399 protein-coding genes, 7 tRNA genes, 1 other RNA gene and 6 pseudogenes (2 of these 413 only partly in view) are annotated in these 454328 nt (G+C 62.8%); 218 read left to right on the top strand and 195 right to left on the bottom strand.

All coding sequences use genetic code 11. The features are described 5' to 3' along the window. The 3 genes from ACPJXG_RS03760 to ACPJXG_RS03770 all read right to left on the bottom strand — a co-directional run. On the bottom strand, window positions 1-498 hold the start of the coding sequence (locus ACPJXG_RS03760; protein ID WP_425253447.1) for a sugar ABC transporter ATP-binding protein. Its footprint begins 999 nt before the window's first position; the window shows 498 of its 1497 coding nt (coding positions 1-498); its start codon is at window positions 496-498; its stop codon lies beyond the left edge, outside the window. 73 nt (window positions 499-571) lie between these two features. Beyond that, window positions 572-1489 (bottom strand): ABC transporter substrate-binding protein, encoded by a 918-nt coding sequence (locus tag ACPJXG_RS03765; RefSeq protein ID WP_425253448.1) that lies wholly within the window; start codon window positions 1487-1489, stop codon window positions 572-574. 85 nt (window positions 1490-1574) lie between these two features. Continuing rightward, complete coding sequence (locus ACPJXG_RS03770; protein WP_176387409.1) at window positions 1575-2453, bottom strand: AraC family transcriptional regulator; 879 nt, start codon at window positions 2451-2453, stop codon at window positions 1575-1577. 464 nt (window positions 2454-2917) lie between these two features. Between ACPJXG_RS03770 and ACPJXG_RS03775 the strand changes: the two genes are divergently transcribed. Further along, window positions 2918-3610, top strand: coding sequence for an HAD family hydrolase (locus ACPJXG_RS03775; protein ID WP_425253449.1), 693 nt, complete (start codon window positions 2918-2920; stop codon window positions 3608-3610). 5 nt (window positions 3611-3615) lie between these two features. Here ACPJXG_RS03775 and hemL read toward each other — a convergent pair whose 3' ends face one another. Both hemL and thiD read right to left on the bottom strand, forming a co-directional pair. Beyond that, window positions 3616-4905, bottom strand: a complete 1290-nt coding sequence (gene hemL, locus ACPJXG_RS03780; protein WP_099401582.1) for a glutamate-1-semialdehyde 2,1-aminomutase — start codon at window positions 4903-4905, stop codon at window positions 3616-3618. 61 nt (window positions 4906-4966) lie between these two features. After that, entirely contained in the window at window positions 4967-5824 is an 858-nt protein-coding gene (gene thiD / locus ACPJXG_RS03785) for a bifunctional hydroxymethylpyrimidine kinase/phosphomethylpyrimidine kinase (protein WP_035822099.1), read from the bottom strand. 96 nt (window positions 5825-5920) lie between these two features. Here thiD and ACPJXG_RS03790 point away from each other — a divergent pair, with 96 nt between their 5' ends. The 7 genes from ACPJXG_RS03790 to ACPJXG_RS03820 all read left to right on the top strand — a co-directional run bounded on the left by ACPJXG_RS03790 (window position 5921) and on the right by ACPJXG_RS03820 (window position 15852). Further along, complete coding sequence (locus tag ACPJXG_RS03790; RefSeq protein ID WP_010401308.1) at window positions 5921-6073, top strand: rubredoxin; 153 nt, start codon at window positions 5921-5923, stop codon at window positions 6071-6073. A gap of 84 nt (window positions 6074-6157) precedes the next feature. Further along, window positions 6158-6580 carry a response regulator gene (locus tag ACPJXG_RS03795; RefSeq protein ID WP_425253450.1) on the top strand — a complete coding sequence of 141 codons (423 nt, stop codon included), beginning with the start codon at window positions 6158-6160 and terminating at the stop codon, window positions 6578-6580. Window positions 6581-6614: 34 nt separating this feature from the next. Next, complete coding sequence (locus ACPJXG_RS03800; protein WP_035822096.1) at window positions 6615-6980, top strand: response regulator; 366 nt, start codon at window positions 6615-6617, stop codon at window positions 6978-6980. Between the two features lie 2 nt (window positions 6981-6982). After that, window positions 6983-7624 carry a chemotaxis protein CheW gene (locus ACPJXG_RS03805; protein WP_425253451.1) on the top strand — a complete coding sequence of 214 codons (642 nt, stop codon included), beginning with the start codon at window positions 6983-6985 and terminating at the stop codon, window positions 7622-7624. Continuing rightward, window positions 7624-9861, top strand: coding sequence for a methyl-accepting chemotaxis protein (locus tag ACPJXG_RS03810; RefSeq protein ID WP_176387413.1), 2238 nt, complete (start codon window positions 7624-7626; stop codon window positions 9859-9861). Before ACPJXG_RS03805 ends, ACPJXG_RS03810 begins: the two co-directional genes overlap by 1 nt. A gap of 40 nt (window positions 9862-9901) precedes the next feature. After that, entirely contained in the window at window positions 9902-15193 is a 5292-nt protein-coding gene (locus ACPJXG_RS03815) for an Hpt domain-containing protein (protein ID WP_425253452.1), read from the top strand. A 29-nt stretch (window positions 15194-15222) separates the two neighbouring features. Next, entirely contained in the window at window positions 15223-15852 is a 630-nt protein-coding gene (locus ACPJXG_RS03820) for a hypothetical protein (protein ID WP_425253453.1), read from the top strand. Here ACPJXG_RS03820 and ACPJXG_RS03825 read toward each other — a convergent pair. Next, window positions 15845-17308 (bottom strand): cryptochrome/photolyase family protein, encoded by a 1464-nt coding sequence (locus ACPJXG_RS03825; RefSeq protein ID WP_425253454.1) that lies wholly within the window; start codon window positions 17306-17308, stop codon window positions 15845-15847. The two genes, ACPJXG_RS03820 and ACPJXG_RS03825, sit on opposite strands and share 8 nt — an antisense overlap. Before the next feature lie 386 nt (window positions 17309-17694). Between ACPJXG_RS03825 and ACPJXG_RS03830 the strand changes: the two genes are divergently transcribed. The 6 genes from ACPJXG_RS03830 (at window position 17695) to ACPJXG_RS03855 (ending at window position 22434) form a co-directional block, all read left to right on the top strand. Further along, on the top strand, window positions 17695-18297 hold the full coding sequence (locus ACPJXG_RS03830) for a YqgE/AlgH family protein (RefSeq protein ID WP_035822086.1): 603 nt from the start codon (window positions 17695-17697) through the stop codon (window positions 18295-18297). Next, window positions 18294-18692 carry a Holliday junction resolvase RuvX gene (gene ruvX / locus ACPJXG_RS03835; RefSeq protein WP_217916667.1) on the top strand — a complete coding sequence of 133 codons (399 nt, stop codon included), beginning with the start codon at window positions 18294-18296 and terminating at the stop codon, window positions 18690-18692. Before ACPJXG_RS03830 ends, ruvX begins: the two co-directional genes overlap by 4 nt. Before the next feature lie 39 nt (window positions 18693-18731). After that, complete coding sequence (gene pyrR / locus ACPJXG_RS03840) at window positions 18732-19256, top strand: bifunctional pyr operon transcriptional regulator/uracil phosphoribosyltransferase PyrR (protein WP_035828187.1); 525 nt, start codon at window positions 18732-18734, stop codon at window positions 19254-19256. After that, entirely contained in the window at window positions 19249-20214 is a 966-nt protein-coding gene (locus tag ACPJXG_RS03845) for an aspartate carbamoyltransferase catalytic subunit (protein ID WP_034746695.1), read from the top strand. Before pyrR ends, ACPJXG_RS03845 begins: the two co-directional genes overlap by 8 nt. A gap of 24 nt (window positions 20215-20238) precedes the next feature. Next, complete coding sequence (locus tag ACPJXG_RS03850; protein ID WP_176387417.1) at window positions 20239-21540, top strand: dihydroorotase; 1302 nt, start codon at window positions 20239-20241, stop codon at window positions 21538-21540. Window positions 21541-21687: 147 nt separating this feature from the next. Continuing rightward, complete coding sequence (locus ACPJXG_RS03855) at window positions 21688-22434, top strand: lysophospholipid acyltransferase family protein (RefSeq protein ID WP_425253455.1); 747 nt, start codon at window positions 21688-21690, stop codon at window positions 22432-22434. On the opposite strand, the gene ACPJXG_RS03860 is transcribed toward ACPJXG_RS03855, so the two are convergent. The 7 genes from ACPJXG_RS03860 to ACPJXG_RS03890 form a co-directional block, all read right to left on the bottom strand. Next, entirely contained in the window at window positions 22431-23195 is a 765-nt protein-coding gene (locus ACPJXG_RS03860) for an ABC transporter permease (protein WP_034780216.1), read from the bottom strand. The genes ACPJXG_RS03855 and ACPJXG_RS03860 overlap by 4 nt on opposite strands. Window positions 23196-23197: 2 nt before the next feature. Further along, window positions 23198-24442 (bottom strand): ABC transporter substrate-binding protein, encoded by a 1245-nt coding sequence (locus ACPJXG_RS03865; protein ID WP_100874425.1) that lies wholly within the window; start codon window positions 24440-24442, stop codon window positions 23198-23200. Window positions 24443-24459: 17 nt separating this feature from the next. After that, entirely contained in the window at window positions 24460-25254 is a 795-nt protein-coding gene (locus tag ACPJXG_RS03870; RefSeq protein ID WP_278316994.1) for an ABC transporter ATP-binding protein, read from the bottom strand. Continuing rightward, window positions 25251-26333: an acyl-CoA dehydrogenase family protein gene (locus ACPJXG_RS03875; protein ID WP_425253456.1), complete on the bottom strand. Its 1083-nt coding sequence runs from the start codon at window positions 26331-26333 to the stop codon at window positions 25251-25253. Before ACPJXG_RS03875 ends, ACPJXG_RS03870 begins: the two co-directional genes overlap by 4 nt. A gap of 1 nt (window position 26334) precedes the next feature. Next, a complete protein-coding gene (locus tag ACPJXG_RS03880) occupies window positions 26335-26889 on the bottom strand; it encodes a carboxymuconolactone decarboxylase family protein (protein ID WP_099401571.1) in 555 nt (184 codons plus the stop codon). Between the two features lie 118 nt (window positions 26890-27007). Next, window positions 27008-27928: an AraC family transcriptional regulator gene (locus tag ACPJXG_RS03885; RefSeq protein ID WP_425253457.1), complete on the bottom strand. Its 921-nt coding sequence runs from the start codon at window positions 27926-27928 to the stop codon at window positions 27008-27010. A 93-nt stretch (window positions 27929-28021) separates the two neighbouring features. Continuing rightward, complete coding sequence (locus tag ACPJXG_RS03890) at window positions 28022-28861, bottom strand: symmetrical bis(5'-nucleosyl)-tetraphosphatase (RefSeq protein ID WP_425253458.1); 840 nt, start codon at window positions 28859-28861, stop codon at window positions 28022-28024. 408 nt (window positions 28862-29269) lie between these two features. Between ACPJXG_RS03890 and ACPJXG_RS03895 the strand changes: the two genes are divergently transcribed. The 4 genes from ACPJXG_RS03895 (at window position 29270) to waaA (ending at window position 33386) form a co-directional block, all read left to right on the top strand. Then, window positions 29270-29578, top strand: coding sequence for an H-NS family nucleoid-associated regulatory protein (locus ACPJXG_RS03895; RefSeq protein ID WP_035822063.1), 309 nt, complete (start codon window positions 29270-29272; stop codon window positions 29576-29578). Between the two features lie 93 nt (window positions 29579-29671). Next, window positions 29672-31066 (top strand): phosphomannomutase/phosphoglucomutase, encoded by a 1395-nt coding sequence (locus ACPJXG_RS03900; protein WP_402719432.1) that lies wholly within the window; start codon window positions 29672-29674, stop codon window positions 31064-31066. A 4-nt stretch (window positions 31067-31070) separates the two neighbouring features. Further along, window positions 31071-32093: a lipopolysaccharide heptosyltransferase I gene (gene waaC / locus ACPJXG_RS03905; protein WP_425253459.1), complete on the top strand. Its 1023-nt coding sequence runs from the start codon at window positions 31071-31073 to the stop codon at window positions 32091-32093. Between the two features lie 18 nt (window positions 32094-32111). Beyond that, window positions 32112-33386, top strand: a complete 1275-nt coding sequence (gene waaA, locus ACPJXG_RS03910) for a lipid IV(A) 3-deoxy-D-manno-octulosonic acid transferase (RefSeq protein WP_425253460.1) — start codon at window positions 32112-32114, stop codon at window positions 33384-33386. A gap of 1 nt (window position 33387) precedes the next feature. Here the strand turns inward: waaA and ACPJXG_RS03915 are convergent, their stop codons facing one another. From ACPJXG_RS03915 to miaB, 12 genes are all read right to left on the bottom strand, one after another. After that, window positions 33388-34764, bottom strand: a complete 1377-nt coding sequence (locus ACPJXG_RS03915) for a hypothetical protein (RefSeq protein WP_425253461.1) — start codon at window positions 34762-34764, stop codon at window positions 33388-33390. A gap of 79 nt (window positions 34765-34843) precedes the next feature. Beyond that, window positions 34844-35767: a M48 family metallopeptidase gene (locus ACPJXG_RS03920; RefSeq protein ID WP_425253462.1), complete on the bottom strand. Its 924-nt coding sequence runs from the start codon at window positions 35765-35767 to the stop codon at window positions 34844-34846. Window positions 35768-35811: 44 nt separating this feature from the next. Further along, window positions 35812-36552 (bottom strand): lysophospholipid acyltransferase family protein, encoded by a 741-nt coding sequence (locus tag ACPJXG_RS03925; RefSeq protein WP_034746739.1) that lies wholly within the window; start codon window positions 36550-36552, stop codon window positions 35812-35814. A gap of 16 nt (window positions 36553-36568) precedes the next feature. Next, the gene (gene gmhB / locus ACPJXG_RS03930) at window positions 36569-37156 is read right to left on the bottom strand and encodes a D-glycero-beta-D-manno-heptose 1,7-bisphosphate 7-phosphatase (protein WP_051959086.1); all 588 of its coding nucleotides are present in this window, start codon (window positions 37154-37156) and stop codon (window positions 36569-36571) included. Further along, window positions 37156-39258, bottom strand: a complete 2103-nt coding sequence (gene glyS, locus ACPJXG_RS03935; RefSeq protein ID WP_425253463.1) for a glycine--tRNA ligase subunit beta — start codon at window positions 39256-39258, stop codon at window positions 37156-37158. Before glyS ends, gmhB begins: the two co-directional genes overlap by 1 nt. A 39-nt stretch (window positions 39259-39297) precedes the next feature. Beyond that, on the bottom strand, window positions 39298-40215 hold the full coding sequence (glyQ, locus tag ACPJXG_RS03940; RefSeq protein WP_176387428.1) for a glycine--tRNA ligase subunit alpha: 918 nt from the start codon (window positions 40213-40215) through the stop codon (window positions 39298-39300). Between the two features lie 147 nt (window positions 40216-40362). Next, on the bottom strand, window positions 40363-41943 hold the full coding sequence (gene lnt / locus ACPJXG_RS03945; RefSeq protein WP_425253464.1) for an apolipoprotein N-acyltransferase: 1581 nt from the start codon (window positions 41941-41943) through the stop codon (window positions 40363-40365). 16 nt (window positions 41944-41959) lie between these two features. Continuing rightward, window positions 41960-42838 (bottom strand): HlyC/CorC family transporter, encoded by an 879-nt coding sequence (locus ACPJXG_RS03950; protein WP_034746750.1) that lies wholly within the window; start codon window positions 42836-42838, stop codon window positions 41960-41962. 117 nt (window positions 42839-42955) lie between these two features. Beyond that, window positions 42956-43378, bottom strand: coding sequence for a DUF4259 domain-containing protein (locus ACPJXG_RS03955; protein ID WP_425253466.1), 423 nt, complete (start codon window positions 43376-43378; stop codon window positions 42956-42958). 4 nt (window positions 43379-43382) lie between these two features. Next, window positions 43383-43847, bottom strand: a complete 465-nt coding sequence (ybeY, locus tag ACPJXG_RS03960; RefSeq protein ID WP_425253467.1) for an rRNA maturation RNase YbeY — start codon at window positions 43845-43847, stop codon at window positions 43383-43385. Next, complete coding sequence (locus tag ACPJXG_RS03965) at window positions 43831-44895, bottom strand: PhoH family protein (RefSeq protein WP_425253468.1); 1065 nt, start codon at window positions 44893-44895, stop codon at window positions 43831-43833. The genes ybeY and ACPJXG_RS03965 overlap by 17 nt, the downstream gene beginning before the upstream one ends. Beyond that, window positions 44892-46259 carry a tRNA (N6-isopentenyl adenosine(37)-C2)-methylthiotransferase MiaB gene (miaB, locus tag ACPJXG_RS03970; protein ID WP_425253469.1) on the bottom strand — a complete coding sequence of 456 codons (1368 nt, stop codon included), beginning with the start codon at window positions 46257-46259 and terminating at the stop codon, window positions 44892-44894. The genes ACPJXG_RS03965 and miaB overlap by 4 nt, the downstream gene beginning before the upstream one ends. Before the next feature lie 643 nt (window positions 46260-46902). Here miaB and ACPJXG_RS03975 point away from each other — a divergent pair. After that, window positions 46903-47229: a hypothetical protein gene (locus ACPJXG_RS03975; RefSeq protein ID WP_034746769.1), complete on the top strand. Its 327-nt coding sequence runs from the start codon at window positions 46903-46905 to the stop codon at window positions 47227-47229. A gap of 141 nt (window positions 47230-47370) precedes the next feature. Here the strand turns inward: ACPJXG_RS03975 and ACPJXG_RS03980 are convergent, their stop codons facing one another. Together ACPJXG_RS03980 and ACPJXG_RS03985 are read right to left on the bottom strand one after the other, a co-directional pair. Beyond that, entirely contained in the window at window positions 47371-48216 is an 846-nt protein-coding gene (locus tag ACPJXG_RS03980) for an HDOD domain-containing protein (RefSeq protein WP_099401556.1), read from the bottom strand. After that, entirely contained in the window at window positions 48213-48542 is a 330-nt protein-coding gene (locus ACPJXG_RS03985) for a hypothetical protein (RefSeq protein WP_307789025.1), read from the bottom strand. Before ACPJXG_RS03985 ends, ACPJXG_RS03980 begins: the two co-directional genes overlap by 4 nt. Before the next feature lie 210 nt (window positions 48543-48752). Between ACPJXG_RS03985 and ACPJXG_RS03990 the strand changes: the two genes are divergently transcribed. From ACPJXG_RS03990 to ACPJXG_RS04000, 3 genes are read left to right on the top strand one after another with little or no spacing between them, the layout of a single operon-like run. Next, the gene (locus tag ACPJXG_RS03990) at window positions 48753-50330 is read left to right on the top strand and encodes a sensor histidine kinase (RefSeq protein WP_425253470.1); all 1578 of its coding nucleotides are present in this window, start codon (window positions 48753-48755) and stop codon (window positions 50328-50330) included. Between the two features lie 15 nt (window positions 50331-50345). After that, a complete protein-coding gene (locus ACPJXG_RS03995) occupies window positions 50346-50927 on the top strand; it encodes a DUF1697 domain-containing protein (RefSeq protein ID WP_425253471.1) in 582 nt (193 codons plus the stop codon). A 19-nt stretch (window positions 50928-50946) separates the two neighbouring features. Beyond that, entirely contained in the window at window positions 50947-51126 is a 180-nt protein-coding gene (locus ACPJXG_RS04000) for a hypothetical protein (protein ID WP_035822028.1), read from the top strand. Between the two features lie 83 nt (window positions 51127-51209). Here the strand turns inward: ACPJXG_RS04000 and ACPJXG_RS04005 are convergent, their stop codons facing one another. Beyond that, window positions 51210-51614: a hypothetical protein gene (locus ACPJXG_RS04005; RefSeq protein WP_278316982.1), complete on the bottom strand. Its 405-nt coding sequence runs from the start codon at window positions 51612-51614 to the stop codon at window positions 51210-51212. Window positions 51615-51945: 331 nt separating this feature from the next. On the opposite strand from ACPJXG_RS04005, the gene ACPJXG_RS04010 reads away from it, so the two are divergent. The 4 genes from ACPJXG_RS04010 to ACPJXG_RS04025 are packed head-to-tail and all read left to right on the top strand — an operon-like array spanning window position 51946 to window position 54072. Continuing rightward, on the top strand, window positions 51946-52299 hold the full coding sequence (locus tag ACPJXG_RS04010) for an ArsR/SmtB family transcription factor (protein WP_425253472.1): 354 nt from the start codon (window positions 51946-51948) through the stop codon (window positions 52297-52299). 7 nt (window positions 52300-52306) lie between these two features. After that, window positions 52307-52732: a YeeE/YedE family protein gene (locus tag ACPJXG_RS04015; protein ID WP_425253473.1), complete on the top strand. Its 426-nt coding sequence runs from the start codon at window positions 52307-52309 to the stop codon at window positions 52730-52732. Window positions 52733-52740: 8 nt separating this feature from the next. After that, on the top strand, window positions 52741-53172 hold the full coding sequence (locus tag ACPJXG_RS04020; protein WP_425253474.1) for a DUF6691 family protein: 432 nt from the start codon (window positions 52741-52743) through the stop codon (window positions 53170-53172). Window positions 53173-53214: 42 nt separating this feature from the next. Continuing rightward, window positions 53215-54072 carry a ChaN family lipoprotein gene (locus ACPJXG_RS04025; protein ID WP_425253475.1) on the top strand — a complete coding sequence of 286 codons (858 nt, stop codon included), beginning with the start codon at window positions 53215-53217 and terminating at the stop codon, window positions 54070-54072. Between the two features lie 17 nt (window positions 54073-54089). On the opposite strand, the gene ACPJXG_RS04030 is transcribed toward ACPJXG_RS04025, so the two are convergent. Then, window positions 54090-54917, bottom strand: a complete 828-nt coding sequence (locus ACPJXG_RS04030; protein WP_425253476.1) for an IclR family transcriptional regulator domain-containing protein — start codon at window positions 54915-54917, stop codon at window positions 54090-54092. A gap of 165 nt (window positions 54918-55082) precedes the next feature. Here ACPJXG_RS04030 and ACPJXG_RS04035 point away from each other — a divergent pair, with 165 nt between their 5' ends. The 7 genes from ACPJXG_RS04035 to ACPJXG_RS04065 all read left to right on the top strand — a co-directional run bounded on the left by ACPJXG_RS04035 (window position 55083) and on the right by ACPJXG_RS04065 (window position 62102). Next, entirely contained in the window at window positions 55083-55781 is a 699-nt protein-coding gene (locus tag ACPJXG_RS04035; protein ID WP_425253477.1) for a 3-oxoacid CoA-transferase subunit A, read from the top strand. Window positions 55782-55791: 10 nt separating this feature from the next. Beyond that, window positions 55792-56433, top strand: coding sequence for a 3-oxoacid CoA-transferase subunit B (locus ACPJXG_RS04040; RefSeq protein WP_099401548.1), 642 nt, complete (start codon window positions 55792-55794; stop codon window positions 56431-56433). 26 nt (window positions 56434-56459) lie between these two features. Continuing rightward, window positions 56460-57662: a 3-oxoadipyl-CoA thiolase gene (gene pcaF / locus ACPJXG_RS04045; RefSeq protein ID WP_425253478.1), complete on the top strand. Its 1203-nt coding sequence runs from the start codon at window positions 56460-56462 to the stop codon at window positions 57660-57662. 152 nt (window positions 57663-57814) lie between these two features. Beyond that, window positions 57815-59110: an MFS family transporter gene (locus ACPJXG_RS04050; protein ID WP_219307950.1), complete on the top strand. Its 1296-nt coding sequence runs from the start codon at window positions 57815-57817 to the stop codon at window positions 59108-59110. A 76-nt stretch (window positions 59111-59186) separates the two neighbouring features. Beyond that, window positions 59187-59882, top strand: coding sequence for a fumarylacetoacetate hydrolase family protein (locus ACPJXG_RS04055; protein WP_425253479.1), 696 nt, complete (start codon window positions 59187-59189; stop codon window positions 59880-59882). 21 nt (window positions 59883-59903) lie between these two features. Continuing rightward, window positions 59904-60224, top strand: a complete 321-nt coding sequence (locus ACPJXG_RS04060; RefSeq protein ID WP_425254712.1) for a thioredoxin family protein — start codon at window positions 59904-59906, stop codon at window positions 60222-60224. Between the two features lie 591 nt (window positions 60225-60815). Continuing rightward, on the top strand, window positions 60816-62102 hold the full coding sequence (locus ACPJXG_RS04065) for an MFS transporter (protein WP_070301241.1): 1287 nt from the start codon (window positions 60816-60818) through the stop codon (window positions 62100-62102). A gap of 52 nt (window positions 62103-62154) precedes the next feature. Here ACPJXG_RS04065 and ACPJXG_RS04070 read toward each other — a convergent pair whose 3' ends face one another. From ACPJXG_RS04070 to ACPJXG_RS04110, 9 genes are all read right to left on the bottom strand, one after another. Next, window positions 62155-63663 (bottom strand): histidine-type phosphatase, encoded by a 1509-nt coding sequence (locus ACPJXG_RS04070; protein ID WP_425253480.1) that lies wholly within the window; start codon window positions 63661-63663, stop codon window positions 62155-62157. Between the two features lie 109 nt (window positions 63664-63772). Beyond that, window positions 63773-66256 (bottom strand): TonB-dependent siderophore receptor, encoded by a 2484-nt coding sequence (locus tag ACPJXG_RS04075; protein ID WP_425253481.1) that lies wholly within the window; start codon window positions 66254-66256, stop codon window positions 63773-63775. 79 nt (window positions 66257-66335) lie between these two features. Further along, window positions 66336-67334, bottom strand: a complete 999-nt coding sequence (locus ACPJXG_RS04080; RefSeq protein ID WP_425253482.1) for a FecR family protein — start codon at window positions 67332-67334, stop codon at window positions 66336-66338. Next, window positions 67331-67858 (bottom strand): sigma-70 family RNA polymerase sigma factor, encoded by a 528-nt coding sequence (locus ACPJXG_RS04085; RefSeq protein ID WP_425253483.1) that lies wholly within the window; start codon window positions 67856-67858, stop codon window positions 67331-67333. The genes ACPJXG_RS04080 and ACPJXG_RS04085 overlap by 4 nt, the downstream gene beginning before the upstream one ends. 181 nt (window positions 67859-68039) lie before the next feature. After that, a tRNA-Met gene (locus ACPJXG_RS04090) sits at window positions 68040-68116 on the bottom strand. Between the two features lie 61 nt (window positions 68117-68177). Next, window positions 68178-68254 (bottom strand) — tRNA-Met (locus ACPJXG_RS04095). Between the two features lie 91 nt (window positions 68255-68345). Next, a complete protein-coding gene (gene miaA / locus ACPJXG_RS04100; RefSeq protein ID WP_425253484.1) occupies window positions 68346-69293 on the bottom strand; it encodes a tRNA (adenosine(37)-N6)-dimethylallyltransferase MiaA in 948 nt (315 codons plus the stop codon). A 79-nt stretch (window positions 69294-69372) separates the two neighbouring features. Further along, window positions 69373-71280, bottom strand: a complete 1908-nt coding sequence (gene mutL, locus ACPJXG_RS04105) for a DNA mismatch repair endonuclease MutL (RefSeq protein ID WP_425253485.1) — start codon at window positions 71278-71280, stop codon at window positions 69373-69375. A gap of 69 nt (window positions 71281-71349) precedes the next feature. Then, a complete protein-coding gene (locus ACPJXG_RS04110) occupies window positions 71350-72288 on the bottom strand; it encodes a peptidylprolyl isomerase (protein ID WP_425253486.1) in 939 nt (312 codons plus the stop codon). A gap of 248 nt (window positions 72289-72536) precedes the next feature. On the opposite strand from ACPJXG_RS04110, the gene ACPJXG_RS04115 reads away from it, so the two are divergent. Both ACPJXG_RS04115 and ACPJXG_RS04120 read left to right on the top strand, forming a co-directional pair. Beyond that, the gene (locus ACPJXG_RS04115; protein ID WP_035822000.1) at window positions 72537-73187 is read left to right on the top strand and encodes a VTT domain-containing protein; all 651 of its coding nucleotides are present in this window, start codon (window positions 72537-72539) and stop codon (window positions 73185-73187) included. A 208-nt stretch (window positions 73188-73395) separates the two neighbouring features. Continuing rightward, a complete protein-coding gene (locus ACPJXG_RS04120; protein ID WP_257626123.1) occupies window positions 73396-74376 on the top strand; it encodes a carbonic anhydrase in 981 nt (326 codons plus the stop codon). Here the strand turns inward: ACPJXG_RS04120 and ACPJXG_RS04125 are convergent. The 3 genes from ACPJXG_RS04125 to tsaE are packed head-to-tail and all read right to left on the bottom strand — an operon-like array spanning window position 74373 to window position 77073. Next, window positions 74373-75209: a D-hexose-6-phosphate mutarotase gene (locus tag ACPJXG_RS04125; protein ID WP_425253487.1), complete on the bottom strand. Its 837-nt coding sequence runs from the start codon at window positions 75207-75209 to the stop codon at window positions 74373-74375. The genes ACPJXG_RS04120 and ACPJXG_RS04125 overlap by 4 nt on opposite strands. A 14-nt stretch (window positions 75210-75223) precedes the next feature. Beyond that, a complete protein-coding gene (locus ACPJXG_RS04130; RefSeq protein WP_425253488.1) occupies window positions 75224-76621 on the bottom strand; it encodes an N-acetylmuramoyl-L-alanine amidase in 1398 nt (465 codons plus the stop codon). After that, window positions 76585-77073, bottom strand: coding sequence for a tRNA (adenosine(37)-N6)-threonylcarbamoyltransferase complex ATPase subunit type 1 TsaE (tsaE, locus tag ACPJXG_RS04135; protein ID WP_425253489.1), 489 nt, complete (start codon window positions 77071-77073; stop codon window positions 76585-76587). The genes ACPJXG_RS04130 and tsaE overlap by 37 nt, the downstream gene beginning before the upstream one ends. Before the next feature lie 78 nt (window positions 77074-77151). Between tsaE and queG the strand changes: the two genes are divergently transcribed. Then, window positions 77152-78243, top strand: a complete 1092-nt coding sequence (gene queG / locus ACPJXG_RS04140) for a tRNA epoxyqueuosine(34) reductase QueG (protein WP_425253490.1) — start codon at window positions 77152-77154, stop codon at window positions 78241-78243. A 7-nt stretch (window positions 78244-78250) separates the two neighbouring features. On the opposite strand, the gene ACPJXG_RS04145 is transcribed toward queG, so the two are convergent. Beyond that, a complete protein-coding gene (locus ACPJXG_RS04145; protein ID WP_425253491.1) occupies window positions 78251-78628 on the bottom strand; it encodes a DUF3052 family protein in 378 nt (125 codons plus the stop codon). 227 nt (window positions 78629-78855) lie between these two features. On the opposite strand from ACPJXG_RS04145, the gene ACPJXG_RS04150 reads away from it, so the two are divergent. From ACPJXG_RS04150 to ACPJXG_RS04160, 3 genes are all read left to right on the top strand, one after another. After that, the gene (locus tag ACPJXG_RS04150) at window positions 78856-79404 is read left to right on the top strand and encodes a PadR family transcriptional regulator (protein ID WP_425253492.1); all 549 of its coding nucleotides are present in this window, start codon (window positions 78856-78858) and stop codon (window positions 79402-79404) included. A 43-nt stretch (window positions 79405-79447) separates the two neighbouring features. Continuing rightward, a complete protein-coding gene (locus ACPJXG_RS04155) occupies window positions 79448-80254 on the top strand; it encodes a siderophore-interacting protein (RefSeq protein WP_425254713.1) in 807 nt (268 codons plus the stop codon). A gap of 157 nt (window positions 80255-80411) precedes the next feature. After that, entirely contained in the window at window positions 80412-80918 is a 507-nt protein-coding gene (locus ACPJXG_RS04160; protein ID WP_072455108.1) for a carboxypeptidase-like regulatory domain-containing protein, read from the top strand. A gap of 152 nt (window positions 80919-81070) precedes the next feature. On the opposite strand, the gene ACPJXG_RS04165 is transcribed toward ACPJXG_RS04160, so the two are convergent. Both ACPJXG_RS04165 and ACPJXG_RS04170 read right to left on the bottom strand, forming a co-directional pair. Then, on the bottom strand, window positions 81071-81655 hold the full coding sequence (locus tag ACPJXG_RS04165) for a response regulator transcription factor (protein ID WP_046686176.1): 585 nt from the start codon (window positions 81653-81655) through the stop codon (window positions 81071-81073). Between the two features lie 39 nt (window positions 81656-81694). After that, complete coding sequence (locus ACPJXG_RS04170; protein WP_425253493.1) at window positions 81695-83707, bottom strand: PAS domain S-box protein; 2013 nt, start codon at window positions 83705-83707, stop codon at window positions 81695-81697. Between the two features lie 136 nt (window positions 83708-83843). Here ACPJXG_RS04170 and ACPJXG_RS04175 point away from each other — a divergent pair, with 136 nt between their 5' ends. The 6 genes from ACPJXG_RS04175 to ACPJXG_RS04200 all read left to right on the top strand — a co-directional run bounded on the left by ACPJXG_RS04175 (window position 83844) and on the right by ACPJXG_RS04200 (window position 88947). Then, complete coding sequence (locus ACPJXG_RS04175; protein WP_402721258.1) at window positions 83844-84836, top strand: TRAP transporter substrate-binding protein; 993 nt, start codon at window positions 83844-83846, stop codon at window positions 84834-84836. Between the two features lie 116 nt (window positions 84837-84952). Continuing rightward, a complete protein-coding gene (locus tag ACPJXG_RS04180) occupies window positions 84953-85525 on the top strand; it encodes a TRAP transporter small permease (RefSeq protein ID WP_035821976.1) in 573 nt (190 codons plus the stop codon). Next, window positions 85522-86802, top strand: a complete 1281-nt coding sequence (locus tag ACPJXG_RS04185; RefSeq protein WP_100874377.1) for a TRAP transporter large permease — start codon at window positions 85522-85524, stop codon at window positions 86800-86802. Before ACPJXG_RS04180 ends, ACPJXG_RS04185 begins: the two co-directional genes overlap by 4 nt. A 425-nt stretch (window positions 86803-87227) precedes the next feature. Then, complete coding sequence (locus ACPJXG_RS04190; protein ID WP_425253494.1) at window positions 87228-87740, top strand: methylated-DNA--[protein]-cysteine S-methyltransferase; 513 nt, start codon at window positions 87228-87230, stop codon at window positions 87738-87740. Next, window positions 87737-88654, top strand: coding sequence for a site-specific tyrosine recombinase XerD (gene xerD, locus ACPJXG_RS04195; protein ID WP_235211735.1), 918 nt, complete (start codon window positions 87737-87739; stop codon window positions 88652-88654). The genes ACPJXG_RS04190 and xerD overlap by 4 nt, the downstream gene beginning before the upstream one ends. Before the next feature lie 80 nt (window positions 88655-88734). Then, complete coding sequence (locus ACPJXG_RS04200; protein ID WP_425253495.1) at window positions 88735-88947, top strand: hypothetical protein; 213 nt, start codon at window positions 88735-88737, stop codon at window positions 88945-88947. Between the two features lie 69 nt (window positions 88948-89016). On the opposite strand, the gene ACPJXG_RS04205 is transcribed toward ACPJXG_RS04200, so the two are convergent. Genes ACPJXG_RS04205 through ACPJXG_RS04215 form a run of 3 tightly spaced genes read right to left on the bottom strand, consistent with a single transcriptional unit; the run spans window position 89017 to window position 94502 of the window. Next, complete coding sequence (locus ACPJXG_RS04205; RefSeq protein WP_425253496.1) at window positions 89017-90294, bottom strand: TolC family protein; 1278 nt, start codon at window positions 90292-90294, stop codon at window positions 89017-89019. Then, window positions 90281-93385, bottom strand: a complete 3105-nt coding sequence (locus tag ACPJXG_RS04210; protein ID WP_425253497.1) for an efflux RND transporter permease subunit — start codon at window positions 93383-93385, stop codon at window positions 90281-90283. The genes ACPJXG_RS04205 and ACPJXG_RS04210 overlap by 14 nt, the downstream gene beginning before the upstream one ends. Beyond that, entirely contained in the window at window positions 93378-94502 is a 1125-nt protein-coding gene (locus ACPJXG_RS04215; protein ID WP_425253498.1) for an efflux RND transporter periplasmic adaptor subunit, read from the bottom strand. Before ACPJXG_RS04215 ends, ACPJXG_RS04210 begins: the two co-directional genes overlap by 8 nt. A gap of 235 nt (window positions 94503-94737) precedes the next feature. On the opposite strand from ACPJXG_RS04215, the gene ACPJXG_RS04220 reads away from it, so the two are divergent. Next, window positions 94738-95418 (top strand): response regulator transcription factor, encoded by a 681-nt coding sequence (locus tag ACPJXG_RS04220; protein ID WP_035821962.1) that lies wholly within the window; start codon window positions 94738-94740, stop codon window positions 95416-95418. Beyond that, window positions 95411-96808, top strand: a complete 1398-nt coding sequence (locus ACPJXG_RS04225; RefSeq protein WP_425253499.1) for a sensor histidine kinase — start codon at window positions 95411-95413, stop codon at window positions 96806-96808. The genes ACPJXG_RS04220 and ACPJXG_RS04225 overlap by 8 nt, the downstream gene beginning before the upstream one ends. Here ACPJXG_RS04225 and ACPJXG_RS04230 read toward each other — a convergent pair. The 4 genes from ACPJXG_RS04230 to ACPJXG_RS04245 form a co-directional block, all read right to left on the bottom strand. Further along, window positions 96800-97111, bottom strand: a complete 312-nt coding sequence (locus tag ACPJXG_RS04230; RefSeq protein ID WP_425253500.1) for a hypothetical protein — start codon at window positions 97109-97111, stop codon at window positions 96800-96802. The two genes, ACPJXG_RS04225 and ACPJXG_RS04230, sit on opposite strands and share 9 nt — an antisense overlap. Continuing rightward, window positions 97111-97833, bottom strand: a complete 723-nt coding sequence (locus tag ACPJXG_RS04235) for an MgtC/SapB family protein (RefSeq protein WP_035821955.1) — start codon at window positions 97831-97833, stop codon at window positions 97111-97113. Before ACPJXG_RS04235 ends, ACPJXG_RS04230 begins: the two co-directional genes overlap by 1 nt. Window positions 97834-98193: 360 nt before the next feature. Further along, the gene (locus ACPJXG_RS04240) at window positions 98194-101310 is read right to left on the bottom strand and encodes an efflux RND transporter permease subunit (protein ID WP_425253501.1); all 3117 of its coding nucleotides are present in this window, start codon (window positions 101308-101310) and stop codon (window positions 98194-98196) included. Window positions 101311-101313: 3 nt separating this feature from the next. After that, entirely contained in the window at window positions 101314-102546 is a 1233-nt protein-coding gene (locus ACPJXG_RS04245; protein WP_425253502.1) for an efflux RND transporter periplasmic adaptor subunit, read from the bottom strand. 390 nt (window positions 102547-102936) lie between these two features. Here ACPJXG_RS04245 and ACPJXG_RS04250 point away from each other — a divergent pair, with 390 nt between their 5' ends. Beyond that, a complete protein-coding gene (locus tag ACPJXG_RS04250) occupies window positions 102937-105468 on the top strand; it encodes a sensor domain-containing protein (protein WP_425253503.1) in 2532 nt (843 codons plus the stop codon). Window positions 105469-105488: 20 nt separating this feature from the next. Here ACPJXG_RS04250 and ACPJXG_RS04255 read toward each other — a convergent pair whose 3' ends face one another. After that, complete coding sequence (locus ACPJXG_RS04255) at window positions 105489-106460, bottom strand: endonuclease/exonuclease/phosphatase family protein (protein WP_425253504.1); 972 nt, start codon at window positions 106458-106460, stop codon at window positions 105489-105491. Window positions 106461-106497: 37 nt separating this feature from the next. Here ACPJXG_RS04255 and ybaK point away from each other — a divergent pair, with 37 nt between their 5' ends. The 21 genes from ybaK to eutC all read left to right on the top strand — a co-directional run bounded on the left by ybaK (window position 106498) and on the right by eutC (window position 127624). Continuing rightward, complete coding sequence (gene ybaK, locus ACPJXG_RS04260; RefSeq protein WP_425253505.1) at window positions 106498-106989, top strand: Cys-tRNA(Pro) deacylase; 492 nt, start codon at window positions 106498-106500, stop codon at window positions 106987-106989. A 97-nt stretch (window positions 106990-107086) separates the two neighbouring features. Continuing rightward, window positions 107087-107731 carry a glycerol-3-phosphate 1-O-acyltransferase PlsY gene (plsY, locus tag ACPJXG_RS04265; protein ID WP_225242520.1) on the top strand — a complete coding sequence of 215 codons (645 nt, stop codon included), beginning with the start codon at window positions 107087-107089 and terminating at the stop codon, window positions 107729-107731. A gap of 90 nt (window positions 107732-107821) precedes the next feature. Beyond that, the gene (locus ACPJXG_RS04270) at window positions 107822-108493 is read left to right on the top strand and encodes a DsbA family oxidoreductase (protein WP_099401516.1); all 672 of its coding nucleotides are present in this window, start codon (window positions 107822-107824) and stop codon (window positions 108491-108493) included. Window positions 108494-108563: 70 nt separating this feature from the next. Next, window positions 108564-108854 (top strand): DUF427 domain-containing protein, encoded by a 291-nt coding sequence (locus ACPJXG_RS04275; RefSeq protein ID WP_099401515.1) that lies wholly within the window; start codon window positions 108564-108566, stop codon window positions 108852-108854. A gap of 37 nt (window positions 108855-108891) precedes the next feature. Beyond that, window positions 108892-109851 (top strand): DUF2157 domain-containing protein, encoded by a 960-nt coding sequence (locus ACPJXG_RS04280; protein WP_035821939.1) that lies wholly within the window; start codon window positions 108892-108894, stop codon window positions 109849-109851. Further along, window positions 109848-111509, top strand: a complete 1662-nt coding sequence (locus ACPJXG_RS04285) for a GDYXXLXY domain-containing protein (protein WP_051959067.1) — start codon at window positions 109848-109850, stop codon at window positions 111507-111509. Before ACPJXG_RS04280 ends, ACPJXG_RS04285 begins: the two co-directional genes overlap by 4 nt. Window positions 111510-111550: 41 nt before the next feature. Continuing rightward, window positions 111551-112783 carry a metal-dependent hydrolase gene (locus ACPJXG_RS04290; protein WP_402719392.1) on the top strand — a complete coding sequence of 411 codons (1233 nt, stop codon included), beginning with the start codon at window positions 111551-111553 and terminating at the stop codon, window positions 112781-112783. Between the two features lie 117 nt (window positions 112784-112900). Next, window positions 112901-114652, top strand: a complete 1752-nt coding sequence (locus ACPJXG_RS04295) for a cation:proton antiporter (protein ID WP_099401512.1) — start codon at window positions 112901-112903, stop codon at window positions 114650-114652. Window positions 114653-114732: 80 nt separating this feature from the next. Further along, window positions 114733-115641 (top strand): ion transporter, encoded by a 909-nt coding sequence (locus ACPJXG_RS04300; protein WP_425253506.1) that lies wholly within the window; start codon window positions 114733-114735, stop codon window positions 115639-115641. Between the two features lie 49 nt (window positions 115642-115690). Further along, the gene (locus ACPJXG_RS04305; RefSeq protein WP_425253507.1) at window positions 115691-116671 is read left to right on the top strand and encodes a 3-oxoacyl-[acyl-carrier-protein] synthase III C-terminal domain-containing protein; all 981 of its coding nucleotides are present in this window, start codon (window positions 115691-115693) and stop codon (window positions 116669-116671) included. Between the two features lie 10 nt (window positions 116672-116681). Then, a complete protein-coding gene (locus tag ACPJXG_RS04310; protein ID WP_425253508.1) occupies window positions 116682-117719 on the top strand; it encodes an NAD-dependent epimerase/dehydratase family protein in 1038 nt (345 codons plus the stop codon). Continuing rightward, window positions 117712-118542, top strand: coding sequence for an MBL fold metallo-hydrolase (locus ACPJXG_RS04315; RefSeq protein WP_425253509.1), 831 nt, complete (start codon window positions 117712-117714; stop codon window positions 118540-118542). The genes ACPJXG_RS04310 and ACPJXG_RS04315 overlap by 8 nt, the downstream gene beginning before the upstream one ends. After that, entirely contained in the window at window positions 118539-119834 is a 1296-nt protein-coding gene (locus tag ACPJXG_RS04320) for a F390 synthetase-related protein (RefSeq protein ID WP_425253510.1), read from the top strand. Before ACPJXG_RS04315 ends, ACPJXG_RS04320 begins: the two co-directional genes overlap by 4 nt. Further along, window positions 119831-120469, top strand: coding sequence for a phosphatase PAP2 family protein (locus tag ACPJXG_RS04325; protein WP_425253511.1), 639 nt, complete (start codon window positions 119831-119833; stop codon window positions 120467-120469). Before ACPJXG_RS04320 ends, ACPJXG_RS04325 begins: the two co-directional genes overlap by 4 nt. Continuing rightward, entirely contained in the window at window positions 120466-121581 is a 1116-nt protein-coding gene (locus ACPJXG_RS04330) for a sterol desaturase family protein (RefSeq protein WP_425253512.1), read from the top strand. Before ACPJXG_RS04325 ends, ACPJXG_RS04330 begins: the two co-directional genes overlap by 4 nt. Beyond that, window positions 121578-122693 carry a fatty acid desaturase family protein gene (locus ACPJXG_RS04335; protein WP_425253513.1) on the top strand — a complete coding sequence of 372 codons (1116 nt, stop codon included), beginning with the start codon at window positions 121578-121580 and terminating at the stop codon, window positions 122691-122693. The genes ACPJXG_RS04330 and ACPJXG_RS04335 overlap by 4 nt, the downstream gene beginning before the upstream one ends. Window positions 122694-122760: 67 nt before the next feature. Further along, on the top strand, window positions 122761-123315 hold the full coding sequence (locus tag ACPJXG_RS04340) for a GbsR/MarR family transcriptional regulator (RefSeq protein ID WP_425253514.1): 555 nt from the start codon (window positions 122761-122763) through the stop codon (window positions 123313-123315). Next, a complete protein-coding gene (locus ACPJXG_RS04345; protein WP_425253515.1) occupies window positions 123312-123950 on the top strand; it encodes a DUF4166 domain-containing protein in 639 nt (212 codons plus the stop codon). Before ACPJXG_RS04340 ends, ACPJXG_RS04345 begins: the two co-directional genes overlap by 4 nt. Next, window positions 123947-125410 carry a TIGR01777 family oxidoreductase gene (locus ACPJXG_RS04350; RefSeq protein WP_425253516.1) on the top strand — a complete coding sequence of 488 codons (1464 nt, stop codon included), beginning with the start codon at window positions 123947-123949 and terminating at the stop codon, window positions 125408-125410. The genes ACPJXG_RS04345 and ACPJXG_RS04350 overlap by 4 nt, the downstream gene beginning before the upstream one ends. 43 nt (window positions 125411-125453) lie before the next feature. Continuing rightward, complete coding sequence (locus tag ACPJXG_RS04355) at window positions 125454-126842, top strand: ethanolamine ammonia-lyase subunit EutB (protein WP_425253517.1); 1389 nt, start codon at window positions 125454-125456, stop codon at window positions 126840-126842. Between the two features lie 8 nt (window positions 126843-126850). After that, the gene (gene eutC, locus ACPJXG_RS04360) at window positions 126851-127624 is read left to right on the top strand and encodes an ethanolamine ammonia-lyase subunit EutC (RefSeq protein WP_425253518.1); all 774 of its coding nucleotides are present in this window, start codon (window positions 126851-126853) and stop codon (window positions 127622-127624) included. A 10-nt stretch (window positions 127625-127634) separates the two neighbouring features. On the opposite strand, the gene tsaD is transcribed toward eutC, so the two are convergent. Further along, window positions 127635-128675: a tRNA (adenosine(37)-N6)-threonylcarbamoyltransferase complex transferase subunit TsaD gene (tsaD, locus tag ACPJXG_RS04365; protein ID WP_425253519.1), complete on the bottom strand. Its 1041-nt coding sequence runs from the start codon at window positions 128673-128675 to the stop codon at window positions 127635-127637. 208 nt (window positions 128676-128883) lie between these two features. Between tsaD and ACPJXG_RS04370 the strand changes: the two genes are divergently transcribed. Then, window positions 128884-129291, top strand: coding sequence for a nitrite reductase small subunit NirD (locus ACPJXG_RS04370; protein ID WP_425253520.1), 408 nt, complete (start codon window positions 128884-128886; stop codon window positions 129289-129291). A gap of 87 nt (window positions 129292-129378) precedes the next feature. On the opposite strand, the gene ACPJXG_RS04375 is transcribed toward ACPJXG_RS04370, so the two are convergent. Next, window positions 129379-130440, bottom strand: a complete 1062-nt coding sequence (locus ACPJXG_RS04375) for a 3-deoxy-7-phosphoheptulonate synthase (protein ID WP_278316940.1) — start codon at window positions 130438-130440, stop codon at window positions 129379-129381. 144 nt (window positions 130441-130584) lie between these two features. Beyond that, on the bottom strand, window positions 130585-131262 hold the full coding sequence (locus tag ACPJXG_RS04380) for a hypothetical protein (protein ID WP_425253521.1): 678 nt from the start codon (window positions 131260-131262) through the stop codon (window positions 130585-130587). Window positions 131263-131418: 156 nt separating this feature from the next. On the opposite strand from ACPJXG_RS04380, the gene ybiB reads away from it, so the two are divergent. From ybiB to ACPJXG_RS04435, 11 genes and pseudogenes are all read left to right on the top strand, one after another. Next, a complete protein-coding gene (ybiB, locus tag ACPJXG_RS04385) occupies window positions 131419-132411 on the top strand; it encodes a DNA-binding protein YbiB (protein WP_425253522.1) in 993 nt (330 codons plus the stop codon). 56 nt (window positions 132412-132467) lie between these two features. After that, complete coding sequence (locus tag ACPJXG_RS04390) at window positions 132468-133682, top strand: NAD(P)/FAD-dependent oxidoreductase (protein ID WP_425253523.1); 1215 nt, start codon at window positions 132468-132470, stop codon at window positions 133680-133682. A gap of 183 nt (window positions 133683-133865) precedes the next feature. Continuing rightward, on the top strand, window positions 133866-134078 hold the full coding sequence (gene rpsU, locus ACPJXG_RS04395) for a 30S ribosomal protein S21 (RefSeq protein ID WP_008451879.1): 213 nt from the start codon (window positions 133866-133868) through the stop codon (window positions 134076-134078). 190 nt (window positions 134079-134268) lie between these two features. Next, window positions 134269-134721, top strand: coding sequence for a GatB/YqeY domain-containing protein (locus tag ACPJXG_RS04400; RefSeq protein ID WP_034746974.1), 453 nt, complete (start codon window positions 134269-134271; stop codon window positions 134719-134721). Between the two features lie 129 nt (window positions 134722-134850). Further along, window positions 134851-136647 (top strand): DNA primase, encoded by a 1797-nt coding sequence (gene dnaG, locus ACPJXG_RS04405; RefSeq protein WP_099376654.1) that lies wholly within the window; start codon window positions 134851-134853, stop codon window positions 136645-136647. Between the two features lie 464 nt (window positions 136648-137111). Further along, the gene (gene rpoD, locus ACPJXG_RS04410; protein WP_034779848.1) at window positions 137112-139352 is read left to right on the top strand and encodes an RNA polymerase sigma factor RpoD; all 2241 of its coding nucleotides are present in this window, start codon (window positions 137112-137114) and stop codon (window positions 139350-139352) included. Between the two features lie 109 nt (window positions 139353-139461). Further along, window positions 139462-139540, top strand: a tRNA-Ile gene (locus tag ACPJXG_RS04415). Between the two features lie 150 nt (window positions 139541-139690). Then, window positions 139691-140494 (top strand): annotated as a pseudogene (locus ACPJXG_RS04420) (IS5 family transposase). A 121-nt stretch (window positions 140495-140615) separates the two neighbouring features. Continuing rightward, window positions 140616-141941 carry a protein kinase domain-containing protein gene (locus tag ACPJXG_RS04425; RefSeq protein ID WP_425253524.1) on the top strand — a complete coding sequence of 442 codons (1326 nt, stop codon included), beginning with the start codon at window positions 140616-140618 and terminating at the stop codon, window positions 141939-141941. A gap of 8 nt (window positions 141942-141949) precedes the next feature. After that, window positions 141950-142663: a PP2C family protein-serine/threonine phosphatase gene (locus tag ACPJXG_RS04430; protein WP_425253525.1), complete on the top strand. Its 714-nt coding sequence runs from the start codon at window positions 141950-141952 to the stop codon at window positions 142661-142663. Between the two features lie 185 nt (window positions 142664-142848). Then, entirely contained in the window at window positions 142849-143184 is a 336-nt protein-coding gene (locus tag ACPJXG_RS04435; RefSeq protein ID WP_425254714.1) for an FKBP-type peptidyl-prolyl cis-trans isomerase, read from the top strand. 16 nt (window positions 143185-143200) lie between these two features. On the opposite strand, the gene ACPJXG_RS04440 is transcribed toward ACPJXG_RS04435, so the two are convergent. Further along, entirely contained in the window at window positions 143201-143677 is a 477-nt protein-coding gene (locus ACPJXG_RS04440) for a DUF2726 domain-containing protein (RefSeq protein ID WP_425253526.1), read from the bottom strand. 96 nt (window positions 143678-143773) lie between these two features. Next, a complete protein-coding gene (locus ACPJXG_RS04445) occupies window positions 143774-144487 on the bottom strand; it encodes a YjjG family noncanonical pyrimidine nucleotidase (RefSeq protein ID WP_425253527.1) in 714 nt (237 codons plus the stop codon). A 125-nt stretch (window positions 144488-144612) separates the two neighbouring features. On the opposite strand from ACPJXG_RS04445, the gene ACPJXG_RS04450 reads away from it, so the two are divergent. Together ACPJXG_RS04450 and ACPJXG_RS04455 are read left to right on the top strand one after the other, a co-directional pair. Next, a complete protein-coding gene (locus ACPJXG_RS04450) occupies window positions 144613-145338 on the top strand; it encodes a pyridoxine 5'-phosphate synthase (RefSeq protein ID WP_425253528.1) in 726 nt (241 codons plus the stop codon). A 5-nt stretch (window positions 145339-145343) separates the two neighbouring features. Continuing rightward, window positions 145344-145856, top strand: coding sequence for a DUF2947 family protein (locus ACPJXG_RS04455; RefSeq protein ID WP_425253529.1), 513 nt, complete (start codon window positions 145344-145346; stop codon window positions 145854-145856). A gap of 56 nt (window positions 145857-145912) precedes the next feature. Here ACPJXG_RS04455 and ACPJXG_RS04460 read toward each other — a convergent pair whose 3' ends face one another. The 3 genes from ACPJXG_RS04460 to ACPJXG_RS04470 form a co-directional block, all read right to left on the bottom strand. Further along, window positions 145913-146314, bottom strand: coding sequence for a hypothetical protein (locus ACPJXG_RS04460; protein WP_425253530.1), 402 nt, complete (start codon window positions 146312-146314; stop codon window positions 145913-145915). A gap of 256 nt (window positions 146315-146570) precedes the next feature. After that, entirely contained in the window at window positions 146571-147062 is a 492-nt protein-coding gene (locus ACPJXG_RS04465; RefSeq protein ID WP_425253531.1) for a DUF4265 domain-containing protein, read from the bottom strand. 270 nt (window positions 147063-147332) lie between these two features. Continuing rightward, a complete protein-coding gene (locus tag ACPJXG_RS04470; RefSeq protein ID WP_035828139.1) occupies window positions 147333-148052 on the bottom strand; it encodes a Crp/Fnr family transcriptional regulator in 720 nt (239 codons plus the stop codon). Between the two features lie 561 nt (window positions 148053-148613). Between ACPJXG_RS04470 and ACPJXG_RS04475 the strand changes: the two genes are divergently transcribed. Next, window positions 148614-150299 carry a methyl-accepting chemotaxis protein gene (locus ACPJXG_RS04475; RefSeq protein ID WP_425253532.1) on the top strand — a complete coding sequence of 562 codons (1686 nt, stop codon included), beginning with the start codon at window positions 148614-148616 and terminating at the stop codon, window positions 150297-150299. Here ACPJXG_RS04475 and ACPJXG_RS04480 read toward each other — a convergent pair whose 3' ends face one another. Then, complete coding sequence (locus tag ACPJXG_RS04480; RefSeq protein WP_425253533.1) at window positions 150300-150518, bottom strand: oxidoreductase-like domain-containing protein; 219 nt, start codon at window positions 150516-150518, stop codon at window positions 150300-150302. Window positions 150519-150905: 387 nt separating this feature from the next. On the opposite strand from ACPJXG_RS04480, the gene ACPJXG_RS04485 reads away from it, so the two are divergent. From ACPJXG_RS04485 to ACPJXG_RS04580, 20 genes are all read left to right on the top strand, one after another. Then, complete coding sequence (locus ACPJXG_RS04485; RefSeq protein WP_402719368.1) at window positions 150906-152456, top strand: DEAD/DEAH box helicase; 1551 nt, start codon at window positions 150906-150908, stop codon at window positions 152454-152456. Window positions 152457-153604: 1148 nt separating this feature from the next. Beyond that, window positions 153605-154615, top strand: coding sequence for a UDP-N-acetylglucosamine 4,6-dehydratase (inverting) (gene pseB / locus ACPJXG_RS04490; protein WP_176387519.1), 1011 nt, complete (start codon window positions 153605-153607; stop codon window positions 154613-154615). A 9-nt stretch (window positions 154616-154624) separates the two neighbouring features. Continuing rightward, window positions 154625-155782 (top strand): UDP-4-amino-4,6-dideoxy-N-acetyl-beta-L-altrosamine transaminase, encoded by a 1158-nt coding sequence (pseC, locus tag ACPJXG_RS04495; RefSeq protein ID WP_425254715.1) that lies wholly within the window; start codon window positions 154625-154627, stop codon window positions 155780-155782. Next, window positions 155779-156681: an aldo/keto reductase gene (locus ACPJXG_RS04500; protein ID WP_425253534.1), complete on the top strand. Its 903-nt coding sequence runs from the start codon at window positions 155779-155781 to the stop codon at window positions 156679-156681. Before pseC ends, ACPJXG_RS04500 begins: the two co-directional genes overlap by 4 nt. Further along, window positions 156678-157457 carry a cytidylyltransferase domain-containing protein gene (locus tag ACPJXG_RS04505; RefSeq protein WP_217916669.1) on the top strand — a complete coding sequence of 260 codons (780 nt, stop codon included), beginning with the start codon at window positions 156678-156680 and terminating at the stop codon, window positions 157455-157457. The genes ACPJXG_RS04500 and ACPJXG_RS04505 overlap by 4 nt, the downstream gene beginning before the upstream one ends. A 1-nt stretch (window position 157458) precedes the next feature. Next, on the top strand, window positions 157459-158748 hold the full coding sequence (locus tag ACPJXG_RS04510; protein ID WP_425253535.1) for an aminotransferase class III-fold pyridoxal phosphate-dependent enzyme: 1290 nt from the start codon (window positions 157459-157461) through the stop codon (window positions 158746-158748). Beyond that, window positions 158745-160271: a UDP-2,4-diacetamido-2,4,6-trideoxy-beta-L-altropyranose hydrolase gene (gene pseG / locus ACPJXG_RS04515; protein ID WP_425253536.1), complete on the top strand. Its 1527-nt coding sequence runs from the start codon at window positions 158745-158747 to the stop codon at window positions 160269-160271. Before ACPJXG_RS04510 ends, pseG begins: the two co-directional genes overlap by 4 nt. 73 nt (window positions 160272-160344) lie before the next feature. Further along, window positions 160345-161331, top strand: coding sequence for a pseudaminic acid synthase (gene pseI, locus ACPJXG_RS04520; protein ID WP_425254716.1), 987 nt, complete (start codon window positions 160345-160347; stop codon window positions 161329-161331). Between the two features lie 115 nt (window positions 161332-161446). Further along, a complete protein-coding gene (locus tag ACPJXG_RS04525) occupies window positions 161447-162772 on the top strand; it encodes a UDP-glucose dehydrogenase family protein (protein WP_425253537.1) in 1326 nt (441 codons plus the stop codon). Between the two features lie 76 nt (window positions 162773-162848). Further along, a complete protein-coding gene (locus tag ACPJXG_RS04530; RefSeq protein ID WP_425253538.1) occupies window positions 162849-163787 on the top strand; it encodes a UDP-glucuronic acid decarboxylase family protein in 939 nt (312 codons plus the stop codon). Between the two features lie 85 nt (window positions 163788-163872). After that, a complete protein-coding gene (locus ACPJXG_RS04535; protein WP_425253539.1) occupies window positions 163873-164823 on the top strand; it encodes a hypothetical protein in 951 nt (316 codons plus the stop codon). After that, on the top strand, window positions 164820-166106 hold the full coding sequence (locus ACPJXG_RS04540; RefSeq protein ID WP_425253540.1) for a hypothetical protein: 1287 nt from the start codon (window positions 164820-164822) through the stop codon (window positions 166104-166106). The genes ACPJXG_RS04535 and ACPJXG_RS04540 overlap by 4 nt, the downstream gene beginning before the upstream one ends. Further along, entirely contained in the window at window positions 166103-167101 is a 999-nt protein-coding gene (locus ACPJXG_RS04545; protein WP_425253541.1) for an acyltransferase, read from the top strand. The genes ACPJXG_RS04540 and ACPJXG_RS04545 overlap by 4 nt, the downstream gene beginning before the upstream one ends. A gap of 20 nt (window positions 167102-167121) precedes the next feature. Continuing rightward, window positions 167122-168405 carry an oligosaccharide repeat unit polymerase gene (locus ACPJXG_RS04550; protein WP_425253542.1) on the top strand — a complete coding sequence of 428 codons (1284 nt, stop codon included), beginning with the start codon at window positions 167122-167124 and terminating at the stop codon, window positions 168403-168405. Between the two features lie 13 nt (window positions 168406-168418). Continuing rightward, complete coding sequence (locus ACPJXG_RS04555) at window positions 168419-169987, top strand: hypothetical protein (RefSeq protein ID WP_425253543.1); 1569 nt, start codon at window positions 168419-168421, stop codon at window positions 169985-169987. Further along, window positions 169977-170735, top strand: a complete 759-nt coding sequence (locus tag ACPJXG_RS04560; RefSeq protein WP_425253544.1) for a glycosyltransferase family 2 protein — start codon at window positions 169977-169979, stop codon at window positions 170733-170735. Before ACPJXG_RS04555 ends, ACPJXG_RS04560 begins: the two co-directional genes overlap by 11 nt. Window positions 170736-170796: 61 nt before the next feature. Continuing rightward, window positions 170797-171783, top strand: a complete 987-nt coding sequence (locus tag ACPJXG_RS04565; RefSeq protein ID WP_425253545.1) for an NAD-dependent epimerase/dehydratase family protein — start codon at window positions 170797-170799, stop codon at window positions 171781-171783. Next, window positions 171767-172327 carry a sugar transferase gene (locus tag ACPJXG_RS04570; protein WP_425253546.1) on the top strand — a complete coding sequence of 187 codons (561 nt, stop codon included), beginning with the start codon at window positions 171767-171769 and terminating at the stop codon, window positions 172325-172327. The genes ACPJXG_RS04565 and ACPJXG_RS04570 overlap by 17 nt, the downstream gene beginning before the upstream one ends. Window positions 172328-172442: 115 nt before the next feature. Further along, entirely contained in the window at window positions 172443-174389 is a 1947-nt protein-coding gene (locus ACPJXG_RS04575) for a polysaccharide biosynthesis protein (RefSeq protein ID WP_425253547.1), read from the top strand. A gap of 52 nt (window positions 174390-174441) precedes the next feature. After that, window positions 174442-175698 carry a lipopolysaccharide biosynthesis protein gene (locus ACPJXG_RS04580; protein ID WP_425253548.1) on the top strand — a complete coding sequence of 419 codons (1257 nt, stop codon included), beginning with the start codon at window positions 174442-174444 and terminating at the stop codon, window positions 175696-175698. Between the two features lie 119 nt (window positions 175699-175817). Here the strand turns inward: ACPJXG_RS04580 and ACPJXG_RS04585 are convergent, their stop codons facing one another. Next, window positions 175818-176714: a sulfurtransferase gene (locus ACPJXG_RS04585; RefSeq protein WP_425253549.1), complete on the bottom strand. Its 897-nt coding sequence runs from the start codon at window positions 176712-176714 to the stop codon at window positions 175818-175820. 137 nt (window positions 176715-176851) lie between these two features. Here ACPJXG_RS04585 and dnaE point away from each other — a divergent pair, with 137 nt between their 5' ends. Continuing rightward, complete coding sequence (gene dnaE, locus ACPJXG_RS04590; RefSeq protein WP_425253550.1) at window positions 176852-180391, top strand: DNA polymerase III subunit alpha; 3540 nt, start codon at window positions 176852-176854, stop codon at window positions 180389-180391. A 75-nt stretch (window positions 180392-180466) separates the two neighbouring features. On the opposite strand, the gene ACPJXG_RS04595 is transcribed toward dnaE, so the two are convergent. The 4 genes from ACPJXG_RS04595 to ACPJXG_RS04610 all read right to left on the bottom strand — a co-directional run bounded on the left by ACPJXG_RS04595 (window position 180467) and on the right by ACPJXG_RS04610 (window position 183317). Beyond that, window positions 180467-180697, bottom strand: a complete 231-nt coding sequence (locus ACPJXG_RS04595) for a DUF6139 family protein (protein ID WP_035821830.1) — start codon at window positions 180695-180697, stop codon at window positions 180467-180469. Window positions 180698-180810: 113 nt separating this feature from the next. After that, window positions 180811-181806: a VirK/YbjX family protein gene (locus ACPJXG_RS04600; RefSeq protein ID WP_425253551.1), complete on the bottom strand. Its 996-nt coding sequence runs from the start codon at window positions 181804-181806 to the stop codon at window positions 180811-180813. A gap of 46 nt (window positions 181807-181852) precedes the next feature. Further along, the gene (locus tag ACPJXG_RS04605) at window positions 181853-182392 is read right to left on the bottom strand and encodes a universal stress protein (protein WP_425253552.1); all 540 of its coding nucleotides are present in this window, start codon (window positions 182390-182392) and stop codon (window positions 181853-181855) included. Window positions 182393-182495: 103 nt separating this feature from the next. Then, window positions 182496-183317: a MipA/OmpV family protein gene (locus tag ACPJXG_RS04610; protein ID WP_176387554.1), complete on the bottom strand. Its 822-nt coding sequence runs from the start codon at window positions 183315-183317 to the stop codon at window positions 182496-182498. Window positions 183318-183474: 157 nt separating this feature from the next. On the opposite strand from ACPJXG_RS04610, the gene ACPJXG_RS04615 reads away from it, so the two are divergent. The 4 genes from ACPJXG_RS04615 (at window position 183475) to ACPJXG_RS04630 (ending at window position 187859) form a co-directional block, all read left to right on the top strand. Continuing rightward, entirely contained in the window at window positions 183475-184161 is a 687-nt protein-coding gene (locus ACPJXG_RS04615) for a response regulator (RefSeq protein ID WP_035821821.1), read from the top strand. Continuing rightward, on the top strand, window positions 184158-185546 hold the full coding sequence (locus ACPJXG_RS04620; protein WP_425253553.1) for an ATP-binding protein: 1389 nt from the start codon (window positions 184158-184160) through the stop codon (window positions 185544-185546). Before ACPJXG_RS04615 ends, ACPJXG_RS04620 begins: the two co-directional genes overlap by 4 nt. 119 nt (window positions 185547-185665) lie before the next feature. Further along, window positions 185666-187261, top strand: a complete 1596-nt coding sequence (locus ACPJXG_RS04625; protein ID WP_425253554.1) for an ATP-binding protein — start codon at window positions 185666-185668, stop codon at window positions 187259-187261. Beyond that, window positions 187248-187859, top strand: a complete 612-nt coding sequence (locus ACPJXG_RS04630) for a response regulator transcription factor (RefSeq protein ID WP_425253555.1) — start codon at window positions 187248-187250, stop codon at window positions 187857-187859. Before ACPJXG_RS04625 ends, ACPJXG_RS04630 begins: the two co-directional genes overlap by 14 nt. A 15-nt stretch (window positions 187860-187874) precedes the next feature. On the opposite strand, the gene ACPJXG_RS04635 is transcribed toward ACPJXG_RS04630, so the two are convergent. The 4 genes and pseudogenes from ACPJXG_RS04635 to ACPJXG_RS04650 all read right to left on the bottom strand — a co-directional run. Then, window positions 187875-188975, bottom strand: a complete 1101-nt coding sequence (locus tag ACPJXG_RS04635) for a glycosyltransferase family 9 protein (protein ID WP_099402832.1) — start codon at window positions 188973-188975, stop codon at window positions 187875-187877. Window positions 188976-189010: 35 nt separating this feature from the next. After that, complete coding sequence (gene msbA / locus ACPJXG_RS04640; RefSeq protein ID WP_425253556.1) at window positions 189011-190744, bottom strand: lipid A export permease/ATP-binding protein MsbA; 1734 nt, start codon at window positions 190742-190744, stop codon at window positions 189011-189013. 45 nt (window positions 190745-190789) lie between these two features. Further along, entirely contained in the window at window positions 190790-192001 is a 1212-nt protein-coding gene (locus ACPJXG_RS04645; RefSeq protein WP_425253557.1) for an O-antigen ligase family protein, read from the bottom strand. Window positions 192002-192252: 251 nt separating this feature from the next. After that, a pseudogene (locus ACPJXG_RS04650) lies at window positions 192253-193491 on the bottom strand (malic enzyme-like NAD(P)-binding protein); the annotation flags it as partial. Between the two features lie 207 nt (window positions 193492-193698). On the opposite strand from ACPJXG_RS04650, the gene ACPJXG_RS04655 reads away from it, so the two are divergent. Both ACPJXG_RS04655 and ACPJXG_RS04660 read left to right on the top strand, forming a co-directional pair. Further along, window positions 193699-194724, top strand: coding sequence for a LacI family DNA-binding transcriptional regulator (locus tag ACPJXG_RS04655; RefSeq protein ID WP_425253558.1), 1026 nt, complete (start codon window positions 193699-193701; stop codon window positions 194722-194724). A gap of 73 nt (window positions 194725-194797) precedes the next feature. Then, window positions 194798-195337: a hypothetical protein gene (locus ACPJXG_RS04660; RefSeq protein WP_176387572.1), complete on the top strand. Its 540-nt coding sequence runs from the start codon at window positions 194798-194800 to the stop codon at window positions 195335-195337. Here the strand turns inward: ACPJXG_RS04660 and ACPJXG_RS04665 are convergent. From ACPJXG_RS04665 to ACPJXG_RS04730, 14 genes are all read right to left on the bottom strand, one after another. After that, a complete protein-coding gene (locus tag ACPJXG_RS04665) occupies window positions 195313-195936 on the bottom strand; it encodes a LysE family translocator (RefSeq protein ID WP_425253559.1) in 624 nt (207 codons plus the stop codon). The two genes, ACPJXG_RS04660 and ACPJXG_RS04665, sit on opposite strands and share 25 nt — an antisense overlap. 75 nt (window positions 195937-196011) lie before the next feature. Then, complete coding sequence (locus ACPJXG_RS04670; RefSeq protein WP_278316910.1) at window positions 196012-196788, bottom strand: AraC family transcriptional regulator; 777 nt, start codon at window positions 196786-196788, stop codon at window positions 196012-196014. A gap of 2 nt (window positions 196789-196790) precedes the next feature. Continuing rightward, entirely contained in the window at window positions 196791-198254 is a 1464-nt protein-coding gene (gene rng / locus ACPJXG_RS04675; protein WP_034747098.1) for a ribonuclease G, read from the bottom strand. A 43-nt stretch (window positions 198255-198297) separates the two neighbouring features. After that, a complete protein-coding gene (locus ACPJXG_RS04680; protein WP_425253560.1) occupies window positions 198298-198918 on the bottom strand; it encodes a Maf family protein in 621 nt (206 codons plus the stop codon). Window positions 198919-198926: 8 nt separating this feature from the next. Continuing rightward, on the bottom strand, window positions 198927-199397 hold the full coding sequence (rlmH, locus tag ACPJXG_RS04685) for a 23S rRNA (pseudouridine(1915)-N(3))-methyltransferase RlmH (protein WP_035821794.1): 471 nt from the start codon (window positions 199395-199397) through the stop codon (window positions 198927-198929). Between the two features lie 6 nt (window positions 199398-199403). Further along, window positions 199404-200093 (bottom strand): ribosome silencing factor, encoded by a 690-nt coding sequence (rsfS, locus tag ACPJXG_RS04690; RefSeq protein WP_176387587.1) that lies wholly within the window; start codon window positions 200091-200093, stop codon window positions 199404-199406. Continuing rightward, window positions 200094-200750 carry a nicotinate-nucleotide adenylyltransferase gene (gene nadD / locus ACPJXG_RS04695; protein WP_425254717.1) on the bottom strand — a complete coding sequence of 219 codons (657 nt, stop codon included), beginning with the start codon at window positions 200748-200750 and terminating at the stop codon, window positions 200094-200096. It abuts the gene before it with no gap. Window positions 200751-200761: 11 nt separating this feature from the next. After that, a complete protein-coding gene (gene hemF / locus ACPJXG_RS04700) occupies window positions 200762-201676 on the bottom strand; it encodes an oxygen-dependent coproporphyrinogen oxidase (protein ID WP_035821786.1) in 915 nt (304 codons plus the stop codon). A gap of 101 nt (window positions 201677-201777) precedes the next feature. Then, window positions 201778-202581 (bottom strand): hypothetical protein, encoded by an 804-nt coding sequence (locus ACPJXG_RS04705; protein WP_425253561.1) that lies wholly within the window; start codon window positions 202579-202581, stop codon window positions 201778-201780. Further along, window positions 202578-202901, bottom strand: coding sequence for a hypothetical protein (locus ACPJXG_RS04710; RefSeq protein ID WP_425253562.1), 324 nt, complete (start codon window positions 202899-202901; stop codon window positions 202578-202580). Before ACPJXG_RS04710 ends, ACPJXG_RS04705 begins: the two co-directional genes overlap by 4 nt. Before the next feature lie 4 nt (window positions 202902-202905). Beyond that, window positions 202906-204189 carry a hypothetical protein gene (locus tag ACPJXG_RS04715; RefSeq protein WP_425253563.1) on the bottom strand — a complete coding sequence of 428 codons (1284 nt, stop codon included), beginning with the start codon at window positions 204187-204189 and terminating at the stop codon, window positions 202906-202908. Window positions 204190-204272: 83 nt separating this feature from the next. Then, window positions 204273-205019 carry a hypothetical protein gene (locus ACPJXG_RS04720; RefSeq protein WP_425253564.1) on the bottom strand — a complete coding sequence of 249 codons (747 nt, stop codon included), beginning with the start codon at window positions 205017-205019 and terminating at the stop codon, window positions 204273-204275. Window positions 205020-205107: 88 nt separating this feature from the next. Beyond that, window positions 205108-206376, bottom strand: a complete 1269-nt coding sequence (gene purD / locus ACPJXG_RS04725) for a phosphoribosylamine--glycine ligase (RefSeq protein ID WP_099402846.1) — start codon at window positions 206374-206376, stop codon at window positions 205108-205110. A gap of 60 nt (window positions 206377-206436) precedes the next feature. Then, on the bottom strand, window positions 206437-207162 hold the full coding sequence (locus tag ACPJXG_RS04730) for a YebC/PmpR family DNA-binding transcriptional regulator (protein WP_034747129.1): 726 nt from the start codon (window positions 207160-207162) through the stop codon (window positions 206437-206439). 143 nt (window positions 207163-207305) lie between these two features. Between ACPJXG_RS04730 and ACPJXG_RS04735 the strand changes: the two genes are divergently transcribed. From ACPJXG_RS04735 to ACPJXG_RS04750, 4 genes are all read left to right on the top strand, one after another. Continuing rightward, on the top strand, window positions 207306-209789 hold the full coding sequence (locus ACPJXG_RS04735) for an alkaline phosphatase D family protein (RefSeq protein WP_425253565.1): 2484 nt from the start codon (window positions 207306-207308) through the stop codon (window positions 209787-209789). Window positions 209790-209861: 72 nt separating this feature from the next. Beyond that, window positions 209862-210782: a DMT family transporter gene (locus tag ACPJXG_RS04740; RefSeq protein ID WP_425253566.1), complete on the top strand. Its 921-nt coding sequence runs from the start codon at window positions 209862-209864 to the stop codon at window positions 210780-210782. A 28-nt stretch (window positions 210783-210810) separates the two neighbouring features. Next, a complete protein-coding gene (locus ACPJXG_RS04745) occupies window positions 210811-211200 on the top strand; it encodes a methylglyoxal synthase (RefSeq protein WP_225242468.1) in 390 nt (129 codons plus the stop codon). Window positions 211201-211223: 23 nt separating this feature from the next. Beyond that, complete coding sequence (locus ACPJXG_RS04750; protein ID WP_099402849.1) at window positions 211224-212213, top strand: quinone oxidoreductase family protein; 990 nt, start codon at window positions 211224-211226, stop codon at window positions 212211-212213. Between the two features lie 173 nt (window positions 212214-212386). Here ACPJXG_RS04750 and ACPJXG_RS04755 read toward each other — a convergent pair whose 3' ends face one another. Beyond that, a complete protein-coding gene (locus tag ACPJXG_RS04755) occupies window positions 212387-213016 on the bottom strand; it encodes a DUF4136 domain-containing protein (protein ID WP_402719340.1) in 630 nt (209 codons plus the stop codon). Window positions 213017-213213: 197 nt separating this feature from the next. On the opposite strand from ACPJXG_RS04755, the gene pepN reads away from it, so the two are divergent. From pepN to ACPJXG_RS04770, 3 genes are all read left to right on the top strand, one after another. Next, a complete protein-coding gene (gene pepN, locus ACPJXG_RS04760; protein WP_425253567.1) occupies window positions 213214-215868 on the top strand; it encodes an aminopeptidase N in 2655 nt (884 codons plus the stop codon). 145 nt (window positions 215869-216013) lie between these two features. After that, entirely contained in the window at window positions 216014-217015 is a 1002-nt protein-coding gene (locus ACPJXG_RS04765) for a class 1 fructose-bisphosphatase (RefSeq protein WP_034747152.1), read from the top strand. Window positions 217016-217130: 115 nt separating this feature from the next. Continuing rightward, window positions 217131-217206, top strand: a tRNA-Thr gene (locus tag ACPJXG_RS04770). Window positions 217207-217275: 69 nt separating this feature from the next. Here ACPJXG_RS04770 and ACPJXG_RS04775 read toward each other — a convergent pair. From ACPJXG_RS04775 to ACPJXG_RS04790, 4 genes and pseudogenes are all read right to left on the bottom strand, one after another. Further along, a pseudogene (locus ACPJXG_RS04775) lies at window positions 217276-217569 on the bottom strand (cupin domain-containing protein); the annotation flags it as partial. Between the two features lie 126 nt (window positions 217570-217695). Next, the gene (locus ACPJXG_RS04780) at window positions 217696-218523 is read right to left on the bottom strand and encodes an AraC family transcriptional regulator (protein ID WP_425253568.1); all 828 of its coding nucleotides are present in this window, start codon (window positions 218521-218523) and stop codon (window positions 217696-217698) included. Window positions 218524-218620: 97 nt separating this feature from the next. Continuing rightward, window positions 218621-219712: a porin gene (locus tag ACPJXG_RS04785; protein ID WP_425253569.1), complete on the bottom strand. Its 1092-nt coding sequence runs from the start codon at window positions 219710-219712 to the stop codon at window positions 218621-218623. Between the two features lie 7 nt (window positions 219713-219719). Beyond that, window positions 219720-221594 (bottom strand): amidohydrolase, encoded by a 1875-nt coding sequence (locus ACPJXG_RS04790; protein ID WP_425253570.1) that lies wholly within the window; start codon window positions 221592-221594, stop codon window positions 219720-219722. 239 nt (window positions 221595-221833) lie between these two features. Here ACPJXG_RS04790 and ACPJXG_RS04795 point away from each other — a divergent pair, with 239 nt between their 5' ends. Next, on the top strand, window positions 221834-222532 hold the full coding sequence (locus ACPJXG_RS04795; RefSeq protein WP_035821743.1) for a YoaK family protein: 699 nt from the start codon (window positions 221834-221836) through the stop codon (window positions 222530-222532). A gap of 6 nt (window positions 222533-222538) precedes the next feature. Continuing rightward, on the top strand, window positions 222539-225613 hold the full coding sequence (locus ACPJXG_RS04800) for a sensor histidine kinase (RefSeq protein ID WP_425253571.1): 3075 nt from the start codon (window positions 222539-222541) through the stop codon (window positions 225611-225613). Here ACPJXG_RS04800 and ACPJXG_RS04805 read toward each other — a convergent pair. Next, the gene (locus ACPJXG_RS04805; RefSeq protein ID WP_099402858.1) at window positions 225587-226219 is read right to left on the bottom strand and encodes a response regulator transcription factor; all 633 of its coding nucleotides are present in this window, start codon (window positions 226217-226219) and stop codon (window positions 225587-225589) included. The genes ACPJXG_RS04800 and ACPJXG_RS04805 overlap by 27 nt on opposite strands. Window positions 226220-226428: 209 nt before the next feature. On the opposite strand from ACPJXG_RS04805, the gene ACPJXG_RS04810 reads away from it, so the two are divergent. Both ACPJXG_RS04810 and ACPJXG_RS04815 read left to right on the top strand, forming a co-directional pair. Then, window positions 226429-227115 carry a hydrolase gene (locus ACPJXG_RS04810; RefSeq protein ID WP_035828118.1) on the top strand — a complete coding sequence of 229 codons (687 nt, stop codon included), beginning with the start codon at window positions 226429-226431 and terminating at the stop codon, window positions 227113-227115. Between the two features lie 72 nt (window positions 227116-227187). Beyond that, window positions 227188-227466: a XapX domain-containing protein gene (locus tag ACPJXG_RS04815; protein ID WP_425253572.1), complete on the top strand. Its 279-nt coding sequence runs from the start codon at window positions 227188-227190 to the stop codon at window positions 227464-227466. 44 nt (window positions 227467-227510) lie between these two features. Here ACPJXG_RS04815 and ACPJXG_RS04820 read toward each other — a convergent pair whose 3' ends face one another. The 3 genes from ACPJXG_RS04820 to ACPJXG_RS04830 form a co-directional block, all read right to left on the bottom strand. Continuing rightward, the gene (locus ACPJXG_RS04820) at window positions 227511-228158 is read right to left on the bottom strand and encodes a response regulator (RefSeq protein WP_425253573.1); all 648 of its coding nucleotides are present in this window, start codon (window positions 228156-228158) and stop codon (window positions 227511-227513) included. 8 nt (window positions 228159-228166) lie between these two features. Continuing rightward, the gene (locus ACPJXG_RS04825; RefSeq protein WP_425253574.1) at window positions 228167-228901 is read right to left on the bottom strand and encodes a sensor histidine kinase; all 735 of its coding nucleotides are present in this window, start codon (window positions 228899-228901) and stop codon (window positions 228167-228169) included. A 164-nt stretch (window positions 228902-229065) separates the two neighbouring features. Next, a complete protein-coding gene (locus ACPJXG_RS04830; RefSeq protein ID WP_176387910.1) occupies window positions 229066-230043 on the bottom strand; it encodes an alpha/beta fold hydrolase in 978 nt (325 codons plus the stop codon). Window positions 230044-230230: 187 nt separating this feature from the next. On the opposite strand from ACPJXG_RS04830, the gene ACPJXG_RS04835 reads away from it, so the two are divergent. Next, entirely contained in the window at window positions 230231-230644 is a 414-nt protein-coding gene (locus tag ACPJXG_RS04835) for a DoxX family protein (RefSeq protein ID WP_200880283.1), read from the top strand. Here the strand turns inward: ACPJXG_RS04835 and ACPJXG_RS04840 are convergent. Continuing rightward, window positions 230641-232041 carry a PLP-dependent aminotransferase family protein gene (locus ACPJXG_RS04840; protein WP_425253575.1) on the bottom strand — a complete coding sequence of 467 codons (1401 nt, stop codon included), beginning with the start codon at window positions 232039-232041 and terminating at the stop codon, window positions 230641-230643. The genes ACPJXG_RS04835 and ACPJXG_RS04840 overlap by 4 nt on opposite strands. 331 nt (window positions 232042-232372) lie before the next feature. Here ACPJXG_RS04840 and ACPJXG_RS04845 point away from each other — a divergent pair, with 331 nt between their 5' ends. From ACPJXG_RS04845 to ACPJXG_RS04870, 6 genes are all read left to right on the top strand, one after another. Further along, window positions 232373-232726: a DUF883 family protein gene (locus ACPJXG_RS04845; protein WP_035821729.1), complete on the top strand. Its 354-nt coding sequence runs from the start codon at window positions 232373-232375 to the stop codon at window positions 232724-232726. A 246-nt stretch (window positions 232727-232972) separates the two neighbouring features. Continuing rightward, complete coding sequence (locus ACPJXG_RS04850; protein WP_425253576.1) at window positions 232973-235384, top strand: catalase; 2412 nt, start codon at window positions 232973-232975, stop codon at window positions 235382-235384. Window positions 235385-235592: 208 nt separating this feature from the next. Further along, on the top strand, window positions 235593-237287 hold the full coding sequence (locus tag ACPJXG_RS04855) for an MFS transporter (RefSeq protein ID WP_219307770.1): 1695 nt from the start codon (window positions 235593-235595) through the stop codon (window positions 237285-237287). After that, window positions 237274-238449, top strand: coding sequence for an HlyD family secretion protein (locus ACPJXG_RS04860; RefSeq protein ID WP_425253577.1), 1176 nt, complete (start codon window positions 237274-237276; stop codon window positions 238447-238449). Before ACPJXG_RS04855 ends, ACPJXG_RS04860 begins: the two co-directional genes overlap by 14 nt. Beyond that, a complete protein-coding gene (locus ACPJXG_RS04865) occupies window positions 238446-239840 on the top strand; it encodes an efflux transporter outer membrane subunit (protein ID WP_425253578.1) in 1395 nt (464 codons plus the stop codon). The genes ACPJXG_RS04860 and ACPJXG_RS04865 overlap by 4 nt, the downstream gene beginning before the upstream one ends. 104 nt (window positions 239841-239944) lie before the next feature. Further along, window positions 239945-240685, top strand: coding sequence for a tetratricopeptide repeat protein (locus tag ACPJXG_RS04870; RefSeq protein WP_425253579.1), 741 nt, complete (start codon window positions 239945-239947; stop codon window positions 240683-240685). A 28-nt stretch (window positions 240686-240713) separates the two neighbouring features. Here ACPJXG_RS04870 and ACPJXG_RS04875 read toward each other — a convergent pair whose 3' ends face one another. The 12 genes from ACPJXG_RS04875 to ACPJXG_RS04930 form a co-directional block, all read right to left on the bottom strand. Then, window positions 240714-241691 carry a hypothetical protein gene (locus tag ACPJXG_RS04875; protein WP_425253580.1) on the bottom strand — a complete coding sequence of 326 codons (978 nt, stop codon included), beginning with the start codon at window positions 241689-241691 and terminating at the stop codon, window positions 240714-240716. 131 nt (window positions 241692-241822) lie between these two features. Then, window positions 241823-244939: an efflux RND transporter permease subunit gene (locus ACPJXG_RS04880; protein ID WP_425253581.1), complete on the bottom strand. Its 3117-nt coding sequence runs from the start codon at window positions 244937-244939 to the stop codon at window positions 241823-241825. Between the two features lie 9 nt (window positions 244940-244948). Continuing rightward, complete coding sequence (locus tag ACPJXG_RS04885; protein ID WP_425253582.1) at window positions 244949-246106, bottom strand: efflux RND transporter periplasmic adaptor subunit; 1158 nt, start codon at window positions 246104-246106, stop codon at window positions 244949-244951. A 12-nt stretch (window positions 246107-246118) separates the two neighbouring features. Continuing rightward, window positions 246119-247531 (bottom strand): efflux transporter outer membrane subunit, encoded by a 1413-nt coding sequence (locus tag ACPJXG_RS04890; RefSeq protein WP_425253583.1) that lies wholly within the window; start codon window positions 247529-247531, stop codon window positions 246119-246121. After that, window positions 247528-248256: a CerR family C-terminal domain-containing protein gene (locus ACPJXG_RS04895; protein ID WP_425253584.1), complete on the bottom strand. Its 729-nt coding sequence runs from the start codon at window positions 248254-248256 to the stop codon at window positions 247528-247530. The genes ACPJXG_RS04890 and ACPJXG_RS04895 overlap by 4 nt, the downstream gene beginning before the upstream one ends. A gap of 265 nt (window positions 248257-248521) precedes the next feature. Then, window positions 248522-249883, bottom strand: a complete 1362-nt coding sequence (locus ACPJXG_RS04900; RefSeq protein WP_035821709.1) for a hybrid sensor histidine kinase/response regulator — start codon at window positions 249881-249883, stop codon at window positions 248522-248524. Window positions 249884-250025: 142 nt separating this feature from the next. Continuing rightward, complete coding sequence (locus ACPJXG_RS04905; protein ID WP_425253585.1) at window positions 250026-250760, bottom strand: 2OG-Fe dioxygenase family protein; 735 nt, start codon at window positions 250758-250760, stop codon at window positions 250026-250028. Window positions 250761-250862: 102 nt separating this feature from the next. After that, on the bottom strand, window positions 250863-252899 hold the full coding sequence (locus tag ACPJXG_RS04910; RefSeq protein WP_425253586.1) for a TonB-dependent receptor: 2037 nt from the start codon (window positions 252897-252899) through the stop codon (window positions 250863-250865). Further along, complete coding sequence (locus ACPJXG_RS04915; protein ID WP_099402870.1) at window positions 252896-253402, bottom strand: DUF6702 family protein; 507 nt, start codon at window positions 253400-253402, stop codon at window positions 252896-252898. The genes ACPJXG_RS04910 and ACPJXG_RS04915 overlap by 4 nt, the downstream gene beginning before the upstream one ends. Then, a complete protein-coding gene (locus tag ACPJXG_RS04920) occupies window positions 253399-255774 on the bottom strand; it encodes a M1 family metallopeptidase (RefSeq protein WP_425253587.1) in 2376 nt (791 codons plus the stop codon). The genes ACPJXG_RS04915 and ACPJXG_RS04920 overlap by 4 nt, the downstream gene beginning before the upstream one ends. Window positions 255775-255939: 165 nt before the next feature. Further along, on the bottom strand, window positions 255940-256401 hold the full coding sequence (locus tag ACPJXG_RS04925) for a MarR family winged helix-turn-helix transcriptional regulator (RefSeq protein ID WP_035821698.1): 462 nt from the start codon (window positions 256399-256401) through the stop codon (window positions 255940-255942). Between the two features lie 21 nt (window positions 256402-256422). Next, window positions 256423-257298 (bottom strand): aldo/keto reductase family oxidoreductase, encoded by an 876-nt coding sequence (locus ACPJXG_RS04930; RefSeq protein ID WP_425253588.1) that lies wholly within the window; start codon window positions 257296-257298, stop codon window positions 256423-256425. Between the two features lie 121 nt (window positions 257299-257419). Here ACPJXG_RS04930 and ACPJXG_RS04935 point away from each other — a divergent pair, with 121 nt between their 5' ends. Further along, a complete protein-coding gene (locus tag ACPJXG_RS04935) occupies window positions 257420-258337 on the top strand; it encodes a LysR family transcriptional regulator (RefSeq protein ID WP_425253589.1) in 918 nt (305 codons plus the stop codon). A gap of 5 nt (window positions 258338-258342) precedes the next feature. On the opposite strand, the gene ACPJXG_RS04940 is transcribed toward ACPJXG_RS04935, so the two are convergent. Together ACPJXG_RS04940 and ACPJXG_RS04945 are read right to left on the bottom strand one after the other, a co-directional pair. Next, the gene (locus tag ACPJXG_RS04940) at window positions 258343-259164 is read right to left on the bottom strand and encodes a sugar phosphate isomerase/epimerase family protein (RefSeq protein WP_425253590.1); all 822 of its coding nucleotides are present in this window, start codon (window positions 259162-259164) and stop codon (window positions 258343-258345) included. After that, entirely contained in the window at window positions 259164-260003 is an 840-nt protein-coding gene (locus ACPJXG_RS04945) for a phytanoyl-CoA dioxygenase family protein (RefSeq protein ID WP_425253591.1), read from the bottom strand. The genes ACPJXG_RS04940 and ACPJXG_RS04945 overlap by 1 nt, the downstream gene beginning before the upstream one ends. Window positions 260004-260112: 109 nt before the next feature. Between ACPJXG_RS04945 and ACPJXG_RS04950 the strand changes: the two genes are divergently transcribed. Beyond that, entirely contained in the window at window positions 260113-261072 is a 960-nt protein-coding gene (locus ACPJXG_RS04950; RefSeq protein ID WP_425253592.1) for a LysR family transcriptional regulator, read from the top strand. Window positions 261073-261075: 3 nt separating this feature from the next. On the opposite strand, the gene ACPJXG_RS04955 is transcribed toward ACPJXG_RS04950, so the two are convergent. Further along, entirely contained in the window at window positions 261076-262146 is a 1071-nt protein-coding gene (locus ACPJXG_RS04955; RefSeq protein WP_402719308.1) for a hypothetical protein, read from the bottom strand. Between the two features lie 285 nt (window positions 262147-262431). Between ACPJXG_RS04955 and ACPJXG_RS04960 the strand changes: the two genes are divergently transcribed. Further along, a complete protein-coding gene (locus ACPJXG_RS04960; RefSeq protein ID WP_081922572.1) occupies window positions 262432-262851 on the top strand; it encodes a hypothetical protein in 420 nt (139 codons plus the stop codon). Window positions 262852-263040: 189 nt separating this feature from the next. Here ACPJXG_RS04960 and ACPJXG_RS04965 read toward each other — a convergent pair whose 3' ends face one another. Beyond that, complete coding sequence (locus tag ACPJXG_RS04965) at window positions 263041-264543, bottom strand: hypothetical protein (RefSeq protein WP_425253593.1); 1503 nt, start codon at window positions 264541-264543, stop codon at window positions 263041-263043. Further along, window positions 264540-265412 carry a hypothetical protein gene (locus tag ACPJXG_RS04970; RefSeq protein WP_158300197.1) on the bottom strand — a complete coding sequence of 291 codons (873 nt, stop codon included), beginning with the start codon at window positions 265410-265412 and terminating at the stop codon, window positions 264540-264542. The genes ACPJXG_RS04965 and ACPJXG_RS04970 overlap by 4 nt, the downstream gene beginning before the upstream one ends. Before the next feature lie 168 nt (window positions 265413-265580). Here ACPJXG_RS04970 and ACPJXG_RS04975 point away from each other — a divergent pair, with 168 nt between their 5' ends. Further along, window positions 265581-266495: a hypothetical protein gene (locus ACPJXG_RS04975; protein WP_425253594.1), complete on the top strand. Its 915-nt coding sequence runs from the start codon at window positions 265581-265583 to the stop codon at window positions 266493-266495. Between the two features lie 186 nt (window positions 266496-266681). Further along, window positions 266682-267011, top strand: a complete 330-nt coding sequence (locus ACPJXG_RS04980) for a hypothetical protein (RefSeq protein ID WP_035821678.1) — start codon at window positions 266682-266684, stop codon at window positions 267009-267011. Window positions 267012-267056: 45 nt separating this feature from the next. On the opposite strand, the gene ACPJXG_RS04985 is transcribed toward ACPJXG_RS04980, so the two are convergent. The 4 genes from ACPJXG_RS04985 to ACPJXG_RS05000 all read right to left on the bottom strand — a co-directional run bounded on the left by ACPJXG_RS04985 (window position 267057) and on the right by ACPJXG_RS05000 (window position 273861). Then, the gene (locus tag ACPJXG_RS04985; RefSeq protein WP_425253595.1) at window positions 267057-269099 is read right to left on the bottom strand and encodes a diguanylate cyclase; all 2043 of its coding nucleotides are present in this window, start codon (window positions 269097-269099) and stop codon (window positions 267057-267059) included. A 183-nt stretch (window positions 269100-269282) separates the two neighbouring features. Further along, window positions 269283-271088 (bottom strand): ABC transporter ATP-binding protein, encoded by a 1806-nt coding sequence (locus ACPJXG_RS04990; RefSeq protein ID WP_425253596.1) that lies wholly within the window; start codon window positions 271086-271088, stop codon window positions 269283-269285. Continuing rightward, window positions 271078-272829 carry an ABC transporter ATP-binding protein gene (locus ACPJXG_RS04995; RefSeq protein ID WP_099402883.1) on the bottom strand — a complete coding sequence of 584 codons (1752 nt, stop codon included), beginning with the start codon at window positions 272827-272829 and terminating at the stop codon, window positions 271078-271080. Before ACPJXG_RS04995 ends, ACPJXG_RS04990 begins: the two co-directional genes overlap by 11 nt. Window positions 272830-272994: 165 nt before the next feature. Continuing rightward, window positions 272995-273861 (bottom strand): phasin family protein, encoded by an 867-nt coding sequence (locus tag ACPJXG_RS05000; RefSeq protein WP_425253597.1) that lies wholly within the window; start codon window positions 273859-273861, stop codon window positions 272995-272997. A gap of 369 nt (window positions 273862-274230) precedes the next feature. Here ACPJXG_RS05000 and ACPJXG_RS05005 point away from each other — a divergent pair, with 369 nt between their 5' ends. The 11 genes from ACPJXG_RS05005 to ACPJXG_RS05055 all read left to right on the top strand — a co-directional run bounded on the left by ACPJXG_RS05005 (window position 274231) and on the right by ACPJXG_RS05055 (window position 286205). Next, window positions 274231-275505, top strand: a complete 1275-nt coding sequence (locus ACPJXG_RS05005; RefSeq protein WP_425253598.1) for an amidohydrolase family protein — start codon at window positions 274231-274233, stop codon at window positions 275503-275505. A gap of 35 nt (window positions 275506-275540) precedes the next feature. Next, window positions 275541-276059 carry an N-acetyltransferase family protein gene (locus ACPJXG_RS05010; protein WP_425253599.1) on the top strand — a complete coding sequence of 173 codons (519 nt, stop codon included), beginning with the start codon at window positions 275541-275543 and terminating at the stop codon, window positions 276057-276059. Continuing rightward, window positions 276056-276598, top strand: a complete 543-nt coding sequence (locus ACPJXG_RS05015) for a GNAT family N-acetyltransferase (RefSeq protein ID WP_255206112.1) — start codon at window positions 276056-276058, stop codon at window positions 276596-276598. The genes ACPJXG_RS05010 and ACPJXG_RS05015 overlap by 4 nt, the downstream gene beginning before the upstream one ends. 136 nt (window positions 276599-276734) lie before the next feature. Next, a complete protein-coding gene (locus tag ACPJXG_RS05020; protein ID WP_176387938.1) occupies window positions 276735-278006 on the top strand; it encodes an ABC transporter substrate-binding protein in 1272 nt (423 codons plus the stop codon). A 95-nt stretch (window positions 278007-278101) separates the two neighbouring features. Further along, a complete protein-coding gene (locus ACPJXG_RS05025) occupies window positions 278102-278992 on the top strand; it encodes a carbohydrate ABC transporter permease (protein ID WP_425253600.1) in 891 nt (296 codons plus the stop codon). Beyond that, window positions 278980-279807 (top strand): carbohydrate ABC transporter permease, encoded by an 828-nt coding sequence (locus ACPJXG_RS05030; RefSeq protein WP_425253601.1) that lies wholly within the window; start codon window positions 278980-278982, stop codon window positions 279805-279807. The genes ACPJXG_RS05025 and ACPJXG_RS05030 overlap by 13 nt, the downstream gene beginning before the upstream one ends. A gap of 12 nt (window positions 279808-279819) precedes the next feature. Then, window positions 279820-280860: an NAD(P)-dependent alcohol dehydrogenase gene (locus tag ACPJXG_RS05035; RefSeq protein WP_425253602.1), complete on the top strand. Its 1041-nt coding sequence runs from the start codon at window positions 279820-279822 to the stop codon at window positions 280858-280860. 2 nt (window positions 280861-280862) lie between these two features. Continuing rightward, on the top strand, window positions 280863-281987 hold the full coding sequence (locus ACPJXG_RS05040; protein WP_425253603.1) for an ABC transporter ATP-binding protein: 1125 nt from the start codon (window positions 280863-280865) through the stop codon (window positions 281985-281987). 35 nt (window positions 281988-282022) lie between these two features. Then, window positions 282023-282913: an AraC family transcriptional regulator gene (locus tag ACPJXG_RS05045; protein WP_035821643.1), complete on the top strand. Its 891-nt coding sequence runs from the start codon at window positions 282023-282025 to the stop codon at window positions 282911-282913. A gap of 17 nt (window positions 282914-282930) precedes the next feature. Next, entirely contained in the window at window positions 282931-284412 is a 1482-nt protein-coding gene (gene xylB, locus ACPJXG_RS05050) for a xylulokinase (RefSeq protein ID WP_425253604.1), read from the top strand. 167 nt (window positions 284413-284579) lie between these two features. After that, window positions 284580-286205 (top strand): methyl-accepting chemotaxis protein, encoded by a 1626-nt coding sequence (locus ACPJXG_RS05055; RefSeq protein ID WP_425253605.1) that lies wholly within the window; start codon window positions 284580-284582, stop codon window positions 286203-286205. Here the strand turns inward: ACPJXG_RS05055 and ACPJXG_RS05060 are convergent. Next, on the bottom strand, window positions 286202-288367 hold the full coding sequence (locus ACPJXG_RS05060; RefSeq protein ID WP_425253606.1) for a TonB-dependent siderophore receptor: 2166 nt from the start codon (window positions 288365-288367) through the stop codon (window positions 286202-286204). The two genes, ACPJXG_RS05055 and ACPJXG_RS05060, sit on opposite strands and share 4 nt — an antisense overlap. 408 nt (window positions 288368-288775) lie before the next feature. Between ACPJXG_RS05060 and ACPJXG_RS05065 the strand changes: the two genes are divergently transcribed. Beyond that, window positions 288776-290590, top strand: a complete 1815-nt coding sequence (locus ACPJXG_RS05065; RefSeq protein WP_425253607.1) for a putative bifunctional diguanylate cyclase/phosphodiesterase — start codon at window positions 288776-288778, stop codon at window positions 290588-290590. On the opposite strand, the gene ACPJXG_RS05070 is transcribed toward ACPJXG_RS05065, so the two are convergent. From ACPJXG_RS05070 to ACPJXG_RS05105, 8 genes are all read right to left on the bottom strand, one after another. Continuing rightward, entirely contained in the window at window positions 290581-293028 is a 2448-nt protein-coding gene (locus tag ACPJXG_RS05070) for a TonB-dependent siderophore receptor (protein WP_425253608.1), read from the bottom strand. The two genes, ACPJXG_RS05065 and ACPJXG_RS05070, sit on opposite strands and share 10 nt — an antisense overlap. Window positions 293029-293105: 77 nt before the next feature. After that, window positions 293106-294059 (bottom strand): FecR domain-containing protein, encoded by a 954-nt coding sequence (locus tag ACPJXG_RS05075; protein WP_425253609.1) that lies wholly within the window; start codon window positions 294057-294059, stop codon window positions 293106-293108. After that, entirely contained in the window at window positions 294056-294577 is a 522-nt protein-coding gene (locus ACPJXG_RS05080) for a sigma-70 family RNA polymerase sigma factor (protein ID WP_217916700.1), read from the bottom strand. Before ACPJXG_RS05080 ends, ACPJXG_RS05075 begins: the two co-directional genes overlap by 4 nt. 11 nt (window positions 294578-294588) lie before the next feature. Beyond that, a complete protein-coding gene (locus ACPJXG_RS05085) occupies window positions 294589-294942 on the bottom strand; it encodes a DUF3325 domain-containing protein (protein WP_425254718.1) in 354 nt (117 codons plus the stop codon). Further along, window positions 294942-296564: a PepSY-associated TM helix domain-containing protein gene (locus ACPJXG_RS05090; RefSeq protein WP_425253610.1), complete on the bottom strand. Its 1623-nt coding sequence runs from the start codon at window positions 296562-296564 to the stop codon at window positions 294942-294944. Before ACPJXG_RS05090 ends, ACPJXG_RS05085 begins: the two co-directional genes overlap by 1 nt. Further along, complete coding sequence (locus tag ACPJXG_RS05095; protein WP_425253611.1) at window positions 296561-296896, bottom strand: DUF3649 domain-containing protein; 336 nt, start codon at window positions 296894-296896, stop codon at window positions 296561-296563. Before ACPJXG_RS05095 ends, ACPJXG_RS05090 begins: the two co-directional genes overlap by 4 nt. Window positions 296897-296898: 2 nt before the next feature. Continuing rightward, a complete protein-coding gene (locus ACPJXG_RS05100) occupies window positions 296899-297645 on the bottom strand; it encodes a DUF4198 domain-containing protein (protein ID WP_425253612.1) in 747 nt (248 codons plus the stop codon). Between the two features lie 51 nt (window positions 297646-297696). Continuing rightward, a complete protein-coding gene (locus ACPJXG_RS05105) occupies window positions 297697-299961 on the bottom strand; it encodes a TonB-dependent siderophore receptor (RefSeq protein WP_425253613.1) in 2265 nt (754 codons plus the stop codon). Here ACPJXG_RS05105 and ACPJXG_RS05110 point away from each other — a divergent pair. Beyond that, window positions 299960-300193 (top strand): hypothetical protein, encoded by a 234-nt coding sequence (locus ACPJXG_RS05110; protein WP_425253614.1) that lies wholly within the window; start codon window positions 299960-299962, stop codon window positions 300191-300193. The two genes, ACPJXG_RS05105 and ACPJXG_RS05110, sit on opposite strands and share 2 nt — an antisense overlap. An 84-nt stretch (window positions 300194-300277) precedes the next feature. Further along, window positions 300278-301909 carry an alpha-D-glucose phosphate-specific phosphoglucomutase gene (locus ACPJXG_RS05115; RefSeq protein WP_425253615.1) on the top strand — a complete coding sequence of 544 codons (1632 nt, stop codon included), beginning with the start codon at window positions 300278-300280 and terminating at the stop codon, window positions 301907-301909. 51 nt (window positions 301910-301960) lie between these two features. Here the strand turns inward: ACPJXG_RS05115 and ACPJXG_RS05120 are convergent, their stop codons facing one another. The 5 genes from ACPJXG_RS05120 to groES form a co-directional block, all read right to left on the bottom strand. Continuing rightward, on the bottom strand, window positions 301961-303535 hold the full coding sequence (locus ACPJXG_RS05120; protein ID WP_099402906.1) for an oligopeptide:H+ symporter: 1575 nt from the start codon (window positions 303533-303535) through the stop codon (window positions 301961-301963). 82 nt (window positions 303536-303617) lie between these two features. Further along, window positions 303618-304187 (bottom strand): N-acetyltransferase family protein, encoded by a 570-nt coding sequence (locus tag ACPJXG_RS05125; protein ID WP_425253616.1) that lies wholly within the window; start codon window positions 304185-304187, stop codon window positions 303618-303620. A gap of 60 nt (window positions 304188-304247) precedes the next feature. Next, a complete protein-coding gene (locus tag ACPJXG_RS05130; RefSeq protein WP_278316849.1) occupies window positions 304248-304724 on the bottom strand; it encodes a hypothetical protein in 477 nt (158 codons plus the stop codon). A gap of 231 nt (window positions 304725-304955) precedes the next feature. Next, on the bottom strand, window positions 304956-306605 hold the full coding sequence (groL, locus tag ACPJXG_RS05135) for a chaperonin GroEL (protein WP_034786546.1): 1650 nt from the start codon (window positions 306603-306605) through the stop codon (window positions 304956-304958). Between the two features lie 50 nt (window positions 306606-306655). Next, on the bottom strand, window positions 306656-306946 hold the full coding sequence (gene groES, locus ACPJXG_RS05140) for a co-chaperone GroES (protein ID WP_010400979.1): 291 nt from the start codon (window positions 306944-306946) through the stop codon (window positions 306656-306658). A gap of 534 nt (window positions 306947-307480) precedes the next feature. On the opposite strand from groES, the gene ACPJXG_RS05145 reads away from it, so the two are divergent. The 5 genes from ACPJXG_RS05145 to ACPJXG_RS05165 all read left to right on the top strand — a co-directional run bounded on the left by ACPJXG_RS05145 (window position 307481) and on the right by ACPJXG_RS05165 (window position 309734). Next, the gene (locus ACPJXG_RS05145; RefSeq protein WP_402719274.1) at window positions 307481-308227 is read left to right on the top strand and encodes a hypothetical protein; all 747 of its coding nucleotides are present in this window, start codon (window positions 307481-307483) and stop codon (window positions 308225-308227) included. Window positions 308228-308356: 129 nt separating this feature from the next. After that, complete coding sequence (locus ACPJXG_RS05150) at window positions 308357-308647, top strand: DUF904 domain-containing protein (RefSeq protein ID WP_306558416.1); 291 nt, start codon at window positions 308357-308359, stop codon at window positions 308645-308647. Next, complete coding sequence (locus ACPJXG_RS05155) at window positions 308647-308958, top strand: cell division protein ZapA (RefSeq protein WP_034747344.1); 312 nt, start codon at window positions 308647-308649, stop codon at window positions 308956-308958. The genes ACPJXG_RS05150 and ACPJXG_RS05155 overlap by 1 nt, the downstream gene beginning before the upstream one ends. A gap of 54 nt (window positions 308959-309012) precedes the next feature. Further along, window positions 309013-309190, top strand: a non-coding RNA gene (gene ssrS / locus ACPJXG_RS05160) — 6S RNA. Between the two features lie 79 nt (window positions 309191-309269). Further along, window positions 309270-309734, top strand: a complete 465-nt coding sequence (locus ACPJXG_RS05165) for an EVE domain-containing protein (RefSeq protein WP_219327689.1) — start codon at window positions 309270-309272, stop codon at window positions 309732-309734. On the opposite strand, the gene ACPJXG_RS05170 is transcribed toward ACPJXG_RS05165, so the two are convergent. The 3 genes from ACPJXG_RS05170 to ACPJXG_RS05180 all read right to left on the bottom strand — a co-directional run bounded on the left by ACPJXG_RS05170 (window position 309731) and on the right by ACPJXG_RS05180 (window position 313203). Continuing rightward, on the bottom strand, window positions 309731-311227 hold the full coding sequence (locus ACPJXG_RS05170; protein WP_425253617.1) for a GGDEF domain-containing protein: 1497 nt from the start codon (window positions 311225-311227) through the stop codon (window positions 309731-309733). The two genes, ACPJXG_RS05165 and ACPJXG_RS05170, sit on opposite strands and share 4 nt — an antisense overlap. Before the next feature lie 154 nt (window positions 311228-311381). Next, a complete protein-coding gene (gene lgt / locus ACPJXG_RS05175; protein WP_035821609.1) occupies window positions 311382-312212 on the bottom strand; it encodes a prolipoprotein diacylglyceryl transferase in 831 nt (276 codons plus the stop codon). 79 nt (window positions 312213-312291) lie between these two features. Further along, window positions 312292-313203 carry a LysR family transcriptional regulator gene (locus ACPJXG_RS05180; protein ID WP_425253618.1) on the bottom strand — a complete coding sequence of 304 codons (912 nt, stop codon included), beginning with the start codon at window positions 313201-313203 and terminating at the stop codon, window positions 312292-312294. Between the two features lie 174 nt (window positions 313204-313377). Between ACPJXG_RS05180 and ilvD the strand changes: the two genes are divergently transcribed. Together ilvD and ACPJXG_RS05190 are read left to right on the top strand one after the other, a co-directional pair. Next, window positions 313378-315243, top strand: coding sequence for a dihydroxy-acid dehydratase (gene ilvD / locus ACPJXG_RS05185; protein WP_425253619.1), 1866 nt, complete (start codon window positions 313378-313380; stop codon window positions 315241-315243). Window positions 315244-315465: 222 nt separating this feature from the next. Continuing rightward, the gene (locus ACPJXG_RS05190) at window positions 315466-315777 is read left to right on the top strand and encodes a c-type cytochrome (protein WP_034747381.1); all 312 of its coding nucleotides are present in this window, start codon (window positions 315466-315468) and stop codon (window positions 315775-315777) included. A 21-nt stretch (window positions 315778-315798) separates the two neighbouring features. Here the strand turns inward: ACPJXG_RS05190 and ACPJXG_RS05195 are convergent, their stop codons facing one another. Beyond that, window positions 315799-316800 (bottom strand): NAD(P)H-binding protein, encoded by a 1002-nt coding sequence (locus ACPJXG_RS05195; RefSeq protein WP_425253620.1) that lies wholly within the window; start codon window positions 316798-316800, stop codon window positions 315799-315801. Between the two features lie 88 nt (window positions 316801-316888). On the opposite strand from ACPJXG_RS05195, the gene ACPJXG_RS05200 reads away from it, so the two are divergent. After that, entirely contained in the window at window positions 316889-317791 is a 903-nt protein-coding gene (locus ACPJXG_RS05200) for a LysR family transcriptional regulator (RefSeq protein ID WP_425253621.1), read from the top strand. On the opposite strand, the gene ACPJXG_RS05205 is transcribed toward ACPJXG_RS05200, so the two are convergent. From ACPJXG_RS05205 to folD, 5 genes are all read right to left on the bottom strand, one after another. Next, complete coding sequence (locus tag ACPJXG_RS05205; RefSeq protein ID WP_425253622.1) at window positions 317784-318926, bottom strand: branched-chain amino acid ABC transporter substrate-binding protein; 1143 nt, start codon at window positions 318924-318926, stop codon at window positions 317784-317786. The genes ACPJXG_RS05200 and ACPJXG_RS05205 overlap by 8 nt on opposite strands. Before the next feature lie 261 nt (window positions 318927-319187). Further along, complete coding sequence (locus ACPJXG_RS05210; protein ID WP_402719268.1) at window positions 319188-319556, bottom strand: hypothetical protein; 369 nt, start codon at window positions 319554-319556, stop codon at window positions 319188-319190. After that, window positions 319553-319978: a DNA polymerase III subunit chi gene (locus ACPJXG_RS05215; protein WP_425253623.1), complete on the bottom strand. Its 426-nt coding sequence runs from the start codon at window positions 319976-319978 to the stop codon at window positions 319553-319555. The genes ACPJXG_RS05210 and ACPJXG_RS05215 overlap by 4 nt, the downstream gene beginning before the upstream one ends. Before the next feature lie 5 nt (window positions 319979-319983). Next, window positions 319984-322053, bottom strand: coding sequence for a M3 family metallopeptidase (locus ACPJXG_RS05220; RefSeq protein WP_425253624.1), 2070 nt, complete (start codon window positions 322051-322053; stop codon window positions 319984-319986). Between the two features lie 135 nt (window positions 322054-322188). Then, a complete protein-coding gene (gene folD, locus ACPJXG_RS05225) occupies window positions 322189-323034 on the bottom strand; it encodes a bifunctional methylenetetrahydrofolate dehydrogenase/methenyltetrahydrofolate cyclohydrolase FolD (RefSeq protein WP_034747393.1) in 846 nt (281 codons plus the stop codon). A 658-nt stretch (window positions 323035-323692) separates the two neighbouring features. On the opposite strand from folD, the gene aceE reads away from it, so the two are divergent. The 3 genes from aceE (at window position 323693) to lpdA (ending at window position 329940) form a co-directional block, all read left to right on the top strand. Further along, window positions 323693-326389 (top strand): pyruvate dehydrogenase (acetyl-transferring), homodimeric type, encoded by a 2697-nt coding sequence (gene aceE / locus ACPJXG_RS05230; protein ID WP_425253625.1) that lies wholly within the window; start codon window positions 323693-323695, stop codon window positions 326387-326389. A 94-nt stretch (window positions 326390-326483) separates the two neighbouring features. Continuing rightward, complete coding sequence (aceF, locus tag ACPJXG_RS05235) at window positions 326484-328148, top strand: dihydrolipoyllysine-residue acetyltransferase (RefSeq protein WP_425253626.1); 1665 nt, start codon at window positions 326484-326486, stop codon at window positions 328146-328148. Between the two features lie 10 nt (window positions 328149-328158). Then, window positions 328159-329940, top strand: coding sequence for a dihydrolipoyl dehydrogenase (gene lpdA, locus ACPJXG_RS05240; RefSeq protein WP_425253627.1), 1782 nt, complete (start codon window positions 328159-328161; stop codon window positions 329938-329940). A 23-nt stretch (window positions 329941-329963) separates the two neighbouring features. Here lpdA and ACPJXG_RS05245 read toward each other — a convergent pair whose 3' ends face one another. After that, the gene (locus tag ACPJXG_RS05245; RefSeq protein ID WP_278316841.1) at window positions 329964-330314 is read right to left on the bottom strand and encodes a hypothetical protein; all 351 of its coding nucleotides are present in this window, start codon (window positions 330312-330314) and stop codon (window positions 329964-329966) included. 156 nt (window positions 330315-330470) lie between these two features. Between ACPJXG_RS05245 and ACPJXG_RS05250 the strand changes: the two genes are divergently transcribed. Beyond that, window positions 330471-331646, top strand: coding sequence for a hypothetical protein (locus tag ACPJXG_RS05250; RefSeq protein WP_035821591.1), 1176 nt, complete (start codon window positions 330471-330473; stop codon window positions 331644-331646). A 23-nt stretch (window positions 331647-331669) separates the two neighbouring features. Here the strand turns inward: ACPJXG_RS05250 and ACPJXG_RS05255 are convergent, their stop codons facing one another. Then, the gene (locus ACPJXG_RS05255) at window positions 331670-332389 is read right to left on the bottom strand and encodes a TetR/AcrR family transcriptional regulator (protein ID WP_402719261.1); all 720 of its coding nucleotides are present in this window, start codon (window positions 332387-332389) and stop codon (window positions 331670-331672) included. A gap of 144 nt (window positions 332390-332533) precedes the next feature. On the opposite strand from ACPJXG_RS05255, the gene ACPJXG_RS05260 reads away from it, so the two are divergent. Genes ACPJXG_RS05260 through ACPJXG_RS05270 form a run of 3 tightly spaced genes read left to right on the top strand, consistent with a single transcriptional unit; the run spans window position 332534 to window position 336867 of the window. Further along, window positions 332534-333739 (top strand): HlyD family secretion protein, encoded by a 1206-nt coding sequence (locus ACPJXG_RS05260; protein ID WP_425253628.1) that lies wholly within the window; start codon window positions 332534-332536, stop codon window positions 333737-333739. A gap of 6 nt (window positions 333740-333745) precedes the next feature. Beyond that, window positions 333746-335344, top strand: coding sequence for a DHA2 family efflux MFS transporter permease subunit (locus tag ACPJXG_RS05265; protein ID WP_425253629.1), 1599 nt, complete (start codon window positions 333746-333748; stop codon window positions 335342-335344). Between the two features lie 50 nt (window positions 335345-335394). Then, on the top strand, window positions 335395-336867 hold the full coding sequence (locus ACPJXG_RS05270) for an efflux transporter outer membrane subunit (protein WP_425253630.1): 1473 nt from the start codon (window positions 335395-335397) through the stop codon (window positions 336865-336867). A 9-nt stretch (window positions 336868-336876) separates the two neighbouring features. On the opposite strand, the gene ACPJXG_RS05275 is transcribed toward ACPJXG_RS05270, so the two are convergent. After that, window positions 336877-337794, bottom strand: coding sequence for a LysR family transcriptional regulator (locus ACPJXG_RS05275; protein WP_425253631.1), 918 nt, complete (start codon window positions 337792-337794; stop codon window positions 336877-336879). 112 nt (window positions 337795-337906) lie between these two features. Between ACPJXG_RS05275 and ACPJXG_RS05280 the strand changes: the two genes are divergently transcribed. The 5 genes from ACPJXG_RS05280 to ACPJXG_RS05300 all read left to right on the top strand — a co-directional run bounded on the left by ACPJXG_RS05280 (window position 337907) and on the right by ACPJXG_RS05300 (window position 343476). Then, window positions 337907-338506, top strand: coding sequence for a short chain dehydrogenase (locus tag ACPJXG_RS05280; protein WP_425253632.1), 600 nt, complete (start codon window positions 337907-337909; stop codon window positions 338504-338506). Window positions 338507-338618: 112 nt separating this feature from the next. Beyond that, window positions 338619-340340, top strand: a complete 1722-nt coding sequence (locus tag ACPJXG_RS05285; RefSeq protein WP_425253633.1) for a dipeptidyl-peptidase 3 family protein — start codon at window positions 338619-338621, stop codon at window positions 340338-340340. A 155-nt stretch (window positions 340341-340495) separates the two neighbouring features. Beyond that, a complete protein-coding gene (locus tag ACPJXG_RS05290; protein ID WP_176387973.1) occupies window positions 340496-341191 on the top strand; it encodes a hypothetical protein in 696 nt (231 codons plus the stop codon). Window positions 341192-341295: 104 nt separating this feature from the next. Next, the gene (locus ACPJXG_RS05295; protein ID WP_425253634.1) at window positions 341296-342027 is read left to right on the top strand and encodes a BON domain-containing protein; all 732 of its coding nucleotides are present in this window, start codon (window positions 341296-341298) and stop codon (window positions 342025-342027) included. A 156-nt stretch (window positions 342028-342183) separates the two neighbouring features. Continuing rightward, window positions 342184-343476 (top strand): MFS transporter, encoded by a 1293-nt coding sequence (locus tag ACPJXG_RS05300; protein WP_425253635.1) that lies wholly within the window; start codon window positions 342184-342186, stop codon window positions 343474-343476. A 54-nt stretch (window positions 343477-343530) separates the two neighbouring features. On the opposite strand, the gene ACPJXG_RS05305 is transcribed toward ACPJXG_RS05300, so the two are convergent. Next, window positions 343531-345690 carry a prolyl oligopeptidase family serine peptidase gene (locus ACPJXG_RS05305; RefSeq protein ID WP_425253636.1) on the bottom strand — a complete coding sequence of 720 codons (2160 nt, stop codon included), beginning with the start codon at window positions 345688-345690 and terminating at the stop codon, window positions 343531-343533. Window positions 345691-345865: 175 nt separating this feature from the next. Between ACPJXG_RS05305 and ACPJXG_RS05310 the strand changes: the two genes are divergently transcribed. Further along, window positions 345866-346912, top strand: coding sequence for a lysozyme inhibitor LprI family protein (locus tag ACPJXG_RS05310; protein WP_425253637.1), 1047 nt, complete (start codon window positions 345866-345868; stop codon window positions 346910-346912). A gap of 3 nt (window positions 346913-346915) precedes the next feature. Beyond that, the gene (locus tag ACPJXG_RS05315) at window positions 346916-347419 is read left to right on the top strand and encodes a hypothetical protein (RefSeq protein WP_425253638.1); all 504 of its coding nucleotides are present in this window, start codon (window positions 346916-346918) and stop codon (window positions 347417-347419) included. Between the two features lies 1 nt (window position 347420). On the opposite strand, the gene ACPJXG_RS05320 is transcribed toward ACPJXG_RS05315, so the two are convergent. From ACPJXG_RS05320 to ACPJXG_RS05340, 5 genes are all read right to left on the bottom strand, one after another. Continuing rightward, on the bottom strand, window positions 347421-347825 hold the full coding sequence (locus ACPJXG_RS05320; RefSeq protein ID WP_425253639.1) for a hypothetical protein: 405 nt from the start codon (window positions 347823-347825) through the stop codon (window positions 347421-347423). Window positions 347826-347929: 104 nt separating this feature from the next. Next, window positions 347930-348005: transfer RNA gene (locus ACPJXG_RS05325), tRNA-Lys, on the bottom strand. Between the two features lie 67 nt (window positions 348006-348072). After that, window positions 348073-349839 (bottom strand): GspE/PulE family protein, encoded by a 1767-nt coding sequence (locus ACPJXG_RS05330; protein ID WP_425253640.1) that lies wholly within the window; start codon window positions 349837-349839, stop codon window positions 348073-348075. A gap of 47 nt (window positions 349840-349886) precedes the next feature. Beyond that, entirely contained in the window at window positions 349887-350675 is a 789-nt protein-coding gene (locus ACPJXG_RS05335; protein WP_425253641.1) for a spermidine synthase, read from the bottom strand. A gap of 97 nt (window positions 350676-350772) precedes the next feature. Then, entirely contained in the window at window positions 350773-351285 is a 513-nt protein-coding gene (locus ACPJXG_RS05340) for a glycine zipper 2TM domain-containing protein (protein ID WP_034785134.1), read from the bottom strand. Window positions 351286-351685: 400 nt separating this feature from the next. Between ACPJXG_RS05340 and ACPJXG_RS05345 the strand changes: the two genes are divergently transcribed. The 5 genes from ACPJXG_RS05345 (at window position 351686) to ACPJXG_RS05365 (ending at window position 357017) form a co-directional block, all read left to right on the top strand. Next, complete coding sequence (locus ACPJXG_RS05345) at window positions 351686-352084, top strand: barstar family protein (protein ID WP_034747450.1); 399 nt, start codon at window positions 351686-351688, stop codon at window positions 352082-352084. A 157-nt stretch (window positions 352085-352241) separates the two neighbouring features. Beyond that, window positions 352242-352850, top strand: coding sequence for a phosphoribosylglycinamide formyltransferase (gene purN / locus ACPJXG_RS05350; protein ID WP_425253642.1), 609 nt, complete (start codon window positions 352242-352244; stop codon window positions 352848-352850). A gap of 21 nt (window positions 352851-352871) precedes the next feature. Next, window positions 352872-354191, top strand: coding sequence for an RsmB/NOP family class I SAM-dependent RNA methyltransferase (locus ACPJXG_RS05355; RefSeq protein ID WP_099402933.1), 1320 nt, complete (start codon window positions 352872-352874; stop codon window positions 354189-354191). A gap of 125 nt (window positions 354192-354316) precedes the next feature. Then, window positions 354317-355675: a mechanosensitive ion channel family protein gene (locus tag ACPJXG_RS05360; RefSeq protein ID WP_176387979.1), complete on the top strand. Its 1359-nt coding sequence runs from the start codon at window positions 354317-354319 to the stop codon at window positions 355673-355675. 172 nt (window positions 355676-355847) lie between these two features. Continuing rightward, window positions 355848-357017 (top strand): DesA family fatty acid desaturase, encoded by a 1170-nt coding sequence (locus ACPJXG_RS05365; protein WP_425253643.1) that lies wholly within the window; start codon window positions 355848-355850, stop codon window positions 357015-357017. A gap of 139 nt (window positions 357018-357156) precedes the next feature. On the opposite strand, the gene rpmG is transcribed toward ACPJXG_RS05365, so the two are convergent. From rpmG to radC, 3 genes are all read right to left on the bottom strand, one after another. Beyond that, window positions 357157-357324, bottom strand: coding sequence for a 50S ribosomal protein L33 (rpmG, locus tag ACPJXG_RS05370; RefSeq protein WP_010400929.1), 168 nt, complete (start codon window positions 357322-357324; stop codon window positions 357157-357159). 22 nt (window positions 357325-357346) lie between these two features. Further along, window positions 357347-357583 (bottom strand): 50S ribosomal protein L28, encoded by a 237-nt coding sequence (gene rpmB / locus ACPJXG_RS05375; protein WP_010400928.1) that lies wholly within the window; start codon window positions 357581-357583, stop codon window positions 357347-357349. Window positions 357584-357839: 256 nt separating this feature from the next. Next, window positions 357840-358514, bottom strand: a complete 675-nt coding sequence (gene radC / locus ACPJXG_RS05380; RefSeq protein WP_046686001.1) for a RadC family protein — start codon at window positions 358512-358514, stop codon at window positions 357840-357842. 244 nt (window positions 358515-358758) lie between these two features. Between radC and ACPJXG_RS05385 the strand changes: the two genes are divergently transcribed. The 7 genes from ACPJXG_RS05385 to ACPJXG_RS05415 all read left to right on the top strand — a co-directional run bounded on the left by ACPJXG_RS05385 (window position 358759) and on the right by ACPJXG_RS05415 (window position 366130). Continuing rightward, window positions 358759-360609, top strand: coding sequence for a LamG-like jellyroll fold domain-containing protein (locus tag ACPJXG_RS05385; RefSeq protein ID WP_425253644.1), 1851 nt, complete (start codon window positions 358759-358761; stop codon window positions 360607-360609). Window positions 360610-360727: 118 nt separating this feature from the next. Continuing rightward, the gene (locus tag ACPJXG_RS05390; RefSeq protein ID WP_034785165.1) at window positions 360728-361183 is read left to right on the top strand and encodes an FKBP-type peptidyl-prolyl cis-trans isomerase; all 456 of its coding nucleotides are present in this window, start codon (window positions 360728-360730) and stop codon (window positions 361181-361183) included. A 12-nt stretch (window positions 361184-361195) separates the two neighbouring features. Beyond that, complete coding sequence (gene ispH / locus ACPJXG_RS05395; protein WP_035821545.1) at window positions 361196-362143, top strand: 4-hydroxy-3-methylbut-2-enyl diphosphate reductase; 948 nt, start codon at window positions 361196-361198, stop codon at window positions 362141-362143. Between the two features lie 297 nt (window positions 362144-362440). Continuing rightward, complete coding sequence (locus ACPJXG_RS05400) at window positions 362441-363370, top strand: branched-chain amino acid ABC transporter permease (RefSeq protein WP_034747477.1); 930 nt, start codon at window positions 362441-362443, stop codon at window positions 363368-363370. 22 nt (window positions 363371-363392) lie between these two features. After that, the gene (locus tag ACPJXG_RS05405; RefSeq protein WP_099378016.1) at window positions 363393-364610 is read left to right on the top strand and encodes an ABC transporter permease subunit; all 1218 of its coding nucleotides are present in this window, start codon (window positions 363393-363395) and stop codon (window positions 364608-364610) included. Window positions 364611-364622: 12 nt separating this feature from the next. Then, the gene (locus tag ACPJXG_RS05410) at window positions 364623-365396 is read left to right on the top strand and encodes an ABC transporter ATP-binding protein (protein WP_128142146.1); all 774 of its coding nucleotides are present in this window, start codon (window positions 364623-364625) and stop codon (window positions 365394-365396) included. An 11-nt stretch (window positions 365397-365407) separates the two neighbouring features. Next, the gene (locus ACPJXG_RS05415) at window positions 365408-366130 is read left to right on the top strand and encodes an ABC transporter ATP-binding protein (RefSeq protein WP_152598918.1); all 723 of its coding nucleotides are present in this window, start codon (window positions 365408-365410) and stop codon (window positions 366128-366130) included. A gap of 283 nt (window positions 366131-366413) precedes the next feature. Here ACPJXG_RS05415 and ACPJXG_RS05420 read toward each other — a convergent pair whose 3' ends face one another. Next, window positions 366414-366980, bottom strand: a complete 567-nt coding sequence (locus ACPJXG_RS05420; protein WP_035821535.1) for a phasin family protein — start codon at window positions 366978-366980, stop codon at window positions 366414-366416. Between the two features lie 349 nt (window positions 366981-367329). On the opposite strand from ACPJXG_RS05420, the gene ACPJXG_RS05425 reads away from it, so the two are divergent. The 3 genes from ACPJXG_RS05425 (at window position 367330) to ACPJXG_RS05435 (ending at window position 370248) form a co-directional block, all read left to right on the top strand. Beyond that, a complete protein-coding gene (locus ACPJXG_RS05425) occupies window positions 367330-368256 on the top strand; it encodes a DMT family transporter (RefSeq protein ID WP_099378012.1) in 927 nt (308 codons plus the stop codon). A 21-nt stretch (window positions 368257-368277) separates the two neighbouring features. Beyond that, complete coding sequence (locus tag ACPJXG_RS05430) at window positions 368278-368997, top strand: nitroreductase (protein WP_278316821.1); 720 nt, start codon at window positions 368278-368280, stop codon at window positions 368995-368997. Between the two features lie 177 nt (window positions 368998-369174). After that, entirely contained in the window at window positions 369175-370248 is a 1074-nt protein-coding gene (locus ACPJXG_RS05435) for a serine hydrolase (RefSeq protein ID WP_219307640.1), read from the top strand. A 32-nt stretch (window positions 370249-370280) separates the two neighbouring features. Here ACPJXG_RS05435 and ACPJXG_RS05440 read toward each other — a convergent pair whose 3' ends face one another. Further along, on the bottom strand, window positions 370281-371060 hold the full coding sequence (locus ACPJXG_RS05440) for an IclR family transcriptional regulator (protein ID WP_034747499.1): 780 nt from the start codon (window positions 371058-371060) through the stop codon (window positions 370281-370283). Between the two features lie 151 nt (window positions 371061-371211). On the opposite strand from ACPJXG_RS05440, the gene ACPJXG_RS05445 reads away from it, so the two are divergent. From ACPJXG_RS05445 to ACPJXG_RS05480, 8 genes are all read left to right on the top strand, one after another. Next, window positions 371212-371595: a diacylglycerol kinase gene (locus ACPJXG_RS05445; RefSeq protein ID WP_425253645.1), complete on the top strand. Its 384-nt coding sequence runs from the start codon at window positions 371212-371214 to the stop codon at window positions 371593-371595. Window positions 371596-371725: 130 nt separating this feature from the next. After that, complete coding sequence (locus ACPJXG_RS05450; protein WP_225242382.1) at window positions 371726-372730, top strand: sulfate ABC transporter substrate-binding protein; 1005 nt, start codon at window positions 371726-371728, stop codon at window positions 372728-372730. 44 nt (window positions 372731-372774) lie between these two features. After that, window positions 372775-373341: an RBBP9/YdeN family alpha/beta hydrolase gene (locus tag ACPJXG_RS05455; RefSeq protein WP_425253646.1), complete on the top strand. Its 567-nt coding sequence runs from the start codon at window positions 372775-372777 to the stop codon at window positions 373339-373341. Between the two features lie 42 nt (window positions 373342-373383). Further along, the gene (locus ACPJXG_RS05460) at window positions 373384-374022 is read left to right on the top strand and encodes a peroxiredoxin (RefSeq protein WP_099762429.1); all 639 of its coding nucleotides are present in this window, start codon (window positions 373384-373386) and stop codon (window positions 374020-374022) included. 227 nt (window positions 374023-374249) lie between these two features. After that, on the top strand, window positions 374250-375059 hold the full coding sequence (gene cysT, locus ACPJXG_RS05465) for a sulfate ABC transporter permease subunit CysT (protein WP_099408869.1): 810 nt from the start codon (window positions 374250-374252) through the stop codon (window positions 375057-375059). Continuing rightward, window positions 375056-375982 carry a sulfate ABC transporter permease subunit CysW gene (gene cysW / locus ACPJXG_RS05470; RefSeq protein ID WP_425253647.1) on the top strand — a complete coding sequence of 309 codons (927 nt, stop codon included), beginning with the start codon at window positions 375056-375058 and terminating at the stop codon, window positions 375980-375982. Before cysT ends, cysW begins: the two co-directional genes overlap by 4 nt. A 1-nt stretch (window position 375983) precedes the next feature. Continuing rightward, window positions 375984-377054 (top strand): sulfate/molybdate ABC transporter ATP-binding protein, encoded by a 1071-nt coding sequence (locus tag ACPJXG_RS05475; protein ID WP_035821525.1) that lies wholly within the window; start codon window positions 375984-375986, stop codon window positions 377052-377054. Window positions 377055-377068: 14 nt separating this feature from the next. Further along, window positions 377069-378001: a CysB family HTH-type transcriptional regulator gene (locus tag ACPJXG_RS05480; protein WP_070256667.1), complete on the top strand. Its 933-nt coding sequence runs from the start codon at window positions 377069-377071 to the stop codon at window positions 377999-378001. Here ACPJXG_RS05480 and ACPJXG_RS05485 read toward each other — a convergent pair. Continuing rightward, a complete protein-coding gene (locus ACPJXG_RS05485) occupies window positions 377998-378351 on the bottom strand; it encodes an MmcQ/YjbR family DNA-binding protein (RefSeq protein ID WP_425253648.1) in 354 nt (117 codons plus the stop codon). The two genes, ACPJXG_RS05480 and ACPJXG_RS05485, sit on opposite strands and share 4 nt — an antisense overlap. Continuing rightward, window positions 378348-378959, bottom strand: a complete 612-nt coding sequence (locus tag ACPJXG_RS05490) for an immunity protein Imm33 domain-containing protein (protein WP_425253649.1) — start codon at window positions 378957-378959, stop codon at window positions 378348-378350. Before ACPJXG_RS05490 ends, ACPJXG_RS05485 begins: the two co-directional genes overlap by 4 nt. A gap of 818 nt (window positions 378960-379777) precedes the next feature. Here ACPJXG_RS05490 and ACPJXG_RS05495 point away from each other — a divergent pair. Beyond that, window positions 379778-379870: pseudogene (locus ACPJXG_RS05495) on the top strand (FxDxF family PEP-CTERM protein); the annotation flags it as partial. Window positions 379871-379954: 84 nt separating this feature from the next. On the opposite strand, the gene ACPJXG_RS05500 reads toward ACPJXG_RS05495, so the two are convergent. Next, window positions 379955-382372: a TonB-dependent receptor plug domain-containing protein gene (locus ACPJXG_RS05500; protein ID WP_425253650.1), complete on the bottom strand. Its 2418-nt coding sequence runs from the start codon at window positions 382370-382372 to the stop codon at window positions 379955-379957. A gap of 809 nt (window positions 382373-383181) precedes the next feature. Between ACPJXG_RS05500 and ACPJXG_RS05505 the strand changes: the two genes are divergently transcribed. From ACPJXG_RS05505 to ACPJXG_RS05520, 4 genes are all read left to right on the top strand, one after another. Beyond that, on the top strand, window positions 383182-383649 hold the full coding sequence (locus tag ACPJXG_RS05505) for a DUF2844 domain-containing protein (RefSeq protein WP_425253651.1): 468 nt from the start codon (window positions 383182-383184) through the stop codon (window positions 383647-383649). A gap of 13 nt (window positions 383650-383662) precedes the next feature. Next, a complete protein-coding gene (locus ACPJXG_RS05510; protein WP_425253652.1) occupies window positions 383663-384871 on the top strand; it encodes a DUF3443 domain-containing protein in 1209 nt (402 codons plus the stop codon). Window positions 384872-384989: 118 nt separating this feature from the next. After that, a complete protein-coding gene (locus ACPJXG_RS05515) occupies window positions 384990-387080 on the top strand; it encodes a hypothetical protein (protein ID WP_425253653.1) in 2091 nt (696 codons plus the stop codon). Between the two features lie 10 nt (window positions 387081-387090). After that, window positions 387091-387264, top strand: coding sequence for a hypothetical protein (locus ACPJXG_RS05520; RefSeq protein WP_425253654.1), 174 nt, complete (start codon window positions 387091-387093; stop codon window positions 387262-387264). Between the two features lie 87 nt (window positions 387265-387351). Here the strand turns inward: ACPJXG_RS05520 and ACPJXG_RS05525 are convergent. Together ACPJXG_RS05525 and ACPJXG_RS05530 are read right to left on the bottom strand one after the other, a co-directional pair. Next, window positions 387352-387503, bottom strand: a pseudogene (locus ACPJXG_RS05525) (aldo/keto reductase); the annotation flags it as partial. Next, window positions 387500-388549, bottom strand: a complete 1050-nt coding sequence (locus tag ACPJXG_RS05530; RefSeq protein ID WP_425253655.1) for a quinone-dependent dihydroorotate dehydrogenase — start codon at window positions 388547-388549, stop codon at window positions 387500-387502. The gene ACPJXG_RS05530 and the pseudogene ACPJXG_RS05525, both read right to left, overlap by 4 nt. A gap of 203 nt (window positions 388550-388752) precedes the next feature. Here ACPJXG_RS05530 and ACPJXG_RS05535 point away from each other — a divergent pair, with 203 nt between their 5' ends. Then, window positions 388753-392064, top strand: coding sequence for a S41 family peptidase (locus ACPJXG_RS05535; protein WP_425253656.1), 3312 nt, complete (start codon window positions 388753-388755; stop codon window positions 392062-392064). A 129-nt stretch (window positions 392065-392193) separates the two neighbouring features. Here the strand turns inward: ACPJXG_RS05535 and ACPJXG_RS05540 are convergent, their stop codons facing one another. Genes ACPJXG_RS05540 through ACPJXG_RS05550 form a run of 3 tightly spaced genes read right to left on the bottom strand, consistent with a single transcriptional unit; the run spans window position 392194 to window position 394314 of the window. Beyond that, window positions 392194-392916, bottom strand: a complete 723-nt coding sequence (locus ACPJXG_RS05540) for an arginyltransferase (RefSeq protein ID WP_035821511.1) — start codon at window positions 392914-392916, stop codon at window positions 392194-392196. A gap of 60 nt (window positions 392917-392976) precedes the next feature. After that, complete coding sequence (aat, locus tag ACPJXG_RS05545) at window positions 392977-393693, bottom strand: leucyl/phenylalanyl-tRNA--protein transferase (protein ID WP_035821509.1); 717 nt, start codon at window positions 393691-393693, stop codon at window positions 392977-392979. A 30-nt stretch (window positions 393694-393723) separates the two neighbouring features. After that, complete coding sequence (locus ACPJXG_RS05550; RefSeq protein WP_035821507.1) at window positions 393724-394314, bottom strand: NUDIX hydrolase; 591 nt, start codon at window positions 394312-394314, stop codon at window positions 393724-393726. 185 nt (window positions 394315-394499) lie between these two features. Here ACPJXG_RS05550 and ACPJXG_RS05555 point away from each other — a divergent pair. Further along, window positions 394500-394576, top strand: a tRNA-Met gene (locus ACPJXG_RS05555). Window positions 394577-394718: 142 nt separating this feature from the next. After that, window positions 394719-394795 (top strand) — tRNA-Met (locus ACPJXG_RS05560). A 62-nt stretch (window positions 394796-394857) separates the two neighbouring features. On the opposite strand, the gene ACPJXG_RS05565 is transcribed toward ACPJXG_RS05560, so the two are convergent. After that, on the bottom strand, window positions 394858-395643 hold the full coding sequence (locus ACPJXG_RS05565) for a helix-turn-helix transcriptional regulator (RefSeq protein ID WP_278316814.1): 786 nt from the start codon (window positions 395641-395643) through the stop codon (window positions 394858-394860). Window positions 395644-395753: 110 nt separating this feature from the next. Here ACPJXG_RS05565 and ACPJXG_RS05570 point away from each other — a divergent pair, with 110 nt between their 5' ends. Further along, the gene (locus ACPJXG_RS05570; RefSeq protein ID WP_425253657.1) at window positions 395754-396932 is read left to right on the top strand and encodes an MFS transporter; all 1179 of its coding nucleotides are present in this window, start codon (window positions 395754-395756) and stop codon (window positions 396930-396932) included. Here the strand turns inward: ACPJXG_RS05570 and ACPJXG_RS05575 are convergent. Further along, entirely contained in the window at window positions 396929-399235 is a 2307-nt protein-coding gene (locus tag ACPJXG_RS05575; protein WP_425253658.1) for a molybdopterin cofactor-binding domain-containing protein, read from the bottom strand. The two genes, ACPJXG_RS05570 and ACPJXG_RS05575, sit on opposite strands and share 4 nt — an antisense overlap. After that, the gene (locus ACPJXG_RS05580) at window positions 399232-399708 is read right to left on the bottom strand and encodes a (2Fe-2S)-binding protein (protein ID WP_099402954.1); all 477 of its coding nucleotides are present in this window, start codon (window positions 399706-399708) and stop codon (window positions 399232-399234) included. The genes ACPJXG_RS05575 and ACPJXG_RS05580 overlap by 4 nt, the downstream gene beginning before the upstream one ends. Window positions 399709-399859: 151 nt before the next feature. Here ACPJXG_RS05580 and mug point away from each other — a divergent pair, with 151 nt between their 5' ends. After that, entirely contained in the window at window positions 399860-400381 is a 522-nt protein-coding gene (gene mug, locus ACPJXG_RS05585) for a G/U mismatch-specific DNA glycosylase (protein WP_278316811.1), read from the top strand. Here the strand turns inward: mug and ACPJXG_RS05590 are convergent. Beyond that, entirely contained in the window at window positions 400314-401276 is a 963-nt protein-coding gene (locus ACPJXG_RS05590) for a LysR family transcriptional regulator (protein ID WP_425253659.1), read from the bottom strand. The genes mug and ACPJXG_RS05590 overlap by 68 nt on opposite strands. A gap of 137 nt (window positions 401277-401413) precedes the next feature. Between ACPJXG_RS05590 and ACPJXG_RS05595 the strand changes: the two genes are divergently transcribed. Further along, the gene (locus ACPJXG_RS05595) at window positions 401414-402634 is read left to right on the top strand and encodes an MFS transporter (RefSeq protein WP_278316809.1); all 1221 of its coding nucleotides are present in this window, start codon (window positions 401414-401416) and stop codon (window positions 402632-402634) included. Here the strand turns inward: ACPJXG_RS05595 and ACPJXG_RS05600 are convergent. The 5 genes from ACPJXG_RS05600 to ACPJXG_RS05620 form a co-directional block, all read right to left on the bottom strand. Further along, entirely contained in the window at window positions 402631-403422 is a 792-nt protein-coding gene (locus ACPJXG_RS05600) for an anti-sigma factor family protein (RefSeq protein WP_425253660.1), read from the bottom strand. The two genes, ACPJXG_RS05595 and ACPJXG_RS05600, sit on opposite strands and share 4 nt — an antisense overlap. After that, complete coding sequence (locus tag ACPJXG_RS05605; protein ID WP_176388003.1) at window positions 403419-403940, bottom strand: RNA polymerase sigma factor; 522 nt, start codon at window positions 403938-403940, stop codon at window positions 403419-403421. Before ACPJXG_RS05605 ends, ACPJXG_RS05600 begins: the two co-directional genes overlap by 4 nt. A gap of 21 nt (window positions 403941-403961) precedes the next feature. After that, a complete protein-coding gene (locus ACPJXG_RS05610; RefSeq protein WP_176388004.1) occupies window positions 403962-404333 on the bottom strand; it encodes a COG4315 family predicted lipoprotein in 372 nt (123 codons plus the stop codon). A gap of 57 nt (window positions 404334-404390) precedes the next feature. After that, a complete protein-coding gene (locus tag ACPJXG_RS05615; RefSeq protein WP_425253661.1) occupies window positions 404391-405308 on the bottom strand; it encodes a DNA-3-methyladenine glycosylase family protein in 918 nt (305 codons plus the stop codon). 70 nt (window positions 405309-405378) lie between these two features. Beyond that, window positions 405379-406386 (bottom strand): XdhC family protein, encoded by a 1008-nt coding sequence (locus ACPJXG_RS05620; protein WP_425253662.1) that lies wholly within the window; start codon window positions 406384-406386, stop codon window positions 405379-405381. Between the two features lie 98 nt (window positions 406387-406484). Between ACPJXG_RS05620 and ACPJXG_RS05625 the strand changes: the two genes are divergently transcribed. After that, window positions 406485-406625 carry a hypothetical protein gene (locus ACPJXG_RS05625; protein WP_175444556.1) on the top strand — a complete coding sequence of 47 codons (141 nt, stop codon included), beginning with the start codon at window positions 406485-406487 and terminating at the stop codon, window positions 406623-406625. Between the two features lie 41 nt (window positions 406626-406666). Here ACPJXG_RS05625 and ACPJXG_RS05630 read toward each other — a convergent pair whose 3' ends face one another. The 14 genes from ACPJXG_RS05630 to ACPJXG_RS05695 all read right to left on the bottom strand — a co-directional run bounded on the left by ACPJXG_RS05630 (window position 406667) and on the right by ACPJXG_RS05695 (window position 423748). Beyond that, on the bottom strand, window positions 406667-407722 hold the full coding sequence (locus tag ACPJXG_RS05630) for a M48 family metallopeptidase (protein ID WP_307789010.1): 1056 nt from the start codon (window positions 407720-407722) through the stop codon (window positions 406667-406669). A gap of 58 nt (window positions 407723-407780) precedes the next feature. Further along, complete coding sequence (gene dut / locus ACPJXG_RS05635) at window positions 407781-408230, bottom strand: dUTP diphosphatase (protein WP_034785229.1); 450 nt, start codon at window positions 408228-408230, stop codon at window positions 407781-407783. A gap of 35 nt (window positions 408231-408265) precedes the next feature. Further along, window positions 408266-409486, bottom strand: coding sequence for a bifunctional phosphopantothenoylcysteine decarboxylase/phosphopantothenate--cysteine ligase CoaBC (gene coaBC / locus ACPJXG_RS05640; protein ID WP_425253663.1), 1221 nt, complete (start codon window positions 409484-409486; stop codon window positions 408266-408268). Between the two features lie 17 nt (window positions 409487-409503). Beyond that, window positions 409504-410013: a signal peptidase II gene (lspA, locus tag ACPJXG_RS05645; protein WP_035821479.1), complete on the bottom strand. Its 510-nt coding sequence runs from the start codon at window positions 410011-410013 to the stop codon at window positions 409504-409506. A 196-nt stretch (window positions 410014-410209) separates the two neighbouring features. Then, complete coding sequence (gene ileS, locus ACPJXG_RS05650; protein ID WP_425253664.1) at window positions 410210-413110, bottom strand: isoleucine--tRNA ligase; 2901 nt, start codon at window positions 413108-413110, stop codon at window positions 410210-410212. A gap of 85 nt (window positions 413111-413195) precedes the next feature. Next, window positions 413196-414167 (bottom strand): bifunctional riboflavin kinase/FAD synthetase, encoded by a 972-nt coding sequence (locus tag ACPJXG_RS05655; protein WP_425253665.1) that lies wholly within the window; start codon window positions 414165-414167, stop codon window positions 413196-413198. A 242-nt stretch (window positions 414168-414409) separates the two neighbouring features. After that, complete coding sequence (locus ACPJXG_RS05660; protein ID WP_035821474.1) at window positions 414410-415621, bottom strand: hypothetical protein; 1212 nt, start codon at window positions 415619-415621, stop codon at window positions 414410-414412. Window positions 415622-415699: 78 nt separating this feature from the next. Beyond that, complete coding sequence (locus ACPJXG_RS05665; RefSeq protein WP_170840419.1) at window positions 415700-416131, bottom strand: ExbD/TolR family protein; 432 nt, start codon at window positions 416129-416131, stop codon at window positions 415700-415702. Window positions 416132-416236: 105 nt separating this feature from the next. Then, entirely contained in the window at window positions 416237-416665 is a 429-nt protein-coding gene (locus tag ACPJXG_RS05670) for an ExbD/TolR family protein (RefSeq protein ID WP_035821469.1), read from the bottom strand. Window positions 416666-416668: 3 nt separating this feature from the next. After that, window positions 416669-417601, bottom strand: coding sequence for a MotA/TolQ/ExbB proton channel family protein (locus ACPJXG_RS05675; RefSeq protein WP_200880281.1), 933 nt, complete (start codon window positions 417599-417601; stop codon window positions 416669-416671). A gap of 86 nt (window positions 417602-417687) precedes the next feature. Continuing rightward, complete coding sequence (locus tag ACPJXG_RS05680) at window positions 417688-418344, bottom strand: energy transducer TonB (protein ID WP_035821463.1); 657 nt, start codon at window positions 418342-418344, stop codon at window positions 417688-417690. 539 nt (window positions 418345-418883) lie between these two features. Further along, the gene (locus tag ACPJXG_RS05685; RefSeq protein WP_099402964.1) at window positions 418884-420485 is read right to left on the bottom strand and encodes a SpoVR family protein; all 1602 of its coding nucleotides are present in this window, start codon (window positions 420483-420485) and stop codon (window positions 418884-418886) included. After that, window positions 420485-421753, bottom strand: coding sequence for a YeaH/YhbH family protein (locus ACPJXG_RS05690; protein WP_035821458.1), 1269 nt, complete (start codon window positions 421751-421753; stop codon window positions 420485-420487). The genes ACPJXG_RS05685 and ACPJXG_RS05690 overlap by 1 nt, the downstream gene beginning before the upstream one ends. Before the next feature lie 72 nt (window positions 421754-421825). Further along, a complete protein-coding gene (locus ACPJXG_RS05695) occupies window positions 421826-423748 on the bottom strand; it encodes a PrkA family serine protein kinase (RefSeq protein ID WP_099402965.1) in 1923 nt (640 codons plus the stop codon). Window positions 423749-424302: 554 nt separating this feature from the next. On the opposite strand from ACPJXG_RS05695, the gene ACPJXG_RS05700 reads away from it, so the two are divergent. Together ACPJXG_RS05700 and ACPJXG_RS05705 are read left to right on the top strand one after the other, a co-directional pair. After that, window positions 424303-425334 (top strand): adenosine deaminase, encoded by a 1032-nt coding sequence (locus ACPJXG_RS05700; protein ID WP_425253666.1) that lies wholly within the window; start codon window positions 424303-424305, stop codon window positions 425332-425334. 23 nt (window positions 425335-425357) lie between these two features. Beyond that, window positions 425358-427889 carry an ABC transporter permease gene (locus ACPJXG_RS05705; protein ID WP_425253667.1) on the top strand — a complete coding sequence of 844 codons (2532 nt, stop codon included), beginning with the start codon at window positions 425358-425360 and terminating at the stop codon, window positions 427887-427889. Here the strand turns inward: ACPJXG_RS05705 and ACPJXG_RS05710 are convergent. Then, window positions 427886-428893 (bottom strand): response regulator, encoded by a 1008-nt coding sequence (locus tag ACPJXG_RS05710; protein ID WP_402719230.1) that lies wholly within the window; start codon window positions 428891-428893, stop codon window positions 427886-427888. The two genes, ACPJXG_RS05705 and ACPJXG_RS05710, sit on opposite strands and share 4 nt — an antisense overlap. Window positions 428894-428896: 3 nt before the next feature. After that, window positions 428897-430195 carry a sensor histidine kinase gene (locus tag ACPJXG_RS05715; RefSeq protein ID WP_425253668.1) on the bottom strand — a complete coding sequence of 433 codons (1299 nt, stop codon included), beginning with the start codon at window positions 430193-430195 and terminating at the stop codon, window positions 428897-428899. A 152-nt stretch (window positions 430196-430347) separates the two neighbouring features. On the opposite strand from ACPJXG_RS05715, the gene cqsA reads away from it, so the two are divergent. Continuing rightward, window positions 430348-431595, top strand: coding sequence for an alpha-hydroxyketone-type quorum-sensing autoinducer synthase (gene cqsA, locus ACPJXG_RS05720; protein ID WP_425253669.1), 1248 nt, complete (start codon window positions 430348-430350; stop codon window positions 431593-431595). A gap of 21 nt (window positions 431596-431616) precedes the next feature. On the opposite strand, the gene ACPJXG_RS05725 is transcribed toward cqsA, so the two are convergent. Genes ACPJXG_RS05725 through ACPJXG_RS05735 form a run of 3 tightly spaced genes read right to left on the bottom strand, consistent with a single transcriptional unit; the run spans window position 431617 to window position 433748 of the window. After that, window positions 431617-432066, bottom strand: a complete 450-nt coding sequence (locus ACPJXG_RS05725) for a MarR family winged helix-turn-helix transcriptional regulator (protein ID WP_099402971.1) — start codon at window positions 432064-432066, stop codon at window positions 431617-431619. A 56-nt stretch (window positions 432067-432122) separates the two neighbouring features. Beyond that, complete coding sequence (locus ACPJXG_RS05730; protein WP_425253670.1) at window positions 432123-432470, bottom strand: GIY-YIG nuclease family protein; 348 nt, start codon at window positions 432468-432470, stop codon at window positions 432123-432125. A 12-nt stretch (window positions 432471-432482) separates the two neighbouring features. Continuing rightward, window positions 432483-433748: an MFS transporter gene (locus tag ACPJXG_RS05735; protein WP_425253671.1), complete on the bottom strand. Its 1266-nt coding sequence runs from the start codon at window positions 433746-433748 to the stop codon at window positions 432483-432485. A gap of 131 nt (window positions 433749-433879) precedes the next feature. Here ACPJXG_RS05735 and ACPJXG_RS05740 point away from each other — a divergent pair, with 131 nt between their 5' ends. Next, window positions 433880-434275, top strand: a complete 396-nt coding sequence (locus ACPJXG_RS05740) for a group II truncated hemoglobin (protein ID WP_425253672.1) — start codon at window positions 433880-433882, stop codon at window positions 434273-434275. Window positions 434276-434280: 5 nt separating this feature from the next. Next, complete coding sequence (gene rmuC / locus ACPJXG_RS05745; protein WP_425253673.1) at window positions 434281-435666, top strand: DNA recombination protein RmuC; 1386 nt, start codon at window positions 434281-434283, stop codon at window positions 435664-435666. Between the two features lie 12 nt (window positions 435667-435678). Here the strand turns inward: rmuC and ACPJXG_RS05750 are convergent, their stop codons facing one another. From ACPJXG_RS05750 to ACPJXG_RS05775, 6 genes and pseudogenes are all read right to left on the bottom strand, one after another. Further along, a complete protein-coding gene (locus ACPJXG_RS05750) occupies window positions 435679-436587 on the bottom strand; it encodes an MHFG family PEP-CTERM protein (RefSeq protein ID WP_425253674.1) in 909 nt (302 codons plus the stop codon). A 290-nt stretch (window positions 436588-436877) separates the two neighbouring features. After that, entirely contained in the window at window positions 436878-437660 is a 783-nt protein-coding gene (locus ACPJXG_RS05755; protein WP_425253675.1) for a hypothetical protein, read from the bottom strand. Beyond that, window positions 437657-439504, bottom strand: a complete 1848-nt coding sequence (glp, locus tag ACPJXG_RS05760) for a gephyrin-like molybdotransferase Glp (RefSeq protein ID WP_425253676.1) — start codon at window positions 439502-439504, stop codon at window positions 437657-437659. Before glp ends, ACPJXG_RS05755 begins: the two co-directional genes overlap by 4 nt. Before the next feature lie 62 nt (window positions 439505-439566). Further along, entirely contained in the window at window positions 439567-440688 is a 1122-nt protein-coding gene (gene moaA / locus ACPJXG_RS05765) for a GTP 3',8-cyclase MoaA (RefSeq protein ID WP_425253677.1), read from the bottom strand. Between the two features lie 29 nt (window positions 440689-440717). Beyond that, window positions 440718-442056, bottom strand: a pseudogene (chrA, locus tag ACPJXG_RS05770) (chromate efflux transporter). A gap of 88 nt (window positions 442057-442144) precedes the next feature. After that, window positions 442145-445189 (bottom strand): Rne/Rng family ribonuclease, encoded by a 3045-nt coding sequence (locus ACPJXG_RS05775; RefSeq protein ID WP_425253678.1) that lies wholly within the window; start codon window positions 445187-445189, stop codon window positions 442145-442147. Between the two features lie 696 nt (window positions 445190-445885). Here ACPJXG_RS05775 and ACPJXG_RS05780 point away from each other — a divergent pair. The 4 genes from ACPJXG_RS05780 to ACPJXG_RS05795 all read left to right on the top strand — a co-directional run bounded on the left by ACPJXG_RS05780 (window position 445886) and on the right by ACPJXG_RS05795 (window position 449045). Then, window positions 445886-446881 carry an RluA family pseudouridine synthase gene (locus tag ACPJXG_RS05780; RefSeq protein WP_034754116.1) on the top strand — a complete coding sequence of 332 codons (996 nt, stop codon included), beginning with the start codon at window positions 445886-445888 and terminating at the stop codon, window positions 446879-446881. Between the two features lie 89 nt (window positions 446882-446970). Continuing rightward, a complete protein-coding gene (locus ACPJXG_RS05785; RefSeq protein ID WP_425253679.1) occupies window positions 446971-447630 on the top strand; it encodes an HAD-IIIA family hydrolase in 660 nt (219 codons plus the stop codon). Further along, a complete protein-coding gene (locus ACPJXG_RS05790; RefSeq protein ID WP_425253680.1) occupies window positions 447627-448004 on the top strand; it encodes a Rieske (2Fe-2S) protein in 378 nt (125 codons plus the stop codon). Before ACPJXG_RS05785 ends, ACPJXG_RS05790 begins: the two co-directional genes overlap by 4 nt. 39 nt (window positions 448005-448043) lie before the next feature. Continuing rightward, the gene (locus ACPJXG_RS05795) at window positions 448044-449045 is read left to right on the top strand and encodes a S49 family peptidase (protein ID WP_035821422.1); all 1002 of its coding nucleotides are present in this window, start codon (window positions 448044-448046) and stop codon (window positions 449043-449045) included. 376 nt (window positions 449046-449421) lie between these two features. Here the strand turns inward: ACPJXG_RS05795 and ACPJXG_RS05800 are convergent, their stop codons facing one another. Continuing rightward, window positions 449422-449817: a hypothetical protein gene (locus ACPJXG_RS05800; protein ID WP_051958995.1), complete on the bottom strand. Its 396-nt coding sequence runs from the start codon at window positions 449815-449817 to the stop codon at window positions 449422-449424. A gap of 256 nt (window positions 449818-450073) precedes the next feature. On the opposite strand from ACPJXG_RS05800, the gene ACPJXG_RS05805 reads away from it, so the two are divergent. The 4 genes from ACPJXG_RS05805 to flhA form a co-directional block, all read left to right on the top strand. Next, complete coding sequence (locus ACPJXG_RS05805) at window positions 450074-450784, top strand: pseudouridine synthase (protein WP_425253681.1); 711 nt, start codon at window positions 450074-450076, stop codon at window positions 450782-450784. 88 nt (window positions 450785-450872) lie between these two features. Beyond that, window positions 450873-451871 (top strand): fumarylacetoacetate hydrolase family protein, encoded by a 999-nt coding sequence (locus ACPJXG_RS05810; protein ID WP_425253682.1) that lies wholly within the window; start codon window positions 450873-450875, stop codon window positions 451869-451871. Window positions 451872-452010: 139 nt separating this feature from the next. Continuing rightward, window positions 452011-453195, top strand: coding sequence for a flagellar biosynthesis protein FlhB (gene flhB, locus ACPJXG_RS05815; protein ID WP_425253683.1), 1185 nt, complete (start codon window positions 452011-452013; stop codon window positions 453193-453195). Next, window positions 453192-454328, top strand: partial view of a flagellar biosynthesis protein FlhA gene (gene flhA, locus ACPJXG_RS05820; protein ID WP_035821417.1) — the 5' portion only. Its footprint extends 960 nt past the window's final position; the window shows 1137 of its 2097 coding nt (coding positions 1-1137); its start codon is at window positions 453192-453194; the stop codon falls past the right edge of the window. Before flhB ends, flhA begins: the two co-directional genes overlap by 4 nt.

A 454328-nucleotide genomic window follows, 5' to 3' on the forward strand; every position in this document is an offset into this window, starting at 1 on the left:
GTCGAGGATCAGGATGCGGGCATTGAGCGAAAGGGCCTTGCCGATTTCCACGAACTGCTGCTGGGCAATGCTGAGCTGGCTGACTTCGGCCGACAGGTCGATGGCGATGTTCAGGCGCGCGAAGATGGCCGCAGCTTCTTGCCGCATGGCTTTTTTCGACAGCAGGCCCAGGGCATTCGTCCGCTCGCGTCCCAGGAAGATGTTTTCCACCGCATTCAGGTAGGGCACCAGGGAAAACTCCTGGAAGATGATGGCGATGCCGGCGGCGATGGCGTCGTTGTAGCTGTGAAAATCGCAGGGCTGGCCATCGACCACGATGTTGCCCGCGTCGGGCCGGTAGATGCCGCTGAGAATTTTCATCAGGGTTGACTTGCCGGCGCCATTTTCACCGAGCAAGGCGTGGATTTCGCCCTGGCGAATGTCCAGGTTAATGTCGTTCAAGGCTTTCACGCCGGGGAAACCCTTGGTGATGTTTTGTAGCTGCAAGATCGTCTGCATGATGGGATCCGGAGTAACGGTGAAGCTCCCGCAGCCAGGCCGCGGGAGTGGGCAGGCACGGTGGCCGCTGCCCTTACCAGCTGAAGGACTTGGCGCCTGCCTTGTCCACCAGCTTGACGTCGACCGGCACTTGGGCCGGCACGTTGGCGCCCCATTTTTTTGCCATGGCGATGGCCAGCGCCAGGCGCACCTGGTCGCGCGGGTACTGGGCGGCCGTGGCGATGAACCTGGAATTGGGCTTGAGCATCGCCTTGATGGCTTCCGGCGCGCCGTCCACGCTGGTCAGTTTCACGTCCTTGCCGCTCGCTTCGATGGCCGACAGCGCGCCCATGGCGCCGCCATCGTTGACGCTGAAGATGCCTTTCAGCTTGGGCTGCGCCTGCAGGATGTTTTCCGTGACCGTCAAGGCCTGGTCGCGTTCCTGCTTGCCGTTCTGGGTGCTGACGATCTTGATGCCAGGAAAGGCTGCCAGCGCATCCTTGCAGCCGCGCACCCGCTCCAGGATGGGCACGACGGGGATGCCGTCGAGGATCGCCACGTCGCCCTTGCCGTCCAGGCTCTTGGCCAGGTAGGTGCAGGCCAGCTGGCCCGCATTGAAATTTTTCGAGCCGACGAAGGAATCGACGGGGCCGTTGGCATTCGCATCGACGGCGACGACGATCACGCCGGCCGCCTTGGCCGCCTTGACGGCCGACTGGATGCCGACCGAATCGGTGGGGTTGAGCAGCAGGATGTCGATCTTTTTCTGGATCATGTCTTCCACGTCGCTCGTCTGCTTGGCCACGTCGTGGCGCGCATCGGTGATCACCACCGTGGCGCCGATGCTGGCGGCCGCCTCTTCCAGCGCCTTTTTCATGGTGATGAAATACGGATTGTTGAGTTCCTGGAAGGACATGCCGATCTTCAGCGGCGCGGCGCTGGCGCTCACGGACAGGCTGGCGGCGCACAGGACGGTCGTGGACAGGGCCAGCAATTTTCTTTTCAACATCATCGTCTCCTGATTTTTAGTATGGATTTTGGGTGTCGTGGCAGCCTTGCCTTGCCTGCTGCCGGGGCATGAAGCGTGAAACAGGAAGTCAGGTGCCTGGGGCCGCCGTTTTCAAACCGTCGTAGCGGCGGAATTTCGACGGTGAAATGCCCTTGTGCGCGAGGAACTGGCGGTTGAAATTGGACAGATTGTTAAAGCCCACCTGGTAGCAGATGTCCGTGATGCTCAAGGCGCTGTTGCTGAGCATTTCGCAGGACAGCTTGATGCGTAGCAAGTTCACGTATTGCACAAAGGAAATTCCTGTGTGCTTGCTGAACGAGCGCGAGAAGGAGCTGACGTTTTGTCCGATCAGTTCGGCCAGTTCCGATTCGCGCAAGTCGGTCGACAGGTTCTTGCCGATGTAGGCCAGCGCCAGGTTGATCTTCGAGGCCATATAGCTGTGCGGATCGGGCAGGTAGCTGGGGCTGGACAGCTTGCGGCGCTCGCTGTCGTGCAGCAGCAGGTCCAGCAGCGACAGGAACAGCATGACCCGGCGGCAGCCGCGCGCTTCCAGCAAGGCCTGCATCAGGGGCCGGGCGGCGGCGCCGGCCTCCGGCGTAAACAGCAGGCCGCTGCGCGATTCGTCCAGCAGGGTCACGACCGGCTGCAATTCCGGGAAGGCGGCGATGGCCTTGGCCATGAATTCGGCCGTGAATTGCAGGATCAGACAACGCTGCGGCACGGGCTGGTTATCGGGCAGCTCGCTGACCCAGTTATGCGGCAGGTTGGGGCCGGACATGACCAGGTTGCCCGGCTCGAAATCGCCGATATAGTCGCCGACGAAGTACTTGCCGCTGGTGTCGGTGATCAGCTGGATTTCATATTCGGGATGAAAGTGCCAGCGCACGGTGCGGTAAGGGTAGCCGTGCGACCAGGCTGTAAACGATTCATCGGCGGGCACGCGGACGACTTCGAGATCGGGTTTCATGATGTGCTCCCTCGCGCCGCTTAGCCGGTGACGGCGGGAAAAAGAGAACAAGCGTGGTGGCGGCAAAGCGTAAACGGGGCGAGGCGGATGCGTGGCATGACGTGTCTCCTGCTGGGTTACCGTGCGCTTCGACCCTGTTGCCGGCCGGGCGTGTTTTTGATTTATGGTTCCATTCTATGCAGGCGAACCCGGCGGAGCCACTCATTCCATGTGGGTATACCGATACTTTTTTTGTATTTTCCTTGTATCAGAGGAGACGTAGTCAAATTTTGTGCATCGCGTCAAATGTTGCTGAGCAATACGCCGGCGGAAAAAGATGGCAATTGCCCAAAATAGTATCGATAAAACAGGGTCTTTGACGTAGCGCCGGCCCCCGCGCCGCTTGTATGCTGGACAGGCTGGCCGCGACCGGGCCGGCGTCCCTTCAAGAATACCCATGCCGGAGAGCACCATGCGAGTACCGTATGTCTGATGTCTATTTGACGCACCTGATCAGCGATTGTGATGGCGTCCTGGTCGACAGCGAAAGCGTGACCTTGTTTTCTCTGCTCAAGCAGCTGCGCCCGTACGTGCCCGCCGATACGCCGCTGGTCGCCCTGATCCAGCCGCGGCAAGGACAGAACTTCGAGACGCTGCTGACCGGCGTGTTCCTCGAACTGGGTCTCGCGCCGCCGGCGCCGGAGGTCTGCGCAGCGATCCGCCAGGGCGTCGAAACCGATTGCGACCGGCTGCAGCGGGCCGTGCCCGGCGTGCTGCGGGCGCTGGCGGCCATCAATATGCCGAAAGCGGTGGCGTCGAATAATACTGGCGCGCGCGTGCGGTCGGCACTGGAGCGGACCGGCATGGCACCGTTATTTGGCGGACGGGTGTTTACGCCGGACCTGGTGGGCCATGCCAAGCCGCATCCGGGCGTCTACCTGGCGGCAGCCGCCTCGTTTGGCGTGCCGCCGGGCCAGTGCCTGGTGCTGGAAGACAGCGTCACGGGCGTGATGGCCGCCGTGGCGGCGGGCATGACGGTATTGGGATTCATCGGCGGCGGACATGTCGCCGCCGGCCAGGAAGCGCGCCTGAAGGCGGCCGGCGCGCTTCTTGTGTTCAATGACATGGCCAGGCTGCCGGCGCTGGTGGCCGCGGTGATGGACACCGCGGCCGTGTAAAACGCTTAGGCCAGTTTGGCAAACACCTTGCGCGCGGCGGCGATGGTGGCGTCGATGACGGCATCATCGTGCTGCGCCGAGACGAAGCCCGCTTCGAAGGCGGCGGGCGCGAAGTACACGCCTTCGTCCAGCATGGCGTGGAAGAAGGCGTTGAACTTGCTGCGGTCGCCCGCCATCATTTCCGCGTAGCTGGTTGGTGGCGTTGCGCTGAAATAAATGCCGAACATGCCGCCGATGTAGTCGGCGCAGAAGACCACGCCGGCCTCTTTGGCGGCGGCGGTCAGGCCTTCGGCCAGGCGCTTGGCCGTGGCGCCCAGCTGCTCGTAGAAGCCTGGCTGCTGGATCAGTTTCAAGGTGGCCATGCCGGCCGCCACGGCGACCGGGTTGCCCGACAAGGTGCCGGCCTGGTAGACGGCGCCCAGCGGCGCCATGTTGTGCATCAGCGCCGCGCTGCCACCGAAGGCTGCCACCGGCATGCCGCCGCCGATCACCTTGCCCAGCGCCGTCAGGTCCGGCTTGATGCCGTACAGCGCCTGCGCGCCGCCCAGGGCCACGCGCAAGCCGCACATGACTTCATCGAAAATGAGCAGGGCGCCGTGCTGCGTGCACAGTTCGCGCATCGCCTGCAGGAACTCCGGCGTGGCTTTCACCAGGTTCATGTTGCCGGCCACCGGTTCGACGATGACGCAGGCGATGTCCGCGCCGAAGCTGTCGAAGGCGTCTTTCAGCTGTTCCACGTTGTTATAGTCGAGCACCAGGGTGTGTTTCACGAAGTCTTCCGGCACGCCGGCCGACGTCGGGTTGCCGAAGGTGAGCAAGCCACTGCCCGCTTTCACCAGCAGCGAATCGGCATGGCCGTGGTAGCAGCCTTCGAACTTGACGATCTTGTCGCGTCCCGTGGCGCCGCGCGCCAGGCGCAGGGCGCTCATGGTCGCTTCCGTGCCCGACGACACCAGGCGCACCTGCTCGATCGACGGCACCAGGCGCGTGATTTCCTCGGCCATCAGCACTTCGCCTTCCGTCGGCGCGCCGAACGACAGGCCAAGCGCGGCCGCATCCTGCACCGCTTTCACCACGTCCGGGTGGGCGTGGCCGACGATGGCCGGGCCCCAGGAACCGATGTAGTCGATATAGCGCTTGCCATCCGCATCCCAGAAGTAGGGGCCTTCGGCGCGCGTGATGAAGCGCGGCGTGCCACCGACGGAGCGGAAGGCGCGCACGGGCGAATTGACGCCGCCTGGCGTGGTTTTTTGTGCGCGGGCAAACAGGATGTCGTTCTGTGAAGTCGTCGTCATGATAATCGTGCCTTGAAAGTGGATCGTTGTCTGTGTCGTCTGGTCTGTCTGGTCTACAGAATTATTGGGCGCCGCGCTGGCGCTGCTGCCGGAACAGCCGGTTCGGCACCAGCTTGCCCATGCCGTGGCGCTGCGCGTGGGCCAGCGCGCCGGCCGTGAATTCCTGCGCCGCCACGACCACCTGCGGCACGTCGTCTTCGTTTTCCGCCAGGGCCAGCAGGGCGGTGGCCGCCGCCGACAGGGTGCTGCCGGCGCCGTTGAAGATGCCGGGCAGGTGCTGCCATTCGTCGTGGCGCACCACGCCGTCTTCGCCAAACAGGGTATTGGCGCGCAGCTTGCCTTCGCCCGTGCCGGACTTGCTGGCGTCGGCCGGCATGCCGGTGACGAGCACGTATTCGCAGCCCAGCGCGACCAGGTAGTCGACGTCGTTTTGCAGGGTGTCGTCCGGATCGGCGTCGCGCCAGGTCTCGGCCAGGCGCTCCAGTTCCACCGGCGAGAGCACCAGCAGGGTCGTTTGCGGGATCAGCAGCTGGCGCACGGCCGTGAGAATATCTTCATCGTCCATGCCCTGTTCCGGCAGCGCCGAAATGAAGGGATCGAGGATCAGCGGCACGTTCGGATAGTCGGAGACGATTTCGGCGATGGCCGTGACGTTTTCCACGCTGCCCAGCGCGCCGATCTTGATGGCGGCCACGGACATGTCTTCCAGCAGCACGCGCGCCTGGTCGGAAACCCAGTCCGGGTCGACGGCCTGCACGTCTTCCACGCGCGCCGTATCGCTGATCAACAGGCCCGTGGTGACGGACAGGCCATGGCAGCCGAAGGCTGAAAAGGTGGCCAGATCGGCCTGGATGCCGATCGCGCCGACCGGATCGGACACGCCGAAGCTTAATATGAGGGGAGAAGTTTGGTTTTGCACGGCGGGTAGATTAAGATACCTAATTCAGCATTTTACTTGATTGAAGGGTGGCAGAACGTGAGTAGCAACGAAACAACGCAGCAATTCCAAACGTGGATGTGTCTTATTTGCGGCTGGGTTTATGATGAAGCGGCCGGTCTGCCCGACGAAGACATCGCTCCCGGCACGCGTTGGGCCGATGTTCCGATGAACTGGACCTGCCCTGAATGCGGTGCGCGCAAGGATGATTTCGAGATGGTGGCGCTGTAATCAATCAGTTCCACGGGATGCCGCTGCCGCACGCAGGTATCGCGGCTGCCTGTGCTATCGTATGAAAGATTGTCGAATAATCACATGACGCGTCCTTTTTTGCCCGCGGCGCCGTCCGATGCCGTGGGTGCCAGCGCCACGATCCTCGTCATCGACGACAGCGCGACGATACGCAGCGCGGCCGCGAAGATACTCGGCGAGGCCGGTTATCGCGTGGTGGTGGCGGAAAACGGCTTCGCGGCCCTGGCCAAGATCGCCGACTGCCAGCCGGCGCTGATCGTGTGCGACATCGTGATGCCGCGCCTGGACGGCTACCGCACCTGTGCGCTGATCAAGGCCAGCGCGGCTTTCCACGCCACGCCGGTGCTGATGCTGTCGTCGAAGGAAGGCTTGTTCGACCGCGCGCGTGGCACCATGGCGGGCGCCAGCGCCTGCCTGGCCAAGCCGCTGGCGCGCGAGGCGCTGCTGGAGGCCGTGCGGCAGCACCTGGCCGGGCATTTTGAGTAGTGATTTATTGATTGACAACGCAGCAAGGAAGCAGATGGCCATACACACAATTCTGATCGTCGATGACTCGCCGACAGAGCGCTACTACCTGAGCGAGATGCTGGTGCGTGCCGGTTATGCCGTGTTGACGGCGCAGGACGGCGCCGACGCGCTGGCGCAACTGAAGCAGGCCAGGCCCGACCTCATTCTGATGGACGTGGTGATGCCCGGTGCGAATGGCTTCCAGATCACGCGCGCCATCGCCCGCGATCCCGAACTGCAGGACGTGCCGGTGATTATCTGCTCCAGCAAGAGCCAGGAAACGGACCGCATCTGGGGCTTGCGCCAGGGCGCGCGTGATTACCTGGTCAAGCCGGTGGTCGAAGCCGATCTTCTGGCCAAGATCGCCGCGATTTCCTGAGCATGCACACGATGCCAGGTCACGGCGTGTCCACCGCGGCTTTTCCGCCTGCCGCTGCCGCCATGCCCGTCTTCGAGGCGGGCGCGCGGCAGGGGCGCTTGCGCCAGTATCAGCTGCAATTGATCGAGCGGATACAGGCCGCGCGCAGCGGCGCGCTGGCGGCGCGCAAGGAACTGGGCGTGATGCTCGGTGGCCGGCCCTGCCTGCTCGACCTGACGCAGCTCGGTGAAATCGTCATCGCCACCGGCGTGCAGATCCAGGGCGTGCCGCTGGCGCAGGACTGGTACCTGGGCCTGGCGGCCATGCGCGGCCGCCTGACGGGTGTCGTCGACCTGGCCCGCTACATGGGCGAACCGGCCTGCGTGCCGGGCAATCACTGCCGCATCATCACCTTTTCTCCCCGCCTGGGCCTCAATTGCGCATTGCTGGTCGAACGCGTGCTCGGTTTGCGCCAGTTGCGCGCCATGCAATCGGTGCCCGTTCACGATGCGCCGCACGGTGTGCTGCCATCGTGGGCGGCGCAGGCGCTGCGCGACAGCGAAGGGCAAGAGTGGCTGCGCCTGGACCTGGCGCAGCTGGCGCAATCGGCACGCTTCCTCGATGCCGGCTTTGGCGGCTTCCCCGAACACAAGGATCTTTGCTGATGGGCGCCCATTCCCCCATTCTGGCGGCCGGCATGCCCGAAGCGCAGCATGCGCCGGACGCGCCGGCATCGGCGGCCGACCTGCCGCTGCGCCTGCGCGACGCGCTGGGACGGCGCAAGTCGCTGGCCAGCGCGCCGGCCGGGGACTGGAAGCTGCCGCTGATCGGCCATTTTCCACTGCAAAAGCAGCTGAGCATCCTGTCGACGCTGATGGCCCTGAGCCTGGCCGCCAGCCTGCTGTTCGTCGGACTGAACACGCGCAGCAGCAATATCGCCTCGGCGCAGACGCAACTGGCCAGCGATGCGCTGATGCATTCGCAGCGCATCGGCAAGGCCGCGCCGAACGCCGTGCAAGGCAATCCGGAAGCCTTCCGCCAGCTCGAGGAAAGCCGCAATGAACTGAGCCAGGATTTCCGCCTGATGCTGCGCGGCGGGACGTATCACGGCCGCGATATCGGCGAGTCGCGTTCCGCCCTGCTGGCGGCGGTGGCCGACGCGCGCAAGAAGTGGGCCAGCAGCGACCGCGCGGCCAGCACCATCCTGCGTCTGAAGCCGGAGTTGGGCGAATTCGACAAGACCTTGCAGCAATTGAATGGGCTGTCGCCGGCGCTGCTGGCGCAGACCGAGGAAATCGCGGCCTTGAAGGTGCAGCGCGGCGGCAATGCGCGCGACCTGGCCGTCATCGGCCGGCTGATGATGCTGAGCCAGCGCATGAGCCGCAGCGCCAGCGAGTTCCTGTCGTCCGGCAGCATCAGCTCGGAAACGGCGTTTTCGCTGGGGCGCGACACGACGTATTTCCGCGCCGCCGTCGAAGGCCTGCTCAATGGCAGCGTGACGCTGCAACTGGCGCCCACGCGCGACGCCGAACTGCGCGACCGGCTGGTGGCGCTGAAAGCCAGTTTTGACAATTACCAGAAGCTGGTGTCGTCGATACTCGACCGGCTCGATAAATTCAGTGCGGCGAAAAGCGCCGAACAGCTGATCTTCAACGAGAACGAAGACCTGCGCCAGCGCTTGACCCTGCTGCAGCAGATGTATCACGTGAACCAGGAAACCCTGGGCATCGCCTTCTGGATGATGGTCGGCGGCGTGTTGCTGACCCTGATCGCGGCGGCCGGCATCGGCAGGGTGCTGCTGCAGGACTCCGTCAACCGCACGCGCGACGCCGAGCGGCGGCGCCAGGAAGCGGAAATCCGGCGCCTGCAGTCGCAGGAAAAAGAGGAAGAGGCGAAGGCCAGGAATGAGCAGAACCAGGCGGCCATCCTGCGCCTGATGAACGAATTGCAGAAGGTCGCCGACGGCGACCTGACGGTGCAGGCCACCGTATCGGAAGACATCACGGGCGCCATCGCCGATTCCGTCAACTACACGGTCGAGGAATTGCGCGGCCTGGTGGGGAGGGTGACGGCGACGGCGGAACAGGTGAACCGCGCTTCGACGCAGGCGCAAAGCATTTCCAGCAAACTGTTGATCGCGTCGCAGCAGCAGTCGCGCGAAATCCAGGGCGTCAGCGCCACCGTGGTCAAGATGGCCAATGCGATTACCGACGTGTCGAAGTCGGCCAGCGTTTCGGCCGACGTGGCGCGCCAGTCGGTGGCGGCGGCGCAGCAGGGTTCGACGGCGGTGGAAAACGCCATCAAGGGCATGCATGAAATCCGCGAGCAGATCCAGGATACCTCCAAGCGCATCAAGCGCCTGGGTGAATCGTCGCAGGAAATCGGCGAAATCACCGAGCTCATTTCCGACATCACCGAGCAGACCAATGTGCTGGCGCTGAACGCCGCCATCCAGGCCGCATCGGCCGGCGAGGCGGGACGCGGCTTTTCCGTCGTGGCCGAGGAAGTGCAGCGCCTGGCCGAACGCTCGGCCGCCGCCGCCAAGCAGATCGGCGCGCTGGTACGCACCATCCAGGCCGATACCCAGGATGCGACGCGGGCGATGGAAACGTCCACGCAGGGCGTGGTCGAGGGCGCGCGCCTGTCCGACGCGGCCGGCGCGGCCTTGAACGACATCAGCCAGGTATCGAAACACCTGGCGGAACTGATCCAGGGCATCTCGTTCGCCACCGGCACGCAGGCCGGTTCGGCCAGCGGCGTGGCTTTGAATATCCAGCATATCCTGAGCGTGACGGAGCAGACCCAGGATGGCACGCAGCAAACGGCGCAATCGATCCATAAACTGTCGATGCTGGCGCAGGAACTGAAAAATTCGGTGTCGCGCTTCCGCGTCGCCGCCTGAACGCCGCGCCAGTCCAGGCGATTTCCTTACCGAGGCATGCATGAGCACACCAGATAGTCCACAGCAGTCCAAGCCGTTCGACAGCGAGCCTTTGTCGTGGGTGATGGTGGAAATCCGCGAAGCGCTGGGCCGCTCGAAAACGGCCCTGTTCGAAGCGGGTGGCCGCGAGCGCGAGGAACGCGCCACGGCCCTGCAGCATGCGCGTTCGCATCTGCACCAGGCCCATGGCGCGCTGGTGATGGTGGACGTGGCCGGCGCCAGCCTGCTGACGGACGGCGCGGAACAGGCGCTGGCGCGCTTTCGCGACGGCAGCCTCGAATACACGCTGGACCATGCGCAAGTCGTCGCCGAACTGTATCAGGCCTTGAGCGAATACCTGGAAGACCTGGTGGCCGGCACGCCGCCGCAGCCGGCGCGTTTGTTCCCCTATTACCGCGACCTGCAAAGCATGCTGGGTGCCGAGCGCATCCACCCGGCCGACCTGTTTTTCCCGCCAGCGTCGACGCTGGAAGGGCATGCCATCGCCTTGGCGGAGGCACCCCCTGCAGCCGATTATCCGGCCTGGCGCGGACGCTTTGAAAAGTCTTTGCTGCCCTTCCTGAAGGCGCAGGATGATGCAACGCGACGCCAGCATGCGGGCGATTTGCACGCCACCTTGACCCTGGTGGCGGACGCGCAGCAGGAAGCGCCGGCGCGCACCTTCTGGTTCGCCATGCAGGCGTTTGCCGGGCTGGCGGCCAGCGGCGAGGGCATGGGCACGCGCAACGTCAAACAGTTGTTTGGCCTGATCAATCTGCAGTTGCGCCGCCTGGCGCAGGGCACGGCCAGCCTGCCCGAAGCCATGCTGCGCGACGCCCTGTTCTTCATCGCGGCGGCACCCGAGCCGACACCGGAGGCACGCCAGCTGCGTGCCGCCTTCGCGCTGGAAGGCATGCTGCCCGCCGACGTGGAAACGCGGCGCTACGGCCAGGTCGACCAGGCTGCCTTGCAAGGCGCCCGCACGGCGCTGGCGCAGGCGCGCGCCAGCTGGAGCCGCCTGGCGCAAGCCGACCTCGATCCAGCCTTGGGCGCCGAGTTTGAAGCGTCGCTGCAAGAAGTGGCGGCACATGCGGAGTCCCTGAAGCAGCCGGCCCTGGCCAGCCTGCTGCGCGAATGCGCGGCCGTGGCGCGGCAAGCCGTGGCCAGCGGACGCAGCGCGGCCCTGGAAAATGAAATCGGCATGGCGCTGCTGTTTGCCGACACGGGACTGGAGCAGTTGCGCCGTCTGCCCGACGATTTCGCCGGCAATGCGGAAACCATCGCCGCGCGCCTGCAGGCGCTGCTGGCTGGCGAAGCGCCGCCGCCCGTCACGGCGGGCGAGCTGTCGCGCCAGATCGAACAGGGTCAGACGGTGGCCGCGCTGGCTGAGGACATGAAGACGGGCCTGCGCCAGGTGGAAAAGGTGCTCAATGCGTATTACGCGGATGCGGCGGGCGCGGGGACGGCAACCCTCGACGGCGTCGCGCCCTTGCTGGAGCAGTTGCAGCAGCAGCTGGCCGGGCTGGGACAGGAAGACGCGCGCGCCGCCGTGCTGCAGGTCGATGCGGCCGTGCGGCAGCTGCCCGGCGGCGACGCCAAGGCGGAAGCCCATGCCGAGGCGCTCGACGAGATCGCGCAAAATGTCAGCGCGCTGGGCTTTTTTGTCGATATGCTGGGCCGCAACGCGCAGGCGGCCAGCGGGCGTTTCCATTTCGACGCGGCCGCCGGCACTTTCCGCGCCCTGCCATTTGAAAAAGTCGCCGCCGCCGGCGCCGTACCGGTGCCCTTGCTCGACCAGGCCCTGGCGCCCGCCGCGCCTGTCGGCATGGATGCCGCGCCGGCCGTGATCGATGTTGATGCGGAGATGCTCGACATTTTCATCGCCGAAGCGCGCGAAGTGCTGGCCTTTATCGACACCACCCTGGCCCTGCCGCGCGAGCAGGCCGCCAGCGGCGATCACCTGGCCATGTTGCGCCGCTCGTTCCACACCCTGAAAGGCAGCAGCCGCATGATCGGCCTGGCGCAGTTTGCCGAAGCGGCCGGCGCCATCGAACGCGTCATGAATACCTGGCTGGCCGAATCGCGCCCCGTCAGCGACGACTTGTTTACCTTGCTCAATTACGGCTGGTACCAGCTCAGCGAATGGGTGGCCGAACTGGAAGGCGGCGCGGGGCGCCAGCGCGAGGCCGGCATGCTGCTGATGGCGGCCGAGCGCGTGCGCGAAGGCGGGCCGTTCGAACTGCGCAAGCCTCGCTCGGCATCGGCATCGGCTACGCCCGTGGCCAGCAATGGCAATGTGATCGGACTGCCCCTGGCCACGGCGCCCACGCTGCACGAAGCGCCGGACGACCACCTCAAGCACGTGGGCGAACTGCGCATCAGCCTTCCCTTGTACAACATTTACCTGGCCGAGACGGATGAATTGTTGCGCGTGCTCACGCGCGACTTCGGCGAATGGCGCCATGAGGAGCGCGCCGTCAGCGCGGAGGCGCTGCAAGCCGTGCATACCCTGGCGGGGACGTCGGGCACGGTCGGTTTTCAGTCGCTGCGCGACCTGGCGCATGCGCTCGAAACGGTGATTGAAACGGTGGTGCCGCCGCTGGCCGGCCTGCGCGCCGAGCAGCATGACGTGCTGGAGCAAGCCACGCAGCGCATCGGGCAAATGCTGCAGGCGTTCGCGCTGGGCGACCTGGCGCCCACGCAGCCGGACATGATCGAAGCGCTCAATACTCTGTGGCGCGCCTTGACGGCGCCGCCCGGCGAGAGCCAGGAAGAGCGGCTCGACGCCCTGTTTGCGGAAGCTTACGCCAGCATCGTCGGCGCGCCGGCGCAGCCGGCCGAGCCAGTCGCCGAAGTCCCGCTGCCGCAGCTCGAGACCCTGTTCGAAGCGACGTACGCGAGCATCGTCGCCGACGCGCTGCAGCCGGAGGCTGCCGCGGCGCCGGCACCGGACACCGGCATTGGCGACGATCTGTTCGACGCCGGTTTTGAACACGCGCCGCCGTTGGAGCATGCGGCGCCGGAAGCGCCGACGCCCGCCATCATGCCGGCCGATGCGGCCGCGCTGCTGGCGGCCAGCGCCGGCATCAGCGATGAACTCGATCTCGATTTATTGTCCGTCTTTCTGGAAGAGGGGGCCGATCTGCTGCCGCGGATCGGCGAGGCGCTGCGCAGCTGGCAGCAGCAGCCGCACGACAGCGGCCAGGCGCAGATGCTGCTGCGCACCCTGCATACGGTCAAGGGCAGCGCGCGCATGGCCGGCGCCATGCGCCTGGGCCAGCATGCGCATGAAATCGAGACGCATATCGAAAACATGCTGCACGCGGGCACCGCCACGCCGCAGGCCTTCGAGGAATTGCTGGCCCATTACGATCATGCGCTGCACCTGTTCGAGCAGCTGCAGCAACCGTTGCTGCCCTTGCCGGGCATGGAAGACACGCCGGCCGCCGAACCGAAGGCGGCCCTGGTGCGCGTACGCGCCGATATCCTCGACCGCCTGGTGAACCAGGCCGGCGAAGTGTCGATCACGCGCTCCAAAATGGAAAATGAAGTCGGCGTGCTCGGTGCTTCGCTATCCGAATTTTCCGACAACCTGGCCCGCTTGCGGCGCCAGCTGCGCGAAGTGGAAATGCAGGCCGAATCGCAGATCGCCTCGCGTATGGCCGTCGGCAGCGAGCGCGATTTCGATCCGCTCGAATTCGACCGTTTTACGCGCCTGCAGGAACTCACGCGCATGATGGCCGAAAGCGTCAACGACGTGGCCTCGTTCCACGAAAACCTCAGTCACAGCGTCGATGCGGTAACGGACGACCTGGTGCTGCAGGCGCGCCTGACGCGCGAGCTGCAGCGCGACCTGATGCAGATTCGCATGGTGCCGTTTGCCAGCATCGCCGAACGCCTGTTCCGCGTGGCGCGGCAAAGCGCCAAGGAAGTCGACAAGCGCGTCAACCTCGACATCCGCGGCGGCGGTGTGGAAATCGACCGCAGCGTGCTCGAACGCATGGCCGCGCCGTTCGAGCACCTGCTGCGCAACGCCATCGTGCACGGCGTGGAGCCGCGCGACGCGCGCCTGTCTGCGGGCAAGAGCGAGACGGGCGAGCTGCTGGTGCAGGTCAGCCAGCAGGGCAATGAAGTGGCGATCGCCTTTTCCGACGATGGCGCAGGGCTGGACCTGGAACGCATCCGCGCCAAGGCGCACGGCGCCGGCCTGGTGGCGACGGATGCGCCATTGACGGACGCGCAGGCGGCCGAGCTGATTTTCACGCCCGGTTTTTCCACCGCCGACAGCCTGACGGAACTGGCCGGGCGCGGTTTCGGCATGGACATCGTGCGCTCCGAAGCGCTGGCCTTGGGCGGAAGAGTGGAAACGCAGACGCAGGCGGGCCTGGGCATGCGCTTCACCATCCACTTGCCGCTGACCCTGGCCGTCACGCAGGTGGTGCTGCTGGCGGCCAGCGGCAAGACGTATGCCTTGCCCTCGGTGCTGGTGGAGCAGGTGCTGCACCTGAAAGGCGAGCAGCTGGAGCAGGTGCGGGCGGCCGGGCGCATCGAGTCGCACGGACAGTTGCTGGTGCTGCACCACCTGTCGGCCATGCTGGGCGAGACACCGGCGGCGCAGGCCACGCAGCGCTATGCGCCCGTGCTATTGCTACGCAATGGCAATGACAGGCTGGCCTTGCAGGTCGATGACGTGGTGGGCAACCGCGAAGTCGTGGTCAAGCACGTGGGGCCGCAGCTGGCGCGCATGCCGGGCATCGCCGGCGCCACGGTGCTGGGCACGGGCGACATCGTGCTGATCCTGAACCCGGTGGCGCTGGCGCAGCACCTGGAGCATCATCCGGAACTGCTGTCGCAGTATGCGCTGGCCAGCAGCGCGCAGCATGCCGCTTCCAGCGCGCTGGAAGCGCCTGCCGTGCGCGTGATGGTGGTCGACGATTCGCTGACGGTGCGCCGCGTGATGCAGCGCCTGTTCGAGCGCGAAGGCTACCAGGTGCTGCTGGCCAAGGATGGCGTCGATGCGTTGGAGCAGTTGCATGCGCTGGAGCCGGCTGGCATGCCGGCCCTGCTGCTGGTGGACGTGGAAATGCCGCGCATGGATGGTTTTGATTTGACGCGCAATGTGCGCAGCGATGACAAGACGCGCGCCATCCCCGTCATCATGATCACCTCGCGCAGCGCCGACAAGCACCGCGCGCATGCCTTCGAGCTGGGCGTGAATGCGTATTTCGGCAAGCCGTTCCAGGAGGACGAATTGCTGGCGGAGGTGCGGCGCTTGCAAACGCGTGACGGTTCCGAAACATCTCGGCTACCATAACAGGCCGACATCGCCAAACCAGGAAAATAATGAGCCTTCACGTCAAACTGAAAAAACTCGAAGACAAAGCCATCGTCAATGGTGAGCATGCGGTCGCCGCGGCCGCAGCCCATCTGTTGCAGGATGTCGACGCCATCGACAGGCAAATCAACCTTGTCGGGGCGCTGCACGAAGTGGGCTATCTCCAGAACTCGCTGAAGCCCTACTGGAATGCGTTCAGGGCCGATGAGCCGGCATGGATAGAACGCTGCCTGGCCAGGCTGCTCATTGTTGACCATGACTATTGGGCACTCGCCGCGCTGCTGGGATGCGATGGCCCGGCCACCATTGCCATCGCCACGGGCAAGGGTTTCAAATCCGCCGCGACAAGGCAGTACGAACGTTTCGACAAGCCCGATGTCCATGTCGATACCTTGTATCTGACCGGTATGGGCAAGGTGCTGCACCCGATATTGGAAATCGGCTATGACACCAAGGAAATGATCAATGTCGACGTGGGAAGGGCGCGGGCACTGAGTTTGGAAAACCAGCAATGGCAGCCGGGTGAGCCACTAGGAACGGGAGGACTCTCCCTTTCCATGCAGGCGAAACTGCCGCACGGCGCCTGGCGGTCGGTCTGGACGCCGTTCACCACAGCGGCAGCTGGCGGCCCTACTTGAGCACTTTGACCACTGCATAACGCTCCAGCGTCTCCTTGCGCGCCTCGTCGTGCTGCACCAGCGGTTCCGGATAATCGCGTCCCAGCACGATGTTTTTTTGTTCGAGCAGCATGCGCGGCACCAGCCAGGGCGCGTGGATTTCCTTGTCGCCCAGCGCCTTCAGCTGCGGCAGATAGCGGCGGATGAAGCGCCCGCTGGCATCGAATTTTTCCGACTGCGTGATGGGGTTGAAGATACGGAAGTAGGGTTGCGCGTCGCAGCCGGAGGACGATGCCCATTGCCAGCCGCCGTTGTTCGACGCCAGGTCGAAGTCATTGAGGTGCAGCGCGAAATACGCTTCGCCGCGGCGCCAGTCGATGCCCAGATCCTTGATCAAAAAGCAGGCCGTGACCATGCGCAGGCGGTTGTGCATATAGCCCGTCTGGTTCAGCTGCGCCATGGCCGCGTCCACCAGCGGATAGCCGGTGCGCCCTTCGCACCAGGCTGCAAACGCGGCATCGGCGTCAGGTCCCGTTTCCCAGGCGATGGCGTCGTAGGCCGGTTTGAAGGCACCGCCTTCCACGTGCGGGTTCTGGTACAAAATCATGGCGTAGAAATCGCGCCAGATCAGCTCCGCCAGCCACACGGGCGCGCCATCGCCGCCACCGCCCCGGTCCATCAGGTCGACGATGGTGCGCACCAGGTAGCGCAGCGAGACGGTGCCGAAGCGCAGATGCATGGACAGGTACGACGGTCCCTTCAGGGCGGGGAAATCGCGCGCCACGTCATAGCGGGCCACGCGCGGCAAAAAATCCTCGAACAGCTTGCTGGCGCCCGACATGCCGGTGGGGATGGCCAGTTCGGCCAGGTTGCTGGCCTCGAAACCCAGCTCACCCAGAGTGGGCAGGGGCGCCGGCGTGCCAGTGCGCGGCGGCGCCAGGCTGGCCGCATGCGGTTCGATGTCGAACGGCGCCAGGCAGCCGGGTTCGGCGCGCATTTTCTTCAGCCAGGCATTCTTGTACGGCGTGTAGACGGTATACGGCTTGGCTGATAAGGTCAGCACCTCGTCCTTTTCAAAGATCACCTGGTCCTTGAAGCTGAACCACAGGCGCGCGTCGCGCGTGAGCGCGGCGGCCACCGTGGCGTCGCGCGTGATCGCTTGCGGCTCGTAGTCGTGGTTGGCAAAGACGGCGTCGGCATTCAATTCGGCGGCCAGGCGCGGGATGGCCTCGGCCGCGTCCGCGTGCAGCACGATCAGGTCGCCGCCCAGCTGGCGCAGCTCACTGGCCAGCTCGGCCACGCTGGCATGGATGAAGTCGACGCGCCGGTCGCGGCGCGGCAGGGTTGCCAGGATGGCCGTGTCGTAGACGAAGACGCAATGCACGGCCTGGCTCTGGCGCAGGGCGTGATGCAGTGCAGCATGATCAAACGCGCGCAGATCGCGCCGGAACCACACCAGGGAAGTCTTGATTGTCATTATTTCGCGTGTTCAGGGTCAAAGATAGGCGATTTTTTGCCGCCAACAGGGATTTATGGCCGCTCGCGTCGCGCCTTTGGCGTCGCTGCGGCGGCAATTCAGTGTAAACTACCGGGTATGTTCATGGTGCTTTATGTGCGACAGCGATTTTGCAATCAATTTTACAATTGGCATTGAAATGCGCCGGCAAGCATGGCAAATGGATCATTAATTTATAACATAACAAGAATAACGCCTGGCACCACGGTGCGCGCCGCCCAAGATTTGCGGCAGCTTGTGCCAGGCGTACGATAGCGGGGTAAGCGAGACTTGCCAGCAAGCCCACAGAGAGAGCATCGCGTATGAAAAAGAGTAAAATCGACCAGACTCTACCAGGACATCGTTTGATGCAGGGTGTGGGAGAACCGGCCGCGACCGGTTCCTCCACCCTGAATCTGGCCAACCATTTCCTCATTGCGATGCCGGCCATGCAAGACCCGATCTTCGGCGGCACGGTCGTCTACGTGTGCGAACACAATGAAAACGGCGTGCTCGGCGTCGTCATCAACAAGCCCACCGACATGACCATGGAAGTGCTGTTCGACCGCATCGACCTGAAACTGGCGGCCGGCAGCGACACGCCCATCATCAATGAACCGATCATGTTCGGCGGCCCGGTGCAGGACGACCGCGGCTTCGTGCTGCATACGCCGGGCGCGCGCTATTCCTCGTCGCTGACGGTGACCGATGAAATCGCGTTTACCACGTCGATCGACGTGCTCGAAGCCGTCGCCAAGGGCGATGGCCCCGAGCGCATGCTCGTTTCGATCGGCTATTCGGGCTGGAGTCCGGGCCAGCTGGAAGACGAAATCGGCCGCAATGGCTGGCTGACGGTAGGCGCCTCGGCCGACATCCTGTTCGATTTTCCCATCGAGCAGCGCTATGTGGCGGCCATCAAGCTGCTCGGTATCGACCCCCTCATGCTCGCCAGCGAGGCTGGCCACGCATGAGCGGTGACGCCATCGACACCATCCTCGCCTTCGATTTCGGCTTGAAACGCATCGGTGTGGCCATCGGCAATACCATGATTTGCCAGGCCAAGCCGCTCAGCGTGATCACGGCCACGGCGAACGAGCCGAAGTTTGCCGCCATCGATAGCCTGATCAAGGAGTGGGGCGCGAGCCGCATCGTGGTGGGCTTGCCCAGCCATCCCGATGGCACGGAACACGAGATGAGCGCGCGCTGCCGCCGTTTCGCCAACCAGGTGCATGGCCGCTTCAACCTGCCGGTGGAACTGGTCGACGAGCGCTATTCCTCGGCCGTCATCGCCGCCAGGCGCGGTGAAGTCATCGACGACCGCGCCGCCGCCATCATCCTGCAACAGTATTTTGACGCGAATTATTAATCTGACCTTTTGGCCCATTCCTGAATGATCAAGAACTCCATGCCGCATCCTACGAATCCATCCCAACTCGACGCCGAGGCCCTGTACGCGGTCTTGCTGCAGCAAGTGCAGAGCGGCCTGGCGGGCATCCCCAACGTGGCCATCGTCGGCATCCATTCGGGCGGCGCCTGGCTGGCCGAACGCCTGGCGCGCGACCTGAACCTGCCGGGCCGCCTGGGTGTGCTCGACGTCTCGTTCTACCGCGACGACTTCGCCCAGAAGGGTCTGCATGCCGACGTCAAGCCGACGCAAATCAGCTTTGACGTAGCCGGCGCCACCATCCTGCTGGTCGACGACGTGCTGTACACGGGCCGCACCACGCGCGCGGCCATCAACGAATTGTTCGACTATGGCCGTCCGGCGAAGATCATGCTGGCCGCCCTGGTCGACCGTGGCGAACGCCAACTGCCGGTGGCCGCCGATTTCGTGGCCGCCTTCACAGCCGTGCCGCCGGGCCAGGCCCTGGTCCTGAAGCAAGCCGACGATGGAAAATTCACGCTCACCATAGATACCCACCATGCTTAATCCGCAACTGAATAAACACGGCGAACTGCAACACCTGCTGACGATTGAAGGCTTGCCGAAGTCTATCGTCAACCACATTCTCGACACGGCTTCCTCGTTCGTAGGCATTTCCGACCGCGACGTGAAAAAGGTCCCGCTGATGCGCGGCAAGAGCGTTTTCAACCTGTTCTTTGAAAACTCCACGCGCACCCGCACCACCTTCGAGATCGCGTCAAAAAGGCTGTCGGCCGACGTCATCAACCTGAACATCCAGGCCTCGTCGGCCAGCAAGGGTGAGTCCCTGCTCGACACCATCGACAATCTGTCGGCCATGCACGCCGACATGTTCGTCGTGCGCCATGCGCAGTCGGGCGCGCCCTACCTGATCGCCAAGCACCTGATCGACACCAAGCAGCCGCACGTCCACGTCGTCAACGCGGGCGACGGACGCCACGCGCACCCGACCCAGGGCTTGCTCGACATGTACACGATCCGTCACTACAAGAAGGATTTCACCAATCTGACGGTGGCCATCGTGGGCGACATCCTGCACAGCCGCGTGGCCCGTTCCGACATCCATGCGCTGACCACCCTGGGCGTGCCGGAAGTGCGCGCCATCGGCCCGCACACCCTGCTGCCAGGCGGCCTGGAGCAGATGGGCGTGCGCACCTTCACCAACATGGATGAAGGCTTGAAAGGCGTGGACGTGATCATCATGCTGCGCCTGCAAAATGAACGCATGAGCGGCGCGCTGCTGCCGTCGGCGCAGGAGTATTTCAAGAGCTATGGCCTGACGCCCGAGCGCCTGGCGCTGGCGAAACCGGACGCCATCGTCATGCATCCGGGCCCGATGAACCGCGGCGTGGAAATCGATTCGGCCGTGGCCGACGGTCCGCAGGCGGTGATCCTGCCGCAGGTGACCTTCGGTATCGCCGTGCGCATGGCGGTGATGAGTATTTTGGCTGGTAATCAGGGCTGATAGCCCAAGGACGAGTAAGCGAGCATGACGACACTACATATCAAGAACGGCCACCTGATCGACCCTGCCAACGGCATCGATGGCTTGCAAGACCTGTTTATCGCCGACGGCAAGGTGCTGGCCGTGGGCAGCGCCCCGGCGGGCTTTACCGCCGACACCACGTTTGACGCGGCCGGCCTGGTGGTTTCCCCCGGCCTGGTCGACCTGTCCGCGCGCCTGCGCGAGCCGGGCTACGAATACAAGGCGACCCTGGAATCGGAATTGCAGGCGGCGCTGCAAGGCGGCGTGACAAGCCTGGTGTGCCCGCCCGACACTGACCCCGTGCTGGACGAGCCGGGCCTGGTGGAAATGCTGAAATACCGCGCCAAGACGCAGAACAAGGCCCACGTGCACCCGCTGGGCGCACTGACCATGGGCTTGAAAGGCAAGTCGCTGACGGAAATGGCGGAACTGACGGAAGCGGGCTGCATCGGCTTCGCGCAGGCGGAAGAGCCGATCGAAGACACGACCGTGCTGCTGCGCGCCATGCAGTACGCGAACACCTTCGGCTACACCGTCTGGCTGCGCCCGCAAGACCCGCACATCGGCCGTGGCGGCATCGCCCACAGCGGCCCGCTGGCCTCGCGCCTGGGCTTGTCCGGCGTGCCCGTGATGTCCGAAACCATCGCCCTGCACACGATTTTCGAATTGATGCGCGCCAGCCGCGCGCGCGTGCACCTGTGCCGCATTTCGTCGGCGGCGGGCCTGGAACTGATCCGCGCGGCGAAAGCCGAAGGCTTGCCGGTCACCTGCGACGTGGGCGTGCACCATGTGCACCTGACGGACGCCGACATCGGTTTCTTCGATCCGAACGCACGCGTGACGCCGCCATTCCGCAGCCAGCGCGACCGCGATGCGATCCGCGCCGGCCTGCTTGACGGCACGGTCGACGCCATGTGCTCGGACCATACGCCGGTCGACGACGATGAAAAACTGCTGCCGTTCGGCGAAGCGTCGCCCGGCGCCACTGGCCTGGAACTGCTGCTGTCGCTGGCCCTGAAATGGGCCGACGACTATGCGCTGGCGCAGCCGCAGGCGGGCGCACGTCCGCTGGCGCGCGCCGTGGCCAAGGTCACGTCCGACGCGGCCCGTGTCGCCGGCATCCCGGCTGGCAGCCTGGCCGTGGGCGAAGCGGCCGATATCTGCGTCTTCGATCCCGCCGCGCGCTGGACCGTGTCGTCGGCCTCGCTGGCCAGCCAGGGCAAGCACACGCCTTTCCTCGGCTATGAGCTGAGCGGCATCGTCAAGGCGACCATCGTTGCCGGACGGGTGGCGTTTCAGCGTTAATTTTTTGTATCGGAGCCGTAGGTCGGATTAGCGGTACGCGTAATCCGACAAGTCCATGGCGGCTCCTGTCGGCTTACGCCGCGCCTCGCTGGCGCGGCTAAGCCGACCTACGCGGCTGTATGGATCTGCTTCCAACCTTGGTGTCATTTGAAACTTCTGCTTACCTACCGCCTCGCGCGCATCGCCATTCACCTGGGCTGCGGCATGGCCAAGAGCGCCGTGCTCTTTCCCTGGCTGGACCTGGAGGGGCGCAACCGGCGCATCCGCCGCTGGTCGACGCAGCTGCTCGACATCTGCGGCGTGCACGTGGCGCAGCCGGCAGACAGCGTGCCGGCGCTCGCCCATGCGATGGTGGTGGCGAACCACGTTTCGTGGCTCGATATTTTCGTCATCAACGCCGTCCACCCCTGCCGTTTCGTCGCCAAGGCGGAAATCCGTGCCTGGCCGATCCTGGGCTGGCTGGCGGGACGCGCCGGCACCATCTTCATTTCGCGCGGCAGCAAGCGCGATTTGCGCCTGATTTTCCAGGGCCTGGTGGATAAGTTGACGGCGGGCGAACGCATCGCGTTCTTCCCCGAAGGCACGACCACCGCGCAAGGACAGATCCTGCCGTTTCACGCGAATCTGTTCGAGGCGGCCATCGACGCGCAAGTGCCGGTGCAGCCGTTCGCGCTCGTGTATGTGGATGACAAGGGGGCCTTGCATCACGCTGTCGATTTCATCGGCGACATGAGTTTTGCGCAAAGCATGGTGGCGATCTTGAGCGGTCCGCCCATCACCGCGCGCCTGACCTGTCTGGCGCCGGTGGCGACGCTCGACGCGCACCGCCGCGAACTGGCGGCGGTAACGCAGGCGGCGGTGGCCGCTACGCTGCCGCTGGAGAAGGCGGCTTAATTCTTCACGTGCAGCCAGCGCGCATGCGCGGCACGGGCCAGGTAGTCGAGGATGAAACCGAGTATGCCGATCAGCACGATGGCGGCCATCAGTTCCGAATACGCGAGCCGGTCGCGCGTGTCGAGGATGAAGTAGCCGAGGCCCGCTGACACGCCCAGCATTTCCGCCGGCACCAGCACGATCCAGATGATGCCGATGGCCAGGCGCACGCCCGTCAGGATATCGGCCGTGATGCCCGGCAAAATCACCTTGAAGACGATCTCGCTGCGCGTGGCCGACAGGCTGCGTGCCAGCAGCAGCCAGTTCGGATCGAGCCGCGCCACGCCGGCCGCCGTATTGAGCAAAATCGGCCAGACGGCCGCAAACGCCAGCAGGAAGTACACGGGCGCGTCACCGACACCGAGCACCATCACGGCGATCGGCATCCACGACAGCGGCGAAATCATGCGCAGCAGCTGGAATAGCGGCATGGCGGCGCCGGAAAAGCTTTTCGACATGGCCACCAGCACGCCCAGCGGTACGCCGATGACGATCGCCAGTCCCAGGCCGACCGCCACCCGTTGCAGGCTCAATACCACGTGCAGCCAGATATCCGAGCCGCCGACCATCTCCTGGAACGCCAGCGCCGTAGGCAGCGGCGCAAAAGCGGTGGCGATGGGCGTGGATTTCTCCAGCGCCGTCACGCCCATGGACCACAATAGCAAGGCACAGGCCAGCCCCACCAGGGGCAGGCCGAACTTCGTGAACAACTTGCTTGCCATCGTCAGACCGCCACGGTTTCGCTGCGCAGCAGGTTGGCCGGCAAGCCGAAGGCGGCCGGGCCGCCGACTGCCGTGATGGCCTTGCGCACGAAGCGGTCATCGACCAGGTCGCGCGCAGCGAACTTCGGATCGAGGTTGGCCAGGAAGCGCGTATCACCCTCCACCTTGGTGCGGCCGATGGCGCGCACCAGTTCTTCCGTGTACGAAGCAAATGGATACGGCTGGAAGTCGATGCGGCGCTGCTGCCAGTTCTTGTGCACGATCAGGCCCTGCTTTTCATAGCCGGCGTAATCGGTGGTGGCCAGCACCTTGGTCAGCACCTGCAGTGGATGCGGCGTGTAGCGGTGCTCGCCCACGTTCGACAGCAACTTGGCCGTATCGACCTGGTTCGAGCGCGTCCACAGCTGCGCCTTGACGATGGCATTGGTGACTTTCTGTGCCCATTCCGGACGCGTGTTGATGTCGCGCTCGGACAGGAACGTGACGCAGCACGCATGGTTTTTCCACACGTCGCCCGAGAAGCGCAGGATCTTGCCGATGCCGGCGTTTTCCGCCGCCGCATTGAACGGCTCGGCCACGATGTAGCCGGCAATCGACTTGCTGGCCAGGGCCGAGACCATTTCGGCCGGCGCCAGCACGATCAGGTTGACTTCATTCGGCTTGATGGCCGCGTTGCGCGCGCGCGTGACCGGCGTCAAGCCGTTCGAGGACAGGATTTGCTGCAGCAGGATATTGTGGATTGAGTACCAGAAGGGAATCGCGACCGTGCGTCCGCCCAGGTCGGAGACCTTGTTGATCTCGTTGGCCACCGTCAGCGCGGAGCCGTTGACGTGGTTCCAGGCGACGACTTTCGCGGGGAACTTGGCGCCGTAGCGCACCCACAAGGTGGCCGGCGACAGCAGGTGGATGACGTTGACCTGGCCGGCGACGAACGCTTCGATGATCTGTGCCCAGCTGCGGAACAGCCGTGGCGTTTCCGCCTGCAAGCCTTCCGCTTCGAACATTTTACGGGCGTGGGCGACCAGCAGCGGGGTGGCGTCGGTGATCGGCAGGTAGCCGATTTTCACGGGCTGGTCGTCGCCTTTCGGGCCTTGCTGTGCCATGGCGTCGCCGGCGAACAGCAGGGGCGAGGCGACGCTGGCCGTGGCCAGGGCCGACATGCGCAGGAAGTCGCGCCGCGTCAGGCCGCAGTCGCAATCGGACGAGGCGCAGATGTGCAGGGGTTTGTTTTTATCTTCGAATGTCATGGGAAAGTTCCGGTCGATTAATGGGGAGCAAAGGCAGGCGCTTGATCCTGCTTTTGCAGCGCCTGCAGGGCGTCGAGGATGTCCATTTTCAGGGCGATGACGTCGGCGCTGTGGCCGATGCGTGGCTGGTCGATGGCGACGGGCCATTCGCGCACGATGTTGCCCGGCTTGCCGCCCATCAGCAAGATGCGGTCGGCCACGAGAATCGCTTCGTCGATATCGTGCGTGACGAGCAGCACGGCCGTGTGCCAGCGGTGCACCACGTCGACCAGCAAGGATTGCATCTCGGCGCGGGTGATGGCGTCGAGGGCGGAAAACGGTTCGTCGGCGAACAGCAGTTCCGGTTCGCGGGCCAGCGCGCGGGCCAGGGCCACGCGCTGCGCCATGCCGCCCGACAGCGCGGATGGGTACAGCTTTTCGCGGCCCTTCAAGCCAACCGCTTCGATGGCTTGCGCCACGCGCGCCTCATGCGCTGCGCGCGTCAGCTGCGGCTGGTGCTTGAAGTCCAGGCCGAAGCCTGCGTTGCCCGTGACGTTCAGCCAGGGCAGGAGGCTCGCTTGCTGGAACACGAGGGCGCTGCGCGGGTCCGGTTCGCGCATGGGCGCGTCGAGGAACTGGATCTCGCCCGTGGACGGCGGCTGCAAGCCGGCCAGCACGCGCAGCAGGCTCGATTTGCCGCAGCCGCTGCCGCCCAGCAGACAGACGATTTCGCGCTTGCGCACGCCCAGCGAGACGTGCTGGAACACGGGCGCCGTGCCAGGATAGGCGTAGCTCAGGTCCTGTGCCTGCAGCGCCCAATCAGCCACGCTCATGCCGACGCTCCCGCCTTGGCCGCCTGCTGGCTGTCGAACAGCTGCAAGGCCGCCTGCAATTGCGTCAGGCTGGGGGTGACGATGGGGATGAACGACGATTCGCGCCAGCGGCGGGCAAAGCCCTGCTGCTCGGCGTTCAAATAGGCGCGCCCGCCCATGGCTTGCAGTTCCAGCATCAGCGCCTGCTGCAGCACGTCGGCCAGCTGTATGCGCAGGCGGAACATGGCCGGCGCCTGCGTCCTGAAGCGGCCATCGTGCACGCCGGCCAGCAGGGTCGCGACGGCGCTTTCCAGGGTCGCCTGCAGCGCTTCGATGCGCGGCGTGAGCGCGTTGCGCGAGCCGGCGGAAATTTGCGCCGCTTTGGCCAGGCTGGCGCGCGCCAGGCCGATCGACAGACCGCACTGCATGCCGAGGAACGAGGGGCGTACCTGCGGCAGCCAGGCTGGCGCGTTGTCGCTGATGATGTCCGCGGCGGGGATGTGCACCTGCGCCAGCTTGACGGAGGCCGTATTGCTGCCGCGCAGAGCGATCAGGTCCAGGTCGTCGCTGCGTTTGACGCCAGCCGTGCCGCTGTCGAAGGCGACGATGACGGGTGGCGCGCCGTCGTCCGGCGCCACGGCGGCGGCCGCGACGAAGCCCGCCTTGCGCAAGTTCGTCACCCAGGCCAGGCCGCCGTCGACGAGCAGGCCGTCATCGTGTCGCGCGCCCGTGATTTGCAGCTGCTCGATGCCGGACAAGAATTTCATGGCGTTCGACAAACCGCTGGCGCCTGCCTGCGTGCCTGCCAGCAGGCCGGGCAAACGGCGCTCGGCCAGCGCGCGGTTCTCGCTTTGCAGCAGGAATTCGATGAAGCAGCGCTGGCCCCAGAAGACAAAGGCGGCCGTCACCGATTGCTCGGCCACTTTGGCGATGGCGCCGATGGCGTCGCGCACGTCGCCGCCCGCGCCGCCGTGTTCCCGCGGCACGCCGATGGCCAGCAACTGGTCGCCAGCGAGTGCCGGCAAAACGGCTTCAGCCAGTTCCGACGATTGGTCGAGCTGGTCGGCATGCATGTGCAGCCAGTGATTAAGCTGGCCCATGTCAGACAGCGCCAGGCAGGTAGGGTGTCAATTGCGGATTGACGGGCGTGCCGGCCAGGCTGTTGGAGAAATTGCACAAGGTGGCCAGGCTGATGCCCAGCACCACTTCCAGCGCCTGCTGTTCGTTGTAGCCGGCGGCCAGGAAGGCTTGATATTCGGCGTCGCTGACGGCGCCGCGCGTGGCGATGACGGCCGTGGCGAAGGCGGCGACGGCGTCGAGTTTTGCGTCGTTCGTCGGCTGGCCGTGCTGCAGGGCGCGCACCGTGTCCGGCGTCTGGCCCGCTTTTTTCAGCGAGATGGCGCTATGGCCGGCGATGCAGAAATCGCAGCCGTGGATGCGCGCGGCCGTGATCTGCACCACTTCGCGTTCCATCAGGCTCAAGCTGGCGCGCCCGTTGATGCCGGAGACGGTCAGATAGGTTTCCAGGGCCAGCGGGGCATTGGCCAGCACGCCGATCAGGTTGGGCAGGAAGCCATTGTTGGCGATGGCCTTTTCCACGAAGGGGCGGCTATCGGCCGGGGCGGTATCGAGAGTGTGCAGCGTCAGACGGGACATGGGGTACCTTGCTAAGTTGGTAAGTCACCCGGCCATTATATCGGCCATGCCGTGCACGCAACAGACGTCAGCGTCGTCGTTTTGTGTTCGTTCGTCTGCGATTTCGCGTTCCTTGACTTCAGCTGGCCAGCTGGCGCAATCGCTGGTCGCGCCGGTAGGCGCCCGGCTGCTCGCCCGTGACCCGTTTGAAGGCGCGCGTGAAGGCGGCGTGCGAGCGGTAGCCCACCAGTTCGGCCGCGCGTTCGACGGAGACGCCGTCGTGCAGGCGGCGCGCGGCGATCTTCATGCGCAGCAGGAGCAGGAACTGGGCCGGCGAGTGGCCGCTGGCGCTGGCGAAATGCTTGCAGAAGCTGGCGCGCGACATGCACGCCGCCTTGGCCATGTTCTCGATCGACCAGTCGGCGGCGGGCGCGTCGAGCATGCGTTCGAGCAGCGGCGAAAACGCGGGCTGGTGCAGCAGCGACAGCAGGCCGGCCGCCACCTGCTCGCCCTGCGCCACATGGCGGATCAGGTAAAAGAACAGCAGTTCGACCAGGCGCGCAATCAGCGGCGACGGCTGTTCCGGATCGCCGCCCGCTTCCGCCAGGATCAGGTCGAACAGCGCGGCGGCGGCGCTGAAGGCGGGCGCATCGCCGCGTATCAGCAGGTACGGCGGAAACGAGTCGACGATCAGCGCGGAGAGGGCGCCGCGAAATTGAAAGAAGCCGCAGGCCAGCGCCGTCGCCGGCTGCTCCGTGGACGCTTGCAGCGGCAGCATCGCTTGCGCGCTGACCGCCTGCAGCGGGTCGCTGTGGGGGCTGAGGAAGTGCGGCAAGTCGCGCAGCAGGAAGACGCCGTCGCGCGGGCCGAGCGCAATCGGCGCCGCCCCGTCGAGGTGCAGATAGCAGTGGCCGTCGAGCACCAGGTGAAAGCTGCCCAGTTCCCGCCCCGCCGTGGAAGCGCGCCAGCGGCCGCAGTACTGGCCCACATGCAGGACGGCGGTGTCGAGTTCCAGGCTGCCGAGCAGCCAGCGCGCCAGTCTGTCGGTATCAGGATGCATGGGATCGCACAGGCAAAAGCGCCATCATACGGGCTGCACGCGGCAAGGCCAACGACCGATTTCGACTAAGCATATGCGCGCCATGCTTGCCATTTAGCGCTTGCCGCTGTGCTGCTGGAAGGCGGGGCAATCGACCTGCAGCAAGGAGCGGTCTTCCAGGCACACGGCTGACAGTTTTCCACCCCACACGCAGCCGCTATCGAGGCCGATCAGGTGCTCCCGCAACTGCAGTCCCAGCGCCGACCAGTGGCCGAAGACGATGGTGTCGCCGGCGCTGCGCCGTCCCGGCACGTCGAACCACGGCAGCAGGCCGGAGCCCGGTGGCGGGCTGCCGCTCTCCTTCATCTTGAAGTCCATCACGCCGTCCGGCGTGCAAAAGCGCAGCCGCGTCATCGCGTTGACGATGCAGCGCAGCCGGTCGGCGCCCTGCAGGTCGTCGCGCCAGGCGGCCGGCTCGTTGCCGTACATGGTGCGCAGGAAGGCCACCCAGCCGTCGCTGCGCAGCATGGCGGACACTTCCCCGCTCAGGGACAGGGCCTGGGCCGCGCTCCATTGCGGCAGCAAGCCCGCATGCACGAGCACATGGCCGTCGTGTTCCAGCGCCAATGGCCGCTGGCGCAGCCAGGCGAGCAACTCCTCGCGGTCGGGCGCGTCGAGGATCTCGGCCAGCGTATCGGACGCATGCTCGGGGCGGATGCCGTTGGCCACGGCCAGCAGGTGCAAGTCATGGTTGCCCAGGACGCTGTCGGCCAGGCCCTGCCGCGCCAGCGCGTAAACGTGGCGCAGGGTGGCCAGCGAGGCTGGGCCGCGATTGATCAAGTCGCCCGCGAACAGCAGGCGGTAGGGGCCATCGGCTGCCGCCTGGATCCGTTCGATCAGTTCGACGGTTTGTGCATGGCAGCCTTGCAGATCGCCGATAAAGTAAGTTTTCATATGTGCCGGGTGAAGTGAACTACGCGCCTGCATTATAAGCATGCCGGCCCATGGGCGTCGGCTGTATTGCTGGCGGTTTCCCGATTGCTAGTCTGGCCGGCGGAAGAAAATAAGGGCGCCGATTATGGCCGCAGGGGGATTTAATTGGGTGGAACTTTCCGCTGTCATATATCGGTCATTATCTTGCGGCACGCCGCTCAGGCATGCCGGAATGCCATTTCATCCATGTTTATTTACCTCCACGCACGCTTCCTGCATATTCTTCATTTAATCTTAATGTTGGGCCGCCAAATAAATCGGGAGTCGTGATTCAATTGGCGATGGATTATGCAATGGTGCGCAGGTATTTATGCAATGTAGTATATTCCACGTGATTTTATTATTTAAATTAATATAAAGGATGTACCAATGGATCTGTCGACGCTGACGATGCTGGAATTGCGCAAACTGGAAGATAATGTGAAGCAGGAATTGAATGGCCGCGAGCGCGAAGACTTGAACAAGGCGCGCGAACAGATCATGGCCATCGCGCAGCAGGCGGGCATTCCGTTGAAACAGCTGATACTCGATGGCTTGCACCCGCGCACGGGCAAAGTCGCCGTGCGTTACCGTCATCCTGACAATGCGGCCGAGCAATGGACTGGCCGTGGCCGCCAGCCGCTGTGGGTCAGGCAGTGGGTGGAATCGGGCAAGTCGATCGATCTGCTGCGCGTATAATTCGGTATACTCCTGGCGCAGTGGCACGGCTGTCAGCCGCGCGCCGCGCCTTGCCAGGCTTCCCTATTTGACCCTACTTATACCGCCCACACCATGCTTCCATTGTCCAGAACGATCTTCAAGGCCTACGATATTCGCGGCATCATCGCTAAAACCCTCGATGCCAGCGTGGCGCACAAGATCGGTCAGGCATTTGGCCAGGCCGCCCTGGCCAAGGGCGAGCAGCGGGTCGTGATCGGCCGCGATGGCCGCCTGTCGGGACCGGAATTGACGGCGGCGCTGGCGCAGGGCCTGCAGGCGGCAGGCGTCGACGTGATCGACCTGGGCGTGGTGGCTACGCCGATGGTTTACTTCGGCACGAATGTGCTCGATACGCGCTCCGGCATCATGGTCACGGGCAGCCACAATCCGCCCGATTACAACGGCTTCAAGATGGTGCTGGCTGGTGAAGCGATCCACGGCGAAGCGATCCAGGCCCTGTACCACAGCATCGTCGCGCACGACGGCAGCGCCAGCGCCAAGGACGTTGCCAACCCGGGAACCTATGCCACGCACGATATCCGCGCCGCCTACCTGGAGCGCATCCTGGGCGACGTCAAGCTGGCGCGCCCGATCAAGATCGCCGTCGACTGCGGCAATGGCGTGGCCGGCGCGTTCGCGGGCGACCTGTTCCGCGGCATGGGTTGCGACGTCATCGAACTGTTCTGCGAAGTCGATGGCAATTTCCCGAACCACCACCCGGACCCGGCGCATCCGGAAAACCTGCAAGACCTGATCCGCTGCCTGGCCGAGACGGATGCGGAAATCGGCATCGCCTTCGATGGCGACGGCGACCGCCTGGGCGTGGTCACCAAGGATGGCCAGATCATCTACCCTGACCGCCAGATGATGCTGTTCGCCGCCGACGTGCTGACCCGCCATCCGGGCGCGCAAATCCTGTACGACGTGAAATGCACGCGCCACCTGGCGCCGTGGATCAGCAAGCATGGCGGCGTGCCGCTGATGTACAAGACGGGCCACTCGCTGGTGAAAGCCAAGTTGCGCGAAACGGGTGCGCCGCTGGGCGGTGAAATGAGCGGCCATATCTTCTTCAAGGACCGCTGGTACGGTTTCGACGACGGCATGTATTCGGCCGCGCGCCTGCTGGAAATCCTCACGCGCGAAGCCGACCCTTCGGCCCTGCTGAACTCCCTGCCGCAGTCCGACAGCACGCCGGAACTGCACCTGGAACTGAAGGAAGGCGAGAACGTCGCGCTGATGGACATGCTGCGCCGCGACGCCGTCTTCCCCGGCAATGAACAGATCATCACCATCGACGGCTTGCGCGTGGAATACGCGGACGGCTTCGGCCTGGCCCGTTCGTCGAACACCACGCCGGTGATCGTCATGCGCTTCGAAGCGGAAACGCCGGCAGCCCTGGCGCGCATCCAGGGACAGTTCAAGAGCGTGATCCTGGCCGCCAAGCCAGACGCCGAACTGCCGTTCTGACAGCATGGCGGCTCAACCTGGCGCACAGGCGCCCTTGAAAATCCTGCTGGTGCGGGTGTCCTCGCTGGGCGACGTGCTGCATAACCTGCCGATGGTGGCGGACATCGCCCGCCATTTCCCGCATGCGACCATCGACTGGGTGGTCGAAGAGGGCTACACGAGCCTGGTGCGCCTGAACCCGCGCGTGAATGCCATCTTCCCGTTCGCGCTGCGGCGCTGGCGCAAGAGCCTGGGCAAGAAGGAGACGCGCGCGGAAATCGCCGCCTTCTTCCGCAGCCTGCGCCAGACGCATTACGATTATGTGTTCGATACCCAGGGCTTGCTCAAGACGGGCATCATCATGGGTGCCGCGCGCCTGGCGCCTGGCGGACAGAAGGTCGGCCTGGCCAATGGCAGCGAAGGCTCCGGCTATGAAGGCATCTCGCGCCTGTTCCATACCAAAAGCATTCCGCTCGACCCGCGCACGCATGCGGTAGCGCGCGGCCGACTGGTGGCCGGCGCGGCACTCGGCTACGCGGTCGACACCCCGGCCGATTTCGGCTTGCCGGAAGTATCGAACAGCGAACCGCGCCCGGACTGGATGGGCGACGCACCTTACTGCGTGTATTTCCACGGCACGGCGCGCGACGCCAAGAAATGGGCGCCGGAACACTGGATATCTCTAGGCCAGGCGCTGGCGCCCATGCCGATTTTGCTGCCCTGGGGTTCGCCCAAGGAAAAGGCGGAAGCGGAAGTGCTGGCGGCCGGCCTGCCCAACGCGCGCCTGCTGCCGAAACTGTCGATGGGCGACGCCACCCTGCTGGCGCGCCACGCGGCGCTGGTGGTCGGCGTCGACACGGGCCTGACGCATATCGCCGCTGCCTTCGTGCGTCCGACGGTGGAAATCTATGCCGATTCGCCGCTGTGGAAAACGGAAGGCAACTGGTCGCCGAAAATCATCAACCTGGGCGACAAAGGCGCGCCGCCCGGCGTGCCGGAAGTGCTGGCCGCAGCGCGGCGCCTGCTGGCCGACTATCCTCCTGCCTGACTTTAACATTCAATAAACATGCGACTTCTTTATACCCTTGCCTGGTGGCTGGCCTTGCCCCTGGTGCTGGCGCGGCTGTGGCTGCGCGGACGCCAGGAACCCGGCTACCGCCAGCACTGGGGCGAGCGCCTGGGCTGTTACGGCCGCCAGCCGGCATCTGCCACGGACACCATCTGGCTGCACGCCGTCTCCGTCGGCGAGACGCGTGCGGCCGAGCCGCTGATCGATGCGCTGCTGGCCGCCTGGCCCGCGTGCCGCATCGTCCTCACGCACATGACGCCGACGGGGCGCGCCACGGGCAAATCCCTGTTCGCCAAACACGGCGCGCGCCTCGTGCAAAGCTACCTGCCGTATGACACGGGCGCCATGCCGGCCCGTTTCATCCGCCATTTCGCGCCGCGCATCTGCATCCTGATGGAGACGGAAGTGTGGCCGAATCTGATCCACCAATGCAATCGCTACAAAGTGCCCGTGGTGCTGGCCAATGCGCGCCTGTCGCAGCGCTCGCTGGGCAAGGCGCAGAGACTGGGCAAACTCATTGCCGATGCGGCGCGCGGCATCACCCTGGTGGCGGCGCAGACGCAGGACGACGCCGATCGCGTGCGCCAGCTGGGCGTGCGGGAAGTCGTCGTCACGGGCAGCATCAAGTTCGACGTCGTCGTGCCCGAGGCGGCGCTGGCGACGGGGGCGGCGCTGCGCAGCGCCATCGGCCAGCGTCCCGTGCTGCTATGCGCCAGCACGCGCGAAGGGGAAGAACAGCTGATCCTCGATGCCTATACCCGCGCCAGTCTGCCGGCGAATGCGCTGCTGCTGATCGTGCCGCGCCATCCGCAGCGTTTCGACGAGGTGGAAAAATTGATCGCGGCGCAGGGCCTGGCCGTGCAGCGCAGATCCAGCCTGGCGCAGGACGATACTGTTTCTGCGGGCACGCAGGTGCTGCTGGGCGATTCAATGGGCGAGATGTTTGCGTATTACGCGGCCTGCGATTGCGCTTTTGTGGGCGGCAGCCTGCTACCGCTGGGCGGACAAAACCTGATCGAGCCGGCGGCCCTGGGCAAGCCTGTGCTGATCGGCCCGCACACCTTCAATTTCGCGCTGGTCACCGAGCAGGCGATCGCCGCCGGCGGCGCCGCGCTGGTGGCGGACGCCGATGCGCTGATGGCGCAGGGGGCGATATTGCTGCAGGATCCGGCGCGTTTATCTTCCATGGGACAGCGGGCGCTGGCGTTTGCCAACCAGCACCGGGGTGCCACGCCGCGTACTATCGCTGCCATCCAACCTCTGCTGCGATAGTTTAGTGCTGCGGGGTCTTGGCAGGAGTCAACTGATGCAGTGCCAGTTCATGCGTGAGCAACGTGCTGTATTGCTCGTCGTGCACTGTCAACAGCGCGCGCAGCGCTGCTTGTGCGCGCTCTTGTGACAGAAGGTCATGCTGTTGACCATTCGGCTCACCGGTAATGCGGTGAGCATCCCTGATCCAACGCAGCAGTTCATGGTCCAGGTACGTCTGGGGTGGCCCGTGTGGTGCGTGCGCCAGGGCCAGGTGCGCGATGGTCGCGAGCCATTGCCACTTGCTGCCGGAAGCGTAGCGTAGTAGCAGATAATGCTCCCCCCTCGCTTCCAGCAAGGGGCGCAGTGTGGCGAAGGGAATGAACGCACCCTGACGCGATACCATTTGGCAGGCAAATTTCTGCATGCCTGGCGCTACGTCGCCTGCAGCTTGCAGGGCGATCGCGTCTTTATCGGATGGCGCCGCCTTGAGCCAGGCGTTGTAGGCAGCCAGGCGCACGGATGGCAGCTTTGACTGCGTAAAGGCACGAATCAGCTCAAGATCTTCTGGCGCGCGCAGGCTGCCCAGCGACAGCAGGCTGACACGAATGGCCTGCGTGTTCGATGCCGGATTGGCCAGAATGGCGCGGTAGCTGATGCGTACATCCTCTCCCATTGTTTGAAGGCAGGCGACGGCCAGGTAGCGTACCGACGCTTGGGCATCCAACAGGCTTGCCAACGCCAGCGCGCGCATGTCCTGGCCGCCAGGCGCTTGCGTCAGCGACAATAACGCACTGGTACGTATCCGGCCGAAAGGCGACAACATCGCCTTGAGGTATAGCGCCGTTTGTACGTCGGGTGCGGTGCTGGCGCACAGCCTTAGTGCTTGCGTTGCCAGCACCGTATCTCCGCGCGTGGCAAGCGCCATACCGATGTATTGTGCTCGGTCGCCCAGGCCGTACTGGTGCAGCATGTAGAAGCAGCTCCTGGCGACGTGGACGTTCTTGCCACAGACGCCATCGAGCAAGTCTTGCACGCTCAGCAGTTCAAGTACGGTGCGTTCAAAGTGCTGCAGCCAGTCCGCATGGTCGCTCCTGCTCATTTCACGCAGGCGCAGAACGTTCGGTAGTATCTGCAATAACTGGGGGACTGGCGCCAGTGGCAATAGGCGCTGCATGGTGACACGCGCTGCATGGCGCACGGCAGGCACCCAGTCATTGAGGCGCACGATGACCAAGGGCAGCATGTCTGTCCTGTCCAGAGCGGCACAGCGTTCCAGCGCGGCCTGTCGTTCATAGCCGGAATAATGGTTCAGTTCATCTTCCAGCGAGGGCTGGTCACTGGGCGCTGCAGGCAATGACTGGCTTGCTGGCGCGGTGGCCGCCCTGGCGCCAAACAGCATCTTGAAAATATTCATGGACGAAATGGGCAGGATGGAGCATCCAGTATCCCATGCCTACGGCGCAGGCGGTCGTGCCGTCTTATTGGAACAAGACGGGCAACTCCTGCGAACGCTTTCTGAGCGCCTGCTTGGCGCCATCGTAATCGGGATAAATCGATTCCACGGTGGCCCAGAAGCGGGGGCTGTGGTTCATTTCCAGCAGGTGCGACAGTTCGTGCGCCACCACGTAGTCGATCAGCGGCAGGGCGAAGTGGATCAAACGCCAGTTCAGGCGGATCTTGCGCTCGATGGTGCAGCTGCCCCAGCGCGTGCCGGCTGACGACAGCGACAGCGAGTCGTACTGCACGCCCAGCTTGTCCGCGTACAGGTCCAGGCGCGCTTCGAACAGCTGGCGCGCTTCGTGCTGGAACCAGCCCTTCACTTTTTCCTTCAATTGCTGCTCGCTACCCGTGGGCGTGACCCACACGTGCAGTTCATTCGTCTCGCGCTGGAAGCTGGCGCGGTGGCGCGGCGCCTGGTGTAATCGCAAGGTGATGTCGCCACCGAGGTAGGGCAGCACGGCGCCATCGACCCAGGCCACGGGCGGGCGCTGCTGGCGCTGTACCTTGCGCTCGCCCCGTTCCAGCAGTTTCGAGACGATCCAGCTTTGCTTGGCGCGGATGGCGTTGTCGATCTCGGCCAGGGTGACGCGTTTGGGCGCCGTGACGCGCAAGCCGTTATCGTCGATCATGAAGCCGATGGAACGGCGCGTGGAGCGGCGCAGCGCGAATTCGACGAGGTGGCTGCCCAGCTGCAGCTGGCGCAGTGGCGGGCCATCGGCGGTGCGTGGCGGGGAAGGCAGGGGAGGCGGGGCAGGGCGAACGATGGGCGGCGCGGGCGCCACTACCGGTGGCGCCACGGGCGGCGCTGGCGGTGCCGTGGGGCGCACCGCCGGGGGCGTGCTGGTCGAGACGTCATGCGCGAACAAATCCAGTTGCTGGTCGCCGACCTTGATGGTCTTCATCTGCTGGCGCAGTGTCGGCTCCTGGATGACCGCGCTGATGCCGTCTAGCCAGCGTTGTAGGCGTGAGGCGAAATGACGCGCATTTCTGATTCTATCCAATTTTCCACCTGTTGCATCATGCTGTCCGGGGTTTGCCCTTCCGGCGAAATCGGTTTGCCTATCGAGACGGTGATCAGCCCCGGGCGTTTGAGGAATGACTGCTTGGGCCAGCACTCGCCTGAATTGTGCGCAATCGGCACCACCACGGCGCCCGTGGCAATCGCCAGACGCGTGCCGCCGCTCTTGTACTTGCCCGCCTGGCCCACGGGAATGCGGGTCCCTTCAGGGAACATGATAATCCATTGGCCATCAGCCAGGCGGCGCTTGCCATGTGCGACGACGCTCTTGAACGCATGCTTGCCCTGCTTGCGGTCGATGGGGATCATGCGCAGCAGCGCCATGGCCCAGCCGAAGAAGGGGATGTACAAAATCTCCTTCTTGAATACATACACGAGCGGACGTGGCAGGCTGGGAAGCAAGAAGATGGTTTCCCATGCCGACTGGTGCTTCGACAGCACGATGGCCGGCGCGTCGGGGAAATTCTCGGCGCCCTTGACTTCATAGCGGATGCCGCAAATGACCTTGGCGCACCACAGGATAAACACGTTCCAGCGCGAGGTGACCCAATAGCGCTTGTTGTAGCTCAATGGCGCGGCAAAAAAGCACACGCAGGCCCAGACGATGGTGGCCACGATCATGATGATCATGAACAGCAGGGATCGCAGGAACAGGGAAATATTACGCAATGCGGTTCTCCGAAGATTAGATGCTCAATGCCACGGCGGGCGCCGATGCCGCGGGCGCCTTGAGCAGGTGGCTGACGACGGCGGCCAGGTCGGCGAAGACCTGGGTGCCAGGCGGCAGGCCACCCGTTTCGTTGGTTTTTTCGCCCTTGCCCGTCAATACCAGGTAGGGCACGCAGCCGCTGATGAAACCGGCCTGCAGGTCGCGCAGCGAATCGCCAACAGTCGGCACGCCTTTCAGGCTGGTGTTGTAGCGCTGCGAAATTTCATGGAACATGCCCGGTTTCGGCTTGCGGCAGTCGCAATTGTCCGCGCCCGCGTGCGGGCAAAAGAAGATGGCGTCGATATCGGCGCCCACCTGCTGCGCCAGGGTGTGCATCTTCTGGTGGATCGCGTTGAGCACCGTCATGTCGAAATATTCGCGCGCGATGCCCGACTGGTTCGAGGCGATGACCACGCGATAGCCAGCCTGGTTCAGGCGGGCGATCGCTTCGAGCGAACCGGGTATCGGCAGCCATTCGGCAGGCGACTTGATGAAGTCCGGCGAGTCATGATTAATGACACCATCGCGGTCGAGAATAATCAGTTTCAGCGCCGGCGTGCCCATTATGCCGCCAGCTTCGAAATGTCGGCCACGCGGTTCATCATGCCGTGCAAGGACGACAGCAAGGCCAGGCGGTTGTTGCGCAGGGCGACATCCTCGGCCATCACCATCACGTCATTGAAGAAGCCATCGACGTCGTCGCGCAGCTGCGCCAGGGTTTGCAGGGTGCTGGTGAAGTCGCCCTTGGCGAAGGCCGCATCGACTTCAGGCTGCACGCGCGAGACGGCGGCGGCGAGTTTTTTCTCCGCTTCGTCCTGCAGCAGCGCCACGTTGACGCCACCGGCGGCGACCTGGCTCACTGCTTCCTCGTTCTTTTTCAGGATGTTCGTGATGCGCTTGTTGGCCGCTGCCAGCGAGGCGCTTTCCGGCAGGGCAGCAAACGCCTGCACGGCCTCCAGGCGCTGCACGATGTCGTCCAGGCGGTCCGGGTTTTGTGCCACGACGGCTTCGATTTCATTTGGCGAGAAACCGCGCTCGCGCAGGATGCCGCGCAGGCGATCCAGCATGAAGGTGGTGACATCCGCGACCGGGTCCTTGAAGCCGGGAACGGCGGCGAACTGCGCGGCGGCATCCGCCAGCAAGCCCTGAATCGACAAAGGCAAGCGTTTTTCCAGCAGCATGCGCAGCACGCCCAGCGCGTGGCGGCGCAGCGCGAACGGGTCCTTGTCGCCCGTCGGCGCCAGGCCGATGGACCAGATGCCGACCAGGGTTTCGAGCTTGTCGGCCAGGGCCACGGCGGTGCCGGTGCCGGTGGTTGGCAGGCTGTCGCCGGCAAAGCGCGGCTGGTAATGCTCGGAGGCGGCCAGCGCCACTTCTTCCGGTTCGCCGTCATGGCGCGCATAGTAGGTGCCCATGATGCCTTGCAGCTCTGGGAATTCGCCCACCATGTCGGTCAGCAGATCGGCCTTGGCCAGCAGGGCGCCGCGTTCGGCCAGGGCCACGTCGTAGTCCAACTTGGCGGCGATGGCACCAGCCAGCGACTTGACGCGCTCTGTGCGGGCCGCTTGCGTGCCCAGCTTGTTGTGATAGACGACGTTGGCCAGCAGCGGCAGACGCGATGCCAGGGTCTTCTTCTTGTCTTGCTCGAAGAAGAACTTGGCATCGGACAGGCGCGGGCGCACGACGCGCTCGTTGCCGCCGATGATGTGCTCGGGCGTGTCCGTCTCGATGTTCGAGACGATCAGGAAGCGCGAGCGCAGCTTGCCTTCGCTGTCCGTCAGGGCGAAATATTTTTGGTTGGTTTGCATGGTGAGGATCAGGCATTCCTGCGGCACGGCCAGGAATTCTTCTTCGAAGTGGCACTCATACACGACCGGCCATTCGACCAGGGCCGTCACTTCATCGAGCAGCGCTTCGGGCATCAAGACCTGGTCGGCGCCGGCCTTGTCCAGCAGCTGGGCGCGGATGCGTTCCTTGCGTTCCTCGTTGCTGGCGATGACGCTGGCGTTGAGGATCAGCGACGGCGCATAGTTTTCCGCGTGCGCGATGGTGATGGCCTTGCCGTCGGTGAGGAAGCGGTGGCCCAGGGTGGTGCGGCCGGCCGTGAGGCCCAGCAGTGTCAGCGGCAGGATATTGATGCCGTGCAGGGCGATCAGGCTGTGGGCTGGGCGCACGAATTGCACGGTGCTGCCGTCCGGGCGCTGATAGCTCATCAGTTTTGGGATCGGCAGCTTGGCGCAAGATTCCGTCAATGCCGCCTGCGCGCCGGTGGCGAGCTGGCTGCCTGGCGCCGTGTAGGTGTAGAAGAAGCTTTCAGCCTTGCCGTCGGCGGCGCGTTCCAGCTCGGCCACCGTCAGGTCGGGGAAGCCCAGCGCGGCCAGTTTCTTGGCCAGCGGCGGCGTGCCGTTGCCGTTCGCGTCCAGCGCCACGGAGACGGGCAGGACTTTTTCGCGGATCGATTTGTCGGGCGAGACTTCGCGCACGTTGGTGATGGAGACGGCCAGGCGGCGCGGCGAGGCATAGCTGGTGGCGACGCTGTCGGCTTCGAGGAAGTCGCGCGCTTTCAGGCCGTTGACGATGCCGGCCGTGAAGGCGGCGCCCAGTTTGGCCAGCGCTTTCGGCGGCAGTTCTTCGGTCAGCAGTTCGATGAGCAGTGTTTGGTTCATGGTGTTCTTGTCTGGTACGGCGGTGTATGAGCTAGGCGATCAAGCGGCGGCGGGTTGGTCTGCGGCGGGCAGCATCGGGAAACCGAGGCGTTCGCGCGAGTCGTAATACGCTTGTGCCACCAGGCGTGACAGGGTGCGCACGCGGCCGATGTAGGCGGCGCGTTCCGTCACCGAGATGGCGCCACGCGCATCTAACATATTGAAGCTGTGCGAGGCCTTCATGATTTTCTCGTAGGCGGGCAGGGTCAGTTGCAGCTCGATCAAACGCTTCGCTTCCGCTTCGTAGTTGCCGAACTGTTCGAACAGCAGGTCCGTATTCGCGTGCTCGAAGTTGTAGGTCGATTGCTCCACCTCGTTCTGGTGGAAGACGTCGCCGTAGGTCAGTTTTTTCGTGGTGCCGTTTTCTTCCCACTCGGTCCACACCAGGTCGTACACGTTTTCCACGCCTTGCAGATACATGGCCAGGCGTTCGATGCCGTAGGTGATTTCGCCCAGCACGGGCTTGCAATCGAGGCCGCCCACTTGCTGAAAGTAGGTAAATTGGGTTACTTCCATGCCGTTCAGCCAGACTTCCCAGCCCAGGCCCCAGGCGCCCAAAGTCGGGCTTTCCCAGTCGTCTTCGACGAAGCGCACGTCATTCTGCTGCAAGTCCAGGCCCAGGGCGGCCAAGGAACCCAGATACAGGTCGAGGATGTTTTCCGGCGCGGGCTTGAGCACCACCTGGTACTGGTAGTAGTGCTGCATGCGGTTCGGGTTTTCGCCATAGCGGCCATCTTTCGGGCGGCGCGACGGCTGCACATACGCGGCGCGCCACGGTTCCGGGCCGATCGCGCGCAGGAAGGTGCCGGTGTGGAAGGTGCCGGCGCCGACTTCCATGTCGTAAGGCTGGAGCAGGGCGCAACCTTGCTTGTCCCAATAGGTTTGCAAGGTCAGAATAATTTGTTGAAATGTGAGCATCGTATGAGTTCGCCGCGCGGGAGGCTGCGCTTTGTTAAGGTTTGCTTGAAGCCCGGACGCATGCTTGGCAGCGCGTCCGGGCCGGGGTTTTGCTAATTTTAGCGGTTTTTACGGGCCCACTGTGACTCTTCGGGCAATATCGGCCGCTTATTGCTGCGCGGCGCGGCCACGGCGGGCGGCGCGCGACAGCAGGAAGGCCGTCAGCAGGGCCAGCGCGGCCAGGGCCAGCACCAGTTTGTTGCCGTACAGAATGTATGGCGTCATGCCGCCCATGCCTTGCACCTTGGCCGCCAGGGTCGCTTGCTGCTCCGGCGGCAGCAGGCTTTGCACCACGCCCTTGCCGTCGATGACGGCGGTGGCGCCCGTGTTCGTCGAGCGCAGCATCGGGCGGCCCGTTTCCAGGCTGCGCATCTGCGAAATCTGCAGATGCTGCGGGATAGCGATCGAATCGCCAAACCAGGCCAGGTTCGAGATATTGAGCAGCACGGACGCCGACTGCTTGCCATGGCGGTGGGCGCTGGCCAGCTGTCCCGCGATTTCCTCGCCAAACAAGTCTTCGTAGCAGATATTCGGCAGCACCAGCTGATCGCGCACGGGCAAAGGCGCCTGGACTTCCGCGCCGCGGCCCATGTCGCCCAGCGGGATGGCCATCATGGCGACAAACCAGTGCAGGCCGGGCGGCACGAATTCGCCGAACGGCACCAGGTGGTGCTTGCGGTACTGGTAGTAGGGGCCTTCTGTGCCGTTGGGCGTGATCCCGACGGCCGCATTGTAGAAGCGCTGCTGCTCGTCGAGCACGGGCATGCCGACCAAGATCGTGCTGCCCGTCTGCTGCGAATACGCCGCCAGGCTATCCAGATAGCCGGGCGGCAGCTGGTGCGGCAGCACGGTGACGGCCGTTTCCGGCGTGGCGATCAGGTCGGCTGGCGCGCTGGTGATGGTGCTCTGGTACATCTGCAGGGCGCCCAGCACGAAGCCGGGGTCGAATTTCTGCTGCTGCGGCACGTTGCCCTGCAACAGGCGCACCGTGATCGGGCGTCCGACCGGGTGCGTCCAGGCCACGTACTGCAAGCCGATACCGGCCGCGTACAGGGCGATGACGCCGCCCAGCGCAAACCAGCGCGTGCGATGTGTCAGCAGCAGCAGAGCGCCGGCCGACAGCGCCGCCAGCCAGCCCAGGCCATACGCGCCGACGATGGGGGCAAAGCCGGCCAGCGGGCTGGCATTGTGGGCGTAACCGGTGGCCAGCCACGGGAAACCCGTAAACAGCCAGCCGCGCGTCCATTCGAACAGGGTCCAGGTGGCGGGCAATACCAGCAGGGTCATGGCGGGCAGGGACAGCACCCAGCGCTGGCGCAGCCAGGCGGCCGCGCCCATGGCCAGGGCCACGTAAATGGCCATCAGGAGGGCCAGCAGGGCCACGGCGATGGCGGCGATCGGCGCGGCCATGTCGCCATAGCGGTGCATGGAAATATACAGCCAGTGTGTGCCGGCCGCGCACCAGCCGAAGCCGTAGGCCCAGCCGATCAGCGCGCCGGCCTTGACGTTCGATGCGCGCAGCACCTGGTAGAACAGCACGCCCAGGCTGAGGATTTGCAGGGGCCAGTAGCCGAAAGGGGCGAACGCCAGCACGGCGACGGCGCCAGCGACGGCGGCAGTCAGCATGCGCGCCCACGTGCTGCGGGGCGGTTTGGCGGGGGCGTTGGGATCGACGCGTCTGAAACGCATTTACAGCACGCGCATGTCAGAGTTCCAGTTCCGGCACGTTGGGCAGGCGCTCGACGAGCAGCACGTGCACCTGGCGCGCATCGGCGCGCAGCACCTCAAAGCGCAGATTGCCCAGGTCGAAAATATCGCCCTTGTGCGCCATGCGGCCCAGGTACTTCGAGACGAGGCCGCCGATGGTGTCGACGTCGTCGTCGACCAGGTGGCTGCCCACTTCTTCGTTGAACTGTTCGATCTCGGTCAGCGCCTTGACACGCCAGCGAGGGCCGAACTGGCCTTCCTTGAGCGAGAGGATATTGTCCTCGGCTTCGTCGAAGTCGTATTCGTCCTCGATGTCGCCGACGATCTGTTCCAGCACGTCTTCGATGGTGATCAGGCCGGCGACGCCGCTGTATTCATCGACGACGATGGCCATGTGATTGTGGTTGGCGCGGAAATCGCGCAGCAGCACATTCAGGCGTTTCGATTCGGGGATGAAGATGGCGGGGCGCAGCATGTCGCGTACGTCGAAAGTTTCTTCTGCGTAATAACGCAGCAAGTCTTTCGCCAGCAGGATGCCGATGACCTTGTCGCGCTCGCCTTCGATCGCGGGGAAGCGCGAGTGGGCGGTCGACAGGACTTCCGGCATCCATTCCTCGATCGGCTTGCTGATGTCGATGACATCCATTTGCGAACGGGGAATCATGATGTCGCGCGCGCAGAGATCCGATACCTGGAACACGCCTTCGATCATCGACAGGGCGTCGGCGTCGATCAGCTTGCGTTCATGCGCATCGTGTAGAACTTCGAGCAATTCTGCACGGTTCTCTGGCTCGGGGGAAATGAGTGCGGTCAGGCGTTCAAACAGTGACCGGTGGGGCTTGACGTCAGTTCTGACGCCACTAGGGTGCTCGGGCATAGGAGGCGTGAGCCGTTGTTGCGAAGGGATATAGGATACACCAAAAGTGGGGCCATACCGGATTTCCCCGCTTTTGATGCAAATTTAATACGTTGAAGTGCGCCGTTGCGCGATCTTTCAGGCCGCTTCCTGGCCCAGCACGCGTGCGCGCAAGGCTGCCACGTCGGCCTGCCAGTCGGCGAAATGCTCGCTGTCCTGCCACAGCTGGCGCAGCTCCGACGATTCGGCCGTGATGCGCTCGAAGGCCAGGCGCGCTTTTTCCAGCAGCGGCGGCGTGACCTTCTTCTTGCAGGCGGCCACCCACTCATCCACCTCGGCGGTGGCCGGGTCGTCCTCGCCTGGCTTGCCCAGGAGGCGCGCGATCACGTCCAGCGCGGCCAGCGCTTCGGCGGCGAATGGCGCCTCGAGTGCCGCTTCCTGGCTGTCGATGACGTTGTCGAGCGTCGTCTCGACCAGTTCCAGGGTTTTATATTCGTGCAAGTCCTGCGCCCAATCCATGGCGTAGTCGTTGCCGAAGGCGTCTGTGGCCCAGGTTCCCATGCGCTTACTCCTTGTACGGGTCGGTAATGCCGAGTTTCGCGAGGATGTCCGTTTCCAGGCCCTCCATCTCGGCCGCTTCCTCGTCATCCATGTGGTCGTAGCCCTGCGCATGCAGCACGCCGTGCACGATCAAATGGGCCGTGTGCTCTTCCACGCTTTTCTTTTGTTCTTGCGCCTCCTTTTCCAGCACGTCCGTGCACAGGATGATGTCGGCGCGCGTCGGCTCGTCCTCGGCCAGTTCCTCGCCTTCGTTGTAGGCGAAGGTCAGCACGTTGGTGGCGTAGTCCTTTTCGCGGTAGTCGCGGTTCAGGGTGCGGCCTTCTTCCGCGTCGACGAAGCGAATCGTGAATTCGGCCGGCGCGAACAGGGCCGCCTTGACCCAGCGGCGCACTTTCGGGCGCGTGATCAGGGTTTCCAGGCGGGCGTCCGGGTATTGCACGGACAAGGACAGTTTATTTTTTTCGGACATTTTTGGCGGCGGCTGGTTTCAATAAGGAGGGCAAGTGGGCGGCGTCGGCGTTGGCCGCCTGCGCCGTTTCATACGCGTCGACGATGCGCGCGACGAGCGGGTGGCGCACCACGTCGGTGCTGTTAAATTGCGTGAAGCCGATGCCGCGCACATCTTTCAGCACGTGCACGGCGTCGATCAGGCCACTCGTCTGGCTCTTGTGCAGGTCGACTTGCGTCACGTCGCCCGTCACCACGGCCTTGCTGCCAAAGCCGATGCGCGTCAAGAACATCTTCATCTGTTCGACGGTGGTGTTTTGCGCTTCATCGAGGATGACGAAGGCGTGGTTCAGGGTGCGTCCGCGCATGTAGGCCAGCGGGGCGATCTCGATCACCTGTTTTTCAAACAGCTTTTGCGTGCGGTCAAAGCCCAGCAAATCGTACAGCGCGTCGTACAGGGGACGCAGATACGGGTCGACCTTTTGCGCCAGGTCGCCCGGCAGGAAGCCCAGGCGCTCGCCCGCTTCGACGGCGGGGCGCGTCAAAATGATGCGCTTGACGGCGTCGCGCTCGAGCGCGTCGACGGCGCAGGCGACGGCCAGGTAGGTTTTACCCGTGCCGGCCGGACCCACGCCGAAGCTGATGTCGTGTTCGAGGATGTCGCGCAAATACGCGATCTGGTGCGGCGTACGGCCGCGCAGGTCGGAGCGCCGCGTTTTCAGCACGGGGCTGGCGATGTCCGGCTCGACGAAGGTGCTGGCGGGCGCGTTGGCGTGGTGTTCCGAGGCGGCGGACAGGCCCGCGCGCTGCTCCACCAGGGCCAGTTGCACTTCTTCCAGCGGCACGACCTTGTTGGCGATGGCGTAGAACTGTTCGAGGATTTCCACGGCGCGTACGGCATTGCTGCCGCCGACGATGAATTTCTCGCCGCGGCGGAAGATCGTCACGTCGAGGGCGGCGGAAATCTGGCGCAGGTTTTCATCGAGGGGGCCGCACAGGTGCGCCAGGCGCGTGTTGTCGAGCGGCTCGGGGATGAAGTAATGCGGCTGTATCGGGGCTTTGGTTTTCAACTGGCTCTTTTCAATGCGGGTGCGCTGGCGACGAGTTCGCCGCGCAGGGTGTAGGAATGGCTTTCGGTGATGCGCACGTCGACCAGCTGGCCGATCAATTGCAAACCGTCGGGGCCGGCGTCGAAGTTGACCACGCGGTTGTTTTCTGTGCGGCCTTGCAGTTCACTGTCATCGGTGTCCTTCTTCGAACGGCCTTCGACGAGGATGGTTTGTACCGTGCCCACCATGGCCAGGCTGTACTTGCGCGTGTTGGCGTCGATGGCCGCCTGCAACTGCTGCAAACGGGCCAGCTTGACTTCATGCGGCGTATCGTCTTCCAGGCTGGCGGCCGGCGTGCCGGGGCGTTTGCTGAAGATGAAGCTGTAGCTGTTGTCAAAGCCGACGTCCGCGATCAGCTTCATCATGGCGTCGAAGTCGGCCTGCGTCTCGCCGGGGAAGCCCACGATGAAGTCCGACGAAATGGCCATGTTCGGGCGCACGGCGCGGATGCGGCGGATGATGGACTTGTATTCGAGGCCCGTGTAGCCGCGCTTCATGGCGCCGAGGATCTTGTCGGAACCGTGCTGCGCCGGCAGATATAAATGGTCGACCAGTTGCGGGATCTTCGCGTAGGCGTCGATCAGGCGCTGCGTGAATTCCTTCGGGTGGCTGGTGACGAAGCGCATGCGCTCGATGCCGGGAATGTCGGCCACGTATTCGAGCAGCAGGGCGAAGTCGGCGATGTCTCCGCCTTCCATCGCGCCCCGGTAGGCGTTCACGTTCTGGCCCAGCAGCGTGATTTCCTTGACGCCCTGGGCGGCCAGGCCCGCCACTTCCGTCAGCACGTCCTCGAAGCGGCGCGACACTTCCTCGCCGCGCGTGTAGGGCACGACGCAGTAGCTGCAATATTTGCTGCAGCCTTCCATGATGGAGACGAACGCCGAAGCGCCTTCCACCTTGGCCGGCGGCATGTGGTCGAACTTTTCAATTTCCGGGAAGCTGATGTCCACTTGCGCATCGCCGCTGGCGCGGCGCAACTCGATCATCTGCGGCAGGCGGTGCAGGGTTTGCGGGCCGAAGACCATGTCGACATACGGCGCGCGCTTGACGATGGCGTCGCCTTCTTGCGACGCCACGCAGCCACCCACGCCGATCAGCAGGTGCGGCTTGGCCAGTTTCAGCTCGCGCAGACGGCCCAGGTCGGAAAACACTTTTTCCTGCGCCTTTTCGCGCACGGAGCAGGTATTGAGCAGGATCACATCGGCATCTTCCGGCGTGTCGGTGCGCACCAGGCCATCGGAGGCGCCCAGCACGTCGGCCATCTTGTCCGAGTCGTACTCGTTCATCTGGCAGCCGAAGGTTTTAATGAATACTTTTTTCTGCATGGCGTCGGGCGCTTATCGGTAAGTGTGGCGGCAAACAAGAGGGTTGGGCAGGATGCTGCAGCGCAGGGGACCGCTCAGGGGAGGGCGCGGTGGATGACCGGCCGGGCGCCTCTGGCTGCCCGGTGGCAGGCTCGCTGCAAGTTCAGGCCATAGTTTAGCGTAAATCGCCGGGGCGGGCCATGTTGTACTTACCTTGCCGACAAGGTTGCCGCCTGCATATGCGCCCATTTTCAGTAATCCCTAAAAGCATTTATTGCCGTACGACACCATTGATTTGTAACAAGTTGCTGCAAAGCCTTGTGTGCGCCCGCTGGCATCCTAATGTGTTGAAATAGCATCGTTGCCAAGCCAACCAGCAGCTTGATTGATATTTAACAATCAGGAAGTTTGCGCGAGGCGCAGATGCTGCGTGATTGGGCTAGTATATTGTCTTATATGCAATTCATTTCAGTGAATTGCACGTGCTTTTACCCACGCGGGCTGCGTACCCTGGCTGGGCGTGGCTGTGCAGGTCCTGTGCAGGCAGTGCGATAAGGAGGGGAGGCTGAATCCGATGGAAAGACGTTTATTTAATTAAACACTCTAAGCCAGCCTTAAGTTCGAATCGGCATTATTTTCTACATTCACCAGACGAGGAAAAATCATGGCACATCATGCATTAGCATCGCAAGAGAGTTACAACCCGAACCACCTGCTGGATATTCTGCTGAGCAAGATGCAGCTGAAAAACGATGCAGCCCTGTCGCGTCTGCTGGAAGTGGCGCCACCCGTCATCAGCAAGATCCGCCACCACCGCTTGCCGGTCGGCGCCTCGCTGCTGATCCGCATGCACGAAGTGACGGGCATGAGCATCCGCGACCTGCGCGACCTGATGGGCGACCGCCGCACCAAGTATCGTTTGTCCGACGCCCAGGGCCGTCCAAAAGCGGAAGACCGCGGCGATGCGCAAGAATCGAATTACGCGCACTGATGTGGCGGTTGTACGCTGACTGTGCCGCTTGCGTAGCTGCTGGCGGCAACAGGCTGGCGTGGACCGGGCAGCATGGACGTACCGTACTACCCATAACGGCTTTCGCCTCGCAGCGAGAGCCGTTTGCGTTTGCGCCAGTGTTTAGCTCAACAGCGCCGAGGTGATTTCATCGTAGCGCAGCTCCGTTTCGCGGAACAGCTGCAGATACGTGTCTTCGCCCAGGCCCAGCGCATCCCAGGCCACCGGCGAGACGCGCGGCACCATGTCGTCGCCCGCCTGCGCCAGGTCGAGCGCGCACACAATCGCATTGGCCACGTGGATCAGCGATGCGAGGAAGCCTGCCCCCGGCGTTTCCGGCTGCAGGTAGTTGCCCAGCGCCAGGCGCATGGTGTCGGAAAAATTCCAGTGCTCGGCCAGCGCCACGCCCGCCTGCACGTGGTCCACGCCCAGCACGGTCTGCTCCGCTTCGAGCAGGCTGCAATCGTGCGTCGCCTGGTGCGCGATGACTTGCGCGTAGTGCGCGGGAAAGCTGCTGACCAGCACCAGGCGGCCGATGTTGTGCAGCAGGCCGGCCGTGAAGGCGTAGTCCTGGTTGAAGCGGATCTGCCGCGCCAGCACCTTGGCGCAAGCGGCCGTCGCCACCGAGTGGCGCCAGAAAGCCTTGTCGTCGAAGCCGGGGCAGCGTCCTTCCGGGAAGCAGCCCGTGATGGCGGCCGACGTGATCAGGCTGCGCGTCGTCTGGAAGCCCAGGTAAGTGATCGCCTGCTGGATGGTGGTGGCTTTGACTTGCAAGCCATATTGCGAGGAGTTGGCCAGGCGCAGGGTTTTTGCCGTCAGCGCCTGGTCGTACGATACTTTTTTGGCCAGCACGGAAATATCGACGTCTTCCTGGTCGATGCTGTTGAGCAGTTCCATCACGACGGCGGGCAGCGAGGGCAGATCGTCGAGGTGGGCGACGATGTCGTCGAGCGTCAGCTGGGTGCTCATGCGGCCTCTCCCGTGCCCAGGCGGTAAGCCGTGACATAGCCGCGCAACAAGGTGGTGGCCGCGTCCAGGGGATCCTCGGGGTCATGCTTGCGGAACAGGTAGGCCAGCCGTTCGCTGTCGGCCGCCTGTTGCGCGGCGATTTCTTCGGGGGACGGTGGCGGCGCCTGGATCGGCAGCATGTCGATGTTGTGGCGCGGCATCAGGGCCAGCATGTTTTCCGTGAGTACCGCGCCTTGCGGCAACAGCACTTGTCCATGCGCATCGAGCAAGACATCCGACAAGACCATGCCAGGACGAACTTGTTCCAGGGGTAGATGTTGATGCATGACCGCCATGACGACTCCTTAGATGATTGCGGGATATTACCATTGCCATGACGCAATGTCTCAACCTGTATCAAGGCCCTGAGGAAAACGGCATTGCTGTAAATCTTGCCAATAAGCATGTCATACCGTACATTTGATTCAGGCTGTTGTCCGCTGACGTCTGTGCGCCCGCGCCGCGGGCTGGCGGCCTGGCACGGGGAGTATTGATCGATGGTGAGTATCCAAGTCCGGCTGACCCTGCTTTTTGTCGTGATCGTCACCCTGGTGCTGGGCATTTCGGGTACCTATACCCAATATACACTGAGCCAGGAACTTGAATCGGGCAGCGCGCGCTTGCGCAGCGGCGTGCTGACGCGCTTGCAGACCAGCTTGCCCTCGGCCCTGTGGGACCTCGACAAATCCAAGGTTGACAGCATCGTCGCAGCCGAAATGCTGCCGCCGGAACTGGTTGGCATCCGCGTCTACGACGCTTCCGTCGGCCTGTTCGCGGGCGAAGTGCGCGACGCGGCCGGCACCCTGGTGCCCTTGAGCGCCGACGTGGCCATGGGCGGCACGCCCGTCGAGGCACCGCTGGTGTTCCGCGACGCCGTGGCCGCGGCCACGGGCGGCAAGCCGGTGATCGTCGGCAAGGTCATCGTCAATTTCAGCCGCGCCCAGATCGATGCGGCCCTGCGCGGCGAAGTGCGGCGCAAGGTGCTGGAAGTGTTGCTGCTTGACATCATTTTGGTGGGCGCCCTGGCGCTGAGCCTGCGCATCGTCTTTGGTCCCTTGAAACAGTTGCGCGACGGCTTGTTCGACCTGGCCACGCGCGGCAGCGACGAGGTTGAAGAGCTGCCGGAAAACCGGCGCGACGAACTGGGCGACGTGATCCGCGGCTTCAATGCCGTGCAGCGCAAGCTCAAGTCCATCATCGAGGGCAGCCGCGAGGCGGAAGACATGGCGCGCCGCTCGCAGCAGGCAACGGCGCAGGCCATGGACGAGCTGCGCCGCGCGCAGGAATCGTTGCTGCAGTCGGAACGCCTGGCCTCGCTGGGCAGCCTGGTGGCCGGCGTGGCGCATGAAATCAACACCCCGGTCGGCATCGCGCTGACCAGTGCCTCGGTGCTGAAGGAAGCGACCGATGAGATCAGCGCGGCGGTGGCCGGCGGCAGCGTGAAGAAGACCGATATCGTGCGCTACCTGGAAACGGCCGGCGAGAGCGCGCGCCTGATCATGAACAATGCCTACCGCGCCGCGCACCTGATCCACAGTTTCAAGCAGATCGCCGTCGACCAGGTCAGCGAGGCGCGCCGTTTGTTTGAATTGCGCGACTATATTGGCGAGGTGATCTCGAGCCTGCAGCCGACCCTGAAAAAGACGCGCATCCGCATCGATATCGATTGCCCGCCCGGCATCATGCTCGACAGTTATCCGGGCGCGCTGGCGCAGGTGCTGACCAACCTGGTACTGAACTGCGTCGAGCACGCCTTTGATGCGGACACGGACGGCCATATCCATATCGGCGTGCATGGCGACAACGACTGGATCGCCATGCAGGTGCGCGACAACGGCCGCGGCATCGCGCCCGACATGCTCGACCGCGTGTTTGATCCGTTTGTCACCACGCGGCGCGGACAGGGCGGCACGGGCCTGGGCTTGAATATCGTATTCAACTTGATTGCCAAGCAGTTTGGCGGCACCATCACAGTCAGCAGCACCTTGGGGCAGGGCGCGACGTTCCTGCTGCGCTTGCCCAAGGTGACGCCATTGCCGGAAGGCGCCGCCAGCGTGCCTGCCGGCCAGGCATAGGCAAGGAGACAAGACATGGCACAGATGGAAAACAGTCAGCAAGTGGCGTTTTTGCGCGGCATCAATGTGGGCCGCGCCAAGCGCGTGGCCATGGCCGACCTGCGCAAACTGCTGGGCGACCTGGGTTTTGCGCAGGCGCGCACCGTGCTCAACAGCGGTAACGTCGTGTATGACGGCGGCAAGGTCGCGCCGGCCGATGCCGCTGCCCGCATCGAGGAAGCGCTGGTGCTGAAACTGGGCGTGGCGGCCAGGGTGACGGTGCTGTCGGCCAGCCAGTTTGCCGAGCTGATCGACCAGAACACCCTGGCGCCGGCGGCCGATGCGGCCCGCTTGCTGGCGCTGGTGCTGAACAATCCGGCCGACATGCAGCGCCTGGCGCCCTTGCTGCAGCGGCCGTGGCAGCCGGAAGCGCTGGCGCTGGGCCAATGGGCCGCGTATGCCTGGTGTCCCGATGGCGTGTTGGCCAGCAAGGTGGTGGCGGCGCTCGGCGTGCTGCTGGGCGATGGTGTCACTTCGCGCAACTGGGCCACCATGCAAAAATTACAGGCGCTGCTGAACGGGCCGGAGGCGGCAGCCACATCTGGCAAGGAGCACTGATGTCTACCATCGAGACGCCATGAACTGGGATATCGTCAAAGGTGTGCTGATCTTGCTGCTTGCCGTCAGCGCCCTGGGCACGGCCTTCGTGCTCATTTCCGCCTCAGGCACGGACAAGGCGGCCTGCATCGCGCGCGCCCTGAAGTCAGGCATTCCTGTGGGGAATATCGAAAGAGTCTGCCGCTTGCTGGACAAGTGAGACCGGACGATTGACGTGGCCAGAAAAATTCCGCGCAAGGCGGAATTTTTTTTAAGGCAGCGGCATCGGCCGCCAAAATAAGCTCAGCTATCGAATTTTTCCTGTTTTTCACCGTGCATGCTAAAGGCCAGCAAGCCCAGTCCCACCAGCAACATCGAGACCATGCTCGCTTCGGGCACCGGCGGCGGCACGTTCGCCTGCTGTACCGCCGGGATGGTGGCCGCGGGCGGCGGCAATGCGCCCTGGCGCGCACCGGCGCTGCGCCAGCGCGGGGTGGCATTGAGCGTCGTGCCCTGCGTCAGCAGGCGCGCATACGGCAAGTCCGGTGTTTCCCAGCCGGGATTGTCGGCCGTGCTGGTGAAACCGAGACTGTCGTCGCTCACGGCAGGCGCGCGTGCCGTGGGCGGGGAACTATCGCTGGCCGCCACATTGCCGGCACACGCCGACAGCGCCAGCATGGCCATGCATAGCGGCTCAAGTATCTTCATCTTTGACTCCCTGGTTCACCGTGCGGCGCGGCCGAAACCGGCCTGCGCCTGGACGGACAATTCGCCTGTACGGGGGCGTATCACGATTTTTCTGATGAGGCCTTATTACAGCACAAATCGTGTCAATTTTGCTACGTATATTTGCTTTAAATTACGAATATTTATCATTTTGATAGCGCGCAGGCTATCGCTGCCTCACACTTGGCATGAGCACGCTATCGCTGAAAAACACTGTTGTTTTTTTGTGCGAATCACCAGCACGAAAACAATATATTGATTAGTATATTGTTTATCGCACGATGTTCAATATGACCGCCTGTGGGAGGGCAAGATGGAGACAGTTGCAACACAACATGCCGAATACAACCTCGACGCCATGCGTGGCTCGGCCTATAAGGCCAGCTCGCTGCTCAAGGCCATGGGCAATGCCGATCGTTTGATGCTGCTGTGCCAGCTATCGCAGGGCGAGCATTGCGTCAGCGACCTCGAACAAAAAGTGGGCATCGGCCAGCCGACCCTGTCGCAGCAGCTGGGCGTGCTGCGCGAAGAGATGCTGGTGGCCACGCGGCGCGACGGCAAGCAGATCTATTACCGCGTCGCCAGCGCGCCCGTGCTGGCCGTGCTGCAAGTGCTGTACGCACAATTTTGCGCGCCGCGCTCCAGCTTCAACGACGAAGCGGACTGATACTGCCATGAACATAGCCTGGCAGCACTTCACGCCATGGGCCTCGCTGGCCGGCGGCATGCTGATCGGCCTGGCCGCGGCCCTGCTGATTCTGTTCAATGGCCGCATCGCCGGCATCAGCGGCATTGTCGGCGGCTTGCTGCGCCCGCGCAGCGTCGACCTGGGCTGGCGCATCGCCTTTCTTGCCGGCCTGATCGGCACGCCCCTGCTGTACCGCTTGTGGCAAGCCTTGCCGCCCGTACAGATCGACGCGGGCACGCCGGCCCTGATCGTCGCGGGCCTGCTGGTGGGCGTGGGTGTGCGCTATGGCGCCGGCTGCACCAGCGGCCACGGCGTGTGCGGCCTGTCGCGCCTGTCGCCCCGTTCGCTGGCGGCCACTTGCGCCTTCATGGCGGCCGGTTTCCTCACCGTGTATCTGTTGCGCCATCTGTGAGCAAGCTTATGAGCAAGCTGATCCTTTCCCTGTTGAGCGGCCTCGTCTTTGGTGTGGGCCTGATCGTCTCAGGCATGAGCAACCCGGCCAAGGTGCTCGCTTTCCTTGACCTGGCCGGCGCCTGGGACCCGTCGCTGGCGCTGGTGATGGGCGGCGCCATCGGCGTGGCCTTGCCCGCCTTCTGGCTGGCGCGGCGGCGCACCAGGTCGCTGTTGGGTGTACCCATGCAATTGCCGGCATCGCGGCACATCGACCGGCGCTTGCTGCTGGGCAGCCTGGCCTTTGGCGCGGGCTGGGGCATCGCCGGTTTTTGTCCTGGCCCCGCCCTCGTGTCCCTGCTGGCGGGTCAGCCGAAGGCGTGGCTGTTTGTGGGCGCCATGCTGGCAGGTATGGCCGTGTTTGAAGTGCTGGAGCGCCGCAAGCTGCCCGCGCCGGCCTGAGACGGTACAATCTGGCGCATCGCCACTTTGGATACCGCTTACATGACAACCGTGATTTTCCGCGCCGGCGCGCGCGCCGCCCTGCTGTGCAGCGTGCTGGCCCTGGCCGCCTGCGGCAGCTTGCTGAAGAAGTCAGCGCCGCCCGCTCCCGCGCCCGTGGCCGACACCTTGCCCAATCCGCAAGTGCTGCTGCTCGGTGAAGTCCATGACAATGCGCAAGGCCAGCGCCTGCGCGTGGAAGAATTGCGCCGCCGCCTGGCGGCCGGCTGGCGTCCCGTGATTGTCATGGAACAGTTCGACCGCGACAACCAGGACTTGCTGACGCGTGCCGCGCGCGATTGCGCCGACCCCGATTGCATCATCCGCGTGATGGAACAGCCGCGCTGGGACTGGAGCTTGTACCGGCCCGTGCTGGACCTCGTCATCAGCTACCAGCTGACCCTGGTCGCCGGCAATCTGTCGCCCGCCGATGCCTCGCGCATCGTGCGCGACGGCATCCAGTGGTCGATGCCGCCCGCCATGGTGGCCACCTACCTGGCTACGCCCGTGCCGGCAGACATTTTGGATGGGCAACAGAAGGAAGTCCAGGCGGCCCGCTGCAATATGCTGCCCGACATGATGATCAAAGGCGTCGTCAACGCGCAAGTGGCGCGCGATATCTGGATGGCCAAGCTGATCCGCGACCAGGCGCCGCGCGACGTGGTGCTGATCGCCGGCAACGAGCATGTGCGCAAGGATATCGGCGTGCCGCGCTGGCTGAAGCTGGCCGACCCGCAACTGAACGTGCGCAGCATCGGCTACCTGGAGCAGGGTGGCAGCGGTTTCAAGGGCACGTTTGACCTGACGCAAACGATGCCGGCGCAGCCGCGCCCAGACCCATGCTTGAAGTTTAAAAAATAAGATTTAAAAAGTAAACGCTACTGCTGCACCCGCACCAGGGCGCTGACCCGGCTTGCCGTATCGAGCAGTTTCGGCAAGCTGTGTTCCAGCAGATGCGCCACGGATGGCCCCGCCGTCTGGCCGCTGACGTTGATCGCCGCCACCACCTTGCCGGCCCGGTCGAACACGGGTGCGGCCAGGGCGATCAAGCCTTGCTCCAGCTCTTCCTGCACCAGGCACCAGCCCTGGCGCCGCACTTGCGCAATCTCTTCCATCAAGACGTCGATATCGACCTTGGTTGCCGGCGTGATTTTCAGCAGCGCCATCTTCGACAGCCGTTCACGCAGCACCTCGGGCGCCAGGCCCGACAGCAAAACCCGTCCCATCGAGGTGCAGTAGGCGGGCAGGCGGCTGCCGATGCCCAGGTTGATCGACATGGTGCGGTGCGCGGACAGGCGCACGACATACACGATGTCGTCGCCGTCGAGCACGGTGGCCGAGCACGACTGGCGCAAGGTCTGCATCAATTCTTCCAGCAGCGGCTGCGCCTGCGTCCACACGGGCAGGGACGATAGATACGCATAACCGAGGTCGAGCACCTTGGGCGTCAAACGGAACAGCCGCCCGTCCGCTTCCACATAACCGAGATGCAGCAAGGTGAGCAGGATGCGCCGCGCGCCCGCGCGCGTCAGCTGCGCCCGTTCCGCCACTTCGCTCAAGGTCTGTTGCGGCGCGTCCGCGCCAAAGCTGCGCAGCACGGCCAGGCCCCGTGCAAACGATTGCACATAGCTGTCGCCAGGGCGGGGCGCGCCATCGGCATCGTGGGTTTCTTCGGTAGCAAGGGAGGTGCTGCTGCGTGCGGTCATGGCAATTCCAATGGATCAAGGTGGCAATTATAGCCATGGCGCTGGCGAAAACGGCAAATTGACAAGCGCCCCGATCAGGCATATTCTCACGAATAAGTTCTAAATACGAATATTTGTTCGATATGCGAACAAATGACCGATGGGTTTGATGTGAAGGAGACAGCAATGATCGACAAACTGCGGTCCAGCGTGCTTGATGCGCTGGCCGATATCCACGATGGCGCCACCGTCATGATTGGCGGCTTTGGCGGCGCGGGCCAGCCGGCCGAGCTGATCGACGGCTTGATCGCCCAGGGCGCGCGCGACCTCGTCATCGTCAACAACAATGCGGGCAATGGCGACACGGGCCTGGCCGCCCTGCTGAAAAACGGGCAGGTGCGCAAGATCATCTGCTCGTTCCCGCGCCAGGCCGATTCCCACGTCTTCGACGGCCTGTACCGCGCGGGCAAGCTGGAGCTGGAACTGGTGCCGCAGGGCAATTTGGCCGAGCGCATCCGCGCCGCCGGCGCCGGCATCGGCGGCTTTTTCACGCCCACGGGCTATGGCACCGACCTGGCCAAGGGCAAGGAAACGCGCGAGATCGACGGCCGCATGTATGTGTTCGAGTCGCCGATCCACGCCGATTTCGCGCTGATCAAGGCAGAGCAGGGCGACCGCTGGGGCAACCTGACTTACCGCAAGACGGCGCGCAACTTCGGTCCCATCATGGCCATGGCCGCGAAAGTCAGCATTGCTTCCGTGCACGAGGTGCTTGACTTGGGCAGCATCGACCCCGAGCACGTCATCACGCCGGGGCTGTTCGTGCAGCGCCTCGTGCAAGTGCCGCGCACGGCCACCGGCCCCGCCGGCTTCAAAGCTGCCTGAGGAGTAACAAATGAATAAATGGAATCGAGATCAAATGGCGGCCCGTGTGGCGGCCGACATCCATGAGGGCAGTGTCGTCAACCTCGGTATCGGCTTGCCGACCTTGGTGGCGAACCACTTGCCGGCTGGCGCGGAGATCATCCTGCACAGCGAAAACGGCGTCATCGGCATGGGCCCCGCGCCAGCGCCCGGTGAGGAAGACTACGACCTGATCAATGCAGGCAAGCAGCCCGTCACATTGCTGCCAGGCGGCAGCTATTTCCACCATGCCGACAGCTTCGCCATGATGCGCGGCGGCCACCTGGACATTTGCGTGCTGGGCGCGTTTCAAGTGTCCGCCACGGGCGACCTGGCCAACTGGCACACGGGCGCGCCGGACGCCATTCCTGCCGTGGGCGGGGCCATGGACCTGGCCATCGGCGCGAAAAAAACCTGGGTCATGATGGAATTGCTGACCAAGACGGGTGAAAGCAAGCTGGTGCAGGCCTGCACTTATCCGCTGACGGGCATCGGCTGCGTCAGCCGCATCTACAGCGACCTGGCCGTGCTCGACCTGGGGCCAAATGGCGCCAAGGTGGTCGAACTGGCCGATGGCTTGAGTTTTGAACAGCTGCAAGCGTTGACGGCCGTGCCGCTGACGGACGGACGTTAATTCAACAATTTCTTGGAGGAAAGAACATGACCCACGCATACATTTGCGACGCGCAGCGTACGCCGTTCGGCCGCTACGGCGGTGGACTCGCTGGCGTGCGCGCCGACGACCTGGGCGCCGTGCCCATCCGTGCCTTGATGGCGCGCAATCCCGAGGTGGACTGGACTTTTGTTACCGACGTGCTGTACGGCTGCGCCAACCAGGCCGGCGAGGACAACCGCAACGTGGCGCGCATGGCCGCCTTGCTGGCCGGCTTGCCCGACAGCGTGCCGGGCGCCACCTTGAACCGCCTGTGCGGCTCGGGCCTGGACGCCATCGGCAGCGCCGCCCGCTTCATCAAGAGCGGCGAGGCGGGATTGATGATCGCCGGCGGCGTGGAAAGCATGAGCCGCGCGCCATTCGTCATGGGCAAGGCCGACAGCGCCTTTTCGCGCGGCATGAAAATGGAAGACACGACCATCGGCTGGCGTTTCATCAATCCCTTGATGAAGGCGCAGTACGGCGTCGATTCGATGCCGGAAACGGCGGAAAACGTGGCGTCCGACTTTGGTATCAGCCGCGCGGACCAGGACGCGTTCGCCCTGGCCAGCCAGGTCAAGGCCCTGGCGGCGCAGCAGGCGGGCGTGTTCGACAGTGAAATCTGTCCTGTCAGCATCGCGCAAAAGAAGGGCGACCCTGTCGTTGTCAGCCGCGACGAGCATCCGCGCGCCACCACCCTGGAGATCCTGGCCAAATTGAAACCCGTCGTGCGCGCGGACGGCACGATTACCGCCGGCAACGCTTCCGGCGTCAACGATGGTGCGGCGGCGCTGCTGCTGGCCGACGAGGCGAACGCGGCCCGCTTTGGCCTGACGCCCCGCGCGCGTGTCGTGGCCATGGCGACTGCCGGCGTGGCGCCCCGCATCATGGGCATCGGCCCCGCGCCCGCCACCCTGAAAGTGCTGGCCATGACGGGCTTGAGCCTGGCCGACTTCGACGTCATCGAACTGAACGAAGCGTTTGCCGCGCAAGGCCTGGCCGTGCTGCGCCAGCTGGGCTTGCCCGACGACGATCCGCGCGTCAACCCGAACGGCGGCGCGATCGCCCTGGGCCACCCGCTGGGCGCCTCGGGCGCGCGCCTGGCCATGACGGCCGTCAACCAGCTGCACCGCACGGGCGGGCGTTATGCGCTCTGCACCATGTGCATCGGCGTGGGGCAGGGCATTGCATTGGTGCTGGAGCGGGTCTGATTCCACGCGCCCGCAGGCGAAAAAAGTTGCCCGTCATACGTATTAACGCGTATGCCGGGCGGCTTTTTGACCCGGATCAAGGGCGTATGATGCAAAACCAGCCTGGGCAATCCGGCTGGCGTTGGCTTTTTCACACGAACAAGAAGACTGATATGACATCCCACGATACTCCGCATGACGTTGCGCAGCTGACTTCCCAGCAGCGCATCAAGGCCATCATTGGCGCTTCCTCCGGTAACCTGGTCGAATGGTTCGACTTCTACATTTACTCGTTCTGCGCGCTGTATTTCTCGCACGCTTTCTTCCCTTCCGGTAACCCGACGACGCAGTTGCTGCAGACGGCCGGCATCTTTGCCGCCGGCTTCCTCATGCGTCCCGTGGGCGGCTGGCTGTTCGGCCGCATCGCCGACAAATACGGCCGCCGCCAGTCGATGATGATTTCCGTGCTGATGATGTGCGGCGGTTCCCTGATGATCGCCGTGCTGCCCACGTATGAAACCATCGGCGCCTTCGCCCCGTTCCTGCTGCTCGTGGCGCGTCTGTTCCAGGGCCTGTCCGTGGGCGGCGAATACGGCACCAGCGCCACCTACATGAGTGAAGTGTCGGAATCGGGCAAGCGCGGCTTCTTCGCCTCGTTCCAGTACGTGACCCTGATCGGCGGCCAGTTGCTGGCCTTGCTGGTGCTGGTGGTCTTGCAGCAACTCTTGACCCTGGAAGAATTGCGTGCCTGGGGCTGGCGCATCCCGTTCGTGTTTGGCGCCCTGGCGGCCCTCGTGTCGCTGAACCTGCGTAAATCCCTGACGGAAACGACCACCGCCAGCGAGCGCAAGGACAAGGATGCGGGCAGCCTGCGCGGCTTGCTCAAACACAAGCGCGCCTTCATCACGGTACTGGGCTTTACTGCCGGCGGCTCACTCGTGTTCTACACGTTTACCACCTACATGCAGAAATACCTGGTCAATACGGCCGGCATGGATACCAAGACGGCCAGCGCCGTCATGACTTGCGCCTTGCTGGTGTACATGATTTTGCAACCGGTGTTCGGCGCCCTGTCCGACCGCATCGGCCGCCGCACGTCGATGCTGTTCTTTGGCGGCCTGGCTACCCTGTGCGTGTTGCCAATCATGCATGCCTTGAAGGACATCACCAGCCCGTACGCGGCGTTTGGCCTGATCATCATCGCCCTGGCCGTGATCAGTTTCTACACGTCGATCAGCGGCTTGATCAAGGCCGAAATGTTCCCCGTCGAAGTGCGCGCGCTGGGCGTGGGCCTGTCGTATGCGGTCGCCAACGCCATGTTCGGCGGTTCGGCCGAATACGTGGCGCTGCAGTTCAAGGCTTGGCACGTGGAAGAATATTTCTATTGGTACGTGACCGTCATGTGCCTGATTTCCTTCATCGTCGCCATCCGCATGCCGGACCCGAGCCGCTCGGGACTGTTGAAGTAACGTTGTCGTAAAATGGGGGACACTGCGGTGTCCCTTTTTCATCACCGTCTTTTTATCGTGCCGATCAGGAGTCTTCATGTCGTATGTCATTCCCGCAGCCATCCAGCCCAGCGTTCCCGTCACGGGCAGCGCCGACAGCTTTCCCGTCCACCGCATCTATTGCGTGGGCCGCAACTATGTCGACCACGCCAAGGAAATGGGCCACACGGGCCGCGAGGCGCCGTTTTTCTTCATGAAACCAAACGACGCCGTGCTGCCCGTGCCTGCCGGCACGACGGGTGAACTGCCATACCCGGCGCAGACGCAGGATTTCCAGCACGAGATGGAACTGGTGGTGGCCATCGGCAAGGGCGGCAGCGACATCGGCGTGGCCGATGCCATGGACCACGTGTGGGGCTATGCGGTCGGCCTGGACATGACGCGACGCGACGTGCAGGGTGCGGCGAAAAAACTGGGCCGTCCGTGGGACACGGGCAAGGCTTTCGAGCACTCGGCGCCCATCGGCCCCATCACCCCGGCCGCGCAGGCGGGCGACGTCAGCCATGCCGCCATCACCCTGCACGTGAACGGCGAGCTGCGCCAGGCCAGCAGCATCGACATGCTGATCTGGAACGTGGCGGAAACCATCGCCGACCTGTCGACCTATTTCACCTTGCAGCCGGGCGACCTGATCTACACGGGCACGCCGGCCGGCGTGGCGGCCGTGCAGCGCGGCGACGAGCTGGTGGGCGCCATCGATGGCCTGGGCACCTTGCGCGTGAAAGTGGTCTAAGTTCTCAAGGAGACTGAGATGATGAACGACACATATTCCGTAGCACAACCGGCGCGCGCCGAGATCGACGCCTTGATGGGGCCGGCCCTGCTGGAATTTGGCACGGGCTGGTGCGGCCACTGCCGCGCCACCCAGGCGCCGCTGGCCGCCGCGTTTGCGCAGCATCCCGGCGTGCCGCACCTGCGCGTCGAAGACGGCCCCGGCCGCGCCCTGGGGCGTTCGTTCAAGGTGAAACTGTGGCCGACCCTGGTTTTTTTAAAAGATGGCCAGGAAGTGGCGCGCCTCGTGCGCCCGCTTGACAGCAGCGAGATTGAACGGGCTTTTGCATTGATTGATGCGTAGGTCGGTTTTAAACCCAACGGCAGATGCCGGGGTCGGACCCTCAGGGTCCGACCCCAGTCCTTGCTGTTGGGGTTTGCACTGCATCATTTCTTGCCGCACCGCACCACTGCGCGTATCATAAGCCGCTTACAGCAAGATCAACCGCATCCTTCGTGATGCAGCGCGATGATCGCCGGCCCGCTCCACCCGGAGGGGCCGCAGGCAAGGATTCACCACAAATGACCGATGCCGCGATGCCGACGCGCGGGTCTGGTACGGAATGCCTGGCGATACGCCGGGCCTGATACACGTCGCCCATCCCCTGACGCCTTTCCTGCCGTGCCCCGGGTAACCGGATGGCGCACGACCGTTGTTTCTCTAAATCAGCACTGATCACGGCGCGATAGCGCGCGTTGGTACACCGTTGTCTGCCGTTAACAACGGCGTGTTGCGGCATGGAATTTGTTTGCGAATTTAATAGCAAATTCGCAGCAATTACGCCCGCGCACAGCTATGATATGTGAACCGCGCGCCTAGACACCGTGCTGTGCTGCTGCCTGAAAAAACATCCAGAGAATGGCCTTTAGACACCCTCCCCAAGGAGCGCAGTAAATGAGCACCCCCCCCAAGAAAAATTCCCCCGGCACGGTGCTGTTCGCCAGCCTGATCGGCACCACCATCGAGTTCTTTGACTTTTATATCTACGCCACCGCCGCCGTGCTGGTGTTCCCGAAACTGTTCTTCCCCGCCGGCGACCCGTCGGCCGCCGTGCTGCAGTCGCTGGCCACGTTCGCCATCGCCTTCTTCGCCCGCCCCATCGGTTCGGCCGTGTTCGGCCACTTCGGCGACCGCATCGGCCGCAAGGCGACTCTCGTGGCAGCCTTGCTGACCATGGGTATCTCGACCGTCATCATCGGCTTGCTGCCGACGTATGCCGCCATCGGCACCCTGGCGCCGCTGCTGCTGGCGCTGTGCCGTTTCGGCCAGGGTCTGGGCCTGGGCGGCGAGTGGGGCGGCGCGGTGCTGCTGGCCACGGAAAACGCGCCACCGGGCAAACGCGCCTGGTACGGCATGTTCCCGCAGCTGGGCGCGCCGATCGGCTTTTTCCTGTCGGGCGGCATCTTCCTGCTGCTGAGCGAAACCATGACCGATGAGCAGTTCTTCAGCTACGGCTGGCGCATCCCGTTCCTGGCCAGCGCGCTGCTGGTCATCGTCGGCCTGTACGTGCGTCTGAAGATCACGGAAACGCCGGACTTCCAGAAAGTCATCGACAAGAACGAAGTCGTCAAACTGCCGGTGGCCACCGTGTTCCGCCAGCACGGCCGCATGCTGTTCCTGGGCACCATCATCGCCCTGGCCACCTTTGTGCTGTTCTATCTGATGACGGTGTTCGCGCTGAGCTGGGGCACGACCAAACTGGGCTTCACGCGCAAGGAATTCCTTATCGTGCAGCTGTTTGCCGTGCTGTTCTTCGCCCTGACGATTCCATTCTCGGCCGTGCTGGCCGACCGCCGCGGCCGCCGCGCCACCCTGATCTGGGTCTCTGTTGCCATCGCCATCTTCGGCCTGGTGCTCGCGCCGATGTTCGGCTCCGGTGTGACGTGGGAAGTGACCGTCTTCATGGCCGTCGGCCTGGGCCTGATGGGCATGACCTACGGACCGCTGGGCACGATGTTGTCCGAGCTGTTCCCGCCCGAAGTGCGCTACACGGGCGCTTCGCTGACGTTCAACCTGGCCGGTATCCTTGGCGCCTCGCTGGCGCCGTACATCGCCACCTGGCTGGCGACGAATTACGGCTTGCAATACGTGGGCTATTATTTGTCGCTGGCCGCCGTGCTGACCCTGGGCGCCTTGCTGATGGTGGGCAAGCCACGCGAGGGCAAGGAAGCCTGGCAGTAACTGCTTTCTGCTCGAAGTTCGAAAGCCGCCAGTTGCCCAGCTGGCGGCTTTTTTATTGCGCCGCCACGTGGCCGTAGCAGGCTTTCAGTCCCGCGTAATCATAGAAGACGCTGCCCGGCGCGATGCGGGCACTGTCGCACGATGGCTGGAACGGCGTTTCCTTTTCGTTGTACAGCAGGCGCACGATGAGCTGACCCTCGCCGTTGCGGTACACGTCCCACTGCATGTTGGCCGCCAGCGGCGCGACGGTCTGGCCGCGCCAGGGATTCGCGTCATAACTGTAACTGTCCGAAGCCGGCAGCGGCTGCTGCAAGCCCATGGCCGATGCCAGCGGAATGATCATCTCGGCATGCGTGAAGCGCAGCTTGGCCGCGTGGCGCAAATCTCCTTTGGCCAGCGCATCGACTTCGCTGAAAAAATCCTCGCGCAAGGCCAGCGCGAAGCGCCAGGTCACGCCGGCGCTTTCCGTGGTGGCCGGTCCCTTTTCGTAGAAATCCTCGTGGTCGGCGACAGCGGCGTAGTAGCGCGCATCCTCGGCGGGCATATAGCGGCTGAAATCGGCCGGCGCTTCATGCCGCATGCCGGCGGCGATCGCGTACAGCGCATACAGCTGCGTGGCGGCCGCATTCAGGCTGCGGATGAAGGTCTTGCCGCTGCCCTTCATGCTGCGCGTGAGTTTGCCGTCGTCGCTGGTGAAGGTGTAGTTGCCCGTGTCGGCATAGCTGGCGCCGCCGCGCTCAAGCTGGTCGAGGAAGGCGGGCGCAAACAGCCGTTCGAGCACATGGCGCGCGTGCATCGCCGCTGCTGGCAGCCGGGCGGGCGAGTCCATCAGCGCGTGCAGGCCCTTGGTGCGGATATAGCGCTGGTACGCCTGGCTGGCATGGTAGGTGGCGTAATAAGGATGGGCCGGATCGGTGACCCGGTCCGTCTGCGGCGCCAGCTTGTGTGCGTACAGCAGGAAGCGGTTGACGCCATCTGCTTGTAATATCGGCTGTACCGCGGGCGCGTGCTCGAGCAGCGATTGCGTGAAGAAGCGGGCGCTGTCGCGTGCGCGGTCCACGCCGGAATGGATGGTGACGAGCTGGCGCGGCGCCGTCACGGCATCTTGCCCCACTTGCGCAAACAGGGCGGGCAGGCGCGCCAGCAGGCGCGCGGCCAGTTGCCGGTGCTCTTCGATACCCGTTTGCGACAGGTTGCCGTAGCCGGGTGATTCGATGCCGGCCACGCCATAACCGAGCAAGGCGTTCGCCCGCATCAGGGCCAGGATGTCGGGACCCAGTGCGCGTCCCAGCGGCGTCAGGCCATCCTGCGCGGCCGCCTGCTGCCACATCGTATACAGGGCCGCGTCGCCCTTCATGCGCGTCAATCCGCGCGCACCGTGGCGCGCCACCAGCTGCGTGAAAATTGGCTGGAAGCCGGCCGGCGGCGCGGCATACGTGGCCGGGTCCTGCTGCGGTGAATATGGGGTCTTGGTCTGGTAATGGCCGTCGACGGCCAGGGCGGAACTGGCGTACAGGGTCAGGGCCAGCGCAATGCTGGACAGGGGGAGCGGTTGGGGCATGGTTTTTTTGGCGGATGGTTTCTTGAATGCAAGCCTAGCACTGAACGAAAAAAAGGCGGGCACGGCTCAATACCGTGCCCAGCCTGTGCTGTCAGCGCAGTGCGTCAGCCTACCACTTCGGCGTGTACTTCAAGGTGAACTGCACGTTGCGCGGGTCGCCATAGTAGTTGTTCGAACCGGTGTTGTTGTAGGCCGGGATGATGTAGCGCTTGTCGAGCACATTGTTGACGTTGAGCGACAGGGCTACTTGCGGCGTGGCTTGCCAGGCCAGACGCGCGTTCCAGATCGAGAAGCCGGCAACCTTGAACGTGTACGCGCTATCGAGCGTATGGCTTTGCGTGTTGACGCCGGCGCCCACGCTGAATTTGTCCCAGGCGCCGGGCAGGGTGTAGCTGGACCACACGCGCAGCATGTGCTTCGGCGTCCAGGTGGAAAAGACCTTGCCCTGATTGTCCGGGTCGTTCAGATACGTCGTCGTCGTGTAGGCGTAACCTGCAGACAGCTGCAAGCCGCGCGCCACTTCGCCCGACATTTCCGCTTCCATGCCCTGGCTGCGCACCTTGCCCGAGGCGCGCGAGCAGTACTGCCCGTCGCACGCGAGGTCGGCGGCATAGTCGGTGACGGCGCGGTTCTTGTGGTTGTAGCGGAATACGGCCAGCGAGGTGTTGACCTTGCCATCCATCAGTTCCCCCTTGATGCCCGCCTCGTAGTTGCTGCCCGTGATGGGCTTGAGGACCTTGCCTTGCACGTCGCGGATGCTTTGCGGCGTGAAGATGTCGGCATAGCTGGCGTAAGCCGACCATTGCGGATCGAGCGCGTAGATCAGTCCCACCGACGGCGTGAACTTGGCGGTGGCGTTGAGTTGTTCGCCAGGACCTGCGGGCGTCGCATACAGGAAGTCATACCAGCTGAAGCGTCCGCCCAGCACGGCTTTCAGCTTGCCGGTCAGCTGGCCGTTCCAGCTGCCGTACAGGCCTTTCTGGCGTATTTCGTAGGTGCTGTTGCTGGTCACGCCCATTGGGCGCGCGGCGATGCTGTCGATATCTTGCCAAGGGCGATGGTGCTTGATGTTGAAGACGTTCGCCCCGGATTCCCAGACGCGCGCGTAGCGGTCGTCCGACGCCAGTGTGACATAGCTGGCGCCCACGAGCACTTCCTGCGCCATGCCCAGGCCGTCGAATTTGCCGCGTACGTAGGTATCGATGCCGCGCTTGCGGTTGTCGAAATCCATGCCAAAGTCGCCATAGCTCGCGCCGCTGCCGTCGGGCTGGATGGCGGAAGCCAGGCGCTGGTGCACGGAGCCGGTGTTTTCCCTCATGTTCACGGCCGAGGCCTTCAGGCTCCACTGGCTATTGAAATGGTGCTCCAGGTCGAGATACACGTTGGTTTGCTTGGCCTCGCTGCGGTTCCAGTCGGCACCCGTGAAGGTGGAGCGGGGCAGGTTCAGTGCGCTGCCGTCCTCGTAGCGGGGCAGGCCGATGAAGGTGGGGCGGCCGTGGACATTAACGTTGCTGATGGCCAGACCCAGGGTGGTGGCCGGACCCAGGTCATAGTCGAGCGCCGCGTACAGGGTGCGGTTCTTGCTCCACACCTGGTCGATGAAGGAGTGGGTATCGTCTTCATCGACAATGACGCGTCCGCGCAGGCTGCCGTCCGCAGCCAGGGGGCTGCTGACGTCGAGCTGCGCGCCATAATGGTCCCAGGATCCCGCGCGCGCCGTCAGGCTGACACTGCGCGTGGCGCCCGGACGCTTGCGCACCAGGCTCACGGAGCCGCCGGGGCTGCCCGTGCCAACGAGCATGCCCGCAGCGCCGCGCAGCACTTCCAGGCGGTCGTAGATGACCATGTTTTCCTGGCCCCAGTTACCCAGCGCATAGGTATTGCGGTCGATCGGCACGCCATCGTACTGCCATTGATCGATCTGGAAGCCGCGCGCCGTGATCACCACGCCCGGCCCCACGCCATGCACGCCCACCACGCCGGTGACGTTGTTGACGGCTACACTCAAATCCGTGATGCCCTGGTCGTCCAGGCGCTGGCGCGTCAGCACGCTGACCGATTGGGGGATATCCTTCATCGCTTGCTCGCCCTTGCCGATGGTGATCTTGCGCGCCGTGTAGGAGCCGCTGCCTTCCGTGGTGGCGCCTTGCTCGGCCTGGCCAACGATGGTAATCGAGGGCATGGTGCGTTCGGCCGCCGAGGCGCTACTGGCCGCCGCCGTGGGAGCGGCGACCGCAGGCGCGGCCACCAGCACATAGCCGGTGGACGTCTTGCCGATCGCATAGCCGCTGCCGCGCAGCAGCATGGCGAAACCGTCATCGATGGCGTAGCTGCCTTGCAGGCCGGCGCTGGTCAAGCCTTGGACCTTGGATGCATCGATGACGATGGACACGCCCGCCTGCTGCGCATAGCGGTTCAGGGCGCCGGCCAGCGGTCCGGCGGGAATGCTGTAGCTGGCGGTGGCAGGCGCCGTTTGCGCAACTGCCTGGGCGTGCAGGCCGGCGCCAGCGAGCAGCATGGCCGCCAGGGCCAACGGACGCAAACGCGTGCGCAAGGGATTCGGGGACGAAACGGGAACGACTTGAGCGTACATGGTGACAGCCTTTTTTGATTGATCTCAGCTGCCTTGACGCACGAGATGCGCAAAGTGGAACCGCGAACGCAAAAAACATTTATTTTTTTGCGGTGCCAGTGTCTGGCGCGTCCACCATCACCAGATAGCGCGTCAGCATGCGGATGCGCAGCTGGGGGAAATTGTCGATGAGCAGTTGCAGCGCCTTGTCCGTATCGTCCAGCGGCAGCACGGCGGCCACGCGGATGCCAGCGATCTGCGCGCGGTCGTAATGCAGCTGGCCGGGGCGGTGGCGCGCCAGCTCGTCGAGCACCTGGGCCAGCGGCAAGTCGTCGACCACCAGCTGGCGTGCGCGCCAGGCATCCTGCACGCTGGCCGCATCGATGCTTGTCAGTGGCCCGACGCCATCGTCCGTGATGTGCGTGCGCTGGCCCGCCTGCACCACGACGGCCGGATGTTGCGGCACCTGCGCCGAGACCTTCGACTCCAGCATGCTGAGGATGGTGACGCCGCCGTCCCTGCGCACCGTGAACCGCGTGCCCAGCGCGCGGATCGCCGCCTGCTTGCTGTCAACGATGAAGGGGCGCTGCGCATCCTTGGCCACGTCGACAAGGATGTCGCCGCGCACCAGTTCCACATGCCGCTCGCCCCCATTGAAACGCACGTTGACGGCGCTGTTGCCGGCCAGCGTGATCTGGCTGCCGTCGGCCAGGGTGTGCGTCTGCCATTGTCCTGTGGGGCTGCGCAGGTCGGCAAGCAGGTATGCTGGGCGCTCGCCGAGGGCCAGTGTACTGGTCAGCGCGAGCACGGCCACGGCGCTGGCGGCAGCCAGCTGGCGCAGGCGCCGGCGCTTGGGTGCGATGGCGGCCAGGGCGGCGCGCGCGGGGCGATGGTCGCCGCCGGCAGGCTCGCGCACGGCGCTCAGTTGAAGCAGCAGGTTTTCCATGCCGGCGGCGACCGTCGCGTGCAGCGGGTCGGCTGCCTTCCACGCGGCAAAGCCGGCCCGCGCTGTGTCGCGTTCGGCCGGATCGTCGGCGCTGAGCTGCACGATCCAGCGCGCGGCCTGTTCGGCCGCGATATCCGTGCGCGTGCCGCTCATGCCGCCATGGCCGGGCAGGCGTGGCGGCAGGCCAGCAAGGCTTGCACCAGATATTTTTGCACCATGCGCGTGGAGACGTTCAGCTGCGCGGCGACGGCGGCCTGCGATTGCTCTTCCAGGTAGTGCAACAGAAAGGCGTCGCGCGCCTTGGCCGGCAAGCCGTCCAGCGCCGTGGCGATCTGCCCGAGCGCCTGCACGGCCATCAGGATCTCGTCCGGTGAGGGCGCGCCTGGCAGGCTGTCGGCCAGCAGGGCCAGTTCCGCCAGGTAGCTGCGCTCGAGTACTTGCCGGCGCGCGCGGTCGAACAGCAATCGCTTCGCCGTCGTCGACAGGTAGGCGCGCGGCTCGCGCATGCCGAACAGCGCGTCGCGCGAGGCGATGATGCGTAAAAAAGTATCTTGCGCCACGTCGGCCGCGCCATGCGGGCAGCTGAGTTTTTTGCGCAGCCAGCCGACCAGCCAGCCGTGATGCTCGCTGTAGAGCGACTGCACTTGCTGTTGCAGGCTGGACTGGATGGCGGACATGGGCGATGAATAATATAAATGAGAATTATTCTCATTGTAAGCGGCAGAGGCGGGTCGCCACAATCCCCAATGCGTGGGGATGGGGCAGGTGTTGCGTACAGGCCGCATGTACGGCGGCGCTGGAAATGAAAAAACCCGCCGCTGCGCAGGGCAGGGGCGGGTTCTTCATGCTGCTAATTCTTGGTGGTGATAGGTGGACTTGAACCACCGACCCCAGCATTATGAATGCTGTGCTCTAACCAACTGAGCTATATCACCAAACAGACCGGTCAGACCGGATGCTGGTTTTGACCAGTAAAAAAACCTGATCGATGTTCTTTGGTGGTGATAGGTGGACTTGAACCACCGACCCCAGCATTATGAATGCTGTGCTCTAACCAACTGAGCTATATCACCCAACAGCCGAGCATTATCCAGTCTTCCCATTTCCTTGTCAATGCCGGCGCAAAAAAATGTGCGGTTTTTTCTGCGTGCGCATCGGTGGTGGTTACTTTCGCAATGGCTGGATTTGTGCCAGCATGGACGAGGCCGGATCAGGGCCCAGGCAATCGATGACGATGCGTTCCGGCATGGAGCGCAGCCAGGTCAGCTGCCGTTTGGCCAGCTGGCGCGTGGCGATGATGCCCGTCTCGCGCAGGGCGGCGCGGTCGATGCGGCCATCGAGATAGTCCCAGGCCTGGCGGTAACCGACGCAGCGCATCGAGGGCAAACCCGGGTGCAGGTCGCCGCGCCGGCGCAACCCATCCACTTCATCGAGCAGGGCGTCGTTTTTCAGCATGATGTCGAAGCGCGTGGCGATGCGCGCGTGCAGCACGGCGCGGTCCGACGGCTCCAGCGCGAACGATTGGAGCTGGAACGGCAGCACGGTCTTTTCGCGCCGCGCCAGCAGGGCCGACATGGGCTGGCCGGACAGGGCGATGATTTCCAGCGCGCGGCCGATACGCTGCGCATCCTGTGGCGCCAGGCGCGCGGCCGTGACGGGATCCTGCTCGGCCAGGCGCGCATGCATGGCGGGCCAGCCGATGGCGGCCGCGTCTTCTTCCAGCTGGGCGCGCAGGACGGGATCGGCGCCGGGCAAGTCGTCGAGGCCATCGGCCAGGCCTTTGAAGTACAGCATGGTGCCGCCGACCAGCAGCGGCAGCTTGCCGCGCGCCGAGATTTCGCTCACCAGGCGCAGGGTGTCGTTGCGGAACTGCGCCACGGAATAGGCGTCCAGCGGGTCGATGATGTCGATCAGATGATGCGGTACCTGGGCCAGCTCTTCCTTCGACGGCTTGGCCGTGCCGATATCCATGCCCCGGTAGACGAGGGCGGAATCGACGGAAATGATCTCGGACGGGATGGCTTGCGCGATGGCCAGCGCACTGGCCGTCTTGCCGCTGGCCGTGGGGCCCATGATGGCGACGGCCAGGGGGAGGTGTGGGGTGTTTGTCATGGTGCTTTTTTGATGTGCTTGCGATGGGGACCCCAAGGCAAAGGCCGGGGTCAGACCCGGCGGGTCTGACCCCGGAATTTTATTGGCCGCGCAGGAATAATTTGTCGAGCGCGTTGATCTCGACCTGCACCCACGTGGGCCGGCCATGGTTGCACTGGTCGGCGCGTTCCGTGCTCTCCATCTGGCGCAGCAGGGCGTTCATTTCCTGCACCGATAAAATCCGGTTAGCGCGCACGGCCGTGTGGCAGGCGAGGGTGCCCAGCAATTCGTTCTGGCGCTCGATCAGGACGCGCGAGCCGCCGTATTCGCGCACGTCGCGCAGCACGTCGCGCGCCAGGGTTTGCGCGTCCGCGTTTTTCAGCAGGGTCGGCACGGAGCGCACGGCCAGCGTCGTGGGCGACAGGGCGGCGATATCAAAACCCAGCGCTTTCAAGGTGTCCTGGTTTTCATTCGCCGTCGACACTTCAATGGCGTCCGCGTAGAACGTCACGGGGATCAAGAGCGACTGCACCTGCATGTCCTGGCCCGAGACCTGCGCCTGTAGTGCGTTTTTCAGCTGCTCGTACAGGATGCGCTCGTGCGCCGCGTGCATGTCGACCAGCACCAGGCCCTTGGTATTTTGCGCCAGGATGTAGATGCCGTGCAGCTGGGCCAGGGCAAAGCCCAGCGGATATTCTTCGCGCGCCATCGCTTCGGGCGAGGCGATGTACGGTTCCACCTGCGTGATCGGCGAGGATGCAGCAGCGCCGCCAAACAGGGCGCCATACGCCGCCGTGTCCTGGGCCACGCCTGGCGCGTCAGCAAAGAAGGGAAGGTTCGCGCCGGGCGAGGCGGGCGCGAAGGTATTCGTGAATTGCGTGCCGAACGACGTTTGCGTCTGCTCGCGGCGCCAGATGCCGGGGCCTCCCAAACCGGCGCCCGCGGTATCGCCGCCCAGGGTGGACGCGGCCGGCAAAGGTGCCGGCACGCTGCCAAAGGCCGTGGCCGACGTCTGCGCCAGCGCGCGCTGCACCGCGTGGAAGACGAATTGGTGCACGGAGCGGCTGTCGCGGAAGCGTACTTCGATCTTCGACGGATGCACGTTGACGTCGACCAGGGCCGGGTCGAGGTCGAGCGCCAGCACGTACGACGGGAAACGGTCGCCATGCAGCACGTCCTGGTAGGCCATGCGCACGGCGTGTACCAGCAGCTTGTCGCGCACGAAGCGCCCGTTGACATAAAAGAACTGGCCGTCGGCGCGCGCCTTCGATGCCGTCGGCAAGCCGGCAAAGCCGTGGATGCGCAAGGTGCCGGCCGATTCGTCCAGCGCCAGGCGCGCTTCGGCAAAGTCGTTGCCGAGGATGTGGGCGCTGCGCTTGGCCAGTTCGCTGATATTCCACTGGTCGATGGTGCGGCCGTTGTGCGACAGCGAGAACGATACGTCCGGCCGCGCCAGCGCGATGCGGCGCACGACTTCGGCGCAATGGCCGTATTCCGTCTGTTCCGATTTGAGGAATTTGCGCCGCGCGGGCGTGTTGAAATACAGGTCTTGCACGTCGACCGTGGTGCCGTGCGCGCCCGACGATGGCGAGACGCTGCCATTGTGCGAGCCGACGATTTCCCACGCATGCGCCGCGTCCGCCGTGCGCGAGGTCACGGTGACGGCGGACACCGAAGCGATCGAGGCCAGCGCCTCGCCGCGAAAGCCCAGGGTGCCCACGTTTTCCAGGTCGTGCAGGGACGCTATTTTCGAGGTGGCGTGGCGCGCCAGGGCCAGCGGCAGCTGGTCCTTGTCGATGCCGCGGCCGTTATCGGTAATCGCGATGCGTTTCACGCCCCCTTCTTCCAGCCGCACGGTGATCTGCGTGGCGCCCGAGTCGAGCGCGTTTTCCAGCAATTCCTTGACGACGGCCGATGGCCGCTCGACCACCTCGCCGGCGGCGATTTGCGAAATCAACTGGTCAGGCAGGGCCTGGATCGGGCGGTGGGGCGTGATGGGAGCGTTCATGCGCCAATTATACCGGGGTCAGACCCGTCGGGTCTGACCCCAGCCCTTGCTCTTGGGCTAAAAGTTGGCCTATTTCCCCACCTCCCGCACCGGTATCGGCGCATTGCACAGGTCAATATGGCCGGCCGTGACCTTGCTCCACGGGCCGCCGCGGTGGCGCTGGGCTTCCAGCACGGCCTGGTAGGCGGCGCTGTCGGTGCGCATCACTTCCAGGTTCGCGCGCTGCTCCGCCGGCACGCTGGCGGCCAGGCGGATGGACTTGATCGGCACGTTTTTTTCGGGGCTGTCATAAAAACCCATGGGGCCCGTGCCGCGTGGCAGGGTGGACAGCAATGGCATGCCGGAGACGACTCTGCCGACGACCGTGATGTCGCGGTCCAGGTGGCGCGGCGACTGGCCGATGACGGCGTACAGTTCCGTGCCGCCGCCGCTGTCGCTGGCGCTGTCGCGGCCCACGCCCACGGTGGCGTAGCAATGCGTGAGCCAGGCCGTGCCGGTTTTCGGATCGCGCGCGGACGGGAAACCGTTCGAATGGCCCACTTGCGGTGCGTAGCCGTCCACGTCCGGCAGGCGCGTGAAGCTCTTGATATTTTTCAGCGGCACCGTGAATTCGCCGGGCAGGGTGCGCTGCGCATGCTGGATCGGCTTGGGATTTTTCTCGTTCGGATCGCCCCACTGCGCCACCCAGTTGTCCTGCGCGCGCGTGATGGCCAGGCCGTCGTAATACTGTTCGGCTACCAGGGCCTTGATGTTGGCCACGTGTTTCGGCGCGAAGTCCGGCGCCAGCTCGATCACCACGCGGCCAGCGGGAATGTCCAGGTACAGGGTGTTGTTCGGGTCCAGCGCACGCCAGTCGGACGGTTTCGAAGCCTTGATCACGTCGGCCAAGGTCGCCTTGGCGGGCAGTTCGGCGGGCGCCTTGATCTGCACAGGTGCCGCGTGGGCAGTCAGCTGTGCAAGGCCCAGTACGGTGGCCATGGTCAGGCCGCTCAGTGGGTGTCGATACATGTTTTCTCCTGGTCGGCGCGGGTTGCGCCGTGCAGAAAGTGTATACCGGAATGCCAATATTTCGTTGGAAAAACATTGCAGACAGCAATGCTGACAGTTGTCTGCCGATAAGGCGATTCCTTAACCTTTACTTAAATTGCCACGCCGCCAAGGGCGCCGCATAATTAATCCAGAAATATCGGCCCGGGGACTGCCGTTGCGCCGGTCGGGTGGTGTATGATTCCGCCGCTACCTTTAGGGAAAAATATATGGATTTTGTGCAATTCCTCGACATGATCGTGCATGTCGACAAGACGCTGGGTCTCTTGATCGAGCAGTACGGCACCCTCGTGTATGCGGTGCTGTTCGCCATTATTTTTTGCGAGACAGGCCTCGTGGTGCTGTTTTTCTTCCCTGGAGATACCTTGCTGTTTATCGCCGGCGCGTTTTGCGCGACGGGACAGATGCACCTGGGCTTGCTGATCTTCCTGCTCGTCACGGCGGCCGTCACGGGCAACACGCTCAATTACTGGATAGGCGAGGCCATCGGGCAAAGGGTGTTTACCCACGATTACCGCTGGATCAACAAGGACGCCATGCGCCGCACGCATGAGTTCTTTGAAAAGCACGGCGGCAAGACCATCATCCTGGCCCGTTTCGTGCCGGTGGTGCGTACCTTCGCCCCGTTCGTGGCCGGCATTTCCGACATGACGCATACGCGCTTCCAGATGTACAACATCACGGGCGCCCTGTTGTGGGTGGTCGGTCTGGTGACGGCGGGCTACTTCTTCGGCAATATCCCGTGGATCCGCGACCACCTGACCCTGATCGTGCTGATCGGCGTCGGCGCCGCCGTCGTACCGGTGGTGCTGGGCGGCATGTGGAAGCTCTACAAGCGCATGGTCGGCAAGTCGGCGTAAGGCCGCATGGATACGGGGCAAGCGCGCTGCGGCACAGTCCGCAGCCGGCCCCGGATCCCGTTTTTCCCTGTCTTGTTTCTGTTTTACTCCCGCCTTGATTCAAGTTTTGTTGCTTTACAGCCGTAAACCAGAGGGTATTCTCACTTTCTGGATTTCCATGCGACATTTGAGCGCCCTGTTAGCTTGCAGCCTTGCCGCGATGGCGGCCATGGCAAGCGCCAAAGATGCCCCCGTCCCGGCGAGCGCCACCGCATCCGCGCCCATGTCGGCGTCGGCGCGCGCGGCCGCCATGAAAACCCTGACCGAATCGGTGAAGGGCAAGGAGGCCAAGGCGCCTGTCGTCGTCGCGCCCACGGCGCGCGAAAAGGAAGAAGCGGCCGAAGTCGACCTGTCCGAACGCATTGCCGCGCGCCTGGCGGAAATGCGCGCCACCCAGGCGGCCCGCGCCGCCGCCCGCGCCAAGCGCGCGGCCGTGGTGAAGGCCGCGCCGCCGCCACCACCGCCCGTGCCGCGCGGCACGCACTGGTCGTACGAGGGCGACAGCGGCCCGGCCCACTGGAGCAAGATCAATGTCGACTGGGCCAAGTGCGGCAATGGCAGCCGCCAGTCGCCGATCGATATCCGCGACGGCATGAAGGTGGAACTCGAGCAGATCAGCTTTGACTACCACCCATCCTCGTTCAACGTGGTCGACAATGGTCATACGGTGCAGGTGGGCGTGAGCGGCGGCAATTACATCACGGTGCAGAACCGCATGTTCGAGCTGCAGCAATTCCATTTCCACCGTCCGTCCGAAGAGCGCATCAATGGCAAGGCGTTCGAGATGGTGGTGCACCTGGTGCACCGCGACGCGGAAGGCCGGCAGGCCGTACTGGCGCTGCTGCTGGAACGCGGTGCGCCGCAAGCGACCATCCAGACCGTGTGGAACAACCTGCCGCTGGAAAAATTCGAGACCATGCAGCCGACCATCCTGCTCGACCCGGCCGAGATGCTGCCGACGCGGCGCGATTACTACACGTATATGGGATCGATGACGGAGCCGCCTTGCAGCGAAGGCGTGCTGTGGATGGTGATGAAGCAGCCGGTGCAGGCGTCGCCGGCGCAGATGGCGCTGTTCAGCCGTTTGTATCCCCTGAATGCGCGCCCGATTCAGCCGACGAATGGCCGCATCATCAAAGAGTCCAATTAAACGAATGCGAGGCGCTGGCGGCCGGTCCATTCGGCGCCGGCGGCCAGCAGGTCGGGCTGGATCAGGGCCGGCTCGATGCAGATGAAGCGCGGCTGCTCGTCGTCGGCCAGGTCGGGCAGGGCGGCCGCATCTTGCGCGCCCGGGTTCCACACGACGGCGTCCGTAAAGCCCTGCTGCTCCAGGCGCAGGGTATGGCTGCCAGACTGCAGGCTCAAGGCGCCCGGCAGCTGGTAGTAGATGCGGTCCAGCTTGTCGGTGAACTGCAGCACGTCTTCCGCCTGCAAGGCGTCTTGCGGCGTCTCGTCCGAATAGCGCACGCGCTGCAAGCCGCCAATGCGCGCTTCGCTCAAATCATCAATCGCAAAATACGTATGCAGGGCGGCCGAGAATGGAAACGCCTGCTCGCCCGTGTTGTGCACGGACAGATGCAGCTCCAGCGATTGGGCCGTGACGGCCACGCGCAGGCGCAAGGTGAACGCGTAAGCCCAGCTGGCGGCGATCGCTGCCGGCAAGTCAGCCTGGGTCAGGATAAATTGCGCCCATGCGGCGCCATCGGCCTCGCCGCTCGATTCCTGCTGCCACGTCGCCACGCGCGCAAAGCCGTGGCGCATGCCGGTGCCGCGCGCGCCGAACTGGGGAAAGATCACGGGCACGCCGCCACGGATGGCGCGGCTGCCGTCGAGGGCGGAATCGCGGCTGCAGAACAGGCGTTCTTGGCCATCGCTGGTCCGCCATGACACCAGGTGGCCGCCGTACAGGGTGACGGTCGCTTGCGCGCCGTCGGCGGCACGGATGGTCACGGCCGGCAGCTGGCCAAAGATACTCTCGCTCATGCTAGGCTTTCATGTCAGGTCAGGCGGCTTTTCGCCAGCGGCGGATTCTTGGCAAAGTAATTCTTGATGCCCGTGACGATGGCGTCGGCCATCTGGTCCTGGTAGCCGTTGTCGGTCAGCTTGGCTTCTTCTTCCGGATTCGAGATGAAGGCTGTCTCGATCAGGATGGATGGGATGTCCGGCGCTTTGAGCACGGCGAAGCCGGCCTGTTCGACGGAACCCTTGTGCAGGCGGTTGATGCCGCCGATTTCGCGCAGCACGGCCTTGCCCAGCTTCATGCTGTCATTGATCTGCGCCGTCGTCGATAAATCGAGCAGCACGCTGGCCAGCTGCTTGTCGTGGTTTTTCACGTTCACGCCGCCGATCAGGTCGGCCTGGTTTTCCTTGTTGGCCAGCCAGCGGGCGGCCGTCGAAGTGGCGCCCTTTTCGGACAGCACGAAGACGGACGAACCGCGCGCCGTCGGCTGGATGAAGGCGTCGGCGTGGATCGAGACGAACAGGTCGGCCTGCACCTTGCGCGCCTTTTCCACGCGCATGCCCAGCGGGACAAAGAAATCGGCGTCGCGCGTGAGCATGACGCGCATGTTCGGCTGCATTTCCAGCTTGGTCTTGAGGCGCTTGGCGATGGCCAGCACCACGTCTTTTTCGCGGCTGCCCCGGCTGCCCATGGCGCCCGGATCTTCGCCGCCGTGGCCGGGATCGAGCGCGATGGTAATCATGCGCACCACTTTCTGGCCCGGCAGGGGACGCGCTTCGGGGCGCTGTTCCGGACGTACGTCGGGCACGGGCGGCACGATGGGCGTTACCGGCGCGATGGCGGCCACGGGCGGCTTGCCGCTCTCGGGCAGGGGCAGCGCGGGCGGCGGCGTATGCGTGTCGGCCATGGGCGGCTTGGCCGGGTCGCTCGACCAGTCGCCTTTTTCGATCATCTGTGCGATCAGGTCCGGCTCGCGCACGGGATACAGGTCGAAGATCAAACGGTGGTTGTAGGAGCCGGCCGGCGGCAGGGTAAACAGCTGCGGCGTGACTTCTTCCTTCAGGTCGAACACCAGGCGCACGACGTTGGGCCGGTTCTGGCCCACGCGCACCTGCTTGATGTACGGGTCGTTCGACTGGATCTTCGCCACCAGGCCCTTCAGGGTGGGATTGAGTTCCAGCCCTTCGATGTCGACCACCAGGCGTTCCGGGTCCTTGACGATGAAGTGGGTCGCCTTGAGGATGCTGTCGTTTTCCAGTGTGACGCGGGTGTAGTCCTCGGCCGGCCAGACGCGCACGGCGAGAATTTGCGCCGCCATCGCCGACATGGGCGCGAACACGGACAACAGCAGGGTGCCGCCGGCCTTGAGTACCGTGCGCCGGGTGATGGGCGAGGAGATCAAAGGTTCGGGGCGAATTTGAGACGGTGAAGGCATGACAGACCCAATTCAGAAGACGCTTGCAATTCTACATCACGTCCTGTACCCGCAACGTTCAAATAAATATTCAGGTCGGCCGGCGGCAGCACCGGTTCGGCTTTCTCCGGCCATTCGACGATGCAGATATTGCGGCCGTCGAAGTCTTCGCGAAAGCCCGCGTCGAGGAATTCCTCGGCGCTGCCCATGCGGTACAGGTCGAAGTGGATGACGTTGACGCGCTGGCCATCGAGTTGCACCGTGTACGGTTCGGACAAGGTGTAGGTGGGACTTTTCACGTGGCCCGCATGGCCGGCCGCGTGCAACAGGGCGCGCGTGAGGGCCGTCTTGCCGGCACCGAGGTCGCCGTGCAGGTAGATCGCCAGGCCCGGCGCCAGCGCGCGCGCCAGCGCGGCGCCCAGCGCGGCGGTGCCGGCTTCGTCGTGGAGGTGGACTTTGAAGTGTTCGGTCATGATCTTCGGTATCGCATAAAATGGAGGCTGCTGTCATTGTAACCGCCCGCGCGCCTGCCGTTTTCCGTAAAGTCCCCTATGTCCGCCACCATCACCGATCTCGCCGTCCTGGCGCGCACCATCAAAGAATGGGGGCGCGAGCTGGGTTTTGCCGAGGTGCGCATCGCCGACGTGGATCTGTCGCACATGGAAGCGCCCCTGCAAGCCTGGCTCGATGCAGGGTATCACGGCGAAATGGATTACATGGCCAGCCACGGCATGAAGCGCGCGCGCCCGGCCGAACTGGTGCCGGGCACGGTGCGCGCCATCAGCGCGCGCATGAATTATCTGCCGCCGGCGCTGGGTCCCGACTGGCGTGAGCACGAGGCGGCGCGCGACGCCGACCCGTCGGCGGCCGTCATTTCCGTGTATGCGCGGGGCCGCGACTATCACAAGGTGATGCGTTCGCGCCTGCAGCAGCTGGCCGAGCGCATCAAGGGCGAGATCGGCGACTTCGGCTACCGCGTCTTCAGCGATTCGGCGCCCGTGATGGAAGTCGAGCTGGCGCAAAAGGGGGGCCTGGGCTGGCGCGGCAAGCACACCTTGCTGATCAACCGCCAGGGCGGCTCCTTCTTTTTCCTTGGCGAGATCCTCATCGACGTGCCGTTGCCCGTCGACCCGCCGGAGCCCCCGCGCTGCGGCCAGTGCTCGGCGTGCATCACGGTGTGTCCGACGCAAGCCATCCTGGGACCGTACCAGCTTGACGCGCGCCGCTGCATCTCCTACCTGACCATCGAATTGAAGGGCGCCATTCCCATCGAGATGCGCCCCCTGATCGGCAACAAGGTGTATGGCTGCGACGATTGCCAGACCGTCTGCCCGTGGAACAAGTTCGCCCAGCGCGCCGTCGTGCCCGACTTCGACGAGCGCCACAGCCTGGGCAGCGCCGGCATGGTGGAGCTGTTCGCCTGGACGGAAGAGGAATTCAACCGCCGCATGGAAGGCAGCGCCATTCGCCGCATCGGCCACGAGCGCTGGCTGCGCAACCTGGCCGTCGGCATGGGCAATGCGGCCGCCAAGGCCAAGGGCCAGGCCGACATCGTCGCGGCCCTGCTGTTGCGCCGCGAGCACCCGTCGGCCATCGTGCGCGAACACGTCGAGTGGGCGCTCGCCTTGCACGGCGTCGCTTGACCTGCGTTTAAGCTTGCTTCAGCCGCAGCGCCGACCATTCGTTATCGATGGCGACCATCGCCACGCTGTCGAGTCCTGATTCCTGCGCATACAGGCGGATATCGTCGCGGTGGATGTCGCTGCCCGCTTTGATTCCACCCTTGCGGTACGCCACCCAGACGGCGCCGCCGGGTGCCAGCCGCGCCTGCGCCACCGGCAGGAATTGCTCCAGCTCCGCGCGGCTGCGGGCGAACAGCAAGATCCAGTCGGCATTGTCACCTTCCCGTACCAGCCGCTCCGCCGGCAACTGCGCCAGCAATTCTCCATGTTCGCCGCCGTCATTGAGCACGGCCAGGGAGCTGGCATTTTTCACATACATTTTCTCAAAGGCAGATTTGTCAGGCATGGCATCGGCGTGTGGATGGTGAAAAGACGAGCATAACAAATTTCTCCTTGACTTATCGATATATCGTTATAAAATGGCGATACCTACTAACGATATATCTTTAAAGAGAAAACATGAGAAACTCACACCATACAGAACACGGCCATTGCGGTCAGCATCACCATCACCATCACCATCACGGCGAGCATCGCCACGACCACCGCCATGAGCACCGCGGTGACTACTTTATGCATGGCCGCGGCCCGCGCGGCTTCGACGAGCGCGGTGATGGCATGGGCGGTGGTCCTGGCGGGCGCGGTGGGCGCGGCGAACGGGCCGAGCGCGTCTTCGGCCGCGGCGACTTGCCGCTGATCGTGCTGGCGCTGATCGAAATCAGCCCCCGCCACGGCTATGAAATCATCAAGGCCATCGAAGAGCGTTGCGGCGGCGCGTACGCCCCCAGCCCGGGCGCCGTGTATCCGACCCTGACCTTGCTGGAAGAGCAGGACCATGTGACGTCCTCCGAAAGCGCCAGCGGCAAGAAGCTCTACACGATCACGGACCTGGGCCGCGCCTATCTCGACGAGAACCGCGCCCAGGTCGATGGCATCCTGGCCCGGCTCGACATGTTTGCCCGCGTCCAGGCGCGCAACGCCTTGCCCGAGCGCGTGCGCCAGGCCATGCACACGCTCAAGCATGCACTGTTGCTGAACAAGACCAGCTGGAGCGAGGCGGAAGCCGAGCGCGTCTCCGCCGTGCTGGAACAGGCGGCGAACGCCATCGTCGACGGCCACTGAGCCCACTTTACAAGGACAAGCAATGACTAACGCATCACCTGCAATGCCACGCCCGCACGCCATCGAGCGCGTGCGGCATGACTTGACACTGCGCGTGCTCACCGTCGTGCGCACCGAGCAGATCACGCCGCACATGCGCCGCATCACCCTGGCTGGCGACGACCTGGACGGCTTTGTCTCGCCGGCGCACGACGACCATGTGAAACTGTTCTTCCCCGCCCCGGGGCAGACCACCCCCGTGTTTCCCGTGCTGGGCAATGGACCGAATCCCATCCAGTACGCGCAAGGCGCGCGCCCCATCGCCCGCAACTACACGCCGCGCCGCTACGACGCCGCGCGGCGCGAGCTGGAAATCGACTTCGTGCTGCATGGCGACGGCCCCGCGGCCAGCTGGGCGGCGCAAGCCGCGCCCGGCCAGACCCTGGGCGTGGGCGGCCCGCGCGGCTCGATGCTGGTGCCGCTCGATTTCGACTGGTATGTGCTGGTGGGAGACCAGACGGCCTTGCCGGCCATCGCCCGCCGCCTGGAGCAACTGCCGGCCATGGCGCGCGCCATTGCCGTGATCGAGGTCGTCGAAGACGGCGAACGGATCGCGCTCGAGTGCGCGGCGCAGCTGGACCTGCGCTGGGTGGCGCGCAATGCCCGCAAGGGACCGCTGCTACTGGAAGCGCTGGCGCAAGTGGCCTTGCCGCAGGATGGCGACGGTTACGTGTGGGTGGCGTGCGAGCATGCGCAGGTGCAGGGCTTGCGCGGACATTTTATCGATGCCGGGGTGCCGAAGCAGCATCTGCATGTGGCCAGTTACTGGAAGCATGGGGCGGCCGAGCATCATGAGCATCATGATGAGTGATGGTGGTGGTGTCGGCTTACGCGCGGAGCGCTAAGCCGACCTACGCCTGATGTGCCGCGCCAGCCAGCGGCACGCTTCGCGCATGAAACGATTGCCTGGTTTTTAACTTTCCAATTGCATATAATATTTTTTTATAGAAATAATATTCAAGGGGAAAATGTTGAAATTACTGTCTTTGAGCGTGCTGGCCGCAGTGCTGATGGGATGCTCGACGCCGCGTCCACCCGTTGTCATGCCGGAATTCCAGCAGGCGGAATATGACGCCTTGCAAAAAACCGGTACTGGCGGTGTCAAAGGCCAGGCCTTCATGAAGACCAAGGGCGGCGAATTCAAGAAGGCCGGTGGCGAGAAGGTCACTTTGCGTCCGAAGACGGAGTATGCCCGCAAGCTGGCCATGCTGCCTGCCTCGCTGTACAAGCGTCAGGTGGTCGGCACCGTCAGCCCGAAGATCCGCGACTATGACCGCACGACCATGGCCGACAGCGACGGCCGGTTCGAATTTACGGAAGTCCCCGATGGCACCTATTACGTCACCACCAACGTGACGTGGTCGGTGTTCTATCCGGGCGCCTTCACGCCCGTCGAAAGCAAGCAGGGCGGCACGCTGACCTCCGAAGTGACGGTGGCGGATGGCAAGGTCTCGACGGTCATGCTGACGCGGTAAGCCCCGTTTCCGTTGTCGCCAACAACCGCGCCCGCTTTACCTTCGTCTTGAGTGGTGGTGTCGGCTTACGCACTGCGCGCTAAGCCGACCTACAGTGGAATGTAGGTTGGATTAGCGGCGCGCAAGCGCCGCGTAATCCAACATGACGGTCATTATTTCAACAACCCCGCCAGCTCCACCGCCGTCTTGACCTGCATCTTGTCGAAGATATGCGCGCGGTGGACTTCCACGGTGCGCATGCTGATGCCCAGCTTGTCGGCCACCACCTTGTTCATCTTGCCCGCCAAAATCAGGTCCAGCACTTCGCGTTCGCGCGTCGACAGGGTGGCCAGGCGCGCGTGCACGGCGGCCAGTTCGCCCGCTTGGCGCGAGTTGGCCAGGCCCTGCTGCACTCTGTCCATCAGGTCGTTGTCGTTGAACGGCTTTTCAAAGAAATCGAAGGCGCCCCGTTTCAGGCTGTCGACGGCCATCGGCACGTCGCCGTGGCCGGTGAGGAAGATCACGGGCAGGCGCGCCGTCAGGTCGCGCTTGACCAGCTGGTCGAACATGGCGATGCCGTTCATGTCGGGCATGCGCACGTCGAGCAGCACGCAGTCGCCGGCGGCGTCGAAGTTGCCATCGAGGCTATCGAGAAATTGCTGGGCGCTGGCGTAGTTGCGCGATTCGATGCTGCGCGAGGCGGCCAGCCAGGACAGGGAGTCGCGTACGACCTCTTCGTCGTCGATGATGTGTAGCATGGGGTCTCCGGCTTGTCGTTATGCGTTATTAGTTATTCGTTAGTGCGGCGCGCTTGGCGCGGCCGGCACGCTGAAGGTAAAGATCGTTCCGCCAGCGGGGTTGGCGCCGAAGGTCAGCGCGCCGCCGTGAAATTCGATGGCGGTGCGGCAGATGTTCAGGCCCATGCCCATGCCTTCGGACTTGGTCGAGAAAAACGGCGAAAACAGCCGCTCGGCCACGTCCTGTGGAATGCCATGGCCATGGTCGATCACGTCGACCGTCACCATGTCCTGCTGCGCGTCGTGGCTGGCCCGCAGGCGCATGATACGCCGTCCCGGCGCCGCGTCCTGCATGGCCTCGATGGCGTTGCGCGTCAGGTTCAGCAGCACTTGCTCGATCATCACGGGATCGGCGCGCAGCAGCGGCAGGTCCGGCGGCAGCTCTTCCTGGATGGTGACATAGTATTTGCGCGCCTGCAGGTCGATCAACGCACGGATGCCGTCGATCAAGGTGCGGATGGCGATATCCTGGCGCTGCGGCTCGCTCTTGCGCACGAAATCGTGCACGCTGCGGATGATCTGGCCGGCCCGCTGCGCCTGCGCGCTGGCCTGTTCCAGCGCCGGCTTCAATGTATTCGGCTCGACGGGGGCACCGCTGTCGATGGCGCGGCGGATCAAATTCAAGGCGCCCGTCGTGTAGCTGGAAATGGCCGCCAGCGGCTGGTTCAATTCATGCGCCAGCATCGACGCCAGTTCGCCCATGGTGGCCAGGCGCGAGCTCGTTTGCAGCTTTTCCTGCTGCTGGCGATTCAGTTCCTCGACCCGTTTGCGGTCCGAAATATCGAGCACGGAACCCATCCAGCCCGTCTGCTGGCCGTTCTTGTCCACCAAGGGCGCCTCGAAGATCAGCACGGCCACGCGCGTGCCGTCCGGACGCTGGAAATAGGTTTCGAACTGCGGCGTGGGATTGCCGGCCAGGGCCTTGACGAAGCGCTGCTGGTATTCCTCCAGCGCCTCGGGCACCCAGTAAGGCATGGGCGGCAAACGGCCCAGGATTTCCTCGGGCGGATAGCCGACGATCTGGCAAAACGCGGGATTGACGTAGGTGACTCTGCCTTCCAGGTCGCGCGCGCGCATGCCCGTCACCAGCGAATTTTCCATCGCCGTGCGAAACAGCATCTGCTGGCGCAGCGCGCCTTCGGCCACCAGGCGTCGCGAAATGTGGCGCCACAAGGCCAGCAAGCTCCACAGCAAGCCCAGCGACAGGGCGATGACGGAGCCGACCAGCAAATTTGGCAGCAATTTCGGCTGGCTTTTCACGCTGTCGGTAAACAGGGTGATGCTGGCGCCGGGCACGTCGAGCGCGCGCTTGTGCGTGTACACGCCGTGGCCGGGACCGGCGGCGGCGCGCCGCGCCAGCACCTTGTCGTCGCGGTCGATCAGCGAAATCTGGTTATCCTGGGCGAACCACCACGGCACCATTTCATCGAGCAGGCTGCTGATCTGGTAGGTGGCCACCAGGCTGCCGACGTAGCGCTGGCCGTCGAACAGGGGCTGGTGGTAATCCATCAGCATGGCGCCCGGCGGCGCGTCGGGAAAGCCCGTCTGCTGCGAAGGCTGGGCGTACTGGCCCCGGTGCAAACGGCGCGCATTGTCGGCCGCCGTCAGCGAGGCCGGCGAAAACGACAGCGCATGCGGCAGGCTGTTGTCGCTGGTAGCCAGCACCTTGCCGCTGGTGTCGAGCCACAGCACGCGCTGCAATTCGCGGCCATTGCGCAACATCTGCTGCAGCCGTTCGTGCACTTTTTCCGCGCCCAGCGAGCCGCTGGCGATGTCCACGCCCAGGTTGAACAGGCTTTCCTCGTTGCGCGCCAGCTGGAAGCGGATGGTCTGCTCCACCCACAGCGTGTCGGCGATCAGCTGCTCCTGGCGTTCGTTGCTCTCCATCTGGCGCGCCTGCCAGGGCAGCCAGAATAGGATGGACAGGAACAGCAGCAGCAGGATGACGGGCAGCAGCCAGCGCATCGGGCTCGATAGCTTGAAGCGGCGTGCAAGGGTGGGGGGAGTCGGCATGGCTGGCAGGGTAGCGGCTTATCGGGAGCCGGCTATTGTGGTTAACCACAATAGCCGAAGCAGTTTCTTTGGCACAATATCCAAGTAGACAAATAATAAAGTTTTTTCAAAAACCACTCAGGAGACAAAAATGCAGATGAAAACCATGTTCGTCGCGCTGTGCGCGGCTATCGGCGCCACCGCCGGCGTGCACGCTTACGCGCAAGCCCCCATCGTCATCAAGTTCAGCCACGTCGTGGCCACCGACACGCCGAAAGGCCAGGCCGCCGAACGCTTCAAGCAGCTGGCCGAGAAAGCCACGAATGGCAAGGTCAAGGTCGAACTGTACCCGAACAGCCAGCTGTACAAGGACAAGGAAGAACTCGAAGCCCTGCAGCTGGGCGCCGTGCAGATGCTGGCGCCGTCGCTGGCCAAGTTCGGCCCGCTGGGCGTGAAGGAATTCGAAGCCTTCGACCTGCCCTACATTTTCCCCACCAAGACGGCGCTGTACAACGTCACCGAAGGCGAAATCGGCAAGAGCCTGCTGAAAAAACTGGAACCCAAGGGTATCACGGGCCTGGCCTACTGGGACAACGGCTTCAAGGTGATGTCGGCCAACAAGCCGCTGCACATGCCGGCCGACTTCAAGGGCCTGAAAATGCGCATCCAGTCGTCGAAGGTACTCGACGCGCAAATGCGCGCGCTGGGCGCCAATCCGCAAGTGCTGGCCTTCTCGGAAGTGTATCAGGCGCTGCAGACGGGCGTGGTCGACGGCACGGAAAATCCGCCATCGAATATGTACACGCAAAAGATGCATGAAGTGCAAAAACACGTGACCGTGTCGAACCACGGCTACCTGGGCTATGCCGTCATCGTCAACAAGAAGTTCTGGGATGGCTTGCCGCCCGATATACGCGGCCAGCTGGAAAAAGCCATGCGCGAGGCGACCACGTTTGAAAAAGCCATCGCCCAGCGCGACAACGACCAGGCCCTCGACGCCATCAAGAAAGCGGGCAAGACGCAGATCTACACCTTGACGGTGCAGGAACAGGCCGAATGGCGCAAGGCGCTGGCGCCCGTGCAGAAGGCCATGGAAGGGCGCATCGGCAAGGACCTGATCTCGGCCATCAACAAGGAAAGCGCGAAGTAATCGCGCTGGCCGCGCCACCCGGCGCGGCTGTCAGGGACCTCCCTGTCTTTCTGCAGCAACGGCACCTGCGCGTCCTGCGCGGGTGCCAGCGTACCCGCATTCTTTGAAAGTCCACCATGAAATTTCTGGATCACCTGGAAGAGTGGCTGATCGCGACCCTGATGGGCGCGGCCACCTTCATCATCTTCGTCGCGGTCGTGCACCGCTACCTGGCAGGCTTGCCTATCCCCGGCCTGCAAGACTTCTTGATTCAAATCAATACCAGCTGGGCCCAGGAACTGTGTATCTACATGTTCGTCTGGATGGCCAAGTTTGGCGCCGCGTATGGCGTGCGCACGGGTATCCACGTGGGCGTCGACGTCTTGATCAACCGCATGAACCCGCGCTGGCGCGACCGTTTCATCGTCTTCGGCCTCGGCGCCGGCGCCCTGTTTACGGGCATCGTGGGTACTTTGGGCGCCAGCTTCGTGTGGTCGATTGGCCACACGGACCAGACCTCGGCCGACATGGAAGTGCCGATGTGGCTGGTCTACCTGGCCGTGCCGCTCGGTTCCTACCTGATGTGCTTCCGCTTCCTGCAAGTGATGGTGCATTTCATCAAGACGGGCGCCTTGCCGAAACACGACCACTCGCACGTCGAGGGCCTGGAAGACGAACTGACGGCTGAAGAAAAAGGAGCCAAGGCATGAACGCGCTGATCATTTTTGTGTTGCTGCTGGCGCTGATGCTGACCGGCATGCCGATTTCCATTTCGCTGGGCCTGACGGTACTGACGTTCCTGTTTACCATGACCAGCGTGCCCATCGAATCGGTGGCCCTGAAGATTTTCACGGGCATCGAGAAATTCGAGATCATGGCCATCCCGTTCTTCATTTTGGCGGGCAACTTCCTCACGCATGGCGGGGTGGCGCGGCGCATGATCAACTTCGCCAGCTCCATGGTCGGCCACTGGCATGGCGGCCTGGCGCTGGCCGGCGTGATGGCCTGCGCGCTGTTTGCCGCCGTCTCCGGCTCCAGCCCCGCCACCGTGGTGGCGATCGGCTCCATCATCCTGCCGGCCATGGTCAAGCAGGGCTATCCGCGCGGTTTCGGCGCTGGCGTCATCACCACTTCGGGCGCGCTGGGCATTTTGATACCGCCATCGATCGTGATGGTGATGTATTCCGTCAGCACGAACACGTCCGTTGGTAAATTGTTCATGGCGGGCGTGATTCCCGGCATGATGCTGGCCATGCTGTTGGGCCTGACCACGTGGTTTTTGGCGCGCAAGCACAACTATCCGCGCATGAAAAAGGCCAGCTGGGGCGAGCGTTTCGTTACGTTCAAGAAGAGCGCCTGGGGCCTGCTCCTGATCGTCATCGTCATGGGCGGCATTTATTCCGGCGCCTTCACGCCGACGGAAGCGGCCGCCATGGCTGCCGTGTACGCCTTCATCATCGCCGTCTTCGTCTACAAGGACTTGAAGATCAAGCAAGTGGGCAAGGTCTTGCTCGATTCGGCCGCCATGTCGGCGATGCTGTTGTACATCATCACGAATGCCGTGCTGTTCTCGTTCCTGATGACCAGTGAAAACATTCCGCAAGCGATGGCCGAGTGGATCACGGGCAAGGGCCTGGGCGTGATCAGTTTCTTGCTGGTGGTCAACGTGCTGCTGTTGGTGGCGGGTAACGTCATGGAGCCATCGTCCATCGTGCTGATCATGGCGCCGATTTTGTTCCCCGTCGCCATGAAGCTGGGCATCGATCCCGTGCACTTCGGCATCCTGATCGTGGTCAATATGGAAGTGGGCATGTGCCATCCACCCGTGGGCCTGAACCTGTACGTGGCGTCCGGCATCACGAAGATGGGCATTTCGGAGCTGACCGTGGCCGTGATGCCATGGCTGCTGACGATGCTGGCCTTTCTGGGCTTGATTACCTACGTACCACAAATCTCGCTGTGGCTGCCAAATTTAATTTACAACTAAAACAGTTGTCCCCGTCATGGTGCAAAAAAAGTCGATACGGCCGAATAAATGCGCTATGATGGGCAGCCTTAAGGGGAAACACGTATATGCATATGCGCCCCGGTAGCAAGGCTGAAATACAGAATTGGCAACAAGGTTAGTGGGGGAGTGGTCTATAAAAACGGTATTGATACCGGGGATATATTGAGGAGACACACGTTTCACAGAAGTTGTTGAGTCATAGCTGTCTGCGGCCACAAGCCGGCACCGGCGGACCCAAACGACCGGGAACGTGAAGCAATATTTGAAGCGCACCGACTGGTGCGCTTTTTTTTCGTGCGCAGGAAACGTCCGCCGGCACGCCCAAAGACGGTGCATAATTCCCGTGGCGCCGTTTCCCGCGCCGGCAGGTTGCATATTTGCCACACTTGAACAATGATCAGCAGATGAAAAAACAACAGGGCAGTGAACTGTTCAGCGCCATCGTGGCCGCGCCATTCGGCGCCATGGGCGTGCGCGCGCAGGATGGCCAGGTATGCGAACTGGTGTATCTGCCGCCGCACTTTGCCGAAAAAGACGCGCAGGATGCCGTCTCCGAGCGGGCCTGCCAGCAACTGGCCCGGTATTTCCGCGATCCCGATTATGTCTTCGACTTGCCGCTGGCCGCCTCGGGCAGCGCCTATCAGCAACGGGTGTGGACGGCGATTCGCGGCATTGCGCGCGGCCAGGTGCGCACCTATGGCGACGTGGCGCGCCTGATCGGCTCGGCCCCGCGCGCCGTGGGCCAGGCTTGCGGCGCCAACTGGTTTCCCGTGGTGATCCCCTGCCACCGGGTCACGGCCGCTGGCGGCCTGGGCGGCTTTGCCCATCACGACGACGCGACGGGATTTCATTTGGGCGTGAAGCGCTGGCTGCTGGCGCATGAAGGCGTGGCGGGCATGGGGTGGTCAACACGATGATGAACAGCCTGCTGGCGCCCGACAACGCCACCCTGATCGACGAATTCTGCGACAGCCTGTGGCTGGAAGACGGCCTGTCGAAAAATTCGCTCGATGCCTACCGGCGCGACATGCGGCTGTTTGCGCGCTGGCTGGAAGTGGCGCGGCCCGGGCGCGAGGGCCTGTACGAAGTCTCCACGGCCGACATCGAAGCGTATTTTGCCGCCCGCCACGACGAGAGCAAGGCCACGTCGTCGAACCGGCGCCTGTCCGTGCTCAAGCGTTTTTACCAGCTGGCCTTGCGGCACAAGCATATCGCGGCCGACCCGTGCCTGAAGATGGTCTCGGCCAAGCAGCCGGCGCGCTTCGTGCATACCCTGAGCGAAGCGCAGGTGGAAGCCTTGCTGGCGGCGCCCGATGTGAGCACGCCGCTGGGCCTGCGCGAACGCACGATGTTGGAACTCATGTATGCGAGCGGCTTGCGCGTGTCGGAACTGGTGGACTTGAAATCCGTCGAGCTGAGCCTCAACGATGGCGTGCTGCGCATCACGGGCAAAGGCAGCAAGACGCGGCTGGTACCGTTCGGCGAGCAGGCGCGGCTGTGGATAGAGCGCTACCTGAAGGAAGCGCGCGGCGTCATCCTCGACGGGCAAATGGACGACGCGCTGTTCGTCACGCGGCGCGGCGGCGCCATGACGCGGCAAATGTTCTGGGTCATCATCAAGAAACACGCGCTGAGCGCCGGCATCACGGCGCCGCTGTCGCCGCACACCTTGCGCCATGCGTTCGCCACGCATTTGCTCAACCATGGCGCGGACTTGCGTGTTGTGCAATTGTTACTGGGGCACTCCGATATTTCCACCACGCAGATTTACACGCACGTGGCCCGCGAACGGCTGAAACTGCTGCATGCGCAGCATCATCCGCGCGGCTAAAAATTTTGTATTTGCTCCAACTGCGTCATAATGTGTCCTATGTGCTTATCTGTAACAATAAAAAACTAAAGAGGTAGTAAATGGCCAAGACAAATTTCCAATACGAAAAACGGCAAAAAGAGCTGGAAAAGAAGAAGAAAGCCGAGGAAAAAGCCAGACGCAAGCTGGAAGCGAAGAACAATCCGAAGCCGGCCGATGGCAGCGAAGGCGATGAGCCGGAAGCGGACGACGCCGCCGACGCCGATGACGCCGATCCGGCCGCCGAAGGCGACGCACCCGTCCAGCCGCAGTAATTCCCCGTTCCTGACGACCGGCGCGGCACCATCGCCGCGCCGGTATCCCCTCGTTCTACTTTCTCCCCGCTACAAACTCGGCCGCTGGCCGATTGCCAGTTGCAGCTGCGTGCTGGCGATGGCCGCATCGGCGCGCGCCTGCACATAGCCCTGGTAGGCCTCATCGGCCGAACGCTGCGCCGCCAGCCATTCCAGCAGCGAGGCATTGCCTTTGACGTAAGACAGGCGCATGCCATCGACCACCTTTTGCGCATCGACCAGCACGCCGTCACGGTAGCGCGCCAGCCTGTCCTGCGCCGCACGCAGTTGCCGCTGCGCCGTGCGCACCTGCGTCTCCGCCGTCAGTTCCGCCTGGCGCAGGGCCAGCATCGCCTGCGTCACACTTGATTCCGCCTGCACGATGTCACCCTTGTCGCGCCGCGACAGGGGAATGGGGATGGCCAGCGAGATGGACAGGGCGCGCGAGCGGGCCGCGCCTTCGACGGGATTGCCGCTACCATCGATGCCGTCATGGTAGCCGCGCGCGGCGGCCAGGCCCACGGTGACGGTCGGGTCGACGGCGCGATTGGCGCGCACCAGCGCCGCGCCATCGCGCAGATTGTCCAGGGTGGCGCGAGCGATGCGCACGTCGCTGCGGGCGTTGAGCGCCTGCGGCACCAGCATGCTGGCATCCTGGTCGGCATACGCGGCGAGGTCGCACGCCAGTTGCGCGTCCGAAAACAGAATATCGAACTGGCGCCCCAAGGGCGGCGACAAATTCAACATGGCGCTGTCCGCCTCGCTGCGCGCCTGCGCCAGCTCGGCCTGGAACTGGTCGCGCTCCACGCGCGACTGCAGCAGCTCGATGCCGCCCACGTCGCCCGCCTTGCGCCGCACGGTGTTCGCCTCCACCACTGTCGACAGGGCCGCCATGGTCTGCTCCTTGCGCGCGACGACGTCGCGCGTGCGGCACGCTTCCGTGAACGCGGCGGCGGCCGTGCCATACAGTTCGCTCTTGAAGCCGGCCACCGTTTCCTCTGCCAGCGTGACATTGCTGTGCGCCGCCTTGATGCGCGCGGCGCGCTTGCCGCCCGTCTCGATGGCCATGCTGATGGCCGGGTTCCACGTGACGGGACGGTGTTCGACGCTGCGCACGGTGTCGCGCGTGGCGCCCAAGGTGAATTCGGGATCGGGACGCAAGCCGGCGATGCCGACGCCGGCCTTGGCCGCAACGATGCTTTCCTGCTGCGATTGCAGTTCCAGGCTGTGGCTTTCCACGGCGGACAGGTAGGTGTCAAAGCTCAAGGGCGTAGCAAGGGCGCCGGGCGCGATCAGCCAGGCCGCCAGCAATACATTAAAACGTGTCATGGGTCTCTCCTTCGGTATGCGTCTGGCGTTTTTGCAGGTGCGCCTCGATCAGGTAATACAGGGCCGGCAACAGCAGCAGGGTCAGTGCCGTCGCCGTCACCAGGCCGCCCACCACGACGGTGGCCAGCGGGCGCTGCACGTCGCTGCCCAGGCCTGTTGCCAGCATGGCCGGCGTCAGGCCCAAGGCGGCGACGGTGGCCGTCATCAGCACGGGGCGCATGCGGTCGCGCGCGCCTTCCAGCACGGCCTCGCGCAGGCTCTTGCCCTCTTCGCTGCGCAAGCGGTTGATCTGCGCCAGCATCAGCACGGCGTTCAGCACGGCCACGCCGAACAGGGCGATGAAGCCGACGGCGCTCGACACGTTCAAGGTCATGCCGCGCAGGTGCAGCGCGGCCAGGCCGCCCAGCATGGCCAGCGGCACGGCCAGCAAGACCAGCGCGGGCTGGCGCAGGTTGCGGAACTGGCCAAACAGCAGCAAAAACATGGCGCCCAGGGTCATCGGCAGGATCAGGGCCAAGCGGCTTTGCGCGCGCTGCAGGTTTTCGAACTGGCCGCCCCACTCGACGCTGATGCGCTGATGCTCGCCTGCCACGGCTTGCGCCACCAGCGGGCGCGCCTCTGCCAGGAAGCTGGCCAGGTCGCGTCCGCGGGCGTTCAGGCGCACGATGATGTGGCGCCGTCCCATTTCGCGCACGATCACGCTTTCGCCCGAGGTGGTGCTGATGGTGGCCACCTGCGCCAGCGGGATCCTCGCGCCATTGGCGGCCGTCAGCTTCAGGCTGGCGATGGCGTCCGGGCTGGAACGCGTGGCGGGCGGGAAGCGCACGGCGATGTCGTAGCTTTTCTCGCCGACATACACTTGGCCGATGGGCGCGCCGCCGATGCCGGTGGCAATCAGGTCAGCCACGTCGGCCGCATTGATGCCATAGCGGGCTGCCTTGGCGCGGTCCAGTTCCACCTTCAGGTTGGGCAGGGGCGGCTCAACGTCCACGGCCACGTCGGAGGCGCCATCGACGGTCTTGAGCACATTGGCCACCTTGCCGGCGATGGCGCGCACTTCATCGAGGTCGTTGCCGAAGATTTTCACTGTCAGGTCGCTGTGCGCGCCCGACAATTTATCCTGCACGCCATCGATCATCGGCTGCATGAAGGCCACAGTAAAGCCGGGCATGCGGGAGAAGCGTTCATTCATCTTGGCGATCAGCTGCTGCTTGCTCATGCCGGACTTCCAGCTTTTGTACGGATGCAGCCCCACGCTCGCCTCGATGTGCGACGGCGTCCAGTAATCGGTGCCGTCGTCGTTGCGTCCCGTCTGTGTGACGATGGTCGACACTTCCGGGAATTCCAGCGTGGCGCGGCGCAATTCGCTGGCCATCCCGGACGCCTTGTCCAGGGTGATCCCGGGCGGCATCTGCACCTGCAGCCACAAGGAGCCCTCATCGAGGTAGGGCAGGAAATCGCGCCCGATGCTGGCGCCCAGGATGGCAAGCGCCGCGAGCGATCCTGCGCACACCATCGCCACCCAGCGCTTCTTGCCCACCATGCGTTCGAGGAAGCGGCCATACGCGCCCGCCAGCTTGTCCAGCGCGCGGTTGTGGAAGGTGCGGCGCGGCTTGCGCAAGGCCAGCCAGGCCAGGCCGGGAATCAGCACCAAGGCCACCACCAGCGCGCCCACGAGCGCCGCGCCCACCGCATACGCCATCGGCGAGAACAGTTTGTATTCGATGCGCTGGAAGGCGAACAGGGGCAGGTAGGCGGCGATGATGACGGCCATGCCGAACATGATGGGGCGGGCCACCTGCAAAGTGGCGTCGATGGCGTCCTGCAGGGTCAGGGGACGTTCCTGATCCCGTTCGCGGCGGCGCAGCATGTTTTCCAGCACCACCACGGAACCGTCGACGAGGATGCCGAAGTCGATCGCCCCCAGCGACAGCAGGTTGGCGGGAATCTTAAAATGGTGCATGAAGATGAAGGCGATCAGCAGGGCCAGCGGGATCGTCAGCGCGACGATGGCGGCCGCGCGCGGGCTGCCCAGATACAGCAGCAGCACCAGTGCGACGAGCAGCATGCCTTCACCGAGGGTAAATCCGACCGTGTGCAGGGTGGCGTCGATCAGCGAGCTGCGGTCTAGGTAGGGCACGACTTTCACATCCTTCGGCAGCAGCTTGGCATTCAAGTCATCCACGGCCGCATGGATGCCCGCCAGCGCTTCTGATGGGTTGAAATCCTTCAGCAGCAGCGTGATGCCTTCGATGGTGTCGGGATTGTCATCCTTGCCGAGGATGCCGCGCCGCTCCACGTTGCCGTAGGCGAGCTTGCCCAGGTCTTTTACCAGCACGGGCACGCCGTCCTTGCTGCTGACGACGACATTGCCCATGTCGTCGAGGGTATGCAGCAAGCCCACGCCGCGCACTACGTACGATTGCTGGCCGCGGTCGATCACGCTGCCGTCGCCGCTGATGTTGTTGGTGTTGATGGCGTCCTTGACCTGCGCCAGCGAGAAGCCGTAGCTGTCCAGTTTTGCGGGATCGAGTTCCAGCATGAACTGCGTCGTCAGGCCGCCGAAATTGCTCACGTCGGCCACGCCGCGCACTTGCTGCAGGCGCGGGATCACCGTCCAGAACTGCAGCTCGGACAGTTCGCGCAGGGTGCGTGTTTTCGATTCCAGCGTGTAGCGGTATATCTCGCCCGTGGGCGAGGTATAGGGATCGAGGCCCGGCTTGGCGTCGTACGGCAGGTTCACGCTGGCCAGGCGTTCCTGCAGCCGTTCGCGCGTGAAGTAGCCGTCGCTGCCATCCTCGAACACCACCGTGATCAAGGACAGCGCGAACAGGCTGCGCGTGCGCAGCACGTGCATGCCCGGAGTACCGAGCAGGGCGCGCTCCAGGGGAATCGTGATCTGCTGCTCGATTTCCTCTGCGCCCAGGCCCGGCACCTGCGTGACGATCTGCGAGGTGACGTCGGCGATGTCGGGATAGGCTTCGATGGGCAGCTGCTTCCAGCAATAGACGCCGTAGGCGGCGACGAACAGCAGCACGAGCCAGACGATGCCGCGCCGCTGGCAGCAGGTGGCGATGACACGGTCAATCATTGAGCAGCACTCCTTCCTTGACGACGATGCGTTCGCCGGCCTTCAGGCCCGAGACGATTTCGACCTGGTCTCCATGGCTGGCACCCACTTCCACCGTGCGCGGCGTGAATACCAGCGGGCTGCGCTCGACCATCACGCGCGTCGATGGCCCGCTTTGCAGCACGGCGGCCGCCGGCACGAGGAGGGCGCGGCGGGAAGCGCCGGCGAATCCCGCGTGGGCGAACATGCCCGGCTTGAACGCGCCGGCGCGGTTGTCGATGGCAACGCGCACCTTCACCGTGCGCGTTTCGGGATCGAGCACGGCGCCCACATACGCGACCTTGCCTTCGAAAGCCTTGCCGGGCCAGGCGTCAACGGTGATGCGGGTCGCTTGGCCCACGGCCACCTGCGCCAGATCCCGCTCGGCCACGTTGGCCGACAGCCACACGGTGGAGAGATCGGCCACCGTCATGACGGGCGCGTTGATGTCGTTCCAGTAGCCGCCCTGGGCGCCTTCCATGGCGATCACGGTGCCGGCGATGGGCGAACGCAAGACATAGTCGCGGCGTGTGCCGCGCGCGCCGGCGCCGTACTGGGCCAGCTTGTCGGCGCTGGCCTGGGCATCGCTGCCGGCCTGCGCAAAGGCGGCCTGCGCCGCTTCGTACTCCTTGCGCGCGGCGATTTCCGCCTCGAACAGCGTCTTCTGGCGCTCGAGTTCCTGGCGCGCCTGCAGCAGGGCGGATTTCGCCTTGCTGTCGTCCGCGTAGGCGGCGCTCAGTTCCGCAGAATCGAGCGTGAACAGCGGGTCGCCCGCCTTCACGCTGTCGCCCAGTGAACGCTGCAAGCGCGTGATGCGCCCGGCCAGCGGCGGCGTGATTTTTACCAGTTTTTCCGGCATCGCTTCGAAGCTGCCCGGCGCCTGCGTCTGCGTGGCGATGTCCTGTTCCTGCACGGCGGCGATCTGCAGGCGCTGGCGCAGCGGCGACATCTTGTCGACGGCGATGCTGCCATCGTCCAGGTGCGTCGATTGGGCGGGCGGCGTGGCCGCCGGCGTCGGCTTGGCGCAGCCGGCCAGGGCCGAGCAGGCGAGAGCGAGGGCGCAGCTGGCGCCCAGGGCGTTGCGGGTGGTCGTGTTCATCCCGTGTTTCCTTGTTATTGATGGTGAGGGGGCATGCGTGGATGCCGTGCCCAGGCGGGCAATGAGAGGGGCGCAGGTGGCGCAGGCAACGTCACTACAGCGCCGGGAAAGCATAGCAATGTGCTCCTGAAGAAGCGCCCAAGAACGCCTGAATCATTCTTCAGGTTCGGTGCGCGCGCGGTGGAGCGCGGTAAAATGACAGCATGAAAAACACGGTGCGACGCGAAAGGCAGGCATGAGAATCCTCCTGGTGGAAGACGACCGCAAGGCGGCGCGCCTGCTGGCGCGGGGCTTGCAGGAAGAAGGCTTTGTCGTCGACGTGGCGCACAGCGCGGAAGAGGGCGAGGATGAAAGCTACGCCGTCGACTATGACGCGATCGTGCTGGACTGGATGTTGCCGGGCAAGCAGGGCATCGATTTCTGCCGCGACTTGCGCGCGCGCGGCATCCAGACGCCCGTGCTGATGCTGACGGCGCGCGACGCCACGGCCGACAGGGTGGCGGGCCTGAACACGGGCGCCGACGATTACCTCACAAAGCCGTTTGAGTTCGAGGAACTGCTGGCGCGCATCCGCGCCTTGCTGCGCCGCTCCGACATCAGCCGCCCGCTGGTGCTGGCGCTGGCCGACTTGACGCTCGATCCCGTCAGCCACCAGGCCACGCGGGCCGGCGCGCCGCTGGTGCTGACACCCAAGGAATATGCGATTCTGTTGATCCTGCTGCGCCAGGCGGGCGAAGTGGTCAGCCGCGCGCGTCTGGCCGAGCAGATCTGGCAGGCGGACCTGATCGGCATCGATAACCTGATCGACGTCCACGTACGCAATTTGCGAGGCAAGGTCGATGCTCCGGGTTTGCCGCCCTTGATCCACACGGTGCGCGGACGCGGTTTCCGTCTGGCGGAAAACAACGGTGGCTAGCTTTCGCAAACGCTTGCTGCTGGTGCACCTGGCCGTCATCCTCGCCATCGTCGCCTGCACGGCGCTGGCCGGCTACTGGGGCCTGTCGCGCGCCGTGCATGGCCAGCTTGATGCGGCCCTGATGGCGCTGGCCGAGACGGAAATGGCCATGCTGCCGGCCGCGCCGCGCCAGCCCGTGCAGGTGCACGAGGTGGCGCCGGGCCTGGCGCAGCCCTCATTGACGCGCCTGGACCGCCTGGTGCAGATCATCGATGGCGAAGGCCGCGTGCTGGCGCGCAGCCGCAATCTGGAGGCGGCGCAGCTGCCGGCGCCGCCGGCCTTGCTGGCGCGCCTGGCGGCCGGCGAGACCGTCTTCGAGACCCTGCCCAAGTTCGGCGAAGAGCCGTTGCGCATGATTTCCATTCCCGTGCCCTCGTCCGGCGCGCGCCTGGCGGTGCAGGTGGCCGGTTCGCTCGACGACACCAACCACGTGCTGGCCGCGGCCACGGTGCTGTTTGGCGCCATGGCGCTGGCCTTGCTGGCGGCCGTGGGGCTGGCCGGCGAAATGCTCACGCGCCGCGTGCTGGGCGCCATCGACGACGTGGTGGACCAGGCGCATTCGATCGGCGAAGCCAGCCTGCACCAGCGCCTTCCCCATCCCGGCACGCGGGACGAAATCGGCCGCCTGGTCGATACCCTGAACGCCATGCTGGACCGCCTGGAACACGGCTACGATGCGCAGCGCCGCTTCACGGCCGACGCCTCGCACGAATTGCGCTCGCCCCTGTCGCGCCTGCGCACGGAAATCGAAATCACCCTGCGCCGCCCCCGCGAGTCGCCCGAGTATGTCGATGCGCTGGCATCCTGCCTCGATGAAGTGCAGCGCCTGACGACCCTGGTGGAAGAGTTGCTGATGCTCACGCGCCTGGACGTGGGCCAGGAGCGCAATGCCGTGGAAACCATAGCACTTAATCCTCTCGTGCGGGCGGCCGCGCAGCGGCTGGAAAAGGCGGCGGCGCAGCGCGGCATCCGCATCGTTGTTGATGACAGTGTGGCCGTGCACGCGCGGGTGGCGGCCGGCCCGGTGGATCTGGTGCTGGCCAATCTGCTCGATAACGCCGTGAAGTTTTCGCCGCCCGACAGCGTGATCACGGTGCAGGTGTCGCGCGAGGGCGACCATGCGTTTGTGGGCGTGGCGGATGCGGGACCGGGCATCGGCGTGGAAGACTTGCCGCATCTGTTCGAGCGTTTTTACCGGGGCGCCCAGGCGCGCGCGGGCGAGGCGCCGGGCTTTGGCCTGGGACTGGCCCTGTCGCAAGCCATCGTCCATGCGTATGGCGGCAGCATCGAGGCGCAGAACCGTCCGCAAGGCGGCGCCCTGTTCCTCATGCGCCTGCCTGCCTCAGATTGAGGGCGCCACGCCTTCCCAGCGCACTTGCCGCACTTGCGGCCAGGCGCCCGCGCGGTTGACGAAGCGCACCAGCACGGCGCGCTGCACGGCCTGGCACAGCACCGTGGCGATCAGGCGCACCACTTGCCTGGCCTCGTCCCAGCTGCGCAGCATCTGCGACGGCGCCAGGCCCGCGCCCTGCAATTCGGCCAGCAGCAGGCGCACCACGTGGTCGGCCTGCGCGGCGGGACAGGTGACGGTCAGGCGGTAGGTGGCCACGACAGGCGCTTGCCTGGCAAACCAGTGAAAGAATTTTTTCATCATCACACTCCCCGTTCGGCGACAAATTCCGCGTTGTTGACCAGCGCCCAGCGCACGGCCGAGACGCTGCCTTCCAGGCTGACCTGGCTGACGATCTGCTCCAGCAATCCCAGGCTGGACAAGGGCGTGAGCAGGTCGGCGCGCACTTCGATGCGCCCCGCGTGCGCCGCGTCTTCGCTGTGCAAGGATTGCAGCATCAGGGCCGGCATGCCGCTGATCATGCGCAGCATCAGGTTGCGCACCTGGACTTCCTGCTCCGCCTCGCACACGGCCGTGACGCGGTAGATGCTTTCCGTCTCGATGCCCGCTTCGCTGCCGTGCGCGTTGATGCGTTGCGCCAGGTGGCGCAGCACGAGGTTGGCGATCAGCACGAAGCCCGTGCCGATGGCTGCTTCCAGGGCGAAGCCCAGGCCGCACAGGATGCCGATGGCGGCCGAGCACCACAAGGTGGCGGCCGTGTTCAAGCCGCGCACCGTCATGCCTTCGCGCATGATGACGCCGGCGCCAAGGAATCCAATGCCCGACACCACCTGCGCGGCGATGCGCATGTGGCCAGCGCTATCGCCTTCGAGCACGGATACCATCACGAACAGCGAGGCGCCGACGGACACGAGCGCGTTGGTGCGCAGGCCCGCCATGCGCTGGCGCAGCTGGCGTTCGGCGCCGATCATGGCGCCCAGGGTCAATGCCGCGGCAACGCGCAGCGCAAAGTCAAATACCACCATCAGTTTCTCCCGGCTGGGGAGGAACAGGCGAGTGCACAAGGCGAAGACAATTCGCCCCGAAAGGGGGCAGCAGACGACAACGGTGGAACGATGAGGGGGAAGTGGCGGCGAATGGACATCGCCGCTGGTAAAACCGCACCTTGCCGAGGGCCAGGCGGGCGGAATGCGCGCGTCTTGCCTAAGGCCGATCGCCGATGGTCAATCGACTACTGTCACTGAAACAAGCACCCACGAGTCACTCCATATCATTGATAACGGGGACAGTCTAGCCAGTGGGGCCGCTTTGGTCAACTGAAGCTCTCTTCAGGAAGCCGCCGCGTCGTCCCCGCCAATGCGGGGACGGTGAAGGCGACCGGTGGATCAATGGGCGTGTGCCTTGCCGTCGTCGGCATCGGTGTGCGCATGCTCGCCGCCGCCAAAGAAGCGCGCGGCGCGCTTGCCCAGGCTATCTAAATAGGTGTAGGCGACGGGTACCACCACCAGTGTCAGCAAGGTCGAGGTGATCACGCCGCCGATGACGGCGCGGCCCATCGGCGCCTGCGATTCGCCGCCGTCGCCCATGCCGATGGCCATCGGCAGCATGCCGAAGACCATCGCCAGGGTCGTCATGAGGATGGGGCGCAGCCGCACTTGCCCCGCTTCCATCAGCGCCTCGAACTGCCCCAGGCCTTCGCGCTGGCGCTGGTTGGTGAAGTCGACCAGCAAGATCGCGTTCTTGGTCACTAAGCCCATGAGCATGATGAAGCCGATCACGGAGAAGATGTTCAGGGTGCTGCCCGTGATCAGGAGTGCGGCCAGCACGCCGATCAAGGAGAGCGGCAAGGACACCATGATGGCGATCGGCTGCAGGAAGCTGCCGAATTGCGACGCCAGCACCAGGTAGATGAAGATCACGGCAATCCCCAGCGCCATCATCGCGCCGCCCATGGTTTCGGCCATCTGCTGCGCATTGCCGGCCACGTCGAAGCGCACGCCGGGCGGCAGGTCGATGGACTTGATGGCTTTCTGCACGTCGGCGTCGACGTCGCCGGCGGGGCGGCCCTGCGTGCCCGCATAGATGGCGACCCGGCGCTGCAAGGCCTGGCGTTTCAGCACCTGCGGGCTCGATGACGGCACGAAGTCGACCACCTGGCGCAGCGGAATCATGACGGGCTTGCCGTTGGCGTCAAGCTTGCTCGACGCCAGCGACAGGTCGGCCAGGTCGGCCACTTTCTGGCGGCCCGACTTGGGCAGCTGCACGTTGACGTCATAGTTTTGCCCGTCGCTGGCTAACCAGTGGCTGACCGTGTCGCCCGCCACGAAAGGACGCAAGGCATTGCCGATCTGCTGCACCGACAATCCCAGGTCGCTGGCCAGTTCGTTATTGATCTTCACGGTGGTCGATGGATTGGCGCCTTCCTGGCTGTACTCCATGTCGGCCAGGCCCTTGATGGTGCGCATCTTGTCCATCAGGCGGTGCGCCACCGCATCGAGCTTGCCTTCATCCGTACCGAGGATGGCGATGAAGATGGGGCGGTTACCGACGGACAGGGTGATGCCGGCGATCGGCGCCAGGCGTTCGCGGATCAGTTTTTCCAGTTCCTGCTGCGAGCGGCGCTTGTGCGTCTTGATGTCCGTCAGCTTCAGGTTCACCTCGGCCGCGTTGCGCCCATCGGGCGTGCCGATATTGGCCACCAGGCTGTCGATTTCGGGGAATTCCTTCAGGGCCGTTTCGATCTGGCGCACTTTGCTATCCGTGTATTCGAGGCTGGAGCCGACGGGCGTCTTGAAGCGCAGGTTGACCCAGCCCTGGTCCGTCTCGGGGAACATCTCGCCGCCGATCATGGGCACGAGCATCAGGCTGCCCGCGAACAGCGCCACGGCCGTGGCCAGGGTGGTCTTGCGCCAGCGCAGGGCCACTTTCAGCACCTTGCCGTACCAGACGTGCAGGCGGTCGATGCCCGTCTCGATCCAGGCCATGAAGCGGCCCAGCCACGGCACGTACTTGAAGCGGTCCTTGACGGGGTCGCGCCAGACGGACGACAGCATGGGGTCAAGGGTAAAACTGACGAACAGCGAGACAAGAACGGCGACGGCTACGGTGATGCCGAACTGCAGGAAGAAGCGGCCGATGATGCCGTCCATGAAGGCGACGGGGACGAACACGGCGACGATGGCGAACGTGGTGGCCATCACGGCCAGGCCGATTTCATTGGTGCCGTCGTTGGCCGCCTTGTAGTGGCTCTTGCCCATGCCCAGGTGGCGCACGATGTTTTCGCGCACGACGATGGCGTCATCGATCAACAGGCCGATGCACAGGGACAGCGCCATCAGGGTCAAAAAGTTCAGCGTAAAACCAAACGCCTTCATGGCGATGAAGCTGGCCAGCACGGAGATCGGCAGTGTCAGTCCCGTGATGATGGTCGAGCGCCACGAATGCAGGAACAGGAAGACGATCACCATGGTCAGCACGGCGCCTTCGATGATGGTACGCTTGACGTTATTGAGCTGGCTTTGCACGCGCTCCGATTCGTCGTCGAGCACGCGCAGCTTGATATCGGGCGGCAGGGTCTTTTGCAGGTCGGCCGCCACTTTCAGGATGCCGGTGCCCACTTCGACCACGTTGGCGTCCTGCACCTTGGTGATTTCCATCGTCACGGCTTGCTGGCCGTTCATGCGCGAGATCGACAGTTCCTCCTGCTCGCCGTCGACCACGGTGGCCACCTGGTCCAGGTAGACGGGGCCGACGGCGCGGCGCGCGACGATGATCTTGCCGAACTCGCGCGCATCCTTGATCTTGCCTTCCACGCGCACCAGTTGTTCGGCCGCGCCATGGCTGATCGAGCCGGCCGGCAAATTGGTATTCGTGGCCTGGATGGCGCGGATCACTTCATCGACGCCGATGCCCTGGGCATTGAGTTCGATCGGCTTCATGCTGATGAGGATCTGGCGCGCGCGCAGGCCGCGCAGCTTGACTTGTCCCACGCCGGCCACGCTCTGGAAGCGCTTGCTGATGATTTGCTCCGTCATGGTCGACAGCGAGCGCAGGTCATGCCCGGTCGACGTCAATACGATGGTGGCGATGGGGCGTTCGTTGTCGCCTTCGGCGCGGGCGATGAACGGGTCCTTGGCTTCTTTCGGGAAGCGCGGACGCACCAGGGCCACCTTGTCGCGCAAGTCTTGCATGGCCTTGTCCATGTTCGTCGACAGCTCGAATTCCAGGTAGACGCCGGCGCGTCCTTCCCACGAGTTGGCGCGGATGGTCTTGATGCCGCTGACGGTGTTGACGGCGTCCTCGATGGGGCGCGTGATGTCGTTTTCCACGGCTTCGGGCGAGGCGCCCGGATAGTTCACTTCAATGGCGGCGAACGGGAACTGCACGCTGGGCATGCTTTCCACGCCCAGGCCACGGTAGGAGAAAATGCCCAGCACCACCAGCGCCACCATGACCATGGTGGCGAAGACGGGGTTTTGAATACTGACTTTGGTCATCCACATGGCTTAATCCTTCCGCGCCAGCACGGCTGCCGGCGCGGCGGGCGCGCCTGGCTGTGCGGCGAAGGTCACGCTGTGGCCCGGCTTGACGCCATCGAGTTTGGCGACGATGACTTTCGCGCCCGGCACCAGGCCGGAGGTGACTTCCGCATAGCCTTCATCCTCGTTGCGCAGTCCCAGGGTGACGGGCTGGGCGACGACCTTGTTGTTCACCAGCGCATACACGACGGGGCCCTGCTTTTCATTGCGCACGGCCGTCAGGGGCACCAGCGGCGCCACGACTGATCGCTCGGTGACGATGCTGCCCTTGGCGAACATGCCGCCGCGCAGCGCGCCATCGCCATTGTCGACGGCGATGTAGACGAGCATGGCGCGTGAGCCGCTTTCGGTGGTGGGGTTGATGCGCGTGACCTTGCCGGCGAAGTCGCGCGCGCCGAAGCCGTCGACCTTGAAGTGTACATCCTGGCCCAGCTTGATGCGGGGGATTTCCGCGCTGGGCACGGGCGCTTCCAGGGTCAGCTGCGCCAGGTTGACGATGGTGTAGACGGGCATGTCGGGCGAGACTTTTTCACCGGCCTGCAGGTGGCGCTTGCTGACGATGCCGGCCATCGGCGCGCGGATTACCGTGTCGGCCAGCGCGATGCGGGCGATGTCGACCATCGCGGCGGCGGACTTCACATTGGCGCGCGCCAGGTCGACCGAGTTTTGCGTCGTGTCGTAGGCCGTCTGCGAAATGTATTTTTGCTTGAGCAGGGCCTGGCTGTTCGCCTCGTTTTTACTTGCCATGGACAGGCGCGCCTGCGCTTCGTCGAGCATGGCTTGCTGCTGCGTCAGGCGGGCGCGCAGGTCGGCCGCGTCCAGACGCACGAGGATTTGCCCATTCGCCACTTGCTGGCCTTCCTGCAAGGTGGTTGCCTCGATCACGCCGGAAACCTTGGCCTTGATGGTGGCCTGGGTCAAGGGCGCCAGCGAACCGGACAGGGGCAGGCTGATGGCCAGCGCGCGCGCATCGATGGCGGCCACATCGCCCTGCGCCAGTTCATGCACGGGCGTCTTTTCCTGCTCCTTCTTCTTGCTCGCCTGCAGTTCGGCCGCCTTGGCGGCTTGCTGCTTCGATTGCATCACCGTCCAGCCGCCGCCGGCCAGGCCCAGCACGACGAGGATCAGCACGGGGGTGCGCCAGCGCCGGCGGCGCGTGGCGGCAAGGGGGGAGGCGGGGGGCAGGGTCTCGTTTTTCATAGGTTGTTTTCAGGAGCGGCGCAGGGCTTCGGCGCCAGGTCTCGGTACGGCCGGCCTGTCGCTGGCCGGGAGAATTCGGGTAGCGCATCACCGTGGTGGCCGCAGACAGCACGCCTGCCGCTGCGGCCGTTCACGGCGATGCGCATGTTGCCACTTTAGGAAGATTCAAGTCCGGCCGCCATCGCCGTGCGACAGATTGCACAAAATCGGGGCTGGAATGCAAAAAACGGCGACCGGAACCAACTTGCCCGCGTCGACGCCGCGCACGTCACGATGCTTGCGCATCCTCAAGAAGCCGATTCGCCGGCGCGCAAGAATGGTCAGGATGGTTGCGCCACCGGACAGGCCATACGCCCGCCGGTCGCCGCGCGGCCGCGCCACGGGGGGCTGATGTCTGATCGGATTGCCGGAGCCGCCCCGTCGCCGGGCCGTTTGCTGGCCGCTGCCGAACCGCAGGCTGGGGCGGCCGGCAAGGCGCTCGATTTGCTGTCCATCATCGTTGCCGCCGTCGAACAGGCACCGGGCCTGGCCGTGCGCGGCATCGACCGCGATGGCATCGTGCGCTACTGGAGTGTCGGCGCGGCGCGCCTGTATGGCGTGACGGCCGAGCTGGCGCTGGGCCAGCCGTGGGCCAGGGTGGCCGCCGCGCTGCCGGATGCCGCCACCGTCGCCGGGGAGCTTGCCGGCGAACTGGCGGCCGTGTGGGAGAGCGGCAAGGCGCGCAGCACGCGCCTGTGGAAGCTGGGCGCCGACGGGGCCGCGCCGCGCTGCATCTGTTCCACCGTATTTCCTGTCATGCAGTCCGGACACGTGCGGCAAGTGGTCTGCATCGATGTCGACATCACGGCCAGCGGCCAGGATGGCGCCGCGCAGGGCGCCTTGCTGCTGATGGGCGACAATTTCCGCCAGCTGTACCAGAAATCCGCCGACGCCATCCTGCTGCTGCGCGACGAACATATCGCCGAGGCGAATCCGGCCGCCATTGCCCTGTTTCAATGTGAAGACCGGCAGCGGCTGCTGGGGCGCCGTCTCAGCGATTTTTCCCCCTTGCGCCAGCCTGATGGCGCATTGTCCTCGTTGCGCGGCACGCAGCTGGCGGCGCAGGCCCACGCGGACGGCAATTGCCGCTACGACTGGCGCTATCAGACGTGCACGGGCCAGCTGTTCTGGGGCGAAGTGCTGCTCACGTCCGTCACGCTCGACCACACCTATCTGTTTTACGCCGTGATCCGCGATATTTCCTCGCGCAAACTGGCCGAGCGGGCTCTGTACCTGTCGGCACAGGTGGTCGAGCATGCGCGCGAGGCCATCGTCGTGCTGGACCCGCAGCAGCGCGTCGTCAGCATGAATCCCGCGTACAGCGAGATCAGCGGCTACAGCCTGGACGACATGCTGGGCAAACCCTTCGTCCTGCAGGGCGTGGAGCCGGACGCGCCCGCGTTTTTCGACCATGTGTGGGATGAGGTCGAGGCGAACGGCTATTGGCAAGGCGACATCATGGGCCAGCGCAAGGCGGGCGGGCGCTACCCGGCCTGGCTGTCGCTGACGGCCATCCGCGACCCGCAGGGGCAATTGAGCAATTACCTGGCCATCCTCAGCGACATCAGCGAGCGCAAGAAAAACGAGGAACACACGCGCCACCTGGCCGAGCACGATTTCCTGACCGACCTGCCGAACCGCGTGCTGCTGCTGGACCGGCTGTCGCTGGCGCTGGCGGCCGCGCGGCGCAAGCTGAGCATGCTGGCCATCCTGTACCTGGACCTCGACCACTTCAAGCACATCAACGACAGCATGGGCCACCACGTGGGCGACCTGCTGCTCAAGGAAGTGGCGCGGCGCCTCGTGCGCTGCGTGCGCGGCGTCGATACGGTCAGCCGGCATGGCGGCGACGAGTTCGTCATCATCCTGGCCGAGGTGGGCGGCATCGACCAGGTGGCCCACGTGGCGGCCAGCCTGCTGCATGCCGTGACGCAGGTGTACCAGCTGGGCGACTACGAACTGCATGTGTCGACCTCGATCGGCGTGGCCATCTTTCCCAGCGATGGCGACGGCATCGAGACCCTCGTGCACAACGCCGACATCGCCATGTACCACGCCAAGGAAAGCGGGCGCAATAATTTCCAGTTTTTCAATGCCGAGATGAATGCGCAAATCGTCGAGCGGGCCAGCCTGGAGCAGGGCTTGCGCGAAGCGCTGGGACGCGATGAATTCGTGCTGGAGTTCCAGCCCGCGCTCGACGTCGCCAGCGGGCAGATCCTCGGCGCCGAAGCGCTGCTGCGCTGGCGCCACCCGCAACTGGGCGTGCTGCCGCCCGAGCGCTTTATCGCCGTGGCCGAGGAATGCGGCTTGATGGTGTCGATCGGCAACTGGGTGCTGCGCCACGCCTGCCTGCGCGCGCGCGCGTGGCACGATGCGGGCCATGCCTGGCGCGTAGCCGTGAATCTGTCGCCGGCGCAATGCCTGCACAATAATTTATTGCTCAGCGTGCAAGAGGCGCTGGCCGTGTCGGGTTTGCCTGCCGCCTGCCTGGAACTGGAAGTGACGGAGTCCTTGCTGATGAAGGGCGGCGCGCGCCTGGCCGGCGTGCTGGCGCAACTGCGCGCGCTGGGCGCCAGGCTGGCCATCGACGACTTCGGCACCGGCTATTCGCGCCTGGCCAATCTGCGCCATTACCCGGTGGATAAACTCAAGATCGACCCCTCGTTCCTGCCCGCCGCCGATGGCGCGGCAGGCGAATCCGACACGGCTGTCGCCGCCACCATCATCGCCATGGCGCGCGAGCTGCAATTGACGGTGATCGCCGAAGGCGTGGAAACGGCGCAGCAGCTGGCGTATCTGCGGGGGCAGGGTTGCCAGCAATACCAGGGGCGCTATGCGAGCGCGCAAGTGGAGGGCAGCGTGCTGGCGAAGTTGCTGCATTAGTTATTGCATTAGTGACTGAGTTAATCAATGTTTCCCAGCAGCTTGATGCGCGCCAGCACCTGGCCATGGTCGGATGCGTACGGCAAGCCCAGCAGCAAGTGATCGTTGAGATAAGTCACCTCCTGCAGCACGCCGATGGCGCGCGGCGAGGCAGGATGAAAATGTTCGGACACGAGAATGTGGTCGATCGTCATGTAGGCGCTGTCGTGGATATTCGTGTAGCCCACGTGGCGCAGGGCATCCTGGCGCAGCTGGATGGCGTTGGCGTCGTACAGGCGCGCGCGCATTTCCGGCATGTCACCATGCGGTTCGCACGGCGCGCCCGCGCCCATGACGATGGCCGTGGTGACGGCATTGGCGATGTCGTTGAAGTCGCCCAGCACGATCCGGGGACGGCCGCTATTGCCCAGTTCGCTTGCCAGCACGCGCAGGGCCACGGCTTCCGCGCCGCGCCGCTGCAGCGAGCGCAGGTTGGCCAGCGCGTAGCTGGCCGCATCGTAGCCGTCGCCATGGCGGTAATCGGGCCGGCGCGATTTCAAATGCACGACGACCACGTCCGTGAGCTGTCCGCCAGGCAAGATGACCTGGACGTGCAGCGGTGCGCGGGCAAAGCGGCAGGCGTTGTCCTCGGCGGAGACGCTCACGCCGGTAGGGAAATCCGCCCAGGCAACACCAGCGCCGGCCAGCGGCAGGCGAGACACGAGCGCCACCGTGGGCAGCATGCGCCCGCTAGCGTCCATCGCGTCGTAGCCGGCCAGGGTGGCTTCGCGGTAATGGCGCGTGCGCGACAGCACGTCGCGCAGGGCCGCTTGCGAGAAAATTTCCTGGAAACCGATCACGTCGGCGTCGAGCAGGTCGATTTGCCGCGCCGTCCATTCCGCCTTGGCTGCGTATTGCGCCGGGCTCAACGGTTCCAGGTTGTCATACAATTTCGCCCCGGCGGGGGCCAGATTGCAGACATTGAATGTGGCAAAGCGGATTTCTTCCTGCATAATTAGCACTCCTCACTGAACGATCAGCGTATCACGCATGGCTAAAAAAGAGCATATTTCCGAAACCCGGGCGACGCAGCTGCTGCGCAAGCATCAAGTTTCCTTTGAAGAACACCCGTATCCGTACGAAGAGCACGGCGGTACCAGCGTCTCGGCGCGCGAACTTGGCGTGCCCGAACACGACGTGATCAAGACCCTGGTGATGCAGGACGAGGCGGCCAAGCCGATGATCGTGCTCATGCATGGCGATTGCAAGGTGTCGACCAAGAACCTGGCGCGCGCCATCGGCTGCAAGTCCGTCGAGCCGTGCAAGCCGGAAGTGGCGCAGCGCCATTCCGGCTACATGATAGGCGGCACCTCGCCGTTCGGCACGAAGAAGGCCATGCCCGTGTACGTGGAGCAATCGATCCTGGCGCTCGAACGCATCTACATCAATGGCGGGCGGCGCGGTTTTCTCGTCTCGCTGGCGCCGCAGGTGCTGCTCGATTTGCTCAAGGCCAAGCCGGTGCAGTGCGCCTTGCAGGATTAAGAAAACTGGATACCGCCCTGTCCGCGGACCGGGCGCTGGTGTATATTCTGCTGCGCCAGCCTCGATGCTGGTGTAATAAACACAATAAAGGGAAGAAATGAATCCAGTAATCACAACCGTGGCAATGACAGTGGCCGCTTACTTGCTCGGCTCGATATCGTTTGCCGTGGTGATGAGCAAGGTCTACGGCATTGCCGATCCGCGCACCTATGGCTCGAAAAATCCGGGCGCCACCAACGTGCTGCGCAGCGGCAACAAGGGCGCCGCCATCATGACCCTGCTGGGCGATGGCGCCAAGGGCTGGCTGGCCGTGTTCCTGGCCGACCATTTTGCCAGTGCGCTGGGCGTGGGCGACATGGCCGTGGCCCTGGTGGCCATCGCCGTCTTCCTCGGCCATTTGTGGCCCGTGTTCTTCCGCTTCGTCGGCGGCAAGGGCGTGGCCACGGCCCTCGGTGTGCTGCTGGGCATCAATCCATGGCTGGGCCTGGCTACCCTGGCCACCTGGCTGATCATTGCCTATGCGTTCCGCTATTCTTCGCTGGCAGCCCTGGTGGCGGCCCTGTTCGCGCCCTTTTACTATGGCTTGCTGTTCGGCGTCGATCCCATCTTGCTGTCCGTCATCGTCATGAGCGTGCTGCTGGCTTACCGCCACAGCCAGAACATCGCGAACTTGCTATCCGGCAAGGAAAGCAAGATCGGCGGCAAGAAAGATGCGGCCAAGGCGCCCGTCAAGAAAAAGTAAGCGCTTGATTTCCCGCGGCCCGCACGCATATGCTGTGCTTGCGGCGCCGCGCGGTGCGGCCGCCACCGACTCGCGCAAAGGCTGCCCACCATGACTGTTTCCACCACCTCCGCCACACCCGTCCCCGTCCGTATCGATTTCGTCTCCGACGTTTCCTGCCCCTGGTGCGTGGTCGGCCTGAAATCGCTGGAGCAGGCACTGGACAAGCTGCAAGACACCGTCCAGGCCGACATCCACTTCCAGCCCTTCGAGCTGAACGCCAACATGCCGCCCGAAGGCGAGGATATCGGCGAACACATCGCCCGCAAATACGGTTCCACCCCGGAACAGATGGCGCAGTCGCGCGAAGCCATCCGTGCGCGCGGCGAGCAGCTGGGCTTTACCTTCGCCATGGACAAGCGCGGCCGCATCTACAACACGTTTGATGCGCACCGTCTGCTGCACTGGGCCGCTCTGGAAGGGCGCCAGAAAGAACTCAAGATGGCGCTGTTCGATGCCTACTTTACGCAGGGACAAAATCCCTCGTCGCACGAAGTACTGCTGAAAGTGGCGGGCAAGGTGGGGCTAGACACCGTGAAAGCGGCCGACGTGCTGGCCTCCGGCGCCTATGCGGACGAGGTGCGCGCGCAGGAACAGTTCTATCAGCAAAATGGCATCAACTCGGTACCGGCCGTCATCATCAACGAGCGCCACCTGATTTCCGGCGGCCAGCCGCCCGAAGTGTTCGAGCAAGCCTTGCGCCAGATCATCGCCGGCGCCTGAACCAGGCGCCAATGGCGCGCGCCATGGCGGACTTTTTGCGCTACACTCGGCGCAGAAGGAGGATAGTCAAATGCCAACAGCCCGCTGGAATGGCGCCGTCATCGCGCAAGCCACCGATGCGCAGGTGCAAGTCGTTGAAAACAATGTATATTTTCCTTTGTCGGCAGTGACGCAGGACTACCTGCGTCCCAGCAGCCACACGAGCGTCTGCCCGTGGAAGGGCACGGCCAGCTATTACGACGTCGTCGTCGATGGCCAGACGAATGCCAACGCGGCCTGGGTTTACCCCGAGCCCAAGGATGCCGCCAAGCAAATTGCCGGTCACGTCGCCTTCTGGCGTGGCGTCAGCGTCGAGCGCTGACCTGGCTCCCCCAATTTCCCGATAAAGAAAGCAGACGATGGATTTACGCCTCGCCGTGTACCAACTCGCCTCGGCCCATGCGCTCGATGCCCAACAAACCCGGCAGTTGCAGGAAGTGGCCGGCTTCCAGCGCGAACCGGCGCGCCTGGCCTACTGGCTGCCGCGCGGCGTGGCCGTGCTGGGCGCCGTGCTGCTGGGCATGGGGCTGATCTGCTGGGTCGCCGCCAACTGGGAAGACTTCGGCCGCATGGGCCGCTTCGCGCTGCTGCAAGCGGTGCTGGCCGCCGCTTGCGTGGGCGCGTTTGCCGTGCCCAGGGCGAGAGTCCCCTTGCTGCTGCTGGCCTTGCTGGCCATCGGCGGCCTGTTCGCTTACTTCGGCCAGACGTACCAGACGGGCGCTGATCCGTGGCAGCTGTTCGCCCTGTGGGCCGTGCTGGCCTTGCCCCTGTGTTTTGTCGCGCGCAGCGACGTGCTGTGGACGCCGTGGATGCTGATACTGGCGACGGCCGCCACCCTGTGGATGCAGGCGCAGGCGCGCCATAGCTGGCGCATCGATTCGGCCGACCTGGGCATTTTCGTCAGCGGCTGGCTGGCCGTGCTGCTTGCCTGTGCGTTTGTCTCGCCTCTGCTGGCGCGCTGGACGGGCGCGGGCAGCTGGGCCTTGCGCCTGGGCCTGGTGCTTGCCACCATCCTCATCACGGGCACGGCCGTCAGCGCCCTGTTCGGCCACGATATCGAATCACCGTACTGGGCCGGACTGGGCTTGCTGCTCGTGGCCGGCGTCCTGCTGGCCACCGGCCGGTTCTTTGACGTGTTCGGCCTGAGCGCCGTCGCGCTCGGTATCAATACCTTGCTGGTGGGCGGCCTGACGCACGTGCTGTTCAACGGCCAGGGCGATGGCGTGGGCGCGCTGGCCATGCTGGGCTTGCTGGCCGCCGTGCTGCTGGCCTTGACCGTGCAGGGCATTTTGTGGCGCACGCGCCGGGAGGCGGCATGAACAATGTGAATAGTCAGCGAGCCGACGCGCTCGCCACCCTGATCGACGACGCCACGCGCGCCGGCCTGTTGCCGCCCAACGCTACCCGTCCCGTGCAGGATGTTCGGCCGTGGCCGCTGGTGCTGATGACGGCGTTCGGCGCCTGGCTGGCTGCCATTCCCCTGATGATCGCGCTGGGCGTGGGCCTGGAAAGCGTCGTGCGCCACGGTCCCGGCGCGTACGTCGTGGCCGCCATCGTGCTGGTGGTGGCCGTGCTGCTGATCCGCGCGCGCGGCGTGGCGCTGTTCGTCGAGCAGCTGGCCGTGCCCTGCCTGCTGGTGGGCGGCGGCTTGCTCGGCTATGCCCTGTACCGCGACTATTCCACGCAGACGGCGTCGCTGCTGTTGTGTCTGGCATGTCTGATGGTGGCCGCCGCCTTGCCGCGCGACTGGCTGCGCGTGTTGCTGGGCCTGGTCGCCTGCGGCTTGCTGGGACTGGGCATCGTCGATAGCACGCGCGACTGGATTTTTGAGAACGATCCCACGGAGCTGTATTTTGCCTGGATGCTGGCGCTGGCCTTCTGGCTGGCCGCCCACTGGCTGCAGAAGCAAGCGTTCAACGATGGCCGCGGCGCGCCCGTCGCCGCTTACCTGGAATCGCTGTCGACGGGGTGGGTCCTGGCAATCTTGCTGGGGCTGGTCTTCTGGTCCGGCATGACCTTCATGCTGGGTGGCGCCTTGGGCGGTGGCTTTGCCGGCGAAGTGGCGCGCGAAGTGACGCGGCACCAGGGTATTGCCTGGTATGCGCAAGCCTTGAATGGCGTGTCGCTCGTGCTGGCTGCGGCCGCGGCCGCCTGGACGGGATGGCGCTGGCCCGCATTGCGCCAGTTGCCGGCCATCGGCGTGGCGTTGGTGCTGATCGTGCTGTCCTGGTTCATGCCGGCGCTGGGACCCGTGCTGCTGATCCTCGCGTATTGCGTGACGAGCGGGCGCTCGCGCGTGGCCGTGGCGGCCGCGCTGGCGGCGGCGTGGATCATCGGCAGCTTTTATTATCAGCTGGCCTGGCCGCTGGCCAGCAAGGCGGCGCTGCTGGCCGTGGCTGGCGCCGTGCTGTGCGCGCTGTCGTGGCTGGCCACGCGCGGCGCCGTGCTGCACTTGGTGGAAAGCAAACCGGCGGACGTGGTTCTGGAGCGCCGCGCCGCGCGCCTGGGCGTGCTGGGCGGCTTGCTGCTGGTGCTGCTGGTGGCCAATGGCGGCATCTGGCAAAAAGAGCAGCTGATTGCCAAAGGACAAGCGATCTTCGTGGAACTGGCGCCCGTCGATCCCCGCTCGCTGATGCAGGGAGACTATATGCGCCTCAATTTCCAGGGCCTCGGCGTGCTGTCCACCCTGGCCAGCGTGGAGCGGGCACCTGGCCGGCCCCTCGTGGTGGCCACGCGCGACGCACGCGGCGTGGCGGAACTGCTGCGTCCGTACACCAGCGAGGCGCTGGCGCCCGGCGAATTCCTGCTCGAACTGACGCCGAAGGATGGGAACTGGGTGCTGGTCAGCGATGCCTGGTTCTTCAAGGAAGGCGAGGCGGCGCGCTGGGAAAAGGCCCGCTATGGCGAGTTCCGCGTGCTGCCCGACGGCCGCGCCTTGCTGGTGGGCATGCGTGGCCCGGAGCTGGAGAAGCTGTAGCGCGGGACCACTATGGGGCGGGCATCCTGTAAAATTGCCCGATGGATAATATTACGCATTCGGTCATCGGCCTCGGGGTCGGCGAACTGGTACACCGCAGCCTGCCGCCCGAGCAGCAGCTACCCGCACAGCGCACCCGGCGTGCGCTGTTTCTGTTTTCGGCCTGGTTTGCCAGCAACGCGCCCGACCTGGACCTGGTGCTGACAAAACTGTTGCCGCGCCCCTTCGGCTACATGTTGCACCACCGTGGCCACACGCACACCTTGCTGCTGGCCTTGCCGCAGGCGCTGCTGTTGCTGGCCCTGCTGTGGCTGCTATGGCCCGGCGCGCGCCGTCTACTCAAGGAAAGCGTGCCCGCCCGCATCGGCCTGGCGGCCTGTCTGTTGCTGGGATTCTGCTTGCACATGAGCATGGATTTCCTCAATTCCTATGGCTTGCACCCGTTTTATCCATTTGACAGCCGCTGGCTGTATGGCGACATGGTCTTCATTGTCGAACCCATGTTCTGGGTACTGCTGGGCGTGCCCGTGATCATGTCCTTGCGCTACGGCATCGTCAAAAGCGTGCTGCTGGCGGGGCTGGCGGCGGCACTGTGTTTCTTCACCTATAAAACCTATCTGGCGCCCGCCTCGCTGGCCGTGCTGCTGGGGCTGGGCGCGATCCTGGCCGTGCTGCAAGGTCGGGCCGGCGAGCGGGGGCGCGGTCCGCTGCTGCTGGCTTTCGCGCTGGCCGCCACGTTTATCGGCACGCAGGGCGTGGCGTCGGCCCTCGGCCGTACGCGCATCGAGGCGGCCGTGCAGCGGCTCGATCCCGGCACGCGCGTGTGGGACGTGTCGATGACGGCGTTTCCCAGCAACCCGCTGTGCTGGATCTACGTCTCGCTCGACAGCAAGACGGACGTGTACACCTTGCGGCGCGGCACCCTGAGCTTGCTGCCCGCATCGCTGGCGCCCGCCGCCTGCCCGGCCGGCCTGGCCGAAACCAGCAAGCAGGGCCGGCAACTGGCGCCCGGCATTGCCGTGTCGGCCCAGGCGGCGGGTAGCCTGGCCGCCTTGCGTGCCTTGCAGGAAGACAATTGCTATGTCGACGCCTGGTTCCGCTTTGCCCGCATGCCCAGACTGAATGCGGACAAGCTGACGGACGTGCGTTTCAACCCCGGCATGCTGCCCAATTTCACCACCGTGGAACTGCAGCAGTTCCGCAACCGGCCGTGTCCCGCCTATGTGCCGGGCTGGGACCGCCCCCGCGCCGACATGCTGGCGCCGCCGAAATAGAGAGAGAGCGCGGAGATGTTGCTCTTGGGAAAAAATATCGCGTGTGCGCCTGTTTTGCCAAGGCCCAGCATGTAATAATTGCCAATTCGGCATGAATATCATTGAGTTAGGATTATTTTGGAAGAGCAACACGCCTTACCGTATTTGCGGGAAACCCTGCTGTTTCTCGCCCTGGCCGGGATTTTTATTCCGCTATTGCAACGCCTGAGAGTCAATCAGGTGCTCGGCTTCCTGGCCGTAGGCGCCCTGTTCGGCCCCTTCGGCTTCGGCCTGTGGGCCGGCGACTTCACGTGGCTGACGTATTTCTCGTTCGTACGTGCCGAGCAGGTAAGCGGCCTGGCCGAGCTGGGCGTGATGTTTTTGATGTTCATGATCGGCCTGGAACTGTCGACGGAACGGCTGTGGGCGCTGCGGCGCTGGGTATTCGGCGCGGGCGTGGGACAGGTGGCCGTCAGCGCCTGCCTGATCGGCGGCGTGGCGTATTACTTTGGCCTGTCGCTGGAAGCGTCCATCGTGCTGGGCCTGGTGCTGTCGCTGTCGTCCACGGCCGTGGTGATGCAGTTGCTGACCGACCAGCGCTCGCTGCAAACGCCGGCCGGCCAGGCGGGCTTTTCCATTTTGATGTTCCAGGATCTGATGGTGGTGCCGCTGTTCATCCTGATCGACGTCTTCGCCAGCGGGCGCAGCGACGACCTGGCGTATCTGCTCAGTTTTGCGGCCGTGAAGTCGGCCGGCGCCATCCTGCTCATCTATCTGCTGGGGCGCCGCGTGATACGCCCCCTGTTCCAGTTTTTCGTCAAGAAACGCCAGCCCGACGTGTTCATGGCGCTGACCCTGCTCAGCACCTTGGGCATCGCGGGCCTGACGTATCTGGCGGGCTTGTCGATGGCGCTGGGCGCCTTGCTGGCCGGCCTGCTGCTGGCGGAAACGGAATTTCGCCATGAAGTGGAAGTGACGATCGAACCGTTCAAGGGCTTGTTGATGGGCCTGTTCTTCATGTCCGTGGGCATGCAGATCGACGTGCGCGAAATCCTCAAGTCGCCCGTGTTGATTCCGTTGGCAGTGCTGAGCCTGTTTGCGGTGAAAACCCTGGTCATCAGCGTGATTTTCCGCATTGGCGGCTTTCACTGGGGACGCGCCGTGGAAACGGGCGTGCTGCTGGGGCAGGGCGGCGAGTTCGCCTTCATCGTTGTCGCGTATGCGCTCGGTACCAAGCTGATCGGCCCACAGGTGGCGCAGTTCGTCATGCTGGTGGTGGGCCTGAGCCTGTTCGCCACGCCGGCGCTGGCCAAGGCGGCGCGCGCGTTCGGCAACTGGTGGGAAAAGCGCCACCACCATCAGCTGGCCGACCTGGCGCACGGCGCGCCGCCGCCGCAGGGCAGCACCGTCATCATCGCCGGTTTTGGCCGGGTGGGGCAATTGCTGGCCAAGGTGCTGACGGAGCAGGATATCGCCTACGTGGCGATTGAAAATGATGCGCGCCTGGTGACGACCCTGCATCCGCGCGGGTTCCCCGTGTATTTCGGCGATGCGTCGCGCGCGGAACTGTTGCAAAAAGTGAATGCGGACCGGGCCGCCGCCGTCGTGCTGACGATGGATCATGCGGCCTCCGTGCTGCACGCCGTGAAATCGATCCGCCGCGAATATCCGCAGCTGCCCGTGTATGCGCGGGCCCGTGACGAGGCGCATGCCGTGGCCCTGATACAGGCGGGCGCCACCCTGGTCGTGCCCGAGGCGCTGGAGTCCGCGCTGCAGCTGACGGCCACCGTGCTGCACACGGTGGGCCTGTCGGAAGCGCGCACGACGGACATCGTGCAGGCCGAGCGCGAGCGGCGCAATGCCGTGTTGCTGGCGAAGAAGCTGTCGTAGTGTTGTTGTCAGGCAATCGTGCGTGTCGCCGTGCTTTGTAAATTATCTATACAATAATAGTATATGAGCACACCAACCACATGAAAGCCGCGACGAAGAGCGGAGCGGCGCCCCTGACGCCGCAGCAGCTGGCGGCGCAGGAAACGCAGCAAAAATATGGCAAGCCCGAGCGGGGCTGGCGCGAGCAGGTGTACACCGTCATTTTCGAGGCGGAAACGCGCACGGGCCGCGCCTTCGATTTGCTGCTGATCGCCGCCATCCTGATCAGCGTGACGGTGGTCGTGCTCAGCAGTGTCGCTTCCGTGGCCAATCGCTATGGCACCTGGCTGACGGCGCTGGAATGGTTTTTCACCATTTTATTTACCATCGAATACTTCGCCCGTCTGGCGTGTCTGCAACATCCGGTGCGCTATGCCAAGAGTTTCTTCGGCGTTATCGACTTGCTGGCCATCGTGCCGACCTACATCGGCTTGCTGCTGCCGGGCGCGCACGTGCTGATCGACGTGCGTATTTTGCGCCTGCTGCGCATGTTCCGTATCCTCAAGCTCACGTCGTATGTGCATGAATACACGGTGCTGGGGCGTGCCTTGCTGGCCAGCCGGCGCAAGATCCTCATTTTCTTGTCTTTTGTCATGATGGTGGTCTTTCTGTTGGGTACTGTGATGTACGTCGTGGAAGGGCCGGAGAACGGTTACAGCAGTATCCCCACGTCGATTTACTGGGCCATCAGCACCATGACCACGGTGGGTTTCGGCGATATCACGCCGAAGACCGACATCGGGCGCACCATCGCTTCGCTGATGATGTTGCTCGGCTGGGGTATCCTGGCAGTGCCTACCGGCATTATCAGCGCGGAAATGACGGTACAGCGCAGTTCCAAGCTGGTCACCACGCGTACCTGCCCCACGTGCCTGAAAGAAGGGCTCGATGACGATGCCAATTTCTGCAAGAACTGCGGTGTGGATTTGCCGCCGCTGGCACGCGACTAACGCATCAACCGTTCATCAACCGTATTTACTTTACTTTTTTAAGGCCAACATGATTCCAGTTCGCCTGATCGCGACGGGCAAAGCCGTGCCGTCGCACAGCGTTACCTCCGCCAGCCTGGACCTGACACTGGGCCATCCGGCTGGCTATACCTTGCGCAAGAGCGGGGTGCTGTCGCGCTTTGTCGCCGCGCCCGATGAATCGCAAAGCCAGCTGGGCGCCGCCGCCCTGCTCGACGCGCTGAAGAATGCCAGCCTGCGTCCGGCCGACATCGACTTGCTGATCTGCGCCAACGGCGTGCCCGAGCAGGCGTTGCCGAACACGGCCTGCTTCGTGGCCGAACATGCGGGCTTGCCGCCAGGCACGCAAAGCTTCGACGTCAATGCCAGCTGCCTCAGCTTCATGGCTGCCTTCCGCGTGGCCGCGTCCATGCTGGCCGGCGGCGCCTACCGGCGCATCGCCATCGTCTCGTCCGACCTCGCCTCGCGCGGGGTTGACTGGAGCGAGCCGGAAGCGTCGATGATCTTCGGCGACGGCGCCGCCGCCGTCATCGTCGAGCGGGGCGACGGCAGCGCCGGCATCCGCGCCTACAAGATGGGCACGTATCCGGAAGGGCGGCGCTACTGCGAAATTCGCGGCGGCGGCACCGAGCGCAACCCGCGCAACGGCTGCGAACCGGGCGACTATCTGTTCCGCATGGATGGCAAGGCCGTGTTCCGCCTGGCCGTCAAGGTGATGCCGGATTTCCTCGCGGAACTAATGAAGGAATCGGGCGCGGGACTGGAAAAGATCGACGTGGTCGTGCCGCACCAGGCCAGCCCGCTGGGCCTCGCGCATGCGGCGCGCATCCTCGACGTCCCCGATGCTAAAATCATCAAGATCTTTGAAACGCATGGCAACCAGGTGGCCGCGTCCCTGCCCACCGCCCTGCACGAGGCGGTGATGACGGGGCGGGCCGTGGCCGGCCAGCGTTTGCTGATGATGGGCACGGCCGCGGGCCTGACCATCGGCGGCATGATACTTGACCTGTGAAGGTGGTGTGATGAGGCGGATACTGGTCACGGGAGCGACGGGGGGCTTGGGGCGCAATGCCGTGCGCACCCTGCTGGCGCAGGGCGTGGAAGTGCGCGCCACGGGCCGCAACGCCGCCGTGGGCCGCGAACTCGAGCGCATGGGCGCGCAATTCGTCGCGCTCGACCTGGCGCAGGCATCGCCGCGCCAGGTCGACGAGCTGGTGCGCGGCATGGACACCGTCTGGCACTGCGCCGCGCTGTCCTCGCCCTGGGGCGCCGAGCGCGACTTCATCGCCGCCAATGTCACGGCCACGGCGCAGCTGCTGCGCGCGGCCGCCAGCCTGCACGTGGCGCGCTTCGTGCACATCTCCACGCCGGCCATCTATTTCGATTACCGCAACCGTTACGAGGTGCCGGAAACCTTCCGTCCCGACGCCTTCGTCAACGCGTATGCGCGCAGCAAGGCGATGGCGGAAAAGCTGGTGCAGGATTGCGTCGACCGCCAGCGCGGCATGACGTGCGTGATCCTGCGCCCGCGCGCCATCTTCGGCCCGCACGACCAGGTGCTGATCCCGCGCCTGGCGCGGGTGCTGGAACAGCGCGGCGGCAAACTGCCCCTGCCCAACGGCGGCGCGGCCACCATCGACATCACTTATGTCGACAATGTCGTGCATGCGATGTGGCTGGCCACCGTGCACAAGACCATCGCGTCTGGCGCCGCCTTCAACATCACGAATGGCGAACCGGCGCGCCTGTGCGATATTTTGCGCACCCTGTTCTGCGACCATCTGCAGCAGCCGTTCGAAATCGTCAGCGTGCCTTACCGCGTGCTGGCGGTAGTCGCCCGCCTGATGCAGTTCGCCTCGCGCTTTACCCGCCGCGAACCATCGCTCACGCCCTACAGCATCGGCGCGCTCAGTTTCGACATGACGCTCGATAACGCCAAGGCGCGCAAGGTGCTCGGCTACCGTCCCATCGTCAGCCTGCAGGAAGGCATCGCCCGCACGGCGCAGTGGATGCGCCAGGAAGCGGCGGCGCACAAGGTGGGCAAGGAGCGCAATGGCTAGGATCACCGCGTTTCGCGTCGGCCACTGCACCCATCCGTCCTGCATGGTCTTGAAAGGCAGCGGGCTGGCCAGCCGCTGCTTCCCCTCGCGCGCCTACCTGATCGAAACGCGCGCGGGCCTGTATCTGTGGGACACCGGTTACGCCGAACACTTCCGCGCCGCCACGTCGAAGGGCGTGTACCGCCTGTACGCGTGGGTGACGCCGATTTTCTTCGACGAGAACGAGTCGCTGCAGGGCCAGCTGCGCGCGCATGGCGTCTCGCCCGGCGACATTCACACCCTGCTGCTGTCGCACTTCCACGCCGACCATATCGCGGGCATGCGCGATTTTCCCGGCGCGCGGCTGATGGCGTCACAAGTGGGCTGGGATGCGGTGCGGGGACTGTCCGGCGTGGCCGCCGTGCGCCAGGCCTTCGTGCCTGAACTGCTGCCGAACGATATTGCGGACCGCCTCGATTTCGTGGAAAGCGTGCCCGAAACGGCCCTGCCGTCGGCCCTGCTGCCATTCACGCACGGGCGCGACGTCAGCGGCACGGGCGAGATTTACATCGTCGATTTGCCCGGCCACGCCATCGGCCATCTGGGTGCCTTCGTGCTGCAGGATGGCGGCTGGACCTTGCTGGCGTCGGACGCGGCCTGGGTGCCGGAAAGCTTCCAGCAGCTGCGCGGACCGTCGGAACTGTCTTTCATCATCCAGCACAAGCGCGCGCCGTACTATGAAACCCTGAATCGCCTGCACCAGTTGCACCAGTCGGGCAATGCGCAGATTCGCATCACGCATGAAGACACGCTCGACTATATCGCCGTGGCGGGCCGCCCGTGAAGCGTATTGTCTGGCTGTTGCTATCGTACTGGCGCACGCGCCGCCTGCGTTTTACGGACCGCGCGCAGCTGGAAAGTTACCAGCAGCGGCAGCTGGCCCGTTTCATCGATGTGCTGTGCGCGCGCAGCCGCTACTTTGCCCCATACCGCAACTTGCCGCTGGCGCAGTGGCCGACGATGAACAAGGCGCTGATGCTCGAGCATTTCGATGCCATGAACACGCAAGGGGTGACTTTGGCGCAGGCGATGGACGCGGCCATGGCGGCCGAGCATAGCCGAGACTTCACGCCGGCCGTCGGCGACATCACGGTGGGGCTGTCGTCGGGCACGTCGTCGAAGCGCGCCGTGTTTACCATCAGCCCGCGCGAAAAGGCCCAGTGGGCAGGCGTGATGCTGGCCAAGGCGCTGCCCGACGGCCTGTTTTCCGGCGAGCGGGTCGCGCTGTTCCTGCGCGCAAACAGCAATCTGTACACGGCCGTGCGCTCGCCGTGGCTGACCTTTGCCTTTTACGATTTGTTCGAACCGTTCGACAGCCTGTGCGCGCAGCTGGCGCAATATCAGCCAACTGTGATCGTCGCGCCGGCCCAGGTGCTGCGCCAGCTGGCCTTGCGCATCATCGACGGCAGCCTGGCGCTGGCGCCGAAAAAAGTCATCTCCGTGGCCGAAGTGCTGGAAGCGCAGGATCGCGCGCTGATCGTGCAGGCGTTTGGCGCCGTGCATGAAATCTACCAGGCCACCGAGGGTTTCCTTGCCAGCAGCTGCGAGCACGGCGTGCTGCACCTGAACGAAGAATACGTGCACATCGAGCCGCAGTGGCTCGACGCTGAAGAACGTCGCTTCGTGCCCGTGATTACCGACTTTACGCGCATCACGCAACCCATCGTGCGCTACCGCCTGGACGACATCCTGATCGCGCGCGCCGCGCCATGCCCGTGCGGCCGCGCCACGCGCGCCATCGACGGCATCGAAGGGCGCTGCGACGACATGCTGCTGCTTCCCTCTGCACGCGGCGGTGCGCCCGTCGCCGTGTTTGCCGACGTGCTGACGCGCGCGTTTGCGCAAGCCTTGCCGCCGGACGCCGATTACCGCCTGGCGCAAACGGGCGAAGCGGCCTTGCAACTGCATGCGGCGCTGGACGATGCCGGCCTGGCCGCCCTGCGCGCGCACCTGGCAACGGTGCTGGAGGGCCTGGGCGTGGCCACCGACGGCCTGGCCTGGACGGTCAGCCGCGAACTGCCTCCCTTTGATCCCACCATGAAACGGCGCCGCATCCGGCGTCTTGCGACCGCATGAACCCTTCTTCCATGACCGTACGCAGCCGCCTGCTGCATTTGCTGGCCGGCTGGGGCAGCGTCGGCCTCGTGTATTTTTCCAGCGACTTGCTGCAAGGGCAGGGCGTGCTGCTGCCGGAAACGGCGCTGGATCGCGCCATCCCCTATACGGACGCCGCCATCTGGCTATACCTGTCCTTCTTTATCCTGATCCCCTACGCCTACCTGGCGGCCGATGCGGCGCGCGTGCGCTGGCTGGCGCGCGCCATGGCGCTTTCCGCCGTCATGTGCGGCGTGGTCTTCCTGCTGTATCCGACCACGCTCGCCTACCCGCCCGTGGGTGCAGGCAGCGCGTGGAGCACGCAGGCGCTGCGCATGCTGCAGGCGGCGGACTCCACGCAAAACTGCCTGCCGTCGCTGCATGGCGCCCTGACCTTGCTGTGCGTGTGGGCCTTGTGCGATAAACGCCAGCTGCTGCGTTCCGCGCTGTGCGTGGTGCTGGGCGTGGCCATCTGCTACGCCATCATCGCGCTGCGCCGGCATGTGAGCATCGACCTGGCCGCCGGCTTGGCTGTCGGCATCGCTGGCGGCATGCTGGCGAAAATGCAGGTATCCTTGGCTGCCCGCCGCGCCGTTTCCATCAAAACCGCACCATGATGAATCCATTTGCCCTGTCGTTCCTGATCATGCTGGCCTTCGTGCTGGCCGAACTGCTGATACTCAAATGGGTACGCAAGACGCCCGTGCCGTGGAAGGACGTGATCTTCAACCTCAATTCCGGCCATATCCTGATGTGGGTATTTCGCGGCGTGGAAGTGGCGGCCTTCGCCCTGCTGCTGCGCCATGTGAACCTGCACATCGTCGACCAGTGGCCCGTGGCGGCGCAATGGATCTTCGCGTTTTTTGCCTGGGATCTGTGCTTTTACTGGATGCACCGGCTGCACCACAAGATTCCCTTGCTGTGGGCCGTGCACGTGGTGCACCACCAGGGCGAGCATTTCAACCTGTCGCTGGGCGTGCGCAATTCCTGGTATTCGTCGCTGACGAATTTCCCCTTCATCGCCATCCTGGCCGTGCTGGGCGTGCCGCTGGAAATCTTCCTCGTCGTCTCGTCCTTGCATTACACGGTGCAGCTCTATAACCACAATGCGCTGGTGAACAAGTCCGGCATCCTCGATCGTTTCATGATCACGCCGTCGCACCACCGCGTGCACCACGGCACCGACAAGCGCTACATCAACCGCAATTTCGGCGGCACCCTGCTGCTGTGGGACCGGCTGTTCGGCAGCTTCCAGCCCGAACTCGAGGGCGTGGAAATGCGCTATGGAGTGAAGGGCATGACACCCACGCACAACCCGCTGTTGGCCAGCAACGGCAAATTATTTACCTGGCTGCGCGCGCGCTTTCCGCACTGGCAGTCGCGCGGCACTTTCGAGGTGCCCGAGCTGTTCATCGGCATCGGCGGCGTGATCCTGTTTGGCCTCGTGATTTATTACGTCAACCACGAAGCGGTGCTGGCCGGCGCGCAGCAGGCCATCCTGTTTGCCTTGATTTTCAGCGGTACGCTGGCGCTGGGCGGCTTGTCCGATGCGCGGCGCTGGGGCGCCATCGCCTGGGTGGCCATCGCCCTGGCCATGCCGGCCCTGTACCTGGGCTGGTATGGCGCGCGCGATGTGTGGGGCATGGTATTTTTGGCCGCGCTGCTGGCGCATGGCCTCGATGGCGCGCGTCGCCTGTGGTGGCCGGCTACGGCGGGGACGCGCGCGTGAAGCCTGTGTCTTCCTTGCCGCCGCTGCGCTTCCAGCCCGCCCGCGATTCCGCCTTCCGCCGCGAACTGCGCGCGCGCGCCGACGCTTACCTGGCGGATGAAGGAAAACACCGCTTTGGCGACGCGCGCCTGCATGCGAAAACCTTGTTCCTGGCCGCGTTGGCGGTGGGCCTGTATGCGCTGGCGCTGAATGCTGGCAGCACCTGGCCGTTTGTCGCCAGCTATGTCGCTTGCCTGGTCGCGGCCATGGCGCTGGCCATGAATACCCTGCACGATGCGGCCCACAGCGCCGTCTTCCGCCAGGGACGCTGGAACCGCATCCTGATCCGCCTGGTGGGCTTGCCCGTGGGTGTGGACACGGATTTCTGGACCATCCGCCACGTGCACTTCCATCATACGTATGCCAACGTGGAAGGCTATGACCTGGACACGGAACCGAACCCCTTCCTGCGCCAGACGCCGTTCCAACGCTGGTCGCCGCAATACCGCTACCAGTATCTGTATTGGCCCGTGGTGGCGGCCCTGTCGCTGCCGTATCTGAACTGGTATGGCGACTGGCTGGACCGCTTCGGCAAGACGCCCGTGGCCGCGCACAGCCGGCTGCAGGGCTGGCGCGGCTGGCTGTCGTTCCTCGGCTGGAAGTTGGGTCACGTGGCGCTGGTGCTGGCGCTGCCCATGTGGGTGCTGCAGCAGCACGGCATCGCCTGGAACGTGGTGCTGGGCGCGTATTTCGTGGGCCAGATGATCGCTTCGTGCGCGCTGGTGGCGCTGATCCTCGGCACGCACTGGGCCGAAGTGGAGTTTTTCCAGCCGGGGCCAGACGGCACCTTGCCGCATGACTGGTACCAGCACACCTTTTATACGGCCTGCGACTGGACGCCAAAACCGCGCGCCCTGCGCTGGCTCGGTTACTGGCTGGGCGGCCTGAATCTGCACCTGACGCATCACCTGTTCCCCACCTGGAACCACCGCCACTACCCGGCGCTGGCGCGCATCCTGGCCGAACTGGCGCCGCGCCACGGTCTCGTGTACCGCGAACTTGGTTACGGCCAGCTGCACGCCTCGCAGCAGCAATTCCTGCGCGCCATGGGCCAGCCGCCCGCACAGTCCTGACGAATCGCGCTTGACTCGGTTTCTGTTCTGTCTTACATTTCTGTAACGACAGAAATAAGAGAAAATCATGGAGCTGAGTCCGACCACGCAGAAATATATTTTGCACTGGGGCGAGATGGGCACCCGCTGGGGCGTCAACCGCACAGTGGCGCAAATCCACGCGCTGCTGTTCCTGGCGAATGAACCGCTGACGGCGGAAGACATCGCGGCCAGCCTGAACGTGGCCCGCTCGAACGTCAGCAACAGCCTGAAGGAATTGCAAAGCTGGGGCCTGGCGCGCAGTACGCACGTGATGGGGGACCGGCGCGACCACTTCGTCGCCCTGCAGGATGTGTGGGAAATATTCAGGGTCATCATGGAGGAGCGCAAGCGGCGCGAGATCGATCCCACCCTGACGGTGCTGCGCGAATGCGCGATCGAGGGCGAGCACGATGCGGCGCTACCACCGGCCACCCTGGAGCGCATGGGCGAAGTGCTGGCGTTTTTGGAAATGCTCAGCAGCACCTACAGCGACTACAAGAATTTGCCGCCGGTGACCTTGCAGCGCATGCTGTCGATGGGTGGCAAGGTGGCCAAGTTTCTCAGCCCGGAAGACAAGCCTGGCAAGCGCGCAAAATCATGAGCGGCCCCTCGGAAGGAGAACTGTTCAAAAAGGTCATGGGTGTCGACTGGGAAACCCTGCACCCGGACATCCGCCGCCGCTTCGAGAAAAATCCCGCGCCGGGCCAGCCCCTGTATTACCGGGGTGAGCTCAGTGAACTCAGCAGCTCGCGCCTGGGAAAATTCCTCGGCTGGCTGACGCGCCCCTTCATCGATGGCGCCCTGATCCCGCATGACGATCACGATTTCCCCGTCGATATCGAAGTCTATTCGCGCCCCGGCTGCCCCTTCATCTTCAAGCAGCGCACCTACCGCCTGCATGGCCGCGCGCCGATCAGCTTCACCTCCTACATGGCCGAAAGCGCAAAGGGCGAAGTGCTCGAATACGTGGGCATGGGCCTGGGCATGAAGCTGCTGCTGCACGTGGAAGACGGCAATCTGCACTTCACCAGCGACGGCTATTTCCTCGACATTTTCGGCTGGCGCCTGCCGCTGCCCGGCGTGCTCACGCCCGGCAAGACCTACCTGTGCCACCGCAACGAGACGCCGCAGCAATTCAACATCCGCATCGAGATTCGCCACGCCCTGTTCGGCACCACGTTTACCCAGGCCGGCGTGTTCCGCGAATCCGCCGCACCGGAAAAGGAGACACCATGAATACGCATTTGCTGGCCCTGCAACTGATGGCGGCGCAAGGCTGCCTGGGCGCCTTCGACACCATCTACCACCATGAAATCACGGAAGCGCTGCCGCAAAAGGCGTCGGCGCGCCTCGAATTGACGATCCATGCCACGCGCGCCCTGATCTACAGCCTGCTGTTCGTCGGCCTGGCGGCCTGGGAATGGCATGGCGCCTGGGCCTGGGTGCTGGTCATCGTCTTTGGCGTGGAAATCGTATTGACCCTGTGGGACTTCGTCGTCGAAGACCAGACCCGCCTCTTGCCCGCCACGGAGCGGGTCACGCACACGGTGCTGGCGATTAATGCGGGCGCCTTCATCGCCCTGCTGGCCCTGAACAGCAGCGAATGGGCCAGCTTGCCGACGGCCCTCGTGTGGCAGCCGTATGGCTGGCTCAGCGTCTTCCTCGCTCTGTGCGGCGTGGGCGTGGGCTTGTCCGGCCTGCGCGACGCGTATGCCGTGTGGCAGCTGGGAAGGCGCCAAGTGCAGGAGACGGCAGAGCAAGAGGAGAACCTGCGCTTTGCCAGCACGCCGCAGTCCGTGCTGGTGACGGGCGCCACGGGTTTTATCGGCCAGCAGTTGGTTGCCGCCTTGCTGGCCGACGGCCATGCGGTGACGGTGCTGACGCGCCAGCCGAAACAGGCCGCGTGGATGTTCGATGGCCAGGTGCGCTGCATCCAGTCGCTGGACGCCTTATCGGATGCGCAGCGCATCGACATGGTGATCAACCTGGCCGGCGCGCGCATCGTCGGGCATCGATGGACGGACGCACGCAAGGCCGCCTTGCGCCGCAGCCGCGTCGCGCTGACGCAGGACCTGGTGGCGTGGATCGCCCGCGCGCAGCACAAGCCAAGAGTGCTGCTGTCGGCATCGGCCATCGGTTACTACGGCGTGCAGCCGCAGGGCGATCCGACGGAATTGACGGAGGAGAGCGCGCCGCAAGCCATCTTCATGTCGCAGCTGTGCCAGGAATGGGAAGCGGCCGCGCGCCAGGCCGAAGCCCATGGCGTGCAGGTGGGCTGCATGCGTTTTGGCCTCGTCTTCGGCCACCAGGGTTCGCTGCCGCAGATGCTGCTGCCGATACGCTTCGGCGTGGGCGGCCCGCTCGGCAGCGGCAAGCAGTGGGTCACGTGGGTGCATGTGCGCGACGTCATCCGCGGCATCGCCCATCTGGCGCGCCGCAGCGAAGAGCAGGCAGTGAGCGGCGCGTATAACTTCTGCGCGCCGCAAGCCATCGCGCAGCGTCGCTTCGCCCAGGTGGCGGGTGCCGTGCTGCACCGCCCCAGCGTCATGCCCACGCCGGCCTTCCTCATGCGCGCCTTGCTGGGCGAGCAGGCCGATTTGCTGGTGGAAGGCCAAAGGGTCGCACCGCGCCGCTTGCTGACCGACGGCTTTGTCTTCCGCTATCCGCAGCTGGAAGGGGCGCTGCGCAGCCTGTAGCCTGGCGTAGAATGGGCCATTGGGATGCCTTGGAGCACAATCTATGCCCCGCTTCAGCCATACGATAGACAGCCATGTTTACCAGTTCGCCAGCCTGAAGGAGCTGCTGGCGAAGGCCACGCCGCTGCGTTCGGGCGACGTGCTGGCCGGTGTGGCGGCCGCCAGCGCGCGCGAACGGGTGGCGGCGCAGCTGGCGCTGGCCGACGTGCCGCTATCGCTGTTTCTCAGCGAGGCGCTGGTACCGTACGAAGAGGACGAGGTCACGCGCCTGATCATCGATAGCCATGAGCGTACCGCGTTTGCACCGATTTCCCACCTGTGCGTGGGCGACTTTCGCGACTGGCTGCTCGATGACGCGACGGATACGCCAACGCTGGCGCGCATCGCCGCCGGCATTACGCCGGAAATGGCGGCCGCCGTCTCGAAAATCATGCGCCTGCAGGACCTGGTGCTGGTGGCCCGCAAGTGCAGGGTCGTCACGGCCTTTCGCAATACCCTGGGCCTGGAAAACCGTTTATCCACGCGCTTGCAGCCGAACCACCCGACGGACGACGCCACGGGCATTGCCGCCTCCATCCTCGATGGCCTGCTGCTGGGCAGCGGCGACGCCGTGATCGGCATCAATCCCGCCACCGACAACGTGGCGCAGGTCGTGTCGCTGCTGCACCTGCTCGACGCCGTCATCGATCAATACCAAATTCCCACCCAGTCGTGCGTGCTCACCCACATCACCAATACCATCGAGGCGATACGCCGTGGCGCGCCCGTCGACCTCGTGTTTCAGTCGGTGGCGGGCACGCAGGCGGCCAACCGCAGCTTCGGCATCGACTTGTCCCTGTTGGCCGAGGGTCAGGCGGCGGCCCTGTCGCTGGGGCGCGGCACGGTGGGCAACAATGTCATGTATTTCGAGACGGGCCAGGGCAGCGCCCTGTCGGCCGGCGCCCACCACGGCATGGACCAGCAAACGTGCGAGGCGCGCGCATATGCGGTGGCGCGCGCGTATCAGCCGCTGCTGGTCAATTCCGTCGTCGGTTTCATCGGCCCCGAGTATCTGTACGACGGCAAGCAGATCATGCGCGCGGGGCTGGAAGACCATTTCTGCGCCAAGCTGCTTGGGCTGCCCATGGGCTGCGACGTGTGCTACACCAACCATGCGGAAGCGGACCAGGACGACATGGACGCCTTGCTGACCATGCTGGGCGTGGCCGGCTGCAATTTCATCATGGGCGTGCCAGGCGCGGACGACATCATGCTCGGCTACCAGAGCACTTCGTTCCACGACGCCCTGTATGCGCGCCGGGTGCTGGGCTTGCGCCCTGCGCCGGAATTCGCAGCCTGGCTGGAGCGCATGCGGATCACGGATGCGCAGGGCCGCTTGAGCGAAGCGCTGGCGCCGGCTTTCCAGGCTGCCCTGCTGCGCCTGGGCGACTAGGAGGACGCATGGACGAAACCAACCCTTGGCAGGCCCTGCGCGCGCGTACGGCGGCGCGCATCGCGTTGGGACGGCGCGGCGTGAGCGTGCCGACCAAGGCGCAACTGGCGTTCCAGCTGGCCCACGCGCAGGCGCGCGACGCCGTGCACCTGGCGCTCGATGGCGAAGCCCTGGCGCGCGACTTGGCCGCGCAAGGGCAAGACTGCGTGCAGCTGCACAGCGCGGCCACCACGCGCGCCGACTATCTGCAACGGCCCGACCTGGGGCGCCGCCTCGACGACGCTTCGCGGGCGCGGCTGGCCGCTGCTGCCACGGGAGTCGACCTGGCACTGGTGGCGGCCGATGGCCTGTCGGCGCTGGCCGTGCAGCGCCACGCGGCGCCGTTCCTGGCCGCCTTGCGCGCACGGCTGGCGCGGGAAGCGTGGACGCTGTCGCCGCTGCACATCGTGGCGCAGGGACGGGTCGCCGTCGGTGACGAGGTGGGTGAGTTATTGCAGGCGCGCGCCGTGCTGGTGCTGATCGGCGAGCGGCCGGGCCTGAGTTCTCCGGACAGCCTGGGCCTGTACCTGACGTGGGCGCCTAAGGTGGGCTTGCTGGACGAGCGCCGCAACTGCATTTCGAACGTGCGCCCCGAGGGCCTGGCGTATGCACCGGCCGCGTACCGGCTGCACTACCTGCTGTCGCAGGCGTTCAGCCGGCAGCTGTCGGGCGTGGACTTGAAGGATGAAACGGTGGGAGAGGGCGCGGCCCTGGCGGGCGCGCGCAACTTCCTGCTGGAGTGATCGGTGGTGATCAGATTTCGCGGATCTCGTCCAGCGGCCAGCGCGGGCGCACATTGAACGAATAATCGTGCTTGGCGGCGTCGGGATTGATTTGCAGGCGCATGGCGCCGGCAAAGGCGATCATGGCGCCGTTATCGGTACAGAATTCCAGCTCCGGGTAATACACCTTGAAACGCTTCTTGGCGGCGGCCGCGTTGAGCGAGGCGCGCAATTGCGCGTTGGCGCCCACGCCGCCGGCGATCACCAGGCGTTTCAAGCCCGTGTGCTTGAGGGCCGCCACGCATTTGGCCGTCAGCACGTCGACGATGGCGTCGACGAAGCCGCGCGCGATGTTCGCCTTGTCCTGTTCGCAGATGTTGGCGATGACTTTTTCTTCATGGTTTTTCACCACCGTCAGCACGGCCGTCTTCAAGCCGGAAAAGCTGAAGTTGAAATCCTTCGAGTGCAGCATCGGGCGTGGCAGTTTATACGCCAGCGGGTCGCCGAATTCGGCCAGGCGCGAAATGGCGGGGCCGCCCGGATAACCGAGGCCCAGCAGCTTGGCCGATTTGTCGAACGCTTCACCGGCCGCATCATCGAGTGTTTCGCCCAGCATCGTGTACTGGCCCACGCCATCGACGCGCATCAGCTGCGTGTGGCCGCCCGACACCAGCAGGGCGATGAAGGGGAATTCCGGCGGCTCCGACGCCAGCAATGGCGACAGCAGATGGCCTTCCAGGTGGTGGATGCCCAGCACCGGCTTGTTGATGGCCAGGCCCAGGCTGCAGGCAACGGAGGAGCCCACCAGCAGCGCGCCTGCCAGACCGGGACCCTGCGTGTAGGCGATGGCGTCGATTTCGGGCAGGGTGATGCCGGCCTTGGCCAGGGTTTCTTCCAGCAGCGGGATGGCGCGGCGGATATGGTCGCGCGACGCCAGTTCCGGCACCACGCCGCCATATTGCTCGTGCATGGCGACTTGCGAATAGAGGGCGTGCGACAGCAGGCCGCGTTGCGTGTCGTACAAGGCCAGGCCGGTTTCGTCACAGGAGGATTCGACGCCAAGAACAATCATGAAGGTGCTAAATAGGGAGGAGTAATCCGCCATTGTAAAGGAAAGCCGGCCAGTCCACCGTGCGGCCGGCGCACCATTTCGGCGGCAGTGTGCACTTGCGCAGTGCGGCGCGGGCCGGTTTTGCCCGGGATTCTGGCTGCTTTGCGCCTGTGCGGCACTGGCATCGCTCTTGCTTAGGCAAGCGTGTGCCTTTTTCAAGGAGCTAGCGATGTCGGAACAATGGAAAATGATTTGCCGCCTGAAGGACATGCCGCTGGTGGGCGCGCGCATGGTGCAGCGGGGACTGGCGTGGCAGGATTTACCCGGCGTGGCGCTGTTTCGCGCGGCGGACGATACGGTGTACGCGCTGCTCGACACGGTGCCTTGTCTGGGCGGCCCGCTGGCGCATGGGGTGCTGATGGAGAAAAACCTGATGGGGCCGAAGAACAGCTGGATCATCGAGCTCGATTCGGGCCGCCTGGTGGCGCCCGTGCAGGGCATGGCGCGCCTGTACGCCGTGCGCATCCTGGACGGGCGCATCTACCTGGACGTCAATGAACTCAATATCCCGGCCAGCAAGGCCGAACAGGCGCTGGCGGGATCGTTCGCCGTGCTGCCGCATGTGCAGATGGCGTGATATGCCTCGAGGTGTTTGGGGTCAGACCCTCAATGCCGCTAACGCCAGGTTCAGCGCCAACGCAAGAGGGGGTCTGACCCCAGCTGTTTACTTCGGGCGGTTCAGCAGGTGCGCATGCGCATCGCGCAGCATGGTGGCCGTCGTGTCCCAGTCGATGCAGCCGTCGGTGACGGAGCAGCCGTAGGTCAGTTGCGACAGGTCTTGCGGGATCTTCTGGTTGCCGCCGACGATGTTCGATTCGATCATCACGCCCACCAGCGAGCGGTTGCCCTGGCGGATCTGGTTGACCACGTCGGCCATCACCAGCGGTTGCAGTTCCGGCTTTTTATAGCTGTTCGCGTGCGAGCAGTCGACCACCAGGTTGGCCGGCAGCTTGGCCTTGGCCAGCGCCTGTTCGGCGATGGCGATCGACACCGAATCGTAGTTCGGACGGCCATCGCCGCCGCGCAGCACCACGTGGCCATACGCGTTGCCGCGCGTGCGCACGATGGCGACGTTGCCTTCGCCGTTAATGCCCAGGAAGGAGTGCGGGTGCGCCGACGACAGGATCGCGTTCACCGCAATGCTGATGTCGCCATCGGTGCCGTTCTTGAAGCCGACAGGGGTCGACAGCCCGGACGACATTTCGCGGTGCGTCTGCGATTCCGTCGTGCGCGCGCCGATGGCGGTCCAGGCGATCAGGTCGCCCAGGTATTGCGGCGAGATCGGGTCCAGCGCTTCGGTGGCCGTGGGCAGGCCCAGTTCGCACACGTCGAGCAGGAATTGGCGCGCCTTTTCCATGCCTTCGTTGACCTTGAACGAATCATCCATGTAAGGGTCGTTGATGTAGCCTTTCCAGCCCGTGGTGGTACGCGGTTTTTCGAAATACACGCGCATCACCAGCAGCATCGTATCCTTGACTTCCTCTTGCAGCGCTTTCAGGCGGCGCGCGTAATCGAGGCCGGCGACGGGGTCGTGGATCGAGCACGGACCGACGACGACGAACAGGCGCTGGTCCTTGCGGTCGATGATGTTGCGCAGCGCTTCGCGGCCGCGGCTGACGGTGTCGAAGGCGCTCTCCGACAGGGGCAGCCTGGCGTGCAGTTCGGCCGGTGTCGGCATGGGCGCGAAGGAGGTGACGTTGATATTTTCGATGTCTGGCGTATTCATGATTCTGGCTCGGCTTTCGCTATTGCGTTCTTTAAGAGGCAATAGTGTAGCGGAAATGCGGCCTGGCGGCGGGGATGGGGCAAAAACGGGAACGCATCAGTTGTTTTTATGGCAGGGCCGGCACGCGGCCGGCCCCCTGTGCGCTCATTGGCCGCCGGCCAGGCTGGCGCCAGCGCTGTAGCGGGCGATGCGCTGGTAGTTGCCGGCCAGCTCGGGCGGCCGGGGCAGGCCTGGATGGCGCCGCACATGTTCGAGGATGGCGCTTTCGTGCTGGCGTATCTGCGCGTCCAGGCAGGCGATTTGCTGGCGCAGCAGGGCGTGCAGCGCATGCTGGCCGGCCTGCAGATGCGCATCGAGGCGCGCCGATTCCTGCTGGCGCACGCCCTCGATGGCGTGCAGGCGGCGCAGCCATAGCCGCAGTTCCACGTAGGCGGGCGAGGGCGGCGTCCAGCGCGCGGGGCGCCGGTGCGCACAGTAGTTGGCCAGCACCACGGCGCTGTGCGCCGCGTCATCGGGCAAGCCCTGGCAGCGCAGATAGTCGCCCAGCTGCGCGGGCTGGGCATCGCACACCAGCATGCCCATCTCGGCCAGCATGCGGGCGGGCGCCTCGCTGTGCGGCATATCGAGGCGCATGCAGACGCGCAAGCCCATGACGGGCACGTCGTTCCTTTGCAGCCAGCTGCGCAGCCAGCGGTAGCCGGCCACGTCGTTTTCCAGCACCTTGCACAGCACTTCGTTGCCCGTGAGCAGCACGGCTTTCAGCAGCAACTTGCTCGTTTCGATGCCGACGAAGGCAGTTTCCCGTTTGATCGCGTGTTCCATGATGAGTCCCCCTGTGCAGTCTTATACGCAGCGGCGGCGCGTCTGGATGCAGGCGCGCAGCAAATTCGTAAAAAATAGCTGGAAAGACTGTTGCATCGGCGCCTATGGCACCCTCCAGCCCCTCTGCAAGGGAAAAAATCCGTGTAAGCTGGCGCCATGACGACTGTTTCCATACCCCATACCGATGTGGCCGGAGAGCCATTCCCCGCAGCACGTTTCATTAAAGAAATAGGACGCGGCAAGAACGGCGCGCGCAGCATGACGCGCGACGACGCCCATGCTCTGTACCGCGCCATGCTCGAGGGCCGCGTGTCGGACCTGGAACTGGGCGGCATTTTGTTATCGATGCGCATCAAGGGCGAATCGGTAGACGAGATCGCCGGTTTCCTCGACGCTGCCGAAGCGTCGTTCGCTCCGCTGGCTGCGCCGGCCGGCGAATTCGCACCGGTCATCATTCCCAGCTACAACGGCGCACGCAAGATGGCGAATTTGACAGCCTTGCTGGCGCTGCTGCTGGCGCGCGCGGGTGCACCCGTGCTCGTGCATGGCGTGACCAGCGATCCGGGCCGCATCACGACGGCCGAAGTGCTGGCCGCGCTGGGCGTGCCGGCCTCGCTCGACCATGCGCAAGCCGAGGCCGCCATGGCGCGCGGGGAGGCCGCCTTCCTGTCCATCGAGGCCCTGGCGCCGCGCCTGGCCTGGATGCTGTCGCTGCGGCGCGTGCTGGGCGTGCGCAATTCCACGCATACCCTGGTGAAAATCATGCAGCCGTTCGCCGGCCCCGCCCTGCGTCTGGTGTCGTACACGCACCCGGAATATCTGGAAATGCTCGGTGAATATTTCCTGACCGCCTCGGATCCCGCGCGCGGCGACGCTTTCCTGATGCGCGGCACGGAGGGCGAGACGGTGGCCAACGCCAACAAGGCGCAGCAGATCGACTGGTTCCATGGCGTGGAACGCACGGTGCTGGTGGAAAAGCAGTTGCTGGTGGAAGAGTTGCCGCATTTGCCCGCCGAGCGCGATGCAGCCACCACGGCGGACTGGATCGCGGCCGTGCTGCGCGGCGAGGTGCCAGTGCCGCCATCGATCGCCGAACAGGTGGAGCAATGCTTGACGACATCACGACAGATTGCAGCACGGCCGCGCTAGCCGCGTCGCCGCAGTTTACAATGGCGTCTTTGTAATCAGCGGTGACCGGAATTCTTATGGCAAAACAATTTGATGTGGCAGTGATCGGTGCGGGCGCGGCCGGCATGATGTGTGCGGCTGTTGCCGCCCAGCAAGGCAAGCGCGTGGTATTGATCGATCACGCGGCCAAGCTGGCCGAAAAGATCCGCATCTCGGGTGGTGGACGGTGTAATTTCACCAATATTAACGCCACCCCGCAAAATTTCCTCTCGGAAAACCCGCATTTCTGCAAGAGCGCACTGTCGCGCTACACGCCGCAGGATTTCCTCGCGCTGGTGAAAAAATACCGGATCGGCTACCACGAGAAGCACAAGGGCCAGCTGTTTTGCAATGAATCGGCCGAGCTGATCATCGACATGCTCAAGGATGAGTGCGCCGCTGGCGGCGTGCACTGGCGCATGCCGTGCAAGATCGACAATGTTGTCCAGCAAGATGACGGCGGCTTCGTGCTGCAGACCGATAGCGGCGACATCGAGACGGCCAGCATCGTCATCGCCACGGGCGGCCTGTCGATCCCGAAGATCGGCGCCACGGATTTTGCCTACCGCATCGCCAAGCAATTCGATCTGGCGATGGTCGAACCGCGTCCGGCCCTGGTGCCGCTGACGTTCGATGCGGCCAGCTGGGCGCCGTTCGCGGAACTGTCCGGCATCGCCCTGGAAGTCGATGTGGAAACGGGCAGCCTGAAAGGCCGCAAGGCAACGGGCGCGCGTTTCCGCGAAGATTTGCTGTTCACGCATCGCGGCCTGTCGGGTCCGGCGATTTTGCAGATTTCCAGCTACTGGCTGCCGGGCGAGCCCATCGTCATCAACCTGCTGCCGGAAGTGGACGTGGCGCAAACCTTGATCGAAGGCAAGGGCACCCTGAAGAAGCAACTGGGCAATATCGTTGCCCAATGGCTGCCGCAGCGCCTGGCGGACTGCTTGCTGGCCGTCAACGGCCTGGCGCCGGACGCGCGCATCGCCGACATGCCCGACGCGCAGCTGCGCAAGCTGGGGCAAGCCATCAATGCCTGGTCCATCGTGCCGAACGGTTCCGAAGGTTACCGCAAGGCGGAGGTGACGCGCGGCGGCATCGATACGCGCGAGCTGTCGCAGCAGACCATGATGGCCAATAAGGTGCCGGGCCTGTACTTCATCGGCGAATCGGTCGACGTGACGGGCTGGCTGGGCGGCTACAACTTCCAGTGGGCCTGGGCTTCCGGCGTGGCGGCAGGTATTGCCTTGCAGTAAGCAAGTCTGTAGGATGGGGTTCTGGCGCCCGGTGCGCTGGTCCCGGTGCGTGGTTTACGCCACATTCCGGCAGCGACCGCAGGCTGCATGCCGCACGCAAGTGGGGGAGGGGCTTCCCTTTCCGAATAAAAGCTGCTACTATCTATCTCTTCCTATACACCACCTCAACGGTTTGAATTTTACATGACCACTATTCGCCTTAAAGAAAACGAGCCGTTCGAAGTCGCAATGCGTCGCTTCAAACGCACCATCGAAAAAACGGGTCTGCTGACCGAATTGCGCGCACGCGAATTCTACGAAAAGCCAACAGCTGAGCGCAAGCGCAAGCTGGCAGCTGCTGTAAAGCGTCATTACAAACGCATCCGCAGCCAACAACTGCCGAAAAAATTATTCTAAGACTGTTCAGTCAGAACCAACCCGGGTAGTTCGGCGCATTGTTCGCCACGGGTTTTGTTTTGATTCGCCTGGAGTGATACTTCAGATGAGTCGCATACCCGCTCCGGTTCGCCGCAGCGGGTTTTCGCTTTTGTGGCCCGCTGATGGTAGCCGCGCACGAGCACCCACCTACTGACCAACGAGGATTGCCATGAGCTTGAAAGAACAAATTACCGAAGACATGAAAAACGCCATGCGCGCCAAGGAAGCGGGCAAGCTGGGCACGATTCGCCTGTTGCTGGCGGAAATCAAGCGCAAGGAAGTTGACGAGCGCATCGAATTGACGGATGCCCACGTGACGGCCATCGTGGAAAAGATGATCAAGCAGCGCAAGGATTCGATCACCCAGTTCGAAGCCGGCGGCCGCGCCGACCTGGCCGACATTGAAAAAGCCGAGCTGGTGCACCTGACGGGTTACATGCCTGCCGGCCTGTCGGACGAAGAAGTGGCGGCCGAAGTGGCTGCCGCCGTGGCCGCCTCGGGCGCCGCCGGTCCGCAAGACATGGGCAAGGTCATGGCCATCGTCAAGCCGAAGCTGGCTGGCCGCGCCGACATGACGGTGGTGTCCGCCTTGGTCAAGAAAGCCTTGACGCCGGCAGCGTAAGCAACAATAGTAGCAAGGGCTGCCCGCCGTCGCGCTGGCAGCCTGTTAACAGCCCACACGTTGACCTGGCTCAACCTCAGGCCACGTGCGGTAGTATAGTCTGACCTATAACAAGACCCGCCCTAGCCAGTGATACCTCAATCCTTCATTTCCGATTTGCTCAACCGCGTCGATATCGTCGATGTCGTGGGGCGCTATGTGCAACTGAAAAAAGGTGGCGCCAATTTCATGGGCTTGTGCCCGTTCCACAGTGAAAAATCGCCCAGCTTTACCGTCAGCCCCACCAAGCAGTTCTATCACTGCTTCGGCTGTGGCGCGCATGGCACCTCGATCGGCTTCCTGATCGAGTACTCGGGCATGGGCTTTGTCGACGCCGTCAAGGACCTGGCGCAGAACGTGGGCATGGTCGTACCGGAAGCGGACGACAAGATTCCGCCGGCCCAGCGCGCGCAGATCCAGGCGCAAAGCATGGCCTTGTCCGACGCCATGACGCAGGCCTGCGATTACTACCGCGGCCAATTGCGCCACGCGCCGGAAGCCATCGCCTACCTCAAAAACCGGGGCTTGACGGGCGAAGTGGCCGCTCGCTTCGGCATGGGCTTCGCGCCTGGCGGCTGGGACAATCTGCGTTCCGTCTTCCCCGATTACGACGTGGTGGCCCTGGCCGAAGCTGGTCTCGTGATCGACAAGGTCGATGAAGAGGGCAATAACCGCAAGCGCTACGACCGTTTCCGCGAACGCATCATGTTCCCGATTCGCAATACCAAGGGGCAGGTCATCGCCTTTGGCGGCCGCGTGCTCGACCATGGCGAACCGAAATACCTGAACTCGCCGGAAACCCCCTTGTTTTCCAAGGGTTTTGAACTATATGGGCTGTTCGAGGCGCGCCAGGCCATCCGCGACGCCGGCTACGTGCTGGTGACGGAGGGTTATATGGATGTGGTTGCCTTGGCGCAAATGGGTTTCCCGCAAGCAGTAGCCACCTTGGGCACGGCGTGCACGCCCACCCACGTGCAAAAACTGCTGCGCCAGACCGATAACGTGATTTTCAGCTTCGACGGCGACAAGGCCGGCCGCCGCGCCGCCCGCCGCGCGCTGGAAGCGAGCCTGGCCCACGTGTCGGACAATAAAACCATCAAATTCCTGTTCCTGCCGTCGGAACACGATCCGGACAGCTATATCCGCGAATTCGGCGCCGAAGGGTTTGAGCAGCAAGTGCATGAAGCCATGCCGCTGTCGCAATTCTTGCTGAAAGAAGTGTCGGGCGAGCATGATCTGTCGGAACCGGAAGGGCGCGCCCGCGTGCAGTTCGACGCCAAGCCGCTGCTGCAACTGATGGCGCCATCGTCTTTGCGCCTGCAGATCGTGCGCGGCCTGGCCCAGCTGACGCAGTCCACGCCGGCCGAGATCGAAGCCCTGTTCGAGCTGGCGAAACCCGTTGCCGTGGCGCGCCGCGCGCCGCCGAAGTCGGGCCGCCCCGTGCCTGTCGGCCTGGAGTTGAAGATCATGCGCATGCTGGTGGCGCATCCGCCGCTGACGATGCGCATCGACGAGGCCGCCTTGGCCGCCTTCCAGCACCTGGGGCCGGATGCCGCGCACAGCCTGGGGCAGCTGGTGGCCGTGGGCCAGGCCTTGGGCGAGCACGGCAGTTTTGCCGCGCTGGCGCAGCAGTTGAAGGAGCTGGGCAGCGAATACGACGAGATCATCGGCGAGATAGCGGCTGGCACGGAATCCGATTACGACAGCGAATTGTCGTGGCTGGTGAGCACCATCCGCGAGATCAAATTGAATGCCTTGAAGGCGGAATTGCAGCAATTGTTTGCGTCGGGTTTGCCATCCGAGAAAATTGGTGTACGCTACCGCGAAATCATGCAGGAGCAGGGGGCGTTGGAACGCGAGCGCGATGCCGAGTTGGTGAATCGCTAACCTTGTCTTGAGGGTATGGCGCGCACTGGAAAAACATTTTTCGCGTGCTATAATTAAATGCTAAGTATTGTGTGCTTTGGCAAGCTAGTTCTGTTTCGTAAATAGTATTTGTTTTCAGTAAGTTAGGCTCTTGATCGGCGCGGTGGATCGTGTCGGCAGCCAGGGCCAGCTGGCGTTTTCGGCGTTGCGGGCAAGGCTCGCAGACGCTGGCAAGCCGCGCCAGGCTCTCGCTCCCAACGCGGTCGATGCAGGAATTTTTGCCGAGACGGCTGGCAACAGCCGGTGGACAGGAATTGCTGCGCTTCCCGCGGATCGTGGCCGATGAGGTGTAAGTAACGTAACAGTGTCGAATTTGCGTAGTCGGCAGGTTCGAAGATGGTGGTTCCCGCAGGTAGACAGGGAACTGGCAGCAAACTTTATCCTAATCCACCGTAAAGCAAGTCGTTGTGTAATCGAAAGCGCCTGTGCCAATCAAGAAACCCGAATCCAAAGCGGCTGTAAAGCCCACTAAAGTTACCACGAAAGCCGAAAAGGCGCTCGACCGGCCAGAAGCGCGCGTCACCAGCGCGCCCGTGGTCAGCCAGACCACCGACGCTGCCACCCTGGCGGCGATCGATACGTCCGGTTATGTCTTGCCGTCGGTAAAAGTGCCAGGCCGCCGCGGCCGCAAGCCAAAAGAATTCCAGCCAGAAAATGATGAAGTCGCCGCCCTGAACGCCGTCGAGCGGGCCGAACTGAAGGCCGTCGACAAGGCCAAGGCCAAGGACCGCAAGGCGAAGGAGCGCGCGCTGCTGAAGGACGCGTTCTCGTCCGACACGGAAGCGAGCGAGGAAGAACTCGAGCGCCGGCGCCAGAAACTCAAGACCCTGATCAAGTTCGGCAAGGAACGCGGTTTCCTGACCTACGCGGAAATCAACGATCACTTGCCTGAAAACATAGTCGATCCGGAAGCCATCGAAGGCATCATCGGTACCTTCAATGACATGGGCATCGCCGTCTACGAGCACGCGCCCGATGCGGAAACGTTGTTATTGTCCGATAACGTCGCCGTCGTCACCAGCGACGACGAGGCGGAAGCGGCAGCCGAGGCCGCATTATCGACCGTTGATTCCGATTTCGGCCGCACCACCGACCCCGTGCGCATGTACATGCGCGAAATGGGCTCGGTCGAGCTGCTGACGCGCGAAGGTGAGATCGAGATTGCCAAGCGCATCGAAGATGGCTTGAAAGACATGATCCAGGCCATTTCCGCCTGTCCCGTGACGATCGCCGAGATCATCGCCGCCGCCGACCGTATCGCCAACGAAGAGATCAAGATCGACGAAATCGTCGACGGCCTCGTCGATGAAAACGAACCGGTCGCCGCCGCCCCTGTCGTGGCCGCACCCGTCGAGGAAGACGAGGAAGAAGGCGAAGCGGAAGAAGAGGAAGTCGAAGAAGAGGAAGAGGCGAGCGCTTCGGGCGCGGCCGGCTTCTCCGCCGAGCAGCTGGAAACCCTGAAACGCACGGCGCTGGAAAAATTCGCCATCATTTCGCAGCAATTTGACAAGATGCGCCGCGCCTTCGAGAAAGAAGGCTACAACTCGAAACCTTACGCCAAGGCGCAGGAAGCCATTTCGCAAGAGTTGCTGGGCATCCGCTTCACGGCCAAGGTCGTGGAAAAGCTGTGCGACACCCTGCGTGGCCAGGTCGACGAAGTGCGCCATATCGAGAAGCAGATCCTCGACGTGGCCGTGAACCGCTGCGGCATGCCGCGCGCCCACTTCATCAAGGTCTTCCCGGGCAATGAAACCAACCTCGACTGGGTCGATGGTGAAGTCAACGCAGGACACGCGTACAGCGCCATCCTGGGCCGCAACATTCCGACCGTCAAGGAACTGCAGCAGCGTCTGATCGACCTGCAGGCGCGGGTCGTCTTGCCGCTGCCAGACTTGCGCAACATCAACCGCCAGATGGCGGCCGGTGAAATGAAGGCGCGCAAGGCCAAGCGTGAAATGACGGAGGCCAACTTGCGCCTGGTGATTTCGATCGCTAAGAAATACACAAACCGCGGCCTGCAATTCCTCGACCTGATCCAGGAAGGTAATATCGGCCTGATGAAGGCCGTCGACAAGTTCGAGTACCGCCGCGGCTACAAGTTCTCGACGTATGCGACCTGGTGGATCCGCCAGGCCATCACGCGCTCGATCGCCGACCAGGCGCGCACGATCCGTATTCCCGTGCACATGATCGAGACGATCAACAAGATGAACCGCATCTCGCGCCAGATCCTGCAGGAAACAGGCGCGGAACCCGATCCGGCCACCCTGGCGATCAAGATGGAGATGCCCGAGGACAAGATCCGCAAGATCATGAAAATCGCCAAGGAACCGATCTCGATGGAAACGCCGATCGGCGACGACGACGATTCGCACCTGGGCGACTTCATCGAGGACAACAACACTCTGGCGCCGGCCGACGCGGCCCTGCACGCGTCCATGCGCGGCGTGGTCAAGGACGTGCTCGATTCCCTGACGCCACGCGAAGCGAAAGTGCTGCGCATGCGTTTCGGCATCGAGATGTCCACCGACCACACGCTGGAAGAAGTGGGCAAGCAATTTGACGTGACGCGCGAGCGCATCCGCCAGATCGAAGCCAAGGCGCTGCGCAAGCTGCGCCACCCATCGCGCTCCGACAAGCTGAAAAGCTTCTTGGAAGGCAACTAGAAGCCAATAGGGCTTGACGTACGCCCCTGATACCCCTATCCTCGCGTGTCCGTTTCCAAAACGGCCGCGCGAGGCGGGCATCAACAGCGCCGCCACGCCGCAGTCCCCCGGGCCTCTAGCTCATGCTTGGTTAGAGCAGCGGACTCATAATCCGTTGGTGCCGTGTTCGACTCACGGGAGGCCCACCAGAATTTAGCAATATTAGAACAAGCCCCGGCGGGTAACTGCTGGGGCTTTTTTTATTACAACTTAGAACGCCTAACAAAACATCGCCAGAGAAACAAACGGCCCCGAAATTGGTCAAACCCACCTGACATCGTTTTTCGGGAACCGATCACATGGCCAAAGCACTTCTTCCTGATGACCTGTGGGCGCTGATCCAGCCTTTACTGCCAGTACATCATCCTTCCCCCAAGGGAGGACGCCCTCGCATTGACGACCGCGCCGCCTTGACGGGTATCCTGTTTGTCCTTAAGACAGGCTTGCCTTGGGAATATCTTCCTCGTGAATTGGGCTGTGGCAGCGGCATGAGTTGCTGGCGGCGCCTGCATGCATGGCAACAGGCTGGCGTGTGGCAACGCATCCATGAAGCCATGCTGCAGCACTTGCGGGAATACGACCAGATTCAATGGGAACGCGCCAGTGTCGACTCGGCCAGCGTGCCATCCCCCCCCTGGGCGGACAGCATACCGGCCCCAATCCCACCGACCGCGGCAAGCTCGGTTGCAAGCACCATCTGCTCGTCGACCAACGCGGACTGCCTCTGGTGGCGAGCATATCGGGGGCTCAGGTACATGATTCCCGGATGCTGATCCCGCTGCTCGAAGCCATCCCATCCGTATCCGGGCTAGCGGGCCGGCCACGCAAACGTCTGGCCAAACTACACGCCGACAAGGCATATGCTTCGCGTGCCCATCGGGCCTGGTTGCGCAGCCGTGGCATCGCTCCACGCATAGCCCGCTATGGCGTCGAGTCGCGCGAACGCCTGGGTAAATGGCGCTGGGTGGTCGAACGCACACTCGGTTGGCTCCACCGTTTCCGCCGGTTGCGTATCCGCTACGAGCCGAGCCGATATCCACCAAGCATTCCTCTCGCTTGCCTGCATACTCATCTGCTGGCGATATATTCAGAGGTTCTGTTAGGCGCTCTTAACTTACGAACGGACAATCATAGGAATCAAATTATTTTACTGTATTGATCAAACCTCAGATACAATAAAACGATATAAAAATAAGCATTAATGATCCCCTATCGGAGTTGACATTGGCAAATTTTACTATTATTTCTGAGCTTGGACGTGGAGGCTTTGGACTTGTACATCAGGTTCGCGATGCTTCCGGTGCGATGTTTGCAAGAAAAACATTTCAAATAAATCAAAACTTCACTCCTACTCCAGATTTTCTTCAGCAATTGAAGAAAAGATTTGAACGTGAAGCCAGGCTCCAAAGTGGAGTAATGCATAAAAATATAGTTCCAATTTTGGAAAAATATTTAGATGTCGATCCACCGAATTTTATTATGCCGCTGGCATCCTCATCACTTGATCGTGATATACAAGTGGATAGATACTTAGGGGGAAATTATTTAGGCGCAATTAGTGACATTATTGCAGGACTTGAGGAATTGCACTCTATGAAAATATATCATAGAGATCTTAAGCCGGCAAATGTACTACGTTTTGGCCTCCCTCAAGATGGTAGCGGATTTTATGCAATTAGCGATTTTGGTTTAATAGCACTGAAGCAAACCCAGGTTTCCCAGTTGACCACCGTGGGAATGCGTATGTCTTCAGATTTTTACACTGCCCCAGAAATTACTCAAGATTTCAGTTTGGCTTCTCACGCCTCTGATATATATTCACTAGGCTGTATCCTTCACGATTTTGTTGGTACGGAATCTAGGGTTCCTTGTAGTGAAATTCGTGAGCCTGGTCCTTATTCGGCCATTCTTTTGAGTTGTACGCGAAAAGACCCATTGCGTCGATTTAAGTCTGTAAGTGAAGTTCGAGAGGCAATTTTAGGTGTTGGGGTTGGTGTAAACTTGCCAGCTGCTCTAGGCGGGGCTGCAGGGATACTTACTTTGTTGAACTCTTCGACTCCGCTTACTTCAGGTGATGCATTACATCTGGCAGATTATATTGAAGATAATCAAGGTACTCAAGATGTATATGCTATTTTTAAGTCATTAAGTCAAAATAGAATTGATGAGATTTTATTGTTTTCACTTCCAATAAGTAGAAGGATTGCAATTTCTTATGCCGATTGGATAAGAAAAAATAGTTTCATTTTTGCTGAATGTGATGGTTTGGCATTTCGTCTTCAAGAGTTTTTGAAGCTGCCTGATATCGAAGTTCAATCTGAGTGTTTGCTGGCACTTTTACTGATGGGTACGTCGCATAATAGATGGTACGTTGAAAGAATGTTTTTCTCGTACGTTGGCTCTCAATTGCATAATGATTTAGCTAGGCGTTTAGCTGTTGAGTTTAGGGCTGATAAGGAGAGGGTACTGTATGCAATAGCGCATATGGAAAATTCCATTTCAGTAACAAGACATAATCTACATCAAATGTTGCGGGATGCACTTTTGTAACGAAAAAAATGATATTTGAAATTTCAAAATACTCCAATTCAGGCCCGTATGCCAAGAACGAAGATTCTTATGTTGCTAAGATTCTTTCTTCTGGAGGGGTAGTTGGAGTCGTTGCTGATGGTGTTGGCGGCGAGTCGGCTGGTGAAGTCGCGTCCGCTTTTGTTTCGAATAAATTTTTTGAATTGGTGGCTCCTAATTTCGAAATCTCTTTAGGTGATGTGGTGCGGGAAATAAATTTAGATTTAATTGAATATGTTAAATTTAAAGGCTTGCCTGCAAGGGTTTATACGACATTGACAGGGATATTAATTTCGGACGATGGAGTTCTTGTCGGGGTACATACAGGTGATTCGCGTGCTTTGGTATTGCGGGATCAAGGAATACTTCAGTTAACGGATGATCACACAGAGGCTCATCGATTATTGAGGGAAGGGAAGTTAAGAAAAGATGAATATAAGAATTATCCGAGGAAGCATGTTTTGGAAAGTGCGATGGGAATGAGTTCAATTCCATTTATTCAAGATTTTCATTTTAAGTTAAAATCCAATGATAGAGTATTGTTGATTTCTGATGGAATCTACAATAAGGTTTCAAAGGCAGAAATTCGTGATGCGTCAATTTTCTCTAAGACGGTTGATGAATTTGTTAATTTAGTTGTTGAGAAAGTTATTGGTAGGGTGCCAGATGATAACTTTACAATTGTTGCTTTTCAAGCTTTGTGAGTTGTTTGATGGGTTGAATGGTTTATATTTTTTTGCGTAGTTATTTAAGTTTGTAATTATAAAAATATGTAAATATAAATTTAAAAATTTATTGCGTAGAGATTCCATTTAAATTCACACATAGCTGCAGATTTTTCATGCTGTCGTACAATCGCGGCTTGGCGATTGATGAGGGATGGAATGAGATGACGGCTGAAGTGAAGATTGACGATATCGTGGTCGGTGATGGCAAGGCGGCGGTGCGTGGCGCGCTGATCACGGCGCATTACCGGGGTTGGCTGGAAGATGGGGCGGAGTTTGACTCATCGCATAAACGTGGTGAGCCTTTCCGCAGTGTGTTGAGCAATAACAAGGTCATCCAGGGCTGGATTCTGGGTTTGCAGGGCATGCAGGTCGGCGGCACGCGCAAGCTGTGGGTGCCGGCGGCGTTGGCGTATGGCGAGCGGCAGGTGGGGTTGATTCCGCCGCATTCGAATTTGATCTTCGAGATCGAATTGCTGGAAGTGCTGACGCGCGATTGATGTCTGGATGGTGTCATCAGGCCGATACGACGCCGGCTTTTTTCAGCAGCAGCTGCTCGACATCGGTGCGCAGCGTCTGCTGCGTGGGGAAGTTGGCATAGCGCAAGGTTACGTAGCCGGCCAGCCTGAGCATGGCGTCGCGTTCCCTGTCCTGGCGTTCGCGGCCGGCGTGGCTGCTGTCGTCGAGCTCGATGACGGCGAGGACATTCAGTTGCTTGCTGCACAGAACAAAATCGGCCACCTTGCGGTCGAAACGGTTTCTGTTGGCCCATCCTTTCGCCGTCACCAGCGCGGAAAACGCCACTTGCGCCAGCACCGTGCATTCCGGCAATGCCGTCTGCAGCAGGTGGTACATCCGCTGCTCGCGCGCCGTCATCACAGGTTTTCTGTGCAGCCTCAGCGGCTTGCGCGACTTGGCCGCCTGGCGCGTGGCCAGCATGGCAAAGAACAGGATCAAGGCCGCGATGGTGAGCAGGACGGTGTAGGACGGCATGGATTGGCACCAGAATGGACGAATCCTGATGGTACGCGAACAGCGGCATGTTTCGTGCCGCTGCCAGCGTATTTCAGGTGGTGCGCTTGTTGGCGATCAAGCCTGTTTCAAGTTGACCGGTATCACATCCAGCGCTGGCACGATGTCATGCAAGCTGGCCACTTCACAGGTGGGGATGGCCGCCGAGGTATTGGTCATGCTGTCCGGGTTGAACCAGCAGCTGGCTATGCCGTAGCGGTTGGCGCCGAGGATGTCGGCGTCCAGGCGGTCGCCGATGATGATGGTTGTATCCTTGCTGAATGCGCGCGCCATGTTGGCGGCGTATTCGAAGAAGCGCACGTCCGGCTTGGCGTGACCGCACGCTTCGGAAGTGGCGACGAAGGAGATGTAGTCGCTCAGGCCGGAGGCGGCGATGCGGCGGTTCTGGATGGACTCGACGCCGTTGGTGATGATGCCCACTTCGCCGATGCGCGACAGCGTTTCGCACACTTTTCTGGCGCCATCGATGAGCACGACCGTGTCCGGCAGCGAGTCCAGATACAGACGGCTGGCCAGTTCCGGGTCGATGGCGATGCCGTTCAGCGCAAACGTCTTGCGGAAGCGTTCCACCTTCAGGAAATCCTTGGTGACGTCACCCGTTTCGAAACGTCTCCACAGGTCGACGTTGATCGCCTGATATTGGGTGAACAGCGCGTCGATGCTGTCGCGCAAGCCCAGTTCGTGCATGGTGTGCAGGAACGAGCGTTTTTCGGAGGCCCGGAAGTCGAGCAGGGTATCGTCGAGGTCAAACAGGAAGAGCTGGTAGGTCATGGTATGTATTGAAAGGAACTTGTCTTGCATCGTAGCACGTAGCGTTGAGTTCGGTTGGCCGTGCCTTGCGTGGGCGATCCGCTACAATTGCTGACACACCAGTTACCCTCACTCCATTCCCTTTCATGACCCAGCTCTCCGTCAACGTCAATAAAATCGCCCTGCTGCGCAATTCGCGCGGCCGCAACTTCCCCGATCTGCTCGCGTTTTCCGCGCGCTTTCTCGACCTGGGCGCCGCCGGCATCACCTTGCACCCGCGTCCGGATCAGCGCCATGCGCGCTACGATGATGTTGCCCCGTTGCAGCGCCTGTGCGCGGAGCGGGGACGCGAGCTGAATGTGGAGGGCTACCCGGCGGCAGAATTTCTGCAAGTCGTAAAAAGCGCGCGCCCGGCGCAATGCACCCTGGTGCCCGACATGCCGGGGCAATTGACGTCCGATCACGGCTGGGATATTGAACAGCACGCAACGCTGTTGCGTCCCGCCATTGCGCAATTAAATGACCTGGGCATTCGTGTCAGCCTGTTTGTCGATGCCGATTACCCGGCGCTGGAATGGGCGCGCGAGGTGGGGGCGGCGCGGGTCGAGCTGTACACGGAACGGTTTGCCGAGAGTTATGGCGGCGCGCAGGCCGATGCCGTGTTTGATACGTATCTGCAGGCGGCGCGGCGGGCGCAGGCGCTGGGGCTGGGCGTGAATGCAGGGCATGACCTCGATTTGCACAACCTGGCGCGCTTCCTGGACATACCCGACATCCTGGAAGTGTCGATCGGCCATGCGCTGGTGGTTGAATGTCTTGAGCTGGGCATGGACAAGGTGCTGGGCCGCTACCTTGAGATATGTCAATCGTAGAGAGTTTGGACGGCGCCGCTGGCCGGCCGCTGCAGCCTGAGCCGGACTGGCCCTTCTTCGATGCCGACTTCGCCGTCACGGCACAGACGCTGGCGCAGGTGCAAGCGCTGACGTCCGATGCGGCGGCGCAACTGTGGACGCGCCATGTGTCGGCCCATTCCGACGAGACGCATCCCATGCAACTGCGCGCCGGACATCGCTTGCAGACTACAGTGTCGGGGCCGGATTGGCTGGCCGAGTTCGATGCCGTTTCAAGCGAACACCTGGCGCAGGATGGCTGCGTGGCAAAGTTTCTCTCTTCGTACTTTCCCGCTGCCGGGGCGGCGCCCGTCTTTTTCATGGCCAGCCGGACGCGCGCCTATGCGCTGACACCGGCCGCGCTTGCCGCATGCTGGCCTTGCTTGCTAGCCATTTCTGACGAGGGGCCCTTGCTGTACCAGCCTGCCACGGGCAAATTCGCTTATTTCTCGCCACAGGGGGCGCTGGCGGGTGGTGAGGAAGGTTTGCAGCCCGTTTAACGGGATGCGTGCATGCGATGGCGATAAGCGGTACGGCTGAATGCCAGCCGCGTTGCCTATTTGCACTTAAACCTGACTATTTTCGTTCGCTGTTTAACGGTTGCGACGCACTGTTTGACTCTTGGCAAATCCATGCGCAGGTAGCGCTCGGTAGCGGTATACAGGCAATCCACCTGAAACAGATAGCGGGGGGCATCGAAATTGATATCCCAGCGTTGATACAAGGTACCGGCACTTGTCCACTCCCTGATCGGGGCCAGGATGGGCAAGGCCTCGCCGTCCACCGGCGGCCGATCCGCCGGATAGGACAGCACGCGTACGCTGTCGAGCCTGGCGGCTGGCAGGTTCCAGGTGGAGGGGGCCGCTTGTGGGCAAGAAACGGAGACAACGGGGGCTGCGGCAGCGTACTGCATCGCCATGCCCGCGATGGAAAATGCCAGCAGTGCGAGCGGCTTCATTCGAAAGAGTTCGGAGCGATCAACGCGAAGAGTCAGTGGCGCCGGTAAGGTGCCTGACCAGGGTGACGCACTCGCCATTTCCTACGATTTCTTTTTGCTTTGCATAGTCGGCATTCGCGATGTAGGGCATGGCGTTTCTCTCTGTGGCTGACGGTAGAGAGAGCGTACGCAAGATGGGGGACAGGTATCTTGATGTGCGCCAGGGCAATACGACGCATTGACGCGTGTCATGGTCTTGCCTGGCGCACGAGGAACTTTACATATCCACCCACCAGTTGAGCAAGGTTTCGTCATCGTCGTCATCGAGGTTGACGTAGATGTTGGCGAAGTACCATTCCACGCCCGTCGCTTCGCGGAAGGCGTCGAAAGGGCCATTCACGCTGTAGATGCCGTGGTGACCCGGCACGCTGAAGGTGAGGTTGCCCTTGTACTGGCCATCCATGGTGCCGCCCAGCTGATCTTGCACGTCGCGTTCGAGCTGGTCCACTGCTGCTTGCGGCACATCGTCGGCATAGATCTGGATGCAGAAGTTGCCGCCGCGCTTTAAGACTTCGGCGGGAGCCAGCGGGTCGGCGATGCTGACGATGTCGCCGCGCGCCAGGTTCAGCGTCAGGCCGGGCGAAGCCAGCAGTTCGTAGACGTGCTCGTCAATCTGGCGCGCCGGCAGGGTTTCATACACGGGGCCGCTGGTGTTTTCGCCTGCCAGTACGCGGATGTGCGGCAAGCCTTCGCAATTGATGTCTTCCATTCATTCTTTCATAGTGCCGGCGCGACGCGCTGCGGGGCGTGCCGGCTTGTGGTTTATTGCAATATTGTACCGGGTGCGTGCCTGTTGGCAGGATACGCAACGGTGCAAACGAGGAAAGGCAATGAAGAATGGGGCGCGGACATTGGCTGTTCATGTGGCGCCCTGCGCGTCGAAGTGACGGGCGGTCAAGTGTGCTCGACGGGGACTCAATACCCTGGAATGAAAAAAGCACGCCGAAGCGTGCTTGCGCGGATGACTTGGCGCTGAGTATTAGTTGTGTGCGCTGATGCCGCTGCGGAACTGTTCGAAACCGGCGCGGGCTGCCTTGTAGCAATTGCCGGCGGCCGCTTCCAGGCCTTCGCGGTCGAGCACTTCGACGGTGCCGCGGCGGTACTGGATCAAGCCTTCGTCCTGCAGCTTGCGGGCCGTGACGGTGACGCTTTCGCGGCGCACGCCCAGCATGTTGGCCATGGTGTCTTGCGTCACCTTCAGCTCGTTCGACAGCGAACGGTCGAGGCGGTCCAGCAGCCAGCGGCACAGTTTTTGTTCGATGCTGCAATGACGGCCGCCCACCACGTTCTGTGCCATTTGCGCAAACATGGCGCTGGTGTAGCGCATCAGCAATTGTGCCAGTGCGCCGCCTTCATTGAACACTTCGCGCAGGAAGGCTGTTTTCAGGCGATAGCCGTAGCCGGCCGTTTGCACGATGGCCGTGCAGGTGGCGCGTTCGGCTTCGTACAGCACCACGCCGGCCACACCTTCGCGGCCGATGACGGCGATCTCGGTGGTGGCGCCGTCTTCCATCACATACAGCAGGGAAACGATGGCGTTGGTGGGGAAGTACGTGTATTCAATCTTGCCGCCACAATCGAACAGGTGCTTGCCGGCAGGCAAGGCGACCAGTTCCAGTTGGCAGAACAGGCGCTCCAGATCGGCGCGCGACAAGGCGCGCAGCAATTCGTTCTGTTGTGCGCCCGTGATGCTGATCATCGGTGTGGCGGGAGCGGCTTGCCAGTTGTGCTGGGCGGCGGCGTGGGTATTCGTGGCTGGTGTCAGGTTGCTATAAGCTTTGTACATGGTAGGGCCTCGTCTTCTGATTTTGTTGGATGGCGCTGCTTTTATGGCTTGCTAGCGTTGTGCTGAATCTTGTATCCACTATAGAACCAGGGGCAGCGGACGTGCATCGGATGAGCCGACGCGCTTATGTAGGCTAGGAACATTGCCTCGTGTCATCCAACTCCTACGCCTGATCTGCATTTTTTTCTCTCTGGAAACAAACGGCAAAAAACAGGCTCCCCTGCCAGCTCCCCGTGAACTTTGGCTGCATGCCTTGATCAAACCACTCTGCGCTGCCGTACGACGGTGATAAAATGTTGCATTGCGGAAATTTGATTTGTGTGTCGGGATGAGCCGCTACTCTTGCTCTCCATCACTGCTCACTTCCGCTGCAACCTGCGATGCCTTCCTTGGTCGCTTCACTGCCCGCGCCGTGCATTTGCCGGCGCGCGGCTGTCTTGTCCCGTTTACCCGTTTAATGAAGGAACGCAACGCATGAAATGGTTTTTTGATTTGAAAATTGCCACCAAGCTGATCTTGTCGTTTGGCGCCGTGCTGCTGTTGACGGCCGCGCTGGGCGTGTCGGCGATCTTTTCCATGGCGCGCATCAATACCGCATCGACCGACCTGTCCGAGAACTGGATGCCCAGCGTGCTGGCGGCCATGAATATGCGCAGTGATGTCAGCGATTTCCGCCGCTGGGAACTGGCGCACATGCTGGCCGCACAGGATGCCGACATGGCGCAGAACGAAACGCGCATGACGGAAACCCAGGCCAAGCTGAAGGTGGACGGCGACAAGTACCGCAGCCTGATTTCCGAGCCGGGCGAGCAGGAAGCGTTCGAACGCTTCCTGGCGCTCAACGATGAATTCATGCGCTTGCATGCAACCATGCTGAGCCTGTCGCGCGAGATGAAAAAGGAAGAGGCGCGCGCGCTGGCTGTGGGGCCGTCGGCCAAGGTCATGGCGGACATGATGGTGCTCCTCGATAAACTGGTGTCGATTAACACGGATGGCGGCGTGCGTTCGAGCGCCAGCGCCGACGCAACGTATGCGGCCTCGCGCGCCAGCCTGATCGGCCTGGTGGTGGGCATCGTCGTCATCGGCATGCTGCTGGCGCTGTGGGTGGCGCGCCGCGTGGCGCGTCCGCTGATCGCGGCCGTCGGCGTGGCGCGCCAGGTGGCGGCTGGCGATTTGACGGCGCATATCGTTGTGCAATCGCAAGACGAAACGGGGCAATTGATGCAGGCCCTGAAAGACATGAACGCCAGCCTGCAGACGCTGGTGGGGCAGGTGCGCAGCGGCACCGATACCATTGCCACGGCGTCGAGCCAGATTGCCGCCGGCAACCAGGATTTGTCGTCGCGCACGGAAGAGCAGGCCAGTTCGCTGGAAGAAACGGCCTCGTCAATGGAGGAGCTGACGTCGACCGTGAAGCAGAATGCGGACAATGCGCGCCAGGCCAACACCATGGCGCTGACCTCGTCGAGCATCGCCATCGAGGGCGGCAAGGTGGTCGGCGAAGTGGTGGGCACGATGGCGTCGATCAATGCCTCGTCGCGCAAGATCGTCGACATCATCGCCGTCATCGACGGCATTGCCTTCCAGACCAATATCCTGGCCCTGAATGCGGCCGTCGAGGCGGCGCGTGCAGGCGAACAGGGACGCGGCTTTGCCGTCGTGGCCACGGAAGTGCGCAACCTGGCGCAACGCTCGGCCGCGGCGGCCAAGGATATCAAGGTACTGATCGGCGACTCGGTCGAGAAAGTCGAGGCGGGTTCGAAACTGGTGGATCAGGCGGGCCGCACGATGGATGACATCGTTGCCAGCATCACCCGCGTGACGGACATCATGAGCGAGATCACGGCCGCCAGCAGCGAGCAGAGCGCCGGTATCGAGCAAGTTAACCAGGCCATCGCCCAGATGGACCAGGTGACGCAGCAAAATGCGGCCCTGGTGGAAGAGGCGGCCGCGGCGGCCGAATCGATGCAGGAGCAGGCAGCCAGCCTGAGCGAAGTGGTCAGCATCTTCAAGCTCGATGTGGCGAGCGCCGCCGTATCCCGGCCGCGCGCCCCCGCCACCGTCAAGGCGCCGGCAGCCGTGACGCCGGCAGCTGCGCCACGTCAACTGGCCAGCACGGCGCGTCACGCGGCGCCAGTGGATGAGTGGGAAAGCTTCTGATCAGGCGCGCTTGCGCGGTTTCTTGACACCCTGGGTGGCGGGTGCGGCAGCGGCTTGCTGGCGCTGCTGCCACGCCCTCAGGGCCTCTTCGTAGGCGGCCAGGTCTTCCTGGTACATTTCCAGTACGCAAAAAGTGCAACCGCTGTGGCAGCACTCGTCATTGCCCGGTTTGCTGGGCGGTTGCGGTTGCGGATCGTGCGGTAAAGGCGGGGTGGGCATGGTGAGGGCAGGGGACGGTGGAGCTGGCATCGAAGCGGGCATAGGAGCGGGCATAGGAGCAGGCATCATACGGCATCCCGGCGTGCCGTTGCTGGAACGCTTTTTGCTCAAAAATCACGGTTTCCGTGTACAGTTGCGGTGAATTAGGGTATCGTTTACAGCACTGATATTGTATCTTCTGCGCGCGATGTTCCGCCGGCGCGATCTCCGCCGCCATCGCAGCACATCTCTTCGACGCTCCCGCATACGCCCTACAGCATGTCCCGGAGCACGGAGGTGCCGCAAGAACAATGATCCATGGCTTGCAAGACGGAGCTGCCTGTGCCCCGAAATGTTGTTTATTGAGAAAGCATGGCTTCCGCAGTGCGGAGGCACACCAGAAAATTTATGTCTGAAACCGAATCGACTCCTACGCCCAGCCCGGCGATTGCCCCTGAAGCGGCGCCCGTCGCCGCAGCGCCTGCACCAGCACCTGCCGCCCCCGCTGCTCCCAGCCTGACTTTTGCCGACTTTGGCCTCGCGCCTGAAATCCAGCGCGCACTGACCGACCAGGGTTACACCCATCCGACACCGATCCAGGAGCAAGCGATCCCCGTGGTGCTGCAAGGCCGCGATGTGATGGGTGCCGCGCAAACGGGTACCGGCAAGACGGCCGGTTTTTCCTTGCCGATCATCCAGTTGCTGATGGCGCACGCCAGCAGCAGCATGTCGCCGGCACGCCACCCGGTGCGCGCGCTGATCCTGACGCCGACGCGTGAACTGGCGGTGCAGGTAGCCGAAAACGTCAAGGCCTACGCCAAGCACACGCCGCTGCGCTCCACCGTCGTCTTTGGCGGCATGGACATGAAGCCGCAAACCGTCATCCTGCGCGGCGGCGTGGAAATCGTCATCGCCACGCCGGGCCGCTTGCTCGACCATATCGAGCAAAAGAACATCAGCCTGAGTCAGGTGCAAATGCTGGTCATGGATGAAGCCGACCGCATGCTGGACATGGGCTTCCTGCCGGACTTGCAGCGCATCATCAACTTGCTGCCGAAGCAACGCCAGAACCTGATGTTCTCGGCCACGTTCTCGCCAGAAATCAAGAAGCTGGCCGCCACCTTCCTCAACGATCCGCTGACGATCGAAGTGGCGCGCAGCAACCAGACGGCCGACAAGGTCACGCAAGTGGTCTACAAGGTGACGGAAGATCAGAAGCATGCCCTGGTCGCCCATCTGCTGCGCCAGCGCGACCTGAAGCAGGTTATCGTTTTCTCGAACACCAAGATCGGCGCCTCGCGCCTGGCCCGCGTGCTGGAACAGGAAGGCATGAGCGCCACGGCGATTCACGGCGACAAGAGCCAGCAGGAACGCATGGCGGCGCTGGAATCGTTCAAGAAGGGCGAGATCGACGTGCTGGTGGCCACCGACGTGGCGGCGCGCGGCCTGGATATTTCTGACTTGCCTTGCGTCATCAACTTCGACTTGCCGTACAACGCGGAAGACTATGTGCACCGCATCGGCCGCACGGGCCGCGCCGGCGCCTCGGGCGACGCTATTTCGATCTATTCGGATAAAGACGAGCGCTTGCTGGCCGATATCGAAAAACTCATCAAGCAAAGCATCAAGCGCGGAGAATTGACGGGCTTCAACCCGGCTCCCGCCCGCAGCAGCGACAGCGAGCGCCGTCCGCCACGTCGCAGCGAAGGCGGCGAGGCGCGTCCTGCGCGCGCGCCGGAGAGCCGCCATGCCGGCGAGAGCCGTGACAGCCGCTCCGCCGAGCGCGGTGCGCGTCCCGCCTTTGGTCCCGGCGCCCGCCGCGAAAAGGCCGATCCCTGGTTCCTCAAGCCATATGAGCCGGCCAAGGCAGCGGCCCCGGCTGCCGCCAGCATGGCGCCTGCCGCCGCCAAGCCAAAGCAAAAGGTGGCCGCGTTGCTGGGTGGCTTGTTGAAGCAATAACGTTTATCAGTCTGTATTCTGGATGGCGCAGGCGCTGGGGCATTGTCCCCAGCGTTTTTTTTTGATAGGGTGCTGTTGCCTCAGGGTGTGCCCTTCAAATGAGTGTACGCGTAGCGATGGCTGGGCGTTCTTCAGGTGTTGGTCAGGCGCCAATGCCGCATGTGGCGTGACTGTCTTGTTGCCTGCTGTGGTTATTTATTATGTAACTTTTTCGCGTGAAACCTGCAGACTGTCTTGAAGATTGATAGCGTGGTATTTCTCTTCGACGGGTATGGGGTATAGAAGGCCCGGCTTCCTGTCATGGTCGCAGGAGGTGGGAGTTGTTCAGTATCGGCTTGCTTTAAAGCATATGCGGCAGAATCTGGCATGCAGGGCAGTATTATAGGTGGTGGCGGTGGCTATGTTGGCACGTAATTGTGACAAGGTGTAAAACCGCACAAGATGGTTAGAAAATAGGGGGCTGTGCATATATCATGCAGGCTTGGAAGGCAGCATCTGGAAATGTCGAAACAGTGTTGCTAGTTGGCGACGTGCCGTCGGTGGCATGCCCGGAGGGGTGGACTGTATCGCTACTTGCTTAATTGAAAATATTTTCCTCGTGTAGCGCTGCATATTCATGCAGGCGATTTGCTTTATATTTGTCGTTGTTGCGAAGAAATGGAACTATGGCTGCATGGCTGGATGTGGTTTTTTGGTCGAGAATTTCGTATTTTTAGCAAGACAATAATGTTAAAATGGTGCGACTGTATTTTTAAAAAGCAATTAGAAATATCTTGCGTCTACATCATTCAGCGCATTCTGATCGCCTTGAATTCATGTCATCTTTCATATGGGATGATTTATAGATTTATAGATTAGTCGGTTGTCAAAGTGCAAAGTGGCTGACTGTGTTGCTCGGGCTCTCGATTTCTTTGAGCTTGTTACGGTTCCCGTTTTGAGGCACGTCAATTTTTTGCTCTGACCAGGCTAGGGTAAATGTATGTTCGGCTGAGTCTCGGGCAAATCTACCCTCTCCTTCTCTTGGTTGGTGTAATGTGCTATCGAGTCGCCCCTGACGGATGTGGTGCCGATTTGTTAACGATATCGGTACCTGCTGAGCATGTTGCGTTTATTTAATTCGTTATTCTCATTTAATTAATAATATAAAAATGTTATCAGATAAGTCTATCCTTATTACCGGCGGAACGGGTTCGTTCGGCAAAGCCTTTGTCAAAACCGTGCTGGAACGTTATCCGACCATCAAGCGCCTCGTGGTATTTTCGCGCGATGAATTGAAACAGTTTGAAATGGCGCATGAGTTTTCGGATGAAAAGTATGCCGGTATCCGTTATTTCATTGGCGATATCCGCGATGAATCCCGTCTGCGCCGCGCGCTGGAAGGAATTGATATCGTGATTCATGCTGCGGCGTTGAAACAAGTGCCAGCAGCGGAATATAATCCGTTCGAATGTATCAAAACCAACGTATTGGGTGCGCAAAACCTGATCGAGGCTTGTCTGGATACCAAAGTGCAGCGTGTGGTTGCCTTGTCAACCGACAAGGCTGCCGCGCCGATCAATCTGTACGGCGCGACCAAGCTGTGCTCGGACAAACTGTTCGTTGCAGCCAATAATATCGTTGGTCATCGTGATCTGCGTTTCAGCGTTGTTCGTTACGGTAACGTAATGGGCAGCCGCGGATCGGTGATTCCATTCTTCCTCGAGCGCCGCGCGACGGGTGTCTTGCCGATCACCGATACGGCCATGACTCGCTTCAACATCAGTCTGCAAGAAGGCGTGGACATGGTGCTGTGGTCGCTCGAGAACGCCTGGGGCGGCGAAGTGCTGGTGCCGAAGATTCCTTCCTACCGCATCACCGATGTGGCTGAAGCCATTGGTCCTGAATGCAGCTTCCCTGTTGTCGGCGTGCGCCCAGGCGAAAAGATCCATGAGGAAATGATCACCTCCAGCGACAGTTTCAATACCGTTGATATGGGCAAGTATTACGCCATCCTGCCGATGAGCGCCAAGTATTCGACGCAAGAGTATTGCGACAAGATGGGCGCCAAATTGGTGCCGCCGGGTTTTTGCTATGACAGCGGCAGCAATACCGATTTCCTGAGCAAAGAACAATTGCGCGAGTTGATCCAGGCTCACGTTGACCCTACTCATACCGCGTAAAACATGACGATGATTCCCTATGGCCGACAGGATATTTCCGAGGCCGATATTCAGGCTGTCGTCGATGTCTTGCGCTCCGACTTTCTGACGCAGGGGCCAGCGGTGCCGTCGTTTGAGCAAGCGCTGGCAGCATATTGCGGTGTATCCCACGCGATCGCAGTCAATAGCGCCACGAGTGCCTTGCATATCGCATGCCTGGCATTGGGCGTCGGCTCCGGGGATCTGGTCTGGACCAGTCCAAATACCTTCGTTGCCAGTGCTAATTGCGCCTTATATTGCGGCGCCGATGTTGACTTTGTCGATATCGATGCGCGCACCTACAACCTGAGCGTGGAGGCGTTGGCGCACAAGCTGGCGCAGGCGAAGCTGACAGGGCGTCTGCCGAAGGTGGTCATCCCCGTGCATTTGACGGGCCAGCCTTGCGATATGCTCGCTATCCATGCATTGGGCCAGGAGTACGGCTTCAAGATCATCGAAGATGCTTCGCACGCCATCGGCGGCAAGTATCGTGGCGAACCCATAGGCAACTGCCGCTACAGCGACATTACGGTCTTCAGCTTTCACCCTGTGAAGATTATTACCAGTGCCGAAGGCGGTATGGCTACCACGCAAGATGCACAGCTGGCGACCAGCCTGCAGCAACTGCGCAGCCATGGCATTACGCGCGACCCTGAGCTGATGACGCATGCGCCTGATGGAGCATGGTATTACCAGCAGGTCACGCTCGGCTACAACTACCGCATGACCGACATGCAGGCCGCGCTTGGCCTGAGCCAGATGGCGCGGCTCGATGACTTCGTGGCGCATCGCCATGTGATGGCGCGCCGCTATGATGCCTTGCTGGCAGACTTTCCTGTCATCACGCCATGGCAGCATCCCGACGGTTATTCGGGCTTGCATCTGTATGTGATTCGCCTGCGGACCGAGCGCCTGACGCAAACGCACCGCGACGTCTTCGACGCCCTGCGCGCGCAATCGATCGGCGTCAATCTGCACTATATTCCCGTGCATATCCAGCCTTACTATGAAGCAAAAGGCTTCAAGCGCGGCGATTTCCCGGAAGCGGAACATTATTATTCGCAAGCCATTAGCCTGCCCATGTATGCCACCTTCACGGAAGAGCAGCAAGACCGCGTTATCGAGGCCTTGCGGAAAGCGCTGAAATGAAAATAGGCTTGGGCGCAGTTCAGTTCGGCCTCGATTATGGTATCGCCAATACGGCAGGCAAGGTTAGCGAAGGGGAAGTGGCGGCAATTCTGGCTGCTGCGGCCCAGTTGCAATTGACATTGATAGATACGGCGGCATTGTATGGCGACAGCGAGGCGGTGCTAGGCCGCGCGATGTCGCCTGCCGCGCCTTTCGATATCGTGACCAAGACGCCGCAGTTTGCCGGTTCGGCAGTGGGCGAGGCGGAGGCGCAGCAACTGGAAGACAGCCTGCACGCCTCGCTGCGCAAGTTGCGGCGTCCCAGCGTCTATGGCTTGCTGGTCCACCGCGTCGACGATTTGCTGTTGCCCGGCGGAGAAGCGCTGATGGCGCGCATGGCGCTGCTGAAGCAGCAGGGCCTGGTCAGCAAGATTGGCGTGTCCGTATATACCGGGCAGCAGATTGATGCCGTACTGGCGCGCTTCCCGATCGACCTGATTCAGTTGCCGATCAACGTGCTGGACCAGCGCTTGCTGCATAGCGGGCATTTGCGCAAATTGAAACAGGCAGGCGTCGAGATACATGCCCGTTCCGCTTTCCTGCAGGGCTTGCTGTTGATGGCTCCCCATGAATTGCCGGCCCATTTTGACGGTGTACGCGAGCATTTGGCCGCGTATCACCGCTTTATTGCCGGACAAGGCTTGACGCCGCTGCAAGCCGCGCTGGGCTTTGTGACCGGACTGGATGAGATCGATCACGTGGTATGTGGCGTCAATTCCAGTGTGCAATTGCAAGAAATATGCACGGCGGCCGGACAACCGGGTGCAGGCGCCGCGCGCGCAGGCTATGACGCGTTTGCGATCAGCGACGAAGCGATCGTCAATCCTGCCTTGTGGCAGCAGGCAAAGGAAAAATCATGATATTGGCCATATTGCAAGCTCGAGTTTCGTCATCGCGCCTGCCAGGCAAGGTGCTCAAGCCCTTGCTGGGCGAGCCAATGCTGCTGCGCCAGATCGAGCGTTTGCGCGAGGTGCGTCAGATCGATCAATTATTGGTGGCAACGAGCCGCGAAGCGTCGGACGACGCCATTGAAGCATTGTGCGTGGCTAATGGCATCGCTTGCTTCCGGGGTGACCTGAACGACGTGCTGGAACGTTTTCACCAGGCGGCGCAAACGTTTGCGCCCGAGCATATCGTGCGCCTGACGGCCGATTGTCCGCTGACCGACGCGGCGCTGATCGACGAGGTCATCGCGTTTTATCTGGCCGGCGGCTACGACTACGTCAGCAATAGCGTCGAGGCCACCTATCCGGATGGCCTTGATGTGGAGATTTTCCGTGCCTCTTGCCTGGACGAGGCGTGGCGCGAAGCGCGTCTGCCATCGCAGCGCGAGCATGTCACGCCATTCATCCATCAGCAGGCCGAGCGCTACAAGGTGGGCGTGTACCGTAACGCCACGGATTTGTCGCACTTGCGCTGGACGGTGGATGAACCGAAGGATTTCGAGCTCGTCTCCATGATTTATGACGCGCTGTATCGGAAAAACACGCAGTTTTCCATGCAGGATGTCCTGTCCCTGCTGGAGCAGCGCCCCGAATTAGTAAATTGGAACACCATGCATGGACGTAACGAGGGATATCAAAAATCGCTCGACGCCGATGCCGTACCGACTATCCCCTCCACCATAGAGAACTAATATGTCTACACGCTATCAACGCTCTGAAGAGTTATTGGAACGCGCCCTTAAAACGATCCCGCTCGGCTCGCAGACTTTCAGCAAGAGCAAAACCCAGTTTCCATTGGGTGTTTCGCCGTACTTTATTCAACGCGGCAAGGGTAGCCATGTATGGGATGTGGATGGCAATGAATACATCGACTTCATCAGCAGTTTGGCGTCGATCACGCTCGGCTACAACGACGAGGACGTGACCAATGCGGTCAAGGCGCAATTGGACGAAGGCGTGATCTTCAGCCTGCCGCATCAGATTGAAATGCAGGTCGCGGAAAAAATCTGTGAAATCGTGCCGTGTGCCGAGATGGTGCGTTTCGGCAAGAATGGTTCCGATGCCACTTCCGGCGCCATCCGCGTGGCGCGTGCTTACACCAACCGCGAACATGTGGCCGTGTGCGGCTACCACGGCTGGCAGGATTGGTACATCGGTTCGACCGCGCGCAACCGCGGCGTTCCCGTTGCCACGCGCGAACTCACGCATACCTTTGCGTACAACGACCTGGCATCGCTGGAAAAGCTGTTTGCCGACTTCCCCGAGCAGATATCGGCCGTCATCCTCGAGCCGATGAATGTGTACGTGCCGGTGGAAGGTTTCCTCGAGGGCGTCAAGGAACTGGCTCACAAGCACGGCGCACTGCTGATCTTCGATGAAACCATCACCGGTTTCCGCTACGCCAATGGCGGTGCGCAAGAGTTGTTTGGCGTCACGCCCGATCTCGCCACGTTCGGCAAGGGCTTGGCGAATGGCTATCCGGTATCGGCCATCGCCGGCCGTGCCGACGTCATGAAGCTGATGGAAGAAATCTTCTTCTCTTTCACCTTCGGTGGCGAAACGCTGTCGCTGGCGGCGGCCCTGGCAACGATGGAAAAGTTGCAGCGCGAACCTGTCGTGGCGACGATCAAGAAGCAGGGGCAGAAAATTATCGACCGCCTCAATGCCATCATCGAGGCGAATGCTGCGCAGCACATCATGGGCGTTGCCGGCCATCCGAGCTGGAGTTTCGTGCTGATCAAGGATGCTGCTCCGTACACGCAATGGTATATCAAGACCTTGTTCATGCAAGAAATGTTGGCGCGCGGAATTCTGACTTTCGGTACCCATAACGTCAATTACAGCCATAGCGACAGCGATCTCGAGAAGCTGTTCGCGGCTTATGAAGAAGTCGTGCCGATGCTGGTCGCCGCCGTCAAGGATGGCACGCTGGAAAGTTTGCTGCGCTGCAAACCCTTGGAACCATTGTTCAAGGTACGATGAGCAGCTCCGTCGTTATCCGCGTGGATGCTTCCTTGCAAATGGGAAGCGGACATGTCATGCGTTGTGCAACCCTGGCGGAAGAACTCAGGTCGCGCGGGGCGGCGGTTACCTTCGTTTGCCGCGAATTGACGGGAAACTATATCGACTGGCTGGTGTCCAAGAAGTTCGAAGTGATTGCATTGCCCGCGCCTGTTGATGGCGCGGCGGTCGCTGCCAGTCAGCTTGCGCATTTTTCCTGGCTGGGTGTCTCCCTGGAGCAGGAAATTGCGGATCTGCGCGAGGCCTTGTCACTGAGGCCTATGTATGACTGCCTGATTGTCGATCATTACGCGCTTGATGAGCAGTGGGAACGTGCGGCGAGGTCATTCGCTGACACGGTGATGGTCGTCGACGACCTTGCTGATCGCCGGCATGACTGCGATATTTTGCTGGACCAGAATTTTTATCTGGACATGCAGCAGCGCTACGATCATTTGTTGCCGTCGTCGTGCAAAAAACTCCTGGGCCCAGCCTACGCCTTGCTGCGCCAGGAGTTTGTGGCGCAGCAATCCAAGCCGCGCGATGCCGCTGTGCGGCGCGTCCTGGTGTTCTTTGGCGGGATAGACACCGACAACTACACGACGCCTGCTATTGCCGCCCTGGCGCGCGCTGCCAGGCCCGAGGTGCAGGTCGATGTCGTGATTGGTGCGCAACACCCGGCGCGTGCTGCGATCGAAGCCAGCTGTACGCAGCATGGCTTTCATTGCCACGTTCAAACCTCGCGCATGGCCGAATTGATGGCGCAGGCCGATCTGGCGATGGGGGCAGGCGGTACTGCCACGTGGGAACGTTGCTGCCTTGGCCTGCCGGCGTTAACGGTTTGTGTCGCGGAAAATCAGCGGCAGTTGGTCAACGATGCGGCGCGTGCCGGCTTCATTTATGCGCCGCGGATCGCGCCTGCTGACAGCTTGGAAGAGGCCTTCTTACGCCATTATCTGGCATTGCTGGATAATCCGGATTTGCGCAATTTCCTGTCACGCCGCAGTCTCGAGATTGTCGATGGCCGCGGTGCTGCGCGCGTGGCTCGCCTGATGGGGAGCAATGCCATCGCATTGCGCCTTGCCACTGCAGGGGACTCGGCGGACTTGATGGCCTGGCGTAACAATGATGCAATCCGTGCTGTGTCGCGCAATACGGCGCCGATCACGGCAGAGAATCATCAACGTTGGTTCGATGCCGTGTTAAACGATGCGCAGCGTATTTTGCTGATTGGTCATCACGCCGATGGCTATGCTGCAGGCGTGGTGCGGTTTGATGTGCATGACGATAGCGCCGAAGTCTCGATTTACCTGGTTCCCGGGCTGCAGCAACGGGGCCTGGGGGCTGAATTGCTGGCAAGTGCCGAGCAATGGCTGCGTACGGCGCGTTCTGATATCAAGATAATACGGGCCGAAGTGCTGGGCGATAACCAGCCTTCGCACCGCCTGTTCCTGGCTGCATCGTATGTCAGGGATTCCACATGCTATTTTAAGAAGGTGAACTAAAAATATGACTGATTCGATAAAAATCGGCAATCGCCTGATCGGCAAAAACCATCCTCCATTCGTGATCGCGGAAATGTCCGGCAATCACAATCAATCGCTGGAACGCGCGCTTGAGATTGTTGAGGCTGCGGCCAGAACAGGCGCGCATGCCCTGAAAATTCAGACGTACACGCCAGATACCATGACGCTGGATCTGAATGAGCGGGAATTTCACATCAGCGATCCCAAGAGCCTGTGGGCCGGCACGTCGCTGTACAAGCTGTACGGTGAAGCGTACACGCCCTGGGAATGGCACGCGCCTATCTTCAAGCGCGCGCGTGAACTTGGCATGATTCCGTTCAGCACGCCGTTTGACGACACGGCAGTCGATTTCCTGGAAACGCTGGACATGGACTGCTACAAGATTGCCTCGTTTGAAAACACCGACTTGCCGTTGATACGTCGCGTGGCAGCCACTGGCAAGCCAGTGATTATTTCCACAGGCATGGCAACCGTTGCCGAGCTCGATGAAACTGTGCGCGCGGCGCGCGAGGCCGGTTGCCGTGATTTGATCCTGCTCAAATGCACCAGCACTTATCCAGCCACCGCCGCGAATACGAATATTCTGACGATTCCGCATTTGCGTGAATTATTCGGCTGCGAGGTCGGCCTGTCCGATCACACCATGGGTGTGGGCGTATCGGTGGCCAGCGTGGCGCTGGGCGCCAGCGTGGTGGAAAAACACTTCACCTTAAGTCGTGCCGATGGCGGCGTCGATAGCACGTTCTCGATGGAACCGGCTGAAATGGCGCAATTGGTGGTGGAAACCGAGCGTGCCTGGCAAGCGCTGGGACATGTCGCTTACGGTCCCACCGCAGCCGAGATGAAATCGCTGCAATTCCGTCGTTCGCTGTATGTTTCGCAAGATATCAAGGCCGGCGAGATGTTGACGCGGGAAAATCTGCGTGCAATCCGTCCAGGCCTGGGCCTGCCGACCAAATTCATGGATGTTTTCCTGGGCAAGTGCGTGACCAGCGATGTACCGCGCGGCACGCCCCTGTCCTGGGACCTGATCGGTTAAGCATCGCTTTCGCATGGTCGTATGGGCATGATGCCGGCTTCCGTTACCGGGCCTGCATCAGGCGGGATAGCCACTATCCATTAACAAAGTATAAGATTTTTAAAAGAGTAATATTATGAATGTGACTGTCATTGGCACGGGTTATGTTGGCTTGGTCAGCGGTACCTGTTTTGCGGAAGTCGGCAACAATGTGCTGTGCCTGGACCTGGATGCGGAAAAGATTCGTATCCTGAATGAAGGCGGCATTCCTATTTTTGAGCCGCATCTGCTGGAAATGGTACAGCGTAATATCGCCGCCGGCCGCTTGCAGTTCACCACCGATGTCAAGAAAGCAGTTGATCATGCTGCGCTGCAATTTATTGCTGTCGGTACGCCTCCAGATGAGGATGGCTCGGCCGATCTGAAGTATGTGCTTGCGGCAGCGCGCAGCATCGGTCAGCACATGCAGGGCTACAAGGTGATTGTCGACAAGTCGACGGTACCGGTCGGCACGGCCAGCAAGGTAGCTGCTGTTGTTGCAGAAGAATTGGCCTTGCGTTCTGCCGATCTGGCCTACAGCGTCGTGTCCAATCCCGAATTCTTGAAGGAAGGCGCTGCCATCGACGATTTCATGCGCCCTGACCGCATTGTCGTCGGCGCCGATGATGAGCAGGCTATTCATCTGATGCGTGAATTGTATGCGCCGTTCCAGCGTAATCATGAGCGCCTGATCATCATGGATGTGAAGTCGGCCGAGCTGACCAAGTATGCAGCGAACGCGATGCTGGCAACGCGTATTTCCTTTATGAATGAACTGGCCGATTTGTCCGAGCGCCTCGGCGCCGATATCGAGTCGGTGCGCTTGGGCATGGGATCCGATCCCCGCATCGGTTATCACTTCCTGTATCCGGGCTGCGGCTATGGCGGTTCCTGTTTCCCCAAGGATGTCAAGGCGCTCATCGGCACCGCCAAGGAACACCAGCAGGATTTGCAGATATTGAATGCTGTGGAATCAGTCAACAATGCCCAAAAGCATGTGCTGACAAAAAAAATCAAGGCCCGTTTTGGCGCTACCCTGAAAGGCATGCATTTCGCCATATGGGGCCTGGCCTTCAAGCCGAATACGGATGACATGCGTGAAGCGCCAAGCCGGGAGCTGATCGCCGATTTGCTGGCGGCCGGTGCCGTGGTGAGCGCTTACGATCCTGTATCCCTGCATGAGGCCAAGCGAATTTATGCTGGGCAAGATGGAATCACCTTTGCGGAATCGCATTTGGGTGCCTTGGATGATGCCGATGCCTTGGTGATCGTGACTGAGTGGAAAGAATTCCGTAGCCCTGATTTTGCCGTGATTAAAGACAAATTGAAAACGCCGGTGATTTTCGATGGACGGAATATTTACGACCCGGCGATGGTGCTGGCACATGGTTTTGAATATTTCCCGATTGGCCGCCGGGCATAGCCGCATCGCCACAGATTGAGATGGGCGCTTGTCCGCCAAACCTGCCGAATAGGCAAACTTTTAAAAGTATATTGCGATGAAAAAAATTCTAGTAAGCGGCGGTGCCGGTTTCCTTGGCTCACATTTGTGCGAGGAGTTGATACGGACTGGCAATGATGTGTTGTGTGTCGATAATTTCTTTACCGGCAGCAAACGCAACATCGCGCATTTGATGACCAATCCGTATTTCGAAGTAATGCGCCACGACGTCACCTTTCCTTTGTATGTGGAAGTTGAGCAAATCTACAATCTGGCATGCCCGGCCTCGCCTGTGCACTACCAGTTCGATCCCGTGCAAACGACGAAGACCAGCGTGCATGGCGCCATTAATATGCTGGGACTGGCAAAGCGCTTGCAAGCGCGCATCCTGCAAGCATCGACGTCGGAAGTGTATGGCGACCCGGAAGTGCATCCGCAACCGGAAGAGTACTGGGGCCGGGTGAATCCGGTGGGCATCCGTAGTTGCTATGACGAAGGCAAGCGCTGTGCTGAAACCTTGTTCTTCGACTACTGGCGCCAGCACGCTTTGCTGATCAAAGTGGTGCGCATCTTTAATACCTATGGTCCGCGCATGCATCCGAACGATGGCCGCGTCGTCAGCAATTTTATTGTGCAGGCAATTCGCGGCGAAGACATCACTATCTACGGCGAAGGCCAGCAGACTCGCAGCTTCTGCTATGTCGATGATTTGATCAATGTAATGGTTCGCATGATGAATTCGCCGGACGATTTCACCGGTCCTGTGAATATCGGTAATCCCTGTGAATACACGATGCTGGAACTGGCCGAAATGGTGTTGAAACTGACGGGTTCGACCAGCAAACTGGTCTTCAAACCCTTGCCATCGGACGATCCGAAACAGCGTCAGCCAAACATTGCGCTGGCCAAGGAAAAGCTGGGTTGGGAGCCGAAGGTCAACCTGGAAGATGGCTTGACGCGCACCATCGAGTATTTCAAGAAGGAATTAAGTCTGTAAATAGGGATTCCAGAGGGCGGCGTGGTGGCCAGTCTCTCTGGCGACCTTGGTAGTTTTTTTCTGATGCATGCCTTTAGGAGCATAAATGGCGGTAGCAAAATTGATGCAATTGGCTGGTTCATTCAAGAAAAATCCAGGATATGTTGCGATGCGTAGTATTGCGCGTTTCAAACTGGTACGGCATGCGGTGAAGGCCGGACGGCATTATGCGCAAAAAAGTGCTTGGGTGAAATACAAGCAACAGTTGCGCGCCGCTCTGCCCCAAAGCGTTTTTGCCGATTGTGATCCGGATGCTTTTGTAGCAGAGTTGCGGCGCGATGGTGTCGCTTTTGGTCTGGCCTTGCCGCCGGCCTTGCTGGCGGAGATTTGCGCCTATACCGATCAAGCGTCATGCTATGCGGATCGTGAGCCTGAAAAAGGCTTTGTGGTGCAGCAGCGGCTTGATGCGGAAGCACATCTCGGCAAGCCGGTATTGGTGGCGCAATACCTGAACACGGAAAAAAACTGCCCGGCAATCGAACGGTTGCGCAATGATCCATTTCTGTTGTTAGTTGCAGCCGAGTATTTAGGGAGCATTCCTACGCACGTCGGGACGAATTGCTGGTGGACCTTTCCTGTGGATGCCTCTGCGGAAGACAGGATGCGCCATGCGCATGTATTTCATAGCGACCTGGATGACTTCAGTTTCTTCAAGTTCTTTTTCTATTTGAGCGATGTTGAAAATGATGGGGCGCATGTCTGCGTGCCAGGATCCCACGCCCGCCCGCCACGTTTGCACCTGCGTGACCATTTCCTGGTTCGACGCTGGCGCGATCAGGAAATTGAACAGTTTTATGGTGAGGAAAATATCCTGAGCATTAACGGCAGGGCTGGCACAGGTTTTGCCGAAGATACGTATTGCATGCATAAAGGCAGTACGCCCATACATCAGCCTCGATTGCTGCTGCAGATGCAGTTCGCCTTGTTCGATTATGGCGTTCAGCACGATAATGTCGCGCCGGACAGGCTGAAACAGATTACGGATGTGATTTGTTGAATATAGTTGCTCGCGCCAGAACAATGACGGTGCGCATTATTGCGCACCTAAAATATACGCCCATACTAGGTTTTGCAGCTTTGCTCGGTTTGGTGCGCATCGGTATTTATGCCAAGTTGCTGGACGTCGCCGAGTTTGGATTGTTGTCCAAAGCACTGCTGATATCCGGCTTTTTCTGTGTGGCCGGCAGTTTTGGTTTCCAAATACTGGCGCAGCGCGATTTACCGACTGTATTTGCGCATCACCGCTATCGCTTTGGCCTGGTGATATTGGGCAAGGCCGGCATGATTACATCGGTGGCGGCATTGTTGCTGTTTTTTTTGCCACTATTGAGTTTTGTCCCGCTACAGGTCAGTGCACTGGTTTTTTTGATTGCAGTCTTGCATGGTTGGGCCCTGCAGAGTTTCATGTTGCTGGTGTTGGATAGCCGTAGCCGGTTGGAAATGATCCCGTACTCCATGCATATTCTGTCGAGAACTGTTTTCTCTTTGGCACTGGCTAGCGTGGTGGCATTGCTGGGGGGCGGGGGGATCGGCATCCTGCTGGCCGAGTTATTGGTGACCGTTGTCCTGGCCGGCCGGATCATGCAGAAATTATTGGTTGCCGCCCATTTTTCATGGGGTATTTTCTTGCGTTTGTGCAAGAAGGGCTTTACTCGCAAAGAATGGTCTGTCGCGGGAATATTGTTGCTGGGAACGACATTGGCGTTCCTGAGCAGCAGTGCCGACCGGTGGATTGCCGCCGATGCTCTGACTGCCAAACAATTCGGCCTGTATTCATTTTCCTGGATACCCTTGGTGGCTGCCATGTCGATACAGAGCTTGTTGAACGCTGGCTTGTTTCCACTTATTGCGCAGCGGCGGGTTGCGGGATCGGACAGAAAAGCGCTGCGTGTCACCGCCATGGTTTCAATCGGTCTATTGTTGTTTTCATTTGCGGCGGCATTTTTGGCGAACTACCTGATTGCTTGGATTATTCCGAAATGGTATGGGCAATATACCGATGCCTTGCCTTTGTTCCTGCCTTTGCTGTTGGCAGCTGCCTTCAGGGTATCGGATTTTTGGTCCAGCTATTTGATTATCGTGCATCGGCACATTAGTTTGCTGGTCACACAATCTTTCTTGATTTTGACGGCATTCCTGTATTGCCGTTATGGTTTGCAGGGTATTGATTGGACGGGCGACCCGTATAACTTCACCTTGCTGGCCTTATTTTTAGCCGTGGGGAATTATATTGTGAATGCTGTCGTTGCATTTTTTGCAGGGTATAAGGTTGGTTCGTGAAAAAAATAAAAAGAATTTTTGAGCTTTCACCATTTTGGCGTTGGTGGAGCTGTTTTTTCTGGGCGCGTCAGCGTGTCCGGCTGCATCCGTCTGTCCGTATTGAAGGTAGCGTTGCCCGTTTACAGATTGGCCGCTCCACAAAAATTGGCGCTGCTTCTGTGCTGGAGATCGGCCCTGCATCGCAAGTCGTGATCGGTTCACATTGCTGGTTTTATCGTGATATTGAAATGCGCAGCAATGGTGTGTTATCGATCGGCAACAGAACTACGCTGCAAAAAGGCGTGACCTTGAATGGCAATGTCAGGATCGGTGCGAACTGCATATTGGCAGCGAATATCTTCATTTCGTCGGGCACGCATATTTTTGACCGCTGGCCAGGCTTGCCGATTCAATGGCAGGAACAGTTTTTTCTGAATGGTGTTGCTGCCCCTGTGGGCGCCAGGCCGGCTAGCGATTATGACCGTCCGGTGGTGATTGGCGAGGACTGCTGGCTTGGTGTCAACACGATAATTCTTCCCGGCGTGACGATAGGGCGGGGCTGCGTGGTGGGTGCCGGCTCGGTGGTGAGCAAATCTGTTGCGCCCTACAGTATCGTGGCCGGGGTACCGGCCAAGCCGATAGGCAAGCGCCTGACGTGGCTGCCGCCGGTCAGCCTGGATGCGTCACAGTGTGACGCGATTCCCTATTTGTATGAAGGCTTCGATTGCCAGTTGCAGGCGCAGATACTGGTCGCGCGCATGGGCGAACGTACCCGGATTGCATTATCGCCAGAAGTTGCGGCCTGCCTTACGATGAAACTGCATGCCGCCGCCGGAGGGCGTTTGCGTCTGGGCGAACATGAGCGGGATCTGGTCGCTGGTGACAACCTGCTGTCTTTTCCTGTTACACAGGCGACGGGGCGGCGTTACGCCGGTGCGGCCCTGTATGAGTTCGTTCTGTCTGGCTTAGCCTTGAGCAATGGCCTGACATTATTGTCTTGCGAATTGTCAAATTGATATTTTATTGAGCAGGATTTATGTCTTATAGCTTGCGTGTATTTGTAGGGGTCTGGATATTATATTTTTTGCTGGTATTGCTTGCACCGGCATATTCAATGACGTCGGAAATGAATCAAGTGGTATTGTTGGATGCTGGATTTGTGACACTGACGTCACTGGTGGCGGTATTGACCAATTATTTTCTTGAAAAAAAACTTCGGGTGGATAGTGGGTATTATCTGCAGCAAGTACAAGGTATATCGGACAAGTTGATTCGTCTGACGCTGTTATTGGCATTGGTCGGCTTGCTGGCGTTGATGTTCGATAAGATCCAGGTGCAGCATATTGACTATAGCGGTGAGCTGGCGCGTGCGCGGGAAGAATGGCGTGAATTGGGCGAGGGGCGCGAAGGCGTGTCATCGCCGTACAGCATGATTGGGTATGCACTGTCGACCTGTTTTATCCTGACGCTGGTTCCTCTCATGCTGAACCCGATGCACCTGCGTCCGGTAAAGATCGGCTTTGCCTTGCTTGGTCTGTTTTTCTTTTTAATGTTGAATTCGATTTTGATCGGCGGCCGGTCGATTATCTTGCTGACACTATGTTTTGCCGTGGCATTTTATGTTATCCGTCGGGAGCGCGGCGGCAAGGCGTATACATTTTCAAAAAAAACAAAGATGGGGCTGCTGATCTTAGGTGGGGTTGCCACGATTTATATTTTCTATGTATTCATGTCACGCGCCAGCGCTACCCATGACGGTGTTTCTGGCGCCGAATATCTTGAGGCGATGCAGGAATATATGGAATTGAAAACGGCGGCCTGGCCGGCACAACTGGAAAGGACATTCCCGGCGCTCGGTTCCCTGGTTGCATTTGGCATGTTGATCATCACGTATTTATGCCATAGCGCTTTCATCTTTGCCGAATATCTGCAGCATCAAACCGATTATGCAGGCGATCCTTTTATCCTGTTCAATCATATGCGCGGAATTTTTGCCAAACTGGGCCTGATCGGCCCTCAAAGCACGGACTGGTTCTTGGCTGGACGGTTTCCATCGTTGCCTGGGGCATTATTTCATGATGGCGGGTATGTTTTATTGTTTGTGGGAATTTTGCTATTGGGAGGATTGGTCGGTGTCGCGAATTTTTTCATCAAGGCAAAGCAAATGTCGCTCATGCGTATCGGTTTCGTGTCGTCCGTCTATACGATTCTTTTCTTGTCGCCATTGCTTTTTGCCGCTGACATCATGAGCTTCCCGTTCATCGTGTTCGAATTTATCATGTTCGGCGTATTGTTTTCAAAATTCAGAATTACAAAATAAAGTAGGTGTAAAAATGCGTTTAGGTTTAGTTTCTCTGTATTCGTTTCGGCCCCATGTCGAACATTTGTACTATGTGTCGACACTGCTGAAAGAGGCCGGCCACGAATTGTTCTTCCTGACGTGCGACGGCGCGCTTGATAATTGCTATGGACGTGCCTTGAAGGGAACCTCCAAACTGGCGGAGTGTCCAACTTGCATGGCTGGCGGCATCCGTTCGTTCCCGGTTTCGCAAATCACCTCGGTACGCGCCAAACATCGCGTCGACTTGTCCGAAGACGAGCGTAATTTATTGGCTTCATCGAGCGCATGTACCTTGCTGCGTACGGAAACGGAAGCAGATACGCATTTGCCCGACTATCTGGCGTTGAGAGCCACATTCCACAAGCCCGTCGAAACGATGTTTGGCAATGCCGCGCAATGGATCAAAAACAATCAGTTGGATGGTGTGATTTGTTTTAACGGCAGGATGGATGGCACGCGTGCCATCACCTATGCGTGCGAACAGCTGGATATTCCTTACCTGACGATGGAGCGGCCATGGTTTAGCGATGGCTTGCAATTCATCCCCCAGGCCAATTGCTTGTCCTTGAAAGACGTCGACCGTCTGAATATCCAGTACCGCGACGTGCCGTTGACGGCGCGCCAGGCTGGCGTGGCGGCCCAGTTAATTGCTTCGCGCTTTGTGCGCACGAATCTGAAGGAGTGGCGTGCCTATAACTTGAATGCCACCCAGGCCGACTGGCCGACCGATGCCGTTGCCGGTCCCAAGATATTGATACTGCCAAGCAGCCGTAATGAATTCCAGGGCCATCCCGAACAGGAAAGCGGCTGGGAAAGCTATGTGGAAGGCTTTGAACTGGTGCTTGCTTCGCTTGGCATTCCCGCAGCGAACGTGGTGTTGCGTTGCCACCCCAATTGGAGTGAAAAGATTGGCGTCGCCGATGGCACCAGTTCCGAACGCTATTACGCCGACTGGGCAAAAGGCCAGGGCATACGCTGTATCGGCGCACGCGAAACGGCCAGTACTTTTGACCTGATCCAGCAATGTGACATCTTGCTGGTCAATGGCAGCAGCGCTGCGTTTGAGGCGGGTGCCTGCGGCAAGAAGATCATCTGCCTGGGCCATTCCACGTATCAGGAAGCGGGCATCGCCGTGCATCTGGATAAACGTAGCGAATTGCACAAGCTGCAGGCATTGGAGCAGCATGAACCGCTGGATGTGATTCGCCGTACCTTGCGTTATGGCTATACGATGGCGCGGCGCTTTGCCCAGTTCACCGATTATGTCGAAGCGCTGACGCCTACGCGCTACCGCTATTTTGCGGGTGCCGACGCCGACAGGATCGTGCGTGCGTTGTGTTCCGGCAAGCTCGAAGCCGATGACCCGGAAGTGGCTGCCGACGACCGCAGCGAAATGGAAGTGGTTGCCAAGATGCTGGACAAGAAATGGGATCAGCTGGCTGTATTCGATGAGGCAAGGCCTATACGCCCGGAAATTGACATCGGCCGTCGCGTTGGTTTGCGTTGGCTGGACCGCGCGCGTGAAAAGTTACCTACTGGGGATTTGTGGCATGGAAAATAATAAACTGGTATCGATCATCACACCGGCCTATAACGCGGCCAGGTTTGTGGAGGAGACGATACGTTCGGCGCAAAGCCAGTCTTACCCGCACTGGGAAATGCTGATCGTCGATGATTGTTCGAAAGATGATACGTGCGCCGTCATTGAGCGCCTGGCTGCCGATGATGTGCGCATTCGCCTGATTCGCCATGAAACTAACGGTGGTGCGGCGGTGGCGCGCGAAACTGCATTGAAGGTTGCCAGCGGCCGCTATATTGCGTTTCTCGATAGCGATGATGTGTGGCTACCGGAAAAGCTCACGCGCCAGCTGGCTTTCATGGAAAGCACGGCGGCCCCCTTGTCCTACACCAGTTTCCGGCGTATTTCCGAGAATGGCGAGAGCTGTGGCGAACCGATTACGATTCCCTTGAGCCTCACTTATCGGCAGTTGCTTGGCAATACGGCCATTGCCACCTCCACCGCCATCATCGATCGCGAGAAGACCGGGCCATTTGCCATCACGCGTACGTATTATGATGATTTTGCCCTGTGGCTGACCGTGCTCAAGCGCGGGCTGGTTGCGCATGGCTTGCGCGAAGACTTGATGCGTTACCGAGTGGTGAACCAGTCCCTCTCTCGCAATAAGAGCAAATCGGCCATGAAAGTGTGGCGCGCCTATCGCGACCTGGAAAAACTGGGCGTCCTGGCTTCGTCCTGGTATTTCGTGAACTATGCCTGGAACGCGTCCAGAAAGTATCGCAACTTATAAACGGCCGTTCACCCTTGCCAGCGGGAGCTGGCATCGTAGTTTCTTTTCAGGTAATTATATTGTGCAAATTAATGAAGGTGCATCCCGACACATCGCTGTGACCGGTGCAAATGGTTTTATCGGCAGGCAGTTATGCGTGCATTTGAGCGAGCAGCGGCATCAGGTGCGGGCGATCGTGCGTGCGCAGGGCACGCAGCCCGCCAAGGTAGAGCAAGTCGTCCAGGATCTGGCTGCGCTGGCACCGGACAGCCGGGTGTTCGAGGGCTGCGATGTCGTCGTTCACCTTGCCGGACGCGCCCATGTCCTGCACGATGAGGTGGCCGATCCGTTGGCGGAGTTTCGCAAGGTAAATGTGGAGCTGACGCGGCACTTGATCGCGGATGCGGCGCGCTGCGGCGTCAAGCGCTTCGTCTTTGTCAGCTCGATCGGTGTGAATGGCAATGCCAGTGCTGCCCAGCCGTTTACGGAAACGGATGCGGCAGCCCCGCATGACTTGTATGCGATCAGCAAGTATGAAGCGGAACAAATGATACGAGAGCTGATTCCTGCATCCGAAATGCAATTTGTCATTGTGCGGCCGACGCTGGTTTTCGGCCCCGATGCACCCGGTAATTTTTCCTTGTTGCTCAAGCTGGCAGCCAAATCGCTGCCATTGCCCTTTGGTAGAATATCCGCCCGGCGCAGTTTGTTGAGCATCTGGAATCTGGTGGATTTTCTCCAAGTGTGCGCCACGCATCCTGCCGCTGCCGGAGAAACATTTCTTGTGTCGGATGAGCAAAGTGTGATGTTGGAAGACATTTTCCGGCACATAGGTACGGGCATGGGCAAGAAGCAGCGCATATGGCCCATCCCTGCCGCCGTGGTGCGCGCTACGGCGACGCTATGCGGGAAGCAGCAGATGTTTGCGAAATTGAGCGCGCAATTGCTGGTAGATACAAGCAAAGCGAGGTCCATTCTGGGGTGGCGCGCGCCATTCCATAGTAGCGCGGCACTCGAGCGCGCGGGACGGGAATACATATCAGGGAAAATGAATGAAACGAGTATTTGATTTGGTACTGGCGTTGATCGCGTCGTTATTGCTGCTTATTCCGGTTAGCCTGGTCGCCCTGGTGGTGCGGCTGACGTCCGCGGGCCCCATCGTTTATTGGTCCGATCGTGTCGGGCGGCACAACAAGATCTTCAAGATGCCGAAATTTCGCACCATGCGTGTCGATACCCCCGCTGTTGCGACACATTTGCTGCCGGACCCCAAGCAATTCCTCACCCCGGTGGGCTCCTTTTTACGCAAGTCCAGCCTCGATGAATTGCCGCAACTGTGGAGTATATTGAAGGGCGACATGAGCTTTGTCGGTCCACGTCCTGCCTTGTTCAACCAGTACGATCTGATCGAACTGCGCAGCCGTCATGGTATCGACGGCATCTTGCCTGGCTTGACAGGATGGGCGCAAATAAATGGGCGCGATGAGTTGCCTATCGTGGACAAGGTCAAGCTGGATGCCGATTACTTGCAGCGCCGTTCGCTGGCACTGGATCTTCGCATTCTGTTCCTGACATTCCTGAAGGTGGTGCGCCGGGATGGAGTAACCCATTGATGAATATCTCGTCCGGTCTGTCAGGTATGGTGTCTGGCCATGGCGTATCGATCAAGCAGCAGGCCGCGTGCTGCCTGGCCTTGCCGCCAGCCGCTGTAGACAAAGGAAGCTTTGAATGAATCCAATATTCAATTTTTCGCGTTTTCACAAGCAAATTGTGGCGGCGTTTGCTGATCTGTTTTTCTTGCCACTGACTTTTTGTATCGCGATTGCATTGCGTTTCGATGGGTTGGCCAATGCACAGTTTTATTCCTACATTTGGCTGATCCTCGCGGCACCGCTCGTTTCACTGCCTATTTTTATCAAATTGGGTCTGTACCGTGCCGTGATTCGCTTCATCGATTACAAGATTGTGTATGTCGTTTTCCTTGGCGTCAGTTTGTCCGTGGCCGTATTGCTGGCCATGGCGGTGTTTTTGAATGGCATGAATGGTTTGTCACGCGGCGTTTTCGGCATCTTCTGGGTGTGCGCCATCATGTATGTTGCGGCCAGCCGTTTTCTGGCGCGCGGGTACTTTTTGTACACCAACCGGCGTACGGATGGCATTCGCGTGGTCGTGTATGGCGCCGGCGCTTCCGGCAATCAGTTGGCGCAGGCCCTGAACCATGCTGGCGAGTACAAGGTAGTGGCCCTGATCGACGACAAGAAAGAACTGCATGGCGCCAGTATCGGGGGCATACGCGTATATGCGCCCGATGCGTTGCCGGATTTAGTGGCAAGCAAGGCCATCAGCAAGGTGCTGCTTGCCATGCCGTCCCTGAGCAAGGCGCAGCAGCGCCGTATCCTGGAAAAGCTGGAGCCGCTGAAAATCAAGACGCTGGTCACTTCGCCGATCAAGAGCCTGATACGCGCCAGTACCCAGGTGCAGGACTTGCGCGAGATCGAAATCGAAGATTTGCTGGGGCGTGATGCTGTGGAGCCTGACCAGGACTTGATGGCCATGTGTATTTCTGGCAAGACGGTGATGGTGACCGGTGCCGGCGGTTCGATCGGTTCGGAATTGTGCCGCCAGATATTGCGTCAACGGCCGGCTTGCCTGATTCTGTATGAAATGTCGGAATTTGCCTTATATTCGATCGAACAGGAATTGCAGGCACTGAAAAAAGTCTTGCGGGTCGAAGTGGAACTGCTGCCATTCCTGGGATCCGTGCTGGAAACCGCCAAGTGCGAAAGAATTCTGCGAACTTTCCGTGTTGAGACTTTGTATCATGCCGCCGCATATAAACATGTGCCCCTGGTGGAGCATAATCCAATCGAAGGCATACGTAACAATGCCTTGGGAACATTAAGCATGGCGCGTGCCGCAATCGATGCGCAGGTGAAGCGTTTTGTCCTCATTTCTACAGACAAGGCCGTTCGTCCAACCAATGTCATGGGTTCCACCAAACGGCTGGCAGAGTTGATTTTGCAGGCCTTTGCCCGCAAACAGGACAAGACGCGGTTTTGTATGGTTCGTTTCGGCAATGTACTGGGCTCCTCGGGGTCGGTGGTACCACTGTTTCGCAAACAGATCATGGCGGGCGGGCCAATTACGATCACGCATCCGGAAATCACCCGTTATTTCATGACGATTCCCGAAGCCGCGCAGCTGGTACTGCAGGCGGGCGCCATGGGGCAGGGGGGGGACGTGTTTGTTCTGGATATGGGTGACCCCGTCAAGATCGTCGACCTGGCCAAGCGCATGGTGCATTTGAGTGGCTTGGAAGTCAAAAGTGAACAGGCACCGGACGGCACCATCGAAATCCATCACGTTGGCTTGCGCCCCGGCGAGAAGCTGTACGAAGAATTGTTGATTGGAGACAATGTTGAAGGCACGGATCATCCTTTGATCATGCGCGCGCGTGAGGTTGAAATCCCATGGACGAAGCTGGAGGGCATGCTCGGCGAATTGACGAGGGCATGCGATCAGTTCGACCAGGCCGCCGTACGAACATTGTTGCTGGAGATCGTTACCGAATATGAGCCGCAGTGCGGCATCGAGGATTGGGTCTGGAATGCACAGCGGGCTGCGCAAAGCAATAGCCCGGTCGTGGTGATGGCGCGCCAGGCCAATACAGACTGACGCTCGGACTATCGTTTTTATTTTTGATGTACTTATTAACTAAAGAAGAATCATGGACAAATTGGTAGAAATGAAGCAAGCGCCGGAGCAGCAAGGTGCGCCTGAATTTTCCTTGACGGAGATACTGATCGTTTTATGGAAAGGCCGCAAGTTGATCGTCGGCGGTACCGTGGTCGCGATGATATTGTGCGTGTTGTTTACCTTGTATACGGCGATGTACAAGAGCGAAGGCTTCTACCAGTTTGGCGGCGCAATACCCGTGCCGAAAGAACAAGTCAGCAATGACAAGGAGAAGGACAAGGAAAAAGAAAAGGAGCCGCCTCCGGGTATCGCGCTGGGTGACTATAAACGCTATGTGGCGGCATTAAGCAGCAGTGGCCGCTTTGACGACTATATGCAACAAGTCAAGCTGAACAATGATCCTACGGTGCAAGAGTTGCGCCATACGCTGATCGTGCGCGACAACTTTTCCAAATTGCTGGAGCCGATTTACCCGATGACCAAGCTCGATGCCAAGGAGTTGATGGATACGGCCAAGGATATCAGCAACAATGTCATCGGTTTGCGTATCAGCTACCAGGCGACGACGCCCCAGGATGCACAGCGCATGGTTGCCCTGCTGGGCCGCTATACGATGGATAGCGTGATTTACCTGGTGTATTCGGATTTCCTGCGTTCCAAGCACCTGGATCTGACCAGTAAGATCACCAAGCTCGATAACGAAATTATCAGCAACAAAGAGAAGCTGGAAAGTTTTGCCCGTAAAGGCGATACCTTGCGGAAAATTGTTTCGCGCTATCCTGACGCTGCGGCGCAGGGAAGCCGCCAGGTGGTCAGCGTGACCGAGGATAATGCCCGTTATCTGTCGCCATCGACGCAGTTGATGTCCACCGAGGTCGATGCCCTGATGGCAAACGAAGCGATTCTCAAGGCGCAGCGCGAGCAAAAGCAAAATATCATCTTGCGCGAATACTATGATGGCGCCAAGGCTGCACTCGATGGCAACAAGTCTGGCGAAGCAGTCCTGCTTGCACTGGAATCGATCAAGGAAAACGTGTTCAAGAAGCGCGATTTGAATGATGAATCCGTCAAGGAAGTCTTCAACGCGATTACTGTCGACAATCAGAAGGCCACGGCCGTCTACCTGGAAAAGAGCCGCTTTATTGCGGGACCGACCTTGCCGGAAAGCCGCACCAGCCGATTGTCGAATAGCTTGCTGGCGGGTTTCCTGGCTGGCCTGGTATTCTTCTCGCTGTTGGTGTTTGGCCGCAGCTGGTGGCAGGCAAACCGTTTGAAGATGGCCGACTAAATATCGTGACAATGACCGCCACGTACAAGCAATGTGCTGGCGGAATTGAAAATGCCCATCCTGGCCAGTAATGGCCAGGATGGGCATGTCAGTTTACACGCGGCCCGGGGAGCGGGTGCTTATTCTTCGGTATTTTTGTAGCAATGCGGGCATGACACTTCATACACATATTCCGGCGCCAGTTGCTGGCGCGGCGTGACGACGGCGCGGCAGACGAAGCATTGCACCGTTTCCGTCGGTTCCAGTTTCGGGTTCAGCGCCGTGCGGTAGTCGAACACGAAGCAGTCGCCCGTATAGTGCTCGCCGCCGACTTCCTCGAAATACTTCAGGATGCCGCCGTCGAGCTGGTACACGCTGTCGTAGCCGATTTCCTTCATGTGGATGGCCGCCTTTTCGCAGCGGATGCCGCCCGTGCAGAAGGTGACGACGGTCTTGCCTTCCAGTTCATCCTTGTGCGCGGCAGCCACGGCTGGGAATTCCGTAAACTTGTCGATGCGGTAATCGAGCGTGTTGTTGAACGTGCCCACATCCACTTCAAAGGCGTTGCGCGTTTCCATCATGACCACGGGCTTGCCTGCATCGTCGACGCCGGCGTCGAGCCAGCGCTTGAGCGTGTGCGCGTCGACGGACGGGGCGCGGCCCAGTTCCGGCTTGATCAGCGGCATGCGCATGGTGATGATTTCTTTTTTCAGCTTGACCAGCATGCGCTTGTGCGATTGCTCGTTCGACAAGCTTTCCTTCCATTCCAGATCGGCCAGACGTTCGTCGCTGCGCACCCAGGCGAGGAAGGCATCGATATGCTCGCGCGTGCCCGACAGGAACATATTGATGCCTTCCGGCGTCAGCAGGATCGTGCCCTTCAGTTCAAGCGCCAGGCATTGCTCCTGATACAAGGGGCGCATGGCTTCCGTATCGGCTAGCGTGATGAATTTATACGCGGCGATATTGACAAACGAGGCGGCCAGCGGGCTGGCGGCGGCGGAAACGGCGGGTGTTGCTGGGGTGATGGCTTGCATGATGGCGATCGGCTTAGACTGAACAGCCGATATTATAAGCCCGACAGGCCAGGCAGGATACCCGGTCCGCACCCGCGACGCGGTAGAATAGACCCCATTGAATTTTGCACGAAACGGTACACAGGATGGAAATGGTAATGCAAGAGGCCGGCGCTCCGGCAGGTTCACAGCAAGCGATGCAGCCCGGTCCTGCCTTCGTCCACTTGCGCGTGCACTCGGAGTACTCGATCGTCGATGGCCTGGTGCGCATCGACGACGTGGTCAAGGCGGCGGCGAAGGACAAGCAGGTGGCGCTGGCCGTCACCGACCTGTCGAACCTGTTTGGCATGGTCAAGTTCTACAAGGAAGCACGCGGCAAGGGCATCAAGCCCATCGTTGGCGTCGACGTGTGGATCACGAATGACGACAACCGCGAAAAACCGTCGCGCTTGCTGCTGCTGGCGAAGAACCGCATGGGCTATCTGCAACTGTGCGAACTGCTGTCGACGGCCTGGCTGACGAACCAGTACAAGGGCCGTGCCGAGCTGCGCATCGAGTGGCTGCAGGCGCTGGCGACGAATACCTATGACTTGTACCCGGGCGAAAGTGCGGCGAATGGCTTGATTGCGCTGTCGGGCGCGCACTTTGGCGATGTCGGCATTGCCATCGAGAATGGCAACCTGGCCCTGGCCGAACGCAACGCGCAGCGCTGGGCCGAGATTTTCCCTGGCCATTTTTATGTCGAAATCCAGCGCGGCGGCCAGGCCAACCAGGAAGCGCAGGTGCGCCATGCGGTGGCCCTGGCGGCCAAGCTGGGCTTGCCTGTTGTTGCCACGCATCCCGTGCAATTTATTTCCCCAGAAGAATTTATTGCCCACGAAGCCCGTACCTGTATCGCCGAAGGCGAAATGCTGGCCAACGCCAAGCGGGTCAAGCGCTTCAACGACAGCCAGCGTTTCCTGTCGCAGGCTGACATGGCCGAATTGTTCGCCGACTTGCCGGCCGCGCTGGCCAATTCCGTGGAAATCGCCAAGCGCTGCAATTTGACCTTGACCCTGGGCAAGCCGCAGTTGCCGAATTTCCCCACCCCGCCCGGCATGACGATCGACCAGTTCCTCGTTGCCGAGTCGCAGGCGGGCCTGGAAAAGCGTTTGTTGCAGCTGTATCCCGATGCCGAACGCCGCGAGAAAGAGCGTCCGCGCTACGAGTCGCGGTTGAAGTTCGAGACGGACACGATTTGCAACATGAAATTCCCCGGCTACTTCCTGATCGTGGCCGAGTTTATCCAGTGGGCCAAGGAAAACGGCGTGCCCGTCGGTCCGGGCCGCGGTTCGGGTGCCGGTTCGCTGGTGGCGTATTCGCTGCTCATTACCGACCTCGACCCACTGCAGTACAACCTGCTGTTCGAGCGCTTTTTGAATCCCGAACGCGTCTCGATGCCCGACTTCGATATTGACTTTTGCCAGGAAGGGCGCGACCGGGTCATTCAGCACGTCAAGGATTTGTATGGCAAGGAGGCGGTCTCGCAGATCGCCACCTTCGGTACCATGGCGGCCAAGGGCGCGATCCGCGACGTGGGCCGCGTGATGGACTTCGGCTACAACTTCTGCGACGGCATCTCGAAGCTGATCCCGTTCAAGCCGGGCAAACCCGTGTCGATCGCCGACGCCATCGAGGAAGAACCGCTGCTCAAGGAGCGCCAGGAAAACGAGGAAGAGGTCAAGCAGTTGCTGGACCTGGCGCAGCAAGTCGAAGGCATCACGCGCAATATCGGCATGCACGCGGGTGGCGTGCTGATCGCTCCGGGCAAGCTGACGGATTTCTGCCCGCTGTACACGCAGGGCGGCGACTCGGGCGTCGTGTCGCAGTACGACAAGGATGACGTGGAGGCCGTCGGCCTCGTGAAGTTCGACTTCTTGGGTCTGACCACGCTCACCATCCTCGACCGCGCCGTGCGCTACATCAAGCAGCTCGATCCGGCGCAGGCCAATTTTGATCTGGCCACCTTGCCGCTGAATGACAAGCCGTCGTATGACTTGCTGACCAAGGCCAAGACCGTGGCCGTGTTCCAGCTTGAGTCGCGCGGCATGCAGGGCATGCTGAAAGATGCGCGTCCCGACCGTTTCGAAGACATTATCGCGCTGGTGGCGTTGTACCGTCCGGGCCCGATGGACCTGATTCCCGACTTCTGCAAGCGCAAGCACGGTGAGCGTTTCGATTATCCCGATCCGCGCACGGAATCGATTCTGTCCGAAACCTACGGCATCATGGTGTATCAGGAGCAGGTGATGCAGATGGCGCAGATCGTCGGCGGCTACTCGCTGGGCGGCGCCGACATGCTGCGCCGCGCCATGGGTAAGAAGAAGGCCGAAGAGATGGCCGAGCACCGCGAGATCTTCCGCGCCGGTGCGGCAAAAGACGGCTTGACGGCGGAAAAGGCCGACGAGATCTTCGACTTGATGGAAAAGTTCGCCGGCTACGGTTTCAATAAATCGCACGCCGCCGCCTATGCTCTGCTGTCGTATCACACGGCCTATTTGAAAGCGCACCACACGGCCGCCTTCATGGCCGCCAACTTGTCGCTGGCCATGGACGACACGGACAAGATCAAGATCCTGGTGGAAGACTCGCTGGAAATCTGCAAGCTGACCTTGTTGCCGCCGGATATCAACGAATCGGACTACCGCTTCACGCCGAGCGGCGCCGCGCCGTCAGTGAGCGGCAAGAAAGTCACGCAGATCCGCTACGGCCTGGGCGCTGTAAAAGGCTCGGGCCAGAACGCCATCGAAGCCATCATCGCCGCGCGCGAGGCCGGCGGGCCATTTACGAGCCTGTTCGATTTCTGCAAGCGCGTGGACAAGAAGCAGATCAACCGCCGCACCATCGAGTCGCTGATCCGTAGCGGCGCCTTCGATTGCCTGAAGGTCGACCGCGCCATTCTGCTCGCGTCCGTGGCCTTCGCCATGGAATGCGCCGACCAGGCCGCCAAGGCGGCCAACCAGGTGAGCCTGTTCGGCGGCGACGACAGCGACATGGTGGCGCCGCCCGAGTACGTCAAGGTGCCCGTCTGGAGCGACAAGCAGCGATTGACGGAAGAAAAGATCGCGCTGGGCTTTTACCTGTCCGGCCACCTGTTCGATTCGTATGCGCCCGAGGCGCGCCGTTTTGCGCGCACGAAATTGTCGGAACTGTCGCCATCGCGCGAACCGCGCATGATGGCCGGCGTCATCACGGGTTTGCGCACGCAGATGACGCAGCGCGGCAAGATCCTCATCGTCACCCTGGACGACAAGAGCGGCACGGTGGAAGTGACGGTGTATGGCGAATTGTTCGATTCCAACCGGAAAATCTTCAAGGAAGATGAATTCCTGGCCGTCGTGGGCAAGGTGTCGGAAGACCGTTTTTCGGGCGGCTTGCGTATCACGGCCGAGAGCGCCTTTGACATCATCGCCGCGCGGGTGCAGTATGGTCGCCAGCTGGGCTTGACCTTGCCCACGACGCTGGACATGAAACGCATCAGCGACGTGATCACGCCGCACCGGGCTGTGGACGGACTGCCGATCGCTGCCAAGGTCAGCCCGCAAGGCGTCAGCTGCGTGCTGCAGTTTGGCGACGAGTGGAAAGTGGCGCCATCGGATGAATTGCAGATGGCGCTGGAGCAGATGCTGGGCGCGCAAGAGGTTGCGGTCGAATACTGACCGGCACCACCGGGCGCATATGACAACGCCAAAAACAAAGCCAAACCGCGGACATGCTGGTTTGGCTTTTTTCGTTTACATGTCTTTCAGGCCCGTGATCGCATAGCCTTTGGCGGCGATCTGCTGGTGCGGCTGTTCGATATGGTAGTTGGGCAAGATCTCGGCATCGTCGGCCACTTCGCTGGCGCGCGCTTCGATTTGCCAGTCGGTATTGGTCACTTCTTCCGGAATGAGCTTTCCTTCCGGCACGGCGAGGTAGGAAAAAATGCCGTCGTGCTCGGCCCGGCGGTAGATGTCTACGCGCATGAATGCCTCCTAGTAAGCGTTGGGGGAACCGGCGCACCGCGGTGCATGCCGATAGCGCTAGCGTAACAGGATTGGGCCGCGCATGGGTTGAAGCGTGTGCCGCCAGCGGGTGCTCAGGCGGCGGCGGAGGCGTAGTCTTCGTCGTCCAGATCGGCCGCTTGCCGTACTTCCTTGGCCGCCGCCGCAGTGGTCGCGGTGAGCTGCACCGGGCTGCGATGGGTGTCGAGACCGCTACGCAGGCTGCTGATCATGGCCAGCGTCAGTTCGTGGCGTTTGCGTGCTTCCGAGCGTTTTTTTGATGGAATCTCTTCCAGGGCAGGCAGGGGCAAGTTTTCGCACGGTAACTCAAAATCGCCATCTTTGCGTTCCTGGGCGCCAAGTTCTTGCCAAAGGGAATTGTAGTCGGCGAACAAACGGCCCTTTTTGGCGGAATGGTGGACGGCGCGGTTGGCGTTGCCTACAAGCACCATATTGCGGCAGCCATGATCATGTCCCAGCTGGCGCACCAGGCGTACCATCAGGGCCTTGGGGCGCATGCCGTGCAGGTCGCGGGTAGCCTCGCGCACGCGGCGCAAGCCTTCCGCGCCGCGCGGACCCTGGATGCAGCCGATGCCCACGCCCATGCTGGCGGGCGCGCAGGAACCGAAAAAGCTAAACGCGACCGAGTAGATCACGTCATCGCCATGCGCCAGTTGCAAGACCATTTCGCCTTCACGGTCCATCGGTTGTAGCGAACACAGCTGCAGATGGTAGGGCGCGCCCGATTTTCCCGGCACGGAACCCAGCCGCACGGGGGCGCGCGCCGCCTGCGTCATCAACTTGCCCCAGCCCTGTTGCAGGATGAAATGATAGTGCTCGACCAGCAAGGCGACGCGCTGGCGGCACGACAGGTTCGTGCTCAGGTAAGGGCGGTACACCTTGTGCATCAGGCGCGGATAGGCTTGCAGCAAGTCCCGGAACACGGGGTGTGAATTGAGCAGTTGCAGCCAGATGCGCGTCTGCCGGCGCTGCAGCTGTGCCCGCAATTGCAGCTTGAGCAGCTCGCGCACGCGTGACATGCCTGGCGGCATATTGCTCAGGCCTGCGTGCAGGGTAATGGCTTGTGTCATCAAAGGGTGTCCATGTGAATGTGGATGGGGGAGCGCCGGTGGCGCTTCAGGCCGGCGGCGGCCCGCTCATGCCGTCGCTATCGGCCAGCAAGACCGTGGCGCTGCGCGTGGCGCGCGCCAGCTTGCGTGCCAGCGCTCCGGCAAAGCGGCGCTGCCAGGGACTGTGCCGCAGGGCCGGCAGGACGATTTCGTGGCAGCCGAGCAGTTCAGCCGTATCGAGGATCGTAAACAGCAGCTCGCCGGCGAAAATATGCGTGCTGAAGGCGAGCTGCGAACGGCTCAGGTACAGTCCCGCCTCGTGCAGCATCTGCTGCGTGGCCGGGTCCAGCGCATGGCATGCGCCGGCAATGTGCCGGGGCAAATCATCGGCCTGGCGCGCTGGCGCCGGTGTCACGTGCAGCAGGCGGATGCTGACCTGGATACCCCATTCCTGCAGGCGCCTGGCGTAGCGCGCGCCGTAGATGATGTCGCTGGCGCGCTTGACGGGCAAGAGCAGCAGCAAGGTATCCTGGTCCGGCTTGCCGCCTGCGCCCGCAGCGTTGCCCGGGGCGCGGTGGCGTTGCGGGGCAAGGCGCGTTGCATGCATGGAAGGGATGGCCATAGTCGGAAAACTAGGTCATGGTATCCATGCCATTCCCCTCTGTAAATTGGCGAAACAGCGTACGGGTTCCCCTTATGCCGCGCTTGTTTTAATAGCGGTAGGTGACGTACACGGCGCCGATCGGCGAAGTCTTGCGCTGCACGATGGGGCTTTTTGCCGCGTCGCCCAGGCGGCTCTCGACGCCGATCAGCGTATTGACGCCCCAGCGCGCATCGATGCGGTGCTCCCAGTTGACGGTGGCCTGCGCTTCATAGAAACCGCCTTTGGGCGTGTATTGCTTGAACGAGGTATTCGCCGCCTGGGTGGCCGTCACGCCATACATGGTTTGTACGTACTTGCGCTCGCCCCAGCCCAGCTGGCCGCCGATGGTCACGCTGTCCTTTTGCATGCCCTTGGCATCGGACCTGCCGTAGACCTGGCCCGTCGCACCGAAATGCACATTCGCGCCGTTTTCCCGGTTCGACAGGGGAATGTCGCTCGACACGCTCAGCGACAGGCCCGGCAGGGGCGAATAGCCCGCGCTGAGCAGGGCGCTGGCATTGCCCTTGACTTCGCCCATGCCCTTCAGGTAATCGCTGCCGCCGAAGCCGTTAACGCCCGTGCGCTTGTGGTCTTCGCGCTTGCCGCGGTAGCCCAGTGCGGCGCTGTAGCTGAAGGGCCCGGCCTGGCCGCCATAACCGAGGCCGCGCGAGGTGCTGATGAACAGGCCATTGGCCATGGCGTAGTCGAGGATGATCAGGGGCGAGGCCGACAGCTTGTCGGCGCCGGAATAGCTGGATACGGCAGCGACGCCGCCGCCGATGGTGAAAACATTTTCCGCGGCGGGTTCGGCCGCCGCGGCGGCCAGCGGGTTGAGGATCATGCCGCTGGCGAGTGCCAGCGCGGTCAGCAGGGTTGTGGGTGCGTGCATGGTGTTTTCCGTCAGGTGGAGAACCGAGTCCGGAGTGGCTCGATTGACTGCTGACAGTATTCATCCTTGCCATGAAGGAAAACTGAGCCTTTTATTAAGATTGCATGAAGAGCGCTTCTTTACCCATTCTTCAGCTTGCGGTGGTTTAATACTCACCATGAAGATACTGCTGATTGAAGACGATATGGACCTGGGCAATGGCGTGCGGATCGCCCTGCGCGACCAGGGCATGCAAGTGGTCTGGGTGCGCAGCCTGGAGGATGCGGCGCGCAGCATCGAGCACGACAGTTGTGAACTGGTGTTGCTGGACCTGGGTTTGCCCGACGGCGATGGCCTCGATTTGCTGGCCCGCCTGCGCGCGGCCCGCCTGCCGGTGCTGATCCTCAGCGCCCGCGATACGCTGGAACAGCGCTTGCGGGGCCTCGATGGCGGCGCCGACGATTATCTGGTGAAACCGTTCGTGCTGGCCGAGCTGCTGTCGCGCGTGCGCGCCCTGGCGCGCCGCAGCTATGGCTTTGACGGCGACACCATCGAATTGCGCGGCCTGCTGCTGCAGGTGCCCACGCGCCGTGTCAGCGTGCATGGGCGGCCCGTGGAGTTGACGGCCAGTGAATATGCGCTGCTGAAGACCTTGCTGATGCGCGCCAACCGGGTCATCACGCGCCGCGTGCTGGAAGAACACATCTTGCCCGGCGGGCTGGCCAATGCCAGCAATACCCTGGACGTGCATATGGGCAACCTGCGCCGCAAGATCGGCGAAGGGTATATCCGTACCGTGCGCGGCGTCGGCTATGTCATCGACCAGCAGGGCGAACCGTCCACCCCGCCCGGTGCCGGCGCATGATGGGGCGTTTCTGGGTCATGCTGCGCCGGCCCACACTGGTGCGCCGCCTGATGGTCGCGCAAATGCTGATGCTCACCGTGCTGTGGAGCCTGGCCGTGGCGTATGTGCTAGTCGAGGGCGCGGGTGAAGCGAGCAATGTGACCCGTGGCGTGCTGCACGCCATTGTCAGCGTGGCCGATAACCTGGCCGAACAGCCGCAGCGCCAGGAACAAAGCTTGCGCGCCATCGACGAGGCCTTGCGCGAGGAGTTTGAGATGGGGCAGGTGCCGGAGCTGGCGCCGCGCATCCTCGTCTGGCGCGAAGGCAAGCTGGTCTACAAGTCCCCCGATGCACCCAGCGGCATCCGCAGCGCCGGCCCGGAGCAGATGGAGGTGGTGTATATCAAGGGCCAGGCCTGGCGCAGCCGCAGCCTGGCCGAAGGGACCACCCGCGTGACGGTGCTGGAGGTGGGCGGCGCCTGGCAATTTTTCATCACGATCAATTCACGCGGCTACTACCTGTTGCCGCTGCTGATCAGCCTGCCGTTCCTGCTGGTGCCGGCCTGGCTGTCGATTCGCCTGGCCATGCGCCCATGGCGCAAGGTGGCGCAGGAGGTGGCGGCGCGCGGACCGCAGGATTTGCGGCCGCTGGCCTTCAAGCCGCCGCATGGCGAACTGGCGGCGCTGGTCGACAATATCAATGCCCTGCTGCAGCGGGTCGATGCCAGTGCCGCGCGCGAACGCAGCTTCATCGCCGATGCCACGCATGAGCTGCGCACGCCGCTGGCGGCCATGCGCGTGAATGTCGAGGCTCTGCAGGGGCAGGCGCATGATGTACGCCAGCAAGAGCTGCTGGACGGTATTGTGAACAGCGGCAACCGCGCCGCGCGCCTGGTGGGCCAGCTGCTGCAGCTGACGCGCAGCGAAGTGCAGGCGGGCGGGGGCGAGTTGCCGCGGCGGCAGGCGCTCGACACCTTGCTGCAAGACCGCCTGGCGGCCCTGTCCGGGCTGGCCCAGGCGGGCGATATCGAACTCGAATTGCAAGCCAGCGTCTCGCTCAGCGTAGCCGGACAGCGCGAAAGCCTGGTCTCGCTGATCGACAACCTGGTGGAGAACGCCATCAAGTACAGTCCGCGCGGCAGCAGCGTGACGGTGTCGCTGCATGCGGAACGGGGCCAGGCCGTGTTGCATGTGGCCGATCAGGGGCCGGGCATCGCGCCGGCCCTGTATGACCGCGTGTTCGACCGCTTTTTCCGCGCGCCGCAGCAGGCGCAGCCGGGCAGCGGCCTGGGCTTGTCCATCGTCGCGTCCGTCGTGCGCCAGCATGGCGGCACGATTCAGTTGCATAGAGGTAATGGCGGCCTGGGCTTGCTGGTAGAGGTGCGCTTGCCGCTGGCCGAGGCCTGACTGCGCCGGCGCCCCTTGCGGCATTGCATGAAGATTATTGCATGTGCAAATAACGCAAGATGGCATGGCGTGGCGCACGCTTGCAATGCATAATGCGGGACAGTTAAAAAAACACCGTTATGCGCCCCTTCCTGTCCCGCTACCTGCCGTATCCCGCCTTTGTCGGCCTGTATCTGCTGTTTGACTGGGCCACGTATATCGATCCGATGTACGGTTTGAACATCACGCCCTGGAATCCCGATCCCGCGCTGGGCCTCGTGTTTTGGCTGATTCACGGCCGCAAGGCGGCGCTGCCGTGGTTTATCGCCCTGGTGGCCGGCGAGGTGCTGGTGCGCGGCATGCCCGCAGGCCTGCCCCTGACCCTGCTCTGTTCGGCGTGGCTTGTGCTCGGCTATGGCGGTATCGGCGCAGTCCTGCGCCGCAGTTTCAGCAGCAGCGACATCTTCGACAACCGGCGCCGCCTGAGCGCCTGGGTTGCCATCGTGCTGTGTGGCACCGTGCTCAATGCGCTCGGCTATATTTCCCTGCTGTCGCTGACGGGACGCATCCCGGCCGGCGAATGGGGTACGGCCGTGTGGCGCTTCGGCATCGGCGACATGGTCGGCATGCTGGTGTCGATGCCGCTGATCTGGGTGCTGTTCAGCGAACGGGGGCGCGAGCGCCTGCATGCCGCCGTCTGGCGCTGGGAAACCCTGGCGTATCTGGCCCTGGCCAGCTTCGTGCTGTGGAGCCTCTTCGGTTCCATCGTGCGTTGCGAATACAAGCATTTCTACTTCCTGTTTCTCCCCGTGATCTGGGCCGCCTCGCGCCAGGGCTTGCATGGCGCCGTGCTGGCCGTGTTTGTATTGCAACTGTGCATCATCACTCTCGTGAAATGGACGCATGCGGTCGATATCCAGTTTTATGAATTGCAATTGCTCGATGCCGTGCTGGCGCTGGTGGGATTTTTTATCGGCATCGTCGTCGATGAAATGCGGCAGGTGTCCAACGAACTGAAACACACGATGCGCCTGGCCGCCGCCGGCGAGATGGCGGCCGCTCTCGCGCATGAGCTGAACCAGCCGCTGACGGCCTTGTCGACCTATGGCAAGGCGTGCGAGTACTTGCTGGAGCGGGGCGAGACGGGCGCCTTGCTGCAGGGGGCCGTGGGCCATATGATCGTCGAATCGGGACGCGCCGCGGACGTGGTGCGCCGCCTGCGCGACTTTTTCCGCACGGGCGCGATGCAGCTCGAAGCGGTGGAGGCGGGCGCCTTGATCGAGGGCATGGCGCGCCAGTTCACGCCGCTGTTCCATGAGCATGGCATCGAGCTGGTGCTGGCGCCGCCGTCGCCGCTGGCCGTCAATGCCGACCGGCTGCAAATCGAACTGGTGCTGCGTAATTTACTGGCCAATGCGCAGGATGCGGTGATGGGCCAGCCGCGCGGCCGGCGCCGCATCACGGTCTCGGCCGAGCGGCTCGACGGCGGGCGGCTGTGCCTGTCCGTGGAAGATAGCGGCCCCGGCATTTCCAACAGCCTGGCGGCACGCCTGTTCGAACCGTTTGTCTCGACCAAGGCCAGCGGTCTGGGTCTGGGGCTGGTGCTCAGCCGCAGCATCGTCGAAGCGCATGGCGGCCAGCTATGGGCCGAAGTGGGCAAGTATGGCATTTTTCGTTTTGTCCTGCCCCTGGCGCGCGCCAGTGGCGGCGCGACAGGAGAGTATGGTGACAAGTAATTTGACGGTATTTATCGTCGACGACGATCCCGCCGTGCGCGATGCGCTGGGTTTGCTGCTGGGCATACGCGGCTACCGCACGGCCCTGTTTTCCTGCGGCGAGGATTTCCTGCGCAGCTGGCGGCCCGAGTGGGCCGGCTGTCTGCTGATCGATATCCGCATGTCGGGCATGGATGGCCTGAGCCTGCAGCGCCGCTTGCTGGAGCTCAAATGCATGCTGCCCGTCATTATTATCACGGGACATGGCGACGTGGCCCTGGCACGCCAGGCCTTCAAGGCGCAGGCCAGCGATTTCCTGGAAAAACCGTTTGATCACGACAAGCTGCTGGCAGCCATCGAGGAAGCGTTTTCGCGCGAGGCGCATGCGCGCGGTCAGTTGCTGCGTCAGGTGGAGGGGTTAGCCTTGCTGCGCGCCCTGACGCCACGCGAGCGGGAAGTGATGCAACTGGTGGTGACGGGCCAGCACAACCGCGATATCGCCCCTGTGCTGGGCATTTCCGTGCGCACGGTGGAAGTGCACAAGGCGCGCCTGATGGACAAGCTCGGTGTCGATAATGTGGCCGACCTGGTGCGCATCAGCATGCTGGGCGCTGGCTAGCCGTTAAAGCGTTCTCTAGGCGATGGTCTGCAATACCTGATCGCTTGAAATCGCCTTGACCCAGTCGCTGCGCCGCGCCACCGTGATGACGGTGCTGTTGGCGCTGTCGAACGGCGCCCATTCCGGATTTTTCTTGCGCATCAACGCCACCACTGGCACATGCACGGCGTTCGCCAGGTGCATGATCGATGTTTCCACCGAAATGATCAGGTCGCATTGCGCCAGCATGGCCGGCAGCTGGAAAAAGTTGTCGACGGCGCTGAAGGCTTGCGTGCGCGGCAGCTTGTGCGCCTGCACGACGGCATTCACCTTGGCCAGTTCCTGCGGCATGGCATTGATCAGGAAGCAGGCATCTTTCCATTTCGGCATCGCCTGCATGCGCGCGATCAGCTCGGCGATGCGTTCCAGCGGCCAGCCGCGCTTGTGCGACTTGGCAAACGGGTTCAGGAGTACGAGCGGACCCTGGCGCGGGGCAAAGCCCCAGTCCGTCAGCTGCTCTTGCGCCTGCTGCAGCGCGTGTTCGGGAATGTGGACGAAGGGATAGCGTTCGGCCACGGGAATGTCGAGTCCCGTCAACTGGTGGAACCAGTCCGCATACACGCTGCTGATATGGTGTTCGCCGGCATCCTGTCCCGCATACGAGGCCAGCACGGCGTCGATCTTGCGGTAAGCCAGGTAATGCCAGGGGCGCAGCGGGCTGAACGGCTTGCGCGTGCCGATCACCAGCCCGTGCGGGCTGATCGCGCGGGCCAGGTCAGCGTACTGCTGTGGCCGCACGTGGGCCAGCGATACGACGACGGGATAGTGTTCTGCCTTGGCTTCGCGCAGTGATTCTTCGTACAGCGCCGGGCTGTAGGTCTTGCGGTACACCTTGGCGAACAGGCCCGACTGCTCCACCCAGTCGTACAGCGAATAGGTGCGCAAGCCTTCCCATTGTTTGGCGTCGGACGTGCGGCGCACTTCGTCGACCCACAGGTGGATCTGGATATGCGGATAGGCCGCGGCAAAGGCGCGGAAACCGTTTTGCAGGTAGGTAAAGTCTCCCAGCGCCAGATGGGCGATGAATAGAATTTTGTCCGACTTTTGTAGAAGTTCGGCGGGAATCAAAGGCGTCATGTATCAGTACGATTTCAGGTATTCATTCGATGGTGTCAAGCCACTTGCTGGGAAAATTGCAGGCGATGCAGATTGGCATACGCGCCGTTGGCATCCAATAATTGCTGGTGACTGCCGGTTTCCATTATTTTCCCGTGTGACAATACCACGATACGGTCCGCACGTTCAATTGTTGATAGTCGATGAGCAATAACCAAGGTGGTTTTACCTTGCATCAGATGCTCGAGTGCCGCTTGCACGGCCCGTTCCGCCTCCGTATCCAGTGCCGAGGTGGCTTCATCGAGGATCAGGATGGGCGCATCCTTGTAGATCGCGCGGGCGATGGCCACGCGCTGGCGCTGGCCGCCGGACAGGCGCGAGCCGTTGTCGCCCAGGCGCGTTTCCAGGCCATCGGGCAAGCCGTCGATGACGTCCGACAGGAAGGCGGCCGCGGCGGCCGCTTCGACGCGCTGCCGGTCCGGCGCCGCGTCGCCATACGCGATATTGGCGGCCAGGGTATCGTCGAACAGCACCACCTGCTGGCTGACCATGGCGATCTGGCTGCGCAGGCTGGTCAGGGCAATGGCATCGATATTCTGCCCATCGAGCAGAATCTCGCCACTGCTGGCCGAGTAAAAGCCGGGCAGCAGGCTGACCAAGGTCGATTTGCCGCCGCCGGACATGCCGACAAAGGCGACCGTTTGTCCTGGCGCAATGCTCAGATCGATGTGTCGCAGGGCCGGTTCCTGATGTCCTGGGTAGGCAAAGCTCACGTCCTTGAACTCGATGCGGCCGCCGCTGCGGCCAGCGAGCGGCTTGCCGCCCGTGCGTTCCGGCGTCTTGTCGATCAGTTGGAAGACTTCCTCGGCGGCGGCCATGCCGCGCTGCAGGGGGCCATTGACTTCGGCCAGTTGCTTCAAGGGTGTCAGCAGCATCAGCATGGCCGTGATGAAGGATACAAAGCCGCCGACCGTGATTTGCCCCTGCTCCGACTGGAACAGGGCCATCACGATGACCAGGGAGACAGCGGCGGCCGTGATCACCTGGGTGATGGGCACGGTGGCGGAAAAGGTGGTGGTCATGCGCATGCTGTAGCGGCGCAATTGCTCGGCACGCTCTGCGAAGCGCGATTTTTCATAGTCCTGGCCGCCGAAGATCTTGATCACTTGCTGCGCGCGGGTGGTTTCCTCGATGACCTGGGTCAGCTCGGCATTGACGGCCAGCGAGTCGCGGTTGAGTTTTTTCAGGCGCTTGCCCGTGGTGCGCACGACGATGGTCAGCACGGGCAGCAGCACCAGGGTGACCAGGGTCAGCGCCCAGTTCAGGTACAACAGCCACGCCAGCAGGCCCAGCACGGTGAGCGAGGAGCGCACGATCGAGGTGAACACCTTGGTCACCATCTCGATGATCTGCTGCACCTCGAACATGATGGAGTTGATGACTTTGCCCACCGTGTGCGTGTTGTAGAAGTCGATGGGCAGGTTCAGCATGCTGGCGAACATCCGGCGCCGCAACTCGTTGAGGATGCGCGTGGAGACATAGCTCATCAGGTAGCTGCTGGCAAACGTCGACGCGCCGCGCATGGCAAAGATGCCGATGACGATCAGCGGCACCAGCCAGAAGGAAAAAGTCACCTTGCCGCCAAAACCATTGTCGAGCAGTAGCTTGAGTGCATACGGCAGCAGCGGTTCCGTGGCCGCCGTGACGACCATCGCCAGCAAGGCCAGGGCCAGGTGTTTCTTATAGGGCGCGTGCAGTGCGGTGAGGCGCTTCAGGTCGGGCGTGAGCATCGGTATGGTTCCTTGCAGGGACAGCAAAAACGGTCAGGCGAAAGCTCAGGCAATGCGTTCTTGCTGACGCAACATGGCCCACAGTATCACCATCGGGAAGACCAGCATGATGATGCCGATATTCAGGGTGAGCGAGCTCGTCGTCAGGCCAAAAATCATATAGCAGGTGCATAGCACCACGCCGGACAGCGCATAGGGTTGGGTTGCGGGGGCACTGCGGCGCAGGGCGCGGGCAAACATGGCCAATGGAACGAGGAAGAGTGCCAGCAAGGCCAAGACACCGATAATGCCGCGTTTAACCAGGGCATCGAGGTAGTCGTTGTGGGCGTTGGTATAGTGTTTGATGATTTTATCCATTTTGCCTTCATCTGCCATCTGTTGCTTTGCGGCCAAATAACCATCGCGGCCCATGCCGAGCCAGATATGGTTACTTGATAAGGTCCATGCTGTGCGCCACATTTCCATGCGCTGGCCAACGGACGTGGTCACATTATCGCTGTCCTGGAACTGTTTGATGTCATTGACAGCCACCGCCACGCGCTGGGGCACGCGGGAGTTGGGAAGTGTGTAGGCAAGTATGCACGCCGCCAGCAGTGCGCCGAGCAGAGTGGCCAGATGGCGTGTGCCGCGGCCCTTCGAATAATGGTATGCAAAAAGGCAGCCACAGACGGGTAACACCAGCCAACCGCTGCGGCTACCGCTGATGAAGGACCCCAGAATGCCGGACAGGCCGCCTGCCAGCAGGAGCAGGCTCCATGCCAGGCGGAAGCTCTGCTCTCGTGCCCACCCCAGGCCACATAGGGCTAGCATGCCAAGCAGCATGCTGACATTGCCATAGTGGATGGCATTGCTGGTTGCCGCTTGCGGGCGGTAAATATCGAGTACAAGAAATTGCCAGAAAGCCAGAGCCGCACCACTGATGGCACCGATGGCCAGGCCGCTCCACCAAGCCTCTGGCCGGGGTGGATATGCCAGCAGCAACAGCAGGACGGGTACGGCCAGCAGCGCGCGCAATGGCATGTCGAGTTCGCGTGTTGGATCCGCGTGGTACAGCATATTTGCGGTGTAAACGAAAAAGTACAGCAGCAACGTGCTCAATAGCAGGTAATCTCGCCGTTGCAGGTTCAGGCGGGGGCGTTTCCATAGCAGCCAGCTGCTGGCCAGCAGCAGCACCAGCGCGCCAAGGGAATACCCGCTGTTGATAGCCAGCGCCAATGCTGAAAAGAGAAAAACACAAACAGAAGTCAAGCCGAGCATGAATATCCTTGGTAACGCACGTCGTCGCCATTATGGCAACTGTAGCAACATAAAGTAGGCGTCATTGTAATCGAAGGTGGCAACAAAAATGTCCGTGGGGATTTGCCCTTCGGCAACTATATTGGCGATATCAAGGGGGAAATAGAAAAAACCATGGTTTTTAGCCATGGTTTTTTTGTAAGCAATGGTAACTTGCTGTTATTTTGCCAAGGCCGCAAGGCCTGTCATGCGTCTCAGGCGCTGGCCGGCACGCGGGTGGCGACGCCAGTGGCGATGGCCGCTTGCGACACGGCAGGCGCGACCCAGCTGCGCAGACGCTCGTCGAACGGCGACGGGATCAGTTGCAGCGGGCTCAAGGCGCTGCTTTCGTGCCCCGGCAACGGCTCCTTGGCCAGCGCGGCGATGGCGCGCACGCAGGCCAGTTTCATCTCTTCATTGATGGTGGTGGCGCCCACGTCGAGCGCGCCACGGAAGATGTACGGGAAGCACAGCACGTTGTTGATCTGGTTCGGGTAGTCCGAGCGGCCCGTGGCCACGATGGCGTCGTCGCGCACGGCGTGCACTTTTTCCGGGGCGATTTCCGGATGCGGATTGGCCAGGGCGAAGATCAATGGCTTGGCGGCCATCGATTCGACCATCTGCGCGCTGACCACGCCGCCCTTCGAGACGCCGATGAAGATGTCGGCGCCGACCATGGCATCGGCCAGGTCGCGGTCGCTCGTGTCGTTCGCGTAGCGCGCCTTGTTCTCTTCCATGCTGGCATCGCGGCCCGGGTAGATCACGCCCTGGCTGTCGCATACCTTCAGCAAGGATTTGTTCAGGCCCAGCGAAACGAGCAGGTCCAGGCAGGCGATCGACGCCGCGCCCGCGCCCGAGACGGCCACCTTGACGTTGCCGATATCCTTGCCCACCAGTTCCAGGCCGTTCAGGATGCCGGCCGCGACGATGATGGCCGTGCCATGCTGGTCGTCGTGGAAGACGGGAATGTTCATGCGCTTGCGCAATTGCTGCTCGATGTAGAAGCAGTCGGGCGCCTTGATGTCTTCCAGGTTGATGCCGCCGAAGGTCGGCTCCATGCGCACCACGGTGTCGATGAACAGGTCGGGATCGTTCTCGGCCAGTTCGATGTCGAATACATCGACGTCGGCGAACTGCTTGAACAGGCAAGCCTTGCCTTCCATCACCGGTTTGCTGGCCAGCGGACCGATATCGCCCAGGCCCAGCACGGCCGTGCCATTGGTGATCACGGCCACCAGGTTGCTGCGCGACGTGTAGATGCCGGCCGTGCGCGGATCTTCGACGATGGCTTCGCAGGCGAAGGCCACGCCCGGCGAGTACGCCAGGGTCAGCGCGCGGGCGTCGCCCAGCGGTTTGGTTGGCGTGACGGAAATCTTGCCTGCCCGAGGTTCGGCGTGATAGGCGAGGGCGGCTTCTTTCAGGTTGAAGGTTTCGCCGTTCTGTTCGGCGTGCTTGCTGTGGGAAGTAGACATAGGAATTCTGGGAAGGGCATGCATGGCCCGAGTGGTAAGTCCGAGCCATGGTATGCAAGCGTTTGCACGCTGTCAAGGCTGGATTGTGCTTAAGAGTACCAAAACCGCTTTGGGTAGCCCCTTTATTCTAATGCAAGCGTTTGCTCGGTTTTTGACGGGAAGCGGAATTTTTACGATAAAATCACGCTATTGCGATCCGGGAAGCCCATGACAAACAAGAACCCCACCTTAAGCGACGTCGCGCGGGCCAGCGGCGTGCACTTTTCCACCGTCTCGCGCGTGATGAACCCGGCAACGCGGCAAATGGTCAGCGCCGAGGTGGCCGCGCGCGTGCTGGCCGAAGCGGGCCGCCTCGGCTACCGGCCCAACCGTGCCGCCTCCACCCTCGTCACGCGCAAGTCGCGCATCATCGGCGTGGTTCTGCCCGACATTACCAACGCGGTGTTCCCGCCGATTCTGCTGGGCATCGAGGAAGGCTTGCGCAAGCATGGCTACCTGGCCATCGTCGCCAATGTGGGCGCCGACGAGCAAGAGCAGCTGTTCGTCATCAACCGCCTGCTGGGGCAGCAGGTTGACGGCCTGATCCTGGCCACGGCGCGCCGCGACGATCCCGTCATCAAGATGTGCATCGACCAGAACGTGCCCGTGGTTACCGTCAACCGCAGCGACGAGACGGGCGTCGCTTCCTGCGTCGTCAGCGACGACGTGGTGGGCATGCGCCTGGCCGTGGAGCACTTGCTGGCGCTGGGCCACCGCCATATCGCGCACATCGCCGGCCCGGAAAACCTGTCCACCGGCCACGTGCGCCGCCTCGGTTTCCTGGCCGCCATCCAGGCCAGCGAACTCGATCCCTCGCAAGCGTTTGTCTTTGAAAGCAGCGGCTATTCGCGCGAATGCGGCAAGGCGGCCCTGCTGGAACTGCTGCGTCAGTCGCCGCGGACGACGGCCGTGGTGACGGGCAGCGACCTGGTGGCCCTCGGCTGCTACGACGCCATCCGTGAACTGGGATTGAGTTGTCCCGAAGATATTTCCGTGGTGGGCCACAACGACATGCCCTACATGGACATGATCCGTCCGCCGCTGACCACCATCCGCATCCGCCACCACGGCATCGGCACGGAAGCGGCCCGGTTGATCCTGCAAACCATCGACTCGCCCGATTCCCCCGTGCTGGACGTGCGCCTGAAACCTGAACTGGTGGTGCGCGAATCGACGGCCGCCCCCCGGGGCTGAGGCCGCGCCTGGGGCCGCGTCGCTGCAAGGTGGTACACTGGCGCCCCTCAACGTATTTTGCCCCTCTATCGCCATGACCAAAACCAACACGCCTTCCCCGAAACGCCGCGAAGAGGGCGTCGCCAAGCTGACCGTCAATCCCTTCCTCGACGCCGAGTTTTACGCGCGCATGCGCGACTACACGGAGCGCGATGCGGCCATCATCAAGGAACTGAAGGCGATCGCCGAGATCCGCGCCGGCAACAAGCAGCCCGATCCGCGCCTGGCGCCGTCGCTGGAGGCCCTGCGCAGCACCGTCAAGAAAGGCCTGACGTTTGGCGAGATGCTCGAGCGCATGGCGGCCGGCAAGGAAAAGGGATTGTGGGAACCGTGGATGACGACCTTCGGCATCGAGATCCGCGCCGTCAACTATGGCGCCGGCCCGCGCAACGCCTGCCTGGTGCTGGACCTGGCCGCGAATGCTCCCGCGCACGCCATGTTCGCCAAGGCGGGCATCCAGAACTGGCGCAGCCTGGCCGCCGACGACTGCTCCGTCGTGCGCTCGGAAAAAGCGACGGAAACGACGCCCTTGAAAGTGTATGCCGTGTTTTACCTGGATCCATTGCCAGCTTGAATCAGTAACACGACCGCCAGCACGATCAGCATCACGCCCGACAGCCGTTCCAGCGACGGCAGCGCGCGGGCAAAGCGTTGCCGCAGGGCGCTGCTGCCGATGGCCAGCGCCACGGCCATATCCCACGCCAGCACGGCAAAGACCATCCACGCGCCATACGCCGCCATCGCGGCGGGGCTCGTCTGCCTGGCAGCCAGCACGGTGGCCAGGCTGACATAGAACAGCGCATTCTTCGGATTCAGGATGGCGGAGACAAACCCCATCGCGACACCGCCGCGCCAGCGCGCCTTGCCGCTGGCGGGCGCGGCTTCCAGGCTGCTCTTGCCCGCATGGCGCAGGAATAGCCAGCCCAGGTACAGCAGATAGGCGCATCCCGCCAGCCGCACCACCATGAATGCCATACTGTCCGCCTTTAGCACCGACAGTCCGCCAAACGCCGCCACGATAAACACGGCATTGGCCACGGTAATGCCCACGCATGTGCCGGCGGCGCCGCGCCAGCCGTGGGCCAGCGAAGTGCGCGCGATCAGGAAAAAATCGGGGCCGGGCGACAGCAGGGACAGAAAGTGGGCAGCGGCGATGAAGAGGAAATCCTGCATGGGGTTCGGCTCCGGCAATGGCGAAGCGCGAGTATGCAGGGGCAGGCGGCGGCCTGTATTGAAGAAAATTGCAGCTTAGCGGTAGCGTCCCGGCGTGATGCCTGTATGGGCTTTGAACACGCGCTGAAAATGGCTCTGGTCCGCAAAGCCCAGTTCATGCGCCAGCTGCGCCAAAGCCGTCCCAGCCTGCAAGCGGCTGCGCGCGCGGTTCACGTGCGCGTTCAACTGGTAGGCATGCGGCGTCAGGCCTGTGGCGGCGCGAAAGGCGCGGATCAATTGGAAAGGACTCAGGCCTGCCGCTTGCGCCAGTTGCCGCAGGCTGGCCGAGGGCTGCGCCTGCAGCGTTTCGAGCACGGGCGCCAGCTGCCGCGGTAGCGGCTTGCGTTCAGACGGCAGCGGATCCGCACCGGCGCTGGCGCAGGCGCCGAGGAACACCAGCAGTGCCGCATTTTTCTCCGCCGCGCTGGCCCTTGAAAACAGCAGCGCATTCATGGCGCAAAACTGCGCGTACAGCACAGGGCAATGCAGCACGCGCGCCGTGTCGCCATCGAGCGCCGGCGCGTGCGCTTGCAGCCAGTGCGCATCAAGATGCAGCATCTGGTAGCTCCACAGGGCGCCAGGCAGGGGATTGCAGGCGTGCACGCAGCTGGCCGGCACCAGCACCAGGCTGCCATTGCCGAGCACGGCCTGGCCATCCTGGCTGCCCGTAAAGATGCTGCCACCCGCATCGACGGCGCCGATGGAAAACGTGGGATGGCTGTGCGGTTTGTAGCACGCCCGGCTGTGGCAGGCGCGCCGGCTTTCCACGTGGGGCAGAGCCGGGTCGCGCCAGAAGGCGGTGGTGCCCGGCATGACTACATCAAAATCACGTCGTACTGCTCCTGATGGTAGGCGTTCTCCACCTGCAGCGAGATTTTCTTGCCGATGAAGTCACCGAGCATGGCCAGGTGCTGCGATTCCTCTTCCAGGAACAGATCCACGACTTCCTGCGAGGCGAGGATGCGGAATTCGCGCGGATTGAACTGTTTTGCTTCGCGCAGCAGTTCGCGCAGGATTTCATAGCAGATGGTGCGCGAGGTTTTCACCTGGCCCTTGCCGGCGCAGGCGGGGCATGGTTCGCACAGGATGTGGGCCAGCGATTCGCGCGTGCGCTTGCGCGTCATTTCCACCAGGCCCAGCGGCGAGAAATTGCTCACCGAAACCTTGGTGCGGTCGCGTGACAAGGTGCGTTTGAGTTCGGCCAGCACGGCGTTGCGGTGCTCGGCGTTGTCCATGTCGATGAAGTCGAGGATGATGATGCCGCCCAGGTTGCGCAGGCGCAGCTGGCGGGCGATGGCGTGCGCCGCTTCCAGGTTGGTCTTGAAGATCGTGTCGGCGAAATTGCGCCCGCCCACAAAGCCGCCCGTGTTGACGTCGATGGTGGTCATCGCTTCCGTCTGGTCGACGATCAGGTAGCCGCCCGATTTCAGGTCGACCCGGCGGCCCAGCGCGCGCAAGATTTCCTCTTCCACGCCATACAGGTCGAACAATGGGCGCTCGCCCGTGTAGTGCTGCAGGCGCGTCAGTTCGCTGGGCGTGTAGATTTCAGCAAATTCGCGCAATTTCACGTAGTTTTCGCGCGAGTCGACCTGGATGGTGGCCGTTTCATCGCCGACGAAGTCGCGCAGCACGCGCTGCGCCAGGCTCAAATCCTGGTGCAGCAGGCTGGTGGCGGGACGCGTGCGCGCGCCGTGCGTGATGGTGCTCCAGGTTTTGCGCAGGTAGTCGACGTCCGCCTTCAGGTCCGCGTCGGAAGCGTCCTCGGCCATGGTGCGCACGATGTAGCCGCCCTTTTCGTCGGGCGGCAGCAGGCTTTGCAGGCGCACGCGCAACTGCTCGCGTTCCGCTTCCTTTTCGATTTTCTGCGAAATGCCGATGTGCTTGTCTTGCGGCAGGTACACCAGCATGCGCCCGGCGATGGAAATCTGCGTCGACAGGCGCGCGCCTTTCGTGCCGATCGGGTCCTTGATCACCTGCACCGTCAGCACCTGGCCGTCGAAGAGGATTTTTTCTATGGGAGCGGGCGTGGCATTCTGGCCGTCGTGGCCGCGCGCTTCCCAGATGTCGGCCACGTGCAGGAAGGCGGCGCGTTCCAGGCCGATGTCGATGAAGGCCGATTGCATGCCCGGCAATACCCGCACCACCTTGCCGGAATACACATTGCCGGCCAGGCCGCGCGTGAGCGTGCGCTCGATGTGCAATTCCTGCACGGCGCCCTGCAGGATGAGGGCGACGCGCGTTTCTTGCGGCGTGATATTGATCAGGATGTCTTCGTTCATGGGGGCGCGGGAGTGGAGGCAACGAATGACATCATACTCGGGATCAGGGCAGGGGCAAACCTGCTTCACGCAGCAATTGCGCCGTCTCGTACAGGGGCAGGCCCATGATGCCGGAGTGGCTGCCTTCGATGTGCTCGACGAACAGCGCGGCGCTGCCCTGGATGCCGTAGGCGCCGGCCTTGTCGTACGGCTCGGGCGTGGCGCAGTAGGCGGCGATTGAGGCGGGCGAGAGCACGCCGAAGCGCACTTGCGACACCTGCGTGCGCTGTTCGGCGAAATCCTTGTAGTGCACGGCGATCGAGGTGAGCACCTCGTGCGTGCGGCCAGACAGCTGCTGCAGCATGGCCACCGCTTCCGCCCGGTCGACCGGTTTGCCGAGGATGATGCCGTCGATGGTGACGGTGGTGTCGGCTGCCAGCACGGGGCGCGGGGTCAGGTGGCGGCGGCGCACCAGATCCCAGGCGAAGGCGGCCTTTTCATTCGATACGCGGGCGACATAGTCGAGCGCCGATTCGCCGGGGAGGACTTCCTCGGTGACGTCGGCGCCGCGCGGGCCGTCGCTGCGCAGCAGCAGCAATTCGAAATCGATGCCGATCTGGCGCAGCAGTTCGCGCCGGCGCGGGCTTTTGGAGGCGAGGTAGATCTTGTGATCAGCCGTTTTCATGGGGGAGTTCAGACGCGGTGATAGGGGTGGTTTTGCGTGATCGACCAGGCCCGATAGAGCTGCTCGGCGAGGATCACGCGCACCACGCCGTGCGGCAGGGTCATGCTGGAAATGCGCAGCATGCCTTCGGCACGTGCCTTGAGTTGCGGATCGAGGCCGTCGGCGCCGCCGATCAGAAAGGCGGTGTCGCGGCCATCCTGCTGCCACGTCATCAACTGCTGCGACAGACCGACACTGGTCAGATCCTTGCCGCGTTCGTCGAGGGCGATGATGCGCACGCCCTTGGGCAGGACGGCTTCGATGCGTTCGCGTTCCAGCGCCATCGCCGTGGCGGCGGTCTTGCTGCCGGAACGCTCCACCGGCTTGATTTCTTTCAGCACGATGCGCAATTCCGGCGGCATGCGCTTCGCGTATTCCGCGAAGCCCGTCTCTATCCAGGCCGGCATTTTATGGCCGACCGCAGCGATGATGAGCTGCATCGAGGCTTACGCTTCGACTTTTTTGATACGCTTGATCACGGTTTTTGCCGGTGCAGCATCGGCTGCCGGCTTGGCCGCGCGTGGGGCGCGCACTTTTTTCTCTGGCAGCGCTTTCAGTGCTTTGACGGCAGCCGCTTCGGTCTTGGTTGGCGCGACTTTCACGGTCTTGCCGACGGCTTTGGAGGCGGTGGCTTTCTTTGCCGGGGCTTTCTTGGCGGCGGTGGCTGCCGTGGCTTTCTTGGCCGGTGTCTTTTTCTCGATCACGGGCGAAGCTTCCACATTGGCCTTGCTCGCTGCCAGATGGCCGCTGACCTTTTTCGGCTCGTCGCCGGCCGCTTTTTTCGGCGCGCGCTTGGCGGCGCCCAGTTTGATCGGGGTGTCGCCCCAGATTTCTTCCAGGCGGTAGTAGGCGCGGATAGGTGCTTGCATGATGTGGACGATCATGTCGCCCAGATCGACCAGCACCCATTCACCGGTGTCCTCGCCTTCCATGCCGATGATGTCGCCGCCGGCGTCCTTGACCTTGTTGCGTACCGAGGCGGCCAGCGCCTTGGTTTGACGGTTCGAGGTACCGGAAACGATCGCGATGCGGTCGAACAGGCTGGTCAGGTGACTCGTTTCGAAGACGGCGATGTCTTGGCCTTTGACGTCTTCAAGGGCGTCAACGACGAGGGTTTGCAGTTTTTTGATGTCCATTTAGCTTTTGTATAAATTATGTTGTTCAATATAGTCTAGCACTAGCGGGGAAACAAGCGAGTTTGCCCGATTCCCCCGTTGTAATGCCGCACGTATTTCGGTGGCGGAGATATCCACCGCGAAGTCCTGTGCCAGATAAGTCAGACCGTGCGGCGTGTTGCGGATGCTGTCCAGTGACCCCAGGCGGCGCGAAAACTCGTCGGCGACCACTTGCGGCACTGCTGTGTCATTCAGCGCGAAGCCGGGGCGGGCCGCGACGCAGATATGCGCGTATTCAAATAATTGCTGCCATTCGCGCCATGTCGCGAGCCGCTGCAGCTGGTCGGCGCCCATCAAAAAAACGATGGAAGCGCGCGCACCCAGCTCGGCGCGTACCTGGCGCAAGGTATCGATGGTGTAGCTGGCCTGGCCAAGTTCGCTGCGCTCGATTTCCTGGCGGTCGATCACCACCAGCAGCGGCAGGCCGGCAAACGCCAGGCCGGCCATCTCGGCGCGCTGCTGGCCGCTGGCGCCCAGCTTGCTTTTTTGCCAGGGCGCGCCGGCCGGGATCACGCGCAGTTCATCGGCGTGCAGCAGGCTGGAAAAATGCGTGCCCAGCGCGACATGGCCCATATGCACCGGATCGTAGCTGCCGCCCAGCAGCGCCACGCACGCCATACTACTTTCGTTCACGCCTGCAGCCAGTCGCGATGCACGAGGAAGTCAGTATACAACGCCGCTTCGGGACTGCCCGCTTCCGGGTGCCAGTCGTAGCGCCACTTGACCACGGGCGGCATCGACATCAGGATCGCCTCGGTGCGGCCGCCCGACTGCAGGCCGAACAGGGTGCCGCGGTCGAACACCAGGTTGAACTCGACATAGCGTCCACGCCGGTAGCACTGGAAATCGCGTTCGCGTTCGCCGTAGGGCGTATCCTTGCGGCGCGCCAGGATCGGTACATACGCGTCGATGAAGGCGTCGCCGGCGCTGCGCATCATGGCAAAGCTGTCGTCAAAGCCCAGGGCGTTGAAGTCGTCGAAGAATATGCCACCGGCGCCGCGCGCTTCGCGCCGGTGCTTCAGGTAGAAATAATCGTCGCACCACTGCTTGAACTTCGGATGCAGCTCGTCGCCAAACGGCGCCAGCGCATCATGGCACACCTGGTGAAAGTGCTTCACGTCGTCCGCGTCGCCATAATACGGCGTCAGGTCCATGCCGCCGCCGAACCACCATACGGGTGCGCCATCGGCATTCACGGTGGTGAAGAACCGTACATTCATGTGCACCGTGGGCGCATACGGATTACGCGGATGCAGCACCAGCGACACGCCCATCGCTTCCCACGCCTTGCCACCGAGTTCAGGGCGCGCGGCCGCGGCCGATGGCGGCAATGCGGCGCCGGTGACGTGTGAAAAATTCACGCCGCCACGCTCGAACACATTGCCTTCCTCGATCAGCCGCGAAATGCCGCCGCCGCCCTCAGGGCGCTGCCAGGCATCGGTCAGGAAGGGTTTGCCGTCCTGCGCTTCGAGCGCCTGCACGATACGGTTTTGCAAATCGAGCAAATAGGCCTTGACGGCCGAAGGAGAGGGAGTTGACGACATCGCGTGGGCCGACGAGGCCGAAATAAAAAAGTAAGGACGGATTGTACCCTGTAACGGATTTTTGTGATAGCAAAACCGGCGATGCTGTCGCCGGCCCTGCTTTACCGAGGCGGCTTGTCCTGCACCACCTGGACATCATATTGCACGCTGTCGTGGCCCGGTTGGCGGGCGGCGTCGAGTGCTTGCGCCGCGCGCTGCCGCAGGTCGTCGCGTTCCACCGTGTCGACCGGCTGCGCCAGCGGTGCCACAGGCGTCGGCTGTTCGCGCTTGAACCACGACGGTCCCACAATCGCCACGAGCATCAGCAGCACCAGCATCAGCACGATCATCAGGACGTTGAGCGGGCGCGCGGCGCGCCGGCCATACCGGGCCGGCGGTTTGCCGGCGGCATCGACGATCACGCGCGCCAGTGGCGAGCCGTTCGCGCGTGTGCGCGCTTGCAGCTCCTTGTATTGCAGCGGCGATAGCGTGCCCTGTCTCAGCATGTGGCGCAGGGCCGCGACGGGCGTGGCGGCCAGATGCTCGGCTGGCAGGCTGTCGTGGGCGGCGTCGCGCTGCCACGCGTTGATCAGGTTTTGCTGGTACAGCGCGTCAACCGCCTGCCGGTTCACCTGCTGCAGCGCGGCGCTGGCCAGTTGCCGGCGTGGTTCATCGGCGGGCAGCTTGCGCAGCATCCTGAAAAAACGCTCCTCGGGCACCAGTTCGGCGCGCAGCAGCCAGGCCAGCGTCGCGATCTGGTCGGCATTCATTGCCAGTTCCGGCACATCAATGTCTTCGGCGGCATTGTGCGCGCGCTGCAGCTCGATGATTTCCAGCTCGGCCAGCGTATCGTCGTATTCGTCGCTGGTGATCAGGCCGAGGCGCAGCAGTTCTGCCAGCGGCAGCAGGCGCGGATCGGTGCTCATGGCTGCAGGCCTCCGCTAAACCAGCCGTACACGACGGACATTACCAGGATCAGCCCCAGCACGATCAGCGCGCCTTTCCAGGCCGGTGGGCGCTGGTACGGGATGCGGTCGTGACCATGGCGCAGCCTGGATGCTTCCATGATGTCGCGCGCCAGTTCGCTGCCATGCTCACGCACGCGCACTTCGAGCGCGGCATCGCGCTGGACCTGGTTCAGCAAATCGAGCTGGTACAAGGCGTCGGCCTCGCGTTCCGAGTTGGCCTCGTCCAGTTCAAGCTGGTGTGGCTGGCCCAGCGATGCGTGGGGCGGTTCGATATGCATGGACTTAGATTTTTACTTTGGCTTGGCGCAGTTCGCCGGCAAATTGCGGCGTCACCGACCAGCCATTGCCGGCGCTTTCTGCGCTGCTGCGCTGGAAGGTGAAGTCGCCTTCCAGCATGACCGCCGATCCGCCGTTGAGCATGCTCAGCACGGGGTCATTGCGTTCGATCAGCAGGCGGCAGGAATAGACGCCCGGCGAGATTTCCTTGCATGGCGCCAGCGGTTCGATTTCGGCGATTTCGCGCGTGCGCTCCATCGATTGCGTCAACGAAAACGCTTGCCGTGGCTGGGGCGTGATGCGCGCACCAGCCATGCCGTCGCGGAAAGCCTTTTCCAGCACCTCGCGTCCCAGGGGCTTGGCTTGCTGGGCAAAGTCGCCATCCTCGATGGTGCCAAAGCGCGCCTGGACCAGCATTGGCTGCGCGCCAACATAGCTGATGCGGCTCTTGCTGCCGCTGTCGTCGCGCGCGACGGTATAGGCATAGTCCATCTTCTCGCCATCGAGCTCGATCGTGGCCAGGCAGCCCCGGATATTATGTGACGAGGCGTAACCGGCTTCTTTCACGTCGTGCAGGCTTGCCTTGCCCACGCCTTCCGGCGCTGCCTTGTTGAGCATGCGTGTCACGGTGGCGATCGTGTTGCTGGAGTCGCACTCGGGCACGGAATTGCCACCAACCAGGTACCAGACCATGCCGGCCAGCGCCAGCGGCGCGACGATTACCCAGGTCAGGCGCGAACCGGGAAACAGGCTGCCGAGGATCACGCCGCGTACCGCCTTCTTATGTTCCTCCTGGCGTCCTTGCGCATGCTGGACCGCGCGCTTTGCGTCATCGCTGCCGGCGGACGCGATGCGCTGGGCCATGGACTTGAACTCTGCGCGCTGCAGCAGTTCCACATGCAGCATCCAGTTCAGCACCTCGCCCGGCGTGGGCAGCAAGACGTCGCCGGGCAGGTGTGCCAGCGCCCGCTGGTACTGCTCCTGCGTGAGCAGCGTTTCGTCACGCAGGTGATCGAGCGATTCGCGATTGAGCACCTCCACCAGCTGCTGCAATATCGACAAACGCAGTGCCAGCTCGTCGCCGGTGAAGTGGCGCTCCAAGCTCAACAACAGGCTGCTCACATCCTCGGACGTAACGATCTGGCGCCGGTACAACCACATCAAGGTGTCGGGCAGCGGCGTTCCGACGGCGAGCTGCGGCAAGTCGGGATGCGCAAGCGCCTGCTCGCGCTGGCGGCGCGTGAGCAGCTTCAGCACATGCAGCGCCTCGACGGAAGTATGCGTGGACACAGGTGGATTGCTTGTCATTGGGAGTGGGTTTATCAAGAATAAAGATGATAAATTTTACAATGCAATCTCGTTTCCCCAGCGCACTATTGAAGTTGCGCCTGATCCAGCTCCATTCTGAACTGCGGTGTTACCGACCAGTTCTTGCCATCCTTGCTGCGCTGGAAGGTAAAGTCGCCTTGCTGCAGCACGGAGAGGCTCCACACGGTGGTTGGCGCCATGCGCGCGATATCGTTACGCTCGACCAGCAGCCGGCAGGACTGGATGCCGGGTCTTAGCTCGCGGCATGGCGCGACCGCTTCGACATCGGCAATTTCGCGGTAATGCTGCGGCGACAGCAGCATGCCCAGGTCCGGGAACAGCAGCGGTTTGCCGCGAAAGCCATCCATGCCTGCCAGCATCGCCTGCAACAGTACTTCGCGTCCGATCGGCTCCGCCTGCTGCACGAAGTCGCCGTTCCACGCGATCTTGCCGAAGCGCGCCTGTATCAGCTCCGGCCGCGCATCGTCATAGACGATACGGCTCTTGCGGCGACCTTCGACGCGAGACACGGTATACGCGTATTGCATCGATTTGCCATGCGAGTTGACGGTGGCCAGGCAGCCACGGGTTTTTTGCGACCAGGCATAGCCGGCCTGTTTGATATCGTGCAGGCCGATCCTGGCCGCCGTCACGGCGGCCAGCGTTTCGCGGTCGTCGCATTGCGGTACCGCGTAGCTGCTGAACCAGTGCCAGGCCAGGCCGGCAACGAGCAGCGAGGCAAGCGTCAGCCAGGCCAGGGGGCTCACCGGGGCATCGTTGTCTGGTGCGGCAAGGCCGCTTGGCATGGTCATGGCGAGGAATGGGGGGCAGTCAGAATGAAAACGGGGCCGGGGCGGATGCTGTCCGCGCCGGCCCCGCCATGGGATCGTTATGGGACGATCAATGCTTCAGGCCGCGCCAGCCGATGTCGCGGCGGTACTGGGCGCCGTCGAAATGGATTTTTTCCACGGTTTCATATGCCTGCTTCTGCGCCATCTTGATGCTGTCGCCCAGGCCCACCACGCACAGCACGCGGCCACCGTTGGTGACCAGGCGTTCGCCCTCGATGCGGGTGCCCGCATGGAAGGTGACGGAGTCAGGTGTTTCGGCCGGGATGTCGCCGATGGACGTGCCCTTGACGGGATCGTCCGGGTAGCCGGCGGCGGCCATGACGACGCCAACGGCCGTGCGGCGGTCCCATTCCAGTTCCACGGCGTCGAGCGTGCCGTTGACGGCGTGCTCCATGACGGTCACCAGGTCGGTCTTCAGGCGCGCCATGATGGGCTGCGTTTCCGGGTCGCCCATGCGGCAGTTGAATTCCAAGGTCTTCGGCGTGCCCTTGTCGTCGATCATCAGGCCCGCGTACAGGAAGCCCGTGAACGTGATGCCGTCCTTGGCCATGCCCTGGATGGTCGGCACGATGATCTCGCGCATGACGCGCGCATGCATGGCCGGCGTGACGATGGGCGCCGGCGAATACGCGCCCATGCCGCCCGTGTTCGGGCCCTGGTCGTGATCCTTCAGGCGCTTGTGATCCTGGCTGGTGGCCAGCGGCAGGATGTTCTTGCCGTCGCACATGACGATGAAGCTCGCTTCTTCGCCGGCGAGGAATTCCTCGATGACGATGCGCGCGCCGGCGTCGCCGAACTGGTTATCGGCCAGCATATTGTCGACTGCCTGATGCGCTTCTTCCAGGGTCATGGCAACGACCACGCCCTTGCCGGCGGCCAGGCCGTCAGCCTTGATGACGATGGGCGCGCCGATGGCGTCGACGTAGGCGTGCGCGGGAGCGACGTCGGAGAACGTCTGGTAGGCGGCCGTCGGGATGCCGTGGCGCTGCATGAAGGCCTTGGCGAAGTCTTTCGACGATTCCAGCTGCGCCGCTTCTTTCGTCGGGCCGAAGATTTTCAGGCCGCGCGAGCGGAACAGGTTGACGATGCCCGCTGCCAGCGGCACTTCCGGGCCGACGACGGTCAGGCTGATGTGTTCCTGTTGAACGAAATCGGCCAGCAATTGCGGGTCGCTGATGTCGAGGTTGACCAGGCGCGCATCGCGCGCGGTGCCGCCATTGCCCGGCGCGACATACACCATCTGTATGCGTTCGGACTGGGCCAGTTTCCAGGCCAGGGCGTGTTCGCGGCCGCCAGAGCCGACTACCAGAATTTTCATAGGTACCGTTCGTTCAATGTGGGTTGCAGGGCGGCGGTGCCGCCCTTGAGTGCAGAGTAATTAATTCTCTATCAGCGCGTTGGTAAACACTTCCTGGACATCGTCCAGCAGTTCCAGCGCATCGATCAGCTTTTGCATCTTGATGGCGTCGTCGCCCGAGTACACGGTTTCCGTCGCCGGCTTCATGATGACTTCGGCCACTTCGGCCTTGAAGCCGGCCGCTTCCAGCGCTTCCTTGACGGTGGCGAAATCGTGCACGGGAGTGACGACTTCGAAGCCGCCTTCTTCATCGGCGATGACGTCGTCGGCGCCCGCTTCCAGGGCCGCTTCCATCAGCTTGTCTTCGTCGGTGCCCGGCGCGAACAACAACTGGCCGCAGTGCTGGAACATGAAGGCGACGGAGCCTTCGTTGCCCATGTTGCCGCCGTTCTTGTTGAAGGCGTTGCGCACCTCGGCCACCGTGCGTACCTTGTTGTCGGTCATGCATTCGACGATGACGGCCGCGCCGCCCACGCCGTAGCCTTCGTAGCGCACTTCTTCGTAGTTGGCGCCATCGACGCCGCCGCTGCCGCGGTTGATCGCGCGCTGGACGTTGTCTTTTGGCATATTGGCGTCAGCCGCCTTGTCGACCGCCAGGCGCAGGCGCGGATTGGTGATGGCGTCGGCGCCGCCCATGCGGGCCGCGACCGTGATTTCCTTGATCAGGCGCGTCCAGATTTTGCCGCGCTTGGCATCGGTGGCAGCCTTTTTATGCTTGATATTGGCCCATTTGCTATGTCCTGCCATGTCGAATCTTCCTTAGACGGGTGTTCAATTGTGGCCGACATTTTAGCATATCGGCCCCTTGCGAAGCGGCATGGCCCCGTCATCAGGATGACACAATCTGTTGCTAAAGTGACGCGCTTTCACCATATCGAGGGCGCGACATCATGGCAAGTCAAATGGACAGGCGGCAATTTCTGAAATTGGGCGGCTTTATTACCGTCTCCGTGGCCACCGTCGGCCTGGCCGCCTGCGGCAGCACCGATTACAGCGATCCTGGCGTGCCGCTGGCCTCGGGCAGCGACTGGAAATTCCCGCAAAGCGTGGCTTCGGGCGATCCGCGCGCCGACAGCGCCATGCTGTGGACGCGCGTCGTGCCCGCAAGTTTCGACGCCGTCGCGCCCGCCGTGGCCGGCAAGTCCGACGTGGCCGTGCGCCTGATCGTCAGCGCCAGCGACAATACGGCCGCTCTGGGCGGCAATACGGCCCTGACGGGAACGCCCATCGTCGACGCCAAGCTGCCCCTGAAAGCCGATTTCGACAATACCCTGCGCCACAAGGTGACGGGCTTGCAGCCGGGCCAGGTGTATTTTTACCAGTTCATCGCCGGCGACGTGCGCTCGAACGTGGGCCGCTTCAAGACGGCGCCCGCCGCCACCGCCGACGTGTCCCAGCTGCAGTTCGCCTACCTGACGTGCCAGGACTGGAGCATCAACCACTGGGGCGCGCTGTCGTACATCACCGCCAATGAAAGCCTGGACTTCATCGTCCACCTGGGCGATTACATCTATGAAACGGTGGGCGAGGCCTTCCAGAGCGGCGCCGTGGAAAGCCGCCACGACCAGCTGAAATTGCCCGACGGCACGTATAAAAGCGGCACGTCCGGCGCCAAATACGCGACCACCGTGGCCGATTACCGCTACCTGTACAAGAAATACCGCACCGATGCGCGCCTGCAAGCCGTGCACGAGCGCTTCGCCTTCATCGCCGTCTGGGATGACCACGAGTTCACGGACGATGCCTGGCAGGACGCTTCCACCTATGAAGGCATCGTGGCGACGGACGGCAGCGATTTGCACCAGCCGGCGCGCCGCCGCAGCGCCAACCAGGCGTGGTTCGAATACATGCCGGCCGACGTCACGTTCGATGCCGCCGCGACAACATTCCAGAACATCCAGATTTACCGCGATTTCCAGTTCGGCAAACTGATGCAGCTGGTGATGACGGATGAGCGCCTGTACCGCGCCGATCATGCGATCGCCGAGTCGACCGTCAACCCGGCCACGGGCAAGCCGCTGGGCAGCGTCGGCAGCCGCTACCTGGTGCCGCAAGCGCTGTTCGACAGCGTGGAAGGACAGAAAATGGCGGCAGCCACCAAGGCCGGCGCCGACCCGCTGGCCGCCGTCGGCATGTTGGGCACGACCCAGCGCGACTGGTGGAAAAGCAAGATGAAGGCGGCGACCTCCACCTGGAAGCTGTGGGGCAATGAAGTGTCGCTGCTGCGCATGGGTCTCAATGGCACGGATGCGATTGCCACCTTGCTGGCCCTGAGCGCGATGACCAACGTGGGGCAGGCCATCGCCAGCACCTTGCCGCTGGTGGGCGGCAGCGTGCCATTGGCGTCGGCCATCGTGGCAGCTTCCACAGCGGGAGCGGCGCAAAACGTGGCGCAAGCGGCGGCCATGGCGATTGCCGGCGCGGCAGCGAACGCCAGCGCCCAGGGCGCCGCCGCCATAGGCGCTGGCTTGAGCGCGGCCCAGGCCGGCATCACTGTAGCGGCCTACAACAGTGCTTCGCCGGCCGCCGCCGCGCAAGTGATCGCCTTCGGCTGGATCAAGCCCGACGTGCAGGCCAAGGGCGCCGCATCGAGCTTTGTGGCCGCATCGGGCCAGCAAGCGGCGCTGGCGCCATTCTTCACGCGCTTCCTGCTCAATTGCGACCAGTGGGACGGCTACAACAGCGAGCGCAAGAATCTGATGGCGCACCTGAAAAACAATGCCATCGGCAACGTGGTGGCGCTGACCGGCGATATCCACTCGTTCTTTGCCGGCACCGTCAGCGACGACTTCGACGCAGCCGGTGGCGGCACGCCCGTCATGGTCGACCTGGTGTCGGCCGGCGTCAGCTCCGATTCCTTCTTCAGCTACCTGAAGTCGGCGGCCGGCAGCATGGGCAATATCGGCACCCTCGTCAGCTATCCGCTGGCCATCCCCGTCACGGGCCTGGGCACGGTCAATCTCGACATCAACCTGCTCGACTACACCATGGGCAAGGCCGCGCCCACCGTCGACAGCCTGCTGGAGCAATTGCGCGTGCAACTGCGCGGCGCCCTGGCCGCCAAGGGCGTGCCGGAAGCGCAACTGGACGCCACGGTCGCTGCCGTGCAGGCTGGCTTGAAAGCGAGCACTGACTTCAGTGGGACCTTGCTGGGCCTGGCGCAGCAATTGTCCGGCCTGGGCAACAACCCGTGGATCAAGCATTTGAACACGGATGCGCAGGGCTACACGGTGGTGACCTTGACGCCGGGCAAGCTGGTGGCGCAGTTCAAGCAAGTGAATAAACTGATCGGCACGGCGGCCCCCGCGAACGTGATTGCACGCGTGACGACGGCGACGGTCAATGCTGGGACGGTGGCGGTGGTGGTGGCGTAAATGTAAGCCCAAAGCAAGGGCCGGGGTCAGACCCGTCGGGTCTGACCCCAACTTTTGCCTTACAATCTGGACATGAGCTCCAGTTCCCCGCAAGCAACCCCATCTTCGCTTCCCCGTTCCGTCTACCTCGGTGGCCTGGCCATCGCCGTGGGCGGGGCGGTGCTGTTTTCCACCAAGGCCATCGTCGCCAAGCTGCTGTACCGCTACCAGATCGACGCCGTCACCCTGATCGCTTTCAGGATGATCTTTTCGCTGCCCGTGTTCGCCGTCATCGCCTGGTGGAAGATGCGCACGGAGCCGCCGCTGTCAAACCGCGACCGCTGGCGCCTGGTCGGGCTGGGGCTCGTCGGCTACTACCTGTCCAGCTACCTGGATTTCCTGGGCCTGCAATACATTTCCGTGGGGCTGGAGCGCCTGATCCTGTTCCTCACGCCCACCTTCGTGCTGCTGATTACCACCGTGTACTTCAAGCAGAGCATCAGCCGTTTGCAGTGGCTGGCCTTGCTCACGTCCTACTGCGGCATTGTGCTGGTGTTCGTGCATGACTTGCAGGGCGGCGCCAGCAATGTGGCGCTGGGGTCGACGCTCGTGCTGGGCTCGGCCTGTGCGTATGCCGTGTATCTGCTCGGTTCGGGCGAGCTGGTGAAACGCATCGGTTCGATGCGGCTCGTTTCCTACGCGATGTGCGTGGCCAGCTTTGCCTGTATCGCCCAATTCTTCATCCTGCGCCCCGTCGAGCTGCTGATCCAGCCCATGCCCGTGTATGGCTTGTCCTTGCTCAATGGTATCTTTTGCACGGTGATGCCCGTCTTCATGACGATGATCGCCGTCGAGCGCATCGGCGCGCCCGTCGCGTCGCAGGCGGGCATGATTGGCCCCGTGTCAACCCTGTTCCTGGGCGCCATGATTCTCGATGAACCGATCACCAACTGGCAACTGGCTGGCACCAGCCTTGTGCTCGCCGGGATTTACTTGCTGTCGAAAAAGAAATAATTCCTCCACCCACTGAAAAGTTCTCACCATGAAAACACGCATCGCCCTGATTGCCCACGACAAGAAAAAAGATGACATGATTACCCTGGCGGGCGAATACCTGGACTTTTTGAAGGGTTGCGAACTGTCGGCCACGGGCACCACGGGTGGCCGTCTGATCAATGAGCTGGGCCTGTCCGTCGAGCGCAAGCATTCCGGTCCGTTCGGCGGCGACTTGCAGATCGGCTCGCTGCTGGTGGAAGGCTTGATCGATTGCGTGATCTTCCTGCGCGACCCGATGACGCCGCAGCCGCATGAGCCGGACATCAATGCCCTGGTGCGCGCCTGCGACGTGCACAACGTGGCGTGCGCAACGAATCTGTCGTCGGCGCACCTGGTGCTGTCGCAATTGCAGGCGCAGGCCGTTGCTGCCGCCTGATCAACCTACACGAGGAGATGAGCATGAGCGCAACGATTACCACCAAGGCCATCCGCGTACAGCGCACGGGCGGCCCGGAAGTGATGGAGTATGTGGACGTGGAACTGCCGCCGCCCGGCCCTGGCGAGGCGCGCGTGAAACACGAGGCCATCGGCCTCAATTTCATCGACGTGTATTTCCGCACGGGCTTGTACCCGCAGCCGCTGCCCAATGGCCTCGGTGTCGAGGGCGCGGGCATCGTCGAGGCGGTGGGCGAGGGCGTCACGGAAGTGAAGGTGGGTGACCGGGTGGCGTATGCGGCGCGCATCAATGGCGCGTATGCGCAGCAGCGCAACTTGCCGGCGGCCCTGCTGCTGGTGTTGCCTGAGCGCATAGCTTTCGATACGGCCGCCGCCATGATGCTGCAAGGATTGACGGTGCAATACCTGTTCCACCGCACGGTGGCCCTGAAGGCGGGCGACACCATCCTGTTCCACGCGGCCGCGGGCGGTGTGGGCCTGATCGCCTGCCAGTGGGCGAAAGTGCTGGGCGTGAATCTGATCGGCACGGCCGGCTCCGATGAAAAGGTGGCGCTGGCCAAGGCGCACGGCGCGGCCCACGTCATCAACTACAACACGGAAAACTTTGTCGAGCGCGTGCGCGAAATCACGGGCGGCAAGGGCGTCTCGGTGGTTTACGATTCCATCGGCAAGGACACGTTTACGGGCTCGCTCGACTGCCTGGCGCCGCTGGGCATGATGGTCAGCTTCGGTAACGCCTCCGGTCCCGTGCCGGCGTTTACGCTCAGCGAACTGGCTTCGCGCGGCTCGCTGTTCATTACGCGTCCGGCCCTGTTCAGCTATGCCTCGAACCGCGCCAACCTGGAAGAGATGGCCACCTCGCTGTTCGGCGTCGTCAGCAGCGGCGAAGTGCAGATCGAAATCAATCAGCGCTACAGCCTGGCCAATATCGCCCAGGCGCACACGGATCTGGAAGGGCGCAAGACGACCGGCTCGACCATCATCGTGCCATGAGCGGCGGCAGTGACGGCACGCCGAAGTTCGGCCGCCTGCTGATCGTGCTGTTATTGGCCGTGGCCCTGATCGGCGCGCTGACCTTTGCGGCCGAGGCGTATTATTCTTAGATGAAAAAAACCGGCTGGCGCATTGCTGCACCAGCCGGTTCTTTTTTTTAAAGCGTCAGTGACTTATTCCACTTTTACTTCCACTTTGCGCGGTACGCCGCTCTGGCCGGGGAAGTCGGCAAAGGCGCTGGCCACCATGGCGGGCATCACTTGCGACGTGGCGCGCTTGTTGCTGGTCGATTGTACGGTCACGTCGTACAGTTTCTTGCCGTTGCGGTCATTGATCGTCACGCGCAGTTCGCGTTCATATTTATGGCGCACGGTTTCTTCCATGTCCAGCGGACCAAACCAGTAGGGGTTGTAGCCAAAGCGGCCATAGCCTGGCCATGCGCCATAGCGGTAGCCGTAGCGGCCAGGCCAGTAGCCGGGGCCATTCCAGAATGGATCGGACGCCTGCAGCACACGCTCGGGATAGTCGACGGTGGAAAACTGCATCGCCACGCGCAAATTGGCTGCGGCAGGGCCGGAAGCTTCACCGAAGCCGTGCTTGGCCAGTTCCGCGCGCACCAGGTTCTGGTAGCTGCGGTATTCCAGCGTGTCGTGTTCGGCCGCTGGCGCTTCAAATGCATAGGATTTGTCCTGCAATTGCGCAGGCCACTCGTGGAAGACGGTCACATCGCTGCGTATGGTGGTGGCGCATCCGGTCAGCAACACGGTCAATGCGGCCATCATGATGGTGAGATAACGTTTCATTGCATGACCTCCTGATAGTAGACACAATTCATCGCTTAGTATTATAAGAATAGTTCTATTTGTTTCTATTCATTATTACAGAATGTTACCGAGCATGTCGGCGTGTAAGGGAATCCAACATTCCTGGCCTGAATCGCGACGATCGGGGGCTGGTGTTGGTAAAATAGGCTTTTGCCTCCGCTCCCACCCAAATCCCTATGCGCACAGACAGCCCTCAGACGATTTACCGCAAAGATTACACGCCGCCCAGCTTCCTGGTCGACAGCGTCGAACTTGGTTTCGATCTCGATCCCGCCCGCACAGTGGTGGCGAGCCGGATTCACATGCGCCATAACCCGGCCAGCACCAGCCGCAGCATCGAATTGCACGGCGAACACATCGAACTGGTGATGGTGCGCCTGAATGGCAAAGTGTTGAAGCCGTCGCAGTACAAGCTGACGGCCAGCATGCTGACCATCCCCAAGGCTCCGGACGATGTTACGCTCGATATCGAAACCGTGCTGGCGCCGCAGGACAATACCTCGCTGTCCGGCCTGTACGTGTCGAACCATAATTTCTTCACGCAGTGCGAAGCGGAAGGCTTCCGCCGCATCACCTTCTTTCCGGACCGCCCTGACGTGATGGCCAAATACACGGTCATGCTGCGCGCCGACAAGGAACACTATCCGGTGCTGCTGTCGAACGGTAACCTGATCGAAGAGGGCGACCTCGGCGACGGCCGCCATTACGCCAAGTGGGAAGATCCGTTCAAGAAGCCGTCCTACCTGTTCGCGCTGGTCGCCGCGCGCCTGGTCTGCCAGGAAGAACGCTACACCCTGAAGTCGGGCCGCGAAGTGCTGCTGCAGGTGTGGGTGGAAGACGGCAACCTCGATAAAACCGACTATGCCATGCAGTCGCTGAAAAATTCCATTCGCTGGGACGAGGAACGCTTCGGCCTGGAGCTGGACCTGGACCGCTTCATGATTGTCGCCGTGGGCGACTTCAACATGGGCGCCATGGAAAACAAGGGTTTGAACATCTTCAATACCAAGTATGTGCTGGCCAATTCGCGCGTGGCGACCGACGTCGATTACGCGGGCATCGAAGCGGTGGTCGGCCACGAATACTTCCACAACTGGACCGGCAACAGGGTCACGTGCCGCGACTGGTTCCAGCTGTCGCTGAAGGAAGGCTTGACGGTGTTCCGCGATCAGGAATTCTCGGCCGACATGATCGGCACGGACACGGGCCGCGCCGTTACGCGCATCGACCAGGTGCGCACCCTGCGCCAGGCGCAGTTCCCCGAAGACGCGGGTCCGATGGCGCATCCCGTACGTCCCGACTCCTTTGTCGAGATCAATAACTTTTACACGGTCACGATCTACGAAAAGGGCGCCGAAGTGGTGCGCATGTATCAGACCCTGGTGGGGCGCGACGGTTTCCGCAAGGGCATGGACCTGTATTTTGAACGCCACGATGGCCAGGCCGTCCAGTGTGACGACTTCCGCGCCGCCATGGCCGATGCGAATGGCCGCGATTTTAGCCAGTTCGAGCGCTGGTACAGCCAGGCCGGCACGCCCATCGTGCAAGCCTCCACGCGCTACGATGCTGACAGCCGGACGTTCGAGCTGACCCTGGCGCAAAGCTGCCCCGCCACGCCGGGCCAGCCGAAAAAACTGCCGTTCCACATCCCCGTCACCGTCGGCTTGCTGGCAGCGGACGGCGGCGACCTGCCGCTGTACGTCGATGGCGTGGCCTCGAACGGCGCCACCAGCGTCGTGCTGGAATTGACGCAAGCGTCACAAACTTTCCGTTTTACGAATGTGATGGAAGCGCCCGTGCCGTCGCTGCTGCGCGACTTTTCCGCGCCCGTGGTGCTGGAATACGACTACACGGATGCCGAACTGCTGCACCTGTTCCGCCACGACAGCGACCCCGTGAACCGCTGGGAAGCGGGCCAGCGCCTGGCCATGGAACGTCTGCTGAAACTGACCGGTGCCGTCGCCGCCGGCGAGACCCTGGCGCTGGACGACACCTTCATCGCAGCGCAGCGCGCCTTGCTGGCCGACGACACGCTCGATCCCGCCTTCCGCGAGCTGGCCCTGATCCTGCCGTCGGAAACCATCATCGCCGAGCGCATGGCGCAAGTCGACCCGCAGGCGATCCACGCGGCGCGCCAGTTCATGCGCCGCACGATTGCCGCAGCCCTGAAGCCCGAACTGCTGGCGCAATACCACGCCAATCAGACGCCGGGCGATTACAGTCCCGACGCCCTGTCGGCCGGCAAGCGCGCGTTGAAAAACCTGGCGCTGTCGTATCTGTTGATCGCGCCCGAAGCGGCGGAGCTGGACCTGGCGCGGCTGCAGTTCGACAATGCGGGCAACATGACCGACCGCGCCGCGGCCCTGGGCGCCTTGATCCATTCGGGTTCGCAGCCGCACGCGCAGGCGGCGCTGACCAGCTTCTATAGCGATTTCGAGAACGAGGCGCTGGTGGTCGACAAGTGGTTCGCCATGCAGGCTGCCGCGCCAACGACCGACGTGCAAGCCGTGCGCCAGCTGATGACGCATCCGGCCTTCACCTTGAAAAATCCGAACCGCGCGCGCAGCCTGATCTTCAATTTCACCAACGGCAATCCGTCGCAATTCCATGCGGCAGATGGCAGTGGCTACGCCTTCTGGGCCGAACAAGTGATCGCGCTCGACGCCCTGAACCCGCAAGTGGCGGCCCGCCTGGCGCGCTCCATGGACCGCTGGCGCCGTTACGTGCCGGCGCTGCAAAGCCACATGCGCGACGCGCTGGAAAAAGTCGCCGGCCAGGCCAGTCTGTCGAATGACGTGATGGAAGTCGTCAGCAAGGCGCTGGCCAATTGATGGCACGTCGGATGACGCCCTGCGGGCTAATCCGACCTACGCGTATGCAACGGGATTCATTATTTGTAGGTCGGCTTAGCGCCATAGGCGCGTAAGCCGACAGGCACCGAACGAGACGTATTTAAAACACTAACTAAGGGGTTTCATGAAACGCATCAGTCTTACGCAATACCTGGTCGAAGAGCAGCGCTCGAACAACAGCATTCCGGCCGAACTGCGCCTGCTGATCGAAGTCGTCGCGCGCGCCTGCAAAACCATCAGCCACGCCGTCGGCAAGGGTGCCCTCGGTGAAGTGCTGGGCACGGCGGACACGGAAAACGTGCAGGGCGAAGTACAGAAAAAACTCGACATCATCTCCAACGAGATCCTGCTGGAAGCGAACGAATGGGGCGGCCACCTGGCGGCCATGGCGTCGGAAGAGATGGAATCGATCCACCCGATCCCGAACCGCTATCCGAAGGGCGAATACATGCTGTTGTTCGACCCACTCGATGGCTCGTCGAACATCGACGTCAACGTCTCGATCGGCACCATCTTCTCTGTGCTGAAGGCGCCGGACGGCATGGGGCAGCCGACGGAGCAGGACTTCATGCAGGCAGGCAGCAAGCAAGTGGCGGCCGGCTACGCCGTGTACGGCCCGCAAACCATGCTGGTGCTGACCTTCGGCAATGGCGTGAACTGCTTCACCCTGGACCGCGAAATGGGTTCGTGGGTGCTCACGCAAAGCAATATGCAGATTCCGCCGACGACGAAGGAATTTGCCATCAACATGTCGAACGCGCGCCACTGGCACCCGCCTGTGAAACGCTATGTCGATGAACTGCTGGCCGGCGACACGGGCCCGCGCGGCACCAATTTCAACATGCGCTGGATCGCCTCGATGGTGGCTGACGTGCACCGCATCCTGAACCGCGGCGGCATCTTCATGTACCCGGCCGACCTGCGCGACACCTCGATGCCGGGCAAGCTGCGCCTGATGTACGAAGCGAACCCGATGGCCTTCATCGTCGAGCAAGCGGGCGGCGCCGCCACCGACGGCCAGCAGCGCATCATGGACATCGCCCCGCACAAGCTGCACCAGCGCGTGCCCGTCTTCCTCGGTTCGAAAGACGAAGTGGCCCGCGTCACGGCCTACCACGCGGAATAAAAGCCGCACTTTTCCACGATTTTCAGCGGCCCGCAGCCGGGCCGCTAAAAAAATGCAAAAAAGTTCGCGTTGACACTAGCAAATTTTGTGCATTGTTTGTAGAATGTGGGTCTTCGCCGTTGTAGCTCAGTTGGTAGAGCAGCACATTCGTAATGTGAAGGTCGCCAGTTCGATTCCGGCCAACGGCACCAAGTTTCATCAGAAAACCCGCTTGACTTGCAAAAGTCGGCGGGTTTTTTGTTTTTGTCATCCTTCCGGCGTCATATCCACTGATCGTTCTGCACAGTGCGCTCATCCCCGTCGCCGTCGCCCGTGTTGACCACGCCGCGCGGCTCGATCAGCAGCAGCCTGGTTTCGGCAAGGGCGCACGGTTTGTGTTCGACGCCACGAGGCACCACCGCCATCTGGCCGGCGCGCAGCACGATGGCGTGTCCTTCCGCGTAGCCGGGGCCGCGCAGGGCGATGCTTAATTCGCCTTCCAGCACGATGAAGGTTTCGTCCGTGTCGGCGTGCCGGTGCCACTGGAATTCACCCAGTACCTTGACCACCTTGAGCCAGGTCGATGGATTGGCCCTGGCCGCGCGTGGTGGTGGTGATTGGCATGCTGTGCTCCGTTCAAGTGGCGATGCAGCCAGAATACGCGGCTGCTTGCCGGCCGTATTGAACGATCGGGAGTGTTTTCAGCGCGTGCTGGCGCCGCCGGCGTAACGCAGCCAGCGGCCAGGCGTCAGCCCATGGGTTTTCAGGAAATGCCGCGTCATGTGGCTCTGGTCGGCGAAGCCCGCGGCCATGGCGGCCGAGGCGAGCGTGGCGCCACCCAAGAGCAGGCGCCGCACCATCTCCAGGCGCCGCATCGTCAGATAGCGGTACGGGCTGGTGCCATAAAACACGCGAAAGTCGTGCGACAGGCTCCAGCGATCGCGTCCCGTCGCCGCTTCGAGTTCCGCCAGGGTGACGGCGCGCGTGCAGTGCGCCTGCAGGTAGTCGCGCGCGCGTCGCGCCGCCAGGAAGTCGCCTTTTGGACGCTGCGCCGGCGTGCCGGCCGCCGCCGCCAGCGCATGCGCCAGTTCGGCCAGCGCCTCGCTCTGCTCCAGCGCCTCGAGCGGGTGGCCGTCGTGCGGCAGCAGGGCGCAGGTGGCCGCCGCCAGGCGGGGATCGGTCGACACGCCGCCTTCGATGAAGGGCAGCGCGCGTCCGCCCAGCACGTCCTGGAACAGCGCCGGTTCGATATACAGCATGCGGTAACGGAAGCCGGCGTCGGTACCCGCCTGGCCATCGTGGGCCTCGTCGGGATGCAGGATCATGGTATTGCCGGGCAGGCTGTCGCGCTGGCCGCGGCGGTAGCTGAAACGCTGCACGCCCGCCAGCGTGCGGCCGATGGCGTAGGTGTCATGGCGGTGCATGGCGTAGGCCTTGCCCTGGAACCACGCTTCGATGCGTTCGATTCCCTGTACCGGTTCGGCGCACCTGACCCAGTCGCTGGGTGCTGGCGCTGATGCTCGCTTCATGGTGCTTGTTCGCAGATGCCTGCCCTGGTTGCGGAACGCAGACTGTACGCTCCGCGCGCAGGGCTGTCCACGAAAACCGTGCCTCAGAAGTTGTGCTTCAGAAGTTGTGTTTGATACCCAGCGCCACGCCCGACAAGGTGGCGCCCTTTGTTTCCCCATCGCGTCCCAGGCTGTTGATGGCAAAGCCGGCGATGCCGTTGCGGCCGTTGGCCAGGCGCGTGTAGTAGGCATACAGGCTGCTGCGTTTCGACAGCTGGTAGTCGTAGCCGGCGGTGGCGTGGGTGGCGCCCGTACCGGCTCCCGCGCGCACGGTGCCGATGGTTTCCAGCGCGCTGCCGGTGGCGCTTTTCGCGTGGGCCAGGCCGAAGCGCAGGCCGTGGCGGCCGAACTGGCGCGTGGCGGAGACATACACCGTGCGTCGGCGCAGATCGCCCGTGGCCGTGGCGTAGCGCAGGCTTTCCAGCGCCACCGCCAGCTGCGAGGCGCTGTCTATCCTCCATGCCAGGGCCAGCTTGCTCCCACGGTCGGAGAGCCCGCGCCCCTGGTAGTCGTGATGCTCTTCCTGCGCCAGGCTGGCGTACAGGGCGCCGCCGTCGTAGAGCAGGGCGGCCGACGTCAGCGCCGGATGCGCACCGCTGGCCGGCCGTTCTTCCGCCATGCCGCGCGCCACGCGCAGCGACCAGCCCTGCCACTGCGGTGTCCAGTAATGCACGCTGTTTTGTTGGCGCCGGTCGAACGAGTACACGTTGCTGATATTGCTTTCGGTGGCGCCCGCGCCGTTGCCCATCAGGCTCATGTAGCCGGCCGTGGTGGGGTAGAACGGGTCGAGCGCGGAGGTGGCGCTGTTGTAGGGCAGGGTCCAGTTACCGGCAAACAGCGTGCCCCACGGCCCGGCAATGCCGACACGCGTGTCGCGCGCGGCGATGGATCCCGCTCCCGTGTCGGGCGCCAAGGTGCCCTCGACCTGGAACAGCGCCTGCCAGCCGCCGCCCAGGTCTTCGCTGCCGCGAAAACCGAGTACCGAGCGGTTGTTGGAGACCCGCTGCACCTTGTCGCCGCTACCGCCACCATGCAGCGCTTCGAGCGCCACGTTCAGGCGGCCATACAGCTGCACATTGTCCTGTGCCGCGGCGGGCATGGCTGCCGCCAGTGCCAGGGCACCGGCGGCGCATGAAAACACGCGCGCCATACGCACCTCAGAACGCAAAGCAGCTGCATCCCAGCGCGCCCCAGAAGCCGGAATGGCTGGAAACGGGCACGGAACTCTTGCGCGCCACGTCGTGGGCGTGGGCGTGCACGCCGCAGGCGCCCTGGCACTGGTGCTGCTGCATGACGCTGGTCTTTTGCGGCGGCGCAGAGCGGTAGTGGCCGGCCACGTTTTTCACGGGCGACCAATCGGGCAGCACGGGAATTGGAGGCGGCGCCAGCTTGGTAAATTCCGCCTGTCCATAGACGATCTTGCCGCCGACGATGGTAAGCACGGACTCGATCGACTTGATCGCTTCTTCATCGATGCTGAAAAAGTCCGCGCTCAGCACGGCCAGGTCGGCCAGCATGCCTTCCTGGATGCGGCCCTTCTTGCCTTGCTCGCTGGAGAACCAGGCGCTGCCCGCCGTCCACAGTTCCAGCGCCGTGTCGCGCGACAGACGGCTGCCCGCGTCGTACAGGCGCAAGCCGCCCACAGTGCGGCCTGATACCAGCCAGTATAGCGCCGTCCACGGATTGTAGCTGGCGACCCTGGTGGCATCGGTGCCGCCGCCCACTGGCACGCCCGAAGCAAGCATGCGCGCGATCGGTGGCGTGGCCTTGGCCGCTTCCGCGCCGTAGCGGTCGACGAAGTATTCGCCCTGGAAGGCCATGCGGTGCTGGATGGCGATGCCGCCGCCCAGCGCCTTGACTCGGTCGATGTTTTTCGGCGTGATGGTTTCGCAGTGGTCGAACATCCAGTGCAGGCCGTCGAACGGGATATCGCGGTTGACCTTTTCAAATACCGTCAGCATGCGCTCTATCGATTCGTCATAGGTGGCGTGCAGGCGGAAGGGCCAGCGTTTCGACACCAGGTGGCGCACGACTTTTTCCAGTTCGTCGTCCATGCCAGGCGCCAGGTCCGGGCGCGGCTCGAGGAAATCCTCGAAGTCGGCGGCGGAAAACACCAGCATTTCGCCGGCGCCGTTATGACGGTAGTAATCGTCGCCCTGGCCCGGCGTGACCATCTCCGTCCATTTTTCAAAGTCTTCCAGCTCGCGGCCCTTGTTTTGCGTGAACAGGTTGTAGGCGATGCGTATCGTCAGCTGCCCTTCGCTTGCCAGTTGATCGACCACCGCGTAGTCTTCCGGATAATTCTGGAAGCCGCCGCCCGCGTCGATGGCGCTGGTCAGGCCCAGGCGATTGAGTTCGCGCATGAACTGGCGCGTGGAATTGACTTGCAATTCGCGCGGCAGGGTTGGACCCTTGGCCAGGGTCGCATATAAAATCATGGCGTTCGGACGGGCGATCAGCATGCCCGTGGGGTTGCCGGCAGCGTCGCGCACGATTTCGCCGCCGGGCGGGTTCGGCGTGTTCTTGTCGTAGCCGACCACGCGCAGGGCGGCGCGGTTCAGCAGGGCGCGGTCGTACAGGTGCAGGATGAAGACGGGCGTGTCGGGCGCGGCCGCGTTGATTTCATCGAGGGTAGGCATGCGCTTTTCCGCGAACTGGAATTCGTTCCAGCCGCCGACGACGCGCACCCATTGCGGATTCGGCGTGCGCAGCGCCTGTTCTTTCAGCATGCGCAGGGCGTCGGCCAGCGACGGCACGCCTTCCCAGCGCAATTCCAGGTTGTAGTTCAAGCCGCCGCGGATCAGGTGCAGGTGCGAGTCGTTCAGGCCGGGAATCACCGTGCGGCCACCGAGGTCGATCACGCGGCTGTCGGGCGCGCGGTGGCGCATGACGTCTTCAAGATCGCCGACGGCGAGGAATTTGCCGTCGGCGATGGCCACCGCGCTCGCTTGCGGGCAGCTTTTATCGACGGTATGGAAGCAGCCGTTGAGCAGTATCAAGGGGGCGGCGGCGGGGAGGGTGTGTTCTGGCATGGTGCAGCTCCATGGTTGCGGTGCGGGGAGGGCCGCGTGCGCGGCGCGAAAGTCACGTCGGCCAGTGTAGCGGACGTCCCGCGCTTGAACACGGGCCAAAAGATCAGGTGGAGCGTGGCGCACTGGCCGAAGGACGGGGGCGCAGGCCTGCCGCATGGCTTACCATGCAGGCAGCGGCGCCGGGGAGCTGGCGCGTTTTTTGTTTTTTTAGTGCATTGCACGGTATCAGGAGTCATTCGATGGATCAGCCACCACACAGCCGCTTGTTCGGCACCAGCCTGGGATTTTTAGCCGGGTATGTCGATACCCTGGGTTTTATTGCCCTGTTTGGCCTGTTTACAGCCCATGTCACGGGCAACTTCGTGCTGATCGGCGCCGCCCTGGCGGATGCCTCGCGCGTGTCCATCCTGCTGAAGTTTCTCGCTTTTCCCGCCTTTATCGCCGGCGTCGCCATCACGCGCCTGATGGTGCTGGCCGTCGAGCGCCGCGCCGGCCCGTCGCTGACCCTGGCGATGCTGCTGCAGTGGGCCTTGCTGGCCGGCTTCATGGTGTTTGGCATCCTGGCCGAGCCGATCGGCAAGGACGTCAGTTCCATGGCCATGGCGGCCGGTTTGCTGGGCACGGCCGCCATGGGCGTGCACAGCGCCACCAGCCGGCTGCTGCTGGCGCACCTGGCGCCCACCTCCATGATGACGGGGAACGTGACGCAGATCGTCATCGATACCGTCGACGTGCTGCGCGGCGCGGCCGATGCCGCCACCCATGCGCGCTGCGGCAAGTTTTTCTGGCCGCTGGCTGCCTTCGCGCTGGGCGCCATCGCCGCCGCCTTTGCCTACCTGGCCTTCGGCTTCGTGGCGCTGGCCGTGCCCTTGCTGCTGCTCGCCGGCCTGATCATCGTGCAGCATCGCAGCGGCCGCGCGGCGGTGCCTGCCGCCTGAGCCGCCATGCGCCTGCCCGTCCTGGCCGCGCTGTGCTGGCTGCTGCTGTTGTTCAGCCCTCCGGCGCTGGCCATCGACGCGGCGCGCGCCATCCACCAGCTGCAGCACACCAGCTGGACGTCCAGAGATGGCGCGCCGGACGACATCAGCGTCATCGCCCAGGGCGGTGACGGCTTCCTGTGGCTGGGCACCTATGCGGGCCTGGTGCGCTTTGACGGCCTGCGTTTCGAGCCCGTGCGTGCGCGCCAGGGTGTGTTTCCCGATACGGTGATTCTGGCCCTCAAGCGCGCTGCCGACGGCGGCATGTGGGTGGGCTGGCAAGTGGGCGGCATCAGCCATGTCAAGGATGGCGTGGTGCGCAATTACGGCGAGGCGCAGGGCGTGCGGCCCGGTTCCGTCTGGGGTTTCGCCATCGACGCCACGGGCGCCGTGTGGGCCGCCGGCGTGGCCGGGGTGTCGCGCTTCGACGGCCGGCGCTGGCAGGCGATGGGGCCGGCGCAAGGCTACACGGCGCAAAAGGCCTCGGCCGTGTTCGCGGACCGCGACGGCAGGCTGGGTGTGTTCAGCGAACAGGGTTTATTTATCTGGCAGCCGGGCCAGGCGCGCTTCGCGCCGCCCGTGGGCCGCCTCGACTTGCGCGCTCCGCCGCAGCAGGGACCGGATGGCCGCCTGTATCTGCTGGAGCTGCGCGGCATCCGCATCATCGACTCGCTTGAGCGCTACGACCAGCTCGACCACCGCTGGATCTACCGCGATACGAGCGGCACCAGCGGCAGCATGCTGGTCGACCGCCAGGGCACCCTGTGGTTCGACAGCCAGTTCGGCCTGCACCGCACGCGCAGCGCCGGCGCGCTGGGGCCGCAGCAGCTGGGCATCAGCGGCGACACGGAATCGTTCCTGCCCAAGGATGGCTTGAGCAATGTGCTGATCGCTTCCCTGTGCGACGACAACGAAGGCAATGTCTGGGTCGCCACGTATGCGGGCCTGGACCGTTTTCGCCAGGCCGCGCCCGTGATCCTCAGCGCGCGCGCGGGGCCCGAGGCGCCCGAAGCCTTCCGCGCGCAGCAGCTGTCGCCCGGCACCGGCGGGCGCATGTGGCTGTCGAAGGAGGGCGATACGCCGCTGATGCTGGCGGCGCCCGACGGCAAGGTGCTGCGCGCGCCTGCGCTGGGTCCCGTCACGGCCATCATGGCGGCGCCGGGCGGCATCCGCGTCGGCACCCGCGCCGGCTTGCTGCGGCTCGATGGCGACGATGGCAGGGTGCTCGAGACGATTGCCTATCCGCCGGAAGCGGCCGCGTTGAAGCGGGTGCGCATGGCCGTGAACGCGCCTGACGGCAGCCTGTGGGCGATTTTCAGCGGCGCCGGCGTGTTCCAGTACGCGGACGGCGCATGGCGGCGCGAACCGGCCTTGCCCGAGGGCGGGCGCAAGGTGCCGCTGGCGCTGCTGGCCGATGCGGCCGGGCGCCTGTGGCTGTCCTATCCGGACGGCAGCGTGGCGGTGCTGGACGGCGGGCGCCTGGCCAGCTACGGTCCCGCACAAGGGCTGGACCTGGGCAAGGTGCCGGCGCTGCTGGAAACGGGCGGCCAGCTGCTGGCGGGCGGCCAGCAGGGCCTGGCCCTGTGGCGCGGCGGGCGCTTCGTGCCGCTGCGCGCCGCGGCGCCCGGCGTTTTCGACGGCGTGGTCGGCATGCTGCGCGCGCGTGACGGCACCTTGTGGCTCAATACGGGCAATGGCGCCGTGCGCGTGGCCGCGGCCGAAGTGGCGCAGGCCCTGCGCGATCCGTCCTACGCCATGCAGGCGCGCTGGTACGATGGCGCCGATGGCTTGAACGGCAAAATGAGCTTGCTGCATAATGGCTCGATAGCCGAAGCGGATGATGGCAAAATCTGGTTTTCACGCGAGAGCGCGACCTTCTGGATCGACCCGCGCGAACCTGCGCCGCCGCTGCCGGCACCGCAGGCCGGGATCGGCGTATTGATGGTCGACGGCCAGCGCGTCGCCGCCGCCGATTATGAGCGCCTGCCGGCCGGCACGCGCGGCGTGCAGTTCGCCTACAACGCCAGCAGCCTGGGCGCGCCGGCCCGCCTGCGTTTCCGCTACCGGCTGGAAGGCTATGACAGGGACTGGCAGAACGCGGACGAGCGCCGTCAGGCGCAATATACGGGCCTGGGACCTGGCGCCTACCGCTTCCAGGTGATGGCCATCAATGGCGACGGCGTGGCCAGCGCGGTGGCGCAACTGCCGTTCCGCGTGTTACCCGCCTTTTACCAGACCTGGTGGTTCCGCAGCCTGTGCGCGGTGGCGCTGCTGGCGGCCGCGTATGGCGTCTGCCGCTGGCGGATGCGCGAGCACGCCGCGCGCCTGCAGGCGCGGATGGAGGCGCAGCAGGCCGAGCGCGAACGCATCGCGCGCGAGCTGCACGATACCCTGCTGCAGGGCACGCAGGCGATGATCCTGCACTTTCACAATGCCAGCATGGCCATCGCCGAGGATGATCCCGCACGCGCCGCCATGCTGCGCGCGCTCGACGACGCGGATCGCATGCTGGGCGAAGGACGCGACCATGTGCACGACCTGCGCGCGGGCGACGATGCCGGCGCGCGCTGGAGCGTCATCCTGCAGCGCGAAGGCGAACGGCTGGCGGCGCAGCACGGCATCGTGTTCCGCTATGCGCAGGAAGGCGAGGCGCGCCTGCTGCATGCGCGCGCCGCGCACGAGATATACCGCATCGCCAGCGAAGCGCTGCGCAATGCCTTCCGGCATGCGCGCGCGCAGGTGGTCGAGGTGACGGTGCGCTATGCGTGCGGCGGCATCGAACTGCTCGTGCGCGACGATGGCCAGGGCTTGCCGCCGGTGGTCGCGGCCAATGGTCAGATTCCCGGACACTGGGGCATGCCCGGCATGCGCGAGCGCGCCGCGAAACTCGGTGCGCGCCTGTCCGTGGGCGGGCGCGACGGAGGCGGTACGCAGTGGCACCTGCGGGTGCCGGCGCGCCGCGCCTGGCCGCTGGCGCACGGCCCGTTGCGCCGCTGGTGGCAGCGCTGGCGCCGCTCAGGCGTCGAGGATGCCGCGCCGTAGCGCGATGGTGACGGCGTGGGTGCGGTCCCGGGCGCCCAGCTTGGCCAGGATGGTGCTCATGTGCGCCTTGACGGTTTCTTCCTTGATCTGCAGCAGGGCGCCTGTTTCGCGGTTGGAATTGCCCTGCGCGACTTGCTTGAGCACGTCCAGTTCGCGGTTCGACAGCACGTCGCTGCACGCATACAGGGCCAGTTCCGCCTCGATCTCGGGCGTGATGTGGCGCCGCCCCGCGTGCACGTTCTGTATCGCCGCCAGCAATTCGTGGCGTAGCGCGCTTTTCAGCACATAGCCGCACGCGCCCGCGCGGATGGCGCGCAGCACCTGCGTGTCGCCCTTGTAGGTGGTCAGCACGATGATGCGCGCCTGCGGATGGCGCGCGCGGATGGCGCCGATGGCGTCAAGGCCGCTCATGACCGGCATCTGCAAATCCATCAGCGTGACATCGGGCAGCAGCGCGTCGAACTGCTGCACCGCCTGCTGGCCATCGGTAGCCTGGCCCGCCAGTTGCACGCCCGGAAATGACTGCAGCAAGGTGGCGATGCCGTCGAGCAGCAACTGGTGGTCGTCGGCAATGAGGATGCGTATCGGTGCCGTATCGCTGCGCATGGTGTTGTCTGGCAAAGAGGAGTTAGCGATCAAGAGTCGTCGGAGCATGGTGAGCAAAAGGTATTTTACCGCAGCGCCTGCCCTCGTGCAGGAGGTATTTCCCATAGGCAATCAACATGCCAGCCTATATTTAGATAGTGGTGCGGGCACGCCGCCGGGCATACGATGCACGGCAGTACCCACTCAACCCTGTCTTCATGGATGACATCATGACCAATCCGAAACTGGAAGTCCTTACCCCCGACAATTGCCAGATCATTTTCATCGACCAGCAGCCGCAAATGGCGTTCGGCGTGCAGTCGATGGACCGGCAAGCGCTGAAAAACAATACCGTGGGCCTGGCCAAGGCCGCCAAGGTGTTCAACATCCCCACCATCATCACCACGGTGGAGACGGAAAGCTTCTCCGGCCATACCTATCCGGAATTGCTGGACGTCTTCCCCGGCAAGGATATCCTCGAGCGCAGCTCGATGAATTCCTGGGATGACCAGAAGGTGCGCGATGCGCTGGCCGCCAACGGCAAGAAGAAAGTCGTCGTGTCGGGCCTGTGGACGGAAGTGTGCAACAACAGCTTCGCCCTGTGCGCGATGCTCGAAGGCGACTACGAAATCTACATGGTGGCCGACGCTTCCGGCGGCACGTCGAAGGAAGCGCACGACTATGCCATGCAGCGCATGATCCAGGCCGGCGTGGTGCCGGTCACCTGGCAGCAGGTGCTGCTGGAATGGCAGCGCGACTGGGCGCACAAGGCAACTTACGACGCCGTGATGGCCATCGTGCGCGAACACTCGGGCGCCTACGGCATGGGCGTTGACTACGCCTACACGATGGTGCACAAGGCGCCGCAGCGCATTCACGGCGAACACGCCACCCTGGCGCCGGTGCCGGCCAAGTAATCGCCGCGCGGCTATGCCATGCGCCGCGCGCCTGACCGCGCGCGGCGTTTTTTTTATCGAAAGGAATGCGCCATGAAGTTATATGTGATTTCGCTGGCCGTGGGCTTGCTCGTTGGCATCATCTACGCCGTCCTGCAGGTGCGCTCGCCGGCGCCGCCCGCGATTGCCCTGATCGGTCTGCTGGGCATGCTGATCGGCGAACAGATCGTCCCCGGCGTCAAGCGCCTGATGGCGGGCGAAGCCATCACGGTGTCGTGGCTGCGCAGCGAATGCGTGCCGAAGATCAGCGGCGTGGAAACCAAGCCGACATTGGCCAAGGCCGCGGCAAAGTTGGATGATGATGCAGCGTAAATGCTGGGGTCAGACCCGGCGGGTCTGACCCCGGTTCCCTGCAGCTAGAACGCGCCCAGCAAGCCGCGCCGGGCGGCCACCGTGGCCGCTTCGGTGCGGCTTGATACGTTGAGCTTGGTCAAAATATTATTCACGTGAAATTTCACGGTGCCCACCTCGATGCCGGCGCTGCGCGCGATCATCTTGTTGCTCTTGCCCGCGGACAGGTGTAGCAGGATGTCGTGCTCGCGTTTCGACAGGCGGTTCGCGTCGATGCGGCCGGCCTGCTGCGCCGCCAGTTCCGGCGGCAGATAGTGCCTGCCGGCGGCCACCTGGCGGATGCACTGCGTCAGTTGCAGGAAACCGGAATCCTTCAGCAGGTAGCCGCGCGCGCCGGCGCGCAAGGCACGGTGCACGCTGTCCTCGCCCTGGTAGGTGGTGAGGATGACGATCTTCGCTTGCACGTCGTCCGCGCAGATGCGCTCGATCGCCTCGATGCCATGCATTTCCGGCATGTTCAAATCCATCAGCACCACGTCGGGCCGCAGCTCCCGGTACAGCTCCACGGCGGCGCGGCCCGTGCCGGCCTGGCCCAGCAGGAGGAAACCTGGCAGGGATGCGATCAGCGAGGCCAGGCCGGCCAGGATCAGCGGGTGGTCGTCGGCGATCAAGAGGGTAATCGGCGCATCGGCCGGGGGCAAGCTTGTGTGCATGGCTGTGCTCATGGTGATGGCAGGGTGAAGTGGAAGACGCTGCCGTGGGGCGCGCCGGTCGCATGCCACAGGCGGCCGCCATGCGCGTCGACGATGCGGCGGCAGATGGCCAGGCCCATGCCCATGCCGTCCGGCTTGCTGGAATACAGGGCCTGGTACAGGCGGCCGGCCGCCTGCGGCGCGATGCCGGCGCCATTGTCGGCGATGCTGAAATGCTGCACGCCCCCATCCAGTTGCGAAGACAGCAGCACCGTGCGCGGCCGGCCGCTCGTGCCCTGCAAGGCTTCGATGGCGTTCATCAGCAGATTCAGGATGACTTGCCGGAATTGCACCGGGTCGGCGTGCAGCAGCGGGCGGCCCGGTGCCAGCTGCGTTTCCAGGTGGATGGCGTGGCGTTGCAGTGGCGCGCGCAGCAGCGGCAGCAGGTCCTGCACGGCGTCGTCGGCGACAAAATGATCGTGGCTGCCCGGCGCCTTGCAGGCCAGGCCGTGCACGCTGCGCAGCACGGCGCTGGCATGGCTGCCGGCGCTGGCGACCAGGGCCAGCGCCGCGCGCGCCTCGTCGATGCGGGGCGGATCGTGGTCGAGCCAGCGCAAGGCGGCGTCGGTATTGAGCGCGATGGCCGCCAGCGGCTGGCGCACCTCGTGCGCGACCGATGCGGCAAATTCGTCCATGCTGCCCATGCGCTGCGCGTGCGCCAGGCTGGCGTCTTGCGTCTGAGGGAAATAATGCATGCTGGCCATCGCCGTGCTCCTGTCGCTGTCGCGGCGGATGCCGCACTGCAACAAGTATGCACGCGCCGTCAGGCAAGGCAGTTATACGAATGGGGGAGGCGGGCGGGTTTTTTATGCGGCGGAGGCGATAAACACCGCCGGGCGGGCCGGCAGTGCGGGGAGCGCAGAACGGATCAGGACTTGATAAAGGCCAGCAAGTCTTCGTTCAGGCGGTCCTTGTGGGTGGCCGGCAAGCCGTGCGGCGCGCCTTCATAGATGACCAGTTTGGCATTCTTGATGAGCTTTGCCGCAGCCTTGCCGGACGCGTCGATCGGCACGATCTGGTCGTCACCGCCGTGCACCACCAGGGTCGGCACGGAGATTTTCTTCAGGTCGGCCGTGAAGTCCGTCTCGGAAAACTGCTTGATGCAATCGTAGGCGTTCTTGATGCCGCACTGCATGCCCTGCAGCCAGAAGGTGTCGCGCATGCCTTGCGATACCTTGTTGCCGGGACGGTTGGCGCCGAAGAAGGGCACCGTCAGGTCCTTGAAAAATTGCGAGCGGTCGGCCAGCACGCCGGCGCGGATGCCGTCAAACACCGACATCGGCAAGCCGCCCGGATTCGTCTCCGACTTGACCATCTGCGGCGGCACGGCGCCCACCAGCACGGCCTTGGCCACGCGCTTTTCGCCATGGCGGCCAATATAGCGCGCCACTTCGCCGCCGCCCGTCGAATGGCCGACCAGGGTCGCGCCCTTGATGTCGAGCGCGTCGAGCAGGGTGGCCAGGTCGTCGGCGTAGGTATCCATGTCATTGCCCTGCCATGGCTGGCTGGACAGGCCGTGGCCGCGGCGGTCGTGCGCGATCACGCGGTAGCCGTGGCTGGCCAGGAACATCATCTGGTCTTCCCAGGCGTCGCCCTGCAATGGCCAGCCGTGGCTGAAGACGACGGGCGTGCCCGTGCCCCAGTCCTTGAAGTGGATGACGGTGCCGTCCTTGACGGTAACGCTATTGACGCTGAGCTTGCCCGGTGCGCTGGCGGCAGCGGCAGGCTTGGCGGCGGCGCTGGCGCCACCGGCGGCCAGCAGGCCCGCACCGGCGGCGACACCGGCGACGCTGACGAGCAGCTTGCGGCGGGAAGTGACTTCTTCGGCTTCGATTTTCTTCGACATGATGCATTTCCTTCGGGGATGGGGGAGGGCGGCCGGTTACGGCCTGGGCCAGTGATGGCATCGGCCAGTCTAGGCCTTCGCGCGCGCCGGCGCCTCTGCCAAAAGACCAGTCGCGCCCAAGTGTCCGCCTGCCTATGATGGCTGGCAGCGGCGCGCCGCGCCGACTGGCTTTCCCACTGGAGTAATCATGAAGAAAAACTCGATGGCGGCGCTGGCCGGCCCCTTTTTACCCGATGCCGGCTTGCTGTTTGCGCGCGTGGCGGGCGCGCTGCTGGTGCTGCACGTGCACGGCTTGCCCAAGCTGCTGCATTTTTCCGAGGAACTGGCGCACATCGACGACCCGCTGCACCTGGGCCGCGCCGTCACCCTGTATTGCGCCCTGTTCGCGGAAATCGTCTGCCCGCTGCTGGTCGCCGCCGGCTTGCTGACGCGCCTGGCCTGCCTGCCTTTGCTGTTCCTGCTGGGCGTGTCGATGCTGCTCGTGCACCCTGACTGGAGCATCGCCGACGGCCAGTTCGGCTGGCTGCTGATCATCGTCTTCGGCACGATTGCCATCAGCGGCGCGGGCAGGTATTCGGTCGATGCGCGTTTGCGCCGTTAAATGACGAATTCCCCGTGTACGGCCGGCTTGTGCGCCAGCAGCAGCGATAATTTCTTCAATGCGCTGGCCAGGCGCGCGCGATCGCGGAGGCTGCCCAGCGAGATGCGGATGGCGTTCGGCGGGCGGCTGTCGTAGAAGGCGTCCGAGGCCGTGACGGCCACGCCCTGGGCGCGGGCCGTGGCGGCCAGTTCGCGCGAGGTCCAGTAGCTGGGCAGTGAAAACCAGACATGGATACCGTCGCTGCGCGGGTGGCTGGCGCCGGTGAGGATGGTGCGGATGATGTCCTGGCGCGCATCCGCTTCGCTGCGGATGCCGGCCAGCAGCGCATGCGCGGAGCCGTCGTGTATCCATTGCGTCGCCAGCGCCGTCGTCAGCGGCGTGGCCATCAGGGAGAAGGACCGCAGCGCCTGCAGCAAGCGCTCGCGCAACTGCGCGTCGGGCACCAGTGCATAGGCCATGCGCAAGCCGGGCGCCAGGCATTTCGACAGGGTGGCGATATACGACACGTGGCCAGGGGCGAAATGGGCCAGCGGGGGCGGCGCGTCGGAGGCCAGCAGCCAGTACGGATCGTCCTCGATGATGTGCATGCCGCAGCGGATGGCCACTTCCGTGATGGCCAGGCGGCGCGCGGCCGGCATGGTGTGCGCCGTTGGATTTTGCAGGGTGGGATTCAGGTAGACGAGGCGCGCATGGTGCTTGCGGCTGGCTTTTTCCAGCGCCTCGGGCAGCATGCCGTCCGCATCCTTTTCCACGACGATGACCTTGCGGTTCAACTGCCCCGCCGCCGAGCGCAAGCCCGGGTACACGGCGCTTTCCGTGAGAATGGCGTCGCCGGGCCGGCTCAGGGTCAGGATCAGCGCCGCCAGCGCCGCCTGCGCGCCAGGGCAGGCCACCACGTGTTCCGCATCGACGTCGCCGAACATGGGCGCCAGCCAGACGGCGCCTGCCGCCCGGTCGGCCTTGCCGCCGCCGCCCAGGTGATAGCTCATCAACAGATCGCTGTCCGTGCGCATCAGCACCTGCGCCACGCCCTGTTTCAGCAAGTCGTCAAAATCCACGCCCACCGGCGGCGGCGGGATATTCATGCTCAGGTCCAGCATCTGCGTCAATTCCACTTTCGGCGCCGCCACATAGGTGCCGCGGGCGCCATGCCCTTCCAGCAGATTGCGGCGCTTGGCTTCGTCATAGGCGCGCGTCACCGTCGTCAGGTCGATCTGGAACAGCGCGGCCAGACTGCGCTGCGGCGGCAAGCGGTCGCCCGGGCGCAGGCTGCCATCGGACAGCGCGCGCTCGAGCATGTCGGCGATCTGCAGGTAGCGCGGACCGCCGTGCTGCACGAACGGCGTGATCCACGCATGGACTCGGCTTTCTTCTTGTATGGCTTTTGATTTGGACATTTGTTTATATGTATGGATATTGCATCTCGCAATTATGCGGAAAATTCGCTTAAAAATCCATACATATTTGACTTCCCCGCCCGCCCCAACAGGCCGGTGGGGATTGTTATTTCCAACAGGAATTTAAGTCTGCGCCTCAAGGTGTGGCAGCGCACGGTGGCGCGTGGCTTGGGCAGTTAAGGTAGTGCCAACAGCTTGCTGCTGATCCACTGTTTGATATGGCTCAGCCCGGCAGCGTTTAGCCGCTTCTTTTTCCCCGAAGCGAGGAGAATCATGATTCGGTCACGGCATCGAGCATGGTTGAAATTATTCACTGTTAAAGGAAACCATCATGAACGCGATTGAAAAAACCAGCTCCGATATGAACGGCACCGCCCAGGATACCCGCCAGGATTTGCACCGCACCATCGACAAGGTGGCAAGCCAGGCCCAGCCCCTGGCCGACAAGGTGGCCACGCGCGCCCATGACGGCGTGGACCAAGTGGGCGACCGCATCGGCCAGGTTAGCGACAGCGTCAACAAGGCTTCCGAACGCCTGATGGCGCGTGGCAAGCAATTGGGCGCCGCCTGCCAGCGCGCCGGCGAAACGGGCCGCGATTATGTGCGCGAGCGCCCGGCCGTGTCCCTGCTGATCGCGGCTGCCGCCGGTTATGGCCTGTCGAAACTGCTGGGTTCGCGCAAATAAGTTCTGCGCCTTCCTGGAAGGTTTTGTCGTGGGCGCCGTTCCCTTCGCCGTCATGGCGGGGCGAGCCGGCGCCCACGCGCATAAGGTACAAGGTAGTAGCAGGCAGTAAAGGAGAGTGATGATGCGCTCCATTTTGTTGTGGTTGATCGGCATACCTATTCCCATCATTATTTTGATTGCCCTGTTCGTGCGCTGAATGAGGGAGTTGTAGCGTTCTCCCGGGGCAAACTACTCACAGGAGACGTAATGGCTACCAACAAGAAAACGCCGTCCACGGACGGTGCTGGCTCCGTCATGAGCAGCATGTCCGGCCCATCCGACAGCAATGCGCCGCACAGCCTGGGCGCGGACAACGACGTGACCCGCGCGCTGCTGCAAAAGACGGCCGCCGGCCAGCAACTGGCCGCCGCCATGGCCGTCAATCCCAAGGAGGATGGCCAGTATGGCGAGGCGGCGCGCACGCCGCCCGAAGGCGTGCATGTGGCGACGGGCGAGCCGCTGGCCACGGCCAGCACCACGGGCGAAACGCTACCTTCTCCGAAGACGGGCGCTGGCCAGCCGGCGCCGGGCGAGAATGCGCGTAATGCCTCGCTCGATGGCGCCCGTAGCGACGACAGCGGCTGCGTGCTGACGACCAATCAGGGCGTGCCCGTGGGTGACAACCAGAACTCGCTGAAGGCGGGCTTGCGCGGCCCCACGCTGATGGAAGATTTTATTTTGCGTGAAAAGCTCACGCATTTCGACCATGAGCGCATCCCCGAGAGAGTCGTGCATGCGCGCGGTTCGGCCGCCCACGGCTACTTCGAATGCTACAAGGAGCAAAGCAAGCTGACACGCGCCGCGCCGTTCGCCAGGGCGGGCAAGCGCACGCCCGTCTTCGTGCGCTTTTCCACGGTGGCCGGCGAACGCGGTTCCACCGATACGGCGCGCGACGTGCGCGGCTTTGCCGTGAAGTTTTATACGGACGAGGGCAACTGGGATTTGGTCGGCAATAACATCCCCGTCTTCTTCATCCAGGATGCGATGAAGTTCCCGGACGTGGTCCACGCCGTCAAGCCCGAGCCGCACCATGGCATGCCGCAGGCGGCCAGCGCGCACGACACCTTCTGGGATTTCGCCTCGCTGTCGCCGGAAATCACGCACATGCTGATGTGGGTCATGTCGGACCGCGCCATCCCGCGCAGTTATCGGATGATGCAGGGCTTCGGCGTGCACACCTTCCGCCTCGTCAATGCCAAGGGCCAGTCCGTGTTCTGCAAATTCCACTGGTCGCCGATGGCCGGCACGCATTCGCTCGTGTGGGACGAAGCCGTCAAGATCAGCGGCGCCGATTCCGACTTCCACCGGCGCGACCTGTGGGAATCCATCGAGTGCGGAGAATACCCGGAATACGAGCTGTCCTTCCAGGTCTTCACGGAAGCGCAGGCGGAAGCGTTTCCCTTCGACGTGCTCGACCCGACCAAGCTGATTCCCGAAGAAGTCGTCCCGCTCATCCCCGTCGGGAAAATGGTCTTGAACCGCAATCCCGACAATTTTTTCGCCGAGACGGAACAGGTGGCCTTTTGCACGGCGCACATCGTGCCCGGCATCGATTTCTCCAACGATCCGCTGCTGCAGGGACGCATCCATTCCTATGTCGATACCCAGCTGACACGCCTGGGCGGCCCCAATTTCCACGAAATTCCCATCAATGCGCCGCTGGCGTCCGTGCACAACAACCAGCGCGACGGCATGCACCGCCAGGCCATCAACCGGGGCCGGGTCGCGTATGAACCGAACTCGCTGGCGGGCGGCTGTCCGTTCCAGGCGGGCGCGAAGGGTTTCAACAGTTTTCCCGCTTCCGCCGAGGGCGACAAGGTGCGCGGCAAGCCCGAGAAATTCGCCGAGCACTACGCCCAGGCGCGCCTGTTCTGGATCAGCCAGACGCCCGTCGAACAAGACCATATCGTGCATGCCTTCCGCTTTGAGTTGAGCAAGGTGCAAACGGTGGCCATCCGCCAGCGCATCGTCGCCATGCTGCGCAACGTCGATGAGACCCTGGCGCAGCGCCTGGCCGATGGCCTGGGCCTGGCGCTGCCGCCCGCCATGCCGCGTGCCTCGCTGCAGCCGCTGCCCGCGTATCCGCCATCGCCGGCGCTGTCGCTCTTTTTCCGCCCCGGCAAGACGGGCATCCATACCCTGCGCGTGGCCATCCTGGTGGGGCCGGGCAGCGATGGCGCGCAGGTGCGCAATATCTATGCCGCGCTGCTGGCCGATGGCGCCGTGCCGCGCCTGGCGGGCAGCCACCTGGGGAAAGTCGACACCAGCGGCGGCGCGCCGCTCGAGGTGGAAATTTCGCTTGAAGCGGGACCGTCCGTGTTGTTCGATGCCGTCGTGGTGCCGGACGGCCAGGGCGCCGTGCAGCAGCTGGGTAGCGACGCCAACGCGCTCGACTTCCTGCGCCTGCAATACCGCCACTGCAAGCCGATGCTGGCCATCGGCGCGGGCAAGGACTTGCTGGACAAGGCGGGCGTGCCGCTGACCCTGCCCGATGGCAAGCCCGATCCCGCCATCATCGTCGCGCCGTCCGGCGACCTGGTGAAAGCCGTGGCGGCCTTTAAAAAGGCGCTGGCCGCGCACCGGGCGTTTGCGCGCGAGACGGACCCGCCGCGGGTGTGAGAGGCTGCATCGGCACAGGGGCCGCAACCGCCGGCCCCGTTGCATACGCTGTTTGCGCCGCAGGCGCAACGCCATGCAACAATGTAAACAATAAAAACGTCCTGCGGTGATATGCTGCTGACTAGAACTGTTCATTTGCAACTATTTGCTTGAAGGAAGCAGAACGGCAGCAAGGAACGGCTTCAGCAAACCGGATCGCGATTACTGCATGGACAAGTACACACCTCGCACCTGGGGACCGGGCGAACGCCCGACCTTGCCCGGGTCGCCATCGATGCCCGAACATTCGACGCCCAAGCGTGTCGCGTATTTCATCGTCGGCCTGATCGTCGCGCTGACGGGGGGACTGGGCAACGGCCTGGTGACGGCCAATTTGCTGAACCTGCAAGGATCGCTGGCCGCCTACGCCTATCAGATGCAGTGGCTGCCGGCCGCCTACGTGATGACCATTGTTTCCATGAATCTGCTGCTGGTGAAGTTCCGCCAGCAGTTCGGCCTGCGCCTGTTTACGGAAGCGTTCCTGGTGCTGTATGCGCTCGTCACCTTCGCCCACTTGTATGCGAATACCTTGCCGTCGGCGATCGCCGTGCGCGCCGCACATGGCATGGTGGGTGGCGCGCTCGGCGTGCTGGGGCTGTACTACACCCTGCAGGCGTTTCCCGCGCGCCACCGCCTGAAAGGCGTGGTGCTGGGCCTGGGTTTTGCCCAGCTGGCCTTGCCGCTGGCGCGCATCTTCACGTCCGAACTGCTGCAGATCGGCGAGTGGCACGGCCTGTACCTGTTCGAACTGGGACTGGCCCTGCTGGCGCTGGGTTGCGTGCTGGCCCTGAAACTGCCGCCCGGTGACCGCGTGCAGACGTTCGAGCCGCTCGATTTCCTCACCTTCATCCTGTTCGCGCCCGGCGTGGCGCTGCTGTGCGCCGTGCTGGCGCAGGGGCGCACGGCGTGGTGGATGGAGTCCGAGTGGGTGGGCGTGTGCCTGGCATGCTCCATCGTGCTGATCGCCGCCTCGCTGGCCATCGAGCATAACCGCGCGCGCCCGCTGCTCAACACGCGCTGGCTCACCACGGGCAAGATCGCCAAACTGTTTTTATCCGTGCTGCTGTTTCGCATCGTGCTGTCCGAATCGACGGGCGCCGTGGGCTTTTTGCAGGCGCTGGGCCTGAACACGGACCAGATGCAGAACCTGTTCATCGTGGTGCTGCTGGGCAGCGTGGCGGGCCTGGTGGTCAGCGCGCTGACGATCAATCCGGCCACCCTGAACCGTTCGCTGATGTTCGCGCTGCTGCTGATCGCCTTTGGTGCCCTGATCGACGCGCACGCCACCAGCCAGACGCGCCCCGTCAACATGTATGTCAGCCAGTTTCTGCTGGCCTTTGGCGGCACGTATTTCCTCGGTCCCACCATGGTGGCCGGCATGGGCGCCGTGATCGCCGAACCGCGCAATCTGGTGAGTTTTTCCGTGATGTTTACCATGACGCAGAACCTGGGCGGCTTGCTCGGTGCGGCCATCGTCGGCACCATCCAGACGGCGCGTGAAAAATACCATTCCAGCTACCTGGTCGAGCATCTCACCATGCTCGATCCGCAGGTGGCCGCGCGCGTGCAGTCGGGCGCCGCAAGCTATGGCGGCGTGCTGACGGATCCCGCCTTGCGCAGCGCCCAGGGCGTGGCGCGCCTGGGCGCCATCGCCACGCGCGAAGCCAACGTGCTGGCCTACAACGACGTTTTTTTGATGATCGCAGGCGTCGCCATCGCCACCCTGATCTGGATGCTGGTCAGCCAGTCCTGGACCCGCATCACCACCGGCGCGCGCCGCCTGGTCGGCCCCGTGCGCGATGCACAGACGGCCATGGCCATCGTCCCCATTACCAATTCGGAACCGAGCAATGACAGAAAATAACACCACGCCGCCAGTACAGCCCACCGCACCCGCACCCGCACCCGCCGCCCCTTCCACGGCGCAGCCGGACCGGCGCCACCAATGGCTGTCCGCGCTGGCCTTTGCCGCCGTGGCCCTGGTGGGCGTGCTGATCGTGCTGTACGCGTGGCGGCTGCCGCCGTTCACCAGTCCCATCGTGACGACGGAAAACGCCACCGTGCGCGGGCAGGTGACCATCATCGGCACGCAGTTGTCCGGTTATGTGGTGGAGGTGACGGTGCAGGATTTCATGGACGTCAAGGAGGGCCAACTGCTGGTGCGCATCGACGACCGCATCTACCAGCAGCGCTACGAGCAGGCGCAGGCCCAGCTGGCCGCGCAGCAGGCGGCGCTGTCGAACTGGGCGCAGCAAAAGGCCAGCGCGCAGGCGGGCATTTCCGTCAGCGAGGCCGTGATGGCCAACGCGGAAGCGCAGGCGCGCAAGGCCAGCGCCGACCTCAATCGGGTGGAGCAGCTGGTGGCCGATGGTTCATTGTCGCAGCGCGAACACGACCAGTCGCGCGCCGCGCAGGCGCAGATGGCGGCGGCGCTGGCGCAGGCGCGCGCCAACCTCGACATCGCCCAGCAAAGCGTGCATAGCGTGGTGGTCAACAAGCAGGCGCTGGAAGCGGCCGTGGCCAACGCGCAGGCGGCCGTCAAGGCAGCGAAGATCGACCTCGATAACACGCGCATCGTGGCGCCGTCCGATGGCCAGCTGGGCCAGGTGACGGTGCGCCAGGGCGCTTACGTGAATTCGGGCGCGCAGCTGATGGCGCTGGTGCCGCGCCAGATGTGGGTGATCGCCAATTTCAAGGAAACGCAAATGAATGGCGTGCAGGAGGGGCAGAGCGCCACCTTCCACGTCGATGCGCTCGACGGCGCCGTGCTGACCGGGCAGGTCGAGCGCATCTCGCCAGCTACGGGTTCCGAATTTTCCGTGCTGCCGGCCGATAACGCGACGGGCAACTACCTCAAAATCGCCCAGCGCATTCCCGTGCGCATCCGCATCGATGCGGGCCAGGCGAATGCGCGCCGCCTCGTGCCGGGCATGTCGGTAGTGGTCAGCGTCGACACGTCCGCCGTGTTGAACGACTCGGCGGAGAATCCCGCGCCGCCACCGCCACCGAAGAAGGCCAAGCCATGAAGCGCCGTTTCCTGCTGATGGCTGGCGCGCTGGCGCTAGCCGGCTGCGCCGCCAACGCGCCGCCGCAGCCCGCATCGGCACTGCAGCTGCCGTCCGGCTGGCGCGCGCAGGCCATCGGTGCACCGGCGGCGACCGAGGCCCATGTCGAGCAGCTGTGGTGGCAGGCTTTTGGCGATCCGGTCTTGAGCGACCTGGTGGGCGAGGCGCTGGCGCGCAATGGCGACTTGCGCGTGGCGCGCGCCCGCGTGCAGGAGTACCGCGCGCGCCTGGCGCAGGCCGACGCGAACCGCGCGCCCAACCTGGCCTTCGACGGCTCGCCCACGCGCACGCGCACCCTGGCGTCCAGCGGCAAGCCGTATGTGACGAATGTCTTCCAGGCGGAACTGCAGGCCAGTTATGAAATCGACGTGTGGGGCCGGCTGGCCAGTCTGAGTGATGCGGCAGGCGAGAGCTACCGCGCCGAGCAGGCCAGCCTCGATGCGGCGGCCCTGTCGATCGCCGCCAGCGTGGCGACGAGTTACCTGAATCTGCGGGGGCTCGACGCGCAGCTGGCGCTGACGCAATCGACCCTGCAGCTGCGGGAACAGTCGCGCGAGCTGGCGCGCAAGCAGTTCGAGGTGGGCTACAGCTCGCGCCTGGAATGGCTGCAGGCGCAATCGGAATACCATGCGGCGGCCGAGCAGGTGCCGCAGTTGCAGCGGCAGATATTCGAACAGGAAAACGCGCTGGCCGTGCTTGTCGGCGGCAATCCCGGCCCCATCGCGCGCGGCTTGCCGCTGGCCGAGCTGGCGGCGCCCGGCGTGCCGGCCGGCCTGCCGTCCGAATTGCTGCGCCGGCGGCCCGACATCGCGCGCGCGGAACACAACCTGGCGGCCGCCAACGCCAGCCTGGCCGCCACGCGCGACCAGCTGCTGCCCTCGTTCAAGCTGACGGCCGTCGGCGGCGGGCAAGCGACGACATTGACCGATTTCCTGCATGCGCCGACGGCCCTGTGGCGCCTGACGGCGCTGGCGGCCGGCCCCCTGTTCGACGGCGGACGGGTGCAGGCGCAGACGGATGCGGCTGGCGCGCAGCGCGACCAGCTCGTGTACGCGTATGAAAACGTGGTGCGCAATGCTTTCGCCGAAACGGAGAACAGCCTGGGCGCCATCTACCGGCTGCGGCAGCAAGCCGTGGAAAACGATGCGCGCCGCGCCACGGCGGCCGATACCCTGCGCATCGCGCACAACCGCTACCGCAATGGCTATGCCTCGTACCTGGAAGAACTCGACGCCCAGCGCACCCTGTACAGCGCCGATGTAGGCCTGCTGCAGCTGAAGACGCGCATTCTCGTCGCTTCCGTCGACCTGTACCGCGCCATGGGCGGCGGCTGGTCCGCCAAGACGCAATAGGCGCGCGTGCACGGCGCGGCCATGTGCCGCGGCCAGTGTAATATTCTGATCAGGGAAAGCGGCGGCATGGTGCCAGCCGCTCCCGTCACGAACGAGGTCGCAGCATGACGATTTTTGGCATAGGCATCCACATCCTGATCGCATTGTTTTTTGCGGTCCATGTGGTGCGCAACGGGCAGCAGCTGTACTGGCTGCTCATTTTATTCATGTTCCCGCTGCTGGGCAGCGTGGTGTATTTCTTCGCCATCTATCTGCCCAATTCGCGCCTGCCGCAAGGCGCGCGCAAGGTCGCGTCGGTCGCCGTGCAGGTGCTCGATCCGAACCGCGAATTGCGCGAGGCAAAAGCGGCCTTCGAGTACACGCCGACGGCGCAAAACCAGATGCGCCTGGCCAGCGCGCTGCTCGAAGCGGGCGACGCGCAGGAGGCGGCATCGACCTACGAAGCCTGCCTGCAAGGAGCGTTTTCATCTGACCTGGAAATTCGCCTGGGCGCGGCGCGTGCCTATCTGGAGTGCGAACGGGGCGCCGAGGCATTGACGCACCTGGAATTCATCCGCCGCACGGATATCCAATTCCGTCCCGAGATGGTGTCCCTGCTGACGGCGCGTGCGCTGGCGCAAAGCGGGCGCCAGGTGGAAGCGAAGGCGGAATTCGACGACGCGCTGACGCGCTACAACAGCTTCGAATGCCGCGCCGAGTGCGCGATATGGGCGCTGCAGCAGGGTGACAAGGTATTGTCGGACCGCCTGCTGCTCGATATCGACAGCGCCATGGACCGCTGGAGCAGCCATACGCGTGCCATGTATGCGCCGCTGCTGGTGCGCCTGGAGGCGGCGCGCAGGTAGCGGCGTGACGGTGCCTGGCGGGTATAAGCTAGACGCCAGGCACCGTGTTCTTCCCTTCAATCAGTTTGTACCCTTTGCCATCGAAGCCATAGCGCGCGTGGCCGTTCAGGGGCGTGGCGATGCGCGGCGGGTCTTCGTCGGGCTTGACCGTGACGCCGGGCTTGATCTTCTCGGAGGCGCCCCTGAAATCGATCAGCAAGTCGTCGTAGGCGCCGCCATTGCGCGCCGGCGCGAAGCGCCATTTACCGTCGACCATCCAGCATTCATCCATGTCCGGCGTGCAGGCGCCCATATTGTCCGAGTACAGGTCCATGCCGCCATCGAGCGCGGTGACCTTGCCGTCGCCGATTTCAAACAGGGCCAGTTGTGTGATGGTGTAGCCCTGGCCCGTATAGCCATGGCGGATCGCCAGTCCCGGCTTGTCCGCGCCCAGCATGACCCAGTGGACTTCGCCGAGCTGCCCTGAAGAACCGAGGGCGGCGATGTTTTCCAGGCGTTTCACGACTTGCCACTGACCGTCTTCCGGCTGGCCCTTGGGCGCCAGGAAAAACACATTCAGCAGCCCTGACGAGGCATGCGCCGATTCGGCCGTGCCTTCCGTGTTGGCCGTTTCCGCATTCGCCACCAGGATGGCGCGGCCATCGGGCAGCAGCTTGTGGCTGACGGCACTGACCACGTAACTGAGTTTGTCGACGTGGTTATCGGGATCGGACAGGTCGGCCAGCGCATCTTCGCTGTCGCTGCGATAGTCCTTGCCGAAGATGGCGCGCATCATGCCCACTTCGCGCTCGCGCGCCTGCGGTGTGTTCATCGCTTCCGTCCTGGGGGCGGTGGCGGCCGGTGGCGGCACGTGTTCGGCCGATGCGGCATCGTCAGCGGCGGCGGCTGCGCGGACATCGGTGACCACGTCAGCTGCCAGGTCGGCGCTGGCGGGGGTGGTCTTGTCCGAGCAGGCGCCGAGCAGTGCGGATACCAGTAGCAGGACGAGCGGGGTACGGTAATTCATAGGCAGGGCAGATTGCGTTCATGGAGAATGGGCGCAGTATGCCAGATAGATGGAAGCGAGGGAGCGCGGCCTGGCGGCCGGTCCTTCGCTTCCTTGCCCGCGGGGGGCGATTTTGCAATTAGACGTAGCGCTTATTTTTCCAGCGCCACCTTGTCATCGCGCCGCAGCGGCGCCTTCTGGCGGCGCAGTCTGGCCATGCCGCGCTTGAGCAGGTGCTCGAGGTCGTCGATGTAGGTGAACACGGCCGGCACCACCAGCAGGCTCAATAGGGTCGAGGTGATCAGGCCGCCGATGACGGTGATGGCCATCGGCGAACGGAAGCTGGGGTCGGCGCCCCAGCCCAGTGCCAGCGGCATCATGCCGGCGCCCATGGCGATCGTCGTCATCAGGATGGGACGGCTGCGCTTGTGGCAGGCGTCGACCAGCGCGTCGAAGCGGTTCATGCCGGCCTGGCGCGCCAGGATCGCATAGTCGACCAGCAGGATCGAGTTCTTGGTGACGATCCCCATCAGCATGATCAGGCCGATCATCGACGGCATCGACAGGGCGCTGCCCGTGATCAGCAGCGCCACGAAGGCGCCGCCGATCGACAGCGGCAGCGCCGCCAGGATGGTCACCGGCTGCATGAAGTCCTTGAACAGCAGCACCAGCACGCAGTAGATGCACAGCACGCCGATCAGCATGGCCAGGCCGAAGCTGGCGAACAGCGAGGCCATCTCCTGCGCGTCGCCCAGTTCTGCGATCTTCACGGACGGCGGCAAATTCTTCATCGACGGCAGCGCGCGCGCTTCCACGTTCAATTCACCGAGGGTGCGCGAACCGAGTTCCACGTCGAGGGTCACGTTGCGGCTGCGGTTCAAGCGGTCGATCTGCGCCGGGCCGCTTTCCATCGTCACCGTGGCCACGTTCGCCAGGCGCACCGGGCCATTCTTGCCGGGCACGGTCAGGCGCTCGATGGCGGCCAGGTCGGCGCGCACGCTGTTGGGCAGTTTGACGCGGATCGGCACTTGCCGCTCGGGCAGGTTCATTTTCGTCAGGTCCGTGTCGTAGTCGCCGGCCGTGGCCACGCGCACGGTTTCGCCGATGGCTGCCGCCGTCACGCCCAGGTCGGCCGCCTTGGCGAAATCAGGACGCACGATGATTTCCGGGCGCACCAGCGAGGCGCTGGAATTGACGTTGCCGATGCCTTTCAGGCCGCGCAGCTCGCGCTCGACCTTTTGCGCCGCCGCCATCAAAGCCACCGGGTCTTCCGAACGCAGCACCAGCTGCATCTTGACCCCCGTGTCGGGCGGGCCCACCGTGAAGCGGGCGCCGGGGATGGTATCGAGCTTGTTGCGCAGCTGGGTTTCCAGGTCCGCCATCGATTCCTTGCGCTCCGTGCGGTGCACGGTGGTCAGGGTCAGCACGGCGCGGCGCGCCTCGGCCGCCGCGCCGGGGGCGAAGGCGTCGCCGCTGGAGCCGCCGCCAATTGAACTGAAGACGCCCTGGACACCCGGCGTACGCATGGCCGCATCGCGCGCCAGGGCCGCCACGGCCTGCGTTTCGCCCAGGGTGGAGCCGGGCGGCAGTTCCAGGTTGATCTGTGTCTGCGCGCGGTCGGCGGCCGGCACGAAGCCGGTCGGCAGCAGCGGCACGAGCGCGATGGCGCCGACAAAGAACAGGGCAGCGGCGATGGCCGTGATGCCGCGGTGGTTCAGGCACCAGCGCATGACCGTCAGGTAGCGCGTCATCAGCCAGCCATCCTGCTCTTCCTTGTGCGGCAGCGGTTTCAAGATGTAGGCCGCCATCATCGGTGTCAGCAGGCGCGCCACCACCAGGGACGCCAGCACGGCCAGCACGGCCGTCCAGCCGAACTGCTTGAAGAACAGGCCGGGAATGCCGCTCATGAAGGCCGTCGGCAAGAACACGGCCACCAGCGCGAACGTGGTGGCGATGACCGCCATGCCGATTTCGTCGGCCGCTTCCATGGCCGCTTCCATCGGTGACTTGCCCATGCGCAGATGGCGCTCGATGTTTTCGATTTCCACGATGGCGTCGTCGACCAGCACGCCGACGACCAGCGCCAGCGACAGCAGGGTGACGGTATTGAGCGTGTAGCCGAACCAGTAGATGCCGAGGAAAGCGGGCATCACGGACAGGGGCAGAGCGGCGGCGGCCACCAAAGTGGCGCGCCAGTCGCGCAGGAACCACCACACCACCAGCACGGCCAGCAGCGCGCCTTCGTACAGCAGCTCCATCGAGCCGTCGAAGTTTTCCTCGACGGGGAAGGCATTGTCGATCGACTGCTGCAGCACCACGTTCGGGTTTTCTTTCTGCAGGTCGGCGATGGCGTCGCGCGCGCCCTTGGCGACGGCCACTTCGCTGGCGCCCTTGGTGCGGAACACTTCAAAGGCGACGACGGTTTTACCGTCCTGCTCGGCCAGCGCGCGCGGTTCAGCGATGGTGTCGCGCACGGTGGCGACCTGGTCCAGGCGCACATGGCGCCCGTCCGGCAGCGGCACTTCGACGCGCGACAGTTCATCGGCCGTTTTCACGGTGGCGATGGTGCGCACGGACTGCTCGGCGCCGCTGATGTCGCCCCTGCCGCCAGGCGCTTCACGCTGCACCAGGCGCAGTTGGCGCGACACGTCGAGGGCCGACACTTTCAATGCGGCCATGCGCGCCTCGTCGAGTTCCACCTGGATCTCGCGGTACACGCCGCCGACACGGGTGACGGCGCCCACGCCGGGCACGGTCAGGAGGCGCTTGGCCACCGTGTTGTCGACGAACCAGGACAGGTCGGGCGCATCGAGCGGATTATCGACACCGGACTTCGCCGTGGCGATGAAAGTCAGCACGACCCGTCCGGCCGTGGAAGCCTTGGTGACGGTGGGGTCGCGCAGCTCGGCCGGCATGTCCGCTTTCACGCGGGCGACGGCGTCGCGCACATCGTTGACGGCTTCGGCGATCTGCTTTTCCAGGATGAATTCCACGGTCACCGTGACGACGCCATCGAGCACCTTGGTGTAGATGTTTTTCACGCCTTGCAGGGTGGCGACGGAGTCTTCGATCTTGCGCGCCACTTCCGTTTCCAGCTGGGCCGGCGCGGCGCCGGGCAGCACCGCGCTGACGGTGACGATGGGCAGTTCGATGTCGGGGAAATCCTGCACCGGATTGGCCTTGTAGGCCAGCAGACCGGCCAGGGTCAGCAGCACGAACAGCATGATGGCCGGGATCGGATTCTTGATCGAGAGGGAGGAAAAATTCATGGCCTCTCCTTATTTTTTCGCTGCGGCCGGCTTGGCTGCTGCCGGTGCCTGTACATTCCGTACCAGATCGCCGTCATTGAGGAAGCCGGCGCCGCTGACGACAATCGTCGTGTCGGCCGTGATGCCGCCCAGGATTTCGATGCGGTCGCTCAGGCGCCGTCCGGCCTGCACCTTGATCTGGCTGACCCGCTGGTCGGCATTCAGGCGGAAGACATAACTGAAGCCGTCGCGCACGGCAATCGCCTGCTGCGGCACCGTCAGCGCGCCCGAGGTACCGAGTTCAAACTCGCCGCTGGCGTACATGCCGGCCTTGAACGGCGCATTCGTGCCCGTGCTGGCCGGCAGGTCGACATACACGAGGGCGGAGCGCGTCTGTGGATCGACGGTGGGGGCGATCATGCGCACCTTGCCTGTCAAGACGCTGCCATTGGCCGCCTTCACTTGCGCCAGGGTGCCCGGTTTCAGATTCAGCAGCTCGGTGGCCGTCACTTCGGCGCGCCATTCGAGGCGGCCCTGGCGGATCATGCGGAACAGCTCCGTGCCGGCGCCCACCACCGAACCGACCGTGGCCGAGCGCGAAGAGATGATGCCGCTGTCTGGCGCCACCACCTGCGTGTATTTCAGGCGCAGCTGCTGCGACGCCAGCTGCGCCTTGGCCGACGCGATGCGTGCATTGGCCGTCTGTTCGGCCGTCAGGTACTGGCTGATCTGCTGCGCGCTGATGGCGCCCGTGCTTTGCAGCGAGCGGGCGCGCTGCGCGTTGGCGGCGGCCTCAAGCGCATTCGCTTCCGCTTCCAGCACGGCGGCTTTTGCCTGCGCCACATCGGCGTTCACCGTGTCGTTCGAGAACACGGCCAGCACCTGGCCGGCGCGCACGACGTCGCCCACGTTCACGCGCACGTCGGTCATGCGCAAACCGTTCGATTCGCTGCCGATGACGGCTTCCTGCCAGGCAGCCACGTTGCCGTTGGCCTGCAGCTTGATGGGCAGGCTGGCTGTTTGCGGCTTGGCCGTGGTGACGGTGAGGGCCGGTTTTTGCGCTGCGTTTTTATCCTTGGCGTCGTCCGCCGCGGTGGAGGAAGGGGAGTACAGGGCCACGCCGGCGCCCAGCATCACGCAAAGGGCGGCAAGGGCGAGCGCCATCGGTTTCAAGGTCAGTTTTTTCATGTTGTGTATCCGTCAGGGGGCGTTGTTGGCGATGGCGCTGCTGCTCCAGCCGCCGCCGGCGGCGCGGTACAGCGCCACCCAGGCGGCGCTGCGTTCGCGCTCGAGATTGACCACCGTGTTTTCGGCGGCCAGGCGCGTGCGGCGCGCGTCTTCCAGTTCGATCAGGCTGGCCAGGCCATTCTTGTAGCGGTCCTCGGTGGCGACAAACGACACGCGGTAGCCTTCCAGCGCTGTTTTCGCATGGCCGCTGCGCTCGTCCGTGCTGGCCAGGTTGACCAGCGCCTCTTCCACTTCGCGCACGGCCTGGCGCACGCCGGCGCGGTATTTCACCACGGCTTCGTCGTAGCGCGCCGTGGCCGCGTCGATCTGCGCGCGGCGGGTGCCGCCGTCGAAGATGGGCAGGCTGACGGCCAGCGGGCCGATGCTCCAGGTGCTGGCCGTGATGCTGGTGCCGCCGGCGCGGATATTGCCCTTGCCGATGGAACCGGCCAGGCTCAGGCGCGGGTAGCGCTGCGCCTGCGCGCCGCGCACTTCGAAGCTGGCGGCCGCCACTTCGCGTTCGGCGCTGTAGATGTCGGGCCGCTGGCCTAGGGTTTGCGCCGGCAGTTCCGCAATCGCCACGGGCGAAGGCAGGATGGCGGGGCTGGCCGCCAGCTTCTGGCGCAGCGACGCTTCCGGCATGGCCGACAGGGCCACCAGCGCCTTGATATTCACGTCGCAGGCTGCCCGTTGTTCGATGGCGCGGCTGGCGCCTTCGGCGGCGCTGGCGCGGGCCAAGGCGGCGTTGGCGGGCGGCTGGAAGCCGGCGCCGGCGCTCAGCTCCGTCAGGCGCGCCGAGTCGCGGCGCGAGACGGCGTCCTGTTCGGACACGGCCTGCAATTGCTGGCAGGTGCGCAAGGCGTAGTACTGGTTCGCCACTTCGGCGGCCACCGAGACGCGCGCTTCATGCCAGAGCGCGCGGGCGCTGTCGTAGCGCTCCTGCGCCGCATCGCGCGTGGCACGGTTGGCGCCGAAGACGTCGATTTCCCACGATGCCTGCAAGGCTGCCTGCGAGGTGGTGCCGCCCGGTTGCGCCGATTGCTGGCTGGTGCGCACCACGCTGCCCGTCGCATCGAGCTTGGGCGCCAGCGCGGCGCCGCTGGCGATGCGGTCCGCGCGCGCCTGCGCGATGCGCGTGCCGGCGGCGGCGATGGTCGGGCTGACCTGTTGCGCGTCGGTGATCAGTTCCACCAGCAGGCTGTCGCCCTGGCCCTGCCACCAACTGGCCAGGTCCGTCAGTTTGCCGTTGTGCGGCAGCGGCGCCTGCCACTGCGCGGGCGCGCTGGCGGCCACCGCTGCGGGCGGCCCCTGCAGGGCGCAGCCGCCCAGCGCCAGCACGACGCTGGCGGCGAGGACGCGTTGAACGGTGCATCGAATAGTCGTCATGCTGGTCCTTCTGCTTGTCGTTGAGGTGTAGAGAGTGAGGGAGGCATGGCCAGGTGCAGGCGCTCCACGTCGGCCATGGCCAGCGCGTAGTCGGTCAGGCGCGCCAGCCAGGTGTCGATGGCCTGCGGCGATTCCAGCAATTGCGGGCGCAAGGTTTGCAGCACCTCGGCGCCGACCATGTGCTGCAGGGCCAGCGAGGCGATGGAAAACGCCAGCCGGTGCATGTCGTCGCTGTTGTCGGGCGCACCCAGGTGGCGCGCCAGCACGCGCGTGAGCGCCTCGTGCTCGGGGCGGATGTTCTGGTCGATCTCGCGCGCCCACAGGCCGGTCGGTTCGAGCATTTCGCGGCACCACAGGCGCATGCAGTCACGCGCGATGTCGCCCTGCTGCATGGGAGCGAGCAGTTGCGCATAGAAGCCTTCCAGGCTTTGGCGCAGGGTGAAATGGGGCTGGTCGAACAGGGCGATATTGTCTTGCGGGTCGGCTGACTGCTGCGCAAAGGCGGCGCGGTACAGGCCCGCCTTGTCGCCAAAATAATAGCTGATGGCCGCTGCGTTGGTGCCGGCCGCCTGCGCCAGCTCGCGCGTGGAGGTCTTGGCGTAGCCCTGTTCGGCGAACAGGCGGATGGCGCTATGCAGCAGCCGCTCGCGCGACTGTTCGCCGTCGGAACGGGGCTTGCGCCCATCGTCGGCGTGGGAAGTGGGGATGGCGGTTTTTTCAATCATGCCGGAGATTTAATCATATATCTCAAACGATTGATATAACTAAGCCGCTTGATTTAGTTAAGAAAGGATGAAGATAATGAAAAATGCAGGCAAAAAAAAAGCCCGCGGTTGTATTCGCGGGCTGAATCCAATGTTCGGAGAACGAATTGGAGGAGACAGTTCTACTATAGCGCTGAAAATGGTGCAGTGCAATACCGTAGAACTACTGTATCGATCTCTTTTCGATGGCAAAAAGCCGGTATTCCATGTTGCGGCGCACAGAAGCTCAGGCCTTGCTGCGCAGGGCCAGTGTAAACGTGCTGCCGGAGCCGTAGTCGCTGTTGAAGAACAGGGCGCCGCCGATGGCGTTGGCCAGGTTCTGGCACAGGTACAGGCCCAGTCCCGCGCCTTCCACGTGGCGCGTGGAGGTGGAATCGAGCTGCGAGAAGGCCTGGAACAGCTTGGCCTGGTCTTCTTCCTTGATGCCGGCGCCGCTGTCGGCGATGCTCATTTCCGTCACCTGCACGCCGTCCTCGTCGCGCTGGGACAGGCTGATGCGCACCGTGCCCTGTTCCGTGAACTTGATGGCGTTGTTGAGCAGGTTGATGAGGATTTGCGTCAGCGCGCGGCGGTCCGTGTCGATGATGGCGGGAGATTGGCCCGGCTCGCCCAGTTCGAGTTCCAGCGCCAGGCCCTTTTGCTGGGCCAGAGGGCGCAGGGTGTCGGCCACGTCGGCCATCAGCTCCTGGCAGTGCACGGGTTCGATCGACAGGGTCAGCTTGCCCGCTTCGATCTTGGCCACGTCGAGGATGTCGTTGATCAGCGAGAGCAGATGGCGCGCGCTGGCGCGGATGGTATTGAGCTGCTTGTCCTGGTCGGACGTCAGGGGGCCGGGCAGTTTCATCAGCAGCGCGCCCGTAAACCCGATGATGGCGTTGAGCGGCGTGCGCAGTTCATGCGACATGTTGGCGATGAAGGCCGACTTCATGCGGCTCGCCTCGGCCAGTTCCAGGTTTTTCAGGGCGATTTCGCGGTTGATGGTTTCCAGTTCGGCCGCATGGTGCGCCAGGCGCATGTTCAGCTCGATCACCTGGCGTTCGCGCGCCTGCAGTTCGCCGTTGACCTGCACCGCCTGTTCATAGGTCGAGATCAGCAGGTCGAGGATTTGCTGGCGTTCCGCATTGATGAAATGCTTCTGGTCGCCCAGGTACAGGGCGATGCCGATTTCCACATTCTGGTTCTTGCGCAGCTTCTGATTCATCAGCATGTGGCTGATGCGGTTGAGCAGGTAGTCTTCCGCATAGGGCTTGCGGATGAAATTGTCGGCGCCGCACTCGATGCCGCGGATGATGTCCTTCGGATCGTTGAGCGAGGTGACGAGGATCACGGGAATGTCGCGCAGGGTCGGATCGGACTTGATGGCGCGGCACAGGTCGTAGCCATTCATTTCAGGCATGACGATATCGGACAGCACCAGGTGCGGCTTGCGCTCGCGGATGGCGGCCAGGGCCAACTGGCCGTTCGCCGCCACGCGCGCGTTATAGTGCAGTGACTGGATCAGGCGGCGCAAGCGCTCCGCCTGGGTCGGGCTATCCTCGACGATCAGGATCTCGATTTCGTCAGGCTTGATTTGGTTGTTGGAGTCCACAGACCTCTCCTAGGATTTCAGTGTGGTGATGCTGGGCGCCGTGAGCGCGCAATATCGACATCGTATGACTATATCGGATTTAGGTCTGCAAAAGTAACTTCCAAGTAACTATTTTGGCCACAGGGAATGCTGTGGCCGCTTGTCAGTTTTCGCCCTGGAACTGGCCTGCGCGATAGGTCAGCACGAGCGTATCGCGGTGTCCGTGGTCGCCGACGGGCTGGATCGGCGTCGATTCATGGATCACGGCAGCGTCATCGAGCAGCAGCAGCGACCACGGTTCGGTCAGGGTAAAGCGCTTGCCGTTGGGGCCGTCCGCTTCGAAGATGCGCGTCTCGCCACCCTTGACCTGTTCGCGCCCGATCAGCAGCACGGCGACGAAATCGACGCCGTCGCGGTGCGCGCCTTCCGGCGTGGGCCGGCCGATGCCATCGGTCGTATCGATGCGGAACTGGTGCGCCTCGATGAACCAGGGCTGGCTGCCCTTCACTTGCGAGCAGGCGGCGCCCAGCGCGCGGATCAGCTGCTGCCAGGCCGCTTGCGCGACGATAGCCGCTTCGACGGGTTCGAACAGGCGGTGCATGCCGCCGTGCAGGGCGTTGTATTCCACCGGTTGCCAGTGCGGACGGTGCGCCGTCTGCGTCAGACGCTCGCCGTCCTGCACGAAGCACGAGTGGCGCCGGCGGCGATAGCGGCCGCCATCCTTCAGGTAATTGTCCAGCGCCAGGGTATCCCAGCTTGGTTCCAGCGCGCGCAGCGCGGCCAGCGGACAGCCTGCCAGCGCGGCCACGTCCTGCGGGCGCAGGACGGCATAGCCGTCATCGCGCAAGGCTTCCTTGACGTGGGACGGGTCGGTAAAGATCGGTGCGGAAGTGCTCATGGCGGTGCGGCCGCAACGCGGCCTGTCTCAGTTTATCCAGCCTGGCATTCTACGACTTCGCGGCGTTTCCTGTGCAGTGCGACAGGAATTATTCTTGTTGAGTTAAAAATTCTTTACCAGGGTCAGGCGCAGCGAGCGCGATTCCACCGGATGGAAGTGGATATCGTCGACGGGCTGCGCCTCGCCGGGCAGGCGCGAGGCATAGTAATAGTCGATGGCCGAGTCGCGCCGGTTGGCCAGGTTGTAGCCTTCCAGTTCCACGCGCAAGGTCTTGTCGATCCGGTAGGCGATGCGCCCGTTCAAGCCCACGCTGGCCGACGAGCGCACGCTGTTGTCCTCCACCAGCGGGCGCGGGCCGAAGTAGCGCAGGCGCAAGGAACCCGACCACGGCCCCGATGGCGTCACCGTCATGGCCAGCTGGGCCACGCCTTCGATGGCGCCGGGGATGAAGTCGCCCGCCGGATCGCTGCCGCGCGAACGCGCGCGCGCATACGCGAGGTCCAGGTCCAGCGACAGCCAGTTGGCCGCCTTGTAATAGCTGGAAAACTCGATGCCGTAGCGGCGGCTGGGGCGGCCCGCTTCGGTGGCGCCCGCGTCGCCGATGAACAGCAGTTCGGAATCGAAGTCCAGACGGTACAGCGACAGCGACGTTTGCAGGCCGGCGATGGCGGCGCTGCGCAAGCCCATTTCCAGTCCGCGCGAGCGCGCCAGGGGCGTGACCTTGGCGGCCGCTTCGCCCGATTTCGGATCGACCGTGATCGTCGTGCCGCGCGCGTCGTTGCTGTGAAAGCCATTGCCGATGTTGAAATACGCTTCCGTATCGCGCCACGGTCCGGCGATCACGCTCAGGCTGGGGCTGAACAAATGGTCGCTGGCCGTGCCCGAATTGGCGGCGCGGTCGCTGCGTACATCGAAGCGGTAGGCGTCCGCGCGCAGGCCGGCCACGGTGCGCAGCCAGCGCGACCAGCGCGTGCTGTTTTCGCCATACACGCCGAGGCTCGATTCGACGATATGGTCTTGCCGCGTGGTCGACAGGATCTGCCGCTGCCGCGTGTTGTACAGGCCATTGTGGATATTGTCGTTCTGTAGCTGCAGGCCGATGGTGGTGTCGCTGCTGCCCCTGTCCGTGTGGCGGTGCCAGGTGTGGCTGGCGTTGACGCCGGACGTCACGCGCCGGTCGGGCTGGGCGAACTGGTCGCCGTTATCGGGGTCGTCCATCGCATACGTAAAATTCGAGAACAGGGCCAGGCGGTTGGCGATCACATACGCGCTGACCCTGGACGACATGTCGTCCGTTGTCTGGCGCCAGGCGCCCGACAGGCTGTAGCGCTGCGCCTTGCCGCCATCGCTGGCATCGATGGCGTCGAAGCGGCCCAGGGTGCCGTCCTGCACGGCGCGCAGCGCAATCTGGTCAGTCGCATTCCAGCTGGCGTCATACGCCATGGCCGTGACATTGAAGCCGTTGTTGGCATAGCCTTCGCTGTAGCGCAGCACGCCATTGAGCTTGCGGTAGCGGTCCGGCTGCGTGAACGGGCCATCGTTATGCTGCGCTTCGAGCGCGTACAGCAGGCTGCCGTCGCCCGCATCGAGTGAGTCGGCCAGCAGGGCGCGGCGAAAGCCGTTTTGCCCGATGCCCGCGCTGGCGACGCCCTGCGTCAGGCGGTTCGCATAGACGACGGACGCCGCGCCCGCCGAGGAAAAATCGCCTTGCGCCGCCGAATACGGCCCCTTCCTGTAATCGAGGCGCATGGCCAGTTCGGGGATCAAAAAGTTCAGGTCCGTCCAGCCCTGTCCGTGGCCATGGCTGCGCTGGTTGACGGGCATCTCGTCGACGGAGGTGCGCAAGTCCGTGCCGTGATCGAGGTTGAAGCCGCGCAGGTAGAACTGGTTGGCCTTGCCCTCGCCGCTATGCTGGCTGGCGATCAGCCCCGGCACGGCTTCGAGCAATTCGCCAGGCCGGTAGCTGGTGCGCGCGTCGAGCTGCTGTTGCGTGACGCTGCCCGCGTTGGCCGAATCGGCCACGCCCAGCTGGTTCAGGCGCGAACCGTCGACCAGCACGCGCTGAAAGATGTCGTCGGCATGGGCGGCGGTGGCGGAAAACAGGGCGGCGAGGAGGAGGGAAAGAGTGCGTGGCGTCATGGGTGTAGTGGGACTTGGCGGATCGGCAGTTCCGTGTTCTGGCGGTCGAAAATCAGCGTCTGGATCGTGCCGCTGTCCTGCACGTTGAGGGTATTGCGCTGGCTGGGCAGGAAGTCGATTAGCAACTGATTGTGGATGCGCGTGGCGGGGGCCAGGCGCGTGCGTTCGATCTCCTGGAAGATCACCACATTGTCGGCATTGACCTTCATGCCGACCCAGTTCAGGCGCAATCGCTTGCCATCCGGTCCCACCAGGTAAAACTGTTTTTCGACATAGCGGCGCAGGGCCGCTTCGCTGTCTTCCTGGCCCAGGTCGAACTGGCGCTGGTACAGGTTCGTCAGCAGCGCCTCGACGTCGTGGCCCGTGTAGGTGTGCACCACTTCCGTGCTGCCGCTGGCCGCGTTATAACTGATGTCGGCGATGCCCATGTGGAAATTGTGGGCGCCGGCCGCCATGCTGGCGCAGGCCAGCGTGGCGCAAGCCAGCGCGCGCCAGCGCTTCATGCCTCGTCGCCCTTGGCCGAGCCGCCGTTCTGGCCTTTCAGCGGCGTATTAAAATCGCGCATCAGATTATCCTTGGGCGACTTCTCGCTCTTGAACAGCTCCAGGCGCGATGGCGTGATCTTGCGCGGCCAGCTGTTGTTGCTCGTGTCGATGTCGGCCGTTTCCCAGTACGGGTCCTGCACCAGCCCCACCATCGGCTCATCCGTGATGACGACCTTGGTGATTTTCTTCGGCGAGTAGCGCCACACTTCGGCCGGCACGTGCTCGACGTACTTCTTGCCGCTTTTCAGTTCGATCTCGAGGATCAAGGGCATGACCATGCCGCCCACATTCGACAGGTCGACCAGGTACAAATGCTTGCCCTGTTTCAGCAAGTCCTTTTCCCACGGCTCCAGGTTGGCCAGCGCTTCGGCATAGGCGTTGCGGTCCTTGTTGGTCACCGTGAAATCGTCGTGCTGGTTGTAGAAATCCTTCAGTTCCGGATGCGCATCGACCCGGCGCGGCATGCCCTTGTTGGCGCGGCTCGTGACGGATTCCGGCTGGGTCTCCTTCTGCGCTTTTTTCCAGGCCTTTTCCGTTTCGGGATTCTTCGAACTCACGCCGTACTCGCTGATGCCGTCGATGCTGATGTCGACCGGGTCGGTCGTATAAAACCAGCCGCGCCAGAACCAGTCGAGGTCCGTTCCGGAAGCGTCTTCCATGGTGCGGAAAAAGTCGGCGGGCGTGGGGCGCTTGAACTTCCAGCGCTGCGCATATTCCTTGAAGGCGTAGTCGAACAGTTCGCGCCCGAGGATGGTCTCGCGCAGGATGTTCAGTCCCGCCGCCGGCTTGGCGTAGGCGTTGTTACCGAACTGCAGCAGGGACTCCGAATTGGTCATGATCGGCACCTGGTCGCGGCTACGCATGTAGTCGACGATCTCGCGTGGCTCGCCGCGCGAGGCCGGGTAGTTTTCTTCCCACGCCTGCTGCGCCAGGTATTGCACGAAGGTGTTGAGGCCTTCGTCCATCCACGTCCACTGGCGCTCGTCCGAGTTGATGATCATCGGGTAGTAGTTATGGCCCACTTCGTGGATGATCACGCCGATCAGGCCATATTTGGTGCGTTTCGAGTAGGTCAGCTCGCCCGTCTTCTTGTCTTTCACGGGACGGGGGCCGTTGAACGAGATCATCGGATACTCCATGCCGCCCACGGGGCCGTTGACGGAAATGGCCGTCGGATACGGGTAGGCTATGCTGTACTTGTTGTACTGTTCAATCGTGTGCACGATGGCTTGCGTGCTGTATTTTTCCCACAGCGGATTGCCTTCTTTCGGATAGTAGGACATGGCCATCACGTCGCTGCCGCCCTGCTTGTAGCCCTGCGCATCCCAGATGAACTTGCGGCTCGAGGCCCAGGCGAAGTCGCGCACGTTGGCTGCCTTGAAGTGCCACGTCTTTTGCGCGCGGCTCACTGTCTTCTCGGCCGCTTCCGCTTCCTTTTGCGTGACGATGACGACCGGCTTGTCGCTGCTGCGCGCTTTTTCCAGGCGCTCGCGCTGTGCGGACGACAGCACGTCCTGCGGGTTTTGCAGCTGGCCCGTGGAGGCGACGATATGGTCGGCGGGCACCGTCAGCTGCACGTCGTAGTCGCCGAACTCCAGGGTGAATTCGCCCGAGCCGAGGAACTGCTTGTGCTGCCAGCCGGCCGCGTCGTAATAGGCTGCCATGCGCGGGAACCACTGCGCCACTTCGAACAGGGCGTTCTTGTCGTCGAAGACTTCATAGCCGGCGCGCCCGCCCAGCACCTTCTGTTCGTTGATGCGGTAATCCCAGTCGATCTGGAAAACGAAATCCTGGCCCGGTTTCAAGGGCTGCGGCAAGTCGATGCGCATCATGGTGCGGTTCACAACATATTTCAATGGCTGGCCATCGGCGCCTTTCAAGGCGCGGATATTGAAGCCGCCCTGGAAGTCGCCGCGCGCCAGGATGCCGCGCAAGCCTTCGAATTTCATGGTGTCTTCGCCCGCCGTCCTGGCCCAGGCCTGGCGCGACGGTGCCGTGGCCATGCGGCGCGCGTCGGAATCGGGCTTGTAGATATTCTGGTCCAGCTGCACCCACAGGTAGCCGAGGGTGTCGGGCGACTGGTTATGGTAGGTGATGGTGCCGCTGCCGGCGATTTCGCGCTTGGCTTCATCGAGGGTGGCGCGGATCGTGTAGTCGGCGCGCTGCTGCCAGTAGGCGTGGCCAGGCGCGCCGGAGGCGGTGCGGTAGGTATTCGGGGTGGGCAACACCTCTTCGAGCTGGCGGAACTTGTCGTCGAATGGCTCGGCAGCAAAGGCCGACACGGTAAAGCAGAGAGCCAGCGAGGCTACGGAGCCGAAAGGTATGCGCATATTCACCCTGATGTTGTTGTAAGGAAATAGTGGCAACTATTCTATACGCAGGGTGGGGCCATCCATGTATCGATTTGTAATAAAGAAAGGCGGATTTCGCGCCAGCTTTTGCCTGGCGCCGTCGAGGCAATGCTTTACCTGATTTTGCTCGGGAAAGCGGGGCTTTTACTCACTTTTCATCAGGCTGTCGCGCAACTGGTTCAGCTGTTGTTTCATGTCCACAACCTGCTCCACGCTGCAGTGGCTGGCCGTCAGGATCGCTTCGGGCAGCAGGGCCGCTTCGTGGCGTAGTTGGTCGCCCTGCTGCGTGAGGGAAATGATGACCTGGCGCTCGTCGCTGGCGGCGCGCGTGCGCGTCAGCAAACCCGATTGCTCCATGCGCTTGAGCAAGGGCGTCAGGGTGGCCGAGTCGAGGAACAGGCGCTCGCCCACTTCCGACACCGTCAAGCCGTCGCGCTCCCACAGCACCATCATTACCAGGTATTGCGAATAGGTGAGGCCGAGCTTGCGCAGCAGCTTGCGGTACAGCTTGTTCATGGCAAGCGAGGTCGAGTACAGCGCAAAGCACAGCTGGCCATCCAGGCGCGGCACCTGGTGCAAGGGGTTGGGAGCGGTAGTGGTATCCATGGGCACAGTATATATAGTGCGCTACTTAGTTGCAAGCGACCTCAATGCTTCCAGCGCCTGTGCATCGAGAGTGAGCGCGCCGGCCGCGACGTTTTCGCGCAGATGCGCCACCGACGAGGTGCCGGGAATGACCAGCATGTTCGGCGCGCGCTGCAGCAGCCAGGCCAGCGCCACCTGCAACGGCGTCGCTTGCATGGCGGCCGCCACCTGGTTCAGGGTGTCGGACTGCAGCGGCGAGAAGCCACCGAGGGGAAAGAAGGGCACATAGGCGATGCCTTGCGCGGCCAGGGTATCGATCAGCGCATCGTCCGCGCGGTGCGCCAGGTTGTAGTGGTTCTGCACGCAGACGATGGGGCTGATACGCTGTGCCTCGGCCACCTGGCCGGCATCGACATTGGACAGGCCGATATGGCGCACCAGGCCTTCGCGCTGCAGCTGCACCAATGTGTCCAGCGGTTCGGCAAGCGACGAGCCGTCCGGGCCGGCCATGCCCGGTGCGCGCAGGTTGACCACATCGAGCACGTCCAGGCCCAGGTTGCGCAGGTTGTCGTGCACGGCGTCGCGCAATTGCTGTGGCGACGCGGCCGGCAGCCATGACTGGTCGGCGCCGCGCACGAAGCCGATCTTGGTGACGATGGTCAAACCGTCGCGATAGGGATGCAGCGCCTCGCGGATGATCTGGTTGGTGATGTGCGGGCCGTAAAAGTCCGACGTGTCGATATGGTTGACGCCCAGTTCGATCGCTTCGCGCAGCATGGCGACGGCGGCGGCGCGGTCTTTCGGCGGCCCCCAGACGTGCGGGCCGGCCAGTTGCATGGCGCCGTAGCCGAGGCGGTTGAATGCTATGTCGCAATGGGCGGGCGTGAATTGGTCGCGGGCGGGGGAATACGTGTGCATGGCAGCTCCTGTGTGGTGGTCGAGTAAGGGAGCCACCATCGTAAGGCCGATTGCGCTGTATGATAATCGGGTCAATCCGGCACAGGCTGTACTTATTTACGCACAATGAAAGCTATCTCCCATGCATGCAGACAACCCTTCCATGGCCGACCTGGCCGCCTTTGCCCTGGTGGCTCGGCACCAGGGTTTTCGCCAGGCCGCGCGCGCCAGCGGCCAGTCCGCGTCCGCCATGAGCGAGGCGCTGCGCCGGCTGGAGCAGCAACTGGGCATCCGCCTGCTGGAACGCACGACGCGCAGCGTCACGCCGACGGCGGCTGGTGCGCTGCTGCTGACGCGCTTGCGCCCGGCGCTTGAGGAAGTGAGCAGCGCGCTCGATGTGCTGAACGACTTGCGCGACAGCCCGCGCGGCACCTTGCGCCTGAACGTGCCGGTCAACGCGGCGCGCTTCTTCCTGCAGCCCATGGTCGACCAGTTCCTGCGCGCCTATCCGCAGATCAGGGTCGAGCTGGTGGTCGATAATAATTTTGTCGATGTCGTCGCCAGCGGTTGCGACGCGGGCATCCGTTATGGCGAAAGGCTGGAGCAGGACATGATCGCCATCCCCATCGGCCCGCGCACGCAGCGCTTCGCGGTGGCGGGCGCGCCGTCCTACCTGGCGCAGCGCGGCGTGCCCGCGCATCCGCGCGACCTGCTGCAGCACGCCTGCCTGCTGGGAAAATTCCTCAGCGGTGCGGTGCCACCATGGGAGTTCGAACGGGACGGGCAAAAAGTGAGCGTGGAGCCGGACGGCCCCGTGATCGTCACGCCGACGGCGGCTGATTTTGCGGTCAGCATGGCCATCGCCGGCCATGGCCTCGTGTATCTGTTTGAAGAGTGGCTGCAGCCGTATATCGATGCGGGCCAGCTGCAGCCCGTGCTGGAAGACTGGGCGATGCCCTTTCCCGGCCCGTTTTTATACTATGCGGGCCGGCGCCATCTGCCCGCGCCGCTGCGCACCTTCATCGATTTTGTGCAGGTCAATTTTGCGCAGCTTCCGTAGTTTCCTTACTCCGCAGGATAGCGCTGGCGTAAAAGCTGCAGCATCGCCACGTTCTGTTCCCACGCGTCGCTCACGGGCTGCTGCGTGTAAGGCAGGGTTTGCGTGTAGGGCGCGGGGCCGAATTCCGGCGTGAACGTCATGCGCTCGGCGCCGGCTGCGCGACGCAGGGCGACGATGGCGTCCCACCAGGCCAGGTGGACATCGAGCGCCTGTTTCGCTTCCGGCGCGCGGAAGTCGGCTACTTGTGGCCCCTGCGCATGGCCCACGCGCGCATGCACGTGACGCACCAGCGGCAGCACTTGCGCCAAGGTCTGCGGCTGGTCTTCCAGCAAGGACTCGCAGGCGCAGCACCAGTGCGACAGGTCGGCCGTCAATGGCAGCTCGGGATACTGCTGCAGATACGGCAGCAGCAGCATCGGGTGGCCGGAAAAACGGCTGCGGTGGATTTCATGCACGATGGGCACGCCGTGTTTTGCCGAGATGGCGGCGGCCAGGTCGATCAGCTGCGCGTTCTGCGCCTGGCTGTAGTAATCCTTGCCCGTGTGCGTGTTGACCAGCACGGGGCGCGCCAGGCAGGCGTTGTCCAACAGTTCCGCCAGGGCGGCGCGGTGCAGCTCGAAGTCGCTGTGGAAGACGGTTTCCCACTGCGCGGCGATCAGCTGCAGCCCTGCCTTGGCGATGCGGTCCGTCCATTCCTCGCGCAGGGCGGCGTCCAGCGGCAGCGACATCTCGATGCCGTCGAAACCGGCCGCCGCTACCCTGTCGATGAAGACGTCGGGCGGCAGCGCGTTATTGCCCCAGTGGGCGGCAAAAACCTCGATGCGCATCAGACGAAGCCCCGCACGGGGAAGGAGTCGTCGCGCTGGATCCAGTTGTGGGCCGCGTATTGCGTCCGGCCGTCGGTGGCGTGCAAGGTGTAGGCGTGGCGCGAGACGGGCGAGCGGTTCGGCGCGCTGTAGTGGGGCAGCAAGCCGTGGAAGCAGACGAGGGCGCCCGCCTTGACTTCGAGCGGCACGGCCGTGCTGTCGTCGGGCCATGGCGTGGCGTCGAGTTTTTCCACGCGCACGGCGTCGCCGTTGCGGATGAAGCGTTCGCGCAGGGGGCCGCGGTGGCCGCCCGGTTCGGCCCACAGGCAGCCGTTGTCCAGGGTCGCGTCTTCCAGCGCGAACCAGAAGGTGGTCACGCTGATGGGCGTGGTCTCGAAATACGTGGCGTCCTGGTGCCAGCGCACTTCGCCGCCGATGCCGGGCTGCTTGAAGATGTACATCGATTGCCACACCTGCGCATCCGCCAGACCCAGGTCGCGCGCCACTTCGGCCAGTTTCGGATCGGCCGAAAAAGCGCGGAAGACGGGGTCCAGGTCATGCATGGCGTGGCCGATCTTGTTGATCGACAGCGATTTCGCCTGCTTCAATTGACCGTCCGGACCGAACGCTTCTTCCTCGAAGAAGCAGCGGATGGTGTTGTCGGAAGCGAGAAAATAATCGTTGGTGTTTTTTGCCTGGTCGCGCGTGGTGAAGATCGACTGGCTGACGCTGGGATCGAATTCGTTGACAATCTGCTCGGCACGCGCGCGCAAGGCGGCGATGTCGTCCGCCCCTTTGAAATCGGGCAGGATCAGGTAGCCGTCACGTTGATACTGTTCTTGTTGTTCGATTGTTAGCATGGCGGCGGCTCCGGAGGTCAATGGAAAGCGCCATTGTAGGATGGGCGAGGGCGGCAAACAATCGCCCTACGGTTGACAGATTGTCGCCAAAGCGCAGACAATCTTTGACATGGATCAACTAAAAGCGATGGAAATCTTTGTCGAAGTGGCGCGCCAGCGCAGCTTTACGGTGGCCGGCCAGCGCCTGGGCCTGACGCGCGCCATGGTCAGCAAGACCATCATGCAGCTGGAAGAACGCCTGCATGCACGTCTGCTGCACCGCTCCACGCGCGAAGTAAGCTTGACGGACGCGGGCCGCGCCTACCTGGCGCCGTGCATGGCCACCGTCAGCCAGGCGCAGGAAGCGGCGCGCATGGTGGCGCACGTGGCGCAGGCGGGAGCGGGGGCGGAGCTGGCCGGGCCGCTGCGCATCCAGGCGCCGTCGAGTTTCGGCAGCGCGTGGTTGGCCGACGCCGTTGCCCGTTTCAGCCTGCTGCACCCGCAGGTGCAAGCCGAGTTGTTTGTCGACGACGCGCTGCTCGACCCGATACGCCACGGTTTTGATTTGACGATACGCGTGGGTGGTATCCCGGACAGCAGCGCGCTGGCCATGCGGCCTTTGGCGCCGTGCCGTGCTGTGCTGTGCGCCAGCCCCGCCTACCTGGCGCAATGGGGTGTGCCGCGCACGCCGCAAGAGCTGTTGCAGCACCAGTGTCTGCATTTCAGCCACCTGACCGATGGCACGAACTGGCATTTCCAGCGTGGAGAAGGCGAGTCGCGCGAGGAAATGAGCGTGCGCGTGCAGGCAGGGTTTACGGCGAATAATGGCCTGGTGCTGCACCAGGCGGCGCAGCGGGGGCTCGGCATCGTCTACAGCACCACGTTCCTCGCCTGGCGCAACCTGCTCGATGGCAGTCTGGTGCCCGTGCTGACGGACTGGGAACTGCCCTTGAATCACCTGAGCGCTCTGTATCCGGCCAGCCGCCAGCCATCGCCCAAGGTGCGCGCGCTGATCGATTTCCTCGTGGCCGAATACCAGCCCGTGCCGCCATGGGACCGCGAGCTGGAAGCGGCAGGTTTTTTCAGCTGAGGTTCAATTGAAAGCGACCGGCTCCACCGTCCACGCGCCATCTGCGTACACGCGCTCGTCGTCCAGATAGACGGCTTCGGTAACGGCGAAGATGTCGACGTGGTAGCGCGCATCCTTGCGCTTGAATTGGGGCTTGGTGTAGACGCCGTGTTTGGCGCCCAGCGACAGATGGATGCCGCACATGCGCTCATACGTGCCGATGTCGTTGACCAGCTGTTCGCGCGAAAAGGCGCGGTTCATGCCGAAGCCCAGTTCGCGCACCCATACTTCGCCTTCGTGCGCACGGATGATCTCCAGCATGGCGGTAAATTCCGGCGTGGCGTTTTCCGTGCCCGTGACTCGGCCCTTGTCGATGATCAGGGTGATCGGCGTGTCGGGGCGGTTGACCATGAAGTGGGTGTCGCCAAAGACGAAAATGCGCACGCGGCCGTTCACCGCTTCCAGGTCCTGCGCTTCCGTAAACACTTCGCCCAGCGGGAACTGGCCGCCGATATTGTTCATGCCGCTGTAATCGCCGATATTGAGCTTGGCCGATTCGAACGGCGAAGCAAAGACCAGCTGCTCGCCGCCGCTGTCGACCATGCCGTGGCGGGCTTTGTCGATGCGCGCCTTCAGCGCATGGCCGACGCCGCGATAGTAGGCGGGGTCGTAGGCCAGCGAGGCGATGTAATGCAGCCCCTGCACGCCGGGCATGCGCGACAGGTGCACGTGTTCAATGACCTTCAGGCCCCGCTTGAACAGCTCGATGCGGATGCGGAACGCTTCCAGACGGAAGCTGGTCGACTGAATCAGCACGACGAGGCTGCCGGCCGGCAGGTCGGCAAATGCGGCCAGCACGGCCTCGGGCGTGACCTCGTCGAAATCGATGAAGGTCGCGTCCGGCAAGGCCTGGCGATACGCTTCCGTCAGGACGACGTTGAGCCAGCTGCGCTTGTCGCAGACGATCAGGGCCGGTTCGTCCGGGCGGTGGCAGATGGCCATGGCCAGCAAGTCGGCCACGTTTTGCGCGGCCACTTCGGTGGCGGCGGCGCTGATGGCGTCGAGCCGGCTGGTGTCATTCTCGGGAAGCGTCATGGTGCGAAGGTGGGGGACGGGAAGTAATCGCAGCATTATAAGGCGATTGCCCCGGACGCCACCATTCCTCATCCGGCGCAGGACGGGCGGCCGCCATGCCGCTGATTATCTTGTGTAGTGCTTTACGGCAATGTATTATTTGATAAACACAGTCTGGTAGCGGCCCGGCGCAGCGGCAAACGCACGCATGCGCAGGGAGTCCGCTTTCAGTGATGCAGGGACAACAAGCCAGCAGGCAATGATTAAGAGTGTGATGTGATGAGCATAATCGGACAAGATATTCCCATGGAGCGGCCGGATACGGATGGGCGCGCCGCCGTCTTCGTTCCCGTCACGGGCGTCAAGGAAGATGTCCTGTTGACCATACGCAAGGGTGCGGCCATCGTCGGCTTTGCCAACCACGACCGCACCATCACCGTGTATTTTGAAAGCAACCGCTTTGACGACCCCGTGCTGGCCAAGTGGGAGCACAAGGCGCGCAAGGCCTACGACCGCCTGGTCGACAATGCGCCCACCGTGTCAAAACTGACCACCAGTCCCGCCAATTTCGAGCAGATCGGCTATATCAATGGCAAGGGCATCACCATCCGTCGCATGGAAAGCCTGCAACGCTGGCTTGCGTATTCGGAGGCGATGGATACTTGTCCGGCAACGGATATCATTCCGCGCACGCTTATTGCCAAGCCTGAAAGCGTCAAGGTGTAGGAGCGGTTGATAAAACGCCCATGGCGTTGTTGCCTGCCCCTCGCCGTACTGAAGTACTGTCTTCGGGGCGGCGCCTAGCCCTGAGCATTTTCTCAGTCGCTCGTGGTGTGCGTACGGGAGCCAACAATGTTGTCGGATTACGCGGGGCTTTGCCCCGCTAATCCGACCTACGCCTGACCTCGCTTCTTACTACACCACGACGATATTTGCCTGCGCCTTGAGCGGGCAGGGTAATGTATCGTCGAAGGTGATTTCGATGGCGCTGGCGACGAACATGCCGCCGATGTGCTGGGCGGCGATTTCCGGCGGCGTGCCGGGCTTGGTCAGGTTGACGTCCTGGGCGAAGACGAAGACTCTCCAGGTGCCGTAGACTTTCTGGTCGTATTGCAGCAGGGTGCGGTAAGCCCGTTTCAAGTCCAGGCTGCCTGCGTACACGCCATCGTTGGCGCCCGGGTCGAAGCCCAGGCCGTCGTCGGTCAGCGATTCCACGAAATACAGTCCTTGCGGCGCCTGGAACAGCACGAAGGCGTACAGCTCCGTGCCGCGGAAGACATTGCCATTGTCGCGCTTGAAGCTGGCGCGTATCCACAGCGGTTCATAGGCCTGCACGACGGCGGGCGTATCCGTTTCCACGGGCCCCGCCACGTGGATGTTGACTTGCGTTTCGGTGACGGCATGCTGGTAGGTGGCGCCCGTGGTGAAGCGTTGATATTCCCAGCTGATGTCGGCCGTGTAGGGCAGGCCCGCGTTCGGCGCTTCCGGCAGCACCCATTTCGCCACCACGCGCTCGGCCAGGGTCAGTTCGCCGGCGGCCGGTGGTGTTGCTTCCTGGCCACGCCAGAACGGGTCCGCGATGTCTGAGCAGGCGACGGCGATGGCGCCCGAGGCGATGGCCGAGGCCACACCGGCCACCGTGAATTCGGGCTGGCCCGAGCCGGCCCCTTCGAGCGAGCAGCAATCGACGCTGGGATCGGTTTCCTCGAAACTGCCGCCCACGCTGAAGCTGGCCTTGCCTGAACCGAGCGCGGCAGCAATGATGGCCACTAGCGCGGCGATAATGGCGATGATGATGGCGAGCACCTTCCACCACGGGTCGGAAAACGGCAGCTCGCCATGCGTGCCTGCGTAGGCGGGATTCGGCGTCCAGACGAGGGTCATGCCGGTCGGCACGATGGGCCCCAGGCCGGGCGGACAGCGGCACTCTTTTCCATCATTGCCCGTGCTGCCCCAGCGCTTGCCCGGCAGGTGGCCTTGCGGCTTGGACAGTTCCAGGGTGCCTTCCTCAACCGTGCACGTGTAGGTATTGGTGGCGCTGTCGAAGCGCGTTTGCGACACAAAAATCTGCTGGATCGAGCGGTGCGGCGTGTAGCCGTCCGCCTTGGCGACAAAGCTGACGAGGCGCTTGCCGGGCGCCGCATGCTGGAAGTCGGCATCCCACATCACCAGCATGGCCGCGCCGGCAGGAATGCTGGCAAAGAAAAAGGTGCGCGCCACGGGCACGATGCCGGGGTCGCCCACGCTTTCCAGGTACACGGTGACATTCGTCAGGGCGCTGCCCGACGTGTTGGTGACGTGGGCGGCGATGCGCAAGCCATAGATGGCATTGTCGAAGATGCCATCGGGCAGCATGATATTGGTGACGGGTTCGATTGCGAACGGCCGCGTTAGCACCTGCAGGGGGGTATCGCTCATGATGCTTGCTCCTCGGGGCTGTGCTGCTCTTGCGCTTGCTCTTTCTCCAGGTCGGTGACGACATACGTGACGCCGCCCATGAGCTTGCCATCCTGGCTCTCCAGCACGCGCAGCAGCGCATACTGGCGTGGCGGCAAGGCTTCGGCGCGCAGGCTCAGGTACACGGCTTGCGCCTGGCCGCGCGGCACTTCCAGCGCCAGCGTTTGCTCGCCAGGCGCATCGCCATTGCAATGGGGCGTGCGCGCCAGGCCCGCTACCAGGCGCGCCTCCTTGGCTGGTTGCCATCGCTCCAGCCCCAGGGTGGCCAGCAGGCGCTCGGGCAGCTCGCCGCCCTGCTCAATGTGCAGTTCCACTTTTTTTGTTGCGCGGGGCAGGGCCGCCACCGCGATGGACAGCAATTGCGCGCGCCGCGCTGCCAGCACCACGGTAACGTTGCGCTGGGCGATCTGCTCGTGCTGTTTGGGCTGAAAGGGAAAACCGTTGGGCAGGGGATCGGGCAGCGGATTGATGTCGCCCGGGCCGTGGGCCACGGCCAGCAGGCATTCGTGCCCGCCATTGACGATGACGGGGATCCAGGGCACCAGGCACAGCACTTCCTGCGTGGCGCCCGGTGGCAAGTCGGCAAACGCGGAGCCGATCTGCGTGGCGGCGCCGACGGCGATCTGGCCGGACGGGTCGGCCCAGTAAAAATCCACGCGCACGCCGTTCGAGGCGCTGTCGCCCGTGTTGTGCACGCGGCCCCACAGGTAGTTGCTGGTGCCGGCGATGGGCGCGCCGGGTGGGCCATTCGGATCATTGCCCGGCACGACCCAGATATCGGCGCTGTCCCACCAGGGCTGGCCGTCTTCGATGATCAGGTGGGCTGACATGGCGTTCTCCTTGTCCTTGACCGGTGCTTCCAGCTTAGGCCGCGGCGGCGGATGCTTTTTGATCGGTATCAAGGCGATGGAACACGGCGCCGGTGCGCCGTTGCCGTGCTTGCGTAAGGTAATATTGCGGCAGAACGCAGTGGAATGACTCCAGGAAAAGGTTGGAATGTGCTTGAAACAGTGAATGACGTTTGCATCAATGCCGCTTGCGGCCGGACCTTGCCGCTGCGCGCGGTGCATTGCCCGTTTTGCGGCGCGCGCCAGGTGGCGCAAGCGCCTGTTCTGGAGAAAGCCGTGGCGCCGCCCCCTGTGCCGCGCATGCCGCCGCCGATGCCCATGGCTCAGCCCGCTCCTGCGCCGCAGCCTGTGCCGACAGTCTCCGCTCCCCAGCCTGCCCCGCCACCGCCAGCGCCAGCCGCGCCGGCCAAGGCGCCGCCGGCCAAGCCTGCCGCCAGGGGTTCGGTGCCGCCGCCGCGCCCGCCCGTACGCTTGCGCACGTGGATCGCGGCGGCAGTGGTGCTGACCGGTATCTGGTTCTTCAACAAGCCGGCCGACAGGCCTGCCAGCGTGGCGGAACAGGTCGAGGCCGCCACTGCGCTGGCGGCGCAGTGCGACCTGGACGGGGCGCGCAGCGCGCTGGCCGTGCTGAAAAGCGCCAAGGCGCCCGCCGCGCAGATCAAGCGCTTGCAGGCGAGCATCACCAAGTCCGCGGCGACCTGCGACAAGCAACAGCAGCGGGCGCAGGCGTGGCTGGCGCTGCAGGGCAGCGTCAACCAGGCGCTGGACGCAGGCAAGCCGGACGTTGCCGCCACGCGCCTGGCCGTCTATGTAAAACGCTGGGGCGACGATCCCGACACCCTGGAACTCGACGCCAGGGTGAAGGTGGCGCAGGCGAGCGCCCAGCTCGACCTGGCCGACGCCTGCCTGGCCAGGAGCGACCGGGTCTGCCTGGAAAACAGCCTGATCGCCGCCGAGCGCTACAAGCGGCCGGAACTGGCGGCGCGCACGCAGACGCTGCGTACGGCGCTGTCGCAATTGCTCGAACGTTCGTTGCTGGATGCGGCCCCGGTCCAGGGCCAGTAGCGCAAAGCAGTGTCCCTGTCATGCCCGCTTGGCGGGAAAGACGCCGTGAAAAATATCAAGATACCATTGCTTACAACTACGCCACAAAAGCGTGTTTTTATGTGCGTTAGCGAACGCTAGAAAATTTTAGGCCGGTGTATATTGCAAACTGATCTGTGTCTTTTGATAACAATGAAAGGGAATATCATGAAAGTAAGCAAAAATTGGATGACCGTGTGCGCCGCCGGGATGATGGTTGTGGCACTGGCTGCCTGCCAGAAGAAGGATGATGTCGCTGCTGGTCCTGCTGAACAAGCTGGCCAGAAGATCGATGCGGCCGCCGCCAAGGCTGAAGCCGACATCAAGGCCGCCGCTACCAAAGCCGATGCTGCCGTGAGCCAGGCCGCTGCCGATACGGGCGCCAAGATGGACCAGGTCGCCGCTGACGCCGACAAGAAAATGAGCGAAGCGGCCGATGCCGTCGGCAAGAAAGTGGAAAAAGCCGGCGAAAAGATGCAGGACGCCGCGCACAAGTAATCTTGCCAGGGCCGGCCAGCGCCGGCCCGGTTCCCGCAGCTGCCGTCAGGTGATGGCAGCTGCGGCGACGCCATCGCTGGCCTGGTTTGCTTGCGTCACCGTCTTTTCCATCCCGTCCGTTCCCCCCAGCACCACGCTCAAATCGACAAAGCCATCGCGCCACGCGCGTTCCAGGTCTTGCTCCACCGCTTCCAGTGTCGTTTTTTCCACCTGCCGAAAACCGCGCAAGCCATACGCCCGGTTGCGCCCGTGCGCCTTGGCCAGGTACAGCGCCATGTCGATCAGGTTGACGCTGCGTTCCCACGTGAGCGGGCGTCCCAGCGGCGCCAGCGGATAGGGCGCAAAACCGACGGATACGTGCACCTGGATGGCCTGTCCCTGGTAGTGGATGCTTTGCGCCGCCATGCCGTTGAGGATGCGCCGCGCGATATCGTCGAGTCCGTCGCGCGCGACGGCCGGCAGGAAGGCGAGGAATTCCTCGCCGCCCCAGCGCACGATCATGTCCGTTTCGCGCAACACCTCGTGCAAGGTTTCGGCGATCGTCGTCAGCACCAGGTCGCCCGCCGCATGGCCGTAACGGTCGTTGATATGCTTGAAATGGTCGACGTCGAGCAGGAACAGCGCACCGACGACATCGGTACCGCCATAGGACGCCTGCGGCTTGCCCGCATGGCTGCGCATGAATTCCTGGAAATGGCGGCGGTTGTACAGGGACGTCAGCGGGTCGCGCGAACTCTGGCGCTTGAGTTCCTGGTTTTTCACCTTCAGCTGCACGTTCGCGTGGCGCACCTTGCGGTAGAGCAAGCCGACGATGACGGACGCCATGGCCAGTACCAGCGCCAGCAGCCACCACACGCGCTGCTGCAGGCGGCGGTTGTCGATTTCCGTGCTCTTGAGCTGATTCTCGCGGCTCAGCAGTTCGATCTGGCGCTGCTTCTTTTCCGCCTCATACTTTTCTTGCAGCTCATACACGGCCTTTTGCCGCTGCTTTTCGAACAGCTGGTTCGAGATGCCCCGTTCGCGGTGGTAGGCCGTCACGGCGCCGCGCATGTCGCCCGCCTTTTCCAGCGCCATGCCGTATTCCAGCAGCACGGCCTGCATGTCCGGCTGGTTGGCCGTGCGTTCGTAGTAGGCCAGGCCCGTGGCCACGCTTTGCTTGCCTTCCTGCAAGCGTCCTTGGCCGATCAGCGCCTGGCCGATGTTCAGGCGCGCGGTCGCTTCCACCTGTTCATTGTTGACCAGGCGCGCCGCCGTGATGGCTTCATTCGCATAGCGCAGGGCGCGCGCGTAATCGCCTTCCTTCAGGTAGCTGTCCGACAGATTGACGAGGGTCACGGCCACCATGCCGCGCGCGCCCAGCTGGCGTTCCAGCGCCAGGGCCGCCAGCAGGGCGCGCTGGCCCCGCTGCGGCTGCTGCGCGTCGAGCGCCAGCCCGTATTCCGTATTCTTTGCCTGCGCCATGCGGCCTGGCGATGCCAGCGTGCCTGACACGGCCAGCAATTCGTCGAGCACCTCGAAGCCCTTGTCGTATTCGCGCATCTGCGTGTACAGCAGGGTGAGGGCATTCAGGGCGGCGGCCAGGCTGGAGGGGGAATTGCTCTGGCGCGCCAGGTCGACGGCCGCCTGCAGCTTGGCCAGCGCAAACGGGAAATTGCCTTCCTCGGCCCAGGACTGGCCCGCGCTGATGGTGGCCTGCACGCGCACGGGCAAGTCGTCCGTGCGGTTGGCGATGCGTTCGGCCTCGAAGGCCAGCAAGTGCGAGGCGCGGCGCTCGTTCATGGCGAACGTGACGTAAGCTTTGCAGAGCATGCCTTTCGCCAGCGCCACGTCGCTCTTGTTCAGGCGGGCGTAGGCGATCAGCTCCTCGGCCAGCTGCATGGCGAGGTCGTTCTGCCCCAGGCGCATGCGGACGGTACTTAACTGTGTCAGGAATTCCGCGCGCACGGGCAGGGGCGCGCTGCGCGCCTGCGCTTCCACCTCTTGCAGGCGCTGCAGGGCGCGCGCGGGCACGAAGCGGCCATCTTCGCGCACGGCGGCGATGTGCTGCTCCAGCTTGCTGACCTGGGCATGGACGGCGGGCGGCAGCATACAGGCCAGTACCAGCAGCCAATGCGCCTTTCGCCATGATGCCCGTCTCTGTCTGCCTGCCAACGTCCCGCTCCCGCAATGACCACCTGTCTGTAACAGATTATATTCTGTTGCAATCAAGAAATATCATGCGGTGCGCAGAAATTTGCGAAAGTGCACACGGCAGGCATTGACAAGGCCCTCTTACTGCGCCAGCTGCTGCAGCAGGTACAAGCGTTGGTACAGGCCGCCTTCGATCTGCATCAGGGCGTCGTGCGGCCCCGCTTCCGTGATGCGGCCATGGTTCAGCACGATGATACGGTCGGCTTCGCGGATGGTCGACAGGCGGTGGGCGATGGCGATGATGGTCACCTTGCCGCGCAATTCATTGAGAGCCAGTTGCACGATCTGCTCCGTCTGGCTATCGATGCGCGACGTCGCTTCGTCCAGCAGCAAAATGCGCGGCTGGCCAGCCAGCGCGCGGGCAATGGCGATCAGCTGCTTTTGCCCAGACGACAGGCGCGAGCCGCCTTCGCCCAGCGGCGTGTCGTAACCGTGTTCCAGTGCGGCGATGAAGTCGTGCGCATGCGCGGCGCGCGCGGCCGTCTCGATCTGCGCCTGCGTGTAGCCGCGGCCCATGTCGATGTTTTCGCGCGCCGAGGCGGCCAGCAGGAAGGGGTCTTGCGGCACCAGGCCCACGTCGGCGCGGAAGTGCTCATTGTCGATGCTGTCGAGGGCCACGCCATTGATGGCGATGCTGCCCTGCGTGACGGGGTAAAAGCGCAGCAGCAAGGAGAGCAAGGTCGACTTGCCGCTGCCCGTGTGGCCGACGATGCCGAAGAACGCTCCTTGCGGGATCGACAGCGACAGGTCGTGCAGCACGGGCTGGTTTTCCACGTAGGCGAACGTCAGGTTCTGGATGTCCACGGCGGGCAGGCCGCTGTCCGCTTTCGCCTGCCGCAGGGCCGGTGTTTCCCTGCCCTGTGCATGTTCGAGCGCCTGTGCTTCGTCCAGCAGGGCCGAGACGCGCGCCGTCGCCACCACCGATTGCTGCAGCTGGCTGAATTGCATGGTGATCTGGATCAGCGGCTCAATCACGCGTGCGATGTAGCTGATGAACGCGTACAGCACGCCCACTTCCACGGCGCCCATCTCGCGCCGGCCGAAGCTGAAGATGACGACGGCCAGCAGCACGATATTGAGCATGTCGAGTGCGGGGCGCAGCAGCCAGGCGTTGGCGCGCAATTCCTGCATGCGCGCCGTGTAGTGGTCCTGGTTGATGCCCGTGAAGCGCGCGCCGAAGCGCTTTTCCGCGTTATTCGCCTGCAGCACGCTCATGCCGCCGATCGATTCGGCGATCTGCCCATTGATCTCGCTGCGCAGGGCGCGCGCGCGCGTGACGGCCGGCGCGCTCCAGCGCTGGTACAGGAAGACGATGACCAGCACGGCCGGCAGCAGGGCCAGCACGATCAGCATCAAGCGCCAGTCGAGGAAAGCCATGGCGGCCATGGTGCCGACCAAAACGATGGAGCTGTCGAGGATGACGAACAGCACCTGCACGTACAGCGATTTCACCGCCTCCGTGTCGTTGGTGACCCGGCTGACCAGCTGGCCCGTGATGGCGCGGTCGAAAAAACTCATCGGCAGGCGCAGCACGTGCTGGTAAACGGTTTCGCGCAGGCGCTGCACCGAGCGCATGGCCAGGCCGGACAGGCGCACCAGCTGCAAATAGCGCAGGCCGGAAGCGACCCAGCCCGTCAGCAGGCAGCCGCCCAGCAGCAAGGACATGCGCGTCCAGTCCAGGTTGCGCGGCAGCAGATGCTGGTCGATCAGGGCCTTGCCCAGGATGGGTCCCGTCACTTCCAGCGCGGCGGCGAGGATCAGCCAGAATGTGGCCCAGTATAAATGGCGCAGGTCGGGCGCGGCGGCGCGGCGCAGCAGGCCGATGGCTTGCGCGGCCTGGCGGCGCACGGATTGCGTGGCGTTGGCTTGGTCGGTCTTAGATGGCATCGAGGCTGGCTTCCAGTTGTTGATAGCGCCACTGGCTGGCATACCAGCCGTCGCGCTGCATCAGCGCGTCGTGGTTGCCCGTTTCCGTGACGTGGCCGTCGCGCAGCACCAAAATCAGGTCCGCGTTGACGACGGCGCTCAGGCGGTGGCTGGCGATGATGGCGCTGCGCTCGGGGCGGCGCGCGCGCAGTTCTTCCAGGTGCTGCAGGATGCGCGTTTCCGTGCCCGTGTCGACGGCGGACAGCGCATCATCGAGCAGCAGCAAGCCGTTGTCGGCCAGCAGCGCGCGCGCGATGGCCACGCGCTGGCGCTGGCCGCCGGACAAGGTGATGCCCTTTTCGCCCACGTGGGTGGCATAGCCTTCGGGGAATTGCAGGATATCGTCGTGGATGTCGGCCAGCTGCGCCGCCCGTTCCACTTCCTCGCGCGTGGCGCCGGGACGGGCCAGGGCGATATTGTCGGCGATGGTGGCGGAGAACAAAAACGACTCCTGCGGCACCCAGCTGATGGCAGCGCGCAGCGCGTGCAAGGTATAAGCATCGAGCGCCTCGCCATTCCACGTGGCCGTGCCCGATTGTGGCGTGACCTGACGCAGCAGCACGCGCAGCAGGGTCGACTTGCCGCTGCCCGTCGGGCCCACCAAACCCAGGGTCTGGCCCGGCTGCAAACGCAGCGAGATGCCGGACAGCGCGGGCGCCGTCTGGCCCGCGTAGGCGAAGCCGACGTCCTGCAATTGCAGGGGGCCGGGCGTCAGCGTATCAATCGTGCCATGGTCGTCGATGGCCAGCGGCGCGTCTAACATGGGTTGCAAGCGCTGCCAGGCGGCGCGGCCCCGTTCGATCAAGGAGAGTACCCAGCCGGCGGCGAACATGGGCCAGATCAGCTGGCCCAGGTACATGGAAAAGCTCGTCAACGCGCCGATGGTCAGCTGGTCTTGCCACACGAGGTAGCCGCCCAGGCCCAGGGTCAGCGCCGTGGCGGCCGTCAGGGTCAGGCCGACGGCCGGTTCATACGCCGCTTCCCAGCGCTGCGCCGTCAGGCTGGCGTTGGCCGCGTGGCCGGCCAGGGTGGAGAACTGCTTGCTGCTGCGCTCTTCCAGGCCCAGCGCGCGCAAGGTGCGCACGCCCGACAAGGACTCTTGCACATGGTCGTTCAGCGCGGAAAAGCGCTTTAAGGAATCCGTCGACGCCGTGTGGATATGGCTCGAGATGCGCCAGAAGGCCAGTCCCATCAACGGGAAGGGCAGGAGGGCGATGCAGGCCAGGCGCCAGTCCACGCCCAGCAGCATGATGCCCAGCACCATCAGCAGGGTCAGTGTGCCGTCGAAGCCGGCCAGCATGGCTTCGCCGGCGGCCATTTCGATGGCGTCGATGTCATTGGTCGCCAGCGCCATCAGGTCGCCCGTGCGCTGGTTCTGGTAAAACGACGCGCCCTGCTGCGACATGCGCGTGTAGAAGCGCGTGCGCAGCATCACGCCCAGTTGGTAGGCGGCCTTGAACAGGGTGATGCGCCAGCCCACGCGCAGGAAATAGATGACGACGCCGACGGCGAGCAGGGTCAGCAGCTCAAGCCACAGTTCGGCCGCCGTCATGCGGTGCGCGGCCAGTGCGTCGATGATGGCGCCCACGCGGCGCGGGATCCAGACGGTCAGTGTTGCCACGCCTGTCAGCATGACGGCAGCGGCGGCATACGCCGGCCAATGCTGACGCACGAAGCCGGCGATGAGCCTCGATAAACTCATGGTTACCTTTTGTTTTTAGTAATGGGGTGTCGCGGGGCGGAAGGACGGGCACGCGGACGGAAAGTACGCGTAGGATACAACAAGGCGCAAAAGCGCGCTGTGGACGGGCACGCAAAAAACGGGCCGTAGCCCGTTGTTTTGCTGTGTCAGTGGCGTGCGCGAGGCTTACTTGCGGCTGCTGCCGCTGCCTTTGCCACCGCCCAGCATGTCGAGCTGTTTCGATGGCGTGCCCTTGGGCGCAACCTTGGCGGCTGGCGCTGGCGCGTGCTTGACGGCGGCCTTGGCCACGGTCTTGCCAGTGGCGCTGGCCGGCTTGGCGGCCGGTTTGCTCGAAGGAACTGGTTTGGCGGCCGGTTTGGCCGGTGCTGGCGCGGCGGCTTTCGCTGGCGCAGGTGCAGGTGCGGGCTTGGCCGCTTCCGGCTTGGCTGCCGGTTTGGCCGCCGGCTTGACTTCCACGGCTTTCACTGCTGGCTTGTCGGCAACCTTCTCGGCAACCTTGGCAGGCGCTGCCGCTGGCTTGGCTGCCGGTGCGGCGACAGGGGCAGGCGCGGGCGCCGCCTTGGCGACGGGCTTGGCCACTTCGGCAGGCTTGGCGGCAACGGGCGCTGGCGCCGCTGCTGGCGCTGGCGCAGCAAGGGGAGCGGCAGGTGCCGGTGCGGCAGCGACAGGAGCTGGGGCGGGTGCGGCAACAGGGGCGGCCGCATCGAGGCGATCCTTGGCCGAAGCCAGCAATTCAGCCTGGGTGCTCGAAGCGATGCCGAACAGCTGGCGGCTGTAGGCCAGCACGCTCTCGATGTTCGGTTGTGCCTGGCTGCTGCTGTAGCTGAAGAAGTCGCGCGGGTCCTGCGTTTCCAGCAGGTGCTGCGCCGTTTCCGCCGTCTGCGAGATGGCGGCCTTGCCGGCGTTCAGGTTCAGCGCGATGATTTTCTCGGCGCTTTCAAAGACTTTGCTGGTCAGGGTGCTGAAGATTTGCAGCTGGCTTTCCAGTTGCGACTTGGCGGCGCTGGAAAATTGTTCAGGAAGCGGAAACATATTTACTCCTTTGTACGGATTAAAATGCTGGCAAAACGCTCTGCAAAATCCCGAAAACCAGAGTTGGCCGCGTTTTGTAAAGTAGGTAGCGCGCGAATAGACTGTTTATGATGCAACGCAATATGAATATTCTAGCGGTGATTCGAGTTAGTTGAAAGCTATTTTCTCAAGGGCGTGCGCCGCAGGCTTGCCGCATTTAGGCGCCCGGCAGCATTTGCCGGAAGTTTGCGCGCGCGCAAAGCGTTGTCAGGGAATCTATGGCTACGCTTTTGCCAGTGACTATATTCTTGCACTGCAGCATCCTTGAAGCGATAAGCTGACAATGCACTGGAAGCGCCAGATACCGTAGTCAACCGAAGGAGTGTCCGCATGGACCTAGTCATCCGCAATGCCAGCCTGCCCGACGGGCGCCGCGCCATCGATATCGCCATCGAGGGCGGCCGCATCGCCGCCGTCGGCACCGCCTTGCCCGTGACGGGCGCGCAAGAGATCGACGCCGCCGGCGACCTCGTCACGCCGCCGTTCGTCGACGCCCACTTCCACATGGACGCCACGCTCAGCTACGGCTTGCCGCGCGTGAACGCTTCCGGCACCCTGCTCGAAGGCATCGCCCTGTGGGGAGAATTGAAACCGCAACTGACGCAGGACGCGCTGGTGGCGCGCGCCCTGCAGTATTGCGACTGGGCCGTGGCGCGCGGCTTGCTGGCCATCCGCTCGCACGTCGATATTTGCGACCCGCGCCTGCTGGCCGTCGAAGCGCTGCTCGACGTCAAGCGGCAGGTGGCGCCGTATCTTGATTTGCAACTGGTGGCCTTCCCGCAGGACGGCATCCTGCGCAGTCCCGGCGCCTTCGATAATTTAAAACGCGCGATTGCCATGGGCGTCGACGTGGTGGGCGGCATCCCGCATTTCGAGCGCACCATGGCCGACGGCGCGGAATCCGTGCGCCTGCTGTGCGAATTCGCCTGCGAACGGGGCCTGATGGTCGACATGCATTGCGACGAGTCGGACGACCCGCTGTCGCGCCACATCGAAACCCTGGCCTTCCACAGCCAGCGCCTTGGCATGCAGGGCAGGGTGACGGGATCGCACCTGACGTCCATGCATTCGATGGACAATTATTATGTGAGCAAACTGCTGCCGCTGATCCGCGAGGCGGGCGTGGCGGCCATTGCCAACCCCCTCATCAACATCACCTTGCAGGCGCGCCACGATACGTATCCGAAGCGGCGCGGCATGACGCGCGTGCCCGAGATGCTGGCCGCCGGCATCCCCGTCGCCTTTGGCCACGACTGCGTGATGGACCCGTGGTACAGCCTCGGTTCGGGCGACATGCTGGAAGTGGCGCACATGGGGCTGCACGTGGCGCAGATGACGGGCCAGCAAGCGATGCACGACTGCTTCCTGGCCGTGACGGAAACGCCGGCGCGCATCCTGGGCCTCGATGGCTACGGCATCGCGCCCGGCTGCCATGCGGACTTGCTGATCCTCGATTGCGGCAGCACCGTGGAAGCGCTGCGTCTGCGCGCGGCGCGGCGCCTGGTGCTACGTCGCGGGAAAGTCGTCAGCGAGGCGCCCCGCGCGCAATCGCGCCTGCACCTGCCGGGGCGTCCGGACAGTGTGAACTTCCGCCTGGGCCGCTGATACAATCAGCCATCACTTGTTATCGGAGCACCGCCTTGAAAGAAATTGATATCCGCCCGGCCAGCGAAGCCGACTTCGACGCCATGTGGGAAATCTTCCACACCCTGGTGGCCGCCGGCGACACCTATTCCTTCCCCGCCGACACGACGCGCGAAGCATGCCACGCCTACTGGTTCGGCCCCGGCGTGCAAAGCTTCGTCGCCATGATGGGCAGCGAGCGCCTGCTGGGCATGTACAAGCTGGTGGCGAACCAGCCGGGCCATGGATCGCACGTGGCCAATGCCTCGTTCATGGTCGATCCGGCCGCGCAGGGCGTGGGCGTGGGCCGCATGCTGGGTGTGCACTGCATGGAAGAAGCGCGCCGCGCGGGCTACCTGGCGATGCAGTTCAATTTCGTCGTCAGCACCAACCTGGCCGCCGTCACCCTGTGGAAAAAACTGGGCTTCACGGTCGTCGCCACCCTGCCGCTGGCCTACCGCCACGCGCAGCTCGGCTATGTCGATGCCTACGTGATGTACCAGCTGCTGACCGACCCGATGCAGTGGCCGGCATGAGCGGCGCCGCGACAGAGCCGATGACCGTGATCGAGACGCCCCGTCTGCGCCTGCGCACCGCCACCCTGGACGATGCGGCCTTCTACATGGAGCTGGTGAACGACCCGTCGTGGATCGCCAACATCGGCCAGCGCAACATCCACACACTGGAGGCGGCCCGCGCCGCGCTGGAAACGGGACCCATGGCGCAGTTCCGCGCGCATGGTTATTCGCTGTACATCGTCGAGCGCCGCAGCGACGGCGCGCCCGTGGGCATGGCCGGCCTGGTGCGCCGCGACAGCCTGCCCGGCCCCGATATTGGCTATGCCGTGCGTCCCGCCTACTGGGGCCAGGGCTATGCCTGGGAGGCGACGGCGGCCATCGTGCAGCATGCGCAGCAGGTGCTGCGCCTGCGCACCCTGTACGGCATCACCTCGCAGCAAAACCAGGCATCGATCAATCTGCTCAACAAGCTGGGGCTGCGCTTCGAACGTTTCTCGCGCCTGCCGCCCGAGGGCCGGGAGACGAATATCTACCGCAAGGATTTTCGCCTGGATTGACGCGGCAAATACGTACCGGAAAAGTGAAAAATAGTATTTAAAATCTGGCCGTTTTTGTAGTGGTGGCGCGCGGTCTTTGTTTTTATAGTTGGCATACCGGTGGAAAACCACCGGACTATAAAAATGGAGACGTGTTATGAAAATCATGACTGCTGTTGCATGGGGCGCCCTCATGTCCGCCGGGTTCGCAGACGCTTCGGCGCAAAGCTGCTCGGTGCCCGTGCTCAAGGTGCTGGCGCAAAAAAGCCTGGGCTTGACGGTGATGGAAAAGACCCTCGCCGAGTATGAAAAGAAAAGCGGCACCAAGGTACAAATCAGCTATTTTGGCGAAAACGACCGCCGCTCGAAAGCCCGCCTCGATGCCTCCACCAAGGCCGGCTCCTATCAGATCTATTACATCGACGAAGCCAACGTGGCCGAATTCGCCACGGCCGGCTGGGTCGTCCCCCTGCTCAAATACCTGCCCAAGGAAGCCGACTACGAGGACTTCCTGCCGGGCCGCCGCGCCGTCGCCTCGTACAAGGGCGTGGCGTATTTCGCGCCCCTGATCGGCGGCAGCGACTTCCTGTTCTACCGCCGTGACCTGCTGGAAAAGGCCGGCATCGCCGTGCCGAAGACGCTCGACGAACTGGTTGCCGCCGTCAAGAAAATGAACAGCCCGCCGAATGTGTATGGCTGGGCGGCGCGGGGGCAGCGTGGCTCGGGCATGAATGTGTGGCGCTGGTCGCCGTTCATGCTGGCCGCCGGCGGCAAGTGGGAAAAGGACGGCGTACCCACCTTCAATTCGCCGCAGGCCGTGAAGGCCACGACCCTGTACCGCGACCTGTTCAAGTATTCGCCGCCGGGCGGCGCCACCTACGACTGGAGCAACGCGCTCGAAGCGTTCAGGTCGGGCAAGGTGGCCTTCATGATTGAGTCGACGCCGTTTGCCGACTGGATGGAAGACCCTAAGAAATCCTCGGTGGTCGACAAGGTCGGCTACGTGCGCCCGCCCGCGCCGCTGGCGTCTGCCGCCTACGGCCATGGCCTGGCCATCTCCGCCACGGGCGCCAGGGATGAATGCACGCGCCAGGCGGCTGGCAAGTTCATCGCTTTCGCCACGGGCAAGGAGCAGGAGCAGGCGCGCCTGAAGGACAACGTCTTCAGCGACTACAACCGCACGAGCACCATCAACAGCGACTACTTCCGCAAGCACGTCAAGCCGCAGATCCAGGCGGGCCTGACGGACACCACGCCCGTCTCGCGCGTCACCATCTGGCCTAGTCCCGAGTGGCCGGATATCGGCGACAACCTGGGCGTCGTGCTCGAAGAAGTCTTTACGGGCACACGCGGCGACGTGCAAAGCGCGCTCGATGAGGCGAATGAGTATGCGACCGAGGTGATGCAGCGGGCTAGCAAACGCAAATAAGGCGTATCGCCGTTTCACCCAACGGCGGAAGTGCTGGGGTCAGACCCGTCGGGTCTGACCCCGGATTTACGCTAACGAGCCTGAAAGCCTATTTTATGCCGCACTCCATCCATAAAAAACGCCACACCTGGCTGCCAGCCGTCTTTCTGACCTTGCCGCTGCTGGTCCTGCTGGTACTGGGCCTGGTGCCCAGTATCGCCGCCATCAACCTGGCCCTGCAAAACCGCGTGCTGCGCTACAGCGACAGCGAGTACGTCGGCTTTGCCAATTTTCTCCGCCTGTTCGGCGACCGCCGCTTCGTCAATGCCGTGCAAGTGTCGGCCATCTGGGAAGTGGTCACCGTGGCCGGTTCGCTGATCGTCGGCGTGCTGCTGGCCGTGTTCCTGTTCGAGAAAGTCAAGGGACGCACGCGTGACATCATCGCGCTGCTCTTGATCGTGCCCGTGCTGCTGCCGCGCGTGTCGGCCGCCTTCATCTGGAAGTTCATGTATTCGCCGCTGATGGGCATCCTCAACTGGCTGCTCGAATGCGTGGGCCTGGGCGGCACGGCCTTGCTGTCCGATCCCGCCACGGCCCTGTATGCGGTGGCGCTGGTCGATATCTGGCAGTGGGGCCTGTTCTTCGGCGCCGTCATCCTGAAGCTGCTGGAAACCCTGCCCGGCGAACCGCTGGAAGCGGCGCGCCTCGATTACGCCAGCACCTTGCAGGTGTATGCGTATATCGCGCTGCCGATGCTGAAGGTACCCATCATGAGCCTCGTCTTCATCAAGATGGTCGAGTCGCTGCGCTCGTTCGACCTGATCTACGTGATGACCAAAGGCGGCCCCGGCATCTCCACCGAAACGCTGGATATGTACGCGTATGCGCAAGGCATCGGCCTGATGGGCAAGGTGTCGTACGCGTCCAGCATGGCCGTACTGATGATGCTGGCCACGACAGTAATATTCACCCTGCTCTGGAAGCGAGTCGCCAAATGGGAAAACTGACTTTGACGCGCGGCGTTGGCACCGTCACCACCACCGCCATTACCACGCTGATTGTGCTGGTGGCGCTGTTCCCCATCCTGTGGGCCGTACTCAATTCCTTCAAGGAGCTGATGGATATCGTCACGCCCGTGCCGCGCTTTTTCTTCAGCCCGACCCTGGCCAACTACAAGCAGGTGCTGGCCAGCCCGGAAGTGCTGACGGGCCTCGGCAACAGCGTGGCCATCGTCGGCGTGGCCGTGTTGCTGGGCGCCGTGCTGGGCGTGCCGGCCGCGTATGCGATCGCCCGCTATCCGGTCCCGGCCAAGAAGGATATCCAGTTCTTCCTGCTGTCGCTGCGCTTTTTGCCGCCCGTCGCCGTCGCCATTCCCTTGATCTCGATCTGGATCGACCTGGGCCTGTACGACTCGCGCCTGTCGATGGTGGTGACGTATCTGCTGGTGACCCTGTCGACCATCATCTGGCTGTCGATTCCCGCCTTTGCGCGCATTCCGAAAGAGATCGAGGAAGCGGCGGCGCTCGACGGCTACGGCCCCTATCAGGTGTTCTGGTACGTGGCCCTGCCGGTGGCGTCGAAAACCCTGATGGGCGGCATCGTCTTCAGCTTCGTGCTGGTCTGGAATGAACTGATGATCGCGCTGGCGCTCACCTCCTCGAAAAGCATGACATTACCCGTGGTGGCGTCGGCCTTCACGTCGATGGGCCAGGAAGTGCCGTGGGGCGTGGTGAACGCTTCCACCGTGCTGCTGGCGCTGCCGTCGCTGCTGTTCGTCGGCATCCTGGGACGGCTGCTCAACTCCATGCTCAAACACAAATAAAAGGAATTCATCATGCAAGCACTCGTACTGGAACAGGCGGAAAAAATCACCTTGCGCGACATCGACCTGCCGCTGGCCGTCGGCCCGCGCGACGTGAAAATCAAGATTCATACCGTGGGCATCTGCGGCAGCGACGTGCATTACTTCAAGCATGGCAAGATCGGTCCCTTCGCCGTCGAAGCACCGATGGTGCTCGGCCACGAGGCGTCCGGCGTGGTGGCGGAAGTGGGCAATGAGGTGACGCACCTGAAGGTGGGCGACCGGGTCTGCATGGAGCCGGGTGTGCCGCAGTTCGATTCGCCGGCCACCATGCGCGGCCTGTACAACCTCGATCCTGCCGTGCGCTTTTGGGCCACGCCGCCCATCCACGGTTGCCTCACGCCGTACGTCGTGCATCCGGCCGCCTTTACCTTCAAGCTGCCCGACAACGTCAGCTTCGGTGAAGGCGCCATCGTCGAACCGCTGGCCATCGGCCTGCAGGCGGCGAAAAAGGCGGCCATCAAGCCGGGTGACGTGGCCGTGGTGATCGGTGCCGGCACCATCGGCGCTATGAATGCACTGGCGGCGCTGGCGGGCGGCTGCTCGCGCGTGATCCTGGCCGACCTGGTGCCGGAAAAGCTGGCCCTGTTCGCCGATAACCGCGCCGTGACCACGGTCGACGTGCGCCAGTCCAGCCTGGCGGACACGGTGCGCGAACTGACGGACGGCTGGGGCGCCGACATCGTTTTCGAGGCCAGCGGCAGCATGCGCGCCTACGACAACATCGTCGACTTGCTGTGCCCGAACGGCTGCCTGGTGCTGGTCGGCATGCCGCCGGATAAGGTACCTTTGGATATCGTCGCCATCCAGGCCAAAGAAGTGCGCATCGAATCGGTGTTCCGCTACGCGAACATCTTCCCGCGCGCCATCGCCTTGCTCGCTTCCGGCAAGATCGACGTCAAGCCCTTCATTTCGCGCACCTTCGGTTTTGCCGATGGCGTGCAGGCGTTCGAGGAAGCGGCCAAGGGCCACCCGCGCGACGTCAAGATTCAAATTGAACTGGCAGGAGACTGATCATGGCAAATATCACCTGCAGGCAGCTGCACAAGACGTATGACGAGAAGACGGCCGTGCTGCAGCCGTTCGACCTGGAAATCGATGACGGCGAATTCATCGTCCTGCTGGGGCCATCGGGCTGCGGCAAGTCGACCCTGCTGCGCATGATCGCGGGCCTGGAAGACATCAGCGGCGGCGAGCTGTTGATCGGCGGCGCCGTCGTCAACGATTTGCCGCCCCGCGCGCGCAACGTGGCGATGGTGTTCCAGAACTACGCGCTGTATCCGCACATGACGGTGTATGACAATATCGCCTTTGGCCTGCGCCGCCTGAAGGTGCCGAACGACGAGATCGAGCGCCGCGTGCGCGAGGTGGCGGCCATCCTCAGCCTGGACAGCCTGCTCGAGCGCAAGCCGCGCGCCATGTCGGGCGGCCAGCAGCAGCGCACGGCCATTGCGCGCGCCATGATCAAGACGCCGCAAGTGTTCCTGTTCGATGAACCGCTGTCGAACCTCGACGCCAAGCTGCGCGCGCAGCTGCGCGCCGACATCAAGCGCTTGCACCGGCGCCTGCGCACCACCACCCTGTACGTCACGCACGACCAGCTCGAAGCGATGACCCTGGCCGACCGGGTGGTGCTGATGAAGGGCGGGCATATCGAGCAGATCGGCACGCCGGCGGAACTGTACAACCATCCGCGTACCCTGTTCGCGGCCGGGTTCATCGGCACGCCGGCCATGAACTTCATCGATGGCGTCGTCGAAAAAGACGGCGGCCAGACGGTGCTCGTGTGCGCCGGCTACCGCTGGCCACTGGTCTCGTCCCGCTTCGCGGCGCTGACGGCAGGCAGCCGCGTGGTCTTCGGCCTGCGCCCGAACCACTTGCGCGCGGCGCGGCCGGACGAGCCGGCGGGTACGCATGGCCTGGCGTGCGCCATCGACCTGGTCGAGCTGCTGGGCGCCGAAGCGCTGATCAGCTTCCAGTGCGGCTCCTTGAGCCTGTCCGCGCTGCTGCCGGCGAACGCGGCCAACAGCGCGGCGCAGGTGGGGCAGAGTCTGGCGCTGGCCTTCGATGAAGAGCACATGCACCTGTTCGACGCCGACAGCGGGCTGGCTTTGGCGCTCAGTGCTCAGCTAAGTGGTTAGAATAGCTGGCAACGAGACCGCGCAAGGGAACTGCCGTGACGCCTGACCTGGAACTGATCCACAAACCGATCCACGAATCGTTTCGCGCGTGGGCGCACGGCTTTCCGCACACCGTGGCGAAATGGCATTTCCATCCCGAGTACGAACTTCACTTCATCATCACATCGAATGGCAAATTTTTTATCGGCGACCATATCGGCAGTTACGGGGCGGGCAATCTGATCCTGACGGGGCCGAACCTGCCGCACAACTGGGTCAGCGAACTGCCGGAAGGCGTGATCCTGCCCGAGCGCGACCTGGTGCTGCAGTTTTCCGGCGACTTCATCGAACGCTGCGCGCTGCTGTTCCCGGAAATGGCGCCCCTGAAAGCCCTGCTGGGCGAGGCAGGCAGGGGTTTGCAATTTCCCGATGCGCTGGGCCTGCGCCTGGTGCCGCTGATGAAGGAATTGACGACGGCGCAGGGCTTGCGCCGGGTCGAACTGTTTACGCGCCTGTTCGGCGAGCTGTGCGAGTGCCGCGAGCGGCGGCCCCTGGCCAGCGTCACTTACCTGGCGCAGGCGGGCCGCTACATGTCGTCGACCATCAACCTGGTGCTGGCGTATATCAAGCAGAACATCACGCTCGATTTTTGTGAGCAGGACGTGGCCGACGTGGCGGAAATGAACACCTTGAAATTCACGCGTTTCTTCCGCAAGCATACGGGCACGTCGTTCATTCAATACGTCAACCAGGAGCGCATCGCGCTCGCTTGCGAACTGCTGATGAACACGGATATGAAGGTCACCGATATCTGCTATCGCACGGGCTTCAACAACCTTTCCAATTTCAACCGCCAGTTTTTGGCGCACAAGCAGATGTCGCCGTCGAAGTTCCGCTCCTGCCTGCTGATGAACATGCCCGAGCCGTCCGGCGACGGCCATTCTTAACTTTCTTCTGGAATCAAATGACATATCTCGGTATCGATATCGGCACCTCCGAAATCAAGGCCATCCTCACCGATGACGCCCAGGCCATCCTTGCCAGCGCCGGCGTGGCCTTGCGCGTGTCTAGTCCCCATCCCGGCTGGTCGGAACAGAATCCCGAAGACTGGTGGCACGCCACCCTGGACGTCATCGCGGCCATCCGCGCCGCCCAGCCGGTGGCGTTTTCCGGCTTGCGCGGCATCGCGCTGTCGGGCCAGATGCATGGCGCCACCCTGCTCGACAAGCAGCAGCACGTGCTGCGCGCCGCCATCCTGTGGAACGATACGCGCGCCTTTGCCGAATGCGTGGAACTCGAGGCCTTGGTGCCCGAGTCGCGCGCCATCACGGGCAACCAGGCCATGCCCGGCTTCACGGCGCCCAAGCTGCTGTGGCTGCAAAAGTACGAACCGTCGCTGTTCCGCGCCACGGCCAAGGTCTTGCTGCCCAAGGATTACGTGGCGCTGCGCCTGACGGGCGAGTATGTGTCCGACATGTCCGACGCTTCCGGCACCCTGTGGCTGGACGTGGCCAAACGCGACTGGTCCGAGCGCATGCTGGCGGCCACTGGCCTGTCGCGCGAGCACATGCCGCGCCTGGTCGAAGGCAGCGCCGCCGCTGCGCAGGTGCGCCCGTCGCTGTGCCAGGAGTGGGGCATCGCGCACCCGGTGCTGCTGGCCGGCGGCGCGGGCGACAACGCGGCGGCGGCTGTCGGCCTGGGCGTGGTGGAGCCGGGCGCCGGTCTGCTGTCGCTGGGCACCTCGGGCGTGCTGTTCGCCGGCAGCGATGGCTTTGCGCCCAATCCGGGCCAGGGCGTGCACGCGTTTTGCCACTGCCTGCCCGAGCGCTGGCACCAGATGAGCGTGATCCTCAGCGCCGCGTCCAGCCTCAGCTGGGTGGCGCGGCTGACCCAGTCGAGCGACATCGGCGAATTGGTCAACCTGGCGGAAAGCGTCGAGGCGCGCACGGCGCCCATCTTCCTGCCGTATTTGAGCGGCGAACGCACGCCGCACAACGACGCCTCCGCGCGCGGGGTGTTTTTCGGTTTGTCGACGGAACACGGGCGCGCCGAACTGGCCTACAGCGTGATGGAAGGCGTGGCCTTTGCCATGGCCGACGGCAATGCGGCCCTGCGCAGCGCCGGCACGCACCTGGAAGAAGCGTCGTTCGTGGGCGGCGGTTCGCGCAGCCGTTTCTGGGCGCAGCTGTGCGCGAATGCCTCGGGCTTGAACGTGCTGCGTCACGACCACGGCGCGGCTGGCGGCACCATGGGCGCGGCGCGCCTGGCGCAGATGGCGGTGACGGGCTTGCCGCCCGCGCAGGTGTGCACGCGCCCAGCTGCGCAGGAGACAATCGCGCCGCAAGCGTCCGCCATGCTGGACGAGCGCCTGGCGCGCTACCGGCGGCTGTACCCGCTGCTGCGCGCGGAGTTCGCCGGCGCGCCAGGCGAAGGCGTGGCCGGATAGTCAACTTTCCATTGTAATTTGTTGTTTCTATGTTGAAAGTGTTTCTCTAGCGAAAGCGCTGCTTGGTTTTTCGCGGGGCGCGCCCCATGATTTCCCCATTTGGTGAGAATTGGATAGTTTTGGTGGCGCCTTTGTTGCCATCCTGTTCTTGCCGCCGGGAGAAACACATGCAACTTGCGAATCTGAAAATCTCCGTCCGCCTGGGTCTGTTGGGCGCCTTTTTCTTTCTTGCGCTGGTGTTCGTTGGCGCGCGTGGCTGGAGCGCGCTCGACGCGGCCAGTGTGCGCAGCGCGGACGCCATGCAGCGTTCCGTCGCCCTGACGGAAGCGGTCGACGCGGCGCGCAGCGCGCAAGTGGAATTCAAGATCCAGGTGCAGGAATGGAAAAACATCCTGCTGCGCGGCGGCGATGCGGCCGCTTTCCAGCGCTACCGCGAAGCGTTTGTCGCCAGCGGTGCGCAGACGCGCAAGGAATTGAAAAGCCTGCAGACGATGATGGCCGCGCTGGGGCTCGACACGGCGCCCGTGGAGCAGGCGCTGCAGGCGCATGACGCGCTGGGCGTGAGCTACCTGGCGGCGCTGCAAAAGTTTGATGGCGCGCGCGCCGACAGCGCCCACACTGTCGATGCGCTGGTCAAGGGCATGGACCGCGAACCGACGCGCCAGATCGACGCCATCGTCGCCGCCATCGGCAAGCAGTCGCACGCCCTTATGGCGCAGATGAAGGAGCGCGATGCGGTCGCGCACCGCAGTGCCAGCATCGCCATGCTGGCCACCGTGCTGCTGACCCTGGTCGTCGGTACCGTCACCGTGTGGTGGCTGATCCGCAGCATCACGGTGCCGCTGGGTGCTGCCGTCGGCATCGCCCAGCAAGTGGCGGCCGGCGACTTGCGCGCCGTGGTGGCCGACGGCAGCCGCGATGAAATCGGCGACCTGCTGCGCGCCTTGAAAGCGATGAGCGGCAACCTGGCCGCCATCGTGGGACGGGTGCGCGCCGGCACGGACGCCATCGCCACGGCGTCCGCTGAAATCGCCAGCGGCAATATGGACCTGTCGTCGCGTACGGAAGAGCAAGCCAGCTCGCTGGAAGAAACGGCTGCCTCGATGATCGAGCTGACGTCCACCGTGCGGCAGAATAACGACAACGCGGATCAGGCGCGCCAGCTGGCTGGCGGCGCGGCCGACGTGGCGCAGCGCGGTGGCGAGGCCGTGGCGCAGGTGGTGCAGACCATGAGCCATATCAACGCCTCGTCGAAGCGCATCGTCGACATCATCGCCGTCATCGACGGCATCGCCTTCCAGACGAATATCCTGGCCCTGAATGCGGCCGTGGAAGCGGCGCGCGCGGGCGAGCAGGGACGCGGCTTTGCCGTCGTGGCGACGGAAGTGCGCAACCTGGCGCACAGGTCAAGCGCGGCGGCCATGGAAATCAAGCAGTTGATCGGCGCATCCGTGCGCACGGTGGAAGAGGGCAGTGTGCTGGCTGGCCAGGCGGGGCGCACGATGGACGACGTGGTAAGCAGCGTGCAGCGCGTCAACGCCATCATCGGCGAGATCGCCGTGGCCAGCGTGGAGCAGCGCGACGGCATCGAGCAGATCAGCATCGCCATCAGCCAGATGGATGGCGTGACGCAGCAGAACGCGGCCCTCGTGGAGCAGGCCGCCGCCGCCGCGGACGCGCTGCAGCAGCAGGCGGCCAGCCTGGCCGACGCCGTCAGCATCTTCAAGCTGCATGCGGCGCCGGCACTGGCGCCGCATGCGGAACTGAAACCGGGCCGGCTGGCGCTGGCTTAGAACGTGTACTTCGCCGTCAGCACGGCGCTGCGCGGATCGCCGAATGCATTGCCGCTGTCGATGCTGCTGATGGCCTGGTAGTAGCTGCGGTCGAAGACGTTGGTCACGCTCAGGCGCACGTCGAGCTGGCCGTTCACTTGCCAGCCCGCGTTCAGGTCGGCCACCGCGTAGCCGCCCTGGCGGATGGCGCTGTTGGTCTTGTAGATCTGGTTCTGCGCCCGCAGCGCGCCGCCGACGCGCCACGCATCGGACAGGCGATAGCTGGTGGACAGGCGCAACAGGCGGCTGGGGCGCTCGGCTGCATAACGCGCGCCTGCGGCATTGCTGCCCTGTGCCTTGGCGTACTCGGCCGTGTTGTAGGTAAAGCCCGCGCTCATCTGCCAGCGCGGCGTCAACGCGCCGGACACGCTCAGCTCGAACCCATCGCTGCGTACTTCACCGGCCGCCTCGGAACATGACAGCAGGCCGGGGCCGCACTGCGTCAGCGGCAGCGCTGTCGCCAGGTTCTTTTGCACGATGCGGAACACGGCCGCCGAGGCATTCAGCGCGCCGCCGAAGTATTCGCCCTTCACGCCCGCTTCCATGTTGATGCCCGTGACGGGATCGAGCAGCACGCCATGCCTGTCGACGGCGCTTTGCGGATTGAAGATGCTGGTCCAGCTGCCGTACAGCGAGTGCTGGGCGTCGATGTCGTACACCAGGCCTGCATATGGCGTGACTTCCCGGCTCACCTTGTAGCCAGAGCGTGCACCCGTAAACGTATTGATGGCGCGGTAGTCGTACCAGTCGACGCGGCCGCCCACCAGCAGGGCCAGCGGATCGGCCAAGCTGAAGCGGGCCGTCGTGTAGACGCCCGTCTGCTTCGTCTTGCTGTCCTGGCCATAGTAGAAGGTGCCGATCGCCGGTTTCACGGGCGCGCCCGTATCCCAGTTCACGGGGCTGAAGGTATAGCTGTAGTCGGGCACCGACTTGTAGCCCTTGTCTTCGGTATCGCGCGTGCGGTAGCTGGCGCCGAAGACGATTTCATGGCGGCGGCCCAGCAGGCTGAAAGGACCTGCTGCCTGCGCATCGACAATGCGTTGCTGGCGGTCGTAGACAAAGGCGTTGGCCGCGCTGAGGCGGAACAGATTCGTCTTCGGCACGCGGGCGATGCCCGTGACGACGGAGTCGAGTTCGTCCTGCAGCGCCTGCGCCGCCAGTTTGACCTTCCAGCCGTTGCCCAACCGGTGTTCGAGTTCGGCGAACAGGCGCGTGTTTTTCTTGTTCCAGAAGGTCCAGTCGGGCGCGTTGTTGGCCGAGCGGTCGAGCGGCAGGAAACTGCCATCGAGCGCCGTCGGCAAGCCGTACCACGTGGAGCCGGGATTACGCTCGTCGTTGACGTGAAAGCCCACGCTCAGGGTCGTGTCGCGCGACAGGTCGGCGTCGGCGGTGGCGTAGAGCAGGGCGCGCTTGTGGCGGTAGTTCGAGATGAACGTGTCGGTATCCTGGTAGGCGGCCACGGCGCGTCCGCGCAGGCTGCCCGCCTGGTTCAGCGCGCCGCGCGCATCGACTTCGCCGCGGTAGTCGTGGTAGCGGCCGACGCTGCCCGTGAGCGACACCTCGTTCTGCGCCGTAGGGCGCTTGCGCACGAAATTCATCGTGCCCGACGGGTTGCCCACACCATTCATCATGCCGGCCGCGCCGCGCAGGATTTCGACCCGGTCGTACATGGCCAGGGTGGCGAAACCCAGGGTGTCGCCGTCGGCCGACATGGTCAGGCCGTCTTCCGTGAAATTGCTGATCGAGAAACCGCGCGAATAAAAGCTGGCGCGCTCGGTGGCGCCCTTGTTCAGGCTCAGACCCGGCGTGATGTTGGCGATGTCCTCGACCGAGCGGATATTCATGTCGTCCATTTGCTGGCGCGTGACGACGCTGACCGATTGCGGCGTCTCGCGCATGGACAGGTTCAGGCGTGTGGCCGCGGTCATGCTGCCGTTGGTGTAGGAACCGCTGCCTTCGGTGGTGGCGGAGGCGGCCTGCGCGTTGACGCGCACCTCGGGCAGATTCTGTTCCTGCTGCTGCGCCTGGCCATGGGCCGGTGCACCCAAGGTGCCGAGAATGGCCGCGGCCATGAGGGTCGGCGCCAATGCGGCGGCCTTTCGCTGTGCGCTGTGGTTTGTCATTGACTGCTCCCGGTGTCGCGATGATGTGGTGGATGAAGCAGGCGGATGCCTGTTTCACAATATGCGTCGCTGGGGAGAGTGTTGCGCCTGGCTTGCCTGGCCATGCCGCTGCTGTCCTGGCCTGGGCGCAGGAACTCAGATGAATGGAGTTGAATCTCAATAATGAGAATCATTCTCATTTTAGTGCGGCGCAGCAATTGTTGCAATAATTGGTGAGATTGCCTGTGGGAGGATTGCAACAGTGATGACGCCTCGCCGTGATTGACACCAGTCAAGCGGCGCCCGATCAGGCAAATATCGCGCCAAAATTCTTATACTATTTCCTTTCCGCATGGTTCTGCGCCCGGCCGCATGGCGCGCGTTGCAAAGGAAAAGCATGTCTTCCATCTCTTGCCTGACGGGTGACGCATGACGGCGCTGCTGCTGGCGCTGTGCCTGACCCTCGCCGTGGTGCTGAGCGTGCTGCTGGCCTGCCAGTGGCAGGCGGCGCGCACGTGGCGCCTGCGCCATGCGACCGGCGTGGTGCTGCAGGCGGCGCAGGCGCAACGCATGGCAGAGGCGCTGGCGCTGCTGCACGCATTGCCGGCGGCCGTCGTCGGCACCGACCACGCTGGCGTGGTGCGCTACCTGAATCCCCGCGCCAGCGCCATGGGCGGCCGGCTGGGCGACGATGGCCTGGGCCAGCCCGTGACGCAGCTGCTGCCCCTGTTCCATGACGGCACGCCCGTCGATGCGGCGCGCCAGGTGCGCGATTGCGTGGCGCGGCAGGAAGTGCTGGAAGTGGCGCGCGGCGCCGTGCTGCTGCGCCACCTAGACGGCAAGCGCATCGACGTGCAATACAGCTGCGCGCCGCTGGCGCAAGGCGGCGCGGTGCTGCTGCTGCACGATGTGTCGGCGCGCCGGCGCGCCGAGCAGCAGCTGGAATTCATCGCCCACCACGATGGCTTGACGGGCTTGCCGAACCGGCTGCATTTCCAGATCCGCTTCGAGCACGGCATCGCCTACGCGCGCCGCCACCAGGGCTTGCTGGCCGTGCTGTTCGTCGACATCGACCGCTTCAAATCCATCAACGACAGCCTGGGGCACGATGTGGGCGACCAGGTGCTGACGGAGTTCGCGCGCCGGGTGCAGCAGTGCGTGCGCAAGGTCGACACGGTGGCGCGCCAGGGCGGCGACGAATTCATCATCCTGCTGACGGAACTGCGCACGGCGCACGATGCCGAGCGGGTGGCCGAGAAAATCGTCGGCGCCATCGCCGCGCCCTTCGTCATCGGCGAATACAGCCTGTCGGTGGCGGCCAGCGTGGGCGTGGCCCTGTATCCGGACGACGACGACGACGTCAATGCGCTGATCGAAAAGGCCGACCTGGCCATGTATGCGGCCAAGCGCCACGCGCCCGGTACCTGCCTGCGCTACGCGCCGCGCATGCAGACGCAGTCGTATTCGCGCACCATCCTCGAGACGGCCCTGCGCCACGCGCTCGAACGCAACGAGTTCGCGTTGTATTACCAGCCGCGCATGGACTTGAAGACGCGCACGATCACGGGCGTGAAAGCGCTGCTGCGCTGGAAGCACCCGGAGCTGGGCCTGATGATGCCGCTCGACTTTTTGCCGGTGCTGGAAGAAAGCGCCCTGATCCTGCCGGTGGGAGCGTGGGTGATGGCCACGGCGGTGGAACAGGCACGCAGCTGGATCACGCAGGGGCAGAGGCTGACGGTGTCCGTCAGCCTGTCGGCGCGCCAGTTCTACCAGCGCGATATCGCGCGCAATTTCGCCGCCGCGCTGGAGGCGGCCGGCGTGCCGGGGCATTGCATCGAACTGGAAATCGCCGCCGGCATTCTGATCGACCGCAACCAGAACTGCGAACTGATACTGCGCCAGTTCCGCCAGCTGGGCATGGCGATTTCCATCAGCGATTTCGGCACGGGCGACGCTTCGCTCAACTACCTGAAACGCTTTCCCACGGATGCCGTGAAGATCGAAAAGTGTTTTGTCGACGACGTGGGCAAGCCCGGTGGCGACGGCGCCATGGTGCGCGCCATCGTGGCGATGGCGCGCACCATGGGGCTGCGCACCATCGCCGGCGGCGTGGAAAGCGGCGAGCAGCTGGAACTGCTGGCCGAGATGGGCTGCGACGAGGCGTTTGGCTACTATCTGGGCCGCGCCATGGCGCCCGAGGGCATCGAGGTGCTGCTCAAAACGAGTGAAGCCATTCAGAACTGATAGCGCAGCGACAGCATGGCGTTGCGCGGATCGCCGTAGTAGCCGCCCATGCCCGTCGAATAGTACTTTTTGTCGAAGACATTGTTGACGTTCAGGGTCGCCAGCAGTTGCTTGCTGACCTGGTACTGCGCCATTAGTCCCGCCACCGCATACGCCTTCTGCGTGAAGCGTTCGCCGTTCGGCCCGCGGTCGTCCGTGTAGATATCGCTCTGCCAGTTCACGCCGCCGCCCAGCACCAGGCCCGGCACGCCTTGCGCCAGGCGCCAGGTGGTCCACAGCTTGGCCATGCTTTGCGGCTGGTTGGTCTGGATGCGTGCGCCGGCGGCATTGCGGATGCGGCTATGGGCATAGCTGGCCGTCAGTTGCCAGTCGGGGCGCAGCTGGCCCGACACTTCCGCCTCGAAGCCACGCGTGGTGGCGCCTTTCACCGTGTGGTAGGCGTAGGAACCGCCGCCCGTGCCGATGATCCAGACATTGCCCGGATCGGCTTCGGCCAGGTTTTCCTGCTTCAGCTGGAAGAGGGCGGCGCTGGTGGTGAGCTTGCCGCCGAAAAATTCGCCCTTGGCGCCCACTTCGTAGTTCTTGCCCTCCAGCGGCGCCAGGAAGCGGCTGTTGACGTCGCGCTGGCTTTGCGGCGTGAAGATACTGGTGTAGCTGGCATACGCCGACCAGTGCCGGCCCAGGTCGTAGACGAGGCCCGCATACGGCGTGATCTTGCCGTTTTCGCGCATGGCGTCATGCAGGTCCGTGCCGTTGAAAAAATCGCTGCGGATGTCGCGCTTCCAGTACGACAGGCGCGCGCCCAAAATCACCGACAGCGCGTCCGTCGGGCGCAGGCGCAAGGTCGAATACAGGCCGCTTTCCTGTTCCTTGTCGTATGAGCTGCCCCGGCGCGTGCCGCTGTAGTCGGGCACCGGCATGGCGCCGTTCCAGGCGTGAATATCCGGCACCGTATGGTCATAGCCATCGAGGCGCCAGTTCGGATAGAGGGGGCTATTCGTCTTGAGTTCCGAAGCGCTCACGCCCAGCACCAGTTCGTGCTGGCGGCCGAAGGCCTGGAACGGGCCGCTGACATAGGCGTCGAGCGAGGTCTGTTGCGGCTTGCTGTGCCAGTTGGCCAGCCACAGCTTCATGCCACCGCCCGTCACGCGGTCCGGGTAGCCGTCGCCGGAAAAACCCTGCAAGGCGTCGTACTGGTTGCTGCTGCGGCTCACGGCCACCCTGGCGATCCAGTCGTTGTCGAAATAATGGTCGAGCGTGGCGAACAGCATGCTCTGTTCGCGGTCATACGTGCTCCACGCCGCCGTGCCGTTCATCGAGCGGGGGAAATGCGTCTGCGAGCCGTCGGCGTAGAACATGGGGAATTCACGCCCCGCGCCTTTCAGCTTTTCCTTCTGGTAGTTGATGCCGGCGCCGAGCACCGTCGATGGCGTCAGGTCCGCTTCGACGATGGCGTACAGCACATCCTTTTTCTGCTGGTAGCGGTCGATGAACGAGCGCTGGTCTTCATGCGCGGCGACGATGCGCGCGCGCACCTTGCCGTCCGCCGTCAAGGGCGTCGAGACATCGCCTTCGATACGGTAGCGGTCCCACGAACCGAGCTGCGCGCCGGCCGTGGCGGCAAAGCTGCGGTCAGGACGTTTGCGCACCAGGTTGACGGCGGCCGACGGACTGCCCGTGCCGCTGATCAGGCCAGTGGCGCCGCGGATGATTTCGACCCTGTCGTAGATGGCCATGTCGTAGGTGCGCGCTTCCAGGCTCTTGCTGGTCGGGATGCCGTCGAACATATACGACGTCACTTCGAAGCCGCGGGAAAACACCTGGTCGTATTCGCGCGTGCTCGAGGAATGGTCGACCGTGATGCCGGGCGACTGCACCAGCACGTCCTGCAAGGTGCGCAAGCCCTGGTCTTCGATTTGCTGGCGCGTGATGACGCTGACCGCTTGCGGCGTTTCGCGCAGCGACAGGTTCAGGCGCGTGGCGCTGGTCAGGCCCGCATACCCGCGCTTGCCTTCCGTGGTGCCGTCGCGCAGGGCGCTGGAGCTGACGGCCACTTCGCCCAGGGTGGCGGCGATCGGCGCGGCGGGCAATGCCGCACCCGCCTTGCGCAGCACGTAGCTGCGTTCCCCGCTGGGCAGCGCTTCCAGGCCCGTGCCGGCCAGCAGGCGGGCCAGCGCCTGCGGCACCGTGTAGCTGCCGCTCAGGCCAGGCGTGCGCACGCCTTGCAGCAGTTCGGCCGCGGCGCCCACGCTCACTTTTGCTTCGATGGCAAAGCTGGCGATGGCGGCGGACAGCTCGCCCGCCGGCACGTGGAACGCCGTTTGCGCGGCGGCTGGCGCGGTGGCATCGGCGGCCATGGCCGGCGCCTGCGCCAGCGACAGCAGGATCACGGCGCTGCCGATGGCGCGCGCGAGGGGAGTCAAACGGGGTGGGTGCATGGTGTGGCCTTTCCGGTGAGTGTCGTTGTCGTACTTACAGGACAGGCCATGCCGAAAAAAGGGGCCAAATTTCACGATTATTTTTTGCGGGCCACGAGAGTGACCCAGTACGGGGTGCGGTACAGCACGTCGACGGGCAGCATGTGCGCCAGACTGTCCAGCACGGCGTCCGTGTCGTCGAGCTGGAAGGCGCCCGTCAGGCGCAAGCCCGCCACTTGCGGTTCCACGCGCAGTAGGCCGGGACGGTAGCGTGACAGCTCAAAAGCGAAGGCGTCGAGGCGCATGTCCTGCGCCGCCAGCATGCCGTGCGCCCATGCATCGGCTTGCAGCGGGGCCGGCGTGGGCAGGCCGGCGTGGCTGGCGTCGAAGCGGCTGTGCTGTCCCGCCACGAGCGTGCGCACGGTGGCCGAGGGCGCGCGCGGCGTGATTTCCACCGCGTGTTCAAGCACCGTCACGCGGCTGGCGTCGTCGTCGACGCGCACGGTGAAGCGCGTGCCCAGCGCGCGGATGCGGCCATGGCAGGTGGCGACGATGAAAGGGCGGCTGCCCGCATGGTCGGAGCGCGTCTGCACCAGCACTTCGCCGCGGCGCAGGGTCAGCAGGCGTTCACCGGCGCCATACGCCACGTCGACGGCGCTGTCCGTATTGAGCACCAGGGTGCCGCCATCGGGCAAGGACACCTCGCGCCGTTCGCCCATGCCGCTGCGGTAATCGGCCAGCATCTCGTGACGCACCAGCAGCCAGGCGGCGGGCGCCGCCATCAGCGCCAGCAGCACTTGCACGGCCACGCGGCGTTGCGGCCTGCGCAGCACGGGCACGGCCAGCTCCGGCGGCAGCAAATTCGCCGTCTGGCTCACCTGCCGCACCCGGTTCCAGGCGCGCGCATGTTCCGGGTCGCGTGCGCGCCACTGGGCGCTGGCGGCCAGGTCGTCCGGCGTGGCCTGACCCGACTGCTCCAATAAATACCATTCGACGGCCTGGCGCGCCACCTTGCGCGACAGCGGCGGAGATGGCGAAGCGGCCGCGCTCATGCCGGCAAGTCCTGCGCCAGCAGCACGCATTCGGTCAGCGCCTCGGCCATGTAGCGCTTCACGGAGCGTTCGCCGATGCCCAGCTGCGCGGCGATGTCCGCATAGGCATGGCCTTCGATCTGCGCCAGAATGAAGACGGCGCGCACCTTCGGTTTCAGGCCATCGAGCATGGCATCGACGGCTTGCAGCGCCTGCAGGATTTCCACGCGCCGCTCGGTCGATGGCACATGCTGTTCGGGTAGGGCGGCCAGCGCATCGGCCCACGCGCGTTCCAGCGACTGGCGGCGCAGGTGGTTGATCAGCAGGTGCTTGGCGACGGTCGCCAGGTAAGCCTTGGGTGCGCGCAGGGCCGGCGTTTGCGGCTGCATGGGCGCGCCGGCCAGCAGGCGCGTGTAGGTGTCCTGCATCAGGTCGGCCGCCTCGGCGGCATTGCCCAGGCGCCGTTGCAGCCAGTGCGCCAGCCAACCGTGGTGTGCGCGGTAATGGCTTTCCAGTTGCGTGGACAGCAGGGGTGGCATGGCCATCATCGTTACCGTACTGCCAGCACGACGGCGGCCAGCAAGGCCGCCACGCCGATCATGCGCGCCAGGCGCATGGCCTGGTGCGGCGCATACGGCAGCAGCCAGATCAGCAGCAAGCCGCAGCCCGTCAGGCTGCCGACCCAGTAGACGAGGCCATAGCCGCCGCCGGCGATGTGCATGGCCCAGGCCAGGCCGGCCGCCAGCGCCAGCCAGCCGGCCCACTGCAGGCGGCGGCGCAGCGGCGCGGGCGGTTCGGCGCCGCGTCCGTGCAAGTCGGCGTAGTGGCGATCCATCGCCAGGCACAGCGAAGACAGGCCCGCGTAGCACAGCGCGAAGACGAGAAAATTGGCTAACAGTTCCATCACGCGGCCTCCATCGTTTGCGCCGGTTTCACCGGTGCCGCCTTGGCCGCCTTCACGGGCAGCGGTTTCAGTTTGTACGCCGCATACGCGAGACCGAGGCCCAGTACCAGCACCACCAGGTCGAAGGCGGCCACCGCCACGGGGCCGCGGCCCAGGAACAGGGTCACGCCCAGGTGCGAATCGGTCGTGAAGACGTTCAGCACGGGCAGCGACGCCAGCAGGAAAGCGCCGGCGGCCAGCTGCATGCGCCACATGGCGCGCGAGGGGCGCAGCTGGGCGATGATGGCGGCCAGGGCCCAGGCGCCGAAGAAGCAGGCGATTTCCTCTTTTGGCCGGTCTTCCATCGTCACCGACAGCAGGCGGTTGGCCCAGAAGTAGGCGCCAAAGGCGATCGGGAGGCCGGCTATGGCGCCGATGTTGAGCGCCTCGACCAGGCGCAGGCCGAAGCTGGCGCGCTTGCCGGCGGCCAGCGCCTTGGCCTGCTTCTGGCGCGTCTTGACGGCCCACAGCAGGGCGCCCGTGGCGACCATGGCGCAGCCGGCCAGGCCGGACAGGAAGAACAGGGCGCGCAGCAGCGGGCCGCCGAAATGCGCGACGTGCAGTCCCACCATCACGCCTTGTGTGGCGGCCGCGCCGGGCTGCGCCTCGCCGTCGCTCGACAGCAGTTTACCGGACACGCCATCGAATTCCATCGACGGCTGCTTCGACGACATGTCGCGTCCACCGGCGCGCGTCAGTGAAATGGTGGCGTTGGCGTCGCCCGGGTGATTGACGGAGATGCGCTCGACCTTGCCGCCGCCCCAGTGCTGTTCCGCCTGGCGCACGAGGGGCGCCAGCGGCGTCAGCGGCGCGGCCACGCCGGCCGGCTTGCTGTCGCCCGAGCGGCCGGGGAAGGCTTCGGCGAAGAAGGTATCCTGGTCGCCCTTGTAGGCGGCCGTGACGCCGGAAGGCATGTACAGGAACATCAGCGTGACCAGGCCCGTGTAGGTGATCATGATGTGATAGGGCAGGGCCAGCACGGCCGTCACGTTGTGCGCGTCCAGCCACGAGCGCTGGCCCTTTTTCGGCCGGAAGGTAAACAGATCCTTGAAGATGCGCTTGTGCGTGACGATGCCGCTGATGATGGAGACGAACATGAACATGGCGCAGAACCCCACGATCCAGCGGCCCCAGATGGCCGACATGTAGTGCAGGTCGAAATGCAGGCGGTAGAGGAATTCGCCGCCCCGCGTCTCGCGCGGCTTCGATAGCACTTCGCCCGTGGCCGGGTCGGCTTTTTCGCTATGAAAATTGCCGCGCCGGCCGCGTTTCTTTTCGCCCGGTTTCGAGGGTTTGCTCCAGCCCAGTTGCGTGGACGGGCTGCGCTCGCCGGGCAGGCTGATGAACCAGCGCGTGGCGCCGTCTGCCCGTTCTTGCATCGCTTGTTGCGCGACCTTGGCCGCTTCCTCGGTGCTTACCTGGCTGGCGGCGGCGCCGTGCAGTTCGGGCTGCATCCACAGCGTGATTTCATTGCGGTAGTAGCTGGCCGTGCCGGCGCAAAACACCAGCAGCAAGATCCAGCAGACGAGCAGGCCGGACCAGGTGTGCAGCCATGCCATCGACTGGCGGAAACCTTCTTTCATGCGAGACTCCAGGATAGTGCGTCCATCGACTGCAGGATGGCGGCGATGATGGCGGCCGGGATCAGCAGGCCCAGCCAGGCGCGCAGGGCGCTGCGCGTGGCGAAGACCCACAGCACGGCGCAGGTGTAGATGGCAAACGACAGCAGGGTGGCCGTCATGACGGCTTCGGAGCGGGCCATGGGCAGGCTCACCGACAGCAGCATGGTGACCAGCGCGGCCAGCACGTAGCCGCCGACGATGGCCGCCACGCTGCGCGAGGCCACGCCGAGGCGGTAGATCGCCCCGGCGGACAGGCGCAGGCGCGCGATTTTAATGATGGCTGGCGCTGGCATGCTCAGTCGTGTTCCTTGCTCGGTGGTACGGCCGGGCCGGCCGGCAGCGGCGTTACGCCTTGCGGCTGCACCAGGCTCAGGGTCGTAACGAACATGGCCTTGTCATAGGCTTGCGCGCCGCGCTGGCCGGCCGTCTTGTCCGTGTGCTGCACTTCCAGCACATAGGTGCCCTTCCATGGCAGCGGGAAGCTGACCAGGCCTTGCGCATCGCTCCACGCTTCCTTGCCCCAGCCCGACTGCACCACGGCGTTGACCTTGGCCTGCGCCAGCGGCTTGCCCTGGTAGCTGACCTGGAACTGGCCTGCTTTGCCGGTCGGCACGAGATCCAGGGTCAGGGCCGGTGCTTGCGCCTTGCCGTCGGCGATCAGGCGCGCGGCCGGGACCCACACGGTGCGCGTGCTCTTGCCATCCTTCTTCTCTTCCCACGACGGGTAGTTGTCTTCCTCGACGATGATGCTTTCGCCGGCGCCCGCCTTGCCATTGAGGATGAAGGCGCCGGCCGTCTTGCTCGCCTGCAGCGGCTGCGCGCCCTTGGCCGACACCCACGTCACGTTCCTGATGCTGAACTTGTCGAGCAGGCCGGGCGACGCTTCGCGCAGGTTGTCGCCGAATTCGCCGAAGTACACGCTGGCCGCCTTGCCGTCCTGCTGCAGCCAGATCTGGTGCGCGCTGGCCGTGCCGGAAACGAGGGCCGCGCCCAGCAGGGCGGTGGCGAGGGCGCCGAGGCGCGCGATGGAAGTGAGGTGCATGGTGTATCCCTTATCTTTTTATGTGGATGGAAAATCGGCTCGCATGGTGCATCAGTACTGGTAACGCAGGTTCAGCGCCACGCTGCGCGGTTCGCCGTAATAGCCGCCGCTGTAGAAACCCACGCGGCGGAAATAGCTCTTGTCGAGCGCATTGTTGACGTTCAGGGTAGCCGCCAGCTTGGGACTGATCTGGTAGTGCGCCATCAGGTTGAACAAGGTGTAGCCGCCCTGGCTGACGATGCCGCGCTTGCCGCCCGGCAGGGCGACGTTGGTGGCCCAGATCTTGTTCTGCATGTTCAGGCCGCCACCGATGCTCAGGTTTTGCCATTCGCCGGGCAGGCGGTAGGTAGTCGACAGGCGCAGCAGATTGGTGGGCTGGATGGTATTGACGAGTACACCCTTGGCATTTTTCGACTTGCCGTGCGTATAGCCAGCGAACAATTGCCAGCCGCTCAAAGGCGTGCCCGACACTTCTACTTCATAGCCCTTGTTGGTGTTGCCCTTGCCGGTCGAGGCATACGGACGGCCGCCATCGGGAAGCTGGAAAGCGGGCGGCACGGACATGTCTTCATCGCCCAGGTTGTCCTGCTTGGCTTCGTACACGGCAAACGAGGCGTTCAGGGCGCCGTCGAAGAATTCGCTCTTCACGCCCGCTTCCACGTTGCTGCCGGTGATCGGGTCGAGGAAGGCGTTGTTCTTGTCCTTCAGGTTTTGCGGCTTGAACAGGTCCGTGTAGCTGGCGTACAGCGACGTGCTCTTGCTCACGTCGAGCACCAGGCCCGCATATGGCGTGACGACATCGTCCGTCTTGTAGGCCGAGCTGCGCTTCACAAAATTGCCTTTGCTGTCGTAGCCGTCGTTATACGTTTCCCACTTGGAGATGCGCGCGCCGGCCAGCACCTTGAAGTTGTCGGTGACATTGACGCGCGTGGCGATGAAGGCGCCCGACTGCTTGGTGGTGGCGACGTCGCGCGCGCCCGTGCGCAGCAGGGCCGGCTCCGGAACGTCGCCATTCCAGTTGCGGAAGTCGGGAATGATTTCCGAGAATGGCAGCGGCTTTTCGAACGATGCCTCGTTCGTCGTGCCCTTGCGCTTCCAGCCGTTCACGCCCAGCATCAGGTCATGCCGGCGGCCGAACAGGGGAAAGGTGCCGTTGGCCGACAGGTCGAAGTTGTCCTGCTTTTCATCGTAGGGGAAGGTGCCGCTCCAGACCGCCAAGCCGCTGCCGTCCTGCTTGGGAAAACCGCTGCCGCCGAAGAACAGCTTGCCGTTCGAGGAACTGTCCAGACGGCCATAGGCGGCCTTGACCTTCCAGTCGTTGGCGAAGCGGTGCTCGAGGTAGACGTATTTGTTTTCGAATGCCCGTTCCCAGCTGCTCCACTTGGCCGCCATGTTGAATGAACGGGGCATGTTGGCCGGCGTGCCGTCCGCGAAGAACAGGGGCGTGGTGCCCCAGCTCGTGCCTTTCGGCGTGTTCTTTTGATAGTCGATGCCGGCCGTCAGCAGGGTATCCGGCGTCAGATCCGCCTCGACGATGACGGCGCCCACCAGCTTGCGTTCCTGGTACAGGTCCATGTAGGAATGGCGGTTCTGGCCTGCCACCACGACTCTCCCGCGGATGCTGCCATCGGCATTCAACGGCGCGCTGATGTCGCCTTCGAGGCGGACTTTGCTCCACGAGCCCACCGTCAGGCCGGCCGAGGCGGCGAATTCCTTGCCGGGGCGCTTGTGCAGCATATTGATGGTGGCCGACGGATCGCCATTGCCGCTGACCAGGCCCGTGGCGCCGCGCACGATTTCGATGCGGTCATAGATGGCCGTGTCGAACAGCGCATTGCTGCCGGAATTGACGGCCACGCCGTCGATCTGGTAATTGCCGATGGAAAAGCCGCGCGCGTAGAAATTGGTGCGTTCGCTATCGTTTTCCTGCACCGTCACGCCCGTCGACTGCACCAGCACATCGGCCAGGCTGTTCAGGCCCATGTCGTCCATGCGCTGGCGCGTTACCACGGAGACCGATTGCGGTGTTTCGCGGATCGACAGGCCCATGCGCGTGGCCGTGCCCATCTGTTTGGTCGTGTAGGAGCCCGTGTTTTCGGTCGATGCCTTGTCTTGCTGGCCCAGCACCTTGATTTCGCTCAAGGTGGCTTCCTCGGGCTTGGCCGGGACTTCAGCGGCCAGGGCCGCGCCCGCACCCAGCGACGCCATCAGTAATGCCGAATGCACGGCGGTGACCAGGGGACGCAGGGCAATCTTGTCAACGGGTAGGGAAAACGGGCCGGCAACCATGCCGGCCAGCGAACGTGCTCGCGCCATGAAACATCCTTCTTCTCGACTGCCGCCGTCGTGCGGCTGGCTTTTTTTGGGTATGGAAGGCTTGCTTGGCAGGGATGCCTGGCTGGCGCAGCGTGTCATCCAGCTGCGCATCAGCCGGTGGCTGCGTGCTGGCTCTGGCGAGAGCCTAAATGTGAATGAGAACTATTCTTATTATAGTGTGGGGTTGCGAGACATGCAAGGGAGAGGTGCGGCATTGCTGCAGCCAGCTTAAGCGGTTTACCGCACCGTGGCAGACGTACAACGCTTTGCCCTGCAGCCAGCATCGGTTAACATGGGAAGTTAATAAGGAGGCAAGATGGCTATACAAATCATCAATACGGCGCCGGTGGCCGGCCAGCGGCCTGGCACCTCGGGCCTGCGCAAGAAGGTGGGCGTATTCAGCCAGCCGCAGTATCTGGAAAACTTCGTGCAGAGCGTGTTTGACACGCTGGGCGACTGCCGCGGCCAGACCCTGGTGCTGGGCGGCGACGGGCGTTACTACAACCGCGCGGCCATCCAGACGGTGCTGCGCATGGCGGCCGCGCATGGCTACGCGCGCGTGCTGCTGGGGCAGGGCGGCATTTTGTCGACGCCGGCCGTCAGCTGTGTGATTCGCAAGCATGGCGCCAGCGGCGGCCTCATCCTGTCGGCCAGCCATAATCCGGGCGGCCCCGATGGCGATTTCGGCATCAAGTACAACATCGCCAATGGCGGCCCGGCGCCCGAAAAGGTCACCGAGGCCATCTACGCCTGCACGCAAGGCATCGCCGAATACCGCATCAGCGACGCGGCCGACATCGACCTCGATGCGCTGGGAGTGGCGCGCATCGAGCAGATGACGGTCGAAGTGATCGATCCGGTGCTTGATTACGCGGAACTGATGCAGCAGCTGTTCGACTTCGACGCCATCCGCGCCCTGTTCGCGGGCGGCCTGCGCCTCTGCTTTGACGGCATGCACGCCGTTTCCGGCCCGTATGCGACGGCCATCCTGGAAGGCATGCTGGGCGCGGCTAAGGGCAGCGTCATCAACGGCGTGCCCCTGGAAGACTTCGGCGGCGGCCATCCCGACCCGAATCCCGTCAACGCGCACGAGCTGATCGCCATCATGGCTGCCGACGATGCCCCGGACTTCGGCGCCGCCTCGGACGGCGACGGCGACCGCAACATGATCGTCGGCCGGCGCTTCGACGTGACGCCCTCGGACAGCCTGGCGATCCTGGCCGCCAACGCCACGCTGGCGCCCGGCTACCGCGACGGTTTGAAAGGCATCGCCCGCTCCATGCCGACGTCGGGCGCGGCCGACCGGGTCGCTGGCGCGCTGGGCATCCCGTGCCACGAGACGCCGACAGGCTGGAAATTCTTCGGCACCTTGCTCGACGCGGGCATGGCCACCCTGTGCGGCGAAGAAAGCTACGGCACGGGCTCGAACCACGTGCGCGAAAAAGATGGCCTATGGGCCGTGCTGTTCTGGCTCAACCTGCTGGCAGAGAAAAAACAATCGGTGGAAGAGATCGTGCGCGCGCACTGGGCGGAATATGGCCGCAATTACTATTCGCGCCACGACTACGAAGACATCGACAGCGCCAGCGCGCAGCAGCTGATGGAGGCCGTGCGCGGCCAGCTGGCCGCCTTGCCGGGCCAGGTGTTCGATGGCTACACGGTGGCGCTGGCCGACGACTTCAGCTACACGGATCCGGTCGACGGCTCCGTGGCGACGCAGCAGGGCATCCGCATCATCATGACGGACGGCGCGCGCATTGTGCTGCGCCTGTCCGGCACGGGCACCGAGGGCGCCACCCTGCGCCTGTACCTGGAGCGCTACGAAGCCGATCCGGCCCGGCACGATATTCCCACCCAGGAAGCGCTGGCGGGGCTGATCGCCGTGGCGCAGCAGCTGGCGCAGATCCGCGAGCGCACGGGGCGCGATGCGCCGACGGTGACGACGTAAAAAAAGGGCGCCCGAGGGCGCCCTTCTTGATTGCGGCAAATCAAACCGGCATCATGCTTTCGTCGGCACCACCGCCTGGCGGTAGTTATCGACCATCTTGTAGCGCTTCGCATACAGGCCGAAAGCCAGCATGGCGACAGCGGCAAAGGCGGCGAAGAAGAACATCTGGAAGGCCGTCACGCTGATGCCGCTTTCGGCGATCTTGCCGATCACGCCTTCGTTCATGACGCTACGGTTGACGATCAGCACCCACAGGTTGCCCACCGTGGTCGACAGATTCCAGAAGCTCATGATGGCGCCCTTCATCGAGACGGGCGCCTGGCTGTAGGCAAACTCCAGTCCCGTCGCCGAGACCAGCACTTCGCCGAACGTCAGCAAGGCGTACGGCAGGATCTGCCACATGATGGAGACGGCGTTGCCGCTGTCGAGGGCCAGCTGCAGCAGGCCGATGACGATCCACGCCAGCGAGGAAAAGCCGATACCGGCCGTCATGCGGCGCAGGGCCGTCGCTTCCAGGCCGAAGCGGTTCAGCATCGGGTACAGCACCAGGTTGTTGAACGGGATCAGCAGCATCACCAGCATCGGGTTCAGCGCCTGCATCTGCGCCGGCAGGAACCAGCTTGGTTTTTCCATGGTGTTCGCCTGCACGATCCACGTCGAGGCCTTCTGGTCGAACAGCGAGAAGAACGGCGTGACGAGGGCGAAGATGACGAGGATGCGCAGCACGGCGCGCACGCCTTCGACGGCTTCGTCAGGGTGGATGCCGCGTGCGCGTTCCAGCTGCATGGCCGTGCCGATGCTGCCGAAGGCCAGCAGCAATACCAGCGCGGTACATGCGGAAATCACGAAGCCCCATTCGGGAATGCTGTAGAACGCATACAGGGCGCCGACGACGCCGACATAGGCCACATACAGGCCTGGGCGCGAACCGCCGTCGACGCGGGCCAGCAGGGCCGTGCGGGCCACGCGGGTGAACGAATCGGGGTTTGGCGGCGCCGGCGGCACGTGCACGTATTTCTTGGCGCCCATCCAGAAGACGATGGTGGCGGCCAGCATCATGATGCCGGGGATGCCGAAGGCGATCGACGGACCGTAGTCGCGCAGGAACATCGGCATCAGCAGCGACGCGAAGAAGGAGCCGAAGTTGATGATCCAGTAGAACAGGTCGAAGACCAGCTTGGCCTTGTGCTTGTTGGTCTGGTCGAACTGGTCGCCGACGAACGAAGCGACCAGCGGCTTGATGCCGCCGGAACCGAAGGCGATCAGGAACAGGCCGAAATAGAAGCCGTTGACGCTGTTTTCAAACAGGGCCAGACAGGCATGGCCGGCGCAATACACGAGGCTGAGCCAGAAGATGGTGTTGTACTTGCCAAAGAAGCGGTCGGCCAGCCAGCCGCCCAGCAGCGGGAAGAAATACACGCCGATGACGAAGGTGTGGAAGACGTGCTTGGCTTCGCCCGTGCGCTGGTCAATCGGGATCATCAGCAGCAAGGTGCTGATGAGGAATGGCGTCAGGATGTTGCGCATGCCATAAAAGCTGAAGCGTTCGCAGCCTTCGTTGGCGATGATGTACGGTATTTGCCGCGGCATTTTGCCCGTGGCGGTTTGTGTCTCGGCCGATGACATTGGCTCTCCCCCAAGTTTTTTTTGTAAGCCGCGATGCTAAGGCCTGCCGCGTTTGCTTGCAACAGAAAAAACGGCCTGTCCGCTATTTCGCAGGGATTTGTAAGGTATTGATTTTCATAAAGACATTACTTTCGGCACTTGCAATGGCACTTGCACGAACCGGGCGGGGCAGCAACAGCTGCATATGCAGCATGCCATCCGCTGCGGGGCAGTCCTCCAGGGTAAAACCGCAGCCCAGGTACAAGGTCAATGCCGCTTGGTTGTCCTGCGCCACGGCCAGGCGCACGCGGGCCAGTTCGGGCACGCTGCAGGCGTGTGCAATGGCCGCCTGTACCAGTTGCCGTCCCGCGCCGCACCCGCGCGCCTGCGGCGCCACGTACACGCACCACAGACTGGCCTTGTCATGCACGACGGCAATCGGTTCGCGGCGCAGGCCGGCCATGGCGATCAATTGTTCCTCATTGAAAGCGCCAAATATTATTTGGTGGGAAGTGGCGCGCAAGCGCTCGGCTATCTGTGCCAGCGGCAAGCCGCTTTCCGCCGCCTGCGTGGTGCAGAAGGCGGCGGGCAGTTCGGCGATGCCGGCCAGGCGCAGCGCGCGGTAGGCGCTGGCGTCGTCTGGCGTGAGGGGGCGGACAGTGATGGCGGGCATGTGGGCGAGTATCGGGCTTTGATGCCAGAAAGTAAAGCTTGCGCTACAACACCGGCGTAGTTACTGCGTGGCGACGCGTTGCATGGGCGCATTGTCCTTGCGCCATTGTTCCAGGCTGATCAGATCGCCGCTGACGATGTCGTCGACAAGGATGCGCTTGCCATCGGGCGTCACGACGAAACTTTCCCAGCGGTGCGCCGCATCGGGCGTGCTTTCGAAAAAGCTCAGCTGGTAGCTGGCGACGCCATCGACGAGGCGCGTCTCGGGCGACGTTTCCATCACGGCGCCGTGCGCGCGGCCGCCCGAAGCTTTTTCGATATGCGCCGACCAGGCTTTGATTTCCGGCAAAGCCAGCAAGGCATCGACGGCGCGCGCGTTCTGCTCTGGCGCCGCCGCGTTGCTGCTCGCGGCCGGGGCATTGCCCTCGTGCGGCGCGGACTGCTGGTGCATGTAAAAAGCGACTAGCCCGGCGGCCAGCAAGCCGGCCAGGATGCCGGCGATGATGGTGGTTCTGGAAGAGGAGGCGCGTGGCGGCATGATGGTGGGCGTGAGAAAGAGGGACGATGGCGGCCATGCTAAAGCAAAACGCACAGGCCGGCAATCGCCGGGCTTGCCAAATCAACAGGCCAACAGGCGAAAAAAAAGCTACCTTCCGTAGAAGATAGCTTTTCGGGGCTGCCGGGGAAGGACAGGCAGCTTTTGGTCTGCTGTGTCTCCCCGGCGTATGCATCCCTGCGCGCCGTCGCCTGCGCGCGGGGATGCCGGACATTACATCATGCCGTCCATGCCGCCCATGCCGCCCATACCACCCATGCCGCCGCCCATGCCGCCGCCTGCTTTGTCGTCAGCGATTTCGCAGACCATGCAGTCGGTTGTCAGCATCAGCGAAGCGATCGAAGCGGCGTTTTGCAGCGCCGAACGGGTCACTTTGGCTGGGTCCAGAACGCCCATTTCAACCATGTCGCCATACGTGCCGTTGGCAGCGTTGTAGCCGTAGTTGCCCGAACCAGCCAGTACGGCTGCCACGACGACCGAAGCTTCTTCGCCAGCGTTTTGCACGATCATGCGCAGTGGCTCTTCCATTGCGCGCAGAACGATCTTGATACCAGCATCTTGATCAGGATTGTCGCCCTTGACCGTGATGTTGGCGCGTGCGCGCAGCAGGGCTACGCCGCCGCCTGGCACGATGCCTTCTTCCACGGCAGCGCGGGTAGCGTGCAGTGCATCTTCAACGCGGGCTTTTTTCTCTTTCATTTCGACTTCGGTGGCTGCGCCAACCTTGATCACGGCAACGCCGCCAGCCAGTTTGGCCACGCGCTCTTGCAGTTTTTCACGGTCGTAGTCCGAGGTCGCTTCTTCGATCTGTACACGTACTTGTTTGACGCGTGCTTCGATCGAGGCAGCTTCGCCGGCGCCATCGATGACGATGGTGTTTTCTTTGCCCACTTCGATGCGTTTCGCTTGGCCCAGTTCGGCCAGGGTCACTTTTTCCAGGGTCAGGCCGACTTCTTCAGCGATCACTTGGCCGCCGGTCAGGACAGCGATGTCTTCCAGCATGGCTTTGCGGCGGTCGCCGAAGCCAGGGGCTTTCACTGCGCACGTTTTCAGGATGCCGCGGATGTTGTTCACAACCAGGGTGGCCAGCGCTTCGCCTTCGATGTCTTCTGCGATGATCAGCAGTGGACGGCCAGCTTTGGCGACTTGTTCCAGTACCGGCAGCAGGTCACGGATGTTCGAGATTTTCTTGTCGCACAGCAGGACGAATGGGCTGTCCAGTACGGCAACTTGTTTCTCTGGGTTGTTGATGAAGTATGGCGACAGGTAGCCGCGGTCGAACTGCATGCCTTCAACGATGTCCAGCTCGTCGTTCAGCGACTTGCCGTCTTCCACGGTGATCACGCCTTCTTTGCCGACTTTTTCCATCGCTTCAGCGATACGCTCGCCGATCGAGTAGTCCGAGTTCGCCGAGATCGCGCCAACCTGGGCGATTTCTTTGGTCGTGGTGCAAGGACGGGCGATTTTCGCCAGTTCTTCGACGGTCGCTGCAACAGCTTTGTCGATACCGCGCTTCAGGTCCATCGGGTTCATGCCGGCGGCAACGAACTTCATGCCTTCGCGCACGATGGCTTGTGCCAGCACGGTTGCGGTGGTGGTGCCGTCGCCGGCGTTGTCGCTGGTGCGGGAAGCAACTTCCTTGACCATTTGCGCGCCCATGTTCATGAGCTTGTCTTTGAGTTCAACTTCTTTCGCTACCGACACACCATCCTTGGTGACGGTAGGGGCGCCGAACGAGCGCTCCAGAACCACGTTGCGGCCTTTCGGGCCCAAGGTGACTTTGACTGCGTTGGCGAGGATATTGACGCCTTCGACCATCTTGGCGCGCGCTGCGTCGCCGAATACTACTTCTTTAGCTGCCATGTTCAATTCTCCTGAGTTTCGGGATGTATCTGTCTACAACGTGGAAACAATTACTTGACGACGATCGCCATGATGTCTTCTTCGCGCATGACCAGCAGCTCATCGCCGTCAACTTTGACGGTTTGGCCGGCGTACTTGCCGAACAGGACGCGGTCGCCCACTTTGACATCCAGAGGACGGACTTTGCCGTCGTCGAGAATCTTGCCATTGCCTACGGCAAGGACTTCGCCTTGATCCGGTTTTTCAGCAGCTGCATCAGGAATGATGAGGCCGGACGCAGTTTTGGTTTCCTGGTCGAGGCGTTTGACGATGACGCGATCGTTCAATGGGCGCAGATTCATACAAAACTCCTTAAAGTTCAATGGATAGGTGTTGCTAAATGAATACATGCCTGGCGCAGCGCCAGGCCTGCTTTCAGTGACCGCCGTTGAAAGCAGCCCGCAACGGTCAAGCAAACCCCATGTCATCCTGTCCTTGCCTGTATCCGGCAGTGGTGCATCGCGGCGTCGCCCGCCGCGTAGCGTTCCCTGCAGTGGCCTGGCAAGCACCATCAGTCCTGAGGATTACTACGAAAGAGTTTGTTAGCACTCTCTACTAACGAGTGCTAATTATAGGGACGGTAGGGGGCTTATTCAAGGGCTTATTCTCCGGGAAGATATACATAGACGTTCTGCGCAGCCTGCATTTACGCAGGGTTTGCGCTGGCGCAAGCCAACTTCCCGGGCGTCAGCAACAGGCGCGACTCTAGCATGCCGTCCGGAGAGGGGCCGTTCCTGTACGCACAGGAAACAGAGTTTCACTATGGAATTTGATAAGATGATTGTAATTGCATATCAATATCGCCACATATGACTACTTGCACGAGAAAGAACGCCATGCCATTTCCGCCTTCCCGCCCCGCGCTGCGCCTGCTGGGCGCTACCCTCATCGGCCTCGCCTGCCTGGGCAATGCCGCCGCGCAAACGCCCACCATCGCCGACGAGATCACCGTGGCGACCCTGACGCCGCAGGAAAAAGACAGGCTGCTGGGCGAGCTGTTCAACGATTTGAACAAGGACGACGACGACCAGGAAGCGCACGTGTGGGACAACGGCGGCGACCGCGGCGCGATGGTCAAAGTCACGTATAACTTCAGCAACTCCGGCATGACGGAGCACAGTTTGAAGGCGCATGTGTGCCGCGACTTGAAATTCGTCGTTACGGCGGGCGGCAAGTCGCAGGACCTGAGCCGCCGCACCTGTTCGCAGAACAGCGGGAAATGGGATGTGCAGGGCAAGGACCCGGCGCCCGTCGTGTATCCGCCTTTCCTGTCCGACGTCACCATCGCCAGGCTGAATGCACAAGAACAAGCATCGTTGCTGAAGGCCGCCGTGCGCACCTTGAAAGATGAAGAGGATGGCAAGACGCGCCAGTGGAGCAACAAGGGACTGGGCAATGTGGTGCCGCTGGCAGTGCGCCTGACGCCTTCGGGCACGGACGCCAAACCTGGCAGCTACAGCCGCACTTGCCGCGACTTGACGATGGTGCTTGACGGCAAGAGCGGCAAGCAGGAGTTGACGCGCCGCTCTTGCGAAAACCGCTATGGCGGCCTCGATATCGAACCCGATTACGTCGACGAGTAAAACGCTGCCATCGCGGCGCCGGCGGATGCGCGCACTTGGTGAAAAGCGCCGGAAAAAGCGTGTATTGTCCGCCAACTGCCCTGCATTGATGTAAATATGTGTGACAGCGGCGTGATTCGATTGACGCCCATGGAGCGTCCGCCCTATAGTGGCGGCATGATTTCCGAATTCAACGAATTATCCGACAAAATAGGCCTGCTGGCCGAAATGACCCATGCGCTGCGCCGTGAAAACGCGCAACTGCGCAAGGACAATGCCGCGCTGGCCGCCGACAACGCCCTGTATGTGCAACGCATGCGCGAGGCGCAGGAGCGGGTGGAAGCGTTGCTGGAAAAAATTCCCGAACTGGTGCAAGCTGGCCTGGAGCAAGCCGCTTCGGAAGCGGGCGCCTATATTGCCGAGAACGAGAAGGAAGCGTAATGCCGCGTGTCGATGTCAATATCATGGGCCAGTCCTACAGCATGGTGTGCCGCGACGGCGAAGAGCGCGCGCTGCGCGAAGCGGCGATCTATCTCGATAGCAAAATGAAAGCCATCCGCGACGCGGGCAAGGTCAAGGGCAACGACCGCATCGCCGTGCTGGCCGCCCTGGGCGTGGCCGCCGAATTCCTCTCCGTGAAGTCGCCGCAAGGTCCGCTGTCGGAATTGACGATCCTGGAAGTGAAGCAGAAAATCTCGGCCATGCACACGGTATTGGATAGCGCTCTGACGCCCCAGGAAAACCTTTTTTAAGCGTGCACGCGACGATTTGTCTTTGCGATGCGCGAGCAAAGGAGTAAACTTGGGTCTACCCTGCGGTGTTCGCGATTGCCATATATTCCTTGAACCATTTATGCGCATCGGTTGCGAATTTTGTTTGATGGGAGTGAGCGTCGCTCGTTCGACGAACCCGAAATTGAACTAACGTGACCACCTTGAACCGTTTGGTTCGGGATGCCGGCATAGCGGCACAGGCGGGGCCCAATTTGAAAGAAAACGAAAAACGGTTGCAGCATCGATGCGCAACCGTTTTTTTACGCCTGTCGCTTTGATACGGAGTCTGCATGAAACAATACTGGCTGATGAAATCCGAACCCGATGAAGTGAGCATCGACGACCTGATGGCCGCTCCGCAGCACACCATGCCGTGGTTTGGTGTGCGCAATTACCAGGCGCGCAACTTCATGCGCGATGGCATGCAGCCGGGCGATGGCGTGCTGTTCTATCACTCGAGCTGCCCGCAGCCGGGCGTGGCGGGCGTGGCCGAAGTGGCCAGCGGCGCCTATCCCGATCACAGCCAGTTTGAAGAGGGTGGCAAATACTTCGACCCGAAGGCCACACAGGAACAGCCGCGCTGGATCAGCGTCGACGTGCGCGGCGTGAAGAAGACGGCGCTGCTGCCCCTGTCCGAGATGCGCCAGATGCCGGAACTGGAAGACATGCTGCTGCTCAAGAAGGGCAGCCGGCTGTCGATCACGCCCGTGACGCCGGCGCAATGGAAAGTGATTACAAATAAGCTGAAGGGTTAGCCCTCGACCCGGTTGCGGCCATTCTGCTTGGCCCGGTACAGGGCCTGGTCGGCGGCGGCCAGCAATTGTTCCGGCGTCTGTCCTGCGTCATGCAAGGCCAGGCCGATGCTGGCCGTCACCAGGCCGCCGCGCGACGGCGCGTGGACGATGGCGGCCGCGGCGATCGCTTCCTGCATCTTGTGCGCCACCGCCAGCGCGCCGTCGCCATCGGTGGCGGGCAGGATGGCGGCAAACTCCTCGCCGCCGAAGCGCGCCGCCAGGTCGCTGGCGCGCGGCAGCGCCGAGCTCAGGGCGGCCGCGATCCGCACCAGGCAGGCGTCGCCATACGGGTGGCCGAAGGTATCGTTGAGGCTTTTGAAGAAATCGATATCGATGATCAGCAGCGCCAGCCCCTGATGGTTGCGCGCGGCGCGCTGCCACTCCAGCTGCAATGTTTGGTCGAAGCAGCGCCGGTTGGCGATGCCCGTCAAACCATCCGTCAGCGACAGCTTTTCCAGTTTGTCATGCGCCGCGCGCAAGGCCAGTTCGCTTTGCATGTAGCGGCTTTGCAGGGTGGCCGAGCGCAGCGCGTGGACCAGCAGCGCGACGAACAGTGACGCCGCCGCCAGGTAAAAATGCGCGCGCATGACGGCAAAGCCCAGGCCCAGCAAGGCGGCCGTAAAGAAGATGGGACTGAAATTGTCGATCAGCAGGGTCAGCTTTTGCGGGGTCTGCTGCGTCTGTGCGCTTTCCGCACCGGACCGCGCCGCCGTGACGCGCATGGACAGCAGCACCAGCATCAGGAAGGGCAAGCTCGGCAGCACCTCGCTCCAGGCTTCGGTTGCGCCATGCAAGGTCAGATAGTTATACGCGGCCGCGCAGCCCGCATAGCACCATAAGAACACCGCCAGCAGCAGGTAAAAGCGGCCTTGCCCGCCATCGCGGCGGTGCGCCAGCAGGCGCAGCGAGGCGGAACAGGCCAGGGCCAGGTTTTCCACGTTGTAGGTCAGCACCAGCAGGCTGGCGGGAATCGGCGCGATCGAGCGCTGGTCGAAGGGCGACACGGAAAAGATGGCCGTATAGGCCAGGTAGGCCGCCAGCAGCACCTGTACGGCATCGAGCCATTGCAGGGTGCGTGAAGGATGGTTGTGCGTCACGGACGACATGGCCAGCAGCAACGGCGCGCCGTACATGAAATAGGCGAAATCGGAAAAATACGTGGCGTCGGAAGCCACTTGTCCGCTCAGGTCCTGCCAGGCCGACAATATCATGCCGGTGCTCCAGAACAGCATGGCCACGGCGAACAGGGCCCAGCCTGTCCTGGCCGCGCCTGCCGCGCTGACATAGGCGCAGCGGCAACAGGCGGCCAGCGCCAGCAGGGGCGCGACAATGCTGAACGTATAGCTGACCCAGGGGGCACGCGTGCCGGCCCACGCCGTCAAGGCCAGCTGGGCCAGCACATAGCCGGCGCCCAGCGCAATCGAGTACGTCAGTTTTTGTCCGGCAGGCAGCATGGCAAGGCATCCCCGGTGGCGGCACGTTGAAACGATGATACCGATATGTCAACAGCAAGTCTATTCCACTAGGAAATTTTATTGTGTCGAGGGAAATGTTGCGGAAGGAGATAGTGGCGCACCTGCCTGGCGCGCCACCGGGGAAGCAGCGGTGTTACGTGTTTGCCGGGCGCGCCTTGGTGGGCGGCGTGCCCATTACCTGGCTTTTATACGCCCACACCAGCAGCGCGATGGCGCCGACGATCATCGGCAGGGACAGCATCTGGCCCGAGGTGATCGGCACGCCCAGCCAGACGACTTCCCAGTCCGGCGTGCGGAAGTATTCCGTGAAGAAGCGCGCGCAGCCGTACAGCAGGGTGAACATGGCGCCCACGGCCATGCGCGGGCGCTGCTTGCGCGCAAACAGCCACAGGATGATGAACACCAGGATGCCATCGACCAGCATCTGGTAGAGCGGCGACGGGTGTACGGGATACGGAATGCCCGGCCACTGCATGGCCCACGGCAGGGTGTCCGGCGCGATGCGGCCCGGCAGTTCGGCATTGATGAAGTTGCCCAGGCGGCCGGCCGCGTAGCCGAGCGGCACCAGCGGCGCGATGAAGTCGAGCACGTCGAACAGATTGCGGCCCGCCTTGCGGCTCCACAGATACATGGCCAGGATGACGCCGAGGAAGCCGCCATGGAAGGACATGCCGCCATGCCAGACCATGAAGATTTCGAGCGGATTGTGCATGAAGTATTCGGGACGGTAGAACAGCACTTCGCCCAGGCGCCCGCCGATCACCACGCCCAGCATGCCGTAGAACAGCATGTCATCGAGGTCTTCCTTCTTCCAGCCCAGTACGGCGATATGCGGCTGCTTGATGCGCACTCTGCCCAGGATAATGAACAGGGCGAAGGCCAGCACATACATCAGGCCGTACCAGTGCACGGCGAGCGGGCCGATCTGGATGGCTATCGGGTCGGGCATCGGGTGTATCAGCATGGGGTTTCTTTCTTTGTTTAAAGCCAAGGTTGCGTAGTATGGGGGCGCTGGCGGTTTTTTGCCTTAGCGGCCACTTAATTTAATCGGTGGTCGCGCTGAACTGCTTGCGCAGCAGCGCCAGGAAACCTTGCAGCACGGCGGACGGATTGTCGCGGCGCCAGGCCAGGCCCGTTTCCACCAGCGGCGTGGCGTCCTGCAGCGGCCTGTATTCTACGCCCGGGCGCATCAGATTCGATACCGATTGTGGCACAAGCGCGATGCCCATGCCAGCCGAGACGAGGCTGACGATGGTTTGCATCTGTATCGCTTCCTGGCCGATCTGCGGCGTGATGCCGGCCGCGCGGAACACGCCGAGGATGGCGTCGTGCAGGGCGGGAGAAATGGCGCGCGGGAAAATGATCAGGGGCAGGGGCGGCACGTCGCGCAGGCGCACGGGGCCCGGCGCATTGAATATGTCGAGGCCGGACGGCGCGGCCAGCACCAGCGGTTCGGCCAGCACGGGCAGGTAGTCGAGTTCCCCTTTCGCCTTTTCGGGCAGCGGCGGGATCAGCAGGCCCGCATCCGTGCGCCCGGCCAGCAATTCATCGAGCTGCAGGTCGGAGGTGGCTTCCTGCAGCGCGATCTGCACTTGCGGGTAAGCCGTCTGATAAGCGCGCAGCAGCGGCGGCAGCACGCTGTAGTCGGCCGAGGAAACGAAGGCCAGGCTCAGACGCCCCGCCTCGCCCTGCGCGGCCCGCCGCACCAGCGCGGGTAAATCCAGTGCCTGCGCCAGCAGGCGGCGCGCCTCGGGCAGCAGGGCCGTGCCGGCCGGCGTCAGTTGCACCTCGCGCCGCGTGCGCACGAACAGCGGGGCGCCCAGCAGTTCTTCCAGGGCCATGATGGTTTGCGACAGGGGCGGCTGCGTCATGTGCAGGCGCGCGGCGGCGTGGCCGAAGTGCAATTCCTCGGCGACGGTGACGAAGTAGCGCAGCTGGCGCAACTCAAGGTTCATATGCGTTTCCATGTGGAATAAGTCCTGTGATATATAAAACGACTCACAGACACGTGCATCATATATTTGACAGTGGCGCGCGCGCAAGGCAATCTGGCGTACCCCCACTGCATGCAGGGTTTTGTTGAAAATCCGGGCAGTCAGGCATTATTCATTTCTCGGAAGGTCCCCATCATGCCGCAATACCGCTCCCGCACCACCACCCACGGCCGCAACATGGCTGGCGCCCGCGCCCTGTGGCGCGCCACCGGCATGAAGGACGGCGACTTCGACAAGCCGATCATCGCCGTCGTCAACTCGTTCACCCAGTTCGTGCCCGGTCACGTGCATCTGAAGGACCTGGGACAGATGGTGGCGCGCGAAATCGAAGCGGCCGGCGGCGTGGCCAAGGAATTCAACACCATCGCCGTCGATGACGGCATCGCCATGGGCCACGGCGGCATGCTGTATTCGCTGCCGTCGCGCGACCTGATCGCCGACTCCGTCGAATACATGGTCAACGCCCATTGCGCCGACGCCATGGTCTGCATCTCGAACTGCGACAAGATCACGCCGGGCATGCTGATGGCCGCGATGCGCATCAACATCCCCGTCGTCTTCATCTCGGGCGGCCCGATGGAAGCGGGCAAGGTCGTCAAGGTGGTCAACGGCACGCAGAAGATCATCAAGCTCGATCTGGTCGACGCCATGATCAAGGCGGGCGACAGCAGCGTGTCCGACGCCGACGTGGCGGAAATCGAACGCTCGGCCTGTCCGACCTGCGGTTCCTGCTCCGGCATGTTTACGGCCAACTCGATGAATTGTCTGACCGAGGCGCTGGGCCTGGCCCTGCCCGGCAACGGCACCATCCTGGCCACGCACTCGGACCGCCAGCAGCTGTTCCTGCGCGCGGGCCGCCTGATCGTCGAACTGGCCAAGCGCCACTACGAGCAGGACGATTATTCCGTGCTGCCACGCTCGATCGCCACCAAGGCCGCGTTTGAAAACGCCATGGCGCTCGACGTCTCCATGGGCGGCTCGACCAACACCGTGCTGCACTTGCTGGCCGCCGCGCACGAGGCGGAAGTGGAATTCACGATGGCCGACATCGACCGCATCTCGCGCAAGGTGCCGTGCCTGTGCAAGGTCGCGCCGATGACGGACAAATACCATATCGAAGACGTGCACCGCGCGGGCGGCATCGTGGGGATTTTGGGCGAACTGGCGCGCGCCGGCCTGCTCAACACCACCCTGCCGACCATCCACGCGCCGACCCTGGCCGACGCCATCGCGCAAAACGACATCAAGTGCACGGACGATCCTGCCGTGCATGAACTGTTCCGCGCCGCCCCGGGCGGGGTGCCGACGCAGACGGCGTTCTCGCAGTCGGAGCGTTTCGCGGCAGTCGACACGGACCGCAGCACGGGCTGCATCCGCGACAAAGCCCACGCGTATTCGCAGGATGGCGGCCTGGCCGTCTTGTACGGCAACCTGGCCGAAAAGGGCTGCATCGTCAAGACGGCAGGCGTCGATGAAAGCATCTTGAAATTCTCGGGCAAGGCGCGCGTGTTCGAAAGCCAGGACGCGGCCGTCGCTGCCATCCTGGAAGACACTGTGCATGAAGGCGACGTCGTCATCATCCGCTACGAAGGCCCGAAAGGCGGTCCCGGCATGCAGGAAATGCTGTACCCGACGTCGTACATCAAGTCCAAGGGCCTGGGCAAGGCGTGCGCGCTGTTCACGGACGGGCGCTTCTCGGGCGGCTCCTCGGGCCTGGTGATCGGCCACGCCTCGCCGGAAGCGGCCGAAGGCGGCGCCATCGGCCTGGTGGAAGAGGGCGACTTCATCGACATCGACATCCCCGAGCGCACGATCAACCTGCGCGTGACGGATGCGCAGCTGGCCGCGCGCCGCGCCGCCATGGAAGCGAAGGGCGACGCTGCCTGGCTGCCCGTCAACCGCGAGCGCTATGTCTCGCAGGCGCTGCAGGCGTATGCGGCGCTGACGACGTCGGCCGACCGCGGCGCCGTGCGCGATCTGTCCCAACTGAAGAAGCGCTGATCTGTTGCGCAAGTAAGACAGCCGGCCCCGTTTGACTATGCGGGGCCGGCTGTCGTTACATCGCCTTACAAACAACATGGTCATGGGCGTGCAGTTGGGGCAGAATGTGAGTGCCTGATACAAGGACATTGCGTTACTACATTGAAACGCTTGATCTGGGCTCGTGGTGCATCTGCGGAAACACAGTAAAATGCCGCAGGAAGTAACTTTGGAGAAAAGACAATGAAACGTTTTATGTTGGTGAGTGTATTGACCGTATCGGCTCTGGCATCGCAAGCAGCGTTGGCCAATCCGGATCTGGCGAAAGCAAAGAACTGCATGGCTTGCCACGCGGTGAGCACGAAACTGGTGGGCCCTGCGTTCAAGGACGTGGCTGCCAAGTACGCTGGCCAGAAAGACGCTGAAAACAAGCTCGTGGCGAAAGTCATGAAGGGCGGTTCCGGCACCTGGGGCGCGATCCCGATGCCAGCCAATCCGCAAGTGAGCGATGCGGAAGCCCACACCCTGGTCAAATGGGTACTGGCACAGAAATAATCTGTGCCGCAGTACCTGCAATTAGCGCGCCGGCAATCCCGGCGCGTTTTTTTTGCCTGCTTCCTTCAGATTCCCCATGCCCTGCAATGTCGCCCGCACCGCCTCGTCGAGCGGCGTATGCGGCTCCTGGCCCAGCACGGCCAGCAGCCGCGCATTCTCCATGGATAGAGGCGTTTGCCACAGATAGCGCATCTCGCGCATTTCGCGCAGGGTCGCCACGAACGGCGACGCCAGCGCCACCAGCCACCATGGAAAGCGACGGATGGCGGGCGCAGCTCCCGTTGCCTGTTCCACCACGCGGGCAATCGCCCCCGTCATTTGCCTGCCGTCGTGGTCCCAGTGGCCGGCCATGTGAAAGCGGGCAAAGGCGGGCAAGGTGGCGCGCACGGCCAGCAATTGCACCATCGTGCGCGCCACGTCGGGCAGGTAGGACCACTGGTGGCCCACGCCGGGCGCACCCGGATACAGCACGCTGCGCACGCCCTGGCCAGGTTTCACGAGACCTTGCGAAAACCAGTTGTTGCCGGCACGGGGACCGAAGAAGTCACCCGCGCGCACGATGATGACCCTGGCGCCCTGCGTGCTGGCCCGTTCCAGCCGCGCTTCCAGTTCCACGCGGATGGCGCCCTTGCGCGTGAGCGGATGCTGCGGCGCGTCTTCCGCCAAGACTGGAAAGGCGTCGGGGCCGAAGTTGTACACGGTGCCCGGCAGCACGATGGTGGCGTTTTCGGTCATCGCCGCGGCAATCGTATTGTCGAGCATGGGCAGCACCAGCTGACCCCAGTGGCGGTAGCCGGGCGGGTTGACGGCATGCACGATGACGGCGCAGCCCTTGGCGGCCGCCAGCACGTCCGTGCGCGACAATGCGTCGCCGCGCAGCCACTCGATGTTATCGCCGCGTGGCGATGGCGTTTCTCCCCGCATCAGGGCGCGCACCTGCCAGCCCGCCGCCAATAGCTGGCGCACCATCTCGCCGCCGATGCCGCCTGTGGCGCCCAGTACCAATGCTGTTTTGTCCATCATGACCTCCGTGTGGTTGATGACGCCAGTATCTGCCGCGCAAGGCTAATTGAGAATTGACGAACATCGACCAGAGGCTATACATTTATGCATGACTACCTCGATTGCCTGGGAATACTACCGCTCGCTGCTGGCCGTGCTCAAGCACGGCTCGCTGTCCGGCGCGGCCCGCGCGCTGGCCATCACGCAGCCCACCGTCGGCCGGCACATCGCCGCTCTGGAACAGGCGCTGGGCGCGACCCTGTTTACGCGCTCCCAGCAGGGCTTGCTACCGACGGAAGTGGCGCTGGTGCTGCGGCCCCATGCGGAAACCATGGAACATACTGCCGCGCTGATGGCGCGCGCCGCCAGCAGCCAGGGGCAGGGCGTGGCCGGCGTCGTGCGCATCGCCGCCAGCGAGGTGGTGGGCGTGGAAGTGCTGCCGCCCATCCTGGCCCGCCTGCGCGAACGCCATCCGGGCCTGGTCCTTGAATTGGTGTTGAGCAACAAGGTGCAGGATTTGCTGCGCCGCGAAGCGGATATCGCCGTGCGCATGCTGCGGCCGCGCCAGGAGCAGCTGGTGGCGCGCAAGGTGGGCGAAATCGAACTGGGCTTGCATGCCCATGTGGATTACCTGGCGCAACACGGCACGCCGCTGGCACTGGCCGACCTGGCGCAGCATGCCGTCATCGGCTACGACGAAGCGAGCCCCTTCGTGCGCAACGCGGGCGCCGCCTTTGGGGGTTTTGCGCGGGAAAATTTTGCCTGGCGCAGCGACAGCGACCTGGCGCAACTGGCCCTGATACGGGCGGGCGCCGGCATCGGCGTGTGCCAGGCGGGGCTGGCGGCGCGCGATCCGGCCCTGCGGCGCGTGTTGCCGCAAGCGTTTGCTCTACCGATGGAAACCTGGATCACCATGCATGAAGACTTGCGCGGCAGCCTGCGCTGCCGCGCCACCTTCGACGCGCTGGCCGAAGGCTTGCAGGCTTACGTGGCGACGCAGCCGCTTACTTGACGACTTCCATCTTGGTTTTCTTGCCATCCCGGTACGTGAAGAGCGTCAGCGCGCCATCCTTGATGTCGCCGTTGGCATCGAACGAGATCGGACCCGTCACGCCCTGATAGTGCACCTTGGCCAGGAATGGCAGGTAGACGGACGGCTTCGACGACTTGGCGTCGGCCATGGCGGTGGCCATGGTCATCACGGCATCGTAGACGTAGGGCGCGTACAGCTGCACTTCCATATTGTATTTTTGCTTGTAGCGGGCGCGGAAATCGTCCATGCCTTTTTGCTGCGTGCCCGTCACGCCGCCCGCTTCCGCGCAGGTGACCATGTCTTCGCCCACGGCGTCGCCGGCCAGCTTGCCCAGCGGTTCCGTGCACAAGCCATCGCCACCCATGAACTTGGCCTTGATGCCCAGCGCCTTCATCTGGCGCAGCATGGGGCCACCCACGGAATCCATGCCGCCAAAGAAGATCAGGTCGGGATTTTTCGACTTGATGCTGGTCAGGATGGCATTGAAGTCCGTCGCGTTGGCATTCGTAAATTCCTTGCCGACGATTTGCACGCCAGGCGCCGCCTTCTTGGCGCCCTTGACGAACTGTTCCGCCACGCCCTGGCCGTAGGCCGTGCGGTCATCGATGACGGCGATTTTCTTCGCCTGCAGCTTGCCCACGGCATATGCGCCCAGGGTGCCGCCCAATTTATTGTCATTGGCCACCACGCGGAAGGCCGTGTTGAATTTCTGCTGGGTGTACGTCGGGTTGGTGGCGGCCGGCGAAATCTGCGGAATGCCGGCATTGAAGTAAATGCGCGAGGCGGGAATCGTCGTGCCCGAGTTCAGGTGGCCGACGACGCCGTTGACCTTGGCATCGACCAGCTTTTGCGCCACGGCCGTGCCCTGCTTGGGATCGGCTGCGTCGTCTTCAGGCACCAGCACGAATTTCACGGCTTTGCCGTCGATCTTGAAGCCTTTGGCGTTCAAGTCCTCGATGGCCATCTTGGCCGCGTTCTCGTTATCCTTGCCCAGGTGGGAGCTGGCGCCAGAGACCGGGGCGACGTGGCCGATCTTGATGATTTCCTGCGCGCCCGCATGGCCGGCAAAAGCGAGGGCGAGGGCGAGAGGAAGGACTTTGGTCTTGAGCAGCATAAACATTCTCCAATGGATAAAGATACGGCGGCGTCTCGTGAAAACCGCTTCGAGGGGCGGTACGTGTGAAGAAAGGTACAACAAAAAACAGGCGGCGCAAAGCCGCATTTCGGGCTTTTTACATTTTGTCGCAACAATCACCAAAGTGAGGCGCGATGCACCGATTTCGCAGGCGCGAGCGCACCAAAGAATGGCGTTGGGAGGGAGAATAGGGTAGGTCGGGTTAGCGCGCAGCGCGTAACCCGACATTGCGCAGCATGCTCAGGCTTGCGCGGGTGGGTGTAGGTGACCGAGTTCGTGACTGACCGCATGCGCCACGATCTGTTCCAGCGACTGCTGCAAGTCTTCGCGCAAGGCTCCCCGCATGCCGATCAGAGCGTTTTGCAGGGCCGTCTGCAGCACGTGGGCGATGCGCTCTTCCAGCAGGTGGTCGATCTTGCCCTGCACCTGGTGCAGGATGCGCTGCGTCAGCCGCTGTTCGATGGCGTCCCAGTCGGGCTGCGCCACCGTGGGTGGCAACGCCGGCGCTGTCTCGATAACAGGCTCTGCTGGCATGGAAGGAGATACCTCCGGCCCCAGCAGCACCTCCGTCAGCAGGGGGATGCCCTGGTCGAATGGCTGCTGGCTCATGCTTTACCCGCCACGAAGTGGGTCGGCTGTACGTTTTGCTGGCGGTAGTGCAGGAAGCGCTGGCGGCCCGCCTGCGCATCTTGCTCCTCCATGGAAACGATCTCGAAGACGCGCTGGAACTGCGCGTAATTGGCCGGCGGCAACTGCGACAGGTTGACGAGGATGTCGTGGTGCGGCAGCTCGGCCGCTTCGTCATCGGTCAGGATGATCGGCGTTTGCGCCGCCAGCGGGTCGCCGGCCAGCACGTGCGGCAGGAAATCCGTGGCGGAGATGGTCCACATGGCGCTGTTCAAGGCATCGAGCTGGGCGCTGTCGGCCACCAGCACGACGACCTTGTTGCCAGCCATATAGGCCTTGCGCGCCAGGCGGCAGGCGTAGGCCAGCTTGTCCGGCACGTTGCTGTGAAAATCGACGCGGCTCATGGCGATCAGGCGGCCATGCCGCTGTGGCGCAGCAGGGCGTCGATGCTCGGTTCTCGGCCGCGGAAGGCCGTGAACGATTCCAGCGCAGGGCGCGAGCCGCCGACGGACAGGATTTCCTGCAGGTAACGCTTGCCTGCTTGCGCGGTGGCGGCCGGCCCCAGCGCCTTGGCTTCCTCGAAAGCTGCATAGGCGTCGGCGGACAGCACCTCGGCCCACTTGTAGCTATAGTAGCCGGCCGCGTAGCCGCCGGCGAAGATGTGCCCGAAGGCATTCTGGAAGCGGTTGAACGGGGGCGGGATGAGCAGCGAAAACTGGGCGCGCACGCCGTCGATCAGCTGCTGCACGCTTTGGCCCGTGCTGGCGTCGTAGTCATAGTGCAAATGCATGTCCAACAAGGAAAATTCCACCTGGCGCAGGGTTTGCAGGCCGGACTGGAAATTCTTGGCCGCCAGCATCTTGTCGTACAGCGCGCGCGGCAGCGGTTCGCCCGTGACGGCATGCGCCGTCATGTGTTCGAGCACTTCCCATTCCCAGCAGAAGTTTTCCATGAATTGCGATGGCAGTTCCACGGCATCCCATTCGACGCCGGAAATGCCCGACACGCCCAGCTCGTCGACGACGGTGAGCATATGGTGCAGGCCGTGGCCGAATTCGTGGAATAGGGTGATGACTTCATCATGCGTGAACAGGGCAGGCTGGGCTTGGCCAGCTACCACGGCCGGTTCCGTGAAATTGCAGGTCAGGTAGGCGATCGGCGTTTGCACGTGCTGTGCGTCGGCACGGCGGCCGCGCGCGTCGTCCATCCAGGCGCCGCCGCTCTTGCCGGCGCGCGCATACAGATCCAGGTAGAACTGGCCCACCAGCTTGCCGTCGCGTTCGATGCGGTAAAAACGCACGTCCTTGTGCCAGACGGGCGCCGTATCGGGCTTGATCTCGACGTTGAACAGGTTCTGGATCTGGCGGAACAGGCCGTCGATCACCTTGTGTTCAGGGAAATATTGTTTGACTTCCTGGGCTGAGAACGCATAGCGGCGTTCCTGCAGCTTTTCGGAAGCATAGGGCACGTCCCACGCCTGCAGCTCGGCGATGCCCAGTTCTTCCTTGGCGAATTGTTTCAGTTCTGCCAGATCTTTCTCGGCGAACGGACGCGCGCGTTGGGCCAGGTCTTCCAGGAAAGCGATGACTTGCGCGGGCGAGGTGGCCATTTTGGAGACGAGTGACACTTCGGCGAAATTGCCGTAACCGAGCAGTTGTGCCTTTTCGTTGCGCAGCCGCAACAAGGTGACGATGTTGTGCGTGTTGTCCCAGTCTTCTTTCTTGCTGAAGACCTCGCCCTGGTCCGACGCCTTGGTGGCGTTGGCGCGGTAGATGGTTTCGCGCAGCGCGCGATTGTCGGCAAATTGCAGGATCGGGTAGTAGGATGGGAAGTGCAGCGAGAATTCGTACCCTTGCTTGCCTGCCTTTTCGGCGGCGGCGCGCGCGGCGGCCTTCACGTCGTCAGGCAGGCCGGCCAGGTCAGCTTCGCTATCGACCAGCAATTTATAGTCATTGGTGGCGTCAAGCACGTTTTCGGAAAAACGCGTCGAGACGGCCGCGTGTTCTTCCTGGATGGCGCCAAAGCGCTCTTTCTTGTCCTCGGGCAACTCGGCGCCACCGAGGCGGAAGTCGCGCACGGCATTGTCGACGATGCGACGGCGCGCCGGCGACAGGCTGGCGAAATCGGCGCGGGCCTGCAATTGCTTGTATTTGCCGAACAGGATTTCGTTCTGGCCCAGCTCGGTCCAGAATTCCGTCACCTTGGGCTGGTTCGCATTGTAGGCGGCGCGCAGCTCGGGCGTATCGACCACGCTGTTCAAATGGTTGACGATGCTCCAGGCGCGGCCCAGGGTTTCGGCGATCTGGTCCTGGGGCGCGACGAAGTTGTCCCAGCTCACTTCTTCCATGGGCGCTTCCAGCTGCGCCACCGTGGCGCGCGCCTGGGCCAAGAGGGTATCGATGGCAGGAGTGACATGCTCGTGCGTGATCGCGTCGAAGCGTGGCAGGCCGGAAAAATCAAGCAGGGGATTGGTAGTCATCGTCGGTTCGTCCATTCTGTCTTCATATATGGAGCGCCTGAAAAACGTTCAGGGCAAGGCGCGGTGCCGAAGGCAGTACGAATAGTACGGCGAGGCACTGCAACGCAGCCATGGACGTTTTTTCAGGTGCTCCTCTTAAATGCGCTCGGCGGCTTCGACCGTGTTCATCAGCAGCATGGTAATCGTCATCGGACCCACGCCACCCGGTACCGGGGTGATGTGGGAGGCGACTTCTTTCACGCCGGCAAAATCCACGTCACCGCACAGCTTGCCTTCATCGTCGCGGTTCATGCCCACGTCGATGACGATGGCGCCCGGCTTGACCATGTCGGCCGTCAGGGTGTTGCGGCGGCCGACGGCGGCCACGACCACATCCGCCTGGCGCGTGTACAGGCCCAGGTCCGGCGTCGCACTATGGCAGATGGTGACGGTAGCGTTCGCTTGCAAGAGCAGCAGGGCCATCGGCTTGCCGACCGTGTTGCTGCGGCCGATGACGACGGCGTGCTTGCCGCGCAAGTCGACGCCCGTGCTTTCGATCAGTTTCATGCAGCCATACGGTGTGCACGGGCGGAAGCCGGGCAAGCCCGTCATCAGTTCGCCGGCGCTCAGGACGGAATAGCCGTCCACGTCTTTCGTCGTGGCGATCGCTTCGATGACCTTGTGCGGGTTGATGTGTTTAGGCAAGGGCATTTGCACGAGGATGCCGTGGATGGCAGGGTCGGTATTCAGGCTGGCGATACGCGCCAGCAAGTCCGCTTCGGACAGATCCGCTTCATATTTCTCCAGCACCGAGTGGAAACCCACGTCGCCGCACGCCTTGACCTTGTTGCGGACGTACACCTGGCTGGCCGGGTCTTCGCCGACGAGAATCACGGCCAGGCCGGGCTGGGTGCCCTTGGCCGTGAGGGCGGCGGCGCGCGTGGCGATCTCGCTGCGCAGTTTTTGGGAGAGGGCGATTCCGTCGATCAGTTGTGCTGGCATGGTAGGAGGCTGTGTGGGAGGGAAAAGACAGATTATAAAGCCGGCCGGTGCAAAGGGGCGGTTTTGGCGCCAAGCCCTTATGTTAAAAAGCGGGCCAGAGACGCGGGCCTGAGAAAATGCCGATGGCGGCGTTGCAGCTCCTTGCCGTACTGGCGTACTGTCTGTGTCGCCGCGCCTTGCCCTCGACATTTTTCAGGCCCGCTTGGCCCGGCATAAAAGCGGGCCAGAGACGCGGGCCTGAGAAAATGCCGATGGCGGCGTTGCAGCTCCTTGCCGTACTGGCGTACTGTCTGCGTCGCCGCGCCTTGCCCTCGACATTTTTCAGGCCCGCTTGGCCCGAGGCGCCTGGGCGGGCGACTGGGGCGTCAATGCGTTTTGCTGGTGTGCTGGTGGCGTAGGGAGCGCAAGGGCCTGTGGGTTTTTGGCGCCGTTTTTGGCACTTTGATCACGCTAATTTCCGGGCAGAATTTGCGGCAGTGCAGCATAAATTTCATAGGGTAATTTCATAATATGAAATGCTATATCGTAATTTGAAAAATAGTAAATACGCTGTTAGAATCCCCACACTAAACCGACTTAATAGTAAATAATCAGCGAAATACCGTCCGACAGCGATCCGGAAAATCGGGGTGGGGCGTTCACAAAGGAGACTCAACAGATGTCAGCTCAACTGAACCAGGTAACGACACAGATCGGCACCGACCCGGATATGCAGGAAACCAAGGAGTGGCTGGACGCGCTCGAAGCCGTTCTGGAAAATGAAGGTCCGGAACGCGCGCATTACCTGATGGAGCGCATGGTTGACCTGGCCCGCCGCCGCGGCGCCCAGATCCCGTTCTCCAGCACCACCGCCTACGTCAATACTATCCCCACCAAGCAAGAAGCACACTGTCCCGGCAACCTGGAATATGAAGAGCGCCTGCGCTCGTGGATGCGCTGGAATGCCATGGCCATGGTCGTCAAGGCCAACCGCGCCGACGGCGATCTGGGCGGCCACTTGTCCTCGTTCGCTTCGCTGGCGAACATGCTGGGCATCGGTTTCAACCATTTCTGGCACGCGCCTACGGCCGACCACGGCGGCGACCTGCTGTACATCCAGGGCCACTCCTCGCCCGGCGTCTACGCGCGCGCCTTCCTCGAAGGCCGTTTGAGCGAAGAGCAAATGCTGAACTTCCGCAAGGAAGTCGACGGCAAGGGCCTGTCCTCGTACCCGCATCCTAAATTGATGCCTGACTTCTGGCAGTTCCCGACCGTGTCGATGGGCCTGGGCCCGCACATGGCGATCTACCAGGCGCGCTTCCTGAAGTACCTGCACGCACGCGGCATCGCGAAAACCGACAACCGCAAGATCTGGGCTTTCTGCGGCGATGGCGAGATGGACGAGCCGGAATCGCTGGGCGCGATCGGTCTGGCCGCACGCGACATGCTCGACAACCTGGTCATCGTGGTCAACTGCAACCTGCAGCGTCTGGACGGCCCGGTACGCGGCAACACCAAGATCATCCAGGAACTGGAAGGCGAATTCCGTGGCGCCGGCTGGAACGTCGTCAAGGTCATCTGGGGTCCGGGCTGGGACGCCCTGCTGGCGCAAGACAAGGAAGGCATCCTGCAGCGCGTGATGATGGAAACCGTCGACGGCGAATACCAGAACTACAAGGCCAAGGATGGCGCCTACGTGCGCAAGCACTTCTTCGGCAAGCATCCGAAGCTGCTGGAAATGGTTGCCAACATGACGGACGACGACATCTGGCGCCTGACCCGTGGCGGTCACGATCCGCACAAGATTTACGCGGCATTCAAGATCGCCCAGGAACACAAGGGCCAGCCGACCGTCCTGCTGGTGAAAACCATCAAGGGTTACGGCATGGGCAAGTCGGGCGAAGCGCGCAACACGGCGCACCAGACGAAAAAACTGGACGACGAAGCCATCCGCGAAATGCGCGACCGCTTCTCGCTGCCTATCCCTGACGACAAGCTGGCCGACATCCCGTTCTTCAAGCCAGCCGACGACGCGCCGGAAATGGTCTACCTGCACGAGCGCCGCAAGGCCCTCGGTGGCTACCTGCCGCAGCGCCGCCAGAAGTCGGAAGAAACCCTGCCGGTGCCTGGCCTGGAGGCCTTTAAAAACGTGCTGGAAGCGACGCCTGAAGGCCGTGAAATCTCGACCACGCAAGCGTTCGTGCGTGTGATCTCGACCCTGCTGAAAGACCCGAACCTGGGCCAGCGCGTCGTGCCTATCCTGGTCGATGAATCGCGTACCTTCGGCATGGAAGGCCTGTTCCGCCAGATCGGCATCTACAACCCGAAAGGCCAGTTGTACGAGCCGGTCGACAAAGACCAGGTCATGTACTACCGCGAAGACAAGGCTGGCCAGATCCTGCAAGAGGGCATCAACGAAGCGGGCGGCATGAGCTCGTGGATCGCCGCGGCGACGTCGTATTCGACCAACGACCGCATCATGATCCCGTTCTACACCTTCTACTCGATGTTCGGCTTCCAGCGCATCGGCGACCAGGTATGGGCTTCGGCCGACATGCGCGCCCGCGGCTTCCTGATGGGCGGCACGGCTGGCCGTACGACCCTGAACGGCGAAGGCTTGCAGCACGAAGATGGCCACAGCCATATCTTCGCCGCGACCATCCCGACCTGCATGCCGTACGATCCGACCTTCAGCCATGAAGTCGCCGTCATCATCCAGGACGGCCTGCGCCGCATGATCGCCAATCAGGAAGATGTGTTCTACTACATCACGATCATGAACGAGAACTACGCCCAGCCAGGCATCAAGCCAGGCCAGGAAGAAGGCATCCTGAAAGGCATGTACAAACTGCAGGAAGGCCAGGCTGACGCCAAGCTGCGCGTACAACTGATCGGTTGCGGCACCATCCTGCGCGAATCGATCTTCGCCGCCGAGCTGTTGCAGAACGACTGGGGTGTGGCTGCGGACGTGTGGTCGGCGCCATCGCTGACGCTGGTGGCCCGCGATGGCCAGGATGCGGAACGCTGGAACATGGTCAACCCGTCGAAAGAGCAGCGCGTGCCATACGTGACGTCGCTGATGCAGGACACGGACGGCCCGATCGTCGCCACGACCGACTACATGCGCGCGTTTGCAGAACAGATCCGCGCCTTCATGCCGAAGGGCCGCACTTATAAAGTGCTCGGTACCGATGGCTTTGGCCGCTCGGACAGCCGCGCCAAGCTGCGCGAGTTCTTCGAAGTGAACCGTTATTATGTCACCGTGGCCGCGCTCAAATCGCTGGCTGACGAAGGCAAGATCGACGTGTCGGTGGTGGAGCAGGCGATCGCCAAGTATGGCATCGACGCGAACAAACCGAATCCGGTGACCCAGTAATCGTTGTGCGGACCCGATGATGCCAGGGCGGTGCGAAAGTGCCGCCCTGGCGTGTGTGCGGGTCCATCTGACAAATAAAATAACGGAGCAAGCTATGAGCATTGTGGAAGTCAAAGTCCCGGATATCGGCGATTTCAAGGAAGTCGAGATCATTGAACTGATGGTCAAGCCAGGCGATACGGTCAAGGTTGACCAGTCCCTGATCACGGTCGAATCGGACAAGGCCAGCATGGAAATTCCATCGAGCCACGCCGGTGTCGTCAAGGAATTGAAAGTCAACGTGGGCGACAAGATCGCCGAAGGTTCGCTGGTCCTGCTGCTGGAAGTGGCGGATGATGCGTCGGTCCCGGTATCGGCGCCTGCGCCTGCCGCTGCTGCGCCTGCACCGGCCGCCGCGCCAGTAGCTGAAGCTGCCCCTGCCGCTGCAGCCCCTTCCGGCGCGCCGGCCCTGGTCGAAGTGACCGTGCCCGATATCGGCGACTTCAAGGAAGTCGAAGTCATCGAACTGATGGTCAAGGTCGGCGACAGCATCAAGGTCGACCAGTCGCTGCTGACGGTCGAATCGGACAAGGCGAGCATGGAAATCCCATCGAGCCACGCCGGTATCGTCAAGGAATTGAAAGTCAAGGTCGGTGACAAGGTTGCCAAGGGTTCGCTGGTGCTGGTCGTCGAAACGACGGGTGGCGCTGCTGCACCTGCAGCCGCTGCTGCGCCAGCGCAAGCCGCCGCCGCACCAGCCGCCGCCATCGCTTCGGCGCCCGTGCTTGCCGCAGCACCTGCTGCAGCCCCGGCACCTGCCGCCGCACCTGCCGCCAACGGCAAACTGGCGCACGCGTCGCCATCGATCCGCAAGTTCGCGCGCGAACTGGGCGTGGACCTGAGCCGCGTGGGCGGTTCCGGTCCGAAAGGCCGCATCACCCAGGAAGACGTGCAGAACTTCGTCAAGGGCGTGATGTCGGGCGCAGTCGCCGCACCGAACGCGCCAGCCGCCGCCAAAGGCGGTTCGGGCGTAGGCCTGGATCTGCTGCCATGGCCGTCGCTGGACTTCAGCAAATTCGGTACGACCGAATTGCTGCCGCTGTCGCGCATCAAGAAAATTTCGGGTCCTAATTTGCATCGCAACTGGGTCATGATCCCGCACGTCACGCAGTTCGACGAAGCGGATGTGACGGACTTGGAAGCGTTCCGCGTCGACACCAACGCGGCCAATGCGAAGAACAAGGATGCGGCCAAGCTGACCATGCTCGCTTTCGTCATCAAGGCATCCGTTGCCGCGCTGAAGAAATTCCCCGCGTTTAACGCGTCGCTCGACGCCAAGGGCGAGAACCTGATCCTCAAGCAGTACTACAACATCGGCTTCGCTGCCGACACGCCGAATGGCCTGGTGGTCCCGGTGATCAAGGGCGCGGACCAGAAGTCGGTGTCGCAGATCGCCCGCGAAATGACGGAATTGTCGCTGCAGGCGCGCGAAGGCAAGCTGAAACCGGCCGACATGCAGGGCGCCAGCTTCACGATTTCGTCCCTGGGCGGCATCGGTGGCACGCACTTCACGCCTATCGTCAATGCGCCGGAAGTCGCGATCCTGGGCCTGTCGAAAGCCTCGATCAAGCCGGTATGGGATGGCAAGGCCTTCCAGCCACGTTTGATGATGGGCACCTCGCTGTCCTACGACCACCGCGTGGTCGATGGCGCGATGGGCGCGCGATTCTCCGTGTACCTCGGCGAAGTCCTGGCCGACATGCGCAAAATTCTGCTGTAAGGAGCGATTGATGAGCACAGTAGAGGTAAAAGTACCGAATATCGGCGACTTCAAGGAAGTCGAAGTGATCGAACTGATGGTCAAGGTCGGCGACACCATCAAGGTGGACCAGTCCCTGATCACGGTCGAATCGGACAAGGCCAGCATGGAGATTCCGTCGACCCACGCGGGTGTCGTCAAGGAAGTCAAAGTCAAGGTCGGCGACAAGATCGCTGAAGGCAGCGCGCTGCTGGTGGTGGAAGCGTCGGAAGGAGCTGCAGCTCCCGCAGCCGCACCGGCGGCTGCGCCTGCGGTGGCACCGGCTCCTGCAGCGGCGGCACCAGCTGCTGCCGTTGCCGCCATCCCGGCCGGCAATTACAGCGGCCAGGTCGACATCGACGTCGACATGATGGTGCTGGGCGGCGGTCCTGGCGGCTATTCGGCGGCGTTCCGCGCGGCCGACCTGGGCATGTCGACGGTCATCGTCGAGCGCTACGCCACCCTGGGCGGCGTGTGCCTGAACGTGGGCTGCATCCCGTCGAAGGCGTTGTTGCACGTCGCTTCCGTCATCGATGAAACGGCGCACATGTCCAACACGGGCGTGACGTTCGCCAAGCCGACCATCGACATCGACCAGGTACGCAAGTATAAGGAAGGCGTCATCTCGAACATGACGGGCGGTCTGGCCGGCATGGCCAAGGCGCGCAAGACGCAAGTCGTCACGGGCGTGGGCCAGTTCCTCTCCGCGAACCACATCGAAGTGACGGCAGGCGACGGCTCGAAAAAAGTCGTGCAGTTCAAGCAAGCGATCATCGCGGCCGGTTCGTCCGTGGTAAAACTGCCCTTCGTGCCGGAAGACCCGCGCATCGTCGATTCGACGGGCGCGCTGGAATTGCGCCAGATCCCGAAACGCATGCTGGTCATCGGCGGCGGCATCATCGGCCTGGAAATGGCGACTGTTTATTCGACCTTCTGTGCGCGCATCGACGTGGTCGAAATGATGGATGGCCTGATGCAGGGCGCGGACCGCGACGCCGTCAAGGTGTGGCAGAAGTTCAACGAGAAGCGCTTCGACAACATCATGACCAAGACCAAGACGGTCGCGGTGGAAGCGCTGCCGGAAGGCATCAAGGTCACGTTCGAAGCTGCCGAAGCAGGTGCCACGGCACCGGCGCCACAGATCTATGATCTGGTATTGGTGGCCGTGGGCCGCAGCCCGAACGGCAAGAAGCTCGCCGCCGACAAGGCTGGCGTGCAAGTGACGGACCGCGGTTTCATCAACGTCGACAGCCAGATGCGCACCAACGTGCCGAACATCTTCGCCATCGGCGATCTGGTGGGCCAGCCGATGCTGGCGCACAAGGCCGTGCATGAAGCCCACGTGGCTGCCGAAGCGGCATCCGGCCAGAAGTCGCACTTCGACGTCAAGGTGATCCCGTCGGTCGCCTACACGGATCCGGAAGTGGCATGGGCCGGCATCACGGAAGACGAAGCAAAAGCCAAGGGCATCAAGGTCGAGAAGGGCCACTTCCCTTGGGCCGCTTCGGGCCGCGCCGTGGCCAATGGCCGCGCCGAAGGCTTCACCAAGCTGCTGTTCGACGCTGAAACGCACCGCATCATCGGCGGCACCATCGTCGGCACGCATGCGGGCGACATGATTGGTGAAATCGCGCTGGCCATCGAAATGGGCTGCGACGGCACCGACATCGGCAAGACCATCCATCCGCATCCAACCCTGGGCGAATCGATCGGTATGGCCGCCGAAGTGTACGAAGGCGTGTGCACGGACTTGCCTCCACCGCGCAAGCGCTGATGTTGTAGCGCTGTGTCGTAACACTAAAAACCCCGCAAGCGATTGTGGGGTTTTTTACTATCCAACGATTGCCGGCACGCACGCGGGCGACAGGTGAACGATGAAGCGGCGAAATCGCGCTGGCCATCGAAATGGGCTGCGACGGCACCGACATCGGCAAGACCATCCACCCGCACCCGACCCTGGGCGAGTCGATCGGCAGGTTTGCAAAAGCGCGCCGAATTAGGCGTGTGCACGGACTTGCCGCCGCCGCGCAAACGTTGATGGTTTAGCCGCCAGTAGGCACACTCAAAAACCCGCAAGCGATATTGCGGGTTTTTTTTTATCCCTTGATCTGGGCAGCGTAAACCGCAGATGGCTTGTGGCAGATCCATCCCATGTGAACATTGGTGAGTATTGCCGTGTGGAAAAAGTGGCAGAATGGAGGTCTGTCACCATGTTCTGCTTCAATAGAAGCGTGTGATTTTTCCAGGAATGTTGCCAGCGTGGGGTTCGGTCAAATTCCGCTGTACTGAAAGAGTTTTGCAACGATGAAAAAATTTACCGCCCTTCATATTGCCGATGTCCGTTTGCGCCGGGCCGATGAGCAAGAGCAAGCCGTGATGCTGCATGCCTTGTACCAGGACGTGGCCGCTATCCTGGCGGCGGGCAAGAAGATCGATGCGATTTTCTTTACGGGCCAGCTGGTGGCGCTCGACGCCTGTGCCGGCACGACGCCCGTGTATGTCTACGAATACTTCCTGCGCCCCCTGCTGCAGGCGGCCAGCTTGCCTGGCGCGCGCTTCTACCTGGTGCCGGGCAGCCGCGCGCAGGGTGTCGCGGCTGCGGCGCTGGGCAATGCCGGTTTCAGCTTTTTCTCCGCCGACGAGCACGCCAGTGCCGAGCAGCGCGCGCACTACAAGAATATCCACGCCGTGTTTCATGGCCACCAGCATACGGGCGACGCCAGTTCGCTGATGAAGTCGCTGGGCATCCTGTTCAAGAGCAATCCGGGCAGCCTGTACAGTGCGCAAGGCCAGATGGCGGCGTTTGCCGTGCTCGAGTTCGGTACAGGCGAGGCCGCGGCCGATGGCGGCGCGGCAGGCACGCAGTGGACGGTGTCCCTGCGCGAGTTCGATGACGTGAGCAAGCACTTCGCCCTGTCGGTGCTGTACACGCCGAATGGTCAGGAAACGGGGCAGGTGGATGCCGAGTATGTATTTGCCACCTTGCTGCCGCAGCTGGCAGTCGAGCGCGATTATCTCGACGGCTTGCTGGGCAAGGCGGGCGCGCAGCAGCGCGAAAACGCAGGCGTGGCTGCCGATGCGCGCGAATTCCTGATCGAGCTGGCGTTCGTGATGTTCGAAGCCAAGACCGTCTTCCTCAGCGAGGCGGAACTGGAGCGCTTTGCCAGCGACTATTGTGGCGTGAAGGGCTGGAGCATGGCGGCCGGCGACTGGCTGGCGCCCTTGTATGCGCAGGGCTTGCTGCTGCGCGATGATGGCCAGGTGGCGTTTTCCTTCGATTACTTCCGCACGTATTTCCTGGCGCAGCGCTTTGAAACCTCGTTCGACCTGATGCGCTATGGCCCGGACCGCTACGATGGAAGTGAGTCTTCACTCAGTGTTGATGGCGCGTCAGCGGCCCAGCCTTTCCTGCGCGCGCTGGGCTTGAGCGAGGAGCACGCCGCAGCGGCGGTGCCGGAGGGTTGCAGCCGTCCTGGCTGATTTCCCCGCCCAGCCGTTCCGCGTCAGGCCGCCAGCGGCTGGCGCAGGGTGCCGTGCAGGAACAGGTCGAGACTGACCGCCACCTTGGCGCGCAATTGCGCCACATCCGGTTGCGCCTGTGGCGGAAACAGCAGGCGCGACATCTGGTCGCCCAGCAGGCAATTGAGCAGGTGCAGCGCCAGCATGGACGGTGTCAATTCCGCGCGAAACAGGGGCGCGATGTCGGGGCGGCTGAAAAACCTCGTCAGCATCTCGCGCGTCTGTCCCGGTCCCACCTTGTAAAACGTTTCCGCCAGTTCCGGGTGCGTGGCCGCTTCGGCCACCACCATGCGATTGAGGCGAATCGCCGCCGGCATGGTGACGAGCTGCACGAACAGCAAGCCGAACTCGCCCAGGATGGTGGGCAGGGGCCGCATATCCGTTTCCAGCGCCGGCATGGTCGAGAAGTAAGAGGCGCGGCGCAATTCCACCACGGCATTGAACAAGCCGGACTTGCCGCCAAACTTCACATAAATCGTGCGCACGGCCACATGGGCTTCGCGGGCGATCATTTCCAGGCTCACCTTTCCATACCCCTTTTCCAGAAACAGGCAGCCGGCCGTGTGCAGCAGGTTTTCCATGCGCGCTTCCATGTCGGCCGCGCGCGGCCGGCCGGCTGGCTTGCCGCAGCAGGAAAGTTCCTGGACGGCGTCGCCGGATTCTGTATCGGTAGGCAAGGTATCGCTGAGGCCGGGATCGGACATGGTCTGGGTCTCTTTATAAGGTGGAAGGTAAGTGATGGCTCACACTGTAGTGCAAATTAAAATGAAATGCAATCGTTTCATTTCTTGACTTTGGCTTTTCTTTGCCCAATAATGAACATATATCATTTCATTTCCGGAGCAAGTATGTCCAACCAGCCAGGCCAAGTAGAGCACAAGGTGCTGAGTGCCGTCCCACCCGCGGCCCCTGCCGCACCTTCCGCGCCCGCCGCTTCGGCCAGCTCCGCACCACCTAACAATCGCGTGAAAATCATCGCCGGCCTGATCGTCCTGGTTGCCCTGGGCGCCGGCGCCCGCATGTGGTACCGCAGCCACTATTTCGTGGAAACAGAAAACGCCTATGTGGCCGGCCACGTGCATCCCGTTTCGGCACGCATTTCCGGCGTCGTCACCAAGGTCTTCATTGACGACAATCAAATGGTGAAAGAGGGCGACGTGATCGCCGAACTCGACCCGTTCGACCAGCGCGTGAAAACCGAGCAAATTGCCGCGCAGATCGCCAGCGCCGAGCAGCAAGTGCTGCAAGCGGACGCGCAGATCGCGCAAGTGCAGGCGCAAGCGAGCGGCGCCCAGGCGCAAGTGGCGCAAGCCGATGCACAACTGCTGCGCGCAAAACAGGATGCGGACCGTTATGGCCAGCTCTACACGAGCCAGATGAAAGCCGTCTCGAAAGCGGAACTCGACGCGGCCAATGCGGCCCGCTCGAGCGCCGTGGCCGACCTGGCCGCCCGCCGCGACAGCGCTTCGGCCGCCAAGGCGCAGATCGGCGCGGCGCAAGCTGCGCGCGACGTGGCCAAGGCACAAGTGGCTGTATTGCGCGTGCAATTGAAGGACGCGGAACAGCAGCTGCAATACAACCGCATCCTGGCGCCCGTCGCCGGCCGCATCGGCAAGCGCAACGTGGAAACTGGCATGCGCGTGCAGCCTGGCCAGCAATTGACGGCCATCGTGCAAGACAACGTCTGGGTCACCGCCAACTTCAAGGAAACCCAATTGGCCGACCTGCACCGCGGCCAGAGCGTGCACGTGACCATCGACGCCATGCCGGGCAAGAAACTGGTGGGTACCGTGGACAGCTTCGCGCCTGCCTCGGGCGCGCAATTCGCCCTGCTGCCGGCCGATAACGCCACCGGCAACTTCACCAAGATCGTCCAGCGCGTGCCCGTAAAAATCGTCTTCCAGCCGGAAGACGTCAAGGCCATGAATGGCCGCCTGGTGCCGGGCATGTCGGTGATCGCCGAAGTGGAAGTGAATCAGCCTGAAACGCAGCCGGCCGCGCGCCACGCCGCTGTTTCCGCTCCCGCTCCAGCCGCCCAGACCACCACGCGCTAAGCTTCCATGAGCAGCCCTTCCACCACGCTGGCGAAGCCGCCAGCGTTTCCCGTGCTCGACGAGAAAGTCTCCGGGCGCACCTGGCTGGCGGTCGCCGCCGGCATGCTGGGCGCCTTCATGGCGGTGCTCGACATCCAGATCACGAATTCCTCGCTCAAGGATATCCTTGGCTCGCTGTCGGCCACCCAGGAAGAGGGCTCGTGGATTTCCACGGCCTACCTGGTGGCGGAAATCATCGTCATTCCCCTCACCGCGCTGCTGGCGCGCGTGTTTGGACTGCGCACCTACATGATCGGCACCACCGCTTTCTTCCTGCTGTTCTCCACCCTGTGCGGGGCGGCCTGGAACCTGGAAAGCATGATCGTCTTCCGCATGCTGCAGGGCTTCACGGGCGGCGCCCTGATCCCGATGGCGTTTACCCTGGTGATGCTCAAGCTGCCGCCATCGAAGCGCGCCGTCGGCATGGCCATCTTCGGCTTGACGGCCACCCTGGCGCCGGCCATGGGCCCGACCCTGGGCGGCTATCTCTCCGAGCTGTATGGCTGGCCATCGATCTTCTACATCAACTGGGTGCCGGGCGTGCTGCTGATCGTCGGCATGATCTATGGCCTGGACAAGGAGCCGCTGCAGCTCAAATTGTTCTGGAAAGCCGACTGGCTGGGCATCTTCTTCATGGCCCTGGGCCTGGGCTGCCTGACCATCTTCCTGGAAGAGGGCAATTCGAAGGACTGGTTCGACTCGGGCTTCATCATCGCCTTTGCCGCGCTGGCCCTGACGGGCATCCTGGGCTGGGTCGTCACCAGCGCCACGCGCGCCGAACCGTTCGTCAACCTGGGCCTGTACGGCCAGCGCAATTTTTTAGTGGCCACCGTGCTGTCGGCCGTGACGGGCATGGGCCTGTATGGCTCGGCCTTCTTGCTGCCCCTGTTCCTGGGCCAGATCGCCGGCTACTCGCCGATGCAGATCGGTGAAGTCATCATGTGGGTGGGCCTGCCGCAGCTGTTCATCATGCCCTTCGTCGCCAAGCTGTCGTCGACGGTGGACAACCGCATCCTGTGTTCGATCGGCCTGCTGCTGTTTGGCGGCTCGTGCATGATGAATGCCTATATGGACGCTTCCACCGGCTACGACCAGCTGCTGTGGTCGCAGGTGGTGCGCGCACTGGGCCAGCCCTTCGTCATGCTGACCCTGTCGAACTTCGCCATGAAGGGCATCGCACCGAAAGACATGGCATCGGCTTCGAGCCTGTTCAACATGACGCGCAACCTCGGTGGCTCGATTGGCATCGCCTTGCTGGCCACGGCCCTGAGCACCCGCGAGCACTTCCATTCGCAGCGCCTGGGCGAAGCGATCAATGCCTATTCCAGTGCCACGCAGCTGCGCATCGACCAGCTGACGTCGTCGTTCATGGCCAAGGGCTATGACGCCGTCACGGCCGGCAACCAGGCCTTGCAGGCGATCGACGGCATCGTGCGCCGCGAAGCGTATGTGATGGCTTACAACGATGGCTTCTTCCTGATCGGCGCCATCCTGCTGGCCTGCATCGTGCCCCTGTGGCTGGCCGACAAACTCAAAGCCCCCGGTGGCGGTGGCGGCGGTCATTGACCGCGCACAGTCCGCACGTGCAGCACCTCAAGAACAAGAAGGTATACATCATGCAAACAGTATTGACGAAAATCGCGCTGGCCGCTTCCCTTGCCGTGGCGCTCTCCGCCTGCGGCACCGTGGGCCAGGATTTCACGGCTCCGGGCAATGTGGCCGGCGCCGACACCTTCCGCCACGGCGCATCCGCGGCGGACGCCGCACAGCTGCCGAAGGAATGGTGGAGCATCTACGGCGACGCCACCCTGAATCGCCTGGAACAGAGCGCGCTGCAGGACAACCCCGGCGTGAAGGCGGCCGGCGAACGCCTGCTGCAGGCGCTGGCGCAAAGCGGCACGGCGCGCGCCAACCAGGGCCCGAGCGTCAACGTCAGCACGGGCATCTCGAACTCGCGCACCTCGGCCAACACCTCGCAGGGCCTGGCCCTGGGCAACCGCTCCATCAGCGGCAATAACTTCTCCGTGGGTGGCACGCTGTCGTATGAAGTCGACTTGCTGGGCCGCGTCAAACGCATGGTCGAAGCGGCCGACTCGCAAGCCTTGGCGGCGCAGGCCGACCGCGACGGCGTGCTGTTGATGCTGTCATCGCAAGTGGCCAGCAATTACTGGCAGCTGCGCGGACTCGATGCGGAAATGGCGATCCTGAATGGCGCTTTGGACACACGCCGCGAGTCGGCCCAGCTGGTCGAGGCGCGCTTCAACGCGGGCTTGACGAATGAGCTGGACCTGGCGCGCGCGAAAGTCGAACTGTCGAACGCGCAGGCCGACCTGCATGAAGTCAAACGCCAGCGCAACCAGCTGGAAAACAGCCTGGCCACCCTGACGGGCAAGCCGCCGTCGGCGTTGCAATTGCCGGTAGCCGCCGAGCCGTCGGCATTACCGCTGCCGCCCGCCATCCCCGTCGGCCTGCCGGTCAGCCTGCTGGCGCACCGCCCGGACCTGGTCTCCAGCGTGGCCGGCCTGCGCGCGGCGAATGCGCAAGTGGGCGTGGCCGAAGGCGCGTTTTATCCGACGCTGCAATTGACGGGCAATTTCGGCTACGCCTCGGAAAAGCTGCGCGACCTGGCGCAGGGCGGTTCGCGCCAGTTCAGCTTTGGTCCGCTGGCCCTGTCCTTGCCGATCTTCGACGGCGGCCGCAACCAGGCCAATCTTGACCTGTCCAAGGCGCGCTATGCGGAAGCCGTGGCGAACCATGAAACGAAGCTCTTGACGGCCTTGCGCGAAGTGGAAGATGCGCTGTCCGACGTGGAGCAGCGCCAGTTGCAGGGCGACGCGCAAGCCTTGTCGCAGGCAGCGGCGGCGCGTGCCTACCTGGTGGCGCGCACGCGCTACGAGCGCGGCATCTCGACCTACCTCGATGTGACGGATGCGCAGCGCAGTTCCCTGGCCGCGGACCGCGCCGCCGCGCAGATCAAGACCCAGCGCTTGCTGGCGACGGTCGCCGTGGCGCGCTCTTTGGGGGCGGGTTGGCAGCCGGACGGCGAGCTGGCCAAGCTGGCATCCGCGCCAGCCGCGAAGCTGAACTAGGCACGACGATTACGTGAGCGTGGCCGGTGGCGGTGTCGCCGCCGGCCCGTAGCGTTCCAGCAGAAAATCGATGAAGGTCGTCAGCTTCGGCGTGGGCTGGCGGTCGCGCGGATACAGCACATGCATCAGGCGCGGCGCCGGCACGTGGTCGGCCAGCAGCGGTACCAGCCGTCCCGCCGCGATATCGTCGGCCAGTAAAATCTCCGCCTGCATGACGATGCCGAAGCCATGCAGGGCTGCCATGCGCAGCGCCTGCCCATTGTTCGAGCGGAAGCGGCTTTCTGCCGCAGCGCCATCGTGACGCGCTTCCTTGCCGCTCAAACGCCAGCGCATGTGGCGCGACCACTGCATGAAATCCACGCATTCGTGCCGCGCCAGGTCGTCCGGCGTGCGCGGCGTGCCGTGCTTTGCCAGGTAGGCGGGCGAGGCGCAGATCACCATCGCATACGGTCGCAAGGGCCGCGCCACCAAGCCGGAATCTTCCAGCTTGCCGATGCGGATGGCCGCATCGAATCCTTCCTCCATCAGATCCACCATCCTGTCATTCAAATTGAGTTCCAGGCTCACGTCCGGATAGGCCGTCAGATAGTCGGCCATCAGCGGCGCGATGCATTCGCTGCCGAAGGACACGGGCGCCGTGATCTTCAGCTTGCCGCGCGGTGCCGTGCGCATGGCTTCCGCGCCCCGCTCGGCCGCATGGATGCTGGCCAGGATCTGGCGGCACTGTTCCACATACTGCTGGCCGATTTCCGTCAGGCTTTGCCGGCGCGTCGTGCGCGCCAGCAGCCGCGCACCCAGCCGCTCTTCCAGCTGTTTGATGTGCTTGCCCACCATCACGGGCGAGATGCGGAAGGTGTCGGCGGCCGCCGTGAAACTGCCCTGGTCGACGACGGACACAAAGATTTCCATGCTGCGCAATTTATCCATGGCGCCTTGATTGCAAACTCTGAGTTGGTAATCTTGTAAATTCTAGCGTATTTATTCCTTTTTGTAAGCGGCGCATACTGGCTGCATCGTTCAACCCATACAAGGAAGCAGCATGAAAATCGTCATCATTGGCGCCAGCGGCACCATCGGCAAGGCCGTCACCGCACAACTGGCGCAACGCCATGAAATCATCGAAGTGGGCAGCCGCAGCGGCACGCACCAGGCCGACATGGGCGACATCGCGCAAGTGCGCGCCCTGTTCCAGCGCATCGGCAAGGTCGACGCCGTCGTCGTCACGGCCGGCAAGCTGCATTTCGGCCCCCTGGCCGATTTCACGCCCGAGCAATTCCAGCTGGGCCTGGACAGCAAACTGATGGGCCAGGTCAACGTGGCGCTGGTGGCGCAGGAATACCTGAATGACGGCGGTTCGATTACCTTGACCAGCGGCATCGTGGCCGAGCAGCCTATCCGCTTCGGCGCGGCCGCCAGCATGACCAACGCGGCCGTGGAAGGTTTTGTCAGGGGCGCCGCCATCGAACTGGCGCGCGGCGTGCGCATCAATGTCGTCAGCCCGACGGTGCTGGCCGAATCGCTGGAAGCATATGGTCCGTTCTTCTATGGCTTCGAGCCGGCCGCCGCCAGCCGTGTGGCGCTGGCCTACAGCCGCAGCGTGGAAGGGGCGCAGACGGGGCAGGTGTACAAGGTCTGGTAAGCCGCTTGCCATGCCATGGGGGCAGGTGGGACAATCGCAGGCTGAACAAGGAAGCGGACGCGCAGTAACAGCGCGGGGCGCTTTCTTGCTGTGAACCATACACCGAGGCCCCATGAAAAACATCCTGATTCCCCTGCTGATGGCCGCCGCCGTCGGCAGCGCTTGCGCCGCAACGCCAGCCGCCCCCGCTACGGCGCAACAATTGACCAGCATGAGCGCCCGCTATGCGCCCGTCGCGCTGACTGCCGATGTCACGCACCTGTCCGCGGGCGACCGCCAGGCCATCGCCAAGCTGGTCGAAGCGGCCAAGCTGGTCGACGTGCTGCAATTGCGCCAGCGCTGGTCCGGCAACGAAGCGCTGTGGGCCGCATTGAAGAAGGACAAATCAAAGCTGGGCCAGGCCCGTTTAAATTATTTCTGGATCAACAAGGGACCATGGTCGGTGCTCGACGCCCACACCTCGTTCATGCCGGCCAGCTATGCCGGCATCGCCATTCCCGCGCACAAGCCGGAAGCGGGCAATTTCTATCCGCAGGGCGCTACCAAGGCCAGCCTGGAAACGTGGATGAATGGCTTGCCGGCGGACGACAAGCAGCAGGCGCAATGGTTCTTTACGACGATTCGCGCGGGCAAGGATGGCAAGTACCAGACCGTCAAGTATTCGGATGAATACAAGGTGGAGCTGAAGCAACTGGCCAGGCTGCTCGACGAAGCGGCGGCCGCCACAGACAACGCGTCGTTGAAGAAATTTCTGACCCTGCGCGCCAAGGCTTTCCTCGACAATGATTACCTGCCGTCCGACTTCGCCTGGATGGATCTCGATTCGCCCGTCGACATCACCATCGGCCCGTATGAAACGTATAACGACGAGCTGTTCGGCTACAAGGCCGCGTTCGAGGCCTACGTGAACATCCGCGACCAGGCGGAAACGCAAAAGCTGAACTTCTTTGCCAAGCACATGCAGGAACTGGAAGACAACCTGCCGCTCGACGCCCAGTACCGCAACCCGAAAGTGGGCGCGCTGGCGCCGATGGTGGTGGTCAACCAGGTGTATGGCGCCGGGGACGGCAACATGGCCGTACAGACGGCTGCCTACAACTTGCCGAACGACGAGCGCATCATCAGCGCGCGCGGCTCCAAGCGCGTCATGTTGAAAAACGTGCAGGAAGCCAAGTTCAAGGCCACCCTGACGCCGATCTCGAAACTGGTGCTCACGCCCGAGGCGCAGCAGGACGTGGACTTCAATTCCTTCTTCACGCACATCCTCGCGCATGAAATCATGCACGGCCTGGGCCCGCATGCGACTGTTGTCGACGGCAAGCCTTCGACGCCGCGCCAGGACTTGAAGGAAGCCTATTCGACCATCGAGGAAGCCAAGGCCGACATCACGGGTCTGTTCGCGCTGCGCTACATGATGGACAAGGGGCAACTGAACGATACCCTGGGCCAGGGCGACGTGGCCGAGCGCAAGCTGTACAACACTTTCCTCGCCTCCGGTTTCCGCACCCTGCATTTCGGCTTGACGGATTCGCACGCGCGCGGCATGGCCATCCAGATGAATTACATCCTCGACAAGGGCGGCTTTGTGTCCTTGGGCGATGGCAAGTTCGGCGTCGATTTTGGCAAGATCAAGCAGGCCGTGATCGACCTGGACCGTGAATTTCTGACTATTGAGGCGACGGGCGACTATGCGCGCGCGAAAGACCTGATGACCAAATACGTGGTGATCCGCCCTGAAGTGCAAGTGGCGCTCGACAAGATGAAGGCCGTACCGAACGATATCCGCCCGGAATTCGTCACGGCCCGCGCGCTGGACCAGGCGGCGAATAAATAGACCCGAGCCTGACTATTATCAGTCTGAAAAGCCGGCGCATTCTGCGTCGGTTTTTTTTTCGTCTTTATTTATGAAAAGTTGCCAGTTTTTCCTTGTGGAAATATTTTCACCGCTTACTCTGCAGTGGTAAATCTTCCTTTCTTCCCGTCGATCCCATGTTGAAACTGTTTTCGCTGTTGAGTGTGTCCCTTGCCTTGCCCGCCGTGGCCGCTGCCCAGCTTACCGATCTGGAAATCCGCTGGCTGCAGGCGGGAAAACCCGTCATCGATTACGCGCGCACGCAGGGCTTGCCCATCGATATCATCGTGCAGCCGCAGGATGCGCCCGGCGCCGTGCCGCTGGCGCTGGGCTACGAAGCTGGGCGCTGCAAGCTGGTGCTGTCCTTGCGCGGCAATGCGCAGGCGGACGGTATCTTGCAGGGCGTGTCACCCACGCGCCACGGCCTGATGATGGAAGCGATGACGGCGCATGAGATCGGCCACTGCCGGCGCTATGCGCAGGGCGACTGGCATGCCTTGCCACGCGGCTTTGTCGAGCCGCGCAGCATGCAGCAGGGCAAGTTGACCCTGCTGGCGCAGGAGCTGCGCGAGACGCGCCGTGAAGAGGGCTATGCGGACCTGGTGGCCCTGGCCTGGATGCATGGACGCCACCCCGGGCAGTACCAGGATGTGCTGGCCTGGATGCGCGGCGTGCGCGCGGCTGGTGAAGTCGCAAGCGACGGCGCAGGCGGTTCGCACGCCACGCAGGCATGGCTGGCGCTGGCCGATGGCGCCGGTGTATTTGATGAGTCCGCTTCAATATTTGAACAGGCGCAAGTATTGTGGCGGAAGGGCTTGAGCGGCGACAAATAAACGCTGATTTTTATGTGAATGGACTGTCAGCGTGTGCTGTCGCACGGAGCTTTGTGCGCGGCAGGGGTCTAATCTGGGCATCAACTAACCAGAGAGGAACCATCATGAACAAAATGATCGCACTCATGCTGGCCGCCAGTGCCAGTGCCCTGCTTGCCGCCACGCCCGCGTATGCGCAGGATGCCTCGTACAAGAGTTTGACGGACAAGGCATCGGCCGACTACAAGCAGGCCAAGGCCGCCTGCGACAGCCAGAGTGGCAACGCGAAAAAAGTCTGCGTGGAAGAAGCCAAGGTGGCGCGCGCCAAGGCCGATTCGGACGCCGTGGCGCAATACCGCAACACGCCGCGCGAACTGGGCAAGGCCCGCAAGGACGTCGCCAATGCCGAGTATGACCTGGCCAAGGCCAAGTGCGGCGACCGTACGGGCGCCGACAAAACCACGTGCAAGAATGATGCCAAGGCGGCGAAAACGGCCGCGCTGGCTGACGCCAACACGGGCGCGAGGGCCGGCACCAACGTGGCGCAAAATCCGCCCGCCACGACGAAGGAAAACTGCGATGCCATGGATGCGACCGCCAAGGCCGCCTGTGTGACGCGCAACGCGGCCGGCAGCACCAAGGTGGCAGTGGAAGACTCCGTCATCACCACGAAAATCAAGGCTGACCTCGTCAAGGACAACGACTTGAAAGCGCTCGATGTGCACGTGGAAACGGTGAACGGCGTCGTCATGCTCAGCGGCTTCGTACCTTCCCAGGCGCAAGTGAAAAAAGCCGCCGACCTGGCCCGTGGCGTGGAAGGCGTGACGGATGTGAAGAATGGCTTGAAAGTGAAATAAGCGCATTCTGCACCGGCGCTCAAGCCAGGACTGGAGCCGTACGCAGCAATGCGGCTCCAGTTTTTTTTGATTGTATAAATTACGATCATAATATAACATGAGGAAAATGCCATCGGCGGATGCTGACCGGTATCCATTTTTTCTCATGAGGACTGCATGCTTTCCTATCCCTTTTCGCAATGGCTGGCGCGGCGCGGCGTGCACTTTGCCTGGGTCATCGTCGCCATCACCTTCCTCACGGCATTGACCTCGTCCGCCGCGCTGGGCTTGCCAGGCGCACTGATGCAGCCCCTGAGCCGCGAATTCGGCTGGGATGCCGAGCAGATTTCCTCGGCCCTGGCCGTGCGCTTCGTGCTGTTTGGCCTGATGGGGCCGTTCGCCGCCATCCTGATGGAACGCTTCGGCTTGCGCAATGTCATCTGCGTGGCCCTGGGCCTGATCGCCGCCGGCATGCTGCTGGCCACGCGCATGACGCAGTTCTGGCACCTGGTGGCCCTGTGGGGCATCCTGCTGGGGCTGGGCTCTGGCATGACCGCGCTGGTCTTGAGCGCCGTGGTGGCGAACCGCTGGTTCGAGACGCACCGGGGCCTGGTGGTAGGCGTGCTGACGGCCAGCTCTGCCACGGGCCAGCTGCTGTTCCTGCCCGTGGGCGCCTGGCTGATCGAGCACTACGGCTGGCGCACGGCCATCATGCCCGTGTTTGCCGCCTGCGCCATCGTCGCCGTGCTGGCTTTCCTGTGCATGCGCAACCGTCCGCAGGACGTGGCCTTGCGTCCGTACGGCGCCGACCCGGCCACGCCGCTGATGGTGGCGCCGGCCGCGAAGATGACGTTTACCACGCCGTTCCTGATTCTGCGCAGCGTGGCTTCCAATCGCACCTTCTGGATACTGTTCGGCACCTTCTTCATCTGCGGCCTCAGCACCAACGGCCTGATCCAGACACACTTCATTTCCCTGTGCGGCGACTCGGGCCTGTCCGCCGTGCCGGCCGCGTCCGTGCTGGCCATGATGGGCGCGTTCGACCTGTTCGGCACAATTCTGTCCGGCTGGTTGTCGGACCGCTATGACAACCGCAAACTGCTGTTCTGGTATTACGGCTTGCGCGGCTTGTCCCTGTTCTGGCTGCCGTATTCGGAATTCACCCTGTACGGCCTGTCCCTGTTCGCCATGTTCTACGGCCTGGACTGGATCGCCACCGTGCCGCCGACCGTGAAACTGGTGGGGGCCACGTTCGGGCGGGAGCGGGCGGGCATGGTCTTCGGCTGGATATTCGCCGGCCACCAGCTGGGTGCCGCCGTGGCCGCGTACGGCGCGGGCCGCATCCGCACCCTGATGCTGACCTACAACCCGGCCCTGTTCGCGGCCGGCGCCGCCTGCCTCGTCGCCGCGCTGATGGTGCTGGCGATCCAGCGCCAGAAGGCGGCCGCACCCGCCGCCCAGCCTGCATGAAAAAAGCCAGGCCCGCATGAGCGGAGCCTGGCTTTCAAGTAGCGTGCGGCGCGATTATTTCAAATACTTTGCCAGCCATCCTTCCACTTCGCTATAGAAGAAGCGGCTGTTCTCGCCCTTCAAGATCCAGTGGTTTTCGTCCGGGAAGACCAGCAGTTTCGCCGGCACGTTCAGGCGCTGTTGCACGGCAAAGTTCATCAGCGCATTGTTGGCCGGCACGCGGTAGTCGAGTTCGCCCACGGTGATCAGGATCGGTGTCGTGAAACCCGTGCCTTTTTCATGATTGCCCGCTTGCATGATGGGGCTTTGGTCGCGCCACACGGGCAGGTTCGACCAGACGGGGCCGCCTGCATTCGTTTCACGGCCGAAGCCGCCATCGCTGGTGCCCCATTGCATGATCAAGTCCATTTCGCCCGCGTGCGAGACGATGGCCTTGTAGCGCGTCGTGGTCGCTTGCAGCCAGTTGGCCAGGTGGCCGCCATAACTGGCGCCGCCGGCGGCCAGTTTCGTGCTATCGATAAATGGATATTTCTTGATGGCTTCATCGACGCCCTGGTTGACCTCGTCGCCCGGACCTTTCAAGGGGTCGAACTGAATCGAGCGCGAGAATTCCTCGCCATAGCCGGTGGAACCCTTGTAGTCGGTCAGCAGCACGACATAGCCGGGCTTGGCCAGCAAATGATAGTTCCAGCGCAGCACGAACTGGTCGCGCCACATGCTGGCCGCGCCGCCGTGGATGACGGTAAACAACGGGTATTTCTTGTTCGGATCGAAGTTGGCCGGCTTGACAAGCATATTGTGGATCTGGCGGCCATCGGCCGTCGTGAACCAGAAGTGCTCGGGCGCCTGCCAGTCGATCTTGCTGGCCTTGTCCGTGTTGAAGGCCGTCAGGCGTTTTGGCTGCTTGCCGTTGAAGGCATAGATTTCCGGCGGATTGATGGCGGACTCCCACACGCCCACGAGGGCCCTGCCGCCGCTGCTCAGCGAATTGATGGTACCCGTCGGCAAAGATGGCTCCTCGCGCAGGTCGCCGCCTTTGGTATCAATCGAGTACAGCTTTTCCAGACCCGCATGTTCATAGCTGAAGAGGACGCGCTTGCCGCCTTCGGGCAGCACGAAGCGGGAAATTGAACGGTCCAGCTTGGCTGTCAAAATCGTTGGCGCCGGGTTGCTCATCGGCCAAGCAAAGCTGGCCAGGCGTTTCACGTCATACACTTTGCCTGGCGTTTCCGCGTCGCTCAAGGCGAACAGGGTCTTGCCATCGGCGGCGAATTTCAGGCTGCCATAGCTGTGCTTATCCTGCGTCAAACGCTGCGCTTCGCCGCCCGCCACGGGCAGCAGATACAGTTGCGAGACGACGGCTTCGCGCTGGGCCGCGTCGCGGTTGGTGGCCGCGTTGAAGACGACAGCCTTGCCGTCCGGCGTCCAGACGGCGTCCAGCGATTGCCCCTCGTCGCCCTGGCCGCCGCCAAAGCCCGGCAGGGTGACCAGTTGCGTGCCCGACAGGATGTCGCGCGCTGTGTTCTCACCCTTGGCGTCAGGCTGCGCATCGACGACGAACAGGCGCACTTGCTTGTCGGTCAGCCATTTGTCGAAATAGCGGGGCGCCGTCGTTTCATACGAGCGGGCGCTGTGTTTGCGGTCCTTGCGCTCTTTCGCGCTTTGCTTGACGTCGGCTTCCGTCTTGTTGCCTGGATAGATATCGCTGATGAACAGCAATTGCTTGCCGTCCGGGCTCCATTTCGGCATGCGCGCGCCCATGGTCAAGCTCGTCAACCGTTGGGCTTCGCCGCCGGCGGCCACGTCGAGGCGGTAAATCTGGCCCGCTTCATCGCCGTCGCGCTTGGCGACGAAGACGAGCTGGCGGCTGTCCGGCGACCAGGCCACGGCGCTTTCGCCGCTTTTGGAATAGCTCAGGCGGCGCGCGGGGCTGTCGTCAAGCAGTGACTTGATCCACAGATCCGACCATTGCTCCTTGCTATCGTAGGCGCTGTCGACCACGGAAAACACGGCCCACTTTCCATCCGGGCTGGCGACGGGCGCGCCCACACGTTTCATCAGCCACACATCTTCATGCGTGATGGCGTGTCTGGCTTGCATTTGCGTGGCGGCAACTGGGGTGGTGGTGTTGGTATCGGAGGCATGGGCAAGCGAGGCGCAGGCCGCTGCGATCAGCAGCGAGCCGAGGGAACGGCGAAGACGGGGTGAGGTCATGGGCGTGGTCCGGAGTAGTGAAAAAAGTACAGCGGGCAACATTATTGCCCATGCTTTCCCGCACTGCCAAGGGTGGGTACCGTTACTTACCAAGTGGGACGGTCACGTATCGGGCGGGCGCGCCATGGCTGATCAGTTAAACTTGTTCTTTTACTGACGCTACCTTTGGCCGGCCATGAAAATTAGTCTACCCTTATTGAAAACGATATTGCTGGGCGCGAGCTGCCTGCTGGCGGCCCCGGTTTTTGCCGCCGCGCCCGCTCCCTACCCGAACACGAGCGCCATGGGCGTCGGTCACGCGGAAAGCACGGCCTGGTATGCGGGCTGCCTGAAGGTCAAGGATGCGGCGCCGCCGCCCGCCGACCTGCCGGCGCCATCGGCCGTGGCGTCCCTGCAGCAATGCCAGGCTACCGACCTGTACTACGATACCAAGAGTATGTCCGCGCCCAAGCCGGCAGACTGGCGTCCCGCGCGCCATTGCGCCATGGCTACGCAGAACAGCGCCGTCCTGATGATGCTGTACCAGAATGGACAGGGCGTGCAGAAAGACCCGTTGCTGGCGCTCAAGTATGCGTGCAGCATCGATGCGGCGCCGGCCGAGATGCGGGGCCGTATCGAGCACTTGCAGAAGATCAATGCCAGCGGTCGCGGCATGATCGATCTGTGCGACGACATCACCAGCGGCTACATGATGGGCGTGTGCAGCGCCATCGATGCTCGCCAGAAACAAAGAGTGCGCACGCAGGCGACAGGTAAAGTCAGCGACAGCATGCCTGCCGTGGCGCAAGCGTCGCTGCAAAAACTGCAGGCGGCGGCCAGCAAGTTTGCCGATGCGCGTGCGGCCAATGAAACGGACTTGAGCGGTACGGCGCGCGCCGCCCTGAGCATCGCCGCCCGCACGGCCGAGCTTGATCTGCTGGCGCACGATCTGCGTGACTACGAAGCGGGCAAGCTGCCGGCCAGCATGACGAAGGATCAGGCGGCGGCGCTCGACAAGGAGCTCAACGCCATCTACGGCAAGCTCATGAAAAAGCCGGCGCAAACCCATGCGGGCGCCGTGGGCAAGGATGGCATCCGCGCCACCCAGCGCCTGTGGCTGGCGTATCGCGATGCCTGGATGAACTTTGGCGCCGTGCGCTATCCATCCGTGACGAGCGAAACCTGGGCGGCCATGCTGACGTCGCGGCGCAATGTGCAACTGCAAGACTTGCTGGAGAACTAAAACATGCGGGAAGCGTACTACCACGAAGACGATTTTTGCCGGATCGAACTGCTGCCGCTCGATAATTTGCAGCACTGTCTGACGCAGATGGGTGAGCAAGAGGCGTTCGCCGACGCGCACCGCAGCGGCGCCGGCTGGACGGACATGTATGTGATCAAGGCGGCCCCGTCCCTACTATCCACCCTGGGCATGACGGCGGAACAGCTGCGCCTGGCGCTAGGGGGTGCCTTGCCGCCGTACGACGCCGTGTACACGGGGTACAGCACTTACCGCGTCGAGTGCAAGAACGAGCTGGCCTTTGGCGGCGACAAGACGGAAACCCTGTTTGCCAGCCTGAACGATAACGGCATCGTCAGCCACCTGTGGTGCAGCGATAGCATGTCGCAATTGCTGCTGTTGCCCTTGAAAGAGCAGTTGTTGCTGGCCGACTGGGGCGCGGGGTTTACGTGCCCGCTGGCCGATGGGGACTTGTTTGCCCGTTATTTAGAGGAATACGAACTCGGTTGATTTATTCGCAGGCGATGGCGTTCGGCTGCGCCACTTTCACCACCGATTGCAAACGCGCCATGTCGTTGCCGTCGCCTTGCTCGACATACGGTTGATACGTGTCAATGACGATGCGCGCGCGGGCTTGCCAGCCGCAATTGTCGGCCTGGCGCGCGGGCACGTGCAGCAGCCGGCGCGCCTCGCCATCGTTGCTGAAACAAAACCACGCATCGTGCGTGGCGGCAGGCCGGGGCAGGCGGCCCCACTGCGCCTTGTCGGGCGCGAAGCAGACGCGCTTGCCGATGATCTGCAAGCTCATCTCGTCCGTGCGCGCGCTGTACTGGCCATCAAGCACGATAGGTGTTTGCATTTGCGCGTGGGCGGACAGGCAGGCGGTGGCAAGCAACAGGATGGCGGCAAGTTTCATGTGTTTCTTTCAGGGCTGGCAAGACGATGAGCCAGTATAACCGCGAGGGCCGGAAACGAAAAAAGCCCATCCGTGAGGATGGGCTTTTTAGTACTGCGCATTCGTGGTAGGCCGTGCGGGATTCGAACCTGCGACCAACGGATTAAAAGTCCGCTGCTCTACCAGCTGAGCTAACGACCCGAAAGAGGCCGCATTATATATCAGTTGAAAAAGAATGCAAAGCATTCCTGCGAGAAAGTGCTGAAGCTCACGGCAGGGCTGCCGTGAGCTTCAGCACTTCGTCGATACTGCTCGTGCCATCGATGATCTTGCGCGCGCCGGCGATGCGCAGCGGTGTCATGCCGTCTAGCAGGCTCTGGCGGCGCAGCGCATGCAGGTCCGCGCCCGCCTTGACCAGTTGGCCGAACGCTTCCGTCACGCCCAGCAGTTCATAAATGCCCGCGCGCCCCAGGTAGCCGCTGTGCCGGCACACGGCGCAGCCGACGGGGCGGTATGCTGCCGCTGGCCGCTCCAGCTGGCCGCCCGTCAGGCGCTGCCAGACAGCGACGCCGGGGGCGTCGTCCAGCTGTTTGCAGGCCGCGCACAGGCATCGCAGCAAGCGCTGCGCCAGCACGCCGGCCAGGCACGCTTCCAGCAGATAGGCGGGCACGCCCAGTTCCAGCAGGCGCGTGACGGCCGAGGGCGCGTCGTTGGTGTGCAGGGTCGACAGCACCAAATGGCCCGTCAGCGCCGCCTGGATGGCCATCTCGGCCGTGGCCAGGTCGCGGATTTCTCCCACCATGATGATGTCGGGGTCTTGCCGCATCAGCGCCCGCACGCCATCGGCAAACGACAGTTCGATGCCGCCCTGGGATTGCACCTGCATCTGGTTGAAGGCCGGTTCGACCATTTCGATGGGGTCTTCCACCGTGCACACATTGACTTCGCTGCTGGCCAGCGCCTTCAGGGTGCTGTACAGGGTGCTGGTCTTGCCCGAGCCGGTGGGACCCGTCACGAGCACGATGCCGTGCGTGCGCGCCGTCAGCTGGCGCCAGCGTTCGGCGTCCGCGGGCGGAAAGCCCAGGTCAAACAGGCTCTTGACGGCCACTTCCGGGTCGAAGATGCGCATGACGAGCTTTTCGCCGAAAGCCGTGGGCAAGGTCGACAGGCGCAGCTCGATTTCCTGGCCCTGCGCATTGCGCGTCTTGATGCGGCCATCCTGGGGACGGCGTTTTTCCACCACGTCCATGCGCCCGAGCAACTTGATGCGCGCCGTCATGGCCAGCAGCACCACGGGCGGCAGCTGGTAGGCCTGGTGCAGGCGGCCGTCGATGCGCAGGCGCACGAGGCCCGCGTCGCGCTTCGGTTCCAGATGGATGTCGGACGCGCGCTGGGCAAACGCGTATTGCCACAGCCAGTCGACGATGCGCACGACGTGCTGGTCGTTGGCGTCCAGGCTGGTCTTGTTACGCCCGAGTTCCACCAGTTGCTCGACATTCTGGCGCAGCGCCAGGTCTTGCGTGGACGTTTGCCGGGCCACTTTGACGGAACTGGCCAGGCTGAAAAATTGCGCAATGGCGTCGGCGATGTGCAGCGGATTGGCGATGACCAGGCTGAGTTTGCGTGGCCCCAGGTTGCCCAGCTGCGTCTGCCAGGCGAGCGCGTATGGCTGGGCCGTGGCGATGACGATGCGATCAAGCGTGCTTTCCACGGGCAGGATGTTGAAGCGGGCCGCATAGCCGGCCGTCATGACGTCGGCCACCTGGCTGAAATCGATGTGCAGGGGATCGATGCGCACATACGGCAGGCTGGAACGTTGCGCCAGCCAGGCGCACAGGGTGTCGAGCGTGAGTGCGCCGTGCGCGATGCTGCACAGCGGATGCAAGGCAGGTGCCGGCAGCAGGGCGGCCTGGGCGTCGATGGCGGTCGCTTGCGCCGCATCGAGCAAGCCGTCTTCCTGCAGCCAGGCCAGCAGTTGCGGCAGTTGCAGCGGCGTGTCGGGAGCGGTGAGAGAGGGAGGAGGGGATGCGGGCATGGCCGGCGCCTTTTTGGGCTGCCGGCCTTGCCTGGATAGACCGGCGGTTACAGGGTGCTGACGATGCCCTTGACCCAGGACTTGGCGGGCAGCTTGGTTTCGGCGACGATCTGCTTGGCGCGCTCGAGCAAGGCGGCTTGCGCCTCGGCATCGAGTGCCACTTTCGTCTTGAAAGCGATCGCCACCACGTTCCCATCATGCACTTCCGGCAGGCAGATCACCTGTTCGAACGCAAACTTCATCGCCTTGATGTTCTTTGCGTAGCTCGGGTGGTCGCCAAACAGGTTGACCGTCATGATGCCGTGCGGCGCCAGGCAGGCGCAGCAGGCGGTATAGAAATCGGCGCTGTCGAGCACGGGACCGCGCGCCGTGGCGTCATACAGGTCCACCTGCAGGGCGTCCAGGGTGCCATGGTTGGCGTCGTCGTTGACGTAGTCGAGCGCATCCATCTCGCGCACGTGCAGGCGCTCGTCGTTGGGCGGCAGCTTGAACATCGATTCGCAGATGGTGATGACGGACGGGTTCAGTTCGATGGCCTCGACCTGCGCCTGCGGAAACTGGCGGTAGCAGAACTTGGTCAGCGCGGCCGTGCCCAGGCCCAGCTGGGCGAGGCGCTGCGGCTGCTCGATCCACAGCATCCACGCCATCATCTGCTGCGCGTATTCAAGCTCCGGCCAGTCCGGCTTGCGGATGCGCATGACGCCTTGCACCCATTCCGTGCCGAAATGCAGATAGCGCACGCCATCCATTTCCGACAGGGTGACAGGGGCGTAGCGGGGCTTGCGCGCAGGGCGCGAGGATTCGACTTGTTCGATGGATTTTCGTTTGATAAGCATAAGGCGGCCTGAAAGTGTGCCGCATTATAGCCCGTGCCGGGGCGCCATAAAAAATGCCAGCCACTGGGGCTGGCATGGTACGGGCCGGTTGCTGCGCTTATTGCTGAGCGGGTTCAATAGAGACGCGCAGACGGATGCGTTCGCCCGGATCGTAGGACATGATGCTTGTGTAGTTGCGGCCGCGGTAGTCGTACGTGACCTGGTAGCCATTGTTGCGCGATTCCCAGTGGTCGACCTGACGGCATTGCTTGACGGCTTGTTCCTGCATGCCGCCCTGGTAATTGTTCTGGTTGTCGACACGGTCGCCGACGACAGCGCCGGCAATCGCGCCAGCGGCTGCCGCGGCCGTACGGCCATTGCCGCCACCGACCTGGCTGCCGAGCAGGGCGCCGGCGATACCGCCGACGATGGAGCCGCCAGCGCTGCGCTGTTGCGGCGGTGCCTGGACTTGCACGTATTCCGTACGGCATTCCTGACGTGGACGATTGATCTGTTCCACTTGCGGCACGACGCGCACGACCTTGCCGAAATCTTCAAAGTCGGCGGCCTGGGCGAGTGGCAATGCACCGATACAAAGGGCTGACATCATCAATTTGGCTTGCAAGTTCATTTGTAACCTCGTTATCTAGAGAATCTTTCAGGGTATTTTTTACAACTTGGGACTATAGTAATCCCGTCAGACCAAGGCAAGTGTTTCGCATGGCAACAAAATGTAACAGCCCAAGCCCCTTGCCCCACAGTCTGTAACATGCACTTTCAATCGATACAAGATGTTGAAGTGACTTGAAACCAGCGGTTTGTAACAAATCTTGCGTTTGACATCATATTCGGGTTGATTCATGCAGGACAACACGTTACCCTAATACGCGTATGGCTTATATAAAATCGCACTGAATCGCATAAAAGTTGATACAGATCGAATCACCGCGTGCGCATTGACCCGCGTGCGGGGATGCAATAAGAAGAGCAGCTAGAACAATCCATACATAACAGGTCGATTTGAGGGAAAAATGAGTTTGTTACTAACCGTGCCGCCCAACCTTGTCCAGTCCATCCGTGCCTTTCGCGTGACCGAATTACAAGACGAGGCGATTCGTCTCGGGCAGCACTTTTTATATGCGCATTGCAACGCTGGACAGACCAAACAACAAGTCATCGGCATTATTGCAGAAGCATTCCTGTTTCCGAAAAACCTGGCGAAGAATTTCGATGCCCTGCGCCTGTGTCTGACGGACACCATGTTCAAGGCCGGCACGCAGACGGGTTTCCTGGTGGTGCTCGAGCAATTGCCAAATACGCAAAAATTCGACAAGGAAGCGCGCGAGATCCTGCTCGACGTGTTCCGCGACGCGGCCGACTACTGGGCCGAGAAGAAAGTCCCGTTCCGCGTCTTCTATTCGTTCGAGTAAACACTTACTCACATTGTGATAGCGTAAAATCAGCCTTTTTCCGGCTTGGCAGACAGCATCGTCCGACGAAAGCCGCCTTTTGTGCGATCATGTTGCGGCGCAACAATATCGTGGGCCTTTCTTGGTTCGCATCGCCATAGCGGGTACAATGCGCGCTATGAAAAATATCGTTATCCTCATTTCCGGACGCGGCAGCAACATGGAAGCGGTCGTCCGCGCGGCGCAAGCCGAGCAGTGGCCAGCCCGTATTGCCGCTGTCATCAGTAACCGGGCCGATGCCCAGGGATTGATTTTTGCCGCGGAACACGGGATAGCGACGGCAGTCGTTGCCAACAAGGATTATGCCAGCCGCGAACAGTTCGATGCGGCGCTGCAAGCCGTAATCGACGGCTTTGCCCCCGACCTGGTCGTGCTGGCCGGTTTCATGCGCATCCTGACGCCGCCCTTCGTCGAGCATTACGCGGGGCGCATGCTCAATATCCACCCGTCGCTGCTGCCGCTGTTCCCGGGCATGGCGACACACCGCCAGGCGCTCGAGGCGGGCGTAACGGAACACGGCGCGACCGTGCATTTCGTGACTGCCGAGCTTGACCATGGTCCGGCCGTGGCGAGCGCGACAGTCCCCGTCTTGCCAGGCGATACAGAAGACAGCTTATCGGCGCGCGTGCTGGTACAGGAACATCTGCTTTACCCGCGCGCCATCCGCCTGTTCATTGACGATAAACTGTCAGTCGAGCATGGCCAGGTCCGCGTGGACCCTCAATAAAATATTACAGGAAGAATAACAATGAGATTGCCACCAGCGATACTTGCCAATGCTGAAGAAGTATTGCGCGAAATTTTACGTTTCACGGCCCCGGCCGACACCACCCTGTCGCGCTATTTCCGCGACCATCCGCGCCTCGGTTCGCGCGAACGCGGCGCCATCGCCGAAGGCATTTATGCCGTGCTGCGCAACAAATCGTTCTTCACGGACTTCGCCGAAGCGGGCAGTGGCCCGACCATGCGCCGCCTGACCATCCTCGGCCTGGCCGAAGCCGTCGGTGCGGACTCCCTGGGCGGCCTGACGGAAGAAGAAGTGGAATGGCTGGAACGCATCACGCAGATCGACCGCAGCCTGATGCCGTCGAACATGCGCGCCAACATGCCGACCTGGCTGTTCGACAAGTTGATCGCCCAGTTCGGCGAAGCGGAAACCATGAAGCTGGCCGATGCGCTGAACGCGCCGGCGCCGCTGGACTTGCGCGTGAACTCGCTCAAGGCCACGCGTGACGACGTGATGCTGGCCCTGGCCGAAGCGCCTATCCTCAGCACGCCAACGCCGTTCGCGCCGCTGGGTTTGCGCGTGATCAAGAAGCCATCGTTGCAAAACCTGCCATTGTTCCAGAGCGGCGCCATCGAAGTGCAAGATGAAGGCAGCCAGATCCTGTCGCAAATCGTCGGCGCCAAGCGCGGCGAAATGGTCGTCGATTTCTGTGCCGGCGCCGGCGGCAAGACGCTCGCATTGGGCGCGCTGATGCGCAACACGGGCCGTTTGTACGCGTTCGACGTGTCGGAAAAGCGTCTGGCCAAGCTGAAGCCGCGCATGGCCCGCAGCGGCCTGTCGAACGTGCATCCGGTGCAGATCGCGCATGAGCGCGATGCCAAGATCAAGCGCCTGGCCGGCAAGATCGACCGCGTGCTGGTCGATGCGCCATGTAGCGGCCTGGGCACCTTGCGCCGCAATCCGGACGTGAAATGGCGCCAGCAGCCGAACTCGATCGTGGAACTGCAAGCCAAGCAGGCAGCCATCCTGGCCGGCGCGGCGCGCCTCGTCAAGGGCGGCGGCCGCCTGGTGTACGCCACCTGCAGCTTCCTGAACGAAGAAAACGATTTTATCGCCGAGCAATTCCTGGCGGCGAACCCTGACTTCACCCTGGTGCCGATGAGCAAAGTGCTGGCCGAACAGAAGATCGAGCTGGAAATGGGCGACTACCTGAAATTGTTGCCGCACCTGCACCAGACCGACGGCTTCTTCGCCGCCGTGTTCGAGCGCAAGGTCATGCCGAAAAAAGTCTACGCCGATGAAAAGCCGGCCGACGACGTTGACGCTGAGCAAGCCGAATAAGTTGGTCACGGGCCGCCGCTGCAGCATCGCAGCGGTGGCCAAGCACTTGCGCCAGCCAGTCTGGCGCACGCTGTGGGCACCCCGCCCGGTTATTCCCCCGCACCATCTTCCAGACTCCATCCGCCATGAATGAAACCCCGCTGCTCAACCTGATCACTGATTTTGTCAATGATTTCCGCCAACCGGCCATCCTGTGGCAGGCGCTGGTCATCGTCGGCTGCCTGGCGCTGAGCTGGCTGCTGGTGCGGCAGTTGCGCGTGTTCCTGCACCAGCGGGCGGAAGCGGCCGCCACGCCGGCCACGCCGGAAACCTTGCAGCGCACCGATAGTTTCATCCGCATCCTGACGCCCGTGCTGGCGGCCATGCTGCTGGGCATTGCGCAGCATTTCCTGGTCAAGTTCCAGTCGGTCAATCTGCTGAACATCGCCATTCCCCTGTGCACCTCGATGGCGCTGGTGCGCTTCGGTTTTTATGTGCTTCGCCGCATTTTTGCCCGCCACGGCGACATCAGCCCGACCATGTTGTTGCTGGAAAAGATCTTCACGGTGGTGGTGTGGGCCGGCATGGCGCTGTACATCACTGGTTTGTGGCCGGAACTGCATACCTTCCTGGAAAGCATCGTCGTTCCGCTGGGACGCAATAAAGTATCGGTGGCTGCCATCTTGCAAGCCGCTATTTCCGTGGCCGTGCTGCTGGTGCTGGCCATGTGGGCCGGCACCTCGCTCGACGAGCGCCTGATGAAAATGCAGGGCCTGCACACTTCCTTGCGCGTGGTGATGTCGCGCATGGGCCGCGCCGTGCTGATCCTTGTTTCCGTGCTGGTCAGCCTGTCGCTGGTGGGCATCGACCTGACGGTGCTGTCCGTGTTTGGCGGCGCCTTCGGCGTGGCGCTCGGTTTTGGCTTGCAAAAGATCGCCGCGAACTTCGTCTCCGGTTTCATTATCCTGCTCGACCGCAGCCTCACCATCGGCGACATGATTACGGTGGGTCAATTTACGGGCAAGGTCACGCAAATCAATACGCGCTATACTGTGTTACTGGGTGGCGATGGCGTTGAATCCATTGTGCCCAATGAAATGCTGATTTCCGGCGGCGTGCAGAACATGTCGCTGAGCAACCGCATGGTCTGGCTGTCGACGGCCGTGTCGGTGGGCTATGAAACGGATCTCGATGTCATCTTCCCCTTGCTGGAAGCGGCGACGGCCAAGGTGCCGCGTGTGTCGCAAAGCAATCCGCCATCGGCCACCCTCGTGCGTTTCGGCGCCGATGGCCTCGATGTGCAGATCGGCTTCTGGATCGCGGATCCGGAAAACGGCACCGGCGGCGTGAAGTCGAATGTGAACCGCGCCATCTGGCGCACCTTGCAGGAACATAAGGTCACTGTACCGTTTCCGCAACGCGAATTGCGTATTGTTGGTACGCCTCCTGCCCCGCTCGCGGGCGCGGCAGAGGGTGAGTCCGCCCCATCCGGCACCCAGCCTTAACCTCGCTGCCTGCCTCCGATTTTGCCTGAGAATACCCATTAGGGCGTACAATCACGCCTAAAATTAACTCTGCCGGACCTCCAGAGTCACTGGAGCGACCGTGCGCACGCCCTGTCCACTTGGAGTAGTAGTAATGACATTGAGTTCCGTTTTACACGACGTTTTGCAGTTCATGGCAACTGGCATTACCGATCTGTCCGCATGGCAAGTTTTCCTGTACACCATGGTGGTCACGCACATCACGATCGCCAGCGTCACGATTTATCTGCACCGCCACCAGGCCCATCGGGCGCTGGAATTGCACGCCATCCCTAGTCATTTCTTCCGTTTCTGGCTGTGGCTGACGACGGGCCAGGTCACCAAAGAATGGGCCGCCATTCACCGCAAGCACCATGCCAAGTGCGATACGGAAGAAGATCCGCACAGCCCCGTGACGCGCGGCATCAAGAAAGTGTTCTGGGAAGGCGCCGAGCTGTACCGCGCTGAATCGAAGAACATGGAAACCATGGCCAAGTACGGCCACGGCACGCCGACGGACTGGATCGAGCGCAACCTGTACACGAAGTACAGCTGGCTGGGCGTGGTGTCCTTGTTCGTCATCAATTTCATCCTGTTCGGCGTGATCGGCATTTCCGTGTGGGCCGTGCAAATGATGTGGATCCCGATCACGGCGGCCGGCATCATCAACGGTATCGGCCACTACTGGGGCTACCGCAACTACGACTGCGCCGATGCGGCCACCAACATCATTCCCTTCGGCATCCTGATTGGCGGCGAAGAGTTGCACAACAATCACCATACGTATGCGACGTCGGCCAAGCTGTCGTCGAAATGGTATGAAATCGATATCGGCTGGGCATATATCCGCGCGCTGGAAATGCTGGGCCTGGCCAAGGTGAAAAAGCTGGCGCCGGAACCGAAGTTCTCGCACGGTAAGCTGGAAGCGGACTTCGAGACCTTGCAGTCGGTCATCGCCAACCGTTACGACGTGATGGCCAAGTATGCGAAATCGATCAAGCATGCCTGGAAAGAAGAGCTGGAACACCTGAAGCACAAGGCTGAGCTGGAAAAACGTTTTCTGAAATCTTCGCGCAAGCTGATGCAGCGCGAACCGGGCAAGCTGGCCGATGCGCATCACGAACAGCTGTCGGAACTGTTCCAGCACAGCAAAGCACTGGAAACCATGCACCACATGCGCGTGGAGCTGGGCGCCATCTGGGAGCGTTCGCACTTTACGCGTGAACAGTTGCTGCAAAAGCTGCAAGACTGGTGCACGCGCGCCGAAGCGTCGGGCATCCAGTCGCTGCAGGATTTCTCCTTGCGCCTGCGCAGCTATGCCTAACTAGACTGTTGTGCTATATCAAGGCCCTGGATTCCAGGGCCTTTTTTTCGTCCCTGCAAAAGGGGAGGGGGCCGGCTGAAAATCGGGGCGAAAAAAAACCGCTCATCGGAGCGGCTCTTTTTACAGAACACAAGATCAATTACTTGATTTTGGTTTCTTTGTACGTGACGTGCTTGCGTGCTTTAGGATCAAATTTCATGATCTCCATTTTCGCAGGCGTCGTACGCTTGTTTTTGGTAGTCGTGTAGAAGTGACCCGTACCGGCGGTCGATTCTAACTTGATTTTGTCGCGGCCTGATTTTGCCATGATAGCTCCCTTATTCTGCTAATTAGACTTTTTCGCCACGAGCGCGCATATCGACCAATACGGCGTCGATGCCGACTTTATCGATGACGCGCAGACCGGCGTTGGACAAACGCAGGGAGACCCAGCGGTTTTCAGATTCAACAAAAATACGACGATTCTGCAAGTTAGGCAAAAAACGACGTTTGGTTTTGTTGTTTGCATGGGAAACATTGTTGCCGACCATCGGCTTCTTCCCAGTGACTTGGCAAACACGTGCCATGGCGCACTCCTTAAAGATATTCCAAATTGGAAAAACGAGAGTATATCCAAAATAAGCCGATTTATCAATGACTTGCGAAAAACAATTGTGTCATGTTGTATTGAAATAATTTAACAATTTGACTTTTACCCTTCGCCATAGGGGAAAGCACTGGTAAACAGCGCTGTTTACTGTTAGATAAGCGTCTTGGGGCTGTCACGTATGTCCTTGTTTACACATGGTTAACTGCTAATTGAGCAGCGCCGGGAGAGATCCGCTAGATCTGGCCATGTTCCGCGAACGAATGCACTTGCCGCCCGGCCACGACGAAATGGTCGAGGATGCGCACGTCCACCAGCGACAACGCTTGCACCAGCGCGCGCGTGAGCAGCAGATCCGATTCGCTCGGTTCCGGCGTGCCGGACGGGTGGTTGTGCGCCAGCATGACGCTGGCCGCATTGTGCAGCAGAGCCTGCTTGACGACTTCGCGCGGATACACGCTGGTGTGGGTGAGGGTGCCGCGAAACATTTCCTGGCTGGTGATCAGGCGGTTCTTGACGTCCAAAAACAATACGTGGAATGCTTCATGCGCCAGGTGGCCCAAGGTCAGGCGCAAATAGTCTTTGACGGCGTGCGGTGAATTGAGGGCTTGCCCCGCTTGCAAGTCTTCAATGATGGCGCGCCGCGCCAGTTCCAGCACCGCTTGCAGCTGGGCAAACTTGGCGCTGCCCATGCCGTGCACGGCGGAAAAACTCACGAGGCTGGCGCCAAACAGGCCGCGCAGCGAACCGAAGTGCTCGACCGTGTCGCGCGCCAGTTCCACGGCGCTCTTGCCGCGCACGCCCGTGCGCAGGAAGACCGCCAGCAATTCCGCGTCCGACAGCGACTGCGCGCCGTCCTCGATCAGGCGTTCGCGCGGCCGTTCGCCGGCCGGCCAATCCTTGATGCCCATGCTGCCTCCCGTCGCGCCCAGCTGGTCGTGGCGCCTGCCGACGATTGTCGCGCCTTCCCCGGGCGGCGATGCTGCGCTAGCTCGTCTTTATGTCGGTTCATGGTAAAAAAACAAAAACCAAGATGCCCGGCCCGGCCATTTTCAGGCGCTATCATTTGCCTGTCGTTGCATTCCATGCAAGTTGCAGCGACGGGGAGTCAGGGCCCTGAACTCAATGTCTTCCACTTGTTTTACAGGAGTCGTCATGCCGTACATCAAAGTTATCAATGGAGTCATGCAAGAGTTCAACGCCGCCGGCGTCAATACGGGCAAGGTCAGCGGCATCGGCCTCAATGCGCATGCATATCTGGAACACCGTCAATGGAGCGTTAACGCACCGCTCGCTCCGGACCCGAAGACTCCCGATTACAGCACCGATTTGCCGTATCTTGCCGCCAACGGCTTCAAGTACCTCCAGGTGATGCTGGCGCCTTTCAAGGGCAAGGATGGCTATTGGAACTGGGGCGAAGTTGTTGGCGAGCCAAAGTTCGCAACCGACAACACGCTAACCGATGTGAATATCAAAGATTCGTACTGGCTTGCCATAACGGCGCTGCTCGATTGCGCGCTGGCCAATGGCATCGGCATCATCGCCTGCCCATTCTGGAATCCCTACGCCGTGCCGCAATTGGTGGGCGAGGCGGGCCCTGCGGGCGCTACAAAAGACGAGCAGGCCGCAGTTGCGCGGGTCGCACTGGTCAATCCACAGTCGAAAACACGCCGCTATATGCGTGCCTTTGCGCGGGCTTTTGCGCAGCACTACAGCAACCACGCGGGCATCGCCGCCTGGATGGCTGCGCAGGAGCTGATGGGCGTGACCGGGATCAGCTTGACCGCTACCCGGGAAATCATCCAGGAGACGGCGCAATTGCTGCGTGACAACGATGGCCTGGCGCGCATGATTTCTTCCGGTAATGCCGGCATCGCTCATACTTCGCCCCGTCAAGGATCCTTGCAGCAATACGTCACGGAAACCTTGCCATTCGTAAATCCGGATCCGGTCGACTGTCTTTGTGAAAACCTGTTCCCGGGTAATGAATATGTCAGCAGCGCCCTGGGCAGCAGCGCGGATTTGCCGGCCGACTTCGTCTCGTCCTCGCTCGCTTACCTGCAAGTGATGCAGCGTGCCGCACATGCCTTGGGCAAGCCGTATTACCTTGGCAGCTTTTGCCTGTCGCAAAAGCAGGAGCTGGCGTTGCAAGATACGGAAAGGCAAGACAACTTGCATGCCTTGCTGAGCGCCATACGCCGTACGGGCGTGCAACTGGCGTGCTATTGGGACTGGAATGGGGGGAAGCCCATGGAGGTCGACGGTCTGAACCTGGTGGAGACGCCGGCCTACAGCAACGGACGCAAGGCTGTCTGGGACGCCTTGCGCGGCGAAGATGCCATGCGTCCGGCGCCGCCCACGCCTTGCTTCGGCGTAAAGAAAACCTTGCAATTCCAGCCGGGCCTGATGCTCACCGTGCCGTCGTCCGTGCGCTATGAGAGCGCCGATTTCTCGCTGTCGTATTGTATCCGGCAGCAGGCATTTTCCACGATGGTGGGCCGGGGTGGGGCTTTTGTCGCGCGTCAGGCGAACCTGAAAGGATGGACGCTGCTGACGCAGGATATCCAGACGTTCCTGTTCCTGCTCAACAGTGCTGGTGCGGGCTTCAATAACAATGGTCACGGCGTGAACGTGGATAGCGCCAACCGCTGGTTTCGCTGCACCTACACCGTCAAGCATGATGGTTCCATCAGCCTGTACGTCGACGATTTCCTGATGTCGCAGGGCAGCAAGATGGTGACGCCGTTCGTGCAGGCCATCGGCGCGCCCCTGGTGATCGGCCGCACCGTGGATGCGCTGGAGCAGGGCGCACCCGCCTGGCAGTTGTCCGATGTCATCCTGTACGACCGCGTGCTGACGCCCAAGGAAGTGTATGACTATGGCCAGTATGGCATCGTGCACCGGCCCGTGGGACGCTGGAAGCTCGATGGCGATCTGGAAGACAGCTCGGGCTTCGGCAATCACGCCAGCACGCCTGGCGGGTTGACGTACGTCAACGTCGGATAAGTGACAGGGCGCGCGGCCATGTTTTTTGACAAAAGCACGGCCGCGCCGAGATGGCATGGCGCGCGCTGGCTCAGGGTGGCTTACAATATCGTTTTGCACCAGTTACTTGAAAACTACTATGTCCAACGAGCAACCAGCAGTCGTCACCGAAGCGGCTTACCTCACCCTGCATTATCGTCTTGCCACTGTTGACGGTACTGACATTGTCACGACCTTCAGCGGCAATCCCGCGACCTTGATGCTGGGACAGGGCCAGCTGGCGCCATTCCTTGAGCAGCGTCTGCTGGGCTTGCCTGAAGGCACGCACCAGACCTTCGAACTGGCGGCCGGCGAAGGCTTTGGCGAGCGCAATCCCGAGCTGGTGCAGTCCGTTTCGCGCGCAACCTTGGACGAAAACTCCGTGCCCGGTGCCGACTACAAGATCGGCGACCTGGTCGACTTCGCCGCGCCGGGCGGCGGCCGCTTTGCCGGCGTGCTGCGCGAAATGCGCGACGATTCGGCCCTGTTCGACTTCAACCATCCGCTGGCTGGCCAGCCGCTGCGTTTTGAAGTCAAGCTCATTTCGGTGCTGTAAAAAGGAGTAGCGATGGATAAAGAACTGTTACTGGCCCAGCCCCGCGGTTTCTGCGCTGGCGTCGACCGGGCGATTGAAATCGTCGAACGTGCCTTGCAGCAATTTGGCGCACCGATCTATGTGCGCCATGAAATCGTCCACAACGCCTATGTGGTGGCCGACTTGCGCAACAAGGGCGCCATCTTCATCGACGACCTCGATGACGTGCCCGCTGGCAATACGCTCGTGTTTTCCGCGCATGGCGTGTCGAAAGCCGTGCGCGCCGAGGCGGAGTCGCGCGGCCTGAGCATATTTGATGCGACTTGCCCGCTGGTCACCAAGGTGCACATGGAAGTGGGCAAGATGCGCCGCGAAGGCCGCGAGATCATCATGATCGGCCACGATGGCCATCCCGAGGTGGAAGGCACGATGGGCCAGGCCGATATGGGCATGCATCTGGTGGAAACGCTCGACGATGTGGCGAAATTGCAGGTTGCCAATCCGGAAAGCCTGGCCTATGTTTCGCAAACAACGTTGTCAGTTGACGACACTAGCGACATTATTGCGGCCTTGAAAGCGAAATATCCGAATATCGCCGAGCCGAAAAAAGGCGACATTTGCTACGCCACCACGAACCGCCAGGAAGCCGTGAAATTCATGGCCCCGCAAGTGGAAGTGGTGATCGTCGTCGGCAGCCCGAACAGCTCGAATTCGAACCGCTTGCGCGAAGTGGCCGAGAAGATGGGCACGCCTGCCTACATGGTCGACAATGCCTCGCAAATCGACCCTGCCTGGCTGGAAGGCAAGCTGCGCGTGGGTGTGACGGCTGGCGCCTCGGCGCCCGAGGTGCTGGTGCAAGCCGTCATCGACCGTTTGAAAGAGTGCGGCGTGAAGAGCGTGCGCCCGCTCGACGGGGTGCAGGAAGCCGTCACGTTCCCGATGCCGAAAGGCCTCGACGGCATCAAGCGCGACGTCGCCTGAGTCTGCGGGACGATTGAGTATCGGTGAAATAGTTACCTCAAAACCGAATTTAATTCGGAAATGATCGATTTATTCCAAGCTTAGTTTTTGCAAAAGATCGTTATGATTGCCTCAAGCTTGAATATGTTGTCGTTATGACTAAGCAAGGTCACGCCCGTTTTGAGTGCGTGCACCATGCTGGTGAGAACGGTCCAGGGATGGCACTGCAGGAATTCTTCCTCCGGTGCCGTTTTTGTATCAGCGGCCCATGTTCTGGCGGAAGTTGTTCCCGAAAAATGCATATTTGATAGGGCAATCATGGATACATTCATCCAGCAGATCATTAACGGCTTGGTGTTGGGCAGCATGTATGCCTTAGTCGCCCTCGGTTACACCATGGTGTACGGCGTTCTGAACCTGATCAACTTCGCCCACGGCGACGTGCTCATGATCGGCGCCATGGTGGGCCTGACCATCCTCAAACTGCTGGGCATTTATGTGCCGGACTGGCCCGGCTATTTGAAACTGGCCACCGCCATTCTCGGCGCCATTCCCATCTGTATTCTGGTCAACATCATCATCGAGCGGGTCGCCTACCGCCGCCTGCGCAACGCCCCCCGCCTCGCCCCCCTGATTACCGCCATCGGCGTCTCCATCCTGTTGCAAACCTTCGCCATGATGATCTGGACGCGCAATCCCTTGCCCTTCCCGCAATTGCTGTCGACCGACCCCATCAACATAGGCGGCGCCGTGATTTCGCAAACGCAAGTGCTGCTGCTGGCCCTGGCCGCGCTGTCGATGGGCGGACTGGTGTTGCTGGTGGAAAAAACACGGATGGGCCGCGCCATGCGCGCCACGGCGGAAAACCCCCGCGTGGCAGGACTCATGGGCGTCGATTCCGACAAGGTCATCGTTGCCACCTTCGCCATCGGCGCCGCGCTGGCGGCCGTGGCCGGTGTGATGTGGGGCGCCAACTATGCCTCCATTCAATTTTCCATGGGCGCCATCCCCGGCTTGAAAGCGTTTTGCGCGGCCGTGCTGGGCGGCATCGGCAATATCTATGGCGCCATGCTGGGCGGTATCTTGCTGGGCATTATCGAAAGCCTGGGCGCCGGCTATATCGGTGACATCACGGGCGGCTTCCTGGGCAGCCACTACCAGGATATCTTTGCCTTCGTCGTGCTGATCATCGTGCTGACCTTGCGCCCGTCCGGCATCATGGGCGAACGAGTGGCCGACCGTGCCTGATGTGAAACTGGGAGATTAAATCATGGCACTACTCGATTTTGACGCTAAGAAAAATCCGACCAAAGCCTATGCCGGCATGCTGGGCCTGGCCGCGCTGCTGATGGTGTTCCCGTTTTTTGCCGCCCAGTTCGGCAACTCGTGGGTGCGCATCATCGACATGGCCTTGCTGTACATCATGTTGGCCCTGGGCTTGAACATCGTCGTCGGCTTCGCCGGCCTGCTCGACCTCGGCTACATCGCCTTCTATGCCGTGGGCGCCTACCTGACGGCCTTGCTGGCGTCGCCCCAGTTCGCCATCCTGCTCGAATCGGTGGTGAATCAGTATCCGGTGCTGGGAGAAACCCTGGTGCAACTGATGGGACCGGAAATCCGGGAGAATGGCATCCATTTGTCGATCTGGATCATCGTGCCGCTGGCCGCTGCCGTGGCCGGCCTGTTCGGCGCCCTGCTCGGTGCGCCCACCTTGAAGCTGCGCGGCGACTACCTTGCCATCGTGACCCTGGGCTTTGGCGAGATCATCCGCATCTTCATGAACAATCTGAATGACCCGATCAATTTCACGAATGGGCCGCAGGGCATCAATCTGATCGATCCGATCCGCATCTTCGGCGTCAACCTGGCGGGCGAGGCAGGCACCAACAGCACCGTCACGGTGGCCGGTTTTTCCATGCCGTCCGTGAACGCCTATTACTTTTTGTTCCTGTTCCTGTGCATCGCCGTTGTGTTCGTCACCAAGCGCCTGCAGCATTCGCGCCTGGGCCGCGCCTGGGTGGCCATCCGCGAAGACGAGATCGCCGCCAAGGCCATGGGCATCAACACGCGCAACGTGAAATTGCTGGCCTTTTCCATGGGCGCCTCGTTCGGCGGCGTGGCCGGCGCCATGTTTGCGTCGTTCCAGGGCTTTGTTTCGCCGGAATCGTTTTCCTTGACGGAATCGATCGCCGTGCTGGCCATGGTGGTGCTGGGCGGCATCGGCCACATCCCCGGCGTGATCCTCGGCGGCGTGATCCTCGCTTCGATCCCGGAAGTGCTGCGCCACGTGGTGGAGCCGGCCCAGCAGGCGCTGTTCGGCCACGTGGTGATCGAGGCGGAAGTGCTGCGCCAGTTGCTGTACGGCCTGGCCATGGTCTTGATCATGCTCAACCGTCCTGCCGGCCTGTGGCCATCGCCGAAGCATGAAGACCGGCCCGACCACGACGTCGACCAGCCGAACAAATCCACCGGCGTCGTGTCCGCTTAAGGGAGGGATAGCATGAGCGAACAGATCATTCTCAATATTGCCGGCGTGAATAAACGTTTTGGCGGCTTGCAGGCGCTGACCGACGTGGGCATCACCATCCGGCAAGGGCAAATCTATGGCTTGATCGGCCCGAACGGCGCCGGCAAGACAACGTTTTTCAACGTCATCACCGGCCTGTACCAGCCTGATACGGGTACCTTCGAGCTGGCCGGCAAGCCGTATTCGCCGTCCGCGCCACACAAGGTGGCCAAGGCGGGCATTGCGCGCACCTTCCAGAACATCCGTTTGTTTGGCGACATGACGGCGCTGGAAAACGTCATGGTGGGGCGCCATGTGCGCTCGCACCAGGGCGTGTTCGGCGCCATCTTCCGCCACAAGGCGGCGCGCGAGGAAGAGGCGTCCATCCGCCAGCGGGCCATGGAATTGCTCGATTTCGTCGGCATCGCCCAGTTCGCCAGCCGCACGGCGCGCTTTTTGTCGTATGGCGACCAGCGGCGCCTGGAAATCGCCCGCGCGCTGGCCACCGATCCGCAACTGCTGGCCCTCGACGAACCGGCGGCCGGCATGAACGCGACGGAAAAGCTGGCCCTGCGCGAGTTGCTGGTAAAAATCAAGGCCGAAGGCAAGACCGTGCTGTTGATCGAGCACGACGTGAAACTGATGATGGGACTGTGCGACCGCATCACGGTGCTCGAGTATGGCAAGCGCATCGCGGAAGGCTTGCCGGCCGAAATACAACAAAACCCGGCCGTCATCGAGGCTTATCTGGGAGGGTCGCACGCATGAGTAACGATGGCTTGAACAAGAATGTATTGAAGGTATCGGGCCTGCACGTGGCCTACGGCGGCATCAAGGCCGTGAAAGGCATCGACCTGGAAGTCAACCAGGGCGAGCTGATCGCCCTGATCGGCGCGAATGGCGCCGGCAAGACGACGACCTTGAAAGCCATCACGGGGACTTTGCCTGAATGCAAGATCGAGGGCACGATCAGCTACCTGGGCGAATCGCTCAAGGGCACGAAATCATTTCACTTGGTGGAAAGAAAGCTGGCCATGGTGCCGGAAGGGCGGGGGGTGTTTACCCGCATGTCGATCCGCGAAAACCTCATGATGGGCGCCTACACGCGCACGGACAAGGCCGGTGTCGAGGATGACATCGCCCGCTGGTTCGACGTGTTTCCCCGCCTCAAGGAACGGGCGGCGCAGATGGCCGGCACCCTGTCCGGCGGCGAGCAGCAGATGCTGGCCATGGCGCGCGCCCTGATGAGTCATCCGAAGCTGTTGCTGCTCGACGAGCCGTCGATGGGCCTGTCGCCCATCATGGTCGAGAAAATCTTCGAGGTGATCCGCAAGGTGTCGTCCGAAGGCATCACGATCTTGCTGGTCGAACAGAATGCCCGTTTGGCCCTGCAGGCGGCGCACCGCGGCTATGTGATGGATTCCGGCCTGGTCACCATGGGCGGCAACGCGGCCGCCATGCTCGACGACCCGCGCGTGAAGGCGGCGTATCTGGGGGAGTAGAAGGGATCAGGCATAAAAAATGCCCCAGCTAGGCTGGGGCATAATGGCATCCGTCGGGGAAGTACGGGATGGATGCCTGGAGGAGCTGGTATTAAAGTAACCCCCAATAAATTATTGTGATTTCTGACTTCCATAACCGGCGCTCTGCGGCGTTACTCACTGCTAGCAGTGCTCGCACTGCGTCGCAGCGAGCGCCTTGCATAGCATCCGGTTCTGTTTGTCATAAATTCACACTAATTTCCCGAGGATTACTTAGCGGACCGCCGTAGCGGTCGCTTAATAATTACTTGGCGGCAGCGCGCGGCACGACTTTTTCAGCCGCTTGCGTGAACTGGTTCACGGCCGATGCCAGGTTGGCTTCGATGGCTTCGACGGCTTGCTTGCTGGTTTTCGAGAATTGCTCGTAGCCTGCATTGGCGTTGCCGATGGCGCTTTTCAGGATGGCGACGGCGTTTTCCGAACCGGCTGGCGCGTTCTTGGTGACTTCTTCCACCAGGGACAGGACTTTGCGGTTGGTTTCAGCGATTTGCGATTCAGCAGCTTTGCTGAACTCGGCTTGCGTGCCGGACGTGATGGCAGCCAGGTGACGGCCGTAAGCGATGGCTTTTTCGGCGCCAGGCTGGGCTTGAGCAGCGCTCAGCGAGAAGAATTCTTGTGGATCTTTTGCCGACAGCAATTGCTTGGCGGCGGCGGTCGATTCTTCCAGCGTTGCCTTGGCAGCGGTCAGATTCAGTTCGACGATCTTTTCGATGCCTTCGAAGGCCTTGCCCGTCAGCGACGAGAACAGGGCGAATTGGGCTTCCAGATTGGCTTTGGTAGCGGACGAGAATTGCTCAGGAATTGAAAACATATAAATCTCCAAAAAATCGAAATCTGGTTAATTTGATGCTGCGTGTACCGTTTGGGAAAGCAGGTGAATCTAAATTTTTCAAGCTGAACAAGAATTGTGCAACGCAACAAACCCTATTCTACGGCGAAAAAAACGTAAGTCAAGCGATTCTTGTGCGATGCAACAATTGAATAGATTTGCGTCAAAAACCATTGTTTCTAAAGAGAAATATTTGATTTCTGTGTGCTAATGGTTTAACCCTAAACTGTTATTTCCCCGCCTTTCAGGACGGGTGCGGCGCAGCATGCTAGACTTTGCCTCCCGCACTGGCGCAGGCCCCGGTGCCGATCCCGTTTCCCGAGTTGATACCATGTCCAATCTTCCCGCCGCGGCTGGCGCCAGCGGCAAAGCCCCCAAAACCCCTTTCCTGACGACCCTGGCGCCGATGGCCTTGCCCGGCTTCTTTGTGTTGTTATGGAGCACAGGTTTTATCGTGGCCAAGTTCGGCTTGCCCTACGCGCCGCCGCTGACCTTTCTGCTGTTGCGCTTCCTGGGCGTGCTGGTGATCCTGCTGCCGCTGGTGCTGCTGTTGCGCGCGCCTTGGCCGGTAGGACAGTTTCGCCAGATCGCCGTGGCCGGCATTTTGATGCAGGCCGGCTACCTGGCCGGCGTCTGGTGCGCCATCAAGCTGGGCATGCCGGCCGGCCTGTCTGCGTTAATTGTCGGCATGCAGCCCGTGCTGACGGCCTGCGCCGCACCGCTGATCGGCGAATCCGTGCGTCCGCGCCAGTGGCTGGGCCTGTTCTTCGGCTTGCTGGGCGTGGCCCTCGTCGTGTATGCGAAGATCAACCTCGTGGGCCTGACGGTGGAAAGCGTGCTGCTGTGCGTGTTCGCGCTGCTGTCGATGACGGCCGGCACCATGTACCAAAAACGCCACTGCCCGCAATTCGACTTGCGCACGGGCACGGTGGTGCAGTTTGCCGCCTCCATCGTCGTGGTCTTGCCATTCGCCCTGTATTACGAAGGGCTGGACCTGCACTTCAGCAACGTGCAATGGACAGCGAATTTCATCGGCGCCTTGCTGTGGTCGGTACTCGTGCTGTCCATCGGCGCCATCTTCCTGCTGTTCGCCCTGATACGCCGCAGCGACGCGACGAAAGTGACGGGCTTGCTGTACCTGACGCCGCCCACGACGGCCGTGATGGCCTGGCTGATGTTTGGCGAAGCCTTCAATATGCTGGGCATCGCCGGCATGCTGGTGGCCGTGGTCGGTGTGGTATTTGTCGTCAAGAAGTAGAGATAGCGGGAGAGCAGGGCAGTGAGCAAACAAGCATCCACCATACAGTCGGCGCAGCAAGCCGTCGACGCGGTCATTCTGTCGCGCCGTTCGATCCGCGCCTTTTTACCCACGCCGGTGGCGCAGGACGAGATCGCGCGCATCCTGGAAGTGGCGGCGCGCGCGCCCTCGGGCGCCAACATGCAGCCGTGGAAAGTGTATGTGCTGTCGGGCGAGGCGCGCCTGCGCTTGTCGCAGCGCATCCTGGCCGCCTACGACGCGCCGAAGGCACCCGACGCGCCCGCGCGCACGGCCTCGTATATCTATTACCCGCGCCAGTGGACGGCGCCGTTCATCGAGCGCCGCCGCAAGATCGGTCTGGACCTGTACCAGTTGCTGGGCCTGGAGCGGGGCGACACGGCCGGCATGGCGGCCCAGCACGGGCGCAATTTCCAGTTTTTCGATGCGCCCGTCGGGCTGATCTTTACCATCGAACGGGTGTTGGAGCAGGGTTCCTGGCTTGACTACGGCATGTTCTTGCAAAACATCATGCTGGCGGCGCGCGCGCGCGGGCTCGACACCTGCCCGCAGGCGGCTTTCATTCATTACCATGACATCATCCGCGACGAGCTGGGCGTGCCGGCCAGCGAAATGGTGGTGTGCGGCATGGCTCTCGGCCATGCGGATCCGGACAAGGTCGAGAATCGGCTGAACACGGAACGCGAGCCGCTGGCCGGCTTTGTTAAATTCATGGACAAATAGACATGACTGGCGATGGGCACAGACAAACAGCCGGTTAAGGATGAGCCCGTTTGCGGATCGCCAACGATTTGTATTCCATTACTGCAATAAATACTGTCCTAACTGTTAAATAGGCTTGCGATTACTCTGCATTTCGCTACACTGCAATAATGCAACAGCTTCACGGGGAATTAACGAATGGCTAAGTTTAAACTTGCGCTGGGTATCCTGGCTTCCCTGCTGTTTGCGCTGGCGCCGGCTGCGGCCGTGCACGCCAAGGAAGCGAACGGCAAATCCTCAGCCTCCAAGAAACACAACACCAAGAAAGTCAAAGTCGTGCTGCGCAAGGGCGCGACGGCCGCGCCGCGCGACAAGACCGTGCGCCGGGTCGTCATGGTGCGCGGCAAACGCAAAGTCATCTATCAAAAAATCAGCAGCGTGGCCGTGCCCATGGCCGCACCGATGCCGACTATGGGCGACCTGGCCGGCCTGAACCTCACGCGCGATCCGCTCGACCTCAAGTCCAGCGTGGCGCTGGTGCTGGACCAGGCCAATGCGGAAGTGCTGTTTGAAAAGAATTCCAATGTGGCCCTGCCCATCGCCTCCATCACCAAGATGATGACGGGCCTGGTGGTGGTCGAAGCGCGCCAGGATATGGATGAAGTACTGACGATCACGGACGAGGATGTCGACCGCGCCAAGTTCAGCAGCTCGCGCCTGAAAGTAGGTTCGCAATTGACGCGCGCGAATATGCTGCACATTGCCCTGATGAGTTCGGAAAATCGCGCCGCCTCGGCGCTGGGCCGCAATTATCCGGGCGGCTTGCCTTCGTTTGTCGACGCCATGAACAGCAAGGCGCGCCAGCTGGGTATGATGGATACGCATTACGTCGATTCCAGCGGCTTGTCAAAAATGAACGTGGCCAGCGCGCGCGACCTGGGCAAGCTGGCCATGGCCGCTTTCCGCCATCCGCTGCTGCGCGAGTACTCGACGGACCCGAAAGCCATCGTCGAAGCCAGCGGCCAGCCCATGCAATTTGGCAATACGAATCACCTGGTGGCCAATCCGGGCTGGGAAATCGGCCTGCAAAAGACGGGCTTCATCAATGAGGCGGGACGTTGCTTGATGATGCAGGCTGTCATCGAAGGACGGGCCGTGATCATGGTCTTCCTCGATTCCAAGGGAAAACAGTCGCGTACGGCCGATGCGGGACGCATGCGCAAGTGGCTGGAAGCCTTGAAACCAGCCAACATGAGCTTGCCTGGTGGATAAAAGAAACGGGGCAGCGTTGCTGCCCTGTTTCTTTAGTCTTGGGGTATAAAACCCAACGTCACTGAAATCTGGTTCGCCGTCTCCACCAAGTCCACCAGCCACTCATCCTGCAAGCGGTCGGCCGGCGCCGAGATCGACAGGCCGGCGATCAGCTTGCCTGTATCGTCGCGGATGCCGGCGGCCATGCAGCGCACGCCCAGTTCCAGCTCTTCATTGTCGCGCGCATAGCCGCGCTCGCGCACCAGGCTCAGCTCGCGTTCGAGCTTTTGCAGATCCGTGATGGAATTCTTGTTGTGTCCGGCCAAGCCCGTGCGCGTGGCGTAGGCGCGGATGGCTTTCGGCTCGTCGACGGAAAGGAATAATTTACCGGTCGAGGTCAGGTGCAGCGGACCGCGCCCGCCGATGGCGCGCACCACCTGCATGCCCGAGCGCTCGGAAAAGGCGCGGTCGATGTAGACGATCTCGTCGCCCTGGCGCACTGACAGGTTGATCGTTTGCTGGGTTTTCTTGTGCAGCTGGCGCATGAAGTCCAGCGCCGCTTCGCGCACGCTGAGGCGGCTTTTCACCACATTGCCCAGTTCCAGCAGGCGCATGCCCAGCCGGTAGGTACCTGGTTCGATGCGGTCGACAAAGCGCGTAAGTACCATGTCGTTGAGGATGCGGTGCGCCGTCGAGGGGTGTAAGCCGGAAACTTTCGACAATTCCTTCAGGCTGACCGGGTCGGAATATTTGGCCAGGGCATCGAGCAGGGCGACCATGCGTTCGATCACCTGTATCGTTGTCTTCGGGGCAGCGACCGGTTCAATTTTCATGATGGATTTGGTGCAATGCAGTATTCATGCTTCTTTATACCATGATGTGAAAAAATAGTGAAATGTTCCGAGATATTCAGCGAATAAATGGTCACACTGCCATGTCACCCCCATAATGTGCCCACTGCACCTGCTTTACATATGGAAAACTATGCAACCTGTAAATGAATTCAAAAGTAAAAGTGGCTTGAAGCGGATCTTTTCCGCCTTTTTCTACTCGCTCGATGGCTTGAAAGCGGCCTGGCGTCATGAGCATGCGTTCCGCCAGGAACTGGGCCTGTTCGTCGTCGGCACGATGATCGCCTTGCTGCTGCGCATCTCCGCGTTTGAAAAACTGGTGCTGATCGGCGTGCTGTTGCTGGTCTTGATCGTGGAACTGATCAATTCGGCAATCGAAGCCGTGGTTGACCGCATTTCGCTGGAACGCCATCCGCTGTCGAAAAACGCCAAGGATTTCGGCAGCGCCGCCGTGCTGCTGACCTGCATCCTCGCCTTCGCCACCTGGGCCGTGGTCCTGTTCAACCGCTTCTATTAACTGCTAAATCCCCGTTGCGCGCCGTCCATATGCGAAAAACGCATATCAAACGGCGAAACGCTTCGTTCTCTTTGCGGCCACGGGGCCGTAATCTGGTGGCTCTGAAAGTTCAACCACTCGGGGATCTTAGATGCTGTCGAAAAAAATCATCATTGCCGCCGCCATCAGCGCGTTTGCCCTTTTGCAAACGGCGCAGGCTGCCGATATCACCCTGCTCAACGTGTCGTATGACCCGACGCGCGAGCTGTACCAGGATGTGAACACGGCGTTTGCCAAGGAGTGGAAAGGCAAGACGGGCGACAACGTCAAGATCAAGCAATCGCACGGCGGTTCCGGCAAGCAGGCGCGCGCCGTCATCGATGGCCTGGAAGCGGACGTGGTCACGTTGGCCCTGGCCTACGACATCGACGCGCTGGCCGAGCACAAGCTGCTGGCCGCCGACTGGCAAAAGCGTTTGGCGCACAACAGCTCGCCTTACACCTCGACCATCGTGTTCCTGGTGCGCAAGGGCAACCCGAAAGGCATCAAGGACTGGAATGACCTGATCAAGCCGGGCGTGTCCGTCATCACGCCGAACCCGAAAACTTCGGGCGGCGCCCGCTGGAACCATCTGGCCGCGTGGGGCTACGCGCTGCGCCAGCCGGGCGGCAACGAAGCGAAAGCCAAGGATTTCCTCGGCAAGCTGTATAAAAACGTGCCCGTGCTCGATTCCGGCGCGCGCGGCGCCACCACCACCTTCGTTGAACGCGGTATCGGCGACGTGCTGATCGCCTGGGAAAACGAGGCGTATCTCGCCGTCAAGGAACTGGGCCCGACCAAGTTCGACATCATCACGCCGTCCGTCAGCATCCTGGCCGAACCGCCCGTCGCCGTCGTCGACAAGTTTGCCGACAAGCATGGCACACGCAAGGTGGCCGAGGCTTACCTGAATTACCTGTACACGGACGAAGCGCAAGACATCATCGCCAAGAATTACTACCGTCCGGCAACGGACAAGGCGGCGAAGAAATATGCATCGCAGTTCGCCAAGGTCAACCTGTTCACCATCGAGCAAGTGGCGGGCGGCTGGACGACCGCGCAAAAGGCGCACTTTGCCGACGGCGGCATCTTCGACCAGATCTACCAGCCTAAGTAATACCGGATGGCACGATTGCCAGACCGTTACTAAAAGGACACATCATGGCGCTGCGCAGCTTTTCCGATTACCGGGTACTGATCGTGCCGGGCTTGCATAACAGCGGTCCCGAGCATTGGCAGAGCCGCTGGCAGCGCCTGTATCCGCAATTCGAGCGGGTCGAGCAGGACGACTGGAACGCGCCCGACCTGGCCACCTGGTCGGCGCGCCTGGATCAGGTGCGGCGGCAAGATGCAAGACCAACCCTGATCGTCGCCCACAGCTTCGGCTGCCTGACGACGGCGCACAGCCTGGCCCGCGATCCGCAGGGCGTGGCCGGCGTGCTGCTGGTGGGGCCGGCTGATCCCGACAGGTTTGGCGTGGCGAAGGCATTGCCGCAAAAGCGGCTGCCTTGCCCCGGCATCCTGATCGCCAGCCAGACCGATCCATGGATGACGGCCGAACACGCGGCGCAGTGGGCACGGCGCTGGAATTGCAAGTATATTGATGGCGGTGCGTTGGGCCATATCAACGCCGAGTCGCGCCTTGGCGACTGGGTCTACGGCCAGGCGCAGCTGCAAACGCTGTTTGATCTGGCGCAAAGCGACAAGCGCCACCGTCAGGCAGCCTGATTCGACGAATTCGATTGCCACATAACCTCACAGGAGATCACGATGACTTTACGCCTGGGCGATGTCGCCCCTGATTTTGAACAAGACAGCTCGATCGGCCCGCTCAAGTTCCACGAGTGGGCTGGCAATTCCTGGGTGGTGCTGTTTTCCCACCCGGCCGACTTTACCCCCGTCTGCACGACGGAGCTGGGCCTGACAGCCAAGCTCAAGCCTGAATTCGACAAGCGCAATGTGAAGGCCATCGCCCTGTCCGTGGACGCGGCCGAGTCGCACAAGAGCTGGATCAAGGATATCGAAGAGACGCAAAACACGGTGGTGGGCTTCCCCATCATCGCCGACGTCGACAAGAAAGTGTCGGTGCTGTACGACATGATCCACCCGGAACAGTCCGTCACAGCCACCGTGCGCTCCGTCTTCATCGTCGACCCGAACAAGAAAGTGCGACTGATCCTCACGTATCCGCTCAGTACGGGCCGCAACTTCAATGAAATCCTGCGCGTCATCGACGCCCTGCAATTGACGGACGGCTATACGGTTGCCACGCCAGGCAACTGGCAGGATGGCGACGACGTCATCATTCCATTGACCGTGCAGGATCCGGACGTGATCAAGCAGAAGTATCCGAAGGGGTTTACGGCTGCCAAGCCATACCTCCGTCTGACGCCGCAGCCAAATAAATAAACGTTTCAGCTTTCATGAAACGCACCTGTTCGGTGCGTTTTTTTTCGCCCGCAGCTTTCATGGCAAGTATGCAAAATCCATCTAAGCAAATGAGAAATGGTTAGTTCTTTTTATAACGATTGCATGTGATTATTGCGCCCTATAACTCAAAAATGTAATAAGAAGGGGTTTCTATGTCTGCAGCATCAGCAGCACCGCTCAAGGCGCGTGGAGCGCCGTTTCGGGTCATGCCGGGGTTTAAGCTGTCACTGGGCTTCACGCTCTTTTACCTGGCCTTGATCGTTCTCATTCCGCTGTCGTCGGTGTTCCTGAAAACGTTCACCATGACATGGGACGCCTTCTTCAGCGCCGTCACGTCTGATCGCGTGATGGCGTCGTACCGGCTGACATTTGGCGCCTCGCTGATCGCGGCCCTGTTGAACGTGGTGTTTGGCGGCATCCTGGCCTGGGTGCTGGTGCGCTATAAATTCCCCGGCAAGCGCATCATCGATGCGCTGGTCGACTTGCCGTTCGCCTTGCCGACGGCCGTGGCCGGCATCACCCTGACGGCCTTGTATTCGTCGAACGGCTGGTTCGGCCAGTTCATCGAAGGCGTGCTGGGCATCAAGGTGGCGTTCACGCCGCTGGGCGTGGTGGTGGCGCTGACCTTCATCGGCTTGCCCTTCGTTGTGCGCACCGTGCAGCCAGTGCTGGAAGACGCGGAAAAGGAACTGGAAGAAGCGGCCGCCAGCCTGGGCGCCAATTCCCTGCAAACGTTTATCCGCGTCATCTTCCCCACGATCTTGCCGTCCTTGCTGACAGGCTTTGCGCTGGCCTTTGCCCGCGCCACGGGCGAGTACGGTTCCGTGATCTTTATCGCCGGCAATATGCCGATGGTGTCGGAAATCACGCCGCTGTTCATTATTACCAAGCTGGAACAATACGATTACGCAGGCGCCACGGCCATCGCCGTGGTGATGCTGGTGGTCTCCTTTTTGCTGTTGTTGACGATTAACCTGCTGCAAGCATGGACGCGCGGAAAGGCGAAGAAATCATGAGTACGAATACGACTGCCGCCGCTGGCGTGGACAAGGCGCGCCCGACGGCGCGCCGCTTCGAGCCGAATGTCGGCCCCGTCGTGCTGGAACCGTTGTGGGTGCGCACGGTACTGATCACCATCGCCTTGCTGTTTCTGACGACCTTTTTGATCGTGCCCCTGGTGGCCGTGTTTGCGGAAGCGTTCAAGAAGGGCTGGGAAGCGTATATCGCCGCCATCATCGATCCGGATGCGATTTCCGCCATTAAATTGACTCTGATCACGGCCGCCATCGCCGTGCCGCTGAACCTGGTGTTCGGCGTGGCGGCATCGTGGTGCATCGCCAAGTTCGAATTCCGCGGCAAGAGCATTTTATTGACCCTGATCGACTTGCCGTTTTCCGTTTCCCCGGTGATTTCCGGCCTGATCTATGTGCTGATGTTTGGCGCACAGGGCTGGTTCGGCCCATGGCTGCAGGCGCACGACATCAAGATTTTGTTTGCCGTGCCCGGCATCGTGCTGGCCACCATCTTCATCACCTTCCCGTTCGTCGCGCGGGAACTGATTCCGTTGATGCAGTCGCAGGGCAGCGAAGAGGAAGAGGCCGCCATCGTGCTGGGCGCCTCGGGCTGGAACACGTTCCGCCGAGTCACCTTGCCAAATATCAAGTGGGGTCTGCTGTATGGCGTGATCCTGTGTAATGCCCGCGCCATGGGCGAGTTCGGCGCCGTGTCCGTCGTCTCAGGCCATATCCGCGGCGAAACCAACACCATGCCGCTGCAGGTGGAGATTCTGTACAACGAGTACAACTTCGCCGCCGCGTTTGCCGTCGCCTCCCTGCTGGCCTTGCTGGCCTTGGTGACCCTGGCCTTGAAAGCTTTTATTGAGTGGCGTTTGAACGAGAGCGACGCCGACGATTCCGCCTTACGTTCTACGGAGCACTGATATGACCATCGCAGTTAAAAACATCAATAAACGTTTCGGTGATTTCGTCGCCCTCGACAATATCTCGCTGGACTTTCCCGCCGGCGAATTGACGGCCCTGCTGGGCCCGTCCGGCTGCGGCAAGACCACCTTGCTGCGCATTATTGCCGGTCTGGAACACCCTGATAGCGGCCAGGTGCTGCTCGATGCGGAAGACGCGTCGAACCGTCACGTGCGCGAGCGGCAAGTCGGTTTCGTCTTCCAACACTATGCGCTGTTCAAGCACATGACCGTGTTTGAAAACGTGGCCTTTGGCTTGCGCGTGAAGTCGCGCAGCGAGCGCCCGTCGGAAGACCAGATCCGCCGCAAGGTGAAAGATTTGCTGGAACTGGTGCAGCTGGACTGGCTGGCCGACCGCTATCCGCCGCAGCTGTCGGGCGGGCAACGCCAGCGCATCGCCCTGGCGCGCGCGCTGGCCGTCGAACCGCGCGTGCTGCTGCTCGACGAACCGTTCGGCGCGCTGGACGCCAAGGTGCGCAAGGAATTGCGCCGCTGGCTGCGCCGCCTGCATGACGACTTGCACGTCACCAGCATTTTCGTCACGCATGACCAGGAAGAAGCGCTGGAAGTGGCGGACCAGGTCGTGCTGATGAACAAGGGCACCGTCGAGCAACTCGGTTCCCCGGAGCAAGTCTACAACCACCCGGCATCGCCCTTCGTCTACGGCTTCCTCGGCAACGTCAACCTGTTCCACGGCCGCGTGCATGACGGTGTGATGGCCACCGGTGACGCCAGCTTCGAGGTGCCCGATTACGCGGGCGTGAGCGACAGCAAGGGCACGGCCTATGTGCGTCCGCACGACCTGGAAATCGACCGCTACACACAGGGCGCGGAAGGCATCGTCGTAAAACTGAGCCGCGCCCATGCGATCGGTCCGCTGGCCCAGCTGGACTTGCAGCGCGTCGATAACAGCGAGCTGATTGAAGCTGTGATGTCGAACGAGCGTTTTACCCATCTGCAACTGAAAGAAGGCGAAACCCTGGTCGTTCGCCCGAAACGCCTGCACGTGTTCGTTGAACCGACAAGAACCTAAAAGGTAGGAACACTATGAATTTTCAACAACTGCGCTCGATCCGCGAAGCGGCCCGCCGCGGCTATAACCTGACGGAAGTGGCCAACGCCCTGTTCACGTCGCAGCCGGGCGTGAGCCGGCAAATCCGCGAACTCGAGGACGAGCTGGGCGTGGTGATTTTCGAGCGCAACGGCAAGCGCTTGACGGGTTTGACGGAGCCGGGCAAGGGCATTTTGAAGATCGTCGACCGCCTCTTGATCGAGGCGGAAAACTTGCAACAGGCCAGCCTCGAATACAGCGGCCAGACCAGCGGAACCTTGTCCGTGGCGGCCACGCACACGCAGGCCCGTTATGCGTTGCCGAAAGTGGTGCAAAGCTTCCGCGCCGCCTTCCCCGACGTGCGTATTGCGCTACAGCAAAGCGCGCCCGAGCACATCGCGGAATGGGTGCTGTCTGGCAAGACCGATATCGGCATCGCCACGGAAGGCTTGAGCCAGTTCCCCGACCTCGTGTCGTTCCCGTGCTACCGCTGGAGCCATCTGATCGTCGTGCCGGACGGCCATCCGCTGCTCGAACATTCGCCGATCCGCCTGGAAGACCTGGCGAAATATCCGTTGATTACCTACGACAAGGGTTTTACGGGGCGCGGCCATATCGACGACGCTTTCGCCAAGGCGGGCGTGGCGACCGACATCATCCTTACTGCCATGGATTCGGACGTCATCAAGCAATACGTGGCGCTGGGACTGGGCGTGGGTATTGTTGCCTCGATGGCCTTCGACCATGGCCGCGACAAGGGGCTAAGGGCCGTGGAAGCGTCGCATCTGTTCGCCACCAACACGACGCGCCTGGCCGTGCGCCGCGGCGCCTACCTGCGCGCCTACGCCTATGAGTTCATCCTGCAGCTGGCGCCGGACCTGACGCGCGAAGACATCGACCGCGCCATGGCGGGAGAGGACGCCCTCTAGGCGATGGCGGCCTTTTGCGCGCGCGTCAGGCTGGCCACGGCGCGCGCGTAGCTGTCGCGCACCAGTTCTGCCAGGTAATCGGCGGGGAAGCGCGCCACGTCAACGATGGTCACCCAGTGAAAGCGGCCCATGTAGCGGGCCGGTTTCACGCCAGGCATGTCCGTCAATTCGATAAAGCGCTCCGCGCTGACACGCAGGCTGAAGCGCCACTGCTCGGGCGCGCTGGTCTTGAAATAGGCAAATTTCTTGCCGCTCACTTCAAATACGAGGATATTCGACGGCGGGCCGTACAGCACGGCTTGCGCGCCGGGCAGGGCCGCGCAAAAATCCTTCAATTCATCAGTTGTCATTCGTCCACCGCCACGAATTGTTGCGTGTTGTGGTCGAAGGCATAGGCCGCGCCGGCAGGCGCATCGAGCAGCGCGATAAAACGGTCATCCACGCTGAGCACGGCGCCCAGCGACACGAGGGCCACGTTGGCGCTGTCGTTCATGTAGTCGTCGCTCTCGTCGTTGGCCGTGAAGCGCCAGCCGCTGTCGTCGCCGTTGTCCGGCTCCTCGCGATACAGATAACCGACGGGCGCACCGTCTTCCAGCACTCTTTTCGTCACGAAGCACAGGCCGGCGTAGCGGTTGACGAGGTTGTCGTCATCGTCGTGCTGCGTATTGATGATGTGGCGCGCATCGAAGGCGATGGGGTCTTTGGCCTGTAAATCGGCGATGTAGCCGGGCATGTTGTCGAGCTTGCCGGTGAAGTGGCCATGCGGCTCGACCGTGTCGACCAGCACCCACATGCGCTCGGCGCCCGGCGCTTGCGGATCGTCGCTGTGGAAAGCGAAGATCAGCTTGACCACCTCGCCGGGGCGCACCTGGGCAATGGCCTCGGGCGGCGATTTATAGAAAGTGTAGGGATGGCGCGCAGCCAGTTCGGCAGCGTCGGCCAGGTGCCAGCTGGGCATGGTGATCCGTCATCAAGAAGAGTAAAACCCATGGTAGCCGATTGCGTGCCAGGATGACCACGCATACCTGCAGGCTTGTCATTGCCGCAGGGTTACTCTGCCGCTTGGCACATGCCGATATACAACAATCCTGTTTCCCGGAGCGGCGTCCGGTTATGGCAAGGACAGCAGCAAGCCCCTTGATAGCCGGACTCGGCAAGAAATTGATGAGGCCGATTGAAAATGCCAATCGTAAAATTTGTTTCTTTTATTGCATTTTGATTTCCTGAATGATATCTTTTGTCCAATCGCAAGGAAATATAATAAAAATACAAGCAACATTGCAATTTTGAAATTTATCAATAGGGGAAATTATGAACATGACTAAACGTGCTGTGCTGGGTCTCTGCCTTGCTGTCTCGGTTTGCCTGGCGCCATTGGCCCAGGCGGCGAGCTGGGTGGAAATCACCGATCCTGCCATGAGCGGTTTCGCGGTGGGCAGCAATACCGTCACCTACGGCAGCGTGGCAGCGGACTCGGTCTGGGTCTATGACGGCGCCAACCCGTCCGGCGCGCAAAGCGCGGCCGCCATCCAGAGCTTGGTCAGCAGCAAGTTTGGTCTGCCATCGAGCGGCACCGGTTCGCTGGTTTTGGCCGCCCAGGGCGACATAGCCAGCAGCAAGTCCGGTTCGTTCACCGTCAACTCCAGCTTTGACTACCTGGCCGTGCATTATGGCCGTGGCGAACTGTTGTTCCACTGGGACACGCCGTTGGCCGCCAATACGGTTTTCAGCATTGCCAACCTGCCGCGTGGCCTGAGCAATTTCCGCGCGTTCAACTCGGTCTCGGCAGTGCCTGAGCCAGCGACCTACGGCATGCTGCTGCTGGGTCTGGGCCTGGTTGGCTTTGCGGCGCGTCGCCGCCGCGCCTGAGCCTGATGCGCCTGCGGGCGCAAGACATGAAAAAGCCCGGAAACACATCTTGCGTTCCGGGCTTTTTGCATGGCAGAGCGTTATTTACCAGCTATAGCCAGCCTTGGCGTAGTAGTAACGGCCGTTGAAGCCGTTCGGTGCGAAGCCGCTGTACGGCTGGGTGCCGCCATTGTTGAGGTTACCCGCGCTGGTGATCTGGTCCGGATAGCGGTTGGTGACGTTGTCGATACCAGCCACCAGGCGCCAGTTCTTGCCCAGTTTCACGGAACCGGACACGTCCAGCACCCATTGCGGATCGTAGTGCTGGTCTTGCAGGGCATTGTTTTGCGGCACGATGAAGCTGCCGTAGCGCGTCACGACGCCGTGCGCATTCCAGATGCCGAAGCTGTAGTCGGCGGCCAGGCTGAACTTGTCTTTCGGCGAACCAACTGTAGCGCGCTGGATGGTCTGGCGGTCGATCAGTTTCAGGTTGTTGGCCGTCAGGATGGCCGGATTGTCCGCCACTTTCTGTACCGAGGTCTTGTTGTGGTTGTAGGCCACGGTCAGGTCCAGGCGATCCTTGTCCTGCAAGTCGATGCGGTAGGTGCTGACGATGTCCACGCCTTCCGTGCGCGTATCGACGGCGTTGGTGAAATAGCGTCCCGCGCCCACTGGCGTCCCCTGCGCGGCCAGGATGTTTTTCAAAGTAGTGCTGAGTATCAGATTGGAGGAAAACAGGATGCGGTCATCGATGTCGATGCGGTAGGCGTCGACCGTCGTCGTGAAGTTGCGGGTGGGCTGGAACTGCAGGCCCAGGCTGTAGTTGCGCGCTTTCTCCGCCTTCAGGTCTTGTGCGCCCAGGGCGCGTGCCTGCGGCGTGTTGACGGCAAAGGTACCCGTTTCGATGGCCGTATTCGTGCCATTGATGACCTGGAAGTTGGTGGTGGTGATGGTGTAGTACTGCTGCGCCAGCGATGGCGCGCGGAAGCCGCTCGATACGGTGCCGCGCAGGGACAGGGCGTCCGTGAAGGCATAGCGGGCCGAACCCTTGGCCGAGGTGGTGCTGCCGAAATCACTGTAGCGCTCATGCCGCAGGGCCACGCCACCGGACAGTTTTTTCGTCGCTTCCGCTTCCAGGTTGACGTAGATCGATTCATTGTGGCGGCTGTGGCTACCCGCGTTTTCGGGACGGAAGCCGGCAAAGCCCTGTGAACCGGTACCGGTATACGATGCTTGCTCGCCAGCGCCGATCGTGTATTTTTCATGGCGCGCTTCGGCGCCCACGGCCACAGTCAGCGGCCCCGTAAAGTAAGCGACGGGGAATTCGCGCGCCGCGTCGAGATTCAGGACGGTCTGTTCATTTTTCAGCGAGCCCACATAGAAGTGCGTGGGGCTGGCGGCGGCCAGGTCGAAATTGACGGTATTGTCGAGATCCAGCTTGAACTTGTTGCTGCCGTAATTCAGGCTGGCATCCCAGCGCCAGCCGGCCGCCTCGCCGCGCAAGCCGGTTACCAGCGACTGGTCGGTCAGGGTACTGTTCTGGATCGGCAAGAAGCCTTCTGGGAAGATCGACGAGCGCGTGACGTATTGTCCATTTTTGTCCTTCACCAGGCCTGCGCGCCAGGTGGCGCCAGCCGAGGTGTCGCGCTGGCCGTAGCCGCCGAAGGCATACCAGTCCAGGTTGTCGCCGAGATGGTATTCGCTGTTGATGAAGACGGTGGCCGGTTTGCTCTCGGCATCGCCGTAGCGCAGGTTGACCTGGCCATAGCGTGGTTCCAGCGGGTTGCTGAAATCGCGGCCGGCACGGTTGGTCGGACCGCGATCGGCCACTTCTGCCGAGACGCGCACCCAGCCATCGTCGCCCAGGGCGAAGCCGGCCGAGCCTTTGATGGATTTTTGCTTGCCGTCGCGTTCCTGCGTCTGGCCATAGCCCACTTCGATGTCGCCGCCGGCCGCGCCTTTTTTCAGGATGATGTTGATCACGCCGGCAATCGCATCGGAACCGTACTGGGCCGCCGCGCCATCGCGCAGCACTTCCACGTGGTCGATGGCGGCCAGGGGAATAGCGTTCAGGTCGACCGGCGCCGAACCGCGGCCCAGAGTACCGTTGACGTTGACGACGGCCGAGGTGTAGCGGCGCTTGCCGTTCACCAGCACCAGCGTCTGGTCGGGCGACAGGCCGCGCAGCTGGGCAGGGCGCACGGCATCGCTGCCATCGGCGCCCGTCGGACGGGGGAAGTTCATCGATGGCAGCAGGCGTGCCAGCACGGTGGCCAGTTCGGCCGAACCCGTGCTTTGCAGGTCGCGCGAAGTGAGGATGTCGATCGGCGATTCGGAATCGATGGTGCGGCGGTTCTTGGCGAAGGTGCCGGTGACGACCACCGATTGCAATTCACCTTCGGCCGGCAGCTCTTGCTGCGCTTGCGCGTGCATGGGCAGGCTGAAGCAGGCGATCAGGCTGGCGGCAATAACGGTTTTCACGGGCAGGGCGGGAATCTGGGAGCGGGCGGTGCTTGAACTCATCGACGATATCTCTTCGGTTGGTGGATGCGCGAACCAGGGCGGTCCGGTGATGACATCAGAGTAACAGTGGGTCTGTGGCGTGCTTACGAATCGTTCTGTCTATCGATATGCAATAAATGTCTGATACACGTCCAAATGGCGCGGGTAGCGCATATGGCCTCGTTTCCAGCATACGACCGGGTATGGCAAGGCTGCAATGCTGCACAGTAGTAAATTGCCAGCTGTTGTATAAAAACGACTATATAGCTGTCAGCTGGGCGCCTGCTGCCCCTCGATTCAGTGCATCGGCATAGGTGGCGTTTACGGTCGCCGCCAGTTCCGGCGACAGCGTGACTTGATGCGCGTTTTTTCCAGTAGCGATTCGGTTTGGCCAGTGCGTTCATCGTGACGCTCTGCCTGAGCGTCGACTCAGGCACCGCCGCGTGGCCTTTGTGCAACAAAATCTCGCCAGAGATCAGCAAATAGGACTACTCCTATTTTTTGCAACGTTCATTTCATATTAGTCTGAAAACATTCAGATGCGCAATTAATAGTATCGATTGGCGTACACCAGCCGGATTTCGATAATTCAATGCGCCAACTAATAATTTCAAAATTCGGCGTAATCAAATAATTCACTGAGCGTGATTTTAAAAAAATAATTATGTGTGGCGTTCAAAAGAAAGCCGGAATTAATCAGGAATTTGGCAGTTCGAAAAATTAATAGGGCGTGCAATAACCTCGGCATATTTATTTTTGTTAAAAATATATGCTGCGTTCAGAATGTTCGCGGTAACCCATAAACAATATTCGAAAAAAAGGTCGGATCTATGAAATTTTTTATATTTTTCGGGTCTGCATGCATGTCGCTGTTTTTGCAGTCGACGCCAGCATTTGCGGCGCTCGGCGCTCCCGTGGTTTCGCTGGCCAGTAGCGCTAAAGCAGCAAATGGTGCGCAGTCCGCAGTTAGCGGTCGCATGATTAATTATCGCGGATATGTGATTGACGAAAAAATAGACCAGTCAGGCACCGCTGTGCGGGAATACATCAATGCCGATAACGTTGTATTTGCTGTCAGCTGGCAAGGGCCAAACATGCCAGACCTGCGACAATTGCTGGGCAGCTACGCCGATCAATACGCGTTTGCCGCCAGCCAGCGGAAAGCAGGTCAGCGTGGTGTTGCAATTCAGTCAGACCAATTAGTACTCCGTTCCGGAGGCCATATACGTTCGTTCGCTGGAAGTGCATATGTGCCGGGCCTGCTGCCGCAGGGCGTGACTTCAGACGATATTCGCTAAGAGGAAGAAAACAATGCGCTTCCTGATATTCGCGTTGTTCCTGCTGTTGCAGGCTTGCGGTAACGAAAATCGTCTCGGGAACACGGCGCCACCATCGGCGCCGCCATCCACAAATACCGTCGAACTTCCCGCAAACACCGTTGCGGTGGTGGTGGACGGTGGCCCCTTGATCTCTGGAAAATCGATTAATGCAATCAACACGCCCTACGTTTCAATCACTGTGTGCATGCCTGGCAGTAGCACGCAATGTCAAACGATTGATCATATCTTGCTTGATACAGGCTCGACCGGTCTACGAATAATTTCCTCGGCATTCGCTGTAAATATGCCGCTGCCAGCGCTGCTGAATACAGAAGGCAGACCTATCGCTGAGTGCGCCAAATTTGCCGATGGTTACAGTTGGGGCTCCGTGAAACGGGCAGATTTTCGTATTGGTGGCGAGGTCGCCCGCAACATTTCAATGCAGATCATTGGCGATAATACCTTTCCCTCTGTACCTAGTGGCTGCTCCAGTGCCCTAAACCCACAAAACACCGTGGAAACTTTTCACGCCAATGGGGTGCTTGGCGTCGCGTCATTCGTGCAGGATTGCGGAGCGCATTGCGCCGATTACAATTTCGAGGGATGGTATTACGCCTGCTCGGATCAAGATTGCAGATCCACGGCAATGCCGTTAATCAAGCAGGTAAGCAATCCAGTCGCATCATTTCAAAAAAATAACAATGGCATCGTGTTGCAATTGCCAGAAATTGATGCCAAGGGTGTTGCCAGTGTTACCGGCCTTTTGACTTTTGGTGTCGGTACACAATCAAATAATTCTCTGGGTAGCGCCAACATCTATACCTTAAACAGTGCGGGAAATCTTGAAACGGCATATCAGGGGCGAGTATTGCTTGGATTTTTTGATACCGGTTCGAATGCTTTATTTTTCGACGACCCAACCATACCTACTTGCAACAATGCCGCCAGAATGTTGGTGTTTTACTGCCCGAGTTCCAGCTTGAGCCGTAGTGCGGTGAATACCGGAACCAATGGGCGCAGCGGCGCTATTAATTTTAATGTGGCTACGGGAAACAGTACTGTGTTTAGTAAACGAGCCGGAATAGGCGTAGGAGACAGGGATTTTATCTGGGGACTTTCATTTTTCTTTGGCCGTACAGTCTTCACTGCGATTGAAGGAATGGACGCTGCGGGTACGAGAGGCCCCTACGTCGCATATTGAAATGTTGACCTGGAAATTTCACCTGCAATACTAAATATATTAAATGGGAGGAGGAATGGCGCCAGCCTGAGGCGATAGTTTTAAATTTAATTTCATATAAGTAAAAAAGGAAAATGAAATGAATAAAATGAGTAAATTTATCATAAGCTGTACGATACTTGCCCTCGCCGGAATTTTAACCGGGTGCGGAGGTGGTAATGATAGCGGAACGGAATCGGGAGCGAAAGTTAAATCGAAACTAGCTGTCCGGGCTACGCCGATTGTAGCAAAAGAAGGATTGTTAATCAGCGAAGTTGCCGCAAACTATAGGCGCGACAAGGGGGGAGCATGGTTTGAAGTATTTAATAACTCGGCCACGCCAATTGATTTAAGTTCCTACAAGTTGCGATCGGGGGGGCTGGATGTTTCTAGCTACCACCAAAGGTACCAAAATCCATCGCTCCCCATAAATGTAAGTCCAGCGCCTGTGACATTTAACCTGCCGAAAATAATGATTCCTGCCGGCGGGTATTTTGTTTTGGCGGGAAGAGATTTCGATGGCTTGATAGATGCTAATCAGAAAGACATTACAGCCAATAAGACAGGCCACGCCTATATTGTTGACGCAACAAAAAAGTATGTTCCTTATTGGACCGACGCGGCTGGCTTTGTGGAACTACTTGATGCAACAGATGCCAATAATGTGAAAACGGCCGATTTTGTCCGATTCGGAGCGGAAATGACTAATCCAATCACCGCCAATTTCTGGAGTAATGGTAGCGTTAAGAGTGTAGAAAATGTCGCTGCGTTCCCGGAACGACTGACCCATGAAGTAAGCTTCTCCTTCGATCCCCTTGATCATAACAGTGCGTCAATAGTGCGGCTGAGCAATAATCTCAGGACAACCGGCACAAACAATGACTGGACCTTGGTGGGGTTTCCCACCCCTGGCGGCAAAAACGACGTGGCCGGAACTGCAACGGATAGTGATAAAGATGGGATTCCAGATTCCGCGAAGGTCAATGGTGGAACTTTTGCAGGCCTGGATTTGTATGGTATGGGCGCGCGTCCGGGGCAAAGAGATATGTTTATTCACGTTGACTATATGCTGGATCCGAACAACCCAATTATCGACTTGCAAAGTGCCGCATTAAAAAATATTGTGGATGCTTTTCAGGCGAATCAGCATAATATTGTTGTGCATTTTGATGCTGGAAATAAGTTCAGCCCGACGTTTGATGCGGTAAATTATAATTTGTCTGGTAATGTATCGCATGAGCAGTCCCTTGAACCCTGTACCCAGATTACATCACCAATTGGTGATCGTATTTTTGGGCTTAAAGCACTTCAAACAGGCTGCAAAAATTTATATACCTATTCCAGTGCTGTCGATGTACGTCGCAGACCGATCTTTCGATATGCTTTAATGGCCAGCAAGAATGAACTTACAGGCGCAACTAGTTCTGGCCTTGCAGAACTTCCTGGAAATAAATTTCAGGTAACAATGACAGCCGTGTTTGCTGGCGCCCTTCCTGCAGATCAGAATCATACTAATTTTCGAATCAATACCCAGGCTAGCACGATCATGCATGAATTGGGTCATACGCTTGGATTACGTCATGGTGGCGACGTTCATGATCACCGTAAGCCAAATTATTTTAGTGTCATGAATTATTTGTATCAGCTTAATGGATTGCCATCTTCGGTCACAGGGGATGGTGCACTGTTCCGTTACTATCATTCGCTGAATAATTATCCTACAGCTGTCAATGCAATCCGAGGAGTAAATGGTAATATAACAGGCTACCATTATACTGCGTTTGGTTATCCCCAAGGTACATTTACGCTTTGTCATATGCCTGAGGGCCCTTGCACTACCCCGAATATGAAGATTGATTATTCGGATGGCAGCGGAGGCAGTTTAGATGAATATTCTGTCGATGAAAATTCCCTTATCGGACGTGGTGCGGATCCGGGCATCTTTGGTGATTGGAATATAAATAATAAAAAAGATGCAGCTGTTTACCCACAATATATTTCTGATCATGCGGTACCAGGTGTCATTAAAGATCATAATGACTGGGCGGCAATTAAACTTGTAATAGGGAGAAATTATAAAGACTCTAACACCAGTGGCTACGCAAAACGTCTTGCCAGGCCTAACGTAAAGCCTCAACTCATCATAGGTACCGTTGCAACGGAAGAATCGCTGGCGGCTCCCCTTCATTAATGATGATTTTTTGAACGTGGAATGTGTTTTTAATGTGGCGGTGATGCCTGGAAAAGAATATGCCTGGCTTGGCGGCAAAGAGACCGTGGTATTCCCTCTTGCCACCGCACCGCCCATCGCAACAGGCACGGGAACGCTGAGTGAGCTGCTGATTTATTCGGATTTTCGCTTGAAATTCACGTAGGGGCTTTTGATTTCTAAAGCGGAAAATTTCCAGAAATTGAATGAATCAGTGCTGCCCTGGCGCTTTCCAGGCACCTTGCATTACCGCTTCCGCCATATCGATACAGTTGACGCCGCGCGTGCCCAGTCGGGTTGGCTGTGCGCTTCAGCTTCGTTATTCTGCTCGCCGAAGGTCATCGTGCCCAGGCAGATCCGGCTCACTTCCAGGCTGCTGGCACCCAGTTTGATCTTGTTGATCATTTTGCCTGTTTGCCGCGCAGCGCGCGCGCGCAATCCTTGATCAGCGCCGGACCGGCGTAAATCAGGCCGCTGTACAGCTGCACCAGCTGCGCGCCCGCCTCGAACTTGGCCAAAGCATCCTTGCCCTGCATGATGCCGCCCACGCCGATGATGGGCAGCGCGTCGCCCAGTTCCGCCTTCAGCAAGCGGATGACATTATTCGACAGCTCGAACACGGGTGCGCCCGACAATCCACCCGCTTCGGCGCCGTGCGGCATGCCTTCGACGGCGCTGCGCGACAGGGTCGTGTTGGTGGCGATGACGCCGTCGATCCGGTGGCGCGTGAGCGACTCGGCGATGCTTTTCACTTGTTCGCCATCCATGTCCGGCGCGATTTTCAGGGCCAGCGGCACGTAGCGCTTGTGCTTGTCCGCCAGGCGCGCCTGGGCATCCTTGAGTTGCGACAGCAGGGCGTCGAGTTCCGACGCACCCTGCAGCTGGCGCAAATTCTTCGTGTTCGGCGACGAGATGTTCACCGTCACATAGCTGGCGTACGGGTAGACTTTTTCCAGGCACAGCAGGTAGTCGTCAGCCGCCCGTTCGATGGGCGTGTCGGCATTCTTGCCGATGTTCAGGCCCAGCACGCCGGCGCGGTTCTGGTAAAACTTCGACGCCTGCACGTTGGCGACAAAGGCGTCCACGCCGCCATTATTGAAACCCATGCGGTTGATGATGCCCTGCGCCTGCGGCAGGCGGAACATGCGCGGTTTCGGATTGCCCGCCTGCGCGCGCGGCGTGACGGTACCCACTTCGATGGAGCCAAAACCCAGGTCGGCCAGCGCGTCGATGTAGGCGCCGTCCTTGTCCAGGCCCGCGGCCAGACCGACCGGGTTCGGGAAGGTGATGCCCATCACCGTGCGTGGGTCGGCGGCCGGTTTGCCGGCCAGCTTCGTCAGGCCCAGCGCGCTGGCGCGTTTCAGGGCGGGCAGGGTGAGATGGTGGGCCGCTTCGGCATCCATCGAAAAGAGCAGCGGACGGGCGAGGGAGTACAGGAATTTTTCAGACATGGGGCGCTTTGAGTAGGTGTGCGTGGCGCCGGGAAGGGCTGGCGGCGCGCGAAATAAGTGCCGTATTTTACCGTGTTCCACGCGCCTGCCGGGTGTATAGTTCTTGTTGGTCTAGTGCAATATTAATCCCTTGATAATCAGCATGGGGCCTTGGACTTTCCTGTTTCTTCCCTGTTCTCTTTACCTTATAAGCGAGACATCGATTGAAAAAGACACGCATTTTGACGGCCATCGCGGCCGCCAGCGCACTGCTGCTAAGCCACCCGGCCCTGGCACTGCCGAACACCCAAGACACCCGCATGTTGAGCGAGCCTGCCGTCTCCAGCCGCCACATCGCCTTCATCTATGCGGGCGACCTGTGGCTGTCCAACCTCGATGGCGGCGGCGCGCGGCGCCTGACGTCCGATCTGGGCGACAAGTCGCATCCCGTATTTTCGCCCGACGGCAGCCTGATCGCGTATAGCGCGAACATCGACGGCAATGTCGACGTGTATGTGATCGCCGCGGCCGGCGGCGTGCCGCGCCGCCTGACCTTCCACCCCGGAGCGGACCTGGCGCAGGCGTTCACGCCCGATGGCCAGGCCGTGATGTTCACCTCACCGCGCGCCGCCTTCAACAACCGCTTCCAGAAGCTGTTTACGGTGCCCGTGGCGGGCGGCGTGGAAACGCAGCTGGAAATTCCGAACGCCTCGCGCGCCACGTATTCGCCCGATGGCAAGCGCATCGCCTACAATCCGCTGGCGCCCGCCTTCAAGCAGTGGAAGCGCTACCGTGGCGGCACCAATTCCTGGCTGTGGCTGTTTTCATCCAGCGACAAGTCGATTGAAAAAATCCCCCAACCGACGACGCGCTCGAATGACGTCGACCCGATGTGGATAGGCGACACCGTGTACTTCCGCTCCGACCGCAACGGCGAATTCAACCTGTTTGCCTATGACGTGAAAACGAAGGCCGTGCGCCAGTTGACGCGGCATGCGGATTTCCCCGTGCTGAACGCGTCGGCCGCGAACGGTAAGATAGTCTACGAGCAGGCCGGCTATCTGCACGCGTTCGACATCGCCAGCGGCCAGGCGCACAAGCTGGCCATCGCCGTGGCCAGCGACCTGGGGCAGACACGCCCCCGCTGGGTCAAGAACGCGAAATACATCCGCGACGCGTCGATTTCGCCCTCGGGCGCGCGCATCGCCTTCGAGTACCGGGGCGAGATCGTCACCATCCCCGCCGACAAGGGCGACGTGCGCAATCTGACGCAGACGGCCGGCGCCCACGAGCGCACGCCCATCTGGTCGCCCGATGGCCGTTCGGTCGCGTATTTTTCGGACGAGTCGGGAGAATACGAACTGCATGTGCGGGCGCAGGATGGCAAGGGCGCGGTGCGCAAATTCAAGCTCAATGGCAGCGGCTTCTATGACAACGCCGTCTGGTCGCCCGACAGCAGGAAGATCGCGTTTGCCGACAATGGCTGGAGCATGTACGTGATCGACGTCGGCACTGGCAAGGTGCAGAAGGTCGCCACGGAGCCGATGTATGGCGTCGACAAGAGCATGCGCGCCTCGTGGGCGCCCGATTCGCGCTGGCTGGCCTACACGCTCAATTCGCCCACCTACACGCGCAGCGCGTATATCTATTCCGTCGAGCAGAACAAGTCGATGCCCGTGACCGATGGTCTGTCCGACGTGGCCCAGCCCGTGTTCGACAAGAGCGGCAAATACCTGTACTTCTTTGCGTCCACCAATGCAGGCCCCAGCAACAACTGGTTCTCGCAGCAGAATGAAGACAACCTGGTGACGCGCACCGTGTGGATGGCCGTGCTGCGGCGCGACCTGCCATCGCCGCTGATCAAGGAAAGCGACGAGGAAAAGGCCGCCAGCACGGAGAACAAGAAGGACACGGCGAAGGCGGAAGCGGAGCCAAAGAGCGAAGCGAAGATCGATCCGAAGACGGGCCGCGACGACCCGAAAGTGGTCGTGGCGCCCGTGGCGCCGATCCACATCGATTTCGACGGCATCGCAACGCGCATCGTCGACCTGCCGCTACCGGCCGCGCAGTTTTCCAGCCTGACCGCCGGCGCTGCGGGGCAGATCTTTTTGCTGCGCGAAAGCGACGGCAAGAAGGCCGTGCAGCGCTTCGACCTGAAGGGGCGCAAGGCGGAAACCGTGGTGGCCGAAGCGGACGACTTCGAAGTGTCGGCCGATGGCAAGAAGCTGCTGTATCGCCAGAAGGACAACTGGGCCATGGGTTCCGCCATGGGCAAGCTGCTGGCGCCCGGCGAAGGCAAGATCAAGGTCGACGCCATCGAAGTAAAAGCCGATCCGCGCGCCGAGTGGACGCAGATTTTCAATGAGGTGTGGCGCATCAATCGCGATTATTTTTATGATCCGGGCATGCATGGCGTGGACTGGAAAGCCATGCGCGACAAGTACGCCGTGTTCTTGCCCGAGCTGTCCAGCCGCGCCGACTTGAATCGCCTGATCCAGTGGATGTGCAGCGAACTGGCAGTGGGCCATCACCGCGGCGGTGGCGGCGATGATTTTATCGAGGCGAAGAAAGTGCCGGGGGGACTCTTGGGCGCCGACTATGAAGTGAGCGACGGCCATTACCGCTTCAAGAAAGTGTATGGCGGCTTGAACTGGAATCCGGCCCTGCGCGCGCCGCTGACGGAGCCTGGCCTGAACGTCAAGGCGGGCGAATACCTGCTGGCCGTCGACAGCCGTCCCTTGCTGCCGCCGACGAATATCTACAGCGCCTTCGAGAACACGGCCGGCAAGGCCATCGACCTGACCGTGGGGCCATCGGCCGACGGCAAGGGGGCGCGCACGATCACCGTCGTGCCGGTGCCGACCGAGGATGCCTTGCGCAACCGCGACTGGATCGAAGGCAATATGCGCAAGGTCAATGCGGCGACCGGCGGCAAGGTGGCGTACGTGTACGTGCCCAATACGGCGGGCCTGGGCCACACCTACTTCAAGCGCTATTTCTTCCCGCAGGCGGACAAGCAGGCCATCATCGTCGACGAGCGTTTCAATGGCGGCGGCAGCGTGGCCGATTACTACATCGAGATCCTGCAGAAGAAGGAAATCGCCTGGTGGACCATGCGCTATGGCGCCGACATGAAGACGCCGTCCGCGTCGATCCAGGGTCCGCGCGCCATGCTGATCGACGAGACGGCCGGTTCGGGCGGCGACCTGTTGCCGTGGATGTTCCGCAAAAATAACATGGGTCCGCTGATCGGCAAGGCGACGTGGGGCGGCCTGGTGGGCGTCCTCGGCTTCCCCGTGCTGATGGATGGCGGCTTCATCACGGCGCCGAACCTGGCTTTCTGGACGCGAGAGAATGGCTGGGGCGTGGAAAACGAAGGCGTGCCGCCCGATATCGAAGTCGAGCAAACGCCGGCCGACGTCATCGCCGGCCGCGATCCGCAGCTGGAAAAAGCGATCGAGGTGATACAGGCCGAACTGGCGCAGAACCCGCCCGCGCGGCCTGCCCGTCCGGCGTTTCCGGATAAAAGTAAATAAAAGGCGTAGGTCGGATTAGGCGCGCAGCGCCGTAATCCGACAACATTGTTGGCGCCGCCGGTGGTGTCGGATTACGCGCTTGCGCGCTAATCCGACCTACCAACTGCCCCCACCGACATGCGCTTGGTTTTACATCACCACCCACTGTCCTTTGATCCTCGCTTCCAGCGGCTTGAAATTGATTTTATAAGCCATCTTCGGGCTCTGTTCGATCCAGTAGCCGAGATACACATACGGCAGGCCCAGTTCGCGCGCCTGGGCGATTTGCCACAGCACGTTGTAGGTGCCGTACGAGGCGCCCGGCACGTCGGGGTCAAAAAAAGTGTAGACGGACGACAGGCCATCGGCCAGCACGTCGATGATGCTGACCATGCGCAGGATGCCTTCGGCATCGCGGAACTCCACCAGGCGCGTGTTGACCCGGCTTTGCAGCAGGAATTGCGCATACTGGTCGCGGCTGTCCTGGTCCATGCCGCCGCCCGCGTGGCGCGTGCTCTGGTAGCGCAGGTACAGTTCGTAGTGCTCGTCGAGGAAGGACAGGGTGGCCACGCCCGCCTGCAGGCCGGCGTGCCGGCTCCAGGCGCGGCGCTGGTTGCGGTTCGGGGTGAACTCGCCCGTCACGACGCGCACGGGGATGCAGGCCTGGCAGCCATCGCAATACGGCCGGTAGGTGAAAATGCCGCTGCGGCGAAAGCCGTTGCGCACCAGTTCCGAATACACGTCGCTGTTGATCAGGTGCGAAGGCGTGGCGACCTGCGAGCGGGCCTGGCGGTCGTCCAGGTAGCTGCACGGATACGGCGCCGTCGTGTAGAACTGCAGGGTGGCAAACGGTAGTTCGTTCAGGTGCGTCATGCTGATCCTGTCTGGTCTGTCCGCGGCAATGGAAGTCTGCGTGGAGATATCATAGCTTTTTTATGCCGGTGGCGCAGCTTGCCAATCCGTGATTTGCGCTGCTTCAATGGCGATCCTTACATGGGCGAGGAAGCGCGCGCGCGAAATGGGCGCCGCGCCCAGCGAAGCCAGGTGCTTCGTTTCTTGCTGGCAGTCAATCATGGCCACGCCGCGCGCGCGCAAAAAGCGCACCAGCTGTGCCAGCGCGATCTTCGAGCCATCCGTCACGCGCGCGAACATCGATTCGCCATAGAACATGCGCCCGATCGACACGCCATATGCGCCGCCCACCAGTTCACCGTCAAACCACAGTTCCGACGAGTGCGCGTAGCCCAGCTTGTGCAAGCCCGTGTAGCCGGCGATGATTTCGTCGGAAATCCACGTGCCCGGGCCATCCTTTCGCGGCGCCGCGCAGGCGCGCATGACGGCGTCGAAATCACCGTCGAAGCGCAGCTGCCAGCGCCCGTCCGTGGCGGCGCTGCGCTCGACCTTGCGGATCGTCTTGGCCAGGCTGTCGGACACCTTGAAGTCGTCCGTCATCAGCACCATGCGCGGATCGGTGCTCCACCACAGGATGGGCTGGCCTTCGGAAAACCATGGGAAGATGCCGCGCCGGTAAGCGTCAAGCAGGCGCGCGGGCGACAGGTCGGCGCCGGCCGCCAGCAGGCCGGGCGCCTCGTCGGTCAGGGCGCGCGAGACGTCGGGAAACGGGGTGTGGATGTCGAGCCAGGGAATCATGCGGCGTCAAAGGTGGCGGGTGATGGGGGCTTACTCGGGCGCTTGCTCTGCATCCACGCGCGCCATCGGGCGCGTGATGTCGCCCGTATGGAAGCCATAGCTGCCGCCTTCGCGGATTTTCACGCGGTCGGCAAAGAACAGTTCCAGGGTGGCGCGGATGGTGGGAAAGGCCAGGTCATCCCAGGGAATCTGCGCTTCCGTAAACATCTGCACGTCCAGGCTTTCGATGCCCGGCGCGAAATCGAGGTCGCGCAGGCGCGCCAGGTAGAACAGGTGCACCTGGTGCACGCGCTGCACGTTCAGCAGCGAAAACAGGGGACCGAGTTCGATATTCGCGCCCGCTTCCTCCACCGTTTCGCGCTCGGCCGCGTCGGAGGTCGTTTCATCGTTTTCCATGAAGCCGGCCGGCAGGGTCCAGTAGCCCAAGCGCGGCTCGATGGCGCGCTTGCACAGCAAGACCTGCAGCTGGCCGTCCTCTTCCCACACGGGGATGGAGCCGACCACCATTTTCGGGTTCTGGTAATGGATGGCGTCGCAGTTGGCGCAGACATAGCGCGGACGGTTGTCGCCTTCCGGAATGGAGAGGCTGACAGGATGGGCGCATTCGGAGCAGAATTTCATGGGCAGGCTTCGGAAAATGGGTGTCTAGTGTAACGCTTACTGTACACCGATTGCGCGCGGCGTGGCGTGACGGGCGGACACAATACCAAGCGGCAATTGGCCGAGTTTTTTCATTAAATGGCTCTATTGCAGCCGAAGTTGAGATAGCTATTGCCTAAGTCACCCGTTTGCGCTTATAATTCTTGTGCGGGGTGGAGCAGTCTGGCAGCTCGTCGGGCTCATAACCCGAAGGTCACAGGTTCAAATCCTGTCCCCGCAACCAATACCGGAAAGCCGCTGATTCTTGCAAAAGATCGGCGGCTTTTTTCATTGCTGGCCAACGGCGAACTCCGGCAGACGGGGCGTGCATGCAATTGTCAAATCAAGCCCTTTACGCCCCGCAACAATCTGGTATATAATTATTGTGCGGGGTGGAGCAGTCTGGCAGCTCGTCGGGCTCATAACCCGAAGGTCACAGGTTCAAATCCTGTCCCCGCAACCAATTCGAAGCCGCTGGTTCCTCGCAAGAGGGCCAGCGGTTTTTTCGTTATGCGGGGAGATTTCCTATTCCAGCTGGCGTGCGTACACGACCAGCCGCAGATGGCGGTCCGCATCGATGGTCAGCGAGGTGTGTTCATACGCGACCTGCTCGCCGCCGATGTCCAGGCGGCGCACGCCTGCACACGGCGCATGTACGTCGTGGCGGCGCCACCACAGCTTGAATTCGGGCGAGACTTTTTCCAGTTCCTGCACCAGCGCGTGAATGTCCGCTTCCTGCGTGGCGCGCGCGTAGTCGCGGCGAAAGCTCGACAGCATCAGCGGCGCCTGCTCTTCCCAGGCCGTGAAGCGTGAGCGCAGCAGCGGATCGGTAAACAAGAGCCACAGCAGATTGCGCCGCGATGGCACATGTGCGCCGAAGCCAAACAGGGTGTCCGCGCCCGCATTGAACGCCAGCACGTCCCAGCGCAGGTTGAGCACATACGCCGGATGCGCCAGCTCGTGCATCAACCGGCGCACCGGCGGGGGCACCACGCAAAACGTCTTGCCTTCTTCGGCTGGCGGACGCGCATGTGCGAGCAGGAACAGGTGGCGGCGTTCGCCCCCGTCCAGTTTCAGCACTTCGGCCAGCTTGTCGAGAAAGGCGCTCGAGACGCCGATGTCGCGCCCCTGCTCCAGCCAGGTGTACCAGGTCAGCCCCACGCCAGCCAGCGCCGCCACTTCTTCGCGGCGCAAGCCGGGCGTCCTGCGCCGTCCGCCGCCGGGCAAGCCCACGTCCTCGGGCGACAGGCGTGCGCGGCGCGCCTGCAGGTAGGCGGCCAGTTCGTGGCGGGTGCGGGCCAAAGTGCGCATGGTGCTGTCTTTCCGGTGAGTCTGTTGCTATCAGTAATAGCATAAACAGTTAAATTGTAATTGTTTATATTGTATTCCAGAATGCCTGCTTTCTTTCTGAAAGCTGGCCCATGTCTGACTATTCTTCCTCCCGTACCGGTCTTCCCGCCACCGTCTACCTGATCGCCATTGGCGCGTTCGCGCTGGGCATGGCGTCGTATGTGACGGCGGGCCTGATGCCGATGATCGCCGGCGCGTTTTCCATCTCCCTGGCGATGGCCGCGCAACTGGTGACGGCGTTTACCCTGGCCTATGGCCTCGGCTCGCCGCTTGCCGTGGCCTTGCTGCCGGCGCGCGCGCAGCGCTCCGGCCTCCTGATCGCGCTGGCCGTGTTCGTGCTGGCGAACGGGGCCAGCGCGCTGGCGCCCGGATTTGCCAGTCTGCTGGCATGGCGGGCCATTGCCGGCATCGGTGCCGGTGTCTATCTGGCGCTCGGTATCGCTGCGGCGGCCGGCGTGTCGGCGCCGCGGCAGCGGGGCAAGGCCATCGGCGTGATCATGGGCGGCATGGCCGGCGGCACGGTGCTGGGCGTGCCTTTGAGTTTGCTGCTGGCGCAGCAGCTGGGCTGGACGGCGGCCTTGTGGCTGGTGACTCTTCTGGGCGGGCTGGCGCTGGCGGGTTTGCTGTGGAAGCTGCCAGCGCTGCCGGCGGCGCCGGCCATTTCACTGCGCCGCAAGCTGGCCTTGCTGGCCGATGGGCAGGTGCTGTCAATCCTGCTGGTGTCGCTGCTGGCGGCCATCGCCAGCCTGGGCATGTACACGTTTATCGCGCCGCTGCTGGCATGGTCGGCGCAGGGCGCGGCGATGTCCGTCACGCCCTTCCTGTGGGCATGGGGCGTGGGGGGGATCGTGGGCAGCGTGCTGGTTGGGCCATGGGCGGACAAGGTGGCGGCGCCGAAACTAACCGGCTTCATCTTGCTGCTGCTGGCGCTGGCCTTGTGCGCGCTGCCGCTGGCGGCCGGCTGGTCGGCCTGGCTGATGCTGGCGCCGATCGCGCTGTGGGGCGCGGCTGGCTGGGCCCTGCAAGTGCCGCAAAACCAGCAGTTGCTGGCCGTGCGCGCGCGGCAGGGCGACGGCAACCTGGCCATCGCCCTCAACGAATCGGCGCTCTACCTGGGCAGCGCCATCGGCGCCGCCATGGGCGGCCTGCTGCTTCTGCTCAACTGGCCCATGTGGCTGCTGTCGGCCGGCGCCGCTTTGGTCGCCGCCGCCGCGCTGCTGTTGCAGTTGCCGGCCGCGCGGCGGACTTAAGCCTTTTTCGCCAGCTGCATGCCCACGGGCAGGGCGCGGATGCGCTTGCCCGTGGCGGCGAAGATGGCGTTGCACAGGGCTGGCGCGATCGGTGGCGTGGCCGGTTCGCCCACGCCACCGAGCTCCATGTCCAAGGTGCCCGGCACCAGGTGCGTGTGGATCACGCGCGGCGCGTCAGCGGCGCGCAGCACGCTATAGTCGTGGAAATTGCTTTGCTCGACCCGGCCATTTTTAAAACTGATCTCGCCGCTCATGGCCAAGGACAGGCCCATGATGCAGGCGCCCTCGATTTGCGAGCGCACGCGGTCCGGGTTGATTTGCGGGCCGCAATCCATGGCGATATCGACTCTCGGCACGATGACTTCGCCGGCCGCATTGATTTCTACCTCGATCACGGCCGCCACATAGGTGACGAAACTGTAGGACACGGCCAGGCCCAGTCCCCGTCCCTTGGGCAGTTTGCGGCCCCAGCCCGCCTTGGCCGTCGCCAGCTCGATCACGTGGCGCATGCGGCCGATATCGACCGGATACTTCGCAGGGTCCTCGCCATAGTTCCAGCCGTCGGACAGGTCGGCCGGATTGATCTTGCGCGCGGGGCCCAAGAGCGCCAGCAGGTAGTCGCGGTGGTCTTTCTTTGCCGCGTGGGCCAGTTCGGCCGTGAACGACTGGATGGCGAAGGCGTGCGGGATATTCGACACGGAACGGAACCAGCCGATGCGCGTGTGGGCCGGCACTTCGGGCACTTCGACGCGGATGTTCGCAATAGCGAACGGCACGTTGATGGCCGACATGCCCAGCTCGAACGGCGCCTGCTTGTTCGCGCCGGCGGCAAAGGTCGAGGTGATGGTGGGCGCGGCCGTGCGGTGCAGCCAGGCCGTCGGCATGCCTTTCGCGTCCAGCGACGCTTCCAGCCGTTCGACGGACACCGTGTGCAGGTAGTCGTGCTGCAGGTCGTCGTCGCGCGTCCACGTCAGCTTGACGGGCGCGCCATCCATGGCTTTCGACAGCAGCGCCGCCTCGACGGCGAAATCGGGTTTTGATTTGCGCCCGAAGCCGCCGCCGAGCAGGGTCACGTGGACGGTCACGTCGTCATACGTCAGGCCCAGGGCCTTGGCCACGTTGCTGCGCGTCGCTTGCGGCGCCTGCACGCAGGCCCACACTTCGGCCTTGCCGTTGGCGATGCGCACGGTGGCGGCGGGCGGCTCCATGGTGGCGTGGGCCAGGTGGGGCAGATAGTATTCGGCGCTGAGTTTGCGCGCGGCGGGAGCGGCGGCCAGGGTGGCCACTGTCTTGCCCTGGTCGCGCGCCGGGCTGGCCGGCTGGCGCACGGCCGCTTCCAGCGTCTTGCGGAAGGCTTTCGAATCATAGCTGCCGTTCGGGCCGTCGTCCCATTCCAGCACCAGCGCTTCGCGGCCCTTGATGGCGGCCCAGGTGTTCTTCGCGATGACGGCCACGCCGCCCAGCGGATTGAACATGGCCGGCGGCGGGCTGCCCGCCAGTTCGACGATGCGCAGCACGCCCGGCACCTTCAGGGCTGCCGTCTTGTCCACGCTTTTCAGCTTGCCACCGAATACGGGAGGGCGGGCGATGACGGCATACGCCATGCCATCGAGGCGCGTGTCGATGCCGAAGTGGGTATTGCCCGTGACGATGTCGTGCAGGTCGATGCCGCGCGTGCTGGTCTGGCCGATGTAGCGCAGCTCGCCCGCTGTTTTCAGGCTGATGCGCGCGCGTGGCGGCACCGGCAATTTGGCCGCTTCTTCTGCCAGGGCGCCGAAGGACAGCGAGCGTCCGCTGGCCGCATGCACGACCGCATGGTTGACGGCTTTGACTTCCGTGACGGGCACGTCCCAGCGCACGGCGGCCGCCGTTTCCAGCATCAGGCGCGCCGTGGCGCCCACGTGGCGCATGGCGCGGAACGAGTGGCGCATGCTGCGCGAGCCGTCCGTATCCTGGCTGCCGTAGCGCGCCTCGTCGGCGGGCGCCTGCTGCACGCGCACCTGCGCCCAGTCGGCGCCCAGTTCATCGGCCGCCACCATGGGCAGGCTGGTGCGGATGCCCTGGCCCATTTCGGAACGGTGCACAACAATGGTGACGATGCCGTCGGCTGCCACCGACAGGAAGACCAGGGTGTCGTCGACCACGCCGCCAGCCATCTTGTCGCCGCCATATTTGACGGCGTCGGCCGCCATCACGAGGCCGGAAGGGCCGGCCACCAGGGTCAGGCTGGCCAGCGCGCCGGCGGCTTTGAGCCAGTTGCGCCGCGCGGGCGAATGAACAGTCGGAGTGTCATGGATGCTCATTTGGCCGCTCCTTTTGCGTTGATGCTGGCCGAGGCCTGCTTGATGGCCGCGTGGATGCGCGTATAGGTGCCGCAGCGGCAGATATTGCCGCTCATCGCTTCGCGGATTTGCTGGTCGTTCGGTTTTGGCGTCTTGTGCAGCAGGGCCGTGGCCGACATGATCTGTCCGGCCTGACAGTAGCCGCATTGGGGCACGCCGTGCTCTTGCCACGCTTGCTGCAGCGCCAGACCGACCTTGTCTTCGCCCACGGCCTCGATGGTGGTGATCTTCTTGCCGGCGGCGGCCGACACCGGCGTCACGCAGGAGCGGATGGCTACACCATCGAGGTGCACGGTGCAGGCGCCGCACAGGGCCATGCCGCAGCCGAATTTGGTGCCGGTCATGCCCAGTTCGTCGCGCAAGGCCCACAGCAGGGGCGTGTCTTCAGGCAGTGCAAGGTCGTGCTGCTTGCCATTGATGGTCAGGGTCGTCATGTGTATTCCTCTGTGGGGGACGGTGCGGAAAGCGCGACGGCCATCCGCCAAACGGATGAGCGCATCAGTAGGGGATGGTAGCACCAGCGGCCATGCGCTGCAGGGAGTGGGGCCCGGTGGCATACTGCGGCTTCTGATATCGGAGTTCTCCATGACATGCCTCACAACGGCGCCGGGCTTGCCGGACATTCTCGCTCCCGGCTTGCGGGTGGTTTTTTGCGGCCTCAATCCCGGCGTGGACGCGGCGGCGGCCGGCCACCATTTTCTCGGCCGCGGCAACCGCTTCTGGCCCGTGCTGCACCTGGCCGGCTTCACGCCGCATCTGGTGGCGCCGCAGGACGATGCCAGCGTGCTCGGTTTCGGGCTGGGGTTGACGGCGGCCGTCGGACGTCCGACCCGCCGCGCGGATCAGGTGGACACGGACGAATTCGCGCAAGCGGCGGCGGGCCTGCGGCATAAACTGGCCTTGCTGCAGCCGCAGTGGATCGCCTTCCTGGGCAAGGCCGCCTACGCGGCGATGACGGGCAAGCGCCAACTGGAGTGGGGCGAACAGCCGGAGCGCTTCGGCGGCGCGCGCGTGTGGATCTTGCCCAATCCCAGTGGGCTCAATCGCGGCTATTCGAAGCAGCAGCTGGTCGACGCGTATGCGGAACTCCAACGCGCGCTGGGCTGACGTCCAGCTCCACCGCGCGCAACAGCGGCGTGACGAAATCGAGGAAGGCGCGCAATTTCAAGGGCAGCGGCGCTTGTCCCTTGTGCAGCAGGCTGACGGGCAAGGGCGCCGCTTCGAACGGTGCGAGCACGATGCGCAGCCGGTCTTCGCGCAGGGCGTCCATCACCTGATACGACAGCACGCGGATCACGCCCGCGTCCAGGGTGGCGGCGGCGATTGCCGCGTCCACCGTATTGACGGCCAGGCGCGAGTGCACGGGCACGGACTGCGCAGCTTTGCCCGTGCCGAAGACCCAGGCGCGCCGCGATTCCAGCACTTCGAAACTGATGCAGGCATGCGCGGCGAGGTCACCCGGTGCCGCCGGCGTGCCATGCGCGGCCAGGTAGCCGGGACTGGCGCAGACGACCCGGCGCACCGTGCCGACCCGCGTCGCCATGAAGCTGCTGTCGGGCAGGTCGCCGATGCGCACGGCCACGTCGACCTGCTCGTCCATCAGGTGCAGCACGCGATCCGTCAGTACCAGCTTGATCTCGATGTCTGGATAGCGGGCTAGGAACGCCGCCACCACGGGCACGATGTGCAGGCGTCCGAACATGACGGGCGCCGTGATCGTCAGTTCGCCTTTCGGCACCGCATATTCGCCCGTCGCAATACGCTCCGCTTCGCCGATCTCTTCGAGGATGCGGCGGCACGCGGCCACGTAGGAGTGGCCGGCCTCCGTCAGCGACAACTGGCGCGTCGTGCGGTGCAGCAGGCGCGTGTTGAGGTGCGCTTCCAGCGCCGCCACCTTGCGGCTGACGGTAGCCAGCGGCATGCCGAGATGGCGCGCGGCGGCCGTCAGGCTCCCCGCGTCCACCACGGCCAGCAAGATGGTCATGGATTCCAGTCTATCCATGGCGTGTTCTCATGTGAGCCTATCGAATTTTGGAAGAATGATTCTCAATATTATGGGATTCTCTTTGTCGGTGCAAGTACGTAAGCTGGTCTCCTTCGCTGCGGCACGTCGCTGCGGCAACTTGAAAGGAGAGCGCCATGCGCCCCACGCCCATTCCCCCGCCCGATGCACACACCGTGGCGTCCGCGCCGCGCGGCAAGATACTCATGATGGCGGTGATCGCCGGTGCGGTCATCACCAACATCTATTGCACCCAGCCTATCCTGCCCCTGATCCAGTCCGGCCTCGGCGTCGACCTGGCGGCCGTCAACCTGGTCGCTGGCGCGGCGCTGCTGGGCTTTGCCACGGGGCTGGCGCTGCTGCTGCCGCTGGGCGACCGCGTCGACCGGCGCACGCTGGTGCTGGGGCAGATCGCGCTGGCCTTCGTTTGCGCCTTGGCGGCCGCGCTGGCGCCCGGCATCTGGCCGCTGATCGGGGCATCGTTTGGCCTGGGCATCGTCAGCTGCGTGCCGCAGCAACTGGTGCCGCTCGCCGCGAGCATGTCGCCGCCCGCTGAGCGCGGCCGTTCCGTCGGCACGGTGGTCAGCGGCATCATGGTGGGCATCCTGCTCGGGCGTACGGTCGCCGGCGTGGTGGGCGAGGCCTGGGGCTGGCGCGCCGTGTACGCCATGGAAGCGGCGTTCATGGTGCCCGTGTGGATCGCGGCGGCGGCCTTGCTGCCACGCGGGAAACCGGGTAGCCAGCTCTCCTACCTTGGCTTGCTGGCGTCGTTGTGGCCACTGGCGCGCGACCATCGTCCCCTGCGCGAATCGATGCTGATCCAGGCGCTGTTGTGGGCCTGCTTCAATGCGTTCTGGGTCAACCTGGCGTCGCTGCTGGCGAACGGCCCATGGCATTTGGGCAGCGCCTGGGCCGGCGCCTTCGGCATCATCGGCGCGGCCGGCGCACTGGCCGCCACCGTGGGCGGCAGGGCCACCGACAGACTCGGTTCGCGCACGGTCATTGGCCTGAGCATCGCCATCGTGACGCTGTCCTACCTGCTGCTGGCGGGCGCCGCCTCGTCGTTGCTCTTGCTGGTGATCGGCGTCATCGTGCTCGATATCGGCGTGCAGGCCGCCCTGGTAGCCAACCAGACACGCGCCTTTGCCGTCGATCCGGCTGCCCAAGGCCGCATCAACAGCCTGTACATGACGGCGACCTTCATCGGCGGCGCCGCCGGTGTGGCGGTGAGCGGCTGGCTGATGCAGCGTTTTGGCTGGACGGGCGTGGCGGTGTTTGGTGTCGCATTGGGCTTGCTGGCTGGCGTCATCCACGTGGCCGGATCACGCGCACGGCAGCGGACTGCAAGCGCCACTTAACGCGGCTGCTCCAGCTGCGCGTACACGGTGTCGGCGATCTTGCCCAGCGCCTGCTTGGGCAGGTTCGCCGAGAGGGCATAACCGAGCTGGCCGTCGATCCAGTAAAACACGCTCAACTCCTTTTCCTGCGTATAGCGGAAGGCCGTTTCCTGCTTGCCGGCCCGCTCTTTCGCCACGTACAGGGTCAGGCGCTTGCCGCCGCCATCTTCATACATGAATTGCGCCACGGGGCCGTCGCCATCGCCGGGCAGCAGGCGTCCGCCGATCAGGTGATAACCGAGCGGCGACAGCGCTGGCGGCTGCAATTTCGTGCCCAGGCGTTTCGACAGCCACTGCACCAGGTGCGCCTCCTGTTCCGCGCCCACCTCGACGGGGTGGCGCACTTCGGGTGTGTAGACGGCATGGGCGATGGCGGCGCTGCGCGCCAGGGCAAGGGGGCTGGCGCTGGCGGTGAGGCTGCCGCCGGCATCGCCGCGCAGCAGCCAGCCGCCCGCGCCGCCAGCGATCACCAGCACGACGGCCGCTGCCGCCTGCATGGCGGGGCGCCGCCAGGCGCCGTTCGCGGCCGGTGGCGATGCCGATTGCAGCAGGGCCGGTGGCACGGTTTCGTCCAGCACGGGGTCGAACAGGGCGCGCAATTGCCGGTTCTGTGCACGCCAAGCGTCGACTCGGGCGGCGTCTTCTGGATGCGCGCGCAGGTGGTCGTCGATGGCCGCGCGCTGTGCCTCGGGCAGGACGCCGTCGGCCAGGGCGTGCAATTGCGCTTCGCTGATGGCTTGCGTTGTCATTTCACGACTTTCAGAGTAGGGGCACCATGGCTGCCGGCGGGGCGGCCGTCGAGCAGTTCGCGCAGCCGCTCGCGCCCGCGCGACAGCCGCGACATGACGGTGCCGACGGGGATGCCCAAGGTGGACGCCACCTGCTCATACGGCATCTGCTCCAGCGCGACCAGCAGGATCACTTCGCGCTGCCCCAGCGGCAAACGGGCCAGCGCCGCATCCATTTCGCCGATGGCGATGGCTTGCCCGGGCGCGCGCTCGGGCGCGGGCAGCAGGGCTTCGTCATCGAGTTCCTGCAGCGCCAGGCCGGGACGGCGCAACTGATCCACGTGCAGGTTGTGCATGATGGAGAACAGCCACGGCCGCATCTCGCCGCCGCGCTGCCGCTGATCGAGCTTGCGCCAGGCCCGCTCCACGGTGTCCTGCACCAGGTCGTCCGCGTGCAGGGCGCCCGCCAGCGCGCGCGCATAGCGGCGCAGGCCGGGCAGGCACGCTTGCAGCTGGCGGCTATCGTCTTGCGTGGCCATCGTGGCGGCGGGAAGGGCTGCTTACGGCTTGACGATGTGCCACACGTTCTTGAAATTGTCGCCGGCCACGTCGCCCGGCTTCTTGTCTTCCTTGTACAGGTACAGGGGCTTGCCCTTGTAGGTCAGCTGCATGGCGCCGTTGTCTTCGCGCTTGATGCTGCCATACGGGGCGGCGGGCGCCGCTTCGGTGGCGATGACGGCGGGCCAGGCCGCCAGGCAGCCGCCGCTGCAGGCGCTCTTGCCGCTGTCGGCGACATCCTTGTCGAACACGTACACGGTCATGCCGCTGGCGTTGACCAGCATGCCGTTGGCGGGCATGACGTCGGCGGCGAAGGCCAGCGGGGCGGACAAGGCGGTGAACAGGGCGGTGGCGGCAAAAGTGGTAAAGCGCATGATGGTCTCCTTGAGGTTTTGGGGGCTTGCAAGGGATAGACGCGTGCCGCCCGCCGTTTATTCCCGCGTTGGCGAATTATTTTTTGCTGGCGCGTGCAGGCTGGCCCACAGGTGGGCCGCCGCCATGGTGCGGTGCGGCGCGTACTGGCGCAGCCACTGTTCCGTGCGCGCCATGTCCGGCTTCGCTTCTTCGCCGAGCAGCTTTTGCAGCGCGGCGCGGATGGCCACGTCGCCGTGCAGCGAGCAGTCGGCATAGCCGTAGCCGCGTAGCAGCGCGTAGTTGACGGTCCACGGGCCGATGCCTTTCACGGCCAGCAGCGCTTGCGACATCGCCGCCACGTCGCCGGAGGGCGGCAGCTCCAGCGACAGTTCTCCCTCATCGACGAGGCGTGCCAGACGCAGCACGGTTTCCGCCTTGGCGCGCGAGAATTTGCGGCTGGTCAGCTCTTCCACCGATAGCCGCGCCACGTCGCGCGCCTCGGGATAGCACCACAAGCCGCAACTGTGCCGGCATCCCGCCTGCAAGATGAAGGTGCGGCGCAGGGCGATGGCGAACGGCAGGTTGATCTGCTGGCCGATGATGGCCCAGGTCAGCGCCTCGAAGGGGCTGGCCGATTGCACGATGCGCAGACCTGGATTGACGCTGACCAGAGGCGCCAGCAGCGGGTCATTGGCCGCCAGTTGCGCGAATGGCTGCGGATCGATGCGCAGGCCGAGGATGTTGAGCAGGGCGCCGTGCAGCGGCGTTTCAAGGTCGCCAACTCCATCGCCGTCGATCTCGGCGCGGCAGACGGCGGCAGCGTCAGTGAAGGCGACATCCAGCACGACCGGCACGCCTTGCACCAGGATGCCCTTGCGCAGTCCTGCCGGCGTGACTTGCTCCGCCACGGCTTCGCCATCGCGGCTGTGGAAGGTGATGACGTCGTCGCGGCGGTAGCCGGCGGGCAGGGGGAGGGTCCAGTGCAGCAGGGTCATGGTGGGGGGCCAAAGTCAGGGACGGTATCAGGGAGGCGATGCGGGCGCACCGCGTTTCTTGCTTTGTGCCTTAGCGCGCGCAGATGTCGGTGGTGGGCGGGCTCAGGGCCGCCGCGTGCTGGATCTGCAGCGCGTCGGGTACGCCATTTTTCACGGCCGTCAGTTCGGCCAGGATGGAAATGGCGATTTCGGCCGGCGTCTTGCTGCCGATGTACAGGCCGATGGGGCCATGCAGCCGCGCCAGTTGTTCCGCGCTGACGTCGAACTGCAGCAGCCGTTCGCGGCGCTTGGCGTTGTTCGCGCGCGAGCCGATGGCGCCCACGTAAAACGCGGGCGATTTCAGCGCTTCCATCAGGGCCAGGTCATCGAGCTTGGGGTCGTGCGTGAGGGCGACGACGGCGCTGCGGCTGTCGAGTTTGAGTTCCAGCACAAGGTCGTCCGGCATGGCGTGCAGCAGGGGCACGCCGGGCACGTTCCAGCCGCCCCGGTATTCCTCGCGCGGGTCGCAGACGATGACGTGGTAATCCATGGCCGTGGCGATCTGCGCCACGAAGCGCGACAGCTGGCTGGCACCGATGATCAGCAAGCGCCAGCGCGGACCGTGCTGCGTGGTGAGTATGCCGTCTTCCAGGGCCAGCACGGCGCCCGGCGTGGCGCGCCGCAGGGTGACGGTGCCGGTATCCAGATCGAGGCGGCGCTCGACCAGTTCATGCGCTTCCAGACGCGCCAGCAGTTCTGCCACGCGGCTGCCAGCATGCAGCGGTTCGATGGCCAGTTCGATGGTGCCGCCGCAGGGCAGGCCGAAGCGGTGCGCCTCGTCGGCGCTGATGCCGTAGCTGACGATGTCCGGCTGCGTGCGCACGATGCCGTGCACGCGCACGGTGTCGATCAAGTCATCTTCGATGCAGCCGCCGGAAACGGAACCGACCACCGTGCCATCGTCACAGATGGCCAGGGTGGCGCCCACGGGGCGGGGGCTGGAACCCCAGGTCTTGATGACGGTGACGAGTTCGCAGCGGTGGCCGGCGGCGAGCCAGGCGGCGCTGGTTTTCAGAACTTCAAGGTCGATGCTGTCCATGGGCCGCGAAAGGAAAGCCGCAGGTAGGCGGCAAAGTATGGAATATTTTTCAATATTGTGGCTATACTACGCTCTCCAACAGCCTGCGGAGAGTTTTCATGTCGAACGACCAAAAAACGCAAGACGACGGCATTCCCAAGTTTGGCAAACTGCTCATCGCCCTGTTCCTGGCGGTGGTATTTTGCGGCGCCCTGACCTGGATCATGGGCACCTATTTCCCGAACTTCCCCGGCGCCTGACCAAACTTGGTTTTGTCAGGCGCCTCCTTTGTTGATCAGGCCTAGGGCTTGATCGGCTTCTTCGCCGCCTGCTTGGCGCGCACGTCGATGACGGCGCGGTTGACGGCGGCCATGCGCGAGTTGGTGCCCGGGTGCAGGGCCGTGTAGCCATTGGCGACCGTGGCCGGCACTTGCGTGGCCAGGCGCTGCCAGAAGCGGGCGGCGTTGTCGACGTTGTAGCCGGCGCGCGCCAGCAGGTAGATGGCCAGGGTGTCGGCTTGCACGTCGAGTTCCTGCGGCATGGCCTTGATGCCGGCGGCGCCCGTCAGCATCGACACGTCGGGCTGCACGGCGCCCAGGCTGTCGATGATGCTGCCGGCCGTCCCGGCCGAGCGCTGGCTGCGCGCGTGGTCGAGGATGTTGTGCGCCATTTCGCGGGCGATCACGAAGGCGATGCCTTCGTCGTTTTGCGCCGCATTGACCATGCCGCGCGTGAGCATGATGCGTCCGCCGTCCGAGTAGGCATTGATATTGTCCGCATTGCCCAGGGCGACGCGGAAGGCACAGGCGCGCGTGACGGGAATTTTGAGGTCCTGCTGCTGGCCGTCGCGGGCGATGGTCATGTTCAGGCTTGCGCTTTTCGAGGCCAGCGGGCCGACGATGGCGCCGAACGGGCCTTCCGCTTTCGGGCCGGCCGGCAGCGGCTTGCCTTCGGCGGCCAGCAAGCCGTCGCCCTTGCGCAAGCCGGCGCGGGCGGCGCCGCTGCCCGGCAAGACGCCGGAGACCTGCATCTGTTCGCCGTAGCCGAGGGCTGCCTGCGCCGCGTCGGCATAGATGCCAGGGTAGGAATACTTGTTCTGCGCCGTGAAGCCCAGCAGGTTGCGCGCATACGTCTTGCACAGGTCCGCATTGTTGATCAGCAGGGGCGCCGAGACTTTCGACAGGCGGTCCTGCAGCGCCACCATCTTCACCAGTTCTTCCTGCGCCGCCTTTTGCTGCGCCGTCGGCGCGGGCGCATCGGGCGCCGGCACGACGTTGAACGGACCGCTGACATTCGTGGCCGGCGTGGTGCAGCCGGCGAGGATGGCCGCACTGGCCAGCAGGAGGGGAGTAGCCAATCGGCGCAGCGAAGTTGGGGCTGAGATCAGATGGCGGAAACCTGGCATAAGAAATTCCTTAATGTTTTCCGGTGCTGCCGAAACCGCCAACACCGCGTTCGCTGTCGCCGAATTCCTCGACGACGTTAAAGCCCACTTGCAGCACCGGCACGATAATCAGTTGCGCCAGGCGTTCCATGGGATTGAGCGTGAAAGCGCTCTGGCCCCGGTTCCAGGTCGATACCATCAGCTGGCCCTGGTAATCGGAGTCGATCAAGCCTACCAGATTCCCCAATACGATGCCGTTTTTGTGGCCCATGCCGCTACGCGGCAAAATCATGGCCGCATACGACGGGTCGCCGATGTGGATGGCCAGGCCGGTGGGAATGAGCACGGTCTGTCCGGCTTCGATGGTGATCGCCTCGTCGATGCAGGCGCGCAAATCGAGGCCGGCGCTGCCCGGTGTGGCGTAGGCCGGCAGCAGTTCTTTCATGCGGGCGTCGAGGATCTTGATGTCGATATTTTTCATGAATCTAACTAACTAAGCTAAGTCGTTTAAAGGGATTATTTGAGCAGCGAATTCTTGGCAATGCGCTTCGAGATTTCCGAAATCAGCTGGCGCGCCAGGTTCAGTTTCGAGGCGCGCGGCAGCACGGTATGGCCTTCCTCGTCGAAGAGGATGATGGTGTTGTCGTCCTGGCCAAAGGTGTTCTGACCGATATTGCCGACCAGGAGGGGGATGCCCTTTTTCTCGCGCTTGGTCGAGCCGAATTCCACCAGGTTTTCCGATTCGGCGGCAAAACCGACGCAGTAGGGATAGCCGGCCAGGTTGGTGCGTGCCGCCACGGTGGCGAGGATGTCGGGGTTTTGCACGAACTGCAGTTCGGGCACGGAGCCATCGGCCTGCTTTTTCATCTTTTGTTCGCTGGCGTTGGCGACTCTCCAGTCGGCCACGGCGGCCACGGCGACGAAGACATGCTGGCCATCGACGTGGGCCAGCACCGCATCGTGCATCTGCTGCGCGCTTTGCACGTCGATGCGACGCACGCCGAACGGCGCGTCCAGGGCCGTGGGGCCGGAAATGAGCAGCACTTCGGCGCCCGCTTCGCGCGCCGCGCGCGCCACCGCATAGCCCATCTTGCCCGAGGACAGATTGGTGATGCCACGCACGGGGTCAATGGCCTCGAAGGTGGGGCCGGCCGTGACCAGTACGCGCTTGCCTGCCAATACCTTCGGCTGGAAGGCGGCGATCAGCTCCGTCAGCAATTGCTCCGGTTCCAGCATGCGACCCAGGCCCGTTTCGCCGCACGCCTGTTCGCCGGCGGCCGGGCCGAACAGCTTGATGCCGTCGTCGCGCAGCTGCTGCACATTGCGTTGCGTGGCGGGGTTCTGCCACATTTCCACGTTCATGGCCGGCGCCACGAGCAGGGGCAGGTGGGAGGGACGGGCCAGGCACAGGGTCGACAGCAGGTCGTCGCACACGCCGTGCGCCAGCTTGCGCAGAAAATCGGCCGAACATGGCGCGATCAGGATGGCGTCCGCATGGCGCGTCAAATCGATATGCGCCATGTTGTTGGCGATGCGCGCATCCCACTGGCTGGTGTGCACGGGGTGGCCGGACAAGGCCTGCATCGTGACGGCCGTGATGAAGTGGCTGGCCGCATCCGTCATGACCACTTGCACCGATGCGCCGGCCTTTGTCAGCGCGCGGCACAGTTCCGCCGCCTTGTAGCAGGCGACGCCGCCTGACAGTCCCAGGACGATTTTTTTGCCGGACAATTCCATGCCGTTCTCCTGCGTGTTTATTTGTTTACCCGGCGCAGTTCATCGATGATGAACAGGGCCGCGCCGATGCAGATGGCGCTGTCGGCGATATTGAAAGCGGGGAAATGGCCCCAGCTTTTCCAGTGGAAGTCGAGGAAATCGACCACGTGGCCGTAGACCAGACGGTCGATGGCGTTGCCCAGCGCGCCGCCCAGGATCAGCGCCAGGGCCCAGCAGAACATGCGCTGGCCGGCGTGCTTTTTCAGCAGATAGATGATGTAGACGGCGGCCGCCAGGGCGATGCCGGTGAAGAAATAGCGCTGCCAGCCGCCCTGGTCGGACAGGAAGCTGAACGCGGCGCCCTTGTTATACGCGAGCACCAGGTTGAAATACGAGGTGATGACCATCTCTTGCGCATAGCGGAAGGTCTTCAGGATCGTGATCTTGGTGATCTGGTCGAACAGGATGACGATGGCGGCAATGCCCAGCCAGGGCACGAGCGACGCCGAGGATGACGATTTCGATGAAAAACGGTTTTTAGTGGCCATATTTTTCCAGGGAAGATAATGCCACCGCCTGGTAGCAGGCGGCGGTTGGATTCATAGCATACAACGACGGGCAAAATCGTAGCGAGCGGCAGCGAGGCTCGGCGCCCCCGTTGGCCCGAGACGCGCAGCTGTACTTTAGTACAGCGAGCATCGCAGGCCGCAAATCGCGACGCGCAGTAGATTTTGACGACGTTGTTTATGCGAAGCGGCGTTTCTCGCCCGCGCCAAACAGATTGCTGACGCAGCGGCCGCACAGGGTAGCATGCGCGGCGTCCGTGCCCACGTCCGCACGGTAGTGCCAGCAGCGCTCGCACTTCGGCGCCGTCGACGCGGCCACGACCACTTCCTCGGCCGCTTCGTCAGCCACTTCGGCCACCGTTGCCTGCGAGGTGATGAAGACGAACTTCAAGTCGTCGCCGAGGGTGGTCAACAGCTTGTACTTCATCGGCGCGGCCTTGATCGTCAGTTCCGCCTGCAGCGACGAACCGATGGCGCCCGAGGTGCGCAAGTCTTCCAGCTGTTTCGTCACGTCCGTGCGCACGGCGCGCAGGGCCGTGTATTTCTCCAGCAGATCGGCCGCATCCGCTACTGCCGGCAGCTGCCACCAGGTTTGCGTGAAGATGGTTTCATCGCTGGCGGCATACGCTTCCGGTCCGGCGAAGACGGCCCATGCTTCTTCGGCCGTGAACGACAGGGCCGGGGCCATCAGGCGCAGCAGGCTTTGCGTGATGTGCCACAGGGCCGTTTGCGCGGAACGGCGCGCGTGCGACGTCAGGCCGGAGGTGTACAAACGGTCCTTCAGGATGTCCAGGTAGAAGCCGCCCAGGTCTTCCGAGCAGTACGTCTGCAGCTTCGAGACGACCGGGTGGAATTCGTAGCGCGCGTAGTTGTTCTCGATCTGCGTTTGCAGCGATGCCATGTTGGCCAGCGCATAACGGTCGATTTCGAACATCTCCGCCACCGGCACGGCATCCGTGGCCGGATTGAAGTCCGACGTATTGGCCAGCAGGAAGCGCAGGGTATTGCGGATGCGGCGATACGATTCCGTCACGCGTTTGAGGATTTCGTCGGAGATCGACAGCTCGCCCGTGTAGTCGGTCGAGGCGATCCACAGGCGCAGGATGTCGGCGCCCAGGGTGTCCGAGATCTTTTGCGGCGCCAGGGTGTTGCCCAGCGACTTGGACATCTTCTTGCCTTCGCCATCGACCGTGAAGCCGTGCGTCAGCAGGGCTTTATATGGCGGACGGCCATTCAGCATCGACGACACGAGCAAGGAGGAATGGAACCAGCCGCGATGCTGGTCCGAGCCTTCCAGGTACAGGTCGGCCGGGAATTGCAGCTGCGTCGAGTGCGAACCGTGGCCTTGCGGACCGCCCAGCACCGTCTGGTGCGTGGCGCCGGAATCGAACCACACGTCCAGCGTGTCCTTGTTCTTGGCGTAGATGGCCGCTTCGTCGCCGATCAGGTCCTTCAGATCCAGCGCCTGCCATGCCTCGATGCCGTCCTTTTCGATCAGCTTGGCCACTTGCTCCAGCAGCTCCGGCGTGCGCGGATGCAGGTCGCCCGTTTCCTTGTGCACGATGAAGGCCATCGGCACGCCCCACTGGCGCTGGCGCGACAGGGTCCAGTCAGGGCGGTTGGCGATCATGCCATGCAGGCGCGCCTGGCCCCAGTCCGGGAAGAACTCGGTGTCGGCGATGCCTTTCAATGCCGTCTCGCGCAGGGTCGCGCCGCCGTCTTTCGGCGTCACGTCCATGCCGGCGAACCACTGCGAGGTGGCGCGGTAGATGATCGGCGTCTTGTGACGCCAGCAGTGCATGTAGCTGTGGTCGAACATCTTGACTTCGAACAGCGCACCCGCGTCCGTCAGGGCGTTGCAGATCGGTTTCGACGCTTCCCAGATGGTCATGCCGCCGAACAGGGGCAGGGTCGAGGCGAATTTGCCGTCGCCCATGACGGGCTTGATGATGTCGTCATCCTTCATGCCGTGCGCCTTGCACGAGATGAAGTCGTCCAGGCCGTAGGCTGGCGCCGAGTGCACCACGCCGGTGCCGCTTTCCGTGGTCACGTATTCGGCCAGGTACAACGGCGACAGGCGGTCGTAGAAAGCGTCGGAAGCATGCAGCGGGTGGCGGAAGCTGATGCCGGCCAGGGCCGCGCCGTCGCAAGTGGCGATCGTCGTGCCCTCTAACTTGAAGCGCGCCAGGCTGGCCACGACCAGGTCTTGCGCCAGGATCAGCAGCAATGGCTGGCCATCGCGCTCGGTCTTCACCAGCGCATATTTGACTTCCGGGTGCACGTTCAGCGCCTGGTTCGATGGGATGGTCCACGGCGTCGTGGTCCAGATGACGATGAAACCGTTATCGGTCGGCAGCGATGGCAGGCCGAAGGCGGCTGCCAGTTTTTCCGGCTCGGCGAACTTGAACCCGACGTCGATGGCGGGATCGCGTTTTTCCGCGTATTCCACTTCCGCCTCGGCCAGCGCCGACTGGCAGTCGAAGCACCAGTTGACGGGCTTCAGGCCGCGGTACACATAGCCTTTTTCCAGCAGCTTGCCCAGCGCGCGCAATTCGTCGGCTTCATTGCCGTGCGCCATGGTCAAATACGGGTTGTCCCACTCGCCCAGCACGCCGAGGCGGATGAAGTCTTTTTTCTGGCGCTCGACCTGCACATTGGCGTAGGCGCGCGCCTTTTCCAGCACTTCGGCAGTCGGCAGGTTCTTGCCGTGCAGTTTTTCGATCTGGATCTCGATCGGCATGCCGTGGCAATCCCAGCCCGGTACATACGGCGCGTCGAAACCGGACAGCGAGCGCGACTTGACGACCATATCCTTGAGGATCTTGTTGACGGCGTGGCCCAGGTGGATGTCGCCATTCGCGTACGGCGGACCGTCATGCAGGATGAATTTCGGGCGGCCGGCGGCGGCCTTGCGCACGCGCTCGTAGATTTTCTTGTCTTGCCATTGCTGTACCCATTGCGGCTCGCGCTTGGCCATGTCGCCGCGCATCGGGAATGGGGTTTCCGTCATGTTGACCGGGTATTTGCTTTCAGGCTTCTTGTTTTGCTTGGGCGTGGCTGGCTTGTTTTGATCGGACATAGTCTTCTTTACTTGTATGGTGTAGATGTTTTGCAGCAGGTGTGTGGCGGCGGCGGGCGCCGCCAGGCGGCGGAGTTGGCCGGGGTCAAATTCGGTCGGTGGCGGTAATGGCGCTGCGGCGCTGCGCAAAATAGGCGCGTGCCTGGTTCGAGTCGCGCTCGATGGCGGCCGTCAAAGTGGGCAAATCGTCGTATTTCTCTTCGTCGCGCAGTTTTTCCAAAAATTCCACGCGCACCAGCTTGCCGTAGCAGGACTGATTGAAATCGAACAGATGCACTTCCAGCAGCACGCGGCCGCTGTCATCGACGGTGGGGCGCACGCCAAGGCTGGCCACGGCCGGCAGCGGTGCCGGTCCCAGGCCATGCACTTGCACAATGAAGATGCCGGACAGGGCGGTGCGGTGCGCCACGCGCAGGTTCAGGGTGGGAAAACCTAGGGTGCGGCCCAGCTTCTGGCCGTGGATCACGTGGCCGGAAATGGCGTACGGATGACCGAGCAGCTGCGTGGCCAGCGGGAAATCGCCGGCGGCCAGGGCCAGGCGCACGGCCGACGAGGAGATGCGCGTGCTGCCGTTCATCACGGTAGGCAATGTTTCTACGTGGAAACCATATTGGCGGCCCGCTTCCTGCAGCATGGCGACGTCGCCGGCGCGCCGGGCGCCATAGCAGAAGTCGTCGCCGACCATCAGCCATTTCACGTGCAAGCCGTCGACGAGGACTTTTTCCGTGAATTCCTGCGGCGTCAAGGCGGCGAACTGGGCGCTGAAGTGCTCGACGACGACACGGTCGATGCCGGCGTCGTCCAGCGATTGCAGCTTGTCGCGCAGGTTGGCGATGCGCTGCGGGGCTTTGGACAGGTCGCCCGCGCGCTGCGCGAAGAATTCGCGCGGGTGCGGTTCGAACGTCATCACGGCCGCTTCGATGCCGAGCTCGGTGGCAGCTTCGCGCACGCGCGCCAGCAAGGCCTGATGGCCGATGTGGACACCGTCAAAATTGCCGATGGTCAGAGCGCAAGGCGCTCGTGCCTGGGCATTGGGAAGTCCGCGGAATACCTTCATAGGAATCTGATGAAAAACTGTGCCAAAAGGGGGATTATACGGACTGTTTCAGGGATGCACACCCGGCAGGGCGGCCTCAGGGGTAATTTCCCTGCTGAAATGATAAAAAGCGTTGCCGGCGGGTGTGCTGGCAACGCTTTTCGGGAACTAACAGCTTGACAACATGTTCAGGGCTAGGCGCCGCGTCGAAGACAGTACGAATGTACGGCGAGACGCGGCAACAACGCCCTGGACGTGTTGTCTTATTTATTCATTAACGTCCAGTAACGGGCCAGGTCAGCCGCGCCATCCGTGCCCTTGACGGCTTTGAGTGCCGTCGTGGCGTTGGACTTCTTGCCAGCGTGGATGTAAGCGATGCCCAGATGCAGCTTGGCTTCTTCCGCATACTTGGCGGTGCCCAGTTTCACGGCGTCGTTCATCAAGCCCAGGCCCTTCTCCGCCTGGCCGTCGTAGACGAGGGCGAAGCCCAGCTTGCTCAAGCTGTCGGCGTCCTTGTTCTTGACGTATTCCGCTTCCGACTTGGCCGCGCTGGCTTTCAGGTCGGCCTGGGTTTTCAGGGCCAGGTCTTTCAGGCGCTGGTGACGGGCTGCATCGGCGCCGGTACCCAGCACGCCTTTTTTGTAGCCTTGCTCGATGATGCTCAACGCTTCGCCAGGATTGCCTGCTTGCAGGGCCAGCTGGCTGATTTCCATGTATTCGGAAGGCTTGCTGAACAGGCCGTTAGCCAGGCGCAGGCGCTGGACGTCCAGGCCCAGGCGTTGCGAGAAGCCAGGTTTGCCCGAAACGCGGTTCAGCAGGTCGGCCCAGTAGCTGGTTTTCGGATAGCTCGATGCCAGTTTTTCCAGGGTGGCGACGTAGCCGCCCTTGTCGTTTTGCTTCATCTGGATGTTGGCCAGCATTTGCAGGCTTGCTTCCGAGTTGCCGCCGCGCGCTTGCAGCTCTTTTGCCGCTTCGGCGTAGTTGCCGCTGACGTAGTAGGTCTGGATCAGCAGTTCGCGCATCTGTGGATCTTCGCGGTCTTTCAGCGAGCGTTTGATCCAGGTGATGGTGTTCGGCCAGTCCTTGGCGCGGTAGTACATGCCTGCCAGCGCTTGCGTGAATTTCGGGGCTTCGGCGGCGCTCAGGCGGCCGGAATTGATGACGGCTTCAAACGCCTTGATGGCGGTGCCGTTGTCGCCAGCGGCGGCGGCGGCCGAAGCGCGTACGCGTTCGATCTGGTAGCTTTCAAAGGCGGTCTTGCCGCCAACGCTGTCTGCTTCACGCAGTTTGGCCAGCGCTTCCTTGTTTTTGCCGCTGCTAGCGAGTTTTTGTGCTTCTTGCAGTGGCTTGCCGACTTCGGCGCGCACGGTGTCCGCGGCATATGCCAGCGAGCCCAGGCCGATTACAGGAGTTGCTGCGGTAAAACCGATAGCGGCCATGACGAGGCCGAGATGAGCGAGACGAAACTTGGACATGAGAAAGTCTTTCAGTAAAAAGCGAATAGGCAGGAAGTCCTGCCTATTCGGATGTAAAGATAACCTGATTGCTACAGCTTACTGGAATTGCTCGTTGCCGACCAGACCGATTTTGGTCACGCCCAGACGCTGCGCCGACGCCATCACACCGGCGACGACTTTGTATTCCACCAGCTTGTTAGGACGCAGATGCACTTCTGGCTGGTCTGCTTGCGCAGCAACGTTGCTCAGCTTGGCTTCCAGCGTATTACGATCAGGTACGACCTGATTGTCCCACAAGATAGTGCCATCAAAATCGACATCGATCGTGACGACCACTGGTTCGGTTGTCGGTGGCGGCGGGGTGCCGACCGGCATGTTCAGGTTCACCGAGTGGTTTTGCTTAGGAATCGTGATAATCAACATGATAATCAGCACCAGCATCACGTCGATGAGGGGCGTCATGTTCAGTTCCATCATTGGTTCCGGATCCGCGCCTGCTGCGCTTCCCGAACCGACATTCATACTCATAGTGTTTCCTTTAAGAAGTCCAACGAAGCACCGGGCAAAACTGCCGCCCGGCAAGCTTCCTTCAGCGGCGCCCCCGTGTTGCCGGGGCACCGCTGTCAGTCGCTATCAGCTCTTGTCAGGTGGTTCGGTGATGAAGCCGACCTTCTGGATCCCGGCACGTTGGGTCGTGTAAATAACCCGGCCGATCGATTCGTAGCGTGTTTCTTGGTCGCCACGAACGTGTACTTCCGGCTGCGGTACTTTCACTGCTTCAACTTTAAGATAATCGAACAGCTCGTTCGTGTCTTTCAGTCTGGTCTGGCCCAGGTAAATCTCGCCATCCTTGTTAACAACGATGTTAACGTTTTGCGGCTTGGTTTGCAGGGCTTGGTTCGTCTCAATCGGCAGATCGATTTTCTGCAGCTTGAGGACAACCGGACTCGTAATCAAGAAAATGATCAGCAAAACCAACATGATGTCGACAAGCGGCGTCGTGTTGATTTCTGACATTACCTGATCTTGTTCTCCGCTGTCGGAGCCGACGGACATCGACATGACTTATCCGATCTTTTTAGCGCCGGCAGCACGGCCAGCTTCGCTGGTGGACATGACGCCGGAAACCAGAACCGAGTGAACGTCGGCGCTGAACGAGCGGATGTCTTCCATTGCGGTTTTGTTACGACGAACCAACCAGTTGTAACCCAGAACGGCAGGAACAGCGACCAGCAGACCGAAAGCGGTCATGATCAGTGCTTCACCAACTGGACCTGCAACTTTGTCGATCGATGCGTTACCGGTCATGCCGATAGCGGTCAGTGCGTTGTAGATACCCCAAACGGTACCGAACAGACCGATAAACGGTGCGGTCGAACCAACGGTTGCCAGGAACGACAGGCCATCTTGCAGACGCGATTGCACTTTGTCCGAAGCGCGCTGGATCGACATCGTCACCCAGGTCGACAGATCGATTTGTTCCAGCAGGGCGCCGTCATGGTGAGCCGTTGCCTTGGTGCCCGATTCAGCGATGAAGCGGAATGGCGAACCTTCTTCCAGGGTTGCCGAACCAGCAGCGATCGAAGGAGCTTTCCAGAATTTGGCAGCGGCTTCTTTAGCTTGCTTGAAGATCTTCATTTGATCGATCAGCTTGGTGATGATGATGTACCAGGTACCGATCGACATGATGACCATGATGATCAGGGTGGCGCGTGGCACGAAGCCGCCGTCCCACACTGCTTGCAGGCCGAACGGGTTGTGCACTTCTTCGGTTTTGGCTGGAGCTGCTGCATCAGCGGCTGGAGTTGCTGCTGCGTCTGCTGCTGGAGCGGCTGCATCTGCAGCAACTGGTGCTGGTGCAGCGTCTGCCGCAGGAGCCGAAGCGGCAGCCGATGCTGGCGCGTCAGCGAATGCCGGAGCTGCTACCAGAGCGGTAGTGGCGGTAACGGACAACAGAACCGCGGCAAAAAATGCGGACAAACGGGTATTCTTAAACATGCTTCCTCCAAAATTAAAAATAACAGATCGCTGAACGTAATGACAACGAAATCATAGTGTGAGACAGGGGATAACTGTCTCGGGTTTTAATCCAGCGACCAAACGTATTGCATTTGCTGCCAGCCTTGTTCCGGCTTGCCGTCAACTGTTGCCGGCTTAAATGTACAGCGGCTGATACCTTGCACCGCGGCTTTGTCCAGGTCTCTGAAGCCGCTGGACTTCACGATCTTCGAATCAGCGACCTTGCCGTCTACACCGATCAGGAACGACAGTGTCACCACACCGGTTTCCTCGTTGCGCTGCGACGACTTTGGATAAGCCGGTTTTTCGCAGACACTGAAGTCAACCACGGCCGGTGTACGCACCGATTTGGCTGGTCCAGGAGTTGGCGCAGGCTGTGCAGGCGGCGATGGCGGCGTCAATACATTCGTGGCTGGTTTCACGGTCGTCGCATTTGCAATCACGTTCTGCTGTGGCGGCGGCTGCTGCACGTTCACCTCGACTGGCGGAATGAATGGCGGCGGTGGCGCTTTCATTTCTGGCGGCGGTGGTGGCGGTGGAAGATCCTTCGGTGGAGGCGGTTTGACTTCCTCGATAATCTTGGTTTCAACCGGTTCCATCATTTTGGTGACTAACCGCTTGCCCAAGCCCGTCACGATCCCGTAAGCCGCGAGAACGTGCAGCAGGACAACGATAGTGATGCCTGTGTAGTTCTTGGGACTTTTCTCGTTCGAAAAATTCATGCCTGCTTTCTCCAAATACCATCTCTTGTCTTGCAACTGAACCCCAAAATGACGACACAAAGCTCCAGCCGTATCCGGGACGTCGCCGAATTATACATACGAATTCTTTATTTTACACAGATTTTTAACGCCTAAAACCGGTTAAATTTTTGGCGCTTTTGCGCCCTGAAAACGTACTTGCTTATGTCATCTTTGCACGCTTTCGGACAGAAAAAAAGGCGGTCTTATCGGTTTTTTACAGCCGTTTTGGGCGACCGCTGCTAAGTTCTCCGATGTGCCTATCTGGCGGAATTATATTTCGTGATATTCAATATGGAAACTGCTAAATTTGGAGAAAAATCTTTCTTTTGGGAAATGTTTTAGCTCGGAACCAGACCACTTAGCGACACGCGCGCACCAAACGGGTGCGGAACGGACTTTATCCAGGTCAAAAAAGGCGCTCCCGGTGGCTGTTTCGACGCCGCCAGGCCATACGGAATTCCTATACAGGCATAGGAAGCGCTTATATTCTTGCCATTGATTATTATCAACAAATCATTTCATGGCCGGACAACCGGATCATCGCGCCGGTTACGTTTTTCCCGTCGGCAATTCAATGTGCCCAGGACAACCCCTTGCGGATCGACCGTATCGAGGTGCACATCGAAGCCCCACAGCCGCGCCACGTGCTTGAGCACCTCGGCTGCCTGCTGGTTCAGGGGACGGCGCTGGAACTGCGTGTGGCGCAGGGTCAGGGCGCGGTCGTCGCGCGTATTGACGGACCAGACCTGGATGTTCGGCTCGCGGTTGCCCAGGTTGTACTGCTCCGCCAGCTGCTGGCGCACGTAGCGGTAGCCGGCATCGTCGTGGATGGCGGAAATGGCCAGCTTTTCATTCTTGTCGTCGTCGAGCACGGCAAAGAAGTGGAATTCGCGGATCAGCCGCGGCGACAGATACTGGGCGATGAAGCTTTCGTCCTTGAAATTGCGCATGGCAAAGTCCAGGCTCTTGCGCCAGTCGCTGCCGGCCATGTCGGGGAACCAGGCGCGGTCCTCGTCCGTCGGGTGCTCGCAGATGCGGCGGATGTCGCTCATCATGGCAAAACCCAGCGCATATGGATTGATGCCGCTGTAATAGGGACTGTCGATGGGCGGCTGGTAGACGACGTTGGTATGGCTTTTCAGAAATTCCATCATGAAGCCGTCGCCCACCACGCCTTCGTCATACAGCTGGTTCAATATCGTGTAGTGCCAGAAGGTGGCCCAGCCCTCGTTCATGACCTGGGTTTGCCGCTGCGGGTAGAAATACTGGGAAATCTTGCGCACGATGCGCACCATCTCGCGCTGCCACGGTTCCAGCAGCGGCGCGTACTTCTCTATGAAGTACAGCAGGTTTTCCTCGGGTTCGGGCGGAAAGCGGGGCGCGGCCTTGCGCTGCTCGTCCTCTTCCTCGTCTTCGTCGCGCCGGGGCAGGGTGCGCCACAGCTGGTTGATCTGCGACTGTACATAGGCTTCGCGCTCTTTCTGGCGCGCATATTCCTTCGCCATCGACAGTTTCGCCGGGCGCTTGTAGCGGTCCACGCCATAGTTCTGGATGGCGTGGCACGAGTCGAGCAGCAATTCGACGGCATCGACGCCATGGCGCTGTTCGCACTCGGCAATGTAATTCTTGGCAAACACCATATAGTCGATGATGGCGTCCGCATCCGTCCAGGCGCGGAACAGGTAATTGCCCTTGAAGAAGGAGTTATGGCCGTAGGCCGCATGCGCGATCACCAGCGATTGCATGGTCAGGCTGTTTTCCTCCATTAAATAGGCGATGCACGGGTTCGAGTTGATGACGATCTCGTAGGCCAGGCCCATCTGGCCCCGCTTGTAGCTTTTCTCGGTAGACAGAAAGTGCTTGCCGAACGACCAGTGGTTGTAGGACACGGGCATGCCCACCGAGGTGTAGGCATCCATCATCTGCTCGGCCGTGATGATTTCCAGCTGGTTCGGATAGGTGTCGAGGCCAAACTGTTTCGCCACTCTGCGGATTTCCTCGTGGATTTGCTCGATCAGTTCGAACGTCCACTCCGACTGCTCGGGCAGGGCGTTCGGGTGGCGCAGGCGCTCGAACGGCTCGCCCGGGGTGTTGCTGGCGCGGTCAAAGGCTGCACTCATCATTTCACCTGTTTCTTGAACAGTTCGCGGAAGACCGGATAGATATCGGCCGGCGTGACGATCTTTTGCATGGCGAAATGGGCGTGATGGTCGAGCACGCCCGCGTATTGCTCCCACAGGTTTTGCTGCGGGCCGTCCGTGATCTCGACGTAGGTGTAGTACTGCACCTTGGGCATGATGGTGTTGATCAGCAACTGGCGGCACAGCACGGAATCGTTGTCCCAGTTGTCGCCGTCGGAGGCCTGCGCCACATAGCTGTTCCATTGCCCGGCGCCATAGCGTTCGTCGATGATGGTGTTGAGCAAGTGCAGCGCCGAGGACACGACGGTGCCGCCCGACTCGCGCGAATTGAAGAATTCATGCTCGTCCACTTCGGCCGCCGCCGTATGGTGGCGGATGAAGACGACCTCGATCTTGTCGTAGGCGCGCTTGAGGAACAGATACAAGAGGATGAAGAAGCGCTTGGCCGTGTCCTTGCGCGATTCGTCCATGGAACCGGAGACGTCCATGATGCAGAACATGACGGCCTGCGTCATCGGCTTGGGCACCTTGATGCGGTTGCTGTAGCGCAAGTCGAACGGGTCGATGAAGGGAATGGCCAGCAGGCGCGTGTGCAGGTGGTGGATCAGGCGGCGCAGTTCCGTGACGAGCGGGTCGCTGTCGGGCGCGCCTTCGTGCAGCAGGGCCGCCAGGTCTTCCTCGGCTTGCGCCAGCTGCTTGCGGGCGCCGCCGCCGACGGCGATGCGCCGCCCCAGTGCGCCGCGCAGGGAGCGCAGCACGTGGATGTTCGATGGCGTGCCCGACATATTGTAGCCGGCGCGCTGGTTCTTGAATTCCGTGGTGGCCGTCAGCTGGGTTTTTACCATGTGCGGCAATTCGAGGTCTTCGAAGAAATAATTCATGAATTCTTCGCGCGACAATTCAAAGATGAAATCGTCTTCCGTCGTCTCGTCGCTATTGCCCGCCTTGCCACGCCCGCCGCCACCGCCGCCTTTCGGCCGCGCGATCTGGTCGCCTTTCAGGTATTCCTTGTTGCCGGGATTGACCACTTCCCACACGCCGCCATGCGCGTGGCCGAACGACGGTTCGCCCACGTCCTTGACGGGGATGCTGACCTTCTCGCCATTCTCGACGTCCGTGATCGAGCGCCCCTTGATGGCGCGCCCCACGGCATCCTTGATCTGGCCCTTGTAACGCCGCAGGAAACGCTCGCGGTTGACGGCGGATTTATTCTTGCTTTGCAAGCGCCTGTCGATGAGGTATGTCAAAGGGTGCCTCCTTGCCTCTCGTCTTGCGCGCCCCGCCAGTTGCCGGGCGGGAGCGCGCCTCCGCTGTCCGCGCTAGGATGACTTGCGTACGCGCAAGTACCATTCGCATAACAGGCGTACCTGCTTGGCCGTATAGCCTTTTTCCACCATGCGGGCCACGAAGTCGGCGTGCTTGTTGGCATCGTCGGCGCTGGCCTTGGCATTGAAGGAAATCACGGGCAGCAATTCCTCCGTATTCGAGAACATTTTCTTTTCAATTACGGTGCGGAACTTTTCATAACTGGTCCAGGCGGGATTCTTGCCACCGTTCGAGGCCCGTGCGCGCAAGCCGAAGTTCACGATTTCGTTGCGGAAATCCTTCGGATTGGAAATGCCCGCCGGTTTCTCGATCTTTTCCAGTTCATTGTTCAGCGATTCGCGGTCAAAACTTTCGCCCGTGTCCGGATCGCGGTATTCCTGGTCCTGTATCCAGAAATCGGCAAACGTCACATAGCGGTCGAAAATGTTTTGCCCGTATTCCGAATAGCTTTCCAGGTAAGCCGTCTGGATCTCCTTGCCGATGAATTCCACATAGCGCTGCGCCAGGTGCTCCTTGATATACGAGAAGTAGCGCTGCTCGAGTTCCGGCGCGAACTGCTCGCGCTCGACCTGCTGCTCCAGTACATATAATAGATGCACGGGATTGGCGGCCACTTCGGAATTGTCAAAGTTGAACACTTTCGACAGGATCTTGAAGGCAAAGCGCGTCGACAGCCCGTTCATGCCTTCGTCCACGCCCGCGTAATCGACGTATTCGTGCATGGACTTGGCTTTCGGATCCGTATCCTTGAGGTTTTCGCCATCGTAGACGAGCATCTTCGAAAAGATGCTGGAGTTTTCCGGGTCTTTCAGGCGCGACAGGATGGCGAACTGCGCCATCATGCGCAGGGTGCCGGGTGCGCACGGGGCCTTGACCAGCGAGGAATTGGCCACCAGCTTGTCGTAGATCTTGATTTCATCGGACACGCGCAGGCAATACGGCACCTTGACTATATAGATACGGTCAAGGAAGGCCTCGTTGTTGCGGTTGTTTTTAAACGTCTTCCATTCCGACTCGTTCGAGTGCGCCAGGATGATGCCGTCAAACGGAATCGCGCCGAAACCTTCCGTGCCCTTGTAGTTGCCTTCCTGCGTGGCCGTCAGCAGCGGGTGCAAGACCTTGATGGGCGCCTTGAACATTTCCACGAATTCCATCAAGCCCTGGTTGGCCAGGCACAGGCCGCCCGAATAGCTGTAGGCGTCCGGGTCGTCCTGCGCATAGTCTTCCAGCTTGCGGATGTCGACCTTGCCCACCAGCGAGGAAATATCCTGGTTGTTCTCGTCGCCCGGCTCCGTTTTCGAGATGGCGATCTGTTTCAGCACGGACGGATAGCGCTTGACGACGCGGAACTGGTTGATGTCGCCATTGAATTCATGCAGGCGTTTCACGGCCCACGGGCTGGGGATGTTGCGCAGGTAGCGGCGCGGGATGCCGTAATCCTCTTCCAGGATGGTGCCATCCTCTTCCTCGTTGAACAGGCCCAGTGGCGATTCGTTGACGGGCGAGCCTTTCAGGCAATAGAAAGGCACGTGTTCCATCAGCGACTTGAGTTTTTCCGCGATGGACGACTTGCCGCCGCCGACAGGCCCCAGCAGATACAGGATCTGCTTGCGTTCTTCCAGGCCTTGCGCCGCATGGCGGAAATACGAGACGACTTGCTCGATCACTTCCTCGGTGCCGTAGAACTCGCGGAAGGCGGGATAGATCTTGATCACCTTGTTGGCGAAGATGCGCGACAAGCGCGTGTCGTTGCGCGTGTCGACCAGTTGCGGCTCGCCGATGGCGGCCAGCATGCGTTCGGGCGCGCTGGCATACGTCAGCTTGTCCTTCTTGCACAGGGCCAGGTATTCGGTGAGCGACATTTCCTCTTCGCGGGTGCGCTCGTAGCGTGCTGCATAGTTATCAAAAATGGTCATGTCAATGTCCTTTAATGTAAACCTGAACTGCCAGTCACCATGGCCGCCCGCCTGGCACTCGCCTGGGCTTGCCGTCTGAATTTTTTCTGTACCCCGTACCGATTTTTATTGTTGTTTCAAGCCCGGCTGTCTTTGCGAGTCCGGATTGCCCGGACCAAAAAACTGGCGCTTGATGCCGTGTGCTGACGTGGCCAGCCGGCTTTTTTTCACTGTTGATAGCGCTTGTTGCACCTACCATTACCCCATGAAATTAATTATTGCTCTAAAGGATCAGGAAGTCAAAAGATATGTCAGCATATCCTTAATACTTGTTTGTAAATTGTTGATTTAATTGGATAAATCATCAAATTTTTCCTCGATTTCAATGAACCTTTGTATCCCTTTTAAACCATCATACGACAATTCGCCAGCGCGTGCCGATGCCGGCCACGGCGGCCGGGCGCCGGTGAGGCTGGCCATCTTGCGCTAAGATGCCTGCATGTCTGATGGCCCTGCGCGCCGCGCGTGCGCGTGCGCGAGCCAGCATTTTTATCGTCACCCTATAAGGAACACCCATGATGAACCCCCAATTGCGCGCGATCGTCCGCGGCATGCCGAAGGCCGAACTGCATATCCATATCGAAGGCTCGCTGGAGCCAGAACTGATTTTCGCACTGGCAGCGCGCAATGGCGTGCCGCTTGGCTATGAATCGGTGGAACACTTGCGCAGCGCCTATGCTTTTACGGATTTACAATCTTTTCTCGACATTTATTACGCTGGCGCAAGCGTGCTCTTGAAAGAGCAGGATTTCTACGACATGACGCAAGCCTACCTGCGCCGCGCCGAAGCCGATAACGTCTTGCACACGGAAATCTTCTTCGACCCGCAAACCCACACGGCGCGCGGCGTGGCCATGGCCGACGTGATCAACGGCATCCACCGCGCCTGCCAGGACAGCCCCGTCAGCGCGGCCCTGATCCTGTGCTTCCTGCGCCACCTGAGCGAGGAAGAAGCGTTCGAGACCCTGGAAGACGCTTTGCCGCACCGCGACAAATTCATCGGCATCGGCCTCGACTCGTCGGAAGTGGGCAACCCGCCCGAGAAATTTTCGCGCGTGTTTGCCCGTTGCCGCGAGCTGGGCCTGCACCTGGTGGCCCACGCGGGCGAGGAAGGTCCGCCAGCCTACATCCGCACGGCGCTCGACGACCTGCAGGTCGAACGCATCGACCATGGTGTGCGCTGCCTGGAAGACGCGGAACTGACGGCCCGTCTGGCGCGCGAACAGATCGCGCTGACCGTGTGCCCGCTGTCGAACACCAAGCTGCGCGTGTTCGACCAGATGCATGACCATAACCTGGTGCAATTGCTCGACGCCGGTCTGCTGGTGACGGTGAACTCGGACGATCCCGCGTATTTCGGTGGCTACATGAACGACAATTTCGACGCCATCTTCGACGCCTTGCCGCTGGGCCTGTCCCACGCGCAACGCCTGGCGCGCAACGGTTTCATCGCCGCCTTCCTGCCGCAGGCGCAGAAAGACGCGTTTCTCGCTACCGTCGATGCGTATTTCGCGCAGCACGCCGCCGCCCACGGCATCGCGCAATAAATCTACCGGAAGACCCGCCGCCCATGTTCCGCCTCTCCCTGAAAATGACCGGCCGCGACTGGCGCGCCGGGCAACTGCGTTTCCTGCTCGTCGCGCTGATCGTCGCCGTGGCGGCCCTGTCGGCCGTGGGCTTCTTCGTCGACCGCCTGCGCGCGGGCCTGAACCGCGACGCGCACCAGCTGCTGGGGGCCGACCTGGTCATCAGCGCCGACCAGCCCGTCAATGCGGCCTGGCGCGCTGAAGCGCAGAAGCGCGGTTTTATTTTGGCCGACACGGTGACGTTTCCCAGCATGGCGCAGGCGGGCGAGGGCGAGCAATCGCTGTCGCAGCTGGCGTCCATCAAGGCCGTCTCGCCCGGCTACCCGCAGCGGGGCAAGCTGAAAATCACGACCAAACTGAGCGAAGCGCAGGATGCCGTCGGACGGCCGACGGACCAGGTGCCGGCGCCCGGCACCCTGTGGGTCGATGCGGCGATTCTGTCCAGCCTGAACGCCAAGCTGGGCGACACACTCACCTTGGGCGACAAGGCATTTACGGTCACGCAACTGATCGCCAGCGAGCCGGACCGCGGCGCGTCCTTTCTGAATTTCGCCCCGAGAGTGATGCTGCCCCTGAGCGACCTGGCCGCCACGGCGCTGGTGCAGAACGGCTCGCGCGTATCGTACCGCTTGCTGCTGTCGGCGCCGCCCGCCAAGGCGGCCGAGCTTGCGCAATATCAAGCCTGGCTGGAAAGCCAGATCAAGACGCAGGCGATCAAGGGCGTGCGCATCGAATCGCTGGAATCGGGCAGCCCGCAAATGCAATCGACCCTGGACCGCGCCGACCGTTTTCTTTCCCTCGTCGGCTTGCTGTCGGCCATGCTGGCGGCCGTCGCCGTAGCCATGGCGGCGCGCCGCTTCATGCTGCGCCACCTGGACGCTTGCGCCATGCTGCGCTGCCTGGGCTTGACGCAAAACCAGGTCACGGCCATGTACGTGATCGAATTCCTGCTCGTCGGCCTGGCCGGCAGCGTCGTTGGCGTAGCTGTCGGCTTCGGCGGCCACCTGGTGCTGCTGGAGTTGCTGGGCAAACTGGTGCAAAGCGACTTGCCGCCCGTGTCCATGCTGCCCGCCCTGCAAGGCGTGGCCACCGGCATGCTCTTGTTGCTGGGCTTTGCCCTGCCGCCGATTTTGCAGTTGCGCAATGTGCCGCACAACCGCGTGATCCGCCGCGAACAGGAGCCGCCGCAGGCGCTGGCGCTGGCCACGTATGGCCTGGGCATCGCCGCCTTCGTCGTGCTGCTCTTGTGGCAGGCGGGCGACGTGAAACTGGCGCTGCTGACGGCGGCCGGTTTCCTCGGCGGCTTTGCCCTGTTCGGCCTGGCCGGCTGGCTGGGCATCAAGTCGCTGAAAACCCTGCGCGGCGCCTTCAATCACCAGGGCTGGCGTTTTGCCGTCACGTCCTTGCAGCGCCGGCCGGGCGCCACCGTCATCCAGGTGGTGTCCCTGGCCTTGGGCCTGATGGCCTTGTTGCTGCTGACGGTGGTGCGCGGCGACTTGATGGTGGCCTGGCGCAACGCCACGCCGCCCGATGCGCCGAACCGTTTCATGATCAATATCTTGCCGGAACAGAAAGAGCCGATCGCCGCGCGCCTGGCGCAAGCCGGCGTGGCCAACGCGCCCCTGTATCCGATGATACGCGGGCGCCTGGTGGCCGTGAATGGCAACACCATCACGGAAAGCACCTACGAGGATGACCGCGCCAAGGGCCTGGCCGACCGCGAATTCAATCTGTCGACGATGGCCACGATGCAGGAAGAAAACAAGCTGGTCGCCGGCAAATGGTTCGGCAATGCGCCCGGCGCGCCGGCTGAAGCGTCCGTGGAAGAGGGCATCGCCAAGACCTTGAAGCTGAAACTGGGCGACAAGCTGCGCTTCGACATCGCCGGCCAGCCCGTCGAAGCGGCGATCACGAGTTTGCGCAAGCTGGAATGGGGCTCGATGCGCGTCAATTTCTTTGTCATCATCAATCCGGCCGCCATGGCGGACACGCCGCAGACGTGGATCACGGCGTTTCACTTGCCGCCGGCGCAGGCGGACCTGGGCAATGCCTTGTTGCGCGACTACCCGAATCTGACGGTGGTCGACGTGGGCGGCGTGCTCAAGCAAATCCAGGGCGTGCTGGACCAGGTGGTGACGGCCGTCGAATTCCTGTTTGCCTTCACTTTGGCCTCGGGCTTGCTAGTGCTGTATGCGGCCCTGATGGGCTCGCAGGACGAGCGCACGCGCGAAGCGGGACTGCTGCGCGCCCTGGGCGCCACGCGGCGCCAGCTGGCGCAAGCGCAGCTGATCGAGTTCTCGCTCGTCGGCGCGCTGGCCGGCTTGCTGGCGGCGTCGGGCGCGGCCGCCATGGGCTGGGCCCTGGCCACGTACCAGTTCAAGTTCGCCTGGAGTTTTGCGCCCGGCGTGTGGGCCTTCGGCCTCTTGGCCGGCGCCCTGTGCGCGATCGCCGGCGGCTGGCTGGGCTTGCGCAATGTGCTGAAACATCCGCCGCTGCAGACCTTGCGCGAAGGCTAAACCTGAACGCTGTCGTCCGCCTGCGCGCGTAAAAATTGCGCGTAGGACATGACCGGTTGGCCCAGCTGGTGTGGCGGCACGTCGAACAGGGCCCAGAAATACGTCACGCGGCCCAGGCAGATGGTGGGCGCGGCGCAGTAGCGGAACCAGTTCTCGCCGATGTGCGCCGCATACATGCCGTCGCTGTCGGCGTCGGAAAAGTAGGGAATCACGCGCATTTCCAGCAGGGCCAGCAGCAGGGATTCGGGCGCATCGCTGTCGCGCGCCATTTCGTACTGCGTGTGCAGGCTGCGTTCCGTCTCGATGATCATCAGCCTGGCCTGGCCGTCGCGCGTGAAAAACAGGATGCCGCTGGGATTGGGAAAAATATAGTATTCGACAAAACCATGGCGCCGGCACAGCTCGTGCACGACGGCGGCCAGCGCTTCGTCTTTCAGGAAACTGTAGTCGTGCAGCATCAGCAGGTCGCGCACGGTGTCCGACTGCTGCAGGAAAAATTCGCGCTGCAGGGCATGGACTTCCTGTTCCAGGATGTCGAGCGCATCGTCGTCGCTCTTCTTGATGTAGCGGTCGATCAAACCCCGGTTGAAGGCCGTCACGGCCACCTTTTCATCGGCCGCGCCCGTAAATAAAATCTTCTTGCACGGCAAGTCACGCACGGCCTGGCAAAATTCCAGGCCATTCATCTGCGGCATCGAATAATCGACCACCAGCACGGAGGGCACAGCAAAGCGCTGCGCCTGGCCGCTGATGCGCCAGATGCGCTCGATGTCGAGCGCCACGTTGCACTGGTCGGGCGGCAGGTTCTGCGTGTCGAAATTGACGTGCAGCGGCGTTTCGCCCGGTTGCGCGCTCTGGCGCAGCCAGTGCAAGGCGCTGCTGGTGTCGTGGAAGGTCTTGCGCGCCAGGCCGGGATCGAGCTGGAACGCCAGGCTTTTCAGGAAGGAATCGCTGTCGTCGATCAGGACGGTCAGGGTCGGATGGGTGTAGACGGGCAGTTGCATGCGTCACCTTGCGGGAAAAGAGGATTGGAAGCGGGCCGGCATGGGCTGGGGAAACTCCAGGATGAAAATCGCATACGCATGCTCGCGCGACACGCAGCGGATGCGCGCCTGCCAGGCCGTGACGATCTGCTGGCACAGGGCCAGGCCGATGCCGCTGCCGTTATGTACGGGATAGGAGTAAAAACGCTCGAAGATCAGCGGCAGGCGGTTCTTCGCGATGCCGCAGCCCGTGTCGATGAACAGCAGCCTGGGCACGGGACGGGCGCCGTCGATGATGATGCGCACTCTTCCCTTGCCGGCCCGCTGGATGGCTTTCAGCGCGTTTCTCAGCAGGTTCAGCAGGATCACCACGCACAGTTCGTCCTGGCCCGCGAACTGGAAGTCGGCGCGCACGTCCACCTTGACGCTGCTGCGCTGGCTGTTGCCGGTAAATGGGTAGCGCTTGAGCACGGAGCTGACCATGGCCAGCATCGATAGTGCCTGGCTGGGCTGGAGGTTGCGGTTCACGGCACTGGCGCTCATCAGGAACAAATCGATCATGTGCTGCATGTGGCGCACTTCGAACTGGATGCGCGTCAGGGCTTCCTGCAGCGGGGGCATGTCGTCCACCTGGCCGGCCAGCTGCGGCAGCAGCCGGCGCATGCCCCGCACATTGGCTTCCACGCTGGTCAGCGGCGTGCGCAGCTCGTGCGCCACGGAACCGAGTCCGGCCGCCAGGCCTGCCAGCCGTTCCCGTTCCAGCACCTTGCTGCCCACTTTCACCACGGACAGCGCGGCAATGGTGAACCAGTGCACGGGCAGTTGCTGCAGCACTTCACGCTGCAGCAGGAAGCCGCCTTCCCCTTGCAGGATCACGGCGAGGCAGGCGGCGCTGGTGCCGATCAGGTAGGCGCGGCAAGCCAGTTTCGTTTCGAAATGAAACAGCACGACCAGGCCGATCAGCAGCGATTCGCTCCAGATGGACGAAGCATGGTTCATCACAAACATGAAGGTAAAGAAGAAGGGCAGGATGTAGCTGAGCGCGAACAGCAGGTAGCGCGACAGCCAGCGGGCCGAGAAGCGGCGGGCAAACAGGCCGGCCACGCAGATGCCCACGCCCGTCAGGCGCAAGGTCAGGTTTTCATAGGCTTGCGGAAAAAAGTAATGCCACAGCAAATAGTACAGCGGCATCGCCACCGTGCCCACGGCGGCCAGCATGGCGACCCTGCCGGCCAGGTTTTCATGCGGTATGCGCTCATGCAGCAGCGAATGGAGCAGGCGCCTGCGCCAGTATGTCCATCGTGCTTGCAATTGCTGCGTCATGACTCTGCCTTGATTCTCTTCAGAACATTATCATCGCGTAAATTTTCCTGGTTGAACGGTTATCTCGCCGGACATTGATATACGTCAATGGATGGGTCGGCTAGACGGTCAAGGCTTTAATCCGCAGCAAACATTTCCCTAGGAGAAAACTCATGACCATCGCTACCAGCTTGCCCATCCCATCGTTCGCCCGTGCCGAACACTGCCTGCCAGACTACATCGTGCGGCGCATGGATGCGCATCACATCACGCGCATCGAAAAATTGCTGGGCGGCCAGCATCCCCACGCCTGGCAACCGACACCGGCCCATGCCATTTTCCTGGCCGGCAACGACTACCTGTCCATCGCCGCGGAGCCGGCGCTGGTGGCGGCCCAGGTGGCGTCGCTGCAGGCGCATGCGGGCGGCATGCTGATGTCGGCCGTGTACTTGCAGGAAGGCAGCGAACAGCACCGGCTGGAAAGCCGGCTGGCCCGTTTCATGGGCTGCGAGGACGGTATCCTGGCGCAGTCCGGCATGGCGGCCAACGTCGGATTGATCCAGTGTATCGCCAGCCCCGGCATTCCTGTTTATCTCGACATGCAGGCCCACGCCTCGCTGTGGGAAGGCGTGCTGTCGGCGCAGGCCCTGGCCGTGCCTTTCTTGCACAACGACATGACTCACCTGCGGCGGCAGGTGGAAAAGCATGGCCGCGGCGTGATCGTCGTCGACGCCCTGTACAGCACCAACGGCAGTCTGGCGCCGCTGCTGGAATTGCTCGAAATCGCCGAGCGCAGCGACTGCGTGGTGGTGGTCGACGAGTCGCACTCGCTGGGCACGCATGGTCCGCAGGGCGCGGGCCTGGTGGAAGCGTGGGGCCTGGGCCACCGCGTGCATTTCCGCACGGCGTCGCTGGCCAAGGCCTTCGCGGGCCGGGCCGGCTTCATCAGCTGTTCCAGCCGCTTCAAGGGCTATTTTTTGTCCGAATCACGGCCCGCCATCTTCAGTTCCTGCCTGCTGGCGCATGAGCTGGCGTGGCTGGGCGCGGCGCTCGATTTCATCATGGCTGCCGACGGACGGCGCGCCACCTTGCGGCGCCATACGCTGCAGGTGCGCGAAGGCTTGCGCGAACTGGGCTACAACGTCAGCGATGGCACGGAGCAGATCGTGGCGCTGGAGGCGGGCGGCGAACCTGCCACCCTGGCCCTGCGCCAGGCGCTGGAACGGCAAGGTATTTTCGGCGCCATGTTTTGCGCCCCGGCAACGGCGAAGAACCGCGCCCTCGTGCGCCTGACCCTGAACGCGGGACTCGACGAGGCGGCCATCGACCGGGTGCTGGTGGGCTGCGCCGCCATTCGCGCCGAAGCGGGCGTGGAACAGTGGCAGTCGACGCGGCGCCTGCGCAAGCTGGCGCTCGTGTAAGCGGCAGGCAGGCTGGCAGCGTCAGCCGGCCAGCTTGCCGAGGATGGCCGACAGCGCCGCCAGTTGTTCCGCCGGCGCGTCGTGCAGCAATTCGCGTCCCACCGCCTGCGCCGTGGCGCTGGCATGTTCCAGCAATGCCAGGCCGGCGGCCGTCAGCACGGCATAGCCGACGCGCGCGTCGCGCGCATCGGCCTGGCGCGCCACCAGGCCAATCTTTTCCAGCGGCATCAGGGAGCGTGTGACGCCAGAGGCCGTCAATGCCAGGCGCTCGGCCAGGTCGATGCGGCGCAGCCGCGCACCGGGGGCGCGCTGCAGCTGGTACAGCAATTGATAGTCGCTGAAGCTCAGGCCATGCAAATTGCCCAGGGTGCTGTCGAAGCGGCGCACGATGAGCGCCTGGGCGCGCGCCAGGCGCAGGCAAAAGTCCAGCGCGCCATCGCCGTCCGGCGAGAGGGGAGTGTGATCGTTCATGCCATCCTTTGTTTTACTGCGAAGTGCTTGAGTATGCAAGTGTAATGCACCGCAGCTCAATACAGTGGCAGACCCTGTTCCAGCCAGTGCGCGCGGTGCAGATCCAGCAGGGCGCCCAGTTCGGCGTCCGCATCGAAGGCGGGATCGTCGGGAAGCTTGAGCGTATCGATGACCGTGCAGGAAAAGGCCGCCGCGCCGTCGCGCCGCCAGTCCGCCTGCAGCGCCGCATTGCGGTGCTTGCCCAGGTTCAGTTCGAAGCGGTGCCGGTTCAGCATGCCGGGCGCGTTGCGGCTGCTTTCAAGCAAGGTGCGCCCGCTGGGCAAGTGGCGCAGGGCGATGATGCCCAGCGGCGGTGGCTGTTGCCGGTAAGCCGCTTTCAGGGCTGCTTGCTGTGTTTTATCCATAGTGAAACTTTCTCAAGGTTGAATGACGCAATCGGCTTCCCCGATGCGGGGGATGCCGGTCAGCAGGGCGGCGGCCACGGCTACGGCCAGCAGCAGGGCGCCGCCGCCGCAGAATAGTTCGCCCACGGTGACGTGGCGCAGCAGCGCGCCCGTGGCGGCCGCCGACAGCGGCGCCAGGCCCAGGAAGATGCCCATGAACAGCGCCATCGCCCGGCCCAGCATGGCGGGCGCCACGCGCCGCTGTATCCACGTAAAGATGGCTACCTGCAAGTAACCGCCCAGCAGCCCCGTCACGGCCAGCAGGGCCGCGCCTTGCCAGGCCGTGTCGACTTGTCCCAGCCCCATCAGCAGCAGGCCGACGACCGCATCGACCAGCAGCAGGGTGGCACCGAAGCGGGGCCGCAGCCAGGCGCCGCCCAGGCTGGACGCCAGCATGCCGGCCAGGGTGCCGGCGCCATGCGCGCCCATCAGCAAACCGAGCGCCGCGGCGCCGTGCAGGCGCTCGCTGGCCAGCACGGGCAAGGCCACTTGCAGCGGCCCCATGACGAAGAACGCCACCACGGCCCAGTAGGCATAGCAGCTGCGCAAAGGAAGGTCGCGCCAGACCATGGCCAGGCCCGCCGCCATGTCGCGCCACATGCCCTGCGCCGTGGCCGCTGCCAGTGGCCGCAGCTTGACTTGCCGCAAGGTCCAGGCGGAAAACAGAAACGTCAGCGCATCCATGGCAAAGGCGGCGGCCAGCGCCGCCATAGCGGTTTGTTGCCCGCCCCCGTGGGCGCCGAGCACGAGCGCCGCCAGCAGGGGGCCGGCCAGCAAGGACAACTGGCGCGCACCCATCTGCAAGCCATTGGCGCTCTGCAACGATGGCGACGGCACGGCTTGCGGCAGGATGGCCGTGCCGGCGGGAATGGCGAAGGCGGATGCGACGCCCAGCGCCAGCGCGGCCGCATACGCGAGCGCCAGGCTGGCCTGGTCCAGCACCAGCAGGCCGGCCAGCGCCAGCAGGATGGCGGCGTTCGCATATTTACTCAGCTGCAGCACGCGCCGGGGCGAGTAGCGGTCGGCGATGGCGCCACCGAACAAGATGAGCACGGCGCGCGGCGCGCCCATCAGGGCCACGGCGATGCCCAGGCTGAAGCTATCGTTTGTCAGGCTCAGCACCAGCCAGGGCAGGGCCAGCATGCTGAACTGGTCGCCCAGCATGGACACGAGGCCGCCGCCCAGCAGCCAGCGGAAATTGGTATTGCGTAGCAAATGCGGTTCTGCGGTGGTCGACATGGTGGTTGTATTTGTATTTAAAGATTGCATGGTAGTTGATATAAGCTTGAGTAGTCAAGTATATTGCTTTTTATTGTGGCAGAGGCGCCGGCGCCGCATGGGCCGCCAGCGCTTGCGCTATCATGGCGGCCATGACTGATACCACTGCCCCCACCCTGTACGAGACCATCGGCGGCGCCCCCGTGCTGCGCGAAATGGTCGACCGTTTTTATGACTTGATGGAGCTCGAAATCGAGTTCGCCGGCATCCGCGTCATGCATCCGCCATCGACGGACGGCTCGCGCGACAAGCTGTATTTCTTCCTGACGGGCTGGATGGGCGGGCCGGATTTGTATATCGAGAAATTCGGCCACCCGCGCCTGCGCGCCCGTCACTTGCCCTACGCCATCGGCACCAGCGAGCGCGACCAGTGGTTGCGCGCCATGGCGTGGGCCATGGAAGACACGGGCATCGAAGAGTCCTTGCGCGTGCGCCTGATGGAATCGTTCTATCAGACGGCCGACTGGATGCGCAACAAACCTGACTGACAGCCATGAGCCCTATCGAGTTTTACAGCCTGCTGGGCGCCGCCATCGTCGCCATCGTTTTATTGCTATTGATCTTGCTGCGCCCCCGTGGCGCGACAGGCGATGGCGCCACCACCCTGGCCCTGGTGCAGCAGCACCAGCAGCAAAGCCTGGAACGCATCGACCGGGTCGAGCGCGAAGTGCGGCTGCAACTGCAGGCGTCGGCGCAAGCCACGCGGCAAGACCTGGCCGCCAGCCTGGCGCAATTCCAGGCGGCGACCTTGCAACAGCTCGACAGCCTGCGCACGCAGATGCAGGCGCAGGGGAAAGTCGGGCGCGAGGAGCAGGCGCAAAGCCTGGCGCGCTTTGCCGACAGCACCAACCAGACGCTGGCGCAGCTGACGGAATCGAATGCGCAGCGCATGCTGGAAGTGCGCGCCACCCTGGAAAACAAGATCCGCGACTTGCAGGCCGATAATGGCGCGCGCCTGGAAGAGATGCGCAAGACGGTCGACGAGAAACTGCACGCGACGCTGGAGACGCGTTTGACGGCCTCGTTCCAGCAAGTGTCGGAGCGGCTGGAAAAAGTCCACCAGGGGCTTGGCGAAATGCAGCAGCTGGCGCTGGGCGTGGGCGATTTGAAGCGGGTGCTCACCAATGTGAAGACGCGCGGCACGTGGGGCGAGGTGCAGCTGGAAATGCTGCTGGAGCAGGTACTCACTGTCGACCAGTACGCGAAGAACGTGGAAACGGTGCCGGGCAGCGGCGCGCGGGTGGAATTCGCCCTGAAGCTGCCGGGCATGCTTGATGGCGGGCCGCCCGTGTGGATGCCGATCGATGCGAAGTTCCCCAAGGAACAGTACGAGCGCCTGGTCGAAGCGGCCGAGCGCGCCGATGCCGACGGGGTGGCCCTGGCCGGACGCGAGCTGGAACGGGCCGTGCGGGGCGAGGCGAAAACCATTGCCGAGAAATACCTGGCGCCGCCGCAAACGACGGATTTCGCCATCCTGTTCCTGCCCACGGAAGGCTTGTATGCGGAAGTGCTGCGCCGTCCGGGCCTGGCCGACGAATTGCAGCGCGTGCACCGGGTCAGCATCGCCGGGCCTTCCACCCTGACTGCCTTGCTCAACAGCCTGCAGATGGGTTTCCGCACCCTGGCGCTGGAAAAACGCTCGTCGGAAGTGTGGCAAGTGCTGGGCGCCGTCAAGACGGAATTTGGCAAGTTCGGCGACGTGCTGTCGCAAACGCGCCTGACCCTGGAAAAGGCGGCGAAGAATATCGAAAGCGCGGAAGTGCGCAGCCGGCAGATGGCGCGCAAATTGAAATCCGTGGAAGCCTTGCCGGGCGAGGCGGCCGCCTTGCTGCTGGGTAAGGCGGACGCTGGGCTGTCCGCCGAGGCGGACGGCGAATAGCGCCGCCCGCGTTCAGGCCGCTGCCGCCGGTCGGCGGCGCAGCGTGGCGCTGACCAGCAGCGCCAGTCCCGCCAGCAGCATGGCCCAGGTGTGCGGTTCCGGCACGGCCGGCAGGACGGACAGGTCGGTGGGCGGCAGCGAGGGCAGGATGACGGTGGGGACGAATGGCTCGGCGATGATGCTGCCGCCGCGTGGTGGCTGGCCACCGCCTATGCTCGACGGCAGCATCGTGTCGTTGCCGGTGCGCACGACATCGAAGACCAGCAGGGGCAGGCTGGCCACCACGGCCGGCGGCACGCCCGTGAACGAACCGCCATGCGCGCCGGCGGGATGCTCGATGACGGGCACGCCCGCTGTGGCAGGCGTTGCCGCAGGTGTGGCGGCCACCGGCGTTGCGCCGCCTGGCGCAGCTCCGCCAGGGGCAGCACCGGCGCCGCGCGGCCCGGCCGCCGCCTGCGTGATGCGGCTGACATTGCGGCACACGGTGGGCACGAGGATGCAGGCGCCCTGCACGCAGTACACGAGTCCCCGTTCCTGCATCTGCTCGCTCCAGCCTGCACGCGTGACATTGCGGCAAACGCGGCCCGGCCCGAAATGCATGTCGCTGATGCGTGCATCGTAATTGCCCTTGCCGCGGATGGCGTCGCGGCTGATCACGACGATTTCATCATACTGGCGCGCGCGCATGCGCGCCTTCAATTGCTCGCGCACCTGCGGCGCGATGTCCGGGTAGCGGTCCACGGCGGCAACGACATCCCCCATGAACGGGTCGACGCCCGGGCGATTCCAGCTGCAGTGTTCCAGCACATCGGCCCGTGGGGCCCCTTTGGCATCAGCGGGCAGCGGCGCCAGCGACAGCATGCCGAGCAGGCAAACCGCTCCCAGCATGCCGGCGCCCGCGATCCATGAACAGTGTCTCATTATTAGTTTCCTCGTGAAAACAATATCAAAATTGAATTTTTATGCGAGATCGGATGTTATCACCGAAGAAACTCTCATATCAACAAATAAATAAAATTATTGCAATTTGTGTTGTGTTTATTGATATGTTATTTAAAGAAATAATTATTATTTTTATCTCGATAGGCGAGCAGTTGCCGCATGGGGAAATTGATTGCGCAGGGGCAATGCAAACGGCCCGCGCAAGGCGGGCCGTTTGGAGGGCGGAGGGTTTTGAGGGATGCGCCGCCGGCAGGCGGCGGTGCAATGATCTAGATGCGGCCCGGGCAGGCTTGCGTATCGAAGGCGGGATAGCCGATGGCGGGCAGTTTGTGCAGCCACGTGCGCATCAAGGTGCGCGCGCCCTGCGCATCGTACTGCCGTCCTTGCTGCAAGTCGGCGGCGAGCGTGTCGAGCTCCGCGCAGATCGATTGCTTGCCGGCCTGGGCCGCCAGCAGGGAGGCCAGCAGTTCCGGCAGCACGGCCGCCGCCGGCGCCGCCTGGCGCGTGGCGCGGTAGTGCTGCCAGTAGCGCTCGGCGGCATCGCCGTCAAAGCTGGGGACGAAGCCGAACGTGGCGTCATCGTGGTGCAAACGGTACACGGTGGGAAAGTAATGCGGCCCCGTCAGTTCGCCAGGAAAGCGGTCGCGCCGCTGGACGTCGATGGCCAGCGATCCGTTGCGCTCCACGCGCACGGGACTGGGCGAGTCGTACTGGTCCACGCTGACCATGGAGAGTGCGTTGCCCTGCATGAAGATAATCTTTTGCGTGTAGTGGCGCCCGCCCAAGTGGCCGCACACGGCCACGAAGCGGTCGTTGATGGCGGTGACGGCCGCAACGACGCCGCAATCGGGGCGCAAGGGCGTGTTTTCCTGCCACACGAGCGCCTGGTCGCTGGTGCGCACGATGCTGACGCGGCCCGCGGTTGCGCCGTGCAAGTCACCGCTTGCTTCCTCGATGCGCTCGTCGAAGCGCACCGTGTAGCCATTGCTGTGGACTTCGCCGGCGTACGCCGTCATGCCCTGCAGCAGGGCCAGTGTCAGTATCAGTTTCATATCAGTCCATGGAATAGTACGATATCGACCAGGTCGCCGGCGGCCACATGGCCTTGCGCTTCGTGCAGCACGATAATGCAATTGGCTTGCGTCATGGAGTGCAGGATGCCCGAGCCTTGCGCCCCCGTCAAGCGCACGTGCTGGCGTCCGTCCGGGCCCCGTTCGACGATGCCGCGCTGATATTCCGTGCGGCCCCGTTTTTTGCGGATCGCCGCTTGCGCCGCCACCTGCAGCAGCGGCAGGGCGGCCGTGTCCGCATCGGCGCCCATCAGGCGTAGCAGGGTGGGGCGGGCGAGGAAATAAAACGCCGCCATCACGGCCACGGGGTTGCCGGGCAGGCCCAGCAGCAAAGCCGTGTCGCCCTCGCTGGCAATCCGGCCAAAGGCCATGGGGCGGCCCGGACGCATGTTGATTTGCCAGAAGGCCACTTCACCGAGGCGCTCCAGGATATCGCGCGTAAAATCGGCCGCGCCGCTGGACACGCCGCCCGAGGTGACGATGACGTCGGCCGAGGCACAGGCGCCGCGCAGGGCTACTTCCAGCGCCTGCGGATTGTCCTTGACGATGCCCATGTCGAGCACCTCGCAGCCGAGGCGGGTCAGCATGCCCAGCAGGGTGTAGCGGTTGCTGTCGTAGATGCAGCCCGCGTCCAGCGGCTCGCCGATCGAGCGCAATTCGTCGCCGGTGGAAAAGAAGGCCACGCGCAGGCGGCGGCGCACGGGTACCGTGGCGATGCCCAGCGAGGCGAGCAAACCCAGTTCGGCCGGCCCGAGTGTCTTGCCTTGCAGCAGCGCAGGTTGGCCCTGCATCAAGTCTTCGCCCTTGAAACGGCGGTTGTCGCCGGGGCGGATGCAGTCGGGCGCCACGGTAATGCTGCTTGCGCTGGCTTGCTGTACCAGTTCCTGCGGCACCACGCTGTCGCAGCCGTCCGGCATGACGGCGCCCGTCATGATGCGCGCGCATTGTCCGCGCTGTACGGTGACCGTACCCGGGCGGCCGGCCAGGATGGTATCGACCACGGCCAGGGTCACGGGCGTGTCGCCACCGAGGTCGTCGCCATGCAGCGCATAGCCATCCATGGCGGAATTGTCGTGCGCGGGCACGCTGATGGGCGAGACGATGTCGGCCGCCAGGATGCGCTCGAACGCTTGCGGCAGCGGCAGTTCCTCGATCTCGGCGACGGGCGCGACCGTGTCGGCCAGGATGGCTTGCGCCATCGGCACGGACAAGCCCTGCGCCTGCAGGGCGGCCAGCTCGTCCGGGGTATTGATGTTGCCGAACGCGCTATTGTTCTCGAACAGTACTTCGGCCAGCTTCAGGGGGCCGTGCCAGGTGCGCATGCGGCGTTCCCCACCGCGCAGATAAGCGTCTAACTGGGGCAGGGCGGCAGTCTTGACGAGACAGAAGACGGGGTGCGGGCGGCGCACAGTCTGACCCGTCGCCGCATCGATTTCCTCGGTGACGGCGATGGCCAGGTCGGCATTGTTTTGCATCAAGCCAGCGGCCAGGCGCGCCGCCAGGTCGGGCGGCAGCAAGGGAGAGTCGCAGGGCACGGTCAGCAGGTAGGGCGTGCCGGCGTGCCGCATGCCGCTGTGCAAACCTGCCAGCGGACCGAGCTGGCCCGGCAGCACGTCCGGCCACACGGGCAGGCCGAAGCTTGCGTAATCGCCCGCATCCGCGTGGACACTGATGGCCAGCTGGCCCACTTGCGGCGCCAGGCGCTGCAGCACGTGGCGCGCCAGGGGCTGTCCATGCAGGGGCAGCATGCCCTTGTCGCGCTGGCCCATGCGCGTGCCGAGGCCGCCGGCCAGGACCAGGCCGGTAATGTCGTGTTTGTTGATCATGTCAGGTAGGGAAATTGGTGCATGCGCCATGGTAGCAGTGGCGGGCCCGCGCCGCGCCCGATTCAGCCACCGATGTACGACATTTCCACTTTCTTTTTACCGTGCTCAAGCGCGCCGCCCGTCAAATCCGTCTGGCTGGTGCGCAATTGCGAATAGCGGTCGCCGCGGCCGCGCCACAGCTGCGCCACGGCCGAGGAAATTTCCGCGTCGCTGCGGCCGCCGCGCAGCAGGCTGCGCAAGTCGTGGCCGCTGCTGGCGAACAAACACGTGTACAGTTTGCCCTCGGTCGAGAGGCGGGCGCGGCTGCAGTCGGCGCAGAACGCTTGCGTGACGCTGGAAATGAGGCCGATTTCGCCGCCGCCATCCGCATAGCGCCAGCGCGCCGCCGTCTCGCCCGTGTAGTTCGGGTCGATGGGCAGCAAGGGCATGTGCGCGGCGATGCGCCGCACGACTTCGGCGGACGGGATGACTTCCTGCAAGTTCCAGCCGTTCGAGGCGCCCACGTCCATGTATTCGATGAAGCGCAGGATGTAGGGCGTATCCTTGAAGTGGCGCGCCATGGGCACGATTTCCTGCTCGTTCATGCCGGCCTTGACGACCATGTTGATCTTGATGGGGCCCAGGCCGGCGGCGTGCGCCGCATCGATGCCGTGCAGCACGTCGGCGACGGCGAAATCCACATCGTTCATGCGCTTGAAGGTGGCGTCGTCGAGCGAGTCGAGCGACACGGTGACCCGGTTCAGGCCCGCATCCTTGAGCGCCTGCGCTTTCCTTGTCAGCAAGGAGCCGTTGGTCGTCAGGGTCAGGTCCAGCGGCTGGCCCGACGGCGTGCGCAGGGCGGCCAGCATGGCGATGAGCTTTTCGATATTCTTGCGTAGCAGCGGTTCGCCGCCCGTCAGGCGGATCTTTTCCACGCCGTGCGCGACGAACAGGCGCGCGACGCGCGTGATTTCCTCGAACGACAGCAAATCCGTGTGCGGCAGGTACACGTGGTTCTTGTCGAACACGTCCTTCGGCATGCAATACACGCAACGGAAATTGCAGCGGTCGGTAATCGAGATGCGCAAGTCGTGCAGGGGCCGGCCCAGGCTGTCGGCCACGTTGCCGCTCGGGCTTTCCAGCTGCGCGGGGATCACCAAAGCCCCATTGCGGGCCTCGGCGAGGTAGATAATCTTGTCAGCCATGAAAGGTGATACCACTTACGTTAAATCGGTCAAGGCAGATACGATAGCACGAGGCCGAAGATGGCACAGGCGAGCAGCAATTTGATGGTGCCAACTTGAAACCGGATCAGCGCCACGCCGGCCGCCAGCGCGATGAATATCGCCAGCCAGTCCCAGTGCGGCAGCGGGTTTGCTTGCCAGAAGACGTGGCGGCCAAAGAACAGAGCCAGGCTGGCGATGACGCCGACCACGGCCGCCGAAATGGCCGTCAGGGGCGCGCTCAGGCGCAGATTGCCGCGCGACGCTTCCACCAGCGGCGCGCCGGCCAGGATGAAGATGAACGAGGGCAAAAAAAGTAAACCAGCTGGCGACGAGCGCGCCGCATACGCCCGCCAGCCACAGCTGCTCACCCGTGATGCCTGCGGCATGGCTCCAGCCGCCGACAAAGCCGATGAAGGCGACGATCATGATCAGGGGGCCGGGCGTCGTTTCGCCCAGCGCCAGGCCATCCATCATTTGCGCGCTGGTGATCCAGTGGTAGTGGTCGGTGGCGCCCTGCACCAGGTAGGGCAGCACGGCATACGCGCCGCCGAACGTCAGCAGGGCGGCCTTGCTGAAAAACACGCCCATCTGCGCCAGCGGCTGGTCCGCGCCGCCCGCCAGCGCCAGGCCCAGCCAGACGAAGAAGGCCAGCGCCAGACCCAGCGCGCAGGTGATCAGCAGACGCGGCCAGCGGAAGCGCGCATGCTCCGGCGTGGGCGTGTCGTCATCGATCAGGGCGGCGCCGTAGCGGGCCGCGCCGCCATGCGAGGCGCCGTTGGCATGAAAGTGGCCCGGCAGCCAGCGCCCGCCCGCCATGCCCAGCAGCGCGGCGGCGAGCACGATCAGCGGAAATGGCAGCCGTAGCGCGGCGATGGCGATAAATGCTGTCGCTGCGATGGCGATCAGGCCTGGGCTGCGCAAGGTGCGCCGGCCCAGGCGCCAGGCGGCCGCCAGCACGATGGCGACGACGGCCGGCTTGATGCCGTACAGGACGCCGGCGATGGCGGCCACGTGGCCATACGCCATGTACAGCCAGGACAGGACGATCAGCACCCCCAGCGAGGGCAGCAAAAACAGCAGGCCCGCCACCAGCGCGCCGCGCGTGCGGTGCATCAGCCAGCCGATGTAGATGGCCAGCTGGGTCGCTTCCGGCCCCGGCAGCAACATGCAGTAGTTCAGGGCGTGGAGGAAACGCTGCTCGGAAATCCAGCGCCGCTTTTCCACCAGTTCCGCATGCATCATGGCGATTTGCCCGGCCGGGCCGCCAAAGCTGACGCAGCCCAGCTTGAGCCAGTACCAGAAGGCGCTGCGCAGGCTGACGGGGGAAGGAGTGGCGTGCTCGTGCATGGCGGCTGGCTGGCAAAAAAGTGGACGTAAAAAAGGGGGAAGCCTGAGCTTCCCCTTCATCATTGGCGGCTGGGCGAACCCGGCCCGCTTATGGACGTTGCGTGTTGACTTGGATCAACGGCTCATCCGATTGCGGCGGCAATGGCTTGCGTTCGCGCGGCTTGCGTACGGGAGCAACTGCCTTGGCAGCCGCTTCCTGCGCCAGGCGCAGTTTTTCCGGATCGGTGGCAGCCAGGGTCAGGCCGGCCGAACCGAGCACAGCGCTCAAGTCCAGTGGCGCGGCGGCAGGTGCTGCAGGAGCAGGAGCAACGACGGGAGCTGGTGCTGGTGCTGGTGCAGGAGCAGCGACGGGAGCCACTTCGGCAACCACCGGGGCCGCTTCCACCACGGCAGGTGCCGCTTCGGCGACTGGCGCTGCGGCTGGAACTTCTTCCGCCACGACGACGGTTTCCACGACAGCAAGCGTTTCCACGACTGGCGCCGCTTCGACGATGACTTCCGCTGGCGCAGGCGCTGGCGCCGGTGCGGCTTCCGCTTTCTCGGCGAAGCTGTACTCGGCAGCTGGTGCTGGTTCGGCAGCGGCTGGTTCAGCTTGCGCTGCAGCAACGACGGCTTCCACAGGGGCTGGCGGCACGATCACTTCAGCCGCTGGTGCGGCTTCAGCTACAGCTTCCACTGGCGCGGCAGCGACGTCAGCGGCGGCTTCCGGCGCCGGAGCGACCGTAAAGCTGATCACTGGCGCGTCCTGGCCGTCGTTGTCACCGTTTGCCGATTCGATCAGCTCGCCCGTTTCGCGGTCGCGGCGGTTGCGGTTGCGGCCACCACGACGACGGCGGCGGCGCGGCTCTTCGCCTTCCACGTCGTTTTCCGTCTCATCGCCTTCAGGACCGGCATTCGCCGGTGCTTTCAGCAGGTTGGCCGGTGCGGCGTCGGATTCAGGACCGCTTGACGCCACGACCACATTCACCGCGCTGGCGGTGGCGCCAACCAGGGCCAGTTCTTCAGCTTTTACCTCAGCAACAACAGCCTTGTCGGCGCGTGGTTCGCGGCCTTCGCGTGGCTGGCGTGGCGGACGCTCGGCGCGTTCCGGGCGCTCTGCGCGCTCAGGACGTTCCGCGCGTTCCGGACGCTCACCGCGTTCGCGTGGCACGGCCGTTGCATCGCCACCTTCGCGCGCTTCACGCGGTTCGCGTGGCGGACGCGGTGGACGTGGCGGACGGGCCGCTTTTTCCAGTGCTTCCGCTTCTTTCGCGGCATCGTCCTGGGCTGGACGGCCCTGGCCCGGTTCGCGTTCTTCGCGGCCAGGCTTGCCGTTGCGGCCACGGCCACGCGGGCCACGGCTGTTGCGGTCGCCACGGTCGGCGCCGGCCGGCTTGGCTGGAGCGACAGGAGCGGGTGCCGGTGCCACCGGTGCGGGAGCGCCGGTGAAGAAGCTGATGATCTTGGCGATCAGGCCTTGTGGTGCGGCAGGCGCGGCCACTGGAGCCGGTTTCGCTTCGACGGGCTTGCGCTCGACCAGCGGTGCCGGCTGGTCAGGGGTGATCGTCTTGACGACGGCTTCCTGGCGCGGCTTGGCTTCTTCCTTCTGGCGCTTGCTGTAAGCCATGTCGGTTTCAGCGCTTTCAGCCAGGTTGTAGCTGGCCTGGCTGTCTTCCAGACGCGGATCGTCGTGCTTGATGCGTTCCAGCTTGTAGTGCGGCGTTTCCAGATGCTTGTTCGGGATCAGGATCACGGCGATGCGGTGGCGGTTTTCGATCTTCAGCACTTCGCCGCGCTTTTCGTTGAGCAGGAAGGCGCCCACGTCCACGGGCACTTGCACGTGGATGGTGGCCGAGTTTTCCTTCATCGCCTCTTCCTGGATGATGCGCAGCACCTGCAGGGCGGACGATTCCGTATCGCGGATGTGGCCGGTGCCGGAGCAGCGCGGGCACGTCACGTGCGAACCTTCGGACAGCGAAGGGCGCAGGCGCTGGCGCGACAGTTCCATCAGGCCGAAGCGGGAAATCTTGCCCATTTGTACGCGGGCACGGTCATGGTGCAGCGCGTCTTTCAGGCGCTGTTCCACTTCGCGCTGGTTCTTCGCCACTTCCATGTCGATGAAGTCGATGACGATCAAGCCGCCCAAGTCGCGCAAGCGCAGCTGGCGGGCCACTTCTTCGGCCGCTTCGCAGTTGGTGTTGAAGGCCGTCGTCTCGATGTCCGAGCCGCGCGTGGCGCGGGCCGAGTTGACGTCGACGGAGACCAGCGCTTCGGTATGGTCGATCACGATGGCGCCGCCCGATGGCAACGGCACGGTGCGGCTGTACGCCGTTTCGATCTGGTGTTCGATCTGGAAGCGCGAGAACAGCGGCACGTCGTCGCTGTAGCGCTTTACGCGGTGCACCATGTCGGGCATCACGTGGCTCATGAACTGGTGCGCCTGGTCGTAGATCTCGTCGGTGTCGATCAGGATCTCGCCGATGTCGGGCTGGAAGTAGTCGCGGATAGCGCGGATCACCAGGGACGATTCCTGGTAGATCAGGAAAGCGCCGTTGGCCGACTTGCCGGCGCCTTCGATGGCGCGCCACAGTTGCATCAGGTAATTCAAGTCCCACTGCAGTTCATCGACGTTGCGGCCGATGCCTGCCGTGCGGGCAATCACGGACATGCCAGCTGGCAAGTCCAGTTTATCCATGGTTTCGCGCAATTCCTGGCGCTCTTCACCTTCCACGCGGCGCGATACGCCACCGCCACGCGGGTTGTTCGGCATCAAGACCAGGTAACGGCCGGCCAGGGAAACAAACGAGGTCAGGGCGGCGCCCTTGTTGCCGCGCTCTTCCTTTTCAACCTGGACCATGATTTCCTGGCCTTCGCGCAGCGCTTCCTTGACGGAAGCGTTACGTACGTCGACGCCTTCGCGGAAATACGTGCGGGCAACTTCCTTGAAAGGCAGGAAGCCGTGGCGGTCTTCGCCATAGCTGACGAAGCACGCTTCGAGCGATGGCTCGATGCGCGTGATCACGCCCTTGTAGATGTTGGATTTGCGCTGTTCGCGCCCGGCTGTCTCGATATCGATGTCGATCAGTTTTTGTCCGTCGACAATCGCTACGCGCAGTTCTTCTTGCTGCGTGGCATTAAACAACATGCGTTTCATTTTTATAACTCCGCGACCCGTAGGCCATCTCAAAGCCGCTTCCGGGGAAGCGGCGAAGTACAGGGATATATGCGAGAACGGGAGTGCTGGCGGGGGAAATGCCCAGGCGTGCGGAGCAACAACGCGTACGAGGTATACGTTACGGCCGCAACAGGCGCGGTGAGGTCGATCGTCATGCCGAGTGCACAGGACACTTGCAACTCATCTGAAACAGCCCGGATGAGAATGAACTGCATCGGGGGCAGAGAGTGCAAGTGGTCAGCAAATTCAGAGCCAAAATCGTTAGCCGGCTCATTACAGGGATCGCGATGGCGAGGCTTGGCCTCAGCCTATCATCGACAACCCTCAGTATTTGGCCACATACGGGGTTTGGCGAAAACGGCAAGCGTTATCAACTTCATCAACCCGCGAGCCCGACTCGATAAGTCGCGCTAACGGGTACTTATCCTTATAATCCCACACTCACTTCAGCATCTCCACGCGTTATCCGATTACAACTACGGTGCAACCTTGATTCGCGCAGGGATGGTGCATATACATTTTTTTCCACCGAATTTGCAATTTGGCGAGGCCGGTGGAGACGCCCCTGTGTAAAATGTGCTTTTATTCTTACACTCGCAGCAGCCAGGGCCGCAGCAAAAACAATTATATATTCAAAATGAAGGACTTAGAGAGATTTCTGGGAAGACATAGTAAATGAAGAGTCAAAATGATGTTGTTCCCCCTTCAACACCCCCGGTTCAGCCGCAAGCCCAATTCGTAACGATCGCCGAGGAAGAAGCAGGCCAGCGCATCGACAACTACTTATTAAGAGTGTGCAAGGGAGTGCCTAAAAGCCACATCTACCGGATATTGCGTTCGGGAGAAGTGCGGGTTAATAAAGGCCGTATCGATCAGCTGTACCGTCTCGCCGCTGGCGACGTGGTGCGCATTCCACCCGTGCGCGTGGCCGAAAAGGCCCCCACGGGCGCGCCGGCCGCCGAATTCAAGATCATCTTCGAAGATGCGCAGCTGCTCGTCATCGACAAGCCGGCCGGCGTGGCCGTGCATGGCGGCTCGGGCGTCTCGTTCGGCGTGATCGAGCAATTGCGCGCTTCGCGTCCCGACGCCAAATTCCTGGAACTGGTGCACCGCCTGGACCGCGACACGTCCGGCTTGCTGTTGCTGGCAAAGAAACGCACGGCATTGACGAACTTGCATGAGCAGATGCGCGACGGCGTCACCGACAAGCGCTACCTGGTGCTGGTGGCAGGCGACTGGAAGAATGCACGCCAGCATATCAAGTTGCCATTGCATAAATATACGACGGCCGAGGGCGAGCGCCGGGTGGCCGTGCAGGCCGATGGCCTGGCATCGCACACGGTGTTTTCACTGTTGCATAAATATCACAACTTCGCCTTGCTGGAAGCGGAATTGAAAACGGGACGCACGCACCAGATCCGCGTGCACCTGTCTTCGTCCGGCTTCCCCATCGCCGGCGACGATAAATATGGCGACTTTGCCCTCAACCGTGCCCTGTTGAAAGCCGACAGCACGCGCGGCGCCCTGAAACGCATGTTCCTGCACGCGCACCAGATCACGTTTACGCATCCGGAAACGGGCAAGACGATGACTCTGAACGCGCCGCTGGCTGCCGAATGCGAGCGTTTCTTGGTAAGCTTGGGCAAACCATTGGCCGTTGCTGCACGATAAAATTCGACGCGTGCGCGCGACACTACTCACAAGGTAGTCAGTCGCCATCATTCATTCTCAAGGAGCCGGCGGCTATGTCGTCGGGAAACATGGCAAGAAAGCAATTTGATCTGATCGTCTTCGATTGGGACGGTACCCTGATAGACAGTACCTCGACCATCGTCAAGTGCATCCAGGCATCGGCCAAAGACCTGGGCTTGCCTATCCCCACCGAGTTGCTCGCTTCGCATGTGATCGGCCTGGGCTTGCAAGAAGCCATGCAGCTGGTGATGCCCGACGTGGAGCCGAAATACCATGCGCGCATGGCGGAACGCTACCGTTATCACTACCTGTCGCGCGACCATGAACTGGCGCTGTTTCCTGGCGTCTACGAAATGTTGCAGGAACTGTCGCAGCAAGCGTATTTCCTGGCCGTTGCCACGGGCAAGAGCCGTGTCGGCCTGAACCGCTCCCTGAATGCCGTCAAGCTGCTGTCCCTGTTCGATGCGACGCGTTGTGCTGACGAAACGTTTTCCAAGCCCCATCCGGCCATGCTGCAGGAGCTGACGCGCGAACTGGGGCAGGATATGCGCCGTACCGTGATGATCGGCGACACCAGTCATGATTTATTGATGGCAAGCAATGCAGGCGCGGCCAGTATTGCCGTAGAGTATGGGGCGCATCCCGTGGCGCAGTTGCAAGCTTGCAATCCCCTGTATTCGGCCGCCACGGTGGCCGAGCTGCATCAATGGCTGAGCGAGCACGCATGATGAATGATGTTGTCGATATTTACATTTGCGCCGCCGACGCCGTGGCTGATGGCGGCAAGGGCGTGCGCTTTCCCGTCTCGGCCGGTGGCGAAGCGACCACGGGCTTTGTCGTGCGCCACGGCGGCAAGGCGTATGGCTACCTGAACCGTTGCGCCCACGTGCCGATCGAACTGGACTGGGCGGAAGGCGAGTTTTTCGAGTCCAGCGGTTTGTATCTGATGTGTTCGACGCATGGCGCCATCTATGTGCCGGAAAGCGGCCTGTGCGCGGGCGGCCCCTGCAAGGGAGGGCGCTTGCGTCCGATCGCCGTGACCGAGCGCGATGGCCAGCTGTACTGGCAGCCCGACGAATATGTTCAGCCATTGCCGGCCTGAGGCCGGGGCAGGCCTTCTGTAATTTAAGCAAAGTGAACCATGAGCGATAACACGAATGACAAGCTGGACAGCAGCGCGCCAGCCGCCGGCCACGGCGCCCCTGCGGGACACTGGGAGCGCGACGTGCTGGAAAAGCTGGTATTTGCCACTTTGCAAGAGCAACGCGCGCACCGCCGCTGGAGCATCTTTTTCAAGGTTTTCGGCCTGCTGATCGTGCTGTTCGCCCTGTGGGTGTTTTATGACTACAACACGGCCGACGACAGTGAAACCCTGGGCCGCCATACGGCCTTGATCGACATCAGCGGCGCCATCGAGTCCGAAGGCAGCGGCTCGGCCGCCGTCGTCATCCCCGCGCTGGACAAGGCGTTTTCCGATGCCGGCTCCGTGGCCGTGGTGCTGCATATTAATAGTCCCGGCGGCAGTCCCGTGCAGGCCGGCATGATCGTCGACGAGATGCAGCGCCTGCGCAAGGGCTATCCGGACAAGCCTTTGTATGTGGTGGTCGATGAAATGTGCGCCTCGGGCGGCTATTACATCGCGGCCGCGGCCGACCGCATCTACGTCAACAAGGCCAGCGTGGTCGGCTCCATCGGCGTGCTGATGGATGGCTTCGGCTTTACGGGCGTGATGGAAAAGGTCGGCGTCGAGCGCCGTTTGCTGACGGCCGGCGAGAACAAGGGTTTCATGGATCCATTCAGCCCCCTGACGGAAAAGCACAAGGCGTATGCGCAGAGCATGCTCAATGAAATCCACCAGCAATTCATCGACGTCGTGCGCGCGGGACGGGGCAAGCGCCTGAAGGAAACCCCTGACACCTTCTCGGGCTTGTACTGGACGGGCGCGAAAGCCGTGGAAATGGGCCTGGCCGACGACTTCGGCACGGTCGACAGCGTGGCGCGCGACGTCGTCAAGGCGGAAGACATCGTCGACTACACGCAGCATGAAGGCTTGCCGGAACGGGTACTCAAGAAGTTTGGCGCCGCCATGGGCGCGGGCGCCATGAAGGCAGCCGTGCAGCAGTCACAACCGGCGTTGCGCTGAGAACATCACTGTTAGCTGGCAGGCAAGCCAGTCGAGAATGATTTTCAATAAGGTGGTAAATAGGCTTGAAAAAGGGGCTGCTTGGGCTATAGTGAAAGCGTAGTTCTTTTCAAGGAGGGGCGATATATCAACTATGTTGTCAGTACTAACTTGATTGGCAGGTCCTGGAACTACTCGCCGCATCGCAGATGTGGTTTTGAGTGAATTTACATTCCTCACTAAAGTCCCGATGGGGCTTGGGAACGGCGGCGCAATGCCGCCGTTTCCTTTTGTGTGTGCAAGATGGGGCGGTGTGGCTGGATGTTGTTGTCTGGGCTGGGCGTGCGGGCAAGGCAGGCATGCGAGGGCGGGGCATGGCTGGTCGCATGGGCCGCGTTCAGGCGGCGCAGCCGTTGCAGTGCGCGGGCAGGAGCGCGGTGCTTGCCTGCCGGGCCGCCGCTGCACTGGCGTTGCTGTTGGCGCTGCTGTTTGCGCTGGTGTCGGGCGGCATGTCCGCCATGGCAGGCGCGGTGACGCTGTCGCTCTCCGCGTTCGCGTCCGCATGCGCAAAACCGCCCAGTTCCAGCCAGCACATGAAATGGCATTGCGCCTCGGCATGCCAGTGCGTCTGGCCTGCAGGCGCTGGCGGCGCGTCCGCATCGTGCGGCGCCGGGGCGCTGCTCCAGCGGGCCACGCCGAGCCTGACTTTGTGCATGGCCGCCTGTTCCGCGGCGATGCGTTGGCGCATGTCGGCGATGCTACCTTGTAAGGCGATGGTATCGGTATGCTTCATACAATGTCCTTGTGGGTCGTTGCTTGGTTATTATTCCTAAAGCTCGTTAGGCGGATTCCTAACGAAGTTTCAGTCTATCAACGCGATATTCCGAGCGCTTGATATTTCTCAAAAGAATCAACCATTTCTCGCCAAATCTCACCTTGTTCTTTTTGGTATTTCTGCATGCGCCATGGTTTCGTGCAGCCTGGACCGCTGCGCAGGCGCCAGCTGCCGCCGCTTCACGCTGCCAGCCGCTTCTGGTAAAGTCACGCCCATGAGTAAATTATCCCTAGACCGCATCCTGCAATCGCAGGGTTTTGGCACCCGTAAATATTGTCGCTCCCTCATCGAGGATGGCGATGTCATCATCGATGGCGTCACCCAGACCAATTACCGCACCACCGTCGAGACCGACGGCCTGGTGCTGCACGTGTTCGAAGAAGAGTGGGTCTACCGCGCGCACCTCTACCTGGCGCTGAACAAGCCCGCCAACTTCGAATGCTCGCGCAAACCCAGCCATCATCCTGGCGTGCTGACCTTGCTGCCGGAACAATTCACCTGGCGCGAAGTCCAGCCCGTCGGCCGGCTCGACCACGATACGACCGGCATGCTGCTGATGTCCGACGATGGCCCGTTTATCCATGCACAATCGTCGCCGAAGCGCCACGTTCCCAAGATTTACCAGGCCACTACGCAAGAGCCGGTGACCGATGAGCTGGTAGCCCTGCTGTTGGCTGGCGTGCAATTGCATGACGAGCCGGCCCCGCTGGCCGCCCTCGTCTGTGTCAAGCGCGGCGAGCACCAGCTGGAAATCGTGCTTGAGCAAGGCAAATACCACCAGGTCAAGCGCATGCTGGCCGCCGCCGGCAACCATTGCAGCGCGCTGCACCGTTCCGCCATCGGCAGCCTGACCCTGGAATCGCTGGGCATCGCCGAAGGCGACTGGTGCTATCTGACTCCCGAGCAGATCGCGCTGCTGGCCTAAATTCCTCCAGACCGCCAAAGCCGGGGATGTCCCGGCTTTTTGGCGTCTTTAGCCTCCTATTGCCTGCATTTGACGAAGTTTCCCGCCCATGAAATTAGCAACCCTGAAGGATGGCACGCGCGACGGCCAGCTGGCTGTCGTCTCGCGCGACCTGAAAACGGCCCACCTGGCCGACGGCATCGCCCCGACCCTGCAAAAGGCGCTCGACGACTGGAGTTTCATCGCGCCCCAGCTCGATTTGCTGTACCAGACCATCAACAGCGGCCGCGGTCATCGCGCTTTCGAGTTCGATCCGGCCAACTGCATGGCGCCCTTGCCGCGCAGCAGCCTGCGTGTGGCCGGCGCATCCTACCTGCAGCAGATCGAGCGGGCCTGCAAGGCGGCTGGCGTTGATGTGCCCGCCAACTTGCGCGAGGCGCCGCGCCTGTACCAGGGCGCCAGCGATGATTTCCTCGGCGCCCACGACGACATCACCCTGGCGCACGAGCAGTGGGGCATCGATTACGAGGCAGGCATCGCCGCCATCACGGATGACGTGGCCATGGGCTCGACGCCCGACCAGGCGCACCTGAACATCAAGCTGCTGATGCTGGTCAACGACGTGACCTTGCGCAACCTGGAGGCCGACGAGCAAGCCAGTGGCTATGGTTTCCTGCAAGCGAAACCGGCCATGGCCTGCTCGCCCGTGGCGATTACGCCCGATGAGCTGGGCGACGCCTGGCGCGGCGGCAAGGTGCATTACGCGCTGCGCTGCAGCCTGAACGGCAAATTGACGGGCCAGCCCCACGCGGGCGCCGACATGGCCTTCAATTACCCGCAATTGCTCGCCCATCTGTGCCAGACGCGCAATGCGCGCGCCGGCAGCGTGGTCAGCGCGGGCGGCGTCGCCAACAAGGAAGTCAAGAAGGGGTTTTCCAGTATCGTTGAGCGACGTAACCAGGAGATGATCGCCGATAGTGTCGCCAGCACGCCATTTTTGTTGTTTGGCGATGTGGTCCGGCTGGAAATGCTCGGTGATGACGGTAAATCCTTGTTTGGCGCCATCGAGCAGACCGTGAAGCAGGCGGAAGCGAGGAAGTCCCGCTAAGGTTACTGGAGAGTAAAGGAAATGCAGGGGATTTGCCCCCCTGTTCCGCCGATGGCGCGCGCCCGTCTGAACCGATAATGCAACATGCCCAGTCCGTATTGCGCCTAGCCAGGCTGCAGGACTTCACCGGAGTTGATTGATGTCGGAAGACAGCGACGCAGAAAAGACCGAAGCCGCGTCACCGAAGCGCCTCGAGCAGGCGCGTGAGGAAGGCGACGTTCCGCGATCGCGTGAAGTGGCAACGTTTACTGTGTTGATGGCGTCCGGCTGCTGCCTGTGGTTTGCCGGCGATGCCATCGTGCGGCGGCTGACGGCCGTGATGGTGTCCGGCCTGACCCTGGACCGCGAGCAGATCCTCAATCCCGACGCGATGATGTTGCGCATCGGCTACGACGTGGGCTCCGTCTTGCTCACTTGCCTGCCGTACGCGCTGGCCATCATGCTCGTCGCCCTGGCCTCGCCCGTGCTGGTGGGCGGCTGGCTGTTCAGTTCCAAGGCGTTCACCCCCAATTTTGGCAAGCTCAACCCGATTCGCGGCCTGGGCAATATGTTTTCGAAGAATGCGCTGGTGGAATTGCTCAAGGCCATCGCCAAGACCCTCGTCGTCGGCGTCGTGGCCTGGATGGTGATGCAGCATCAAAAGGACGCCGTGCTGGGCTTGTCGGTGGAATCGCTGCGCGCCGGCTCGGCCCATCTGATCAGCCTGCTGATCACGGCCTTCCTGTTGATCGTCGGCGCGCTGGGCCTGATCGCCGCCATCGACGGTCCATACCAGATGTGGCACTACGCCAACAAGATGAAAATGTCCTTGCAGGAAGTCAAGCAAGAGTCGAAAGAGTCGGACGGCAATCCGCAGATCAAGGCGAAGATCCGCCAGATGCAGCATGAAATGTCGCGCCGCCGCATGATGGCCGACGTACCGAAGGCCGACGTGGTGGTGACCAATCCTACCCACTACGCGGTGGCCTTGAAGTATGGCGAGAATTCGCGCGGCGCGCCGCAGGTGGTGGCCAAGGGCATCGACGAGGTGGCCGCGAAGATCCGCGAACTGGCGGGCGAGCACAAGGTCGCCATCCTGGAAGCGCCGGCCCTGGCGCGCGCGCTGTACCAGCATACGGACATCGGCGACGAGATTCCCGAGGCGCTGTATGGCGCCGTGGCCGAAGTGCTGGCCTATGTGTTCCAGCTGCGCAGCTATGGCAAGGGCCAGGGCGAGCGCCCCGACAAGCCGAAGAAACTCGACGTGCCACCCGAGCTCGACCCGCAGAACCCCGCATCGCAGACATCGCCCGCAGCAGACAAGAATAAAGGAAGTACACCATGAACGGCCTGAGAATGCCAGCCTGGCTCAGTGGAATGGGTGGCAACGCCAGCAAGGGCATCGCCGCGCCTATCATCATCATCATGCTGCTGGCGATGATGGTGCTGCCGCTGCCGGCCTTCATCCTCGACATCTTCTTCAGTTTTAATATCGCGCTGTCCATCATCGTGCTGCTGACGGCGCTGTACACGGTCAAGCCGCTCGACTTCATGGCCTTCCCGACCATCTTGCTCGTGTCGACCATGCTGCGCCTGTCGCTGAACGTGGCGTCCACGCGCGTGGTGCTGACGGAAGGCCATACGGGCGCCGACGCGGCCGGTAAAGTGATTGAAGCGTTCGGTCACTTCTTGATTGGCGGCAACTACACGGTCGGTATCGTCGTCTTCATTATTTTGACGATCATCAACTTTACCGTGGTGACCAAGGGTGCGGGCCGTATCGCCGAGGTGGGCGCCCGCTTCGCGCTGGACGCGATGCCCGGCAAACAGATGGCCATCGACGCCGACCTGAACGCCGGCCTGATCGGCGAAGACGAAGCGCGCCGCCGCCGCACGGAAGTGGCGCAGGAAGCGGAATTCTATGGCGCCATGGACGGTGCCAGCAAATACGTGCGCGGCGACGCCATCGCCGGCATCATGGTGACCGTCATCAACATCGTCGGCGGCTTGCTGGTGGGCCTGCTGCAGCACGACATGGGCTTTGCCGACGCACTGAAGAACTACACCCTGCTGGCCATCGGTGACGGGCTGGTGGCGCAGATTCCTTCGCTGATCATTTCCACGGCGGCCGGTATCGTCGTCTCGCGCGTGGCCAGCGAACAGGACATCGGCACCCAGCTGGTGGGACAATTGTTTGCGAAACCGCAAGTGCTCTATATTACCGCCGGCATCATCGGCGGCATGGGATTGATTCCCGGCATGCCGAACATGGTCTTCATCCTGCTGGCGTCGTTGCTGGCCGGTTCCGCCTATCTGATCAGCAAAAAACGCACGCAGGAAAAAGAGGCGGCCGAAAAGCCGGCCGAAGCGCCGCAAGCGACCGTGGCGCCGGAGCAGGAAGAAGCCAGCTGGCAAGACATCATGCCCGTCGATACCCTGGGCCTGGAAGTGGGCTACCGTTTGATTCCCCTGGTCGAC

This window comes from Janthinobacterium sp. NFX145 (assembly GCF_049810325.1).
GTDB classification, from domain to species: domain Bacteria; phylum Pseudomonadota; class Gammaproteobacteria; order Burkholderiales; family Burkholderiaceae_D; genus Janthinobacterium; species Janthinobacterium rivuli.

Bases quoted from the DNA above. Each gene is read 5' to 3' on its own strand.
- ACPJXG_RS04745 (WP_225242468.1), top strand. From the start codon at position 210,811: ATGAAAACACGCATCGCCCTGATTGCCCACGACAAGAAAAAAGATGAC.
- glyQ (WP_176387428.1), bottom strand. From the start codon at position 40,215: ATGCTCACATTTCAACAAATTATTCTGACCTTGCAAACCTATTGGGAC.
- ACPJXG_RS05210 (WP_402719268.1), bottom strand. From the start codon at position 319,556: ATGAGCCAGCAGCCATTCGACCAGGGCATCCCCCTGCTGACGGAGGTG.
- pepN (WP_425253567.1), top strand. From the start codon at position 213,214: ATGCGCACAGACAGCCCTCAGACGATTTACCGCAAAGATTACACGCCG.
- ACPJXG_RS05665 (WP_170840419.1), bottom strand. From the start codon at position 416,131: ATGAGTATGAATGTCGGTTCGGGAAGCGCAGCAGGCGCGGATCCGGAA.
- ACPJXG_RS04940 (WP_425253590.1), bottom strand. From the start codon at position 259,164: ATGCGCATCGAGGTTTTTGCCGCCCACTGGGGCAATAACGCGCTGCCG.
- ACPJXG_RS04200 (WP_425253495.1), top strand. From the start codon at position 88,735: ATGGCCAAGACAAATTTCCAATACGAAAAACGGCAAAAAGAGCTGGAA.
- ACPJXG_RS04280 (WP_035821939.1), top strand. From the start codon at position 108,892: ATGGATTTACGCCTCGCCGTGTACCAACTCGCCTCGGCCCATGCGCTC.
- ACPJXG_RS05705 (WP_425253667.1), top strand. From the start codon at position 425,358: ATGTTCCGCCTCTCCCTGAAAATGACCGGCCGCGACTGGCGCGCCGGG.
- rmuC (WP_425253673.1), top strand. From the start codon at position 434,281: ATGAGCCCTATCGAGTTTTACAGCCTGCTGGGCGCCGCCATCGTCGCC.
- ACPJXG_RS04285 (WP_051959067.1), top strand. From the start codon at position 109,848: ATGAACAATGTGAATAGTCAGCGAGCCGACGCGCTCGCCACCCTGATC.
- groL (WP_034786546.1), bottom strand. From the start codon at position 306,605: ATGGCAGCTAAAGAAGTAGTATTCGGCGACGCAGCGCGCGCCAAGATG.
- ACPJXG_RS05065 (WP_425253607.1), top strand. From the start codon at position 288,776: ATGACGGCGCTGCTGCTGGCGCTGTGCCTGACCCTCGCCGTGGTGCTG.
- ACPJXG_RS05075 (WP_425253609.1), bottom strand. From the start codon at position 294,059: ATGAGCGCGGCCGCTTCGCCATCTCCGCCGCTGTCGCGCAAGGTGGCG.
- ACPJXG_RS03990 (WP_425253470.1), top strand. From the start codon at position 48,753: ATGGTGAGTATCCAAGTCCGGCTGACCCTGCTTTTTGTCGTGATCGTC.
- ACPJXG_RS03980 (WP_099401556.1), bottom strand. From the start codon at position 48,216: ATGAGCACCCAGCTGACGCTCGACGACATCGTCGCCCACCTCGACGAT.
- ACPJXG_RS03815 (WP_425253452.1), top strand. From the start codon at position 9,902: ATGAGCACACCAGATAGTCCACAGCAGTCCAAGCCGTTCGACAGCGAG.
- ACPJXG_RS04835 (WP_200880283.1), top strand. From the start codon at position 230,231: ATGAAGAAAAACTCGATGGCGGCGCTGGCCGGCCCCTTTTTACCCGAT.
- ACPJXG_RS04170 (WP_425253493.1), bottom strand. From the start codon at position 83,707: ATGCCGACTCCCCCCACCCTTGCACGCCGCTTCAAGCTATCGAGCCCG.
- ACPJXG_RS04850 (WP_425253576.1), top strand. From the start codon at position 232,973: ATGGCTACCAACAAGAAAACGCCGTCCACGGACGGTGCTGGCTCCGTC.
- ACPJXG_RS04330 (WP_425253512.1), top strand. From the start codon at position 120,466: ATGATGAATCCATTTGCCCTGTCGTTCCTGATCATGCTGGCCTTCGTG.
- ACPJXG_RS03885 (WP_425253457.1), bottom strand. From the start codon at position 27,928: ATGCATCCTGATACCGACAGACTGGCGCGCTGGCTGCTCGGCAGCCTG.
- ACPJXG_RS03770 (WP_176387409.1), bottom strand. From the start codon at position 2,453: ATGAAACCCGATCTCGAAGTCGTCCGCGTGCCCGCCGATGAATCGTTT.
- ACPJXG_RS03825 (WP_425253454.1), bottom strand. From the start codon at position 17,308: ATGACAATCAAGACTTCCCTGGTGTGGTTCCGGCGCGATCTGCGCGCG.
- ACPJXG_RS05200 (WP_425253621.1), top strand. From the start codon at position 316,889: ATGACTACCTCGATTGCCTGGGAATACTACCGCTCGCTGCTGGCCGTG.
- ACPJXG_RS04825 (WP_425253574.1), bottom strand. From the start codon at position 228,901: ATGGCCAGCATGCATTATTTCCCTCAGACGCAAGACGCCAGCCTGGCG.
- miaA (WP_425253484.1), bottom strand. From the start codon at position 69,293: ATGACAAACACCCCACACCTCCCCCTGGCCGTCGCCATCATGGGCCCC.
- ACPJXG_RS05615 (WP_425253661.1), bottom strand. From the start codon at position 405,308: ATGACCCTGCTGCACTGGACCCTCCCCCTGCCCGCCGGCTACCGCCGC.
- lgt (WP_035821609.1), bottom strand. From the start codon at position 312,212: ATGCTGATACACCCGATGCCCGACCCGATAGCCATCCAGATCGGCCCG.
- ACPJXG_RS04185 (WP_100874377.1), top strand. From the start codon at position 85,522: ATGAACGCGCTGATCATTTTTGTGTTGCTGCTGGCGCTGATGCTGACC.
- ileS (WP_425253664.1), bottom strand. From the start codon at position 413,110: ATGTCCGATCAAAACAAGCCAGCCACGCCCAAGCAAAACAAGAAGCCT.
- ACPJXG_RS05320 (WP_425253639.1), bottom strand. From the start codon at position 347,825: ATGAAACTTGCCGCCATCCTGTTGCTTGCCACCGCCTGCCTGTCCGCC.
- ACPJXG_RS04615 (WP_035821821.1), top strand. From the start codon at position 183,475: ATGAAGATACTGCTGATTGAAGACGATATGGACCTGGGCAATGGCGTG.
- ACPJXG_RS04345 (WP_425253515.1), top strand. From the start codon at position 123,312: ATGAGCGGCCCCTCGGAAGGAGAACTGTTCAAAAAGGTCATGGGTGTC.
- ACPJXG_RS04730 (WP_034747129.1), bottom strand. From the start codon at position 207,162: ATGGCAGGACATAGCAAATGGGCCAATATCAAGCATAAAAAGGCTGCC.
- ACPJXG_RS04625 (WP_425253554.1), top strand. From the start codon at position 185,666: ATGCGCCCCTTCCTGTCCCGCTACCTGCCGTATCCCGCCTTTGTCGGC.
- ACPJXG_RS04240 (WP_425253501.1), bottom strand. From the start codon at position 101,310: ATGTGGATGACCAAAGTCAGTATTCAAAACCCCGTCTTCGCCACCATG.
- ACPJXG_RS04190 (WP_425253494.1), top strand. From the start codon at position 87,228: ATGAAAAAACAACAGGGCAGTGAACTGTTCAGCGCCATCGTGGCCGCG.
- ACPJXG_RS04125 (WP_425253487.1), bottom strand. From the start codon at position 75,209: ATGAGCGAGAGTATCTTTGGCCAGCTGCCGGCCGTGACCATCCGTGCC.
- ACPJXG_RS04925 (WP_035821698.1), bottom strand. From the start codon at position 256,401: ATGGATACCACTACCGCTCCCAACCCCTTGCACCAGGTGCCGCGCCTG.
- ACPJXG_RS04355 (WP_425253517.1), top strand. From the start codon at position 125,454: ATGCCCCGCTTCAGCCATACGATAGACAGCCATGTTTACCAGTTCGCC.
- ACPJXG_RS04870 (WP_425253579.1), top strand. From the start codon at position 239,945: ATGACGATTTTTGGCATAGGCATCCACATCCTGATCGCATTGTTTTTT.
- ACPJXG_RS05595 (WP_278316809.1), top strand. From the start codon at position 401,414: ATGCGCCCCACGCCCATTCCCCCGCCCGATGCACACACCGTGGCGTCC.
- ACPJXG_RS05030 (WP_425253601.1), top strand. From the start codon at position 278,980: ATGGGAAAACTGACTTTGACGCGCGGCGTTGGCACCGTCACCACCACC.
- ACPJXG_RS04050 (WP_219307950.1), top strand. From the start codon at position 57,815: ATGACATCCCACGATACTCCGCATGACGTTGCGCAGCTGACTTCCCAG.
- ACPJXG_RS05435 (WP_219307640.1), top strand. From the start codon at position 369,175: ATGGCTAAGTTTAAACTTGCGCTGGGTATCCTGGCTTCCCTGCTGTTT.
- xerD (WP_235211735.1), top strand. From the start codon at position 87,737: ATGATGAACAGCCTGCTGGCGCCCGACAACGCCACCCTGATCGACGAA.
- ACPJXG_RS04175 (WP_402721258.1), top strand. From the start codon at position 83,844: ATGAAAACCATGTTCGTCGCGCTGTGCGCGGCTATCGGCGCCACCGCC.
- ACPJXG_RS04525 (WP_425253537.1), top strand. From the start codon at position 161,447: ATGAATGTGACTGTCATTGGCACGGGTTATGTTGGCTTGGTCAGCGGT.
- ACPJXG_RS04040 (WP_099401548.1), top strand. From the start codon at position 55,792: ATGAATAAATGGAATCGAGATCAAATGGCGGCCCGTGTGGCGGCCGAC.
- eutC (WP_425253518.1), top strand. From the start codon at position 126,851: ATGGACGAAACCAACCCTTGGCAGGCCCTGCGCGCGCGTACGGCGGCG.
- ACPJXG_RS04530 (WP_425253538.1), top strand. From the start codon at position 162,849: ATGAAAAAAATTCTAGTAAGCGGCGGTGCCGGTTTCCTTGGCTCACAT.
- ACPJXG_RS05020 (WP_176387938.1), top strand. From the start codon at position 276,735: ATGAAAATCATGACTGCTGTTGCATGGGGCGCCCTCATGTCCGCCGGG.
- ACPJXG_RS04810 (WP_035828118.1), top strand. From the start codon at position 226,429: ATGACCAATCCGAAACTGGAAGTCCTTACCCCCGACAATTGCCAGATC.
- tsaD (WP_425253519.1), bottom strand. From the start codon at position 128,675: ATGATTGTTCTTGGCGTCGAATCCTCCTGTGACGAAACCGGCCTGGCC.
- ACPJXG_RS05810 (WP_425253682.1), top strand. From the start codon at position 450,873: ATGAAATTAGCAACCCTGAAGGATGGCACGCGCGACGGCCAGCTGGCT.
- ACPJXG_RS04860 (WP_425253577.1), top strand. From the start codon at position 237,274: ATGACAGAAAATAACACCACGCCGCCAGTACAGCCCACCGCACCCGCA.
- ACPJXG_RS05610 (WP_176388004.1), bottom strand. From the start codon at position 404,333: ATGCGCTTTACCACTTTTGCCGCCACCGCCCTGTTCACCGCCTTGTCC.
- ybiB (WP_425253522.1), top strand. From the start codon at position 131,419: ATGACGACTGTTTCCATACCCCATACCGATGTGGCCGGAGAGCCATTC.
- ACPJXG_RS04705 (WP_425253561.1), bottom strand. From the start codon at position 202,581: ATGAGCACCGATCCGCGCCTGCTGCCGCTGGCAGAACTGCTGCGCCTC.
- ACPJXG_RS05105 (WP_425253613.1), bottom strand. From the start codon at position 299,961: ATGGCGCGAGCACGTTCGCTGGCCGGCATGGTTGCCGGCCCGTTTTCC.
- rsfS (WP_176387587.1), bottom strand. From the start codon at position 200,093: ATGGACATCAAAAAACTGCAAACCCTCGTCGTTGACGCCCTTGAAGAC.
- ACPJXG_RS04740 (WP_425253566.1), top strand. From the start codon at position 209,862: ATGAGCTCCAGTTCCCCGCAAGCAACCCCATCTTCGCTTCCCCGTTCC.
- ACPJXG_RS04005 (WP_278316982.1), bottom strand. From the start codon at position 51,614: ATGAAGATACTTGAGCCGCTATGCATGGCCATGCTGGCGCTGTCGGCG.
- ACPJXG_RS05055 (WP_425253605.1), top strand. From the start codon at position 284,580: ATGCAACTTGCGAATCTGAAAATCTCCGTCCGCCTGGGTCTGTTGGGC.
- ACPJXG_RS04610 (WP_176387554.1), bottom strand. From the start codon at position 183,317: ATGCACGCACCCACAACCCTGCTGACCGCGCTGGCACTCGCCAGCGGC.
- ACPJXG_RS04480 (WP_425253533.1), bottom strand. From the start codon at position 150,518: ATGCCCACCCCGCCTTTACCGCACGATCCGCAACCGCAACCGCCCAGC.
- purN (WP_425253642.1), top strand. From the start codon at position 352,242: ATGAAAAATATCGTTATCCTCATTTCCGGACGCGGCAGCAACATGGAA.
- ACPJXG_RS05450 (WP_225242382.1), top strand. From the start codon at position 371,726: ATGCTGTCGAAAAAAATCATCATTGCCGCCGCCATCAGCGCGTTTGCC.
- ACPJXG_RS04080 (WP_425253482.1), bottom strand. From the start codon at position 67,334: ATGAGCGGCACGCGCACGGATATCGCGGCCGAACAGGCCGCGCGCTGG.
- ACPJXG_RS05165 (WP_219327689.1), top strand. From the start codon at position 309,270: ATGAAACAATACTGGCTGATGAAATCCGAACCCGATGAAGTGAGCATC.
- ACPJXG_RS05085 (WP_425254718.1), bottom strand. From the start codon at position 294,942: ATGGAACTGTTAGCCAATTTTCTCGTCTTCGCGCTGTGCTACGCGGGC.
- ACPJXG_RS03920 (WP_425253462.1), bottom strand. From the start codon at position 35,767: ATGAAGACCATCAAGGTCGGCGACCAGCAACTGGATTTGTTCGCGCAT.
- ACPJXG_RS04255 (WP_425253504.1), bottom strand. From the start codon at position 106,460: ATGCAGGAAGAAATCCGCTTTGCCACATTCAATGTCTGCAATCTGGCC.
- ACPJXG_RS05480 (WP_070256667.1), top strand. From the start codon at position 377,069: ATGAATTTTCAACAACTGCGCTCGATCCGCGAAGCGGCCCGCCGCGGC.
- ACPJXG_RS04935 (WP_425253589.1), top strand. From the start codon at position 257,420: ATGCATGCAGACAACCCTTCCATGGCCGACCTGGCCGCCTTTGCCCTG.
- ACPJXG_RS04915 (WP_099402870.1), bottom strand. From the start codon at position 253,402: ATGAAGCGCTGGCGCGCGCTGGCTTGCGCCACGCTGGCCTGCGCCAGC.
- ACPJXG_RS05500 (WP_425253650.1), bottom strand. From the start codon at position 382,372: ATGAGTTCAAGCACCGCCCGCTCCCAGATTCCCGCCCTGCCCGTGAAA.
- ACPJXG_RS05180 (WP_425253618.1), bottom strand. From the start codon at position 313,203: ATGAACCTTGAGTTGCGCCAGCTGCGCTACTTCGTCACCGTCGCCGAG.
- ACPJXG_RS04130 (WP_425253488.1), bottom strand. From the start codon at position 76,621: ATGCCTTCACCGTCTCAAATTCGCCCCGAACCTTTGATCTCCTCGCCC.
- pseG (WP_425253536.1), top strand. From the start codon at position 158,745: ATGAGCAGCTCCGTCGTTATCCGCGTGGATGCTTCCTTGCAAATGGGA.
- waaC (WP_425253459.1), top strand. From the start codon at position 31,071: ATGGCGGCTCAACCTGGCGCACAGGCGCCCTTGAAAATCCTGCTGGTG.
- ACPJXG_RS05340 (WP_034785134.1), bottom strand. From the start codon at position 351,285: ATGAACTTGCAAGCCAAATTGATGATGTCAGCCCTTTGTATCGGTGCA.
- queG (WP_425253490.1), top strand. From the start codon at position 77,152: ATGTCCGCCACCATCACCGATCTCGCCGTCCTGGCGCGCACCATCAAA.
- ACPJXG_RS05245 (WP_278316841.1), bottom strand. From the start codon at position 330,314: ATGGATCTGCCACAAGCCATCTGCGGTTTACGCTGCCCAGATCAAGGG.
- ACPJXG_RS04500 (WP_425253534.1), top strand. From the start codon at position 155,779: ATGAAAATAGGCTTGGGCGCAGTTCAGTTCGGCCTCGATTATGGTATC.
- ACPJXG_RS05670 (WP_035821469.1), bottom strand. From the start codon at position 416,665: ATGTCGATGTCCGTCGGCTCCGACAGCGGAGAACAAGATCAGGTAATG.
- ACPJXG_RS04580 (WP_425253548.1), top strand. From the start codon at position 174,442: ATGGACAAATTGGTAGAAATGAAGCAAGCGCCGGAGCAGCAAGGTGCG.
- ACPJXG_RS04720 (WP_425253564.1), bottom strand. From the start codon at position 205,019: ATGACCATGCCAAGCGGCCTTGCCGCACCAGACAACGATGCCCCGGTG.
- ACPJXG_RS05405 (WP_099378016.1), top strand. From the start codon at position 363,393: ATGGCACTACTCGATTTTGACGCTAAGAAAAATCCGACCAAAGCCTAT.
- ACPJXG_RS04865 (WP_425253578.1), top strand. From the start codon at position 238,446: ATGAAGCGCCGTTTCCTGCTGATGGCTGGCGCGCTGGCGCTAGCCGGC.
- purD (WP_099402846.1), bottom strand. From the start codon at position 206,376: ATGAAAATTCTGGTAGTCGGCTCTGGCGGCCGCGAACACGCCCTGGCC.
- ACPJXG_RS04780 (WP_425253568.1), bottom strand. From the start codon at position 218,523: ATGAAGCGAGCATCAGCGCCAGCACCCAGCGACTGGGTCAGGTGCGCC.
- ACPJXG_RS04585 (WP_425253549.1), bottom strand. From the start codon at position 176,714: ATGCAAGCCATCACCCCAGCAACACCCGCCGTTTCCGCCGCCGCCAGC.
- ACPJXG_RS04155 (WP_425254713.1), top strand. From the start codon at position 79,448: ATGCCACGCCCGCACGCCATCGAGCGCGTGCGGCATGACTTGACACTG.
- ACPJXG_RS04550 (WP_425253542.1), top strand. From the start codon at position 167,122: ATGTCTTATAGCTTGCGTGTATTTGTAGGGGTCTGGATATTATATTTT.
- mutL (WP_425253485.1), bottom strand. From the start codon at position 71,280: ATGAACGCTCCCATCACGCCCCACCGCCCGATCCAGGCCCTGCCTGAC.
- ACPJXG_RS05220 (WP_425253624.1), bottom strand. From the start codon at position 322,053: ATGACTACCAATCCCCTGCTTGATTTTTCCGGCCTGCCACGCTTCGAC.
- ACPJXG_RS04960 (WP_081922572.1), top strand. From the start codon at position 262,432: ATGGAGCGGCCGGATACGGATGGGCGCGCCGCCGTCTTCGTTCCCGTC.
- ACPJXG_RS04315 (WP_425253509.1), top strand. From the start codon at position 117,712: ATGGCTAGGATCACCGCGTTTCGCGTCGGCCACTGCACCCATCCGTCC.
- rpmG (WP_010400929.1), bottom strand. From the start codon at position 357,324: ATGGCAAAATCAGGCCGCGACAAAATCAAGTTAGAATCGACCGCCGGT.
- ACPJXG_RS04645 (WP_425253557.1), bottom strand. From the start codon at position 192,001: ATGCTCGGCTTGACTTCTGTTTGTGTTTTTCTCTTTTCAGCATTGGCG.
- ACPJXG_RS05660 (WP_035821474.1), bottom strand. From the start codon at position 415,621: ATGTCCAAGTTTCGTCTCGCTCATCTCGGCCTCGTCATGGCCGCTATC.
- ACPJXG_RS04570 (WP_425253546.1), top strand. From the start codon at position 171,767: ATGAAACGAGTATTTGATTTGGTACTGGCGTTGATCGCGTCGTTATTG.
- ACPJXG_RS04800 (WP_425253571.1), top strand. From the start codon at position 222,539: ATGCGCCTGCCCGTCCTGGCCGCGCTGTGCTGGCTGCTGCTGTTGTTC.
- ACPJXG_RS05420 (WP_035821535.1), bottom strand. From the start codon at position 366,980: ATGTTTTCAATTCCTGAGCAATTCTCGTCCGCTACCAAAGCCAATCTG.
- ACPJXG_RS04560 (WP_425253544.1), top strand. From the start codon at position 169,977: ATGGAAAATAATAAACTGGTATCGATCATCACACCGGCCTATAACGCG.
- ACPJXG_RS05775 (WP_425253678.1), bottom strand. From the start codon at position 445,189: ATGAAACGCATGTTGTTTAATGCCACGCAGCAAGAAGAACTGCGCGTA.
- ACPJXG_RS05305 (WP_425253636.1), bottom strand. From the start codon at position 345,690: ATGACCTCACCCCGTCTTCGCCGTTCCCTCGGCTCGCTGCTGATCGCA.
- ACPJXG_RS05385 (WP_425253644.1), top strand. From the start codon at position 358,759: ATGCCGTACATCAAAGTTATCAATGGAGTCATGCAAGAGTTCAACGCC.
- ACPJXG_RS04450 (WP_425253528.1), top strand. From the start codon at position 144,613: ATGACCCAGCTCTCCGTCAACGTCAATAAAATCGCCCTGCTGCGCAAT.
- ACPJXG_RS05190 (WP_034747381.1), top strand. From the start codon at position 315,466: ATGAAACGTTTTATGTTGGTGAGTGTATTGACCGTATCGGCTCTGGCA.
- ACPJXG_RS03900 (WP_402719432.1), top strand. From the start codon at position 29,672: ATGCTTCCATTGTCCAGAACGATCTTCAAGGCCTACGATATTCGCGGC.
- ACPJXG_RS04985 (WP_425253595.1), bottom strand. From the start codon at position 269,099: ATGCTGCCGCCCGCCGTCCATGCCCAGGTCAGCAAGCTGGAGCAGCAC.
- pseI (WP_425254716.1), top strand. From the start codon at position 160,345: ATGTCCGGCAATCACAATCAATCGCTGGAACGCGCGCTTGAGATTGTT.
- ACPJXG_RS04380 (WP_425253521.1), bottom strand. From the start codon at position 131,262: ATGGAACACGCGATCAAACGGGAAACTGCCTTCGTCGGCATCGAAACG.
- ACPJXG_RS03795 (WP_425253450.1), top strand. From the start codon at position 6,158: ATGACGCGTCCTTTTTTGCCCGCGGCGCCGTCCGATGCCGTGGGTGCC.
- ACPJXG_RS05265 (WP_425253629.1), top strand. From the start codon at position 333,746: ATGAGCAGCCCTTCCACCACGCTGGCGAAGCCGCCAGCGTTTCCCGTG.
- ACPJXG_RS04920 (WP_425253587.1), bottom strand. From the start codon at position 255,774: ATGCGCATACCTTTCGGCTCCGTAGCCTCGCTGGCTCTCTGCTTTACC.
- glyS (WP_425253463.1), bottom strand. From the start codon at position 39,258: ATGAACCAAACACTGCTCATCGAACTGCTGACCGAAGAACTGCCGCCG.
- ACPJXG_RS05425 (WP_099378012.1), top strand. From the start codon at position 367,330: ATGTCCAATCTTCCCGCCGCGGCTGGCGCCAGCGGCAAAGCCCCCAAA.
- ACPJXG_RS04895 (WP_425253584.1), bottom strand. From the start codon at position 248,256: ATGATTGAAAAAACCGCCATCCCCACTTCCCACGCCGACGATGGGCGC.
- ACPJXG_RS03845 (WP_034746695.1), top strand. From the start codon at position 19,249: ATGCTTAATCCGCAACTGAATAAACACGGCGAACTGCAACACCTGCTG.
- ACPJXG_RS03765 (WP_425253448.1), bottom strand. From the start codon at position 1,489: ATGATGTTGAAAAGAAAATTGCTGGCCCTGTCCACGACCGTCCTGTGC.
- ACPJXG_RS05080 (WP_217916700.1), bottom strand. From the start codon at position 294,577: ATGCCACCCCTGCTGTCCACGCAACTGGAAAGCCATTACCGCGCACAC.
- ACPJXG_RS05800 (WP_051958995.1), bottom strand. From the start codon at position 449,817: ATGAAGCATACCGATACCATCGCCTTACAAGGTAGCATCGCCGACATG.
- ACPJXG_RS05780 (WP_034754116.1), top strand. From the start codon at position 445,886: ATGAAGAGTCAAAATGATGTTGTTCCCCCTTCAACACCCCCGGTTCAG.
- ACPJXG_RS04855 (WP_219307770.1), top strand. From the start codon at position 235,593: ATGGACAAGTACACACCTCGCACCTGGGGACCGGGCGAACGCCCGACC.
- ACPJXG_RS04575 (WP_425253547.1), top strand. From the start codon at position 172,443: ATGAATCCAATATTCAATTTTTCGCGTTTTCACAAGCAAATTGTGGCG.
- ilvD (WP_425253619.1), top strand. From the start codon at position 313,378: ATGCCGCAATACCGCTCCCGCACCACCACCCACGGCCGCAACATGGCT.
- ACPJXG_RS04310 (WP_425253508.1), top strand. From the start codon at position 116,682: ATGAGGCGGATACTGGTCACGGGAGCGACGGGGGGCTTGGGGCGCAAT.
- ACPJXG_RS04680 (WP_425253560.1), bottom strand. From the start codon at position 198,918: ATGAAAACGGCTGATCACAAGATCTACCTCGCCTCCAAAAGCCCGCGC.
- ACPJXG_RS03870 (WP_278316994.1), bottom strand. From the start codon at position 25,254: ATGAGCGTGGCTGATTGGGCGCTGCAGGCACAGGACCTGAGCTACGCC.
- ACPJXG_RS04015 (WP_425253473.1), top strand. From the start codon at position 52,307: ATGAACATAGCCTGGCAGCACTTCACGCCATGGGCCTCGCTGGCCGGC.
- ACPJXG_RS04300 (WP_425253506.1), top strand. From the start codon at position 114,733: ATGAAAGCCGCGACGAAGAGCGGAGCGGCGCCCCTGACGCCGCAGCAG.
- ACPJXG_RS05335 (WP_425253641.1), bottom strand. From the start codon at position 350,675: ATGCTTATCAAACGAAAATCCATCGAACAAGTCGAATCCTCGCGCCCT.
- ybaK (WP_425253505.1), top strand. From the start codon at position 106,498: ATGGCTAAAAAAGAGCATATTTCCGAAACCCGGGCGACGCAGCTGCTG.
- ACPJXG_RS05150 (WP_306558416.1), top strand. From the start codon at position 308,357: ATGGAGCGTCCGCCCTATAGTGGCGGCATGATTTCCGAATTCAACGAA.
- ACPJXG_RS05695 (WP_099402965.1), bottom strand. From the start codon at position 423,748: ATGACCATTTTTGATAACTATGCAGCACGCTACGAGCGCACCCGCGAA.
- ACPJXG_RS05675 (WP_200880281.1), bottom strand. From the start codon at position 417,601: ATGTTTAAGAATACCCGTTTGTCCGCATTTTTTGCCGCGGTTCTGTTG.
- ACPJXG_RS04230 (WP_425253500.1), bottom strand. From the start codon at position 97,111: ATGATGAAAAAATTCTTTCACTGGTTTGCCAGGCAAGCGCCTGTCGTG.
- ACPJXG_RS04505 (WP_217916669.1), top strand. From the start codon at position 156,678: ATGATATTGGCCATATTGCAAGCTCGAGTTTCGTCATCGCGCCTGCCA.
- ACPJXG_RS04245 (WP_425253502.1), bottom strand. From the start codon at position 102,546: ATGAAAAACGAGACCCTGCCCCCCGCCTCCCCCCTTGCCGCCACGCGC.
- ACPJXG_RS04485 (WP_402719368.1), top strand. From the start codon at position 150,906: ATGTCTGAAACCGAATCGACTCCTACGCCCAGCCCGGCGATTGCCCCT.
- folD (WP_034747393.1), bottom strand. From the start codon at position 323,034: ATGCCAGCACAACTGATCGACGGAATCGCCCTCTCCCAAAAACTGCGC.
- ACPJXG_RS04965 (WP_425253593.1), bottom strand. From the start codon at position 264,543: ATGAGCGATACCCCCCTGCAGGTGCTAACGCGGCCGTTCGCAATCGAA.
- ACPJXG_RS05795 (WP_035821422.1), top strand. From the start codon at position 448,044: ATGAGCGATAACACGAATGACAAGCTGGACAGCAGCGCGCCAGCCGCC.
- ACPJXG_RS04930 (WP_425253588.1), bottom strand. From the start codon at position 257,298: ATGCACACGTATTCCCCCGCCCGCGACCAATTCACGCCCGCCCATTGC.
- ybeY (WP_425253467.1), bottom strand. From the start codon at position 43,847: ATGTCCGAAAAAAATAAACTGTCCTTGTCCGTGCAATACCCGGACGCC.
- ACPJXG_RS04020 (WP_425253474.1), top strand. From the start codon at position 52,741: ATGAGCAAGCTGATCCTTTCCCTGTTGAGCGGCCTCGTCTTTGGTGTG.
- rpsU (WP_008451879.1), top strand. From the start codon at position 133,866: ATGACCACTATTCGCCTTAAAGAAAACGAGCCGTTCGAAGTCGCAATG.
- ACPJXG_RS05740 (WP_425253672.1), top strand. From the start codon at position 433,880: ATGACTGATACCACTGCCCCCACCCTGTACGAGACCATCGGCGGCGCC.
- ACPJXG_RS04275 (WP_099401515.1), top strand. From the start codon at position 108,564: ATGCCAACAGCCCGCTGGAATGGCGCCGTCATCGCGCAAGCCACCGAT.
- ACPJXG_RS04955 (WP_402719308.1), bottom strand. From the start codon at position 262,146: ATGACGCTTCCCGAGAATGACACCAGCCGGCTCGACGCCATCAGCGCC.
- ACPJXG_RS05805 (WP_425253681.1), top strand. From the start codon at position 450,074: ATGAGTAAATTATCCCTAGACCGCATCCTGCAATCGCAGGGTTTTGGC.
- ACPJXG_RS05110 (WP_425253614.1), top strand. From the start codon at position 299,960: ATGAAACATCCTTCTTCTCGACTGCCGCCGTCGTGCGGCTGGCTTTTT.
- ACPJXG_RS03775 (WP_425253449.1), top strand. From the start codon at position 2,918: ATGTCTGATGTCTATTTGACGCACCTGATCAGCGATTGTGATGGCGTC.
- ACPJXG_RS05440 (WP_034747499.1), bottom strand. From the start codon at position 371,060: ATGAAAATTGAACCGGTCGCTGCCCCGAAGACAACGATACAGGTGATC.
- ACPJXG_RS04755 (WP_402719340.1), bottom strand. From the start codon at position 213,016: ATGAAACGTTATCTCACCATCATGATGGCCGCATTGACCGTGTTGCTG.
- ACPJXG_RS05580 (WP_099402954.1), bottom strand. From the start codon at position 399,708: ATGACGACCCTGACCATCAATGGCAAGCAGCACGACCTTGCACTGCCT.
- ACPJXG_RS05280 (WP_425253632.1), top strand. From the start codon at position 337,907: ATGAAAATCGTCATCATTGGCGCCAGCGGCACCATCGGCAAGGCCGTC.
- gmhB (WP_051959086.1), bottom strand. From the start codon at position 37,156: ATGGGCACGCCGGCGCTGAAACTGATTATTCTCGACCGCGATGGTGTC.
- ruvX (WP_217916667.1), top strand. From the start codon at position 18,294: ATGAGCGGTGACGCCATCGACACCATCCTCGCCTTCGATTTCGGCTTG.
- ACPJXG_RS05300 (WP_425253635.1), top strand. From the start codon at position 342,184: ATGCTTTCCTATCCCTTTTCGCAATGGCTGGCGCGGCGCGGCGTGCAC.
- ACPJXG_RS05390 (WP_034785165.1), top strand. From the start codon at position 360,728: ATGTCCAACGAGCAACCAGCAGTCGTCACCGAAGCGGCTTACCTCACC.
- ACPJXG_RS05655 (WP_425253665.1), bottom strand. From the start codon at position 414,167: ATGAAGGTATTCCGCGGACTTCCCAATGCCCAGGCACGAGCGCCTTGC.
- ACPJXG_RS04075 (WP_425253481.1), bottom strand. From the start codon at position 66,256: ATGTACGCTCAAGTCGTTCCCGTTTCGTCCCCGAATCCCTTGCGCACG.
- ACPJXG_RS03915 (WP_425253461.1), bottom strand. From the start codon at position 34,764: ATGCTGTTTGGCGCCAGGGCGGCCACCGCGCCAGCAAGCCAGTCATTG.
- rpmB (WP_010400928.1), bottom strand. From the start codon at position 357,583: ATGGCACGTGTTTGCCAAGTCACTGGGAAGAAGCCGATGGTCGGCAAC.
- ACPJXG_RS05400 (WP_034747477.1), top strand. From the start codon at position 362,441: ATGGATACATTCATCCAGCAGATCATTAACGGCTTGGTGTTGGGCAGC.
- ACPJXG_RS04120 (WP_257626123.1), top strand. From the start codon at position 73,396: ATGGCAAGCGCCAAAGATGCCCCCGTCCCGGCGAGCGCCACCGCATCC.
- ACPJXG_RS04890 (WP_425253583.1), bottom strand. From the start codon at position 247,531: ATGACGACTATTCGATGCACCGTTCAACGCGTCCTCGCCGCCAGCGTC.
- ACPJXG_RS05445 (WP_425253645.1), top strand. From the start codon at position 371,212: ATGCAACCTGTAAATGAATTCAAAAGTAAAAGTGGCTTGAAGCGGATC.
- groES (WP_010400979.1), bottom strand. From the start codon at position 306,946: ATGAATCTGCGCCCATTGAACGATCGCGTCATCGTCAAACGCCTCGAC.
- nadD (WP_425254717.1), bottom strand. From the start codon at position 200,750: ATGGCGTGCGTGGCGCTGCTGGGCGGCAGCTACGATCCGGTGCATATG.
- ACPJXG_RS04595 (WP_035821830.1), bottom strand. From the start codon at position 180,697: ATGCGCGTAGACATCTACCGCCGGGCCGAGCACGACGGCATTTTTTCC.
- ACPJXG_RS05515 (WP_425253653.1), top strand. From the start codon at position 384,990: ATGAATAAAATGAGTAAATTTATCATAAGCTGTACGATACTTGCCCTC.
- ACPJXG_RS04970 (WP_158300197.1), bottom strand. From the start codon at position 265,412: ATGTCAGCCCACCTGATCATCGAAGACGGCCAGCCCTGGTGGGACAGC.
- ACPJXG_RS04250 (WP_425253503.1), top strand. From the start codon at position 102,937: ATGTCTGATCGGATTGCCGGAGCCGCCCCGTCGCCGGGCCGTTTGCTG.
- lpdA (WP_425253627.1), top strand. From the start codon at position 328,159: ATGAGCACAGTAGAGGTAAAAGTACCGAATATCGGCGACTTCAAGGAA.
- ACPJXG_RS04710 (WP_425253562.1), bottom strand. From the start codon at position 202,901: ATGCATATCGAACCGCCCCACGCATCGCTGGGCCAGCCACACCAGCTT.
- ACPJXG_RS05680 (WP_035821463.1), bottom strand. From the start codon at position 418,344: ATGAATTTTTCGAACGAGAAAAGTCCCAAGAACTACACAGGCATCACT.
- pseB (WP_176387519.1), top strand. From the start codon at position 153,605: ATGTTATCAGATAAGTCTATCCTTATTACCGGCGGAACGGGTTCGTTC.
- ACPJXG_RS04630 (WP_425253555.1), top strand. From the start codon at position 187,248: ATGGTGACAAGTAATTTGACGGTATTTATCGTCGACGACGATCCCGCC.
- ACPJXG_RS04990 (WP_425253596.1), bottom strand. From the start codon at position 271,088: ATGCCATCTAAGACCGACCAAGCCAACGCCACGCAATCCGTGCGCCGC.
- ACPJXG_RS05170 (WP_425253617.1), bottom strand. From the start codon at position 311,227: ATGCTGCCTGCCGGACAAAAACTGACGTACTCGATTGCGCTGGGCGCC.
- ACPJXG_RS03895 (WP_035822063.1), top strand. From the start codon at position 29,270: ATGGATCTGTCGACGCTGACGATGCTGGAATTGCGCAAACTGGAAGAT.
- ACPJXG_RS03950 (WP_034746750.1), bottom strand. From the start codon at position 42,838: ATGCCCGAGCACCCTAGTGGCGTCAGAACTGACGTCAAGCCCCACCGG.
- ACPJXG_RS05100 (WP_425253612.1), bottom strand. From the start codon at position 297,645: ATGCACCTCACTTCCATCGCGCGCCTCGGCGCCCTCGCCACCGCCCTG.
- ACPJXG_RS04150 (WP_425253492.1), top strand. From the start codon at position 78,856: ATGCATGGCCGCGGCCCGCGCGGCTTCGACGAGCGCGGTGATGGCATG.
- ACPJXG_RS05785 (WP_425253679.1), top strand. From the start codon at position 446,971: ATGGCAAGAAAGCAATTTGATCTGATCGTCTTCGATTGGGACGGTACC.
- ACPJXG_RS05605 (WP_176388003.1), bottom strand. From the start codon at position 403,940: ATGGCCACGCAAGACGATAGCCGCCAGCTGCAAGCGTGCCTGCCCGGC.
- ACPJXG_RS05060 (WP_425253606.1), bottom strand. From the start codon at position 288,367: ATGACAAACCACAGCGCACAGCGAAAGGCCGCCGCATTGGCGCCGACC.
- ACPJXG_RS05275 (WP_425253631.1), bottom strand. From the start codon at position 337,794: ATGGATAAATTGCGCAGCATGGAAATCTTTGTGTCCGTCGTCGACCAG.
- moaA (WP_425253677.1), bottom strand. From the start codon at position 440,688: ATGGCTGACAAGATTATCTACCTCGCCGAGGCCCGCAATGGGGCTTTG.
- ACPJXG_RS04815 (WP_425253572.1), top strand. From the start codon at position 227,188: ATGAAGTTATATGTGATTTCGCTGGCCGTGGGCTTGCTCGTTGGCATC.
- ACPJXG_RS03805 (WP_425253451.1), top strand. From the start codon at position 6,983: ATGCACACGATGCCAGGTCACGGCGTGTCCACCGCGGCTTTTCCGCCT.
- ACPJXG_RS05685 (WP_099402964.1), bottom strand. From the start codon at position 420,485: ATGAGTGCAGCCTTTGACCGCGCCAGCAACACCCCGGGCGAGCCGTTC.
- ACPJXG_RS04440 (WP_425253526.1), bottom strand. From the start codon at position 143,677: ATGCCGTCCTACACCGTCCTGCTCACCATCGCGGCCTTGATCCTGTTC.
- tsaE (WP_425253489.1), bottom strand. From the start codon at position 77,073: ATGACCGAACACTTCAAAGTCCACCTCCACGACGAAGCCGGCACCGCC.
- aat (WP_035821509.1), bottom strand. From the start codon at position 393,693: ATGATTCCCTGGCTCGACATCCACACCCCGTTTCCCGACGTCTCGCGC.
- ACPJXG_RS04210 (WP_425253497.1), bottom strand. From the start codon at position 93,385: ATGATTGACCGTGTCATCGCCACCTGCTGCCAGCGGCGCGGCATCGTC.
- ACPJXG_RS05125 (WP_425253616.1), bottom strand. From the start codon at position 304,187: ATGCCCGCCATCACTGTCCGCCCCCTCACGCCAGACGACGCCAGCGCC.
- ACPJXG_RS04880 (WP_425253581.1), bottom strand. From the start codon at position 244,939: ATGAATTTTTCCTCCCTCTCGATCAAGAATCCGATCCCGGCCATCATG.
- xylB (WP_425253604.1), top strand. From the start codon at position 282,931: ATGACATATCTCGGTATCGATATCGGCACCTCCGAAATCAAGGCCATC.
- pyrR (WP_035828187.1), top strand. From the start codon at position 18,732: ATGCCGCATCCTACGAATCCATCCCAACTCGACGCCGAGGCCCTGTAC.
- ACPJXG_RS04805 (WP_099402858.1), bottom strand. From the start codon at position 226,219: ATGCGCAGCGATACGGCACCGATACGCATCCTCATTGCCGACGACCAC.
- ACPJXG_RS04950 (WP_425253592.1), top strand. From the start codon at position 260,113: ATGGATCAACTAAAAGCGATGGAAATCTTTGTCGAAGTGGCGCGCCAG.
- ACPJXG_RS05005 (WP_425253598.1), top strand. From the start codon at position 274,231: ATGGACCTAGTCATCCGCAATGCCAGCCTGCCCGACGGGCGCCGCGCC.
- ACPJXG_RS03820 (WP_425253453.1), top strand. From the start codon at position 15,223: ATGAGCCTTCACGTCAAACTGAAAAAACTCGAAGACAAAGCCATCGTC.
- ACPJXG_RS05255 (WP_402719261.1), bottom strand. From the start codon at position 332,389: ATGTCCGATCCCGGCCTCAGCGATACCTTGCCTACCGATACAGAATCC.
- ACPJXG_RS05475 (WP_035821525.1), top strand. From the start codon at position 375,984: ATGACCATCGCAGTTAAAAACATCAATAAACGTTTCGGTGATTTCGTC.
- ACPJXG_RS05735 (WP_425253671.1), bottom strand. From the start codon at position 433,748: ATGTCGACCACCGCAGAACCGCATTTGCTACGCAATACCAATTTCCGC.
- ACPJXG_RS04785 (WP_425253569.1), bottom strand. From the start codon at position 219,712: ATGGCGCGCGTGTTTTCATGCGCCGCCGGTGCCCTGGCACTGGCGGCA.
- ACPJXG_RS03810 (WP_176387413.1), top strand. From the start codon at position 7,624: ATGGGCGCCCATTCCCCCATTCTGGCGGCCGGCATGCCCGAAGCGCAG.
- ACPJXG_RS04180 (WP_035821976.1), top strand. From the start codon at position 84,953: ATGAAATTTCTGGATCACCTGGAAGAGTGGCTGATCGCGACCCTGATG.
- ACPJXG_RS03880 (WP_099401571.1), bottom strand. From the start codon at position 26,889: ATGTCCCGTCTGACGCTGCACACTCTCGATACCGCCCCGGCCGATAGC.
- ACPJXG_RS04910 (WP_425253586.1), bottom strand. From the start codon at position 252,899: ATGACGCCACGCACTCTTTCCCTCCTCCTCGCCGCCCTGTTTTCCGCC.
- plsY (WP_225242520.1), top strand. From the start codon at position 107,087: ATGAATCCAGTAATCACAACCGTGGCAATGACAGTGGCCGCTTACTTG.
- ACPJXG_RS05730 (WP_425253670.1), bottom strand. From the start codon at position 432,470: ATGGATAAAACACAGCAAGCAGCCCTGAAAGCGGCTTACCGGCAACAG.
- ACPJXG_RS05715 (WP_425253668.1), bottom strand. From the start codon at position 430,195: ATGACGCAGCAATTGCAAGCACGATGGACATACTGGCGCAGGCGCCTG.
- ACPJXG_RS04470 (WP_035828139.1), bottom strand. From the start codon at position 148,052: ATGATCAGCATCACGGGCGCACAACAGAACGAATTGCTGCGCGCCTTG.
- ACPJXG_RS05315 (WP_425253638.1), top strand. From the start codon at position 346,916: ATGCGGGAAGCGTACTACCACGAAGACGATTTTTGCCGGATCGAACTG.
- ACPJXG_RS03890 (WP_425253458.1), bottom strand. From the start codon at position 28,861: ATGAAAACTTACTTTATCGGCGATCTGCAAGGCTGCCATGCACAAACC.
- ACPJXG_RS04795 (WP_035821743.1), top strand. From the start codon at position 221,834: ATGGATCAGCCACCACACAGCCGCTTGTTCGGCACCAGCCTGGGATTT.
- ACPJXG_RS05485 (WP_425253648.1), bottom strand. From the start codon at position 378,351: ATGACAACTGATGAATTGAAGGATTTTTGCGCGGCCCTGCCCGGCGCG.
- ACPJXG_RS05195 (WP_425253620.1), bottom strand. From the start codon at position 316,800: ATGATGGACAAAACAGCATTGGTACTGGGCGCCACAGGCGGCATCGGC.
- ACPJXG_RS05455 (WP_425253646.1), top strand. From the start codon at position 372,775: ATGGCGCTGCGCAGCTTTTCCGATTACCGGGTACTGATCGTGCCGGGC.
- ACPJXG_RS05310 (WP_425253637.1), top strand. From the start codon at position 345,866: ATGAAAATTAGTCTACCCTTATTGAAAACGATATTGCTGGGCGCGAGC.
- ACPJXG_RS04980 (WP_035821678.1), top strand. From the start codon at position 266,682: ATGAAAGTAAGCAAAAATTGGATGACCGTGTGCGCCGCCGGGATGATG.
- ACPJXG_RS04670 (WP_278316910.1), bottom strand. From the start codon at position 196,788: ATGCCGGGCACCACCGCCTTCTGGCGCGACCCGGCTCTGCCCCACGTG.
- flhB (WP_425253683.1), top strand. From the start codon at position 452,011: ATGTCGGAAGACAGCGACGCAGAAAAGACCGAAGCCGCGTCACCGAAG.
- ACPJXG_RS05530 (WP_425253655.1), bottom strand. From the start codon at position 388,549: ATGTCTGAAAAATTCCTGTACTCCCTCGCCCGTCCGCTGCTCTTTTCG.
- ACPJXG_RS05295 (WP_425253634.1), top strand. From the start codon at position 341,296: ATGAACAAAATGATCGCACTCATGCTGGCCGCCAGTGCCAGTGCCCTG.
- ACPJXG_RS04660 (WP_176387572.1), top strand. From the start codon at position 194,798: ATGACCAAAACCAACACGCCTTCCCCGAAACGCCGCGAAGAGGGCGTC.
- pseC (WP_425254715.1), top strand. From the start codon at position 154,625: ATGATTCCCTATGGCCGACAGGATATTTCCGAGGCCGATATTCAGGCT.
- ACPJXG_RS05130 (WP_278316849.1), bottom strand. From the start codon at position 304,724: ATGCCGCCACGCGCCTCCTCTTCCAGAACCACCATCATCGCCGGCATC.
- ACPJXG_RS04400 (WP_034746974.1), top strand. From the start codon at position 134,269: ATGAGCTTGAAAGAACAAATTACCGAAGACATGAAAAACGCCATGCGC.
- ACPJXG_RS05755 (WP_425253675.1), bottom strand. From the start codon at position 437,660: ATGAAACTGATACTGACACTGGCCCTGCTGCAGGGCATGACGGCGTAC.
- ACPJXG_RS04605 (WP_425253552.1), bottom strand. From the start codon at position 182,392: ATGCATGCAACGCGCCTTGCCCCGCAACGCCACCGCGCCCCGGGCAAC.
- ACPJXG_RS04010 (WP_425253472.1), top strand. From the start codon at position 51,946: ATGGAGACAGTTGCAACACAACATGCCGAATACAACCTCGACGCCATG.
- ACPJXG_RS04635 (WP_099402832.1), bottom strand. From the start codon at position 188,975: ATGACGCCTTTGATTCCCGCCGAACTTCTACAAAAGTCGGACAAAATT.
- ACPJXG_RS05205 (WP_425253622.1), bottom strand. From the start codon at position 318,926: ATGCTGCTCAAGACCAAAGTCCTTCCTCTCGCCCTCGCCCTCGCTTTT.
- ACPJXG_RS04165 (WP_046686176.1), bottom strand. From the start codon at position 81,655: ATGCTACACATCATCGACGACGAAGAGGTCGTACGCGACTCCCTGTCC.
- pcaF (WP_425253478.1), top strand. From the start codon at position 56,460: ATGACCCACGCATACATTTGCGACGCGCAGCGTACGCCGTTCGGCCGC.
- ACPJXG_RS04305 (WP_425253507.1), top strand. From the start codon at position 115,691: ATGATTCCAGTTCGCCTGATCGCGACGGGCAAAGCCGTGCCGTCGCAC.
- ACPJXG_RS05250 (WP_035821591.1), top strand. From the start codon at position 330,471: ATGAAAAAATTTACCGCCCTTCATATTGCCGATGTCCGTTTGCGCCGG.
- ACPJXG_RS05070 (WP_425253608.1), bottom strand. From the start codon at position 293,028: ATGCACCCACCCCGTTTGACTCCCCTCGCGCGCGCCATCGGCAGCGCC.
- ACPJXG_RS04160 (WP_072455108.1), top strand. From the start codon at position 80,412: ATGTTGAAATTACTGTCTTTGAGCGTGCTGGCCGCAGTGCTGATGGGA.
- ACPJXG_RS04205 (WP_425253496.1), bottom strand. From the start codon at position 90,294: ATGACACGTTTTAATGTATTGCTGGCGGCCTGGCTGATCGCGCCCGGC.
- dut (WP_034785229.1), bottom strand. From the start codon at position 408,230: ATGAAAAATATCGACATCAAGATCCTCGACGCCCGCATGAAAGAACTG.
- ACPJXG_RS04060 (WP_425254712.1), top strand. From the start codon at position 59,904: ATGAACGACACATATTCCGTAGCACAACCGGCGCGCGCCGAGATCGAC.
- ACPJXG_RS04510 (WP_425253535.1), top strand. From the start codon at position 157,459: ATGTCTACACGCTATCAACGCTCTGAAGAGTTATTGGAACGCGCCCTT.
- ACPJXG_RS03995 (WP_425253471.1), top strand. From the start codon at position 50,346: ATGGCACAGATGGAAAACAGTCAGCAAGTGGCGTTTTTGCGCGGCATC.
- ACPJXG_RS05330 (WP_425253640.1), bottom strand. From the start codon at position 349,839: ATGCCCGCATCCCCTCCTCCCTCTCTCACCGCTCCCGACACGCCGCTG.
- ACPJXG_RS04885 (WP_425253582.1), bottom strand. From the start codon at position 246,106: ATGAAAAAACTGACCTTGAAACCGATGGCGCTCGCCCTTGCCGCCCTT.
- miaB (WP_425253469.1), bottom strand. From the start codon at position 46,259: ATGCAGAAAAAAGTATTCATTAAAACCTTCGGCTGCCAGATGAACGAG.
- cysW (WP_425253647.1), top strand. From the start codon at position 375,056: ATGAGTACGAATACGACTGCCGCCGCTGGCGTGGACAAGGCGCGCCCG.
- ACPJXG_RS05510 (WP_425253652.1), top strand. From the start codon at position 383,663: ATGCGCTTCCTGATATTCGCGTTGTTCCTGCTGTTGCAGGCTTGCGGT.
- ACPJXG_RS04220 (WP_035821962.1), top strand. From the start codon at position 94,738: ATGAGAATCCTCCTGGTGGAAGACGACCGCAAGGCGGCGCGCCTGCTG.
- ACPJXG_RS05260 (WP_425253628.1), top strand. From the start codon at position 332,534: ATGTCCAACCAGCCAGGCCAAGTAGAGCACAAGGTGCTGAGTGCCGTC.
- ACPJXG_RS05155 (WP_034747344.1), top strand. From the start codon at position 308,647: ATGCCGCGTGTCGATGTCAATATCATGGGCCAGTCCTACAGCATGGTG.
- coaBC (WP_425253663.1), bottom strand. From the start codon at position 409,486: ATGGAATTGTCCGGCAAAAAAATCGTCCTGGGACTGTCAGGCGGCGTC.
- ACPJXG_RS04765 (WP_034747152.1), top strand. From the start codon at position 216,014: ATGAAACGCATCAGTCTTACGCAATACCTGGTCGAAGAGCAGCGCTCG.
- ACPJXG_RS03875 (WP_425253456.1), bottom strand. From the start codon at position 26,333: ATGGGCCAGCTTAATCACTGGCTGCACATGCATGCCGACCAGCTCGAC.
- aceE (WP_425253625.1), top strand. From the start codon at position 323,693: ATGTCAGCTCAACTGAACCAGGTAACGACACAGATCGGCACCGACCCG.
- lnt (WP_425253464.1), bottom strand. From the start codon at position 41,943: ATGCGTTTCAGACGCGTCGATCCCAACGCCCCCGCCAAACCGCCCCGC.
- ACPJXG_RS04025 (WP_425253475.1), top strand. From the start codon at position 53,215: ATGACAACCGTGATTTTCCGCGCCGGCGCGCGCGCCGCCCTGCTGTGC.
- rng (WP_034747098.1), bottom strand. From the start codon at position 198,254: ATGAACGAAGACATCCTGATCAATATCACGCCGCAAGAAACGCGCGTC.
- ACPJXG_RS04665 (WP_425253559.1), bottom strand. From the start codon at position 195,936: ATGCAGGATTTCCTCTTCATCGCCGCTGCCCACTTTCTGTCCCTGCTG.
- mug (WP_278316811.1), top strand. From the start codon at position 399,860: ATGACATGCCTCACAACGGCGCCGGGCTTGCCGGACATTCTCGCTCCC.
- ACPJXG_RS05725 (WP_099402971.1), bottom strand. From the start codon at position 432,066: ATGAACGATCACACTCCCCTCTCGCCGGACGGCGATGGCGCGCTGGAC.
- cqsA (WP_425253669.1), top strand. From the start codon at position 430,348: ATGACCATCGCTACCAGCTTGCCCATCCCATCGTTCGCCCGTGCCGAA.
- ACPJXG_RS05095 (WP_425253611.1), bottom strand. From the start codon at position 296,896: ATGCCAGCGCCAGCCATCATTAAAATCGCGCGCCTGCGCCTGTCCGCC.
- ACPJXG_RS04535 (WP_425253539.1), top strand. From the start codon at position 163,873: ATGGCGGTAGCAAAATTGATGCAATTGGCTGGTTCATTCAAGAAAAAT.
- ACPJXG_RS05570 (WP_425253657.1), top strand. From the start codon at position 395,754: ATGTCTGACTATTCTTCCTCCCGTACCGGTCTTCCCGCCACCGTCTAC.
- ACPJXG_RS05490 (WP_425253649.1), bottom strand. From the start codon at position 378,959: ATGCCCAGCTGGCACCTGGCCGACGCTGCCGAACTGGCTGCGCGCCAT.
- ACPJXG_RS05000 (WP_425253597.1), bottom strand. From the start codon at position 273,861: ATGTTTCCGCTTCCTGAACAATTTTCCAGCGCCGCCAAGTCGCAACTG.
- ACPJXG_RS04555 (WP_425253543.1), top strand. From the start codon at position 168,419: ATGCGTTTAGGTTTAGTTTCTCTGTATTCGTTTCGGCCCCATGTCGAA.
- ACPJXG_RS04375 (WP_278316940.1), bottom strand. From the start codon at position 130,440: ATGAATACGCCAGACATCGAAAATATCAACGTCACCTCCTTCGCGCCC.
- ACPJXG_RS04085 (WP_425253483.1), bottom strand. From the start codon at position 67,858: ATGTCCGCCATCCAGTCCAGCCTGCAACAGCAAGTGCAGTCGCTCTAC.
- ACPJXG_RS05090 (WP_425253610.1), bottom strand. From the start codon at position 296,564: ATGAAAGAAGGTTTCCGCCAGTCGATGGCATGGCTGCACACCTGGTCC.
- aceF (WP_425253626.1), top strand. From the start codon at position 326,484: ATGAGCATTGTGGAAGTCAAAGTCCCGGATATCGGCGATTTCAAGGAA.
- ACPJXG_RS05345 (WP_034747450.1), top strand. From the start codon at position 351,686: ATGAGTTTGTTACTAACCGTGCCGCCCAACCTTGTCCAGTCCATCCGT.
- ACPJXG_RS04790 (WP_425253570.1), bottom strand. From the start codon at position 221,594: ATGCCAGAACACACCCTCCCCGCCGCCGCCCCCTTGATACTGCTCAAC.
- ACPJXG_RS04270 (WP_099401516.1), top strand. From the start codon at position 107,822: ATGACTGTTTCCACCACCTCCGCCACACCCGTCCCCGTCCGTATCGAT.
- ACPJXG_RS05600 (WP_425253660.1), bottom strand. From the start codon at position 403,422: ATGACAACGCAAGCCATCAGCGAAGCGCAATTGCACGCCCTGGCCGAC.
- ACPJXG_RS05360 (WP_176387979.1), top strand. From the start codon at position 354,317: ATGAATGAAACCCCGCTGCTCAACCTGATCACTGATTTTGTCAATGAT.
- ACPJXG_RS04370 (WP_425253520.1), top strand. From the start codon at position 128,884: ATGTCGGAACAATGGAAAATGATTTGCCGCCTGAAGGACATGCCGCTG.
- ACPJXG_RS04390 (WP_425253523.1), top strand. From the start codon at position 132,468: ATGGCAAAACAATTTGATGTGGCAGTGATCGGTGCGGGCGCGGCCGGC.
- ACPJXG_RS04340 (WP_425253514.1), top strand. From the start codon at position 122,761: ATGGAGCTGAGTCCGACCACGCAGAAATATATTTTGCACTGGGGCGAG.
- ACPJXG_RS04840 (WP_425253575.1), bottom strand. From the start codon at position 232,041: ATGTCCAAATCAAAAGCCATACAAGAAGAAAGCCGAGTCCATGCGTGG.
- msbA (WP_425253556.1), bottom strand. From the start codon at position 190,744: ATGCTCACGCCCGACCTGAAGCGCCTCACCGCACTGCACGCGCCCTAT.
- ACPJXG_RS04215 (WP_425253498.1), bottom strand. From the start codon at position 94,502: ATGAACACGACCACCCGCAACGCCCTGGGCGCCAGCTGCGCCCTCGCT.
- ACPJXG_RS05355 (WP_099402933.1), top strand. From the start codon at position 352,872: ATGAGATTGCCACCAGCGATACTTGCCAATGCTGAAGAAGTATTGCGC.
- ACPJXG_RS05035 (WP_425253602.1), top strand. From the start codon at position 279,820: ATGCAAGCACTCGTACTGGAACAGGCGGAAAAAATCACCTTGCGCGAC.
- ACPJXG_RS05590 (WP_425253659.1), bottom strand. From the start codon at position 401,276: ATGGATAGACTGGAATCCATGACCATCTTGCTGGCCGTGGTGGACGCG.
- ACPJXG_RS04460 (WP_425253530.1), bottom strand. From the start codon at position 146,314: ATGAAGCCGCTCGCACTGCTGGCATTTTCCATCGCGGGCATGGCGATG.
- ACPJXG_RS05215 (WP_425253623.1), bottom strand. From the start codon at position 319,978: ATGAGCCGCGTCGATTTTCACAGCAACGTGCCGGACAAGCTGGCCTAC.
- ACPJXG_RS04430 (WP_425253525.1), top strand. From the start codon at position 141,950: ATGATATTTGAAATTTCAAAATACTCCAATTCAGGCCCGTATGCCAAG.
- ispH (WP_035821545.1), top strand. From the start codon at position 361,196: ATGGATAAAGAACTGTTACTGGCCCAGCCCCGCGGTTTCTGCGCTGGC.
- ACPJXG_RS04620 (WP_425253553.1), top strand. From the start codon at position 184,158: ATGATGGGGCGTTTCTGGGTCATGCTGCGCCGGCCCACACTGGTGCGC.
- ACPJXG_RS05015 (WP_255206112.1), top strand. From the start codon at position 276,056: ATGAGCGGCGCCGCGACAGAGCCGATGACCGTGATCGAGACGCCCCGT.
- ACPJXG_RS05550 (WP_035821507.1), bottom strand. From the start codon at position 394,314: ATGAAATTCTGCTCCGAATGCGCCCATCCTGTCAGCCTCTCCATTCCG.
- ACPJXG_RS05575 (WP_425253658.1), bottom strand. From the start codon at position 399,235: ATGAGCATCCATGACACTCCGACTGTTCATTCGCCCGCGCGGCGCAAC.
- waaA (WP_425253460.1), top strand. From the start codon at position 32,112: ATGCGACTTCTTTATACCCTTGCCTGGTGGCTGGCCTTGCCCCTGGTG.
- ACPJXG_RS05710 (WP_402719230.1), bottom strand. From the start codon at position 428,893: ATGCAACTGCCCGTCTACACCCATCCGACCCTGACCGTCCTGATCGAC.
- rlmH (WP_035821794.1), bottom strand. From the start codon at position 199,397: ATGCAGCTCATCATCGCTGCGGTCGGCCATAAAATGCCGGCCTGGATA.
- ACPJXG_RS05115 (WP_425253615.1), top strand. From the start codon at position 300,278: ATGGCTATACAAATCATCAATACGGCGCCGGTGGCCGGCCAGCGGCCT.
- ACPJXG_RS04905 (WP_425253585.1), bottom strand. From the start codon at position 250,760: ATGAGCACTTCCGCACCGATCTTTACCGACCCGTCCCACGTCAAGGAA.
- ACPJXG_RS05625 (WP_175444556.1), top strand. From the start codon at position 406,485: ATGTCGAACGACCAAAAAACGCAAGACGACGGCATTCCCAAGTTTGGC.
- ACPJXG_RS04145 (WP_425253491.1), bottom strand. From the start codon at position 78,628: ATGCCTGACAAATCTGCCTTTGAGAAAATGTATGTGAAAAATGCCAGC.
- ACPJXG_RS05700 (WP_425253666.1), top strand. From the start codon at position 424,303: ATGATGAACCCCCAATTGCGCGCGATCGTCCGCGGCATGCCGAAGGCC.
- ACPJXG_RS04995 (WP_099402883.1), bottom strand. From the start codon at position 272,829: ATGAGTTTATCGAGGCTCATCGCCGGCTTCGTGCGTCAGCATTGGCCG.
- ACPJXG_RS05285 (WP_425253633.1), top strand. From the start codon at position 338,619: ATGAAAAACATCCTGATTCCCCTGCTGATGGCCGCCGCCGTCGGCAGC.
- lspA (WP_035821479.1), bottom strand. From the start codon at position 410,013: ATGGCCACTAAAAACCGTTTTTCATCGAAATCGTCATCCTCGGCGTCG.
- ACPJXG_RS03955 (WP_425253466.1), bottom strand. From the start codon at position 43,378: ATGGGAACCTGGGCCACAGACGCCTTCGGCAACGACTACGCCATGGAT.
- ACPJXG_RS04750 (WP_099402849.1), top strand. From the start codon at position 211,224: ATGAGCGCAACGATTACCACCAAGGCCATCCGCGTACAGCGCACGGGC.
- dnaE (WP_425253550.1), top strand. From the start codon at position 176,852: ATGCAAGAGGCCGGCGCTCCGGCAGGTTCACAGCAAGCGATGCAGCCC.
- ACPJXG_RS05505 (WP_425253651.1), top strand. From the start codon at position 383,182: ATGAAATTTTTTATATTTTTCGGGTCTGCATGCATGTCGCTGTTTTTG.
- ACPJXG_RS05120 (WP_099402906.1), bottom strand. From the start codon at position 303,535: ATGTCATCGGCCGAGACACAAACCGCCACGGGCAAAATGCCGCGGCAA.
- ACPJXG_RS03790 (WP_010401308.1), top strand. From the start codon at position 5,921: ATGTGTCTTATTTGCGGCTGGGTTTATGATGAAGCGGCCGGTCTGCCC.
- ACPJXG_RS04055 (WP_425253479.1), top strand. From the start codon at position 59,187: ATGTCGTATGTCATTCCCGCAGCCATCCAGCCCAGCGTTCCCGTCACG.
- ACPJXG_RS04030 (WP_425253476.1), bottom strand. From the start codon at position 54,917: ATGACCGCACGCAGCAGCACCTCCCTTGCTACCGAAGAAACCCACGAT.
- ACPJXG_RS04655 (WP_425253558.1), top strand. From the start codon at position 193,699: ATGACAAACAAGAACCCCACCTTAAGCGACGTCGCGCGGGCCAGCGGC.
- ACPJXG_RS04735 (WP_425253565.1), top strand. From the start codon at position 207,306: ATGGCAAGTCAAATGGACAGGCGGCAATTTCTGAAATTGGGCGGCTTT.
- hemL (WP_099401582.1), bottom strand. From the start codon at position 4,905: ATGACGACGACTTCACAGAACGACATCCTGTTTGCCCGCGCACAAAAA.
- ACPJXG_RS04000 (WP_035822028.1), top strand. From the start codon at position 50,947: ATGAACTGGGATATCGTCAAAGGTGTGCTGATCTTGCTGCTTGCCGTC.
- ACPJXG_RS05025 (WP_425253600.1), top strand. From the start codon at position 278,102: ATGCCGCACTCCATCCATAAAAAACGCCACACCTGGCTGCCAGCCGTC.
- ACPJXG_RS03830 (WP_035822086.1), top strand. From the start codon at position 17,695: ATGCAGGGTGTGGGAGAACCGGCCGCGACCGGTTCCTCCACCCTGAAT.
- ACPJXG_RS05410 (WP_128142146.1), top strand. From the start codon at position 364,623: ATGAGCGAACAGATCATTCTCAATATTGCCGGCGTGAATAAACGTTTT.
- ACPJXG_RS04875 (WP_425253580.1), bottom strand. From the start codon at position 241,691: ATGAATTACCGTACCCCGCTCGTCCTGCTACTGGTATCCGCACTGCTC.
- ACPJXG_RS04350 (WP_425253516.1), top strand. From the start codon at position 123,947: ATGAATACGCATTTGCTGGCCCTGCAACTGATGGCGGCGCAAGGCTGC.
- glp (WP_425253676.1), bottom strand. From the start codon at position 439,504: ATGATCAACAAACACGACATTACCGGCCTGGTCCTGGCCGGCGGCCTC.
- ACPJXG_RS05290 (WP_176387973.1), top strand. From the start codon at position 340,496: ATGTTGAAACTGTTTTCGCTGTTGAGTGTGTCCCTTGCCTTGCCCGCC.
- ACPJXG_RS04035 (WP_425253477.1), top strand. From the start codon at position 55,083: ATGATCGACAAACTGCGGTCCAGCGTGCTTGATGCGCTGGCCGATATC.
- ACPJXG_RS04820 (WP_425253573.1), bottom strand. From the start codon at position 228,158: ATGCACACAAGCTTGCCCCCGGCCGATGCGCCGATTACCCTCTTGATC.
- ACPJXG_RS04435 (WP_425254714.1), top strand. From the start codon at position 142,849: ATGACGGCTGAAGTGAAGATTGACGATATCGTGGTCGGTGATGGCAAG.
- ACPJXG_RS04475 (WP_425253532.1), top strand. From the start codon at position 148,614: ATGAAATGGTTTTTTGATTTGAAAATTGCCACCAAGCTGATCTTGTCG.
- ACPJXG_RS05565 (WP_278316814.1), bottom strand. From the start codon at position 395,643: ATGCGCACTTTGGCCCGCACCCGCCACGAACTGGCCGCCTACCTGCAG.
- ACPJXG_RS04070 (WP_425253480.1), bottom strand. From the start codon at position 63,663: ATGCCCCAACCGCTCCCCCTGTCCAGCATTGCGCTGGCCCTGACCCTG.
- ACPJXG_RS04845 (WP_035821729.1), top strand. From the start codon at position 232,373: ATGAACGCGATTGAAAAAACCAGCTCCGATATGAACGGCACCGCCCAG.
- ACPJXG_RS05145 (WP_402719274.1), top strand. From the start codon at position 307,481: ATGCCATTTCCGCCTTCCCGCCCCGCGCTGCGCCTGCTGGGCGCTACC.
- ACPJXG_RS04830 (WP_176387910.1), bottom strand. From the start codon at position 230,043: ATGTCGAAGAAAATCGAAGCCGAAGAAGTCACTTCCCGCCGCAAGCTG.
- ACPJXG_RS05750 (WP_425253674.1), bottom strand. From the start codon at position 436,587: ATGAGACACTGTTCATGGATCGCGGGCGCCGGCATGCTGGGAGCGGTT.
- ACPJXG_RS04290 (WP_402719392.1), top strand. From the start codon at position 111,551: ATGGATAATATTACGCATTCGGTCATCGGCCTCGGGGTCGGCGAACTG.
- ACPJXG_RS05540 (WP_035821511.1), bottom strand. From the start codon at position 392,916: ATGACGCACCTGAACGAACTACCGTTTGCCACCCTGCAGTTCTACACG.
- ACPJXG_RS05790 (WP_425253680.1), top strand. From the start codon at position 447,627: ATGATGAATGATGTTGTCGATATTTACATTTGCGCCGCCGACGCCGTG.
- ACPJXG_RS04945 (WP_425253591.1), bottom strand. From the start codon at position 260,003: ATGCTAACAATCGAACAACAAGAACAGTATCAACGTGACGGCTACCTG.
- ACPJXG_RS05365 (WP_425253643.1), top strand. From the start codon at position 355,848: ATGGCAACTGGCATTACCGATCTGTCCGCATGGCAAGTTTTCCTGTAC.
- ACPJXG_RS03985 (WP_307789025.1), bottom strand. From the start codon at position 48,542: ATGCATCAACATCTACCCCTGGAACAAGTTCGTCCTGGCATGGTCTTG.
- ACPJXG_RS04110 (WP_425253486.1), bottom strand. From the start codon at position 72,288: ATGTATCGACACCCACTGAGCGGCCTGACCATGGCCACCGTACTGGGC.
- ACPJXG_RS03860 (WP_034780216.1), bottom strand. From the start codon at position 23,195: ATGGCAAGCAAGTTGTTCACGAAGTTCGGCCTGCCCCTGGTGGGGCTG.
- ACPJXG_RS04235 (WP_035821955.1), bottom strand. From the start codon at position 97,833: ATGGTGGTATTTGACTTTGCGCTGCGCGTTGCCGCGGCATTGACCCTG.
- ACPJXG_RS04465 (WP_425253531.1), bottom strand. From the start codon at position 147,062: ATGGAAGACATCAATTGCGAAGGCTTGCCGCACATCCGCGTACTGGCA.
- radC (WP_046686001.1), bottom strand. From the start codon at position 358,514: ATGGGCATCAAGGATTGGCCGGCCGGCGAACGGCCGCGCGAACGCCTG.
- ACPJXG_RS04445 (WP_425253527.1), bottom strand. From the start codon at position 144,487: ATGACCTACCAGCTCTTCCTGTTTGACCTCGACGATACCCTGCTCGAC.
- ACPJXG_RS03975 (WP_034746769.1), top strand. From the start codon at position 46,903: ATGGCACATCATGCATTAGCATCGCAAGAGAGTTACAACCCGAACCAC.
- ACPJXG_RS03850 (WP_176387417.1), top strand. From the start codon at position 20,239: ATGACGACACTACATATCAAGAACGGCCACCTGATCGACCCTGCCAAC.
- ACPJXG_RS05040 (WP_425253603.1), top strand. From the start codon at position 280,863: ATGGCAAATATCACCTGCAGGCAGCTGCACAAGACGTATGACGAGAAG.
- ACPJXG_RS04115 (WP_035822000.1), top strand. From the start codon at position 72,537: ATGGATTTTGTGCAATTCCTCGACATGATCGTGCATGTCGACAAGACG.
- ACPJXG_RS04600 (WP_425253551.1), bottom strand. From the start codon at position 181,806: ATGACACAAGCCATTACCCTGCACGCAGGCCTGAGCAATATGCCGCCA.
- ACPJXG_RS04065 (WP_070301241.1), top strand. From the start codon at position 60,816: ATGAGCACCCCCCCCAAGAAAAATTCCCCCGGCACGGTGCTGTTCGCC.
- ACPJXG_RS04325 (WP_425253511.1), top strand. From the start codon at position 119,831: ATGAACCCTTCTTCCATGACCGTACGCAGCCGCCTGCTGCATTTGCTG.
- ACPJXG_RS05460 (WP_099762429.1), top strand. From the start codon at position 373,384: ATGACTTTACGCCTGGGCGATGTCGCCCCTGATTTTGAACAAGACAGC.
- ACPJXG_RS03800 (WP_035822096.1), top strand. From the start codon at position 6,615: ATGGCCATACACACAATTCTGATCGTCGATGACTCGCCGACAGAGCGC.
- ACPJXG_RS05620 (WP_425253662.1), bottom strand. From the start codon at position 406,386: ATGGACAGCATCGACCTTGAAGTTCTGAAAACCAGCGCCGCCTGGCTC.
- ACPJXG_RS05270 (WP_425253630.1), top strand. From the start codon at position 335,395: ATGCAAACAGTATTGACGAAAATCGCGCTGGCCGCTTCCCTTGCCGTG.
- ACPJXG_RS03865 (WP_100874425.1), bottom strand. From the start codon at position 24,442: ATGACATTCGAAGATAAAAACAAACCCCTGCACATCTGCGCCTCGTCC.
- cysT (WP_099408869.1), top strand. From the start codon at position 374,250: ATGCCGGGGTTTAAGCTGTCACTGGGCTTCACGCTCTTTTACCTGGCC.
- hemF (WP_035821786.1), bottom strand. From the start codon at position 201,676: ATGTCGTCAACTCCCTCTCCTTCGGCCGTCAAGGCCTATTTGCTCGAT.